Annotated in this window: 403 protein-coding genes, 4 tRNA genes and 13 pseudogenes (1 of these 420 cut by a window edge); 191 read left to right on the forward strand and 229 right to left on the reverse strand. The window is 73.0% G+C overall.

The features are described from left to right. Positions 1-1087: 1087 nt before the first annotated feature. On the forward strand, positions 1088-1573 hold the full coding sequence (locus ACZ6JT_RS00005; RefSeq protein ID WP_469205513.1) for a hypothetical protein: 486 nt from the start codon (positions 1088-1090) through the stop codon (positions 1571-1573). Here ACZ6JT_RS00005 and ACZ6JT_RS00010 read toward each other — a convergent pair. Further along, positions 1566-2763, reverse strand: a pseudogene (locus ACZ6JT_RS00010) (IS110 family RNA-guided transposase). The gene ACZ6JT_RS00005 and the pseudogene ACZ6JT_RS00010 overlap by 8 nt on opposite strands. A 1208-nt stretch (positions 2764-3971) precedes the next feature. On the opposite strand from ACZ6JT_RS00010, the gene ACZ6JT_RS00015 reads away from it, so the two are divergent. Further along, on the forward strand, positions 3972-5405 hold the full coding sequence (locus ACZ6JT_RS00015; protein WP_469205515.1) for a hypothetical protein: 1434 nt from the start codon (positions 3972-3974) through the stop codon (positions 5403-5405). A gap of 610 nt (positions 5406-6015) precedes the next feature. Here ACZ6JT_RS00015 and ACZ6JT_RS00020 read toward each other — a convergent pair. Then, positions 6016-6333 carry a hypothetical protein gene (locus ACZ6JT_RS00020; RefSeq protein ID WP_469205517.1) on the reverse strand — a complete coding sequence of 106 codons (318 nt, stop codon included), beginning with the start codon at positions 6331-6333 and terminating at the stop codon, positions 6016-6018. A gap of 458 nt (positions 6334-6791) precedes the next feature. Here ACZ6JT_RS00020 and ACZ6JT_RS00025 point away from each other — a divergent pair, with 458 nt between their 5' ends. The 4 genes from ACZ6JT_RS00025 (at position 6792) to ACZ6JT_RS00040 (ending at position 11966) form a co-directional block, all read left to right on the forward strand. Then, the gene (locus ACZ6JT_RS00025; RefSeq protein ID WP_469205519.1) at positions 6792-7568 is read left to right on the forward strand and encodes a peptidoglycan recognition protein family protein; all 777 of its coding nucleotides are present in this window, start codon (positions 6792-6794) and stop codon (positions 7566-7568) included. 568 nt (positions 7569-8136) lie between these two features. Continuing rightward, positions 8137-9447, forward strand: coding sequence for a lipase family protein (locus tag ACZ6JT_RS00030; protein ID WP_469205521.1), 1311 nt, complete (start codon positions 8137-8139; stop codon positions 9445-9447). Between the two features lie 62 nt (positions 9448-9509). Then, on the forward strand, positions 9510-10994 hold the full coding sequence (locus ACZ6JT_RS00035) for a hypothetical protein (protein ID WP_469205523.1): 1485 nt from the start codon (positions 9510-9512) through the stop codon (positions 10992-10994). A gap of 189 nt (positions 10995-11183) precedes the next feature. Next, on the forward strand, positions 11184-11966 hold the full coding sequence (locus tag ACZ6JT_RS00040; protein ID WP_469205525.1) for a lysophospholipid acyltransferase family protein: 783 nt from the start codon (positions 11184-11186) through the stop codon (positions 11964-11966). Positions 11967-12003: 37 nt separating this feature from the next. Here ACZ6JT_RS00040 and ACZ6JT_RS00045 read toward each other — a convergent pair whose 3' ends face one another. Then, positions 12004-12810 (reverse strand): YqjF family protein, encoded by an 807-nt coding sequence (locus ACZ6JT_RS00045; RefSeq protein ID WP_469205527.1) that lies wholly within the window; start codon positions 12808-12810, stop codon positions 12004-12006. A gap of 429 nt (positions 12811-13239) precedes the next feature. Between ACZ6JT_RS00045 and ACZ6JT_RS00050 the strand changes: the two genes are divergently transcribed. The 3 genes from ACZ6JT_RS00050 (at position 13240) to ACZ6JT_RS00060 (ending at position 16196) form a co-directional block, all read left to right on the forward strand. Then, the gene (locus ACZ6JT_RS00050) at positions 13240-14859 is read left to right on the forward strand and encodes an alpha/beta hydrolase (protein ID WP_469205529.1); all 1620 of its coding nucleotides are present in this window, start codon (positions 13240-13242) and stop codon (positions 14857-14859) included. Positions 14860-14935: 76 nt separating this feature from the next. Then, positions 14936-15010: transfer RNA gene (locus ACZ6JT_RS00055), tRNA-Trp, on the forward strand. Positions 15011-15200: 190 nt separating this feature from the next. Further along, positions 15201-16196, forward strand: a complete 996-nt coding sequence (locus ACZ6JT_RS00060; RefSeq protein WP_469205531.1) for an LLM class flavin-dependent oxidoreductase — start codon at positions 15201-15203, stop codon at positions 16194-16196. Here the strand turns inward: ACZ6JT_RS00060 and ACZ6JT_RS00065 are convergent. Continuing rightward, the gene (locus ACZ6JT_RS00065) at positions 16193-17239 is read right to left on the reverse strand and encodes an SAM-dependent methyltransferase (protein ID WP_469205533.1); all 1047 of its coding nucleotides are present in this window, start codon (positions 17237-17239) and stop codon (positions 16193-16195) included. The two genes, ACZ6JT_RS00060 and ACZ6JT_RS00065, sit on opposite strands and share 4 nt — an antisense overlap. A gap of 65 nt (positions 17240-17304) precedes the next feature. Then, entirely contained in the window at positions 17305-17754 is a 450-nt protein-coding gene (locus ACZ6JT_RS00070; protein ID WP_469205535.1) for a DNA glycosylase AlkZ-like family protein, read from the reverse strand. A 591-nt stretch (positions 17755-18345) separates the two neighbouring features. Between ACZ6JT_RS00070 and ACZ6JT_RS00075 the strand changes: the two genes are divergently transcribed. Further along, entirely contained in the window at positions 18346-19782 is a 1437-nt protein-coding gene (locus ACZ6JT_RS00075; RefSeq protein WP_469205537.1) for an MFS transporter, read from the forward strand. A gap of 77 nt (positions 19783-19859) precedes the next feature. Here ACZ6JT_RS00075 and ACZ6JT_RS00080 read toward each other — a convergent pair whose 3' ends face one another. After that, on the reverse strand, positions 19860-20558 hold the full coding sequence (locus ACZ6JT_RS00080; RefSeq protein WP_469205539.1) for a DUF4328 domain-containing protein: 699 nt from the start codon (positions 20556-20558) through the stop codon (positions 19860-19862). A 145-nt stretch (positions 20559-20703) separates the two neighbouring features. Here ACZ6JT_RS00080 and ACZ6JT_RS00085 point away from each other — a divergent pair, with 145 nt between their 5' ends. Beyond that, complete coding sequence (locus tag ACZ6JT_RS00085) at positions 20704-21882, forward strand: tryptophan 2,3-dioxygenase (RefSeq protein WP_469205541.1); 1179 nt, start codon at positions 20704-20706, stop codon at positions 21880-21882. 94 nt (positions 21883-21976) lie between these two features. On the opposite strand, the gene ACZ6JT_RS00090 is transcribed toward ACZ6JT_RS00085, so the two are convergent. Beyond that, positions 21977-22186: a hypothetical protein gene (locus ACZ6JT_RS00090; protein WP_469205543.1), complete on the reverse strand. Its 210-nt coding sequence runs from the start codon at positions 22184-22186 to the stop codon at positions 21977-21979. A gap of 228 nt (positions 22187-22414) precedes the next feature. Beyond that, the gene (locus ACZ6JT_RS00095; RefSeq protein ID WP_469205545.1) at positions 22415-23767 is read right to left on the reverse strand and encodes a hypothetical protein; all 1353 of its coding nucleotides are present in this window, start codon (positions 23765-23767) and stop codon (positions 22415-22417) included. 178 nt (positions 23768-23945) lie between these two features. Between ACZ6JT_RS00095 and ACZ6JT_RS00100 the strand changes: the two genes are divergently transcribed. The 5 genes from ACZ6JT_RS00100 to ACZ6JT_RS00120 all read left to right on the forward strand — a co-directional run bounded on the left by ACZ6JT_RS00100 (position 23946) and on the right by ACZ6JT_RS00120 (position 28328). Beyond that, positions 23946-24653: a 4'-phosphopantetheinyl transferase family protein gene (locus tag ACZ6JT_RS00100; protein ID WP_469205547.1), complete on the forward strand. Its 708-nt coding sequence runs from the start codon at positions 23946-23948 to the stop codon at positions 24651-24653. Between the two features lie 405 nt (positions 24654-25058). Beyond that, positions 25059-25730: a hypothetical protein gene (locus ACZ6JT_RS00105; RefSeq protein ID WP_469205549.1), complete on the forward strand. Its 672-nt coding sequence runs from the start codon at positions 25059-25061 to the stop codon at positions 25728-25730. A gap of 237 nt (positions 25731-25967) precedes the next feature. Beyond that, on the forward strand, positions 25968-27443 hold the full coding sequence (locus ACZ6JT_RS00110) for an amidohydrolase family protein (protein ID WP_469205551.1): 1476 nt from the start codon (positions 25968-25970) through the stop codon (positions 27441-27443). Positions 27444-27513: 70 nt separating this feature from the next. Beyond that, on the forward strand, positions 27514-27912 hold the full coding sequence (locus tag ACZ6JT_RS00115; protein WP_469205553.1) for a hypothetical protein: 399 nt from the start codon (positions 27514-27516) through the stop codon (positions 27910-27912). Between the two features lie 122 nt (positions 27913-28034). Continuing rightward, positions 28035-28328 (forward strand): hypothetical protein, encoded by a 294-nt coding sequence (locus tag ACZ6JT_RS00120; RefSeq protein WP_469205555.1) that lies wholly within the window; start codon positions 28035-28037, stop codon positions 28326-28328. A gap of 73 nt (positions 28329-28401) precedes the next feature. Here ACZ6JT_RS00120 and ACZ6JT_RS00125 read toward each other — a convergent pair whose 3' ends face one another. Next, complete coding sequence (locus tag ACZ6JT_RS00125) at positions 28402-28851, reverse strand: ribosomal maturation YjgA family protein (protein WP_469205557.1); 450 nt, start codon at positions 28849-28851, stop codon at positions 28402-28404. 248 nt (positions 28852-29099) lie between these two features. Between ACZ6JT_RS00125 and ACZ6JT_RS00130 the strand changes: the two genes are divergently transcribed. Both ACZ6JT_RS00130 and ACZ6JT_RS00135 read left to right on the forward strand, forming a co-directional pair. Continuing rightward, entirely contained in the window at positions 29100-29648 is a 549-nt protein-coding gene (locus tag ACZ6JT_RS00130; protein WP_469205559.1) for a hypothetical protein, read from the forward strand. A 136-nt stretch (positions 29649-29784) separates the two neighbouring features. Continuing rightward, complete coding sequence (locus ACZ6JT_RS00135; RefSeq protein WP_469205561.1) at positions 29785-31218, forward strand: hypothetical protein; 1434 nt, start codon at positions 29785-29787, stop codon at positions 31216-31218. A 172-nt stretch (positions 31219-31390) separates the two neighbouring features. On the opposite strand, the gene ACZ6JT_RS00140 is transcribed toward ACZ6JT_RS00135, so the two are convergent. Beyond that, positions 31391-32725 carry a sensor histidine kinase gene (locus ACZ6JT_RS00140; protein WP_469205563.1) on the reverse strand — a complete coding sequence of 445 codons (1335 nt, stop codon included), beginning with the start codon at positions 32723-32725 and terminating at the stop codon, positions 31391-31393. Between the two features lie 348 nt (positions 32726-33073). On the opposite strand from ACZ6JT_RS00140, the gene ACZ6JT_RS00145 reads away from it, so the two are divergent. After that, on the forward strand, positions 33074-33883 hold the full coding sequence (locus tag ACZ6JT_RS00145; RefSeq protein ID WP_469205565.1) for a polysaccharide deacetylase family protein: 810 nt from the start codon (positions 33074-33076) through the stop codon (positions 33881-33883). Here ACZ6JT_RS00145 and ACZ6JT_RS00150 read toward each other — a convergent pair. Then, positions 33880-34920 (reverse strand): aminoglycoside phosphotransferase family protein, encoded by a 1041-nt coding sequence (locus tag ACZ6JT_RS00150; RefSeq protein ID WP_469205567.1) that lies wholly within the window; start codon positions 34918-34920, stop codon positions 33880-33882. The genes ACZ6JT_RS00145 and ACZ6JT_RS00150 overlap by 4 nt on opposite strands. Positions 34921-34924: 4 nt before the next feature. Then, positions 34925-37933 (reverse strand): DUF4132 domain-containing protein, encoded by a 3009-nt coding sequence (locus tag ACZ6JT_RS00155; protein ID WP_469205569.1) that lies wholly within the window; start codon positions 37931-37933, stop codon positions 34925-34927. Between the two features lie 492 nt (positions 37934-38425). Here ACZ6JT_RS00155 and ACZ6JT_RS00160 point away from each other — a divergent pair, with 492 nt between their 5' ends. Then, positions 38426-38653, forward strand: coding sequence for a hypothetical protein (locus ACZ6JT_RS00160; protein ID WP_469205571.1), 228 nt, complete (start codon positions 38426-38428; stop codon positions 38651-38653). A gap of 59 nt (positions 38654-38712) precedes the next feature. Here the strand turns inward: ACZ6JT_RS00160 and ACZ6JT_RS00165 are convergent, their stop codons facing one another. Further along, positions 38713-39066, reverse strand: coding sequence for a CU044_2847 family protein (locus ACZ6JT_RS00165; RefSeq protein WP_469205573.1), 354 nt, complete (start codon positions 39064-39066; stop codon positions 38713-38715). Between the two features lie 389 nt (positions 39067-39455). On the opposite strand from ACZ6JT_RS00165, the gene ACZ6JT_RS00170 reads away from it, so the two are divergent. The 3 genes from ACZ6JT_RS00170 to ACZ6JT_RS00180 all read left to right on the forward strand — a co-directional run bounded on the left by ACZ6JT_RS00170 (position 39456) and on the right by ACZ6JT_RS00180 (position 42073). Continuing rightward, positions 39456-40007 carry an HPP family protein gene (locus ACZ6JT_RS00170; protein ID WP_469205575.1) on the forward strand — a complete coding sequence of 184 codons (552 nt, stop codon included), beginning with the start codon at positions 39456-39458 and terminating at the stop codon, positions 40005-40007. A 123-nt stretch (positions 40008-40130) separates the two neighbouring features. Beyond that, on the forward strand, positions 40131-41384 hold the full coding sequence (locus ACZ6JT_RS00175) for an MFS transporter (protein ID WP_469205577.1): 1254 nt from the start codon (positions 40131-40133) through the stop codon (positions 41382-41384). Between the two features lie 347 nt (positions 41385-41731). Then, positions 41732-42073 carry an avidin-fold protein gene (locus ACZ6JT_RS00180; RefSeq protein ID WP_469205579.1) on the forward strand — a complete coding sequence of 114 codons (342 nt, stop codon included), beginning with the start codon at positions 41732-41734 and terminating at the stop codon, positions 42071-42073. Positions 42074-42233: 160 nt separating this feature from the next. Here ACZ6JT_RS00180 and ACZ6JT_RS00185 read toward each other — a convergent pair whose 3' ends face one another. Then, positions 42234-42788: a hypothetical protein gene (locus ACZ6JT_RS00185; protein ID WP_469205581.1), complete on the reverse strand. Its 555-nt coding sequence runs from the start codon at positions 42786-42788 to the stop codon at positions 42234-42236. 164 nt (positions 42789-42952) lie between these two features. Further along, positions 42953-44428 (reverse strand): amidase, encoded by a 1476-nt coding sequence (locus tag ACZ6JT_RS00190; protein ID WP_469205583.1) that lies wholly within the window; start codon positions 44426-44428, stop codon positions 42953-42955. Positions 44429-44694: 266 nt separating this feature from the next. On the opposite strand from ACZ6JT_RS00190, the gene ACZ6JT_RS00195 reads away from it, so the two are divergent. From ACZ6JT_RS00195 to ACZ6JT_RS00215, 5 genes are all read left to right on the forward strand, one after another. Beyond that, complete coding sequence (locus tag ACZ6JT_RS00195) at positions 44695-44919, forward strand: response regulator transcription factor (RefSeq protein WP_469205585.1); 225 nt, start codon at positions 44695-44697, stop codon at positions 44917-44919. 469 nt (positions 44920-45388) lie between these two features. After that, on the forward strand, positions 45389-45952 hold the full coding sequence (locus ACZ6JT_RS00200) for a PadR family transcriptional regulator (RefSeq protein WP_469205587.1): 564 nt from the start codon (positions 45389-45391) through the stop codon (positions 45950-45952). A gap of 142 nt (positions 45953-46094) precedes the next feature. Further along, positions 46095-47819 (forward strand): acyl-CoA dehydrogenase family protein, encoded by a 1725-nt coding sequence (locus ACZ6JT_RS00205; RefSeq protein WP_469205589.1) that lies wholly within the window; start codon positions 46095-46097, stop codon positions 47817-47819. 293 nt (positions 47820-48112) lie between these two features. Further along, a complete protein-coding gene (locus ACZ6JT_RS00210) occupies positions 48113-48337 on the forward strand; it encodes a response regulator transcription factor (RefSeq protein ID WP_469205585.1) in 225 nt (74 codons plus the stop codon). A 36-nt stretch (positions 48338-48373) separates the two neighbouring features. Next, complete coding sequence (locus ACZ6JT_RS00215) at positions 48374-49030, forward strand: class I SAM-dependent methyltransferase (RefSeq protein ID WP_469205591.1); 657 nt, start codon at positions 48374-48376, stop codon at positions 49028-49030. 170 nt (positions 49031-49200) lie between these two features. Here ACZ6JT_RS00215 and ACZ6JT_RS00220 read toward each other — a convergent pair whose 3' ends face one another. The 3 genes from ACZ6JT_RS00220 to ACZ6JT_RS00230 form a co-directional block, all read right to left on the reverse strand. After that, positions 49201-50076, reverse strand: a complete 876-nt coding sequence (locus ACZ6JT_RS00220; RefSeq protein WP_469205593.1) for a glycosyltransferase family 2 protein — start codon at positions 50074-50076, stop codon at positions 49201-49203. A 60-nt stretch (positions 50077-50136) separates the two neighbouring features. Further along, a complete protein-coding gene (locus ACZ6JT_RS00225; protein WP_469205595.1) occupies positions 50137-51369 on the reverse strand; it encodes a cytochrome P450 family protein in 1233 nt (410 codons plus the stop codon). A gap of 115 nt (positions 51370-51484) precedes the next feature. Next, positions 51485-52564 carry a substrate-binding domain-containing protein gene (locus tag ACZ6JT_RS00230; protein ID WP_469208102.1) on the reverse strand — a complete coding sequence of 360 codons (1080 nt, stop codon included), beginning with the start codon at positions 52562-52564 and terminating at the stop codon, positions 51485-51487. A gap of 304 nt (positions 52565-52868) precedes the next feature. On the opposite strand from ACZ6JT_RS00230, the gene ACZ6JT_RS00235 reads away from it, so the two are divergent. After that, positions 52869-53573 carry a dioxygenase family protein gene (locus ACZ6JT_RS00235; RefSeq protein ID WP_469205597.1) on the forward strand — a complete coding sequence of 235 codons (705 nt, stop codon included), beginning with the start codon at positions 52869-52871 and terminating at the stop codon, positions 53571-53573. A 176-nt stretch (positions 53574-53749) separates the two neighbouring features. On the opposite strand, the gene ACZ6JT_RS00240 is transcribed toward ACZ6JT_RS00235, so the two are convergent. Together ACZ6JT_RS00240 and ACZ6JT_RS00245 are read right to left on the reverse strand one after the other, a co-directional pair. Next, a complete protein-coding gene (locus tag ACZ6JT_RS00240; protein WP_469205599.1) occupies positions 53750-54262 on the reverse strand; it encodes an EF-hand domain-containing protein in 513 nt (170 codons plus the stop codon). Between the two features lie 377 nt (positions 54263-54639). Continuing rightward, positions 54640-55473, reverse strand: a complete 834-nt coding sequence (locus tag ACZ6JT_RS00245; RefSeq protein ID WP_469205601.1) for a PIG-L family deacetylase — start codon at positions 55471-55473, stop codon at positions 54640-54642. Positions 55474-55893: 420 nt separating this feature from the next. Between ACZ6JT_RS00245 and ACZ6JT_RS00250 the strand changes: the two genes are divergently transcribed. After that, positions 55894-56319, forward strand: a complete 426-nt coding sequence (locus ACZ6JT_RS00250) for a hypothetical protein (protein ID WP_469205603.1) — start codon at positions 55894-55896, stop codon at positions 56317-56319. A gap of 96 nt (positions 56320-56415) precedes the next feature. Here ACZ6JT_RS00250 and ACZ6JT_RS00255 read toward each other — a convergent pair whose 3' ends face one another. After that, complete coding sequence (locus ACZ6JT_RS00255) at positions 56416-56952, reverse strand: hypothetical protein (RefSeq protein WP_469205605.1); 537 nt, start codon at positions 56950-56952, stop codon at positions 56416-56418. Between the two features lie 164 nt (positions 56953-57116). Here ACZ6JT_RS00255 and ACZ6JT_RS00260 point away from each other — a divergent pair, with 164 nt between their 5' ends. Further along, positions 57117-58082: a glycosyltransferase family 2 protein gene (locus ACZ6JT_RS00260; protein WP_469208104.1), complete on the forward strand. Its 966-nt coding sequence runs from the start codon at positions 57117-57119 to the stop codon at positions 58080-58082. Positions 58083-58091: 9 nt separating this feature from the next. Here the strand turns inward: ACZ6JT_RS00260 and ACZ6JT_RS00265 are convergent, their stop codons facing one another. From ACZ6JT_RS00265 to ACZ6JT_RS00285, 5 genes are all read right to left on the reverse strand, one after another. Then, positions 58092-59318: a hypothetical protein gene (locus ACZ6JT_RS00265; RefSeq protein ID WP_469205607.1), complete on the reverse strand. Its 1227-nt coding sequence runs from the start codon at positions 59316-59318 to the stop codon at positions 58092-58094. 207 nt (positions 59319-59525) lie between these two features. Further along, positions 59526-60143 (reverse strand): flavodoxin family protein, encoded by a 618-nt coding sequence (locus tag ACZ6JT_RS00270; RefSeq protein ID WP_469205609.1) that lies wholly within the window; start codon positions 60141-60143, stop codon positions 59526-59528. 128 nt (positions 60144-60271) lie between these two features. Next, positions 60272-61174, reverse strand: coding sequence for an arginase family protein (locus tag ACZ6JT_RS00275; RefSeq protein ID WP_469205611.1), 903 nt, complete (start codon positions 61172-61174; stop codon positions 60272-60274). Positions 61175-61250: 76 nt separating this feature from the next. Beyond that, complete coding sequence (locus ACZ6JT_RS00280) at positions 61251-61856, reverse strand: nucleoside/nucleotide kinase family protein (RefSeq protein ID WP_469208106.1); 606 nt, start codon at positions 61854-61856, stop codon at positions 61251-61253. A 119-nt stretch (positions 61857-61975) separates the two neighbouring features. After that, entirely contained in the window at positions 61976-62818 is an 843-nt protein-coding gene (locus ACZ6JT_RS00285; protein ID WP_469205613.1) for a class I SAM-dependent methyltransferase, read from the reverse strand. A gap of 145 nt (positions 62819-62963) precedes the next feature. Here ACZ6JT_RS00285 and ACZ6JT_RS00290 point away from each other — a divergent pair, with 145 nt between their 5' ends. From ACZ6JT_RS00290 to ACZ6JT_RS00320, 7 genes and pseudogenes are all read left to right on the forward strand, one after another. Beyond that, positions 62964-63557: a TetR/AcrR family transcriptional regulator gene (locus tag ACZ6JT_RS00290; RefSeq protein ID WP_469205615.1), complete on the forward strand. Its 594-nt coding sequence runs from the start codon at positions 62964-62966 to the stop codon at positions 63555-63557. A 78-nt stretch (positions 63558-63635) separates the two neighbouring features. Continuing rightward, positions 63636-64817 (forward strand): GDSL-type esterase/lipase family protein, encoded by a 1182-nt coding sequence (locus tag ACZ6JT_RS00295; protein ID WP_469205617.1) that lies wholly within the window; start codon positions 63636-63638, stop codon positions 64815-64817. A 241-nt stretch (positions 64818-65058) separates the two neighbouring features. Next, positions 65059-67710, forward strand: a complete 2652-nt coding sequence (locus ACZ6JT_RS00300) for a glycoside hydrolase family 2 protein (RefSeq protein ID WP_469208108.1) — start codon at positions 65059-65061, stop codon at positions 67708-67710. Positions 67711-67806: 96 nt separating this feature from the next. Further along, a pseudogene (locus tag ACZ6JT_RS00305) lies at positions 67807-68166 on the forward strand (PIG-L deacetylase family protein); the annotation flags it as partial. A 189-nt stretch (positions 68167-68355) separates the two neighbouring features. Continuing rightward, a complete protein-coding gene (locus ACZ6JT_RS00310) occupies positions 68356-69579 on the forward strand; it encodes an ABC-three component system protein (RefSeq protein ID WP_469205619.1) in 1224 nt (407 codons plus the stop codon). Further along, positions 69579-70055, forward strand: a complete 477-nt coding sequence (locus ACZ6JT_RS00315) for a three component ABC system middle component (protein WP_469205621.1) — start codon at positions 69579-69581, stop codon at positions 70053-70055. The genes ACZ6JT_RS00310 and ACZ6JT_RS00315 overlap by 1 nt, the downstream gene beginning before the upstream one ends. Beyond that, entirely contained in the window at positions 70052-72004 is a 1953-nt protein-coding gene (locus ACZ6JT_RS00320) for a DUF3732 domain-containing protein (protein WP_469205623.1), read from the forward strand. The genes ACZ6JT_RS00315 and ACZ6JT_RS00320 overlap by 4 nt, the downstream gene beginning before the upstream one ends. A 149-nt stretch (positions 72005-72153) precedes the next feature. Here the strand turns inward: ACZ6JT_RS00320 and ACZ6JT_RS00325 are convergent, their stop codons facing one another. From ACZ6JT_RS00325 to ACZ6JT_RS00335, 3 genes are all read right to left on the reverse strand, one after another. After that, positions 72154-72789: a hypothetical protein gene (locus tag ACZ6JT_RS00325; RefSeq protein WP_469205625.1), complete on the reverse strand. Its 636-nt coding sequence runs from the start codon at positions 72787-72789 to the stop codon at positions 72154-72156. A 199-nt stretch (positions 72790-72988) separates the two neighbouring features. Continuing rightward, positions 72989-73408: a hypothetical protein gene (locus ACZ6JT_RS00330; RefSeq protein ID WP_469205627.1), complete on the reverse strand. Its 420-nt coding sequence runs from the start codon at positions 73406-73408 to the stop codon at positions 72989-72991. Beyond that, positions 73405-74178 carry a hypothetical protein gene (locus tag ACZ6JT_RS00335; protein ID WP_469205629.1) on the reverse strand — a complete coding sequence of 258 codons (774 nt, stop codon included), beginning with the start codon at positions 74176-74178 and terminating at the stop codon, positions 73405-73407. Before ACZ6JT_RS00335 ends, ACZ6JT_RS00330 begins: the two co-directional genes overlap by 4 nt. Here ACZ6JT_RS00335 and ACZ6JT_RS00340 point away from each other — a divergent pair. Next, complete coding sequence (locus ACZ6JT_RS00340; RefSeq protein ID WP_469205631.1) at positions 74167-74406, forward strand: hypothetical protein; 240 nt, start codon at positions 74167-74169, stop codon at positions 74404-74406. The two genes, ACZ6JT_RS00335 and ACZ6JT_RS00340, sit on opposite strands and share 12 nt — an antisense overlap. On the opposite strand, the gene ACZ6JT_RS00345 is transcribed toward ACZ6JT_RS00340, so the two are convergent. From ACZ6JT_RS00345 to ACZ6JT_RS00365, 5 genes and pseudogenes are all read right to left on the reverse strand, one after another. Continuing rightward, positions 74379-75554: a hypothetical protein gene (locus ACZ6JT_RS00345; RefSeq protein WP_469205633.1), complete on the reverse strand. Its 1176-nt coding sequence runs from the start codon at positions 75552-75554 to the stop codon at positions 74379-74381. The two genes, ACZ6JT_RS00340 and ACZ6JT_RS00345, sit on opposite strands and share 28 nt — an antisense overlap. Then, positions 75551-76870, reverse strand: coding sequence for a hypothetical protein (locus ACZ6JT_RS00350; protein ID WP_469205635.1), 1320 nt, complete (start codon positions 76868-76870; stop codon positions 75551-75553). Before ACZ6JT_RS00350 ends, ACZ6JT_RS00345 begins: the two co-directional genes overlap by 4 nt. 93 nt (positions 76871-76963) lie before the next feature. Beyond that, positions 76964-77203, reverse strand: a complete 240-nt coding sequence (locus ACZ6JT_RS00355) for a hypothetical protein (protein WP_469205637.1) — start codon at positions 77201-77203, stop codon at positions 76964-76966. 77 nt (positions 77204-77280) lie between these two features. Beyond that, positions 77281-78321 (reverse strand): integrase, encoded by a 1041-nt coding sequence (locus ACZ6JT_RS00360; RefSeq protein ID WP_469208253.1) that lies wholly within the window; start codon positions 78319-78321, stop codon positions 77281-77283. Between the two features lie 137 nt (positions 78322-78458). Continuing rightward, positions 78459-78695: pseudogene (locus tag ACZ6JT_RS00365) on the reverse strand (site-specific integrase); the annotation flags it as partial. 200 nt (positions 78696-78895) lie between these two features. Here ACZ6JT_RS00365 and ACZ6JT_RS00370 point away from each other — a divergent pair. From ACZ6JT_RS00370 to ACZ6JT_RS00405, 8 genes are all read left to right on the forward strand, one after another. Beyond that, entirely contained in the window at positions 78896-79279 is a 384-nt protein-coding gene (locus ACZ6JT_RS00370) for a hypothetical protein (protein ID WP_469205639.1), read from the forward strand. 174 nt (positions 79280-79453) lie between these two features. Then, positions 79454-81460 carry a calcium-binding protein gene (locus ACZ6JT_RS00375; protein ID WP_469205641.1) on the forward strand — a complete coding sequence of 669 codons (2007 nt, stop codon included), beginning with the start codon at positions 79454-79456 and terminating at the stop codon, positions 81458-81460. 154 nt (positions 81461-81614) lie between these two features. Next, entirely contained in the window at positions 81615-83288 is a 1674-nt protein-coding gene (locus ACZ6JT_RS00380) for a serine/threonine-protein kinase (protein ID WP_469205643.1), read from the forward strand. 45 nt (positions 83289-83333) lie between these two features. Beyond that, positions 83334-83906, forward strand: a complete 573-nt coding sequence (locus tag ACZ6JT_RS00385; protein WP_469205645.1) for an NADPH-dependent FMN reductase — start codon at positions 83334-83336, stop codon at positions 83904-83906. Between the two features lie 55 nt (positions 83907-83961). Beyond that, positions 83962-85698, forward strand: coding sequence for a hypothetical protein (locus tag ACZ6JT_RS00390; RefSeq protein ID WP_469205647.1), 1737 nt, complete (start codon positions 83962-83964; stop codon positions 85696-85698). Positions 85699-85985: 287 nt separating this feature from the next. Next, complete coding sequence (locus ACZ6JT_RS00395; RefSeq protein WP_469205649.1) at positions 85986-86213, forward strand: EF-hand domain-containing protein; 228 nt, start codon at positions 85986-85988, stop codon at positions 86211-86213. Positions 86214-86392: 179 nt separating this feature from the next. Beyond that, a complete protein-coding gene (locus ACZ6JT_RS00400) occupies positions 86393-87760 on the forward strand; it encodes a pyridoxal phosphate-dependent decarboxylase family protein (protein ID WP_469205651.1) in 1368 nt (455 codons plus the stop codon). A 152-nt stretch (positions 87761-87912) separates the two neighbouring features. After that, on the forward strand, positions 87913-88428 hold the full coding sequence (locus ACZ6JT_RS00405; protein ID WP_469205653.1) for a hypothetical protein: 516 nt from the start codon (positions 87913-87915) through the stop codon (positions 88426-88428). Between the two features lie 63 nt (positions 88429-88491). Here ACZ6JT_RS00405 and ACZ6JT_RS00410 read toward each other — a convergent pair whose 3' ends face one another. From ACZ6JT_RS00410 to ACZ6JT_RS00425, 4 genes are all read right to left on the reverse strand, one after another. Next, a complete protein-coding gene (locus ACZ6JT_RS00410) occupies positions 88492-89367 on the reverse strand; it encodes an NADPH-dependent F420 reductase (RefSeq protein WP_469205656.1) in 876 nt (291 codons plus the stop codon). Positions 89368-89455: 88 nt separating this feature from the next. Next, positions 89456-89806: a hypothetical protein gene (locus tag ACZ6JT_RS00415; protein ID WP_469205658.1), complete on the reverse strand. Its 351-nt coding sequence runs from the start codon at positions 89804-89806 to the stop codon at positions 89456-89458. A 348-nt stretch (positions 89807-90154) separates the two neighbouring features. After that, positions 90155-90658: a hypothetical protein gene (locus ACZ6JT_RS00420; RefSeq protein ID WP_388477424.1), complete on the reverse strand. Its 504-nt coding sequence runs from the start codon at positions 90656-90658 to the stop codon at positions 90155-90157. Positions 90659-90780: 122 nt separating this feature from the next. Beyond that, complete coding sequence (locus tag ACZ6JT_RS00425; RefSeq protein ID WP_469205660.1) at positions 90781-91794, reverse strand: RNA ligase family protein; 1014 nt, start codon at positions 91792-91794, stop codon at positions 90781-90783. 242 nt (positions 91795-92036) lie between these two features. On the opposite strand from ACZ6JT_RS00425, the gene ACZ6JT_RS00430 reads away from it, so the two are divergent. Beyond that, a complete protein-coding gene (locus ACZ6JT_RS00430; protein ID WP_469205663.1) occupies positions 92037-92384 on the forward strand; it encodes a hypothetical protein in 348 nt (115 codons plus the stop codon). Here ACZ6JT_RS00430 and ACZ6JT_RS00435 read toward each other — a convergent pair. Together ACZ6JT_RS00435 and ACZ6JT_RS00440 are read right to left on the reverse strand one after the other, a co-directional pair. Beyond that, positions 92381-93295 (reverse strand): MBL fold metallo-hydrolase, encoded by a 915-nt coding sequence (locus ACZ6JT_RS00435; protein WP_469205664.1) that lies wholly within the window; start codon positions 93293-93295, stop codon positions 92381-92383. The genes ACZ6JT_RS00430 and ACZ6JT_RS00435 overlap by 4 nt on opposite strands. An 80-nt stretch (positions 93296-93375) precedes the next feature. Then, positions 93376-94629 carry an MFS transporter gene (locus ACZ6JT_RS00440; protein ID WP_469205666.1) on the reverse strand — a complete coding sequence of 418 codons (1254 nt, stop codon included), beginning with the start codon at positions 94627-94629 and terminating at the stop codon, positions 93376-93378. A gap of 142 nt (positions 94630-94771) precedes the next feature. Between ACZ6JT_RS00440 and ACZ6JT_RS00445 the strand changes: the two genes are divergently transcribed. Together ACZ6JT_RS00445 and ACZ6JT_RS00450 are read left to right on the forward strand one after the other, a co-directional pair. After that, the gene (locus tag ACZ6JT_RS00445) at positions 94772-95323 is read left to right on the forward strand and encodes a TetR/AcrR family transcriptional regulator (protein ID WP_469208110.1); all 552 of its coding nucleotides are present in this window, start codon (positions 94772-94774) and stop codon (positions 95321-95323) included. 68 nt (positions 95324-95391) lie between these two features. Next, complete coding sequence (locus ACZ6JT_RS00450) at positions 95392-95910, forward strand: GNAT family N-acetyltransferase (protein ID WP_469205668.1); 519 nt, start codon at positions 95392-95394, stop codon at positions 95908-95910. A gap of 23 nt (positions 95911-95933) precedes the next feature. Here ACZ6JT_RS00450 and ACZ6JT_RS00455 read toward each other — a convergent pair whose 3' ends face one another. The 3 genes from ACZ6JT_RS00455 to ACZ6JT_RS00465 form a co-directional block, all read right to left on the reverse strand. Further along, positions 95934-98573 carry a SpoIIE family protein phosphatase gene (locus tag ACZ6JT_RS00455; protein ID WP_469205670.1) on the reverse strand — a complete coding sequence of 880 codons (2640 nt, stop codon included), beginning with the start codon at positions 98571-98573 and terminating at the stop codon, positions 95934-95936. A 242-nt stretch (positions 98574-98815) separates the two neighbouring features. Beyond that, a complete protein-coding gene (locus ACZ6JT_RS00460) occupies positions 98816-100723 on the reverse strand; it encodes a VanW family protein (protein WP_469205672.1) in 1908 nt (635 codons plus the stop codon). Positions 100724-100859: 136 nt separating this feature from the next. Further along, positions 100860-101057, reverse strand: coding sequence for a hypothetical protein (locus tag ACZ6JT_RS00465; protein WP_469205674.1), 198 nt, complete (start codon positions 101055-101057; stop codon positions 100860-100862). Between ACZ6JT_RS00465 and zapE the strand changes: the two genes are divergently transcribed. Further along, positions 101047-102144 carry a cell division protein ZapE gene (gene zapE, locus ACZ6JT_RS00470; protein ID WP_469205676.1) on the forward strand — a complete coding sequence of 366 codons (1098 nt, stop codon included), beginning with the start codon at positions 101047-101049 and terminating at the stop codon, positions 102142-102144. The genes ACZ6JT_RS00465 and zapE overlap by 11 nt on opposite strands. 151 nt (positions 102145-102295) lie before the next feature. Further along, entirely contained in the window at positions 102296-104200 is a 1905-nt protein-coding gene (locus ACZ6JT_RS00475) for a serine/threonine-protein kinase (protein ID WP_469205678.1), read from the forward strand. On the opposite strand, the gene ACZ6JT_RS00480 is transcribed toward ACZ6JT_RS00475, so the two are convergent. From ACZ6JT_RS00480 to ACZ6JT_RS00495, 4 genes are all read right to left on the reverse strand, one after another. Next, a complete protein-coding gene (locus ACZ6JT_RS00480; protein ID WP_469205680.1) occupies positions 104197-105597 on the reverse strand; it encodes a M1 family metallopeptidase in 1401 nt (466 codons plus the stop codon). The two genes, ACZ6JT_RS00475 and ACZ6JT_RS00480, sit on opposite strands and share 4 nt — an antisense overlap. A 90-nt stretch (positions 105598-105687) precedes the next feature. Beyond that, on the reverse strand, positions 105688-109647 hold the full coding sequence (locus ACZ6JT_RS00485; protein ID WP_469205682.1) for a Pls/PosA family non-ribosomal peptide synthetase: 3960 nt from the start codon (positions 109645-109647) through the stop codon (positions 105688-105690). A gap of 205 nt (positions 109648-109852) precedes the next feature. Next, on the reverse strand, positions 109853-110335 hold the full coding sequence (locus ACZ6JT_RS00490; RefSeq protein WP_469205684.1) for a DUF6328 family protein: 483 nt from the start codon (positions 110333-110335) through the stop codon (positions 109853-109855). 227 nt (positions 110336-110562) lie between these two features. Next, a complete protein-coding gene (locus ACZ6JT_RS00495) occupies positions 110563-110973 on the reverse strand; it encodes a Fur family transcriptional regulator (RefSeq protein WP_469205686.1) in 411 nt (136 codons plus the stop codon). 300 nt (positions 110974-111273) lie between these two features. On the opposite strand from ACZ6JT_RS00495, the gene katG reads away from it, so the two are divergent. Next, on the forward strand, positions 111274-113505 hold the full coding sequence (gene katG, locus ACZ6JT_RS00500; RefSeq protein WP_469205688.1) for a catalase/peroxidase HPI: 2232 nt from the start codon (positions 111274-111276) through the stop codon (positions 113503-113505). Between the two features lie 79 nt (positions 113506-113584). On the opposite strand, the gene ACZ6JT_RS00505 is transcribed toward katG, so the two are convergent. The 5 genes and pseudogenes from ACZ6JT_RS00505 to ACZ6JT_RS00525 form a co-directional block, all read right to left on the reverse strand. Next, complete coding sequence (locus tag ACZ6JT_RS00505; protein WP_469205690.1) at positions 113585-113959, reverse strand: hypothetical protein; 375 nt, start codon at positions 113957-113959, stop codon at positions 113585-113587. Between the two features lie 141 nt (positions 113960-114100). Continuing rightward, entirely contained in the window at positions 114101-114526 is a 426-nt protein-coding gene (locus ACZ6JT_RS00510) for a YjbQ family protein (RefSeq protein ID WP_469208112.1), read from the reverse strand. A 108-nt stretch (positions 114527-114634) separates the two neighbouring features. After that, a pseudogene (locus ACZ6JT_RS00515) lies at positions 114635-114751 on the reverse strand (hypothetical protein); the annotation flags it as partial. Between the two features lie 31 nt (positions 114752-114782). After that, positions 114783-114890 (reverse strand): annotated as a pseudogene (locus ACZ6JT_RS00520) (PaaX family transcriptional regulator C-terminal domain-containing protein); the annotation flags it as partial. Between the two features lie 162 nt (positions 114891-115052). Further along, entirely contained in the window at positions 115053-116402 is a 1350-nt protein-coding gene (locus ACZ6JT_RS00525) for a phytase (RefSeq protein ID WP_469205692.1), read from the reverse strand. Between the two features lie 323 nt (positions 116403-116725). On the opposite strand from ACZ6JT_RS00525, the gene ACZ6JT_RS00530 reads away from it, so the two are divergent. Genes ACZ6JT_RS00530 through ACZ6JT_RS00540 form a run of 3 tightly spaced genes read left to right on the forward strand, consistent with a single transcriptional unit; the run spans position 116726 to position 120328 of the window. Beyond that, positions 116726-118123, forward strand: a complete 1398-nt coding sequence (locus tag ACZ6JT_RS00530) for an MFS transporter (RefSeq protein ID WP_469208114.1) — start codon at positions 116726-116728, stop codon at positions 118121-118123. 34 nt (positions 118124-118157) lie between these two features. Beyond that, positions 118158-118910, forward strand: coding sequence for a response regulator transcription factor (locus tag ACZ6JT_RS00535; RefSeq protein ID WP_469205694.1), 753 nt, complete (start codon positions 118158-118160; stop codon positions 118908-118910). Beyond that, entirely contained in the window at positions 118907-120328 is a 1422-nt protein-coding gene (locus ACZ6JT_RS00540; protein ID WP_469205695.1) for a sensor histidine kinase, read from the forward strand. The genes ACZ6JT_RS00535 and ACZ6JT_RS00540 overlap by 4 nt, the downstream gene beginning before the upstream one ends. A gap of 4 nt (positions 120329-120332) precedes the next feature. On the opposite strand, the gene ACZ6JT_RS00545 is transcribed toward ACZ6JT_RS00540, so the two are convergent. Next, the gene (locus ACZ6JT_RS00545) at positions 120333-121301 is read right to left on the reverse strand and encodes a TAXI family TRAP transporter solute-binding subunit (RefSeq protein WP_469205697.1); all 969 of its coding nucleotides are present in this window, start codon (positions 121299-121301) and stop codon (positions 120333-120335) included. 79 nt (positions 121302-121380) lie between these two features. Here ACZ6JT_RS00545 and ACZ6JT_RS00550 point away from each other — a divergent pair, with 79 nt between their 5' ends. After that, positions 121381-122001, forward strand: a complete 621-nt coding sequence (locus ACZ6JT_RS00550) for a hypothetical protein (protein WP_469205699.1) — start codon at positions 121381-121383, stop codon at positions 121999-122001. Between the two features lie 322 nt (positions 122002-122323). Further along, positions 122324-122596 carry a hypothetical protein gene (locus ACZ6JT_RS00555; RefSeq protein WP_469205700.1) on the forward strand — a complete coding sequence of 91 codons (273 nt, stop codon included), beginning with the start codon at positions 122324-122326 and terminating at the stop codon, positions 122594-122596. Positions 122597-122640: 44 nt separating this feature from the next. Here the strand turns inward: ACZ6JT_RS00555 and ACZ6JT_RS00560 are convergent, their stop codons facing one another. Beyond that, complete coding sequence (locus ACZ6JT_RS00560; RefSeq protein ID WP_469205701.1) at positions 122641-123072, reverse strand: hypothetical protein; 432 nt, start codon at positions 123070-123072, stop codon at positions 122641-122643. A 380-nt stretch (positions 123073-123452) separates the two neighbouring features. Between ACZ6JT_RS00560 and ACZ6JT_RS00565 the strand changes: the two genes are divergently transcribed. Both ACZ6JT_RS00565 and ACZ6JT_RS00570 read left to right on the forward strand, forming a co-directional pair. After that, positions 123453-124160 carry a cyclodityrosine synthase gene (locus ACZ6JT_RS00565; protein ID WP_469205704.1) on the forward strand — a complete coding sequence of 236 codons (708 nt, stop codon included), beginning with the start codon at positions 123453-123455 and terminating at the stop codon, positions 124158-124160. Next, positions 124150-125334 (forward strand): cytochrome P450, encoded by a 1185-nt coding sequence (locus tag ACZ6JT_RS00570; protein WP_469205706.1) that lies wholly within the window; start codon positions 124150-124152, stop codon positions 125332-125334. The genes ACZ6JT_RS00565 and ACZ6JT_RS00570 overlap by 11 nt, the downstream gene beginning before the upstream one ends. A gap of 128 nt (positions 125335-125462) precedes the next feature. Here ACZ6JT_RS00570 and ACZ6JT_RS00575 read toward each other — a convergent pair whose 3' ends face one another. The 6 genes from ACZ6JT_RS00575 to ACZ6JT_RS00600 form a co-directional block, all read right to left on the reverse strand. Beyond that, the gene (locus ACZ6JT_RS00575; protein WP_469205708.1) at positions 125463-127865 is read right to left on the reverse strand and encodes an ATP-binding cassette domain-containing protein; all 2403 of its coding nucleotides are present in this window, start codon (positions 127863-127865) and stop codon (positions 125463-125465) included. 81 nt (positions 127866-127946) lie between these two features. Then, on the reverse strand, positions 127947-128360 hold the full coding sequence (locus ACZ6JT_RS00580) for a VOC family protein (RefSeq protein ID WP_469205710.1): 414 nt from the start codon (positions 128358-128360) through the stop codon (positions 127947-127949). Between the two features lie 10 nt (positions 128361-128370). Further along, a complete protein-coding gene (locus tag ACZ6JT_RS00585; protein ID WP_469205713.1) occupies positions 128371-128790 on the reverse strand; it encodes a helix-turn-helix domain-containing protein in 420 nt (139 codons plus the stop codon). A 97-nt stretch (positions 128791-128887) separates the two neighbouring features. Continuing rightward, entirely contained in the window at positions 128888-129901 is a 1014-nt protein-coding gene (locus tag ACZ6JT_RS00590; RefSeq protein WP_469205715.1) for a helix-turn-helix transcriptional regulator, read from the reverse strand. A 91-nt stretch (positions 129902-129992) separates the two neighbouring features. Further along, positions 129993-130877 carry an AraC family transcriptional regulator gene (locus ACZ6JT_RS00595; RefSeq protein WP_469205717.1) on the reverse strand — a complete coding sequence of 295 codons (885 nt, stop codon included), beginning with the start codon at positions 130875-130877 and terminating at the stop codon, positions 129993-129995. A 342-nt stretch (positions 130878-131219) separates the two neighbouring features. Then, complete coding sequence (locus ACZ6JT_RS00600) at positions 131220-132116, reverse strand: aminoglycoside phosphotransferase family protein (protein WP_469208116.1); 897 nt, start codon at positions 132114-132116, stop codon at positions 131220-131222. Positions 132117-132254: 138 nt separating this feature from the next. Between ACZ6JT_RS00600 and ACZ6JT_RS00605 the strand changes: the two genes are divergently transcribed. Continuing rightward, a complete protein-coding gene (locus ACZ6JT_RS00605) occupies positions 132255-135539 on the forward strand; it encodes an amidohydrolase family protein (RefSeq protein ID WP_469205719.1) in 3285 nt (1094 codons plus the stop codon). Positions 135540-135569: 30 nt separating this feature from the next. Here the strand turns inward: ACZ6JT_RS00605 and ACZ6JT_RS00610 are convergent, their stop codons facing one another. After that, complete coding sequence (locus ACZ6JT_RS00610; protein ID WP_365481438.1) at positions 135570-135968, reverse strand: nuclear transport factor 2 family protein; 399 nt, start codon at positions 135966-135968, stop codon at positions 135570-135572. An 82-nt stretch (positions 135969-136050) separates the two neighbouring features. Further along, positions 136051-136842 (reverse strand): class I SAM-dependent methyltransferase, encoded by a 792-nt coding sequence (locus ACZ6JT_RS00615; RefSeq protein WP_469205721.1) that lies wholly within the window; start codon positions 136840-136842, stop codon positions 136051-136053. 117 nt (positions 136843-136959) lie between these two features. Here ACZ6JT_RS00615 and ACZ6JT_RS00620 point away from each other — a divergent pair, with 117 nt between their 5' ends. Further along, positions 136960-137406: a hypothetical protein gene (locus tag ACZ6JT_RS00620; RefSeq protein ID WP_469205723.1), complete on the forward strand. Its 447-nt coding sequence runs from the start codon at positions 136960-136962 to the stop codon at positions 137404-137406. On the opposite strand, the gene ACZ6JT_RS00625 is transcribed toward ACZ6JT_RS00620, so the two are convergent. From ACZ6JT_RS00625 to ACZ6JT_RS00635, 3 genes are all read right to left on the reverse strand, one after another. Next, positions 137396-137920 carry a GNAT family N-acetyltransferase gene (locus ACZ6JT_RS00625; RefSeq protein WP_469205725.1) on the reverse strand — a complete coding sequence of 175 codons (525 nt, stop codon included), beginning with the start codon at positions 137918-137920 and terminating at the stop codon, positions 137396-137398. The two genes, ACZ6JT_RS00620 and ACZ6JT_RS00625, sit on opposite strands and share 11 nt — an antisense overlap. A 58-nt stretch (positions 137921-137978) precedes the next feature. Then, entirely contained in the window at positions 137979-139256 is a 1278-nt protein-coding gene (locus ACZ6JT_RS00630; protein WP_469205727.1) for a serine hydrolase domain-containing protein, read from the reverse strand. Between the two features lie 110 nt (positions 139257-139366). Continuing rightward, positions 139367-141454 carry a SpoIIE family protein phosphatase gene (locus ACZ6JT_RS00635; RefSeq protein WP_469205729.1) on the reverse strand — a complete coding sequence of 696 codons (2088 nt, stop codon included), beginning with the start codon at positions 141452-141454 and terminating at the stop codon, positions 139367-139369. A 242-nt stretch (positions 141455-141696) separates the two neighbouring features. On the opposite strand from ACZ6JT_RS00635, the gene ACZ6JT_RS00640 reads away from it, so the two are divergent. After that, positions 141697-142317 carry an L-threonylcarbamoyladenylate synthase gene (locus ACZ6JT_RS00640; protein WP_469205731.1) on the forward strand — a complete coding sequence of 207 codons (621 nt, stop codon included), beginning with the start codon at positions 141697-141699 and terminating at the stop codon, positions 142315-142317. 25 nt (positions 142318-142342) lie between these two features. Here the strand turns inward: ACZ6JT_RS00640 and ACZ6JT_RS00645 are convergent, their stop codons facing one another. The 4 genes from ACZ6JT_RS00645 to ACZ6JT_RS00660 form a co-directional block, all read right to left on the reverse strand. Next, the gene (locus ACZ6JT_RS00645) at positions 142343-144484 is read right to left on the reverse strand and encodes a bifunctional serine/threonine-protein kinase/ABC transporter substrate-binding protein (protein WP_469205733.1); all 2142 of its coding nucleotides are present in this window, start codon (positions 144482-144484) and stop codon (positions 142343-142345) included. A 6-nt stretch (positions 144485-144490) separates the two neighbouring features. Then, positions 144491-146662 (reverse strand): bifunctional serine/threonine-protein kinase/ABC transporter substrate-binding protein, encoded by a 2172-nt coding sequence (locus tag ACZ6JT_RS00650; protein WP_469205735.1) that lies wholly within the window; start codon positions 146660-146662, stop codon positions 144491-144493. Continuing rightward, positions 146662-147531, reverse strand: a complete 870-nt coding sequence (locus tag ACZ6JT_RS00655) for a hypothetical protein (RefSeq protein WP_469205737.1) — start codon at positions 147529-147531, stop codon at positions 146662-146664. Before ACZ6JT_RS00655 ends, ACZ6JT_RS00650 begins: the two co-directional genes overlap by 1 nt. Positions 147532-147622: 91 nt before the next feature. Then, entirely contained in the window at positions 147623-148027 is a 405-nt protein-coding gene (locus tag ACZ6JT_RS00660; RefSeq protein ID WP_469205739.1) for a GNAT family N-acetyltransferase, read from the reverse strand. A 223-nt stretch (positions 148028-148250) separates the two neighbouring features. On the opposite strand from ACZ6JT_RS00660, the gene ACZ6JT_RS00665 reads away from it, so the two are divergent. After that, a complete protein-coding gene (locus tag ACZ6JT_RS00665; protein ID WP_469208118.1) occupies positions 148251-148907 on the forward strand; it encodes a LamG domain-containing protein in 657 nt (218 codons plus the stop codon). On the opposite strand, the gene ACZ6JT_RS00670 is transcribed toward ACZ6JT_RS00665, so the two are convergent. After that, on the reverse strand, positions 148904-149605 hold the full coding sequence (locus ACZ6JT_RS00670) for a ribonuclease H family protein (protein ID WP_469205741.1): 702 nt from the start codon (positions 149603-149605) through the stop codon (positions 148904-148906). The genes ACZ6JT_RS00665 and ACZ6JT_RS00670 overlap by 4 nt on opposite strands. Positions 149606-149647: 42 nt before the next feature. Beyond that, positions 149648-150040 carry a MerR family transcriptional regulator gene (locus ACZ6JT_RS00675; RefSeq protein ID WP_469205743.1) on the reverse strand — a complete coding sequence of 131 codons (393 nt, stop codon included), beginning with the start codon at positions 150038-150040 and terminating at the stop codon, positions 149648-149650. Between the two features lie 51 nt (positions 150041-150091). Here ACZ6JT_RS00675 and ACZ6JT_RS00680 point away from each other — a divergent pair, with 51 nt between their 5' ends. After that, positions 150092-151372, forward strand: coding sequence for an MFS transporter (locus tag ACZ6JT_RS00680; protein WP_469205744.1), 1281 nt, complete (start codon positions 150092-150094; stop codon positions 151370-151372). 242 nt (positions 151373-151614) lie between these two features. On the opposite strand, the gene ACZ6JT_RS00685 is transcribed toward ACZ6JT_RS00680, so the two are convergent. After that, complete coding sequence (locus tag ACZ6JT_RS00685) at positions 151615-151818, reverse strand: cold-shock protein (protein ID WP_030384970.1); 204 nt, start codon at positions 151816-151818, stop codon at positions 151615-151617. A gap of 289 nt (positions 151819-152107) precedes the next feature. Between ACZ6JT_RS00685 and ACZ6JT_RS00690 the strand changes: the two genes are divergently transcribed. From ACZ6JT_RS00690 to ACZ6JT_RS00725, 8 genes are all read left to right on the forward strand, one after another. Continuing rightward, positions 152108-152181 (forward strand) — tRNA-Met (locus ACZ6JT_RS00690). A gap of 230 nt (positions 152182-152411) precedes the next feature. Beyond that, complete coding sequence (locus tag ACZ6JT_RS00695; RefSeq protein ID WP_469205745.1) at positions 152412-152909, forward strand: SigE family RNA polymerase sigma factor; 498 nt, start codon at positions 152412-152414, stop codon at positions 152907-152909. After that, the gene (locus ACZ6JT_RS00700) at positions 152902-153327 is read left to right on the forward strand and encodes a hypothetical protein (protein WP_469205746.1); all 426 of its coding nucleotides are present in this window, start codon (positions 152902-152904) and stop codon (positions 153325-153327) included. The genes ACZ6JT_RS00695 and ACZ6JT_RS00700 overlap by 8 nt, the downstream gene beginning before the upstream one ends. A gap of 98 nt (positions 153328-153425) precedes the next feature. Beyond that, on the forward strand, positions 153426-154688 hold the full coding sequence (locus ACZ6JT_RS00705; RefSeq protein ID WP_469205749.1) for a mannosyltransferase family protein: 1263 nt from the start codon (positions 153426-153428) through the stop codon (positions 154686-154688). 78 nt (positions 154689-154766) lie between these two features. Beyond that, complete coding sequence (locus ACZ6JT_RS00710; RefSeq protein ID WP_469205751.1) at positions 154767-155021, forward strand: antitoxin MazE7; 255 nt, start codon at positions 154767-154769, stop codon at positions 155019-155021. A 395-nt stretch (positions 155022-155416) separates the two neighbouring features. Beyond that, positions 155417-155701 (forward strand): DUF6400 family protein, encoded by a 285-nt coding sequence (locus tag ACZ6JT_RS00715; RefSeq protein WP_469205753.1) that lies wholly within the window; start codon positions 155417-155419, stop codon positions 155699-155701. Then, positions 155688-155948 (forward strand): hypothetical protein, encoded by a 261-nt coding sequence (locus ACZ6JT_RS00720; protein ID WP_351288038.1) that lies wholly within the window; start codon positions 155688-155690, stop codon positions 155946-155948. The genes ACZ6JT_RS00715 and ACZ6JT_RS00720 overlap by 14 nt, the downstream gene beginning before the upstream one ends. A gap of 111 nt (positions 155949-156059) precedes the next feature. Beyond that, a complete protein-coding gene (locus tag ACZ6JT_RS00725; RefSeq protein WP_469205756.1) occupies positions 156060-156890 on the forward strand; it encodes a class I SAM-dependent methyltransferase in 831 nt (276 codons plus the stop codon). A gap of 36 nt (positions 156891-156926) precedes the next feature. On the opposite strand, the gene ACZ6JT_RS00730 is transcribed toward ACZ6JT_RS00725, so the two are convergent. Next, positions 156927-157886: a LysR family transcriptional regulator gene (locus ACZ6JT_RS00730; protein ID WP_469205758.1), complete on the reverse strand. Its 960-nt coding sequence runs from the start codon at positions 157884-157886 to the stop codon at positions 156927-156929. A gap of 178 nt (positions 157887-158064) precedes the next feature. Between ACZ6JT_RS00730 and ACZ6JT_RS00735 the strand changes: the two genes are divergently transcribed. Next, positions 158065-161538, forward strand: coding sequence for a M28 family peptidase (locus tag ACZ6JT_RS00735; protein WP_469208120.1), 3474 nt, complete (start codon positions 158065-158067; stop codon positions 161536-161538). 78 nt (positions 161539-161616) lie between these two features. Here ACZ6JT_RS00735 and ACZ6JT_RS00740 read toward each other — a convergent pair whose 3' ends face one another. Both ACZ6JT_RS00740 and ACZ6JT_RS00745 read right to left on the reverse strand, forming a co-directional pair. Continuing rightward, complete coding sequence (locus ACZ6JT_RS00740) at positions 161617-162726, reverse strand: serine hydrolase domain-containing protein (RefSeq protein WP_469205760.1); 1110 nt, start codon at positions 162724-162726, stop codon at positions 161617-161619. Positions 162727-162919: 193 nt separating this feature from the next. Then, positions 162920-163204: a hypothetical protein gene (locus tag ACZ6JT_RS00745; protein WP_469205762.1), complete on the reverse strand. Its 285-nt coding sequence runs from the start codon at positions 163202-163204 to the stop codon at positions 162920-162922. A gap of 99 nt (positions 163205-163303) precedes the next feature. Between ACZ6JT_RS00745 and ACZ6JT_RS00750 the strand changes: the two genes are divergently transcribed. Together ACZ6JT_RS00750 and ACZ6JT_RS00755 are read left to right on the forward strand one after the other, a co-directional pair. Next, positions 163304-163696: a response regulator gene (locus tag ACZ6JT_RS00750; RefSeq protein ID WP_365481507.1), complete on the forward strand. Its 393-nt coding sequence runs from the start codon at positions 163304-163306 to the stop codon at positions 163694-163696. 304 nt (positions 163697-164000) lie between these two features. Further along, positions 164001-164651 (forward strand): DUF4360 domain-containing protein, encoded by a 651-nt coding sequence (locus tag ACZ6JT_RS00755; RefSeq protein WP_469205764.1) that lies wholly within the window; start codon positions 164001-164003, stop codon positions 164649-164651. Positions 164652-164874: 223 nt separating this feature from the next. On the opposite strand, the gene ACZ6JT_RS00760 is transcribed toward ACZ6JT_RS00755, so the two are convergent. Next, positions 164875-165285, reverse strand: coding sequence for a rodlin (locus tag ACZ6JT_RS00760; protein ID WP_469205766.1), 411 nt, complete (start codon positions 165283-165285; stop codon positions 164875-164877). Positions 165286-165364: 79 nt separating this feature from the next. Next, entirely contained in the window at positions 165365-166126 is a 762-nt protein-coding gene (locus ACZ6JT_RS00765; protein WP_469205768.1) for a class I SAM-dependent methyltransferase, read from the reverse strand. Positions 166127-166189: 63 nt separating this feature from the next. On the opposite strand from ACZ6JT_RS00765, the gene ACZ6JT_RS00770 reads away from it, so the two are divergent. Continuing rightward, a complete protein-coding gene (locus ACZ6JT_RS00770) occupies positions 166190-167713 on the forward strand; it encodes an AMP-binding protein (protein ID WP_469205770.1) in 1524 nt (507 codons plus the stop codon). 45 nt (positions 167714-167758) lie between these two features. Here the strand turns inward: ACZ6JT_RS00770 and ACZ6JT_RS00775 are convergent, their stop codons facing one another. The 3 genes from ACZ6JT_RS00775 to ACZ6JT_RS00785 form a co-directional block, all read right to left on the reverse strand. Next, on the reverse strand, positions 167759-168169 hold the full coding sequence (locus ACZ6JT_RS00775; protein ID WP_388480000.1) for a RidA family protein: 411 nt from the start codon (positions 168167-168169) through the stop codon (positions 167759-167761). A 205-nt stretch (positions 168170-168374) separates the two neighbouring features. After that, positions 168375-169529 carry a serine hydrolase domain-containing protein gene (locus tag ACZ6JT_RS00780; protein ID WP_469205773.1) on the reverse strand — a complete coding sequence of 385 codons (1155 nt, stop codon included), beginning with the start codon at positions 169527-169529 and terminating at the stop codon, positions 168375-168377. 100 nt (positions 169530-169629) lie between these two features. After that, the gene (locus ACZ6JT_RS00785) at positions 169630-169812 is read right to left on the reverse strand and encodes a hypothetical protein (protein ID WP_376620362.1); all 183 of its coding nucleotides are present in this window, start codon (positions 169810-169812) and stop codon (positions 169630-169632) included. Positions 169813-170989: 1177 nt separating this feature from the next. Between ACZ6JT_RS00785 and ACZ6JT_RS00790 the strand changes: the two genes are divergently transcribed. After that, positions 170990-171196 (forward strand): hypothetical protein, encoded by a 207-nt coding sequence (locus ACZ6JT_RS00790; RefSeq protein WP_469205775.1) that lies wholly within the window; start codon positions 170990-170992, stop codon positions 171194-171196. A gap of 160 nt (positions 171197-171356) precedes the next feature. Here ACZ6JT_RS00790 and ACZ6JT_RS00795 read toward each other — a convergent pair. After that, positions 171357-171920 (reverse strand): annotated as a pseudogene (locus ACZ6JT_RS00795) (transposase); the annotation flags it as partial. 42 nt (positions 171921-171962) lie between these two features. On the opposite strand from ACZ6JT_RS00795, the gene ACZ6JT_RS00800 reads away from it, so the two are divergent. After that, positions 171963-172178: a hypothetical protein gene (locus ACZ6JT_RS00800; RefSeq protein ID WP_469205777.1), complete on the forward strand. Its 216-nt coding sequence runs from the start codon at positions 171963-171965 to the stop codon at positions 172176-172178. A 521-nt stretch (positions 172179-172699) separates the two neighbouring features. On the opposite strand, the gene ACZ6JT_RS00805 is transcribed toward ACZ6JT_RS00800, so the two are convergent. After that, positions 172700-172894: a hypothetical protein gene (locus ACZ6JT_RS00805; protein ID WP_469205779.1), complete on the reverse strand. Its 195-nt coding sequence runs from the start codon at positions 172892-172894 to the stop codon at positions 172700-172702. Between the two features lie 282 nt (positions 172895-173176). On the opposite strand from ACZ6JT_RS00805, the gene ACZ6JT_RS00810 reads away from it, so the two are divergent. Together ACZ6JT_RS00810 and ACZ6JT_RS00815 are read left to right on the forward strand one after the other, a co-directional pair. Next, the gene (locus ACZ6JT_RS00810; RefSeq protein ID WP_469205781.1) at positions 173177-173608 is read left to right on the forward strand and encodes a GNAT family N-acetyltransferase; all 432 of its coding nucleotides are present in this window, start codon (positions 173177-173179) and stop codon (positions 173606-173608) included. A 130-nt stretch (positions 173609-173738) separates the two neighbouring features. Next, on the forward strand, positions 173739-174467 hold the full coding sequence (locus ACZ6JT_RS00815) for a hypothetical protein (protein WP_469205783.1): 729 nt from the start codon (positions 173739-173741) through the stop codon (positions 174465-174467). Positions 174468-174481: 14 nt separating this feature from the next. Here the strand turns inward: ACZ6JT_RS00815 and ACZ6JT_RS00820 are convergent, their stop codons facing one another. Further along, positions 174482-175156: a lysophospholipid acyltransferase family protein gene (locus ACZ6JT_RS00820; protein WP_469205785.1), complete on the reverse strand. Its 675-nt coding sequence runs from the start codon at positions 175154-175156 to the stop codon at positions 174482-174484. 232 nt (positions 175157-175388) lie between these two features. On the opposite strand from ACZ6JT_RS00820, the gene ACZ6JT_RS00825 reads away from it, so the two are divergent. Further along, the gene (locus ACZ6JT_RS00825) at positions 175389-179090 is read left to right on the forward strand and encodes a D-alanyl-D-alanine carboxypeptidase family protein (RefSeq protein ID WP_469205787.1); all 3702 of its coding nucleotides are present in this window, start codon (positions 175389-175391) and stop codon (positions 179088-179090) included. 85 nt (positions 179091-179175) lie between these two features. On the opposite strand, the gene ACZ6JT_RS00830 is transcribed toward ACZ6JT_RS00825, so the two are convergent. Together ACZ6JT_RS00830 and ACZ6JT_RS00835 are read right to left on the reverse strand one after the other, a co-directional pair. Continuing rightward, the gene (locus tag ACZ6JT_RS00830; RefSeq protein WP_469205789.1) at positions 179176-179985 is read right to left on the reverse strand and encodes a hypothetical protein; all 810 of its coding nucleotides are present in this window, start codon (positions 179983-179985) and stop codon (positions 179176-179178) included. Further along, positions 179985-181271 carry a VWA domain-containing protein gene (locus tag ACZ6JT_RS00835; protein ID WP_469205791.1) on the reverse strand — a complete coding sequence of 429 codons (1287 nt, stop codon included), beginning with the start codon at positions 181269-181271 and terminating at the stop codon, positions 179985-179987. Before ACZ6JT_RS00835 ends, ACZ6JT_RS00830 begins: the two co-directional genes overlap by 1 nt. A 171-nt stretch (positions 181272-181442) precedes the next feature. Between ACZ6JT_RS00835 and ACZ6JT_RS00840 the strand changes: the two genes are divergently transcribed. Further along, entirely contained in the window at positions 181443-181808 is a 366-nt protein-coding gene (locus tag ACZ6JT_RS00840) for a DUF6204 family protein (RefSeq protein ID WP_469205793.1), read from the forward strand. 60 nt (positions 181809-181868) lie between these two features. Here ACZ6JT_RS00840 and ACZ6JT_RS00845 read toward each other — a convergent pair whose 3' ends face one another. Together ACZ6JT_RS00845 and ACZ6JT_RS00850 are read right to left on the reverse strand one after the other, a co-directional pair. Next, a complete protein-coding gene (locus tag ACZ6JT_RS00845) occupies positions 181869-183524 on the reverse strand; it encodes an FAD-dependent monooxygenase (RefSeq protein ID WP_469205795.1) in 1656 nt (551 codons plus the stop codon). A 75-nt stretch (positions 183525-183599) separates the two neighbouring features. Beyond that, the gene (locus ACZ6JT_RS00850) at positions 183600-184010 is read right to left on the reverse strand and encodes an organic hydroperoxide resistance protein (protein ID WP_405435421.1); all 411 of its coding nucleotides are present in this window, start codon (positions 184008-184010) and stop codon (positions 183600-183602) included. Between the two features lie 128 nt (positions 184011-184138). On the opposite strand from ACZ6JT_RS00850, the gene ACZ6JT_RS00855 reads away from it, so the two are divergent. Both ACZ6JT_RS00855 and ACZ6JT_RS00860 read left to right on the forward strand, forming a co-directional pair. Next, entirely contained in the window at positions 184139-184624 is a 486-nt protein-coding gene (locus ACZ6JT_RS00855) for a MarR family winged helix-turn-helix transcriptional regulator (protein ID WP_469205798.1), read from the forward strand. A gap of 48 nt (positions 184625-184672) precedes the next feature. Continuing rightward, positions 184673-185707: a PHP domain-containing protein gene (locus tag ACZ6JT_RS00860; RefSeq protein ID WP_469205800.1), complete on the forward strand. Its 1035-nt coding sequence runs from the start codon at positions 184673-184675 to the stop codon at positions 185705-185707. Positions 185708-185839: 132 nt separating this feature from the next. Here ACZ6JT_RS00860 and ACZ6JT_RS00865 read toward each other — a convergent pair whose 3' ends face one another. After that, positions 185840-186793 carry a UbiA family prenyltransferase gene (locus ACZ6JT_RS00865; protein WP_469205802.1) on the reverse strand — a complete coding sequence of 318 codons (954 nt, stop codon included), beginning with the start codon at positions 186791-186793 and terminating at the stop codon, positions 185840-185842. A gap of 76 nt (positions 186794-186869) precedes the next feature. Here ACZ6JT_RS00865 and ACZ6JT_RS00870 point away from each other — a divergent pair, with 76 nt between their 5' ends. The 3 genes from ACZ6JT_RS00870 to ACZ6JT_RS00880 are packed head-to-tail and all read left to right on the forward strand — an operon-like array spanning position 186870 to position 189568. Next, the gene (locus ACZ6JT_RS00870) at positions 186870-187928 is read left to right on the forward strand and encodes a type III polyketide synthase (protein ID WP_469205803.1); all 1059 of its coding nucleotides are present in this window, start codon (positions 186870-186872) and stop codon (positions 187926-187928) included. Between the two features lie 39 nt (positions 187929-187967). Beyond that, complete coding sequence (locus tag ACZ6JT_RS00875; protein WP_469205805.1) at positions 187968-188543, forward strand: isoprenylcysteine carboxyl methyltransferase family protein; 576 nt, start codon at positions 187968-187970, stop codon at positions 188541-188543. Next, entirely contained in the window at positions 188540-189568 is a 1029-nt protein-coding gene (locus ACZ6JT_RS00880; RefSeq protein WP_469205807.1) for an NAD(P)/FAD-dependent oxidoreductase, read from the forward strand. Before ACZ6JT_RS00875 ends, ACZ6JT_RS00880 begins: the two co-directional genes overlap by 4 nt. An 81-nt stretch (positions 189569-189649) precedes the next feature. Here the strand turns inward: ACZ6JT_RS00880 and ACZ6JT_RS00885 are convergent, their stop codons facing one another. After that, positions 189650-190693: a hypothetical protein gene (locus ACZ6JT_RS00885; RefSeq protein ID WP_469205809.1), complete on the reverse strand. Its 1044-nt coding sequence runs from the start codon at positions 190691-190693 to the stop codon at positions 189650-189652. Positions 190694-190877: 184 nt separating this feature from the next. On the opposite strand from ACZ6JT_RS00885, the gene ACZ6JT_RS00890 reads away from it, so the two are divergent. After that, entirely contained in the window at positions 190878-192509 is a 1632-nt protein-coding gene (locus tag ACZ6JT_RS00890) for a carboxylesterase/lipase family protein (protein WP_469205811.1), read from the forward strand. Here the strand turns inward: ACZ6JT_RS00890 and ACZ6JT_RS00895 are convergent. The 6 genes from ACZ6JT_RS00895 to ACZ6JT_RS00920 all read right to left on the reverse strand — a co-directional run bounded on the left by ACZ6JT_RS00895 (position 192493) and on the right by ACZ6JT_RS00920 (position 206503). Continuing rightward, positions 192493-193227 (reverse strand): hypothetical protein, encoded by a 735-nt coding sequence (locus ACZ6JT_RS00895; protein ID WP_469205813.1) that lies wholly within the window; start codon positions 193225-193227, stop codon positions 192493-192495. The genes ACZ6JT_RS00890 and ACZ6JT_RS00895 overlap by 17 nt on opposite strands. A gap of 173 nt (positions 193228-193400) precedes the next feature. Beyond that, on the reverse strand, positions 193401-195221 hold the full coding sequence (locus ACZ6JT_RS00900) for a hypothetical protein (protein WP_469205815.1): 1821 nt from the start codon (positions 195219-195221) through the stop codon (positions 193401-193403). Continuing rightward, positions 195218-199264: a DUF5682 family protein gene (locus tag ACZ6JT_RS00905; protein WP_469205817.1), complete on the reverse strand. Its 4047-nt coding sequence runs from the start codon at positions 199262-199264 to the stop codon at positions 195218-195220. Before ACZ6JT_RS00905 ends, ACZ6JT_RS00900 begins: the two co-directional genes overlap by 4 nt. Next, entirely contained in the window at positions 199261-200418 is a 1158-nt protein-coding gene (locus ACZ6JT_RS00910; protein WP_362814119.1) for an ATP-binding protein, read from the reverse strand. The genes ACZ6JT_RS00905 and ACZ6JT_RS00910 overlap by 4 nt, the downstream gene beginning before the upstream one ends. A gap of 293 nt (positions 200419-200711) precedes the next feature. Next, on the reverse strand, positions 200712-205640 hold the full coding sequence (locus tag ACZ6JT_RS00915) for a DNA-binding protein (protein WP_469205819.1): 4929 nt from the start codon (positions 205638-205640) through the stop codon (positions 200712-200714). After that, positions 205637-206503: a DUF4132 domain-containing protein gene (locus ACZ6JT_RS00920; protein WP_469205822.1), complete on the reverse strand. Its 867-nt coding sequence runs from the start codon at positions 206501-206503 to the stop codon at positions 205637-205639. Before ACZ6JT_RS00920 ends, ACZ6JT_RS00915 begins: the two co-directional genes overlap by 4 nt. A 201-nt stretch (positions 206504-206704) precedes the next feature. On the opposite strand from ACZ6JT_RS00920, the gene ACZ6JT_RS00925 reads away from it, so the two are divergent. Together ACZ6JT_RS00925 and ACZ6JT_RS00930 are read left to right on the forward strand one after the other, a co-directional pair. Beyond that, positions 206705-207445, forward strand: a complete 741-nt coding sequence (locus tag ACZ6JT_RS00925; RefSeq protein ID WP_469205824.1) for an HNH endonuclease family protein — start codon at positions 206705-206707, stop codon at positions 207443-207445. After that, a complete protein-coding gene (locus ACZ6JT_RS00930) occupies positions 207442-207729 on the forward strand; it encodes a hypothetical protein (protein ID WP_469205826.1) in 288 nt (95 codons plus the stop codon). Before ACZ6JT_RS00925 ends, ACZ6JT_RS00930 begins: the two co-directional genes overlap by 4 nt. Positions 207730-207740: 11 nt before the next feature. Here ACZ6JT_RS00930 and ACZ6JT_RS00935 read toward each other — a convergent pair whose 3' ends face one another. From ACZ6JT_RS00935 to ACZ6JT_RS00945, 3 genes are all read right to left on the reverse strand, one after another. Next, on the reverse strand, positions 207741-208886 hold the full coding sequence (locus tag ACZ6JT_RS00935; RefSeq protein WP_469205828.1) for a YncE family protein: 1146 nt from the start codon (positions 208884-208886) through the stop codon (positions 207741-207743). Next, complete coding sequence (locus ACZ6JT_RS00940; RefSeq protein ID WP_469205831.1) at positions 208883-209545, reverse strand: ankyrin repeat domain-containing protein; 663 nt, start codon at positions 209543-209545, stop codon at positions 208883-208885. Before ACZ6JT_RS00940 ends, ACZ6JT_RS00935 begins: the two co-directional genes overlap by 4 nt. A 165-nt stretch (positions 209546-209710) precedes the next feature. Further along, positions 209711-210244: a GNAT family N-acetyltransferase gene (locus ACZ6JT_RS00945; RefSeq protein WP_469205833.1), complete on the reverse strand. Its 534-nt coding sequence runs from the start codon at positions 210242-210244 to the stop codon at positions 209711-209713. A 150-nt stretch (positions 210245-210394) separates the two neighbouring features. On the opposite strand from ACZ6JT_RS00945, the gene ACZ6JT_RS00950 reads away from it, so the two are divergent. Beyond that, positions 210395-211714, forward strand: a complete 1320-nt coding sequence (locus ACZ6JT_RS00950; protein ID WP_469205835.1) for a sulfite oxidase — start codon at positions 210395-210397, stop codon at positions 211712-211714. 8 nt (positions 211715-211722) lie between these two features. Here ACZ6JT_RS00950 and ACZ6JT_RS00955 read toward each other — a convergent pair whose 3' ends face one another. From ACZ6JT_RS00955 to ACZ6JT_RS00970, 4 genes are all read right to left on the reverse strand, one after another. Beyond that, positions 211723-212886, reverse strand: coding sequence for an alpha/beta hydrolase family protein (locus tag ACZ6JT_RS00955; RefSeq protein ID WP_469205837.1), 1164 nt, complete (start codon positions 212884-212886; stop codon positions 211723-211725). Between the two features lie 271 nt (positions 212887-213157). After that, positions 213158-213565: a DUF3224 domain-containing protein gene (locus ACZ6JT_RS00960; RefSeq protein WP_469205840.1), complete on the reverse strand. Its 408-nt coding sequence runs from the start codon at positions 213563-213565 to the stop codon at positions 213158-213160. A 54-nt stretch (positions 213566-213619) separates the two neighbouring features. Beyond that, positions 213620-214318, reverse strand: a complete 699-nt coding sequence (locus ACZ6JT_RS00965) for a class I SAM-dependent methyltransferase (RefSeq protein ID WP_469205842.1) — start codon at positions 214316-214318, stop codon at positions 213620-213622. Positions 214319-214391: 73 nt separating this feature from the next. Next, positions 214392-215366, reverse strand: coding sequence for an isopenicillin N synthase family dioxygenase (locus ACZ6JT_RS00970; protein WP_469205844.1), 975 nt, complete (start codon positions 215364-215366; stop codon positions 214392-214394). Between the two features lie 237 nt (positions 215367-215603). Between ACZ6JT_RS00970 and ACZ6JT_RS00975 the strand changes: the two genes are divergently transcribed. The 3 genes from ACZ6JT_RS00975 (at position 215604) to ACZ6JT_RS00985 (ending at position 217779) form a co-directional block, all read left to right on the forward strand. Next, complete coding sequence (locus ACZ6JT_RS00975; protein WP_469208122.1) at positions 215604-216356, forward strand: VOC family protein; 753 nt, start codon at positions 215604-215606, stop codon at positions 216354-216356. Positions 216357-216507: 151 nt separating this feature from the next. Beyond that, on the forward strand, positions 216508-216696 hold the full coding sequence (locus ACZ6JT_RS00980) for a DUF6381 family protein (RefSeq protein ID WP_030384902.1): 189 nt from the start codon (positions 216508-216510) through the stop codon (positions 216694-216696). 258 nt (positions 216697-216954) lie between these two features. Beyond that, positions 216955-217779 carry a DUF1206 domain-containing protein gene (locus ACZ6JT_RS00985; RefSeq protein WP_469205845.1) on the forward strand — a complete coding sequence of 275 codons (825 nt, stop codon included), beginning with the start codon at positions 216955-216957 and terminating at the stop codon, positions 217777-217779. 35 nt (positions 217780-217814) lie between these two features. On the opposite strand, the gene ACZ6JT_RS00990 is transcribed toward ACZ6JT_RS00985, so the two are convergent. Then, positions 217815-219173: a M64 family metallopeptidase gene (locus tag ACZ6JT_RS00990; protein WP_469205847.1), complete on the reverse strand. Its 1359-nt coding sequence runs from the start codon at positions 219171-219173 to the stop codon at positions 217815-217817. Between the two features lie 138 nt (positions 219174-219311). Between ACZ6JT_RS00990 and ACZ6JT_RS00995 the strand changes: the two genes are divergently transcribed. Further along, complete coding sequence (locus ACZ6JT_RS00995; RefSeq protein WP_469205849.1) at positions 219312-220691, forward strand: helix-turn-helix domain-containing protein; 1380 nt, start codon at positions 219312-219314, stop codon at positions 220689-220691. Here ACZ6JT_RS00995 and ACZ6JT_RS01000 read toward each other — a convergent pair. The 4 genes from ACZ6JT_RS01000 to ACZ6JT_RS01015 form a co-directional block, all read right to left on the reverse strand. Continuing rightward, the gene (locus tag ACZ6JT_RS01000) at positions 220654-222177 is read right to left on the reverse strand and encodes an MFS transporter (protein WP_469205851.1); all 1524 of its coding nucleotides are present in this window, start codon (positions 222175-222177) and stop codon (positions 220654-220656) included. The two genes, ACZ6JT_RS00995 and ACZ6JT_RS01000, sit on opposite strands and share 38 nt — an antisense overlap. A gap of 59 nt (positions 222178-222236) precedes the next feature. Continuing rightward, positions 222237-222818, reverse strand: a complete 582-nt coding sequence (locus ACZ6JT_RS01005; protein WP_469205853.1) for a TetR/AcrR family transcriptional regulator — start codon at positions 222816-222818, stop codon at positions 222237-222239. Positions 222819-222899: 81 nt separating this feature from the next. Beyond that, positions 222900-223205 (reverse strand): 30S ribosomal protein S14, encoded by a 306-nt coding sequence (rpsN, locus tag ACZ6JT_RS01010; protein WP_469205854.1) that lies wholly within the window; start codon positions 223203-223205, stop codon positions 222900-222902. After that, positions 223205-223345 (reverse strand): hypothetical protein, encoded by a 141-nt coding sequence (locus ACZ6JT_RS01015; protein WP_469205856.1) that lies wholly within the window; start codon positions 223343-223345, stop codon positions 223205-223207. The genes rpsN and ACZ6JT_RS01015 overlap by 1 nt, the downstream gene beginning before the upstream one ends. Before the next feature lie 17 nt (positions 223346-223362). Between ACZ6JT_RS01015 and rpmG the strand changes: the two genes are divergently transcribed. From rpmG to rpsR, 4 genes are read left to right on the forward strand one after another with little or no spacing between them, the layout of a single operon-like run. After that, on the forward strand, positions 223363-223527 hold the full coding sequence (rpmG, locus tag ACZ6JT_RS01020) for a 50S ribosomal protein L33 (protein ID WP_030162346.1): 165 nt from the start codon (positions 223363-223365) through the stop codon (positions 223525-223527). A gap of 56 nt (positions 223528-223583) precedes the next feature. Further along, positions 223584-223832 carry a type B 50S ribosomal protein L31 gene (locus tag ACZ6JT_RS01025; protein WP_362812001.1) on the forward strand — a complete coding sequence of 83 codons (249 nt, stop codon included), beginning with the start codon at positions 223584-223586 and terminating at the stop codon, positions 223830-223832. Next, positions 223829-224971 (forward strand): CobW family GTP-binding protein, encoded by a 1143-nt coding sequence (locus ACZ6JT_RS01030; RefSeq protein WP_469205858.1) that lies wholly within the window; start codon positions 223829-223831, stop codon positions 224969-224971. The genes ACZ6JT_RS01025 and ACZ6JT_RS01030 overlap by 4 nt, the downstream gene beginning before the upstream one ends. A gap of 41 nt (positions 224972-225012) precedes the next feature. Beyond that, entirely contained in the window at positions 225013-225249 is a 237-nt protein-coding gene (gene rpsR / locus ACZ6JT_RS01035; RefSeq protein WP_469205859.1) for a 30S ribosomal protein S18, read from the forward strand. Between the two features lie 72 nt (positions 225250-225321). On the opposite strand, the gene ACZ6JT_RS01040 is transcribed toward rpsR, so the two are convergent. Both ACZ6JT_RS01040 and ACZ6JT_RS01045 read right to left on the reverse strand, forming a co-directional pair. Continuing rightward, positions 225322-225561, reverse strand: a complete 240-nt coding sequence (locus ACZ6JT_RS01040) for a DUF6158 family protein (protein ID WP_469205862.1) — start codon at positions 225559-225561, stop codon at positions 225322-225324. A gap of 92 nt (positions 225562-225653) precedes the next feature. Then, the gene (locus ACZ6JT_RS01045) at positions 225654-226601 is read right to left on the reverse strand and encodes a LysR family transcriptional regulator (protein WP_469205864.1); all 948 of its coding nucleotides are present in this window, start codon (positions 226599-226601) and stop codon (positions 225654-225656) included. A gap of 183 nt (positions 226602-226784) precedes the next feature. Here ACZ6JT_RS01045 and ACZ6JT_RS01050 point away from each other — a divergent pair, with 183 nt between their 5' ends. Continuing rightward, positions 226785-227315: a DUF6817 domain-containing protein gene (locus ACZ6JT_RS01050; RefSeq protein WP_469205866.1), complete on the forward strand. Its 531-nt coding sequence runs from the start codon at positions 226785-226787 to the stop codon at positions 227313-227315. Positions 227316-227321: 6 nt separating this feature from the next. Here ACZ6JT_RS01050 and ACZ6JT_RS01055 read toward each other — a convergent pair whose 3' ends face one another. Both ACZ6JT_RS01055 and ACZ6JT_RS01060 read right to left on the reverse strand, forming a co-directional pair. Beyond that, positions 227322-230573 carry a TIM-barrel domain-containing protein gene (locus ACZ6JT_RS01055; RefSeq protein WP_469205868.1) on the reverse strand — a complete coding sequence of 1084 codons (3252 nt, stop codon included), beginning with the start codon at positions 230571-230573 and terminating at the stop codon, positions 227322-227324. Positions 230574-230762: 189 nt separating this feature from the next. Beyond that, a complete protein-coding gene (locus ACZ6JT_RS01060; RefSeq protein ID WP_469205870.1) occupies positions 230763-232352 on the reverse strand; it encodes an alpha/beta hydrolase in 1590 nt (529 codons plus the stop codon). A 181-nt stretch (positions 232353-232533) separates the two neighbouring features. Between ACZ6JT_RS01060 and ACZ6JT_RS01065 the strand changes: the two genes are divergently transcribed. After that, the gene (locus ACZ6JT_RS01065; RefSeq protein ID WP_469205872.1) at positions 232534-233394 is read left to right on the forward strand and encodes an MBL fold metallo-hydrolase; all 861 of its coding nucleotides are present in this window, start codon (positions 232534-232536) and stop codon (positions 233392-233394) included. Positions 233395-233413: 19 nt separating this feature from the next. Here the strand turns inward: ACZ6JT_RS01065 and ACZ6JT_RS01070 are convergent, their stop codons facing one another. From ACZ6JT_RS01070 to ACZ6JT_RS01080, 3 genes are all read right to left on the reverse strand, one after another. Continuing rightward, positions 233414-233635, reverse strand: coding sequence for a hypothetical protein (locus tag ACZ6JT_RS01070; RefSeq protein WP_469205874.1), 222 nt, complete (start codon positions 233633-233635; stop codon positions 233414-233416). Between the two features lie 142 nt (positions 233636-233777). After that, the gene (locus tag ACZ6JT_RS01075; RefSeq protein ID WP_469205876.1) at positions 233778-234446 is read right to left on the reverse strand and encodes a response regulator; all 669 of its coding nucleotides are present in this window, start codon (positions 234444-234446) and stop codon (positions 233778-233780) included. Continuing rightward, positions 234443-235831, reverse strand: coding sequence for a sensor histidine kinase (locus tag ACZ6JT_RS01080; protein WP_469205878.1), 1389 nt, complete (start codon positions 235829-235831; stop codon positions 234443-234445). Before ACZ6JT_RS01080 ends, ACZ6JT_RS01075 begins: the two co-directional genes overlap by 4 nt. Positions 235832-236103: 272 nt before the next feature. Here ACZ6JT_RS01080 and ACZ6JT_RS01085 point away from each other — a divergent pair, with 272 nt between their 5' ends. After that, positions 236104-238305: an MMPL family transporter gene (locus ACZ6JT_RS01085; RefSeq protein ID WP_469205880.1), complete on the forward strand. Its 2202-nt coding sequence runs from the start codon at positions 236104-236106 to the stop codon at positions 238303-238305. An 84-nt stretch (positions 238306-238389) separates the two neighbouring features. On the opposite strand, the gene ACZ6JT_RS01090 is transcribed toward ACZ6JT_RS01085, so the two are convergent. The 4 genes from ACZ6JT_RS01090 to ACZ6JT_RS01105 all read right to left on the reverse strand — a co-directional run bounded on the left by ACZ6JT_RS01090 (position 238390) and on the right by ACZ6JT_RS01105 (position 244171). Next, complete coding sequence (locus ACZ6JT_RS01090) at positions 238390-240183, reverse strand: ABC transporter permease/substrate binding protein (RefSeq protein WP_469205882.1); 1794 nt, start codon at positions 240181-240183, stop codon at positions 238390-238392. Then, the gene (locus ACZ6JT_RS01095) at positions 240183-241235 is read right to left on the reverse strand and encodes a quaternary amine ABC transporter ATP-binding protein (RefSeq protein ID WP_469205883.1); all 1053 of its coding nucleotides are present in this window, start codon (positions 241233-241235) and stop codon (positions 240183-240185) included. Before ACZ6JT_RS01095 ends, ACZ6JT_RS01090 begins: the two co-directional genes overlap by 1 nt. A gap of 379 nt (positions 241236-241614) precedes the next feature. Further along, on the reverse strand, positions 241615-242406 hold the full coding sequence (locus ACZ6JT_RS01100) for a GntR family transcriptional regulator (RefSeq protein WP_469205886.1): 792 nt from the start codon (positions 242404-242406) through the stop codon (positions 241615-241617). A gap of 157 nt (positions 242407-242563) precedes the next feature. Continuing rightward, positions 242564-244171 (reverse strand): IucA/IucC family protein, encoded by a 1608-nt coding sequence (locus ACZ6JT_RS01105; protein WP_469205888.1) that lies wholly within the window; start codon positions 244169-244171, stop codon positions 242564-242566. 107 nt (positions 244172-244278) lie between these two features. On the opposite strand from ACZ6JT_RS01105, the gene ACZ6JT_RS01110 reads away from it, so the two are divergent. Both ACZ6JT_RS01110 and ACZ6JT_RS01115 read left to right on the forward strand, forming a co-directional pair. Continuing rightward, on the forward strand, positions 244279-245793 hold the full coding sequence (locus tag ACZ6JT_RS01110) for an IucA/IucC family protein (RefSeq protein ID WP_469205890.1): 1515 nt from the start codon (positions 244279-244281) through the stop codon (positions 245791-245793). A gap of 59 nt (positions 245794-245852) precedes the next feature. Next, a complete protein-coding gene (locus ACZ6JT_RS01115; RefSeq protein ID WP_469205892.1) occupies positions 245853-246536 on the forward strand; it encodes a class I SAM-dependent methyltransferase in 684 nt (227 codons plus the stop codon). A gap of 42 nt (positions 246537-246578) precedes the next feature. Here the strand turns inward: ACZ6JT_RS01115 and ACZ6JT_RS01120 are convergent. After that, positions 246579-247770 (reverse strand): annotated as a pseudogene (locus ACZ6JT_RS01120) (cytochrome P450 family protein). A gap of 168 nt (positions 247771-247938) precedes the next feature. On the opposite strand from ACZ6JT_RS01120, the gene ACZ6JT_RS01125 reads away from it, so the two are divergent. Both ACZ6JT_RS01125 and ACZ6JT_RS01130 read left to right on the forward strand, forming a co-directional pair. After that, a complete protein-coding gene (locus tag ACZ6JT_RS01125) occupies positions 247939-249486 on the forward strand; it encodes an FAD-binding oxidoreductase (RefSeq protein WP_469205894.1) in 1548 nt (515 codons plus the stop codon). Positions 249487-249498: 12 nt separating this feature from the next. Next, positions 249499-250743 (forward strand): serine protease family protein, encoded by a 1245-nt coding sequence (locus ACZ6JT_RS01130; RefSeq protein ID WP_469205896.1) that lies wholly within the window; start codon positions 249499-249501, stop codon positions 250741-250743. Here ACZ6JT_RS01130 and ACZ6JT_RS01135 read toward each other — a convergent pair. From ACZ6JT_RS01135 to ACZ6JT_RS01150, 4 genes are all read right to left on the reverse strand, one after another. Further along, the gene (locus ACZ6JT_RS01135) at positions 250697-251089 is read right to left on the reverse strand and encodes a hypothetical protein (protein ID WP_469205898.1); all 393 of its coding nucleotides are present in this window, start codon (positions 251087-251089) and stop codon (positions 250697-250699) included. The two genes, ACZ6JT_RS01130 and ACZ6JT_RS01135, sit on opposite strands and share 47 nt — an antisense overlap. Before the next feature lie 60 nt (positions 251090-251149). After that, a complete protein-coding gene (locus ACZ6JT_RS01140; RefSeq protein WP_469205899.1) occupies positions 251150-251608 on the reverse strand; it encodes a DUF2267 domain-containing protein in 459 nt (152 codons plus the stop codon). Positions 251609-251667: 59 nt separating this feature from the next. After that, the gene (locus ACZ6JT_RS01145) at positions 251668-252063 is read right to left on the reverse strand and encodes a DUF2267 domain-containing protein (RefSeq protein ID WP_469205901.1); all 396 of its coding nucleotides are present in this window, start codon (positions 252061-252063) and stop codon (positions 251668-251670) included. A 125-nt stretch (positions 252064-252188) separates the two neighbouring features. Beyond that, positions 252189-252623 (reverse strand): Hsp20/alpha crystallin family protein, encoded by a 435-nt coding sequence (locus ACZ6JT_RS01150; RefSeq protein ID WP_469205903.1) that lies wholly within the window; start codon positions 252621-252623, stop codon positions 252189-252191. 163 nt (positions 252624-252786) lie between these two features. Between ACZ6JT_RS01150 and ACZ6JT_RS01155 the strand changes: the two genes are divergently transcribed. Next, positions 252787-253449, forward strand: coding sequence for an HSP18 transcriptional regulator (locus ACZ6JT_RS01155; protein WP_469205905.1), 663 nt, complete (start codon positions 252787-252789; stop codon positions 253447-253449). Positions 253450-253585: 136 nt separating this feature from the next. Next, positions 253586-253915, forward strand: a complete 330-nt coding sequence (locus ACZ6JT_RS01160) for a hypothetical protein (RefSeq protein ID WP_469205907.1) — start codon at positions 253586-253588, stop codon at positions 253913-253915. 21 nt (positions 253916-253936) lie between these two features. On the opposite strand, the gene ACZ6JT_RS01165 is transcribed toward ACZ6JT_RS01160, so the two are convergent. Next, entirely contained in the window at positions 253937-254254 is a 318-nt protein-coding gene (locus ACZ6JT_RS01165; protein WP_469205909.1) for a hypothetical protein, read from the reverse strand. A 45-nt stretch (positions 254255-254299) separates the two neighbouring features. After that, complete coding sequence (locus tag ACZ6JT_RS01170) at positions 254300-255247, reverse strand: AEC family transporter (protein ID WP_469205911.1); 948 nt, start codon at positions 255245-255247, stop codon at positions 254300-254302. Positions 255248-255330: 83 nt separating this feature from the next. Between ACZ6JT_RS01170 and ACZ6JT_RS01175 the strand changes: the two genes are divergently transcribed. The 4 genes from ACZ6JT_RS01175 (at position 255331) to ACZ6JT_RS01190 (ending at position 259836) form a co-directional block, all read left to right on the forward strand. Further along, a complete protein-coding gene (locus ACZ6JT_RS01175) occupies positions 255331-256689 on the forward strand; it encodes a sensor histidine kinase (RefSeq protein WP_469205913.1) in 1359 nt (452 codons plus the stop codon). Continuing rightward, positions 256686-257366: a response regulator gene (locus ACZ6JT_RS01180; protein WP_469205915.1), complete on the forward strand. Its 681-nt coding sequence runs from the start codon at positions 256686-256688 to the stop codon at positions 257364-257366. Before ACZ6JT_RS01175 ends, ACZ6JT_RS01180 begins: the two co-directional genes overlap by 4 nt. Positions 257367-257557: 191 nt before the next feature. Further along, positions 257558-258601: an alpha/beta hydrolase gene (locus ACZ6JT_RS01185; protein ID WP_469205917.1), complete on the forward strand. Its 1044-nt coding sequence runs from the start codon at positions 257558-257560 to the stop codon at positions 258599-258601. Continuing rightward, positions 258598-259836, forward strand: a complete 1239-nt coding sequence (locus tag ACZ6JT_RS01190; RefSeq protein ID WP_469205919.1) for an acyltransferase family protein — start codon at positions 258598-258600, stop codon at positions 259834-259836. Before ACZ6JT_RS01185 ends, ACZ6JT_RS01190 begins: the two co-directional genes overlap by 4 nt. Before the next feature lie 74 nt (positions 259837-259910). Here ACZ6JT_RS01190 and ACZ6JT_RS01195 read toward each other — a convergent pair whose 3' ends face one another. After that, positions 259911-260333, reverse strand: coding sequence for a DUF350 domain-containing protein (locus ACZ6JT_RS01195; RefSeq protein ID WP_365470388.1), 423 nt, complete (start codon positions 260331-260333; stop codon positions 259911-259913). A 95-nt stretch (positions 260334-260428) separates the two neighbouring features. Between ACZ6JT_RS01195 and ACZ6JT_RS01200 the strand changes: the two genes are divergently transcribed. Next, positions 260429-262306 (forward strand): GNAT family N-acetyltransferase, encoded by a 1878-nt coding sequence (locus tag ACZ6JT_RS01200; RefSeq protein ID WP_469205921.1) that lies wholly within the window; start codon positions 260429-260431, stop codon positions 262304-262306. Positions 262307-262345: 39 nt separating this feature from the next. Here the strand turns inward: ACZ6JT_RS01200 and ACZ6JT_RS01205 are convergent, their stop codons facing one another. Further along, complete coding sequence (locus tag ACZ6JT_RS01205) at positions 262346-264367, reverse strand: AMP-binding protein (RefSeq protein WP_469205923.1); 2022 nt, start codon at positions 264365-264367, stop codon at positions 262346-262348. Between the two features lie 140 nt (positions 264368-264507). Here ACZ6JT_RS01205 and ACZ6JT_RS01210 point away from each other — a divergent pair, with 140 nt between their 5' ends. Next, entirely contained in the window at positions 264508-266421 is a 1914-nt protein-coding gene (locus tag ACZ6JT_RS01210) for an ABC transporter ATP-binding protein (protein ID WP_469205925.1), read from the forward strand. Between the two features lie 7 nt (positions 266422-266428). Next, positions 266429-266806, forward strand: coding sequence for a VOC family protein (locus ACZ6JT_RS01215; protein ID WP_030721658.1), 378 nt, complete (start codon positions 266429-266431; stop codon positions 266804-266806). Positions 266807-266949: 143 nt separating this feature from the next. Here ACZ6JT_RS01215 and ACZ6JT_RS01220 read toward each other — a convergent pair whose 3' ends face one another. Then, positions 266950-267297: a hypothetical protein gene (locus tag ACZ6JT_RS01220; protein ID WP_365470406.1), complete on the reverse strand. Its 348-nt coding sequence runs from the start codon at positions 267295-267297 to the stop codon at positions 266950-266952. A gap of 221 nt (positions 267298-267518) precedes the next feature. Here ACZ6JT_RS01220 and ACZ6JT_RS01225 point away from each other — a divergent pair, with 221 nt between their 5' ends. From ACZ6JT_RS01225 to ACZ6JT_RS01235, 3 genes are all read left to right on the forward strand, one after another. Continuing rightward, positions 267519-268403, forward strand: a complete 885-nt coding sequence (locus ACZ6JT_RS01225; protein WP_469205928.1) for a sigma-70 family RNA polymerase sigma factor — start codon at positions 267519-267521, stop codon at positions 268401-268403. Between the two features lie 134 nt (positions 268404-268537). Next, on the forward strand, positions 268538-269797 hold the full coding sequence (locus ACZ6JT_RS01230) for a hypothetical protein (protein WP_469205930.1): 1260 nt from the start codon (positions 268538-268540) through the stop codon (positions 269795-269797). Positions 269798-269969: 172 nt separating this feature from the next. Then, positions 269970-271067 (forward strand): alpha/beta hydrolase, encoded by a 1098-nt coding sequence (locus ACZ6JT_RS01235; RefSeq protein ID WP_469205932.1) that lies wholly within the window; start codon positions 269970-269972, stop codon positions 271065-271067. Between the two features lie 54 nt (positions 271068-271121). Here ACZ6JT_RS01235 and ACZ6JT_RS01240 read toward each other — a convergent pair whose 3' ends face one another. Continuing rightward, positions 271122-271706 (reverse strand): NUDIX hydrolase, encoded by a 585-nt coding sequence (locus ACZ6JT_RS01240; RefSeq protein WP_469205934.1) that lies wholly within the window; start codon positions 271704-271706, stop codon positions 271122-271124. Positions 271707-271807: 101 nt separating this feature from the next. Further along, on the reverse strand, positions 271808-272518 hold the full coding sequence (locus ACZ6JT_RS01245) for a FadR/GntR family transcriptional regulator (protein WP_469205936.1): 711 nt from the start codon (positions 272516-272518) through the stop codon (positions 271808-271810). Between the two features lie 131 nt (positions 272519-272649). On the opposite strand from ACZ6JT_RS01245, the pseudogene ACZ6JT_RS01250 reads away from it, so the two are divergent. Both ACZ6JT_RS01250 and ACZ6JT_RS01255 read left to right on the forward strand, forming a co-directional pair. Next, positions 272650-273153 (forward strand): annotated as a pseudogene (locus ACZ6JT_RS01250) (gluconokinase); the annotation flags it as partial. A 125-nt stretch (positions 273154-273278) separates the two neighbouring features. After that, positions 273279-274676: a GntT/GntP/DsdX family permease gene (locus tag ACZ6JT_RS01255; protein WP_469205938.1), complete on the forward strand. Its 1398-nt coding sequence runs from the start codon at positions 273279-273281 to the stop codon at positions 274674-274676. Here the strand turns inward: ACZ6JT_RS01255 and ACZ6JT_RS01260 are convergent. The 5 genes from ACZ6JT_RS01260 to ACZ6JT_RS01280 form a co-directional block, all read right to left on the reverse strand. Beyond that, positions 274662-275627 carry a hypothetical protein gene (locus ACZ6JT_RS01260; protein WP_469205940.1) on the reverse strand — a complete coding sequence of 322 codons (966 nt, stop codon included), beginning with the start codon at positions 275625-275627 and terminating at the stop codon, positions 274662-274664. The genes ACZ6JT_RS01255 and ACZ6JT_RS01260 overlap by 15 nt on opposite strands. A 242-nt stretch (positions 275628-275869) precedes the next feature. After that, positions 275870-277438, reverse strand: a complete 1569-nt coding sequence (locus tag ACZ6JT_RS01265) for a cytochrome P450 (protein WP_469205942.1) — start codon at positions 277436-277438, stop codon at positions 275870-275872. 82 nt (positions 277439-277520) lie between these two features. Continuing rightward, positions 277521-278039, reverse strand: a complete 519-nt coding sequence (locus ACZ6JT_RS01270; protein WP_469205944.1) for a protein-tyrosine phosphatase family protein — start codon at positions 278037-278039, stop codon at positions 277521-277523. Positions 278040-278091: 52 nt separating this feature from the next. After that, positions 278092-279066 carry a serine hydrolase domain-containing protein gene (locus ACZ6JT_RS01275; RefSeq protein WP_469205946.1) on the reverse strand — a complete coding sequence of 325 codons (975 nt, stop codon included), beginning with the start codon at positions 279064-279066 and terminating at the stop codon, positions 278092-278094. A 128-nt stretch (positions 279067-279194) separates the two neighbouring features. Next, the gene (locus ACZ6JT_RS01280; protein ID WP_469205948.1) at positions 279195-282803 is read right to left on the reverse strand and encodes a S8 family serine peptidase; all 3609 of its coding nucleotides are present in this window, start codon (positions 282801-282803) and stop codon (positions 279195-279197) included. Positions 282804-283077: 274 nt separating this feature from the next. On the opposite strand from ACZ6JT_RS01280, the gene ACZ6JT_RS01285 reads away from it, so the two are divergent. The 3 genes from ACZ6JT_RS01285 to ACZ6JT_RS01295 all read left to right on the forward strand — a co-directional run bounded on the left by ACZ6JT_RS01285 (position 283078) and on the right by ACZ6JT_RS01295 (position 286959). Further along, positions 283078-284574 (forward strand): MFS transporter, encoded by a 1497-nt coding sequence (locus tag ACZ6JT_RS01285; RefSeq protein WP_469205950.1) that lies wholly within the window; start codon positions 283078-283080, stop codon positions 284572-284574. Positions 284575-284601: 27 nt separating this feature from the next. Beyond that, positions 284602-285231: a DUF6629 family protein gene (locus tag ACZ6JT_RS01290; protein WP_469205951.1), complete on the forward strand. Its 630-nt coding sequence runs from the start codon at positions 284602-284604 to the stop codon at positions 285229-285231. A gap of 87 nt (positions 285232-285318) precedes the next feature. After that, positions 285319-286959, forward strand: coding sequence for a GMC oxidoreductase (locus tag ACZ6JT_RS01295; protein ID WP_469205953.1), 1641 nt, complete (start codon positions 285319-285321; stop codon positions 286957-286959). Between the two features lie 97 nt (positions 286960-287056). Here the strand turns inward: ACZ6JT_RS01295 and ACZ6JT_RS01300 are convergent, their stop codons facing one another. The 5 genes from ACZ6JT_RS01300 to ACZ6JT_RS01320 form a co-directional block, all read right to left on the reverse strand. After that, a complete protein-coding gene (locus tag ACZ6JT_RS01300; protein WP_365470454.1) occupies positions 287057-287536 on the reverse strand; it encodes a carboxymuconolactone decarboxylase family protein in 480 nt (159 codons plus the stop codon). Continuing rightward, a complete protein-coding gene (locus ACZ6JT_RS01305; protein ID WP_469205956.1) occupies positions 287533-288615 on the reverse strand; it encodes an NAD(P)H-dependent amine dehydrogenase family protein in 1083 nt (360 codons plus the stop codon). The genes ACZ6JT_RS01300 and ACZ6JT_RS01305 overlap by 4 nt, the downstream gene beginning before the upstream one ends. A 69-nt stretch (positions 288616-288684) precedes the next feature. Then, on the reverse strand, positions 288685-288846 hold the full coding sequence (locus tag ACZ6JT_RS01310; RefSeq protein ID WP_158754663.1) for a DUF6126 family protein: 162 nt from the start codon (positions 288844-288846) through the stop codon (positions 288685-288687). A 16-nt stretch (positions 288847-288862) separates the two neighbouring features. Continuing rightward, positions 288863-289504, reverse strand: coding sequence for a helix-turn-helix domain-containing protein (locus tag ACZ6JT_RS01315; RefSeq protein WP_469205958.1), 642 nt, complete (start codon positions 289502-289504; stop codon positions 288863-288865). Between the two features lie 95 nt (positions 289505-289599). Continuing rightward, positions 289600-291135 (reverse strand): ATP-dependent DNA ligase, encoded by a 1536-nt coding sequence (locus ACZ6JT_RS01320; RefSeq protein ID WP_469205960.1) that lies wholly within the window; start codon positions 291133-291135, stop codon positions 289600-289602. Positions 291136-291287: 152 nt separating this feature from the next. Here ACZ6JT_RS01320 and ACZ6JT_RS01325 point away from each other — a divergent pair, with 152 nt between their 5' ends. Both ACZ6JT_RS01325 and ACZ6JT_RS01330 read left to right on the forward strand, forming a co-directional pair. Beyond that, positions 291288-293990, forward strand: a complete 2703-nt coding sequence (locus ACZ6JT_RS01325; RefSeq protein ID WP_469205962.1) for an alpha/beta fold hydrolase — start codon at positions 291288-291290, stop codon at positions 293988-293990. Continuing rightward, positions 293987-294850 (forward strand): ABC transporter permease, encoded by an 864-nt coding sequence (locus tag ACZ6JT_RS01330; RefSeq protein WP_469205964.1) that lies wholly within the window; start codon positions 293987-293989, stop codon positions 294848-294850. The genes ACZ6JT_RS01325 and ACZ6JT_RS01330 overlap by 4 nt, the downstream gene beginning before the upstream one ends. A 145-nt stretch (positions 294851-294995) precedes the next feature. Here ACZ6JT_RS01330 and ACZ6JT_RS01335 read toward each other — a convergent pair whose 3' ends face one another. From ACZ6JT_RS01335 to ACZ6JT_RS01350, 4 genes are all read right to left on the reverse strand, one after another. Further along, on the reverse strand, positions 294996-295973 hold the full coding sequence (locus ACZ6JT_RS01335) for a D-2-hydroxyacid dehydrogenase family protein (RefSeq protein ID WP_469205966.1): 978 nt from the start codon (positions 295971-295973) through the stop codon (positions 294996-294998). Beyond that, complete coding sequence (locus ACZ6JT_RS01340; protein ID WP_469205968.1) at positions 295970-296920, reverse strand: aldo/keto reductase; 951 nt, start codon at positions 296918-296920, stop codon at positions 295970-295972. The genes ACZ6JT_RS01335 and ACZ6JT_RS01340 overlap by 4 nt, the downstream gene beginning before the upstream one ends. A 44-nt stretch (positions 296921-296964) precedes the next feature. Then, complete coding sequence (locus ACZ6JT_RS01345; protein WP_469205970.1) at positions 296965-297321, reverse strand: hypothetical protein; 357 nt, start codon at positions 297319-297321, stop codon at positions 296965-296967. Positions 297322-297781: 460 nt separating this feature from the next. Next, positions 297782-299593, reverse strand: a complete 1812-nt coding sequence (locus ACZ6JT_RS01350; RefSeq protein WP_469205972.1) for a glycoside hydrolase family 35 protein — start codon at positions 299591-299593, stop codon at positions 297782-297784. 198 nt (positions 299594-299791) lie between these two features. Between ACZ6JT_RS01350 and ACZ6JT_RS01355 the strand changes: the two genes are divergently transcribed. Further along, positions 299792-300922 carry a substrate-binding domain-containing protein gene (locus ACZ6JT_RS01355; protein WP_469205974.1) on the forward strand — a complete coding sequence of 377 codons (1131 nt, stop codon included), beginning with the start codon at positions 299792-299794 and terminating at the stop codon, positions 300920-300922. Positions 300923-301065: 143 nt separating this feature from the next. Here the strand turns inward: ACZ6JT_RS01355 and ACZ6JT_RS01360 are convergent, their stop codons facing one another. Next, a complete protein-coding gene (locus ACZ6JT_RS01360) occupies positions 301066-301710 on the reverse strand; it encodes an NADPH-dependent F420 reductase (RefSeq protein ID WP_469205976.1) in 645 nt (214 codons plus the stop codon). A 48-nt stretch (positions 301711-301758) separates the two neighbouring features. After that, the gene (locus tag ACZ6JT_RS01365; RefSeq protein ID WP_469205978.1) at positions 301759-302571 is read right to left on the reverse strand and encodes an inositol monophosphatase family protein; all 813 of its coding nucleotides are present in this window, start codon (positions 302569-302571) and stop codon (positions 301759-301761) included. A 134-nt stretch (positions 302572-302705) separates the two neighbouring features. On the opposite strand from ACZ6JT_RS01365, the gene ACZ6JT_RS01370 reads away from it, so the two are divergent. Beyond that, positions 302706-303650 (forward strand): LysR family transcriptional regulator, encoded by a 945-nt coding sequence (locus tag ACZ6JT_RS01370; protein WP_469205980.1) that lies wholly within the window; start codon positions 302706-302708, stop codon positions 303648-303650. 63 nt (positions 303651-303713) lie between these two features. On the opposite strand, the gene ACZ6JT_RS01375 is transcribed toward ACZ6JT_RS01370, so the two are convergent. The 5 genes from ACZ6JT_RS01375 to ACZ6JT_RS01395 all read right to left on the reverse strand — a co-directional run bounded on the left by ACZ6JT_RS01375 (position 303714) and on the right by ACZ6JT_RS01395 (position 307630). Further along, the gene (locus ACZ6JT_RS01375) at positions 303714-304418 is read right to left on the reverse strand and encodes a hypothetical protein (protein WP_469205982.1); all 705 of its coding nucleotides are present in this window, start codon (positions 304416-304418) and stop codon (positions 303714-303716) included. 53 nt (positions 304419-304471) lie between these two features. Then, a complete protein-coding gene (locus tag ACZ6JT_RS01380) occupies positions 304472-304606 on the reverse strand; it encodes a hypothetical protein (protein WP_469205984.1) in 135 nt (44 codons plus the stop codon). Between the two features lie 178 nt (positions 304607-304784). Then, entirely contained in the window at positions 304785-305180 is a 396-nt protein-coding gene (locus ACZ6JT_RS01385; RefSeq protein ID WP_469205986.1) for a hypothetical protein, read from the reverse strand. Between the two features lie 513 nt (positions 305181-305693). Continuing rightward, positions 305694-306593, reverse strand: coding sequence for a hypothetical protein (locus ACZ6JT_RS01390; protein ID WP_469205987.1), 900 nt, complete (start codon positions 306591-306593; stop codon positions 305694-305696). Then, complete coding sequence (locus tag ACZ6JT_RS01395; protein ID WP_469205989.1) at positions 306590-307630, reverse strand: SPFH domain-containing protein; 1041 nt, start codon at positions 307628-307630, stop codon at positions 306590-306592. The genes ACZ6JT_RS01390 and ACZ6JT_RS01395 overlap by 4 nt, the downstream gene beginning before the upstream one ends. 211 nt (positions 307631-307841) lie before the next feature. Here ACZ6JT_RS01395 and ACZ6JT_RS01400 point away from each other — a divergent pair, with 211 nt between their 5' ends. Further along, positions 307842-308273 (forward strand): pyridoxamine 5'-phosphate oxidase family protein, encoded by a 432-nt coding sequence (locus tag ACZ6JT_RS01400; RefSeq protein WP_469205991.1) that lies wholly within the window; start codon positions 307842-307844, stop codon positions 308271-308273. A 160-nt stretch (positions 308274-308433) separates the two neighbouring features. Here the strand turns inward: ACZ6JT_RS01400 and ACZ6JT_RS01405 are convergent, their stop codons facing one another. Then, complete coding sequence (locus ACZ6JT_RS01405) at positions 308434-308979, reverse strand: type 1 glutamine amidotransferase domain-containing protein (protein WP_469205993.1); 546 nt, start codon at positions 308977-308979, stop codon at positions 308434-308436. A gap of 804 nt (positions 308980-309783) precedes the next feature. Here ACZ6JT_RS01405 and ACZ6JT_RS01410 point away from each other — a divergent pair. Next, positions 309784-310008, forward strand: a complete 225-nt coding sequence (locus tag ACZ6JT_RS01410) for a DUF6480 family protein (protein WP_469205995.1) — start codon at positions 309784-309786, stop codon at positions 310006-310008. A gap of 120 nt (positions 310009-310128) precedes the next feature. Further along, positions 310129-310728 (forward strand): SixA phosphatase family protein, encoded by a 600-nt coding sequence (locus ACZ6JT_RS01415; protein WP_469205997.1) that lies wholly within the window; start codon positions 310129-310131, stop codon positions 310726-310728. A gap of 211 nt (positions 310729-310939) precedes the next feature. Here ACZ6JT_RS01415 and ACZ6JT_RS01420 read toward each other — a convergent pair whose 3' ends face one another. The 7 genes and pseudogenes from ACZ6JT_RS01420 to ACZ6JT_RS01450 all read right to left on the reverse strand — a co-directional run bounded on the left by ACZ6JT_RS01420 (position 310940) and on the right by ACZ6JT_RS01450 (position 315696). Beyond that, positions 310940-311242, reverse strand: coding sequence for a hypothetical protein (locus ACZ6JT_RS01420; RefSeq protein WP_469208124.1), 303 nt, complete (start codon positions 311240-311242; stop codon positions 310940-310942). Between the two features lie 504 nt (positions 311243-311746). Beyond that, positions 311747-312181 carry a DUF4352 domain-containing protein gene (locus tag ACZ6JT_RS01425; protein ID WP_469205998.1) on the reverse strand — a complete coding sequence of 145 codons (435 nt, stop codon included), beginning with the start codon at positions 312179-312181 and terminating at the stop codon, positions 311747-311749. 38 nt (positions 312182-312219) lie between these two features. Next, positions 312220-312762 (reverse strand): hypothetical protein, encoded by a 543-nt coding sequence (locus ACZ6JT_RS01430; protein WP_392062894.1) that lies wholly within the window; start codon positions 312760-312762, stop codon positions 312220-312222. An 11-nt stretch (positions 312763-312773) separates the two neighbouring features. Further along, a pseudogene (locus ACZ6JT_RS01435) lies at positions 312774-313522 on the reverse strand (IS5 family transposase); the annotation flags it as partial. A gap of 290 nt (positions 313523-313812) precedes the next feature. Continuing rightward, positions 313813-314034: a hypothetical protein gene (locus ACZ6JT_RS01440; RefSeq protein ID WP_469206001.1), complete on the reverse strand. Its 222-nt coding sequence runs from the start codon at positions 314032-314034 to the stop codon at positions 313813-313815. A 44-nt stretch (positions 314035-314078) separates the two neighbouring features. Further along, a complete protein-coding gene (locus ACZ6JT_RS01445; protein ID WP_469206003.1) occupies positions 314079-314288 on the reverse strand; it encodes a hypothetical protein in 210 nt (69 codons plus the stop codon). 802 nt (positions 314289-315090) lie between these two features. Next, entirely contained in the window at positions 315091-315696 is a 606-nt protein-coding gene (locus tag ACZ6JT_RS01450) for a DinB family protein (protein ID WP_469206005.1), read from the reverse strand. 47 nt (positions 315697-315743) lie between these two features. Between ACZ6JT_RS01450 and ACZ6JT_RS01455 the strand changes: the two genes are divergently transcribed. Further along, positions 315744-315956, forward strand: coding sequence for a hypothetical protein (locus ACZ6JT_RS01455; RefSeq protein WP_469206008.1), 213 nt, complete (start codon positions 315744-315746; stop codon positions 315954-315956). 6 nt (positions 315957-315962) lie between these two features. Here the strand turns inward: ACZ6JT_RS01455 and ACZ6JT_RS01460 are convergent, their stop codons facing one another. Then, positions 315963-316205, reverse strand: coding sequence for a VOC family protein (locus ACZ6JT_RS01460; protein WP_469206010.1), 243 nt, complete (start codon positions 316203-316205; stop codon positions 315963-315965). Between the two features lie 124 nt (positions 316206-316329). Further along, positions 316330-316740: a VOC family protein gene (locus tag ACZ6JT_RS01465; RefSeq protein WP_469206011.1), complete on the reverse strand. Its 411-nt coding sequence runs from the start codon at positions 316738-316740 to the stop codon at positions 316330-316332. A gap of 79 nt (positions 316741-316819) precedes the next feature. On the opposite strand from ACZ6JT_RS01465, the gene ACZ6JT_RS01470 reads away from it, so the two are divergent. Beyond that, positions 316820-317698: a sigma-70 family RNA polymerase sigma factor gene (locus ACZ6JT_RS01470; RefSeq protein WP_469206013.1), complete on the forward strand. Its 879-nt coding sequence runs from the start codon at positions 316820-316822 to the stop codon at positions 317696-317698. A 300-nt stretch (positions 317699-317998) separates the two neighbouring features. Here ACZ6JT_RS01470 and ACZ6JT_RS01475 read toward each other — a convergent pair whose 3' ends face one another. From ACZ6JT_RS01475 to ACZ6JT_RS01490, 4 genes are all read right to left on the reverse strand, one after another. Next, positions 317999-318292 carry a PH domain-containing protein gene (locus ACZ6JT_RS01475; protein ID WP_469206015.1) on the reverse strand — a complete coding sequence of 98 codons (294 nt, stop codon included), beginning with the start codon at positions 318290-318292 and terminating at the stop codon, positions 317999-318001. 73 nt (positions 318293-318365) lie between these two features. Then, entirely contained in the window at positions 318366-319247 is an 882-nt protein-coding gene (locus ACZ6JT_RS01480; protein ID WP_469206017.1) for an IS5 family transposase, read from the reverse strand. A 284-nt stretch (positions 319248-319531) separates the two neighbouring features. Continuing rightward, the gene (locus tag ACZ6JT_RS01485; RefSeq protein ID WP_469206019.1) at positions 319532-320368 is read right to left on the reverse strand and encodes an alpha/beta fold hydrolase; all 837 of its coding nucleotides are present in this window, start codon (positions 320366-320368) and stop codon (positions 319532-319534) included. Continuing rightward, complete coding sequence (locus ACZ6JT_RS01490; RefSeq protein ID WP_469206021.1) at positions 320365-320958, reverse strand: TetR/AcrR family transcriptional regulator; 594 nt, start codon at positions 320956-320958, stop codon at positions 320365-320367. Before ACZ6JT_RS01490 ends, ACZ6JT_RS01485 begins: the two co-directional genes overlap by 4 nt. Positions 320959-322283: 1325 nt before the next feature. Between ACZ6JT_RS01490 and ACZ6JT_RS01495 the strand changes: the two genes are divergently transcribed. The 5 genes from ACZ6JT_RS01495 (at position 322284) to ACZ6JT_RS01515 (ending at position 326339) form a co-directional block, all read left to right on the forward strand. Next, complete coding sequence (locus ACZ6JT_RS01495; protein ID WP_469206023.1) at positions 322284-322529, forward strand: hypothetical protein; 246 nt, start codon at positions 322284-322286, stop codon at positions 322527-322529. A 248-nt stretch (positions 322530-322777) separates the two neighbouring features. Beyond that, positions 322778-323119, forward strand: coding sequence for a HopJ type III effector protein (locus ACZ6JT_RS01500; protein ID WP_469206025.1), 342 nt, complete (start codon positions 322778-322780; stop codon positions 323117-323119). A 368-nt stretch (positions 323120-323487) separates the two neighbouring features. Then, positions 323488-323606: transfer RNA gene (locus tag ACZ6JT_RS01505), tRNA-Arg, on the forward strand. 290 nt (positions 323607-323896) lie between these two features. Further along, complete coding sequence (locus ACZ6JT_RS01510) at positions 323897-325504, forward strand: serine/threonine-protein kinase (RefSeq protein ID WP_469208125.1); 1608 nt, start codon at positions 323897-323899, stop codon at positions 325502-325504. Between the two features lie 94 nt (positions 325505-325598). After that, complete coding sequence (locus ACZ6JT_RS01515) at positions 325599-326339, forward strand: nucleotidyltransferase domain-containing protein (protein WP_469206027.1); 741 nt, start codon at positions 325599-325601, stop codon at positions 326337-326339. Between the two features lie 57 nt (positions 326340-326396). Here the strand turns inward: ACZ6JT_RS01515 and ACZ6JT_RS01520 are convergent, their stop codons facing one another. Together ACZ6JT_RS01520 and ACZ6JT_RS01525 are read right to left on the reverse strand one after the other, a co-directional pair. Next, complete coding sequence (locus tag ACZ6JT_RS01520; protein ID WP_469206029.1) at positions 326397-327134, reverse strand: VOC family protein; 738 nt, start codon at positions 327132-327134, stop codon at positions 326397-326399. 144 nt (positions 327135-327278) lie between these two features. Beyond that, entirely contained in the window at positions 327279-327887 is a 609-nt protein-coding gene (locus ACZ6JT_RS01525) for a type 1 glutamine amidotransferase family protein (protein ID WP_469206031.1), read from the reverse strand. Positions 327888-328452: 565 nt separating this feature from the next. Between ACZ6JT_RS01525 and ACZ6JT_RS01530 the strand changes: the two genes are divergently transcribed. Continuing rightward, positions 328453-328587 carry a hypothetical protein gene (locus ACZ6JT_RS01530; RefSeq protein WP_469206033.1) on the forward strand — a complete coding sequence of 45 codons (135 nt, stop codon included), beginning with the start codon at positions 328453-328455 and terminating at the stop codon, positions 328585-328587. Positions 328588-328631: 44 nt separating this feature from the next. On the opposite strand, the gene ACZ6JT_RS01535 is transcribed toward ACZ6JT_RS01530, so the two are convergent. Further along, a complete protein-coding gene (locus ACZ6JT_RS01535) occupies positions 328632-329996 on the reverse strand; it encodes an NAD(P)/FAD-dependent oxidoreductase (protein ID WP_469206035.1) in 1365 nt (454 codons plus the stop codon). A gap of 364 nt (positions 329997-330360) precedes the next feature. On the opposite strand from ACZ6JT_RS01535, the gene ACZ6JT_RS01540 reads away from it, so the two are divergent. The 3 genes from ACZ6JT_RS01540 to ACZ6JT_RS01550 are packed head-to-tail and all read left to right on the forward strand — an operon-like array spanning position 330361 to position 334085. After that, positions 330361-330936, forward strand: coding sequence for a (2Fe-2S)-binding protein (locus tag ACZ6JT_RS01540; protein WP_469208127.1), 576 nt, complete (start codon positions 330361-330363; stop codon positions 330934-330936). Continuing rightward, entirely contained in the window at positions 330933-331940 is a 1008-nt protein-coding gene (locus ACZ6JT_RS01545; RefSeq protein WP_469206037.1) for an FAD binding domain-containing protein, read from the forward strand. Before ACZ6JT_RS01540 ends, ACZ6JT_RS01545 begins: the two co-directional genes overlap by 4 nt. Before the next feature lie 39 nt (positions 331941-331979). Continuing rightward, positions 331980-334085, forward strand: a complete 2106-nt coding sequence (locus tag ACZ6JT_RS01550; RefSeq protein ID WP_469206039.1) for a xanthine dehydrogenase family protein molybdopterin-binding subunit — start codon at positions 331980-331982, stop codon at positions 334083-334085. 106 nt (positions 334086-334191) lie between these two features. Here the strand turns inward: ACZ6JT_RS01550 and ACZ6JT_RS01555 are convergent. Next, positions 334192-335044, reverse strand: a pseudogene (locus ACZ6JT_RS01555) (LysR family transcriptional regulator). Between the two features lie 81 nt (positions 335045-335125). On the opposite strand from ACZ6JT_RS01555, the gene ACZ6JT_RS01560 reads away from it, so the two are divergent. Next, entirely contained in the window at positions 335126-335539 is a 414-nt protein-coding gene (locus ACZ6JT_RS01560; protein WP_469206041.1) for a cupin domain-containing protein, read from the forward strand. Between the two features lie 47 nt (positions 335540-335586). Beyond that, positions 335587-335946: a DoxX family protein gene (locus ACZ6JT_RS01565; RefSeq protein ID WP_469206042.1), complete on the forward strand. Its 360-nt coding sequence runs from the start codon at positions 335587-335589 to the stop codon at positions 335944-335946. 15 nt (positions 335947-335961) lie between these two features. Here ACZ6JT_RS01565 and ACZ6JT_RS01570 read toward each other — a convergent pair whose 3' ends face one another. Next, positions 335962-336891 (reverse strand): helix-turn-helix transcriptional regulator, encoded by a 930-nt coding sequence (locus tag ACZ6JT_RS01570; protein ID WP_469206044.1) that lies wholly within the window; start codon positions 336889-336891, stop codon positions 335962-335964. 56 nt (positions 336892-336947) lie between these two features. Here ACZ6JT_RS01570 and ACZ6JT_RS01575 point away from each other — a divergent pair, with 56 nt between their 5' ends. Both ACZ6JT_RS01575 and ACZ6JT_RS01580 read left to right on the forward strand, forming a co-directional pair. After that, positions 336948-337415, forward strand: a complete 468-nt coding sequence (locus ACZ6JT_RS01575) for a hypothetical protein (protein ID WP_469206046.1) — start codon at positions 336948-336950, stop codon at positions 337413-337415. Then, complete coding sequence (locus tag ACZ6JT_RS01580) at positions 337412-337975, forward strand: NIPSNAP family protein (protein WP_469206048.1); 564 nt, start codon at positions 337412-337414, stop codon at positions 337973-337975. Before ACZ6JT_RS01575 ends, ACZ6JT_RS01580 begins: the two co-directional genes overlap by 4 nt. A 212-nt stretch (positions 337976-338187) precedes the next feature. On the opposite strand, the gene ACZ6JT_RS01585 is transcribed toward ACZ6JT_RS01580, so the two are convergent. Then, a complete protein-coding gene (locus ACZ6JT_RS01585; protein ID WP_469206050.1) occupies positions 338188-338715 on the reverse strand; it encodes a winged helix-turn-helix transcriptional regulator in 528 nt (175 codons plus the stop codon). A 121-nt stretch (positions 338716-338836) separates the two neighbouring features. Between ACZ6JT_RS01585 and ACZ6JT_RS01590 the strand changes: the two genes are divergently transcribed. The 3 genes from ACZ6JT_RS01590 to ACZ6JT_RS01600 all read left to right on the forward strand — a co-directional run bounded on the left by ACZ6JT_RS01590 (position 338837) and on the right by ACZ6JT_RS01600 (position 341280). Beyond that, positions 338837-340258, forward strand: a complete 1422-nt coding sequence (locus tag ACZ6JT_RS01590) for an MFS transporter (RefSeq protein WP_469206052.1) — start codon at positions 338837-338839, stop codon at positions 340256-340258. Between the two features lie 309 nt (positions 340259-340567). After that, a complete protein-coding gene (locus ACZ6JT_RS01595) occupies positions 340568-341059 on the forward strand; it encodes a DUF2975 domain-containing protein (protein ID WP_365470626.1) in 492 nt (163 codons plus the stop codon). Further along, positions 341059-341280, forward strand: a complete 222-nt coding sequence (locus ACZ6JT_RS01600) for a helix-turn-helix domain-containing protein (RefSeq protein ID WP_469206055.1) — start codon at positions 341059-341061, stop codon at positions 341278-341280. Before ACZ6JT_RS01595 ends, ACZ6JT_RS01600 begins: the two co-directional genes overlap by 1 nt. Before the next feature lie 168 nt (positions 341281-341448). On the opposite strand, the gene ACZ6JT_RS01605 is transcribed toward ACZ6JT_RS01600, so the two are convergent. Next, positions 341449-342564, reverse strand: coding sequence for an AI-2E family transporter (locus tag ACZ6JT_RS01605; RefSeq protein WP_469206056.1), 1116 nt, complete (start codon positions 342562-342564; stop codon positions 341449-341451). A gap of 137 nt (positions 342565-342701) precedes the next feature. Next, a complete protein-coding gene (locus ACZ6JT_RS01610; RefSeq protein ID WP_469206058.1) occupies positions 342702-346484 on the reverse strand; it encodes an nSTAND1 domain-containing NTPase in 3783 nt (1260 codons plus the stop codon). 190 nt (positions 346485-346674) lie between these two features. Here ACZ6JT_RS01610 and ACZ6JT_RS01615 point away from each other — a divergent pair, with 190 nt between their 5' ends. Next, positions 346675-347142 carry an RICIN domain-containing protein gene (locus ACZ6JT_RS01615; protein ID WP_351299808.1) on the forward strand — a complete coding sequence of 156 codons (468 nt, stop codon included), beginning with the start codon at positions 346675-346677 and terminating at the stop codon, positions 347140-347142. Between the two features lie 67 nt (positions 347143-347209). Here the strand turns inward: ACZ6JT_RS01615 and ACZ6JT_RS01620 are convergent, their stop codons facing one another. Both ACZ6JT_RS01620 and ACZ6JT_RS01625 read right to left on the reverse strand, forming a co-directional pair. Next, the gene (locus ACZ6JT_RS01620) at positions 347210-348046 is read right to left on the reverse strand and encodes a sugar phosphate isomerase/epimerase family protein (protein WP_469206061.1); all 837 of its coding nucleotides are present in this window, start codon (positions 348044-348046) and stop codon (positions 347210-347212) included. 92 nt (positions 348047-348138) lie between these two features. Further along, on the reverse strand, positions 348139-349032 hold the full coding sequence (locus ACZ6JT_RS01625; RefSeq protein ID WP_469206063.1) for an SCO6745 family protein: 894 nt from the start codon (positions 349030-349032) through the stop codon (positions 348139-348141). 126 nt (positions 349033-349158) lie between these two features. Here ACZ6JT_RS01625 and ACZ6JT_RS01630 point away from each other — a divergent pair, with 126 nt between their 5' ends. The 3 genes from ACZ6JT_RS01630 (at position 349159) to ACZ6JT_RS01640 (ending at position 352125) form a co-directional block, all read left to right on the forward strand. Then, complete coding sequence (locus ACZ6JT_RS01630; protein WP_469206065.1) at positions 349159-350787, forward strand: N,N-dimethylformamidase beta subunit family domain-containing protein; 1629 nt, start codon at positions 349159-349161, stop codon at positions 350785-350787. Positions 350788-350930: 143 nt separating this feature from the next. Then, positions 350931-351332 carry a VOC family protein gene (locus ACZ6JT_RS01635; protein ID WP_469206067.1) on the forward strand — a complete coding sequence of 134 codons (402 nt, stop codon included), beginning with the start codon at positions 350931-350933 and terminating at the stop codon, positions 351330-351332. A 340-nt stretch (positions 351333-351672) separates the two neighbouring features. Further along, a complete protein-coding gene (locus tag ACZ6JT_RS01640) occupies positions 351673-352125 on the forward strand; it encodes a DUF732 domain-containing protein (protein WP_469206069.1) in 453 nt (150 codons plus the stop codon). Between the two features lie 99 nt (positions 352126-352224). Here ACZ6JT_RS01640 and ACZ6JT_RS01645 read toward each other — a convergent pair. Then, positions 352225-352298: transfer RNA gene (locus ACZ6JT_RS01645), tRNA-Trp, on the reverse strand. A gap of 90 nt (positions 352299-352388) precedes the next feature. Here ACZ6JT_RS01645 and ACZ6JT_RS01650 point away from each other — a divergent pair. The 3 genes from ACZ6JT_RS01650 (at position 352389) to ACZ6JT_RS01660 (ending at position 356330) form a co-directional block, all read left to right on the forward strand. After that, a complete protein-coding gene (locus ACZ6JT_RS01650) occupies positions 352389-353510 on the forward strand; it encodes a hypothetical protein (RefSeq protein ID WP_469206071.1) in 1122 nt (373 codons plus the stop codon). Positions 353511-353634: 124 nt separating this feature from the next. Beyond that, positions 353635-354969, forward strand: coding sequence for a glycoside hydrolase family 18 protein (locus ACZ6JT_RS01655; RefSeq protein WP_469206073.1), 1335 nt, complete (start codon positions 353635-353637; stop codon positions 354967-354969). 143 nt (positions 354970-355112) lie between these two features. Then, a complete protein-coding gene (locus ACZ6JT_RS01660; protein ID WP_469206075.1) occupies positions 355113-356330 on the forward strand; it encodes a serpin family protein in 1218 nt (405 codons plus the stop codon). Here the strand turns inward: ACZ6JT_RS01660 and ACZ6JT_RS01665 are convergent. Beyond that, complete coding sequence (locus ACZ6JT_RS01665; protein WP_469206077.1) at positions 356327-357304, reverse strand: PfkB family carbohydrate kinase; 978 nt, start codon at positions 357302-357304, stop codon at positions 356327-356329. The genes ACZ6JT_RS01660 and ACZ6JT_RS01665 overlap by 4 nt on opposite strands. Before the next feature lie 2 nt (positions 357305-357306). Continuing rightward, a complete protein-coding gene (locus ACZ6JT_RS01670) occupies positions 357307-358008 on the reverse strand; it encodes a bifunctional 4-hydroxy-2-oxoglutarate aldolase/2-dehydro-3-deoxy-phosphogluconate aldolase (protein WP_469206079.1) in 702 nt (233 codons plus the stop codon). Between the two features lie 89 nt (positions 358009-358097). Between ACZ6JT_RS01670 and ACZ6JT_RS01675 the strand changes: the two genes are divergently transcribed. The 3 genes from ACZ6JT_RS01675 (at position 358098) to ACZ6JT_RS01685 (ending at position 361238) form a co-directional block, all read left to right on the forward strand. Next, complete coding sequence (locus tag ACZ6JT_RS01675; RefSeq protein WP_469206081.1) at positions 358098-358886, forward strand: IclR family transcriptional regulator; 789 nt, start codon at positions 358098-358100, stop codon at positions 358884-358886. Positions 358887-359091: 205 nt separating this feature from the next. After that, positions 359092-359364, forward strand: a complete 273-nt coding sequence (locus ACZ6JT_RS01680; protein WP_469206083.1) for a hypothetical protein — start codon at positions 359092-359094, stop codon at positions 359362-359364. Between the two features lie 257 nt (positions 359365-359621). Then, positions 359622-361238, forward strand: coding sequence for a sigma-70 family RNA polymerase sigma factor (locus ACZ6JT_RS01685; protein WP_469206085.1), 1617 nt, complete (start codon positions 359622-359624; stop codon positions 361236-361238). 21 nt (positions 361239-361259) lie between these two features. On the opposite strand, the gene ACZ6JT_RS01690 is transcribed toward ACZ6JT_RS01685, so the two are convergent. The 3 genes from ACZ6JT_RS01690 to ACZ6JT_RS01700 all read right to left on the reverse strand — a co-directional run bounded on the left by ACZ6JT_RS01690 (position 361260) and on the right by ACZ6JT_RS01700 (position 364460). Continuing rightward, entirely contained in the window at positions 361260-362120 is an 861-nt protein-coding gene (locus ACZ6JT_RS01690; protein ID WP_469206087.1) for an RNA polymerase sigma-70 factor, read from the reverse strand. A 143-nt stretch (positions 362121-362263) separates the two neighbouring features. Next, the gene (locus ACZ6JT_RS01695; protein ID WP_469206089.1) at positions 362264-363061 is read right to left on the reverse strand and encodes a class I SAM-dependent methyltransferase; all 798 of its coding nucleotides are present in this window, start codon (positions 363059-363061) and stop codon (positions 362264-362266) included. Between the two features lie 7 nt (positions 363062-363068). Continuing rightward, entirely contained in the window at positions 363069-364460 is a 1392-nt protein-coding gene (locus ACZ6JT_RS01700) for a glutamate decarboxylase (RefSeq protein ID WP_469206091.1), read from the reverse strand. A gap of 287 nt (positions 364461-364747) precedes the next feature. Between ACZ6JT_RS01700 and melC1 the strand changes: the two genes are divergently transcribed. After that, positions 364748-365137 (forward strand): apotyrosinase chaperone MelC1, encoded by a 390-nt coding sequence (gene melC1 / locus ACZ6JT_RS01705; protein WP_469206093.1) that lies wholly within the window; start codon positions 364748-364750, stop codon positions 365135-365137. After that, positions 365134-365979 carry a tyrosinase MelC2 gene (gene melC2, locus ACZ6JT_RS01710; protein WP_469206095.1) on the forward strand — a complete coding sequence of 282 codons (846 nt, stop codon included), beginning with the start codon at positions 365134-365136 and terminating at the stop codon, positions 365977-365979. Before melC1 ends, melC2 begins: the two co-directional genes overlap by 4 nt. Here melC2 and ACZ6JT_RS01715 read toward each other — a convergent pair. Both ACZ6JT_RS01715 and ACZ6JT_RS01720 read right to left on the reverse strand, forming a co-directional pair. After that, positions 365937-366638 (reverse strand): response regulator, encoded by a 702-nt coding sequence (locus tag ACZ6JT_RS01715; protein ID WP_469206097.1) that lies wholly within the window; start codon positions 366636-366638, stop codon positions 365937-365939. The genes melC2 and ACZ6JT_RS01715 overlap by 43 nt on opposite strands. Next, complete coding sequence (locus tag ACZ6JT_RS01720) at positions 366635-368242, reverse strand: sensor histidine kinase (protein ID WP_469208129.1); 1608 nt, start codon at positions 368240-368242, stop codon at positions 366635-366637. Before ACZ6JT_RS01720 ends, ACZ6JT_RS01715 begins: the two co-directional genes overlap by 4 nt. A gap of 156 nt (positions 368243-368398) precedes the next feature. Between ACZ6JT_RS01720 and ACZ6JT_RS01725 the strand changes: the two genes are divergently transcribed. Further along, entirely contained in the window at positions 368399-369805 is a 1407-nt protein-coding gene (locus ACZ6JT_RS01725; protein WP_469206099.1) for a cation:dicarboxylate symporter family transporter, read from the forward strand. Positions 369806-370067: 262 nt separating this feature from the next. Next, complete coding sequence (locus ACZ6JT_RS01730; protein WP_469206101.1) at positions 370068-371837, forward strand: S8 family peptidase; 1770 nt, start codon at positions 370068-370070, stop codon at positions 371835-371837. 10 nt (positions 371838-371847) lie between these two features. Here ACZ6JT_RS01730 and ACZ6JT_RS01735 read toward each other — a convergent pair whose 3' ends face one another. From ACZ6JT_RS01735 to ACZ6JT_RS01745, 3 genes are all read right to left on the reverse strand, one after another. Next, the gene (locus ACZ6JT_RS01735; protein ID WP_469206103.1) at positions 371848-373260 is read right to left on the reverse strand and encodes an alpha/beta hydrolase family protein; all 1413 of its coding nucleotides are present in this window, start codon (positions 373258-373260) and stop codon (positions 371848-371850) included. Positions 373261-373349: 89 nt separating this feature from the next. Then, positions 373350-374018, reverse strand: a complete 669-nt coding sequence (locus tag ACZ6JT_RS01740) for a (2Fe-2S)-binding protein (RefSeq protein ID WP_469206105.1) — start codon at positions 374016-374018, stop codon at positions 373350-373352. Between the two features lie 69 nt (positions 374019-374087). Beyond that, on the reverse strand, positions 374088-374888 hold the full coding sequence (locus ACZ6JT_RS01745; RefSeq protein WP_469206107.1) for an alpha/beta fold hydrolase: 801 nt from the start codon (positions 374886-374888) through the stop codon (positions 374088-374090). 140 nt (positions 374889-375028) lie between these two features. On the opposite strand from ACZ6JT_RS01745, the gene ACZ6JT_RS01750 reads away from it, so the two are divergent. Continuing rightward, complete coding sequence (locus ACZ6JT_RS01750) at positions 375029-375715, forward strand: GNAT family N-acetyltransferase (RefSeq protein ID WP_030820224.1); 687 nt, start codon at positions 375029-375031, stop codon at positions 375713-375715. Between the two features lie 95 nt (positions 375716-375810). Here the strand turns inward: ACZ6JT_RS01750 and ACZ6JT_RS01755 are convergent, their stop codons facing one another. Continuing rightward, a complete protein-coding gene (locus ACZ6JT_RS01755) occupies positions 375811-376839 on the reverse strand; it encodes a TolB family protein (RefSeq protein WP_469206109.1) in 1029 nt (342 codons plus the stop codon). 267 nt (positions 376840-377106) lie between these two features. Here ACZ6JT_RS01755 and ACZ6JT_RS01760 point away from each other — a divergent pair, with 267 nt between their 5' ends. Further along, positions 377107-378399 (forward strand): alpha/beta hydrolase, encoded by a 1293-nt coding sequence (locus ACZ6JT_RS01760; protein ID WP_469206111.1) that lies wholly within the window; start codon positions 377107-377109, stop codon positions 378397-378399. On the opposite strand, the gene ACZ6JT_RS01765 is transcribed toward ACZ6JT_RS01760, so the two are convergent. After that, positions 378377-379858, reverse strand: coding sequence for a carboxylesterase/lipase family protein (locus tag ACZ6JT_RS01765; protein WP_469206113.1), 1482 nt, complete (start codon positions 379856-379858; stop codon positions 378377-378379). The two genes, ACZ6JT_RS01760 and ACZ6JT_RS01765, sit on opposite strands and share 23 nt — an antisense overlap. Before the next feature lie 98 nt (positions 379859-379956). On the opposite strand from ACZ6JT_RS01765, the gene ACZ6JT_RS01770 reads away from it, so the two are divergent. Further along, positions 379957-380283, forward strand: a complete 327-nt coding sequence (locus tag ACZ6JT_RS01770; protein WP_469206115.1) for a hypothetical protein — start codon at positions 379957-379959, stop codon at positions 380281-380283. A 95-nt stretch (positions 380284-380378) separates the two neighbouring features. Beyond that, positions 380379-380666, forward strand: coding sequence for a chaplin (locus tag ACZ6JT_RS01775; RefSeq protein WP_388838468.1), 288 nt, complete (start codon positions 380379-380381; stop codon positions 380664-380666). A gap of 68 nt (positions 380667-380734) precedes the next feature. Here ACZ6JT_RS01775 and ACZ6JT_RS01780 read toward each other — a convergent pair whose 3' ends face one another. The 3 genes from ACZ6JT_RS01780 to ACZ6JT_RS01790 are packed head-to-tail and all read right to left on the reverse strand — an operon-like array spanning position 380735 to position 382599. Continuing rightward, complete coding sequence (locus ACZ6JT_RS01780; protein ID WP_469206117.1) at positions 380735-381598, reverse strand: tyrosinase family protein; 864 nt, start codon at positions 381596-381598, stop codon at positions 380735-380737. Between the two features lie 30 nt (positions 381599-381628). Then, on the reverse strand, positions 381629-382000 hold the full coding sequence (locus ACZ6JT_RS01785; RefSeq protein ID WP_469206119.1) for a tyrosinase family oxidase copper chaperone: 372 nt from the start codon (positions 381998-382000) through the stop codon (positions 381629-381631). Positions 382001-382059: 59 nt separating this feature from the next. Further along, positions 382060-382599 carry a GNAT family N-acetyltransferase gene (locus tag ACZ6JT_RS01790; RefSeq protein ID WP_469206121.1) on the reverse strand — a complete coding sequence of 180 codons (540 nt, stop codon included), beginning with the start codon at positions 382597-382599 and terminating at the stop codon, positions 382060-382062. 236 nt (positions 382600-382835) lie between these two features. Here ACZ6JT_RS01790 and ACZ6JT_RS01795 point away from each other — a divergent pair, with 236 nt between their 5' ends. Further along, the gene (locus ACZ6JT_RS01795) at positions 382836-383375 is read left to right on the forward strand and encodes an RNA polymerase sigma factor (RefSeq protein ID WP_469206123.1); all 540 of its coding nucleotides are present in this window, start codon (positions 382836-382838) and stop codon (positions 383373-383375) included. Next, positions 383372-384430: a CU044_5270 family protein gene (locus ACZ6JT_RS01800; RefSeq protein WP_469206124.1), complete on the forward strand. Its 1059-nt coding sequence runs from the start codon at positions 383372-383374 to the stop codon at positions 384428-384430. Before ACZ6JT_RS01795 ends, ACZ6JT_RS01800 begins: the two co-directional genes overlap by 4 nt. A 26-nt stretch (positions 384431-384456) precedes the next feature. Here the strand turns inward: ACZ6JT_RS01800 and ACZ6JT_RS01805 are convergent, their stop codons facing one another. Genes ACZ6JT_RS01805 through ACZ6JT_RS01815 form a run of 3 tightly spaced genes read right to left on the reverse strand, consistent with a single transcriptional unit; the run spans position 384457 to position 387724 of the window. Beyond that, complete coding sequence (locus ACZ6JT_RS01805; protein ID WP_469206126.1) at positions 384457-385557, reverse strand: acyl-CoA dehydrogenase family protein; 1101 nt, start codon at positions 385555-385557, stop codon at positions 384457-384459. Beyond that, a complete protein-coding gene (locus ACZ6JT_RS01810; protein WP_469206128.1) occupies positions 385554-386753 on the reverse strand; it encodes an acyl-CoA dehydrogenase family protein in 1200 nt (399 codons plus the stop codon). The genes ACZ6JT_RS01805 and ACZ6JT_RS01810 overlap by 4 nt, the downstream gene beginning before the upstream one ends. Then, positions 386750-387724, reverse strand: a complete 975-nt coding sequence (locus ACZ6JT_RS01815; RefSeq protein ID WP_469206130.1) for an NADPH:quinone oxidoreductase family protein — start codon at positions 387722-387724, stop codon at positions 386750-386752. The genes ACZ6JT_RS01810 and ACZ6JT_RS01815 overlap by 4 nt, the downstream gene beginning before the upstream one ends. A 222-nt stretch (positions 387725-387946) precedes the next feature. On the opposite strand from ACZ6JT_RS01815, the gene ACZ6JT_RS01820 reads away from it, so the two are divergent. The 3 genes and pseudogenes from ACZ6JT_RS01820 (at position 387947) to ACZ6JT_RS01830 (ending at position 390889) form a co-directional block, all read left to right on the forward strand. After that, a complete protein-coding gene (locus ACZ6JT_RS01820) occupies positions 387947-389098 on the forward strand; it encodes a hypothetical protein (RefSeq protein ID WP_469206132.1) in 1152 nt (383 codons plus the stop codon). Between the two features lie 49 nt (positions 389099-389147). Beyond that, positions 389148-390047, forward strand: a complete 900-nt coding sequence (locus ACZ6JT_RS01825; protein ID WP_469206135.1) for an SDR family oxidoreductase — start codon at positions 389148-389150, stop codon at positions 390045-390047. 39 nt (positions 390048-390086) lie between these two features. Beyond that, a pseudogene (locus ACZ6JT_RS01830) lies at positions 390087-390889 on the forward strand (hypothetical protein). Here ACZ6JT_RS01830 and ACZ6JT_RS01835 read toward each other — a convergent pair. The 5 genes from ACZ6JT_RS01835 to ACZ6JT_RS01855 all read right to left on the reverse strand — a co-directional run bounded on the left by ACZ6JT_RS01835 (position 390876) and on the right by ACZ6JT_RS01855 (position 396214). Then, complete coding sequence (locus ACZ6JT_RS01835) at positions 390876-391766, reverse strand: enoyl-CoA hydratase/isomerase family protein (RefSeq protein WP_469206137.1); 891 nt, start codon at positions 391764-391766, stop codon at positions 390876-390878. The pseudogene ACZ6JT_RS01830 and the gene ACZ6JT_RS01835 overlap by 14 nt on opposite strands. Before the next feature lie 39 nt (positions 391767-391805). Continuing rightward, positions 391806-392567 (reverse strand): PIG-L deacetylase family protein, encoded by a 762-nt coding sequence (locus tag ACZ6JT_RS01840; protein WP_469206138.1) that lies wholly within the window; start codon positions 392565-392567, stop codon positions 391806-391808. Positions 392568-392647: 80 nt separating this feature from the next. Next, positions 392648-393952, reverse strand: a complete 1305-nt coding sequence (locus ACZ6JT_RS01845) for an alpha/beta fold hydrolase (protein WP_469208131.1) — start codon at positions 393950-393952, stop codon at positions 392648-392650. Between the two features lie 170 nt (positions 393953-394122). Then, positions 394123-395208, reverse strand: a complete 1086-nt coding sequence (locus tag ACZ6JT_RS01850) for an S-(hydroxymethyl)mycothiol dehydrogenase (RefSeq protein WP_469206140.1) — start codon at positions 395206-395208, stop codon at positions 394123-394125. 73 nt (positions 395209-395281) lie between these two features. Further along, on the reverse strand, positions 395282-396214 hold the full coding sequence (locus tag ACZ6JT_RS01855; RefSeq protein ID WP_469206142.1) for a LysR family transcriptional regulator: 933 nt from the start codon (positions 396212-396214) through the stop codon (positions 395282-395284). 71 nt (positions 396215-396285) lie between these two features. Here ACZ6JT_RS01855 and ACZ6JT_RS01860 point away from each other — a divergent pair, with 71 nt between their 5' ends. Together ACZ6JT_RS01860 and ACZ6JT_RS01865 are read left to right on the forward strand one after the other, a co-directional pair. Further along, positions 396286-397293 (forward strand): dihydrodipicolinate synthase family protein, encoded by a 1008-nt coding sequence (locus ACZ6JT_RS01860; RefSeq protein WP_469206144.1) that lies wholly within the window; start codon positions 396286-396288, stop codon positions 397291-397293. Positions 397294-397669: 376 nt separating this feature from the next. Continuing rightward, positions 397670-398434 carry a transglycosylase SLT domain-containing protein gene (locus tag ACZ6JT_RS01865; RefSeq protein WP_469206146.1) on the forward strand — a complete coding sequence of 255 codons (765 nt, stop codon included), beginning with the start codon at positions 397670-397672 and terminating at the stop codon, positions 398432-398434. Here ACZ6JT_RS01865 and ACZ6JT_RS01870 read toward each other — a convergent pair. The 7 genes from ACZ6JT_RS01870 to ACZ6JT_RS01900 all read right to left on the reverse strand — a co-directional run bounded on the left by ACZ6JT_RS01870 (position 398418) and on the right by ACZ6JT_RS01900 (position 405771). After that, positions 398418-399356, reverse strand: a complete 939-nt coding sequence (locus ACZ6JT_RS01870) for a phytoene/squalene synthase family protein (protein ID WP_469206148.1) — start codon at positions 399354-399356, stop codon at positions 398418-398420. The genes ACZ6JT_RS01865 and ACZ6JT_RS01870 overlap by 17 nt on opposite strands. Before the next feature lie 97 nt (positions 399357-399453). Next, positions 399454-401148: a serine/threonine-protein kinase gene (locus ACZ6JT_RS01875; RefSeq protein WP_469206150.1), complete on the reverse strand. Its 1695-nt coding sequence runs from the start codon at positions 401146-401148 to the stop codon at positions 399454-399456. A 27-nt stretch (positions 401149-401175) separates the two neighbouring features. Further along, positions 401176-402831 (reverse strand): peptide-N4-asparagine amidase, encoded by a 1656-nt coding sequence (locus ACZ6JT_RS01880; RefSeq protein ID WP_469206152.1) that lies wholly within the window; start codon positions 402829-402831, stop codon positions 401176-401178. A gap of 72 nt (positions 402832-402903) precedes the next feature. Continuing rightward, complete coding sequence (rraA, locus tag ACZ6JT_RS01885; protein WP_469206154.1) at positions 402904-403383, reverse strand: ribonuclease E activity regulator RraA; 480 nt, start codon at positions 403381-403383, stop codon at positions 402904-402906. Positions 403384-403544: 161 nt separating this feature from the next. After that, positions 403545-403811, reverse strand: coding sequence for a GlsB/YeaQ/YmgE family stress response membrane protein (locus ACZ6JT_RS01890; protein WP_030390536.1), 267 nt, complete (start codon positions 403809-403811; stop codon positions 403545-403547). Between the two features lie 122 nt (positions 403812-403933). After that, on the reverse strand, positions 403934-404848 hold the full coding sequence (locus ACZ6JT_RS01895) for a DMT family transporter (protein WP_469206156.1): 915 nt from the start codon (positions 404846-404848) through the stop codon (positions 403934-403936). Continuing rightward, entirely contained in the window at positions 404845-405771 is a 927-nt protein-coding gene (locus ACZ6JT_RS01900) for a phosphatase PAP2 family protein (RefSeq protein WP_469206157.1), read from the reverse strand. The genes ACZ6JT_RS01895 and ACZ6JT_RS01900 overlap by 4 nt, the downstream gene beginning before the upstream one ends. A gap of 152 nt (positions 405772-405923) precedes the next feature. On the opposite strand from ACZ6JT_RS01900, the gene ACZ6JT_RS01905 reads away from it, so the two are divergent. Then, a complete protein-coding gene (locus tag ACZ6JT_RS01905) occupies positions 405924-406556 on the forward strand; it encodes a TetR/AcrR family transcriptional regulator (RefSeq protein ID WP_469206158.1) in 633 nt (210 codons plus the stop codon). Between the two features lie 115 nt (positions 406557-406671). Here ACZ6JT_RS01905 and ACZ6JT_RS01910 read toward each other — a convergent pair whose 3' ends face one another. Next, complete coding sequence (locus ACZ6JT_RS01910; RefSeq protein ID WP_469206160.1) at positions 406672-407220, reverse strand: TerD family protein; 549 nt, start codon at positions 407218-407220, stop codon at positions 406672-406674. Between the two features lie 752 nt (positions 407221-407972). Here ACZ6JT_RS01910 and ACZ6JT_RS01915 point away from each other — a divergent pair. Continuing rightward, positions 407973-408788, forward strand: coding sequence for a glutamate ABC transporter substrate-binding protein (locus tag ACZ6JT_RS01915; RefSeq protein ID WP_469206163.1), 816 nt, complete (start codon positions 407973-407975; stop codon positions 408786-408788). 58 nt (positions 408789-408846) lie between these two features. Here the strand turns inward: ACZ6JT_RS01915 and ACZ6JT_RS01920 are convergent, their stop codons facing one another. Beyond that, on the reverse strand, positions 408847-409413 hold the full coding sequence (locus ACZ6JT_RS01920) for a DJ-1/PfpI family protein (RefSeq protein ID WP_469206164.1): 567 nt from the start codon (positions 409411-409413) through the stop codon (positions 408847-408849). Between the two features lie 219 nt (positions 409414-409632). Here ACZ6JT_RS01920 and ACZ6JT_RS01925 point away from each other — a divergent pair, with 219 nt between their 5' ends. Further along, a complete protein-coding gene (locus ACZ6JT_RS01925) occupies positions 409633-410454 on the forward strand; it encodes an endonuclease I family protein (RefSeq protein ID WP_469206166.1) in 822 nt (273 codons plus the stop codon). A gap of 51 nt (positions 410455-410505) precedes the next feature. On the opposite strand, the gene ACZ6JT_RS01930 is transcribed toward ACZ6JT_RS01925, so the two are convergent. The 3 genes from ACZ6JT_RS01930 to ACZ6JT_RS01940 form a co-directional block, all read right to left on the reverse strand. Then, complete coding sequence (locus ACZ6JT_RS01930) at positions 410506-412128, reverse strand: beta-N-acetylhexosaminidase (protein WP_469208133.1); 1623 nt, start codon at positions 412126-412128, stop codon at positions 410506-410508. Between the two features lie 77 nt (positions 412129-412205). Further along, positions 412206-412634, reverse strand: coding sequence for a GlcG/HbpS family heme-binding protein (locus tag ACZ6JT_RS01935; protein WP_469206168.1), 429 nt, complete (start codon positions 412632-412634; stop codon positions 412206-412208). 44 nt (positions 412635-412678) lie between these two features. Beyond that, complete coding sequence (locus ACZ6JT_RS01940; protein WP_469206170.1) at positions 412679-413905, reverse strand: MFS transporter; 1227 nt, start codon at positions 413903-413905, stop codon at positions 412679-412681. Between the two features lie 196 nt (positions 413906-414101). On the opposite strand from ACZ6JT_RS01940, the gene ACZ6JT_RS01945 reads away from it, so the two are divergent. Continuing rightward, positions 414102-414554 carry a MarR family winged helix-turn-helix transcriptional regulator gene (locus ACZ6JT_RS01945; protein WP_351300388.1) on the forward strand — a complete coding sequence of 151 codons (453 nt, stop codon included), beginning with the start codon at positions 414102-414104 and terminating at the stop codon, positions 414552-414554. Positions 414555-414615: 61 nt separating this feature from the next. Here the strand turns inward: ACZ6JT_RS01945 and ACZ6JT_RS01950 are convergent, their stop codons facing one another. The 4 genes from ACZ6JT_RS01950 to pdxR are packed head-to-tail and all read right to left on the reverse strand — an operon-like array spanning position 414616 to position 417962. Next, on the reverse strand, positions 414616-415152 hold the full coding sequence (locus ACZ6JT_RS01950) for a hypothetical protein (protein WP_469206172.1): 537 nt from the start codon (positions 415150-415152) through the stop codon (positions 414616-414618). After that, entirely contained in the window at positions 415149-415823 is a 675-nt protein-coding gene (locus tag ACZ6JT_RS01955; protein WP_469206174.1) for an RNA polymerase sigma factor, read from the reverse strand. Before ACZ6JT_RS01955 ends, ACZ6JT_RS01950 begins: the two co-directional genes overlap by 4 nt. 8 nt (positions 415824-415831) lie before the next feature. Then, entirely contained in the window at positions 415832-416332 is a 501-nt protein-coding gene (locus tag ACZ6JT_RS01960) for an LPXTG cell wall anchor domain-containing protein (protein ID WP_469206176.1), read from the reverse strand. A gap of 43 nt (positions 416333-416375) precedes the next feature. Continuing rightward, positions 416376-417962 (reverse strand): MocR-like pyridoxine biosynthesis transcription factor PdxR, encoded by a 1587-nt coding sequence (gene pdxR / locus ACZ6JT_RS01965; protein ID WP_469206178.1) that lies wholly within the window; start codon positions 417960-417962, stop codon positions 416376-416378. 29 nt (positions 417963-417991) lie between these two features. Here pdxR and ACZ6JT_RS01970 point away from each other — a divergent pair, with 29 nt between their 5' ends. Then, positions 417992-418942, forward strand: a complete 951-nt coding sequence (locus ACZ6JT_RS01970) for an EamA family transporter (protein ID WP_469206180.1) — start codon at positions 417992-417994, stop codon at positions 418940-418942. Positions 418943-419047: 105 nt separating this feature from the next. Here the strand turns inward: ACZ6JT_RS01970 and ACZ6JT_RS01975 are convergent, their stop codons facing one another. From ACZ6JT_RS01975 to ACZ6JT_RS01985, 3 genes are all read right to left on the reverse strand, one after another. Then, positions 419048-419677, reverse strand: coding sequence for a class I SAM-dependent methyltransferase (locus tag ACZ6JT_RS01975; RefSeq protein ID WP_469206182.1), 630 nt, complete (start codon positions 419675-419677; stop codon positions 419048-419050). 174 nt (positions 419678-419851) lie between these two features. Next, positions 419852-420226: a YbjQ family protein gene (locus ACZ6JT_RS01980; protein WP_469206184.1), complete on the reverse strand. Its 375-nt coding sequence runs from the start codon at positions 420224-420226 to the stop codon at positions 419852-419854. A 53-nt stretch (positions 420227-420279) separates the two neighbouring features. Next, the gene (locus ACZ6JT_RS01985) at positions 420280-420945 is read right to left on the reverse strand and encodes a response regulator (protein WP_376610711.1); all 666 of its coding nucleotides are present in this window, start codon (positions 420943-420945) and stop codon (positions 420280-420282) included. A 472-nt stretch (positions 420946-421417) separates the two neighbouring features. Here ACZ6JT_RS01985 and ACZ6JT_RS01990 point away from each other — a divergent pair, with 472 nt between their 5' ends. Further along, complete coding sequence (locus ACZ6JT_RS01990; RefSeq protein WP_469206186.1) at positions 421418-421867, forward strand: SH3 domain-containing protein; 450 nt, start codon at positions 421418-421420, stop codon at positions 421865-421867. A 7-nt stretch (positions 421868-421874) separates the two neighbouring features. Here ACZ6JT_RS01990 and ACZ6JT_RS01995 read toward each other — a convergent pair whose 3' ends face one another. The 8 genes from ACZ6JT_RS01995 to ACZ6JT_RS02030 form a co-directional block, all read right to left on the reverse strand. Then, on the reverse strand, positions 421875-422225 hold the full coding sequence (locus ACZ6JT_RS01995; protein WP_365470870.1) for an NYN domain-containing protein: 351 nt from the start codon (positions 422223-422225) through the stop codon (positions 421875-421877). A 5-nt stretch (positions 422226-422230) separates the two neighbouring features. After that, the gene (locus ACZ6JT_RS02000; protein WP_469206188.1) at positions 422231-424549 is read right to left on the reverse strand and encodes a phosphatase domain-containing protein; all 2319 of its coding nucleotides are present in this window, start codon (positions 424547-424549) and stop codon (positions 422231-422233) included. 57 nt (positions 424550-424606) lie between these two features. Next, positions 424607-425293, reverse strand: a complete 687-nt coding sequence (locus ACZ6JT_RS02005) for a Rossmann-fold NAD(P)-binding domain-containing protein (RefSeq protein ID WP_469206190.1) — start codon at positions 425291-425293, stop codon at positions 424607-424609. Between the two features lie 19 nt (positions 425294-425312). Next, positions 425313-425747, reverse strand: coding sequence for a VOC family protein (locus ACZ6JT_RS02010; RefSeq protein WP_469206192.1), 435 nt, complete (start codon positions 425745-425747; stop codon positions 425313-425315). Positions 425748-425799: 52 nt separating this feature from the next. Next, the gene (locus ACZ6JT_RS02015) at positions 425800-426783 is read right to left on the reverse strand and encodes a tellurite resistance/C4-dicarboxylate transporter family protein (RefSeq protein WP_469206194.1); all 984 of its coding nucleotides are present in this window, start codon (positions 426781-426783) and stop codon (positions 425800-425802) included. Between the two features lie 250 nt (positions 426784-427033). Continuing rightward, positions 427034-429373 carry an FtsX-like permease family protein gene (locus ACZ6JT_RS02020; RefSeq protein ID WP_469206196.1) on the reverse strand — a complete coding sequence of 780 codons (2340 nt, stop codon included), beginning with the start codon at positions 429371-429373 and terminating at the stop codon, positions 427034-427036. 2 nt (positions 429374-429375) lie between these two features. After that, complete coding sequence (locus ACZ6JT_RS02025) at positions 429376-430194, reverse strand: ABC transporter ATP-binding protein (protein WP_469206198.1); 819 nt, start codon at positions 430192-430194, stop codon at positions 429376-429378. Beyond that, positions 430191-430697 (reverse strand): PadR family transcriptional regulator, encoded by a 507-nt coding sequence (locus ACZ6JT_RS02030; protein WP_266385967.1) that lies wholly within the window; start codon positions 430695-430697, stop codon positions 430191-430193. Before ACZ6JT_RS02030 ends, ACZ6JT_RS02025 begins: the two co-directional genes overlap by 4 nt. Positions 430698-430866: 169 nt before the next feature. Between ACZ6JT_RS02030 and ACZ6JT_RS02035 the strand changes: the two genes are divergently transcribed. From ACZ6JT_RS02035 to ACZ6JT_RS02055, 5 genes are all read left to right on the forward strand, one after another. Beyond that, positions 430867-432141, forward strand: coding sequence for an ABC transporter substrate-binding protein (locus ACZ6JT_RS02035; RefSeq protein WP_469206201.1), 1275 nt, complete (start codon positions 430867-430869; stop codon positions 432139-432141). A gap of 213 nt (positions 432142-432354) precedes the next feature. Then, positions 432355-434037, forward strand: a complete 1683-nt coding sequence (locus ACZ6JT_RS02040) for a glycoside hydrolase family 13 protein (protein WP_469206203.1) — start codon at positions 432355-432357, stop codon at positions 434035-434037. A gap of 149 nt (positions 434038-434186) precedes the next feature. Then, positions 434187-435521 carry an ABC transporter substrate-binding protein gene (locus ACZ6JT_RS02045; protein WP_469206205.1) on the forward strand — a complete coding sequence of 445 codons (1335 nt, stop codon included), beginning with the start codon at positions 434187-434189 and terminating at the stop codon, positions 435519-435521. Between the two features lie 10 nt (positions 435522-435531). Beyond that, positions 435532-436866 (forward strand): ABC transporter permease subunit, encoded by a 1335-nt coding sequence (locus ACZ6JT_RS02050; RefSeq protein ID WP_469206206.1) that lies wholly within the window; start codon positions 435532-435534, stop codon positions 436864-436866. After that, the gene (locus ACZ6JT_RS02055) at positions 436863-437810 is read left to right on the forward strand and encodes a carbohydrate ABC transporter permease (RefSeq protein WP_469206208.1); all 948 of its coding nucleotides are present in this window, start codon (positions 436863-436865) and stop codon (positions 437808-437810) included. The genes ACZ6JT_RS02050 and ACZ6JT_RS02055 overlap by 4 nt, the downstream gene beginning before the upstream one ends. Positions 437811-438648: 838 nt before the next feature. On the opposite strand, the gene ACZ6JT_RS02060 is transcribed toward ACZ6JT_RS02055, so the two are convergent. Then, a complete protein-coding gene (locus ACZ6JT_RS02060; RefSeq protein ID WP_469206210.1) occupies positions 438649-439272 on the reverse strand; it encodes a hypothetical protein in 624 nt (207 codons plus the stop codon). Between the two features lie 168 nt (positions 439273-439440). Here ACZ6JT_RS02060 and ACZ6JT_RS02065 point away from each other — a divergent pair, with 168 nt between their 5' ends. Further along, a complete protein-coding gene (locus ACZ6JT_RS02065) occupies positions 439441-439896 on the forward strand; it encodes a DoxX family protein (protein WP_469206212.1) in 456 nt (151 codons plus the stop codon). A 38-nt stretch (positions 439897-439934) separates the two neighbouring features. Here the strand turns inward: ACZ6JT_RS02065 and ACZ6JT_RS02070 are convergent. Beyond that, a pseudogene (locus ACZ6JT_RS02070) lies at positions 439935-440277 on the reverse strand (LuxR C-terminal-related transcriptional regulator); the annotation flags it as partial. A 289-nt stretch (positions 440278-440566) separates the two neighbouring features. Here ACZ6JT_RS02070 and ACZ6JT_RS02075 point away from each other — a divergent pair. The 3 genes and pseudogenes from ACZ6JT_RS02075 to ACZ6JT_RS02085 all read left to right on the forward strand — a co-directional run. Further along, positions 440567-440767 (forward strand): annotated as a pseudogene (locus ACZ6JT_RS02075) (ATP-binding cassette domain-containing protein); the annotation flags it as partial. A gap of 510 nt (positions 440768-441277) precedes the next feature. Further along, on the forward strand, positions 441278-441409 hold the full coding sequence (locus ACZ6JT_RS02080) for a hypothetical protein (RefSeq protein ID WP_469208255.1): 132 nt from the start codon (positions 441278-441280) through the stop codon (positions 441407-441409). Between the two features lie 9 nt (positions 441410-441418). Continuing rightward, complete coding sequence (locus ACZ6JT_RS02085; RefSeq protein ID WP_469206214.1) at positions 441419-441985, forward strand: YdeI/OmpD-associated family protein; 567 nt, start codon at positions 441419-441421, stop codon at positions 441983-441985. Between the two features lie 80 nt (positions 441986-442065). Here the strand turns inward: ACZ6JT_RS02085 and ACZ6JT_RS02090 are convergent, their stop codons facing one another. Next, the gene (locus ACZ6JT_RS02090) at positions 442066-442470 is read right to left on the reverse strand and encodes a DUF5997 family protein (RefSeq protein ID WP_030713100.1); all 405 of its coding nucleotides are present in this window, start codon (positions 442468-442470) and stop codon (positions 442066-442068) included. A 58-nt stretch (positions 442471-442528) separates the two neighbouring features. Between ACZ6JT_RS02090 and ACZ6JT_RS02095 the strand changes: the two genes are divergently transcribed. Together ACZ6JT_RS02095 and ACZ6JT_RS02100 are read left to right on the forward strand one after the other, a co-directional pair. Next, positions 442529-443323: a LysR family substrate-binding domain-containing protein gene (locus ACZ6JT_RS02095; protein WP_469206215.1), complete on the forward strand. Its 795-nt coding sequence runs from the start codon at positions 442529-442531 to the stop codon at positions 443321-443323. Between the two features lie 142 nt (positions 443324-443465). Next, a protein-coding gene (locus ACZ6JT_RS02100; RefSeq protein WP_469206217.1) for a PP2C family protein-serine/threonine phosphatase crosses the window boundary here: on the forward strand, positions 443466-443470 show its 5' portion. The gene runs 1123 nt beyond the window's last position; the window shows 5 of its 1128 coding nt (coding positions 1-5); the start codon lies at positions 443466-443468; its stop codon lies off the right edge, out of view.

Genomic DNA, 443470 nt, shown 5'->3' on the forward strand with positions numbered 1-443470 from the left:
AAACCTTCCGACGGGAACAAGGACGGTCGCCGCACACCCGGAGGCATGCGTGAGCCACTCACACGAGGGAGAGAGGTTCGTCGGCGGCGGGTGAACCACCCGTACCGCCCGGCGACTCACCCAGTTCTACCGACCGCCCAGCGGGCTGGCAAAGACCCCGCTTACTAGCCGGCCTCGCAGCCGGGGCCCGGCAGCCCCCTCCCCGGGGGCATGCCATCCGCGCAGGCCACAGCCCATATGCGGGGGCGGGAACGGGCCCCTGCCGGGCTACTAGCCCGGCTCGTATGTGACGTGCGCCCTATGGGACGCCTCACCCCCACACCCCCTCAATCTCACCGAGCGTCACCGACCATACCCCTTCAGAAGCCGGACGAAATACCAGGAATGGCTAGAAATCGAAGGCGATGGGTGGGGGTGGTGGAAGCGGACCACAGGGCGAAACGCAGAACAGGGCCACGCGCGAGACCGGAGCAGGGGCCGGCCGGGGCCAGGCCGGGCCGAGGTACGGCGGGGCCGGGCCGGGCCGATGTGCGGCGAAGCCAGGCCGAGGCGGGTGAGGCCGGGGCCGGGGCCAGGCCAGGGCCGGGCCTGGCCTGGCTGCGGCGAAGCCAGGCCGAGGCGGGGGCGGGGTGCGGAGGGCGGGGCCGGGCCGAGCGGGGTGCGGCGGGGGTACGGAGGACTGCCTGCCTCCCAGGCCCCCACAGGCCCCTCAGCGGCCGCAGGACCTCCAACGACGCGAGGCTTTCAGCAACGCGGCACCCACACTCCACACCCCGAGGAAGCGACCACGGGCCCACCACCGCACCCCGACAACGCCAGCCCACGCTCCCCACCCTCGAGGAGGTGACCGCACCACCCGCGCACTTCGCCGCACTGGGCGGCAGGAGACCAAAAGGCGTGACCACGCCCCGCCTCCATGCGGACCAAGCCGACTACCGGCCGCCCACCAACAGACTCCCGCGGGAAGACCGCAAGCCCGCCGCAGCCCTTCAGCTACGGGGGAACTCCGCGCCCGGGGGGTGCCCCTATCTCTTTGGTCAAGGGAAACGGGGCTGCGTTGAGTCGGTGAGACGGGCAGCATGGCGGTGTGGCTGATCTTCTGTGGGATGACGTGCGGTGCTTCTTCGACCCGGACCTGATGGGGTCGTTGCCGGACCTGCGTGTCCCGGATTGCTCGGTGGAGGACTGGCAGGCGGTCCTCGATCTTGTCGAGGCGAGGGGCTGGAAGCGCCAGTACTCCGAAGGCGAAACGCCGCTGCCGGTGCCCCGGGCGAAGAGCGTGCTGTCCCGCCCGGCGGACGCTGAGGGCTCGAACCTGCGGGTCTGGCCGGCGGCCGAGGTGCTGGCGATCTTCCGTTTCCTTGACGACGAGGTCATCGACTTCGACGTTGACCTGAGGGAGTTGCAGGGCCAGGAACGACTCGATGTGTTCTGCGGCTTCCTCCGGGAGATCGGGCGATGCTTGGGCAAGCCGGTCCTGATGGATCCGGAGGGCGACTACGGCCATCCGGTGCTCGGCTTCGATGTCGAGGCCGACCGGGTCGTCCTCCTGGCTGAACCGCTGGTCACGTGACCGCGGCCGACGGCCGCGGTTCGTAGAAGGTCCGTCTCGGAGCATCGCGAAGAGGACGTCGGCCCCTCGTCTGGCGAGGCAGAGCAGAGCCTGGGTGTGGTGCTTGCCCTGAGTGATCTTCTTGTCGTAGTAGGCCCGCGATGCCGGATCGCCCAGGGCGGCGAACGCTGAGAGGAAGAAGGGCCTCTTGCGCTGCTTGTTTCCTCTCCTGGAGGGCTGTTCGCCTCGGATTGAAGACCCAGAACTGCGGGTTGCCGGGGCGAGACCGGCGTAGGCGGCGAGGTGGCCGGCTGTCGGGAACGTACTGCCATCACCGACCTCGATGAGGATCCTGGCTTCGGTCCTGACGCCGATCCCCGGCATGGACATCAGGACCTTCGAAAGAAGGTGGGCCTCCAGGACTTCCCCGAACCGCCCAGCCAGGAGTTTGCGCTGGCCAAGCACGGCGGTCAGAGACTGGGCCAGGCTCGGGACGATCAGCGCGGACGCCTCGGTGCCCGGAACAGGGACGGTCTGCTCGTCCAGGGCGGTGAAGATCTCCTCGACCAGCCGCTCGGCCATCCTCGGCGCCTTCGGCCTCAACAACGTGACCAGCCGACGCCTGCCGGCCCTGCGGATCTGGGCCGGTGACCCGAACCGCTCCAGCAGCGTGAGGACGGCCGGGTGCTGCGACCGCGGCCCCAGCACTCGTTCCAGCGACGGATGATCTGGGTCACCGTGGAGGCGGTTCGCGACCCTGGTGGCCTCTCCGGCCAGGTCGTCGTCGAACCCGACGATCATCTCCAGCTCGGCGATGGTCTCGTCCTCGCCGTCGAGCCCGCAGCGTGTGCGGCATTGCGCGGGCCGCGTGCGCGACGATGAACGCGTCCTTCGCGTCCGTCTTGGCCTCGCCCGGGCAGAGGTCTGCGATCCGCCGCATCGTCAACCCCGGCAGGTAGGCGACCAGGCAGCCCATGTCCCGGGCCACGGCCAGCGGCAGGGCGCCGATTGAGGCCGGCTGGTCAACGATGACCAGCACTGTTCCGTGCTTGGCCTGCAGTTTGGGCGAAGAGATCGCGCAGCTCGGGCTCGGTGTTGGGCAGGCGCTTGTCGAAGGCCTTCCTGCCGGCCGGGGTGACGGCGGTTGCGTGGTGTTCGCCCTTGCCGACGTCCAGACCGAGGAAGACGTCGAAGTCGCCGGTGTCGATCACGTGCAGGCCCCTCCATCACGTTTTCGTCCGGCCTGCCTCGGCACCGAGCTGCCACACCCACGTTACCGAGAGCTCATCCGGCTCGGCTGAAGCCGCTGCCCAAGCCCCTCATCAGCGGTCCGTCGATACCTCTGGCCCCGGTGACACCACCCCCCGGATCATCAACCGCAACAAAGGGGGGAAGTCATGCCGGACCCGAAGGCCGGTAACCCCATTGCGGAGCCACGAAGACGGTAACGGGGGGAAGAGAGCGAGACTCCGCCCCCTGAGGGGTGACCACACCACCCGCGCACTTCACCATCGGCGACGAGAGGGGGCAAGGTGTGGCCACAGCCCACCTCCTCCCCTGCCGGCGGGGGGAACCGGCGCCCGCCGCACACCAACCGACTCACGCGGGTTAACCGCAGGCCCGCCGCAACCCCTTCAACCACGCGAGGGCTCCGCGCCCCCCTGGGAGGTGACCGCACCACCCGCGTACCTCCGCCTGGGCGGCGGGAACCCGCAACGCATGACCACCACCGCCTCCCTGCAGACCGGCCGCCGTACCACCGCCGGCCGTACGCCCACAGCCCTGCGCGAGGTGACCGCGAGCCGGCACGGGCCCTCGGGTCCGCGGCCCCAGCCCCGCCGGGGAGCAACCGCGGGCCCGCCGACGCGCCTTCAGCTGCGGGGGCCAGGGCCAGCCCCCTCCGCGCCCGAGCAGTGACCCCACCGCCCGCGTACTTCGCCGCCTCGGCGGCGGCAAACGGGATGCACGACCACGACCGCCTCCTTGCGGGCCGGCCGCGGTACCCGCGCCGGCCGTACACCCACAGGCCAGCGCGAGGTGACCGCGGGCCCACCACGGACCCTACAGAAACGCCAGACCCCGGCTCCACATACCCGAGGGGGTGAGCGCACCGCCCGCCCACATCCCGATTTCGAGCGCGGCAGGCCTGGAAGGCGCGCCACCACGCGCCTCCTTGCAGGCCGAACCGAAAACCCGCCGCATGCACATCAACCTGCGTGTGTGAAAAGGCTGTTGGATGTGTGGCGGTTCGACGGTGAGGCGGCGTGAGCGAGTTGGGTGGCGCATGACCCAACGCCGCAGCGGCGGTCCGCGAGACCGGTACCGGCCGATCCCTGGTGCGTGATCCGGGGGGCATGGGTAGACGTGGGTGCGTACCATCGCGTCACACACGTCCCTCACGACAGAAATCGAGGAACCCATGACCACAACCACCAACATCACACGCGTCCAAGACGACTACGCCCAACAAATCGCCCGCGACCTCTCCACCAACCAGACAGCACAGGAACAGACACGCACCGAACTCCAACGCCTCCAACACCAACTCGACCAACTCCAGGAAAGCGAGAAAGTCCTCCTCAAAATGCAGGAAGCCCTCGGCCTCCCCACCCAACCCACACCCACACCCACCACCAAACCCGCCACCCACCCCACCACCACAACCACCACGCGCGCGACCACCACAACCACCACCCACCCCACCACCACAACCACCACCAAGACCAGGCGCACGACCACGCCCAAGCCCACCAGGAAAGACACTAAGCCCAGCCCCCGAACCGGCCCCAAGCCCGGCGCCCACCCCGGCACGAAAGCCGGCACGAAACCCACCGCCAAGCCTGGTACGAACGACGACGCGAAGGCCCCCGCCAAGCCCGCCGTGAACCCCGACGCGAAGACCAGCGTGAAGCCCGCCACCAAGCCCAGCGCCAACCCGGACTCGCAGACCAGCGCGAAGCCCGCTGCCAAGCCCGCCGTGAACCCCGACGCGAAGACGGGCGTGAACGCCGGTGCGCGGGGCGGTAGGAAGCCCACTGCCAAGCCGGGCACCAACACTGGCACGAAGGTCGCCGCGAACGCCGGCGCCAAGACCGGCGTAAAGCCCGCCACCAAGCCCAGCGCCAACACGGGCACGAAGGCCCGCGTGAATGCCGGTGCGAAGGGCGGTGTCAAACCCACTGCGAAGCCTGGCGCCAACACGGGTACGAAGGCCAGCGCCAACGCCGGCGCGAAGACCGGCGTAAAGCCCGACGCCAAGCCGAGCGCCAACAATGGCACGAAGGCCCGCGTGAATGCCGGTGCGGACGGCGGTGTCAAGCCCGACGCCAAGCCCAGCGCGAACACGGGTACGAAGGCCGGCGTGAAGCGCGCCGCGGTCCCCGCCGCACGCACCGCAGCCCCAGACACCAACAACACCACAGGACCCGACAAGACAGCAGCACCCCACAAGGCAGCCGCACCCGACAAGCCCGCAGCGCCCGACAACGGTGCAGCACCCGAAAAGACCACCCAAGCCCAAAACACCGCACAGGCCCAGCCGACGCCGGCCACCAAGACCCCACGAGCCCGCACCACCACCGACAACACCACAACGAAGAAGGAAACCGGCCCCTCCTGGCTCGACCTCGTCACCACAGCCCTCGCCGGACAAACCGAACCCAAATCCGCAGCCGAGGTAACCGACACCCTCACCACCACCCACCCCGACCGCAAAGTACAAACAACCGTCATCCGCAACACCCTCGAACAAGGCGTCGCCCGCGGCCTCCTCGAACGCACCAAACAAGGACGCTCCGTCTACTACACCCCCACCACCCCCACCCCCAACACCAACCACCCCCAACACCCCTAACACCCCCACCATCGACGCGCGGATGAAGTCCCGTCTGGCCGTGGCTGCCCTGGACAACGCCGTGGCCCGGCGTGAACACGTCGACGGATGCATCCTGCACAGCGATCGCGGATCGCAGTTCCGATCGTAGGCCCGGGCCCGGTCGGGCGGCCGACCACAGCACGATGACGTCCACCGTTGCTGCCATCCGCACGTCCTCCCACTCGAAGCCGAAGACGTGTGCGGGTGCGACTGGCGTGCTCCTCTTCGTGCCGAGGAAGGCGAGGAAGTCCCGCGCTCCGCCCGGGAAGTGGAACCGCGCCGGCAGGGAACCGTCCGGGGTGCGCGCGTCGGGCAGCGAGATGTCCATACGCCGGTTCAGGAAGGCCAGTTGCCTGAAGATGCTCCGCCCGTACGGCATATGATCACTGCGTCGCCGTACCGAAGATGTCGGCGTCGGGCCAGAACGCGATGGTGGTCGCGGTTCCGGTTGCCGGGCCCGTGACGACGGGCGGGGTGAGTGCGACACCGCGCACGTATTCCTGGACCCAACGGACCCCCGCGCGCCGCACCTCGGCCGTCAGGCGGGTCGACAGGGGGTGGGCAACGCAAAGTCCGATACCGAACATGCTCAGGGGTACGGCGTGGCGGCCGCCGGGTTCGCCCCGGCGGGCGGGCGGGTCAGTAGGGCTTCAAGGCCGGGACCAACACCCGCGTCCCCGGCGGCCTCGACGGGGATGCCCGGACCGTCGTCAGTGACGCGCACGCCGCCGTCGGGCGTGCGGGCGACTTCGACGGAGCCGGCACGGCCGGCGAGGACCTCGTTCAGCGCCCGGCCGACGACCGCGTACACCAGCTCGACGTACATACCGGGCCGCTCTCGAATGGCCTCCAGCCCCTCCAGCACCTGGATGTCACTACCGTCGTACGTGACGGGTTCCTCACTCACGGGGCCCCTCCGTTGCTCTCCAGCGGAACTGCTCAGCCCAGGCGGGTTTCCGCGAAGGACCAGGTCAGCCCTGGTGGCGTGCGGGGCGGGGAGGGTGGGTGAAGGCTCCGTCGGAGCCGTCCGGCCCGTCGCGGCTGCGCACGGCCCCGTGCGGGGTGGGCTCGCGGTCCCCAATTCCGGTACGTGCGCCGCCGCCGCCTGGTTGCCCTCCGTCCGGCGTACGAACCGGCCGGCGCCGGCTTCCGCGTCCGCGGCGGCGACGCGGGCGTTGAGGGCGCCGGAGCCGGCCAAGTGGGCGGGAACGACCCGTTCCCCCTCGGGCCGAACATGTCAGGGCGGCCGGGGCCTGTCGGGGCCGGGGGCCGGCCGGGGGCAGTCCGTCGGCGGCCCGGTGTGTCTGCGCGACCCGTTCGGCCCGGGTCCCTTCAATGGGCAGCCCCTACGGAAACGGGCACCGTATGACCTCCTCCGCACTGCACACCCGCCGCTCGATCCTCACCGGCGCCCTCACCCTGGCCACCGCGACGGCGCTGCCCCTCGCGGCGGCCGGGCGCGCGCACTCCGCCGCCGGCCCGGACATCATCAGCTGCGCCGCCTGGGGCGCACGGGCCCCTTCCGAGCCCGTCGTCGTCCTTGCCAACCGCCCCGAGCGGATCATCGTCCACCACACCGCCACGGCGAACGTGACGGACTACTCCAGGCAGCGCGCCGTCGCCCTCGCCCGCGCGATCCAGACCTACCACATGGACGCTCAGGGCTGGATCGACACCGGCCAGCACTTCACCGTCAGTCGCGGCGCCTTCGCCCTGGAAGGCCGCCACAACAGCCTCACCGAACTGCGCACCGGCACCCGCCAAGTCCGTGCGGCACACTGCATCGGCCAGAACAACGTATCCATCGGCATCGAAAACGAAGGCACCTACACCACCCAAGCCCCACCAGCAGCCCAGTACGCCATGCTGACCGCCCTGTGCGCCCACATCTGCGGTCAGTACGACCTGTCCCCCACCGAGATCTACGGCCACCGCGACTTCAACGCCACCTCCTGCCCCGGTGACCGCCTCTACGCCCTGCTCCCGACGCTGCGCGAGGACGTCGCCCTCCGCCTCGGCACCCCCCTGTCGGACCCGGAGACACACACTGACCCCGACCCGCTGCGGGACCTGATCCACCGCACCCCCGACCGGCCCGAAACGGACTACACCGAATACCTCCCGAGCAACCTCCTCCCCTGAGCCACTCCCCCTGCCGCCGCCCGCGGCCGTCGCGCGTCAACACGGTGGTCCGCGGTTCACCCCCGGGCCGACGACACCCCCCATGGCGAGCCCGGAGCCACCGAGCCCGCCCGCCACCGCGCAGATTGCGGGGCGGACGGGCCCCTCGACGGCCTCCCACCAGCCGAGTCCCATCCACCCGCAGCCCGACACGTGCGCGCAGTGGATCACTTTCGGTGCCACCATGCGTGACGCACCAAGGGGGGCGGCGCGGCGAACACCGCACAGGACGAGAGGGAGGACCGTGACGCCTCAGACCGTGGCGGAACACGTGGTCGACGAAGCGGCCCAGCCCATTCCCGGGCAGAGCAGACCGGCCATCCACGGGCCCGGAACCGTCGGCGGAACCGCAACCGTCGACGGAACCGATGCCGGGACTGGGACACAGACCGGGACCCGGACCGATACCGGGACCCGGACCGATACCGGGACCCGGACCGATACCGGGGCCCGGACCGGGGCCGGGGCCGAGGCAGCCGGTGGCCCCGGGGCACAAGGACCCGACGCGCAGCTCCTGGTCGCGGCGTCCGTGCTGCTGGCCGACGCGGCCCTCACCGCGAAGCGGGCCGGCGCCGAACTGACCGGGGCACTCAGCAGTTGGCGGTTGCCCCTTGCCTCCCTGCGCCGTCCCGGGTGGGCGCTCGGCACGGCGGTGTCGTGCGCCAGGGCGCTGACCAGTCCCTCGGGGCTCGGGTTCGGCCCGAACGGCGGGCTCGTCGGGGAGCTGGCCCGGATGGCGGGCAGCATGACGTACCGTCGCCCGGCCGCGGTGTCCATGGCCGTGGACGCCTTCGCGCTGCGGATCGAGGCGGCGGTGGCCGATCACCCGAACCTCGACTCGGCACCGGCCAGACGCCTCACCGACGCCATGGTGGAGGGAAACCGGTGGGAAGCGCTGCGGGCCCTGCACGCGCTGGTCGAACGGCTCGGCGTGACCCGCGCCCTGACGACCGTCAGCCCGGTCATCATGGAACTGCTGGCCCTCCTCGGGCTGCTCGACGAGAACCCGGTCAATGACAGCTTCTCCTGGGTCACCCTCGCCGGCGGAGTGCCGACCACGGATCCCTTCCTCGGACTGCCCAGTTCACTGCTCGCCCTCCTCAACCCCGGCCCCGGGCGGGCCGAGCGGACCGAACCGGATCCGATCCTCGCCAAGGTCCTGACGACGTCCCGCAACGACATCGTCAGCTACGTCAACGACATCGGCGCGCTCGGCAACCACGGGCTGGTACTGCTGCGGCGCGTCGAGTGCGCCGACGGCCACGTCCGGTACGTGCTGCTGCTGCCCGGCACGAGCTTCGTACTGCCGAGCAACAGCACCCCGCAGGACCTGATCGGTGCCTTCGACGGCTGTCTGCGTTCCGACACGACGTACACGCGCGCGGCACGGAAACTCCTGCAGCGGGCGGGCGTACCGGCCGGGGCCGAGGTGATGTTCGTCGGACACAGCCTGGGCGGACTGACGGCGATGAACCTGGCGATGGACGTGGACCTGGCCTCCGCCTACCGGATCACCCACGTGGTCACAGTGGGCTCCCCCATCGACAACAAGCGCCCGGCCGACCACACCACCCAGGTGATCAGCCTCGTCAACAAACACGACGTGATCCCGATGCTCGACGGACGCGGGCCCGCCTCTCCCACTGACATCCCCGCCTCCTGGACCGAGCTCACCTGGCTGGACGAGTCCTACGACTACCCGTTGTCACACGCGCCGCAGGCGTACTCCGACACCCTCCGCGGAGAGATGGCACACCACCGGGACCGGGTGAACGAGCTGATCAGGGCGTACGACGGCGAGATCGTCGGGAACCAGCCCTACATGCTCCGTGACAAGTGACAACCGACACATGGCGAGCGACGAGTGACAGGCGAGCCTGCGACCTTGAGGGAGAGCGACCGATGACCCATGCCGACGGCCAGGCCACGACGGCACGGCCCGAGACGGCCTGGCCCCTGGAGAACATGCTGTTCAGCGCCGCGCTGATGGCCCGGCGGATCCCATGGGCGGACCTGCCCGCACGCACCCTCGGCCTGGACGCCCTGACCCACGACGGACTGACGGACCGGCTGACGGCCCACCTGAGGAGCAGCCGAAACGGACGCCCGGTACGGCTGCGCACGCCCTTCGGCCCTTTCCTCGTACCACTGTCCCGGGCCGATGCCGAGACCCTGCTCACCCACGGCGACAAGGCCGGGGCACTGGGGACCCCCTGCGCACTCGCCGCCGACGGACGCCGGTACGGGCTCTCACCCCACCCGGCCGCCGACACGGCAGTCGCAGGCATCTGGGAGGCGTCGTCACGCGGCGGCCCGGATGATCTCGGCGAACCGGACGAGCTGGGCGGGCCAGCCACGCTAGTTGGGCCGGCCACGCTGGGCGAACGGGTCGCCGAGCACCTAGGCGCGGTGACCGGAGCCCGGCGGGAGGACGGCACCCTGGACCCGGGCCGCTGGGAGGCCGCCATGCAGCGGCTGAGCCGGCACGTCGTCCTGGGTGCCGGCGCCGTCGAGGACACCCTGCTGAGCGCGATGGTCTCGGCGGCTGCGGAAGCCGCCGGCGGGCGTGCCCACGAGGCACGCGCGGCGGCACTGCGCCGGCGGATGGCACCGTACCTGGCCGACCCCGAGCCCGGCTGCCTGGCCGCACGGCTGGCGGCCGCCGGCCCGGCCGGACGGGAGCCGCACCCGGCCCTCGCGCACGCACTGGCCCTCGTCTCGGCAGCCACCGGGCCAACGGCGCTGAGAGCCCTGACCCTCCTCCCCCCGGACACGGACCCAGGTGCCGAGGAAGCGGCACCGTCCACCGAGGAGGTCGTCGGCCGGGCCCTGGACCGGGCCCTCGAGCAACACCCCGTGCGGTCCGCCGTGGTGTATCCGGTGCACGCGCCGTTCACCGTGCACGGCCGGACGATCCAAGCCGGGGAGGAAATCCTGTACGACCCGGCACTGTTCGGGCCACGCGACCAGAACCGGCGTACGGATCCGGCGTGGGCACTGTGCGGGAACCCCTCCGGCTGCCCGACCGCGGAGTTCGCCGCACACGTCAGCCGCGAGGTCATCCGCCAAGCCACCACCAGAACCGCCGCAGACGCGGTACGGCCGGTGCTTCCCGGGGCGCGGTCCGCGAGGGATCCACTGCGGGAAGGCGCCAACTCCCGGTTCGCGGCCATGACCGCACCGCTCGCCGTCTACGGGGCGCGGGGGCAGGCCGACGCGGACCGGCTGGACCGGCATGCCGAGAGCCTCTGCGCCTGCGCCGCCGAGATCGGCTGGAACGCGAGCGAGACCGGCGAGCGGTTCCGCATGGCCCTCCTCGCCCACGCCGAGCGGTGCGCAAGGGCGGCCGACGACGTACGACGCGCCGCCAGGTGGCTGGCTGACTGACCCCCGCCCCTACGCAAGCCACCCGTCCCCGCACGGCCGCTCCTGCCCCAAGGCCCTCGAACGGAGGACTTCGCACGGTTGCGTCCCGTCCGGCCGTGATCAACAGCGCCCACAGCCGTTGAACGGGCGCAAACACCGTCTCGCCGACCGCGAGTCGGCTGACATGTGATGCGAGAGCGAGGCCCGGACGTGCGGGACAGCGTAGTCGAGATGATCAAGGCGACCGGAGCGGAACTCAGCTCCGCCAAACGGCTACTCGGCGAAGCCGGCGAGGTGGCGTGGGACCGCCTCCTCGACTGGCTCGTCGACGACTACTTCCGGGTGGTCGCACTCGGCCTGGAGAACATCCCGGCACAGGGTCCGGCCGTGGTCGCCGTCAACCACTCCGGTGCCTGGGGCCTCGACGCATTCGTCCTGGACAAGGTCCTGGGCAGAGCGCTGGACCGGCGCGTCCGCTTCCTCGCCGCCCCGTTCGTCTTCCGCACGCCCATCCTCGGCCGGCACGCACGCCGCAACGGCGCACTGCCGATCGGCCCGACCGCAGGCGTCGAGCACCTCAACGCCGGGCAACTCGTCGGGGTCTACCCGGAAGGCATCGCCGGCCTGGAGAAGCCGTTCACCGAACGCTACCGGCTGCGGCCCTTCAGCCCCGGTTTCGCCGTCGCCGCCATCCGTGCGAGTGCCCCCGTCATCCCCGTCGGGATCGTCGGCGCGGAGGAGGCGTGCCCCAAGCTCGGCGAGGTGCCGACCCTGGCCCGGCTGCTGGGCGTGCCGTACTTCCCGGTCACCACGCCGTTCCCGCTGCCGTCCAACTGGACGATCACCATCGGGGAGCCGATCCCGGCGCCGGCCCGCCCCGAAGGCCTGGCCGCCCGTCGGGACGCCGCCCGCACGCTCAGCGAGACCACCCGTGGCGCCGTACAGGAGCTGATCGACCGCGAACTCGCCGATCGGGAGCACCTGTTCGACTGAGCACGCCCGCCGGTCTTGCGCCCTTCGGCCGATCGGGTCAGGGGGTGGGGCTGGCGGCGGCACGGGGGCGGGACGGGCGGGTGAAGCGTACGGAGACTCCCGGGGAGTACAGCACGCTCACGGGCGGGCCGGTCGGCGCCGGCAGGCCGGCGGCGGTCACCAGGTCCTCGTCGCAGGCGAGGAGTTCGGCGCGGTGCAGCCGCCAGCGCGGGTGGCTGTTCGGCAGGTACAGCAGCCGGCCGAAGAAGTCGCTGTGCATGCCCCAGCGGGCGGTCAGGAAGTGTTCGAGGGGGCTCGGCTCCGCGATCGGTTCGCCGGTACGCACCCTGATCGTGCTGTGCGCGCCGCGCGGTCCGGGCCAGCGCCGGCTGCTCGTGTAGGTGAGCGTGGGCCCCTCGTGACGGATCGTCATCCGCGACCACAGGTAGGGGAGGCGGAACACGGACCGTGCGACGGCGACCGGGATCAGGCGGGAGGCGTCGAGGGAACGGAAGACGACGCCGCGGCGGCCGTGGGCGTCCACCGAGGAGAGGCGGACGTTGGTCTCCGGGAAGGAGCCCAGGTAGGGAATGCCGGGCAGGCCGAGCCATCCGATCCGCTGCATCCGGAACGCCACGAGGCCGACGTAGGTCAGTCCGTCCAGCGTGTCCGGTGCGGTGCCGGCGGGCAGCAGCGGGGCGATGTCGGCGGGATCGGCGGCCCAGTGCAGGAACGTCAGGTCGAGCCAGGACTGGGTGAGCAGCGGCCGGCCCGCACGGTGGGGCGGATCGGCCGTCACGGGCTCGGGGCGTACGGGGCCGGGGGGCACGGGCTCGGGGGGCACGGCGGGCGGCGTGTGCGGCATCGCGCCAGTATCCCCGAGGACGCTGCGGGGGTGGAGGTGAGCGCGTGGACGGGTCGACGCATGGACGGGTCGACGCGTGGACGGGTCGACGCGTGGACGGGTCGACGCGTGGACGGGTCGACGCGTGGACGGGTCGACGCGTGGACGGGTCGACGCGTGGACGGGTCGACGGGCGGGCGAGTGGGCGCATGGGCCGAGCGGGCGCATGGGCCGAGCGGGCCGGCGCGGCCCAGCTCGTGACCGCGAAGTGGACGGGGGCTCCGACCGCGTCGCGGAAGTGCGCCAGGGCTCGGGGGGTGTACCACTGTGGTGGGAGCGGGCCGCCACCCCTGGGGGTAGGCGGGAATCATCTCCTGGTGGGAGGACAGGGCGGCGGCCGGCGGCTACGTTGTCGCCCGTCGCGCAACGCCCATGACGGAGGTTCGCCGCATGCAGACCCGTTCGGCTGATGGCTCCCGCAAGCCAGTGGTGTGGGGGATATCCCTTGTCCTGATCACGGTCGCCGCGCTCCTGGGCATCTCGCCCGGCGCCGCCACGGCGACGGGCCCCACCGCCGTGACCGTGCCCCCGCCCGTGCCCGTGCTGTCCTGGGGTCCCTGTGCCGGCCCGGCGGACGGTTTCGAGTGCGCGACCGCCCGGGTGCCGCTGGACTATCGCCGCCCCACCGGTGCCACGATCCCCCTGGCGGTCACCCGGCGGGTCGTGGCCGAGAAGGCCCACCGCTCCGGTGTCCTGGTACTGCACCCGGGCGGACCGGGCAACTCCGGTGTGGACTTCGCCCGTAACAGCTACGCCGCGCTCCCCGCGTCCCTGCGCGACGCCTTCGACGTCGTCGGGTACGACATGCGCGGCGTGGCGCGCAGCGGCCAGGTGGAGTGCTGGGACGACAAGGAGTACTCGGCCGCCGTCGACGCCGCGCGCGGCGTACCGGGACCGGGGGCCCTGCAGAGCGCGATCCGGCAGGGCGCCGACTTCGCCGAGGCGTGCCGGCGACGCTCCGGTGACCTCGTGCCCTTCGTCGGCACCGCCTCCAACGCGAAGGACCTCGACCTGCTGCGCCAGGCCCTCGGCGAGGAGACGCTCTCCTTCTACGGCCGGTCCTTCGGCAGCTACGTCGGCACCGTGTACGCCGCGCAGTTCCCCCGGCGGGTGCGCGCCATGGTCCTGGACGGGGCCTACGATCCGCGGCGTTACGCGGACGTGCCGTACGCCTACGACGCCGCGCAGTTCGTCGCCCTCGACGCGGCGGTGGGCCGGTTCCTGGACTGGTGCGCGCAGAACGCCGACGCCTGCGGGTTCGGGGACGGGCGGCCGCGGGAGGCCTTCGAGCAGCTGAAGCGGGCGCTGGACGCGGACCCGGTCATCAGCGCGAGCGGGCGTCCGGCCACCGGTTACACGCTGGCCTACCGGCTGATGTTCAACATCAACGCGGGCAAGGAGATCTGGCCCGAGCTGGGGCAGGCCCTGCGGGCGGCGCAGGCGCGCCAGGGTTCGTTCCTGCTAAACCCGCCCTCCCCCGCCTCGTTCGACTTCCTCAACGTGAACACGGCCGTCGAGTGCGCCGACCGCGTCTACCCGGCCGGCCGGCCGCTGCTGGGCGCGCTGGTCAGTGCCCATGTGGCGGCGGCGCCGCTGCTGGGTCCGCCCATCGGGCTCGGGCCGCCCACCTACGACCACAACCACGCGCCGACCTGCGCCCAGTGGCGGGCGGAGCGCCCGAGTCGCTACGAGGGCTCCTACCGGGCGCAGGGTTCCGCCCCGATCCTGGTGCTCGGTACGACCGGGGACCCCGACACCCCGTACCAGGACGCGGTCGCCCTGGCCGGGACGCTGGCCAACGGACGGCTGCTGACGTTCGACGCCGAGGGACACACCGCCTACAACCGCAGCGCGTGCGTCAGCGCCCTGGTCACGGACTACCTCGCCACCCTGGCGCTGCCCGCCCGGGGCACCGTCTGCGCGGACGAGACACCGGCGGGGACGCCGGGCCGCCGCGCCACGGACGTCGAGGTCGACGAAACCCGCGATGTGATCCCCACCCTGCGCTGAGCAGCGTGCGCCACGAGGCCCCGTCCCGGCCGGGTGCGCCGGGGCGGGGCGGGTGGGCTTAGGATGCCGGGCGGACGGAGGCGTAGCGCAGAGGTCGACGCGCGCGGTCTCCAAAACCGCGAGGACGCCGGTTCGAATCCGGTCGGCTCCGTCCGAGCCCACCGCCGCGTCCTACGGGGCGGACCAGGCGGACCAGGACGTGTCCGCCGCCGCGCGTCGGCCGGCGTTCGAGGTCGACGACCTCACGACCGTGGTCGCGGAGCTCCTCGAGCGCTGTTCACATGTGGCGGGAAAGAGATCCTCACCGCCCTCACGCGGCGCAAGATCCCTATGCTGATGCCATGCTCGACATACCTCTTTCAGCGCTGGAAGTCGCCATGGTCCAGACGGGCACCCGGGCCGTGGAGACCCTGCGGGACACCGCGGCCTTCGCGCAGGGTGTGGAACGGCTCGGCTACCACCGCCTCTGGTACGCGGAGCACCACCACTCCCCCGCGATCGGCGCGTTCCCGCCCGTCGTCCTGACCGCGCACGCCGCCGCGTCGACGGCACGCATCCGCCTCGGATCGGGCGGGGTGCTCGCGCCCAACCACGCGCCCCTGACGGTGGCCGAGCAGTACGGAACGCTGGCCGCCCTGCACCCCGACCGCATCGACCTGGGCATCGGCCGCGGTCCCGGCACCTTCGACGAGGCCATCGCGCGGGCGCTGCGCCGCGGAGCCGGGCCGGCCACCGACGCGGAGTACCGGCAGGACGTCGCCGCGATCCTGTCGTTCCTCGTCGACGAGGTCGCGCTCGGCCCGCTGCCGGAGCCGTGGCTGCTGGCCTCCAGCCCCCAAGGGGCCGCTCTCGCCGCTGATCTCGGTCTGCCCGTCGCGATCGCCCACCACATCCGGCCGGACAACACCCGGGCCGTCTTGGAGTGTTACCGGGCGAAGTTCACCCCCTCCCGCTGGTGCGAGCGGCCCCGGGTGCTGCTGTGTGTGGAGACGGTGTGCGCCGAGACGGACGAGGAAGCCGCGTGGCGCGCGCGCCCGATGGAGGTCGTCAAGGCCGGTCTCCTCAAGGGACTGAGCCAGACGCCCTTCCCCACCCCCGCGGAGGCGGCCGCCCATCCCTTCACCGACGAGGAACGACAGGTGCTGGCGGGCTTCCGTGCGCAGCAGGCCGTCGGGGCGCCCGGCACCGTCGTGGCCCGGCTCGCGCAACTGGCCGCCGAGACCGGGGCGGACGAGCTGATGCTGACCACCCCCGTCCACGACCTCGACGACCGCCTCGGCTCCTACGAGCTCATCCGGAACCACGCCGGCACCCCGGCAGTGGTGACGGTGCCCTAGGAACCGGCGGGCGCGGGGGTGGCGGTGAGCGGCGATGCATCGGTGATCTCGTACGCGGTGGCGAAGGGGGTGGGGCGCAGTTCGTCGGAGGTGAGGAGCGTGCCGCCTTCCTCAAGCAGTCCCGCGCCAAGGTCCTGTGCGAGCTCGGGGAGCAGGCGTGCGTAGACGACGGCGGGGTCCGGCACGTACAGGTAGCGGCCGGCGGCTCTGACGGCCGGCTGGGGCAGGCCACGTCCGGTCAGGGAGGCGCCGGCCGGCAGCACGGTGGCCTTGCGTACCGGGTCGGGGCGGGGTGTCCACTCCTCGTCCACGCCGAACCACAGGACCGCTTCCTGGATGTGCCCGCCGTAGGAGATCCACTCGGCCTCATGGGCCGCGCCCAGACCGGGCAAGGCCTCGTCGGGGAGGGCCGGGGCGAGCCTGATCCAGCCGGCCCCGGTCGTGTGCAGCCGCTCCAACGCCCAGGAGAGCGGCGGGTCATACGACTCGGGTCCGTACTCGGGATCATCGTCGGGTCGCCGGCCGGGGCCCGGCCGGCGCATCAGGTCGATGAAGACGGCCTCTCCCTGGCTGTCGAACTCGGTGATGTCCGCACAGGTCAGATCGAGCATCGGCTCGTCCAACCCCAGCCGGTTCGCCGCGGCGATCTCGACGGTCAAGCGGTCCCCGTCCACGGCACTGGTCATGTGCGACCAGCCCAGCACGTGGGCGTCGACACTGCCGCCCAAGCCCATCGCATCGACCATCACGACGCCGATCTCGTCCAGGACCCGGTCCAGTTTGTAGTCGGACACGGCCAGGTGGGACGAGAGCTCCAGGCTCTCCGGGGTGAAGTACAGACGCTGGGCGCGCCCGCCGAACTTCTCCGCGGCCTGCCGCCGCAACCGCACCTGCTCCTGGGCCGCTTCCACCAGCGCTACCCGGTGGGTGCGCCTCAGGTCGGCCGTCACCACGGGCTCCTGCGCCGCGTCGGTGTCCTGGAGGACGGCCAGCAGGGTCTGGCCCTCCTCTGTCAGCAGGGCCCGGAACGTCTCGAGATCCATCCGGGCATTCAAGCAGGGCCCACGCCCCGCGTGGCCGGCCGGGGCAGGGGTGGCGGGCGCGCCGGTCACAGCCCCCGTACCTCGGCCTCGGGGAGGTTGTCCCACCAGTGGTGGGAGCGCCGGTAGACCTCCGTCTCGCGCTCGCCCAGCAGGGCGGTCAAGGAGTGCGCCTCCGAGGCGAGTTCGTGCCAGATGGCGGCGGACAGGGGGCGGAAGGCGGTGGCCTCGATGTCGCCCGGCAGCGGGCGCCACACGCCCGCGACGTGGCCGTCCACCAGCGGGGTGGGCAGTACGTCGCCGTTGCGGCGGATCACCAGAGGGCGGTAGGCGGGGGGTATCACCCGGCTGCGGTCGGCCTGAGCCAGCAGGACGCTGTCCGCGTAGGGCTTCGGAGCCCCCCGAGGGCCCGGCGGGAACGGATCCGGACGCGGGTGCGGGCGCCGGTACGGGTACGGGCTCTGGTGTGGCTGTGGCCGCGATGAAGGACGGGCGGTAGCCGACCGACCACGGCGCATCCGTTGTCGGGGCGTGGTGCAGGGCCGCGTACGCCTTCAGCCCCCACCACGCACCGTCCCGCTTCTGCGCGCCCCGAGCCGTTCCTCGGTCCACGCCTGCATCTGGGCCGAGGGCGAAAGCGGTGAGCCGGTTCCACAGGGCGACGTAGGGCGAGGCCGGGTGCTGTGCCTGGAGCGCGACCACACGCCGTACCCCTTCGGGTACGGTCAGCGGCTCGCGGGCGAGCAGCAACTGGCGGCCCGGGGTGGCCCGGTTGAGTTCGCCCGCGGTGATCGTCACAGTCCGCGATTCTGCCCCGTGGCGCTCCCCCTGCCGAGACCCGGCCGTCAGGCCGCCGGCCGCCGTCCCGGACGAGGACGGCGGCCGGTCCTGGGCCTCGCCCAGGGGGCACGGGCCAGGGGACCACGGCCGGGCCCGCCCCCGGCCGTGACCCCGGTGCGTACGTCCCCGACTCACCTGTCGCCGCGGCCGCGGTGCGGTCGTGCCGGTGGCCGGACTGCGGGCCGCGGCGGGCCGCTCCACAATGGGACGAGGGCACGCGTGCGGCCGTCGGCGGTGTGCTGACGGCAACGGCTGAGAGGAACGCCCTCATGCGCGCTGGGTCTTCGGCAGCCGCGCGGAGGACGGGGGCCTTCGTTGCGGTCGCCGTCGCGCTGTTCTGCATCCAGCTCGACTTCTTCGCCCTCAACCTCGCCCTTCCCGGTATCGCGGCGGAGCTCGACGTGACGGCTTCGGCCGCGCAGTGGACCCTGTCCGCGTACATGCTCGCCATCGGCTGCTTCTTCATCATCGGCGGCCGGGTGGGGGACGTGTTCGGGCGGCGCGGCACCCTGCTGGCCGGGACCGCCCTGTTCACGGCCGGTTCGGTGGGCTGCGCGCTGGCTGCCGGCCTGGGCTGGCTGGTCGCGGGCCGGATCGCGCAGGGGGTGGGCGCGGCGTTCGTCTTCCCGGTGTCGGTGTCCGTGATCACCAACACCTTTCCCGAGGAGTCCCGCGCCCGGGCACTGGGGGCCGTGTTCGGCGTCGCCAACATCGGGACCGCGCTCGGGCCCTTCGTGGGCGGCGGCTTCACCGAGGGGCCCGGCTGGCGGTGGATCTTCTGGCTGATGGTGCCGCTGAGCCTGCTCTCGCTGCTCGCCGCTCTCTTGTACGTGCCCGACTCGCGCGACGCGTCGGCGCCGCGCGAGCTGGATCTCGCGGGCTGCGCGCTGGTCGTGTGCGCGCTGGCCGCCCTCACCCTGGCCGTGGAACGCGGCGACGCCTGGGGATGGGCGAGTGCCCGTACCCTCGGCTTCTTCGCGGTGGCGGTGGTGGCCGGCGCGCTGTTCGTGGTGCGGGAGCGGCTGGCCCGGCATCCGCTGATCGATCTGCGGTTGTTCCGCAACGTCCCCTACGTCCTGGTGACCGGGATGGGTTCGGTCTCGAACATGGGCTACGGCGTCACGGTCTTCCTCGCCACCCTCTACCTGCAGGACGTGCGCGGCCTCTCGCCGCTGCTGGCGGGCACGGTGTTCCTGGCCCCGGCGCTGCTGGTGGCCCTCAGCGGGCCGCTCGGGGCGCGGCTGGGCCGGCACATGCGGCCGACCGCGGTGATGGCACTCGCCGGGGCGGTCGCGGGCACCGGCATGTACGTGTTGGCGCAGGTCAGCGCCTGGTGGCTGTACGTGCCGGTGTTCGCGTGGTGCGGGCTGGGGCTGGGGTTGGGCTGGACCTTTTCCAGCGTGGCCACGCAGCAGGTCGTCGCCCCGGAGCGGGCGGGTGAGGCTTCGGGGGTGCTGCTGACGTTCCTGGTCACGCTCGGAGCGGTCGCCCTGGCCGGGGCGGCCGCGGCGATCTCGGCGATGACCCCGCAGCGGCCGCCCGAGGAGGCCTACGACGCGATCCTGGAGCTGGGTGGTGTGGTCATCGCCGTGACGGCGGTGGCCGTCACGGTCGTACGCCACCGGCTGGTGGTGGTCGGCAGGATCGCACCGCTGTCGATGCGGGCCCGCGGTGACGCCGGGCCGGAACCGGACCGCCGGCCCTGACCCCGCCCGGCACGCGCGGCCCGCCGCGGCGGCGGTGGCCTGCGGCGGGCAGTCGGTCGCCGGACGGGGGCGATCGGTCAGGGGGTGTGGCGCCGGTACATCGCCGTCAGCCTGACGGTGAAGTGGATCGCGGCGGCGGCCGCGGCGAGGTCCAGGACGTCGCCCACCATCAGCTGGACCACGGCGTCCCGCAGGTCCGGAATCCACTCGGCTCGGTCGTACGCCCACACGGTGTACTGGTTGAACACTCCCGAGGTGACGAACAGCCCCCACCACAGGCCCACCGGCCAGAACGCCGCCTTGCCCGCCCCGGCCGCCTTGGCCGCCTTGGCCGGCTGCCCGGGGGCCGGAGCCTGATCCGGAGCGGCGGCCGCAGCGGCGGCCGCAGCGGCGGCCGCAGCGGCGGCCGGTACGCAGACGCTCCACATGTCGAGAGCGATCCGGAACGGCCGCCAGAGGTTGATCAGCGGGAGGAACCAGGCCCCGATCGCCCAGCCGGTCTCCCTGCGCAGCCGGTCCGGCGCGAGCGCCACCGCGTTCCGGTACATCTGGTGGAACCAGGCGATGAACACGATGCCGCAGACGATCGTGGCCTGGCCCTGGAAGGTCCAGGCACGCCGGAAGCGGGCATCGGCGGCGGCCCAGTCGTCCATGGAGGCGTAGGCGAAGCCGCCTTGCCAGTCGAGCAGGGAGTGGGCCCGGGTCCCGGCGTACAGGGAGAACAGGTCCGTCAGCCCCCCACGGGTACGGAACGGAGGGACGCGAGAGCGGCTCACCGAAGTGGGAGCGCCGTGGGGGCGGGGTGTCAAGACACGGATGTTCGCGTCATGACGCAAGGCCTTTCGATCACGCCTACTGAGATCTCCTGCCTCACCCGGAGCGTGTGGGGCCCCGCCGGAGCGTGTGAGGAGTCGATGGGTGATGAATTCCGAATGTCGTGCACACCAGTGTGCCGATCAGCCTCGCGTCGGTCCGTGCGCGCTGACCTTCGAGGAAGTGGAGCGGTGGGCGGCCGCCGGGCAGGTCGACGGCGATCTCGACGGGATTCACCTGGCCCGGGTGATCACGGAGGAGGTGAGGCGGGCTGGGAAGCACTTTCTGCCGCAGCCGTTCCTGCTTCAGCTGAGTGAGATCCGCAGCCGGCACGCCACCGGCCGTCGGCCCCTTCTGCGGGCGTTCCTCGACTGTCTGCTCGACAAGCACGAGGAGCGTTACCGGAACCGGACGTACCTTTCCCTCCCGCTGCTCGAGCTCATCTCGGACGAGCCGGGACACGGGCCGGGGCCGAACCGGCTGGCGACCTGGCTCATATCCGATGTGGTGCGTTTCGAGATGCAGTGTGCGGCCGCGCCGCAGGAACCGGCGGACTCGGCCTCGGAACGCGACCGGCCCGGGGCGGCGACCTTGCGCAAGCGGCTGCGGCACGCCCTGCGGTTCGTGGCGCACGACGACGGACTGGACGTCGAGGACCTGAGCCCGCGGGCCGCCGAGCTGCTGCCGCGGCCTGCGGCGACGGAGGCGGGGCGCTGGTTCGAGGTGACGGTGCAGCCCGTGTACGCGCTGCACGACGAGTACTTCTTCATGCGGGCGCTGCAGGCCCACGAGATGGTGTTCACGGCGATCGCGCAGGACGTGCGGGCGGCGATCGCGGCGTTGCGCGACGGCTGTCTGGAGCCGGCGGCCATGTGTGTGGACCGGGCGGCCGCCTCGTTCGAGCGGGCTTCGGCGCTGTTCGGGCTGGTCGCGACGATGCGGCCGGAGCATGTCCACGGGTTCCGGGAGTTCACTCAGGGCGCGAGTGCCATCCAGTCCGAGCAGTACAAGCGGTTCGAGGTCCTGTGCGGCCTCCCGCACGCCGGGCGTCCGGGATCGGAGGCGTTCACGAGTGTTCCGCCTGTACGGGCCGAGGCGGGCGAGGCGGACCAGGACACGGTCACGCACGCGTATCTCGACCTTCGCCGCAGGGCTCGTTTCAGCTGGACGGACTGGAACCTCTTCCACACGGCGCTGGGCGGGCTGGAGGAGCGGCACCAGCGGTGGAAGTCCACGCACCGCAGTCTCGCGACGCGGATGCTCGGCAGTGCGCGCGGATCGGGGTGACACCGAGGGAGTGCCGTAGCTGACGCGGTGTCTCGACAACCGGCCTGTTCGGCCGACTGGGCGGTCAGCGCGACCCTCGATGCGGGCAGGACGGCTACGGCACGGACGGGCCGCCGGGTGAGGGGAGCGGGGTGGTGTCGAGGGTGGTGGCGCGGACCTCTGCGACGCGGGCGCAGGGCTCCGCGGCGGGCCGGACGAGGCGGCGGCGACGGTCGGCCGGGGCGGGCTCCCTGTCGATGGCGCCGGCCTGATCCAGGCGGGCGACGGCGGTGGAGAGCTGCCCGAGGCGGAGTACGCCGAGCACGCGGGCGAGCTGACGGCCATCCAGAGCGCCTACGCGGCCGGGGCCTGGCGGCGGCCCTCCCCGCGATCACGGCGCACCTCGGCATCGACGCGGCGTACGACGAGACCGAGGAGAAGTCGGCCACCGGCAACCCCGTGCTGCTCTTCAACGTCGTCTCGAAGTGCTTGAAGGCCGAATCCGCCACGGCTCTCGACGGCGAATACTAAGAGACGCGCCCGGTTCCGGGGGTTACGGGTGCAGGGCGCTCTGGCGGTCAGCGGTGCGCAGCGCCTCCAGCCGCTGCTCGGCCAGACGCAGATGGCGGGGGTCCGACAGCGGCAGGACCCGCAGGAGAGCGAGCAGGTCGGGTCCGAACTGCAACACGAGGGCCCGGTCCCTGAGCTGCGCCCAGCAGTACAGGGCTCCGGCCGCGGCGGCATGCACCTCCAACGCGCCGGCGCCCTGGCGTGTCAGACGCGCCTGACCCGCGCCGATCCACATCCGGGTCGCCGAGGGGAAATCGCCCGCCATCCGTGCCAGATCAGCGCGGATCTCCGCCCACCCGATGGCCTCCGGAGAGGCATGCCCGCACCTCTGCAGCACGTGCTCCTCCCACATCCGGGCGAGCCCGGCCGCCTCCTCATGGCGGCCCTCCACGGCCAGGGCATGAATGAACGGCCGCGGATCCCCACCCCCACCCATGACCGACCCAGACCCGGAAACCGGCCCGGAGCCCGGTACGAACGCGGGTACGGGGGGCGGTACGGGGGCCGACGCGGAGCGCGGCAAGGAGACCGGCGCGGCGGCGGATTGCTGCGGCTGCTCGGGGTGTGGTGACTGGTGAGGGACGTGCGCCTGGTGAGGGACGTCTGCCTGGTGGGCGGCGTGTGCCTGGTGGGGGCGTCCGGGTTCGTGCTGCGGACCGGAGCGCATGCCGAGCTCACGCGCGGTCGGCAGGACGAGCGTTCCCGGGGGCAACGCCGCCGCCGACACCGCGAGCGCATGCACCTGGACATTGGCCGGCCGGCCCGGCCCGCGACGCAGCTGCTCGATCCAATGCCGGGTGTAGCCGCTCACCGCGGCGCCCGCTGCGGCCGGGGCGAACGCCGGCGGGCAGACCACCCCGTAGACCTCCGCCGACTCGGAAACCGGCAGACTGGCGTGCTCCTGGAGCAACGGCCACGCGTTCTTGTCCGCGACGAGGTCGACGACCACCGTGGTGAGGCCGGCCGGACGTCCCCGCAGCTCGGCACCCAGCCACTCCCACGGCAGCGCGCTGTACCGGACCGTGCCCGCCGTCGTCCCGGCCAGCGCGAAACACAACCCACCGCCACGGCGATCGACCGTCAGCCGACCCGAGAGATAGACCAGCAACGGCCCGCGCGTCGCGGCAGCCCCCCGCAACCGCGTCAGCACCGTGTTCGGGTCACGCGCCCCGTCCAGACAGACCGTGTCACACGGCACGTCGCTGGCCAGCAGCACCGAACCCGGCACCATCGCGAGCGCCGCGACGTTGGCGCTCGGCGCCAACTGCACCGCGCGCCGACGCACGGCCACATCCCCCGCCACCACGAGGACATGCCCCCGCCCCTGCCCCTGCACGTGCCCCGCTCCACTCAAGTACATGAACAGACCGTACTCACACCGCACACCGCCACATCACCCGCACACCCAAAACCCCATGTGGCAGACGGCGCGATCGACGACTGGGGAGACCACACTCGCCCGGGTCCCGGGGCACCCCGCCCGGACGCCCGCCGACTGCTCTACCCTCGGACAGGTGATCGAGCACGTGAATCAACTCGGCGGTGAACCACCACGCATCGGGCCGCCCCCCGCCGACAGCGCCCCCGTCGTCTGGGCCTGGGACACCACCGTCGACACCCTCGGCGGACACCCCGTCAAGGACGCGGCGACCATCCTCGACGCGGACGAACGCACCCGTGCCGAACGCATGATCAAGCCCGCCGACCGGCATCGTTACCTCGCCGCCCACCTCGGCCTGCGCATCATCCTCGCCGCGTACCTCGGCCTCCCGCCGGAACGCATCCGCCTCACCCGCGAAGACTGCCCCACCTGCGGCGGGCCCCACGGCCGCCCCACCACACCCGACAGCCCCCTCCACCACAACCTCTCGCACAGCGGTGACCTCGCCTACCTCGCCCTCGCCACGCACCCCGTCGGCGTCGACATCGAACAGACCCCCACCCCCCAAGCCGTCACCGACGTCCTCCACACCCTCCACCCCGAAGAGACCGACGAACTCGTCAACCTCCCCGAAGCCGAACGTCCCCAGGCCCTCGCTCGGATCTGGACCCGTAAGGAAGCCGCCCTCAAAGCGAGCGGACACGGCCTCGCCGAAGGCCTCACCCACCCCTACGTCGGCTCACACGCCACCCCCGCCACCGTCCCCGGCTACGCCCTCACCGACCTCCCGGCCCCCCACGGCTACACCGCCGCCCTCGCGACCGCCAACGACACCGACTAGGACGCGTACACGCCACCACGCCCATACTCGAAATCCCGTGGGCGTGACCCACCGCACGGTCCGTCGTTGAACCGGATGGTCAAGCGAAGTGCACAGCCGAGGCCCCGGAACTCTCGTTCCGGGGCCTCATGCGTGACACCGGCGCGAGCCGGAGGCGCCCCGCCCCGGACCACGGGCTTCCGCAACGCGCTGGTACGGTGCCGGTGTCCGGTTGGTCCCGGACCTGACCCACAGACAGGGACGCACCCCGCAAGGGCGATCCGCCCCTTCGCTCGCCGCTCGCCCCGCGAACTCCTCACCGGTCCGCCTCCCGCGCTCCCCGTACGGGCCGCGCCGGGCGGGGGCGGGCCGCGCCGGGCGCGATCGACCCACCCACCGCCTGCACCATTGCCGAAGGAACCGCGCATGACCGACCAGACGCCCCCCACCGCCCCGGACGCCGCCGCAGAGCCGCTGCGCAACGTCTACCTGCGGCTGGCCGCCGCCGAGTCCATACCGCCGGAGGCCCTGCACCAGTTCGGCTACCTGCGGCCCGTCGCCACCGACCTGCTGGAGGGCATCGCGTACGACACCCCGGACCAAGTCCGCCTGCTGGACGACCAGGACATCGCCCGGGTGGACCGCGACGTGCTCTACACGGCCGCACGCGCCAACCTGCTGGCCGAACCGGTGGGTTACGACACGCTCGAGCGGCCCGGTGGTGCCGTCCTCCACATCATCGGCGGCGACTCCGTCTACGCCGCCAGCAAGGCGCTCGTCTTCGAGGAGGCGGTACGCGCCGCGGGCGGACCCGAACTTCCCGCCGAGGGCGTGCTGCTGACGGTTCCGAACCGGCACAACCTCGTCTTCTACCCGCTCGCCGACCGCCACGTGGGCGAAGCCGTCAACGACCTCGCCCAGTTCGGTCTCGGCGCCTACGAGGACGGCCCCGGACGTCTCTCGCCGCGGGTGTTCTGGTGGCGGGCGGGCAGCCTGACCACGATCACCGTCGTCGACGAGGAGACCAAGACGATGCGCATCGCACCGCCGCCCGAGCTGATGGACACGATGCGCCGCCTCGCCGGCGCCGGGGCCTGACGCAGCAGGCGGGCAAGGTCCCCGTCCGTTCCACCGGGTTCGAGGGACCGTCGGGCGCGCGACGAGTCGGCGGCGAAATGACCGTCACATGACGGGAACGGAAAAAGTTTTCCGCGGACGCCTATCGAAAGGCCGTTCGCTGGGCATGCTGCGTGTGATCTCCCGCCGCTGCTCGACGCCCCCCACGGCGTCGCCCGGGCGGGCCTTCCGTTCTGAGCCCTCGGGAGGTAACACGCCATGCAGTCGATCCCCACGCCGCCGTCGGCCCCCAGCCGACGCGATCTGCTCACCGGCCTCGGTCTGGCCGCCGCCGCCCCGCTCGTCCTCGGCGTCACGGCCGGTCCCGCGCTCCGCGGCCGCCCCGCCCACCAGCCCGTCCAGGTCGACCAGGTCGACCGGGCCCATGCACCCCTCCAAGGAGGCCGGACGGTCCTGCTCCGCGGGGCTTCGCTGGTGCTCACCATGGATCCCGCCATCGGCAACGGCCCCCTCGGCGCCGTCGAGAACGCCGACGTCCTGATGCAGAACGGCACCATCGCCGCCGTGGGCACCGCCCTCCAGGCGCCGCGCGGCGCCCTGGTGGTGGACGCCTCGGGCAAGCTGGCGATGCCGGGATTCGTCGACACCCACACCCACCTCTGGCAGGCGGTGATCCGCGGTGGGTGTACCGACCGCGACCTGTTCGGCTGGTTCGAGGGGTGTACCGACCCCCAACGCGGCCGACTGACGCCCTCCGCCGTCCACAGCTTCGTGCGCCTCGCCGCCCTCGACGCCGTCCAGTCGGGCGTGACCACGCTGGTGGACTGGGTCGACATCTTCTCGTACGACCTCGTCGAGAGCTACGTACGGGCCCTGGCCGGCACCGGCGTGCGCTTCACCTACGCGATGTTCCCGCCCAAGCCCGACGGGGTGCTGGTCAGGAAGGTGAAGAAGGAACTCGTCGACCCCGTTCCGCTCGGGTCCTTCCAGGTCGCCACGCACGCGGCCCGGGCCGTCCAGGACCTGAACCGCGCGCACTGGTACCTCGCCCAGGACATGGGCGTCATGCTCAACTCCCATGTCCTGGAACGCCCCGAGCAGCGCGCCGACGACCCCATCGGGGTGCTCGGCGACATCGGCGCGCTGGGTCCGCGGCTCCTGATCAACCACGCGATCCACCTCACCGACGCCGAGATCGCCGCAGTCGCCGAGCACGATGTGCGGGCGGCCCACTGCCCGCTGAGCAACATGCGGTTGGCCTCCGGCATCATGCGGCTGTCCGAGTTCGGACGGCGGGGCGTCAAGGTCGGGCTCGGCCTGGACGGCGGGACCAACGACAGCTCGGACTTCCACGCGCTGATGAAGACGGCCATCGGCCTGCAACGTGCCCGCGCCGCGGACGTCGGGGTCTTCCCACAGGTGCACGACGTCCTGCGGATGGCCACGCTGGGCGGCGCCGAGGCTCTCGGCATCGCCGACCGGGTGGGTTCCCTGACTCCCGGCAAACGGGCGGACGTCGTCGTCGTGGACCCGGCCGCCCTGAACTTCGCGCCGCGCTTCGACTGGGTCGGCCAGGTCGTCTTCAACGGGCGGCCCGAGAACGTCGACGCCGTGTTCGTGGACGGGCGGGCGCTCAAGCTCGGCGGCCGTCTGGTCGAGGTCGACACCGACCGCGTCGTTCGGGAGGCCGAAGCGGCCGCCACCCGCCTCCGGGCCACCGCCCAGGCCGGATAATGGCACCGACCGGGGTCGCCACCGTGCGCGCACGGGGTCGCGACCCGACCGCCGGAGAGATGAAGGACCCATGACCCTCGAACAAGGCCAGCGGGTGAGACTGGCAGCAGACCTCAAGCTGTCCGGGGCGGTCGCCCTGGCCGAGGACCCCGCGGCGGACACGGGTGCCGTCGCCGGCTCGCTTTCCCTGGCGTCGGGCATCGAGGGCACCGTCGAGCGGGTGAACGATCCCCGGCAGGAGGAACAGAGCCATGAGGTCCGCGAGTACGTACGCCTCAAGTCGCTGCTCGACGACTTCGGCCACCAGATGCCCCCGGGGACCAGGAAGCAGCTCGAGGAGCAGGTCAGCGCGCTGGCACCCGAGTGGGTCGCCCACCAACAGCGGAAGCTCCGGGTGACGGTCCGGGTCCGGTTCGACAACGGGTTCGTCCTCGACGACGCGCCCGAAGGGGTCTTCGCCACCGCCTGACCGCCCGGACCACGGTCTTTGGCTGCGCCGCGGGGGCTGGGGGCGGCGCGGCCGGTGGCACTCTCGCCGTGTCCTGCCGCGCGAGCGCGCGTTCGTCGCGTGCGGCAGACGACACTGGACCCATGAGCGAGCACCGCTTCACCCTCGAACGCACCGGCGACGGCATCGCCCCGGCCGCCGCCCGCACACGCCGCTACCCCCACAACCTCCGATACGAGAGGCCCGCCGGAACCACCCGGACCAGCCCCGAGGGCCATACCCTGCGCGCTCTGTCCGACCTCACGGTGGTCACCTGTGCTTGTGGCCTCATGACCCCGGCGCTTCCGAACGACGACGCGCGGCTCGTCTACGAGGAGCACCGCAACGTGATCCGCGACGAGGGCCTGAGGACCGGCTCGACGGTCACGGCCCAGTAAGGCCGGGCAGGGAGGGAGCGGGGCTTCCCGCTCCACCACCCCCCCCACCCGCGTCGCCCTGCGGCGCGGGCGGTCAGGTCCGTGCCGCGGCGCGGAGCCGAGCAGGACGCGCTCGGAGGGAGCGCACCGCGGTGTGGAGGAGCCATCCGGACGCCGCGCCCACCGAATACCAGAAGAGGTCCGGCGGGTTGAAGGTCGAACCGAGGACGAGGCGGGCGAGCGTGCTGCGTCGGGAGAGGTCCGCCAGCACCGAGCTGAGCTGGAGGAACTCGACGGTGCAACTGACCGCCAGCGCACTTCCCGCGGCCCTCAGGGGCGATACCCGTGGCGCCACCAGCACGACAAGACACAGCAGGAGCACGGTGTAGAGCGCGTCTCCGCCGTACTTGGCCACGCTGCCCGTCGCCACGGCTCTGAGCCCCAGCCCCGCACCGACGACCAGCAACGCCGCGCCCCCTGCGGCCAGACGGGTCCGTACCGAGTCGGCGGCGGCGCGGTCGCGGGTTTCGGGTAGGAGGGCCACGGGGGTCATCCTGCCGGTCGTACCGGCTCCGCCTCCCGGAGGTCTGAGCACGCGACCACCCCGATCTGAGTACGCGCACTCATCCGGTCCCCGCGGTCGGCCCCCACAATGATCACATCACCGCAGATCAGCGCCTGGGGGTCGGTCATGTGCACGGCCCCCGTGAAGCAGCACCCGGGCGCGGCCGACACACCTCCGTTCCGCGGATGGCGTCGGCACGCACGAGCAATCCTGGAGAACCGTTCACCATGACAACACCGCAGCACCACCCGTCCGCCCAGGGCCCCGTACCGGGCAACCCCTACGGTGCCGACGGAGGGTACGGCCAGGCGGCCCCGGCGCCGGCCTGGAACCACGCGCCCGTGCCCGGTGGATACGGAGCCGCGGCGGCCGCGAACCAAGCACCGCGCTCGTGCCGCGCGTGCAGCGCGCAGTCCGCCGAGGACTTCAAGGTCCGGTCCCACGTGGGCGTGCTCATCATGATGAAGTTCGAGCACCTGAACGGACCGTTCTGCCGCGCCTGCGGCATAGCCGTCGTCCGGCAGATGACCACCAGGACCCTGTGCCTGGGATGGTGGGGCCCTCTCTCCCTCGTGATCTTCAACCCGTTCACGCTCGTATGGAACCTGCTGGCCTACCGGAAGTTCAGCAAGCTTCCGCCGTCGACGCCCGCCCCGGGACGCACCCACCTCGACACGGGCCCGGCGGTGCTCCGTCGGCCGCAGGCCTACGTGACCCTCATCCCCATCGCCTGGGCCGTCTGGATCATCTCCCAGGCACTGACACACTCGTCGTAGGCGGGCGCCGGCTTCGGCGGCCGCGCGGCACGAGTCCGCAGAAGTCCGCAGAAGCCGCAGAAGTCCGCCTGAGCGCGCCTGAGTACGTATGAGTCCGACCGCACCACCCGGCACAGCGAAAGAAGAACACCACCGCATGGCGCACCACTCGCAGCCGCACCCCGCCGAAGTCCGCGGTCCCGTACCGCCACCGCGAAGCGGCACACGTCTGCGGGACCGCGGCCGCCGGATCCTCGCCGCCACCGCCACCGCCGCTCTCCTCCTCACCGGTGCGACGGCCTGCGGCGGCACGGCCGAGCGTCCGGCGTCCAAGAGCAGCCCGGCGCCGAAGGAGCCGTTCGCCCCGGCGCAGCTCGCCCAGGCTTGGAAGACGGGGCCCGCCGAAGGCGAGACGCTGCTCACGCCGTTGATGGCCACCTGGCGCACGAAGACCGCCTACTACGTCGGCCGCGGGATCGGCGTCGAGATCCTCGACGCCGCGACCGGGAAGTCGCTGGGCACCCTCGCACCGCCCGAACCCGACATGCATCCCTGCGGTATGACCGAGGGTCTGACCGCCGACGGCCTCGGTGCGATCGCGTGGATCAAGGGCGACCCGCTCGACGTCAAGGCCAGCTGCGACCGCGTCTCGCTGGTCGACACCCGCAACGGCAGCTCGATCACCTGGACCAAGCAGGTGTCCGGGGCACTCATGGACGGCAAGCCGGTCACCGACGACACCACCCGGCTGGCCTTCATCGCCGGGGGCGTCCTCGCCGTCATGACGCCCAACACCGTCGTCGGGCTGCGTCCCGACGGGACCGAGGCCTGGACCTGGCGCAACGCGGGCGTGCCCCTCAACCAGTACGTGCTGAACTGGGGCATGAGTGCCCACCACGACCGGCTCATGGTCATGATCGGCGTGCAGCGCGCCGGCTGGCGGTACTGGGTGGTCACCCTCGACGCGACGGGCAAGGAGCTGTCCCCCGAACCCGTGCCCATCCCGCCGGAATCGCATGGCGATCTGGTCGGCGGCGGACCCATGACCGTGATCCTCACGCCCCCGGGCCTTGGCAAGACCAAGGAGCCGGAGCTCATGACCTTCACCCGTGAGGGCCGCCTGGCCCGGGTCATCCCGCTCGCCTCCGCCGCCGGCCCGGTCCAGCTGAACCAGAGCAGGCGCCTCGGTCGCACCAGCCGCTACGACATCGCCTTCAACGGATCCACGGCCTACGTCGTCGCGGGCGACGCCATGAGCAGCAGCTCGGCACTGCCTCAGATCGTCGCCTTCGACCTCGAGACGGGCGCGACCCGGTGGACCCAGCCGGTCGACACCCTCACCCTCCCCCGCTTCCTCGGATCCGACGAGGACACCGTGTACGTCCTCGGCGGAAAGGCCACCAAGGACATGCCCGTGTACGCCTACACGGCGAAGGACGGCGCCAGGACCCAGATCAGCACCGTGAAGGCACCCGACACCTTCCTGTCGATGATCGGGGTCGCCGTCGACTACAGCGCCGGCAGCCTGGCCCTGACCGAACCCGGGCGGTACTCGTACGGAACCGTCATGTTCCGGTCCCCCACCCCATGACGGGCCGACAGTCGGCAGGCCGGGCCGCGCGAGGCGGGACACCACCACCCGGCCCGGTGCGTCCCGGGCCGCACGCCTGGTCACCGACAGCCTCGATCCCAAGACCTCGCGGCCGGCACCTTCGCGCTGCTCCGGTGGCTCTTGGTCGGGAGCCTGCCGCCGGCGGCGTGCCTCATCGGGACCGGACGTCCCCGGGGCCGGGGGTGGGCAGGGTGTCCGGGCGCTCGCCGTCGGTGGGTGACGGAAGGACGAGTCGGACCTCGTAGCCGCCGACGGCGCGGGGGCCGGCCGTGACCGTGCCGCCGTAGACCTTCGCGCGCTCCCTCATCCCGATCAACCCATGCCCAGGTGGGGTCGCCTCGTCCGGCAGCGCGTCGCCGCCTCCCTCGTCGGTGACCGAGACCACGACGGCGCTGCTCTCGTAGCGGATGGTGACGGCCGCCCTGGTCGGCCCCGCGTGCTTGAGCACGTTGGTCAGTGCCTCTTGGATCACGCGGAAGACGCACAGTGCCATGCCCTGAGGAAGTGGCGTGGGGGTACCGACGACTTCCATCGTGGCTCGGACCCCCGCGCCCCGCACCCGCTCGAGCAGCCGGTCCAGCAGGTCGAGCCCGGGGGCGGGAGCGTAGGCACCCTCGCCCTCCGACTCACCGTCGGCGGCTTCGGCTTCGGCTTCGGCTGCGGCTTCGGCTTCGGCTTCGGCATCAGCCGGATCCACCTGCCCTTCCGGTGGCCCTTCCTGGCCGACGCGGAGCAGTACGAGCATGCGGCGCATCTCCTCCAGCGCCTCCCTGCTGGTCCGGGCGATGGTGTCCAGGGCCTGCCGGCTCACCGCCGGGTTCGTGGGGAACACGTACGAGGCCATGCCCGCCTGGAGCGAGATGACGGACATGTGGTGCGCGACCACGTCGTGCAGTTCCCGCGCGATGCGCACCCGCTCCTCCGTGAGCGCCTGGCGGGCGTTCTCCTCCTGCTGTCTGCGCAGTTGGAAGGTCAGTTCGGCGAACTGCCGGTTCCGCTCGGCCAGTCTTCCCGAGCCGCGCCCGACGACGAACACCACGGCCGGGAACAGGACGGCCTGGGCGAGGACGGTCGGCATGGAGCTGTTCTCGGCGTTGCCCAGTCCCGCATACACCCACGTCCCGGCCACGACCACCGCGCACACGAGGGACGTACGCAGGCGACGGGTCGCCGCGACCGTGTACAGGCCCAGGAGCGGGGGCATCGAGTTGATCACCGGCCAGTATCCGCAGGCGATGAACAGGATCCACAGGGCGCTGCTGGTGGCGAACACCCCGACGGGTGCGATCCGGCGGGCCAGCAGCACGAGACCCACCAGTGCGGTGAGGACCGCCCCCAGCCCGTCCACGGCCTGCCATCCGGCGGGCGGCTGCTCCTGCCCCAGGAGCAGGCCCGCGCCGGCGTAACCGAGCGCGAGCAGCGAGTCGACGGCCAGCGACCGGTACCGGCCCGTGAGCTTGTCGAGGAACCCGATTCCAGCGCGCATCGCCGCAGCCTACGGGCGGCGGCCGTGGCAGGTGCCCGGAATGGCGTCTCAGGCCGGTTGTACCCGGGCCTCTGCCGGCCGGTCGAAGGCGTCAGGGCGACCTGTGGCGAAGATCCCGGTCCCGGGACGGTCTGCCGGCCAGGCGGTGACACTGCTCACACGCAAGGGGACGCCGAGGGCCGCCCGACTCCCGCGGGGCGGGCGCGGACGCGGGGCAGGGCCTGCCTCACTCCCCCGGCGGGGCCCGTCGAACGGGCCGATCGGACGAGGAAGGGGCCCGGAGGCATGACCTAGCCTGGATCGGCAACGCGAGATCCGGGGGGCCGAGCGCAAAGGAAGAGCGCGTCCATGGGCATCACCACCAGTTCCGCACGCCGTCTGCGGGCGGGATCCGCCGCGGCGGCGGCCGTCCTCGGCCTCCTGGCGGCAGCCGGCACCCCGGCCCTGGCCGCGACGGACGACTCGGCGGGCCGCTCCCCGGTCACGACCCCCGGCCGCCACTCCGCGGCCGCCGGAGGCTCGGGATCCGTCCAGGGCGTCAGCGGGGTCCCGGTGGAGATCTCCAGGCTGGCGCAGGGCGCGGGCCGCGACGTGGCGATCACCATCGACGACGGCCCGGATCCCCGCTGGACGCCCCAGGTGCTCAAGGTGCTGCGGGAGAACCACGTCAAGGCCACCTTCTGCATGATCGGGACGAAGGTGCAGAAGTACCCGGACCTGGCGCGCGCGGTCGCCGCCGACGGGCACCGGCTGTGCAACCACTCCGTCGACCACGACGTGACGATGGACCACAAGCCCGTCGCCTATCAGCAGCAGCAGATACTCGACGCCAAGGCCATGATCGAGAAGGCCGTGCCGGGTGTTCCCGTCGGCTACTACCGTGCGCCGGGCGGAGCCTTCACCCCCGACAGCCGGGTGATCGCCGCGGCCGGCGGGATGCGGCCGCTGGGCTGGAGCGTCGACCCCAAGGACTGGAGCCGTCCGGGCCTGCCCGCGATCCTCTCCGCCGTCGAGGACAAGCTCCCCCGGCAGCCGACCGTCCTCTTCCACGACGGGGGCGGCGACCGCAGCGAGACCGTCGCGGCGCTCAAGGAGTACCTGCCCTGGCTCAGGGCGCACGGCTACACCTTCTCCTTCCCGGCCCGCACCACGCCTTAGTCCTGCCCTCGAGGCCGCTGTACGGGGACGGGCCGGAGCGTGGGCCAGCGGGCGAGCATGCGGTGGCGCATGGCGGTGCTGAGGCTGCTCAGGCGGGTGAGGGAGGCATCGTCGGCCGTCATCCGGCCGACGACGCCGAGCCGGTGCACGAGCCGTTGGCGAGCGGTCGCGGTGCCCCACGTCCAGTCCTGGCGGGGAATCCGGGCCAGATGGTCCGTGCCGTCGCGGAGTGCCCGCTGGACCAGCGCGTCACCGCGGATCAGCCAGCCGGCGCACGCGTCGGTGAGCCCGCCTTGGACTTCCGAGCCGGTCGCGGTGCGCCACACCGCGCGGTAGGCGCTCTCCGCCCGCTCCAGCAGCGGCTCCGCCGCCGAAGTGACACACCAGCAGGTCGGAAAGCCGATGCGCAGGTAGGCGAGCTCCATCACGCCGCTGCCCAATGATGCTTGTTCGAAGTCGATGAATCTGATCCCCGAGGCCGTGTGGAGATCGTTGCCGGGGCAGGGGTCCCCGTGGAGGAGGGCATGCCCGGGTGTCCGGCCGAGCCTGTCGACGAGGTCGTCGAGTTCGCCGGACACGCCGGACGCGACCGGGACCTCCAGCTCACCGGCCAGGCGCAGGAAGGACGCGACGTCGGCCCGGCTCGGCCCCCGCCACCGCGGAAGCACCCCGGCGTCGTCCGGCCGGGCCGTGGCGTGCAGCCGCGCCAACGCGGCCGCGTAGGCGACGATCCAGTCGTCGGCCGGGCGGCGGTGTTCCAGATCCTCCAGTACCAGGACCCGCTCGGCGGGATCCGTGGCCAGCAACGCCGGTACGACGGGCACGGCGGATCGGGCCGCGAGCCGCAGGGCGGCCACCTCACGGTCGTACCGCTCGTCGGCGTCGGGGCCGCCGACGAGCTGCTTCACCACCGCTGTCGACGTCGGCAGCGCGATGCGCCACACCCGCGAGCGGGGGCTGCTGCTCAGTCGGAGAGGGCGCTGGGGCTCTCCCAGCTCGGTCCGTAACGCGTCCCCGAACGGCACTCGTGTCTCCATCGACTCATCCTCCCACTCGCACGAACCGGCGGAGCGTCGCCTGCCACATCTCGCACCACAGCACGCCCTGGACGACGCCGAGCGCCTGCGACCGGCAGCCTTCGTCCGTGATCGGCGGCAGCGCCGCCTCGATCCCGGGCAGCAGGTCCTGCGCGAACTCGGACGGCGGGTCGAAGGCGAGGTACCTGCTCCTGCGGGTGGCCGGTTCCACGGCGAACACCTGCGCATGGCGCTGCCGTGTGGTGGCGTCCGTCGACTCCAGCAGCTTCCGCGCGTGGTCGAGGGTCACCTCCCGCAGTCCGCAGCTGTCCGTCCGGCCTCCGTCGTGCCCGTGGCCGGGGCAGTGGGCGCGCAGGGTGTCCGCCAGCAGTGCGGCGGGATCGGCGGCCAGTGCCTCCTGTACATGGGCGTCGAAGTGCTTCGCCGCCCCGGCGACGACGAAGGGCTCGACGTGGAGCAGCAGGTCCTGGAGGGCGAACAGCCCGCCCGTGCCGCCCGCCCGCACGCGCCGTGCACGTTCGTCGAGGATGCCGGTCATCAGCTCCCGCAACGGCTTCAGCGCGGCCACCCGCTTCGTGACCTTCGGGAACGGCGTGAGGCCGTGCCGTGTGACGGTGTAGCCGTGGCTTCCCCGCACGGCGCCGGTCAGTTCGGTGCGGATGGTCTCGCGGAACGCGGGATCGCCGAGTACGGATTCGACACCGGCGGTCCCACGGCGCTGTATCCACTGCAGGGCGAAGACCCGCTGCCCGTCGGCTGGTTCGGCGAGCGGAATTCCCACCCGCCGCATCAGGGCGAGCAGTTCGAGGTCGACGCCGACGCCCCAGAAGTCACCCCCGAGCGATCTGCTCTCCAGCCCGAGCAGCGGGTCGCGGGTCTCGCCCGCCTCGCGCATCCGTGCCGCGATCGACGCCAGCACCGGTTCGAGGCCGGCGACGGGCTGGCGCAGGCCCGCGTACCGCCGGAGGAACAGCGTCAGCCAGGCGTTGGCCGCCTTCGCCGACGCGGCGGAGTCGGGCTCCGCCCCTCCGGTGAGCCGGTCCAGCCGGCCGAGGCGCGCCATGAGGGCGAGCCACGCCTCGGCGGCCGCGGTCTTCGCCACGGCCGAGGAGCCCTGGGGCTCCGGCAGGTGGGTTCTCAGGTGTGCGACCGTGTCCGGGTGTTCCGCGAGGTCCCGCTCCAGCGGCGCCGCCCAGGCCTCCCACACGGGCGCCGTGGCCGTCGCCAGTGCACCGCCCCGCATCAGCAGGTGGAAGATTTCGGTGTTGGTGTCGTCGGCGGCCGGCGGGCCGCCGCCCGCCGCCAGCTCCACGGCGAAGGAGCTGGGGATCCTGCTCTGACCGCGGCACCATTCGAGGACGAGCCGTCGGTAGCTCTCGTACGCCTCGCTCGCCGACGAGCGTGCGGCGGCGTCGTCCCGGTACTGCCTGAGCAGCTTCTCGTCGACGACGCCGAGCGCGCGGAACTCCGAGACGAGCTCCCACAGGGCGCTCTCGTCGATGTCGCCCAGCCGCTTCTCGGCTGCGCGTGCCTCGGTGTAGAGCGGCCTGGCCATCGCCACGCTCCCCGCCGCGGCCACGATCCGCGCTCCTTCGTCGAGGGCGAACGGCAGGAGCTCGGGGTGAGGCGCCGTCAGCTTCTTCAGGCTCGTCGCAAGCCGGGTCGCGGCCCGGCCCGGTTTCGTGTCCGCCGTCGTCGCGCACGTGCGCAGCGGAGCGAGTAGCCCCATCGCCTGCCGTGCCAGCTCCGGGTGCACCCGGCAGACCCGGGACAGGAAGTCCAGGGGACGTACGGATGTCCGGCCGACCGGTGTGGCCTCGCCCGCGTCGGGCTCCAGGCCCAGCGCCCGCGCCACCGCGTCCTGTGCCCCGACCGCCCGTGCCACGACCAGCCGTACGAAATGCCCGCCGTCCGCCGGCAGCGGTGATCCGTAGCGACGCGCGGTCAGCAGTTCCTCGTCCGGGCCGGCGGGGTCGCCCGCGAGGACCGCGCCCGCGCCGAGGAGCCGGCGTGCGTCGGCGGGCCGCTGGTCCTTGGCGGGGCCGGCCTCCGGAGCGCCCGCCGCGGCGTACTCCGCGCACGCGACGAGGAAGGACTGGTACCCGCAGGCCCCGTCGGCGGGCATGGTCCCGAAGGCGCGCCCCCGAGAGGCGTCCCGCTCGTCGTAGACGGCGGTGATGGCCCTGATCCCCTCGGACCAGACGGTCCTCGGCACCACGTCGTACGCCCCCCTGCCGTGCCGCCCCGAGACATCGGTGAACCAGAAGTCGTGCAGGCTCACCGGAGCCACGGGGCCCTGGTGGCGCAGCTCGGCGACCATGCCGTGCCAGAGTCCCTGGTGCCCGAAGGTGAATCCGGCACGCTCCCCGCTGATGCGTCCGCCGAACCGCGCCACCGAGCGCTCGAAGCGGGCCCCGGACTCGTACGAGGCGCCGTGGAAGACCGTGATGCCCCCGCGGGTGCTCCGCGCTCCCGGGGCGGGCGCGGGAGAGCAGTCGGGCCGTACGTACACGGCGCGGTGCAGCTGCTCGATCCCCTGCTCCCCGCCCAGCGGATCCAGCAGCTTCCGCCAGCGTTCGAGCAGCCCGGTGCCGCGCGGGTCGAGGAGCACCGGATGCGGTACCACTACCACGGCGTCGTCCAGCTCGTGTTCCCCGTCGAGTCCCGTCACCACCAGCGCACTGCCGCCCGGGCGCGGCGCGAGGCCGGTGAACACCCCGGCACGCCGCAGGTCCGGCTCGCCCGCCGACCCGTCATCGGGCCCGTCGTACGGCGCGATCACCGCATACCGCAGAGCGCGCTGCCAGTACGGGTCGGGCCACACCTGCCGTATCAACGCGGAGGGCACCGGCAGGCATTGCGTCATCCACCGCTCGACGCTCGTCCGCGCCTCGACGGCATGGTCGCCGATCCATTCCGCCAGCGCCGTCAACTCGCCTACCAACGGCTCCGTCTTGAGCGCGGGCGGCACCTTCTTCAGCTCCCGCCCCGCCGCGGTACGGCAGCGGAGCACCGGTTTCGGCCCTGCCCAGGGATCGAGTGTCAGCTCATGGTCCCCGGCAGCCCTCCATGCAGTGGTCGAACTCATCGCGTGTACCCCCGTGGTGCATCGACGCCCGCACACGTACGAGCAGGCGATCTCAAGCTACCGGCCCCCACTGACAACCGACCGTCTGAGCCTCGCCGGCCTGCCGTCCCGAGATGCCGACCGTCGGGTGGGTGACTAGTATCGTCCGTAGGTAACTGTGGCAATTGCGGGAAACACACCCTTTGCCTGCAGTGACGCGCCGGCACGCGTGGCGTGCGTGCGAATTTCGCACCAGCCCTGAGGTCCGTGGCCCGAGGAGGTCGCGTTGACGGCGGGCGCGCACTCTACACATCACATGTGCAGGGAAATCAATGAGCACAGGTGCGGCGCGTGCATCACATCTCATCTGATCGGTGAGGAGGAAAAGAAGTCTTCGTGCTCAATGCAATGATGAAGGGTTCTGAAACCATGCGAGCAATGAGAGTGAAGCGACTCTTCGCGGTGTCCGCCATCGGCGTTCTGATGGCCGGCGGCGCCGCCATCGGAGCCGCAGGTACGGCTTCGGCGGCAACCCCGACCCACTCCGCCACTTATGTGACCGGCGGCGGCTGGGACCACGACCGGGGCGGCCACGGCTGGTACGACGACGATGACGACGACGACTGGGGCGGCTACGGAGGGTACGGAGGCCACGGCGACTGCTGACCGGTCGGAAAGGCGCTGTGCGGCTCCAACGCGGGCTGCACAGCGTCACCTTTCGGTTTTCACCGACCCCCTTCACGGGGACACCAGGTGAGGGTCACCGAGATCGCGGCCTTGGCCTCGCCGTCCGCCAGCAGGGCGACGGCCTTGCCTGGCTTCGCCATCAGCTCGATGCCGAAGGTGACGCTGACCTCGTCGGGGCGGGCGGCCAGCGCGGAGTCGAGCACGGCGGAGCCGATGCCGCTGACCAGTTCGGTCAGCTGGTCCACGCGGGCGGTGAGGTGGTCCAGCGCACCCACGTCCTCATAGGCGGGTTCGTCCGATCCGCGGGGAACGTCCTCGGGTCGCATCACGCTGACGCGGGCCAGTACGGTCTCCCCGCCGGGCAGTTCGATCTGCTGGATCCGCCGTTCCATCGGCTCTCCCTCTGCCACGAGCAACCGGTTTTCGCCTGCGCCTCGTTGACCTGGCCGAAGGCCATGGCCCATTGTGCCCGGCGCACCCGGCCCGCGCGGGCGATCGCCGATCCCTGTGCCACGCGGCCGGACCCGGCCACCGGGTTTCGGCCGTATGGCCATGCACCAGACCGATGCCCCACACCGCATGCCCCACACGTACGCCCCACACCGACGCGCCGACGGCTGCCGCCCCCGCCGGAGATGCGGAGGACCGGCCGGATATCGTCGTACGGGACGCCCCCCGGCCCACCCCCGCCCCGGGCCGCCCCTGCCCCGGCAACCCGCCCGGGCGTCCTCCCGCCCTGCCCCGGCCCGTCGGCCGCCGATCCCGGACGTTCCCCACACACATGCACACCGACACGATCCTGCGCCCCGAGCCCGTGCCCGCCCCGGCAGCGCCCCCTTCCCCGAAGGGAGCCGGGCGGGCCCCGGCCAGGCCCACCCCGGCGGCGGCCCTCCACAGCATTTGCGCGGCGACCGCCGTCCTGCTGGGTCTCGTCGCGATCGGCGCGATGATCCACGAACCGGTGCTGATACCCCCGCTGGCCGCCAGCGCCGCGCTGGTCCACAGCGCCCCGGCGCTGCCGCTAGCCCAGCCGCGGAGCGTCGTCATCGGGCACCTGGTCGGCTGCGCCGTGGGCTATGGCGTACTCGCCCTGGCGGGCAGCAGCGCCTGGGCGGCGGCCGTCGCGGCCGGCATCACGCTCGCCGTGAACATGACCGCCCGCACCCCGCACTCGCCGGCCGTGGCCACCGCAGTGATCATCCTGCTCCAGACGCCGGACCCCCGCCGGTTCGTCCCGCTGCTTTTCGGTTCGGCGGTCCTGCTGGTACTGACCGGATTCGCCGCTTCCCGCGTACGCCGCGACGCTCCGCGGTACCCCGCCTACTGGTGGTGATCACGGGCCGCTCGGTGGTCCCGCCCGCTGGTTTTGACCCGGTGACGCGGTGCTCGCTTTGATGGCACCGGCGACCTTGAGGTCGTTCGTACGAGGGAGCGAGAGGGCGGGGGCGCGCTGATCATGGTGACCGGGCGCTCGCTGGGACGGCGGTTCGGATGGCTCTGGGCGGCGTACGCCGTCAGCACTCTCGGCACGTGGCTCGCGTTCGACGCGTTCACCTTGATCGCGATTCTCGTCCTGCACGCCGGGACGACCGAGGTGTCGGTGCTGGCGGCTGCGGGGCTGGCGATCGGCTCGGTCGTGGCGTTGCCGCTAGGCCCGTGGGTGGAGTTCCGCCGCAAGCGGCCGGTGATGATCGCGATGGACCTCGTCCGGTTCACGGCGTTGATGAGCGTGCCCGTGGCGTTCGCGCTCGGCCGGCTCGGCTTCGCCCAGCTACTCGTCGTGTCGGTCGTCGTCGGCGCGGCCGACATCGCCTTCACGGCGGCCAGTGGAGCATGTCTGAAGGCACTCGTCCGGCCGGAGGACCTGCTCGTCGCGAACGGCCGGTTCGAGTCCACGACCTGGACCGCCACCATGCTCGGCCCCCCGCTCGGCGGTGCCGCGATCGTCCTGATCGGCCCCGTGATGACCGTGGTGGCCAACGCGGTGAGCTACCTGCTCTCGGCGGCGGGGATCCGCGCGATCGGCGGGCGGGAGGAGCGCCCCGCGCCCGCCGGGGAACGGCCGCGGCTGCGCGTCCGCGACCTGGCCGAAGGATGGCGGTTCATCCTGAGCGACAGCGCGCTGCGCCCGTTGTTCGCCAACACGGTCCTGGTCAACGGCCTGATCATGGCGGCCTCGCCGGTGCTCGCCGTCCTCATGGTCCGCGACCTCGGGTTCACGCCCTGGCAGTACGGCCTCGCCTTCGCCGTGCCCTGTGTCGGCGGCCTGATCGGCGCACGGCTGGCTCCCCGGCTCGTCGCGCGGTTCGGCCGGCACAGGGTCATGGTCACGACCGGGGCGTTGCGGGCGTGCTGGCTGCTCGGGCTGGCCCTCGTCGGGCCCGGGACCACCGGGCTCGTGCTCGTCATGGCCGTGGAGCTCGGGCTGATCACCTCCATGGGCGTGTTCAACCCCGTCTTCGCCACCTACCGGCTCGACCGGACCCCGGCGGACCGGGTCGCCCGCACCCTGTCCGCCTGGTCGGTCACCAGCAAGGCGACCATCGCCGCGCTGACCGCGCTGTGGGGCCTGCTGGCCGGCATCACCGGCGCCCGTACCGCGATCGTGATCGCCGGCCTCCTCGCCCTGGCGACCCCGTTCCTCCTCCCCCGGCACGACGGCACTCCCCGGCACGGCCGGGAGCCGGAACCGGCCCACGACCGCACCTGATACACCTGACACACCTGACACGCCTCGGTTCACCGCCGGGGCCGGTGAGACGGGGGTGCGCCACATCCGGGCGGTGGCCTCGGACATGTCGAAGCCCCCTGCCCCAGACCGTCCGGGCCGCGCCTGCCCGCCCGCTGCCGACCGCCCGAGCGATGACGCGGCACCGGCCCGGGCGGTCAACCGCCCCCATCGGTACGGTACGTTGGGCACGCCTCGCGGTGACCTGTACGGACGGACAAGATCACGACGGGGTCACCTGGCCGAACCGACACACCGCCTCCCGGGCGGGCCTTGACGGTCCACGCGGCCGGGGCCCGCCCCGGACCGCCCTACTCCAGGAGTCACCCGTGGCGCGCTCGCTCGACGGCCTCGTCTTCGTCCCCGTGGCCGACCAGGCACCCGGGCAGGTCGGCCGGCAGACCCGGTTCGAGTACCACGAGCAGGACGGCCGGGTCTGGGCCGAGTACGGCGGCGGGGACGTGCTCAGGGGCTACCTCGTCGGCACGCGGGCGGACGACGCCGTCGACTTCCGCTACGTGCAGCTCCGTCGCGACGGCACGACCGCCTCCGGGCACTGCACCTCGCTCGTCACGGAGCTCCCCGACGGCCGCCTGCGCCTGGAGGAGACGTGGACGTGGGAGTCCCAGGAGGGTCACGGCACGAGCACGGTCGAGCAGCCGCTCGCCTGAGCCCCCGCTGCCGGCGCCCGCGGTCCCCCGCGCAGGAGTGCCCGGCGAAAGGGCGCGGCCCCATCGGGAGCCGCGCCCTTCGTCCGTGACCTGTCGGTTCATGTCCTGTCGGTTTACGTCCTGTCGGTTTATGTCCTGCCGGCTCGTGTCGCCGCCTGTGTCACACGGCGAGCTCAACGGTGGGGCTGCCCGTGGGGCTCGGCACCGTGGGCCGCTGCCGGTCCGCGCACTGCTGGGGAGTGTCGATTCCGAGGCAGAGCTTCGTGCCCTGCGGAACCTTGACCGTGCCGTCGCCCTTCGGGAGCGGCTTGCCGTCGACGCACAGCCCCGGGAGCGCCTTCGGGTCGTTGCAGTAGCTCTCCTCGACCACACCGGACTCGGACTCCTCCGGCTCGGAGGCGTCCTGACCCGGGAGGGAGCCCTCCTCCTGGGTGTCGTCCTGCTGCGTGCCCGACTCCTCGCTCTCGCCGGAGCCCTCCTCGCCGGAGCCCTCCTCGCCGGAGCCCTGCGAGTCCTCGTTCCGGTCCTCGCCCCGGCTCCAGTCCTCGTCCTGGCCGTCCTCGTGGTCGTCGCCGCCACGGTCGGACTGGACGATGGCCGTGCTCGGGGTCGCCGGGGCGGCGAAAGCGCCGGTGGGCAGCAGCACGGCTCCTGCCGCCAGCGTGGACGAGGCCGTCAGCATCACGAGGCGCAGGGTGCGGGAGGTGCGGGCCATGGGAGAACTCCTCAGTGGGGGGATGGGGAGGGGATCACCGGTCCTGCGTGAACCCATGACTCAAGTAGGCCCGGCCGCCCGCATCGCGTCACGCCCCTGTATTTCGTGACTTGACGGATATCGGCAGCCCTGTTATCCCAGCCCGGACGGCCCGGCGCCGCCGATCACCCGGCCGGCAGCTCCGGGCGCCGCTGCGACCACGGCCGGACCGTCTCCAGCTGCGCCGCCACCCGGAGCACGGTCACCTCGTCGTCGCGACGGCCCACCAGCTGCACGGCGAGCGGCAGCCCGTCCGGCCCGTGGCCCGCCGGGACGGAGGCGGCCGGGTGTCCGGTGACGTTCCACAGCGCGGTGTAGGCGACCATCGGGCGCGAGCGCGCCAGCGCCGTCAGCAGCCCGGCGCCGTCCAGCACGCCCACCGGGCGCGGGCGCTCGGCGATCACCGGGGTCAGCAGCAGGTCCATGGTGGTGAACATCCGGTCCGCGCGTACCGCCAGCCGCTCCCCCGCCCGGATCCCTCGCTCCACGGCGGCTTCGGGGACCAGCCGGGCGAGCGCGAGGGTGCTGCGGGTGCGCCGCTCCAGCAGGTCGGGGCGCTCGACGGCGGCGGCCTCCGCCCGTACGCCTCCGCAGAACTGAGCGGCGAACGGGGCCGTCGCGTCCGGGTATCGGGGGTTGACCTCGCGTACGTCGTGGCCCAGTTCGCGTAGCGCCCGTACGGTCTCCAGCATGGCCTCGACGTGCGCCGGATGCGGGCGTACGCCGGGCACGGCGGGCTTGGCGGAGTAGCCGATGCGCAGGCGGCCGGGCTGGGTCTCCAGGGCCCGTACCCATTCGGTGGTCGCGGGGCGGGCGCTCCAGCGGTCGGTGGGGGTGGTGCCGGCGAGGACGTCGTAGAGCAGGGCGCTGTCGCGTACCGTGCGGGTCAGCGGTCCCACGGTGCCGAGGGCGTACCAGAGGTGGGCGTTCGGGGCGGTGGAGACCCGGCCGCGCTGGGGTTTGAGGCCGAAGAGCCCGCAGCAGGCCGCCGGGATGCGGATCGAGCCACCGCCGTCGCCGCCGAGCGCCGCGCCGACCAGACCGGCGGCGACGGCGGCGGCGCTGCCGCCGCTGGAGCCGCCGGGGGTACGGGTGGTGTCCCACGGGTTGCGGGTGTGGCCGTGGGCGACGGACTCGGTGAAGGGCCACTGGCCGAACTCGGGCATCGTCGTCTTGCCGATGACGACGGCGCCGGCCGCGCGCAGGCGTCGTACGGCCTCGGAGTCGTCGGGGACGGGGGTGTGGTTGGAGGCGCCGCCGAAGGTGGTGACCTGTCCGGCGACGTCCAGCTCGTCCTTGACCGCGATGGGGACGCCGTGGAGCGGGCCGTCCGCCCCTTCCGCGTCCCGCGCGTCGGCCTCGGCGAGGGCCTGCTCGGCGAGGACGACGCGGAAGGCTCCGAGGACGGGGTCGAGCCGGGCGATGCGGCGGAGCGCGGCCTCGACGAGCGCGCGGGAGGTGGTCTTGCCGGTGCGGACCAGCTCGGTCTGCCGCTCGACGGACTGGTACATCAACTCCGCGTCGTCCCGTGCCTGTTCCTCATCCTGTCGCCCCTCCCGCTCGCCGTCCCACTGCCCGCCGCGTGCGCCGTCCCTGTCCATGGCTACCCCTCCCGCTTACCAGTCGGTAACTCCGAGCAAGGCTGTCGCCCCGCCGCGTGCACGTCAAGCGGGTCAAGCACGTCGCCGTGGGCCCGGAGCGCGGCGACATGCCCTGTCACACGCCTGTGACAGTCGGCGGACACGGCCATGAAGTCACGCGACCAATCTCTTTATCAGGGACAAACACCGCATTCCGGAAAGCGTCCCCTGCTTCCGAGGTCGTGAGCAGAGATGACCGAGACGAGAAGAACCGTCGGAGGAATCCCATGAGCCTCACCCCCACCGCACCGACCGCCGGAGCCACCCTCCTCGCCCCCCGCGAACAGGAAGCCCTGCGCCACATCGCCGCCGGACACACCTACCTCCAGACCGCCCGCCACATGGGACTCTCCAAGCACACCGTCGACGCCTACCTCCGCCGCATCCGCGCCAAGCTCAACATCAACAGCACCGCCGAGATGACCCGCATGGCCATCGCCCTCGGACTCTGACACCGGCCGAACGGGCACTGACCTACGAGGCGCCGGGGGCGGGACTCGGCCGCGTCGCGGCCCGGTCCGCGACGAGCCGGATCGCCGCGATCGTGAGGTGGCCCGCGGGTCGGCTCCGGGTGCTCCTGCGCGTACCGCAGTGCGAGCATCCCGTCGAACGAGTGCCCCACCAGCAGGCACGGCCCCGGTACGTATCCGGCGCCATCACCCGGTCCAGGCCCTGGACCATGGCGGACAGGCTCGGGCGCCCGTACGGGCGTGCTGTGGGCGATCGTAGGTGCGGACGCGGGTGAACGCGGCCACGCCCGGCAGGACCGCCGGCGCCTTCGGGACGGGCGGGGTGGTGTCGGTGAGGGACCACGGGTCGGACGGCCGCCAACCGGAGCGGGCCCGGCCCGCCCGGGTGAGCCGCGTCTCACCTGACTGCCGCGGCTTGTCTGTGCAACAAGTTGCATAGCAAGATCGCGGCATGGCGCTCGAACACGCGATCCTCGTCTCCCTGCTGGAGAAGCCGGGCTCCGGCTATGAGCTGGCCCGCCGCTTCGACCGGTCCATCGGCTACTTCTGGACCGCCACCCACCAGCAGATCTACCGCGTCCTCAAGCGCATGGAGAGCGAAGGCCTGCTCACCGTCCGCACCGTCCCACAGCAGGGTCGGCCGGACAAGAACGAGTATTCGGCCGCCGGCCCGGGCCTCGCCGCCCTCTCCCAGTGGCTGCACGAGCCGATCGAACCCGAGAGCCTGCGGCACGACCTCGCCGTGAAGATCCGCGGTGCGGCCTTCGACGATCCGGCCGCGCTGATCCGCGAGGTCGAGCGGCACCAGCAGGCGCACCGGGACCGCCTCGCCCGCTATCTCGCCGGGGAGCTGCGCGACTTCACCGGGCCCGAGGCCCCCGCCCCCCTGGACGCCGGTCAGGAACTCCAGCACGTCGTCCTGCGCGGCGGCATCGCTCAGGAGCGGATGACGATCGCCTGGCTCGACGACGTCCTGGCGACGCTCCACCGGCTCGCCCGGCCCGCGTCCGGCTGAACCGCACCGCACAGCCCTCAGCCCCACCTCCTCCCTGCGCGCGGCCGCGCGGCCTTCGACTCCACCCCCTCGAATCCAATTCCTCGGATCCAGTTCCTCGGATCCAATTCCTCGACTCCACCCCCTCGGAAGGTGAATCGCCATGTCCGACCCTCTGCTGTTCCACCCGCACACCTACGACCCCGCGCACTTCGACCCTGAGACCCGCAGGCTCCTGCGCGCCACCGTCGACTGGTTCGAGGCCCGCGGCAAGCGCCGGCTCATCGAGGACTACCGCTCCCGCGCCTGGCTGGCCGATTTCCTCGCCTTCGCCGCCAAGGAAGGGCTCTTCGCGACCTTCCTGACCCCGACCCCCGCCGCCGGCGAGGGCGAGCCGGACAAGCGCTGGGACACGGCGCGCATCGCGGCCCTCAACGAGATCTTCGGTTTCTACGGCCTCGACTACTGGTACGCGTGGCAGGTCACCATCCTCGGCCTCGGCCCGGTCTGGCAGAGCGACAACGCCACCGCCCGCGCCCGCGCCGCGCAACTCCTCTCCGAGGGCGAGGTGTTCGCCTTCGGCCTGTCCGAGAAGACCCACGGCGCCGACATCTACTCCACCGACATGCTGCTGGAGCCCGACGGCGAGGGCGGCTTCCGCGCCAGCGGCTCCAAGTACTACATCGGCAACGGCAACGCCGCCGGCCTCGTGTCCGTCTTCGGCCGTCGCACCGACGTCGAAGGCCCCGACGGCTACGTCTTCTTCGCGGCCGACAGCCGCCACCCGGCCTACCAGCTGGTGAAGAACGTCGTCGACTCCTCCAAGTACGTCAGCGAGTTCCGCCTCGACGACTACCCCGTGGCCGCCGCCGACGTCCTGCACACCGGCCGCGCCGCCTTCGACGCGGCCCTGAACACCGTCAACGTCGGCAAGTTCAACCTCTGCACCGCCTCCATCGGCATCTGCGAGCACGCCATGTACGAGGCCGTCACGCATGCGAACAACCGGATCCTCTACGGCCGCCCCGTCACCGCCTTCCCGCACGTGCGCCGCGAGCTGGCCGACGCCTACGTCCGCCTCGTCGGGATGAAGCTGTTCAGCGACCGCGCCGTCGACTACTTCCGCTCGGCCGGGCCCGACGACCGCCGCTACCTGCTGTTCAACCCGATGACCAAGATGAAGGTCACCACGGAGGGCGAGAAGGTCATCGACCTGATGTGGGACGTCATCGCCGCCAAGGGCTTCGAGAAGGACAACTACTTCGCCCAGGCGGCCATCGAGATCCGCGGACTGCCGAAGCTCGAGGGCACCGTCCACGTCAACCTCGCGCTGATCCTCAAGTTCATGCGCAACCACCTGCTGGACCCGGCCGAGTACGCGCCCGTACCGACGCGTCTCGACGCCGCCGACGACGACTTCCTGTTCCGGCAGGGACCGGCCCGCGGTCTGGGCTCCGTACGCTTCCACGACTGGCGTCCCGCGTACGACGCCTACGCCGCCGTGCCGAACGTCGCGCGCTTCCGCGAGCAGGCCGACGCCCTGTGCGAGTTCGCGGCCACCATCGCCCCCGACGAGAAGCAGAGCCGCGACCTCGACTTCCTCCTCTCCGTGGGCCAGCTGTTCGCCCTGGTCGTGCACGGACAGCTCATCCTGGAGCAGGCCCGCCTGACGGACCTGGACGAGTCGGTGCTCGACGAACTGTTCTCCGTCCTCGTGCGGGACTTCTCCCAGCACGCCATCGAGCTCCACGGCAAGGACTCCACCACGGTCGAGCAGCAGGCCTGGGCGCTCGGCGCCATCCGGCGCCCGGTCGTCGACGAGGCCCGCGCGGCCCGCGTCTGGGCGCGCGTCGAGGCGCTCTCCGGAGCCTACGAAATGACCCCGTAGGCGCTGGGTCCCCTCGTCGGCCTGCCGCCGGCGCCACCGGCGCGCAGGCCGACGAGGGAGCACCGCTTCGTGCACGGAGGCGGCGCTGACCAGGGGTTTCCCGGGGGATGGGCGACCGGGCCGCAGGCGCGGGCGGACGCTGTCACACGCCTGTGACAGTCGGCGGACACGGCCATGAAGTCACGCGACCAATCTCTTTATCAGGGACAAACACCGCATTACGGAAAGCGTCCCCTGCTTCCGAGGTCGTGAGCAGAGATGACCGAGACGAGAAGAACCGTCGGAGGAATCCCATGAGCCTCACCCCCACCGCACCGACCGCCGGAGCCACCCTCCTCGCCCCCCGCGAACAGGAAGCCCTGCGCCACATCGCCGCCGGACACACCTACCTGCAGACCGCCCGCCACATGGGACTCTCCAAGCACACCGTCGACGCCTACCTCCGCCGCATCCGCGCCAAGCTCAACATCAACAGCACCGCCGAGATGACCCGCATGGCCATCGCCCTCGGACTCTGACACCCGGGTGTCAGTGGCGGCTGAGAGCATCGGTTCATGACTGACCGTGCCGCTTTGATCACCGCCTACTGGGATGCCGCCGCAGCGACCTTCGACGACGAGCCCGACCACGGGCTGAGGGCCGACGCCACGCGCTCCGCGTGGACCCGGCTCCTGCACGCGCTGCTGCCGCCTGAGCCATCAGACGTCCTCGACATCGGCTGCGGCACCGGATCGATGTCGCTCCTGCTGGCCGAGGCCGGGCACCGGCCGACGGGCGTCGACCTGGCGCCGCGCATGCTCGAGTGGGCGCGCGCGAAGATCGAGGCCGCGGGTGTGGCGGGCCGTTTCGTGGTCGGGGACGCCATGCTGCCGCCGACTGGGAAACAGCGGTTCGATGTCGTGCTGTCCCGCCATCTGGTGTGGACACTGCCCGATCCGGAGGCCGCCTTGCGGGCGTGGGTGGCACGCCTGCGACCGGGAGGCCGGCTGGTCCTGGTCGAGGGGCGTTGGGGAGAGGCAGGGCAGAACGGTGCCCCGTACGTCTCCGGCGCCGAGTCACTCCCGTGGAGCGGCGGGATCACCGCCGAAGACCTGGCCGCGGCCGTCCGCCCGCTCGCTGCCGCGGTGCGCATCGAACCGCTCAGCGGTAACCCGGACCTGTGGGGTGGACCGGTGGCCGACGAACGGTACGCCCTGATCGCCGATGTGTGAGGCGGCTAGGGGGTGTTGCGAAAGTCCTGTGCGGTGTCCGCGGTGTCCGGTGCGTGCTCTCGGCGTGCCGGGCGAAGGCCCTCGTACTGGGCGTACTCGGGACTTCGGCCGGTGCGGCGAGAGTGCGTGCCGGGCGCCGTGGGCACCGTGCGGGACTTTCGCAACACCCCCTAGATGACCGGCGGGCGGCCCAGGCGGGTCATGCGGATCACGGTCGACCACCGCATGGGGCGCCTCTCGCCGCCGCTGGTGCGCACGCCTTCGGCGAAACCCGCCAGCCAGGCCCGCAGGCCCGGGACCGAACGGGCTCGGGCCACGGTCAGCGCCGTCCAGACACCCAAGTAGACGGGGATCAGGAGGGCGGGGAGGTGGCGCTTGGCCAGCCAGACCCGGTTGCGGGCGGTCATCCGGTAGTACACCGCGTGCCGCGCCGGGGACGTCTTCGGGTGCCGGAGCAGCAGGGCGGGTTCGTAGCGGACGTCCCAGCCGGCGTCCAGCGCGCGCCACGCGAGGTCGGTCTCCTCGTGGGTGAAGAAGAAGGCGTCCGGCCAGCCGCCCGTCCGTTCCAGCATCCGCATCGACAGGGCGTGCCCGCCGCCGAGGAAGGTGGTGACCCGGCCACCTCGCATCGGATCCTTGGCCCGCAACCGGGGGATGTGCCGGCGTTGCGTCTCCCCCGTCTCGTCCGCGATGCGGAAGCCGACGATGCCCAGGCGGCCGTCGGCCTCGTAGAGGTCGGCGATCGTGCGGATCACGTCGGCGTCGACGAGGAGGCCGTCGTCGTCCAGGTCCACGAGCACGTCGATGCCGCCGAGCTCGCGCAGCGTGCGCCAGGCGACGTTCCGGCCGCCGGACACCCCCAGGTTCTCCGCGAGCTCCACGCCGGTCACACCGGGCGGCAGGTCCGCCAGGGCGCAGCCGTTGCCGACGACCACCACGGCCGCGGCCGGCTCGTCCTGCTCGGCCACCGAGTCGAGCAGCGCCCTCAGGGCGGGCATCCGGTCCCCCATGGTCAGCACGGCCACACCCACCCGCGGTCGGCTCACGACCACTCCCCTTGCTCCCGGCACCTGGTGCACGGCGAGCGTACCGCCGGCCAATCCCGGTTATCGACCTGGCCGGCCGCCGGGGGTGAAGGTCACCGGGAGGATCTGGGGGCCGCGGAGACCGCCGGGGCGCCAGCGGATCTCGTCCGGGGACCCGGCGAGGGCGAGGCCGGGGAGCCGGCGCAGGGCGGTGCCGATGGCGATCTGGCCCTCCAGGCGGGCCAGCGGTGCGCCCAGGCAGTAGTGGATGCCGTGCCCGAAGGCGAGGTGGGGGTTGTCCCGTCGGGTGATGTCCAGCTGATCCGGGGCGGGGAACCGGGCCGGGTCGCGGTCGGCGATGGCCGAGGCGATCAGCACGGTCGCCCCGCGCGGGATGGACGTGCCCGCGATCTTGACGTCCTCGCGCGCGAAGCGGGCGATGCCCGGGCTGACGGGGCCGTCGTAGCGGAGGAACTCCTCGATCGCGCCCGGCAGCAGCTCGGGGTCGGAGCGCAGCAGCTCCAGCTGGTCGGGGTGGGTGAGCAGCATGGCGATGCCGCCGCCGATCAGGTTGACCGTGGTGATGTAGCCGGCGACCAGCAGCAGGAACACCATGGCGATGAGTTCGTCCTCGCTCAGCTGCTGTTCCTCGTCGCGCGCGGTGATGAGGCCGCTGAGCAGATCCTCGCCCGGGGCCGCCCGTTTGGCGCGGATGAGCTCGCTGACGTAGGCGCGCATGTGCTGCCACGCCTCGTTCACCACGGCGGGGTCCGGCGGCTCCGCGCCCCGCACGATCATGCGGTCGGTCCAGCCCTGGAAGTCGTGACGGTCGTCGATCGGGACCCCGAGCAGTTCGCTGATCACGGTGACCGGGAGCGGCAGCGCGAAGTCCGCGATGAGGTCAGCGCGGCCGCGGGGGACGACCGCGTCGAGGAGCTCGTCGGCGACGGCCTGGATCCGGGGCCGCATCCCGGCCACCCTGCGGGCGGTGAACGCCTTCGAGACCAGGCGGCGCAGGCGCGTGTGGTCGGGCGGGTCGCTGCGGAGCATGTTGCTCAGCATCGACTCGCGTTCCGTTTCGGGCAGCTGTTGCAGGAGGCGGGTGTCCGAGGCGTCGCGTACGTCGCTGCTGAGGCGGGGTTCGGAGAGGGCCGCGAGTCCGTCTTCGTAGCGGGTGACGAGCCAGGCCTCCAGGCCGCCCGCGATGACGACGCGCCGGACGGGGCCGTCCTCGCGCAGTTGCCGGTACAGGGGGAAGGGGTCCGCGAGGAAGGCCGGGTCGGCGTAGGGGAGAAGGACAGGCCGCTCGCTCATCATGCCTCCAGAAGTACGACGCCTTCTCTGTGGAGCGCGATGATATACGCCCAACTCTCCCTGAATGCCGGTTTCCGGCCACGCCCGTCGCCGCTCGCCCTACGGGCGGATCGCGCTACTTCAGGCCGATCTCGTCGCACGTGGCCTTGAGCTTGTCGGTGCAGATCTCCTCGATGGTGAAGACACCGTCGAGGACCACGGTGCTGCCGATGTTGTTCCTGGTCACGGAGGTACCGGGAATGAGTACCGAGGGCACGCGCTTGGTGGTCGGGCTGCTGACCACCTGGTTGATGATCCCGTCGATCTTCTCGCCTTCGGCGAGGGTGACGGCGAGTTCCGCGGCGGCCTCCGCCTCGCGGGGGTACGGCTTGTAGACGCTCATGTACTGCTCGCCGGCAACGATGCGCCGCACCCCGGCGAGTTCGGCGTCCTGGCCGGTGACCGGCGGCAGCGGGTTGACGCCCGCGGCCTTCAGGGCTGCGATGATGCCGCCCGCCATGCCGTCGTTGGCGGAGTAGACGGCGGTGATCTTGTCCTTGCCGAGGGCGGAGATCGCGGCCGCCATGTTGCTGTTGGCGTTCTCCGGCTTCCACTCGACGGTGTCGTACTCCTTGCCGACGTTCACCTTTCCGTCGAGGACGGAACGGGCACCGGATCTGAACTGAGCGGCGTTCGGGTCGGTGACCGCGCCGTTCATCATGACGATCTTCCCGTTTTTGGCCTTGTCGCCCAGGGCCTCCAGCAGCGCCTTGCCCTGCACGCGACCGACGTCCTCGTTGTCGAAGGAGGTGTACGCGTCGATCGGCCCCTCGGCCAGGCGGTCGTAGGCGACGACCGCGATACCCGCGGCCTTGGCCTTGGCCACCGCCCCCGCGATCGTCTTGGCGTCCACCGCGTCGATGATCAGGGCGTCGACCTTGCTGCCGATCATCTCGTCCACTTGGTCGTTCTGCCTGGCCGCGTCCCCCATGGCGTTGGCGTAGACCACCTTGCCCTTGCCGAGCGTCAGGAGGGCGACCTTCTTCTCGATCAGGGGCTTGTCGAACTTCTCGTAGCGCGCGGTCTCGTTCTCGGGGAGCAGGAGGCCGATCTTGACCATGCCCTCGCTCCCGTCGGCACCGGCGTCCGCACCACCGCAAGCGGCGAGCGTGACGGCGAGGGCAGAAACGGCCAGTCCGACGGCGGCACGACCCACATACACGTTCACGAAGTGAACCTCCCTGACGGGGCCGTGTCCGAACGGCCGAAGTGGGGGCAGTCAACGTGGCCGCTCCACTGCCGTCAAGAAGTGAAGTGTTAACGACCTGGCAACGTTGTCTTTACCTCGCCGCAAATCCCTCATGCCGGTGCTTTATCCCCTCCTTGGAGCCCCGCATCCTGACCTCACGTCAACTTCTGAACGAATGGTCCAGGCCAGGCCTGGCCTGCGAAACCCGGTGGCGGCAGCCCTCGGTGTGTCGGTACCGACCGTCGAAGCCGCCGTCCGGCACGGTGGGCGCATGGCCGAGAACGACACCAACCGGACCAGCCGTCGTGCTGTTCTACGAGCCGCCGGTACGGCCGGGGCGGCCGCGCTGGCCGCGGCCTGCTCCGGTACGGCCGGGACACGGGGTGCGGCAGGGCAGCCGTCGGCCCCGGCGTCCCGGCCGCCGACCGGTACGGGTACCCCCTCGTGTGTCCTCGCCGTCACGGCGGGCGCGGGACCGTACTACCTGGACCTGGACCGGGTGCGTTCGGACATCACCGAAGGCCTGGGCGGGGTGCCGTTCCGGCTCGACCTGACGGTGGTCCGGGTGTCGGCGGGCTGCCGACCGCTCGCGGCCGCCGCCGTGGACGTCTGGCACGCCGACCCCTCGGGCGCCTACTCCACCGGCAAGTCCACCTTCCTGCGGGGCACGCAGGTCACCGACGCCGCCGGCCGCTGCGCGTTCCGGACGATCGTCCCCGGCTGGTACGCGGGGCTGGCACCCCACATCCACTTCAAGGTGCGCCCCGACCACCGGAGCGAGACGACCTCCCAGTTCTTCTTCCCCGAGGACCTCCTGCTGAAGGTGTACGCGCGCCAGCCCTACGCGCGCCGCCCCGCACCCGAGCACCCCAACCAGCGGGACAGCCGCTACAGGGCCGCCGGCGCCGCGATGACGCTGGCCGTCTCGCCCGACGGGGACGGCTACCGCGCCGCGTACACGGTGGGAATCGCCTGAGCCGGGCGACCGCCGGACGACCGAGGCACCCGGCTGCCGGGCCTCGCCGTCCGGGAGCGGCTGCCCGGCTTCCCCGTACGCCCGCGCGCCCCTCATATGGCAGGCCGCCTGCGCCGACCCGCGCCGGAGGCCCGGCGCAGGCGCGGGAGTTCCGTCCTGCCGGCAGCGACCGGCGGTCAGTTTCCGGCCTGCGCGTGGAGAGCCCTTGCCATGGGAGAGGATCCGTCGGTGACGAAGGATCGGATCTGTGCCAGGTAGGCGTCCCGATCGATACGGCCGTCACCGTCCTCATCCAGTGCGTCGAAGGCTGAACGGGCGTTGCCCACGGGGTTGCCCAGGGCGTGGCGCAGCCGGGTGAACTCCGCCGCGTCCAAGTGGCCGTCGCTGTCGGAGTCGGCCAGGTCGAACAGGGATCCCAGAGCAGGCCTGCAGACCTCGTCGAAGGCCTCCTCGCCCGCCCACGCCTCGTACTCCGCGAAGCTCACCCGACCGTCCTGGTCCGCGTCCATCGACGCGAACACCCTCTCGTGCGCGGTGCGCGCCAAGGACAGGAGCGGGTCGTCGCCGGCCCGCCCCAGGGCCAGGGCCGCTCGTTCGGGCCGGGCCAGGTACTCCTGGCGGGAGATGACCCCGTCGCCGTCGACGTCCAGCATCGAGAAGATGTGCCGCTTGGCCGTGATGGTGTCCACCCGGACCCACTTTCCTGCACAAAGCCGAAGGAGCGGCGGACACCGCTCTCACCCCGCAAACGATCAACCCGGCACCAGGTCACCTGGTGACCACAGCCCCTCACCTCGCGCGCAGGGAAGGGGAGGCGAGGGGAGGGGCGAGGCGGGGCGGGGCGGGACTGGTGGCAGGCGGAGCCTGATCCCCTGTCACCAGGGCGCCCTGCGGGCGCAGCGTCGGCGCCGTGTCGAACATCTGCGTTCGGGCCTGATCCGTGTCGAGCGCGACCAGTGCTGCGGGCTCCGGCAGGCCGCCGCCGAAGCTCGCTCGGTCGATGTGCCCCCACCCTCTACTCGGGGGACCCAGATGAGCCGTGGCCGGGCACGGTCGGAGGGGCGGATCAGCGGAGTCCGGCGAAGAGGTCGTTCTCGGGTACGGCCGCGCCGGTGGTGTCCTTGACGCGTAGGAAGGTCTCCGTGCCCATCAGTTCGCCGAACCTCTCCTTGCCCATCTTGAGGAAGAAGATGTTCTCGCCCTGGCTGGCGTGCGCGGCCAGCGCGTCGAACTTCTGACCGCTGAACGCGGTGGCGTCCACCCATGTGGTGATCTCGTCGTCGGGGAGGCCGATCTCGGCCATCGCGGCGGCCTCGGCGGGATCCGGCTCCGGCATGTCCTCGTGGAACTCGCGCATGATCTCCCCGAACCGCCGCATGCCCGAGCGCGGCATCGTCGTCCAGTACACCTTCGGTGTCAGCTCGGTCATCTCCAGCGCCGCCATCGTGATGCGGTGTGCCTGGATGTGGTCGGGGTGGCCGTAGAAGCCGTTCTCGTCGTAGGTGACCACCACATCGGGTCGGTAGTGCCGCATGAGCTCCGCGAGTCGGGCGGCGCCTTCCTCCACGGGGGTCCGCCAGAAGGATCCGGGGGCGTCGTTGCTCGGCCAGCCCATCATCCCGGAGTCGGCGTAGTCCAGCGTCTCCAGGTCGCTGACCTTCAGTACGTCACAGCTCGCGTCGAGTTCCTGACGGCGCATCAGGGCGACGGCCGCCGGATCGTGTCCGGGATCACCCGGCTTGACGCCGCCCGGTCCGTCACCGCAACGGCCGTCGGTACACGTCACGAGAACCGTGCGGATGCCTTCCGCCGCGTAGCGCGCGAGGACCCCTCCGGTTCCGGTGGCCTCGTCGTCGGGGTGGGCGTGCACTGCCATGAGCGTCAGGGGCCGGTCGGTCACGAAACAATCCTCCTGCGGAAGTACTTCTTGGTCCGAGTGCGTCGCGGCAGGCGTGCCGCGATCGTGAGGGGCCGGGTTCCGGTGGGGCGGCGGACGACTCCGTGGTCCCCGTGTTCCCCGCCCGTGCGGCGCCGGTGCCTCAGTCGATGCAACCGCGCCGACCTGCCCGGCTGTTCCCGGCGCGGCCGCTCGGCCTTCCGGACGGTGCGGGGGCGGACTGCCGTGACCGCGTCGTGCGCCGCGTCGCTTGCGGATTCCCGGCGGGTCCCCCGGCCGAAGTAGCGCGCATCGCCCAGCCTCTCGTCGTCGCCGTCGGCCCGGCCCACCCTACTCGCCGCCGACGCAGGCGCCCCGGCAGGCCCAACGCCGGGGCGTGCGGAACATGCTGGTCGAGAAGCACGGCTGGCCGACGCGCGCTCGATGGAGATCTTCCGCCAGCGGGGCATCGCCGCCGAGGTCAGGGCCAACGCGTTCCCCCGGGAGTTCGGCCGCATCCGCTTCCGCTACACGCGCTGCACGACGGCGACTTCGCCACCGCGGCGATGGTCGGGGGCAACGCGCCGATCCCCGAAAGCCCCCGTGCTCGGCGTGGCGACCTCGCAGGACCGGCTGGAGCCCACCCTGCTCGCCGCGGCGGACGCACCGGTGCGGTTCCCGGAAGGGTGCTGGGACTGGCTGACTCCCACGCCCCTGGATGCGGATCGCGCCGACTGGGCCTACCTCGTCTTGCGCGACCTCGGTTCCGGCGCCGGCCCGGCCTGGCGTGCGAGCCGAGGTATTGCGTCGAACGACTCCGCCCTCGTCAAGGCCCTCGCGGCCCTCACCGGCTCGCCGGCGCCCCCGTAGCCCGTACGAGGAGGGGCGCGCCGGGAGTGCACCCGGCACACCGCCCGGGCACGGCGCGGCCCCGCCGGTGGTTCACCGACGGGGCCGGGCGCTGCGTCAGAGGGCGCTCTTGGTCGCGCTGTCGACGGAGCACTTCTTGTACTCGCTGCCGTCGCCCTTGCCGGTGTACGCGGTCTTGGCCTCGGCCGGTGCGGACGCCCCCGCCTTGACGGTGAGCGCGCTCACCCTGGCCTGCGCGGAGGTCGCGGTCGAGGTGGTGTCCCCGCTGAACTTCATGGTGATGTTGTAGGTGTAGTCCACCGAGCCGCTGTTGGTGACGGTGAGCCGGGCGACCAGGTTCTTGCCGGAGTCGTCCAGCTTGCAGCTGTCGATCCTGATGTCGCGCTCGGCCTTGTTCTTGCTGCTGGAACCGCCGGTGACGGACGTGCTGCCGGAAGTGCTGCTGCCGCTGGTGCTGGTACTGCTGCTGTCGCCGCCGCTGGTGCTGCTGCCACCGGTGGTGCCCCCGCTGGAGCTGCTGTGGCTCGAGCCGTGGCTACCGCCGCAGCTGGCGCCGTGGGAGCCGCGCGCTCCGGTGAGTGCGACGATCGCGATGCCGAAGACGGCGATCGCGCGGACATGGCGAAGCTTCACGTTCTACCCCGTTGATATATCAGTGACCGAAAACAGCCCGCCTTGACGGGCACACGTCACCCTAACAGCGGTCACGGGGTGCCTCGCCCGAGCCCACGCCGGCGGCGCGGCGGCCTGCGGCACTCGGCCGTCTCGACATGCCGTCACCAGGCGGTTCACGCATGATGAGTGCTGTGCACGAGCCACACAGGGGATCGGTCTCTCTCTCGATCGTCGTCCCGATCTTCAACGAGGAGGAGGTCCTGCCTGTTCTGGTGGCGCGGCTGCGGCCGGTCCTGGACGGGTGCGACGAACCGTACGAGGTCCTCGCCGTCGACGACGGCTCGACCGACAAGACCCCCCGGCTGCTCGAAGACCTGCGCACCACCTGGCCCCAGCTGCGCATCGTGGCCCTCCGGCGCAACAGCGGCCACCAGGCGGCCCTCACGGCCGGCCTGCACCGCGCCCGCGGCGCGTACGTGATCAGCATGGACGCGGACCTCCAGGACCCGCCGGAGGTCATTCCCGACATGCTCGCCCTCGCCCGGGCGGACGGCCTGGACGTCGTCTACGGCGTCCGCCTGGACCGCTCCACCGATACCGGCTTCAAACGCCGGACCGCCGCCGCCTACTACTGGCTCATGCGCCGTCTGGCCGGCTCCTACGTGCCGGCCGAGGCCGGCGACTTTCGGCTGCTGACCCGCCCCGTGGTGGAGACCCTCAAGGCCCTCCCCGAGCAGCAGCAGATCTACCGCCTGCTCATCCCCTGGCTCGGCTTCCCCAGCGGCCAGGTCACCTACCAGCGCGCGGAGCGGGTGGCGGGCACCACCAAATACCCCCTGCACAAGATGGTCCTCCTGGCCTTGGACAGCATCACCAGCTTCTCGGCGGTCCCCCTGCGCCTGGCGACGGCACTCGGCGCTTTCAGCCTGGTCGTCTGCCTCGGGTTCCTCACGTGGACCCTCGTCGTCTACGCCACGGGGAGCACCCTGCCGGGCTGGACGTCCTTGATCACCACGATCCTGTTCTTCGGCGCAGTGCAGCTCTTCTGCGTGGGCATGCTCGGCGAGTACGTGGCCCGCATCTACACGGCCGTGCAGGCCCGGCCCACCTATTACGTCGCCCGCGACACGGGCGAGGAACAGCGGTAGGTCACCCCCTCACACCAGCACCCCGGAGAAGAACATCGCGCCCAGAAGGGCGTACTGGACGGCGCAGAGCACCAGCAGCGGCACCTGGACCCACAGGGACATGCGCCTGACCAGGAGCAGCCCGACGAACATCTGCGCGTGGTTTCGGTACCACGACATCTCGGCGCCCGCGAAGAACGGCACCAGGAAGACGGCCACCGTCAAGGTCAGGGCGGCCCATTCCTCGACCTCGAGTCGACGGTGACGGACGAGGAGAACGGCGGCCGTCGCCAGTACGAGCAGCACGAAGACGGCGTTGACCCACAGCTGGGTCCTGTGCGCCGCGAGAGCGTGCTCCACCAGCCACGGCAGGTGTCCCTTGGGCGTGTACCAGTCACGGAACGGGAAGTCGTAGGCGTCCGCCATCGCGGCGAAGGGCTGGTGCAGGCCTCCCTGCCCGTAACTGGATTCCTGGAGGATCTCGTACGCGTCCCAGTGGCCCGTGGCCTGCCACATCAGCCATTTGGCCCAGAGCACGCCGCAGCCCGCGAGGGCAGCCGACAGCCCGGCCTTCGCGAACCGGATGGGCCACGTGTCGCTTCGCCACGCGAAGAGGGCGCTCAGCAGCAGCATGCCGACGGCGACAGCACCGACGGGATAACAGGACGCGGCGACGAAACCTCCGGCGGCGGCGAGTATCCAGGAGCCGCGTTTCACCCCGGCGACGCAGACGAGCAGCGCCAGCGTTCCGGTGGCGATGGGGAACACGGCGTGGAGGTAGATGCCGCCCGGGAACACCGTTCCGATGGCCAGGGTGATGGCCGTGGCCCAGGTGAGCCGGGAGCCGAGCAACCACCACAGGAGCGCGAACATGCCGAGCAGGGACACCTCGGTGATGACCACGGCGGACAGCTCGTAGGAGAGCCCGGTGGCGGAAACCGCCCGGACCGACATGGGATACCCGGGAAACCAGGCGACGTTTCCGCACAGGACGTCGCGGAAGTTCGGATAGCGCTCCCGGCACCAGAACATTTCGTAGCCGGTCTTGGCGATGGACAGGTAGTGGGCGGAATCCCAGCGGCTGCGGCCGCCCGTGGACCAGTAGGCCACCTCGGATCCGTCGCCCGCGACCGATGCCTTCGCGACCGCCCAGGTGACGAGGTTCGCGACCAGCCATGCGCCGACAGGCGGCAGCAGGCCATGGCGCCAGTCGCGGCGCGCCGGCCGGGCAGGTTCCACCCCTGCCGGGTCAGGCATCAGGCACCGTGCCGATCATCTCCAGCTCCGCGGTCCGTCGTCAGCCGGTCCGTCGTCCAGCCCGTACGGTGCCGTGCCGCAGGGCCGGTTTCGTGAACGCCTCGCGGAGCCGCACCGGGAAGTACCCCTCCGGCCGAGCGGGCGCCGGTGGGGAATGGTGAACGGTGCGGCCGCACGCGGCGGACCGGGAGGGCTCGGCCGGTGGTGCTACCGGCCCGCGGGCTCCTCCTGGAACGGGAAGCGGGCGAGCGGGCTCTCGCCGTGGAAGAACGTCTTGGCGCGGACCATCGCGCGTTCGTCGTCCTTCACCTGACCGGGGCGCGAGCCATTGCCGAACAGCACCCCGCCGAACCGCATCCGCATGTAGGCCGCCGAGTTGTTGAGGCTCGCCACCAGGCCGTCGGCGACCACCTCGTCGCGATCGGCCATGACCGTCACCCCCCACAGGGTCCGGCCCGCCATCCGCTGCTTGAAGTCCGATCCGGGCGCCGTCAGCCAGCCCGACCAGTAGTCGAGGTAGCGCTTGGTGTGCGCGGAGAGCGAGTACCAGTACAGGGGAGAGGCGATGACGATGTCCGTGGCCTCCAGGGTGGCCTGGCGCAGCAGTTCCTCGTTCTCGTGGACGGTCCGGGACTCGCTCTCGTGCCGCCCGTCCTCGAAATCGGGCAGTGGCAGCCTGGCCAGGTCCACCCAGCGCCGCGGTATGTCGGCGGGCAGTTGTTCGGCCGCCGCCCGCGCGAGCGTCTCGGTGTTGCCGTCCGCGCGGGAGCTGCCGAGGACGAAGAGGAACGAGCGGTCCGCGCCGCGGGGTGTCTCGGTCTGCATGTCTGCTCCGGTTCTTCGACCCCCGAGTACGGGGGAACGACTGCGATCCTCGCCTCCAACGCCCCCCACCCGCCCGGCTATTCCGACAGACGTACGAACCGGAGGTGCAGCGCGGAGCCGGAGCGGGCTCACGGCGTGGGGCCGGTCCCGGTCCGCGCCGCCAGTCCTCGGCGCAGGCACGCGGTGAGCCGGGCCGCGAGGGTCCCGTCGGGGTCGAGGCCGGGGTTGAAGATCGTGACGTCCAGGCCGGCAGCGCGTTCGCCGGCCAGTGCCGTGCGCAGCACGCTCTCCAGCTCTGCCCAGGTCAGCCCGCCGGGGATGCGGTAGTCGACGGCAGGCATGATCGCGTCGTCCAGGACGTCGACGTCGAGGTGGACCCAGTAGCCGGCGCTCTCGTCGTGCGTGAGGAGGCCGATCGCGGCACGCGCGGCGGTGGCGGCGCCGGCCGCGCGCACGGCGTCGAGGTCGACCGCGTGGAGCCGGGGCGGCAGCGGTTGCATCCCGGCCTCGCGGGACTCGGCGGCGTCGCGGAATCCGAAGGCGACGACGTCCTCGTCGCGCAGCAGGGGCCCGCGGCCTTCGAGGTCGGTGAGCAGCCGGGGGCCGCGCCCGGTGGCGAGGGCGAGTTCCATCGAGGCCACCTCGCCGGTCGGCTCGGCCGAGGGTTGGTAGAAGTCGGTGTGGCCGTCGAGGAACAGCAGTCCGTGGCGGCCTCGGCGGCGCAGGGCGAGGAGGTTGCCGAGCAGGATGCTGCAGTCGCCGCCGAGGACGACGGGAAAGCGGCCGTCGTCGAGGACGGCGCCCACGGCGTCGGCCAGCCGGACGGAGTACCGGGCGATGCCTGCGGGGTTGAGGACCCGGGTGCGGGGGTCCCGTCGCGGGTCGTACGCCGGTGGCTCGACCCGGCCGGCGTGCACCGTGCCGGGGTGGTCCGCCAGACCGGCCGCGAGCAGGGCCGCGGGCAGGTCCTGGACGCCGGAGGGGCGCAGCCCGAGCACGGAGGGTGCCTCGATGATCGCCGCTTCGCGCACGGAACCATGGTCCCGTACGAGGGTGCGAGCTGCCGAGCCGAGCGGGTTCGGGTGGGGTGGGGTGTGGGCGGCGTCCTCAGCCGGTGTCGAGGACGAGGTCGGCGCGGTGTCGGCCCGGCGCGACGAGCCGGGCGTTCGCCTCGTCCGAGCGGGTCACCCACTCGCGTGCGTGCGCCGGCTCCTTGCCGTGCCGCACGTGCCGGTCGACCAGGCGCCGGACGCGTAGTTCCTCGTCCGGGGCGAGGTACCAGACCTCGTCCAGCAGGGGTCTCACCGACGCCCACTCCCCCGCGTCGTGCAGCAGGTAGTTCCCCTCGGTGATCACCAGCGGTACGGCCGGGTGTACGGGGATGCTGCCCGCGATCGGCTCCTCCAGGGAGCGGTCGAAGGCGGGGGCGTACACGGTGGCCCCGTCGGACGCGCGCAGGCGGCGCAGCAGCGAGACGTACCCGGCCACGTCGAAGGTGTCCGGGGCACCCTTGCGGTCGGCCAGGCCCACCCGGGCCAGTTCGGCCTGGGCGAGGTGGAACCCGTCCATCGGAACCACCACGGCCGTCTCCGGCCCGAGCGCCTCGGCGAGCCGGGCGGCCAGCGTCGATTTCCCGGCCCCCGGTGGCCCGGCGATGCCCAGGATCCGCCGGCCGCCCCGTACGGCCGACCCTGGCGGTCCCGCCGCCGCCATGGCGGGCGTGGTCGGCGGGGCCGGGGTGGCCTTCCCGGTCAGCCTGGCCGCCCTCAGTACCAGCTCCGTGGCCGTCTGCACCTGCGTCTGCACTTGCATCTGCACATCCTGCCCGAGGATCACGTGCTCGTGGGCGACCCGTCCTTCCACCCCCAGGCGGTGAGCATGCCCGGTGAGAGGCCGGTGCACCGGGGGGAATCCAGGTAGCGCACGGCCTCGTCGAGCTGCCCGTCGTCGACGATGCCGGTGCCGACCATGGCCTTCCGTGCCCGCTCCCAGGTCTCCGCCCAGAACCGGCTGATCGCGCTGCCCGGCAGGAGCGGTGGTACGTGGATCTCGGCCGCCACGGATTCCAGCCCGGCCTCGCGCAGCAGCTCGGGATGGTGGGGCACCCGAGACACGTCGGTGCCGATGCCGGCGCGCAGCCCCTCCCACATGGCCCGCATGGCGCGGGTGTAGGGGGTGACGGGCGCCGAGGCGGTGGTGAGGTCGACGGCGTCGCTGACGACCAGTACGCCCCCGGGGGCGAGCAGTCCGCTCAACTTGGCGACCATCTGCCGCGGGGACGGCAGGTGCATGAGCACGAACCGGGCGTGGACCAGCTGGAACAGGCCCGGGGCGAAATCGTCGGAGGTGACGTCCCCCTGCAGCACCGTCAGTCCGGGTACGGGGGGCGCCGTGAGGAACCGTACGTCGCGGTCCACGGCGAGGACCGTCTCGACGCCCGCCTCGTCCAGCAGGCGGCGCGCCACGGTGCCGGTTCCGGCGCCCACGTCCAGGCAGTTCCAGCCCGGGCCCGCACCCAGCAGCTTCAGCCGGGCCAGGGTCGTCGCGTCGTAGGCGAGGGCTCCGAGGTCGATCCGGTCGCCCTCGCCCCCCTCGTCGGGCCGGAAGACCCGCTCGCCGTAGCGCCCCTCGCCCGGAGGGTGCGTGTGGTCCGAGGGCAGCTCTGCGCCGGTCATGGGCCGATTGTCCCCCGATCGGTTCCGGCGGGCGCGCCCGAGCGGGGAGGCCACAGCGCTGAGGCCCGCACCAGCTTGCCTAAAAACTGTTGCCTAAAAGCTTTAGGTACTTTCATCATAGGTATAGGCAGACGGGAGAATGATGATGGTGCGTGCAGGACTGACGACGGAACGACTGACCCGGGCGGGGGCGGAGCTCGCCGACGAGGTCGGCTTCGACCAGGTGACCGTCTCGGCGCTCGCCCGGCACTTCGACGTCAAGGTGGCGAGCCTGTACTCGCACGTGAAGAACTCCCAGGACCTCAAGACCCGCATCGCCCTCCTCGCCCTGGAGGAACTGGCCGACCGGGTGGCCGCGGCGCTCGCCGGGCGGTCCGGCAAGGACGCCCTGACCGCGTTCGCGAACGTCTACCGCGACTACGCCAAGGAGCACCCCGGCCGTTACGCCGCCGCCCAGCTGAGACTCAGCCCGCAGGACGCGGCCGCCAGCGCGGGCGTCAGGCACGCACAGATGACCAGGGCGATCCTGCGCGGCTACGACCTGACGGAACCCGACCAGACGCACGCCGTCCGGCTCCTGGGCAGCGTCTTCCACGGCTACGTCAGCCTGGAGCTGGGCGGCAGCTTCAGCCACAGCGCCCCGGACGCACAGGAATCCTGGTCGCGGGTCCTCGACGCCCTCGACGCCCTGCTGCGGAACTGGCCCGCGTCCGCCGCCAAACCGGGGCCGACGTCCTAGGCTCCTCGGCCACTCATCCCCTCAGACAACTCAGATACCTCAGATAACTCAGTCAACTCAGACCGACAGGCTGGAACCGTGAGTACCGCACGCCGCTGGATCACCACCCCCATCACCGCCGACCTCCTGCGCGGCGCCCTCGACCTGGAGCGGACCGCCCACGGCGTGCTGCCGCACCGGCTGCCCGCCCGGGCCCGCGCCCAGAACACCGACGGTCAACTGGCCATGGCCGAGGCCCAGCCCTCCGGCGTACGGGTGGTGCTGCGCACCCGCGCCACCGTCATCGAGCTCGACGCGCTGCGCACCAAGCGCGCCTACCTGGGCGCCCCACCCCGTCCCGACGGCGTCTACGACCTCCTCGTCGACGGACAGCCGGCCGGGCAGGCCTGTGTGACCGGCGGCAACCTGCTGACGGTCGACATGGCCACCGGCTCCGCGGAGACCCGGACCGGCCCGGTCGGCACCGTCCGGTTCGCCGGTCTCCCCGAGCGCGTCAAGGACGTGGAGATCTGGCTGCCGTACAACGAGACGACCGAGCTGGTCGCCCTGCGCACCGACGCCCCCGTCGAACCCGTGCCGGACCGGGGCCGCGCGCGGTGGCTCCACCACGGCAGCTCGATCAGCCACGGCTCCGACGCCGCGAGCCCCAGCGCGACGTGGCCGGCCGTGGCCGGCCTCCTCGGCGGTGTCGAGCTGACCAACCTCGGTCTGGGCGGCAGCGCGCTGCTCGACCCGTTCACCGCCCGGGCGTTGCGTGACACCCCCGCCGACCTGATCAGCATCAAGATCGGCATCAACCTCGTGAACACCGACGTCATGCGGCTGCGCGCCTTCGGCCCGGCGGTGCACGGCTTCCTCGACACCGTCCGCGAAGGCCACCCCACCGTTCCGCTCCTGGTCGTCTCGCCGATCCTCTGCCCCATCCACGAGGACACGCCCGGCCCCAGCGCCCCGGACTTCGAGGAGCTGAAGGCCGGCCGGATCCGCTTCCTCGCCATGGGCGCCCCCGGGGAACGGGCGGTCGGAAAGCTGACCTTGGGCGTCATCCGGGACGAACTCGACCGGATCGTGCGGCAACGGTCGGCCGAGGACCCCCACCTGCACTACCTGGACGGCCGAGCCCTCTACGGCGAGGCGGACTTCGCCGAGCTGCCGCTGCCCGATCAGCTCCACCCGGACGCCGCGACGCACCGTCGCATGGGCGAGCGCTTCGCCGCGCACGCCTTCGCCTCCGGCGGCCCGTTCGCCACCGGCGGGTGAGCGGGCCGCGCTGCGGCGGCTGCTACGGCGGCTGCTACGGCGGCAGCGGCAGCGGCAGCGGCAGCGGCAGCGCAGTCGGACCATATCGGGCGTGGCGTCCGCCTCCGCCGCGCTGAATGCCGATATACCCAGGGGGAGTTCCACCAGGTCCCCTCTCCCCCGGCCCGCGGGAGGCCCCGTGTTCCACCGCCTCGGCCTCGCCGCACTCGGCTTGGCCCTCGTCCTCGCCGCCGGCCCGTCCATGGCGGCCCCACCACCCGCTGCCGCTCCGGGACGGCAGGACGCGGCGGTCAGCGCCGTCACCGCCGTCGCGTCCGCCGCCGGCAGTACGACGGCCCTGGCCGGCTACGCCATCCGGTCGACGGCGGAGGTCACCGACTCGGCGGCCGCCGTCTCCAGCCCCGGATATCCGGCGACCGGCTGGTATCCGGCCGGCGCACGCTCCACCGTCCTCGCGGCGCTGCTCGCCGCGGGCGCGTACCCCGACCCCTTCTACTCCACCCAGCAGCAGCGGATTCCGGCCGCGGACTTCGACGTGCCCTGGTGGTACCGGTCCGATTTCACCGTCGCCGACACGACGGCCCGAACCCATCTGGACTTCAGCGGGGTCATCTCCGCCGCCGACGTGTACGTCAACGGCCACCGGATCGCCACCGCGGACGACGTCGCCGGCGCGTACACCCGGCACGAGTTCGACGTGACCGACCTGATCAAGGAGGGCATCAATACGGTGGCCTTCCGGATCCAGCCCAACGATCCGCGCAAACGGCTCACCATGAGCTGGCTGGACTGGCTCCAGCCGCCGCCCGACGAGAACATGGGCATCGTCCGTGACGTCACGGTACGCCGCGGCGGGCCGGTCGCCCTGCGCGACGCACACGTGGTGACGGCCCTGGCCGTGCCCTCGATGGCCTCCGCCGACCTGACCGTGAAGGCTCAGGTGCGCAACGACTCCGCCGCAACCGTCACCACCACGGTGTCCGGCACCGCGGGTCCGGCCGCCGTCACCCGGACGGTCACCCTGGCCCCGCACGAGACGCGGACGCTGGTCTTCTCCCCCGCCGACCACCCCGCGCTCCGGCTCGGCGCACCCCGCGTGTGGTGGCCCGCCGCGATGGGCGAGCAGCCCCTGTACGAGCTGGGCCTGACCGCGACCGTGAACGGCGCGCCGTCGGACACCGCGCGCCAGTCCTTCGGCATCCGCGACGTACAGGCCCCGCTGAACGCCGACGGTGACCGGCAGTACCGCGTCAACGGCCGCCCGCTGCTGATCAAGGGGGCCGGCTGGTCCCCCGACGAGTTCCTGCGCTGGGACCGCACCTACGTCGAGGACCGGCTGAAGTACGCCCTCGATCTGGGCCTGAACACCCTTCGCCTGGAAGGGCACATCGAGCCCGACGAGTTCTTCGACCTCGCCGACCGGTACGGAATCCTGACGCTGCCCGGCTGGGAGTGCTGCAGCAAGTGGGAGGGCGAGGTCAACGGCACCGAGGCCGGGGAGGAATGGGACGATGCCGACCACCCCGTCGCCCGGGCCTCCATGGCCGCCGAAGCGGCCCGGCTCCGCCACCACCCCAGCGTGATCTCCTTCCTGATCGGCAGTGACTTCGCGCCGAACGAGGAGATCGAGCGGGGCTACGTCGACGCGCTGCGGGCCGCCGACTGGCCGGCCCCCGTGGTCCCGGCGGCCGCCAACACCTCCGCTCCGATCACGGGGCGCTCCGGCATGAAGATGACGGGACCGTACGACTGGGTGCCGCCCGGCTACTGGTACGGGAAGCGGGAGGGCGGCGCCACCGGCTTCAACTCCGAGACCAGCGCCGGCCCGGACGTACCGACCCTCGACACGCTGCGCCGCATGATGTCACCGGCCGAGCTGGAGACCCTCTGGAAGAACCCGTCCGCCGCCCAGTACCATCGCTCCCCGTCCCGCACCTTCGCCACCCTGGGGCTGTACGACGCCGCGCTGACAGGCCGCTACGGAGCCCCGACCGGTCTCGCCGACTACGTGCGCAAGGCGCAGCTCGCCCAGTACGAGAACGTGCGCGCCCAGTTCGAGGCCTACGGGCGCAACGCCAAGGACGCCTCCGAACCGTCGACCGGGGTCATCTACTGGATGTTCAACAGCGGCTGGACCTCCCTGCACTGGCAGTTGGTGGACCGCTTCCTCGACCAGGGCGGCGCCTACTTCGGCGCGAAGAAGGCGAACGAGCCGCTGCACGTCCAGTACGGGTACGACAACCGCTCGGTGTCGGTCGTCAACAACCGGACGTCCACGGCCTCCGGCCTGACGGCGCGGGTGACGCTCTTCGACCCGGACGGCGCGCAGCGGTACGACCGGACGGTGACCGGCCTGAGCGTCGCGGGCGACGGCGCGAGCCGCACCGCGCTCACGGTCCCGGAGCCGGAGTCGGTCCCGGGCCTGTCCACCACGTACCTGGCCCGGCTGCTGCTGACCGACGACGCCGGGCGCGAGGTGAGCCGGAACGTCTACTGGCTCTCCACCCGGGCCGACGTCCTCGGCTACGACGACAGCGACTGGTACTACACGCCCACCACTTCCTACGCCGACCTGCGGGGCCTGAACTCGATGCCGCAGACGGCGGTCGCCGCGACCGCCTCCACGACGGAGGACGGCGCGGGGACGTCCACGACGACGGTGACCGTACGGCACACGGGCGCGGGCGCCACCCCGGCCCTGCTCACCGACGTCCACCTCGTCGGCGCTGACGGCAGACCGGTGCTGCCGGTCCGGTGGAGCGACAACCAGGTCAGCCTCTGGCCGGGCGAGTCGGCGACACTGACCGCGACCTACCGGACCGCCGACCTGCGCGGCTCGGCACCGCGGCTGCGCGTCTCCGGCTGGAACACCCCGACGACCACGATCCGATAGCGTGACGCCATGGACAGGGCGGCTGCGCGCCGTGGTCCACCAGGGCGTCAGCGACGAGGAGTACGTGGCCGCGCTCAAGGTGCTTCTGGAGGGACCGTGTCCTTGCCGAGCCTGCTGGGAGTCTTCGCGCACCCCGACGACGAGTCCCTGCTCGCGGGCGGCGTTCTCGCCCGCCATGCCGCCTCGGGCGCCCGTACGTCCGTCGTGACCGCCACCTGGACGGCGGGCAGCCACCGCGCCGGCGAACTCGCCGACGCGCTCCACGTGCTGGGCGCCGGTGAGCCGAGGCTCTTGGAGTACGCCGATGCGCGCGTGCCGCAATCGGCGCCGGGGCGGCCGCGGTTCATCGACGCACCGCTCGACGATGCGGTGGCACGGCTCGTCCACCACGTACGCGCGTTCCGGCCCGACATCGTGGTCACCCACGACGACTACGGTCAGCTGACCGGGTTCCCTGTCAAGTGGATGTGTTCAGGTTGGTTCCCCGCATCCGATAGCCCGAGGAGAGGTCAACGTGCGGGGGCGCCCAGAAGGGTGAAGTGGTTCCGTTCGCCTTGATCCGCTGCTCCGCTTTGTGCATCGCTATGTGCGCGGCGGTCACCTCCGTGGAATGATCGCCGGGTCGGCCTGGGGGGAGAGTGGACGATGACAGACACGGGTGAGCAGTACGAGGCGTCGGCCTCGGCACTTGGGTACCTTTTTCAGTTTGCGAAGGCTCTGCACATCTGTATCGAGCAATGGATGAGCGGCGGCATGGACTGGGACGTTGCGGTCGAAGCAGCTGACGACATCGAAATCCAGCGGGGCCCGGATAGGAGCCTAATCCAGCTCAAGCAGCGCGCCGAGGGCGTTCGCATGACCGATCTGTCCGAGGACCTCTGGAAGACGTTGCGGATCTGGGCGGAGGCTGCCAAGTCCGGCCGGCTCGCGCTCGCTGAGACGAAGCTGTTCCTGCTGACGACAGCCGAGCTCCCTGAAGGCAGCGCTGCCTTCTGCCTGCAGCCTCGAAGCAGTCAGCATCGCGATGAAGACCGCGCTCTGCACTTGCTCCGCGAGGCCCGTAAGGCGTCGAAGGCGAAGAAGGGGTCCCTTCCAAAGTGTTTTGAGGCCTTCGATGATCTGGACCGGGGGGATAGGCCGCTTCAGCAGTCTTTGATCTCCCGCGTCGAAGTCCTTGGAGGCACTCAGGACATCACCGAGGTCCGAGACGCGTTGAAGGGCCTCGCCGCCTTCGCGGTCGGCCATGATGCGGCCAAGGCTTTCCTTGCCAGGCTGGAAGGCTGGTTCTACGACCGTGTGATCGAGCAGATGCAGACCCCAGGGGGAAGCCCGGTCACCGGCATCGAATTCGACGAGCGGCTCTCCGACCTGCAGCGACAGTTCCGCTACGACAACCTGCCGATCGACTCCGACATCTCCGACATGACTTCCGACGCTGCCCACTCAGCCGACAGGAAGTTTGTCCGCCAGCTCGCGCTGATCGGTGTCGGAGATGAGCGGATCGGTCTCGCGGTGAGGGACTACGTCCGTGCCTTCACCCAGCGTTCCCGCTGGTCCGCCGAGAATTTGCTGCGCGCGGGCGAGCTTGGTAGGTACGAGCGCCGGCTCGTTGAGGAGTGGCAGTCGCGTTTCGCCGAGATGGCGGAGGACCTCGGGTTCGAGGCTTCCGAAGAGGAGAAGAAGAAGGAAGCCAGGCTGATCTACCGCTGGGTCGATCGAGAGGCCCGCTTCCCGATTCGCGCAGATTGTGACGAAATCTTCGTCACCAAAGGCTCCTATCACATGCTCGCCGACGAACTGAAAGTCGGATGGCACCCGGACTTCTCCGCGCGCCTGATGGAGCTCCTTGAGCCGACCGGGGCCCACTGATGCATCTGAGTCGTGAGGAACGGGCCCTATACAACCCTGCGTTCACCGGGGTCCTGTACACCCGCGCTGTTCAAGGCTATGACAGGGAATACGCCGCCGCCTGCCCGCTTCCCGTAGCTGTGACAGCCAGCGTCATGGCTTTGCAGCCCGCCATCCGGGCAGCGCTGCCAGCAACGACTGGCACTGGACTGATGGGGTGGCTCGAAGCGAACGAGCATGTGCGCGTCGAGATGTCCCGCAACGCCGCGCTCCTCGCCGACGTGGTCAGGCCAGGTCTTCTGTTCGCCCTTCAGTCCCGCATCTTGCACTGCACGGCCGCCGGCCTCATCCCCGTGCCCCGCGCGCTGGCCAAGACCCCTAGTGGTGGCACACCACAGACCGTAGACATCCAGCGGGCAGCCCTCATGCTCGGACGCTGGCTTCCCAGCACCGGCAGTCTTGGCACCGTCCTGACCCTCCTCGGAGTCAAGCCGTGACCTTTCAGATCCAAGCGGTCACCATCTACGGCCAGCAGCCCGGCCAGGTGCACACCGTTCCCTTCGAGCCAGGCGGTCTCAACATCGTCACCGGCGACTCCCGCCGCGGGAAGAGCGCCCTGTTGACGATCATCGACTACTGCCTCGCCAGCGCCGGCTATCCAGTGAAGTCCGGCAAGGTCCGTGAATACGTCAGCACGTTCGCGATCACCCTCGTCAAGCCGGGAGAACAGCTCTTCGTCGCCCGCCGCGCCCCGGAAGCCAAGGGAGGCGTGAGCACCGTCCTGTGCATCCTCGCGCAGACGCCCGGCTCGCCGCCGCCGGCCCTGGACGAGCTTCGCTTCGTCACGCCGAGGGACGTGGCCAAGGGCCTGTTGAGCGACTTCTGCGGCATCGACCGCAACATCCGCGTCCCCGCCGTCGGCCGCGCAACACTCATCGCGCCCTCCGTCCGGCATGCACTGTTCTTCTGCTTCCAGGCCCAGAACGAGATCGCCAACGAGGATGTGCTCTTCCACTCGCAGGGCGAAGAGTGGAGGCCGAACACCATCCGGGGCGTCATCCCCTACTTCCTTGGCGCGACAGACCGTGAGCAAGCACTTCTCCGCAGCCGGCTACGCCTCGCCCGCCGGGATCTGTCCGACCACGAAGCCAAGCTGGCCACCGCGAGTAACCTCGCCCCTGCCGCCGGGCAGGCACAGGCCCTACTCACCGAGGCCATCGAAGCCCGTCTCGTCGACCCTCCCCCCGGCCACGAGATGACCGTCGAAGGCATCCAGCGCCTCCTGCGTGAGGCACTCCTCCAAAGGGGCCCACAGCCGGGTCCAGACAGGACCGACGACCCTCTCACCGAGCTGCGCGCCCACCGTGCCGAGCTGCGCGGTCGGGCCAGCAGAGCGCGGGTCCGGATCGCCGACCTCAAGGCAGCCCTGGCGGAGAACAGTGACTTCACCGACCAAGCCAACGAGCAGCGCGCGCGGCTGGCCACCCTTGGCCTACTGAAACGCGATCCGGAGGCGTCAACTGCTGAACAGTGCCCGGTCTGCGACAGCCCGGTGAGATCCGCCCATGCCACCGTCGCGGCGTTGACCGCCGACCTGCTCCATCTCCAAGGCGACCTGCATGCCATCCGCAGCGACACGCCCGCCATCGAACGGATGGTCAACCACGAAGAGGGCCAGCTGCAGGAACTCCGCTCGGAACTCGCCCGCAATCAGGAAGAGATCAACGAGGTCACCGCAGCGTCCCGGATCCTCGACCAAGAGCCCGACGACGTCCGACGTGCTGCCATCGTGCAAGGTCGTATCAGCCTCTACTTGGACACAATGGCGCAAGTTGCTGTCGGCCCCAGGATGGAAGATCGAACCGAAGAGCTCCGGACACGTATTGCCGAGTTGGAGACGCTTCTCAGCGAAGATGTCCAAGGCGACCGCCTAACCAGCTTCCTGTCACTGATCAACGTGGAGATCAGGAAGAAGGCCCTGGAACTCGCCCTTGAGCACTCCAGCTCGCCCATTCGCCTTGATGTCAACCGCCTCACCGTGGTGGCTGACACCGTAGAGGGGCCAGTGCCCCTGAGGGACATGGGCAGCGGCGACAACCATCTCGGGTACCACGTGGCCACACTCCTCAGCCTGCACGAGTGGTTCGCCGAGAACGGCAGCCCTGTGCCGGGCGTACTCATTCTCGACCAACCCTCGCAGGTGTACTTCCCGCCCGATCACGTCGGCGAAGAGGTGCTTGAGAGTGATGACCGGGTCCTGCTTCTGAACATCTTCAACGCCATCCACCGGACGCTCCGCAGGCTCGACGGGAAGCTGCAGGTCATCGTTATGGAGCACGCAGACCTTGAAGATCCGGCCTTCAGTGACCACGTCGTGCATCGGTGGCGTCGGCGCGATGGGCAAGCACTCGTACCTGCCGCGTGGATCCCGTCCGAGGCTGACTGACGAGGCCGGCGCATCCGGCCGCCAGCCCTCATCGATTTGATGTTGCGGAGCGGACCTGAACTGTCGGCGGCACTTACGTGGGGCGGCCAGGGGGCAAGGGTCACCCATCTCTCCGTCGGGTCCGCCGCCGGTGGCACGCAGACTGAGCTCTACCCAATGGGGGTGCTCGGTGGCGTCCACCAGCGCCGTGGCCATCTCCAGGGTGGAGCCGTGACGGAACGGCTGATCATGTCTCCAGGGTGGTGCTCTTGCTGAATCCGCTGGTTTGCTTCCTCATTGCGCTGTCGTTGTTTGACCATGCGTTGGCTGAAGTGACGCTTTTCGCGAGTGCTCGGTGTGAGGTTGCGCGAATGTAGCGTCTGTGCGGACAAGTCTCGCAGCCAGTAGTTGCCTTCGCTATCACGGAAGGCAACCGCTACAGGGGAGGGACCGAAAGGGTCGGCGGAAGGTGCTACGTAGGCCGCACAGGTCTCGCTGGGGCCCAGGACGCGCCGCATGATGTGTCCGATCTTGAACTCAACGGCGACACCGTCCCAGATGAGGATGACGATGTCGTAGACCGGTCGCGTCGCGTTGTTCTGTACGTGGATATTGTCGCTGTGCGGGGGCAGTTTCTCCCTGTCGCGGTCGTGCAGAGAGACCTCCCAGCACGACACCGCACAGGCGTCTGCTCGCTCTGCTTTTCGGTGATCTCGCCAGATGATGCTGATCGTGGCGCTGAGGGCTCCGGTGGAACCAACGGCACTGATCCAAGTTGGGAAGTTACCCCAATCGACGGCAGTCATGCCGCTGATGCTGATGGGCAATCAGGGCTTACGGGGGCGACTTGAGGAGATTCTGAGGTAGCGAGCGATTGGTCGTGATCCAGTCAGCTTCGCACCATTGGGCAATGTTGAGGGTGCCGCGGGCGTCGATGAACTTGAGGGTGGTCGTGCGGAGGCGAGCCGTTTGGGGTTGATGGTGGTGAAGTGGTGCACGGTGGTCTTAGACGGTGGGCGCGCGGAAGAGAACAACGTTCTCAGGTAGCTCGGGGGCCTGGACCTGCCCCGTGGACACCTTCTGATCTTGCGTGAGAACCGCGCTGGCAAGGGTCAAGCGAGTCACCAGAGCGCGAAGCTCCTTGAGCTCGGCGTTCTGGTTCGCGATGGTCTTCTTGAGCTTGGCGACAGTCGCCCGCAGCTGCTTCTCCGCCTCCGGGACCTGCTTGGTCTCCGTGCGGACGCGCTCTTCGAACTCGTTCTTCAGGTCTGCGTGTCGCTTGTAGAGAGCCATGCGGTGGACGCCGGCCTCGGCTGCGAGCGCGGCGGCGGTGAGGCTGCCGTTGGAAGCGGTGGCCTTGCCAGCCAGCAGCCGGTCCATCGCCTCGCGGATGAAGGTGCGTTCGTCCTGGTTCTGCTGGTTCACTTCAGAGCCTCGGCGGTCTGGGCGGTGGCGTCATGGGCGTCGGCCATCTTGCGGAAGTTGTCGGCATTGCGACGCAGCCGGTTGGCGAGCTTCTCCGGGACGAAGGTGGCCTTGAGATCGATCTCGTCGGCCTTTTCCCGCATCTGCAGTGCGTGGGCGTCGGTGCGGACTGCGTTGCCGCAGCTTTGCCGGCAGGCGTACTGCCTCGGCGCGGTCGCTCCCGGATCGGGTTCGCAGAGCGCGGTGTCCCGCTTGAACGCGCAGATCAGAAAGGCGTCCGGGTTGTCGTAAAGCACGACGCCGTCCCGAGCGAGGAACCTGGCGGCCTTCTTCGCGAACGTCGTGGGGACGATCCGGCCCTCGAACCGCGGCGTCATCGCAGCAGCGGTCAATGCCCGGCGAGCGGCCGGGCCAGAGACCTTCTCCCCAGCAGCCACACGGTCGCGCAGGTGGGCGGCGGTGTCAGCGGCCGCCAAGGCCGTCTCGATGTCGAGGACGGAGTGGATGCCACCGCGGCTTCGGGAGCCGTAACCACTCGAGGTCCGGGCATCCAAGATGGTCCGCAGGTGTCCGTACTGGATCGCGAGCGCGACCAGCCCTCCGGGCTGTCGGGCGATATGCCAGGCCAGGGTCCTTCTGAACCGAGACATGCCGAGCGCGCCGTGGGGGTCCTGGGGGATGGACTGGTCCGACAGCGCTTGCACTTGGGCCTCCCGGTTTACCCATACGATGAAGTCCTCGATCCGAAGGTTCAGGGCGTGCTTCTTCAACGCTCCATGGCGGCCTCGTCGTCCCATGAAGTCGTGATGGGTGGCGCTGAACAGCAGCTCACCGTGGGGAACCATGCGTTCGAGAGTTCGGATCGCCCGGACAACAGGGGTGATCGCAACCCAGGGAACAGCGCGTTGTTCACCGGCGGAGACGTGGTTGCCGTCGTCATCGGTGACGTTCTTGAAGTGACGGCTGCAGATCAGGTGGCGCTGGACTGTGCCGTCTGAAGCAGACTGCGGGTCAGGACAGCAGCCTGACCGCAGGGCTGCGACTTCCTGCGGACGCATCCCGTCAAATAGAGGCATATCACCAGGGCGGCGGTTCCGAGATGCCGCATCAACTCGGCGGCTTCGTGGTAGTCAAGGGATTCGCGCCAGGGGCTTCCCTTGATGCGGCCGGTGACCGGTGCTTGCATGGGGCAGGGGCCAGGCCGTTGGGCGGCGAGCGAGGTGAGCCCGTGCCGAACATTCAGCTGGTCGACCTGGGCGAGGCTAGCGCCGGTTGTGCCGGCGAGGTAGGCGCGAGCGAGTTTGTGGGTTCCCTGCCTCCCCATGGCGGGCAGCTGGGCCCCTCCGCGCAGAAGTGGCAGCACCAGAGCCTCCAGTTCGACTCGCCCAGAGAGCGTTGTCCGGTTTGTGGTGGCGAGAGATCGCAAGCGACAGTGTTCAGCCCACCCGGCCAGGATGTCGTCGGCGAAGTCTTCGACCATGCGGATGGCCCAGACCAGCAGTGGTCCGATGACCTGGGGATCGAGCGGCTCGGTCGAGTTCTCGGTCCCGGCACTGGCGGTGTCGGCAGGGGGAAGAAAGTCGTCGGCGCCCTCGGTGTCCCACGGGGGACGGGCGATTCCGGCAGGACGTGCGCTGAGCTGGTCGAACAGCCACAGGTCTATCAGCCGCCCCAGGATTTTCTCGGCTTCCGTCCGGCTGCATCTGTCCGTCCAGCGCTGGGCAATGTACCGCCGCCATGCGTCGGTGTCGCATTGAGCGAGATCTGTGAGCCCATGCGCGTGAAGCCAGCGGGCCAGCCGCATCCATTCACGGCAGGTGACCTGAAGCACGCCGGCGGAGCGGCGAGCTCGCGCCCGTGCACCCCGAGTCTGCAGATACGTGGATCTCAGGCGTCCGTTGATCATGGTCCAGGCGGCGAGTTTCACCTGACCGTGGAGGTCTCGGGGGCATTTCTCCCAGTTGATCGCGGTGAGGTCTACTCCGGGGTTGTCGATGAGCGGTGCCAGCGGCCAGAGCGCGTCCCGGAAACGCGCGTTGTGGTGCGAATTGCCGGGCCGAATCCACTGAGGAAGCACCACCGGTGTGTCGCCCGTGGGCAGGGGCAAGGTGTAGGGGTCGTCCTGGTGGGCGAGGGCGCTGGTCATGGAGCGAGGTTCCCTTCCAGCAGGAGATCAATGACGAGGTGGTCGTCCTCGTCGACCTGGCCCAGGGCGGCACTCCAGGACGCCGGGCCCAACTTGCTGCGCAGGTCGTCCAGCCGGAGCAGGTGATCTTGCCAATGCCTCTTCCAGGAGTCCTCGGGCAGTGCAGATCGCAGGCTGAGGAGGCGTTGGTGCAGATGGGCCAGACGAGGGTGGTGGCCAGGGTGAATGTGAGCGTTGGGACAGGCCAGACAGAGTAGGTAGTCCGCCCCGCAGTCGCCGTCCGCGGCCGGCCAGGGACTGGCCGCCGCGTCCTCGCAGTCGGCCGTTGCCGTTTCTTGGTGCCAGGGCACTCGCTGTGGACTCAGGCGGCCCCTGAACACGACGTCCCGGGCCTGTTCCAGGGCCTCGGCCGCTCCGTCTGCGATGACGCTCTGGGCGGCTCGTTGGACGTGCTTGTCCGGCAGGACGTAGACGCTCTCGTGTGTCCCCTGCGTCTGCTGCAACGGACGGCCTTCGCGAGTCACCGTCGTCCTGCGCGTCCGCTGGAACGGCGATCCGCCCAGTTGGTGTGCCCGCGCCCACCGCTTGCCGTCGGTGCCCGAGACGCCGAAGGCGAGCGGACCGACCGGCATAGGGCGGTCCAGGTTCTCGTGCTCCTGGCCGATCCGGCCTGTGCGGGCGACCATCAGCAGATCAGTGCCTGGGGCCAGGCGGGCGGCCAGATGACGTCCGTGCTCGGTCGCCTCCAGGGCCTGGGTGATCAGTCGCCCGCGAGAGTCGGCCCCGGAGTCGGTGATGTTCTCCGTTGAGTACCAACGTCCGCCGCCACGGCGGCGCTTCTCGATCTGGACCTGGTAGGTCTTGGCTGCTGTCTCTGCCACTGCGGGCGCAGTGGTGGGCGGGGGCATGCGGTCATAGACGGACAGATTCCATCCGAACCTGTCCGTAAGGAGGACGGCCAGCGCCGTCAGCTCGCCGCGGGTGAGGAACAGCCGCCCCCAGGTGACCTCTGGCCTCCTCCCGCCCAGGAGACGGTGGTTCCTCATGAAGGCTTTGCCCTGCGGGCCGACCTTGCGAGGGACGTCACCAGTGCGGGCGACTTCGTCGAGGATCTGGCCAAGCCGCCACTCACGGCTACCTTCGTCAAGCGTGCCGGACCGCCACTGATGCAGCAGCTCAGAATTCTCCCGAATCCGTAGCAGGGCCGCCCGGAACTGCTTCTGCGCGGCCAGCCGCACCCGTTCTCGGTCCTCCTCGTCGTAAGACTGCTTACTCGAACTGGAACTGGGAATGCGCCGGGCAAGCTCCTCGGCCACCGGTCCGTCAGCCAGTCGCGGATCCCGCCAGAGCAGGGCACGGACGAGCTGCAGCGCGTTCCGCCCCGCACTGGAACCAATGTGCTGCGTGCGCTAACGCTTAAGCATGGCCGCAGTCAAGCCGTCCAAGTCCGACGGCGGGTTCTCCAGCTCGGACAGGAACCGCGCGAACAGGTGCAGCTTCTTCCACGTACTCTCCGCCGTTCCGTGGCTCGTCCACCGAACGGACTGGGCGGCGAAAAGGGCAGCCAGGGACTGCTGCATCGGCGCGGCCACGGCCAACTGCGCGAAGTCGAACTCCTTTGCGTGGCCCGCTTTGTTCAGTACGGTCACCACCAGTGTGCCTTGAGCCAGCGGGGCCTCGGCACGGTGCCCAGATGGTGGCAGGGCAGCACGACGCCCGCGCGGGCTCACGGAGCCGCCTCGAGGAGGCTGTCAATGTCCTGGATACCGTGCGTCTCCCGGGCGAGGCGCGCGAAGACATCGTCCAGACTCTCGACGTCTTGGCCGTCGGCAGTGGTCTCCGCGGCCGCCAGGATGGACTCCAGCTGCAGGTGCGACACGGGTGCGAGATAGTGCCGCTTCGTGGTCTCCACGTCGGAGTGACCGAGGAGGGTCTTCACCAACCACCACGGATCGCCGAACAGCATGGCGAAGTCACGCAGGTCCGCTTTCGTCAGACCGTACCGGGCCTCGAACAGCTCGTTCAGCAGGATCAGCATGTAGAGCGCCATGGAATGCCTGGCGGCATGCGGGGTGGCGTACGGGCTCTTGCCGCGAACGTTCGCCAGCCGGAACCTCCGGTCGACCTTCCGTTCCTCCTCGTTGAGCAGGACATCTTCGCAGCGCAGGTTCGCGTTCCTGAACACGCCGTTCCAGCGATCCGGTTCCATGGGCAGGCCCTGCTCAGTCAGCCACAACCAGGCCGGCTCCGGCCCGTCCGGCCCTTCCAGAAACAACCGTCGTCGCTCGCGCCAGCCCAAGAGGCTCAGCTCCTGCCCGCCGACGACGCCGTTGACGTCCACCCATTCCACCTTCGGCTTGATCCCGCGCGTCACGCTCGTGACCAGCCGCATCGTCGTCAGTCGGTCGTAGCGGCCCGCAGCCTGGGCCCGCCGAACGGCCCAGGCCCGCTCCGACTGGACATACGCCTCGACCTGGCCGACAGCGTCCACGGACGCGTAGAACGTGCGGGTGTTCTTCGCCCTCGTCACCGCGCCCGCGATACGGCCATGCAGGTAGCGGCCGTGCCGCAGGTGCTGGGTTGGCAGCTCGAACGTCAGCAGCGAACCGCTCTCCTGCCGACGCAAGCCCGAGCTCAGCAGAAGCTGCACGAAGCTGGTGTTGCGGATCTCCGTCCGCGACTCCCACCCGGGCGCCGCCACCCCGGCCCGGGTGTGGCCGCGCAGCCGACGTCCGACCACAGGCCCCATGTCCGCGGCGTCAGCCACGACACCCGTGCGCTGACCGAGTCTGCGGCCCGGTCCTCTCGCCGCGATATGTCTACCGGCAGAGGGTAGACCTTGCCCCACTTGAACAACTTGGTAAACGCCGCCGCCTCGCGGTTCCACTTCGTCCCGCCAACCCGTTGGGGGTTCTCCACGGCCCGGCACCGCCAGTCGCGGAAGTCCACGAGATCCTGCTCGGTCGCCTGCTGCCAGGCAACTCCGCGCGAAGACAGGAATTCAAGAAGGATGCGAATATCCGTCGCGTAATTTCGCTTGGATTCCCGTTCCAGGTTCCGGAACTCCTTGGAACGGACAAAATCCAGCAGGCCCGAATCGACCATTCCGTCCGGTCGCACGAATACAGGGTCCCCCGGCATCAGCCTGATCTGGGACACCGCCGTCGGCAGGTCCTGTACCCCCAGCACACCACCAGTTGGGAGCGTCCCCCAGTGCTCTGGATCCGGTACCCGCACCACATGCCACGTACTCAACCTGAGCCTCCCCCGATGCTTGAACACGCTCAATCATCAGGGAAACCGGCCACCCCGACCACGTCCACACCCACAGGGTCGCCCTGTTGGCCGTGCACGCCGCCGGCCTCGAACACCTTTACCCCGAGGCGGGCGAACCCTGGCAGCCCGGCTCTCTCTGCCTGGCCACCCATCCGCACTCGGGCGTCGGCGAGCTGGGCGGGTTGCTGGCCGGCGTCGGGAAGGCCGTGCGCAGCGTTCCGGACGAGCGGGTCACCGCGACGGTCGACGTACGTCCGTGGCTGGACCGGAAGTGGGGTGCCATCGCCGCGCACCGGAGCGAGGTGGAACGCCAACGGTCGCTGCCCGGAATCCTTTCCCGCCTCCCTGCCGATGCCCGTCGGCGCGTCCTCGCGACCGAGTGGTTCACCCGCCTGGCCGTTCGTCCGACGCGGAGCGACTCGGGGGACCCGGGTGGGTTGTCCGGCTGAGTCGGCGCCGCCGGCTCGCGGCCCTCACCCGTGCGGGTGGTTCGGGGCGTCCAGTGGGATCAGCGCGGCCAGCCGCACCCGCTCGGCCGTGCCGCTGCCAACAGGCTGTCGCCTGTCACAGGAGGCGGTGGCCCGCTGCGCGGCGGCGAGCGGGCAGGAGGGACTCAGATCGACATGTCCGCATTCCCTTCCCGTCCGAGGCGAACGCCGGGCCGCGCCGGGGTCGCGGCCGCCACTGGCCTGGCCTTCGTCCTGACCCTGCCGGGGGCCGCTCTGGCAGCGCCCGGCGACCTCGATCCCACCTTCGACGGCGACGGGCGGGTCGTCACCGACTTCGCCGGTTACGACGAGAGCCGTGACATGGTCGTGCAGGCCGACGGCAAGATCGTCACCGTCGGCCTCAACAATCCCCCACAAGGCGGCGCCGCCGACTTCGCGGTGGCCCGCTACCACGCGGACGGCAGCCTCGACACCTCCTTCAGCGGCGACGGTCTGGTCCTGAGCGACCTGCGCGGTGACGGTGACGACGTGGCCAACGGCGTGGCGGTGCAACCCGATGGCAAGATCGTCGTGGTGGGCAGCAGCGCCGCGCCCGACAGCGCCGGACTGTTCACCGTGGTCCGCTACCGCAGCGACGGCAGCCTCGACACCGGCTTCGACGGCGACGGCGTCGTTCTCACCGACTTCGGCACCGGGGGCCCGCAGGAGGCCTACGCGGTGACGGTGCAGGCGGACGGCGGCATTCTCGCCGTCGGCATGAGCGGCGCCGAGGTCGCTCTCGCCCGCTACCACGCGGACGGCAGCCCCGACACCTCCTTCGACGGCGACGGCAAGGCGACCACCGCCTTCGCAGGGGGCGCGGCGACCGCCTTCGACGTGACGACGCAAGCCGACGGCAGGATCGTCGTCGCCGGCCGCGCCGGCTACAACTACCCCGCGAACGCCTCCGACTTCGCACTGGCCCGCTACCACGCGGACGGCAGCCTCGACACCTCCTTCGACGGCGACGGCAGGGTGACCACCGCCTTCGCCGAGGCCGACGTGGCCGGCGGGGTGCAGGTGCAGTCCGACGGGAAGATCGTCGCGGCGGGATCCAGCGCGTTCGACTTCGCACTGGCCCGCTACCTCCCCGACGGCACGCTCGACGGCGGTTTCGACGGCGACGGCAAGGTCACCACCGACTTCGGAACCGGCACCCTGGACGGAAGCTCGGACCTCGCCCTGCAACCCGACGGGAAGATCGTCGCCGCGGGCATCAGCCGCAGCGACTTCGCGGTGGCCCGCTACAACGTCAACGGCACCCTGGACAGCGGCTTCGGGACGGGCGGCAAGGTGACCACCGACGTCTACTTCGGCTTCTTCGACACCGCCACCGCGGTGGCCCTGCAGTCGGACGGCAAGATCGTCGCGGCCGGGAACACCGGTGACGACCGCGGCCTGGTCCGCTACCAGGTCGCCGCCGCCCCGCCGCCCCCGCCCGGAGTGAACCTGACCGTCACCAAGACCGGGCCCGCCACCGTCAGCCTCGGCGACCAGGCCGCCTACACCGTGACGGTGACCAACACGAGCACCACGACGACGGCCACCGGGGTGAGGCTGACCGACACCCTCACCGGACCCGGCTCCCTCCTGACCGCCACACCCAACCAGGGCACCTGCACCACGACCGCCACCGCCGCCGACTGCGCTCTGGGCTCCCTCGCCCCGGGGGCCAGGGCCACGGTGCAGGTGGTCGCCGAGCCCCGGGCCACGGGCACCCTCTCCGACAGGGCCACGGCCGGCGCCGCGCAGAGCGACCCCGTACCCGCCGACAACACCGCGACGGCGGTCAGTACGGTCAACAACGCGCGCGGCTGCACGATCGTCGGCACCAGCGGCGCCGACAACCTGGTCGGCGGCTACGGCAACGACGTCATCTGCGCCCTCAGCGGCAACGACGTCGTCAGGGCCGGCTACGGCAACGACACCGTGCTCGGCGGGCCCGGGAACGACAACGCCGACGGCGGCTTCGGGAACGACACCCTGAACGGCGGGCCCGGAAGCGACACACTGACCGGCTACTACGGCGACGACCGGCTCAACACGGTCGACTCCGTCTCCGGGAACGACACCGCCAACGGCGGCCCGGGCACCGACACGTGCACGACCGACCCGGGTGACACCCGCCTGAGCTGCTCCTAGTCCGTCTCTTCCGGAGCTCTTCCAGGACTCCCCCGGATCTCGTGCGGGCCCCGTCCGGCCCGGGCGGGCTCCGAGGGGGCTCGTCCTTTAGGGTGACCCAGCGGATGGTCCGTACGGGACGGGTCGGCAATGGTCGTGGGGACAGGTGGAGTTGGTGGAGTCTTTGCTGCCCGGTGACCCGCCGGAGATCGGGGGGTACCGCCTGCTGGCGCGGCTCGGCGCCGGCGGAATGGGTGAGGTGTTCCTCGCCCGCACCGCCTCCGGGCGGCCGCTGGCCCTGAAGACCGTGCACCGGGACCTGAGCCTGCAGCCGGACTTCGCCGAGCGGTTCGACCGCGAGATACGCACCAACGACCGCGTGCGCAGTGCGTGGACGGTCTCGGTGGTCGACTTCAGCCAGCCGGGCGCGTCCCCGCAGTGGCTGGCGACGGAGTACATCGCCGCGCCCTCGCTGGGCGACTGGGTGCACCGGTACGGGGCGCTGCCGGCGCCGGCCGTACGGTCCCTGGCCCGGGAGCTGTCGGCCGCGCTGGTCTCCGTACGGGCGGCAGGGGTGGTCCACCGGGACATCAAGCCCGCGAACGTGCTGCTGGGCCGCGAGCGGCCGTTCCTCATCGACTTCGGCATCGCCCGCACGGTCCGCGACCCGCGCTACACGCGGACGGGCGCCGTCATCGGCACGCCCGGCTTCCTCGCGCCGGAGCAGGCGACCGGTTCCGTGGCGTCCGCGCCGGCCGACGTGTTCTCCCTCGCCGCCGTCCTCGTGTACGCGGCCACCGGGCGCACCCCGTTCCTGGCCGGCGGCGAGGAACTGGACGTGCCGGCCCTCCTGTACCGGATCGTGCACGACGAGCCCCTGCTCGACGGCGTACCGGAGGTACTTCTTCCGATCGTCCGGGAGTGCCTGGCGAAGGATCCGGACCTGCGACCGACCGCCGAGACGCTGCGAGAGCGGCTCCGTGCGGCCGAGGAGGAACACGACGGCTGGAGCGGGGCGGTGCCCGCGGCCCTGATGACGGAGGTCGGCCGCTGGGAGGCCGAACTCCACTCGCTCCTGACCTCCCCGCCGCCGCCCGCCCACGCCCCTGGGGGTGCGGGGGCCTCGCCACTCGCCCCGCCACACCCCCAGCCCCAGCCGCAGCCACAGCCACAGCCACAGCCACCCGCGACGACTCCGGGCACTCCCCAGCTGGCCCCCGCTCCCGCTCCCGCTCCCGCCGGACGCGTCGGCGGCTGGGCGTCCCGCAGGCCCCGCGTGGTCACCGCGGCCGCCGGTGCCGGCGTCCTCGCCGCGGTCGTCGCGCTGGCCTTCCTGCTCCCGCAGGACGGTGGCGGCGGCAAGGCCGCGCCACCTGCCACCTCGTCCACACCGCCCTCGTCCGCCGCTTCCGCGCCCTCCGCCCCGTCCGCCTCGTCGTCCGCCGGTCCGTCGCTGCCGGCGTCGTGGGTCGGTACGTGGTCCGGTGTCGGCCCCGGGACACCGGAGGCGGACGGCATCACCCGTGCGCGGGCCGGTGAGTTCTCCGTCACGGTCACCCTGCACGCCGCCGCCGTGGGCGAGCTCGTGGGCCGGCAGGTCAGCGACCTCAAGGAGCTCGCGACGGGACGGAACCTCGGCTGCACGGAAGCCCTCCAACTGCGCCAGATCCGCCAGGACAGCGCGGTCTTCGAGGCGGTGACCAGCCACCCGACCGACCAGAGCGCCACCTTCGACTGCCCCAAGGGCAACCTCTACGTGCTGACCATGGCGGACAAGGACCGGCTGACGCTGGAGTCGGAGGGAGCACAATCGGCCGGCGCGCCCGGGGCTCTGACCCGGCGTTCATGAAACGGCGTTGACCTCAAGCGGACTTGAGGTCGTAAACCTGTGCCCATGACTACTCCACTGCGTATCGCACTCGTCGTCGGCAGCACCCGGGAAGGCCGGTTCGGCCCGACGGTCGCCCGCTGGTTCGAGGCCGTCGCCGCCACCCGCGCCGATATCGAGCTCACCGTCATCGACCTGGTCGACGCCGACCTCCCGGCGCACTGGACCCCCGACCTCACGCCGCGCGGCCGGGCCTTCGTCCAACGCCTCGCCGAGGCGGACGCCTACGTGCTGCTCACCCCCGAGTACAACCACTCCTTCCCGGCCTCGCTGAAGCAGGCGATCGACATCGCCGGGCGCGTCTGGGCGCGCAAGCCGATCGGCTTCGTGTCCTACGGCGGCCTGTCGGGCGGCCTGCGCGCCGTCGAGCAACTGCGCCTGGTCTTCGCCGAGCTGGCCGCGGCCACCATCCGCGAGACGGTCAGCTTCCACCAGTTCCCGTTCGACGAGGCAGGCCGGCCGCACGACACCGGCGCGGCCGAGAAGGCGGCCGTGACGATGCTCGACGACCTGGTGTGGTGGGCCGGCGCCCTCCGTACGGCGCGTGAGCGCGACACGGTGTGGAGCGAAGCCTCGTGAGGGCCGCACGCCCCGACGCCTGAAGCGCGGACGCGTCCGTACTAGGCTGCCGATCATGACTGGATCGGGGGCCGAGACGCCCTGGCACGTCCTGGAGAAGGTGCGCGAAGGGCAGGAGGAGATACCGGGCCTGCTGCGCGGGCTGGTGACGGCCGGGAGCGGACGGGTTCCGTGGTCGGAGTTCGACCACCGGCTGCGCTGGTCGGACCCTCCGGAGCTCGTCGTCACCGTACTGCGGCGGCTGCTCGAGCTGCTCCCGCGGCTGGACGACGCGTGCCGGATCGGTGTGTTCGGCCTGGTCGCGGACCGCGCCGTGATGCTGCGGGAGGGCTATCCCGGGGCGGAGGCCCCCGGTATGGCGGAGGTGCTGGTCCAGGGGCAGCGCGCCGCGGCGGAGCTCCTCCACGACGGCAGTGCCGAGGTGCGCTCGTACGCCGCCCGGGCGATCGAGCAGGTCCGCGCCGCCGACTCCACGACCTTGGAGGCGCTGGGACGGCGGGCCGCGGTGGAGGACGACCTCGCGACGCTGGGCCGCTTGCTGATCGCGGCCGGTGAGGTGCTCGCGGCACTCGGCGCGTCCGGGCCTCCCGGGTGGCTGAACCCCTGGCTGGGCCACTCGGATCCGCACGTCCGCCTCGCCGCCCGGAGCGCGCGGCTGACGTCGGGTGAGGCCACGCTATCGGCCCCGGTCACTGCGGCGTCCCTCACCGGGAGCACCGCCGCTCGTCATGCGGCCGTCAAGGAGGCCGGCGCCCTGCTGCGCACCTGGCGGACTCCGCCGGACGGCGCATGGGAGACGGTCCTCGCCGGACTGGCCGACGACGACCTCCTGACCTCGTCCGAAGCGCACGCCATCGTCGCCCGGGGCGGATCGGCGGTCGCGCCGTACGCCGAGCACCTCGTCCCGTTCCGCTGCCGGGAAAGCCGGCGCGCCGAACATCTCGTGCTGGCCCTGACGGGCATCGGCGACCCGATGGCCCTGCCCTGGTACCTCAGGTTCGCCGACACCCCGTGGATGGAGGTCGAGTCCCTGCCGGCGGAGTGGGCCCCGAGCGTCATGCCCGCACTGCTGGTGCAGCTCGCGGGCCGGCGCACGGAACGCGTGCTGCGCATCCTCACCGGCTGGGGTCCCGCCGCCGCACCGGCGGTGCCCGACCTCGTGGGACTGCTCGACAGCCCGCACGCACGCGCGGCCGCGGGCGCCCTGGGCAGGATCGGACCGGCGGCGATCGACGCCGCCGACGTACTGGCCGCCCTCGCCAAGGGCGACCTGCGCCCGCGGCGCTTCGCCGGCAGTGAGTACCGGGAGCCGCGCCGCTGGCACGGCGTGCAGAGCGCCGCGTGGGCGTACTGGCGCGTCACGGGTGACCCGGGGCTCGCGCTCGACGCCCTCGACGCGGCGGTCCGGGGCGGTCTGGCCCGGCCGGTCCTGTCCCACCTGGCCGAGCTGGGCCCGCTCGCGTCCGGGTACGCCGACGCCCTCAGGCCGTTGCTCGGCAGTCTCGGCACGTGGACCCGGGTCGGCGCGGCCGAGGCCTGGTGGCGGCTGACCGGGGACGCCGGGACGGCGGTGGCGACCCTGCTCCCCGAACTGCGCCCGCTGGCGGAGCACCGGGCGGATCCGCTCCTCCTCCGGGTCGTCGCCGCCCTCGGCGCGATCGGCCGGCCCGCCGCGGCGGCCGCGCCGTTGCTGGCGGAGGTCACCGTCTCGGAGCGCCGCTACGGCAGGGACATCGTGCGCGACGAGGAGCTGTGCCGCGTGGTGCGCACCGCCCTGGCGGCGATGGCCTGACTCCGGCATGACACGCCCCCGGGCGCGGCAATCCGCCGGTACGCGAACCGGCCCCGCCTAGGCCGTCTGTTTCGAATCTTGCCTCGCCCGCGCCGCCTGGCACCGCACCTCGCCGCGTTGTCGGGGCACCCAAGTACGTCCAGTACACGGGCGCCCCTCCGCCTTGCGATGCACGGCGGCTGGGGACACCTTCCAGCGGTAGCTGGGGGAACGACGCGGGCTTAACCGACAAGATCCAAAAGCTTTCGGCCTCGGACGCCGGCGGCCCCTCGGGGTCGCCGGAGGTGATGGCCGTACTGCATGCCCAGTTCCACGTGGCCGACCGTGACGGGGACGGATTGATGGACCGTCAGGAGTTTGTGTCGTGGCGGGTGTTCACGGGTGTCACGGCCGGGTCGGCGGAGGCCTCGTTCGCGCTGATCGACTCGGACGGGGACGGTGTGATCAGCTGGAACGACTTCAGCGGCGCGGCGCAGCGGCGCGGCCTGGGCGCGCTGCTGTACGGGCCGAGCTGAACCCTCACCCGCTCGCGCGCCGCCGCTCGGCGGCGCGCGGTCAGCGCAGGTCGAGTCGCGTGAGGACGCGGGGACGCCCGGCCGGCACCGGGGGCCGCACGGCGTCCGAGCACCGCGGAGTCGGCCGGCCCCGCGGTACCGGCTTGCGGGGCGGCGGCGCCTGTCCCATAGTCCGAGGTATGGACGCGCGCGAGGCGGCGTTGCGACGAGCACACGACCATGCCCTCCGCTGGCTGGCCAGCCTGTCCGACCGCCCGGTTCCCGCACGCGCTTCGGTCGACGAGATCGTGCGCGCGCTCGGAGCCGAACTCCCCGAGGGTCCCAGCGCCCCCGCCGACGTGGTCGATCTGCTGGCCACGGCCTGTGAGCCGGGGCTGACCGCGTTCCCCGGCGGCCGCTTCTACGGGTTCGTGATCGGGGGCACCGAACCGGCCGCGCTCGCCACGGACTGGCTGGTCAGCGCCTGGGACCAGAACTGCGTGATGCGCGCCGTCTCGCCCGCGTACACCGCGGCGGAGGACATCGCCGGCGCGTGGCTGCTGGGGCTGCTCGGCCTACCCGGTGACAGCGCGGTCGGCTTCACCACGGGTGCCACGATGGCGAACTTCACCTGCCTCGCCGCCGGGCGCGACGCGGTGCTGCGGAGCGCGGGCTGGGACGTCGCCCGTGACGGACTCGCGGGCGGGCCGCCCGTACGCGTCATCGCCGGTGAGGACCGGCACATGTCCGTCGACGTGGCGCTGCGCTACCTGGGTCTCGGCAGGCCCGAGCTGGTGCGGGCGGACGGGCAGGGCCGCATGGAGCCGGAGGCCCTGCGGGACCTCCTCGCGGACGGCGGCCGGGGCCCCACGATCGTGGTCCTCCAGGCCGGAGACATCCACTCCGGCGCCTTCGATCCCTTCGCCGAGACGATCCGGGCCGCTCGCGGGGCTGACGCGTGGGTGCACGTGGACGGCGCCTTCGGGCTGTGGGCGGCCGCCTCCCCCCGCCTCGCGCACCTGACCGAGGGCTGTGCGGATGCGGACTCCTGGGCGACGGACGCCCACAAGACGCTGAACGTTCCCTACGACTGCGGGCTCGCCATCGTGCGCGACCCGCTCGCGCTGCGGGCCGCGATGGGTGTGAGCGGCGACTACCTCATCCGGCACGAACACGGGGACCCCGCCGACAAGGTTCCCGAACTCTCCCGGCGCGGGCGGGCCTTCACCGTGTGGGCTGCGCTCAGGTCCCTCGGCCGGTCGGGGGTGGCCGACCTCGTCGACCGACTGTGCCGTCACGCCTCCGCGTTCGCCGACGGTATCGCCGCGATCGACGGCGCGAGCGTCCTCAACGACGTGGTGTTCACTCAGGTCTGCGCCGAGTTCGGCGGCGACGAGCGTACGGAGCGGGTCCTCGCCCGGCTGCTCGACGACGGAACGGCCTGGATCAGCGGCTCCACCTGGCACGGCCGGCGCATCATGCGGATCTCGGTGAGCAACTGGTCGACGACCGACGGGGATGTGACGCGCGCGCTCGACGCGATCCGGCGTGCGTGCGCCGGCGCCTGATTCGGAAGCCACCGCGCCGCGACCGGGCCGCGTGCCACCCCTCCTGCACGCCGGTGCGGTCACAGCACTAGCATCTTCCCGCTCCTGCGAAGACGTGGAAGAGCCTTCGGGACCGCGGTTCCAGCGGTCGGACAGAGAAGAGACGCGACACCGTGGTTCCGGAACGTTCGCCGCGCCGCGGCCTGATCCTGGGCCTGGCCATCACCCTCGGCTGCCTGTCCGGCCTCGGCCTGCTGGCCGGGTCGCTCTACCTGCTCTTCTACGGCTCGGAAGGCGCGTGTGAGGAGACAGGCGCACGGGAGCGGCTGGCGCGGGTGTCCGCGGCGGCGCCCGCCGCCGCGGCCGGGACCGCCCCCGTGGCGGAGCGGACCGGTGCGGAGTGCATGGACGACAGCGGGGATCCTTGGATGACCGCGAACAGCGTGTACGCCCACGGCGGGGACGTCCAGCCGCTGATCACCCACTACTGGGACGCCGCGAAGGCGGACGGATGGAAACCGGTGGGCACGCGGCGAGACGCCCCGGAGCGGTTCCGGAGCGTCTCGGGCATGTGTTTCCGCAAGGACCTGGCGGGCGAGCCGGCCCTGCTGCGGGTCGGGTCCGCAGGGCCCGGGGAAGTCCTCGTGGCCGTGGAGTCCGCGCTGGACGGATCCTCGATGGACTGCTGAACCGCGCCCCGGACGTCGCCCCCTGACTGTAGGTCAGTCGAGTGAGGTCAACCCCCTCGACGGTCAGCCCCGGAAGCCCTCGGGACGGACCGGGGAGGCTTCGGCGAGGGCCTTGGTGACCCCGTCGACGCCTTCGCGGAGTCCGTACACGGGGGTCTCGGGCTGCTGGCGCCAGGAGTCGTCGATGCCTCCGGCGTCCACGGTGTCAAAGCCGAGCTCCTCGATGAGGGCGCGGACGGCCTTCTTCGCCGCCTCGTCGTCGCCCGCGACGGGCAAAGCGATCCGGTCGGGCGCGCCGGCCGGGCGGTGCCGGTCGAGGATGTCCTGCGCGTAGGTGCCGTTGAAGGCCTTGATGACGGGGTGTCCGAGCTGCCGCTCGGTCCAGCGGCTCTCGGTCAGGCCCTCGTCCTCGACGCCGGCGATCCGGCCGTCGCGCTGCTGGGGGTAGTAGTTGTTGGTGTCGATGACGGCGAAGCCCTGGGCCGCCTCGTCGAAGAGGCCGGCGGGCAGGTCCGGCACGTTCTTGAAGGGGATGGTCACCACGACGATCTCCGCTCCGCGCGCCGCTTCCGCCACGGTCACGGGGGTGGCGCCGGTCTCCTCCGCGAGGGCCGACAGGGTCTCGGGGCCGCGCGAGTTCGCCACGGAGACGTCGTGCCCGAGGGCGGTGAGCCGGCGGGTGAGGTTGCCGCCGATGTTGCCCGCGCCGATGATGCCGATCTTCATGAGCTCTCCTGTGCCTGCTGGGTCGGTGTCGCGCTCGTGCCAACTTCCGGCGTCGGCGCGGCATTCCGGTCCCGGCCTGCTGTCCCCCGCAAGAGCGACTGGATCGCGCCGCGGCAGGAGGGCCGATCGGCGTCCCGGGCCGTCCGTGACATGCCCGATGCATCCACCGGCGTGACTTTCCGGCCATTTCCAAGCCCTCAGCCCAGCGAACATCGCCGACTTCTACGGTACCTACGTCGACGTTCCGCTGCGGTGGAAGGTCGCGTCCACGGGCAGCGGCACCGAACGGGCGCACGGACGTTCAGTGGATGACGCTGAAGCTGCGCCAGGGCAGGCTTTCGGGTGCCGTCACGTTCGAGAGGGTGGTGGCCACGTAGATGCCGTCCGCGCGGTCGGTCTTCCGGCAGTCCTCCGTGCGGTACAGCACGATGTCGACGAGGGTGTTGTTCTCCACGTGGGTGGCGCCCTTGGGGATGGCGATCTTGTGGCATCCCACGACCGGGGTGTTCGCGTAGCTCAGCTCGACCGGCGAGTCGTGGCCGCGGAAGGTGAGCACGCCGACGGTTCCCCGACCCAGGCCCGAGCAGGCGGTGGCCGACAGCAGCAGCGCTGCGGTCCCCGCGAGGATGCTGATACGTCGCCTGTGGGACATGGTGCGGTCCTCGTCTGTGCGGTGGTGGCGGTCCTTGCACACAGCGTGGCCCGGCCGGACGCGCGTGGCTCGCGCTGCTCGGCCGACCGGATGAACGCGGGCGGCGGATGGCGGGTGGGAGACACCCGCGCGGGGGATCCCTCCGGGCCGACGCGTAACCACGGCGCCGGTGAATCGTTTCTGTATCTGTCGCAGATACACAACCGCGTCCCCCGCGGCGTCAGCGGCACGAGGGTCCGGGGAAGTCCATCACTCCCCGGGCCCTCGGCTCCTCCCCCGGCCGGCGGGACCGGACGCCTGGTTGGGCCCGTCCGGTCACCGCCCCCGCGTTCGGCGGCGCCGAAGCGGTCAGCGGCCGCGGCGGTTGTCGTAGACGGTGAGGGACAGCGCCTTCATCGCGGTCTCGGCCCGCTTCGCGTCCAGGCCCTCGTCGATGGCTTCGAGGGCGGCCGCCGCCGAGGTCTGCACCGGGTGCGGCAGACCCTCGTAGGCGGCGATCCGGTAGGCCATCGTGCGACGGGCCGTACGCTCGGCCTCGGTCACCCCGTCGGGGGTGAGGGGGAAGACGGCGGCCTGGTACGTCGCGATGCACACCAGGGTCGCGTCGGAGAGGCCCTCCGCGTAGCCGTCCGCCGGAACGGCGTCCTCGCGCTCGGGCCGGAGGAAGGCGAAGACCTGGCGACGCGAGAGGAAGGCACCCGTGCCGGCGCCCAGGCCGGCCGCGCCCGCGCAGACCAGCGCCATCAGCCGGCCGGACAGGAGCAACCCGAGGCAGGCTCCCGCGACCGCACCGCACGTCACCAGGACGAAGGTGATCATCAGGTGGATGCGCTGGGCGGGCGGGGACTCCATGCCAGCAGTATGCACAGCGCCGGCGGGCCGCTCGGCGCCACCCCGGCCGGCCCGGCGCCCCGGTCCGGGCCGCCCCCGTCCGGGCCACCACCGGCCGCGATGCGGCGTATCCGGCATGGCGCTCAGCCCCTGCGGTCGGCTGCGTCGAACGCCGCCAGGGACAGGGCTCCGGCGTGCAGGCAGTCCTCCAGCGCGCGCCGCGTCGCCCCGTCCAGTCCGCCCAGCGCCTCCGCCACCTCCTCGGTGGCGTCCCGGGCTATCTCGGCGGCCAGTTCTCCGGGCGGCGTACGGGGTCCCAGCTTGCTCACCGCCGACGCGGCCCGGGCCGGAGTGAGCAGGCCGGTGCCGTGCGCCAGCAGCCAGCCGGGAACACCGGCCGCGCCGTCCGCGGGCGCCCGGTAGGGGCGCGAGCCGTCGAACCGTTCGTCCTCGGCGAAGGCGGGCTGCTTGAACTTGGCCATGGGCCGCCCGGACTCCCCGGTCCCCCCGGCGGGCTTGACGACCAGGCCCTCCGCGAGATTTTCCGGCAGCGGGGGCAGGCCCAGCAGGGCGGGCAGCCGGGTGGGGAAGAGCACGGGCAGTTCCTGGAGCCGGGCGATCGGGCCCTCGGCCAGCAGCGGCACGCAGAGCAGTCCGGCCGCGTCCGCCGCCGCGCGCAGCGTCCGGTCGGCGACCCAGCGCGGGCAGTCCCCGTCCCCGTCCCCGTGGGCGATGGTCGCGTCGAAGGGCAGCCACAGCAGGTCGGGGGCGTACCAGACGCCGGTCTGTACGGGCTCGGCGCCCTGCGTCGGCGGGACGTCGGGGTGGGGGTAGCGACCGCCCGCGAGTTCGCCGTAGAGGGTCACGACCGCCGTGGCCGGCGCCCCGCAGTCCGCACGCAGGGCCTGCGCGCAGCGGATCGCGGCGACCGCCAGGGCGGGCCAGATCCGGCCGACGCCGAAGAACTCGTCCAGCCCGGTGTCGGCGAGGAGTTCTCGCCGCTTGGCCGGATGCGCGCCCGCCTCGTCGCACACGATGGCGAAGTTGGCGCCGTGGATCTTCTCGTGGGCGACCCAGTTCCGTCCGCGGACCTCGCCCAGTCGGCGGTTCGCGGGGATCTTCGGATACGGAGACCAGGGGCGGGGTTCGGGGTGCACCGCGCGATGGTAGCGAGCACCGCGGGGGCGGAGCACGGGATTTCCGCGTCGGCCGATCGCGGTCCGGCCCACGCCCACGCCCATGCCCACGCCCTCGCAACCGGGCCGGGCGCCGGATCCGGAGCCGGAGCCGGAGCCGGAGCCGGAGCCGGAGCCCGGAAAGCATCCCGGCTGCGACGTGGCTGGTCGGCGCCTTCTAGTGTGGCCACGACAACCGACCGGCGCGGAAGGGGAATCCGGACGTGTTCGCTGTGATCTACCGGTGGCGGCTGCGCCCGGGCCTGGAGCAGCAGTTCGCCGACGGCTGGCACCGGGTGACGGCTGCCATCCACGCGCGGTGCGGCTCGTACGGCTCGCGGCTGCACCGGGCGGACGACGGCACCTGGGTCGCGTACGCCCGCTGGCCCGACGAACAGACGCGTGAACGGTGTTCGGCGCCCGACCCGCAGGGGGTGGCCATGATGCTGGAGGCGATCGCGGAGCGCTACCCGGAGACCCGGCTGCAGATCGTCGACGACCTGCTCGCCGAGCCCGAGCCCGAGCCGGAGCCCGAGCCGGAGCCCGAGCCGGAGCCCGAGCCGCTTCGCTAGTGCTTGTCGGCCGGGACGGGCGCGAGCCGGTAGGTGCCCTCGTGGGAGACGACACGGCCCGCGGTGGGCGGCGCGAAGTGGGTGCCGAGCAGGAGGGCGTCCGTGCGGGCGAGCGCGTCGAGCAGCGTGCGGCGCGACGTCTCGGACCGTGCCGGGTCGATGTCGACGCAGGCTCCGATGGCGGGGTGGGCCAGCTGGACGGGGTGGTGGATGCAGTCACCGGTGATCACGGCGGTCCGGCCGCGGCTGGTCAGCTCGACGGCGACGTGGCCGGGGGTGTGGCCGGGCGTGGGGAGCAGGCGTAGGTGCCGGGTGAGGGCGGCGCCCTCGGCGGGGACGTCGACGAGGTCGAGCAGTCCCGCCTCCTCCACCGGGATCACGGAGTCGACGAACATCTGCCTGCGCGCCCCGTCCATGTCGTACCCGGCCCAGAACTCCCTCTCCGTGCGGGACGTGACGTAGCGGGCGCGGGGGAAGGTCGGGACCCACTCTCCGTTCACCTCGCGCGTGTTCCAGCCGACGTGGTCGGCGTGCAGGTGGGTGAGGACCACCAGGTCGACCGTTTCCGGAGGGAAGCCGGCGGCGGTGAGGCGCTGGAGGTAGTCGGTGTTCAGGTCGTGCCAGGCGGGGTTGGCGCGCTCCTTCCCGTTGCCGATGCCGGTGTCCACCAGGACGCGCAGCCCGTCGACGGTGAAGGCGAAGCTGTGGCTGTCGATGTGCAGGACGCCGTCGTCGTCGGCGAAGTGGGGGCGCAGCCAGTCCTGGCCGGCTACGACGGCGGGGGTGGCGTCCGGCAGCAGCCACGGTCCGGTGGCGGGCGGCAGCAGGGTCTCGTCGATGCGGTGGACGGTGACGTCTCCCACGGTCCAGGCGGGGATGGCGGTCGGGCGGGCGGCCGGCGGAGCGCTCATGACGATTCGTTTCCTCGGTGTGTCGTGACGGACGGGCGGCTGGTCGGTCGGGTCGGGCGATCGGGTTACGGGAGGCCGGGTTACGGGAGGTCGTCCGGTGTGCCGCGGACGTCCCTGTGCCGTGCTGCGGCGAGTGCTCCCAGGGCCGCGGCGGCGAGCAGGGCGGTGGCGACGGCGTAGGCGTGGGTGGCGGTGGCCAGTCCGTAGCGCTGGGTGGCGGCGCCCGCGGCGATGGCGGGCAGGCTCATGGAGAGGTAGCTGAGGACGTAGTACGCGGCCAGGGTCGCCGCCCGCTCGTGTTCGCGGAGCCCGGTGAGCGTCATGCGCAGCGCCCCCTGGGAGACGGCGCCGAAGGCGATTCCGGCCAGGGCCGCGCCACCGTGGACGGCGGGCAGGCCGGCGCCGTGCAGACCGCCCAGGGCCAGCGCGCCGGCGGGCAGGACGGCCAGGCTTCCGCCGGTGACCGCGGCACGCGGGGCCGAGCGCCGCAGCGTCCACACGGTGAGCGTGGCCGCGGCGGTGAGCGTGAAGAAGACCATGCCGCCGGCCGACTGCGGGGCGGCGGGGGCCACGAGGTGCACGAGTGACGGGCCGAGGGAGGAGTAGAAGCCGCCCAGGGCCCAGATGGCGACGACGGCGGTGCCGGCCACCAGGATGGCGCGGCGCGCCGGCGGGGCGACGGCGAGCCGCGGGCGCAGCGAGCGCAGGGCGCCGGCGTGCGGGTGGGCCGTCTCCGCGGTGAAGGAGACCGCGACCGCCTGGGCGGCGAACAGGACCGCCGGCACCAGGTACACGCCGACCGCGCCGGCGGGGGCGAGGAGGGAGGAGACCAGCACGCCGACGGCCATGCCCGCGACCGGCGCGATGCTGTTGGTCAGGGCCGACCGCCCCGGACGCAGAGGGTCCTCCAGGTCGAGGAGGGCCGCTCCCGCGGCGCTCGTGGCCGTGCCGGTGGCCGCTCCCTGCAGGATCCGGGCGGTGATCAGATCACCGGCTCCGTCGGCCGTGGCCAGCAGGAGCATGGACACGGCTCCCAGGGCCAGGGCGCCGGCCAGGACGGGGCGGCGTCCGAGGTGGTCGGAGAGGGATCCGGTGGCGAGCAGGGCCAGCAGCAGCGCGAGCGCGTAGGCGCTGAACACCACGGTGATGGTGAGCGCGGACAGTCCCCAGGCGTCCTGGTAGCGGGGGTAGAGCGGGGTGGGCGCGCTGGAGGCCGCGAGGAGGGTGACCAGGACGGAGGCGTTCAGGGCGAAGGACGCCGTGCGGCCGCCGGTGTTTCCGCGGACGGCTCGGTGGGATAACGGCGCGGGTGCGGGTGGCGTAACGGCGGGCATGGGCAGACTCCTTGGCGCTAAACGCAATCGGTTCGCTTTAACTCACCGTAAAGTCATACGGCCGACTAAAGCAATCCCTTCGCTTTAACAGCGCAGACTAGAAGCAATGATTTTGCGTTAAGGTGGATGAGTGAGCAGGCAGATGGTGCGCCCCGGCGGGCGCAGCGCCCGGGTCCAGGCGTCGGTGCACACCGCGGTACGTGAACTCACCGCGGAGCTGGGCCGGGACGCCCTGACGGTTCCGATGATCGCCCAGCGTGCGGGCGTGACCCCGTCGACGGTCTACCGTCGCTGGGGCGACCTGCAGGAGCTGTTGTCGGACGTGGCGGTCGAACGTCTGCGCCCCGAGACCGCGCCCGAGGACCACGGCGCCCTGTCGGCCGACCTGACGCACTGGGCCGAGCAGTTCCTCGACGAGATGTCCTCCCCCGCCGGCCGCGCCTACGTCCGCGACGCCCTGCTCGGCGGTCCGGACGGCAGCAACGCCGGCCGGTGTTCCGCCTACGCGGCCGAACAGATCGGCGTCATCCTCACCCGCGCCACCGAACGCGGGGAGCGGACGCCCGACGTCGAAACGGTCATCGACCAGATCGTCGCCCCCCTCATGTACCGCCTCCTCTTCCGCCCCCAGGGGCTCGACATCGCATACGCACACCGCCTCGTGACGGCGGCCCTCGACCCGACGCCCCCCTGACGCCCGCGCCCCTCCGCACCCCGGGAAACCCGGTTCGCCCCGAGGCACCCGTGGCCTATCGTGGCGCGATGATGCATGTACGGGACATGGATGCGGCCGACATCGAGGCCGTTTCGACGATCCGCGTCCGGGGGTGGCAGGCGGCGTACGCCGGCATCGTTCCCCAGACGTACTTGGACGCGATGACGGTCGAGGCCGATGCGAACATGCAACGGCGCCGGTTCTCCCAGTCCCGCGGGGAGTCGATCGACCTCGTGGCGCACGGCGAGCACGGACCGGTTGTCGGGTGGGTCTGCTTCGGGCCGTGTCGGAGTCCGGTTCCGGGCCCGCAGCGGGTCGCCGAGGTCTACGCCCTGTACGTCTCACCGGACCTGATCGGCCAGGGCATCGGCCGGAGGCTCCTCGGCGAGGCCCATTCCCGGATGGAGGCCCACGGGTTCGGGACGTCGGCCCTGTGGGTTCTGCGCGACAACCGTCGAGCCCGGGACTTCTACGAGCGGGCCGGCTACCGGGCCGATGGGGCGGCTCAGGAGGACGTCTACGACGAGGTCACGCTCGGGGAGCTCCGCTACCGGCGCGGGCTCTGACTTCCCGGGGGGCGAACAGGGACTCAGAGGGGGTCCACGTCCAGGAAGGCGGCGATCGCGGGTTCGGCGCCGCCCGGGGTGCCGGGGAGGAGCAGTTCCGCCCAGATGACCTTGCCCTCGGGGGTGTAGCGCGTGCCCCAGTGTTCGCTGAGCTGGGCCACCAGGAACAGCCCGCGGCCGCCCTCGTCCGTCGTGGCGGCGTACCGCAGGTGGGGGGCGGTGCTGCTGCCGTCCCACACCTCGCAGGTCAGGGTGTGGTCGTGGAGGAGGCGGACGCGCACCGGTTCGCTGCCGTGGCGCAGGGCGTTGGTGATCAGTTCGCTGAGGATCAGTTCCGTCGCGAAGCCCAGTTCGGACAGGCCCCACTCGTCGAGCTTCTTCGCCGCGACGCTGCGCATCGCGCCGACCGCGCTCGGTTCGAACGGCACGTCCCACTGCGCGACCCGGTCCGGGCCGAGGGTCCGCGTCCGCGCGATGAGCAGCGCCACGTCATCGGTGGGCCGGGGCGGCAGCAGCATGTCGAGCACGGCCCGGCAGCTGTCCTGCGGGGCTCGGTCGGGATGGCTCAGGGCCGCCCGCAGCAGCTCCAGTCCCTCGCCGATGTCCCGGGTCCGCTCCTCGACCAGACCGTCCGTGTAGAGGACGAGCTGGCTGCCCTCCTCCAGGTCCAGCTCCGCGGTCTCGAACGGCATCCCGCCGAGCCCCAGCGGGGGTCCGGCCGGCAGTTCCACGATCTCCGTCGTGCCGTCGGGGGCGACGACCAGGGGCGGCAGGTGCCCCGCCCGCGCCACCGTGCAGCGCTGGGACACCGGGTCGTAGATCGCGTAGAGGCAGGTGGCGCCCATGATCCCGCCCCCGCCGTTCGTGTCGTCGCCGTCCCCGTCGCGGTCGTGGTCGATGCGCTGTACGAGGTCGTCGAGCCGGGCGAGGATTTCGTCGGGCGGCAGGTCGAGGGAGGAGAAGTTGTGCACCGCCGTGCGCAGCCGTCCCATGGTGGCGGCGGCGTGCAGGCCGTGTCCGACGACGTCTCCGACGACCAGCGCGACCCGGCCGCCCGGGAGCGGGATCACGTCGAACCAGTCGCCGCCCACTCCGGACTGCGCGGGCAGGTAGAAGTGCGCCACGTCCATGGCGCTCTGTTCGGGCAGGGCGCGCGGCAGCAGGCTGCGCTGGAGCGTGACGGCGAGGGCGTGCTCGCGCGTGTAGCGGCGGGCGTTGTCCATGCTGACGGCGGCGCGGGCGACCAGTTCCTCGGCCAGCGACAGCTCGTCCTCGTCGAAGGGCTCCTTCTTCTCCGACCGCCAGAAGTTGACCACGCCGAGTACGACGCCGCGGGCCATGAGGGGGGCCGCGATGAGCGAGTGGATCCCGTACTCGACGATGGCCTGCGCGCGGGGCGGGTCCTGGGCCTGCCAGCCCGGCGCGTCGGCCAGGTCGGTGACGAGTTCCGCGCGGCCGGTGCCGTAGCCGCGTGCCTGCGGGGTGGACGGCAGGAAGTCGATCAGCTGGCCGACCGGGTAGAGCGGATGGTCGGACCGGATGCCGCTGACCGCCGTGCGCCGCATGTCGGCGCCCGGGGCGGGCTCGTCGCCGTCGAGCACCTGGTCCGCCAGGTCGACCGTGACGTAGTCCGCGAACCGGGGGACGGCGACGGCCGCCAGCTCCTCGGCCGTCCGCACCACGTCGAGGCTGGTGCCGACGTCGCCGCCCGCGTCGTAGAGCAGCTTGAGGCGCCTGCGGGCCGTCTCGGCCCGGGCGGTCAGCACCCGCATCTCGGTGGAGTCGCGGATGGTGACCGCGCTGCCCTCCGGCCGGCCCCGGGGGTGGGTGGGCCGCTGGTTGACCACGAGCAGCCGGTCCCCGCTCTCCAGGACCTCGTCGGTGGCCGTCCGGCCGGAGAGCAGCAGGTCCGCCATCCGGCGGTCCAGGCCCGGCACGTCCGCGATGTGACGTCCGTCGGCGTCCTCCGGCAGCCCGAGCAGCCGTTTGGCCTCGTCGTTCGCCAGCAGGAGCCGTCCGTCACCGTCGGTGATCAGCACCCCCTCGCGGACGGCGTGGAGCACCGCGTCGTGGTGCTCGTACATGCGGGTCATCTCCTGCGTGCCGAGCCCGTGGGTCTGGCGGCGCAGACGTCTGCTGATCAGGGCCGTGCCGACGGTCGCCAGGGCCAGGCCGGTGGCGATGGCCAGGAGGATGACGGGGAGCTGGCGGTCGACGACGCCGGTCACGTTCTTCACGGTCAGGCCGGCCGAGACCAGGGCGACGACCTTGCCGTCCTGGTCCTTGACCGGAACGATGGCCTGGATCTCCTTGCCGAGGGGGCCCTGCACGCTTTCGGTGTGGACCTTGCCCGCGAGGGAGGGCTCGATGGTGCCGACGAACCGTTTCCCGATGCGGTCGGGCTGGGGATGGCTGTAGCGGATGCCGTTGGTGTCCATCACGACGATGAAGTCCACGCCTGCGGCCTTGCGCGTCTCCTCCGCACGGGGTTGCAGGACCTCGGACGGGTTGGACCTCTTCAGCGCGTCCTCCAGGCCCAGGGAGTGGGCGAAGGTCTCGGCCACGGACACCGAGCGGTTGCGCGCCTCCCGGTCGATGTCGTGGCGCGACTGGAGTACGAGGGCCAGGAGTGCCCCGGCCGCGAGCAACACCACGATCGCCACCTGGAGGACGAATACCTGTCCGGCGACGCTCCTGGTTCTGTTGCCTAGCGGTGACCGCACCGACGTGCCCGGCACGGGTGGCGAGGAATGGTCACGAACCCAGTTGTAGCACTTCCGGGCCGCCATGGCTCCCATCGCGCACGGCGCGCGCCGGATCTGTCACACCTCGTCCTGGACGGGCGGTCGGTGCGACGGGGTTCCGCCGAGGGCGGTCGGGCCGCCCCCGGCCGTGCCGGAGGGGCCTACGGGGTACGCGGCGCCGGCGCGGCCTGGGCCATCCCGGCGGCCGGGCGGGGCTCGGGCGTCCGGCGCGGCTCGGGGGTCCGGCGCGGCTCGGGGGTCCGCTCGGCCGCCTGGGTTCCCGGTGCCTGTGAGGCGCCCGGGGTCGGCGGGGTTCCCGGTGCCACCGGGGCGCCCGGGGTGGGCGAGGCCTCCGGGGTACAGGTCACCTCGTCGCGCGGGGTGTAGTGGGTCTTGAACTCCTCGTGCCTGACCTCCTTCCCGCCCTGGACGAAGACACGGCCGACGGCCACGTCGAAGCCCTCGAGCGGGGTCTGGACCTCGCACGTCGGCCCGCTGCCCGTCCGCTTGGCGGGCGGGGTGACGTTCGTGCGCGGCCCCTTGGTCGCACGTATCTCGTCGTACTTCTTCGTGCCGAGGAGGGAGATGGTCAGCGAGGTGTCGGTGGACCGGGCCTGGATGTAGAGGGGGTGCCCGGAGTCGTTGACCCAGCGCAGGTCGAGGGTGCCCCAGGCGACGGTGGCTTCCCGGCCCTCGGGGTACCGCTCGATGTAGAAGGAGTGGGCGCCGTGCTCGACGGGCTTGACCCCCGCGAAGAAGACCGCGTTGTACATGGTGGTGGCGACCGCCGAGACGCCTCCGCCGGGCGATTTCACGTACTGACCGTCGTTGATCATGATGCCGTCGACGAAGCCGTTCTCGGGGGTGCGCTCGCCGACCGTCCGGTTGAAGCTCCACTCCTCCCCCGGCATGACGACGGAGCCGTTGATGAGCTCCACGGCGCGCCCGATGTTGGTGGCGCGGTACGGGGCGGCCGGGAACTCGACGGTGAAGGAGGAGACCTTCTCCTTGATGCCGAGGCGCCGCGCCTCCTCGGCGGACAGCTCCGGCTGGACGGCCACGGTGGCGACCTCGCCGCTGCGGGCGGCGCCCGAGCGGGTCAGCAGGGGCAGCACGGCCTTGCCGAGTGCCGCCTCCGTGACCTGCCGGCCCTCGCGGCCCGGATCGGCGATGACCACCCTGCCGTCCGTGTCGAGACGGGGCACGGCGTCGCGCGGTGCCGAGGTGACCGCCCCGAGGGGGCGGGCCACGGCGGGGTCGGCGAGCAGGGCCTTGGAGTCCAGGGCCGGGACGAGACGGCCCTGGGCGTCGGGCCGCATCTTCAGGTGCTCGCCGAGGACGCCGGGGCCTATGGACAGGCGCTGCCCGGCGACGGTGAGGTTGACGGGCCCGGACATCGCGGGCTGCGCGAACTGGCGCATGGCCCGTCCGGTCTCCTCGGCGCCGATGCGGGGCTGGGTGCGGTCGACGGGCATCACGACGGGGCCGGCGGCCGGCCGCAGGTAGGCCGTGCGGAGGGTGTCGAGGGCCCCGTCCTCGACGAGGGTGACGCCCTGCTGCGGGGCGACGGCCTTCGCCGCGCCCTTCTCGAACGTGATCGCCCCGTCGCGGGCCTGCTGCCCGGCGGCAGCGGCGATGCGGTCGACCGCGGCCCGGGCGGTCTGCTCGTTCATCCGGATCACCGGCTCGACGGCGCGGTCGCCGGAGGCGAAGAGCCGGCCGATGACGGTGGCCGGGCCGTAACCGGTCCGGACGGCGTGGTCGACGGTCGCGGTGGTGTCGAGCGAGAGCCCGAGCGCGGCGGGGTCGGCCTTCTCCACGCGGTCGCCGATCTTCATGGCGACCGGTGCCGCGGCGGCGGGCCCGAGCGCATGCGTGAGCTTGCGCTGAGCCTGCTCCCGGCTCATTCCGCCGATGTCCACTCCCAGGACGCTCGTGCCCTGGTCGATGTCACCGCCGGCCACGAGGCCGGTGACGTAGAGGCCGCCGCCGAGTCCGAGTACGACGGCGCCGCCCGCCAGCGGCAGGGCGATACGTCGGTTGGAGGTCCAGTTGGCCACGCGTCCCATGTCTCTCCCACGGCGCCTACCGGTCAAGCGGATGGCGCGGGCCCCACAAGCGACCCATATACGACAGTTCCAGGAAGCAATGATCCACGGCAAATGGGTGATTCTGGGGTGAATGTAATAGTTCTCACGATGCCGGTCACACCTGGCCCAGTGTGGCCGCGTGATCGGGTACGAGCGTCTGCAGGCCCTCGGGCGGACGCCGGTATCCCGTCGACGGCGGCCGGGGCGGCAGGACGAGCGAGGGCCGGGGCACGGACGCGTACGGGACCGAGGACGGCAGGTGGGCGATCACGGTCAGCTGCCTGCTGCTAATGTCGCCGTCCGTGAGCGACAAGATACGCAAGCGGTACGAGCGGATGCTCGAGCACGTCCACACGGCTGCCGAGCAGCGGGGGTTCACTCTCACACCGGCCCAGCGGCACGCGGCCGAGCGACTCGCCGGGCTCGCCGGCGAACTGGGGGCGCCCCGCGGCCTGTTCCGCCCCCGGCCACCGCGCAGCCTGTACGTCTGGGGACCCGTCGGGCGGGGCAAGAGCTGGCTGGTCGACACCTTCTTCGACGGCCTGCCCGAGACCCGCAAGCGACGGCTGCACTTTCACGACTTCTTCCGCAGGTTGCACGACGGCGTGGCGCGCGAAGGCGTGTCGTACGGGGAACACCTCCGCGGGAACCGGCAGAGCGCTGTCGACCTGGCGGTCGACGAACTGCTCGCCGACTGCCGGATCCTGGTCTTCGACGAGTTCCACGCGCACGACGCAGGTGACGCGATGCTCGTCGCCCGGCTCTTCCGCACGCTGCTGGAGCGGCGCATCACCCTCGTCACCACGTCCAACTACCCACCCGCCGGCCTGATGCCGGACCCGCTCCACCACCACCTGTTCGAGCCGACCATCGCCCTGATCGAAGAGCGGATGGACGTCTTGGACGTGTCCGGGCCGACCGACTTCCGGCGCCGGCCGCAGCCCGCCGGGGGGCGGCGGTTCACCCAGGGCGCGCTCCTCGGCCCCGAGGACGACATCGCGCTCCGTGAACTCGGCCTGGTCCCGCCACAGCCCGCCGAGGCCCGCTGGGTGCCCGCCCACTTGCGTGAGCTGCCCGCGCTGGCCGTTCACGGCGACGTGGTGTGGATGGGCTTCCAGGAGCTGTGCGAGGGCCGGACCTCGGTGCCCGACTACCTGACACTCGCCGACCACTTCGACACCCTGATCCTGGACGGGGTGCCCCCGCTGCTGTCCTGTACGCCGGACGCGCGTCAGCGGTTCGCCAACCTCGTGGACGTCTGCTGCGACCGCGACGTACGACTGTTCCTGATCGGCGCCGACCCGCTGGCCGGGCTGGCCGAGGACTCCGGGCTGATGCGCGACCTGGACCGGACCGCGAGCAGGCTGTCCCTGCTCCGGCGAGCGGCCGTCTCCCGCTAGCCGTCCTCCGCGCCGACCTCCCCGACCACGTCCGTCCTGCGCCGGCGCCCGGCCCGGACCGCCCCAAGTCGGCGCTGGGGCAGGCGCGTTGTGCATGGCGGATCATCGGGTTAGATTTCTGGAAACTCATTCTAATTCGAGCGGGGCGAACGTGTTAGAGCTGACGGGGAGCGGAGCGGAGCCGCTGGAGGCGGGGGATCCGCGCCGGATCGGGGCCATTCCGCTGGCGGGCCGGCTCGGGGCCGGAGGCATGGGGCGCGTGTACCTCGGGGTCCGAGAGGGCCGGTACGTCGCCGTCAAACAGCTGCTGTCCTCCGTCGTCGGCGAGGACGAGGACTTCCTGCGCCGGTTCGGGCACGAGCTGGACAACCTCGCCCGGCTGCCCGCGGAGGCCACCGCGCCGCTGCTCGCCTGCGACCGCACCGCGAACCCGCCGTGGTTCGCCACCGCGTACATCCCCGGCCTCACCCTGCGGGAGGCGATCGCGCTGCACGGCGGCCCGCTGCCCGCGGACGCGCTGTGGCTGCTGCTGCGGGAGGCGGCGTCGGGCCTGGCGGCGGTGCACGCGCTGGACATGGTGCACCGGGACCTCAAGCCGTCCAACGTGATGCTGACACTCGACGGTCTCACGCTCATCGACTTCGGCGTCGCCCGCGCCGCGGAGCAGAGCCAGCTCACCAGGACCGGCATGGTGGTGGGCACGCCCGCCTACATGGCTCCCGAACAGGCTTCGGGCAGGCGGCGGTTGAGCGGCGCCACCGACGTGTTCGCGCTGGGCTCGGTCCTCGCGTACGCGGCGTGCGGCCAGCCGCCCTTCGGCGACGAGTCGGGGCACGGCGTGCTGTACCGCATCGTCCACGAGGAGCCCGACCTGGATCCGTTGCGGGAGGCGGAGCCGGAGCTCGCCGACCTCGTCGCGGCCTGCCTGGCCAAGGACCCCGACGCCCGCCCCACCGCGGCCGAGCTCCTCGAACGGGCCGCGCGGCACGGGCCGTTCACGGAGCCGCTGTGGCCTGCGGCCATCGCCGAACGGCTGACGGAGCGGGCCGCCTTCGCCGCGAACGTGCAGGAGGTCGACGTACCGACGCTCCCGCTCAAGGGTGGGAAGCCGGACCCGGATACCGAGACGGAACCGGAACCGGCACCGGCACCGGCACCGGACAAGGGATCCGAGAAGGCACCGGAGGATCCCGGGCCCGCCCCCACCCCCGCCGCGTCCCGCCCGGAACGGCCCGAGCGGCGCCGTCGCACCGGCGTCCTGCTGGCCGTCTTCCCCGTCGTCGTGGTGGCGGGCGGCACGACGCTCGCCGTCCAGTACCTGCCGCACACCGGCTCGCCGCAGGCCGACGCACGCAGCGACCCGCGTACGTCGGTCACGGCGCCGGCCGACCCGTCATCGCCGACGACGACGGGCGGCAGCCCGGCGGCGACGGCGTCACCCGCGCAGTCACCGCCCCAGGACCCAGCCCAGGGCGGGGCGGGCGGCGTCCCCCCGAACGCGGCCGCCGCGGGCGCCGGCCAGGGACCCGGCCCCGGTGCCGGACCGGGCGGCGGTGCCCAGACCGGTCCGGGCGGTGCGGGCGGCTCGGCCGGGTCAGGCAACTCCGCGAACGCGGGCGGCGCCGGCAGTACGCGCCCCTCCGGCGGTGGGACGTCCACCGCCCCCACGGCCCCGGCCCCGCCGGCACCCCCCGCGTCCGGCACCTACCGCTACCGCAACGGCAACAACAACAAGTGCGTCACCCAGGTCTTCGGGGCCGCGGACTCCGGCGAGTGCTCGGACGGATCCGCCCGCTGGACCGTGCAGGGCAGGGCGGACGGCGGCTTCAGGCTCGTCAACCGGCAGAGCGGCCAGTGCCTGTACTCCAACGGGCTGGGCCAGGCCGTCTTCGTGGGCGACTGCGCCCAGGACATCGGCCGGATCTGGCGCACCGGCGCGAACGGCAGCCTCCATAGCGACCTCGGCGGCGGCTGCCTCGACCTGGGCATGGCCAGCGGCCTGGTCACGACGTCCTGCGGCGGCCAGGCCTCCCAGCGCTGGACCAGGCAGAACTAGGCGGAGGCGCGGCCGCGGCGGCCCTTGCCGGGGCCGCCGTTCGTCGGGGGGTAGCCGGGCTTCGCCGGTATCGACGGGGAGGGCAGCGGCGGGAGCGCCGGTTCGTAGAGCCACGCCGAGAACAGGTCGTCCAGGGGCTCGGCGGTGTAGCGGGCCACGTGGGTGGTGAAGCCGGCGGTGGTCACCACCCCGTTGCGGTGGACCGTGAGCCAGTCGCGCAGCATGCGGAAGAACGCGCCGTCACCCAGGGCGCAGCGCACCGCGTGGACGGCGAGGCCACCGCGCTGGTACAGGCGATCGTCGAACATGAGCTTGCGGCCGGGGTCGGCCAGCCGCAGGTCCTGCGTCCGCGTGGCCAGCAGCCGGTGTGCGGTGACCGCCAGTTCGTGGGCGGTCCGCCCGCCGGAGCGCTCCGACCAGAGCCACTCGGCGTACTTCGCGAAGCCCTCGTTCAGCCAGATGTGCCGCCAGTCGGCGATGGTCACGCTGTTGCCGAACCACTGGTGCGCGAGCTCGTGGGCGATGAGGCGTTCCGAGCCGCGCGCACCGTCGACGTGGTTGGTGCCGAACAGGGAGAGGCCCTGCGCCTCGACCGGTACGTCCAGTTCCTCGTCGGCGACGACGACCGTGTACTCGCCGAAGGGGTAGGGCCCGAACAGTTCCTCGAACAGCTGCATCATCGCGGGCTGCCGGGCGAAGTCGCGGGAGAACCGCGGCAGCAGGTGCGCGGGCACGTGGGCGCTCTGCGGGACGCCGCCGAGCCCGGGGTCGCCGAGCAGCACCGTCTGGTGCATGCCGATGGACAGGCCGACGAGGTAGCTGGAGGTCGGCGCGGACTGCTCGTACACCCAGGTGGTGGTGCTGGCCCTGGTGGTGCGGGTGAGCAGCCGCCCGCCGGCGACGACGGTGTAGGCGGAGGGCGTGTTGACGGAGATCTGGTACGAGGCCTTGTCGGCGGGGCGGTCGTTGCACGGGTACCAGGAGGGGGCGCCGACCGGCTGGCTGGCCACCAGCACGCCGTCGGTCAGTTCCTCCCAGCCGAGACCGCCCCAGGGGCTGCGCACCGGCTTGGGGTTGCCCGCCCAGTGCACCTCCACGGTGAAGGCGGCGCCGGCGGGCAGCGGCTTGGCCGGCCGGATGCGGAGCTTGCCGCCGCGGTGCGCGTAGTGCGGGGCCCGGCCGTTGACGAGGACGCGTCCTATTCTGAACTCGGCCAGGTTGAGGTGGAACTCGGTGAGCGGGGCCCGCCCGGCGATGGCGCTGAGCCGGGCCGTTCCGGCCAGCCGGTTGGGGCCGGGGCGGTATTCCAGAGCGAGTTCGTACCGGTGCACTCGGTAACGGGAGTCGCCGTTGGCCGGAAAGTACGGGTCCGACACCTCTGTCTTCTGGCCGCTCACTGCCGCTTCCGCTCCCTGCGCTGTGCTCGTACGACGTGCTGGTGTCCCGCTGCCGCCGCTGCCGGTCCCGCCACCGCGGGGACGGTCCGGTCAGGACCGCCACGCCTCGATCGGATTGCCCAGCCAGCGGGTGTCGGCGGGGACGGATTCCCCGGCCATCACGAGAGAGGCGGGACCCAGCGTGCTGCGGGCCCCGACCGTGCTGCCGGGCAGGACGATTCCGCCCGGGCCCAGGGTGGCGCCCTCGCGGAGGACCACAGTATCCGTCCTCAAGATCCGGTCGTGGAAGAGGTGTGTCTGCAACACGCAACCGCGGTTCACGCTGACCGCGTCGCCCAGGACGACCAGGTCCATCTCGGGCAGCCAGTAGCTCTCGCACCACACCCCGCGGCCGATGCGGGCCCCGAGCGCGCGCAGCCACAGGGCCAGCAGCGGGGTGCCGGGCACGGATCCGGCCAGCCACGGCACGGCCAGGACCTCGACGAAGGTGTCGGCCAGTTCGTTGCGCCATACGAAGGCGCTCCACAGCGGGTGCTCGCCCGCCCGGTGGCGGCCCACCAGCAGCCATTTCGCGGCCACCGTGACCGCGCAGGCGGCCACGCCGGCGGCCGTCAGGACCGCTCCGGACAGCAGGGCGGCGCCCCAGGTCCCCAGCCCGGTCGCCGTGCTCAGCGCGCAGAGCGCCGCCACGGTCAGGACGGCCAGCGCGGCCGAGCAGAAGACGGGGACGAGTCGGCACAGCTCCACCAGCCCGCGCGCCCACAGCAGGTGCGCGGGTGGGTCGTAGGTCCGGCTCTGGTCGGCGTCGGCGGCGGAGCGGGGCAGCTTGACCGGCGGCAGGCCCAGGTACGAGCTGCCCTTCTTGGCCTTCTTCGGGGTCGCGGACAGCACGCCGACGAGCCCGTCGTCCGGCACGGTGCGGCCCGGGGCGGTCATGCCGGAGTTGCCGAGGAAGGCCCGGCGGCCGATCTCGGAGTGTCCGATGCGTACCCAGCCGCCGCCCAGTTCGCAGGGGGCGGTCAGGGTGTCGTCGGCGAGGAACGCGCCTTCGCCCACGGTGGTGAGGCTGGGCAGCGCGAGGACGGTGGACACCTCCGCGCCCCGGCCGATCTTCATGCCGAGCAGCCTCAGCCACACGGGCGTGATCAGGCCGGCGTAGAGCGGGAAGAGCGTCTCCCGGGACAGGTCCATCAGCTGGGTGACCGTCCAGGCCTGCCAGCCGACCCTGCTGTGCGTCGGGTGGTTGCCGGTGCGCAGGCCGAGGCTGAGCAGTCGTACGGAGACCAGCAGGAGCAGGGCGTACGCGCAGCCGAAGGCGAGGGCTCCCGGGACGACGGCGATGAGCGCTCCGCGCAGGGCCTGGGCGAGCCCGGCGTCGGCGGGCACGAACCGGCTCACGACGATCAGGGCGGGCACGGTGGCGAGCACGGGCAGGGCCGTCAGGCCGAAGCCGGTGGCTCCGTACATGGCCCGCCAGTGGGCCGAACGCGGCGGGCGTTCCCGGGGCCAGTTCCGCTTGGCCTTGCCGAGCTTGCCGGCCGGCGCTCCGGCCCAGCGCTGGCCGGTGGGGATCTGGCCGACGACGGCGGAGCCGGGGGCCACCTCGGCCCGCTTGCCGACGCGGGCGCCGGGGAAGAGGATGCTGCGGGTGCCGACCACCGCGCCGGCGCCCACCTTGACCTGGCCGATCTCCAGCCGGTCGCCGTCCAGCCAGTGCCCGGAGAGGTCCACCTCGGACTCCACGGCGCAGCCGCGGCCGAGTTTGAGCATGCCCGTGACCGGGGGCAGGGAGTGCAGGTCGACCTCGGGGCCGATCTTGGCGCCGAGGGCCCGCCCGTAGCGTTCCAGCCAGGAGCCGGTGAGGGAGGTCGCGCCGGCGTACTCGGCGAGCCGCTCGGCGGTCCACAGCCTCAGGTGCACGCTGCCGCCGCGCGGATGGCGCCCGGCCTTGACCCCGCGCAGCAGCAGGCGGGCGCCGCCGGCGGCGATCACGAGGCGGCCGGGCGGGCTGAAGAGCAGTGCGGCTCCGGCGGCGACGAGCCACCAGGAGGCGGTCGGCGCCCACGGGTAGGGCCCGAACCGGTGCAGTACGTTGCCGAGGGCCAGCAGTGCCACGGTCCAGCGCAGGCCGACCAGGGTGGACAGCGGGAGCAGCAGCAGCGACTGGATCACCTTGGCGCGGAGCGGAACGGGCGCGATGACCCGGGCCGCGTCGTCGTCCTGTACGGATTTCTCCAGGCGGCGGGCCAGCTTGCGCAGGACGGGCTGCTGGTAGATGTCGAGGACGGCCGCCCGCGGGTAGCGGGTGCGCAGCCGGGTGGTGAGCTGGGCGGCTGCGAGGCTGCTGCCGCCGATCGCGAAGAAGTCGTCGACGGCGCTGTTGACGGCCACGCCGAGGGTCTCGCTCCACTGCTCGGCGAGCCAGGCCTCGGTGCCGTAGAGCTGCTCGGCGGGGCCGGGGGTCTCCAGTTCGGGCAGGGGCCAGGGCAGTGCGTCGCGGTCCACCTTGCCGGAGGTGCGGGTGGGGAGCTCGTCGACCGGTGCGAGCAGCGGTACGAGGGCGGCGGGCAGCTCGGAGCGCAGCCGCTCGACGGCGGCCGCGTGGTCCCAGCCCTCCTGGGTGACGAGGTATCCGACGAGGAGCTGGTTGCCGCTGCGGGCGGTGCGTACGGCCGCGGCGGCGCCGGCGACGCCGGGCAGGGCCTGCAGGGCGGCGTCCACCTCGCCGAGCTCGATCCGGCGGCCGCCGAGCTTGATCTGCTCGTCGGCGCGGCCGAGGAAGACGAGGCCTTCCGGCTCTGCGCGGACGAGGTCGCCGCTGCGGTAGGCGCGTTGCCAGCCGAGGGATTCCAGCGGGGCGTACTTCTCGGCGTCCATCGTGGGGTCGAGGTAGCGGGCGAGGCCGACGCCGCCGATGACGAGCTGGCCGCTGCCGCCCATCGGCACCGGCTCGCCGGACTCGTCGACCACGGCCAGTTCCCAGCCGCTCAGCGGGAGGCCGATCCGGATGGGTTCCTCGCCGGTGAGGAGGGCCGCGCAGGCGACGACGGTGGCCTCGGTGGGGCCGTAGGTGTTCCAGACCTCGCGGCCCTCGGTGACCAGGCGCTGGGTGAGCTCGGGCGGGCAGGCCTCGCCGCCGAAGATCAGCAGCCGGACCTCGTTGAGGGTCTCGGGCTCCCAGAGCGCGGCCAGGGTGGGCACGGTGGAGACCACGGTGATCTCCTGGTCCGCCAGCCAGGGGCCCAGGTCGGCGCCGCTGCGGACCTGGGAGCGCGGGACGGGGACGAGGCAGGCGCCGTAGCGCCAGGCGAGCCACATCTCCTCGCAGGAGGCGTCGAAGGCGACGGACAGTCCGGCCATGACGCGGTCGCCGGGGCCGATCGGCTCCTCGGTGAGGAAGAGCGCGGCCTCGGCGTCGACGAAGGCGGCGGCGCTGCGGTGGCTGACGGCCACGCCCTTGGGCTTGCCGGTGGAGCCGGAGGTGAAGATGATCCAGGCGTCGTGCTCGGGGCCGGGCCGCGCGGCGGCCGCCTCAGCGTCCGCGAGGCCGGTGGCGTCGATGCGCCCTGCGGCGCCCAGGACGGCCCGTACGCCGGCCTCGCCGAAGACCAGCTCGGCGCGCTCGTCGGGGTCCTCGGCGTCGACCGGGACGTAGGCGGCGCCCGCGGCGAGCACGGCGAGGATGCCCGTGTACAGCTCGTTGGTCCCGGACGGCACGCGTACGCCGACGCGGTCGCCGCGGCCCACCCCGGCGGCCGCGAGGGCGCGGCGGCGGCGCTCGACCTCGGTGGCCAGCTCCCGGTAGGTCAGGCGGGTGGTGCCGTCGTCCAGGGCGAGTTCGTCGGGGTACGCCCGTACGGAGGCCTCGAAGATGTCGACGAGGGTGCGCGTCGGGGCGGCGGGTCCGGCGGAGAACCGGGCGGACTTGCCGGACTCCCCGCCGGCGTCGGGATCCCCGCTCGCGTCCCCGTACGAATCCCCGCTCGCGTCCCCGTACGCTTCCCCGCCCTCGAGCAGAGTGAGTTCACCTTGCTCAGGTGTTGCAGCCATCGGCCCTCGCGTCTCGTTCCCGGGGTCCCGGGTCGCCGGCGGAGCCCGGGTCTGCCCGGGTTGTTCCGTAGCCAGCGCCAAACAACCCACCAGTCTAGTGCGGCATCAAGGGTCTTCTCCTTGAAGCCTGACGCGTGGCCGGGAAGGAACGAAGGCGCCGCACCGGGGTGAACGGGTCGTGAACGGGCACGAACGGGCCTGTCGCTCAGTGCTCCGCCGTGTACCGGATCCGCGCCCACAACGGCAGGACGAACCAGCACAGGAGGTACCACGCGAGCACGCCCGCCACCAGCCAGGGCACGAGGGCGTCGTGGGTGGCGACCCGCAGGACCAGGAAGAGGGCCGCGGTGCAGGTGGCCAGCAGCAGGACGAGGCCGACGAAGGTGAGACGGGAGGCCCATGCCACCGCCTCGGGCTTGATGCGCCGGCCGGAGACGACGCGGTGGAAGGCGACGGGCCCGATGAGCGCACCGGTCGCCAGCGCTCCGAGCACGACGGTGACGACGTAGATGGTCTTGTCGGTCTGCGGAAGTTCGTGGAAGAGGGGGGTGAACACGACCGTCAACAGGAAACCGAAGAGGATCTGCACGCCCGTCTGGGCGACGCGGATCTCCTGGATCAGCTCCTGCCACTGCCGGTCCGCGCGTTCCTCTCCGCTCTCGTTCCTTCCGTCGGTGGCTTCCGGCATGGCTTCTCCATTCGACGGCGTACGGCTCAACGGCCGAGCTCCCTCTCGAGTTCGGCCTTGCCCATGGAGGAGCGGCCGTGCGGGTTGCGGCGCCGGCGCTCGCGCTTCTGGCTGAAAGTGCGGGGCATGGTACCTCCTTGGTCGACGCCCGGTGTGCGGCGCCTACCCGCTGCGCGCCCGCTCACTCACCGGCCCCTCCCGCGCCCTGCCGCGGCCTCCCCGCGCCCTCAGGCGCAGGCCGGGCACAGGCCGCGGTAGGTGACCTCGACCCCGGACACCGTGAAACCGAAGCGCGCCTCGGGCGGGAGGCCGGCCAGGGGACTTCCGGTCGGGTGGACGTCGCGGATCAACCCACAGCCGGAGCACACCAGGTGCTGGTGCGGGTGGTGCGCGTTGGGGTCGTAGCGCTTGGCCCTGCCGTCGGTGGTGACCTCCGCGACCTCGCCGAGGGCTACCAACTCGCCCAGGGCGTTGTAGACGGTGGCCCGGGAGATCTCGGGCAGCCGCTCCACCGCACGGGCGTGCACCTCGTCGGCCGTGAGGTGCACGTGGTCTCCGTCGAGGACCTCCGCGACCACGCGCCGCTGGGCCGTCATCCGCCAGCCACGCCCGCGCAGCCGTCGCAGCAGGTCACTCATATCGGCTCACCTGTTTCAGGTTGGACGGGCGCCCGACGCCTGTGGGCCGACATCGGGAATCCGACTCAATATGGGCTTGGTGTGCTTCTTGACTTGGAATCCGTCCATCGTAGGATCGGTTCGATGGATAGCCAAGAGACAGGACGTCTCCAGAGCGGCAGGTGACACCGTCCGGGACGGTGACCGCCTCGGCGTCGGGCCGACCGACGGGGCCGAGACCGTGCACGGGGCCCGCGCCCCGTCAATTCCCTCGCATTCAGTTCCTGAACACCGTGATCCGCCTGGTACGGAAGGATTCCCATGTCCGAGAACCATGATGCAATCGTCGTAGACGCCAAGTCGGAGGGCGCAGGCGGCTGCCCGGTCGCCCACGAGCGCGCCCCGCATCCGACCCAGGGCGGCGGAAACCGTCAGTGGTGGCCGGAACGGCTCAACCTGAAGATCCTCGCCAAGAACCCCGCCGTGGCCAACCCGCTCGGCGAGGAGTTCGACTACGCCGAGGCGTTCAAGTCCCTCGATCTCCCTGCCGTGAAGCGGGACATCGCGGAGGTGCTGACCACCTCGCAGGACTGGTGGCCCGCCGACTTCGGCCACTACGGCCCCTTCATGATCCGCATGGCCTGGCACAGCGCCGGCACCTACCGCATCAGCGACGGCCGCGGCGGCGCCGGATCCGGCCAGCAGCGGTTCGCGCCGCTCAACAGCTGGCCGGACAACGGCAACCTCGACAAGGCCCGCCGACTGCTGTGGCCGGTCAAGAAGAAGTACGGCCAGAGCCTGTCGTGGGCCGACCTCATGATCCTGACCGGCAACGTGGCGCTGGAGCAGATGGGCTTCGAGACCTTCGGCTTCGGCGGCGGTCGCGCGGACGTCTGGGAGCCTGACGAGGACGTCTACTGGGGTCCCGAGACCACGTGGCTGGACGACGAGCGCTACAGCGGCGACCGCGAGCTGGAGAACCCGCTCGGCGCGGTCCAGATGGGCCTGATCTACGTCAACCCGGAGGGCCCGAACGGCACTCCGGACCCGCTGGCCGCCGCGCGCGACATCCGTGAGACGTTCCGCCGGATGGCGATGAACGACGAGGAGACGGTCGCCCTGATCGCGGGCGGCCACACCTTCGGCAAGACCCACGGCGCGGGCCCGGCGGAGAGCGTCGGCGCGGACCCCGAGGCCGCCTCGATCGAGCAGCAGGGCCTCGGCTGGGCGAACTCCTTCGGCACCGGCAAGGGCGCCGACGCGATCACCAGCGGTCTGGAGGGCATCTGGACCAACACCCCGATCACCTGGGACAACAGCTTCTTCGAGATCCTCTTCGGCTATGAGTGGGAGCTGTTCAAGAGCCCCGCCGGCGCCCACCAGTGGCGGCCGAAGGACGGGGCTGGCGCGGGTACCGTGCCCGATGCCCACGACGCGTCCAAGAGCCACGCGCCGACGATGCTGACGACCGACCTCTCGCTGCGGTTCGACCCGGCCTACGAGCAGATCTCCCGGCGTTTCCTGGAGAACCCGGCCGAGTTCGCGGACGCCTTCGCCCGCGCCTGGTACAAGTTGACCCATCGCGACATGGGCCCGGTCGTGCGCTACCTCGGCCCCGAGGTCCCGGCCGAGACGCTGCTGTGGCAGGACCCGCTCCCGCCGGTGACGCACGAGCTCGTCGACGCCGCCGACGTCGCCTCCCTCAAGCAGCAGGTCCTCGCCTCGGACCTGACGGTGTCCCAGCTCGTCTCCACGGCGTGGGCCTCGGCCTCGTCGTTCCGCGGCAGCGACAAGCGCGGCGGCGCCAACGGCGCCCGCATCCGGCTCCAGCCGCAGAGCGGGTGGGAGGTCAACGAACCCGACCAGCTGGCGACGGTGCTGCGCACGCTGACGGGCATCCAGGAGTCCTTCAACGCCGCCCAGTCCGGCGGCAAGCGGATCTCGCTCGCCGACCTGATCGTGCTCGCCGGTGCGGCCGCCGTCGAACAGGGCGCCAAGGACGCCGGTTTCGACGTCGATGTGCCCTTCGCGCCGGGCCGGGCGGACGCGGCGCAGGAGCAGACGGACGTGGAGTCGTTCGCCGCCCTGGAGCCGACCGCCGACGGCTTCCGCAACTACCTCGGGAAGGGCAACCGGCTGCCGGCCGAATACCTCCTGATCGACCGGGCGAACCTGCTGAACCTGAGCGCGCCCGAGCTGACCGTCCTGGTCGGGGGCCTGCGCGTGCTGGGCGCGAACTACCAGCAGAGCTCGCACGGCGTCTTCACCACTACGCCCGGGTCCCTGACGAACGACTTCTTCGTCAACCTCCTCGACCTGGGCACGACGTGGAAGGCGACGGCCGAGGACGAGAGCACCTTCGAGGGCCGCGACGCCGCCACGGGCGCCGTCAAGTGGACCGGCACCCGTGCCGACCTGGTCTTCGGGTCGAACTCGGAGCTGCGCGCGCTCGCGGAGGTCTACGCGAGCGACGACGCGAAGGAGAAGTTCGTCAGGGACTTCGTCGCCGCGTGGGACAAGGTGATGAGGCTGGACCGCTTCGACCTCGTGTGACCCGAAGTCCGGGCCGGCCACCCACTCCGGCCGGCCCGGACGCCCCGCCGGCGGTGCGCGCGGACGCGGCCGGCGGCGGTCATTCCACCCGGGCGATCTCCTGGTCCACGGCGTCGGCCTCCGCCTCGCGGCCCATGAGTACCAGCTGCTGCCTGTAGCGGAGCAGCGCGCCGACGAGTACGGGTGCCCGGCCCGGCTCCATGGAGTGGATGCGGCGGCCGGCGGCGACGGCCTCGGCGCGCAGGGCCAGGGCCGTCTCGGGCAGATGCGCGAACTCCATGCGGCTGTATTCGTAGAGCGCGTGGGACAGCAGGGGCAGATACGCCAGCGGACTCACCTGGGCGAGCACGCGGTAGGCGGCGACCTCCTCACGGACCGACAGCGCCTGTGATCCGAGGAGGGCCACTCGGGCTCGGAGTACCGCGTCGTGACTGGGGTGCGCTGTGTGAGTCATGACGGTGATTCTCAAAGCCGCACAGAGGTCCGAACAAGACGATCCGGCTGTGCCCTTGGTCCTACGAAAAAGCCCTCTGACCTGTCATGATGGTGATGTCTTCACCCCTGCGCCCCGGCTCGGAAGCGTTCTGACGCTCCTTCAACAGCCGAGGAAGGCCAGGCGGACCTGGCGCCGTGGGTTGTCCCGGTTGGTGTCCACCAGGGTGACGGACTGCCAGGTGCCCAGCGCGAGCGTGCCGTCGATCACCGGCAGCGTCGCGTGGGGCGGGACGATCGCGGGCAGTACGTGGTCCCGCCCGTGGCCGGGGGATCCGTGCCGGTGCCGCCAGCGGTCGTCGGCGGGCAGGAGGGACCCCAGGGCCGTCAGGAGGTCGTCGTCGCTGCCCGCTCCCGTCTCGATGACGGCGAGACCGGCCGTCGCGTGGGGCGTGAAGAGGTTCAGCAGTCCGCACTGGCCCCGTGCCACCTCCGCGAGGAAGGCGGCACAGGCAGCGGTCAGGTCGTGGACCGTCTCCCGGTCCCCGGTCGTCACGTCGATGGTGCGCGAAGCGAAGGTGTCGGCCATGGCCCCATCCTCGCGCCGGGGCGCCCCGCCGGCGTGCAGCCACGGCCGGTGGTCGGCGGGGAGTAGTTCGGCGGGCAGGCCCGGGTCGAGGTACGGCAGGCGGCGCCACTGGGTGAGCATCGGGACGTAGGCGCGGAAGGCCTCGCCGCCGTCGATGTCGGGCCGTTCGGCCGGCTGCGCTGCGAGGGGCGTCGCCGAGCAGGCGGCCGGGCGCCGGCCACACACCGGGGGCGATGTTGCCGAAGCCCAGCCAGGTCAGCCGGGTGCGCGGCTGGTAGCGGTACGACCGTTCGGACTCCGGAACGGAGAAGACGGCCATGGCCCAGCCGTCGCTCGGCTTCGCCGGTTCCAGGCCGGCGAACATGCGCCGGTCGCCCTCGTCGAAGACGGGCCGGGCGGCCGCGCTGAGCCGGTAGCCGGTGGCGCCGCGGCGTTCCGGTTCGAGGACGCCCTTCTTCTTGAGCCGGCCCCAGTCCCGTCCGGGCCCGGCCGTCCTCGGGGAGGCGGGGCCCGGGCAGGCCCGGGGTCAGAGGCGGGCGGCCCGTTCGAGGCGGCCGAGGTCCACGAACTTGAAGTCGGTGTCGGTGCGGGTCTCCCCGTCGGGACCGGTGGTCCCGGGGGTGTTGGCCCCGTCCTGGACCACCAGCAGGCCGTTCGGGAACCTCCTTCCCAGCGGGGCGCTGGTGACGGCGGCGCCGTCGCACTCCTGCGACCCGTCGGGCGCGCCGGGCCGGGTGCCCGCCGCGATGCGGAAACTGCGGACGTACCCGTTGCCGCGCTCGCGGTCGAAGACGGCGAAGGTGTCGTCGCCCTGGCTGGAGGCGAGCAGGTAGCCGCCGTGGCCGGGGTGCTCGGGGTCGCGCCAGATGGTCAGGCCCTCCACGTCGGCGGACACGTGCCGGCCGCCGAAGCCGGGGTCCGCGCCCGCGTCGCACTCCTCGGTGGCGGGGTTCCAGGTGCCGGGCACCCCGAAGGAACGGACCTTCTCGATCAGGCGGGCGGGGGAACGCAGGTCGGCGTCCAGCTTCCAGATGCCGACGTCCTCCTGGGCCGCGTAGAGGTCACCGGTGTCGGGATCGATCACCATGCCCTCGACCTGCGGGAGTTCGCCCGGTTCACCGCACGGGGTCCACGCCTTGCCGTCGGGGAGCGTGAAGGAGGACGGCAGTGAGGTGGTGCGGACGGTGCGGTAGCCGACCTTCCCCTGCGCGTCGGGCAGGAGTTCGGTGAGGGCGAGGGCGGTGGCGTGGCGCCGGCTGGTGACGGCGAAGGAGCGGCCGCTGCGGCGGTCGGTGTACGCGGCCAGGCCGTAGACGGTGCGCTGGTCGTTGACCTCGTCCCGGCCGTCGGAGAAGACCTGCGGGGCCGCCGACTCGTCGGTGACGTCGACCAGCGGGGCGGAGGGCCGCCGGGGGTCGATCCGGTAGACGCGCAGCTGGTCGCGGCCGCGGTCGGAGACGACGGCCACGTCGTGGCGGGCGCCGCCGGGGAAGCGGAGCCCGGTGATCAGGTCGACGTTGTTGAAGCGCCCGGGCGCGTCGCCCTCGCGGGGCGGCGGCGGGGCCGGCAGGGACTGCACCTGGCGCCCGTCGAGGTCGTACACGCGCAGGCCGCCCTCCTTGGCGGTGGCGATGACCAGGCTGCGGTCCGGGTCCTTCTCGTTGCGCCAGATCGCGGGGTCGTCCGCGTTCGCGTTGCCGCCGGCCTCGTCGTCGAACAGGGAGGGCGTCTCCAGGGAGGCCTGCACCTGGGGCAGCGCGGGCACCGCGCCGTGGTCGCCGTGGGCGTGCGCCGGCCCGGCGACGACTCCCAGGGCCACGAGGGTCGCCACTGACACGACCGGCGTCCGCGTCCGCCTTTTCCTGCTCACGCTCATGCTGCCTCCTGCTCATGGTATGGGGTGGGGGCCGGGCCGCGGTTCGATCCGCTGGGGGTGCCCCTGACGGTGCTCCCGGTCCGGCGACCCCACGGTGGGCCACCCGCAGGTGGCCGCCATGGAGCGGACATGACGTGCGCATGACTGAGCTGTGAAATCCCCGCAGCCGAGCGGCTTTCTTAGCGGAACGTTAGATCTGCGTGCCGAAGCTTGTCCGGGTACAACGGCCGACGCATGCTCGGGACACTTCCCCGCCACCGGGGCATTTCTCCCTCTCCCCTCGGGGACATCCGTCAGGAGCCGCCATGTCCGCGTCCGCCGTCATGCCCGCTTCACCGCCCGGGGACGAGCGCAGGAAGCGCCGTCTCGCCCTGATCGGCGGGTCGCTCGGCAACCTCGTCGAGTGGTACGACTGGTTCGTCTACGCCAGCTTCGCGATCTACTTCGCCGACTCCTTCTTCCCCGGCGACAATCCGACCACGCAGCTGATGAACACGGCGGGCATCTTCGCCGTCGGGTTCCTGATGCGGCCCGTCGGCGGATGGATCCTCGGCCGCGCAGCCGACCGGCACGGCCGCAAGAGCGCCCTCACCCTCACCGTCTCCATGATGTCCGTGGCCGCCCTGCTGATCGCCGTGGCCCCGACCTACGGGCAGGCCGGCTACTTCGGCGCCCTGGTGCTGCTGCTCGCGCGCCTGCTCCAGGGGATGAGCATCGGCGGCGAGTACGCGGCCAGCGCCACCTACCTGACCGAGGCGTCGGCCCGCAACCGGCGCGGCCTCGGCTCCTCCTTCCAGTACGTGTCGATGACCTGCGGCCAGCTGCTCGGCCTGGGCATCCTCATCACGATGCAGCACACCCTCACCACCGCCCAGTTGGAGAGCTGGGGGTGGCGGATCCCCTTCGTCCTCGGGGCGTTGTTCGCGGTGGTGGTCTTCTGGCTGCGGCGCCGGCTCCAGGAGACCGACGCCTTCAAGGAGGACTCGGCCGGCGAGGACGCCCACGACGACAGCACCCGCGGCACGCTGAAGGCCCTGTGGCTCTACCGGCGGCAGGCCGGCCTGGTCATGGCGCTCACCCTCGGCGGCACCGTGGCCTACTACACGTACACCACCTACCTCACCAAGTACCTGGTCGGCAGCGCGGGCATGCCGAAGACGACCGCCACCCTGGTCAGCTTCACCGCCCTGACGCTCTTCGCCGTGCTGCAGCCCTTCGCCGGGATGCTCTCCGACCGAATCGGCCGCCGCCCGCTCCTGATCACCTTCGCGGTGGGCTGCACCGTGGGCACGTACCCGATCATGACCGCCCTCGGGTCGGCGTCCTCCTACTGGTCCGCACTTGGCCTCTCCCTGCTGGCCCTCGTGATCATCACCGGGTACACCTCCATCAACGCCGCGGTGAAGGCGGAGCTGTTCCCGACCCGGGTGCGCGCCCTGGGCGTGGCGCTGCCGTACGCGATCGCCAACGCGCTCTTCGGCGGCACGGCGGAGTACGTGGCGCTGTGGTTCAAGAACAGCGGCCACGAGAAGACGTTCTTCTGGTACGTCTCCGGGTGCGCCCTCGTCTCCCTCGTGACGTACGTCCTGATGCCGGACACCCGCAACGCCGCGCTCAGCCGTGCCGAGGCCGATTCCGACTCCGGTGCCGGTGCCGCCTCCGGGGCCGGTGCCGGTGCCGGTGAAGCGCCGGAACGTCCGGCGGCGGCTCCCGTAAGCTGAGCCGACGGGGTCACAGGTCGCGAGGGAAATGTCCATGCACGCGCTTCTCGTCGAGGACGACGACCGGATGGCACGGGCGCTCGGCACCGCCCTCGCCCAGCGCGGGCACACAGTGCGCCGGGTGGGCCGGGCCCTGGACGCCCTGCGGCACGTGCACGAGGCCGGATTCGTCCTGCTGGACCTCGGGCTGCCCGACCTCGACGGGCTGGAACTGCTGCGGCGGCTGCGGACGGTCTGCGACGCGCCCCTGATCGTGGTGACCGCGCGCTGCGAGGAGCGCGACATCGTGCAGGGGCTGCGGGCGGGCGCCGACGACTACGTGGTCAAGCCGTTCCGGATGGCCGAGCTGATGGCCCGTATCGACACCGTACGCCGCCGGACCGACCCGCGCTCCGGCCGTGCGGGCGCCCACCCGGACCACCCCGCCGACCCCGGCGGTGTCGGAGGCGGCGTCGGCGGCCGGCCCGTTCCCGTGCGCACCGGCGACGTCGAGGTCGACCTGGCGGGGCGCACCGTCACCGTGGCGGGCGTCGACGTACGGCTGACCCGGCGGGAGTTCGACGTCCTCGCCTTCCTCGCCGCCCGCCCCGACGAGGTCCACTCCCGCGAGGTGATCCTGGACCGGATCTGGGGGGACGTCTTCCTCGCCGCCTCCCGCTCCCTCGACGTGCACGTGGCGGGCATCCGCGCCAAGACCGGCCGCTCCCACCTGGTGCGCACGGTCCGCGGGTTCGGCTACCAGCTGGGCTCCCCCACCGCACCCGCGGAAGGGGGCGGCGCCCGATGAGGCGCAGGCTCCTCGCCGTGCTGATGGTGCTCATGGGGGCCGCGGCGCTGCTGCTCTGCGTCCCGCTGGCCGACGCCTACGCGCGCGGCCGCACCGAGCACCTGCTGCTCCAACGGCGTTCGGAGGCCGTACGATTCGCCGATCTCGCCGACCGGATGCGCACCGCCGCCGACCGGGCGGAGCTCTCGGCCGAGATCGGCCGGTACGCCGAGCTGTACGGAGCGGGCGTGGTGGTGGTCGACACGGCGGGCGAGACCGTCGCGCGGGCCGGCTCGGGGCCCGCGTCGCAGGCCGCCACGGACACGGGTGCCGACCCCGGCGCCGCCTCGGGCGCCTCCTCCGCCGCAGCGGACGCCCATCGCCGCGCCCTCACCGGCCGCTCCACCGACCGGCTGCCCACGCTGCGGCCGTGGGGCCCGAGGACCGTCGTCCTCGCCGAACCGGTCGGCCGGGACGAGCGGGTCAGCGGGGCGGTCCTGCTGGCCGTCCCCACCGACGCCGCCCGCCGGGACGTGGCGGTCCGCTGGTCGCTCATCGCCACCGGGGCGGTCGCCGCCTTCGCCGCGGCGGCCCTGGTCGCGGCGGGCATCGCGCGCTGGCTGATGCGCCCGCTCCTCGATCTGGACCGGGCGGTGGAGCGGTTGACCGCCGGAAGCCTCCGGGCACGGGCCGTGTCCGACACCGGTCCCCCGGAACTGCGGAACCTGCGGCAGCACTTCAACGTCATGGCGGAGGCCATGGCCGACTCCATGGGCCGCCAGCGCGATTTCGTCGCCGACGCCTCCCACCAGCTGCGCAACCCGCTCGCCACCCTCGTGCTGCAACTGGAGAACGTCGAACCGCACATCGTTCCCGGCCCCGGCCTCGCCGAGCACTCCCGCGCCCTGGACGAGGCGGAGCGCCTGGAGGAACTCCTCGACGGCCTGCTGTCCCTCGCGCGGGTGGAGTCCGGGACGGCGGAGCCGGGCCATCAGGACGTGGCCCGGGCGGTACGGGACCGGGTGACGGCCTGGACCCCGGTCTTCCGCGCCGCCGGACTGCACCTGACGGCCGCCGGCCTGCCGGAGGAACTGCCGGCGCGGGCGCTGCCCGACGCGGCGGGCCGCATCCTCGACTCGGTCCTCGACAACGCGGTCAAGTTCGTGCCGCGCGACGGCCGTGTCGAGGTGATCGCCGCACGGGCCGAGGACGGGAGCGCGGTCGTCCGGGTCGCCGACGACGGGCCGGGTGTGCCGGAGGACCAACTGGGTTTGCTGCTGCGGCGTTTCGCGCGCTCCCCCGAGCACCAGAACGTACGCGGCAGCGGTCTGGGGCTGGCCATCGCCGACGAACTCGCGCGCGGCAGCGGCGGCCGGCTGGAGGTCCGCGCAAACGTGCCGCACGGCCTGGTCGTCGAGCTGCGGCTGCCGCCCGAATGACCGCTCAGCCGTATACCGACCGGTAGTAGGCGACGGCCCCCGGGTGGAGCGGCACCTCCCCGGTGGAGATCGCGAACCGGGGCTCCAACCGCGCTCCTGCCGTGACCTCGCGCAGCAGCTCGCGCCACTGCCGGAACACCACCTGGAGCAGGGCCCCGGCGGCGCCCTCCGGCAGGCCCGCGCGGGCCAGGAGGTAGTTGCCGACCCCGATGGTCGCCACCGGTTCCGTGAGCCCGTACACCCCGGCCGGCAGGGTGACCGCCGAATAGGCGGGGGCGTAGCGCTCCCGCAGCGCGCCCACGTAGCCGTCGAGCGGCAGGAACCGCAGCGGCAGCTCGCGCGCCAGGCCCGACAGTGCCGGCGTGGGGACGCCACCGGACCAGAACAGCGCGTCGACCGTACCCTCGCGCAAGGCCTCGACCGAGGCGGCGAGGCCCAGGCTGAGGCCGCGGGCCGGCGCGGGGCCGTCGACCAACCCGGCGGCCCGCAGCACCCGTTCGGCCACCACCTGCACGCCCGAGCCCTCCGCGCCGGCCGCGACCGGACGCCCGGCGAGGTCCCCCACCGCGTGCACCGGCCCGTCCGCCGGTACGAGCAGGTGCGTGTAGTTCACGTAGACCCGGGCCAGCGCCGTCACGGCGGCCGGCCGGGGGAACGACTCCCGCCCCAGTACGGCGTCCTCGGCCACGTCCGCCATGGCCAGCGCCAGCTCCACGGAGCCGTCGTCCAGCTGCCGCAGGTTGTCCACACTCGCCGCGGTGCTCACGGGCACGATCTCGAGCGGCCGGCCGCTCGCGGCGACGGCCTGGGCCAGGGCCTTCCCGAAGGCGTTGTACGGCCCGCCCTCCGGCCCCGTGGCGAGCCGGAGCCTCCGGACCGGACCCGGGTCCCCCGAGCAGCCGGCCAGCGCCGCGGCGAGCGCACCGATCCCGGCGGCCAGCACCTTTCGGCGGCTCGCCTCCACACTGGTCACGACCGAAGCTTAGGCCGTGTTGCCGTGTTGCCCTAGTGGCGGAGGGCGGCTTCGCGGGCACGCATGGCAGAGTCGTCCCATGGTCACTTCGATACGCGGGCCGCGCCGTCGCCGCGCCGCGGCCGCTCTGCTCCTGAGCGCTGCCCTGTCCCTGACCGGCTGCGGCGAGCGCCGCGCCACGGACGCGGCTGCCGGCGCCCCGGACCCGCTGCCGAGCACCGCCACGAGCGCGAGCGCGAGCCCCGACGCCCCCGGCGCCTCCCCCTACGTGGAGCCCGGGGCCGGCGACGGCGCCCCGCACTACGGGGACAACAACGCCCACCGCCGCTCCGGCGAGATGTCCCCCGCCAGCGCGAAGGACGCACGGAAGGAGGCGGACCGGATCGAGCCCGTACTCAAGCGGCTCTGGCAGGCGGGCACTTGGGACCCTGCCAGCGTGCGGGCGGCCCTGGTGCCGCTCGGATACGAGGAGGAGCGGACCGGACCGAAGGGCGAACGGCTCGGCGGAGCGATCAGCATCCGGGAGATGGAGCCGCGCTTCCAGGCCGACCACTACGTGACGCCGGAGGGCACCCGCGTCGGGCTGCGCGTCCACGATGACGCCTGCGTCACGGCGTTCGTGCAGAAGACCAACTACGAGGTCAAGACGAACGGCCCGTACAGGGAGAGCGGCTGCTTCGAACCGCCCTTCGCCCACTGACGGGACCGGCCCGTGCACTATCACCACGTCGATGTCTTCACCGACCGCCCCTACAGCGGCAACAGCCTCGCGGTGTTCCTCGACGCCGCCGCGGCGGCTGATGCGCCAGGGCCGGTTCACCGGGCGCCCCAGCGAGATGACCGTCGTCGCCGAGGGCGAGGGCGGGGACGTCCGCTCGGTGCGTCGGTTCCGTGGTCCGTCCCGGGGGACGGGTACGGCGGCGTGGGCCATTCAGGGCGACCGCCGTGTGTCGGCCCTCCACGGCGGGGCGGGGCTCCTACCTTCCGGAGGTGTACGTTCCGAATCCGCGAAAGGCATCTCCGTGAAGCGAACCGTCCGTACCACCTCCCGCGCCCTGGCCGTCCTCGCCGCCGGCACCATGCTCTGCCTGTTCGCCGGCGCCGCGCCCGCGACCGCCGACTCGGGCCCGACGTACGTGTTCGTCATCGGCAGCAACATCGTCCAGTCGGCCCAGGACGACATCTTCAACGCCGGACGCGACAACACGGTCGGCTCCCACAACGGGGAGACCGCGGCCACCTCCGTCTCGGCCTTCGAGTCCATGGCGACGCTGGACTGGTCGGAGACCTTCTGACCGAGGGGCCGACGGGCCGACGGGCCCACGTACCGGCGATGTCGTCAGCTTCGCCGAGGCTCCACCATCAGGGCCCTTCCCATGCGCTTGCCCTGTGCGTCGAAGACACCGATCCGGACCGCGTCCGCGGCACGCTGGGGCCACTGTCCATACGCCCCTGCGATCGCCCGGGCCTGCAGGTCCGGGTCGTCCTCCTTCGGGTTCAGCTCGGTGTGGATGTAGGCGTACACCGCTTCTCCCTCCACCACGCGCTGCACCGCCTTCACATGGCTCACGACGGACCGGTCCGGGTTGTTCTCGGAGGCTGCCCACGTCCTGAAGAGTTCGCCGTCCCTGGCGTCGTCCTGGTGGTAGAACCCGTGGGGCTGGGGTGCAAGACGGTCGGGTACGGCGACGTCTCCCTTCGGACGGTCCTCCAGCGAGCATCCGGCCAGTGCAAGGAGGGATGCGGTCAGCAGCAGACGGCGTGTGATCAAGGCGAGCTCCTCGGACGTAGGAAGGTGAGAGCCCCCACACCGTAGGCAGTGGTTCCCGCCGTACGGGGGTAGCTGAGCCGGGCAGGTTTCGAGGCAACCGCCCAGCCCCACGGCCACCCGGACCCGAAGCCACCCCAGCGGCCCCGTCCTCTACCAGATCGGCACCCCGGAATCCGCCAACGCGACATGAACTCGTCGCCAACTCTTCGCCACACACGGTCCGCACAAAAGGTGCCCGAGTCAACTGTGTTGTCCGACAGGTGAGTTACCAACAGGAAGTGATGGAACGTCGCACAGAGTTGCGGTACCTTCCTCACGTCGCCGCCACACCCGGGGCACAGGGCCCCATGGGACTTGCGGCGCAAAGGACCCGACACCTGTTGACGACAGCGACCGAAGTCTTCACAGTCCGGCCGTACACCCCGCACTGCCAGGTGATTAGCACCGAAGGCGACCATGCCGTCATTGGCATCTCACCGGGGAACAGCTATTTCTCGGCCCAGCGCGTACTCGACCTCGCCCAATGGGGGATGCGCAACTTCGAGCAGGTCGACCTGATCTACACCGACCTGCACGTGGCAGAAATGTACGAGGCCCTCGGCTACGGCGAGGACGAGGCCCGACGCAAGGCGGTCAAGAACCTGCGCGGCGTTCGCGCCAAGGTGAACAACGCAGCCGCAGAAGCCGACCCCACCGGCACCCGCCTGCGCGCCCGGCCGATGTCCTCCCTCACCGACATCCCGGCCTACCGCGCTCTGCACAACCACCTGAACAGCCTGCTCGACAACGACCCGGAGTTCCGCAGGACCTGCAACTCCCTGGTCGACTCGTTCCTCTCCTCCAAGGTCCTGGACGGGAAGTCCGCCACGACCCGGCAGCGGGAGGTGTGCCTCGAGTACGTCTGTGCCGAGGCGCCGCTCTTCCTCGACACGCCGGCCATCCTCGGCGTGCCGTCCTCGCTCAACTGCTACCACCAGCTCCTGCCGATGGCGGAACTGCTCTACTCCCGCGGTTCGGGTCTGCGCGCCTCGCGCAACCAGGGCCACGCCATCATCACGCCCGCCGAAGGACACCCCGATGCCCACTGACACCCTGCTCGACTTCCCGTTCTCCGCGCGCGGCGACCAGCTCCCCAGCGAGATCGAGGCACTCCGCGGCGAGCCCGTGAAGCGGGTCCGCACGATAGCCGGGGACGAGGCCTGGCTCGTCTCCTCCTATGAACTGTGCAAGCAGGTTCTGGAGGACCCCCGGTTCAGCCTCAAGGACACGTCGGCCCCCGGCGTGCCGCGCCAGTACGCCCTGACGATCCCGCCCGAGGTCGTCAACAACATGGGCAACATCACCGGAGCCGGTCTGCGCAAGGCCGTCCTCAAGGCGATCAACCCCAAGACCGGCGGCCTCGTCGACTGGATGCGCGCCGAGGCCAACGCCCTCGTCGACAGCCTGCTGGCCTACGGCGCGCCGGTCGACCTGCGCGGCCAGTTCGCCAACCCGTACGCCGAGCGCCTCCACTGCCGGATCCTCGGCATCCCGGAGGCCGACGCCCCGCGCCTGGCCGCCAGCCTCGACATCGCCTTCATGAACTCGGCCTGCCCCGTCACCGGTGCCAAGCTCAACTGGGACCGGGACATGGCCTATATGGTCGAGCGCCTGGACGACCCCGCGACCACCGGGCTCATGTCCGAACTCGCCGCCCTGCGCAACGACCCGGAGTACGCCCACCTGACGGACGAGATGCTGGCCACGGTCGGCGTCACGCTCTTCGGTGCCGGTGTCATCTCCACCATGGGCTTTCTGACGATGGCGCTCGTCTCCCTCATCCAGCACCCCGAGGTGTGGGAGCAGCTGCGCGAGGCACCGGAGAAGATCCCGGCCGCCGTGGACGAACTCCTGCGCATCAACCTCTCCATCGCCGACGGGCTGCCCCGCCTCGCCCTGGAGGACGTCACCCTCGGCGACGTCGAGGTGAAGAAGGGCGAGCTGATGCTGGTCCTGGTCGAGGCGGCGAACACCGACCCGGCCGTGTACCCGGACCCGCACGTCGTGGACATCGACCGCGCGAACGCCGGCACGCACCTCTCCTTCGGCGGCGGTCAGCACTACTGCCCCGCCACCGCCCTCGGCAAGCGGCACACCGAGATCGCCATTGAGGTCCTGCTGGAGAAGATGCCGAACCTCCAGCTCGCCGTCCCCGTCGACCAGTTGGTCTGGCGGACCCGGTTCATGAAGCGCCTGCCGGAACGCCTGCCCGTGTTCTGGTAGCCACGCCTGCGCGTGCGTGCGTACGTGTAGGTGTACGTGTACGCCGACCGCCCCGGCCGGAACTTCCGGCCGGGGCGGTCCCCGTGGCGGCTCGCGTGTGCGCGCGCCGAGGTCGGCCTACGGCCGGGTCAGGCGCCCACGTATGCCGCGAGGTGCTCGCCGGTGAGGGTGGAGCGCTTGGCCACCAGGTCGGCGGGAGTGCCCTCGAAGACGATCTTGCCGCCGTCGTGGCCGGCGCCCGGGCCGAGGTCGATGATCCAGTCGGCGTGCGCCATGACCGCCTGGTGGTGCTCGATCACGATCACCGACTTGCCGGAGTCCACGAGCCGGTCGAGCAGGCCGAGCAGGTGCTCGACGTCGGCGAGGTGGAGGCCGGTGGTCGGCTCGTCGAGGACGTAGACGCCGCCCTTCTCCGACATGTGGGTGGCCAGCTTGAGCCGCTGCCGTTCGCCGCCGGACAGCGTGGTGAGCGGCTGGCCGAGGGTGAGGTACCCCAGGCCCACGTCGGCGAGCCGGTCGAGGATCTTGTGCGCGGCCGGCGTGTGCGCCTCGCCGGCGCCGAAGAACTCCTCGGCCTCGGTGACGGACATCGCGAGGACCTCGCTGATGTCGCGGCCGCCGAGCCGGTATTCGAGCACCTCCGCCTGGAACCGCTTGCCCTCGCAGTCCTCACAGGGGGTGGCCACCCCCGCCATCATCGCCAGGTCGGTGTAGATGACCCCAGCGCCGTTGCACGTGGGGCAGGCGCCCTCGGAGTTGGCGCTGAACAGGGCCGGCTTCACGCCGTTCACCTTCGCGAAGGCCTTGCGGATCGGGTCGAGCAGTCCGGTGTAGGTCGCCGGGTTGCTGCGCCTGGAACCGCGGATCGGCGTCTGGTCGACCGACACCACCTGCTCGCGCGCCGGGATCGACCCGTGGACGAGGGAGCTCTTGCCGGAGCCGGCGACACCCGTGATGACGACCAGCGCCCCGAGCGGGATGTCGACGTCGACGTCCCGCAGGTTGTTCGCCGTCGCGCCGCGGATCTCCAGCGTGCCGGAGGGCTCGCGCACCGTCTCCTTGAGCGTGGCGCGGTCGTCGAGGTGGCGGCCGGTGATCGTGTCGCCGGCCCGCAGGCCCTCGACGGTGCCCTCGAAGCAGACGGTGCCGCCCGCCGTGCCGGCGCCCGGGCCGAGGTCGACGACGTGGTCGGCGATGGCGATCGCCTCGGGCTTGTGTTCCACCACCAGCACCGTGTTGCCCTTGTCCCGCAGCCGCAGCAGCAGGTCGTTCATCCGCTGGATGTCGTGGGGGTGCAGGCCGATGGTGGGCTCGTCGAAGACGTAGGTGACGTCGGTGAGCGCGGAGCCGAGGTGGCGGATCATCTTCACGCGCTGCGCCTCGCCGCCCGACAGGGTGCCCGCGGGCCGGTCGAGGGCGAGGTAGCCGAGGCCGATCTCGACGAAGGAGTCGAGGGTCTGCTGCAGGGCGGCGAGCAGCGGCGCCACCGAGGGCTCCTCGAGGGCGCGGACCCACTCGGCGAGGTCCCTGATCTCCATCGCGCAGGCGTCGGCGATGCTGATCCGCTTGATCTTCGAGGACCGGGCCCCTTCGCTGAGCCGGGTGCCGTCGCACTCGGGGCAGGTGGTGAAGGTGACGGCCCGCTCGACGAACGCCCGGATGTGGGGCTGCATCGCTTCCTTGTCCTTGGACAGGAAGGACTTCTGGATCTTCGGGATCAGCCCCTCGTAGGTGAGGTTGACGCCGTTGACCTTCACCTTGGTCGGCTCGCGGTAGAGGAAGTCCTGCATCTCCTTCTTGGTGTACCGGCGGATCGGCTTGTTCGGGTCGAGGAAGCCCGATTCGGCGTAGATCCCCACGGTCCACACGTTGTCCGACTTCCAGCCGGGGATGGTGAAGGCGCCCTCGGCGATGGACTTGGAGTCGTCGTAGAGCTGGGTGAGGTCGATGTCGGAGACCTTGCCGCGGCCCTCGCAGTGCGTGCACATGCCGCCGGTGCGGTTGTAGGTCGCCTTCACCGTCCTGGTCTTGGCGGCGCCGCGTTCGACGGTGATGCCCCCGCTCGCGCGGACCGTGGCGGTGTTGAAGGAGTACGCGCTGGGCGGGCCGATGTGCGGCTTCCCGAGCCGGCTGAAGAGGATCCGCAGCATCGCGTGGACATCGGTGGCGGTGCCGACCGTGGAGCGGGGGTCGGCGCCCATCCGCTGCTGGTCGACGGTGATCACGGTCGTCAGCCCGTCGAGGACGTCGACCTCGGGGCGGGCGAGCGTGGGCATGAAGCCCTGGACGAAGCTGCTGTACGTCTCGTTGATCAGCCGCTGCGACTCGGCGGCGATGGTGTTGAAGACGAGCGAGCTCTTGCCCGAGCCGGAGACCCCGGTGAACACCGTCAGCCGGCGCTTCGGGATCTCGATGCTGACGTCCTTGAGATTGTTCTCGCGCGCGCCGTGCACGCGGATCACGTCGTGGCTGTCGGCACCGTGCGGCACGGACGACCGCGCCCCCGTCCCCGTCCCCGTGGCCTTGCTCATCGTGTCTCCGTCGTTCGGGCGGGGACCGCGTGTGTGCGGTCCCCGTCGGTTTCGCTGTTCCGGACTGTGCTGCGGGTGTGCCTACCGCCTGGGCTGGTTGAAGCGGAGCATGTTGCCGGCCGGGTCGCGGAAGGCGCAGTCCCGAACGCCGTACGGCTGGTCGATCGGCTCCTGCAGCACCTCCCCGCCCGCTGATTGGATGCGCTCGAAGGTGGCGTCGACGTCGTCGGTGGAGAAGATCACGCCCCGCAGCATGCCCTTGGCCAGCAGCTCTGCCATCTGCTGCTTGTCCGTCGGGGAGGCGTTGGGGTTGGCGAGGGGCGGTTCGAGGACGATCTCCACGTCGGGCTGCTCGGGTGAGCCCACGGTCACCCAGCGCATCCCCTCGAACCCGACGTCGTTGCGCACCTCCATGCCGAGGACGTCGCGGTAGAACGCGATCGCCTTGTCGTGGTCGTCGACTGCGATGAAGCACTGCGAGAGCTTGATGGTCATGCCTCCGACGCTACGAGGCGGCGGCCGATTGCGCTTCTCCGTTCCTGATCGGTCGCGTGTGAATTTTCGCGACGCACGCCGGGATCGCCGCACCGGCCTCGTGGCGGCGGGCCCGGTACGCGCTCGGGCTCTCGCCGACCAGCTCCGTGAAACGCGAGCTGAACGACCCGAGCGAGGTGCACCCGACCTCGAAGCAGACCTCCGTGACGCTCAGGTCACCCCGCCTCAGCAGCGCCTTCGCCCGCTCGACGCGGCGGGTCATGAGGTAGCTGTACGGGGTCTCCCCGAAGGCGGCGCGGAAGCTGCGGGAGAAGTGTCCGGGGGACATGAGCGCGACATCGGCCAGTGCGGGGACGTCCAGCGGCTGCGCGTAGTCGCGGTCCATCGTGTCCCGCGCGCGACGCAGGCGTACCAGGTCCTCCAAGGTCATGCACCCAGCATCGCACGGGTGCGGCCGGGGCCGCAGGTGCCTGCGGGAACTCGATCCGAGGGCTGGGAGCGAGGGTTCGGGGGCACTCGCCCCCGGGTCACAGCCAGCCGGCCTGCGCCGCCCTCAGCCCGGCCTCGAAACGGCTTCGCGCACCCAGCCTCTCCATGATCGACGCCATGCTGCGGCGGACGGTGCTCAGGGACACCCCCAGCCGCCCGGCGGCCGTCTCGTCGGTGAGCCCCTTGGCCAGCAGGGTGAGCAGTTCGCGTTCCGGTGCGGTGAGCCCGGTGTCCTCGTCCCTGGCCGGCCGCGCGCCGAGCGGCAGCGCGACCGCCCACACCTGCTCGAAGAGCGTCGACAGTGCGGTCATCGCCCCGGCGGCGTGGAGGAGGACGGCCCCGCGGCGGGTGTCCGACGGGTCCAGCGGGACCAGCGCACTGGCGCCGTCGATGAGGATCATGCGCAGCGGCAGGGTGGGGACCGTGCGCACCTCGCCCCCGGACTCCGTCAGCCAGCGGGCGTAGTCGAGCGTCGGCGCGCTGTTGCGGACGCTGTCCAGGCAGACCGTCCTGAGCTCCACCCCGCGGAGCAGGATCTGGGCGTCGTTGTGCCGGGCCGCCTCGATGGACGCCGGGGAGTGGCCGCCGCCCGGCATGAACGTACAGACGGAGGTGGTGGCCTTGTTGGCGATCTGCTCCAGGCGGCTCTGGATGGCGTCCATGCCGACGAGGCGCTCGCTGTCCGTCTCCCCGCGCCCGGAGTCGCCCGTGCCGCCGGCCCCGCTCGCGGGCTCGGCGATGTCGGCGAGCATGCGAGTGACCGCGACGTGGGTCTCGTCCAGTTCTCGTCGGCGCTGTTCGAGTGCGTCCTGCTGACGGCGGAGCAGGAGCTGGAGCCCGAGTTCGGGGTGGATCGCCCGCCATCCTCCGGGCCGGTCCGCCGACCTGCGCAGCAGGGAGAGCTCGGCGAGTCTGTCCAGCGCGTCCCGCACCCGCTGTTCCTCGAGTCCGAGCCGCTCGGCCATCTGTCCGACGCCCCACCCCTCGGGGCGCGCGGCCAGCAGCCGGTAGACGGCCTCGGTCGATGTGTCGAGTCCCAGTGCGGACAGCATCGCGGAGCTCCTCCCCACGTCGACAACGTCTCTTCCAGGCGCACAGCAGCATGGGGGGAAGCGGGGCCGGCGGTCTTGTAGGAATCGGCGTTCAGGCGGGGTCCGGCAGCAGCAGGCTGGTCACCCGGCCCGCCACCCGGTCCAGCGCCGAGCCGGGCGGCAGTCCGCCCCGGTGGGCGGCGAACCGCGACGGGGTGAGCCCGGTCATCGCCTTGAACTCGCGGATGCAGTGGGCCTGGTCGTGGAAGCCGCCGAAGGCCGCCACCTCGGCCCCGTCCAGGCCGAGCGACTGGAGGCGCAGCGCCCGCTGGAGCCGGGCCACCCTGGCGACGGCCTTCGGCGCCAGCCCCACCTGCTGCCCGAAGCGGGCGCGCAGGTGGCGGGGGCTCCAGCCGACCTCGCTGGAGATCCGGCTGAGGGCTTCCGGCCGGCTGTCCGCGTGCAACCGCCGCAGGGCCTCGCGGACTTCTGGCGAGACCGTGCCGCCCTTGTCACCGCAGGAGAGGAACACGGAGTCGAGGAGGGCGAACCTGGCGGCCCAGGAATCGGCCTCCCGGAGCTGCTCGACGAGGACGGCGGCGGTCCGGCCGAGCAGGTCGGACAGGTCGACGAAGGCCTCCGTGAAGTACCTCATGGGTATCCCGAAGGTCCGGTAGGCGCCGAGCGGCGAGAAGGTCACCTCGATGCCGTGCAGACCTCCGGCGTGCTCGCCGCGCGTGGCGGTGGTGCGCAGCCCGGAGAGGAAGGACGAGGCGCCCTGGGGCGGTCCGCCGGCCGTGAGGCTGAGACCCCCCGCGAGGGCGATGACCACCGTCACCACCCCGTCGGGGACTTCGAGCCGGGACCGGGGCCTGCCTTCCGGCAGCCGGTAGCCGTGGTACGCGATGATCTGACCCCGCAGGGCCGCTCCAGGGCGCGACCTGACGCTCTCGGCACCTCCGGCGGCGGGCTCCGGGGCGCGAACGATCGAGACCATGCCTACCCCCCGTTGGGCGCCTACGGTCCGGACGGCCACCAGGATGCATCAGCGGGAGCCCGATCCACAGGCGGGTCTCGGCACATTGCCGGGTGGGCGGGGCAATTGGCCGGTTCCGAGTGGTGACACCAAGCTCTCGCGGCTGCTTGCTCTCACCCTTCGCCCCTTCCACGGGTCCGTGCCGGGCGGAAGGCTGTTCCACGGGAACACGGCGAGCCTCCGAGGGAGAAGCGCCCCGGATCCCGAGACGCCGTATGTCCGGATTTCAGAATCCCGGATTTCAGAATCGAGGTGTTCCCATGATCTGGGACTGACCGACCCAACCGGTTCGCCCGCGCCCCGTCAGCCCGTCCCCGGTCCCTCCGCCAGCACCTCGCGGATCACGTGCCGGGCGTTGACCGCCATCGTCCGGTTCGTCCTCCGGTAGTACGGCAGCGCGATCAGCGCCTGCGAGAGGGTCCGCCCCCGGCCCCGTCTCCAGGTCGCGTCGTCCACGCCGAGCTCTTCGCGGAAGACCTCGCGCGCCCCGGCCGGCAGCAGGTTCCACGCCGGGAACAGATCGCACGCCGGGTCCCCCGTCCCCATGCAGCCGAAGTCGATCACCGCGGCCAGCCTGCCGCCGTCCACGAGCAGATTGCCCGGCATCAGGTCGGCGTGCAGCCACACCGGCGGCCCGTCCCACTCCGGGGCCCGCAGCGCGTCCTCCCACACGGCGGCCGCCGCGTCGCAGTCGACGCCCTCCTGCGGGATCCCGCGCAGTTCCTCGATCGCCGCCCGGGTGGACGCGTCGAGCGAGGCGACCGGCCCGCCGCGGTGGGCGCGCGGGGCCCCCGGCAGGGTGATGCTCCGCATCGCCGCCACGAACCCGGCCAGGTCCCGGGCCAGCGGCACCGGTTCGCCCAGCGCGCCCGCCTCCGGGTTCTCCCCCGACAGCCACCGGCACACCGACCACCGCCACGGATACCCTTCGGCCGGCTCCCCGGCCCCCAACACCTCGGGGATGGTGGTGGGCAGCGCGGGGGCGAGGCGCGGCAGCCACTCCCGTTCCGTGGGCACATCCTCGGCTCCGCCCGCCGTCAGGGGCAGCCGTACGGCCATGTCCTCGCCCAGCCGGTACATGGCGTTGACCGTGCCGCCGGACGGGAACCGCTCCACCGGCAGCCCCGCCCACCGCGGGAACTGCCCGGCGACCAGCCGCCGTACGAGGTCTTCGTCGACGGGGTGCTGACCGGGATGCATCTGTCCTGTGCTCACGACCGCCATCCGACCTCCGAGGGCCTGACGGGATCAAGCGATTTATCCCGGACGGCGTCGCCGTTGCCCCGGAGGGGTCTTGATCGTTTGGTTGTACGTCGACACGGGAGGCGAGGGGTCTCAATGCGAGTTGCGCGCAGGACGGTGCTACAGGCGGCTTCGGCGGGAGCCGCGGCCGCGCTGCTCGGGCGTTCCCCCGCGGCAGCCGGCCAAGAGGCCGCGGCCGGGACGGGGACGGCCCGGGCGGGGACCGGCGCGGGGACGGTCGGCGCGGGGACGGTCGGCGCGGCGACCGTCGGGCTGCGCTTCACCCGGACGACCAACGGAGCCGCGACCGCCACGACCGCCGGGGACCGGTTCGTCGCCGAAGTCCAGAACGTCCTGTGGTCGCTGCCCCCGGACGGTTCGCCCGCCACGCCCCTCACCCCGCCCGATCTGGAGGCCGGGCGTCCGGTGTTCTCCCCCGACGGCCGCCGAGTGGCGATGAGCGCCTACCGCGGGGGCGTCTTCCACCTGTGGGTGATGAACGCGGACGGCTCCGGTCTGCGCCGGCTCACCGACGGCCCCTTCGACCACCGCGCGCCGGCCTGGTCGCCCGACGGCCGCACCCTCGCCTGCTGTTCCGAACGCGGCGGTGATCCGGTGGCCGGCAGCCCGTACCGCATCTGGACCGTCGACGTCGCCGGCGGCCGCGCGCGCCGCCTGACGGGCCTGCCCGGGCAGGAGGGCCCCGGCCAGGAGGGCGAGTGGGAGGACTCCGACCCGGTCTGGTCGCCGGACGGCTCCCGCGTGCTGTTCGTCCGTGCCACCGTGACCACGGGCACCCCGGCCGGCGACACGCTGACCGCCCGGACCATCGCCTCCGTCTCCGCCGAGGCGCCCGGGCCGGTACGGGTCGAACACGCCGTCGCCGACGGCCGGCTGATGGCTCCCGCGCTCTCCCCGGCCGGCCGCACCGCCTGGCTGTCCGCGGCGCCCGGCCCCCGCAAGGCCGAGACGCTGAGCCTGTTCGTCGACGGCCGTCAGGTCCCCCTCGACGGGGACCTCGCGCCCGCCCCGCCGCGCTGGATCGGCGACGACCGCCTGCTGATCACGCTCGACGGCCGGTTCCGGGTGATCCGCCCGCACCGTGACGAAGGCGAAGGCGAAGCCGAAGGCGAAGGTAACGGTGGCGGTGGCCGGGAGATCCCGCTCGACGCCACCCTCGAAGTGACGCGCCCCCGCTACCGCGTCAAGGAGTACGTCCTGGAGGCCGAGCGCAGCCTCCCGGTCCGCGGCATCCACCTGCCCGCCCTCTCCCCCGACGGCCGCAGCGTGGCCTTCGCCGCGCTGAACGCGCTGTGGGTGGCGCCCGTCTCCGGCGGGGCGCCGCGCAAGATCGTCCAGGCCCCCGCCACGGCCTACGTCCAGGGCCCGGTGTGGACTCCGGACGGCCGGGCCCTGGTCTACACCGACGACCGCGACGGGCTGAACACCGTACGCCGCAGGGAGCTCGACGGCGGCGGGGAGAGCGTGCTCGCGCCGGGCGGCCGGGTCTACGGGGCGCTCTCCCCGGACGGCACCCGGCTCGCCGCGCTGGACCTGGCCGGGCGGCTCCTCGTACGCGACCTCGCGACCGGGACGGAGACCCCGCTGGTCGCGGCGCTGGGCGGGGGCGGCCTGCCCGGCCCGCCCAGCTGGTCGCCGGACGGCCGGCATCTCGCCCTGTGCGACCGCAACCGGCTCAGCCGGCGCTTCCGCGAGGGCTACAACCTCATCCGGATCGTCGACACCACCACCGGCGCCGCCCGCCTGTACCCGCTCGCCCCGCACGCCTCGCTCGCCGACCGCTACGCCTCCGGACCCGTCTGGTCACCCGACGGCCGCTTCCTCGCCTGCGTCAGCGAGTCGGCGCTGTGGCTGCTGCCCGTCGGCCCCGACGGCGCGCCCACCGGACCCGCCCGCCGACTGACCGACGAGCCCGCCGACCACCCTTCCTGGTCCGCCGACGCGCGCACCCTCCTCTACCAGTCCTGCGCGCGGCTGCGCCTGCTCGGCCTCGACGGCGACGGCGCGCCCGCCGGGCCCGCCCGGACCGTGCCCGTCTCCCTCTCCTACCGGCGCCCCGCCCCCGTCGACACCGTCGTGCACGCGGGGCTGTTGTGGGACGCCACCGGCTCCCCGCCGCGGGCCGACGTCGACGTCCTCGTCAGCGGCGGCCGGATCACCGCCGTCGAACCGCACCGGCCGGGCCGCCGCGCCGCCCGTACCGTCGACGCCTCCGACGGCACGGTCCTGCCGGGCCTGTGGGACGCGCACGTCCATCCGTACCCCTACACGTACGGGGCGCGCCAGGGCGTGCTACACCTCGCCTACGGCGTCACCACCGTGGTGTCGCTCGGCGGTTCGGCCTACGAGCAGGCCCGGCTGCGCGAGGACATCCGGGCCGGGCGGCTCGCCGCGCCGCGGCTGCTGGCCGGCGGGGAGCTCCTCGACGGCTCCCGGGTCGCCTACAGCATGGGGCGTGCCCATCGCACCCGTGCGGGGTTCGCCCGCTCGCTGGCCCGGGGCGCGGCGCTGGACTGGGACTTCGTCAAGACGTACGTACGCGCCCCCTGCGAGCTGATGGCCGACGCGGCCCGCTTCGCGCACGACCGGCTCGGCGTCCTGGCCGGCTCCCACTTGTGCGCCCCGGGCGTCCAGGCCGGCCAGGACCTGACGACGCACCTGGTGGCGACCGAACGCGCGGAGTACGGCCACGGGGCGACCCCGCGCGGCCACACGTACCAGGACACCGTGGAGGTCTACACGCGGGGCGGTTTCGATCTCATCGCCACCCCGTTCACCGCGCTGCCGCTGATCGGCTCCGATCCGGCGCTCGCCGACGATCCGCGGGTGACGGCCCTGATGCCGCCGTGGGACGTGGAGGCCGTCCGGGCCGCGGCCGCGAGTGCGCCGAGCGCGGAGCAGAGCGCCGTCCTGGAGCGCGAGGTGGACGTCTACCGGCGGGTCGTGGCGGGAGGCGGCCGGCTCGCGCTGGGCACCGACGCGCCGCTCACCCCCGTGGGGCTCCACCTGCACCTGTCCCTGCGGGCCCTGCACCGGTACGGGATGTCGCCGGCGGAGGCGCTGACCACCGTGACCCGGACCCCGGCGCGGGTGTTCGGTGTCGCGGACCGGCTCGGCACGGTCGAACCGGGCAGGATCGCCGACCTCACCCTCGTCGACGGGGACCCCTTCACCGACTTCGCGGACCTGGTCCGGGTACGGGCGACCGTCCGGGGCGGTGTCGTACGTGAACGCCCGGCCTTGGAGCGTGCCTTTCGCGCCACCGGCGCGACGCCGGACGCGGCTGCCGGGGACTGGGGCGGGGTGCTGCGCCAGATGCTCCGGGACGGCTGCTGCACCGCCCACGAGGGGGATCGCTGAGAGGCGCCGCAGGCGCGGTGGGCTGCGCGGTCAGGGCTGGTCGTACCAGGAGAAGGCGGCGATCCGCCAGCCGTCCGGGGTCCGCACGAACTGGATGGTCTTGGTCCCGCCGCCCTCGAAGGGCTCGCCGTCCAGGATCCCGGACTTGCGGTACTCGCCGAACCGCGAGGCGATGTCGCCGGCGATCTCGGTCCGTTCCGAGGTCTCCCACTCGGAGAACTCGGCCAGCCGGCCGCCGGAGAGCAACAGCAGGCGCGGCTCGATGAACTCGTCCACGGTGTAGGGCGTGAAGTCCGGGCCGGTCTTGACGATGACCGCGCCCGGGAGCATCAGCCGGCGGAGCCGTCCCACGTCGGCGGCCTGGCCGCCCCGGTTGTCGAAGGCGCCGAAGAACTCGGCGGTCACCACGTCAATCTCGGCCTTGGACATGGCGCGACACTAACACCCGTACGGGCGGCGGGCGTCGCACGAAGCCGACGCCACCTCCGTACGTCCGTACGTCCGCGTACGGTCAGGCCGCGAGCGCCGTGGTGATCACCAGGGGCGGCCTCGCCCGCTCCGCCGACCACGGGCGGCCGGCCGCGAGGTCCGGGTCGGCGACGGTGAGGGCCTCGTCCACGGTGGGCCGGTGCTGGACGACGTCCCGGAAGCCCGCGCGCTCCAGCAGGGCCGGGAAGTAGCCGACGGGCCAGGCGTGATTGCGCATCTCCTGCCAGGTTCCGTCGGTGCGCAGCAGCCGTACCGTCAGCTCGTCGCCGGGCCCGTAGACCTCGCCCGGTTCGCCGATCCGCAGCGAGGCGTACTCGATGCCGTTGCAGTTGGGGTCGGTGGTCAGCAGCACGAACAGCCCGTCCGGGCGCAGCAGTCGGCGGATCTCGGTCAACACGCCGACCACCGCGTCCTCGGTCGGCAGCGACGCGAGCACGTGGTTGCACATGACCGCGTCCGCGCAGCCGTCGGCGAGAGCGGTCACCCGGCCGTTCTCGACGAGGTGGTACTCCGCCACCGCGGTCGCCGAGGCGCGGGCGAGCGCCAGCATCTCCGGGGAGGTGTCCACCCCGAGGACGCGCGCCCCCAGCTGCCGCGCCGCGCGGTCGGCCACCTTGCCCGGTCCGCATCCGTAGTCCACCAGGACCGCCCCGGGGCCGATCCGGCGGGACAGGGCCCGGAAGACGAACGGGTAGCCGAGCAGCCAGTCCGTGGCCGCCTCCACCGCCGCGAAGGCCCGCGCGCCGTCACGTCCGGACCAGGCGGCGCCGTCTGCCGCGCCGCTCTGCCCGGGTCCCTCCGACCAGTCGCTCACAGCCCCACTATCGACCCATCCCGACCACTCGGCACGGTGACGACACGACGTCCCGGGCCCGCCGCCGTCCCGCCGAAACGGCCCAGGGCCGGACGGCCCCGTGACAGCATCGTCCCCATGAGCCGAGACGACAGCGACGAGGCGTACGTGGTCGGCCTGTGCAACCAGGTCCTGGGCGCCACGGCCCTCACCCAGCACAGGTTCGACTGGCTGCTGGGCGATCCCGGGGCGGGAGGCCGGCGGGCCAGGCTGCCGGTCGACGCCTACTGGCCCGGCCACCAACTCGTGCTGGAGTACCGGGAGCGCCAGCACGACGAGCCGACGCCCTTCTTCGACAAGCCCCACAGGATGACGGTCAGCGGAGTCCACCGCGGCGAGCAGCGGGCCCGCTACGACGGCTACCGCGACGCGCAGATCCCGGCCCACGGCCTGCGGCTCGTGGTCGTCCGCCCGTCCGACCTCGCCGCCGACGGACGGGGGCGCCTGCGCCGTGCCCCGGAGAGCGACGTGGAGTTCCTCCGGCTGCTGCTCGGCGGGGTGGCGGAGCCGGGCGCTAGAGAGTGATCCAGTAGCGCCGCTTGGGGCCGATGATGGTTTCGCGGACGTCTTCCAGTACGCCGCCGTTGGACTCGATCGTGCGGATCGACGCCTCGTTTCCGGGGTCGCACGTCAGCAGGACCCGGTCCATCCCCAGCAGGCGGGCCTCGTGCCGGACGGCGCCGAGGGCCCAGGTGGCCAGCCCGCGGCGGCGGGCGGAGGGCCGCACGCTGTAGCCGATGTGGCCGCCCGCGTCGAGGAGGAAGCCGTTCAGGTAGTGCCGCAGGTCTATCGCGCCGAGATAGGTGTCGTCCTCGGCGATCCACCAGTACGTGGCGTGGACGCGGCCGTGCTCGAGGGGCGCCGTGCGGTCGCCGTACCGGTGCAGCCGGTCCACCCAGGCCGCGAAGCCCTCGGGGCTGTCCACGTCGTCGTCGGAGCCCAGTCCGGCGCCGTCCAGGTGGGCGTCGGGGCCCGCTTCCCGCTGGGCTGCGAGCCAGGAGCCGTGCAGGCGAGTGGTGGGGCTGATGAGCTCTGGCATACCTCGGACCCTAACAGTCGGATCATCCGACCCGGTCCCGTGGCGCCGGGCGCGGACCTCAGCCGGACGTGGGTGCGGGCGGCTTCGACGTGGGCGGCGAGGCCGAGGTCGAGGGCCTGGGGACCGACGGCTTGTGCCCGGGGTAGACGTGGTCGGGGGTCACGATGCTGGTGATCGCCTCGCCGAAGAGGGTGCTGGGCTCCTGGCCGTCGTGCAGGACGTCGGTGTTGAGGATGACGACCAGGGTCGCCTGCTCCTGCGGCAGGAAGACGCCCAGGCTCTCGTAGCCCGGGAGCGAGCCGTTGTGGCCGATCCAGCCCTGGACGTTGAACAGGCCCAGCCCGTAGCCGGCGCCGGGGATGCCGACCGAGGTGGTCTTCAGGCGCTGGGCCTGTGTCTCGGGCGTCAGCAGCGTGCCCGTGGCGAGGGTCCGCGCCCAGCTGCGCAGGTTCTGGAGATCGGAGATCATCGCGCCGGCGGCCCAGGCCCAGGACGGGTTCCAGCCGGCGGCGTCCTCGATCCTGCCGGAGGCCGTCTGGTCCGTGTAGCCCTGCGCGTGCGGTGCGGGGAACTCCGCGCCCGTCGGGAACAGCGTGCGGCCCAGTCCGGCCGGCGCCACGACGTCCCGGTTGATCACGTCCTTGAGCGGTCGGCCGGTGACCTTCTCGATCAACAGGCCGAGCAGGATCAGGTTGGTGTTGGAGTACTCGAACTTCGCGTTCGGCTCGAACTGCACGGGGTGCTTGAAGGAGTAGTCGAGCAACTCCTGCGGTGTGAAGGGACGCTGGGGGTCGGTGGTGAACGCCTTGTCGAAGTCCGCGTCCTCGCTGTAGTTGAAGAGCCCGCTGCGCATGCCGGCCAGCTCGCGCAGGGTGATGCGGTCCCCGTTCGGGACCCCGGCGATGTAGTCGCCGATCGGGTCGTCCAGGGCGACCTTGCCCTGGTCGACCAGCTGGAGGACGGCGGTGACCGTGAACGTCTTGGTCTGGCTGCCGATGCGGGTGTTGAAGTCGGTCCGCATGGGCGCGCCGGTCGCCTTGTCGGCCACGCCGAAGGCCCTCACGTAGCTGCCCTTGCCGGGTGCCCACAGTCCCACGATCACGCCCGGCACCCGGGCCTCGCGCATGACCTGGCGCACGGCGGCGTCGAGTCGGGCCGCGACGGCGGGGGTGAGCTCCGGGAAGCCGTCCTCGCCGTCCGGGGTGGGGGCCGCGGGGGCGGAGCGCACCGCGGCGGGCGTCCCGTACGCGAAGCCCGCGACGGCCGGGGCGACGAAGAGGGCCGCCGCGGCGGCGGCCACCCAGGTCCGGCGGAACCGTATGTGCGTCGGAGTCACCACAGGCCTCCTGCCGTACGGGGGTCAAGGCGGGGCGATCACGATCAGCGTAAGGTCGCGCCGGCCGGGCCGCGCGGCGAGCGGTCGGCTGCGCCAGGGCCGCGGCAGGGCTAGGACAGGGACCTGGCGCGGGCGATGACCAGGGCGACGTCGTCGTGGTCGTCCGGCCGCCGCAGGGAGTCCAGGAGCCGGTCGCAGGTCTCCTCCAGCGGGCGTCCGGTGTCGGCGAGCAGGGTCAGCAGCAGGTCGAGGCGTTCGTCGATGGGCTGGTCCCGGGTCTCGACGAGGCCGTCGGTGTAGAGGACGAGTTGATCGCCGGGCGCCATGGCGACGGTGGTGGCCTCGAACGGGATGCCGCCCACGCCGAGCGGTGCGCCGGTGGGCAGGTCGAGGAGTTCGGGGGCATGGCCGGACCGGATGAGGACGGGCGGCAGGTGTCCGGCGACGGCGACCCGGCACTGGGCCCGGTGCGGGTCGTAGACGACGTAGACGCAGGTGGCGATGGTCTCTTCGAGGGCGGCGGTGGTGCGGTCGAGCTGCTGCAGCACCTGGGTCGGGTCGAGGGCCAGTTCGGCGAGGGTGCGGGTCGCGGTGCGCAGTTGTCCCATGCTGGCGGCGGCGTTGATGCCGCTGCCCATGACGTCGCCGATGACGAGGACGGTGGTGTCGTCCGGGCCCGCGATGGCGTCGAACCAGTCGCCGCCGATCTCGCTGCTGGCCGCGGCGGGCCGGTACCGGGAGGCCACTTCCAGCCCCGGCGTGGGCGGCGGGTGGTGCGGGAGGAGGTGGTGCTGGAGGGCGAGGGCGGTGTGGTGCGCGTTGCGGTACCAGCGGGCGTTGTCGATGCAGACGGCGGCGCGGGCGGCCAGTTCCCCGGCCAGCACGATGTCGTCGTCGTTGAACGGCAGCGGGTTGCGGGTGCGTTTGAGGTCGAGGGCGCCGAGGACCTCGCCGCGGGCGATGAGGGGCACGGCCAGGTACGAGCGCAGGCCGGCGCGGGTCAGGAGCGAGGCGGCGGTGCTGTCGCGGGCGATGCGCGAGATGTCCTGGGCGTGGACGTGGGCCACCAGGACCGGGTGTCCGGTCGTCACGGACTGGGTGACCAGCCGGTCCGCGGCGTAGGCGGCGATGTCCCCGGGCGGGTCCGCGGCGCGGACGGCCTCGCTGGGGAAGGCGGAGGCGACGGCGAGGGCACGGAACACGGCGGGCTCGTGGGCCGACGACCGCAGGGTCGGTCTGCCTTCGAGGACGGAGTCGAGGATGTCGACGGCGGCGATGTCGGCGAGTTCCGGTACGACGACGTCGGCGAGCTCGCGGGCGGTCTGGTCCAGGTCGAGGGTGGTGCCGATGCGGACGGTGGCGTCCGCGATCAGGGCCAGGCGCCGGCGGCTGCGGGCGATCTCGATGGCCGCCTGGTGACTCTGGGTGACGTCGACCACGGAGGTGGCCAGTCCGAGGACGCGTCCGGTGGCATCCTCCAGCCGGTAGTACGACACCGACCAGGCGTGCTCGGTGCGCTCCCCGCCGTAAGTGCGGCCGGCCGTGAACTGTTCGAGCAGCGGCGTACCGGTGGCCAGGACCTGGCGCATGGCGGATTCGGCGGCTTCCGCGTCATCGAGGAAGGACAGGGCCTCACGGACGCCCCGGCCGATGTGGTCGGCGGCGGGCAGCCCGTTGATCCGCTCCAGCGTCGGGTTGACCAGCACGTATCGCAGTTCGGTGTCCAGGACGGCGAGGCCGATCGGGGACTGGGCCACCAGGCGCGCCGAGAGGGCGAGGTCCCGCTCCAGCTGCCGCAGCCGCGTGCGGTCGGTCGCGATGCCGAGGGCGTACAGGTCTCCGTGCTCGTCGAGCAGCCGCATGTTGCGGAATTCCACCAGCCGGGTGCCGCCGTCCTTGTGGCGTACCGGGAAGGCGCCCGCCCAGTCCCCCGCGCCGCCCATGACGCGTGCGAAGAGCTCGGTGACGAGCCCCACGTGCTCCTCGGAGGCCAGCATCCGGGCCGCGGGGCGGCCCAGCGCTTCCTGGGCCGTCCAGCCGAACAGCTGCTCGGCCTGGGGACTCCACAGGGCGATCCGTCCTTCGGCGTCGAGGACGACCGCCGCGACGTTCAGGACGTCGAGCAGCCCGCTGGGCGGGGCGATCCCGGGCGCGGTGCGCCCGGCTCCGCCGGCCCCGGACCCGTCGATCGAACCCATCGGGGACGCTCCCTTCCGCCACCTCCGGCCCGGCCCCCACCCGCCCAGCGGCGGCCCGGGGCGCACGGCTCCCTCTCATCGTGCCCCGGAACCCGTCCGGCAGCGTCCGGAGCGGCCCGAACGGCTCGTGCGCCCGCCCGGCCGGCCGGGCCGTGGTCATCGGTCCGGACCGGTTCGTCAGCGCGCACCTCTGCGCATCGGCGCGGCCGCAGGGCGGCGCCGGGACCACGTAGGCTCGGCGGATGGCGAAATACTTCGACGTGCACCCCGAGAATCCTCAGCGTCGCACGATCGGCAACGTGGCCGACATCATCCGCTCCGGCGCGCTTATCGCGTACCCGACAGACTCCTGCTTCGCGCTGGGTTGCCAGCTGGGCAACCGTGACGGCATCAGCCGGATCCGGTCGATCCGCAATCTGGACGACCGTCACCACTTCACCCTGGTGTGCCAGAACTTCGCACAGATGGGCCGGTTCGTCCAGATCGACAACGACGTGTTCCGGGCGATCAAGGCGGCCACGCCCGGCAGTTACACCTTCATCCTCCCGGCGACGTCGGAGGTGCCGCGCCAGCTGATGCACCCGAAGAAGAAGACGGTCGGGGTCCGGATTCCCGACCACGTCGTCACGCAGGCCCTGCTCGAGGAGCTCGGCGAGCCGCTGCTCTCCAGCACCCTGCTGCTGCCGGACGAGGACGAGCCCATGACGCAGGGCTGGGAGATCAAGGAACGCCTCGACCACGAGGTGGACGCCGTGCTGGACTCCGGCGACTGCGGTACGGAGCCGACCACGGTCATCGACTTCTCCGGCGGCGAGGCCGAGATCGTGCGCCGGGGCGCGGGCGACACCTCGCGGTTCGAGTAGCCGCGCCTCCGGGGTCGGCGGCCGGTCACGCGGAGGGTCGTACGTCCGGGTAGAGGCCCAGGTACCGGTACGCGCCGGATTCGGCCCGGTAGAGGTGGGCGATCCGGTCTCCGGTCAGGACGTGGGTGCCCGTGTCGAAGGCCAGCGGTTTGGCCAGGCCCTGGTGGGTCGTCCGGAAGATCCGCCGGGTCAGGCCCGCGCGGCCCCGTCCCTCCTCCTCCAGCCTCGTGAGGGCGGCGGCCAGCAGGCCCACGGCGTCGTACGCCTCGGTGGCCCAGCGGGCGGGCGGCTCCCCGTGCGCCGCGCGGTGGGCGGCGACGAACTCGGCGGCGGCGGGGAGCGCCAGCGGGTCGGTGAAGAGGGCGCTGAACACCCAGCCCTCGGCGGCCGGCCCGGCGTCCGTGAGGAAGGCCGGTTCCATCACGTGCTGGAGGGCGACGCGCGGGCCCGGGAATCCGGCGTCGGCCAGGGCCCGGGCCAGCCGGGCCGCGCGCTGCGGTGAGGTGCCGGCGTAGACGACGGCCTCGGCCCGGGCCTCGGTCAGGGCGCGGACCGCGCCCGCGAAGTCGGAGCCGCCGACCGGGATGCGGTGGACGCTGAGGGTTCCCATCGAGGGCGGGCTCTGCTGCAGGGTGCGGATGAGCGGCCAGGTGGGTTCGCCTCCTTCGACGTCCTCGACCAGGCCCGTGCGCCGGACGGGCTTCACCCGGGTGAGGTAGTCGATCACCGGGAGGGCGAACCGGTCCCCGGCCGGGCGGGTGGCGCACAGTGTCCGCCATTGCGACTGGACGGTCTCCGCGCTGTCGACCGCCACGAGCACCAGGGCGAGGTCGGCCCCGGCGCAGGCGGCGGCCAGCTCGGGCACGGCCGCGTCCCAGGTGGGGCCGGTGAGCGCGGCCACGGCGGGGTCGGCGACGAGTTCCTTGACCACCTGCGCGGCCCGCGCCGGGTCCCCGCCGTCGTCGGCGACGCGCAGGGCCAGCAGGAACGCCGCGTCCTTGCGGCTGTTGTGCCGCTCCACGGCCAGTCTCATGCCGCGCTCGTGGGCCTGGCCGACGGCTCGGCCGGGACCGGTCAGGTCGGCCTGCAGGCCGAGGGTGAGGGTGGCCGGGTCGCGGGCCGGCGGTGGCGTCCCGCCGCGGGCCCGCCGGCGGGTGGCGAACCAGGCGGCCGGTGCGCCGACGGCGGCCAGGCCCGCGCCGGCCACGAGCAGCCGCCGGCGCGTGAGGCCCCGTACCGGTGTCTGTGGCGCGTCGATCCGGGTGGGTTCCGGGGCGGGGAGGTCGAGGGCTCTGGTGGAGCGTTCGGCGATGAGCCGGGGCAGCGGGGGCGGCAGCCAGTCCTCGGCGTCCGCGCCGGACGGGTCGTCCCCGAGTGCGGCCCTCAGCCGGGCCGGGGTGGGCCGGGCGGCCGGGTCCTTCGCCAGGCAGGCCAGCACCGGTTCGAGCAACTCGGCCGGCAGGCCGGTGAGTTCGGGCTCGTCGTGGACCGTGCGGTAGACCACCGCGGCCGCGTGCCCGCCGCCGAAGGGTCCGTGACCGGTCGCCGCGTACACCAGGACACACCCGAGGGAGAACACGTCGCCGGCGGCGCCCACCGCGGGTCCGCCCGCGCGGGCCTGCTCCGGGGCCAGGTATCCGGGGGTGCCGATGACGGCGTCCACGGCCGTCAGGGTGGCCGCCCCCTCGGCGCGCGCGATCCCGAAGTCGATCAGCCGGGGCCCGTCCGGGGCGAGGAGGATGTTGCCCGGTTTGACGTCGCGGTGGACCAGCCCGGCGGCGTGCACCTGTGCGAGCGCCTCGGCGAGCCGCGCGCCGAGGGTCCGTACGGCACGGGCGGGCAGCGGGCCGTACGCCGCCACCGCCTCGGACAGGGCGGGTCCGGGGACGAACGGGGTGGCCAGCCACGGCTCGCGCGCCTCTGGGTCGGCGGCGATCACCGGGACGACCCAGCGCCCGGTCAGCTGCCCGGCGGCCTCCACCTCGCGGCGGAACCGGATGCGGAAGTCCGGGTTGGAGGCGTGGTCGGCGCGGATGACCTTGACGGCCACGAGGGTGCCCGTGGCGGAGCGGGCGAGGTACACCGTGCCCATGCCGCCCGAACCGAGGCGTCCCAGCAGCCGGTTGCCGCCGATCGCCGCCGGATCGGCCGGGGTGAGGGGGCGCATCCCCGGCTATCCCGCCGGGGACGCGGTGGGTGCGGGCTCGCTGGCCGGGCCCACGTAGCGGATGGCGCCGCCCTCCACCCTGTGCTGGAAGTAGATGTTGCCCTTGACCTGCCGGCGGTCGTCGAAGGTGTACTCCTTGGTCAGGCCGCGGAAGGTGCCCTGGGCGAGCGCGGTCAGCAGGTCGGCGCGGTTCGGTCGGCTGCCGCCCGCCGCGGCGGTGACCAGCCGGTCGATGACCAGACGGGTCGCGTCGAAGGCCTCCGCGGTCCAGATGGCGGGGGCCGATCCGTAGGCCGCCCGGTGCGCGCGGGCCACCTCCGCGACCTCGGGGGCCTCGGGGCCGGTGTACGGCGTGAAGAACTGCCAGCCCTCGCCGGCCGGGCCCGCTGCGGCGAGGAACTCCGGCCCGGCGATGGTGTAGTCGGCGGCCCTGGGTCCCTTGAAGCCGGCGGCCGCCAGCAGGCCGGCCGCCTTGGCCCCGCCCGCCGGGGTGCCCGTGTAGAAGAAGCCGTCGACGCCGTGTGCGAGCAGGTCGGCGACGACCGGGGCGAGGTCCTGGGTGCCGCGCGGCACGACGCGCACGCGGAAGGTGGCGTCGGGCGCGAAGTAGGCGATGGTGCGGCCCATCAGCTGGGCCGCCTGCCAGGCGTCGGTGTCCCCGTCGCGGTCGCTGAGGATGCCCATCCGCCGGACGCCCTGTTGTCCGGCGAGCTGGAGGTTGACCGCGGCGGCCTGGGCCGAGGAGAGCGGGCAGCTCTGGAAGAAGGAGCGCCGGTCAGTGACGCTGAAGGTGCTCGCCAGGGCGGACACGGTGACCAGCGGTACGGAGTTCTCTCCGTAGAGTTCGAGGCACGGGATCACGGACGCGTTGCCGGTGGGCCCGATGACCGCGAACAGGTCGCGGTCGGCCATGAGTTCACCGGCCGCCGCGGCCGAGCGCTCGGCCCGCCCGGCGTCGTCCGCGGTGGCGACGACGAGGGTGAAGGGCTTGTCCTCGCGGGAGTTGAAGGCGTCGACGGCCAGCCGCACCCCGCGTTCCTGGGCTTGACCGGCGGCCTTCTGGGGGCCGGAGAGGTCGGCGTGCACACCGATCACCCACCGCCGGGGAGCGGGCGCGGCCGCGTTCCGGTCCTTGCCGTCGTCGCGCAGCGCAAGCCAGGCGGCCAGGCCGCCGCCCGCCGCGAGGACGGCGCCGCCGGAGGCGAGGGCGAGGAACCGTCTGCGGGAGGGTGCGGCCGTGCCGGGCGCCGGGGCGGCGTCCGGGTCGGCGACGGTCTCCTCGATGCCGGGCAGGGCGAGCAGCGCGGCGGCGCGCTCGGCGATGGTGGCGACGACCGGGTCGGGCAGCCAGTCGGTGCCCTCCCCCGGTGTGTCCTCGGTCAGCGCCCGGTCCAGCTCGTTCGCGGTGGGGCGGATGTCGGGGTGCTTGGCGAGGCAGGTCCGCAACAGGGCGTTGAGTTCGGGGTCGGCGAGGACCTCCGGGCCGAACTCGGGCTCGTCGTGGACGGTCCGGTAGAGCACCGCGTCCACGGTCCCCGTGCCGAAGGGCAGGCGTCCGGTGGCGGCGTACGCGAGGAGGCAGCCGAGTGAGAAGACGTCGCCGGCGGGTTCGGCGGGCCGGCCCTCGGCCTGCTCGGGCGGGAGGAAGCCGGGGGTGCCGAGGACGGCGTCGGCGGAGGTCAGGGCGGTGTGCTCGCCGCCGCGCGCGATCCCGAAGTCGATCAGCCGGGGCCGGTCCATGCCGAGCAGCACGTTGCCGGGTTTGACGTCGCGGTGTACGAGGCCCTGCGCGTGCATCACCCCGAGGGCCTTGGCCAGGGCCTTGCCGAGGATCCGTACGGCGCGCAGCGGGAGCGGGCCGTGGGCGGTGACGGCCTCGGCCAGGGAGGGGCCGGCGACGAAGGCGGTGGCCAGCCACGGCTCGGGCGCGTCCGGGTCGGCTCCGGTGATCCGGACGGCCCACGGGCTGTCCACCTCCGCGGCGATCTCGGCCTCGCGGCGGAAACGGGCCCGGAAGTCCGCCTCGTCGGCGTACTCGGCGCGGATCACCTTGACCGCAGCGAGCGCGCCGTCGTCGGTGCGCCCGAGGTAGACCACGCCCATGCCGCCCGCGCCGAGCCGGCCGAGGAGGCGGTACCCGGCGATCCGGGAGGGGTCCGGCGGGAGGAGCGGCTCCATCAGCCCGCCTCCTTTCCGAGCTCCTGCTTGGCCTGCAGCAACATCCGGCTGGTGGCCTGGGCGGCGAGCCCGTTCATGGCCTCCTCGGTGAAGCCGGCGGCGCCCTTGGCGGCGATGGCCACGGTGACCGGGCCGAACTGGGCCTGGGACCAGGTGTAGCGGTAGGGCCCGCCGTCCTGCGCGCTGACGTACTCGCCGCTCTCGCTGAAGGCGTCCTCGGTCCACCCGTTCGCCTGCTCGCCGAGGTAGAAGGAGCCGCCCCACAGGTTCTTGAGCTCCTCGCCCTCCCGCAGCTTCTGGCCGGGGCAGCGCAGCACCTCCTCCATGGCGCGGGCGGTCTCCCAGCCGGATTCCTCGCGGTTGTGGTGGATGGTGACCGTGGCGTTGAGGCGTAGGCGGCCGCGGCCGTCCTTGGCCGGGATGTGGAAGTAGCGGGTGCTCGTGGCGAGTACGTCGTCCGGCAGGGCGGCGGTCTGCCAGACGCAGTCCTCGTCGAGGACGGGCCAGCGGCGGGGATCGCTCTCGAAGGGGGTGCTGCGCACGACCTCGGGGCCGAAGGCCGCCTCGGTGATGACGATCCGGCCGAGCAGGGCGCGGGCCTCGGCGGCCGTCTTCGGCTGCTTGGACTCGTCCAGCGGGGGCACGAGGGGGTTGGCCGTGCCGCTGGGCGAGGCGGCCGGCGTGCCCGCGGCGGAGCCGCCCGGGGCCGGGCCGCCCGTGGCGGGCGACGCGGCCGGGGTGCGGGCCGCGGCGTCGGTGGTCGCCGCACCGCCCTTCGGCGTGCCGTCGGCCGTACACCCGACGAGTAGGAACAAGCCCGCTGCCGCGCACCCGTAGGCGCGCAGCGCGGAGCGCCGTCTGCGTGTCACTGGTCCCCCCACGGCAGGGATCGTACCCCGCCACGAGGGCGCGCAACTGGCCTATGGCGAAGCGAGGTTGGGGGCGCTCCTCGCGGTCGGCTCAGCGGGTGCCGAGGGTCCAGGCGGATTCGTGGCGGGTGAAACCGATGTGCGGGTAGTAGTCGACCGCCGCCGGGGCGGAGAGCAGGACCACCTTCGCCTCGGGCGCCGCCTCCTGCGTGGCGCGGATGAGGTCGCGACCCACGCCCTTGCCCTGGTGGGCGACGTCGACGGCCAGGTCGCTGAGGTACGTCGAGTACGCGCCGTCGGTGATGGAGCGGGCGATGCCGATGAGGGCGCCGTCGTCCGCGCGGGCGACGACGACGAGGTTGGCGCCGGCGAGCATCCGGGCGAACCGCTCCACGTCGTCGACGGGGCGGCGTTCGGCGAGGGTGGAGGCGCGGTAGAGGCCGATGACCTCCGCCACGTCCAGGTCGGCGCCGATGACACGTTCACAGGTCCACATACCGCTGCCACTCCCGCACGTAATAGGCACTATTCGCTGTCGATTATTACATGAGGGGGACGCGTGGAACACAAACCGGTGGACCGGTATGTGAGGCCCCGCAGCCGGGCAGCATGCAGGGGCGTCCGTCCACGGAAGGAGCCCTGTGCCCACTCATGTTCTCGCCTGGTTCCGACGGTTCCTGCAACGTTTCACCGGCACCACCGCTCGTGGTGCCGGCCCGGTGAGCGGCGGGGTCCCGCTCTTCACCGCGGACTTCGGGTCGGAGACCCAGTGGGTCGCCGGCCGCTCCTGGGCATATCCGGACGGCGGTCCCACCAACCCCGGTGACAACAAGCTCGACCACCTCGTGGAGGACCCGTCCTACAGCCGCACCGGCACCTTTCGGGCCACCCGCCGCCCGGACGGCAACTGGAACGCGGGCCTGCTGACCACCGAGGGCAGCGACGAGGGGTTCATGGTGCGGACCGGGGACGTGCTGGAGTCCCGGGTGCGGCTGCCCGTCGAGGCGGGGGCCTGGCCGGCGATCTGGACCTGGCGGGACGGCGGCAACGAGGTCGACGTCTTCGAGTACCACCCGGACAACCCCGACCTGCTGGAGCTCTCCAACCACGTCAGGGGCGGCTCCCGCTACCACCGGGACCTCTCGGTCTCCCCCGGCGGCTGGGTGGACCTGAAGGTCGAGTTCGGGTCGCGCTCGGTCGTGTGGTGGGTCAACGGCACGCGGGTGTACGCCGACCGGCGCGGGGTGGGGCGCAACTGGCGGGCGTACCTCATCGTCAACCTCTCCGTCTGCGCCGGGCGCTACCACCCGGCGCCCGACGCGGACGTGTCAGAGATGTCGTACGAGGTCGCCCACCTGCGCGTGCACCGACCCTAGGCCTGGGCCGGGGCGGAGGCGGCGCAGGCCTCGTGGCCCCAGCGGCTCCCGTTCTTGGCGATCATGTCACCGACGGCGTAGGGCTTCCCGCAGGGGCAGCTGCCGGGGAACTTCGCCTTGATGGGCCGCGGCGCACGGCCGGGCGCGGCGGCCTCGGCCGTGCGCTTCCGTGCCGTGCCCGTCTTCTGGCGCGAGGGCGCGGCCGGGGCCGGTACCGGCAGCTCGGCGTGCCCGAGGGCGGTGCCGGCGGCCTCCTGGGTGCGGGCGGCGTCGCTGGCGGCCTGGTCGGCGATCGCGTTCAGCAGGTCGCCGTCCTCGCGGTGCGCCGGGACGTAGACGAAGGTCACGTCACGATCGGCGAGCAGCAGGTCGATCTGCTCGACGAGCCCGCGGTTGGCGACCGGCTGGCCGGAGGAGGTCTTCCACCCGTTGCGCTTCCAGCCCGGGAGCCACTGCGTCACGGCCTTCATCGCGTACTGGGAGTCCATCCGCACCTCGACGGCCGTCCCGGGGGCGACCGCCTCGAGCAGTCGCTGGAGGGCGGTCAGCTCGCCGATGTTGTTGGTGGCCCGGCCGAGCGGCCCGGCCTCCCAACGCTCGGGGCGTCCCTGGGAGTCGGCGATGACCCAGCCCCAGCCGGCCGGCCCGGGATTACCTTTCGCCGCTCCGTCACATGCGGCAATGATGCGTTCAGACATCCCCCGATCATGCCTCATCCGCCGAGGTGGCGAGCGGTCGGCTCAGGAGCCGGGACCTGCCTCCGCGAGCAGTTGGCACTTGTCGAAGTTCATGCAGCCGCAGGCGAGGCAGTCGGCGACCGCGTCGCGCAGGAGCTGGGTCTGCCGGATGAACCGGTCCAGTTCGGGGAGCTTGCTCTCGGCGAGCGCGCGCCACTGCCGGGTGGCGCCGCGGTCGGTGTCGGCGTCCAGCAGGGCGCGGATCTCGGCCAGGGTGAAGCCGGCCCGCTGGGCCATCTTGATCAGCGCGATCCGCCGTACGGTGCCGGCCGGATAGACGCGCCGGCCCGCGGCCCGTTCGGCGGTCGGCAGCAGGCCGACGCTCTCGTAGTAGCGCAGGCCCGACGGTCTCATCCCGACCTGCCGGGCGAGCTCCCCGATACCGAGCTTTCGCACCTGCCCATCCCCCCTTGACCTCAAGTGCGCTTGAACCAGGAGTCTGACCGGGTGACAGCACCACAGACAACTCGCCTGCTGCCGCCGACCTACCGGCCGCTTTTCGCCCACGCCGGGTTCCGGCGGCTCCTGCCCGCTCTGGCGGCTTCCGACCTCGGTGACGGGATGAGCGTGGTGGCGGTGGCCTGGCTGGCCATCGAGATCGCACCCCCTGGCGGGTCCGGGATGCTCCTGGGGGCCGCGCTCGCCGCCTACGCCCTCCCCGGCGCGGCCGGCGCGCTGCTGTTCGGGCGGTGGCTGCGACGCCTCCCCGCGGCACGGCTGCTGGCGGCCGACAGCCGCATCCGTGCGGTGCTCCTCGGCTGCGTGCCGCTGGCCTGGGCCCTGGACGTGCTGCACCCCGTGCTGTACGTGGCCCTGCTCGCGGGCTCGTCCGTCCTGCACGCCTGGGGCAACGCGGGGAAGTACTCGCTGGTGGCCGGACTGTTGCCGGCGGAGCAGCGGCTGGCCGCCAACGCGCTGGTCAGTTCCAGCACCTCGGCCGCGATCGTCATCGGCCCCGCGCTGGCCGGCTTCCTCGCGGCGGTGGTCAGCCCGGCCTGGCTCATCGGGCTCGACGCGCTGTCCTTCGCCGTGCTCGCCGTCCAGGTCGGGCGGGTGCGCGGTCCGTCCGGGGAGGCCTCGCGGGCCGGTCAGACCGACGGGGCGACCGCGCCCGTCGACGCCGATCTGTCGGCCGCGGGCCTTCACTTGGTGCGCAAGCAGCCCGAACTCCTCGGGGTCCTCGCCCTGACCTGGTTCTTCAACTTCCTGTACGGACCGGCGGAGGTCGCGCTGCCCCTGCACGTCACCGACGACCTGCACGCGGGGGCGGGTCTCCTCGGGCTGTACTGGGCGCTGTTCGGGGCGGGCGCCGTGCTGGGCGGCCTGGCCGCGGGGGCGCTGCGCAGGTTCCCGCTGTGGCCGGTCACCCTGACCATCGTCGCCGGCTGGGGGCTGGCCCTGGTGCCCTTCGGCCTCGGGGCGCCCGCGGCGGTCACGCTCGCCTGCTTCACGCTCGGCGGGTTGATCTACGGACCGTTCACGGCGCTGTCCTACACGCTGTTCCAGGACCGCACGCCGGCCGCCTGGCTGACCACGGTCCTGGCGGCCCGCAGCGCCGCCCTCCTCACCGCCGGGCCGGTGGGCACCGCGCTCGGCGGGCCCCTCATCGCGCTCATGGGGCCCCGGGGGGTGCTGGCGGCGTCGGGGATCGCGACCGTCGTACTCGCCCTCGTCGCCGCCGTGATGCGGGCACGGACCGGTCAGCGGGCAGCGTCCCGGCTCGTCTGAGCCGCTCGCGCCGCCTCAGGGCTCGCCCGGCGGGGTGACGGCGGATCTCGGCGTACAGCCGGGCGGCGGCCCGCGCGGTCGTGGCGCCGCAGGCGGACCGGTCGGCGAGCCTGTGCATCGTGCACGAGGGCCGTGCGGCAGTCGCCGCACGGCCCTGGTGTCACATGTCGGACGTTGCGGCGCTTCGGTGGTCACCTTGGTGACGACGTCCGCGACGAAACGGTTCTCCGAGTGTCCGGAGACTAGGCGGGGGTGATGTTCTCCGCCTGCGGGCCCTTCTGGCCCTGCGTGATGTCGAACGTCACGGCCTGGCCCTCCTGGAGCTCACGGTAGCCGGACGCGTTGATCGCCGAGTAGTGGGCGAAGACGTCCGGGCCGCCGCCGTCCTGGGCGATGAAGCCGAAGCCCTTCTCGGAGTTGAACCACTTCACGGTTCCCGTAGCCATGTTCATGCCTTCCCGTTGACGTACGTCTTCCACACGGCGTGGAAGACGGAGGTGATCGCCCTGGTCCTACGGCACAACACAGCAAAACTGCCCACACCGAACGGCACGGGCAAGGCACTTGGAACCACGACAGCTACCCGTGAAGGTACACGCCTGCACGCACTGTCACCAGGGGGAATGATCTCGCCTTTGACGGCGGGATCCGGCCGGTGCGCGGACAGTACGGGCCCGCCCGTCCCGAAATGTGGCGAGTGGGACCCCTGGAATGCCGTAAGGTGAGGTCCACCGACGCGGGGTGGAGCAGCTCGGTAGCTCGCTGGGCTCATAACCCAGAGGTCGCAGGTTCAAATCCTGTCCCCGCTACTGCTCACGAGGCCCGGATCCTTATGGATCCGGGCCTCGTGCCGTTTCCCCGTACGTTCCCCCCGGCCAAGGGCGGGCCCAGGGCCGGGCCAGTGGCAGCCGCCGCCGGGAAACCGGGCCGACGGCCATGTGACGGCACTCACACGATGATCTGTCATCCGGTGTCGACCGGATGCGGGGCGGTGGGCGTATGCCCCCTGAGAGGTGCACATGGATTCGGGAGCGATTTTTTGACCGTCGAGGAGTTCGAGGAGTTCTACGCGCAAGCGGCGGGACGGCTCACAGGACAGCTGTACGTGATGCTCGGTGACCACCACGAGGCACAGGACGTGGTGCAGGAGGCCTTCGTCAGGGCCTGGGGGCGCCGACGCCGGCTGGACCGGGACGGCAGGCCGGAGGCCTGGATCCGTACGGTCGCCTGGCGGCTCGCGGTCAGCCGTTGGCGGGGACGCCGGCGGACCGCCGACGCCTGGCACCGGACGACGCCCGCGACCCATGTGGAGGGGCCGGGTCCGGAAGCGGTCGCCCTCGTGGAGGCGCTGCGGCAGCTGCCCCCGAAGCAGCGCCGGACGATGGCGCTGCACTACCTGTGCGACCTGACCGTCGAACAGATCGCCGCCGAGACCTCCCTGTCCACGAGCACGGTCAAGACCCATCTCTCCCGGGGCCGGGCCGCGCTCTCCCGCCATCTGCAGGACCCCCGCGTTGAGGAGGCTCCCGATGCCTGAGTCCCACGACCCGTTGCGCTCCCTGTTCCGGGAGGCCGCCGGCGAGGGAGAGTCCCGCTCCGCGCTCCCGCCCGTCGCCGTCATCGAGCTGCGCGGGGAACGGGTCCGGCGGCGCCGGATCGCCGGCCTCGCCGTCGCCGCCTGCCTCGTGCTCGCCGGATCCGGCGCGGCCCTCGCCGCGTTCCTGCCGGGCAGCCCGGCCCCGGTCCTCCCGGCGGGCACTCCCTCTCCCCTCGCCCCGTCCTCCGGGCCGACCCCCACACCGTCCACCCCGCCGTCCACCACCCCGACGACCCTTCCGTCCTCCACTGCGACCATGAGCGCGACCCCGCCCCGCCACACGACGGCGCCGCCCGGCTCTCCCACCGGGACGACGTTCCCGGGCGCGTCCGCCACTTCCTCGCGGCTGCCCGGGTAACCCGGCCCCCGCCACTCCCCCCATCCCCGCTCGCGGACCCCGGCCCGGAACCACCGGCCGGTGGTTCCGCATGCCCTCACAGGGTCAGGAGATCCCGTATGTCCGTTTCTGCCCCGCACCGGCCGGCCGCCGTCCCCGACTCGCGCACCCCAGGGCCGCGCGTCCCCGACGAGGGCCGCACCGGCGCCGCCGACCGCACCGGCCACGCCCGACGCGCCCGGCGGACGCTGCCCCGGCTCGGCCCGGACGACCGCGAGGTGCTGTGGCTCTACCTGCTGACCCGCGTCGGCATCTGGGCCGTCGCGGGAGCCGTCGGCTGGCTGTTCCCCGCCGACGGCAACGCCCGCCGCCCCGCCTCGCCGCTCGCACCCTGGCAGCAGTGGGACTGGACGCACTTCGTGCACATAGCCAGGGACGGCTACTTCCCCGGCCGGGCCGGACCCTGGACGGCGGGCTGGGACAACCGGGAAGCCTTCTTCCCAGGCTTCCCGCTCGCCCTGCGCGCCGTCCACACGGTCGTCCCCGACTGGGCCGCGGCCGGAGCGCTGATCTCGTTCCTCGCGGGCGGCGTCGCCGTCCTGGCGCTCGCCCGCATCGCCCGCCTCCGGATGCCCGACCAGGACGCGGGCCGGCGTACCGTCCTCTTCCTCCTGCTGTCGCCGTGCGCCGTGTTCCTCGCCGCCGGCTACACGGAGGCGCTCTTCCTCGCCCTGGCCCTGCCCGCCTGGCTGGCGGCGCAGCGGCAGCACTGGCCGACGGCCGCGGTCCTGGCCTGCCTGGCCTGTTCGGTGCGCGTCACGGGGCTGTTCCTCGTGGCCGCGCTCGTCCTCCACTTCGTCCTGACCGCGCGCGGCCGCTCCGCCCGGCGCGCGGCGCCCTGGCTGTTCCTGCCCGCCCTCGCACCGGCGCTGTACTCCTGGTTCCTGCAGACGCGGACCGGGGACTGGATGGCCTGGAAGCACGCCCAGGAACGCGGCTGGTACCGGGACTTCCACGCACCGTGGGAAGCCTGGGGGAACACCTGGGACGCCGCCTTCCACCACACCCAGCCCACCGGGTACGCGCTGATGTGGCAGGCCGAGCTGCTGGCCATGCTGGTCGGCGTCGTCCTGACCGGCGTGCTGGTACGGGGCCGCCGCTGGCCCGAGGCGCTCTACACGGCCCTCACCCTGTGGGCCCTGGGCACCTCCTACTGGTACACCTCGATCCCCCGTTCCACCCTGCTGTGGTGGCCGCTGTGGACCTCCCTGGCCGCCTGGAGCCTGCGCCGCCCCCGGGTGCAGTCCGCCTACCTGTACGTCGTCGGCCCGCTGGGCGCCACGGTCGCCCTCACCTTCCTCACCGGCCGCTGGGCCGGCTGAGGGCGCGTCAACCGCCGGGTCCCCGTGCCCTGCGGCGAACGGCCCCCCGCCCGGTCCGCGGGCGCGCATACTCGGTGCATGGCCGACACCACCACAGTCGAGGTCGACACCGATGTGCACGACCGGCTCGCCGTGCTCGCCGCGGACCGCGGACTGAGCCTGCGGGCGTACCTCGCCGAACTCACCGCCGCCCAGGAGAACGCCGCCGCGCTCGCCCGCGCCGCGCTCGCCTTCGAGCAGGCGCTCGAACGGCCCGGATTCCGCGAGGGGTTCGCCCGCGACTTCGGCGGCCCCGTGGCCCGTCGTCCGTCCGGCCCCCGCGCCCGGCCGTAGCCGCCCCCGGCCGTAGCCGCGGGACCAGGTCGGGCGGCGCCCGCCGGCCCGCCCGTTCGAGCGGGGCGTCCCGCCTCCAGCACGGCGGTACGGTCGGCCGGCACCGGCCGCGGCCTCGAGGTCGTGGGTGACGAACCCCAGGGCCAGGGCCTCGTGCTCGCACAGCCCGGCGAGCAGGTCGAGCACGCCCGGCAGCGGTTCTGGCGCAGCCCGGCCGCCGGGGTCCGGGACGCCCGCACGACGGGCGAGCACGGCGCATCCGGGACGGTCCGCCTTCGAGATGTCGGCACCCTGGGGGCTGCCGTGACTGCGCGTTCCGCCCCGGCTGCGGGCCGTGCTGTGACTCCGCCCACCCTCTCTTGACCGATCAAGGAAGGGTTACCTAAGTTCGAATCATGAGCCCGCAGCCCCCCACTCCCGCCACCGGCCCGGACCCCGCGTCCGCCGAGCCCGAGCTGGTCGGCTTCACCGTCGACCTCACCTCCCAGGAGGTCCTGCGGCGAGCCCAGGTGATGGAAGCCCTCGGCCCCGACTGGGACCCGATCGAGGTGCTGCGCGGCGAGGAGGCGGCGTACGACCTGCTGTACTCGGGACTCGACGCGGAGCAGCAGCGCGTGTACGACGACCTGGTCGCGGCGGGCGTGCTCCCCGACCGAGGACACGGCCGTGCTGCCGCTTGACCCGCAGGCCGACATCGGCCGCCGGGCGTGGGTGGCCTGCCCGAACTGCGACGACACCCGCGGCTGCGAACCGTGCGGGAAGCGCGGCGCCTGCTCCGCGCACTGGCGCTACCTGCTCTCCAACACGGGCAGCCTGCTCCACCTCCAGTGCCCGGGCTGCACCCACGTCTGGGTGCACGAGAGCGGCTTCGGCGCCACCCGCTCCACCCTGTGGAGCCGCCTGACCGGCGGTCTGTCCCACCCCTGACCCGCACCTCGGCCCGCGCCTGGCCCGCCCCGCAGCGGTCGACGGGCCGGGCCTTCGGCGGATGCCTATCCTCGAGGAAGGGGCTGCTCCGAGCCCTGGAGGACGGCTGTCATGACCGAGGCGAGCGAAGCGGCCCAGGCGGACCGCACCCTGAAGGCCCGGCACCGCGCGATGTGGGCGCAGGGCGACTACCCGTCCGTGGTCTCCCACGTCATCCCCGACCTCGGTGCCCGGCTCGTGCGGGAGTGCGGCGTCCGGCAGGGCGACCGGGTGCTCGACGTCGCGGCGGGCTCCGGCAACGCCGCCATACCGGCGGCCCTGGCCGGAGCCGACGTGGTGGCCTCCGACCTCACCCCCGAGCTGCTGGAGATCGGCCGGCACCTGGCCGCCGTACGCGGCGCCCGGCTGGAGTGGCGGGAGGCGGACGCCGAGGCCCTGCCCTTCGCGGACGGGGAGTTCGACATCGTGATGTCGTGCGTCGGCGTGATGTTCGCCCCGCACCACCGGCGGGCCGCCGAGGAGATGCTGCGCGTTTGCCGCACCGGCGGCACGATCGGGCTGGCCAACTGGACCCCGGAGGGCTTCGTGGGCCGGATGTTCGCCGCCATGAAGCCCTTCGCTCCCCCGCCGCCGCCCGGCGCCCAGCCGCCGCCCCTGTGGGGGGACGAGGAACACGTCCACGAGCTGCTGGGCGACGCGGTGACCGACGTCGACGCCCGCCGCGAGACGGTCCGCGTGGACCGCTTCGGGGAGCCTTCGGGCTTCCGGGAGTTCTTCAAGGCCTGCTACGGGCCGACGATCGCCGTCTACCGCGCCGTCGCCGGTGATCCGGAACGGGTCGCGGCCCTGGACGCCGCGCTCGACGCCCTCGCCGCCGAGCACACGGTGGACGGGGTCATGGAGTGGGAGTACCTTCTGCTGACCGCCCACCGCCGGGGCTGACCGTCCCCCTGGCCGGCTCCCGGTGGTCCGCCCCGGTCAGTCGACGGCCGGGTGCACCTCCGGGTGGGCGTCCCACCACTCCTTGTGGAACACGTTGTTGTCCACATTGGCCAGGTAGGCCCGTGCCGCGGCCCGGTAGAGCAGCTCCGCCTGCCCGGCGGAGAGCGCCGACCGGTTCCAGGCCAGCCGGATGCGGCCCGTGATGGGGGTGCCGACGAGCGGGCGCATCACCGTGCCCTCCCCCGGCGGCGCGGTCGGCTGGCAGAGCGAGACCGCGCGGCCCGCGGCGATCAGGTCGTGCTGCATCTTGCGGTCGGTGATCCGGTAGCGCAGTGACGGACTGAATCCGGCCTTCGCGCAGGCGGCAACGAGGGCCTCGGGGCCGCCGTCGTCGTCCTCGACCAGGGTCAGCCACGGCTCGTCGGCGAGGTCCGCCAGGTCGATGCGGTCGAGGCCCGCCAGGGGGTGCCGCGCCGACAGCCGGATGCCGAAGGGCTCCTTCGGGATCAGCGTCCTGGCCAGGGTCCCCTCCGGCAGCGGGACCTCGTGGTCGTTGACTTCCCCGTAGACGATGGCGTCGTAGCGTCCCGCGCCGAGCATCCGGGCCAGCGCGGTGACCGAGTCCTCCAGGTCCACGGCGATCTCCCGGCCGGACATGGCCAGGTCGGTCTGGGCGAGCAGGCCGTCGAGCAGCACGAGCAGGATGCAGCCCAGGCGCAGCGGGCCGCCGGCGGACAGGGCCCGCGCGTCCGCTCCCAGGGCGTCCATCTCGCTGAGCACGCGCCGCGCCCTGGCCAGGACGAACTGACCCAGCGCGGTGGGTTCCACCCCGCCTCGGCCGCGCACGAACAGCTCGCCGCCCGTGACCTGTTCGATGCGCCGCAGCTGCGCGGAGAGGGCCGGCTGGGAAACGCCGAGCCGCCGCGCCGCGCCCCCCAGGCTGCCCGCCTCCGCTATCCGGCAGACGGCTTGCAGATGCCTCAACTCCAGCTGCATCCGGGCAGCGTACGCAGCCGGCCGTCCCGGCACCATAACGCGGGCCTTATGCCGGCCGGGATGTCCCATTCTCGTCATGTCCACGCTCATACTCGGCCGCGAACGAACACTCATCCCCGACCCCCCACGATCGGAGTGGACGTTGCAGCCCAGAAGATGGACGGCGGCCGTGGCAGCGATGGCGCTGACCGCAGGACTCGCCGGCACCCTGGCCGGAACGGCATCGGCGGCGCAGCAGCCGCAGCCCGCACCCTCCCCGAAGGACACACCGGCCGCCCGCGCGGTCGCGTCGGCCGACCAGGCCGTCGACAGCGGTCTCGACTCCCTGGTCAACTCCGCGCAGGAGCAGTACGAACGACGTCTCGTCACTCCCTGGGTGAAGGACCTCTACTCCGTCTCGTACGAGCGCAGCTACCGCGGCCTGCCGGTCGTCGGCGGCGACGCGGTCGTGCTCGCGGACGGCGCCGGCAAGGTGCGCGCCCTCCAGTCCGCCTCCTCCGTACGGATCGACGTGGCGACCCGCGCGTCGGTCTCCGCGAAGGACGCCGAGGCCACCTCACGCTCGAGGCTGGCCTCGGTCGACAAGGTCGACAGCAGCCGGCTCGTCGTCCGCCTCAAGGACGACAAGCCGGTGCTGGCCTGGGAGACCGTGCTCAGCGGCCGTACCAAGACCGCGCCCAGCCGGCTGCACGTCTTCGTGGACGCGCGGAGCGGCGCCTTCGTCGACAGCTACGACGACGTGGTGGCCGGCTCCGGCAACAGCAAGTGGAACGGGCCGGGCCCGGTCTCCATCGACACCACCAACTCGGGTTCCACGTACACGCTGCGCGACCCGGTCCGGACCGGCCTCAGCTGCGCCGACTACAGCAACGGCTCGGTCTTCACCAAGTCGTCCGACTCCTGGGGCACCGGCAACCCCACGAGCAAGGAGACCGGCTGCGTCGACCTGATGTTCGCGGCGCAGAAGCAGTGGGACATGCTCTCCCAGTGGCTCGGCCGCAACGGCGTCAGCGGCAACGGCCGCAGCTTCCCGGGCAAGGTCGGGCTGAACGACCTCAACGCCTACTGGGACGGCAGCTCGGTCACCATCGGGCACAACAGCGCCAACGAGTGGATCGCCGGCGTGGACGTGGTGGCCCACGAGTACGGGCACGCCATCGACTCCAACACCCCCGGCGGCACCAGCGGCCAGGAGGCCGGACTCGGCGAGGGCACCGGCGACATCTTCGGCGCGCTGACCGAGGCGTACATCAACCAGCCGGCCCCCTACGACACTCCCGACTACACCGTCGGCGAGGTCATCAACCTCCAGGGCCGGGGCCCGATCCGCAACATGTACAACCCGCCGGCCGTCAACAACGACCCGGCCTGCTACAGCTCCGCGATACCGGGCACCGAGGTGCACGCGGCCGCCGGACCGCTGAACCACTGGTTCTACCTGCTGGCCGAGGGCAGCAGCCCGGGTGGCGGCAAGCCGAACAGCCCGACCTGCAACCAGTCCACGGTCACCGGAGTGGGCGTCCAGAACGCCGGCAAGATCTTCTACGGCGGCATGCTGCTCAAGACCAGCAGCATGTCCTACAAGAAGTACCGTACGGCGACGCTGAGCTCCGCCAAGTCCCTCGACGCCACCTGCGACCTCTTCAACAAGACCAAGAGCGCCTGGGACGCGATCAGCGTGCCCGCCCAGTCCGCGGACCCGACCTGCACCCCGAGCGGCCAGAACAACGACTTCTCGATGGCGCTGAACCCCTCCTCGGGCACCGTCCAGCAGGGCGGTACGGTCACCACGACCGTCGGCACCACCGTCACCACCGGCACCGCCCAGTCGGTGACGCTGACCGCGAGCGGCCTGCCGGCCGGGGTGAGCGCCTCCTTCAACCCCGCCACCGTGCAGTCCGGCCAGTCCTCCGTCCTGACCCTGACCGCCACCGCCAACGCGGCGCCCGGCGCGTCCACCGTCGTCGTCAAGGGACAGGGCGCCGCCCTCTCGCACACCGTCGACTACGCGCTGAACGTCGGCGGGACCCAGCCCGGCAACGACCCGCCGGACATCAGCGTCGCCAACGTGCAGGCGCACCTCTCGCAGTTCGGCACCATCGCGTCCCAGAACGGCGGCCACCGCCGGGCCGGCAGCGCCGGCTACACCCAGTCCCTCGCCTACGTGAAGGGCAAGCTGCAGGCCGCCGGTTACACCGTCACCGAGCAGAACTGCACCTCCTGCACCTACCCGTCGAACAACCTGATCGCCGACTGGCCGGGCGGCCCCGCCGACCAGACCGTCATGTTCGGCGCCCACCTCGACAGCGTCTCGGCCGGCCCCGGCATCAACGACAACGGCTCGGGCTCCGCGACCCTGCTGGAGAACGCCCTCGTCCTCGCCCAGAAGAACCCCACGATGACCAAGCACGTGCGCTTCGCCTGGTGGACCGACGAGGAGCAGGGCCTCAACGGCTCCGAGTTCTACGTCAACCAACTGAGCAGCGCCCAGCGCGCGGCCATCAAGGGCTACTACAACTTCGACATGGTCGGCTCCACCAACGGCGGCTACTTCATCAACAACGTCAACTCCGCGACCGCGGCCCCGCTCAAGGCGTACTGGACCTCGCTGAACCTGGCACCCGAGGAGAACGTCGAGGGCCAGGGCCGCAGCGACGACTACTCCTTCCAGCAGGGCGGCATCCCCACCTCCGGCTACGCGGCCGGGGCCAGCGCCCGCAAGACCTCGGCGCAGGCGGCGAAGTGGGGCGGCACGGCCAACGCCGCCTACGACTCCTGCTACCACAGCGCCTGCGACACCACGAACAACATCAGCGCCACGGTGCTGGACCGCAGCGCCGACGGCGTCGCCTACGCCGTGTGGAAGCAGGCCGTGGGCGGTGAGACGCCCGCGCAGGACTTCTCCGTCGGCGTCAGCCCGTCCGCGGGCAGCGCGGCCCCCGGCGGCTCCACCACGGCCACGGTGAACACCGCCACCGTGAGCGGCGCCGCCCAGACCATCGCCCTGTCCGTCACCGGCGCGCCGGCCGGCGTGAGCGCCACGCTGAGCCCCGCGTCCGTGCAGTCCGGAAGCTCCTCCACCCTGTCCGTCCAGGTCGGCGCGAGCACCGTGCCCGGCACCTACACCCTGACGGTCACCGGCTCCGGCACCGTCAGCCACACCACCACCTACACGCTCACCGTCACCGGCGGCGGCAGCTGCACGCCGCGCCAGCTCGTGGTCAACGGCGGCTTCGAGAACGGCTCGAGCCCGTGGAGCGCGACCGCGGGCGTCATCACCAACCAGTCCGGACAGGCCCCGCACGGCGGCAGCTACAAGGCGTGGCTGAACGGGTACGGGTCCACCCACACCGACAGCGCCGCGCAGTCGGTGGCCGTCCCCTCGGGCTGCTCCTCGTACCGGCTCTCGTTCTTCCTCCACATCGACACGGACGAGGACGAGAGCGTCGTCTACGACCGGTTCACCGTCTCCGTCGCCGGCCAGACGCTGGCGTCCTTCTCCAACCTGGACGCGAACTCCGGCTACGCCGAGAAGTCCTACGACCTCTCCGCCTTCGCCGGCCAGAACGTCACCCTGAAGTTCAACGGCGTGGAGGACCAGTCCCTCCAGACCTCCTTCGTCGTGGACGATGTCGCCCTCCAGGTGAGCTGACGCCCGCCCGGCCCTCCGATGTCCGGCCCGACCCCCGTACGGCGGGGGCCGGGCCGGACGCCTGCCGGCGGGGCTCCGTCAGGCGGATCCGGTCTTGGCGAACTCGGCTTCGAGCACCTCGGTGAAGAGGCCGATCGGGTCGCTCCAGTCGCCGTTGAGGCTCTGGGAGACCAGGTGCTCGCCGTCGCGGGTGCCGAAGGTGTAGCAGAACGATCCGGTGAAGGCGCCGCCCATGCCCCAGACCGTCGCCCCGGAGGACAGGTCCACCGATGCCACGCCGAGGCCGTAGGAGGTGCCCGGGATCCACTTGCCCTCGGGGGTGGGGAACACGGTGAACATCTCACGCTGCTGGGCGGGCGGCAGCAGCCGGCCGGCCAGCAGCGCGCCGAAGAACCGGTTCAGGTCACCGGCGGTGGAGACCATGCCGCCGGCCGTCCACGCGAAGCTGGCGTCGATCTCGGTCACGTCGTGGACCTCGGCATCGGGCGCGGGCAGGTGGTTTTTGCTGTAGAGACGGGTGTGCGGGCCGCGCAGCTCGTGCTGGCCGCCGCCCGGCAGGTAGGTGCCGGTCAGGCCGAGCGGGCGGACGATGCGGTCGTCGAGCTCGTCGGCGAAGCTCCGGCCGGTGGCCTTCTCGATGACCAGTCCGCACAGGACGTAGCCGGTGTTGCTGTAGGTCCAGCCCTCGCCCGGTGCGAAGTCGGGGGCGTGGGACATCGCGACCTCCACCAGCTGCTCGGGGCGGAACCTGTCGTAGCGGTGCTTCAGGAACGCCGGGCCGTAGTGCCGGGACGTCAGCGCTTCGTCCTGGGCGTAGTTGAAGAGTCCGCTGGTCATGCCGAGCAGCTGGCGCAGGGTGATCCCGCCGCCGTCGTTGCCGTTGCCCCGGACCAGACCCGGCAGCCACTGTTCGACGGTGTCGTCGAGGCCGAGCGCGTGCTCGCCCACCAGCTGGAGGAGGAGGGTGGACGTGAACGTCTTGGTGGTGCTGCCGATGCGGAACTGTTCCTGCGGCAGCCGCGCACGGCCGGACGCCTTGTCCGCCACCCCCGCCGCGGCGAACCAGCCTCCCGCGCGGTCCTGGACCTCGGCGACCATCCCGGGAAGGCCGTTCTCGCTCACGGCCCGGTCCAGGACCTCCTGCACGGCCGCGCGTGAACTCGTCCTCTGGGGAACGGACTTGGTCATCTCGGTCTCCTCGGTGCGGCTCCGGCGTTCTTCCCGAAGGGAAAAACGCTACGCCGCGGGGCCCGCGCGGCGCTGGCCCGCTCCCGGCCAACATCGGGGACGACCCGGGCAGCCGGACGGATTCGCCCTCTTTCTCCCCGCGCCTGCAGCTGCTACGGGAGGTCCGCGGGGCGACCGGGACGGCGGAGCGCGGTCACCGGGAAGGGCCGCTCCCGCGCCGCTCGGGGGCGATCATGGCGGTCAGGCCGAGGTCCAGCTCCGCGCCGTCGACGAGCAGCGCCTCGATCGAGCGGGTTTCCGGGTCGATGTCGGCCTCCATGCCCTCACCGCGGTAGTGGGGGTAGCCGGAGGCGCCGGTCTCCCCGGTGGCCTCGACCGTGGCCGCGCGCAGGGCCCTGTCCGCGGCGGAACCGCCGCGCAGGTTCTCGATGTGTTCCGGCACCAGCAGGATCTTGAAGCTCTGCGGCTCAGTGGTCATGGCTCGAAGCTACCGGATCAGGTGCCCCGGAGCGGGCGCGCACACGCCCCACCTCGTACGCTCTCCAGGACCCACGGACGCGAACGAAGAGGCACCACCATGAGCGGCGATTCCCCGAGCAAGATCCTCCTTGTGGCGAAGGACCGCACCCTCCGGACCCTCCTGGAGCGACTTCTGGTGGGCCGCGGGTTCGCCGTGGTCGACGGCGGGAGCGGGGTCGACACCGTCGCCCTGCTGGGCAGCGCCGGACCGATCGCCCTGGTGATCTGCGAGCGCACCGGCCCGGGGCTGGACGAGGTGGCGCTGTTCGAGGAGATCCGCCGCCATCCCGATCACGGGCGCGTGCCGATCCTCGCGCTGCCGCCCGCGGACCCGGAGTGCACGGTCCGCGCCCTGGAGGCGGGGGTGAGCGACTGCCTCGCGAAGCCGTTCCACCCCACGGAGTTCCTGTCGCGCGTCGAACGCCTCGCCCGTCCGGACAGCGCGGCCTGATTCCGCTCTTCGGCCTCCGGTCCGTCGTCGGGATCCGGCCGGTCCGGGTCGGGGCGTGCGATTGGCCGGACATCGCCCTGGTCCGGGCCGCCCGGGGTTCCTACGATGCGGGCACCCGGTCTTCACCCGTCGGGGATTGTCAGGGACATGCCTAGATTCCCCTTCCTGGGCCTGCCCCGTTCCACCCTGCACACCGGTCTGTGACGACCCGGCCCCGCTCTGGCCGGCCGCACCCCCCACCTTCCGGCGCACGGGCACTCCCGCCTGCGCGCCGCCCGGTACCGAAGCAGTGGATCGGAGAACCATGTCCGGTGGATTCCTCGTGAGCGGCGCGATCGGCGCCCTGCTCACCGCCACCCTCCCCACGCACCCCACCCCCTCGACCATCGTGGACCCGCCGCCCGACCGGATCGTGATCGAGGTCGCGACCGTCAACGGCTCCGGGTGCCCCAAGGACACCGCGGAAGTCGCCGTGTCCCAGGACAACACCGCCTTCACCGTCACCTACAGCCAGTACCTGGCCCAGGTCGGCGGCGGCGCACCGCCCACCGCGGCGCGCAAGAACTGCCAGCTCAGCCTGATCGTTCACGTGCCCCACGGCTTCACCTACGCGATCGCCAGCGCCGACTACCGCGGCTACGCCTCCCTGGCGCCGGGCGCGAAGGCCACCGAGAAGGCCTCGTACTACTTCCAGGGCTCCCCGGACACGGCCGCCCGCACGCACAACTTCAACGGCCCGCGCGAGGACAACTGGCAGGCCACCGACGTGACCGACTGGGCCCAGCTGGTGTGGGCGCCGTGCGGCGTGCAGCGCAACTTCAACATCAACACCGAGCTGCGGGTCAACAGAGGCACCTCCGCCCCCGCGTCCACCAGCTACATGACCATGGACTCCACGGACGGCAGCATCAACACCATCTACCACCTGGCGTGGAGGGAGTGCACCGGCAACTGAGCCCGCCCCTCCCCCGCACGTCCGCCTCACCGCGCACGCCGAAGAGCCTCCTGCCCGGTCGGGCAGGAGGCTCCTCGAGGTGGTTCTCGGTGCCCACGCTGACGGCCGTCGGGCCGGTGCGCGCCGGTTGAGGCGTGGATCCGCGGATCCGGGTGGAACAAGCCGGGGCCCCGTGGGCACTCGCGCAGGCGTCGGAGGCCCCGGCTCGCACAAGGGGACTGCGTCAGCTGCCGGCCGAGACGTTGCCCGACAGGACCGGGATGTTGTCCAGGATGTGCGAGAGCGGCTCGTCGCCCTTGGCCTGGGTGGAGTTCTCGGTGCACTGCTGGTTCTGCGGGTTCGACAGGACCGGGATGTCCTGAACGCCGACGTTGACCAGGGCCAGGACGCTCTGGACGTTCACCTTCGCCGGCAGGCCGATGCAAGGCTTGTTCAGGGTGCCCTGGACCACGCTGAGCTGCGGGCTCAGGTCACCGTGCGTCTTCTGGTTGCCGTAGATCTGCTGGGCACCGTTGCCGTTGACGGTGGTGACCCCCTGGTCGTTGCCGATGGCCATGGCCGGGGCGGCAAGGGCGGCGCCCGCTCCGACGATGGATGCGGTGACGGCGGCGGTGGCCATAATCTTCTTCAGCATCAGTGGTCCTTATGTCGCACGAGTGCGTGATGGGTGAGCGCCTTGATCAACGCCCGGGGCGACGACAGGTTCCTCCCCTTCACCCGATTGGCCCCTGCGCTGCTTCGGGGCCGCGTACGGCCAGGCTCAGCACGGCGACGTAGTGCTCCTCCACCCGGCCGTCCGGGAAGTCACGCATGAGGAGGGCACGTTCGTCGGCGAGGAAGGCGTCCGTGCCGGGCCGGCCGACGAGGAAGAGGGAGTGCGTGGACAGCTTGGCCAGATGGGTGTCGACGGGGACGCGGCGCGACCACGTCAGGCGGCGGACGGTGAAGCGCAGCCCCTCCTGCGAGCGGGCGCGCTCGTTGATGTACCAGCCCGGGCCGAACCGCGCCTCGATGCGCGCCTGCTGATCCGCGATCCAGCCGACCGTGACGTCCGGGTCGTTGTGCCAGACCGCCAGCGCCCCGCCGGGCCGCAGGACGCGCAGCGCCTCGGGGCCGGAGCGGGCCGGGTCGGTCCAGTGCCAGGACTGTGCGTACGTCAGCAGGTCCAGGCGACCGGAGGCGAACGGCAGCCGGTTGCCGTCCGCGCGGACGAGAGGGACTCGGGGGTTGCGGCGGCGGAACTCGGCGGCCATGCCCGCGCCCGGCTCCACCCCGATCACGCGGGCCCCGCGCGCCGCCAGCAGGGCGGTGGCGATTCCCGTACCCGCCCCGACGTCGGCGACCCGGGCTCCGGCCAGCGGAAAGCCGGCCAGTTCCGTCAGCGTGTCGAAGAGCGCGGGCGGGTACGACGGGCGATGGTCTGCGTAGCGCGCGGCCGCGGCGCTGAATGAACGAGCACGGGATTCGGTCGTCATGCCCCTCATGATGCCGAGGGCCGCGGGCGCGGTGGAACAGGGCGCGGAGAGGCGGGTCGGCGCGTGGTGGCCGCACGGTACGTCACGGAACTGGTCGGGGCGCTGGAGCGGAACGCGGGCCGGCCCGCGCTCGGGGCCGGCCCGCACGTCCTGGAGTTCCAGGAGGTCCTGGACGGCGCCTGCCGGCTGGCCGGGGTACTCGCCGAGGAGGGGATCGGGCGCGGTGCGGGGCTGGCGTGCGTGGCGGGCACGAACCGGCCGGAGGTGCTGCTGGTACGCATCGCCGCCCATCTGCTGGGTGCGCGTCTGACCCAGGTGCTCGCCGGACCGGCCCTGTACGGGCTGGACTTCATCCTGCGGGACTGTCGCCCGGACCTCGTGGTGCACGAGGTCGCCGTACCCGGTACGGGGGCGCCGCGGCTCGCCCTGGACGAGCTGCTCCGGCGGGCCGCCGGCCGCGAACCGGCGGCGGTGTCCGTGGCGGCGCGGGAGGACGACGTGGCGCGGGTGACGTACACCGGTGGGACCACGGGCCGACCCAAGGGGGTGGCCTCCACCTTCGGCGCGATGGCCGCACGGAACTCCGTACACGCGGAGGGCTGGGCGGAAACCGTGTACCTGTCGGTCACCTCGCTGGCGCAGCGTTCGGGCGGCCGGTGCCTGGAACAGTTGCGCGCCGGGGGGCGGGTGGAGATCCTCGACCCCTTCGGGACCCGGGAGTTCGCGGCCGCCTGCCTGCGGCTGGCACCGGTGTCCACGTACCTGACGACCTCGATGGTGTACCGGCTGCTGGGCGACCCCGTGACGGCCCGCGGTGTCCCCGGGCTGGAGACGGTCTCGTACGGCGATTCGCCCGTCCACCCCGAACGGCTGCGGGAGGCGGTGACCCGCTGGGGCGGCCGGTGGCAGCAGGGCTACGGCATGAACGAGGCGGCGGTGATCTGCCGCCTCACCCCAGCCGACCACGAGGCGGCGGTGGCCGGGCGGCCCGAGCTGCTGGCGTCGGTCGGACGGCCGGTCGCGGTGGTGGAGGTCGAGGTACGGGACGAGCGGGGCACGGCGGTGGCGGACGGTGGCACGGGCGAGGTGTGGGTGCGGTCGGCGGCGATGATGGCCGGGTACTGGGGCCGGCCCGGCCTGACGGACGAGGTGCTGCGGGACGGGTGGCTGCGCACCGGGGACCTCGGGCACCTCGGCGCGGACGGCTACCTGTACCTAGACGACCGGGTCAAGGACGTGGTGATGGTCGACGGGGACAACGTCTACTGCGTTCCGGTCGAGGCGGCGCTCGCCCGGCATCCGGGCGTGGCCCAGGCCGTGGTGGTGGGTCGGCACAGCGAGCTCACCGGCGAGGAGGTGTGCGCCTTCCTGGTGCCGGCGGCGGGATGTGTGCCCGGCGGGGACGTGGCCCGCGAGGCTTGTGACCTGGTGGAGAAGGAGCTGGCCCCGGCGCACCGGCCGACCGTGGTGTTCTGGGAGCGGACGATCCCGCTGACCGCGCGGGGCAAGCCGGACAAGCGCCGGCTGCGGGAGCGGGCGGCCGCCGCTGCCGCCCATGACGGCGGAGGCGGCAGCGGACGGGCGTAGCCGCCGGGCGGCGCTCGAGACCCGGAGACGAAAGGACGAAAGGGCTCAGTCGGGCAGCGCCGCAGTGAGGTCCACTTCGATGAGCTGCCCCGTGAAGCCGAGTTGGGCAACACCCAACAGCGTGCTGGCGGTGGTGAACGCCGGTCCGAGAGCCGAGTCGGTGAGCCGGCGCCAGGCGACGCCCAGATCGTCCCTGTCGTCGCTCCGCACATAGATCACCGAGCGCACCACATGTTTCGGCTCGGCATCAACCGCGGCCAAGGCGGCGAGCGCGTTCGCGACGACCTGGTCCACTTGCACCTCGAGCGATCCGGAACCGACGAGGGAACCACTGCGATCGAGGGGGCACTGGCCCGCCAGGTAGGCCGTACGGCCGGTCTCCACCACGGTGATGTGGTGATAGCCGGGCGTCTCGTGCAGCTGCTCGGGGTTGATACGAGTGATCTTCGCAGTCATGCCCGCGAGTCTGACCGGCGCACGGCCGGTACGCATCGCAATTAGTTCCGCCGAGCAGCACATGCAGTCGAGCGTGTCCTCGACGGGCACGCAGTAGCGGGCGGGCGCGAGGTTCGGCCACGGCGGCCGTGTTCCTGCGCTTCGTGCCGGGTCGCGATGAGGGCCTGGAGGCCGAGGAGTCCAGGCCTCGTTCGAGACGGTCGGCCTAGTGGCGGGCGGCGGCGTAGGTCCAGAACGCCCGCATCACCTCGGGCGGGGTGGGGCTGGTCAGTTCCCGCTGGGTGAGCAGGATGGTGACCGTTCCGGTGGCCGGGACCACGTGCGCGGCGGTGCCGGTGCCGCCGATCCAGCCGTACCGGCCCGGAACGTTCCACGGGTCGATGCGCGCCACGTCGACCGAGCCGCCGAAGCCCCAGCCCTGGCCCTCCAGGAACAGGGTGGCCTCCTCGCGCTGCCGCGCCGTGAGGTGATCGGTGGTCATCTGCCGTACGGACTCCGGCGAGAGCAGCCGTCCGCCCCCGTACGAGCCCTCCGCGAGCAGCATCCGGCCGAAGGCGAGCAGGTCGTCGGCGGTGGAGACCAGCCCGCCGCCGCCGGACGGGAACGGGGGGAGGCTGCTCCACTGGCCGTCGGGAGCGTCGACCCGTTCCAGGGCTCCGCCGTCGGGCGCGGCGCGGTAGCAGGTGGTGAACCGGTGGCGCTGCTCGGGCGGTACGGCGAAGGCGGTGTCCCGCATGCCGAGCGGCTCGAAGAGCCGCTCGGCCAGGAAGTCCTGGAAGGGCTGTCCGCTCGCACGGGCGACGAGCACCCCAAGGATGTCGGAGCAGGTGTTGTAGAGCCAGGCCCGCCCCGGCTGGTGCAGGAGCGGGATGCCCGCCAGGATCGCCGTCCACTCGTCAGGCGTCGCCACCTGCCCGGGGTGCGGCGGTCCCTGCTTGAGCTCGCTGAACAGCGGGGCGACGGCGGGCAGCGAGAAGTCGGCCGGGAAGCCGTAGCCGGCGCGGAAGGTGAGGAGATCGGCGCCGGTGATGGGGCGGTCGGCGGGAACCACGTCGTCGACGGGTGAGGCCGGCGTACGGACGACCACCGGCGCCGCGAGTTCCGGCAGCCAGCGCGCCACGGGGGCGTCGAGGCCGAGCAGGCCCTCCTCGATCAGCACCATGGTCGCCGCGGCGGTCATCGGCTTGGTGACCGAGGCGATCCTGAAGAGGGAGTCACGCGCCATCGGAGCGGTGCCGGAGGTGTCGAGGGAGCCGACGGCCGCGACCTCCACGTCGTCCCCGTGGGCCGCCAGACCCACGGCACCGGGCAGCGATCCGTCACCGACACGGGTCTCCAACAGACTGCGCAGGTCGCTCATGGTCCACCTTCTCGTACGTGCGGATGCTCGCAGGGAAGACTGCTGCCGGGCCGCGCATTCATCGGTCCGACACGCTCCGGTCCCGGCAGGACCACGGGCGCTAGGCGGCCGGAACCACCGAGGCCCTTATGGCTGCGGCCCACTCCTGCAGCAGGGCGGCGTGCCGGATCCGCTCCGCGTCGGAGAGGCGGCCCTCGGCGCGGGCGAAGAGGCAGCGGATGTCGGCGTTGATCTCGGCGAGGGAACGTTCGGCTGCGGGGTGGTCGTCAGGGGTGGGGCTCACGTGATCAAGAGTAGTCGCGGGGTGTGACAGCCGTGCACCATGTCCGTCATCCGGACGCGCCTCATTCCCCGATCCGGGCGGGCCGAAACTGGAGGCGGCGACCCAATGCTGTTGCTTTAGCTGGGCCTGTTCGAACCTGCACCACCGAATGCGAGCCCCGGCGCTCAGTTCGCTGCTGAGTAGCAAGGTTACCGGCCGAAACGGTTACCGCATTCTGGGAACGTCTGCGGGCTGCTGCCCTGAGGAATGTGGGCGAGAAGTAGGAACAGCGGTGCGCTCGTATCGCGCGATGGCAGCCTGAAGCGGTGGCCTGGTCACGCACTCGCGGGTGGCGGGCAGGCCATGTCGGCCGGATGGTGGTCGGCACGGCGGCGACCCGGACGCAGGCCGAATATTTTACCGTGCCCCCCTTCTTCGCCGAGGGCGCAAGCACCGGGGCTCCCACCGCAGCACAGGTCGCAGACCGTTTCCATCTCTGGCGCAACCTCGGCGAAGCCGCCGAGCGATGCATCTCACGCCATCGAGCCTGTCTGCGAGCCCCATTCACGGTCCCCGGCTCCGAGGGCGTCACCACGCCACCGGCTCCTGAAGCAGGCGCGTCGCCTTGGCCGACGGGGCACCGGTTCGCCGACCGAACCCGCGAGAAACACGCCATTGTCCACGGAATACTCGGCGACGGTCACAGCCGTCGGGCGGTCGCCCGCGAACTCCGGATGACCTACCGAACCGTTCAGCGCCTGGCCGACGTGTCAACCCCGGAAGAGCTCTTCCAGGGACACTGGCAGAACCGCAGAACGAAACTCGACGACTTCAAGCCGTACTTGCACGAGCGGTGGGCCGGGGGCTGCACGAAGGCGTGGACCCTCTGGAAGGAGATCCAGAGCCACGGATAAGCAGGTGGTTATGGCGCCGTCCGCGCTTACCTTCGTCCCTTCCGTGACACCGTGCCGGATGGACGGCCGCCGTCGCCCAGGACTGTGGCCGGGTGGATCCTCACCCACCCGGACACCCTTGCGGAGAAGGAGCGATTGAAGCTGTAGTCCGTCCTGGCCGGGTGTCCCGAGTGACTGACATCGGCGCGTCAGGGTGAGCTGTCCCGGGCGATCCGCATGCCGTCGGGCAGGGGTGGGAATAGCCCGGGTACTCAGTCCACAGAGAGAGCAATCCTGGGGGGAACATGACGGGTGACCGTCACGACGCGGCCGGCCCGGCTCGCCGCGTCCGGCGCGAGAAGATGACGGCTTGGTGGGGCCGCAATGCGCTGTGGGTCACCATAGGCGGCTTTTTGCTGATGGTGGCGGTGTGCTTCCTGATTGCGCTCACCAACGAACCCGGCAGTGGCAGGCCGTGCCCGCCCGCCAAGGTCTGTGGTTTCGTCCGTTGAGCTTGCCGAACCGGCCAAGCGAACCCGACCAGCTTGCCCGGCCCCTCCGTGACCTCGTGTCCCGGCCCAACGAGCACGTCCTCCCGTATCGGGCGGGACACCGCTCCGACTGGCTCAAGTACCGCGTGAAGCAGGTTCGAGCGAGTACTTACTTGGCTTGTCAGGGTGACGCTGGGGTGCCGAGGGTCACGCCGGTGCCGGCTATGAAGCCGTCGAGGGTGTCGGGTCGGTACTGCAGGCGTTTGAGCCTGTTGCGTACGAGGGCCTCGAGCCGATCGAGGGCCATGACCGCGAGGTTGGCCAGGCTGCGTTTGACGTGTGCCCAGACCCACTCCACAGGGCTGAGGTCGGGCAAGTAGGCGGGAAGCAGGAACACCTTCAGCCAGGCTCGCTCGGCAATCAACTCGCACATGGCGTGGGAGACGTGTGTGTTCAGACGGTCCCAGACCAGCACGATCGGCGCCTTTACGAGCTGGTGGACGCCGTCGATCAGTGCGATGAAGTCGCGCTCGCCCATCCTGCAGCGGGTGCCTTTGCCCGCAGGGTGGTTGCGCGGGCGGTGGCACAGCGGGTGCGTGAGCCGGGCCGCATGGCGAGGAGCCGGCCACCGACAGGCGTCCCGAGCGGCGGCCACTCACCGTCACGACCGGGGTGCGGCCACGCCGACCCCAGCTGCGTCCTTTGGGCGGACGGCGGGTGAAGCCCGCCTCGTCCTCGAAGCAGAGGGCCGCGCCGGAGGAACCGCGATCATTCTGTGGATTCAGCGATGTCAAGCCGTGTGCTTGTGCATCACGTCGAGGTAGTGCCGATCGCGGTGCGGAACGTGGTGGTCCCAGCCGGGCAGGCTGAAGGCAGCGCAGACCTCGGCGGGCTGGGTGAGGATGCTCGACTGCTCGCCGAAGGTGAGGACGGGGTTGACCTCGTGGTGGCAGGCCGCGGTGTCGAGGCCGCAGCTCTCAGCGAATTCCTCGGTTCCCTATGAACTCACCCGGATGAGACCCGTAGCCGGTAACCCCCCGTAACGGATCACAAAACCTGTGCCAGAACCAGGACCCGGCGGTTCCGCCGCCGGTAGACGGGCCGTCGAAGGTTTTGCCGTTGCTGGGCGAGTCGGGGACATCGAACCTGGGTGCCGTCCAGGGCCAGGAGTCGTAGCCCGCCGCCACCAGGCCCCCGGCGGCGATTCGGTCACCAGTGGGTCGGCCACTTCTCTGAAAATTGGTTCGAGAACTTATTAGCCCAGGTGGGATGTGCTTCTCGGCAGAGCGATGATCTATTGACTCTGCTCAGCGCACGGCTGGCGGGAAGCTCTTGGTCAGCAGCCGCATGACCTCCTCGTGTGGTTCCGGGCGAAGAGACACAGGGCGAGAACGAAGTAGAGGACGAGCCGGCGCGGGCAGGAGCCGTCGTCGTCGCTCTTGCCGTTCCTGCTTGGCAATCACTGCGCCGATCAGGTCCGGTGTGACACGTCTGTGAAGATGCCCAGCCTGGCCTGCGTCGCTGTCAGGCGGCCGGCCCGGTGCGGAGCCGCCGCGCGTCCCGAACGAGCGCGTACGAAGCGCTGAGGAAGATCACGGCTCCAGCCACGAGCCAGAGAACCGAGGCCCCAGAGCGGTACTCGCGAACGGCAAGAGCCAGCAGCATCACGCTGGCAAGGACGCCGAAGGACGAGATCAGAGCGCTGATGCGGTTAGTCACACGGACATCATCAACGACAACTTCGGCCAGCGGAAGTGATCCAAACGAACCGGCCTAGGGTCGGTGGCTCCGCAGCCATGGCGAGCTCGCGGTGCCCCGCACGGGGTGGCTGGCCATCACGGGCGACTGCGTTCCGGACGTGCTTCGGGGGTGGTGCCGGTGGCCACTGGCCGACTCGTTCGACGAACCGAGCGTCGGGGCTCGCATTCGGTGGTGCAGGTTCGAACAGGCTCAGCTAAAGCAACAGCACTGGCCGACAAGCCGCCCCCTTACGCTGGCCCCATGAAGATCATCGACCTGGAGCCGGGGGACCCGCGGCTCACCGCCGACCTGCTGCCCGTGCTGCGCGAGCTCCGCCCCCACCTCACCGAGGAGCTCTTCCTCGGGATCCTCGCGGAGGGGCACGGCCAGGGGCTCCGCTTCACGGCCGCGTACGACGCGGACGGCGTGTGCGTGGGCGCGGCCGGCTGGCGGCTCGTGGCCACCACCGCCCTGGTCCGCAAACTCTACGTCGACGATCTGGTCACCGCCGCCACCGCCCGTTCCACCGGGGTGGGGCACGCGCTGCTCGCGCACCTGGAGGAGCACGCGGTGGCCGCCGGCTGCACCGCCCTCACGCTCGACTCCGGCACCCAGCGCACCGACGCGCACCGCTTCTACTTCCGCGAGCGGATGGCCGTGACGGCCTTCAGCTTCGAGAAGCCGCTCGGCTAGCGGGCCGGGGAGCCCTTGCAGGCGGCCGTGACCGAACCGTCGCCGCCCCGAGGCCGGATCGGGCTCGTCGGCCGCTCAGGGGGTTGCTAGTTTCCTGCGGAAGCCGACCGACTCCGGGGGAACCGATCTCATGTCCGCATCCCGAGGCCCCCGCAGGGGCCTGTCCGCCGCGGCCGTGGCCGCCGTTCTGCTGGCGGGTTCCACGGGGTGCGAGGACAAGGACGCCGCGGACCCGGCGGCCTCTGTCTCAGCCTCGGCTTCGGCTTCGGCTTCCGCCCAGGTGTCGGCGTCGGCCTCGGAGTCGGCGGCCGCGCCCGCGGCCGCGGGCGCGGGCGGTTCGGCCTCCCCGGCCGGCTCCTCCTCCGAGCCGTCGGCCCCGGCCACGGCCCGGGCGGCGACGCCGCCTCCCGCACCGACCCGGCTGACCGTCGCGGTCGACACCCGGGGCGGCCGGCTGGCCCTCGTACGCGGCGGCGTCGCGCAGGAGTTCACCGTCACCCTGCGGAACGGGAACTCCGCCGAGTACCGACATCTGCTGGTCGCCTTCCAGATGGAATCCCTCGTCGGCGAACCCGGGGACCAGCCGGGCAGCGGGCCGGGGTTCCTGCTCGAACGCCTCGACCAGGCCACGGGCACGTGGCGTCCGGCCGACTTCCGCATCGCCAACGACGTCAAGCCTCTGTCCCTGTACACGGGCGGCGCCCCGCTCGCCCGCGAGGCCGTGCGCGTCGAGCGCTACCGGCTGCGCGCGACCGCCGGCGGGCCGACGGGGAGCAGCCCGGTGGTGGTGTCCTTCGTCGACACGGACGCCGACCGGGAGGTGGCCGCCCACGTCGTCCTCGCGCACGCGACCCGCTAGGAGGGCCGGGAGGACTAGGAGGACTGGTACGAGGCTCCCGCGCACGCTTCGCCGGCTGCGAGCGCGGCGGTCCGCCAGGCGGCGGTGACGGCCCGTCGGGCCCGGTCCGTCGCCTCCGGCACCCGGTCGGGCAGGTGCAGCGGGGAGCCGATGTGGACGTGCAGGCAGGGTCGGCGCAGGGGGGCGGTGACGACTCCGGCGAGCTGCTTGGCGCTGCTGCCGGAGCACAGACGACGGGCGCCCGCCTGGCCGACGGGTACGACGGGGGCTCCCGTCGCGGCGGCGAGCCGGGCCAGGCCGCTGCGGAAGGGGCCCGGGGCCGACTCCGCCGCGTCGCGGCGCGACGGCAGGCCGCCTTCGCCGTAGAGCAGCACGCTGCGGCCCGATGCGAGGGCGACGGCGGCGGCGTCCAGGGAGTCGGCGGCGCGGGCGGTGCCGCGGTGGACCGCGATGTGGCCCTCGCGCCGGAGCGCGGAGCCGAGGAGGGGTACGCGCCACAGGCCGCCGGTGGCCAGGATCACCGGCTCGATCCCGTACCGGCGCAGCGCGGCGACGACGACGGCCGGATCGGCGAGGGAGGTGTGGTTGGCGACGAGGATGCTGGGCGCGGCGGGCCGCGGGCCCGGGTCGGCGGTGACGGTCAGCCTCCCGAAGGCGGGGACGAGGGCGGCTGCGATTCGGCTGAGCATGGACGGCCCGTTCCGGTGCGGTGGTTGTGGTGGTTGTGGTGGTGCGGTCCATCGTGGACCGGTGGGGTGGCGCGGTCATGAGTAGCCGTACTCAATCGAATATGACCGAACTGTCACAGGATCGAGCGCGCGGAACGGGCGGGGGCACCGCGCACATCTAGCAGTGCGGCGGGGCTCCTCGGGGCCCCGCCGCACGGTATCGGAACGGTGTGAACAGCAAGGCGGGGCAGGGATGAAGGCGGTAACGGTGGCGGGCGGGTCCTCGGACGAACCGGAGATCGAGCGGGGGACCGCCGTCCCGGAGGCGGGGCCTGATGTCGCCCCCGACGTCAGGGACGACCCCATGCGGCCCCCCACCCCCACCCCCGCCCCCCGTGCACAACCCGAAGCCGAAGCAACAGCCCGGCCCACGCCCGAAGCCGAGGTCGGAGCCGGGACCGAGGCCGAGGCCCGGGCCGGGGCCGAGGCCGAGGCCCGGGCCGGGGCCGAGGCCGAGGCCGGGGCCGAGGCCGAGGCCGGGGCATCGAGCGAAGCCAAGGTGACCGGGACCGGGGCAGGGAGCGGCGCGGAGCCCGGGGCGCAAGCCGAGGGCAAGGCGAAGACCGAGGTCGAGCGCGTGGCCGAAACCAACGCCGGGGCGGAGGGCGAGGCCGGGGCGGAGGCGGAGGCCGAAGCCGGGGCCGGCACGAGGGCAGGGGCCCAGCGCATGGCCGAGGCGAAAGACGGGGTCGAGCCGGATGCAACGACTGGCGCCGGGGCCCGGGCGGAGGCTGGGCCGCAGGCCAGGACCCGGTTCCCGGAGGCGGTCGAGGCCGAGCGGGGGGCCGACAGGGTGGACGACGGCGCAACCGAGCGGCGCTCAGCCCTCGCAACACGCGCAGCAGGCGGTCGGGACCTTCAGACAGCACGCGAGGCAGCCGAGGCTACGGCCGGCCCGAAGGGCGACCTTGGCGGCGCAGCCGCACCTGGGCGCGAAGCCAACGCCGGCATCGACGATGTGGCCGAGCCCAAGGTCAAGGCCAGAGCAGGAACAGAGGCCACGGCCGACGGCGCACCCGCAGCCGCGCCTGCGGTCAAGCCCGTTGCCGAAGCCGAGGCAGGGCCGGAGGCCGCGGCTGGCCGTGCCGGGGCAACCGGGCCCGCGAAGCAGGCTGCACCCGAAGCCGACACCAACGGCGAGGCCGGGTCCGGAACGGACGAAGCCGGAGCGAAGGGCGAGTCTGCCGGCGCAGCCGCAGCTGGGCCGGCAGCCCAGACCGCACTCGAAGCGAAGGCCACCGCAGCCAAGGCTGAGGCGCAAGGCGACACGAAGGCAGGACCGGGGACCACTGCCGACCGCGCAGGCGCAACCGCACCCGGAGCCAAGGCCAACACCAAAGCCCAGGCTGAGGCCCAAGGCGACGCGAAGACAGGACCGGAGACCACTGCCGACCGCACCGCGGCGGATGAGCCCGCGAGCCAGGCCGCACCCGCGACCAACAGTGTGGTCAAGGCCGTTGCCGAAGCCAGAGCTGAGGCCGAAGGCGAACCACAGGCAGGGCCGAAGGCCACGGCCGGCCGGGCAGGCGCAACCGCGCCCGCGAACCAGGCCGCGTCCGAAGTCAGCCGTGTGGTCAAGCCCGTAGCCGAAACCAAGGCTGAGGCCGAAGGCGAGGCACAGGCAGAGCCGAAGGCCACGGCCGGCCGCCCAGGCGCAACGACGCCCGCGAACCAGGCCGCGTCCGAAGTCAGCCGTGTGGTCAAGCCCGTAGCCGAAACCAAGCCTGAGGCCGAAGGCGAAGCACAGGCAGGGCCGAAGGGCACGGCCGGCCGCCCAGGCGCAACCACACGCGGAGCCAAGGCGAACACCAAAGCCCAGGCTGAGGCGCAAGGCGACGGCGACGCGAAGGCGGGACCGGAGACCACTGCCGGCCGCGCAGGCGCGGATCAGCCCGCGAACCCGACCGCACCCGAAGCCAAGGCTGAGGCCCAAGCCGACGCGAACGCAGGACCGGAGACCACCGCCTGCCGCACAGGCGCAACCGCACCCGGAGCCAAGGCTGAGGTGCAAGGCGACGCGAAGGCGGGACCGGAGACCACTGCCGGCCGCGCAGGCGCGGATCAGCCCGCGAACCCGACCGCACCCGAAGCCAAGGCTGCGGCCCAAGCCGACGCGAACGCAGGGCCGAAGGCCACGGCTGGCCGGGCAGGCGCAACCGCGCCCGACGCCAAGGCCAACACCACAGCCCAGGCTGAGGCCGAAGGCGGAGCACCGGCAGGGCTGGAGGGTGCGGCCGGGCGGGCGGGCGGAGCCTCGTCCGCGAGGCAGGGCGGGCCCGAAGCCGGGGCCGAAGGCGGAGCACGGGGAGGGGCGGCGGCTGCGGCCGGCCGGGGTCGGGCGACCGCGTCCGCGTCCGCGAGGCAGGCCGCAGCCGAGGCCGAGGTCAGCGCCGAAGCCCAGGCGGAGGGCGAAGGCGCGGCGGACGAGACTCAACTTCTCGTCGTGCCCAGGCCTCCACAGGGCGACGGCGCGCCGAAGGTGCCTTCCTGGGCGCGTCAGGGCGAGGCGGAGGCGGACTCCGAGCGGACGAGCCGGTTCGTGGCGCTCAAGCCGCTCGACGTCGCCCCGCCCGCCGCGCCTGAGCCGGAGGCGCGCGCCCCGCTGCCCCCGCTGGATCTGCCGGCCGGGCTCACCAACACCGCTCCCCCGCCGGAGACCCCGCGCCGGACCGCCGTGCGCCGCGTCAAGGTGTGGACCCCGGTCCTGCTCCTCCTCGCCGGCGCCTACATCGGCGCGCAGATGCTGCGCCCGCTGCCCGCCCCGCAGATGGTCTCCGCCGAGACCGACCGCACCGTCGACGGGCAGTTCTCCATCCCCTGGCCCGGCAAGGGCCAGGGGGCCGTTCGCGTCGTCGGCTCCGGTGACCTCGGCACCTTCGGCGAGCAGAAGCCCGTCCCGACGGCCAGCGTCGCCAAGGTGATGACGGCGTACGTGATCCTCCAGGGGCACCCGTTGCGCCTGGCCGACCCCGGTCCCGACATCACGGTCGACGCGAAGACGGTCGCGGACGGCAAGGCCGAACACGAGTCCCGGATCGTGGGACTCACCGCCGGCCAGAAGTTCAGCCAGCAGGACATGCTGAAGATGCTCATGATCCCCTCGGGCAACAACGTGGCCCGGATGCTGGCCCGTTGGGACACCGGAACCGACTCCGAGGCCGCGTTCGTCGCGAAGATGAACGCCGCCGCCAAGGAACTCGGGATGACCAACACCACGTACACGGACCCCAGCGGTCTGGACGCGGGCACCGTCAGCACCGCCGCGGACCAGCTCAAGCTCGCCGAGGCCGTCATGAAGGACGAGGTCTTCCGCTCGATCGTCGCGCGGCCGAACGACACCATCAAGGGGCTCTCCACGCCGCTCGACAACAACAACGACCTGCTCAACAGCAGCATCCGCGGCATCAAGACCGGCTCCAGCACACCCGCCGGCGGGGCCCTGATGTGGGCGGCGTACAAGACGGTCGACAACAAGGACCAGTTGATCCTCGGCACGTTGATGGACCAGCACGTGGACGGCCCCGACCTGAACGCCGCGAACAGCCTCATCCTCGTGCAGGACAACAGCAAGAAGATCATCGAAGCGGTGAGGGGCGCCCTGGCCTCGGCCCCGGTCATCCGCAAGGGCCAGCCAGTGGGGTACCTGGACGACGGGCTCGGCGGCCGGATGCCGCTCGTGGCCACCAAGGACCTGAACGTGATCGGCGTACCGGGCCAGCAGCTGAAGCTGTCGCTCGTGCCCGGCACCTCGCCGCTGCCGCACACCGCGAAGGCCGGCACCGAGGTCGCGACGCTGACCGTCGGTGAAGGTGACGGGGCCAGGAGCGTGCCGGTGGCCGTCGAGAAGGACCTGGCCGAGCCCTCGTTCGGCACGCGCATGACCCGTATGCGCTAGAACAGTCGGTGACGGCCGGTCATGGCCGGTACAGGCAGAGGCGGTCGCGGCCCGAGGGCCGCGACCGCCTCTGCCGTGCGGTGGGTCAGGCGCCGTGCGGCACCCGCGACGGCCGGCCCGAGCCGCGCGTCAGCGAGTACCCGAACATGCCCGCGGCGGCCGCGAGCACCCCGCCCATGGCGGTCCAGATCCAGCGGTCCGACCACCAGCCGCCCGACCAGCCGTCCTCCGGCTCGCGCAGGGACGCGGTCACCGTGCCGGGGACCAGCGGCGTGGAGAGGGCGCCGTCCACGGCGTGGACGCCTCCGGTCTCCTTGACCTCGGCCTCGACGGCCGCGCGCACCGGCAGGCCCAGGTCCTCCTCCGGCAGGTTCACGACCGTGAGGCGGACGTAGTAGCTGCCGGGCAGCGGGTCGTTGGCCCACTGCTCGGCGTCGGCGCGGACCGTGCGCAGGGTGCAGGACAGTTCGACGGACGCGGCTTCCTTCGCCGCGGCCGCGCTCTGCGTGCCGTAGGTGCAGGCCTGCCTGCGGCGCAGTCCGTCGTACACGTCGAGCTGCCAGGTCGAGGCGCCGTGCCGGGTCGCCGCCGCGGGCAGGGTGACCGCGGCCTTCACCGTGGCGCGCTGCTGCGCGTCGAGCGGCAGCACCCAGTACAGGTAGTCACCGGCGGACGCTTCGGCCGTGGCCTTCTGGCCCGGCCGGAACGCCGCGGCGGTACGGAAGCCGGTGCCCGCCTCGGTCGGGGCGGAGTCGGCCTTGCCCTTGCCGGGGGTGGTGGTGGAAGGGCTCGCCGACGGCGTGTCCGCGACCGCCGTGCCCACGGCCGTCCCCGCCACCGCGAGGGCGGCGGCTCCGGCGAGCAGGGCGGCGGTCAGTGTGCGTACGGTACGCATCAGTTGGTCCTCCAGACGGAAATGCGCCAGCGCGAGATCCATCCCCACACGAGACCGGCCAGCAGTCCGGTGAGCGCCAGTACGGCAAGCAGCCACCAGCCGCGGCCGAGGCCGAAGGCGGCCACGTCGGAGGCGCCGTCGGGGCCGTCCACCAGGTCGATGGTCAGCTCGACGGGCATGCCCGGGGTGGTCTTGACGGACGCGGGAGCGGAGAAGGAGTTGCTGACCTGGATGCACACGGTCTCCGCCGCCGGCTTCCCGTCACCGTCACCGTCCTCGTCGTCGTCGATCTCGGCCTTCGGGTATCTGAGTCCGGTCGAGATGACGTCGGTGCGTCCGTCGCCCGCCTCCGAGCCGCGCACGATCTCGCGTCCGTGGACGGTCGTGGCGCGCAGCAGGACCCCGTAGTCCTTGTTGACGGCGCGGTCGGCGCCGATGCTCACCGAGGCGCGCAGCTCCTGGCCCGGGAGGACGTCCACCCGGTACCAGCGGTGCTCGCCGAAGGTCTCGCGGTCGCTGTAGAGGCCGGCCTTCAGCTGCGGGGCGCCCTCGCACTGCTTGGCGCCCTCGGTCGCCACCGGGTTGACGACCGGGTCGGCGGCCCGGTCGACGAGTTGGCGCACTCTGCTGGAGAGTTCCGCCTTGTGCTGGACCGAGGTGTACGTACCGCCGGTGGCCTCGGCGATGCAGGTCAGCTGGGCCCGGGTCTTCGCGTCGGGTACCAGGCCGAGGGTGTCGATGACCAGGTGGATGCCCTTGGCGGCGATCTCGCGCGCCACTTCGCAGGGGTCGAGCGGGGCGCAGGTGTCCTCGCCGTCGGTGATGAGCACGATCCGCTTGGTGGCGTTGCCGCCTTCGAGGTCCTGGGCCGCGCCCTGGAGGGCCGGTCCGATCGGGGTCCAGCCGGTCGGGGCGAGGGTCGCCACGGCGGTCTTGGCCTCGGTCCGGTCGAGCGGCCCGACCGGGTAGAGCTGCTTGGTGTCCTTGCAGCCGAGCGCCCTGTCCTCGCCGGGATAGGTCGCGCCCAGGGTCCGTATGCCGAGTTGCACCTCGGCGGGTACGGCGTCGATGACCTCGTTGAAGGCCTGCTTCGCCGCGGCCATCCGGGACTGGCCGTCGATGTCGGTCGCCCGCATGGAGCCGCTGACGTCGAGGACGAGATCGACCTTGGGAGGTTCCTTGGCCGTCGGTCCGTCGGCGGCGGTGGCGCTCGCCGGGAAGAGCCCGACGGCCAGGGCGGCGAACAGGCCGCACGCCCCGGCCGCAAGCCGTTTTCTAGTGATCATCGCCGGATCGTATTGAGGATCGTCCGGCAATCCAAAACCGGGTCCCCGTGGTGGCTTTCGGGGTGTGGGCGGCTTTCCGCCGGGTGCCACGGCGGTGGACGGGGTCGGCGGACGGGCGGACCGGCGGATATCCGGGTGCATGGGACGGAGCGCCCGTTCTAGTCTGCCGGGATGAGTACCCGTACCTTCCGTATCACCGTCCGCGGCTCTTTCGACGCTCTGACTGACGGTCAGCGGGCCGAGCTGCTCGCGGCCGCGCCCGAGCACGACATGCTGCGTGCGGAGTTCACCGCCGAGGGGCACCTGACGTACGACCTCGCGGCCCGGCCCTTCTTCACCTTCCGCTTCCTGGACTCGGGCGAGGCGGAGGCGGACATCCTCGACGCGACGGCCCGTGCGGAGCTGGCGGCGGAGAGCTGGCTGACCGAGCGCGGTTACGGCTTCAAGCAGTTGAAGTCGCAGGCACAGGATCTCTCGCAGGCGCCGCTGGGCAAGCGCGGGCGCCGTGAGGTGGCCCGCGCCGACGGCCGGGACTGACGACAAGGCCTGATCCCTGACCGCCGGGGCTGCCGGGCTCGCCGGGCGGGCCCTCGTCGGTCAGGCCTCGCCGTTCGCGGCGAAGACGGCCCCGAGGTGGGCGGCCAGTGACCGCGGGGCGGGCGGGGTGAGGCGGGCGCCGAGGTAGCCGTCCGGGCGGATCACGAAGGCCGTCGGCTGGTCGACCGCGTAGATACGGGCGAACTCGCCGCGGGAGTCCTTGTACACCGGCAGCGGGGCCGCACCGGCCTCGCCGTCGGGCCGGGCACCGGCCGGGGCGTCGGCCGGGAGCACCACGCAGGTCTCCACCCGGCCCCCGGAGGACTCCCGTGCCGTCCGGACGAGTGCGTCGAGGCCGGGCCCGGTCCCGTACAGCAGCAGGAGGTGCTCGCGCTCCCGCAGGAGGTCGTGGAGCCGCAGCGGGTAGGCGGGGATCTCGCCGGTGAGCCCGCCGCAGTCCGGTGCGCGGTCGCCCGGCCGGGGCCCCCGGCCCTCTCCGGGCGCATCCACGACGGGACTTCCCCGGTAGCCGACGAGGAGTTGGGCCTCGCGCAGCATCAAGGTCTCCGGGTCGTCCGGGTCGGCCTCGAATCCCTGCACGGCGTGCCGCACGGTGCGGCCGACGACTTCCTCGCCGACGGGCCGACGCTCGGCGTCGTAGCTGGCGAGGAGGGCGGGGTGGGCCGCGCCGCGGACGGCGAGGGCGAGTTTCCAGGCCAGGTTCCAAGCGTCCTGGATACCGGTGTTCATGCCCTGGGCGCCGGTGGGCGGGTGGATGTGGGCCGCGTCCCCGGCGACGAAGACCCGGCCGTCCCCGTAGCGGTCCACGATCCGGTGGCTGATGCGGAACACCGAGGCCCAGCGGATGTCGGAGGCGGTGGTCGGCTGGGGTGACAGCCGGTCCAGGACGGCCTGGACGTCCGCCAGTCCGGGGGCCCGGCTGCGCTGCAGGCCGTGGGTGACGCCGTCGGCGGCGTCCTCGGCCTGCCGCGCGGTGGAGAGTTCGGGTGGCACCATCATCGACATCCGGTACCGGCCGGGGCCGGGCAGCGGGATGCACACCAGCAGGTCGTCGACGGCGCCGTCGCGGTCGCGGTGCACGGAGCGCACGCCGAACCCGCGCGGTACGTCCCAGTCGACCCGTACGTCGGCGAGCATGTACTCCTCGGGGAAGGCGCCGCCCTCGTAGCTGAGCCCGAGCCCCTTTCGGACGATGCTGTGCGCGCCGTCGCAGCCCACCAGGAACCGGGTGCGCACCTCTTCCTCGGCGCCGGACGGGGTGTGCAGCCGGCAGGTCACGCCGTCGGCGTCCTGCCGGAACGACACCAGCTCGGTGCCGCGTTCGACGGCGGTGCCGAAGCGGGCCAGGAACTCGTCGAGGATGCGCTCGGTCTCGTACTGTGGCAGCGCCGCGAACCCGTAGGGCACTTCGGGCGGCAGGGCGAGGTCGATGCGCAGCTGCTCGACGCCGTTGACGTACAGGTACTGGCCGCGCATCGGGACGGCCGCTTCCAGGGCCGTGCGGACCAGTCCCATGCGGTCCCAGATCTCCAGGGTGCGCGGCTGGATGCCCACGGCCTTGGCGAACGGCAGCCGGGCGGGCAGCCGGTCCACGATCCGGCAGGAGACTGCGCGCCTGCGGAGCTCGGCCGCGGCGGTGAGTCCGACCGGGCCGGCGCCGACGACGAGGACGTCCGTTGCACAGGTGCGTGGCACTGGTGCCTCCCGGCGTGCGGCCCCCCGGGGGATCGTGCCCCTCCATGGTGGCCGCGCGCCGGGTGTCCGGCATCTTTACTCGATCACGAGGTCGACGTCGATGTTGCCGCGGGTGGCGCGGGAGTAGGGGCAGACCTCGTGCGCCTGCTTCACCAGGAGGGCGCCCGTCTCGCCGGCCAGGGACTCGGGGAGCTCGACGCGCAGGGTGACGGCCAGGCCGAAGCCGGCGCCGTCCTTGCCGATGGAGACCTCCGCGGTGACCGAGACCTCGCTGGTGTCGGCCTTGGCCTGGCGGCCGACGAGGCCGAGCGCGCTGGCGAAGCAGGCGGCGTAGCCGGCCGCGAAGAGCTGCTCGGGGTTGGTGCCCTGCCCGTTGCCGCCGAGCGCCGGGGGCATGGCGAGGGCGAGGTCGATCTGGCCGTCGGAGCTGACGGTGCGGCCCTCGCGGCCGTTGGCGGTGGCGACTGCGGTGTAGAGCGCGTCCATGAGAGTTCCTCTCGCAGAAATGAACCGTGGCGGCGGCCGGTGGTCGGCCGCGCTCCACCAGTAGAGCACGCAATTGAGTTGTGCGCAATTAAATGCCGCCCAAGCCCGGTCCGGGTACACTTGCCGTCATGACCGAGCAGCCGACCGCGACCCACCCCGACCAGGACTTCCTGCGCCTGGACGGCCAGATCTGCTTCGCGCTGAACGCGGCGAGCCGTGCCTTCGGCGGCCTCTACCGCGTCGTCCTCAAGGACCTGGGGCTCACCTACCCCCAGTACCTGGTGATGCTGGTGCTCTGGGAGCACGGCGAGCTGCCGGTCAAGGAGATCGGGCAGCACCTCCGGCTGGACTCGGGCACGCTGTCCCCGCTGCTCAAGCGGCTGGAGACGGCCGGACTGGTCCGCCGCGAGCGCAGCACCGAGGACGAGCGCTCCGTCCACGCCCACCTCACCGACGAGGGCGCCGCGCTGCGCGTGCGCGCCGCGGAGGTGCCCCGGCGGATCGCGGCGGCGACCGGCTTCGAGCTCGCCGAGATCCTCGACCTCCAGACCCGCCTGAACCGGCTCACCACCGCCCTCGACGCGGCCGTGCCGCGGGAGGCAGGAGAGGCGTAGCCGCCTCCCACGCCGGACACTGGGTCCGGGAAGGGCAGGAGGTGCGCGATGGAACCGGTGGCGGCACTGGACCGGATCGCCTTCCTGCTCGAGCGCGCGCAGGCCCCCACCTACCGGGTACGGGCCTTCCGCACGGCGTCCGCGGCACTCGCCCGGATGGGCGAGCGGGAGGTGGCCGAGCGGGTCGCGGCGGGCTCCCTCGAGGCCGTCAAGGGCATCGGCCCCAAGACGGCCCAGGTCGTACGGGAAGCACTCGACGGGGCGGTGCCCGCGTACCTGCAGACCCTGGAGGACGAGGCAGCCGCGCTCCCCGAGGGACCGCAGGCCACGCCGGCCGCCACCGCGCTGCGGGCGGCGCTCCGCGGGGACTGCCACCTGCACTCGGACTGGTCGGACGGCGGCAGTCCGATCGAGGCGATGGGCCGGGCGGCGGCCTCGCTGGGCCACGACTGGGCCGTACTGACCGACCACTCACCGCGGCTGACCGTCGCCCGGGGGCTCTCCCCCGAGCGGCTGCGCGAGCAGCTGGAGGTGGTGGCCGAGCTCAACGACACGTGGGCGCCCTTCCGGCTGCTCACCGGGATCGAGTGCGACATCCTCGACGGCGGGGCGCTGGACCAGGAGCCGGAGCTGCTGGAGCGGCTCGACCTCGTCGTCGGCTCGGTGCACTCGAAGCTGCGGATGGACGCGCCGTCGATGACGCGGCGGCTGCTGGCCGCCGTGCGCAATCCGCTGATGGACGTACTGGGCCACTGCACGGGGCGGCTGGTCACCGGCCGCACCCGGCCGGAGTCGCAGTTCGACGCCGAGGCCGTCTTCGCGGCCTGCGCGGAGGCCGGTACCGCGGTGGAGATCAACAGCCGGCCCGAGCGCCTGGACCCGCCCCGCCGGCTGCTGCGCCTGGCCGTGGCGGCCGGCACCTTCTTCGCGATCGACACCGACGCGCACGCCCCGGGGCAACTGGACTGGCAGATCCTCGGCTGCGAACGAGCCGCGGAGTGCGGCGTCCCGGCCGAGCGGATCGTCAACACCTGGACCGCGGACCAGCTCCTGAGCTGGACCGACACGCGGCGCGCGCCCTGAGATGACCGGGGGGCCGGGGCGGCGAGCTCGAAGGCTGGGCAGGTCGTGCTGTCGGAGGGCGACGAGTCGCGTCGGGTTCGGGGCCGTGTGTTCGCACATTCAGCCGAGTTCGTCGGGGGGAAGGGCGGCGGCTCAGGAAGGGCGGAGTTCGGCGAGCAGCAGGGCCACATCGGCTGCGGCCACCGCCATCGTGGTCAGGAACGGGAGTCTTCCGGCGGGCCGGCGGGCGGCGAGGAGCAGCGCGGCCGCCGTCGCGGCCAGCAGCCCCCAGCCGTACGCCGTCACCGGCCCCGGCGGTCCCGCGATCAGGGCGGCCGTCGAGCCGAGGACGAGCAGGGCGGCCAGCGCGGCCGAGCGCCGTACGCCGAGTCGCTGGGGCAGTCCCACCACGCCGGTGGCCAGGTCGTCCTCGATGTCGGGCAGCACGTTGGCGAAGTGCGCGCCCGCGCCGAGCAGGGCCGCGGCGGCCGTGAGCCAGGGCGGCGGCCAGGGCGCGCCCGGCAGACCGAGGGTGACGAAGGCGGGCAGCAGGCCGAAGGCCAGGGCGTACGGGGCCCAGGAGGCGGCCGTGCTCTTCAGCCGCAGGTTGTAGGCCCAGGCGGCCGCGACGCCGACGAGGTGCACGGCGCCGGCGAGGAGTCCGCCGGCCAGCGACAGGGGGACGCAGAGCAGCAGGGCCAGGGCCGCCGCCCGGGTCACGGCGGCGGCCGACACCGTACCGGCGACGAGGGGTTTGTCCCGTCGGCCGGTGGCCAGGTCGCGCCGCAGGTCGGCGCGGTCGTTGCACCAGCCCACCGACAGCTGTCCGGCCGCCACCGCACCCACGGTGACGGCCGCCCCGGGCAGCCCCCGGCCCGCGGCGGCCGCGAGGGCGGCGCTGAAGAGGGTGACGGCCGCCGCGGGCAGCGGGTGGCACGCCGCGAGCAGGCCGGTCACGGTCCTTGTGGGCGCGGCCGGGAGGTCGGCCCCGGTGGGCGCGTCGGCCTCGGCGGGCGCCGTCGTCTCGGCGAGCGCTGTCGTCTCCTCGGGCGGGGTCGTGTCGGCGGGGGTGGTCGTCTCGGGGGTCTGCGGGGTTCGCGCGGGCACGGCGACACGGTATGCGGCGCCGCGCCCGGTTCTCCTGATTCATAACGTTGTGTCAGTTGTTTCCTATGGTGAATCAATGACACGTGTTCTGGCAGTGCGCAGCGTGTTCCCGCCCCATCTCCATCCCCAGGCCGAGATCACCGAGGCGCTCGCCCGCTTCATGCCGTCCGGCTCCGACACCGCCCTGCTGCGCCGGGTCCACGCCTCGGTGCGCGTGGAGCGCCGCCATCTCGCGCTCCCCCTGGAGCGGTACGGGCCGGCGAACGACTTCGGCACGACGAACGCCCTGTTCCTCGAGACGGCCCTGGAACTCGGCGCCCGCGCCCTCGAACTCACCCTCGCCGACGCCGGCCTCGCGCCCGGCGAGCTCGACCTGGTCATGTCGACCACGGTGACCGGGCTCGCGACGCCGTCCCTGGAGGCCCGGCTCGCCACCCGCGCCGGGCTGCGGCCCGACGTGCGGCGGGTACCGCTCTTCGGCCTCGGTTGCGCGGCCGGCGCGGCCGGGGTCGGCCATCTCCACGACCATCTGACGGGCCGCTCCGGCCACGCGGCCCTGCTGCTGTCCACCGAGCTGTGTTCGCTCACCCTCCAGTCCACGGACACCTCGATGGCGAACCTGGTGGCCGGAGCCCTCTTCGGCGACGGCGCGGGCGCCCTGCTGGCGGTCGGCCGCGAGCATCCGCTGCACGCCACCGGTGCCGGGCCCGAGGTGGTGGCCGCCCGCAGCCGGCTCTATCCGGGCACCGAGCACCTCCTCGGCTGGGACATCGGCCACTGGGGGATGCGCATGGTGCTCGGCCGTGAACTCCCCGACCTGGTCAGACTGCACGTGGCCGAGGAGGTCGAGACCTTCCTCGCCGCCCACGACCTCAAGCCCGCGGACGTCGACGCGTGGATCTGCCATCCCGGCGGCCCGAAGATCCTCGACGCGCTCTCGGACGCGCTCGCACTGCCGGAGCAGGCCTTCGCCGCGAGCCGGCGTTCGCTCGCGGCCGTGGGCAACCTCTCCTCCGCCTCGGTCCTGCACATCCTGGACGGCGTCCAGAGCGCGGGGCCGCCGCCCGGATCGGTCGGCCTGATGCTCGGCTTCGGCCCGGGCTTCGCCTCCGAACTCGTCCTCCTCCGCTGGTGACCCGACGAACGCGATGGACCCGGTGACCTCATGAGCTCCTTGCCCTCTCTCCCTTCCTCCCTCGGCCCCTACCTGCTGCTCGTCGGCCTCGTCGTCGCCGAACGCCTCGCCGAGCTGATCACGGCCCGCCGCCACACCGCCTGGAGCCTGGCCCGGGGCGGACGCGAGTACGGCCGCGGCCATTACCCGGCCATGGTCGCCCTGCACACCGCGCTGCTGGTGGGCTGCGTGGTGGAACCCTGGGCGGCCGGCCGGCCGTTCGTCCCGCTGCTCGGCTGGTCGGCCCTCGCCGTCGTCGTGGCCGCGCAGGGCCTGCGCTGGTGGTGCATCGCCACCCTCGGGCGGCGCTGGAACACCCGGGTGGTCGTCGTCCCCGGTCTGCCGCTGGTGGAGCGGGGGCCGTACCGGCTGCTGCGCCATCCCAACTACGTGGCGGTGGTCGCCGAGGGGATCGCGCTCCCGCTCGTGCACTCGGCCTGGCTGACCGCGCTCGGCTTCACCGTGCTCAACCTGCTCCTGCTGCGCGTCCGGATCGGCTGTGAGGACGCCGCCCTGACCGACGGCGGCCGGCTGCGCGCTCCCGCCTCCGTCCCGTCCGCGGGCGCCAGGCCGTGATCGACCTGCTGATCGCGGGCGGTGGTCCGGCCGGGCTGGCCACCGCCATCCACGGCGCCCTGGCCGGCCTGGAGGTGGTGGTCGTGGAGCCGCGGCCCACGCCCATCGACAAGGCCTGCGGCGAGGGCCTGATGCCGGGCGGCGTGCGCCGGCTGCTGGAGCTGGGCGTTCCTGTGGCCGGGCAGCCGTTCCACGGCATCCGGTACCTCGACGGCGTGAACGGCCGGCAGGCGGAGGGTCGCTTCCGGTCCGGCCCGGGCCTCGGTGCCCGGCGGACGGTGCTGCAGGCCGCACTGGCCGAACGGGCCGCGCAGCTCGGCGTACGGGTGATCCGGCAGCGCGTCGACCAGGTGTGCCAGGACGTCGACCGCATCAGCGCGGCCGGCCTCACCGCCCGCTACCTCGTGGCCGCCGACGGCCTGCACTCCCCCGTCCGGCGGGGGCTCGGCCTCTCGGCGCCGGCCGCGCCGCGCAGGCCGGCCCGCTACGGGCTGCGCCGCCACTACCAGGTCGCTCCGTGGAGCGACCTCGTCGAGGTGCACTGGTCGGCGCGGTGCGAGGCCTACGTCACCCCGCTGGGACCCGACCGGGTCGGCGTGGCCGTACTGACCACCGAACAGGCGCCGTTCGACGTACAGCTCGCCCGCTTCCCGCTGCTGGCGGAGCGGCTGGGCGCGGCCGCGGCCGGTACGCCGGTGCGCGGGGCCGGGCCGCTGCGCCAGGGGGCCCGCGTACGGGTGGCCGGGCGCGTACTGTTCGTGGGGGACGCGGCGGGGTACGTCGACGCACTGACCGGCGAGGGCCTCACCCTGGCCGTGACGGCGGCGGGCGAACTGGTGCGCTGTGTGCGGGAGGGCCGGCCGCAGGCGTATGAGCAGGCCTGGCGGGACCTGTCGCGCGGCTACCGCGCCCTCACCGCCTCCCTGCTGTGGGCCCGTCACCAGCCGCGGCTGGCCCCGCGGATCGTCCCGTTGGCCGCCCGGCTCCCGCGCGTGTTCACAGGGGCGGTGAACCTGCTCGCATGACACGGCACGCACGACGCCGCACGCATGACACGGCACCCCGCGCACGGGGCGCGGGGTGCCGGTCGGGCGCAGGGCCGCAGGTCAGGCCGAATTTTCCTGACGGTTCCTCAGGGCCAGTCCGGCGAGGACCGCGCCGGCCGCCGCGCACAGCACGACGGCGACGCCCGCCCAGGCCAGGGTGGAGCCCACGGCGCCGGCCAGCGGGTCGAAGCCGGCCGATCCGCCGAGGACGTGCAGGGCCACCACGCCGGTGCCCGTGACCGCGCCGGCCCGCCACACTCCGGGGGTGTCCCGGAGCGCCACGAGTGCGCCGACTCCCAGGCAGAGCACCGCGACGAGGAGGGGCAGGAAGTCGGCGGGGGCCGCGGACGGCAGGGCCGTCAGGTCGTTCGGCAGGTGCAGGGCGCCGCTGACCAGCAGGGCGAGCGCCACGGGCCAGCGCAGCACGTGCCGCAGGGCCGGGGCGCCGGCCGGTGCGGCGACGGGCGCGGCGCGCCGGCGCGGGTCCTGCTGCCGAACCGGGTGCCGCTCCCGCTGCCGGGCCTGCTGCCGGTCCTGGTACGGCGCGTCGTACAGCTCCGTGTACGGCAGCTCGTACGGCTCCTCCAACCGCTCGTCGTAGGGCTCCTCTTCGGGCTCGTGGAGGCGCTCCTCGTCGTCCTGCTCGGAGGGCCCGGCCCGGCGCTGCCGGTCCGCCGCGCCGGCCTCGTCCTTCCCGAGGATGGTGACCAGCAGGGCCACGTCCTCGATGGACCGTCCGACGGCGGCGGCGCGCAGCGTGATGTCCGCTTCGACGACTTCGTGCGGCGACTCGCCCAGGAGGGCGACCATCCGTTGTACGTCCTCCACGGGCCGGGTCACGGCGGCCGTGCGCAGCGCGTCGCGCCCGGCGTCGGGCAGCCGGCCGTCGCCCTCCTTGAGGAGGCTCACCAGGGCGGTGACCTCCTCCAGGGGACGGCAGGTGGCCGCCGCGTCCAGCAGGGTCCGCATGCGCTGCGTGTGCGCGTCCGGTGCGTCCGGTGCGTCCGGTGCCTCCGGTGCCTCCGGTGCGTCCGGTGCGGTGGAGTCGGGGGCCCCGCGGCGGTCTTCGTGGGGCGTCGTCGCGAGGGTGATGGGGTCATTCATGGAAAGCTCCGTTCGCCGACGCGCGGGTCTACACATCGCGCGCCGGTCATCGTGCGTCATGGGAAGCGCACGCTTTGTTACATTGAGTGCCAGTTCTGCTCACTGCGCCATTCGGGGCGGGCAAACGGGGGTCTCCGCGCCGGCTCGCCGGCCCCTCCGGGTCGCACGGGGAAAGGTCGTCGGCGTGCCCGACATTCGCCAGGTCCGGCGCCGGTGGGCGCTGCTGCTGCCGGTGGTGTTGCTCCTCCTGGGCGCCGCGGCCCCGCCGGAGCGGCCCGCCCGCGACCCGGAACCCGTCGTGAGCACCGACCGGGGGGCCGTACGCGGCCGGGCGCACGGCGCGTACGACACCTTCGAGGGCATCCCCTTCGCCGCTCCGCCGACCGGCGCCCGGCGCTGGCGGCTGCCCGAGCCGGCCCCCGCCTGGGAGGGCGTGCGCGATGCCGGGGCGCCCGGCGCGCGCTGTGTGCAGCTGCCCGTGCTCGAGCCGGGCGGGCCGGTCGGCTCCGAGGACTGCCTGTACCTGAACGTCACCGCCCCGGCGGGCGGCCGGGATGCCGGCGGCCGGCTCCGGCCCGTCATGGTCTGGTTCCACGGCGGCGGCTTCTTCAGCGGCGCGGGCGACACCTACCACCCCGACCGGCTGGCCGGGCGGGGCGGGGCCGTGGTGGTGACCGTCAACTACCGGCTGGGCGTCTTCGGCCTGTTCGCCCATCCGGAGCTCGGCGGGGCCCCCGACTTCGCCCTGGCGGACCAGCGGGCGGCGCTGCGCTGGGTACGGGCGAACGCGGAGCGCTTCGGCGCGGACCCGCGCGCCGTCACCGTCTTCGGGGAGTCGGCGGGGGCGCTCGGCGTCTGCGCGCACCTCACCTCCCCGGCTTCCGCGGGACTCTTCCACCGGGCGATCGTGCAGAGCGGGTCGTGCTCGACCACGGTGCCTCCCCGGGCGCTGCTGCCCGGCCTCGGCAGGTACGAGCCCTTCGTGCCCGAGCGGCGCACGGTCGAGGAGGGCGTCGCCGCGGCGGCCCGACTCGGCTGCGGCCGGCCCGCCGGCGTCCTGGACTGCCTGCGCCGCCTGGACACCGGCGCCCTCGCGACAGCCGACCTGATGCAGCGCTTCTCCCTGGTCTCCTACGGCAACGACACGCTGCCGCTGGAGCCCCGGCGGGCGCTGGAGGCGGGGCGGTTCCACCGGGTGCCGGTGATGCAGGGCGTCACGCAGGACGAGGCGCGCCTCTTCCTCGCGCAAACCCTCGCCGTGTACCCGATCCGCGACCAGGCCGCGTACCGGGCCCGGCTGGAGCAGTCCTTCGGTGCCGCGGCCGCCGACGCCGTGGAGGCCCGCTATCCGGTGACGGCCCACCCGTCTCCGGCCGTCGCGTGGGCCACCGTGCTGACGGACGCGTCGTTCGTCTGCCCGGCGTTGCGGGACGGCTCGGCGCTGGCCCGGCACGTGCCGACGTACGAGTACCGGTTCAGCGACCGCGGGGCGCCCCATTTCACCGGCCTGCCGGAGGCGCCGGGGCTGCCGTTCGGCGCGGCCCACGGTTTCGAACTGCCCTACCTGTTCACGATGGCTCCGCTGAGCGACCCGCAGCGGCGGCTCGCGGACCGGATGACCGGTTACTGGACCGCATTCGCCCGCACGGGCGTTCCGGCGGCGCCGGGGGCCCCGGAATGGCCGCGCCACCGGTCGGCGGCGGCCGTGCTGTCCCTGGCGCCGGGCGCGGGCGGGATCCGTACGGTGGACGCGCGGGCGGCACACCACTGCGCGCTCTGGGACGCGCGGTGGCCGGGGGTCACCACGTCTGGGTGATGACGTCGTAGTCGTGGGCGCGGAGGGTGAGGGTGCCGGTGTCGCCGTAGACCTGGCGCCGCCATGCGGTGAAGACGTCGGCGATGCGGCGGGCGTCCTCGGCGGCGCCCTTGCCCACCTGGCGGGTGGTGAAGGTGATGCGCGCCTCGCCGACCGAGCTGACCTTGCGGACGCGGGTTTCCGTGAGGCGGATGTCGCTGTCCTGGTCGGTGCGGCGCTTGTCGTAGTACGCGTTGAAGTCCCGGGTCATGTCGAACCAGTCGGCCGGGCCGCAGGGACCGCCGCCGTTGCCCATCTCGCCGTCGGTGGGCGGGCCCGCGTATCCGCCGCTCTCCTGGTCGGTCGGCGGACCGGCCGGAGCGCCCGTGTCCTCGTCCGTGGGCGGACCCGCAGGAGCACCCGTGTCCTCGTCGGTCGGCGGACCCGCAGGAGCACCCGTGTCCTCGTCGGTCGGCGGACCCGCAGGAGCACTCGTGTCCTCGTCGGTCGGCGGACCGGCGGGGGCACCCGTGTCCTCGTCGGTCGGCGGACCCGCGGGAGCACCCGTGTCCTCGTCGGTCGGCGGACCGGCGGGGCCGCAATCGGCCGGCGCGAGCGTGGGGACGCCGGCGGGCGGCGCCGCCTGCCCCGCCCTGGTGGTCCCGCACCCCACCAGCACGGCACACAGGAGCCCCGCCACCACCACGCGTCCCGTCACGGACCTCACTGCGATCGTCATGACCATCCCCCTCCCCCTTTGGCCATCAAGAGGTGATCCGGACGGTCCCGGTTCCACCCCGCGCTCACCTGATCCCCCGAGCCGGGCGAGGACGAAGGACTCCCCGACGTGCGCACGCGGCCGGGCGCTGCTGCACCGCGTGGAGCCCGGCCGCGGGCTGGGCGACCACGACTTCAGTGTGCTGTGGGCATGGCTCCGTCCGGAGTAGCCGCCCAGGACGCGGCGACCAGGGAGCGTTCCGCCGCCGCCAGGTGGGTGGCGGCGGCCAGCCAGGCCCAGGCGTAGCCGTCGGGCGAGGGGTCGGTGAGGCGGCCGAAGGCGTTGCGGGGGCGGCGGTCGGCCTCGGCGGCGAGGGCCGCGGCCAGCTCCGCGGCCGCGGTGAGCCCGGCCCGGCGCAGCGGGCCGAACGAAGCGAGGGGCGCCGTACCGCGGGCCGCTTCGGCGACGGCTCGGCGGCCGCCCGCGACCCCGGTCTCCAGGAGGCGGCGTACCCGCCACAGCGGGGAGTCGGCCAGCGGGTCCGGCCCTTCGGCCGCCGGTACGGGCCCGGGGGCGTCGGCCCGCGGCGGGAAGTGGATGCCCTGGAGGCGGTCGTAGCCGAGGTCGGCGCGGCCCAGCCATTCCTCGGGCAGCCGCAGGGTGTACGGCGCGTCGGGCACCGGGCCGACGGCGAGGGGGCGCAACGTGGCGGCGCGGTCCAGGTCGGGGCGGCCCAGGACGCGCAGCCGCAGTCCGGGGAACCCGGCGATCCGGCGCAGGTTCGCCGTGTGCGGCAGCTCGGAGTGGGGGTGGGCGGGCAGCAGCCGCAGCAGCGGCGCGTCCGGGCGTGCCTCGCGGACGAGGAGGTGTTCGCCGGCCGCGCCGACGACGGTGACGTCGCAGCCGAGGAGCGCGGACTCGGCTCCCTCCGGATCGGCCAGCAGCTCGGCGACGGCCTCGGCGGCCGGGCGGGCGAAGAGCCGCGCGGCGGGCTGCTCGGTCCAGGGCGTGCCGGGCAGCGGGGTCGCCCTGACGCCCCGTCCGGCGCCGAGCCGGCCCTCCGCCGACACCGTCGCGCCGACGATGCGCAGGCCGCCGCGGGCCAGACCGGCGTGGTCGAGGACCGCGCCGCCGAGCGCGACGGAGGCGGATCCGGCGCCGCGGGCACGGGCCAGGCCGCCGGGGCGTACGTCGGACACCGAGTAGCGGGCGCCGTCGGGTGCCAGCAGGTGGGTGACGACTCCGCCGTATCCGGTGGCGGAGAGCACCGGTTCCCGGCACAGGCCGTGCACTTGGAGGCTGCCGCCGGGCGCGTAGGCGCGGCGGGCGGTGCCGGTCAGCGCGGGGTCGGCCGCTCCGGAGGCCAGCACGCCGGCGGTGTGCAGGAGCTCGCGGAAGGCGCCGGTGAGGGCGCCGAGCCGCTGTGTGGCCCGGCGTTCCCGGGCGGCTCGCAGGCCGCGTACGACGCGCAGGGCGGCGGCCTCGGCGCGCGGCAGCCCGGCGAGGCGGGCGGTGTGGGCGGCGCGCAGCAGTTCGGCCTGGACCACGGCGCCGCCGGCGGTGACTCCTGCGGCGAGGGCCTCGGCGGCGGCGTGCCAGAGCGCGGCCGCGGCGCCGAGCTGGGCCTCGGTGAGGACCGGCGCCGGCCCGGTGGGCTCGGCGGGGACGGACTGCGCCGGGGCTTCCGGCTCGGGCCGCTCCGCCGGCGGTGGCGGCGGGGCCGCGTCCGCGAGCGGGGCCGCGCCCAGTGCGGCGGCCCGGTGCAGGCACCTGGGCGCCAACAGGCAGCTGCACGTGGCCTGTCCGGCCTCGGTGACCGTGCCCGAAGGGCCGGGGCGCAGGGTGACGACGGCGTCCTCGCCGAAACGGACGGTGACACTTCCGTCCGCCTGCGGGGCGGCGCCCGCCGCGCAGCCCTCGGTGGCGGCGTCCAGCTTCTTGCGCAGGCGGGCGGTGAGGTTCTCGACCGCTTCGGCCAGCACCTCGGGTGCGACGGGCGGCAGTTCGGTGCTCAACGGGACTCTCCACGGAGGCGGTCGCCCACCCAGCGGGCGAGGGCGAGGGGGCTGAGGGCTGCCACGGGCATCCCGGCCGCGACGAGTTGCCGGGCGACCGGGACCGAGTACCGGGGCGTTCCCCCGTCGTCGAGCGCGGCGCAGCCCATCAGGTGGGCGCCGGAGGCGGCCAGCGCGCGGACCTCCCCGAGGAGCCCGCCGATGGGGGCTCCCTCCTCGAAGTCGCTGACCACGACGACGAGGGTGCGGCTCGGGACGGTGATCAGGGTGCGGGCGTGCGCGAGACCGGCGGCGATGTGCGTACCGCCGCCGACGCGGACCTCCAGCAGCAGCGAGAGCGGATCGTCGACACGGTCGGTGAAGTCCACGACCTGGGTGGAGAAGGCGAGGAAGTGGGTGGACAGGGTCGGTACGCCGCCCAGCACGGCCGCGGTCAGGGCCGACCAGATGACGGAGGCCTCCATCGAGCCGGAGACGTCGACGACGAGGATCAGCCGCCAGTCGGCCTCGCGGTTCGCCCGGGTGCTGAAGACGGGCCGCTCGGGTACGACGACGACCGTGCCGTCGGCCCGTCGCCGGGTGTGCGCGAGGTTGGCGCGCAGGGTCCGGGCCAGATCGAGCCTGCCGCCGGGGCGGCGGGTGGGGCGCGGGGTGGCGAGGCCGGAGAGCGCCGGGCGCAGGCGGGTGGCCAGCTCCTTGGCGAGCTCGTCGACCAGCCGTCTGACGAGGGGTCGCAGGCGGGCCAGTTGGGCTTCCGGGAGCCCGCCGGCCAGGGACAGTACGGAGCTCAGCAGTTCCACGGAGGGCCGTACGGCCGCCGGGTCGAGCTGGGCGAGCACGTCGGTGCGGCCCGCCTCGGCGGCGCCGGCGAGCACCTCCTCCCGTACGTCCGCACCGAACAGCGCCTCCAGCTCCTGCGACCACTCTCGGGCCGTGGGGAAGGAGGCCTCCCGGCCGCCGCCCTGGCCGCCTCCTTGGCCGGAGTCGAGGTCGGACGCGCCTTCGCCGCGTCCGGCGCCGTACAGCTCGTCCAGTGCGTGGGCGTAGCGGCGGGCGCCGGCGGGGAGGCGGTCGCGCTCGCGGCCGAGCAGCAGCCGCCAGCGGTCGGCGGGGGCCAGCCGGTGTTCCCCGGCCTCGTGGGTTCTGGCGGGCGGGGCGTCGGCAACGCCCGGGTCCGGGGCGGGCTCCTCCGCCGCGGGCAGCGGGAGGGCCTTGAGCGCGGCGAGCCCGGCGGCGTCGGCGGCGGCCCAGAGGGCGAGCAGGGCCGGCGACGCGTCGAGCGCGAGGTCGATCCGGTCGCCGAGCCGCTCGGTGACGGTGTCGAGCAGCCGGTCTCGGGCCGCGGGCGCGAGGGCGTCGAAGCCGCCGCGCAGTGCGGGGAGGCGGTCCAGGAAGTCCTGGTCGGCGAGGCGCTCGACGCGGGCGAGGAGCGGGGTGAGGGCGGCCGGGGAGGACCCCAGCAAGGGGCCCGCGGCGGTGAGGAGGCCGGCGAGCCGGCGGGTCAGGGCGCGCCGGCTGTCGGCGGTGCCCGCGGCGTCGATCCACCCGGCGGCGCGGTCGCCGAGCCCGGCGGCCGGGTCGAGGTCGAGGAGGACCCGTACGGCCAGGGCCGCGCCCTGCATCAGCGGGGACGCGGAGGCCGCGAGGTCGGCGAGGGCCTCGTCGGTGCGCAGGCCGAGGTGGTGGGCGGCGGCGCGGTCGGCGAGGGCCACGAGGGCGGCCGCGTCGGCGGGGTCGTCGCTGCCGGCGAGGCCGGGCAGCGACCGTACGGCCGCTTCGAGGAGGTCCGCGGTGAGGGCGGCGGCGGTGGCGCGGGACCCGTCCGAGGTGCCGGGGAGGTGGCCGCGGTGGAGGGCCTCCAGGAGGTCGAGGGCGTCCAGGAGTTCGGGCAGGGTCGCCGTCTGCGGCAGGGTGGTGGCCGCCTCGTGGAGGCGTACGTCGACCAGCTCGGGCAGATCGCAGCGCGCGGCGGCGGCCAGCCCGGCGAGGATCTGCGCCGGGGTCGGCCCGCCGTCGGCGGCGGCCCGGCGGGCGGTGTCGCGCAGGGTTCCGGCGGCGGCCTGGGCGGCGGTGACGCCGCGGACTCCGGCGAGATCGAGGCGGGCGGGGACGGAAGGCGTCCAGGACAGCCGCCATTTGGTGCCGAGGGCGGTGCCGTCGCCGGTGGCGGCCACGGTGAGGGGCTCCCCGTAGGAGGCGCCGCACACGAGGAGCCGTTGCAGCAGGATCTCGCGGCGGCCGTCCAGGGCGGAGCGCAACGGGTCGAGGCGGACCTCGCGGGAGGCGGGCTCGTCGGGGCCGGGCAGGCGCAGTTCCGTCAGCTCGGCCTCGACGGAGGGGCCGAGGCCGGAGCGGGGGGCGTGCGGGGTGATCCGTCCGCGGGCGGTGCCGACGAGCACGGCCTCGAGGGCGCGGGCCAGCGCCCGGCCGCGGCCGAGCGGTTCGCCCTGGCCGAGCACGGTGGTGACGGCTTCGAGGAGCTCGCCGCGGCCGGGCGCGGGGAGCCCGCGCAGGACGGCGAGGTCGCAAGCGAGCCGCAGGGTCTCGGCGGCCTCGCCGGTGCCGGCGGTGTGCCCGGCGCGGCGCAGTTCCCGGCAGAGCCGGGTGAGGGCGACGGAGGCCGCGTCCCGCACCCGGCCGGGGTCGCCGCCGGCTTCCAGGACGGCCTGCTGCCAGAGCGGATCCCGGATCCCGGCGGGGTATCCGGAGCGGGAGTCGAGCAGATCGAAGGAGTACGGCACGAACGAGGTGACGGCCCGGTCCGTTGCTGGCGCCGGCCCACCGGACGCCCCGGCCCGGGGCGCCGGCACCGGCCCACCGGGCTCCTGGGCGGGCGCCTGCGGAAGGACACCGCCGGGCCCGGCGCCCGCGCCCAGGCACGCCGGGGCGGCGTCCACGGGCTCGGCCCCGGCACCCGCGCCCGTACGCGACGGGTCCACCACGGCGGGCCCGGTCCCCCCGGCCGCATCCTGGCGGGCACCGTCCGCACCGGCCGGGTCAGTTCCGGCGCCCGCGCCGAGGACGGCCCGGCCGGTAGCGGTCGGCACGGCCGTCGGATCCGCACCCCCGCGGGAGGGGTCCGCTCCGGCAGCACCGGTCCCCGCAGCGGCAGCGCCCGTGCCGGCCACCGCGCCGGCGGCGGTCGGGGCGGTGGAGGTGTCCGTGCCCGGGAGGGCGGGGGCGTGGTAGGCGCCGATCACGGCGGCCACGCGGTGGCCCGCGGCGGTGGCGCCGGCGATGACGGAGCGCATGTGGGACTCGCGGGCCAGGTCCCTGGCCGGTGGGGTGGAGTCGGCGCGCAGCGCCCAGCCGACGCCGAGGGCGGCGCGGCGGACGGCTTCCGGGGTGCAGCCCGGTGCGAGCACCTCGACGGCGCGGTCCCACAGGTCGTCGCCGTCACGGCCGGTACCGGCGGCGGTGAGCGCGTCCGCGAAGGTCCTCCGCCTCGGCGCCCCCGCATCGGGGTGGAAGCCCGGCTCCGCGGGGGTCTGCTCCGCGCCCGCTCGGTCGGGCTGACCGGGGACCGGCCCTGCGGGCCGAGTCGGGTCGGGGCCTGCGGGGGACGGGCCCGCGCCGACGGGCTGCGCCCGGCCCGGGACCGGACCCGCCCCGCCCGCCGGGTCGCGGTCCGGGCCGGTCGGACCGGCCGGGGCCGGCTCCGCGGGCTCGGCCGTCCACCCGGGGGACGGGAGGGGCAGGTCGCAGCACAGGACGGTGGCGCCGGTGCGGCGGGCCCAGCGGATGGCGGCCAGTTCCGGGGAGAAGTCGGCGAACGGGTAGAACGCCAGGCGGCCTTCGCCGTCGGTGCCCGCGAGGGCGACCGGGGCGACGGTCTCCGGGTCGGCCAGGTGCGCCAGCCACGGCTGGAAGTCCGCCGGGAGCTCGACGCAGACCACGTCCGCGCCCGAGGCGTCCAGCAGCTCCGGCACCACCGCGGCCAGCGCCGGGCTGTGGTGGCGCACCCCGATGAGGTACGGCTCGCGGGTCGCGGCGAGGGCTTCCACCGCGGCGCGCGGGTCCGCGCGCGGGTCGGTGTGCGTCAACGCAGGCTCCCGCGCAGGTCCCAGAGGCGGCGCCACATCGCCGAGCCGTCCTCGGCGCGGCGGCGCACCGGGCCGTCCCAGTAGCCGAGGAGACGGCCGTGGTCGGCCGGGTCGTCCTTGCGGACCACGCCCAGCAGGTGTCCCGGCAGCAGGTCCAGCACGTCCCCGCCCGGCAGGTACGCGGCCGCGACCCCGAGCGAGGCGGCCACCTGCACGGCTTCGGCGGTGGACATGACCGTACCGGGGCGCTCCACGTCCCAGCCCTCGGCGGAGCGTCCGGAGCGCAGGTCGCGGAAGACGGTGACGAGCGCGTCGAGGACGGCGTCGTCGACGCCGAAGGCCGCGCCGGCGCGCTCGACGGCGGCGACCGCCTGGCGGCGGATCAGCGTGGCCTCGGCGTCCGCGTCGGCGATCGGTGCGACGGTCTCGAAGTTGAAGCGCCGCTTGAGGGCGGCGGACATCTCGGAGACGCCGCGGTCCCGCAGGTTGGCGGTGGCGATGACGGTGAAGCCGGGGGCCGCGGAGACGACGGCGTCCTCGGTGGCGGTCAGTTCGGGCACGCTGATCCGCCGGTCGGACAGGATCGACACCAGCGCGTCCTGCACCTCGGGCAGACAGCGGGTGATCTCCTCGACGCGGACCACGCGTCCGGTGCGCATGGCGGAGAGCACCGGGGAGTCGACCAGGGCTCCGGAACTCGGTCCCTGCGCGAGCAGCAGTGCGTAGTTCCAGCCGTAGCGGAAGGCGTCCTCGGTCGTACCGGCCGTGCCCTGGACGGTGAGGGCGCTGGTGCCGCTGACGGCGGCGGCCAGCAGCTCGGACAGCATCGACTTGGCGGTGCCGGGCTCGCCGGTGAGGAGCAGGCCGCGCTCTCCGGCGAGGGTGACGACGCAGCGCTCCACCAGGGCCCGTTCGCCGACGAACTTGGGGGCGATGGCCAGCTTGGCGGGGAGCCCGGCGCGGCGCTTCGGCAGGGCCAGCTCGGCGCCGTCGCTGCCGCAGACGAAGGTGACGACGGCGCGCGGGGTCAGGGCCCAGCCGGGCGGGCGGGGGCCGGGGTCCTGGGCGGCGAGGAAGTCGAGTTCGGCGGCGTACCGCTCCTCGGCGGGCAGGACCTGCCGGGCGGCGGGGACGGATGGTGCGGTGACGGTCATCGGGGTCCTCCGGGACGGAAGGGATGGGGGAAGAGGGCGGTAGCGAGAACGGGGTCGGGTGTCGGTGTCGGGTGGGGGGGGGGGGGGGGGGGGCGGGGGGGGGGGGGGGGGGGGGGGGGGGGGGGGGGGGGGGGGGGGGGGGGGGGGGGGGGGGGGGGGGGGGGGGGGGGGGGGGGGGGGGGGGGGGGGGGGGGGGGGGGGAGAGAGGGGGGGGGGGGGGGGGGGGGGGGGGGGGGGGGGGCACCTTGTGGGGGGGGTCCCCCGCGCCGAGTGGGCCGGGACGGGCCCGTGGTTCAGCGGCGGCGGCCGCGGGTGCGCTTCACCTTGAGCTCCTCGAAGCGCGGGACGTCGCCCTCCCGGACCCGCTGCCAGGCCCGGCGGTAGAGGTCCGCGGCCGGTTCGGCCGGGGCCAGCACGCCCAGCAGCGGCCGTTCGCCGGCGCCGAGGCCGTACATCGGCAGCTTCCACTGCTCCACCGGCAGCGTCGGGGAGGCCATCTCGGCCCATCCGCCCGGCAGGAACAACGAGCGCCCGGCGCGGGTACGGCCGGCCGACACCACGAGGTCGGTGGCGGCCAGTTCGGCGCGGGCGGCCTTGAGGCGGGCCGGCTTCCAGCCCGTCCACCGCGCCGTGTTGCGGTCGGTGGGGTCGGGCATGGCGAGCAGCGCGAGGTACAGGGTGGCCGCGTCGGCGCCCAGACCGTACGCGGCGGACACCTCCTCGACGAGCTCGGGGACGGAGCGGCTCGGGTCCTGCGGCCACCAGGTGCCGTCGGCGTCCACGGTGCCCGCCGCCGGGGCGCCCGGGTCGGCGAGCAGCGCGGCGAAGCGCGGGTCGTGGACGGTCCGCAGCGCCGTCTCGACCGCGGAGGGCCGCTGGTCGGCGCCCCGCAGCGCCGGCAGGTAGGGGTCGGAGCCGGTGGAGTCCAGCAGGGCGGGGCGCAGTGCGGGCTTGGGCTGGTCGTCGTGGGTGGCCATGACGACCGCGCCGTAGCGCTCGTAGCCCTCGCCGGTCTCGGTCGGCGTGCCGGCCGCCTTCCGGAAGTCGGGCAGGCTGGTGTAGTGCCCGAGCTCCAGGAGCAGTTCGGGGCCGGCGAGCCGCTGCCGTACGGCGGTCAGGGCGGGCGGCAGGGCCGCTCGTACGGGGTCTCCCGCGGGCAGCCGGTGCGCGAGCCAGGTCGCCGTGGCCACCGTGCCGGTCAGGACGCTCGCGGTGAAGGGGCCGGTGGCGGGCTCGCGGGGCACCACGTGGTCGCCGCTGACCGTCCAGGCCACGTCGACGGAGAGTTCGCGGGAAGCCGCCGGGTCGAGCAGGGCGCCCAGGGCCCGGTGGGAGGCCCAGCCCCGGCCGACGGCGCGGGCGACCTCGGTGGCCAGCCAGTCGGGTACGCGGGTACGACGGCCCACGCGCCGGTTCCACACCTCGGCGGCGGCGGCCACGTCGGGCCCCTCGCTCCACAGCTTCGCCGGGTCGGCGGGCAGCAGGGCTGCGACCACGGCGCGGCGCACCTCGACGTCGAGGTTCTTGAGCTCGTCGCGGGCGAGGGCCGCGTCGGGGGCCTTGACCCCGAGGGCGGTGCGCAGGTCCGTGGGCAGGAAGTTGCGCTCGTAGGTGTCGATGTGCGGCAGTCCGGCGATCACCAGGCGGGCGAGGGCGCCGGAGACTCCGGTGAGTCGGGAGAACTCCTCGGCGGCTTCCGGGTGGAAGGGGGCCGGGCCGTGCTCGCCGAGCGCGGCGAGGAAGTCGGACAGCCAGCCGGCGCCGCGTGCGCGGTCGCCGAGGGGGGCGTGGCCGCGCACGGTGTAGGGGCCGGGGACGGTGAAGCGGCCGGTGGGGTCGTGCAGCAGGGCGCCGAACTCGTGGCCGTGGGGCACGGATTCGGCGTGCTCGGTGAGGGCGAGGACCGCTCCGCCGCCGAGCGGCAGCAGGGCGCGGTGGTAGAGGTCGCGGGCCAGGCCGTCGGGACCGGTCAGGTGGGGGCGGTCGAGGTGGATCAGGACCCGGCGCCAGCGGTCGGCGGAGCCCTCCGCCGAGGCCAGGCCGAGGGCGTCGACCGAGCCGAGCAGGCTGACGAGGGCGGCCCGCTGTTCGTCGGTGGCCGACACGGTGGTGGCGCGGTAGGCGATGGCGGCGGGCTCGTCGAGCAACGGGGTCCAGGAGAAGGTGTAGTGCGGCAGCGGGGGCACGTCGAAGTGGAGCCGGCCGGGCACCTCGGCCTCGTCGGTGCGCGCGCAGGCGGCACGGAGTTGGCACAGGGTGTGGTGGGCGCCGTCCTCCTCGCTGCCCCAGCGACGGTAGCCGTAGCCGATGAGGCCGCTCAGCGCGTCGCCCAGCAGCCCGTCGCTCGGGCCGTGTTCGCGCTCCTCGGCGGGGGTGTCGTCCGGGTGGAGCCGGCCGGCGACCTCGTCCAGGGCCTTCTGCTGGGTGAGGGTGAAACGCAGCACCTCGACGATGCCGCCGATCAGCTCGGGGGCGGTGACCTGCGGCAGGGCCGCGCTCACCAGGGCGGGCAGGTCGGTGACCTTCTCGGCTGCGGCGGCCGCCTTGAGCAGCGCGGCGACGGTCTCCCGGTCGGCGGCGCGCAGCGCGGCCGAGCCTTCGGCGTCGCGGGGGCGCAGGGCGTACCAGTGCGACAGCGGCGGGAGGTCCACGCTGCCGGTGCCGAAGTCGGAGCGGCGGCGGTCGCCGCGGGAGCGGGCGGTGACGACCCCGTCGGGGTCGGTGATGCTCAGTTCCTGCCAGTGCTGCGTGAGCGCGCGGGGCCGGTCGTCGCCGGGGAAGGCGAGCGCCGCGAGGGGCATGTCGCGGCCCTCGGGCACGGTGACGCTGCGGCCGCCGGTGTCGGCGCCCTGCCAGCCGTGGCCGGGGATCCGCACGGTGCGCCAGCCGAGCAGGCCGTCGGCGGGGGCGCCGAGCACGGAGCCGGCCACGGTGGGCGCCGGGCGCAGCCAGTTGGAGTGACCGCTGCGGCGGGCGTTCTCCGGGTGGGTGCGCAGCGCGTCGGCGAAGAACGCGGGCAGGGAGGCCCGGCCGTAGGCGGCGCCGGTGGGGTCGTACTCGAGCCAGCCGGCTTCGTTCCTCTCGTCGCGGCGCTGCCACACCCAGTAGGAGGTGCCGTCGGACAGCAGCGGCCGCTCGTCGGGGAGCTTGGTGTCGCCGCGGTGCAGGACGCCGCCGCCGGTGGTGCGGCCGCCGCCGGGGAGCGGCAGGGAGATGTGGTCGCTGCGCAGGGACCAGTGGTTGCGGTCGGTGTCCAGGGTGAAGACGGTCTGGGGATCGGAGTGCCAGTAGCCCTCCGTGCTGTTGGTGCTCCAGGCGGACCAGAAGACCAGCAGGTCGCCGTCGACGTAGTGGAACGCGTGCCGGTAGTTGGACCCGGCGGGGACGCGCAGGTCGTGGGTGAGGACGGTGGAGTCGGCGTCGATGACGCGGACCTCGGTCTCGTTGGCGACGATGAGGTACGGCCAGGCTTCGGTGACCGTCAGGCCCCGGTGGTTCCTGCCGGGGCTCAGTTCGGCGAGGGCGCGCTCCCAGGAGGGCCAGGCCAGCTCCTCGAAGAGGCCGCCGCGCAGCGTGCGGGCGAGGGTTTCGGCGAGGTCGGCGGCGGCCGCGGCGGCCACTTCCCCGGGGGCGAGTTCGAGGGCTTCGGTGGGCAGCCAGGTCAGGCGCTGGATGGCGTCGGGGACTCCGGGCAGGCCTGCGGCGATCGAGGCGCGGGCGACTTCGCGCGTCCACTCGGTCAGCAGCGGGCGGCCGCCGGGCGACTCGGCGACGCGCCGGATGACGTCGGGGCCCTCACCTGCGCCGAGGGCGTTCAGCGCCCGGCGGAAGGCGGGGTGGAAGCGCTGGTCGGCGCCGAGGGCGCGCAGGTCGCGGCGCTGGTCGACGGCGGCCCAGCCGGCCAGGTTCAGCTGGTCGTGCCGGTGCCGCTTGTTCTCGGTGTCGGGTTCGGGGTCGGCGACCGGGATCTCCAGGGCGAGCAGCAGGTCGAGGAGGTCGGCGTCCTCGACCCCGATGCGCAGGCCCGTATCCCGGCCGGGCCGGGCGAGTTCGGTGCGCAGCTGCTCCGCGCAGCGCTCGACGATGTCGAGGAGGACGGGGAGGGCGGGACGCACGCCCCAGCCGCTGTGGCGGGCGGCGTGGAAGCGCTCCAGCCAGCCGGCGGCGCCGTCGGGGGAACGCTGCTCGGCGGGCGCTTCCTCGCCGGTGAGTCCGGCGGTGGCGCCGGACTCCTCGAGGATGTCCAGCCACAGGGTGGGGAGCTCCTCGCCGCCGGGCGGGGTCAGGCCGAGGAGCGTGCCGCGTACCTCGGGACGGCGCTGGGCGAGCGCGACGAGGGCGGCACGGTGGGCCTTCCACCAGCCGGCCGCGGCGCGCAGGGTGGCGGGCAGGGGCAGCAGTTCGGCGAGGTAGTCCTGCTCGGCCTCGGTTCCGCTCAGGCCTGCGGCGCGGGCGAGGCGGCGCAGTTCGGTGGCGGCCTGGGCGGAGGGGGCCAACCCGCCGGCGGTGCGGCGCACGCACAGGCGGCGGAAGCGCTCGTGGGCCTCGGCGGGGGTGACGCGGGCGGCCAGGGCCTTGCCGTAGCCGGTGAGCACCTTCACCGGCAGGGCGCCGACGAGGGCGAATTCGAGGAAGACGGCGTCGAGGCGGTCCTCGTCGATGTCCAGCCCGTACTGGGCCTCGGCGGCGCGGGCCCGGCCGAACAGCTGGGCGGCGTAAGTGGTGTTCTCGACGGCGAGGAAGACGCGGGCGGCCTGCTCGTGGAATACGGGCAGGAAGTGCGGGACGGAGGCCGCGAGCCGGTCGGCGAGTTCCTGGCAGGCGTCGAGGGCGGCCTTGGGCTTGGTCTTGGCCTGCCGGGCGATCCGGTCCAGTTCGGGGACTACGGCGAGGGCGTGGTGGCCGTCCTCGGGGTGGTGCACGAGGACCCATTCGGGGAAGCCGAGCGCCTGGCGCCGGCTCAGGCCGACGACGGGGGGCTCGCCCTCGTCGCGTACGAGTCCCAGGAAGCCGGCGGCGAGGTCCTCGGCCGGGCCGAGTTCGGCGGGTGAGAGGCGGACGACGACGCGGTCGTCGCCGAGCCCGGGGTGGCGGTAGGAGCGGGCGGTCAGTTCGACGGCGGTGGGGCCGGCGGCGCCCTTGGTGTCGTGCGGGAGTACGGCGCCCGCCTTGAGCAGCAGTTCGGCCGTGTTCATCTCGGTGTCCCCCAGGTTGGTGCTCATGCGTCCCCGCCCTCCTCGATCTTGCGCCCGGCGTACAGCGCCGCGGCCATCCGCATTCCCTCGGACCAGGCCACCGGTCCGACGGTGGCCAGGGGTACCCTTCGGCCGTCCTCGTCGTGCCAGCTCAGGGCGCCCGTGGTCATCTCGTCCTCGTAGTAGGGCTCGCCGATCCACACCGCGGCCTCCGCGCCGGCGCCCGCGTCCCGGACCTTGCAGGTGGCGTAGCCGCCGGAGACGCGGTAACCGAGGGCGGTGGCGCGGGCGGCGAGGCTGAAGCGGGTGGGGAAGACCCCGCCCGCGTAGTCGCGCACCTCGGTGGCGGTGGCGGTGAGCCCGTCCGGCTTGTGCCAGGTCGCGCGGTGGATCTGCTCGACCCGCTGCACGATGCCCAGCTCGGCCGCGAACTCCCGTACGTCGTCCAGGTCCGGCAGCAGCACCGGATGGGGCAGGGTCACCGTGCGCGGGGAGAGGCGTACGGTCTCGCCGTCGAGGTTGACCACCTTCAGTTCACCGGAGGCGGTGGCGTCGCGCAGGAAGCCCACCTCGTCCGGGTCGTCTCCGACGACGGCCATGTCGCGCAGGGCGTGCTGCCAGGCCTCGTCCGGCCAGACCCGCGCGAGCAGTTCGGTGGGTACGGGCAGCGAGGACACCATCCAGGCGTCGACCTGTGCGACGCACGCGGCCTCGTGCCGGTCGAGCCATTCGGTGAGCCGGCGCAGCCGGTCCACCTCGGGATGGTCCTTCAGCGCCTTCGGCAGCGTCTTCAACTGCCGTCCCGCCGTCCGGCCGGTGGCGGACCTCGCCACCACCCGTCCTTCCACCAGGGCGATCTCGTACCCCTCGCCCGCCGCCAGCCATGCCATCAGCCCGTGCCCCTCCGCCTGTCGCGTCCGGTTCCGCGCAGCCCTGACAGGGGGGAACTGACCCCCCTGAGCTGCGGTATTCCGGGAGACTAGCGAGCCGCACTGACAACGCCCGCCGGAGGGTCAGCATCCGGTTTTATGTCCGATTCTGGGTAGTCTTCCGGGGACAGGTGCGCGGCGCGGTCGGCAAGGGGTGGGGTTATGGGACGTCAGATAGGTGTGCCGGGTGCGATCCTGGCGGCCGTGCTGCTGGCGGCGGGCGCGGCCGGTTGCTCCGGCACGGCCGGGCCGGGCGGCGGGGACGCGAAACCGTCGGCCACGCGGACCGCGCAGCCCCCGGACTCGGATCGCGGCTCGAAGCCGGACTCCAAGCCGGTCGGCGGGGACGTGCTGCCGGGGCTGGTCAGCGCCGCCGAGGCGCGGACCCGGTTGGCGGCCCTGAAGGTGGCGCCGGTGGGCACGATGGCCGGCTACAGCCGGGACAAGTTCACGCATTGGGCCCAGCAGGGCGACAAGTGCGACACCCGTGAGGTGGTCCTGGAGCGCGACGGCTCCGGCGTCAAACGGGACGCGGAGTGCCGGGCGGTGTCCGGCAGCTGGAAGAGCCTGTACGACGGGGTGGCCGTCACCGACGCCGCGAAGATGGACATCGACCACATGGTCCCGCTCGCCGAGGGGTGGCGCTCCGGCGCGGCCGGCTGGGACGCCGCCAAGCGCAAGGCCTTCGCCAACGACCTGACCAACCCTCAGCTGCTCGCCGTGACGGCGGCGTCGAACCGTTCCAAGGGCGACCAGAGCCCGGACCTGTGGCAGCCGCCGGACAGGTCGAGCTGGTGCCAGTACGGACGGGCCTGGACCACCGTGAAGTCCACGTACGGGCTGACCATCACCGAAGCGGAGAAGAAGATGCTCACCACAATGCTCGACACCTGCGCCTCATGACCGGGGGACACCACCGGCGGTGGCAGGACGGGGTGACTCCCGGGCCGGGCGGCGCCATGACCGACGAGGTCGGCGTCATCACCGGCCCGCTCACGCTGTGCACCACCGCCGTGGCCGGGGACATGGTCCGTTTCGACATCCAGTACGAGGGCGCCGACGAGTGGTACACCCTCTCCGGCAGCCCGCTCCCCCACCACGGCGATCCGGCCGCCCTGCACGCCGCCGCGCTCGCCTCGGTCCGCCGGGGCGGCGCGGCGCGGGCTCCGGGGACCGCGCCCGACTGACCGGGGCCCGCTCAGAGGACGGCGATGCCGAGGGGCCTGGCACCCGCCGGGAGGCGGCGGGCGGCGCCCGACTCCAGGTCGACGACCGTGATGCCGTTCCAGTGGCCGTCGCGGGTGTAGCCGCCCGTGACGTACGCGGTCCGGCCGTCCCGGGACACGGCCACGTCCTCGTGCGGGCCCTCCAGCGGGTACACCCGCTCGGTGCCGTCCGGGGAACGCACCGTCAGCGACGGGCCCTTGCCGGCGCCGGGCTCCACCGCTCCCGTGCCGACCACCAGGAGCCGGCCGTCGGCGGTGACGGTGGCGCCGTGCTGGTGGGTGTCCGCGGTCATCGGCTCGACGGTGGTCCGGCCGCTGCGCGGGTCGACGACGGCGAGCCGCTCGCCCTCGAAGGGGAGCAGCAGTTTCCCGTCGGCCGGGCGGACGGCCGCGTAGTGCGGCTTCAGCCAGGAGCCGAGCCCGCCCCCGGTGCCGTACGGGGCGACCTCGATCCGGCGGGGCCGCAGCGACCCGGCCGGGACGACGGTGACGTCGAAGGAGTCGTGGCCCGTGACGTACACCTCGGCGCCGTCGGCCGACACGTCCACGTCGAAGGGGCGCCGGCCCACCGGTACGACGGCGGTGACCCGGCGCGTCGCCGTGTCCACGACCTCCAGGACGCCGGTGGTGCCGGGGACGTTGACCCCGACGAAGGCGTGCGCGCCGTCGGGCGAGAGCGCGACGCCCATGCCGCCGCCGCGGTACTCGCCGTCGATGACCGGTCCGGTGCCCGTGCGGTACGGGACGCGCGCCACCAGGGAGCGGCCGCGGGTGTCGACGACGGCGAGGCCCTCGGCCGTGGCCACCCACGCGCGGCCGTCCGCGCCGACGGCCAGTCCGTACGGGGCCCGGCCCACGGCGACGGAGGCGACCGCTCCGCGCGCCGGGTCCACGAAGGTGACGGTGTCGGCCCCGAAGTCGGCGGTCAGGAGCAGCCCTTGCGGGGTCGGCGCGGTGGCGGGCAGCGGGAAGGCCGCGGACGGAGCCGGGCTCGGCGTCGCGGAGGCCGAGGCGGTCGCGGACGTCGCCGGGGTCCCGGCCTGGGCGCAGGCGGCGAGCAGCAGGGCCGCGGCGAGCGCCGCGAGGGCGGTACGGGCGTCCCGTGCGCGGCGGTTCACCGGCCGCTCCCCGGCTCTTTCCCGGCCGTCCCGCCGGCCCCGTCGGCCGCACCGACCCCGGCCGATCCGGCCGCGCGCAGGATCCGTGCCATGCCCTGGAACCCGCGGCGTACGGCGTGCTCGTACGGGGTCACCCCGTCGTGGTCGGCCAGTTCGGGAGCGGCTCCGGCGGCGAGCAGGAGGGCGACGACCTCCTCGTGGCGGGGCCCGCCGTCGCCGAGGATCACCGCTTCCAGCAGGGCGGTCCAGCCGAGCCGGTTGACGTGGTCGACGTCGATGTCCGTCTCGTCGAGCACCGCCCGCACGTACGCGGTGTGCCCGCGCTCGGCGGCCGGGATGAGGGAGATCCCGCCGAAGCGGTTGAGCTGCTTCAGGTCGGGCCCGGCGGGTAGCAGCAGGCGCATCATCCGGACGCTGCCGGTGACGCCGGTGACCAGCCAGGGGCTGTCCTCCCGGGAGTCCGGGGCGTTCGGGTCGGCTCCGGCGGCGAGCAGCACCCCGGCCGCGGCCAGGTGGTCGCCGAGCGCGGCGAGCAGCAGCGGGGTGCGCAGCTGCTCGTCGCGGGCTTCCACGGCGGCGCCCGCGGCGAGCGCGGCGCTCACCGCCGTCGCGTCGCCGCGGCGGGCGCCGTCGAGGAGCAGTCGGTCGTGCGCGTTCATGGTGTCCCTCTCGGCTCCGGGGCGGGGAGGGCCGCGTACGCCCTCCCGCTCCCCCGGTCCATGCTCGCCGCGCCGGGGCCCCGGCCGGTCCGCCCGGTGGACGGAGCACGGGAGCGGTCCGGCCGACCCGGGGGTCGTCCGATCGGCTGATGCGGGACGGCCGGATCAGGCCTCGTATTCCGTGAGGTCGATGCCGTGGATCCGCACGGACGTCTGGTACCGGGGGTCGGTGGTGTCGCGTTCCATCACCATGCCCAGCTTGCGGATCACGTTCTCGGAGTCGGTGTTGCTCATCCGGTTGATCGCGACGACCCGGTCCAGGCCACGGTCCTGGAGGGCGAACTCCAGGGTGGCGTGAGCGGCCTCGGAGGCGTAGCCCTGGCCCCAGTACTGGCGGCCGAGCCGCCAGCTGATCTGCACGTCCGCCCGGGCGTCCGGCAGGTTCTCGAGGACCGAGAGGCCGACGGCGCCGATGAGTTCACCGGAGGCGAGGAGCTCGACGGCGAAGAGCCCGAAGCCCTCGTCGTCCCACTCCTCCTCCCAGCGCTCGATCTCCTCGGCCGTCTCGTCGAGGCCGAGGGTGGATCCGTCACCGATCCAGCGCATCACCTCCGGGTCGGCGTTGATCTCCGACAGGGGGACGAGGTCGTCGTCGGTCCAGCGGCGGAGGAGGAGGCGGGGGGTACGGATCTCGGTCATGCCCCACATCCTGCCGAAATTCCGCCGACCAGCGGTAATCGGCCGTTGCGGCAGTGTTTCGAGTGCGTGGCCATCGCTCTGGGAAGGTTCCCGCGGCCCGCCCGGGACCTCTACGGTCCGTCGGGAACCGCGACCGAGGAGAAACCCGCCATGCCCTTCGACCTGTCGGACGAGAGCCGGTACGACCGCACGCGCCTGCGGCAGTGGGCCCGCGGCCACGCCCGCTCCGCCGGAGTGGACCGCCGCGACCTGCTGAAGCTGTTCGCGGTCGGGGCGGCCGCCGGATCGCTGGGCGTGGCGACGGGCGCACCGGCCGCGGCCGCGGGCTCGACCGCCGGCTCGGGCTCACCGGCCGCGGCCGCGCCGAACCCGCCCGTCGCCGCGGCCGCCGGGCCCGTCACCGTCAAACCGCTGCCGCCCGAGCTGTTCACGCTCCGCGGCACCAACGCGGAGACGAACTTCGCGGCGCTGCGCGGGACCGGCCCGCTCACCCCGATCGACCGGTTCTTCGTCCGCAACCACACCTCCACCCCGCGCGTCGACGCGGCCGGGTGGCGGCTGAAGGTGTGGGGCGACGGGCTGGCGGGCGACCCGGTGGAGTTCTCGTACGAGCGGCTGCGGGCCCTGCGGGCGGTCGAGCGGACGCTGTTCATCGAGTGCGCGGGCAACGGCCGGAGCTTCTACACCACGCAGCAGGGGCAGCCGGTGACCGGCACCGCCTGGACCCTGGGGGCCATCGGGGTGGCGCGCTGGCGCGGGGCGCGGCTGTCGGACGTGCTGCGGCTGGCCGGGGTCACCCGCGGGGCCGTCGACGTGCTGCCGAGGGGACTGGACGACGAGGTGGTCGCGAACGGGGTGAATTTGGGCCGGGTGCGCCGCCCGCTGCCGGTGGCGAAGGCACTGGACGACGTCCTGCTCGCGTACGAGATGAACGGGCAGCCGCTGCCGCCCGACCACGGCGGTCCGGTGCGCCTCGTCGTACCGGACTGGGTCGGGATCTCCTCGATCAAGTGGGTCGGGGACATCGAGGTGAGCGACGAGCCGCTGTACTCGCCGTGGAACACCGACCTGTACCGGCTGTTCGGGCCCGAGTACCCGGCGCAGGGCAGCGCCCCGCTGACCCGGCAGACCCTCAAGAGCGCCTTCGAGCTGGAGCTGGGGGCCACCGTTCCGGTGGACCGGACCCGGCTGCTGACCGGCCGTTCCTGGTCGGCGGCGGCCCTCGTCACGCGCGTCGAGGTCAGCACGGACGGGGGCGGCCACTGGCGGCGGGCCCGGATGCACGACGCCCCGCGCCGGGGCAGCTGGGTGCGCTGGTCGCTGCCGTGGACCCCGCGGACGACAGGTGCGACGGCGCTGCTGGCGCGGGCGACCGACGCGAGCGGGCGGACGCAGCCCGAGACCTCGGTCCACAACACGCAGGGCTACCTCTTCGACGCGGTCGTGCGGCACCCGGTGACCGTGGTCTGAGCGGCGGTTCAGGGGGTGTGGAAGCGGACCTCCGGCGCGTCGGGCGAGGGGCCGTCGAGAAGGGGCCGCGGGATGCCCTTGAGGTGCTGGTCGACGAAGGCGGCGACATAACGCCGGGTCAGCTCGACGGAGCGGGCTCCGGGCAGCGGGGCGTCCTGGTCGGGGAGGCCGAGCTGCTCGCCGATCGCCGGGAAGTCGCTGAAGGTGAAGTGGCCCGAGTCCGCGAAGGTGATCCAGCGCTTCCAGCCGTCGAGCTTGGGCCAGTTGTCGTCCCACGACGTGATGCCGCCGGGGGCGCTGCGCTGCTCGCCGAGGAACATGAAGGGGCGGCCTCCGAGTCCGGCGTCGGGGACCGGGGTGTGGAGTCCGCCGTCCATGTTCACCCCGGCGCGGATCCTGGGGTCGAGGGCCATCGCGGCGACCGCGGAGGCCCCGCCGATGGAGTGTCCCGCCATCGCGATGCGGCTCTGGTCGATGAGGCCGGCGTGGCGCCAGGCGGGGTGGCGTCCGGTGAGGCGGTCCAGCAGGAAGGACACGTCGCGGCCGCGGGTGTCGCTGACCGTCCGCATGGGCGTGCCCGCCTCGGTCTTCTCGCAGGCCAGGCACTTCAGCACGCGCCCGCCGGGGAAGGCGGTGCCGACGCTCTCGTAGGCGTGGTCGACGGAGGCGACGACGTAGCCGCGGGAGGCAAGGTCCTCGGCGAGCGCGGTGAGCGTGGAGCGGTGGACGGTGAAGCCCGGGGAGAGCACGACCAGCGGGTACCGTCCGGCGAGGGGACGGGCGTGGGTGCGGGAGGCGCTCACCGTGCCGGTCAGGGTCGCGACGGGGATGACCTGGTCGAGTCCGCGGTCGACCAGCAGCAGCCGGGCCTCCTCGTCGGTGAGGTAGCGCGCGGGGCCGCCGGTGTCGCGCCGGGCCGGGTAGCGCATGGTGACCATCAGCTCGCGCGGGCCCGATCCGGCCCAGGGGTCGGTACGGCTGTGGTCCACCAGGTGCAGGTCCTCCCGGCCGACGGCGAACCGGCCGGTGGGGCGCGGCAGTTCCACCGCGGTGCGCAGCTGCGCGGCGGCGGACGGCGAGTCCGCCGCGACGGCGGTACCCGCGCCGGCGAGCGGGAGCGGCAGGAGCAGGGCGACTAGGGCGGCTGAGGCGACAGCTCTGCGTCGGTTCATGAATCCGAGGCTATGCAGCGGCAGTAGACGGATCGTCAACTCGCAGAGGGATCACCCCGTACCTCCCGGGTAGGTCCCGCCTCCGCCTCAGGTCTCATCCGGCCGCTGTCCGGGCCTCAGTCCCTGCGCTTCGCCGCCGGCTCGCCACCGTCTCGGCCCGCCTCCACCGGCTCGGGGTCCGGGCGCCCGGCGCCACCGTCACCCTCGCGGGCGGGGTGCTCGCCGCGGCGTTCCCGACCTGCTCCGGACTGGTCACCTGGGTGCTTGTGGCTCAGTCGAGGCGGTAGTCGAACCAGATCCGGTGGGTGCCGTCCGGATCGACCGCCATGCCCCCGGCGCCGGAGATTCCGGCCAGTTCACCGGCGCCGCTGGAGGGCACGATGGTGAAGAACTCCGCGGTGCGGTCGCTGCCGGAGGTGGTCGCCGAGTGCGCGAAGTTGAACGCCCCCTCCCGGCCGTGCAGGGAGCCCTCGAAGGACTCCATGGCCACATAGGTGCCGACGCCGGTCTCCTGGTCGAACGCGGCGGTGAACAAGGTCGCCGAGCGGCCGGCCACCTCGCCCTCGAACGCCTTCTCCATCGTCGCCACACCCACGGGAAGCCCGGTGGACACCGCGGGATCCGGTTTCAGCTCGGTCGGGACGAACGCCTTGACGCTGAACGTTCCAGTAGCTCTCATGTTCCGACCGTACCGACCCGCACTGACACCGGCTCCGGAACCCGCGTGGTCCGGCTACGGACGGCCGGTGACCGGCAGGGCCCGCACCCAGGTGCGGTCGCCGGTCAGATAGGCGTCGACGGCAAGTCCCGCCTCGCGCAAGGCGAGTTCAAAGCCCTCGGTGGTCAAGGGGCGTGACAGGAACGTCTGGGTCCACCGGACGTCCGGGAAGACATATTCGACGTGGACGGACCGCACACCGGGGCTCACCGGATCGGAGGACAGCACCCGGACGAGACCGCCGGCGATCTGCCGCTCGTGCGGCAGGTTCTCGTGCCTGCCTTCGCCCTCCCGCTGGATCAGTACGCAGCCGTCGTCCGCGACATGCCGTCGACAGGTACGCAGCAGCCCCCGGCGCACTCGCGGATCACCGGCGTGGACGAGGAACGACCCCAGCAACACCACATCGAAGCGCTCGTCGAGTTCCAGTTCCTCGATCGGACTGCACACGGTGCGGGCGCCGTGGACTCGCTCCAGCATCTGGGGGGATTCGTCGACGGCCGTGACGGTGAAGCCGCGCTCGACCAGCGGATGCGTCACGCGGCCCACACCGGATCCCAGTTCGAGGATGCGGGCCTCGGCGGGGACCGCCCGCCCGATGATCTCGGGCTCGTCGCCCACGGGGAGCCGCTCGTACAGCTCGACCGCACACCCGTCCGGCGTGATCGCCCCCGGCCCGGTCCCTTGGTAACCCTCGCGCGTCCGCCTGTTCATATGGCATGAGACCACGACGGGAGCTGCTGCGAAAGACCACCTCTCCCCGCATCCGGCGATGGCGTCGCGGGGCTCAGCCCGGCTCCGTGACGCTGATCGCGTCGAGCTTGCCGCGCAGGTACGTGTGGGAGTCGACGGGGTCGTGCACCACCCGGCCGACGGGGGCGGGGAGGGATTCCACCCGGGTGTGCGCGTCGCATTCGTAGAAGTAGACGAGCGAGATCAGTTCCTCGGCCGGGGTGTCGGCGGGCGGCGGCAGGACGCGGTGGCGGCCCGCGCGCCAGCGGTCGCCCGTCCAGCGGGCCATCAGGTCCCCGATGTTGACGGTGAGCGCGGCCGGGTCGTAGGGGGCGTCCTGCCACCCGTCGGCATCGGTGTGGATCTGGGGCCCGCCCGCGCCGAGCTGCCGGTCGAGGACCGTGACCGTGCCGAAGTCGGTGTGCGCGCCGATGCGGAACTGGCCGGGCAGCGGCGGGCCCACGGTCTCCGTACCGGGGTACCAGTTGAGGTTGAACCCCCAGGTGGGGTGTCCGGTGTGACGCGTGAAGTGGTCCTCGGCGAGTCCGAGGGCGGTGGCGAGGAGGACCAGCAGCTCGTCGGAGAGGACCCGCATCCGGGCCAGGTACTCCGTCACCAGCGGCCGCAGCTCCGGCACCTCGGCGGGCCAGGTGTTGGGCCGGAACCACTCGGCGTCCACGGAGGGGTCGCCGGTGGGGTCGTCCGCCGCGAAGGACCAGGACTCCTTGAGGTCGGGCGGTGAAGCCGTGCCCTCGGCGTAGCTGTTGGCCTCCGCCCCCGGGCCGAGCCAGCCCCGCCCGCCGACGGTGACGGCGTACGGCTCCTTCACGGCGGTCGGCAGCCGGAAGAACGCGCGCGCCGCCTCCCTGATCCGCGCGGGCAGCGAGGGGTCCACGCCGTGGCCGGTCACGAGCAGGAAGCCGGCCGCGCGCAGCGCCTCGTCGACGCGGGCGGCCGTACGGGCGCGTTCCCGCGGCCCCCCGGACCGCCACGGCCCGAGATCGATGACGGGAACCTGGGAACCGGCCATGGGTGACCTGCCTTCCGGCGTGCGGGGTGGCGTCCGCAACCGAGGCTAGCGCCGGACGCCGCCGGGCGGGATCGACACGGAGCGTGGTTCTCGGACACCTTCCGTGTGCGCACGCCGTCGCCGGCCGCGAGGAACGGCACGAAAAGTACCAGAATGAACCGGGGGGCCACAGGGACGGAGCGAGCGGTGGAGATTTCGACGAGGGAGGTCTTCGGGGCGCCGTGCTGGGTGAGCCTGATGACCCGCGACCTCGAGACGGCCCAGCGCTTCTACGGTGCGGTCGCAGGCTGGAGGTTCCGGCCGGCCCGCCTCGGCGAGGCCTTTTCGGTGGCGTACCTGGACCGGGTCCCGGTGGCGGGCATCGGAGCGCTGGCCGGGGACCTGGGCGTCGCGGTGGCCTGGACTCCGTATTTCGCCGTGGACGACGCCGATGTGGCGGTGGACCGCGTCCGGGAGCGGACGGGCACCATCGCCGTCGGCCCGGTCTCCTTCGAGTCCGGCGGCCGTGCCGCACTCGTCGCGGATCCGGACGGTGCGGTCTTCGGGGTCTGGGAGGGCGCCGTGGCCGCGGACTGGGGGGCGGGCAAGGGGCCGCTGCCGGCCTGGCTGGAACTGCGGACCCGCAACGCCCTCGACGCGGCGATCTTCTACGGCGCGGTGCTCGAATGGGCCACGGAACGCCCCGGGTGCTGCGAGGTCTCCTACGAGGAGGACCAGGTCGTCCTGCGGCAGGACGGTGAGCCCGTGGCCCGCCTGAACAGCGGCCCCGTCGAGCTCGCCGCCTACTCCCCGCACACCAGGCCCCGCTGGCACGTCCACTTCCGCGTGCCGAAGCTGCGGCCGGCGATCGAGGCCGCCGTCGCGCTGGGCGGACGCGCCGTCTCGGACATCGCCTCGAACGCCACGGAGCGCTGGGTGACGCTCCGCGACCCGGACGGAGCCCTGTTCACCCTCACCACCTCGCTCGGCGCGGACACCGACCTGGACTGACCGGACCGGCACCCGGCGTGCGGCTCCCGCCCGCGGGCGACCGGAGGAGCCAAGGGCTGCGCATCACGCTCGGTGACGCTTCGAGATGCGCGCGCCCGGCAGTGCTGGTTCGCTGATTCCGCCCGCTCTCCCACTGATGCAAGGAGCCATCATGAGTGTTTCAGGCGAATCCCGCGGCCGGTCCCAGCAGATGCGCGCCAAGGCCCAGGAACTGAACGACGCGGCCGAGCGTTCGACCGACCCGGAAGAGCGCCGCCGACTCAAGGAGAAGGCCCGTCGCCTCCAGGAGCAGAGCGAGCAGGAGGGCCGGATGGACGACCGCGGCATGGACCCCATGTAGCCCTGGAGCCCGTGCCCCGCGTCTCTCCCCCGTACCCCGGCCGGTGGCCGCCGCGATCCGTCGCGCGGCCGCCGGCCGGTGCGCTGCCGCCGGCCGGTGCGCTGCCGCCGGCCGGTCCGCGGCCGCCGGGCACGGCCGGGCCCGCACCGCATGGAGGGGCGGGCTGCGGGTAGCCGCACGGCAAGTCGTCCGGCACGCGGATCCGGCGCGTACGCGTCCGCCCGTCGCGCCGGCCCGAGTGGAAGGGGGGCTGGTCTCATGGTCGGCCAAGTGGCACGTGAGGGCGCGCGGACCGGGTCCCAGGGCAGCACGGGCCGCGAGGTGGTGGCGCGGTGCGGCCTGGCGGCGCGCGGCCTGTTGTACGTACTCGTCGGCGCGCTCGCCGTGCGGGTGGCGTTCGGCGAAGGCGGTCAGGAGGCGGACCGCACGGGCGCGCTGCAGGAACTGGCGGAGAAGCCCTTCGGTGGTTTCCTGGTGTGGGCCGTCGGAATCGGCCTCGTGTGCATGATGCTGTGGCGGCTGTCGGAGGCGGTGTTCGGCGCCGCCGGTCCCGACGGCGGCAAGGCCTCCAAGCGGCTCGCGTCGGCGGCCCGGACCGTCTTCTACGGTGTCGTCGCGTTCTCGGTGCTGTCCTTCGCGGCGGGATCCGGTGGTGGGCGGTCCGGTGACGAGCAGTCGCGCGACGTGACGTCGAAGGTGATGGACACGCCGGGCGGCCCGTGGTGGGTCGGGGCGGCGGGGGCGGCCATCGCCGTGGGCGGCGTCGTGATCGCCGTGCAGGCGGCCCGGCGCTCGTTCCGCAAGCAGTTGGAGATGGGCCGGGTGCCCGAGGGCGTCCGCAAGGCGGTCGAGTTCCTCGGGGTGGCCGGCGGCCTGGCCCGCGGCGCGCTGTTCACGGCGGCCGGGGGTTTCCTCGTCTACGCGGCCGTGCGCTACGACCCCTCGCAGGCCAAGGGCGTCGACGACACCCTCAGGGCCTTCGCCGAGACCCCGGCGGGACCGTGGCTGCTCGTGCTGGTCGGCGCCGGGCTCGTGCTGTTCGGACTGTTCTCCTGGGCGCTGGCCTGCTGGCGCCGGGTGTGAGCCGCATGCGAGGGGCGTACGGGGCGCGGTGCGCCTCAGAGCCTGACCGTCCAGGTGGCGGTGGACCGCAGCGTGCGGATGGTCTTCGGGTCGCGTACCGACGGCGTACGGTCCTCGGCCGTGACCGACAGCCGGTGCGTGCGGAGGTCGAACAGCCACAGCTCCGCCACCGGCACCTCGGTACGGCCCTCGAAGCGCTTCAGCTCCCTGCCGTCGAGGTACCAGCGGACCACCGGCTGTCTGCCGTCCGGCGCGTTCAGCCGCGGTACGGACGCCTTCGCCGTGTGGCGCAGCCGCAGGGTGCGGTCGGTCGGGGTGAGGGGGGTGACGATCCGCGCGTGCTGGTAGAAGCCGGCGATCATGGACTCGACGCCGGGCAGGTTGAAGGGCTTGCCCAGGACCCGCATGAGGGAGCTGTCGGTGGGCCGGTAGAGCCCGGTCACGAAGTAGTTGCCGCCCTCGTGGGCGCCCACGGTGCCGCCGTCGGGTGACTCCTCGCCGAGCCAGCGGTACCACTTGGCCCGCTGCGCGGCCATCGCGTCGGCGGTCAGCGCCGTGCTGTTGGATTCGGCGGGTTCGGGGCCGGTGTACTTCTCGTAGTCCGGGAGGCCGGGGTAGAAGTACTCGTCGGCGAGCTTGCCCAGTGAGTGGCCGGTCTCGTGGATGGCGACCTGGCCGGACTTCGGGTGGCCCGCCGAGGCCGTGGAGATCCCCTCGTAGCCGAGGGTGGCGCTGCGCTCGTTGTAGCCGGCCCCGCCGTACTTGGCGCTGTTGGCCAGGACGATGACCAGGTCGGCCGCCGGCGCCTTCGCCACGTAGGCGTCCACCTTGGGCTGGTCGACGCAGAGCAGCCGCTCGATGGCTTCGCACCAGAAGTAGGAGCCGAGGGCGGTGTCGCGGACGGTTGCGGGGTCGGGGTCGCCGGAGACGCCGGAGTCGTGGGAGACCGCGTCGACCGTCCAGACGTTGAAGAGGTTCCGGTACGTCGTGTACGGCTCGACGGCCGTCACCTCGGCCCACTTCTGTTCGGCGTCGGCGTGGAAGCGCGCCAGCTCGGCGGCGGTGTAGCCGTCACCGATGACGACGACGTCGAGGCGGTCGGCGGTGGAGCCGTTGTCGATCAGCTTGGTGACGGTGCCGTCGGCCTCGCGCTGCGCCGGGGAGAGCCGGCCCGCGCTCTTCGCGGGGCCGCCCGCGGCCGGCACGCGGGCGTGGCCGGATCCGGCGTCGCCGCCCTGCTCCGGCCCCGGTATCTCCACCTTCACCCGGCTGTCGGCGGCCGGCGGGTCGGCCGCGTCGGCGGGCCCCGCGGCCACCAGCGCGGCGGTTGCGCAGACCATCGCGACGGCGGCGCGCAGCGCCGTGCGGACGGCCGGACGTCTGACTCGAACCATGAAGTCCTCCCCCGGGAACGGAAGTTAAGCAGCTTGATAAATCTGCTGAAGTGGTTGCTTAAACTAGGTGGCGCGCGGGTGGTGCGCAATGCCTGCTCCCCCTGAATACTGGGGAGTTCGAGCAACCAGGGGGATTTCATGGACGAACCGGCCCTGATCGGCCGTAGGGTTCAGCGCATGCGCGCTGAACTCGGCTTGACCCAGAGGCAGTTGGCCGAGCCGGCCTACACCTCGGCCTATGTCTCCACCCTGGAGTCGGGCAAGGTCCGCCCCTCCGAGACGGCACTGCGCTTCCTCGCCGCGCGCCTGGGCACCTCCTACGAGGAGCTGGCCACCGGCCGCCCCGCCCACCTGGCCACCGAGCTGCGGCTCGCGCTCACCGACGCCCAGCAGACGCTCGCCACGGGCGAGGCCGCGGAGGCCGCCGTACGCTACCGGCGCCTGATCGCCGAGGCGGAGGACCTCGGGCTCGTCCCCGAGCAGGCGGAGGCCCGGCTCGGGCTCGGCGAATGCGCCCTGGAGGCCGGTGAACTACCGGACGCGATCGCCCACTTCGAGGCGGCCGAGCGCCTGCTGGCCGACCAGCCGCTGCCCCGCCGCGCACGGCCGATCCGCGGGCGCGCCGTGGCCCACCTGCTCGCCGGCGAACTGCGCTACGCCTGCTACCTGCTGGAATCCACCATCGACGAGCTGGGCGCGAGCGGGCTGGCCGATCCGGACGCGCTGGTGCTGCTCCACGCCGCGGTCATCGGCCCGTACATCGACATGGGCGCCCATGCCCGCGCCGCCCACGCCGCCGAGCTCGCGCTCGCACTGGCCCCGCAGGTCAACGATCCGGCGCTGGTGGCCGGGATGCACCGGCAGGTGGCCCGGACCTTCCTCGCCGAGGGGCGGGTGGCCGACGCCGACGCCTCCCTGGCCAAGGCCCAGGCGATCTACGGGCAGTTGCGGCTGCGGACGGACCTGGCGCACTGCCACTGGATGCGCGGCTACGTACAGGCCCAGAACGGCGAGCTCGCCTCGGCGGAACGGGAGCTGCGCACGGCCCGGGACATGCTGTCGGCCCGGCGCGCAGGTCTCTACACGGCCCAGGTGGAGGTCGAGCTGGCCGACGTACTGCGCCAGCTCGGCCGGTACGAGGAGGCCGCCGGGCTGCTCTCCGCGCTGCTGGAGCTGGGGGACCGCCACGGCGCCGTCCACGCGGGCGGCGCGCACCGGCTCCTCGGTCTGATGGCCGAGGAGCGCGGTGACACCGAGGCCGCCGAGGAGCACTACGTGCAGGCGCTGGCGCTGCTGGAGCGCAGCGGGGCGAGCGGGGACCTCGCCGATCTGTGCCGGCTGCTGGGCGACCTGATGCGGCGTACGGGCCGGGTGGAGGCGGCGATGGACGCCTACCGCACGGGCCTGGGCCACCGGGCGGCTCCGGGCACCACCACCCTGGGGCCGGCGCCCGCCGCGCCCGCGTTCCGGCCGGCGCGGCTCAGTGGTTCTCGGTGGGCCGCAGGTCCCGCGGAATGAGCGACCACGTGGTGGCCGCCGCGACGACCGCGAGGCCGCCGGCCAGCAGGAACGCAGGGGTGATGGCCAGGGTGTAGGCCTGCGAGGCGGTGTCGAGCAGGGCCTGGCCGACGGAGCCGCCCAGCCGCTCCGCGGTGTGCGCGGCCTCGCCGACGGAGTCCCGTACGGCGGCGGCGGTGGGGCCGTCCAGGCCGAGGGCGGGCAGGTTGCTGCGGTAGAGCACGGCCGCGGTGGAGCCGAGGACGGCGACGCCCATGGCCGAGCCGAGCTCGTAGCAGGTCTCCTCTATGGCGGCGGCGCTGGAGACCTCGGCCGCGGGTGCGGCGGAGACCAGGGTCACCGAGGCCACGGTGGTCGCGATGCCGGCGCCGGCGCCCATGACGGTCAGGGCCGCCGCGAAGGCCGGGTAGTCCAGGTCGGTGAACTGCTGGAGCGTCCACGGCAGGGCCATGCCGGCGGCCAGGACGACCAGTGCGGCGCCGAGCACGTGACGGATCGCGAAGCGCTGCATCAGCGAAGGGGCCAGCATCGAGGCCGCGATCAGGGCGAGCGGGGCGGGCAGGAGGCGCACTCCGGCTTGGAGCGGGGTGTAGCCCTCGCCGTACTGGAACCACTGGGTGACCAGGAACAGGATCGCGCCCATGCCCACCATGGGCAGGAAGATCGCGGTCGCCGCGACGCTGAAGGCGGGCTTGGCGAACAGCCGGACCTGCAACAGCGGGTTGTCCAGGGTCAGCTGGCGGCGTACGAAGACGGTCAGCGCGACGGCGGCGACGAGGAGCAGGACCCAGGGCAGCGGGTCGCCGACTCCGCTCTTGCCCAGCTGCTTGATGCCGCCCGCGAGGGCGAGCATGCCGACGACGGACTGGCCTACGCCCCACCAGTCCCAGGCGCCACTGCCGCGCGGGGCACGCGATTCGGGCAGGTAGCGCAGGCCGGCCGCGACGATGACGGCGGCGACGGGAAGGTTCAGCAGGAAGGCCGAGTGCCAGCCGTAGTCCTGGACGAGGAGCCCGCCGATCACCGGTCCGAAGGCCATGCCGCCGCCGAAGACGGCCGCCCAGACGGCGAGGGCGAAGGCGCGCTCCTTGGCGTCGGTGAAGACGGTGCGCAGGATCGACACGGTGGACGGCATGATGGCCGCGCCGCCGATGCCGAGCAGGGCGCGGGCGGCGATCACGTGCCAGGCCTCGGTGGAGCACACGGCTATGAGCGAGGCCAGCGAGAAGATGCCGAAGCCCGCCATGAGCAGCCGCTTGCGCCCCCAGCGGTCGCCGAGCGCGCCCGCGGTGACCAGCAGTCCGGACAGGGCGAGCGCGTAGACGTCGATGATCCACAGCTGCTGTACGGCGCCAGGCCGGAGGTCGCCGACGAGCGAGGGGAAGGCCACGTTGAGGATCGTGGTGTCCATGGAGATGAGCAGGAGGCTGCCGGAGAGGATCGCCAGGACGATCCACCGGCGGGGGGCCGGCGCGGGGGTGTGCATCGGGTTCCGTTCGGAGTCGTTCGCGGTGGGCGCACGGGGTGCGCACGATGGCGCGCGGGTCAGGGTTCGGGGTCGCCGGCGGGGGGCCGCGCGGCGGGCCGCGTCCCGCTGAGGAAGGAGGTCAGGACCAGGTGGCCGATCTGGCGGCGGGCGAGGTGCCCGTCGCGTACGCCCTCGGCGGCCGCGTCGAGCAGGCCCCAGAGCGAGTACCAGATCCAGTACGGCGGCAGGTCGGCGCGCAGCCGCCCCAGCCGCTGGCCCAGGGCGAGGAAGGCCAGGGCCCGCTGGTCCTGCCGGTCCACGCCGGCCCGGAACTCCGGGTCCGCGAGCACGGTGGCGTCGCGCGAGGTGAAGCCGTAGAGGTGCGCGGCGGGCAGGAGGGCGAGGACCAAATCCTCCAGGGCGGCGTCGAAGGCGTCCCCGTCGGCGTCCCCGGCCAGGTCGAGCGGGGCCAGGCACCCGTCGACCACCTCGATCGCGCGGACCGCGACGGCCTTCAGCAGCGCCTCGCGGGTCGCGTAGCGACGGCTGAGCGTGGCGCGGCTGGTGCCGATCCCGGCGGCGATCTGCACCATCGAGGCGCTGTGATCGCCGGCGAGCACCCGGGCGGCGCCGTCCAGCAGTTCTTCCTCGTACACCATGACGATGAGCCTCCTTGGCCTCGAACGATACAAGATTGTCTCATCCGAGGCAAAGAAGACCCACCAAGCTACGCCGCAAGGTCACCAGGAGGACTTGGTGACCCCCGGCAGGAATCCCGCGTGCGCCTGTTCACGCACGCGGACGCGGGAGAGACCGAACCGGCGCAGGTGCCCGCGCGGCCTCCCGTCCACGCCGTCCCGGTTACGCACCCGGGTGACACTGGCGTCGCGCGGCTGACGCCTCAACTCCGTGAGCGCGGCGGCGCGTTCGGCCGGGGTCGAGGACGGCCGCCGCAGCACCCGCGTCAACTCCGCCCGCCGGGCGGCGTACCGCTCGACGACCGTCTTGCGCCTCTCGTTCCGCGCGATCTTGCTCTTCTTCGCCATCAGATCCTCACTCCGCACGCCTCGATCCGGGCCGCCGCACTCTCGGCGCCCATGACGTCGACCGCCCGCATCGCCTTCACCCTGAGGGCGAGCCGGATGTGACGCCCCTCATCGAGGGCTTTATTGATAATGGAAACCATTCCCATATACTAGCCGCATGGCACGCAACGAAGTACGCCCGATCGTCAAGCTCCGCTCCACCGCCGGAACCGGCTACACGTACGTCACCCGCAAGAACCGGCGCAACGACCCGGACCGCATGGTGCTGCGCAAGTTCGACCCGGTGGTGCGCCGGCACGTCGACTTCCGCGAAGAGCGCTGACCCACGGTCCCCCCTCCGGTCCCCTCGATCGCCCTGACACCTAGGAGCACAACTCCGTGAAGCCCGGAATCCACCCGGCCTACGGCCCCGTCGTCTTCCGCGACAAGGCCGCCGACTTCGCCTTCCTCACCCGGTCGACCGCCACCAGCGACAAGACGGTCGAGTGGGAGGACGGCCACACCTACCCCGTCATCGACGTGGAGATCTCCTCGAAGAGCCACCCCTTCTACACCGGCACCGCCCGCGTCCTGGACACCGCCGGCCGCGTCGAGCGCTTCCAGCGCCGCTACGGGAGCAAGCCGTGACCCTGCCCGTCGTCATCGTCGGCGGGCTGCACTCGGACGCCCGCCGGAGCGCGGTGCGGGAGCTGCTCACCACCGTGCCCGGCAGTGTCGCCCTGCACCACGACCTCTCCACCGCGGCCGAGGGCACCGTGCGGCGCCTGGTGCGCGACGCCTCGGGCGAGCTGTCCCGGGGCGAGGCGCCGCTCGTCAACGACTGCGCGTGCTGCGCGCTGCGCGAGGACCTCGTCCCGGAGCTGCGGCGGTTGGCCGCGGACGGGGTGACCCGGCTCGCCGTCGTCGAGCTGTGGGACTCCGTCGAGCCGCGCGCGATGGCCGAGGTCGTCGCCGCGCACGGCGGCGCGGCCTTGGACCTGACCAATGTGATCACCGCCGTGGACCCCGCCCTCGTCCTGCCGTACCTGGCCAACGGGGACGACCTGGCGGAGGCGGGGCTCGCCTCGGCGGTCACCGACCAGCGGACCGTCGGGGACACCTGGGCCCGGCAGCTGGAGTACGCGCCGGTCCTCGCCCTCGTCGACGGGGCGGACGCGGCGGCGGAGGACCGCGCCCTGCTGGCCCAGCTGCACCCGGCCGCTCGACGGGTGGAGACCGGGACCGGCGAGCTGGCGCGGGTCGCCTTCGCCGGATTCGACGCCGAGGCGGCCGCCGCCGCCCAGCACCCGGCCTGCGCGCGGCTGCCTCATGAGGCGGACGAGGCCGGAGTGGCCACCCTCGTCTGGCACCGCCACCGGCCGTTCCACCCGCAGCGGCTCTACGAGGCCCTGGAGGACCTGGCCTGTGCGGCGGCCCGCAGCCGTGGCCGCTTCTGGCTCGCCGACCGTCCCGACACCCTGCTGGCATGGGACGCCGCGGGCGGCGCGCTCTGCGTGGAGAACGGCGGCCCGTGGCTGGCCTCGCTGCCGGACGCCGCGTGGGAGATGGTGCCTCCCGTGCGCAGGGCGGCCGCCGCCCTGGGCTGGCACCCCGAGCACGGCGACTGCTGCCAGCACCTGGTCTTCACCTCACCCGGTCTCGACCGCGAAGGGCTGGCGCGACTCCTCGAGTCGTGCCTGCTGACCGACGCCGAGTACGCCGCCGGGCGGGAGGCGTGGAAGCGCCTGCCGACCGCCTTCGGCGCGCTGCTCGACCCCGTCTCCTAGGGGGTGTCCCGCAACCCGCCCCGCAAGCCGAAGGAATCCGCATGGCCCGTCGTCCCGACCCCCACAAGCCCGTCAAGGCCCGTCCCAACCCGCTGGACGCCGCCGAGATCACGTACATCGACTACAAGGACACCGATCTGCTGCGGAAGTTCGTCTCGGACCGTGGCAAGATCCGCAGCCGCCGGGTCACCCGGGTGAACGCCCGGCAGCAGCGCCGGCTGGCCGGGGCGGTCAAGAACGCCCGCGAGATGGCCCTGCTCCCCTACGCCGCCCGGTAACCGGGCACGGCGGTCCGGTCGGCCGGGATGTCTCCCCGGCCGGCCGCCGGGCACGGGACGGGCCCGCGGTGACTACTCGCCACCGCGGGCACGGGCCCCGGAGCGGGTGCGGCCCGCGGTCTGGGCCCGCTGCGGATGGCGGCGTACGTACTCGTGCTCCAGCTCGTTCATCCGCTTCGTATGGGTGACCAGCGCGTCGTCGGACCCGTGCAGCAGGGTCTCGTGGCGCGTGCGGTGGATGGCCTCCAGCTCCTTGAGGAGCTTGCCCTCCTCCAGATTGCGCGCCGCCGGACCGCCGTCGTTCTCCGTCATGGCACGTGCACCTCCTCCGCCGGGCCACGGGAGCACGCCTGGCCCTGTCCCCGGCCACTCCATCATCCTCCGCCCCGCGTCCCGCGTCCTCGTCAGCCGGCGGACCCCGTGGCTGGCGGGTGCACCGGGGCGTCATGGCTGCCTGCCGTGCGCGCCCGGCAGCTGCGGGCGACCTCGTCGGCGAAGGCGAGGGCCGGCGGGGCGAGGGCGGCCCAGCGGCGGACCGCCCAGCCCACCGCGAGCGGCGGCAGGGCGGGAACGGGTACGAGGCGCAGCGGGCCGTCGGCGCCGGGGACCTGCCAGCCGGGCAGCGCGGGCACGACGGCGTGACCCAGGCCCAGTTCGGCGAGGAGCAGGGCGGTGTCCCAGTCGGCCACGCTGGTGTCGGAGCGTACGCGGATGCCGGACTCGGCGAAGGCGGCGTCGAGGTGGGCGCGGGAGGCGGAATTCTCCGGGAGCCGGATGTGCCGGATGCCGGCGAGGTCGGCGGGATCGATGGACGGGCGGGCGGCGAGGGGGTCGTCGGCTCCGACGGCGAGCACCCAGGGCAGTTCCATGACCGGGCGCTGTTCGATGCCGCGGACCGCTCCGCCGATGGTGATCCAGGCGAGGTCCAGGTCGTCGGCGGCGAGAGCGTCGAAGCAGCTGCGGCTGGAGTTCTCGGTCTGGAACTCCAGGCTCACCCCGGGGTGGAGGCGGCGGAAGGTGACGACGGCCTCGGACATGAAGTGCCGCACGGTCGTCGCGCCGGTGGTGACGCGCACCGAGCCGCCGCCGCCCCGTACGAGGTCGTCCACGCGGCGCAGGGCTCCGTCGAGACCGGCGATGCCGTCCGCCGCGGCGGCCTGCAGGATGCGGCCCGCCTCCGTGGGCACGACGCCGCGGGCGTGGCGCTCCAGGAGGCTCGTGCCGGTCTGTTTCTCCAGGCGGCGGACGTGCTGGCTGACGGCCGACTGGGTGCAGCCGAGGTCGCGGGCGACGGCGCTGAGGCTGCCGGCACGGCAGACGGCCACGAACACACGAAGATCGTCGAGGGTCACGAACACCCAAGATATCGCTTGCAGGTGGGGAGTAAACCGGAGGATTGACTTGGGGTTTCGGCTGGATCACGATCGGTGCAGGGCCCGGGCGGCAACCCGTCCCCGCCATCGCCACGGGGTCCGGATCCCCGGCGAAAAGGTGTGGACGGGTGCCGACCCACCATCACGACCGAGGGAGCACCCGTGTCGGAGCGCGCCGTCGCATGGTTGCGGGAGCTCGGTGCGCAGGACCTCGCCCACCCCGGCGGGACCCTGCTCGCGCACCTGGAGCGCGTACGGCAGCTGCTCGCGTCCTGGGGCGCGCGGCCCGCGCTGCAACGGGCGGGCCTGTGCCACGCCCTCTACGGCACGGACGGGTTCCCCAAGGCCCTGCTGCCGCTCGCCCGGCGGGTCGAGCTCGCCGAGGTCATCGGCGAGGAGGCCGAGGCGATCGTGTACCTCTACGCCGCCTGCGACCGGGCGGCCTCGTATCCGACGCTCGCCGACGGGGAGGCCGCCTTCCGGGACCGGTTCACCGGCCGGGTCCACTCCCCCGCCGTGGAGCTGCGCCGGGACGTCGCGGAGCTGTCGGCGGCCAACGAGCTCGACCTGGCGCGCGTCGATCCCGCCTTCCGTGAGGCGTGGGGAGCCGCGCTCCTGGAGTTGTTCGGCCGGTTCGGGGGGCTGCTGAGCGAGCCGGCCCGGCGGGAGTGCCGGGCCGTGCTCGGCGGTTGACGGGGGTCAGGGAGTGAAGGTCCAGCGCTGGGCCGGGGTGTCGTCGCAGGCGGCGCGGGTGAGGGTGGTGCCGTTGGCGGTGCCCGAGCCGGCCGGGGTGAGGCACTGGCCGGCGGTGCGCAGGGTGCTCTGCGGTCCCGCCTGCCAGGTCTGGCCCGGGCTGCCGTCGCAGGTCCGGATGGTGACGCGGGCGGCGTTCGCGCCGTCGAGGCAGACGCCGGCGAGGCCGGTGAGGCGGCCGTCGCCCTGGAGGGTCCAGCGCTGGTTGGGGCCGCCGTGGCAGGTGTACAGGGTGGGTTCGGTGCCCGGGGTGGTGGCGCTGTGCGGCAGGTCCAGGCAGCTGGCGGAGGCCGCGTTGACGAGGGTGGCGTCCGCGGGCAGCGGGGCCGGGCGGCCGGTGAGGGTGATCTCGGCGGCGCTGGTCCAGGGGCCGCGCCCGCCGGCCTCGGTGAGCGCCTTCAGGCGCAGGTAGCGGCCGGTCTTCGGGGTGAGGGCGGCGGTCTTGGCGGCGGCCGTGTCGGGGAAGGTGCCGCTCGCCACCGGTGGCCCCCAGTCGGCGGTGGTGTCGGAGACGTAGACCTCGTAGCCGCCGATCCGGCCGTTGACGCCGCCGTCCTGGCGGGGCAGGTAGCCGAGGCCGTCGACCGCGTGGCGGGCGCCGAGGTCGATCTGGATCTCGTGCGGCAGCGGGGCGGGCTTCGCGCCGGACCAGGCGGAGTGCCACAGCGTGGCCGGGTTCCCGTCGAAGGCGCCCGCGGCGGCGCCGTTCTCGGCGGCGGTCTCCTGGCTGTCGGCGTGGACGAGGGACCAGGCCGACTGGTCGATGGGGGCGGCGGAGGGCAGGGGTTCGGCGGCGGGGAGGCTGGTGCCGGTGGCCGAGACGCTGAAGGCGCCCGCCTTGGGGCCCGTCTTGACCCAGAGGACCCCGGACCGGTCGGCCGGGTCGAAGAACCAGCCCGATGCGGCGGAGTCGTAGGCGGCCTTGGAGGCCAGGCGCACCGACGCGGCTCCGTCCACCGTGAGGGAGCTCGGCGCGGAGGCCACGTGGAGGGTGAACTCGTAACCGCGGGAAGCCGGCTTGCCGGTGTAACTGCCGGTGGGGGCGCCGACGTTGACGGTGACCGTGCCGGAGCCGGCCGTCGGGGCGGCGACGTCGACGCGCTGACGGGCGTAGGCGCCGGACTGGTAGGCGCGGGTGACGCCGTCGTCCTCGTAGAGGCTGAAGGAGGAGGTGCCGCGCGGGTGGATGTCGTAGGTGAGGGTGGAGACGGGCTTCTCCCCCGTGTGGTTCATCTGCGGCCACATCGGCACGATGCCGCCGCCCTTGACGAAGAGCGGGAGGGTGTCGAGCGGTGCCCGGTAGCCGTTGAGGCGGCCCGGGCCCGCGTAGGTCTTCCCCGTCCAGTAGTCCGTCCAGGTCCCGGCGGGGAGGTAGATGCCGTCGCGGACCGAGGTGTCGGAGACGACGGGCGCGACGAGGAGGGAGTCGCCGGCCATGAACTGGCCGCTGGTGGCGTTTCCGCGGGCCACCGGGTCGTCGGGGTACTCCAGGACCATGGCGCGGGTGCTGGGTACGCCGCTCTCGTGGGCGACGCGGCTCATCGTGTACAGGTACGGCATCAGCCGCATCTTGAGCTGGAGGTACTTGCGGTTGATGGAGAGGTAGGGCTCGGCGAAACGCCAGGGCTGTTTGTCCTGGTAGCCGGCGGACGGATTGCTCGCGCCCCACCCGGACATCGTCATGAAGGCCGGGGTGAAGGCCTTCCACTGGAGGTCGCGGGTGTACGTCCTGGGGCTGCCCCCGAAGATCCCGTCGACGTCGCCGGCGGCGTAGTTGAGGCCGGAGAGGCCCGCTCCGGTGATGGCGGGGACGTGCCAGCGCATGTCGTCCCAGGTGCCGTGGGTGTCGCCGGTCCAGACGACGGCGTTGCGCTGGGTGCCCGCCCAGCCGTCCACGGTCCAGACGTAGCGGCGGGCGTCGGAGTTCTTCTCGATCCCGTCGACGGCCTGCCGCACGCCGTCGAAGGCGTACTTGTAGCCGCCGCCGATCCACGCCACGTCGGTCTTCACCCCGCGGCTGCCGGCGCTGCCGACCTCGTCGGCGATGGAGCCGAGGCCGGTGGAGGTCCACAGACCGGTCTGGAATCCCTTGGCCTTGAGCGCGTCCACCGTGGACTTGAGGGGAGCGGTGTAGCCGCAGCCGTAGCCGTCGTTGGGCAGGAACCAGCCCGAGGGCATGTCGGCGGCGCGGGCGTCGTCCGCGTAGCCGACGACGTCGGGGGTGCTCTGGTGGCGCGGCCGGTTGTGATCGCCCTGGTAGTCGGGGTTGGAGGCGTTGAAGCAGTCGGCGTTGCCGAGTTCGAAGCCCCACAGGGGAGCCATGAACGGCTTTCCGCTGACGTCGGTGTACGCGTCGAGCACGGACTTGAGGGAGTCGCCGGTGAAGTACCAGGCGTCGAAGCGCTTCTCGTCGTGGGTGAGGGTGGTGGGGGCCTGGAAGCCGTACGAGCCCGGGGCCCAGGTGTTGCGCATGACGCCGTAGCCGTTGGTGGACATGTAGAAGGGGGCGGGGCTGGCGTTGTCGTTCTCGCGCCACCTGTTGTCGACGGCGATCGGGACGGTCTTGTCGCGCAGCGCCCATTCGCCCAGGCGCAGGCCCGTTCCGTAGAACTGCTCGTCCGCGCCGCGGGCGAGGTACTGGGTGGTCCGGCCGCCGGTCCAGCTGGTGGGCTGGGTCTCCTGCCAGACGGGCGTGGTGTTGTCGGCGCGGTAGACGGAGAAGCGCAGGGGCACCTTGTTGACCCGGATGGAGAGGGCTCCGGTGGTGATCCGGTAGTACGCGCCGGCGTCGGACCAGGACGTGGCCACGGAGCCGAAGTCGGTGGTGGTGGCGAGGTCGGAGCCGGCCGGGTCGTCGGTGAAGGTGCCGTCGGGCGAGAGCCAGAGGCGGAAGATGTCGGCGCGGGCGACGACGACGCGGGCCTTGGCCCCGCCGGACGCCGTGACGGTGAAGGTGTTCCCGGACCGGGTGAAGCCGGTGACGTCGCCCGCGGTGGCCGTGGCACCGGCGGGGGCCGCGGCGGCGGGCGGGGCGAGGGGGCCCGCGGCGGCCAGGCCCGCGACGGCGAGGGCGGCGGCGAGCAGGGCGGCGCCAGGGGTGCGGCGGCGCCGGCCCGCGTGCGCCCGGACCCCTGACCGGCGTGGCCCGTCGTACCGGTCGTGTCGGTGCTGGCTCCTGCGGATGCTCGGCAGTCTCATGGGCAGCTCCTCGTGCGGTCCGCGGGGCGGACACAGCTCTTTGGCATGCGCCCGACAACATAACGCTCCGCCTGCCCTCGATGAAAGATGATGCTCGGAATCCGGCGGAATCACGCAGCTTCGAGCATGCGTCGCGCGTCAGGAGTGTGAACACCAGGGCAACATCCGGCAGGGGCCCGCGCCGGCCGGTCAGGAGAAGGGCACCCGGTCCGGGCGGCAGACCGCGCCGGACGGCGGAAGCGTGCCGTCGACGAAGTAGCGGCTCTCGTACGCGCTGATGCAGCTGCTGCCGTTGTTGAACAGCGCGGTGTGTCCGTACCCGTCGTTGGTGAGCAGGCGGGCGTTCGCCAGCTCACCGGCCATGGCCTGGGCGCCCTCGTAGGGCGTGGAGGGGTCGTACCGGGTTCCGATCACCAGGACGGGACGGGGGGTGGGGGTGTTCCACGGGCCGTCGTAGACGGCGGCGGCCCGGGCCGGCCAGGTGGCACAGCCCTCCGCCGCCCACGTCCAGAAGCGTCCCGCGTCGCCGGCCCGCCGGGCGCTGTCCTCCTCCAGGGCGTGGTACGCGGCGGGGTCGCGCGGGTTCGGGCTGTCGGCGCACCAGACCGCCGCCGCCTGCTCGTCGCCCAGGTACGGGTTCGGCCGGTCCACCGGGGGCGGCGGCGGGTACACCGGGGGCTTGGGCTCCCGGCCCTGTGACAGCTCCTGGAGCCGGCCCGCCAGAGCCGTCCAGCCCGGATCGACGATGTAGAGGCTGTTGACCGTGTCGGCGACCGTCCTGGCGTACGTCCACGGTCCGATCGGACGCTCCCGCAGCCGCTGCATCAGCCTGTCGAACTTGGCACGGGTGGCCTCGGGGCCGCCCGCCGAGAAGGGGCACCGGGCCGCGGGCGCCGATCCGCACAGGGTGAGGAACCGGTCCAGGGTGGCCGCGGCGGTGACGTCCGAGCCCATGCGCAGGAAGGTCGTGGTCCGGGGGGCGCCCTGCCCGGCGCCGTCGGTCCAGGCCCCGGGGGCGATGTTGCTGTCGAGGACCATGGCGCGGACGCTGCCGGGGAAGAGGTTGGCGTAGGTGGCGCCGAGGATCGTGCCGTAGGAGACGCCCAGGTAGTTCAGCTGTCCTTCGCCCACCGACCGGCGGAGCAGGTCGAGGTCCCGGGCGGTGTCGGCGGTCGACACGTGGCGCAGCAGGTCCGGGTCGCGCTTCTCGCACCGCCGGCCGAGGTCCTCGTACGCGTCGATCCACGCCTTGCGCTCCTGCGCGCCCACCGGGAAGCCGCCGGGTGGGCGGGCCGCCCAGGCCTTGGCCTCCTCGGTGGTGTCGAAGCAGTTCACGGCGGTGCTGTTGCCGATCCCGCGCGGGTCCCAACTGACGATGTCGAACCGCTCGCGCAGCTCCTCGGGGAAGGCGTCGTAGTTCTGCGGCACCTGCACGGTCCCGGGGCCTCCGGGACCGCCGGGGTTCACGAAGAGGGTGCCGATGCGCCGGCCGGGGTCGGTGGCCTGCCGGCGGACGACCGCCAGGTCGATGGTGCGGCCCGCGGGGGCGGCGTGGTCGAGCGGCACCTCCGCCGTGGCGCAGTCCCACGGGCTGCCGGGCTTGCACGGACGCCAGTCCAGTGTCGGAACGGTCGCCGAGGGGGACGGCGAGGGGGTTACGGGGGGCGCGCTCTGTGCGGTGGCCGCCCCGGGCCCGGTGAGCAGCGCCGAGCAGGCCAGCGCCACGGTGACGGCTGCCGCACGGCGTCGGCGGCGGGCTGTGGGACCTGGTGCGGACATGTTGCGCCTCCTCCGTCACGGCGAGGGCTCGGTCCGGCGGTCGATGCCACCGCATCGGTGCGCACGCCTGTGTGACCACCAAACCCCGATCGGGCAGGGCGCGCGAGCCGGGCGCCGGCAGCCGTGCGGGCCCGGCCGACGGCTCGCTCCCCGGCGGCGACGGCGAGGGTAGGTTGGACGTGTGATCGACTTTCTCCGGGGCGCCCCGGTTTCAGGCAGTCTCGACGTCGTCTGGCACGCGGGCTGGCCCTCCCCGAAGCACGACCCGGCCCCGGAGATCCAGGTCCACGCCTACTCCGAACACACCGTGATCCTGCGCCAGAACAAGTCCGTGCACTACGAAGCCCCGTTCCTCTTCCTCCTCTTCGGCAATGACCGGGCTCTGCTCCTCGACACCGGCGCGTCCGCCGACCCGGCCCACTTCCCCCTGCGGGAGACGGTCGACCGGCTCGTCACGGACTGGCTGGAGCGCCATCCGCGGCCCGCGTACTCGCTGCTGGTCGCCCACACCCACGGACACGGCGACCACGTCGCGGCGGACCCGCAGTTCGCGGACCGGCCCCTCACCACGGTCGTGGGACCCGGACCGGACGAGGTCACCGCCGCCTTCGGCCTCACCGACTGGCCGCACCGCACCGGCACACTGGACCTGGGCGGCCGGATCCTCGACCTGATCCCCGGGCCCGGACACGAGCGGGCCGCCCTGGTGTTCCACGACCGCCACACGGGCCTCCTGCTGACCGGTGACTCCCTCTATCCGGGGCGGCTCTACATCGAGGACCGGGCGGCCTACTCGGCCACCGTCGACCGGCTGCTGGACTTCTGCGCCACCCGGCCGGTCCGCCATGTCCTCGGCTGCCACATCGAGATGACCACCACGGCGGGCGAGGACTACCCGCGCGGCACCACGCACCAGCCGGACGAGCCGCCGCTCCAGCTCACCGCGGGCCACCTGCACACGCTGCGCAGGGCCCTCGACGAGACGGCGGACCGCCACGGCACGCACCCCTACGAGGACTTCATCCTCGTCTACCGGGACTGACGGACGGTGGGCGCCGCTGCTACGGGCCGGGTGGGGTGACCGCCAGGAGCGGCGGGGCCGGGGTCGACCAGTGGTGGCCGCAGGGGTCGAAGACCAGCGTCACGGGCCGGCCGGGGCGCTGGCGCCAGGAGATGCGTTCGGATGCGCCCTCGCACACGGGACAGCGGGGCAGCGGGCCCGGCTCCGCCTCCGGCGCGCGGGCGGGGGCGGCCGCGAGCGGCGTGGCGTGCGGATCGCGCATGGAGGCTCCCTGGTCGTGCGTGCGGCTGATCGCACTGTGCCATGGCGGCGCCCTTCTCCGCACGGGCGAATCATCCAGTGTTCTGGCTGGTCAGAGGTGCGGTCACCAGGAAAATTCCGGTGCTCTTGCGGGCACTTGGTGATCAACCGCTCGGGCAACCGGCCTCGACCAGGCCGGATTCGTAGGCCGCGATCACCGCCTGCGCGCGGTCGCGGACGCCCAACTTGCCGAAGATGCCGGTGATGTGGTTCTTGACCGTGGAGACACTGATGTCCAGGTCCAGGGCGATCTCGGCGTTGCCCCGGCCGCCGGCCAGCAGGCGCCAGATCTCCAGTTCCCGCGGGGTGAGATCGGCCGGGGTCTCGGCGGCCCACGACCTCGGCCGCACGGGGGTGCGTACGTAGGCGGAGATGAGCCGGGTCAGCAGCCGCGGCGCGACGGCGGCCTCGCCGGTGTGGACGATGCGGACCGCGGCGATCAGCTCCTCCGGGGAGATGTCCTTGGGCAGGAAGCCGTACGCGCCGGCGCGCAGTGCGGCGACCACGTACTCGTCCATGTCGAAGGTGCTGAGGGCGAGGACGCGGGTCGAGGGAACCGTCCGCGCGAGTTCCCCGGTGGCCTGGACCCCGTCGAGGACCGGCATCCGGATGTCCATGACGACCACGTCGGGCCGCAGCTCCCGGGCGAGGGCGACGGCCCGGGCCCCGTCCTCGGCCTCGCCGACGACCTCGAACTCCGGGTCGGGGCCCAGGATCAGGGCCAGGCCGCGCCGCACCAGCGGCTGGTCGTCGGCTATGAGCACGCGGATCATCGCTGCCGTTCCTCTCTGTCGCCGTTCCCGGGGCCCGCGACCGGGACCGGGAGGCGGGCCGCCACCCGGAAGCCTCCGCCGTCGAGTGGGGCGGCCTCCAGGGTTCCGCCCTGCAGGGCGACCCGTTCGTGCATGCCGATCAGACCGTACCCGGGGCGCGCCCCGGACCGGGAGGCCGGTGCCTGCGCTCCCGCCCCGTCGTCGCGCACCTCCACGGCCACCTCGTCCCGGCGGTAGGTGAGCCGTACGTGGGCCTTCGCCCGCCCCGCGTGCTTGCGGGTGTTGGTCAGCGCCTCCTGCACGATGCGGAAGACGGTGAGGCCCACGGTCGGCGGCAGCGGGCGGACCGGGCCGTCCACGGTGAACTCGGTCTCCGTGCCGGCCAGCCGGGACTCGGTGATGATCCGGTCGAGGTCGCCGGCGCCGGGCTGGGGAGCCGGCGGGGTGTGCTCCGGCTCCTCCCCGGCCCGCAGGACGTCGAGGAGCTGGCGCATCTCGCGCAGCGCCATCCGCCCGGAGTCCTCCAGGGTGACGAGGGCCTCCCGGACGACCTCCGGGTCGTGCGCCAGGTTCGCCCGGGCCCCGCCGGCCATCAGCTGCATGGTGGTGATGTGGTGGGCGACGATGTCGTGCAGTTCGCGGGCGATCCGGCGGCGTTCCTCGGCCACCGCCCGGTCCGCGAGCAGGGTCCGGTGGGCCTCCGCCTCCCGCTGCCGGTGGTTGACCACGGCGGCCACGCCGACGGAGCCGGCGGTGCCGATCGCGTTCGCGATCAGGCCCGACCAGCCGAAGGGCAGGGGCCAGCCGGCCTGTCCGAGGGAAATCAGCGGCAACGCCGCGGCCGCCGCGGACGCGGTCACGGCGGGGCGGCTGAACCGGGCCACCGTGTAGAGGGCCACCATCAGGGTGAGGGTGAAGTGCGGGGTCGGCGGGGTGGCCACGTTCACCAGTGCGCCCAGGGCCAGTACGGCGGCGAGCACCGTCACCGGCCGCGCGCGCCGGGCGATCAGGGGCATCGCCGAGAGGACCAGGGAGAGGGCCGCGGTCACGCTCAGGACGCTGCCCTCGGTCTGCATGCCCAGGGAGTAGCCGACGAGGTCGACGGTGCCGGCCCCGACCGCGACGAGGGCGTCGTTACGGCTCCACGGTGAGCGCGCGGCTCCGCGGTCCGCGCCCGGGGCGGCGGCCCGGCCGGTGTCACGGCCTGCGGTGTCACGGCCTGCGGTGGCGGGGCTTGCGGTGGCGGGGCCACCGGCGTCGCGGCCCCCCGCACGGCTGCCGGTGTCGGGGCCCGTGTCCCGGCCCTCCGCGGCGCCCACACCCCCGTCCGTCCCCACGTCCGTCCCCACACCCACACCCACACCCACACCCACACCCACACCCATGCTGCCGGTCCTCCCCCGTCGGCCCCCTCCCGGCAGGTGCCGGGCTCGCGCGGCCGCGCTCTCCGGTGCTCCATTCTGGCACCGCCCCCGTCCCCTGCCACCGGTCCTCGGTAGGGGGCCGTACCAGGACTCCGGTCCTGGTCGGTGCCCCCGTACGGACCCCGGTCCCGCGGTGCGGATCCTCCCCCGCTCCGACGTTTTTCCCGTTCCACGCTGATGGTCTGGGGTCAGGCCGGGAACCCCGGCCGTACCGCACAGACCGGAGGAGACCAGTGATCCGCGCCCTGACCCGATTCTCGACGCGAAGTCCATGGAAGGTCATCGCCCTGTGGGCGGTCCTGGGTATCGCAGCCACCGTCCTGGGCCAGGCGTTCCTCTTCCGTGCCACCCAGCCCGGCAACGGCGGGTTCCTGCCCGCGCACTACGACTCGGCGGCCGCCCTGAAGATCGCGGAGGAGCGGTTCGGCGTGAAGCCGGACGCCAACCTCCTGACCCTCCTGGTGGCCCGCTCGGACGAAGCGCCGCTCGGCGCCGCCGACGAGCAGCGCATCGACGCGCAGGCCGGGGAGCTGGCCCGGAAGCGGGTCGCCATGCCCCGGACCGAGGACACGATGCCCCTGGCCGAAGACCACTCGCAGACTCCCCGGGTCAGCCCCGCCATGACGGCGCCCGACCGCTCCTTCCGCCTGCTCTCCGTCGAGCTGACCGGAAATCCCGCCGACCCCGGGGTGCAGGACACCTACCGCGCCTTCCGGGACTCGGCCCGGGACGCGTTCGCGGCGGAGGGACTGCGGACCGGCTTCACCGGTGGGATCGCCGACCGGGTGGACACGGCGGACGCCGAGAAGACCAGGACGACGGTGGTCGGGGCGCTCATGCTCGGGGTCATCGTCCTGCTGCACGTACTGGTCTTCCGCAGCGTCCTGGCGGCCCTGCTGCCGCTGCTCGCGGTCTCCGTGATCGGCGGCGCCGCGGCCGGCGTCGTGGTCGGCGCGGCGCTGCTCACCGGGACCGGACTGGCCGATTCCACGCCGGGGCTGATCAGCGTGGTGCTGGTGGGCATCGGCATCGACTACTTCCTCTTCCTCCTCTTCCGCTTCCGCGAGCAACTGCGCGAACACCCCGGCCAGTCCGGGCGCGAGGCGGCCGCCGAGGTCGCCGGGCGGGTGGGTACGGCCATCACCTCGGCGGCGCTGACCATCGTCGCCGCGTTCGCCACGCTCGGGGTGGCCTCCTTCGGCCAGTTCCGGGTGCTCGGACCGGCCATCGCCCTGTCCGTCCTGGTGATGCTGCTGGGCAGCCTGACCCTGATGCCGGCCCTGCTGGCGGTCACCGGGCGCAGGATGTTCTGGCCCTCCCGTGCCCTGCGGCACGCGCCCCGGGCCGGCTCCGCCGCGCGGCTGGGCGACCGGGTGGCGCGGCGGCCGGTGGCCCTGGTCCTGGGCTCGGTGGCGCTGCTCGGCACGCTGGCCGCCGGTGCCGTCGGGATGCGCATGGACTACGGACAGGGCGGAGCGGGGGCGGAGCGGACCCCCGCGGTCGCCACCGCCGCGGAGATCTCGCGTGCCCTGCCGGCCGGGGTGTCCGACCCGACCAGCGTGTTCGTCGCGGCCTCCGACGGCGGCACGCTCACCGCCGAGGGCCTGGGCGGGCTGGCCAAGGCGCTCTCCGGGGTCGGCGGCGTGGGCCAGGTCGCGGGGACCGTGCTGAGCGAGGACCGCCGGGCGGCACGGATCGACCTGTTCCTGACCGTCGACCCGCAGGGCAAGGAGGCCCGCGATCTGGTGACCGGCCCGGTCAGGGCGGCGGTACGGGCCCACACGCCCGCCGGTACCGAGGCACACGTGGGCGGTACGCCGGCGCTCTTCGCCGACATCTCGACCGCGGTGGACAAGGACCTGAAGGTGGTCTTCCCCGTGGCCGCCGTACTCATCGCGCTGATCCTGCTCGCGCTGCTGCGCAGCCTGCTGGCGCCGGTGATCCTGCTGGCCGCGGTCGGACTCGGGTTCGCCGCGACCCTCGGCGCCTCGACCCTGGTGTTCCAGCATGCCCTGGACCGGCCCGGAGTGGACTTCACCCTCCCGCTCGTGCTGTTCCTGTTCGTCGTCGCGCTGGGCACCGACTACAACATCCTGATGAGCGACCGGATCCGGGAGGAGATGGAGCGGCCGGGTCCGGCCCGGGCGGCGGTCGGCCGCGCCGTGCGGCACACCGCACCCGCCATCGCCACGGCGGGACTGGTGCTGGCCGCGTCCTTCGGGAGCCTGGCCGTCACGCCCGCCCCGTCCACCCAGCAGATCGGCTTCGCGACGGCCCTCGGGATCCTGCTCTCCGCGTTCGTCCTGTCGATCGTGCTGGTGCCCGCGCTGGCCGCCCTGCTGGGCCGGTCCACGTGGTGGCCGGTGCGGCCGCGCCGACACTCCGGCGGCGCCGCCGGTCCGCAGGAGGCGGCCGACCGCGTCCTGGTCGGCTGAACCGGCCACGGGCCGCACGAAAGGCGCCGGCGTGCGCGGGACCCCGTACGGTCCCGTGCACGCCGGCGCCTTCACCGCTCGCCGTCAGGCGAGCTGGTCGACCTCGGGGTGGTCCCCCAGCCAGGCGCGGACGGCCTCCTGCTCCTTGCCCTTCCCGGTTTCCTGGATCTTCGCCTCCAGGCCGGTCAGCTGCTCCTCGCTGAGCTTGAACGACCGCAGCCAGCGGGCCACCTCGGGCTCGTCGGCGGCGAAGCCCTTGCGGGCCAGGGTGTGGATCCCGTCGCCCTTGCCCCAGGCCGCCTTGGGGTCCTCCAGCTTGGTCAGGTCGTACGTGGAGTACGCCCAGTGCGGGGACCACAGCACGACCGCCACGGGCTCCTTCTTCTCGTAGGCCCGCTTGAGCTCGGCGAGCATGCCGGGCGTGGAGCCGTCGACGACCTGGTACTCGCCTTCGAGGCCGTACTCCTTCAGGACCTTGTCCTTGAGGATGGACATGGCGCCGGCGCTCGGCTCGATGCCGATGATGCGGCCCTTGAACCGGCCGGCCTTGCCCTTGAGGTCGGCGAGCGAGCGGACGTCCTTCATGTACGAGGGCACGGAGAGCTCCAGCGAGGTGGGGCCGTACCAGGACCCGAGGTCCTCCAGCTTGTTCCCGTACTTCTCCCAGTACTGCGCGTGCGTGACGGGCAGCCAGGAGTCGGTCTGGAAGTCGAGCTGGCCGCCGGCCAGGCCGGTGTAGAGGGCTCCGGCCTCGAGCTGGCGGGCGTCGACCTTGAAGCCGCGCCGCTCCAGCAGCTCCTTCCACAGGAAGGTGGAGGCGATGCCCTCGTCCCAGGGGATGTATCCGACGGAGACCGTACGGCCCTTGCCGATGTTCGCCGTGCCTGCCGGTCCGTCCGTGGCGGTGGAGCCGCCGAAGGTGGCGAGGCCGCCCGCGACGAGCGCGAGCACGACGACGCCGCTGAGCGCGTGGACGGGCTGGGGGCGGTGGTTCCACACCTTGGCGGCGCCGGTGGCCGCGGCCTTCGCCTTGGCCAGGGCGCGCCGGCCGAGCGGGGAGACCTGGCGGCCGAGTGCGCCGGTCATCCGGTCCAAGTACATGGCCAGGATGACGATGGAGATGCCGGCCTCGAAGCCGAGGCCGATGTCGACGTTGCCGATGGCGCGGTACACGGCGCCGCCGAGTCCGCCGCCGCCGACCATGCCGGCGATGACGACCATGGACAGGCCGAGCATGATGACCTGGTTGACGCCCGCCATGATCGTCGGCAGGGCCAGGGGCAGCTGCACGCGGAAGAGGGTGTCGCGCGGGGTGGTGCCGAAGGCCTCCGCGGCCTCGACGAGTTCGGCGTCGACCTGGCGGATGCCGAGCTCGGTCATCCGTACGCCCGGCGGCAGCGAGAAGATGATGGTCGCGATGATGCCGGGCACCACGCCGACCCCGAAGAAGATGATTCCGGGGATGAGGTAGACCATGGCGGGCATGGTCTGCATGAAGTCCAGGACGGGCCGCAGGACGGCGCTGACCCGGTCGGACCTGGAGGCCCAGATGCCGAGCGGGATGGCGATGACCAGCGTGACGAGGGTCGCGACGAGGACGAGGGAGAGCGTGGACATCGCGTCGGACCACAGGCCGACGGAGTCGATGAGCGCGAGGCCGGCGAAGGCCAGCAGACCCGCGAGGAGCCCGCGCAGCCACCAGGCTCCGAGCGCGAGGATGCCCGCGAACAGCAGCGGGGCCGGGGCGGAGAGGACGGCGTCGATGCCGTCGTAGAGGCCGGTCACGAGCGCGCTGATGGCGTCGAACAGCCAGGACAGGTGGCTCTGGAGGAAGTCGACACCGCTGTCGACCCAGGCGCCGAGGTGCAGGCGGGGCATCAGGCGGCCACCTCCGCACAGGCCATCGGCGGCCGTTGTTCGTCACCGAGGAAGGCGATGATCCGGTCCTGCGGCACGGATCCGACGACGGCGCCTTCCGCGTCGGTGACGGCGACCGCGTGCGGCACCCGGGCGCTGACCGCGCACAGGTCCGCCAGCGGGGTGTCGCCGTGGACGGTCGGGCAGCCGCAGGCTTCCGCGCCCGCGTCGGGCCGGTCCATGACGGCGTCGGCCGTGAGCACCCGCGAACGGTCGACGTCCTGGATGAAGGAGGCGACGTAGTCGTCGGCGGGGCGGGTGAGGATGTCCTCGGCGGTGCCCTGCTGGACGATCCGGCCGTCGCGCATGACGGCGATGCCGTCGCCGATGCGCATGGCCTCGTTGAGGTCGTGGGTGATGAAGACGATGGTCTTCTTGAAGCGCTTCTGGAGCTCCAGCAGCTGGTCCTGCATGTCACGGCGGATCAGCGGGTCGAGCGCGCTGAAGGACTCGTCCATGAGGAGGAGGTCGGCGTCGGTGGCCAGGGCCCGGGCGAGGCCGACCCGCTGCTGCATGCCGCCGGAGAGCTCGTCGGGCCAGGACTTCTCCCAGCCCTCCAGGCCGCACAGGGCCAGGGCCTCGGCGGCGCGGCGCTCGCGCTCGGCGCGGGGGACGCCCTGCACCTCCAGGCCGTAGCCGGCGTTCTCCAGGACGTTCCGGTGCGGGAAGAGCGCGAAGTGCTGGAAGACCATGGAGATCTTCGTGGACCGTACGCGGCGCAGCTCGCCCGCGCTGAGCGCGGTGAGGTCCTGGCCGCCGAAGAGAATGCGTCCCGCGGTGGGCTCGAGCAGTCCGTTCAGCATGCGCAGCAGCGTGGACTTGCCGGATCCCGACAGACCCATCACGACGAAGATCTGGCCGGGTTCGACGCTGAACGAGGCGTCGATCACTGCGGCCGTGGTGCCGTCGGCGCGCAACTCGTCGCGGTCGGTGCCGCTTTCGAGCGCGCGGACCGCGTCGTCGGGTCGTCGTCCGAACACCTTGTAGACGTGCTCGGCTTGGAGCGTGGACACATAAACCTCACGGGTCGTACGGGGTACGGCGCGCGCCGGCGGACCGGTGGGCCGTAGAGCGGGACGGGATCTGCCCGTGTGGCCCAGCCTCTGGCGCCGAGGCACCGGAGGGCGTGGTTCCGCTCCAGCAGTCCACGATGCCCCGCATTCACCACCGCAAACACCAGCGTGATTCAGGTCACTTGCGCATCGGGGAACCGCGGCCTGTGGGGCCGCACCGGTGGGCCGGGTGGCGACGCCCGGCCGCCGGCACGCAGTTGGGGCGGACCCGCGGCGACCCGAGCGCGCGCCGGGCCCGGCGCGCCGCCGCCCGCGGAGTGTCCGAGCCCACACCTCGCGCCCGGCGGGTGGACCGGCGCCGGGCGGTCCGGGGCGTGACCTACGTCACGCGGAAGCCGGTCGCCGCGGGGTCGCGGCGGTCACGGTGGAAGGTCAGCCGGTCCCACGTGGGGAAGGCCAGGTCGGTGACGGCCAGCAGCCGGCCGGAGCCGTCGTGCAGGGTGCGGCGCACGGAGAGGCCGCAGGCCGGGGAGACGGCCGGCGGGTGGGTGGTGCGGGTCATGGTGATGGTCTCGGCGACCCGGCCGCCCGCGGCGGCGCGGTCGAGCCAGCGCCGCACCGGGGCGAGGTCCTCGTCGCGGAGCGTCACCCCCCGGCCGCGGTAGCCGGCCAGCTCGGGGTCGCGCGCGACGACACCCGGACTGAAGTACGTGACGGCGTCCCGGAGGGTCTCGCCGGCCGGGCCGCGTTCGCGGTGGTGATGGACCAGGGTGCGCTCCCCGCCGGCCATGCCGAGCAGCCCGGCGAGCGAGGGCGGGACGGTGACGAGGGTGAGCCAGCTCCGGGTGAGGGCCGGCCCGGCGCCGGCGGGCCGGACGGCCGCCGGCTCGGCCGCGGGTCCGCCGCCGGGAGCGGCGGGGCCGACCACGGCGGTGACCGCGGGCCGGGTGCCGCGGCGTCCGGTGACGACCAGGCCGTCCTCGCGCAGGTGCTGGAGGGCGGCCCGGATGGTCTGCCGGTTGACCTCGTAACGGGCGGCCAGACTGCGCTCGGAGGGCAGTCTGCCGCCGGGGGTGCGTGCGGCGCGCTCGAGATCGTGGCGCAGGGCTGCGGCGATCCGCTGGTACTTGGGCATGGCGGCCGGGCCGCCGCCCCGCGAAGGGGAGGACATGACTACTCCTCTGACGGGTGGTCAAGGACTGCGCGGTCTGCCCGACCAACGTAGCATTGGTCTATACCTTTAGGTGAGGGGAGAGGCGGTATCCCGGCCCACCTTGGCCGGTTCCGTACGCAACCGGCCCGTCCGGGGGGACACCCCCCGCTCCGGTCTACTCCCGCAGCGGGTTGGGCAGGGGCAGGTAGCGGGCGTCGGCGCCGTCGGCCCGCGTCCAGCGCAGCAGCAGGTTGGTCTTGGCCGGCAGGGCCGGGGCGGTGAGCAGCTCCGCGATCTCGGGGAGCCCGCGCGTGGCGTCGTAGCGCCGGAACTCCTCCCGTACGGCCGGCCACAGGAGCGGTGAGATGTCCGGATACCGTTCGGCCAGCGTGCCCGCGATCTCCGCCAGGTGGTTGACGACCAGGCAGTAGACGAGGCGCTGCCAGGCGTCCGCGCGCGGCAGGTCCGGCAGCAGCTTCACCCCTTCCGCGTCGCGGAAGAGGGCCTGCACGGGCATGCCGTCGGCGTCGACGGCGACCAGCGTGTTCTGGAGGTGGGCCTCCAGCACGACACCGTGGCGTGCGAACAGCTCCAGGACGGGGGGCACCACCTGGCGCAGGTACGCCCGCCACCAGCGGGCCGGGTCGCCGGCCCCGGCCGGCGGGCTCCCGGCGCGGCCCTCGGCGAGTGCGGCGGCCAGCAGCGGCGTGGCCCCGGGCACGGTGTGGGCGTGCAGGCCGTCGCGGACCAGCACGGCGAGCTCCTCGAAGGCGAAGGAGGCGGTGCGGTAGCCGCGGTCGCTCAGCCAGGCCGCCGCCGAGCCGGTCCGGCGCAGCGCGGCGAAACCGGCTTCGACGGCCGCGTCGGCGCGGCGCAGCTTCAGCAGGTCGTGCCGCCACAGCCGGCGCACGTCGTTGGTGATGCGGACGTCGAGGCTGAACTTCACGAAGAGGTCGGCCGCCGCTTCCGGTACGTACAGGGTCCGGATCGAGGCGGTGGGCCAGGCCGGCCGGCGGCTGCGCCCGAGCCGCAGCAGCCGTCCGTCGGCGAAGGCCTCGCGCACCGCGGACCGCTCTCCCACCAGGTCGAGCTGCCAGGGGTGGGCGGGCAGCAGGCGGTAGCCCGCCGGGGCGCGCGGCCCGTCGAGCGCGTCGGCGAGGGAGTCGATCGCGTCGGAGGCGGCCGGGCCGCCCTCCTCGGCGGCCTGGTCCTCGCGCAGCCCGAGGAAGACCAGCGGGAAGCGGGCGTGGGCCTCCGGCGCGTACGGCAGCCAGCTCCCGGCCGGGGCCCCGCCCCGGGCCTTGGGCGCGGGGTGGTGCGGGTGGCCCATCACCAGGGACTGCTCGGAGAGGACGTACGGGTCCCGCGGGGGCTCGGCCCCGGCGCGGGCGGCCAGCAGCGCCGCGATCGCGTCACGGCTGTCGGTGATCTCGACGGGGAGCTCGTCGTTGGGGACGCCGGTGAACCGGCCCAGTTCGTCGGAGACGAGTTTGACCAGTTCGGTGTGGCTGAGCGGGTGCCAGCCGTCGGCCGTCCGCAGTTCGGGGCGGACCGGCCGGCGCCCGCCGCGCACCCGGAGCAGCCGGCCGCTGCCGCGCAGCCGGTGGACCGCGACGCCGGCCCCCGTGTCCGCGCCGTACGCCTCGGCGGGGCCGCCGCCGGGCCGGGCGGGCCCGGCGGGGTCGACGGGATCGGCCGTCTCCCGCAGCAGGCAGTTCAGGAGCGGGGTGGCGGCGTACGCGTCGGCGGCGGCGTTGAGGTCCACTGGTTCCATTCGGTCCATCCGGTGCGCCGGGGGTTCGCCAGGCGTGACCACCGGTCGTGATCGTCGGTATCCGCAATGATTACTTGATCATCCCGTAAAGCGATATTCCGATGTCGGAGCCCAGCATGTACTTTCCCCTCTCGCCGGCCGAAGAGGCCGTCGCCGCCGAACTGGCCGGTGCGCGCCCCTGGCTCGGCCCCGGGCACACCGACGCGCTGAGCGGCGCCAGGGCTGCCGTGCTGACCCGGCTGTGGCGGGCGCTGGCCTTCGAACCCCTGCCGTGGGTCGTGGGCCGGGAGCGCGGACCGGACGGCCTGGCGCTCCTGCTGGCGGGCGGCGCGCGGCTGGAGGGGCCACTGCCGGATCCGTACGCGACCGAGCCGTACGTGAGCGAGCTGCTGCTCGACGGCAGGCCCTACGGGCAGGCCGCGGCCCTGGTCACGGCGCTGGGCTTGGCGCACGGGAAGGAGTTCGCCGCCGAGCTCGACGCCAGTACGGCCTCGCTGGCGCTCTCCAGGGCCGGACAGCCGCCCGCCGGCGAGGATCGGGCCCCTCTGGCCACGTGGGAGTGGGAGCAGCGGGTCGTCGACGGCCATCCGTACCACCCGAACTGTCGTTCCCGCCCTGGCTTCTCGGTGGCCGAGCAGCTGGCGTACGCCCCCGAGCACCGCCCGGTGGTCGACCTCGGCCTGGTCGCCGTCCCGGCAGAGAAGTGCCTGGTCACCGGCGACTGGCCGGAGGCGCTGCGGGACGCGGGGCGGATCCTGGTCCCGGTGCACCCGTGGCAGGCGGCGCACGTGCTGCGGCACGAGCGGGTACGGCCCGGATTCGCGGCGCACCCGCTGATGGCCCTGCGCACGCTGGCGCCCGTCGACGGCGGCCCGCACGTGAAGACCGCGCTGAGCGCCCGGCTGACCTCCTCCGTACGGGACATCTCCGTCTACTCCGTGGAGACGGCGGCGGCCGTGTCCGGCTTCGCCCAGGGCCTGTCCGAGCGGCTGGACGGCCGGCTGCACATCACCCGCACCCTGGGCGCGGCGAGCGCGCACACCCCGGACCTGGCGGCCGTGCTCCGGGAGCCGCCGGAGGTCCACGCCGACACGGCCGCCGGTGAGCGGGTGCTGCCGGTGGCGGCCCTGGCCTCGTTCCCGCCGGCGCGCTCGGCCGCCTGGCGGGCCGACTTCGCCCGTCTCGCGCTGTCGGTGTGCCTGCGGGTGCTGGAGCTGGGGGTGGCCCTGGAGGCCCACGGCCAGAACCTCCTCGTCGTCCTCTCCCCCGCCGGGGCCCCGCTGCGCCTGGTCTACCGCGACCTCGCCGACATCCGGATCAGCCCGGCCCGGCTCGTCCGGCACGGCCTGCCGGTGCCACCCCTGTCCGGCAGGCTGATCACCGACGACGTGACCGTGTTGCGGCGCAAGTTGTTCGGGTCCCTGCTCACGGGAGCGCTCGGCGCCACGGCGGGCTCGGCCGGCGCCTTCGCGGAGGCTCTCGCCGAGGTCGCCACGCTGCCGGCGACCGCCGACAGCGAGGCCCTGCGGACCGGGCCGCTGCCCACCAAGGCGCTCACCCTGATGCGGCTGAGCCCGGGCGTTCCCGGCGACCAGTGGGCCGAACTGCCCAATCCGCTGGCCGGAGGGTGATCCGGAGCACCGCGGGCAGGGGTCCCCCGGACGGATCCGGGCGGCTACTGTCCAGGGGTATGACGGAGACCTCGGACCTGACCTCGGTAAGGGCGTCCTACGACGCCGTCGCCGTCGACTACGCCCGGCTGGTCGGCACGGAACTGGCCCGGAAGCCACTGGACCGGGCCATGCTGGCGGCCTTCGCCGAGTACGTGCGCGCCGACGGCGTGCGCGGGAACGGCTTGCGCGGGGACGGGGGCCGCGGTGGCCGGGCGGTCGCCGACCTGGGCTGCGGCCCGGGCCGGGTGACGGCGCATCTGGACGCCCTCGGCGTACGGGCCTTCGGCGTCGACCTGTCTCCGGCGATGGTGGCGGTGGCCCGCCGGACCTATCCGGGCCTGCGGTTCGAGGTGGGTTCCATGACCGCCCTGGACGTGGCCGACGGGGTACTGGGCGGGGTGCTGGCCTGGTACTCCACCGTGCACACCCCGCCCTCGGAACTGCCCGTGCTGTTCGCGGAGTTCACCCGTGTGCTGGCGCCGGGCGGCTACCTCCTGATCGCCTTCAAGGCCGGCGACGAGAGGATCCGGCTGGAACACGCGTACGGGCATCCGGTCGAGCTCGACGTGTACTGGACGCCGCCCGACCTCGTCGCGGGCCTGCTGGCCGGGGCCGGACTGACCGAGGTGGCCCGGCTGGTGCGCGGGCCGGACCCCCGCGAGAACTCCCCGCAGGGCTTCCTGCTGGCGCGCAAGGGCTGATCCGGCCCAGCGGCCGGCCGGTTGACCGGCGGCCCCTCTCCTTCACCAGCGCAGAGGCAGCCGGGTCACGCCCCGCATCAGCATGCCGGGGAGCCAGTCCCGCGGACCCGCGTCCGGGTCCTCGGCCAGTTCCGGGAAGCGCTCCAGCAGGGCCCGGATCGCGATGCGGCCCTCCATCCGGGCGAGCGGCGCGCCGAGGCAGAAGTGGATGCCGTGGCCGAAGGCGAGGTGGCCCGGGCCGGGGCGGCGGATGTCGAACACGTCGGGTGCGGGCCGCGCGAAGCGGGCCGGGTCGCGGTCCGCCGCGGCGAGGGCGACCAGGACGGAGGAACCGGCGGGGATCAGCGTGCCGCCCAGTTCCACGCCGGTGCGGGCGAAGCGGTGGGTGGCGTGCTGGACCGGGCCGTCATAGCGCAGCATCTCCTCCACGGCGCCGTCGATCAGGCCGTCCGGGTCGGCGCGCAGCGCGGCGAGTTGGTCGGGGTGGGCGAGCAGGGCCCGTACTCCGTTGCCGATCAGGTTCACGGTGGTCTCGTGGCCCGCGACCAGCAGCAGGAAGGCCATCCCGATCAGCTCGTCCGGGGAGAGCCGGTCGCCGTCCTCGTCACGGGTGCGGATCAGTGCTGAGCAGGTCGTCGCCAGGATCGGCGGTCTTGGCCGCGACGAGTTCGAAGAGGTACGCGGTCATCTGCTCCAGGACCCGGCCGTCCGCGGCGACCCCGTCCAGCGGGGCGACGATCTCGTTCGACCAGTAGCGGAACCGGGCGCGGTCCAGGCCCGGCACGCCGAGGAGTTCGCAGATCACGGTCATCGGCAGCGGTACCGCGAAGGACCGGATCAGGTCCGCCCGGCGGTCGGGCCGGGCCGCCATCTCGTCGAGCAGTTCGCCGGTGATCTGCCGGACGCGGGGACGCAGCGACTCGACCCGGCGGGCCGTGAACTCCCGCGCCACCAGGCCGCGCAGCCGGGTGTGGTGGGGCGGGTCCGCGTCCAGCATGCTCGTGGCGACCGCCGGGACGGGTGCGTCCCCGAACAGCCCGGTGCCGAACCAGTCCTTCGACAGGTCCGGGTGGTTCAGGGCCTGCCGGGCTTCCTCGTGGCCCACGACCAGCCACGACCGCTCGCCGCCCAGCACCACTTCGTGCACGGGGCCGGCGGTGCGCAGCGCGGCGTAGAAGGGGTACGGATCGGCGTTGAAGTCGCCGGTGTGCGCGCTGATGTCGACGAGGCCCATGGGCGCAGCGTAGGCCGTCTCCCGCACATCCGGCCGGGTGTCGTCGAGCGGGCCGGTCCGTCCATACGACAAGCCGAACCGTTTCGGCCATGAGCCGTTCGGGGGGCTGCCCGGTGTGTGTGGGCCCGCCTTCACGGCGATCGGGGCGGGCGGTGGCAGGAAGGACGTATGAGCCTCCCTCGCCGCCAAGTCCTCGGCAGCGCCGCCGCGGCGGTCCTCGCCACCGTCGGCGCGACCGCCCGGGGCCCGGACTACGGGGCGCTCGCCCGCGGCATCGACGGGCGGGTGGTGCTGCCCGGCGACCGCGACTACGCCGAGGCCCGCCGGCTGTTCCAGCCCCGCTACGACGCCGTCGCACCCGCGGCGGTGGCCTACCCCGCGCACGCCGCGGACGTGGCCGTCTGCCTGGACTTCGCGCGCCGCTCCGGCGCGGCCGTCGTCCCGCGCGGCGGCGGGCACGGCTACGCCGGCTGGTCCACGCGGGCCGGGGCGCTGGTCGTCGACACCGGGGCCATGGCGGGCGTGGCCGTCGAGGGGGACGGCGTACGGATCGGCGCGGGGGCCCGGCTCGGGGACGTGCACGCCGTCCTCGCCGGGCGGGGCCTGGCCGTCCCGACCGGACTGTGCCCGTCCGTCGGGATCGCCGGGCTCACCCTCGGCGGCGGCCTGGGGCCGGCCTCGCGGGCGTACGGGAGCACCGCGGACCGGCTCACGGGGGCCCGCGTGGTCACCCCCGACGGGCGCGTGCGCGAGGTGGCCGCCGACCGGGATCCGGACCTCTTCTGGGCCCTGCGGGGCGGCGGGGGCGGCAACTTCGGCGTGGTCACCGAGTTCCGTTTCCGTACGCACGCGGCTCCCCGGGACTGCGCCTTCGCCGAACTCCACTGGCCCGGCGGCGACTCCGCGGACGTGCTGCGGGGCTGGCAGCGCTGGCTGGCCGGGCTGCCCGAGCCGTTCTGGAGCCAGGTGGAGTTCACGGTCGAAGCCGGCGCCGACACCGGTACCGGCGCCGGTTCCGAGGTCCCGGCGCCGCCGGCGGTCCGGGTGGTGTGCCTCGACGGACGCGGCGAGCTGGAACGGCAGTTGACCCGGCTGTCCGACCTCGTCGGCGGACCCCCGCGGGACGACTGGACCGTCGTACGCAGTCACGCGGACACCCTGCGGGCCCTGTCGGGCTGTCTGGACCTGACCGCGGCGCAGTGCCGGCTGCCGGGCACCCTGCCGGGCCGGGACCCGCAGGGCCGGCTGGAACGGCACTCCTACGCCGCCCGCTCCGACTTCTGGGCGGGCGCCGGGCTGCCCGACGCGGCGATCGGCACGGTCCTGGACGCGGTACGCCGCTACGGGTCCGGGGCCGGCGTCCCCCGGGGCGGCCTGGCGGTGGTGCAGTTCGACGGGGTCTGCGGCGGCGCGCTGAACCAGGTCGCCGTCGCGGACACGGCCTTCGCGCACCGCGACAGCGCCTTCCTCGCCCAGTACCTCGTGCACTGGCCCGAGTCCGCACCGGCCACCGAGGTGGCCCGGTACGAGGCCTGGCTCGACGGGCTCTGGCAGGACCTGCGGCCCTGGGCGAGCGGCCGCGCCTACCAGAACTACACCGACCCGAAGCTCACCGGCTGGCGCGAGGCCTACTACGGGCCGAACCTCGCCCGCCTGCAGGAGGTCCGGCGTGCCTACGACCCGGACCGGCTCTTCCGTTTCCCCCACGCCATTTAGGGAGTGTCCGGAATGCGACGTATGGTGACGTTGGCCGCGCTGGTGGCTGCCCTGCTGGTGCCCGGAGGTCCGCTGCCCGTGGCCGAGGCCGGGAGCACCGCCGCGGCGAGCGCGGGCCGCTGGTCCGCCCGCGAGGCCGAGTCCTTCTGGACGGCCGAGCGGATGGCCGCCGCCGCCCCGCTGCCGCCCGCGACACCCGAGCCGCCCGAACCCCCGGCGCCCGAGCCGCCGTCGGAACCCCTCGCGCCGCTGGATCCGCTCGCACCCCTGGAGCCGACGGGGCCGACGGAGCCGACTCCCGTCGGAACGCCGACGCCGACCCCGCTCCCGGAGCCGATCGCGGTCCCACTACCGGACACGACCCCGGGCACGGCGGAGCCGTCCGTGACCCCGTCCGCCTCCCCGTCCCCCCTCGTCCCCGTCCCCGTCCCCACGCCCACGTCCGCGCCCACGCCCACACCGACACCGACACCCAGGCCGTCACTGCTTCCCGCCCCGGCCCGTCCCGCGGTTCCCCGGGTGCCGGCCACCGACCCCGGCGTCGGGCAGAACTTCGACGGGATCCCGGTGGTCGGCCGGATGTTCCTCGTCAAGAACGGCGGGTCCTACTTCTGCACCGCGAGCGTGGTCGCCTCGCCCGACCACAACCTCGTGCTCAGCGCGGCGCACTGCCTGATCGGCTCGGACACCCAGCAGGTGGCCTTCGTACCGCGGTACACGAAGGCGAAGCCGCAGCCGTACGGCATGTTCCCCGTCCTGCGGGACGCGGCCGGGCGCTCCAGGATCTGGATCGACCCGCGCTACCGCTCCCAGGGCCCCGACCGCGCCGCCGCCCTCGACGTGGCCTTCGCCCAGGTGGGCCCGGACTCGCGCGGCTTCCGGGTGCAGGACGTGGTCGGCGGGAACCGGCTGCTCACCGGCGCCGGTTACGCGCACGCGAAGGTGTCGCTGATCGGGTACCCGGCCTCCGCCGCCCGTCCGCGGCTGTGCGTGAACAAGACGACGAAGTTCACCAGCAAGGACGCGCGGATCCCCGGATCGTTCCTGCGCATCGACTGCACCGGCTACCCCGGGGGGACCAGCGGCGGCCCGTTCCTGCTCCGCTACGACGGGCGGACGGGGACCGGCGACGTGGTGGGGGTCATCGGGGGCTGGAAGACGGGCGGGGACACCGCCGACACCTCGTACAGCTCCTACTTCGGCGCGGACATCAGGAAGTTGTACGAGAAGGCGGTTGCCGGGGCGAAGGTGCGGTGAGCACCCGCACCCAGCGGGTCCGGCGCGGGTTCCCGACCGTGCGCGGGGCCGCCGGGAGCCCGTCGCCGGTGGCCACGTCGGCGGACGCGAGGCCGAGCCGGCGACGGAGGTCGGCGAGAGCGGCGTGGACGGGTGCGAGGACCACCTCGGCGCCGGGGTCGATGGACGCGAGGGCGTGGGCGGTCGTCTCGATCGCCTCGGCGGCGTCCTCGGCCGCGGTCCGGCTCCAGCCCCCGGGCGCTCCGAAGCCCCAGGGCGCGATGGTGTCGTAGAGGTGGCAGGCGGCATCGGCCACGGCGTCGGCCCGTTCCCCGACGCCCGGCGCCGCGATGGTCGGCAGTTCCATGCCGGGTCAACGAGCCGGTCCCGCCCGGGGGTACGACCGGATGCCCGGCGGGTCGCTCCGTCAGACGCCCGCGGGCTGGGGCTGGGGCTGAGGCAGGCGTAGCTGGGCCTGGCCGAAGAGGAGTGCGTAGCCCTCCGGAAGCTGCTGAAGGACACGAGCGAGGAGATCGGGGCCGGCGAGAGCGGCGACGGCGGCGAGAACCGCCCCGACGTCCCAGCGGGTGGTGGCCGGCGTGGCACCGGTGCGGGCGGCGAGGTCCTTGACGAAGCCCCATCCCGTGAGCTGCTCGGCATCGGGGACGGCCGCGGTCAGGGCGAGGGCCGCTTCGACGGGCAGGCGACGGGCGAGGTCCAGGCGCTCGTCGCCGGTCAGCTGTCGGCCGAGGGCGGACAGGACGGCGCGGACGGCCTCGGCGGCACGTTCGCGACTGGGGTAGGCGCCCTCGTAGCGGACACGCTCCAGCATCTGGTCGTACGTCACGGCCGCGCGGGAGGGTCGCTGTCGGGTCGGGTCGTACATGACGGGGTGTGCCTTTCTCTGCGAGGAGTGGGCGGGAGGGGGCACGGCTGGCTGTTGCGTCATGTGGGCTGGGGGTGGCCGAAGAGCACGTCGTAGCCGGGAGGCAGCTGGAGGAGGACCTCCTGGGTGAGGGAGGCTCCCGCGGCCGCGGCCACAGTGGAGAGGACGGCTCCGATGTCCCAGAGGGCCGTCTTCTCGGTGGCGCCCTCTATCCAGGCCGCGGTGGCGCGGACGAAACGCTCGGCTGAGAGCGGCTCCTTCGCCGCGAGGGGATTGAGCAGGATCAGCGCGAACGCCTCCGGGAGGCGAGAGGCGAGCCGGGCCCGCACCGCGCCGACCAGGTGGGCGCCCAGCAGGGCCAGGACGACGCGGGACACGCGGTCGGCTTCCTCCCGTGTCCCGTACTCGCCGCGCTCCTGGACGTGCGCGAGAAACGACTCGCGGCGCAAGGGCATGGGTCACCTCCGGAGCAGAGGGGAGCGGGGCGGCGGAGGACCCCTGCCGGGGGAATCGGAACCTGGTCCTCCGCCACGGGTGGCAGGGCGATCGGAGCGGATCTCCGGTGCTCCGGCCGGGGCGGTCAGCCGGAGATCTGCTTGCGGCCGGATTCGCCGCCGATGCTGATCTTGCGGGGCTTGGCACGCTCGGCGATCGGGATCCGCAGGGTCAGGACACCCGCGTCGTAGTCCGCCTCGATGTGCTCGGTGTCGAGGGTGTCAGCGAGCATCACCTGGCGGGAGAACACCCCGAGGGGCCGCTCGGAGAGCTCCATCTGCACGCCGTCGGACTTCCCCGTGGGCCGGCGCTCGGCCTTCACCGTCAGCATGTTCCGCTCGACGTCGATGTCGATCGCCTCGGTGCTCACACCGGGGAGGTCGAAGGCGATCACGTACATGTCGCCCTGCCGGAAGGCGTCCATCGGCATGACGGACGGCTTCGACCAGGTCCCCGACGTACCCGAGAGCTGCTGGACGATCCGGTCCATCTCGCGGAACGGGTCGGTGCGCATCAACATCGCGAAACACCTCCAGTTGGTTCGGGCAGGAACTGCCAATGCGCTTCAACGTGCCTCCGTTGTAACATGTCATCGAAACGATGACAAGCCAGCTCGTCACCAAACAGTTGACATCGGAATGAGGCAACGGAATGACGACATCGCGCAGAGAACGGAGAGAGTCGTGAACGAGGCCGAGCCGCCGACGGGCCGGGTCCACTTCCTGGCCGCTGCCACGGCCCTGGAGACCATCAGTCAGGCCGTGCGGGACGCCCGGCAAGCACAGACGGGAGCGGCGTCGGAAGCGTCCCCGTCCGAGAGCGGACCGCACCCGGCTCTGGCCGCCCTGCTGACGCTGCGCGAGGTCCGCGAACAGCTCGCCGACTGGGAATGCGTCCTGATCGAGAACGCCCGCGGTCGAGGGGCGAGCTGGGCCGAGCTCGCCGGTCCCCTCGGGGTCGCCAGCCGTCAGGCCGCCGAACGCCGCTACCTCCGGCTGCGCCCGGGGACGGCCGGCAGCACCGGTGAGCAGCGCGTCCAGGCGACGCGCGACTCGCGCGCCGCGGACCGCACCGTGAGCGCCTGGGCCCGCGACAGCGCGGCCGACCTGCGCAGGCTCGCGGGCCAGGTCACTTCCCTCACCGGCCTGCCGGACACCGCCAGCGGCGCCATCGGCGAACTGAACCAGGCCCTCGCCGACAACGACGCGGCCCGCCTCGTCAAGCCGCTCACCGACACACGCCCCCACCTGCGGCCCGAGGACACCGAAATCGCCGACCGCATCGACGCCATGACGCGGCACACCGACCGCCTTCGCCGGGACACCCACGACCAGCGCAATGCGTGAACCCGTCGGCCGCCCGCGCCCCCCACCCCGCCGGTGCGACGACCCCGCGCCCTGCGAGCCGGGACGTCCCGCCTGCGGGGGCAGACGGCTGCCGACACGTGCACACTGGCAGAACAGCGGCTATCAGGGAGGTCGTATGACCTGGGCATCATGGACGACCCGCGGGATCTTCGCCGGCCGGGACGGGGTCAGGACCAACGAGACGGGCCCTGCCATGACGGGGGAACTCGACGTCCACACCACTTGGACCGAGTCCGACGGGCTGGCCCACGTAACGGTCCAGTGCAGCGGCGCGTCCGAGTGGGTCGAGCTCGCGGGCAGCCCCCTGGCGTGCCCCAGCGAGGCCGCGAGCCGCGCCCTGCACGACGAGGTCATCCACTTCATACGCGCCGGAGCGACCCACCCGCTGGCCGCGGGCCGGGCCCTCGCCGATCCTGCTGCGGCGAAGAAGCCCCCCACCGCCTGATCGTGGTGGCTCCGCCCTGTGTCACTCCGCGTCGTCCCGAGCGAGGCGGAGGGCCAGTTCCTGGAGGATCAGCTCGGTCTCGGGCTCAAAGCCCGTCGCGTCATACGCGTCGGCGACCGCTTCGAATGCCGCGATGAAGCCGCTCACCAGGGCGCTCAGCGGGGCTGCCAGCTGATCCAGGACGGCGCCGCCGATCTCTTCCGCACCGGCGCCGGCCGGGACCGAGAACTGCTCGGGAATCGTCTCCCCCAGCAGTTCGGAAACGAGGCCCTCCTCGACTCCCCCGCGCAGGGCGGTCAGCGCGCCAATGGCCTTGAGCTTGATCTCGTTCTCGGTCATGCCCCGACCCTAAGAGCGGGGGTGGCCGACAAGGAGCTCTGACGCCTATCCGGCGACAGTCTGCAGCCACAAGGGCAGCAGGAGGAGCGACACGAGCGAACTCTTGATCACCAGCGCCGCGGAGAGGTCGACGCCCACGTCGTAGCGCTGGGCGAAGATGAACAGGTTCTGCGGTGTCGGCATCGCCGCGATCAGGACGAGGTACGCCAGCCACTCGCCCCGGACGCCGAAGAGCATCCCGCACACCGCCCAGGTCAGCAGCGGGAACGCCAGGCACTTGAAGCCCACGAGGGCCAGCTCCTCGCGCGTGGTGCCCCGCAGGTCCAGGCCGAGGCCGCCGAGGTGGAGACCGAGGGCGAACAGGGCGACGGGCGAGGCGCTGTCGCCGACGAAGGCGGCGCCGTCCAGGACCACGGCCGGGATCTTCACCGCGAGCAGGTTGAGCAGGATGCCGGCGTTGCAGGCGAGGACCACCGGGGTGGTGAGGGAGGCACCGACGGCGCGGGCGAGGCGCCGGGCCGGGCCGCCCGCGGCCGGGCCGGCACGGCCCAGTTCCATGAGGGCGATGACGACCAGGGACAGCACGCAGACCTGGAACAGCAGGATCGGGAAGATCGGGGCCGCCGTGCCGAACACGGTGATGAAGACGGGGACGGCGAAGTAGGCCGTGTTGACCTGGACCCCTGCCATCACGCGCAGCGCCACGACCCGGGGCTCCCGAATGCCGTGGACGACCGCCGCCACGGCGACGGCCGCGACCGCGAGGGCCGCCGAACCGGCGTAGCCGCCGATCGCCCGCCAGTTGAAGAGGGCCGCGAGGTCACTGGCGTAGATGTTGCCGAAGAGGTAGCAGGGGACGGCGAAGAGGAAGGCGTAGTCGGAGAAGACCTTGGAGGCCTCGGCCGGGACGATCTTGCGGCGTGCGAGGACCACCCCGCCGCCGAAGGCCAGCAGCACCGGTACCAGTTTCTCCAGCGCGGCTGCCCCGCCCATGCTCTCTTCCCCCATGATCGCTTGGCGGGCAGCCTACCCTTGTCCCCGGTACGGTCTCCGGCCGGGCATAGGCTGGTCCGATCATGAGCGACAGATCCCGCACCTGGCGGGGCGGCCGGAAACGCGACCGCACCCACGCCCCTTCGGCCGGCGCTTCCGGTGCCCCTGTGCCCGGCGCGCTGGGCCGGCTCGCCGCACTGCTGCGCACGCCCGCCCGGCCGGCGCAGCCCCTGCTGGGGCAGGCGGCCAAGCGCTGGCAGCGGATGCTGCCGTACCTCGTCGTCGGCGTCTTCGTGGTGACGCTGCTTCCGGTGACCATCGCCGTACTGACCAATGACTACGGGCTCGACGGCGGCTGGGCGGGTGCGCTCGGGGTGGCGCAGACCGTGCCGCTGCTCCTCGCGGTGGTCCGGCCGCTGCCCGCCTGGGGCCTCGTCCTGGCGGCGGACTTCACCGGCGCGGTCCTGCTGGTCGGTGCCGACGAGGTGGCCGGGCACTCCTGGCCGTGGCCGCCGATGACCATCGTCGGGTATGTCGTGCTGATGGCCTGTCTGGGGCTGCGCGAGTCCATCCGGACCCTGGTCGGGGTGTGGCTGGTGACCGGCGTGCTCGGTGCGGCGCTGGGCTTCTCCCAGCCGGACGGCGTGATGAACTCCGCCGCCCTGCTGTTCGTGCTGAGCGGGGTGATGCTGGTACTGACGGGTGCGCTGCGCGGTCTGGGCGACGCGCAGCAGCGGATCGCCGAGCAGGAGAGCATCAGCGAGGCGGAGCGGTCCCGGCGGACGCTGCTGGAGGAACGGGCCCGGATCGCCCGCGAGTTGCACGACGTGGTGGCCCACCACATGTCGGTGATCACCGTCCAGGCGGATTCGGCGCCGTACCGGCTGCCGGGCATGACCGAGGCGGTCCAGGAGGAGTTCGCGGCGATCGCGGCCGGCGCCCGGGAGTCGCTGGGCGAGATGCGGCGGCTGCTGACCGTACTGCGCGGCGACGGGGCGAACGGCGGCGCGGAGGGCGAACGGGCCCCGCAGCCGGGCATCGACCGGCTGCAGCAGCTGGTGGAGGCGACCGTACGGGCCGGACAGCCGGTGGAGCTGTCGCTGGCGGCGGGGGCGGCCGGGGCGGCTCCGCCGGCGGTGGACCTGTCGGCGTACCGGATCGTGCAGGAGGCCCTGGCCAATGTGGTGCGGCACGCGCCGGGCGCGCGCACCCGGGTTTCGGTGACGGTGGACGAGGACGAGGTGCTGGTGCTCGTGGTCAACGGTCCGGCCCGGGACGCCGTGGTGGAGCTGGAGAGTTCGGGCACGGGGCACGGTCTGGTGGGGATGCGGGAACGCGTACGGTTGACCGGCGGGACCCTGGACACCGGTCCGCTGCCCGACGGCGGCTTCCGGGTCGCCGCCCGCCTTCCCCTGAACGCCCCGATCGAGGACGCAAGTTGACCATCCGTGTGATCATCGTCGACGACCAGGCCATGGTGCGGGCGGGGTTCGCCGCGCTGCTGTCGGCGCAGGCCGACATCGACGTGGTGGGTGAGGCGCCCGACGGGCGGCAGGGCGTGCAGGTGGCCCGTTCCACGCACCCCGACGTGGTGCTGATGGACGTGCGGATGCCGGAGATGGACGGGCTCACGGCGGCCCGCGAGATCCTCGATCCCCCGCCCGGGGTCGTGCACCGGCCGAAGGTGCTGATGCTGACCACCTTCGACATCGACGACTACGTGTACGAGGCGCTGCGCGCCGGCGCCTCGGGCTTCCTGCTGAAGGACGCCCCGCCGGCCGACCTGATCGCGGCGGTACGCGTCGTCGCCTCGGGCGAGGCACTGCTCGCCCCCTCGGTGACCCGGCGGCTGATCGCGGACTTCGTCCAGCAGCGGCCGGCTCCGCGCAAGGACCCGGCGCTGCGGCTGAACGGCCTCACCCCGCGTGAGACCGAGGTACTGCAACTCATCGCGCGCGGACTGTCGAACCAGGAGATCGCGGGCCATCTGGTGCTGGCGGAACAGACGGTGAAGACCCACATCGGGCGGGTGCTGGCCAAACTCGACCTGCGGGACCGGGCCCAGGCCGTGATCTTCGCATACGAGGCGGGGCTGGTCCGGCCGGGCGACTCCGCCTGACCGGGCGCCCGCGGCCGGGCGGGGCACGGCGGACCGGGCGGGGCCAGGCGGACCGGGCGGGGGAACGGCGGACCCCCGGCCCTCCACCACCCCCTACCGGGGTATGACACCCGACTTGGCACCACGGTCCGACGTGCGCGCCGACACCTCCTTCCTACCTTCCTCCTCGTCACGAGGAGAGGAGAAGGGGCATGCGCCGCTTCGGAAGGACGCTGGTCACGGCCGCGCTGGCGGTGACCGTCGTCGGGGGGACCGCCGGATGGGCCTCGGGCGAGAGCCAGGAGGCGGTCACCGGGCCACCGCCCGGCACCACCGGCTGGCTGGCCGACACGGCGTCCGGCCGGGCGCTGCCCGACCCGGCGACCGCGACACCGCGCGAGGTGGCCCAGTTCTTCGCCGGGCTCGACGAGACGGCGCGTCGGCGACTCCTGCGCGACCACCCGATGGTGGTCGGCAATCTGGAGGGGGCGCCGCTGGCCCTGCGGTACGAGGCCAACCGGATCGCGATCACCGCCACCGGTGAGTCCCGGTACGCCTCCCTCGCCGCGCCGGACCGGCGGATCCTGGCCTTCGACCCCCGCGGCCGGGGCCAGGTCGCCGAGGTGTTCGGGGACCTGGAGCAGGCCGAGCACGTCTCGGTGATCGTGCCGGGGTCGGACAACGACGCCACCACCCACGACGCGCGGCGCACGCCACACACCGGCCCGGCCGGGATGGCCCGGGCCCTGCACGAGGCGGCCGGGGGATCCACGGCCGTCGTGGCGTGGACCGGTTACACCACCCCGGTCGGTGTCGGCCTGGACGCGGCCGACGGCCGGCTGGCCACGGCCGGGGCGGCCCGCCTGGCCCGGTTCACCGCCGGGCTCGACGCGGTCGGCGCGCCCGACCCGGTGCTGTTCTGCCACAGCTACGGCTCGGTCGTCTGCGGGCTGGCGGTCCGTCACACGGACGCCGCCGACGTCGTGGCCCTCGGTTCCCCCGGGATGCGCGCCGATACCGCGGCCGGGCTCGGCACCGGCGCCCGCGTCTGGGCGGCCCGGGGTCCCTCCGACTGGATCGCGGACGTCCCGAACGTCCGGTTGGCCGACATCGGACACGGAGCCGACCCCACCTCCGCGCACTTCGGCGCCCGCCGGGTGCCCGCCGCCGACGTCCAGGGCCACGCCGGCTACTTCGCGCCCGGCACGCAGTCCCTGGCGGCCTTCGCCGCGATCGCGAAGGGAGCGACCCGATGAGCGCCTCCGCCACCACCCTGGCCCCGCTGCGGAAGGCCGTCGAGCGGATCGACGGGCAGACCCCCGCCCACCGCGACCGGGCGGTCGACGGGCTGCGCGCCCTTGCGCTGCTCGCCGTGCCGACCGGCCACTGGCTGCTCGGCGGCTTCACCCTCGACTCCGACGGCGGGCTGCACAACGCCAGCCCGCTGTCGGCCTTCGGCGCTCTGGCGCCGGCCAGTTGGGTGCTCCAGATGCTCGGCATCTTCTTCCTGGTCGGCGGCTACGCCTCGGCGCTCTCCTACCGGCGCCGCCCCGGCTCGGCCGGTGCGTGGCTGAAGGGCAGGATCGTCCGGCTGGGCCGGCCGGTGCTCGGGGTCACCGCGGTGTGGGCGCTGGCCGCGCCGGTGCTGTACGCGGCCGGGGTGCCGGAGGCCTCGCTGCGCACCGGGGCGACGCTGGTGATCCAGCCGCTCTGGTTCGTCGGGGTGTACGTGGTGGTCACCGCGCTGACCCCGTACTGCGTGCGGGCGGCGGGCCGCCTCGGCGGCTGGGCGGCGGCCCCCCTGCTCGGCTCGGTGGCCGTGGTGGACTTCCTGCGCTACGGGCCGCTCGCCGAGTCCGTACCGTCCTGGCTGTCCCTGGGGAACGTCCTGCCGGGCTGGCTGTTCGCGTACCAGCTGGGCGTCTCGTGGGGCGAGCGGCGGATCGGGCGGCGCGGGGCCTGGCTGCTGCTGGCCGGCGGGACCCTGCTGTTCGCGGCGCTGCTGGCGGTCTTCCACTATCCGGCGTCGATGGTCGGCGTACCGGGTGCCGCGCGGACCAACTCCCATCCGCCGTCGCTGCTGGTGCTGGCCCTGGCCTCGGCCCAGTCGGGTGCGGCGATCCTGCTGCGCGAGCGGCTGGCCAAGCTGCTGACCCGGCCGGTCCTGTGGGCTCCGGTGGTCGTGATCAACCTGTGCGCGATGACGATCCTGTGCTGGCACCAGACGGCCATGCTGGCCGCGGCCGTGCCCGGCTCGTTCGTGGGCGGGGGCGCGCTGGCCGGGCTGACGACGGCTCCGGACAGCCTGGGCTGGATCGCGGCGCGGGTGGCGTGGATGCCCGTGTTCGCGGCGCTGCTGGTGGGCATCGCCCGGTACGCGCGCCGGTTCGAGCACCCGCCGGAGGGGGTGCGCGGGGGCGGGGCGCTGCGCCGGGCGGCGGCGGGGCTGCTGGCGGCGGGGTTCGCGGTGTTCGCGCTGGGCCTCGCGTAGCCACCGCCTACGACACGACGAGAGCGCCGCTCCCCGCGGGGAGCGGCGCTCTCGTCGTGTACGACTGCTCCGCGTCAGGCGATCGAGGCGGCGACGATCGCGGCCACGGCCAGGTTGCAGGCGGCCGAGACCCAGACCGCCGGGTGGGGCTCCGGGTCGACGACGATCGCGCCGAGCTTGCCCGGGGTCACCAGGTCGAGCACCAGGAAGGCGACCGCCATCAGCAGCAGGCCGAGCACGCCGAACGCCGCGGTCGACGCCAGGCCCTTGCCGAAGTCGTCGTAGGTCGTCCAGATCGAGGTGAAGACGATGCCGCCGATGCCGAGCAGCGCGGAGCTGAGGAACAGGGCCGCGTTGCGGTTGCGCTCCTCCCAGATCTGCTTCGGAAGCTTCCCGGGCGTCAGCACGTCCACGAGGACGATGCCGAGGATCAGCAGGACCAGGCCGAGGGCGCCGTAGGCGCTGGTGCGGCCAAGTCCGTTGATGATGTCGCTCATTGAGAAGCCTGTCTCCGCGTGGGTGGGAAAGTATGTGCCGTGGGGAGGCCGAATCTATCGCACGGCCTTGCGTCGGACCATGGGGAGATCAGGAAATGGTAAAGGTCAGGGCCGCGCGGCCGGCCGAGGCGGGGGCTCTGACCGAGCTGGTCATGCGGTCCAAGGCGCACTGGGGGTACGACGCCGGCTTCCTCGCCGCGTGCGCGCCGGAACTGCGGATAGGCCCCGGTGAGGTGACGGCCCGCAGGATCGTCGTGGCCGAGAACGGGCGGGGGGAGATCCTCGGGGTCGCCTCCCTGGAGGGGGCTCCCCCGCTGGCCGCGTTGGGACTGCTCTTCGTCGAACCGTCGGCGATCGGGCAGGGCGTGGGGCGGCTGCTGTACCGGGACGTGCTGCGCCGGGCCGTGGAGCTGGGGGTGCGCAGGCTGGTGATCGACGCCGATCCGCACGCGGCCGGGTTCTACCGGGCGATGGGGGCGGTCGCGGTGACCGGTCCGACGGACGCGACGGACACGACGGCTCCGGCGGACGCGGCGGCCACGGCTCCGGTATACGCGACGGACACGACGGCTCCGGTGGACGCGGCGGCGGCGACGGCTCCGGCGGACGCGGCGGAGGCGACGGCCCTGGTGCGGTTCGAGGCGGTTCCCGTCGAGCTCGCCGGCTGGGCGCGGGCGTGGACCGGGGGCGGGCGGGCGGTGCACGTGGGCAACGTGGCGGAGTTCAACGCGCAGTTCGCCGACGCCTCCCTCGACCGCGATCAGGCGGCCGCGCACCACTACGCCTGCCTGGCCGCCTTCTACAGTCCGGACCCGGCCGCCCTGGTCCTGCCCCGGCCCGTCCCGAAGGGCTGGACCGAGCTGGTCGGCCGCCAGCTGGGCTGGTCGGAGGTCGAGGTGTACGACGGTCTGGCGGAAGGGGATCCCGGACTGTGCGATGCCGTACGGGGCCGGCCGGCGCTGGCCGCGCTGCTGACCGGTGCCGGGCTGCCCCTCGTACCGTGGGGACGGACCCGGCCGTTCGGACGGCTCGCGGGCCGGCCGTGGCGGGAGGGGGAGCTGCGCTACGAGTCGAAGTCCGCGGCGCACGCGCTGTTCGGGCGGGTCCTGGCGGACGGCGGGCATCCCGGGATCGTGCTGCCCGGACAATGGCGGCCGGCCGGCCGGTGGGCGGCGGCCCGGCTGCTGGCGGCCCGGACCAGGGCGGGCCAGAGCACTGTTCTGAAATCGGAGCACGGCGTCGGGGGTTCGGGCACCACGGTGGTCACCCCCGGCCGGGTCCGGGCCGCGGGTGGGGCCCGCGCCGTACTGCGGCGGCTGCCGCGCGGGCCGCTGCTGGTGGAGGAGTACGTGGCCGGTCCGGCCGAGGGCGAGGGGCCGCGCGATCTCACCTACGACGGCTTCGTGGACGACTCCGGGCAGGTGCACGAGGTCGGCGGGGCGGTGATGGACGTGACGGACGGCTGCTATCAGGGCGCCACGGTCGGCCCCGGAGTGGTGCCCGCGTGGGCGCAGGAGCCGCTCGCCGCCTTCGGGGCGGCGGTGGGCCGGGAACTGGCGGAGTCCGGCTACCGGGGCTGGTTCGACGTGGACTTCGTCGCCGACGGCGCCGGCCGGCTCGCACCGACCGAGACGAACCTGCGGCTGACGGGACCGTCCGTCGCCTTCATGGTGGCCGCCCGGCTCGACGTGCTGCGCGGCGCGGGGCACCTCGTACGGATCGCCGACCGGGTGGAGCTCGGCGCCCGGCTGCCGGAGGCCCAGTGTGACGAGCTGTGCGCGGGCCTGGCCCGGGGCTGCGCGGAGCTGGGGGCCGTGTTCGTCCCGGCCATCCCCACGGGGGCGTTCGAACCGGATCCCTGGCTGGGCGTCCTGGTGGCCGCGCACGACAGGGAAGCGCTGGACGCGGCCGAGGCCCTGGTACGCGCCGCGGCCCGCGCGGTCGGCGCGGACTTCGGCACGCTCACCCGATAGCCCGGCCGCCCGCGGGCCCCCGACCGCTCAGTCGTCGTCTCAGTCGTCGTCCTCGTCGAAGTCGAACGGATCGGCCGGTTTCGCGACGAGGTAGGCGGCGACGACGCCTCCCGCGATCATCAGGGGGATGTTGAAGGAGTAGACGAGCGCGGCCTGCCGCGGCCAGTCCTGCTTGGCCGCCAGCCGGTAGAGGTTGTCCTGCGGCCACCAGGCCAGGAGGAGATAGGACACCGCCACGTGGGCCGCGGCGGTGATGCGGCGGCCGCGGCCCCGGCTCCGCATGCGGGCGCGGCCCCCGAAGAGGAAGACCACCCCGAGACCGAAGGCGGCGCACTCGAACAGGTAGAGGACGGCGAAGAGGGACGCCCAGGGCTGCGGCACCCCGGTGAGGTCGGTCGATCCCGGCCAGAAGAGGTTCGTGAGGATCAAGGCGACGAAGCCCAGGACTCCCCCGCAGCCGCCCGCGCAGGAGGCGGGGAACGATTCTCCCACCGGGCCGGCCCCGTACTTGCCCGACGAGGCCGCCCCGGCGCTCCTCTTCGGCGCGGTGGCGGGCAGGACGGGCAGCGGCAGGGCGGCCCGGTCCTCCCGGCCCGCCCGGTTGCGGGGCAGGGCGCGCAGCCGGATCACGGTGCGCGGCATCTCCTCCCTCAGCACCTTCCCCGACAGGTGCTCGCGGAGCTCCTCGACGTCGGGCAGCAGGGCGGCCGGGCGTACGGAGGAACCGCCGACGGGCGGGGCGACGTAGGCGACGAGGCGGCGCGGGCCGCGTACGCTGTCGACCCCGTTCACGATCACCGAGCCGATGCCCTCGTGGCCGCGGATCGCGGACTCGATCGGGTAGGGGTGGACGGAGCGTCCGCCGGGCAGGGTGATGCGGTCCCCGAGCCGGCCACCGAACTCCAGCAGTCCGTCCTCGCGGAGCAGGCCCAGGTCGCCGGTCGGTATCGCGTCGCCGGCACCGGGCGGGGTGAGGTGGATCTGCCCGTCGCGGACCTCGACGCGGTGGCCCGGGAAGGGGGTGCCGAGCAGGGAGAGCTCCTCCGGGTCGTCGAGCGGGCGGGGCAGCTGCGGCAGTTCGAACCAGGCGCCGGTGCCCGCGCTCTCCGCGAGCCCGTAGACGTTCAGCACCCGGGCGCCGGGCCGGAGCAGGACCTGCAGGGCCGCCTGGTCGTCGAGGTAGAGCCGGTCGCCGGAGACGGCGAGCAGCCGCAGCGTACGGTAGGCGGTGCCCGGCCCCTCCTCCCCCTTCAGCAGGTCGAGGGCGGTGGCCGGGCCGGTGTACAGGACGGTGACGTGCTCGTCCTCCACCGCCGCACGGATGTCCTCGGGCTGCCAGGGGGACCGTCGGGGAAGGACGAGGGCGCCGCCCGAGCACAGGGCGCCGGTCCAGCCCGCGGCGAAGGCGGTGACGTCCGTACCGGCTGTGATCAGGTGCCGGTCCGCGGGGGTGAGCCGGGCCACCTCGGCCCAGCTGTCGTGTGCGGCGAGCAGCAGGCCGTGGCTGACCGGGACGGCGCGCGGCTCGGCCGCCCCGGTGAACAGCAGGGCGGCGCTGCGGCCGGGCGCCGGAGCCTGCGGCAGCGCGGGCGCCTCGGGCTGTTGCGCCGGCTCCCCGCGCTGTCCGGCGATCGCGCCGGCCTCCGCGCCGAGGCGGATCACCTTCAGGCCGCTGCCGTTGTCGAGGGCGGCCCGGTGGGCGGGATGGGTGAGCAGGACGAAGGGCTCGGCCGCGGTGAGCTGGCGCTGCCCGGTGAGCGGGGTCTCGGCGTCGACGACGACGTACGTCCCGCCGGCCTTGAGGACGGCGAGGAGGGCGACGACCAGCTCGGCCTGCCGGGTGGTGCCGACGGCGACGAGGCCGCCGGGCGGCAGGCCGGAGACGAGCAGACGGTGTGCCAGCCTGTCGGCCCGCTCGTCCAGTTGCCCGTAGGTGAGGCTCTCGGGGCCGGCGATGAGGGCGTATGCCCCGGGGGTGTCCCGGGCCCACTGCTCGAAGCGTTGCAGGACGGTGTCGGCGGTTCGCTTGCCGAAGCGTACGGACTCGGATCCCTGCGTCATGAACCGATGATGCCACCGGCCACCGACAGTGGACACGGAAGACGAAAATCCCTCGTACGGAATGGAGTTGGCGACACCTGCGGGCGGTCCGGCACCGAACCCTTGACCTCAGGTCAAGTTGAGGTCCTAGCGTTCCGGTCATGGACATGGAAGTCACCGCCTGGACCTCGCTGCACAGCGCGATCAACGCCCAGCAGGACCGTCGCCCGCTCTCCCGGGCCGGCCTGCGCCGCGTCGCCGCCTTCGCCCGCCCGCACCGGCGCGGGCTCACCCTCTTCCTCCTGCTGAGCGTGGTGACCGCGCTGCTCGCGGTGGCCACCCCGGTGCTCGCGAGCCGGGTCGTCACCGCCATCGTCGACGGCCGGGACGGCGCGGCCGTCACCCGGCTCGCCCTGCTCATCGCGCTGATCGCGGTCGCGGAGGCCGGGCTGGGGCTGCTGACCCGCCGGCTCTCCGCGACCCTCGGCGAGGGGCTGATCCTGGATCTGCGGACGGCGGTCTTCGACCACGTGCAGCGGATGCCTGTCGCGTTCTTCACCCGCACCCGGACGGGAGCCCTGGTCAGCCGGCTGAACAACGACGTGATCGGCGCCCAACGGGCTTTCAGCAACACCCTGTCGGGGGTGGTCGCCAACACCGTGACCCTGCTGCTGACCCTCACCGTGATGCTGAGCATCTCCTGGCAGATCACCCTGCTGGCGCTGGTGCTGCTGCCGGTGTTCGTGCTGCCGGCCCGCCGGATGGGGGCGCGGATGGCGGCGATGCAGCGGGAGGCCTCCGCGCTGAACGCCGCGATGGGCACCCAGATGACCGAGCGGTTCTCCGCCCCCGGCGCCACGCTGGTCAAGCTGTTCGGCCGGCCCGCCGACGAGTCCGCGGAGTTCGCGCGCCGGGCGGCGCGGGTGCGGGACATCGGGATCCGTACGGCGATGGCCCAGTCGGCCTTCATCACGGCCCTCACCCTGGTCTCGGCCCTGGCCCTCGCGCTCGTCTACGGACTCGGCGGGTACTACGCCCTGCGCGGGACCCTGGACGCCGGTTCCGTCGTCGCGCTCGCCCTGCTGCTGACCCGGCTGTACGCCCCGCTGACCGCGCTCGCCGGCGCCCGCGTCGAGGTGATGAGCGCGATGGTGAGCTTCGAGCGGGTCTTCGAGATCCTCGACTTGAAGCCGCTCATCGCGCAGAAGCCGGACGCCCGCCGGGTGCCGGAGGGGCCGGTGACCGTGGAGTTCGACCGGGTCTCCTTCGGCTACCCCGCCGCCGACAAGGTCTCGCTCGCCTCCCTGGAGGAGGTCGCCACCCTCGACGCCCGGGGCGGCACGCAGGTGCTGCACGAGGTGTCCTTCCGCGCCGAACCCGGCCAGATGATCGCGCTGGTCGGCTCGTCCGGCGCCGGCAAGTCGACGATCGCGCAGCTGCTGCCGCGGCTGTACGACGCGGACGCGGGCGCGGTGCGCCTCGGCGGGGTCGACGTACGGGACCTGACGGCCGACTCGATCCGCGAGACCCTCGGCATGGTCACCCAGGACGGGCACCTGTTCCACGAGTCGGTACGGGCCAACCTGCTGCTGGCCCGGCCGGAAGCCACGGAGGAGGAGGTCTGGGAGGCCCTGCGGCGCTCGCGCCTCGACGGGCTGGTCGCCTCGCTGCCGGACGGGCTGGACACGGTGGTCGGTGAGCGCGGCTACCGGCTGTCGGGCGGGGAACGGCAGCGGCTGACCATCGCGCGGCTGCTGCTGGCCCGGCAGCGGGTGGTGATCCTCGACGAGGCCACCGCGCACCTGGACTCCACCTCGGAGGCGGCGGTGCAGGAGGCACTGGGCGAGGCCCTGGCGGGCCGGACCGCGGTGGTGATCGCACACCGGCTGTCGACCGTACAGGCGGCGGACCTGATCCTCGTGGTCGAGGACGGCCGGATCGTGGAACGGGGCACGCACACCGAGCTGCTGGCGGCGGGCGGCCGGTACGAGGAGCTGTACCGCACGCAGTTCGCGGCGGCGGACACGCCCGCCGGAATGGAAACCGACGGGGCGGCACCGCTCCGGGGCGCATGATGCCGTGATGGACATCAAACTGGAACTCGTCGCCGTCCCCGTCACCGATGTCGACCGGGCCAAGGCCTTCTACGAGAAGCTCGGCTTCAACGCCGACCACGACGTCACCGTCAGCGAGGACATCCGCTTCGTGCAGCTGACCCCGCCGGGGTCGGCGTGCTCGATCGCGATCGGCAAGGGGCTGACCCGGATGACCCCGGGGTCGCTGGACAACATGCAGGTCGTCGTCACCGACATCGAGGAGGCGTACGAGGACCTGCGCGGCCGGGGCGTGGAGGTGACGGAGATCCAGGACTTGCCGTGGGGTTCCTTCGTCTACTTCTCGGACCCGGACGGCAACGGCTGGGCGGTCCAGCAGACGACCCCCCGCAAGACGGCGGGCTAGGGGGTGTTGGCCGGCGATCCGGACGCGGCGGCCGCGGCGGCTCGGCTGCGCGCGGTCACCGCCGAACGCGCCGGACGCGTAGTCCGCGCCGTCCGCGCCGGACGCGCCGTCCGCACACCGCCGCCGCGGTGGGCCGGGGGGGCTCAGGCCTCCGCGGCGGCGTGGTGGTGGTCGAGCTCCCACGCGTGGTGCTTGAACTCGTGGCGGAAGTCGGCGTGGTCCTCCCACTGGCGGGCGATGCCGCGCAGCACGTCCCAGTTGTGCTCGACCGACTGGTCGATGACGCGGCGCGTGGCCGGCTCGGCCGTCGCCCGCTGCTCGATGAGGCCCTTGACGGCGGACGCCTCCAGGACGGAGTTGCGCAGCGCGCGCAGCGCACGGGAGGTGTCGTCCATGGCGAAGCCGTACTCGCTGCCCGTCTCGGCGTCGAACAGCGGGGTGAGCCGTGCCTCGATGAACGCGGTGATCCGCTCGAAGTGCTGCGCTTCCATCGGGGGCTCCCTCTCCTGCCGGACCACCACGTGTCCCCGGCGTCTGCGGTGCTGCTGCTGTTCGGCACCATTATCCAGCAGTCGGCCGGCAGCTGCGGCCGGTGGCCGGCCGCCGGCCCAACTCCCCCCTCACGTCCACTGATTTCCTCATGATCTATTTTGAGGATCCGCTGTGAGGGCGGTGAGGGCTGTGTGGGCCGTGAGGAAGGAAGGTAACCCCCGTGGACGACCGTTCCGGCTTGACCGAGCAGTTCGAAGAGCACCGATCTCATCTGAGAGCGGTGTCCTACCGGATGCTCGGCTCGCTCGCGGAGGCCGAGGACGCCGTGCAGGAGGCGTGGATACGCCTCGACCGGTCCGACGTCAGCGAGGTCGAGAACCTCGGCGGCTGGCTGACCACGGTCGTGTCGCGCGTGTGCCTGAACATGCTGCGCTCCCGCGAGTCGCGGCGCGAGGACCCCATCGAGGCCTTCCCCGCCGACCCCCACGTCAGCCGTGAGGACACGGTCGACCCCGAGCAGGAGGCGGTACTCGCCGACTCGGTCGGGCTGGCCCTGCTGGTGGTGCTCGACACCCTCGCGCCCGCCGAGCGGCTGGCCTTCGTGCTGCACGACCTGTTCGCCGTGCCCTTCGACGAGATCGCCCCGCTGATCGAGAAGACCCCGGCCGCGACCCGCCAGCTCGCGAGCCGCGCCCGCCGCCGGGTCAAGGGGGCCCCGCTGGTGTCCGAGGCCGATCTCAGCCGCCAGCGCCGTGTCGTGGACGCCTTCCTGGCCGCCACCCGCGGCGGCAGCTTCGACGCGCTGGTCTCGCTGCTCCACCCCGACGTGGTGCTCCGCGCCGACAAGGCCGTGGGCCCCACCCCCACCCCCCTCTTCTTCACCGGCGCCGTCACCGTCGCCACCGGCGCGATGGCCGCCGTGCAGCGGGCGCGGCACACGCAACTCGCCCTCGTCAACGGGGCTGTCGGCCTGGCGATGGCCCCGCTGGGACGACTGTTCCTGGTGCTCCGCTTCACCGTCGAGGACGGCCTGATCACCGAGATCGACGTCGTCGCGGAGCCGGAGCGCCTCGACGAGCTGGAGCTCGCCGTGCTCGACGCCTGACCCCGGTGCGGGCCGCGGCACCGACCTCGCTCCGCCCCCGCTCCCGCCTCGACGCCGACCGGGAAGCGGCCGTAGCGATTCCGTGCCGCGGCCGCCCCTTCTGGGCCGCGGCACGGCGCTCCCATACTGGCGCCGTGACCGACTACGTCAAGCACGTGCCGACCGCCGCGATACCGGAGGGCGGGGTCACGGCGTGGGGCGTCGACGACGCCCGGCGCTGGCTCCGCGCCCGCGTCCCGGCGGCGTTCGCTCCCGTCGCCGGAGGCCGGCTCCTCGGCGGGCTGGTCGTCCTCTCGATCGTGCCGGCGGCGCTCGCCGACGCCGAGCCCGAGCACGGAGCGGACTGGCGGGGCTATGCCATGGGCGTCCTGCTGATCGCCCTGCCGTTCTGGTTCCGCTCCTTACCCGTGGCCACCCTGGTGGCCTCACCCGTCCTCGCGGTGGACGCCGCCCGCGCGCTTCCCGCCGCCGACCACACGGCGGGCGCGGTCGGCCACGGCCTGGTCCTGGCCCTCGCCGCGTGGGCGTTCGCCGGGGCGCTGGCCCGCCTCCACGCCCGCCGCCGTCAGCGCGCGCTCGCCCTCGCCGCAGCCGGACCCGCCCGTTTCCCGCTGCCGGACCCGCTGCCCGGCGCACACCGGCGCCGCGGGCTGACGGGGATCGCCATCGGCTCCGCCTGCTGCCTCGGGGGCGCCGCGGCCGTCGCCGTCGGCGCCCTCCTCGAAGTACGGGCCTCCCACAGCGCGCACCCCTACGACCCGTGGGGCCTACAGGTCCTCGCCCTCGTGCTCCTGGTCCCCGGTACCACCGTGCTCGGCCGGGGCCTGGCCCGCCGTCTGGCCGCGCGCCGCCTCGACGGCCGGCCGCAGCCCGCGCTCCTGGTCGGCGTACGGATCTCCCGGTCCGGACACCACTGGCTCCACCCGGACGCCGACAGCCCGGCCGGGCCTCCCCTGATCGCCCACCGGGCACGGGCCCGGGACGTCCTCGCCGGAGGGCGGGTCCTCCTCTCCGGCTCCGAACGGACCCTGCGCACGGCCCACCACGACGTCGACGCCCGCGCGGAACCCTTCGAGGCGGTCCAGTACGGACCCCTGCACGAGGGGGCCGAGGTCATCCTGGAGAGCGCGGTCTACGAGGGTGGCACCCGCCTCGTCCCGTACGTCACCGCCGCCTCGCTGCTCCCGCGCCGTCGGCACGGGCTGCGCGGCTGGAAGCCGGCCCGGCGCTCGTACCGCGAGGCCGTGCGGGAGGCGGCACGCCTGGCCGAGGAGAGGAGGCGGGAACGCGAGCGGGCCCGCGCGGAGTCGAAGAACTCGGACTCCACCACGGGTGGCTGCGGCGGAGACTGCGGCGGGGGATGTGGTGGGTGCGGCGGATGCGGCTGCGGCTGACTCCGACCGCCGGCTCCGTCCGTGCCCCGCGCCGACAGGACGATCTCACAGGCCAGTCGGCGTCCAGTGGAACGCTTCGGCCCCGGCAGCTCTCTAGCCTGGTGCGCACCGGTTGGCGGTGCTCTGGACCGGTGGGTCCGGATCGAGACGTCGTAGAGGGTTCCGCTGATCCATGGGTCTGACAAGTAGTGCGCTCCTGTTGTGTGTCGTGCTCTGCACGGCGTTGACGTTCGCGGCCACCGTCTGGCTCTGGCCCCGGCTGGCCCGCGCGAGCGCGCCACGGGTGGCGGGGCGCGCGGGACTGCTCCTCCTGGTGCAGGTGTTCCTGTTCGCGTCGGTCGCGCTCGCGGCCAACCGCAGCCTGCTGATCTACGGTTCCTGGGCTGACCTGGCCGGGCGGGCGCGCCAGGAGGCCGTGCGCCCCGGGGTGGCCGTGGAGGTGCTGGGGCGCCAGGCTCCGGGCGTGCCCGGTGGCGGGAATCCGGTGGTGAGCGGTGTGATCGAGAAGGTGAACCTGCACGGCGAGCGCTCCGGGAGGGCCGCCCAGGCCTATGTGTACCTGCCGCCGGAGTACTTCCAGAAGGGCAACGAGCGGCGGATGTTCCCCGCGGCCGTGGTCCTGACGGGTTACCCGGGCACGGCGGAGAACCTGCTGAAGGGGCTGCGCTACCCGAAGACCGCCTGGACCCTGGCCAAGGAGAAGAAGGCGCAGCCGATGATCCTGGTGATGATGCGGCCCACGGTCTCGGCCGAGAACACCCAGTGCGTCGACGTCCGGGGCGGCGGCCCCCAGAGCGAGACCTTCTTCGGCACGGACCTCCCCAAGGCCGTGTCGAGCTCGTACCGTGTCGGCGGCTCGGCGCGGAACTGGGGCATCATCGGCGATTCCACCGGCGGTTACTGCGCCCTGAAGATGACGGTGCAGCATCCGGAGACCTACGGCGCCGGGGTGGGCCTCTCGGCGGACTACAAGCCGGAGATCGACCAGTACTCCGGCGATCTCTTCCATGGCGACAAGGACGAGGAGAAACGATCCGACCTGCTGTGGCATCTCGCCAACCGGCCGCAGGGCGCGTCCTCGTTCCTCGTGACGACCTCGCTGCAGGGCGAGGAAAACCTCAAGCCGACCCAGCAGTTCATCAAGGCGGTGAAGGATCCGGCCCGCGTCTCGTCGATCACGCTCGACCGCGGAGGGCACAGCTTCAACACCTGGAACCGCGAGATCCCGCCGGCCCTGCAGTGGATCGGCGGCCGACTCACCGCCGAGTAGCCGGCGCCCCGACTCAGCACCGTGCAGAGTCGCCCCTTCACACTGCCGGGCCCCTTAGGGCTTGTCCGGGCGGTCTCGGACGGCCCGTGCGATGAGGTCGTGGATCAGGAACTCTCCGGGTCTGCGGTTCTCCTTGAGGCGGGCGAGGTTGTCGGGGTCGAACCAGCCGTAGGCAGAGTGCTTGGCCCATTCCAGCGTGGGGTGGTCCAAGTCGCCGTCGACCTCGACGAGATAGTCGGCCTCGTGACGGAGTCCACCGCCGTCGTCCCCTGTCCAGGTCGTGGTGCCAAGGAACCGCCGGACGTGGGTCAGGCGCCAGCCGGTTTCCTCCTCAACCTCGCGTGCGAGAGCCTCGAGAACCGTTTCCCCAGCCTCGACGTGGCCGCCCACGATGTCCCAGGTATCGGGGAACAGGCGACGGTCTGGGCTCCGCTTTTGGGCAAAGGCCTGGCCGTCCTGATTGAGGATGACCGCGCCGACGGTCCAGACTTCGCCCGATGCGGGATGGGGCACCTCGACGTCGTCGTTGACGGTGAACGACGGGTTGCGTGCTGGGTGCGCTCGTCCCCCGCGGGCGGTGTGTCGTGGATTCCGGTCATCGCGCGAAGCGTCCCCGATCACGCGATCGATGTCGAGCATTTTTCGACGGCCCCCTCTGTTCCACCCCGGCCCTCGTCCGGGTCGCCACGGCGGTTCGGCGCCGGTGGACCGCCCGCCCCGCAGGGTTCGTCCGGCGGTCCCTAGGGGGCCAGTACGTCCAGCTCCTCCAGTGCGCCCACCGCGATCTGCCGGGTCAGTGCCTCGGCGCGGGCCGCGTCTTGCTCCCGTACCGCCTCGGCCACCTGGACGTGGAGGGTGACGGCCGCCGGGTCGGGGTCGTGGAACATCACCTCGTGTTCGGTGCGTCGGGTCAGGACCTCCGCGACCACGTCCCCGAGCCGCGCGAACATCTCGTTGCCGGAGGCGTTCAGGACGACGCGGTGGAACGCGATGTCGTGGTGCAGGTAGCCCTCGAGCTGATGACCGCGCGAGGTGCGGACCATCCCGAGGGCCGCCTCGGTGAGTTCGGCGCACTGCTCGGGGGTGGCCAGGGTCGCGGCGAGCCCGGCCGCGACCGGCTCGATCGCGGAGCGCAGCACCGTGAGGGACCGCAGCTGCCGGGGCCTGTCGGTGCCCGCCAGCCGCCAACGGATCACGCGCGGGTCGTAGACGTTCCACTCGTCGGTGGGACGGACCGTCACGCCGACCCGGCGGCGGGACTCGACCAGGTGCATGGACTCCAGGACGCGGACGACCTCCCGTACCACCGTGCGGGAGGCGTCGAAGCGTTGGGCGATCTCGTCCGTGCGCAGGACGCTGCCCGGCGGGTACTCCCCCGCCGTGATCGCGAGCCCGAGGGTGTCCAGCACGTGGGAGTGGAGCCCCTGCCCAAGACTGCCTTCGGTGGTCATGACGTAAGCGTACGGTCACACCCCCGTGGGCAAAAGATGCGATGTATGCCACTCGACTCTTGAATAAGTACTACTTAATGCGCTTCAGTGGTGCCGCACGAACCGATGTCGACGAGGACAGCGAGGTAGGCGTGAGCACCCAGCGCGTCATTGTGGTGATGGGCGTGGCCGGCACGGGCAAGACGACCGTGGGCCGGCTGCTCGCGACGGCGCTCGGCCTCCCGTACGCGGAGGGCGACGCGTTCCACCCCGCGGCCAACGTCGCCAAGATGTCGGCCGGCACTCCCCTGGACGACGCGGACCGGTGGCCGTGGCTCGACGCCATCGGCCAGTGGATCCGCGACTGCGCCGGGCTGCGGGGCGGCGTGGTCGCCGCCTCCTCGCTCAAGCGCGCCTACCGCGACCGGCTGCGGGCCGCGGCTCCCGGAGCGGTCTTCGTCCACCTCACCGGTGAGCGTCCGCTGGTCGAGGAGCGGATGGCGGCCCGCAAGGGCCACTTCATGCCCACCACCCTGCTGGACTCGCAGTTCGCCACCCTGGAGCCGCTCCAGGACGGCGAAGCCGGTGTCGTCGTCGACGTGTCCGGGTCCCCCGAAGAGATCACCGAACGTGCCCTGGCCGCCCTGCGCCGGCTGGGCCCGGCCGAACACGAAACAACCGGACACGAAACAACCGGACACGAAACAACGGGACACGGCACACAGGCGGACACGGCACACCCTCGTACCACTCACTCCGGAACCAAGGAAGAAACGTCACCGTGACCAGTCTCAGCGTCGAGACTCTGGCAGCGGCCAGCACCGGTCCGATCACCTCGGCCGGGAACACCCAGCTGGGGATCGCCGTCCTCGCGGGCATCGCCGTCATCGTCCTGCTCATCACCCGTCTCAAGCTGCACGCCTTCCTCGCCCTGACGGTCGGCTCGCTGGCCCTCGGGGTCTTCGCGGGCGCGCCGTTGGCCAAGACCATCGCCAGTTTCACCGCCGGACTCGGCGCCACGGTCGCGGGAGTCGGCGTACTGATCGCCCTCGGCGCGATCCTCGGCCGACTGCTGGCGGACTCCGGCGGCGCGGACGAGATCGTGGACACGATCCTCGCCCGCGCCAAGGGCCGGGCCATGCCCTGGGCCATGGTGCTGATCGCCTCGGTGATCGGGCTGCCGCTCTTCTTCGAGGTCGGCATCGTGCTGCTGATCCCGGTGGTGCTGCTGGTGGCCAAGCGGGGGAACCACTCCCTGCTGCGGATCGGCATCCCGGCGCTGGCCGGCCTGTCCGTGATGCACGGGCTGATACCGCCGCACCCCGGACCCCTCGTCGCCATCGACGCGTTTCACGCGAACCTGGGGGTCACGCTCGCGCTCGGTGTGGTCGTCGCGGTCCCGACCGTGATCATCGCCGGACCGCTCTTCTCGCGGTACGCGGCGCGCTGGGTGGACATACCGGCGCCGGAGCGCCTGGTCACGGAGCGCCCCTCGGCCGACCCGGAGCACCGCCCCCGGTTCGGGGCGACCGTCTTCACCGTGCTGCTGCCGGTGGCCCTGATGCTGGTCAAGGCCTTGGTCGACATCGTGGTCAACGACCCCGCCAACCCGGTGCAGCGCGTGACCGACGTCGCGGGCTCCCCGCTGATCGCGCTGCTCGCCGCCGTACTGGTGGGCATGTTCACCCTCGGCCGGGCGGCCGGCTTCACCAAGGGGCAGCTGTCGGCCACGGTGGAGAAGTCCCTGGGCCCGATCGCGGGCATCCTGCTGATCGTGGGCGCCGGCGGCGGCTTCAAGCAGACCCTGATCGACGTGGGCGTGGGCCAGATGATCCTGGACCTGTCGAAGGGCTGGGCCATACCGACGCTCCTCCTGGCGTGGCTCATCGCCGTGGCCATCCGCCTGGCGACGGGTTCGGCGACGGTGGCCACCATCTCGGCGGCCGGCCTCGTGGCCCCGCTCGCGGCCGGCATGTCCACCACGGAGACCGCTCTGCTGGTCCTCGTCATCGGGGCGGGCTCGCTGTTCTTCAGCCACGTCAACGACGCCGGCTTCTGGATGGTCAAGGAGTACTTCGGGATGACCGTCGGTCAGACCGTCAAGACCTGGTCCGTGATGGAGACGATCATCTCGGTGGTCGGCCTGGGCTTCGTCCTGCTGCTGTCACTGGTGGTGTAGCCGCACGGGCGGTCGGCCCTGCAGTTGGGCGGCGGCGAGGGCGAGGCCGTCGGCCGCCGTCTCGCAACGGGCCGCCAGGTTCGCGACCTCGGCGCGCAGGGCCTCGGTCTGCGGACCCTGCCAGTCCGGCGCGGCGGTGGCCGCGCTCAGCCGGGCCGCGTGCGTGCGCAGGGCGGCGGCGTGGCCGCGCAGGTCGTCGGCCGGCGGTCGCGGCGCCGGCCGGTGCGGCCGGCCCGCGACCCGGCGCCTGGCCGGACGGCGGGTGGGAGCGCGCCCCACCGAGGGCCGTTCGGGCAGGCCCTGGCCGCGGTCGCAGAGGGCCCAGAAGGCGGCGCCGAGCCCGAGCAGCGGTTCGGCGGTCTCGGCCCGGCCGGTGGCGACCTGCCAGCCGGCGTGGTCGTTGAAGGGGTTGGTGTCGGTCAGGGCCTTCCAGGCGAGGATGTCGGCGAAGGACGGGGCCAGCAGGGCGAAGGCGTGCTCGGCGCCCTGGTCGCGCATGATCGTGCGGAACAGGCGGACGGCCTCGTCCTGTCGGCCCGCCCCCACGGCCCGCAGCACCGCCGCCGCGCCGGGATCGTCCGCGAGTTCGGGACGGCCCGCGCTCGCGGCCCGGATCCGGGCCTTGAGTCCGCAGACGGCGATGCTGACGGCCAGGCTCTCCCGGCTCACCAGGATGCCGGCGAGCCGGCCGGCCCTGGCGACGCCCCGGCCGCGCGGGGCCCAGCCGAGGCCCGCCGGGTCGGTCAGCGTACGGAGCAGGGTGCGCCAGCCCCGCCGGGCGCTGCCGCCTCGGGCGAGGGCGGCGGCGGGCAGGCGGGCGCCGAAGGCCAGGCCAGAGGCGTGGCGGGCGGCCTCGCCGACCGCGTCGGCGGCCTCGGCAAGGGCGCGGCACGGGGCGTCGAGCAGGTCGACGTCCGGGTCGGTGGACGCGGAGGTCGCGGCGTCGGGCATGGGATCCTCGTGGGGGTAGGCAGGCTTCGGCCAGTGCGGCGGGCTTCGGCAGGTTCGTGGAGCGGGCAGCGGGCTTCGGCAAGTACGCGGAACGGGCAGCGGGCTTCGGCACGTTCCCGGAACGGGCAGCGGGCTTCGGCACGTTGCGGGGCCTGCGGCAGGTTCGGGGAGCGGGCAGCGGGCGGGGCGCACGTCGAGCGGGATCGGGCTGCGGGGGCAGCGGCGGCGTCGGGTGCGCGCGGTCAGCGGCGGGTGAGCGTGAGCCGGATGCCGTACGGGTCGAGCGCCGCGGGCAGCGGTCCCACCGGGTCCAGGACCGGCCGGGTGGACCGGATCCGATGGCCCCGCAGCACCTCGGCGCAGAGCGCGGCCGTGATCATCAGGCCGAGCTGGTCGCCCGGGCAGCGGCCGCCGCCATGGCTGAAGGGCGCCATCCGGATGTCCTGGTCCGCGCGCGGGTTCTTCCACCGGCCGGGCACGAACACGTGCGCGGCCGGTACCCGTTCGGGGTCGCGCTGGTGGAACGCGGCCGGCAGCAGCACCGAGGTGCCGGCCGGGTAGCGCACGCCCCGCCATTCGGTCTCGGCCCGGGTGACGCGGATCAGGTCGGGCACCACCGGGTACAGCCGCAGGGACTCCCGTACGCAGGCCCGCAGCCGGGGCAGTTCGCCCCGGCCCGGGCCGGCGGCGGTCTCGGCGGCCGCCTCCGCCGCGGCCGCGTCCTGCTCCGCGGGGTGCGCGCCGAGCAGCAGCAGGGTGCGCAGCAGTGTCTCGGGGACGGCGCCCATGGCCAGCAGCCAGTGCTCGGCCTCGCCGACGGGGTCCAGGGAGCCGGTGGGGTCGGTGTGGCGGGCGGCCCGCCCGACGAGGGTGCCGCCGTCGGCGTGGCGGGCGTACTCCTGGATGCGGGCGTGGGCCTTGTCCCGCACCGAGCGGGTGGTGCGGGCGGTGCGCACCCGGCCGCCGCGCAGGCCCTTGCTCTCGGCGCTCAGTTGGGCGAGCCAGCCGGCGAGCTCCTCGTCCGCGGCGGCCGCGTCGCCGAGCACGATCCGTCGGGCGGCCCGGTTCACGGCGTGCCGGGCGCGGGCGAGGTCGAGGGTGCCGGTGGCGGTCAGGTGCCGGGCCTCCTCGGCGACGGCCGCCAGGTAGGGGTCGCAGGAGGGGTGCACGGGCAGACCCGTGGCCAGCACCTCGGCGCTGACCTGCCGCCGTTCCGTGCGGAGTTCGGCCCGTGAGCAGCCGGTGCCGGCGGGATCCGCCGCGTCCAGGCCCCGGCACTTCGCCGGGGGGTCGACCGCGAGGACGCTGACGGGTTCCTCGTAGAACCGGCGCAGGTCCTGGGGGTCGAGGAGGACGAGGACCGTCCGGCCGGAGCGGGTCCGTACGAGGGCGGGGGCGTCGCCGTGCCGGGCGCGCAGCGCGCGCAGCGCGGCGGCGGAGGCGCGCACCTCGCCCGGGCGGCGGCGGGGGCGGGCGGGGGCGAGGCCGTGCAGGAGGGAGCGGAGGACGCCGAGGGTGACGGGGGCGGAGGCCGCGGCGGAGGAGGCGGCGGGCGTATGCCGAAACGATTTCTTTACGAAGGTCCGCCGGTCGGCGGTCTCCGCGCCGAGCCCCTTCCCGGCCGGCCCCCGGTCCGCGAGCGGGGTCCCGCCGCGGGGCGACCTACCGACGCGCCCGGTGCGGCGGCGGGCGGACCCACCGGCCACCCCGACCGTGCCGGGAGCGGACCGCACCGGCAGCCCGGTCCGCTCGGCGAGGGCCCGAACCCGGGCCTTGAGCCCGTCCAGGGCGACCCCTTGGACCGTACGCATCCGTGTACCTCCGCAGCCGGACCGACAACGGTCGGTGACGTCGGCATCACCGTACGTCCCGCCTGCGCACTCCGCGCCCCGACTACGCCATGGGGTCGAGCCCGACGAGCAGTGCCGCGGTGTCCAGTCCGGCGGTGAGGTACGAGGTGAAGGTCTCGTTGTGCAGGGCCCACGGGGAGCGGTGGCGGCGTACGAGCGCGATGGCCTCCGCGGGTGGCAGGCCCCGGTCGACGAGGCACTGGGCGACGACGAGGCCGGACCGGTTGTAGCCCGAGTGGCAGCGGACCAGTGTGGTGAGTCCGCTGTCGAGCGCGAGTCCGGCGGTGCGCGCGAGCCGCTGGACGGTGCGGAGCTGGGCCGCGGTGAGTTCGGCGTCGGGCATCTGCTCCACGACGTGCTCGGCGCGCGGGCCGGGGCCGTGCCCGGTGCGGCTGAAGAGGCTGATGACGAGGTCGAACTCATCGGCCACCACCGCGGGGTGCAGCTCCCCCGCCGGGTCGGTCCAGTAGTGGCCGCCCATCCACAGGCCGGGCGCGATCTCGTCCCACGGCGTGGGCGGCGGCCCGGGCACGTCGCGGCCGCTCGGGCGGGTCTTCTTCACGGGGCCGGGACCTCCTGGTGGGGCGGCACCCAGCATCGCATGGAACGGGCCGTCACCTGGTCGGAGTCGGGGCGAAGACGGCCTCACGGAAGGTGGTGCGCAGCGGGCCGCGGGCCCCGGTCGGCAGGAGGACCGCCCAGCGGCCGTGGCGCGGGGAGACCCACAGCGCGGGGCCGCCGTCCTGCGGGGCGTGGTGGGCCCAGACGCCGTGCGGGGCGGGGTGCCAGAGGAGGCCGCGGGCGGGGGTGAGTTCGCCGGTGCGGATGCGCAGGGACTCGCTGGTCCAGGCGCGGGTGATGCCGGGGGCGGTCTCCGGGGAGCCGTCGGTGTCCGCCGGGGCGAGGAGGCGGCGCAGGAAGCGGACGAGGTCGGCGAGGGGCGCGCGCAGGGTGCCGTCGGCGAACCGGGTCCCGGCCATGCCGAGGGGGTGCCAGACGCGGGTGGCCGCGAGGTCGGCGAGGGGGCTGCCACAGACCTGTTCGGCGAGGCGGGTGAGGAGGGCGGTGCCCCCGGGGCGGGTGAGCAGGTGGTGGGCGGTGGTGCCTGCGGGGGCGCCGGCCGCGGCCGCGTCCCCGTAGGCGGTGAGCGGGGTGTGCAGGTGGATCGCACCCTCGTCGACGAGGCTGCCCACGACCGGCCACAGCGCGAGGACGGCGGCGAGGCCGCCGACGTCGAAGCCCGCGTCGCCCATTCCCGCGTCGCCCGTGCCCACGTCCCCTGCGCCCGCGTCCCCGGCGCCCGCGCCCGTGCTCGCGGCACTCGTGCCCACGTCACCGGCGCCCGTGCTCACGGTGCTCGTGCCCACGTCTCCGGCGCCCGTGCTCACGGTGCTCGTGCCCGCGTCAGCCGTGCCCGCATCCCCGGCGCCCGCGCTCGTGCTCGCCGTGCCCGTGCTCGCGGAGTCCGCGTCCGCGGGGGCCGACCCCGCGTGGACGCCTTCGGCGCCCCCGACGGCCCAGACCGCCCCGGGGTCGGCGGACTCGACGAGAGCCCGGATGTCGTCTGCCTGGTCGCTCAGGAGCGTCATGGTCCCTCACGTTATCGAGCCCGGCCCGGCCCCCCGGCACGTCGTGGCGCATTCGCGTCCCCCGCCACCCGAATGGGGCGGGGACGCGAAGGGGCGGGGCGCCCGTGAGCGCCCCGCCCCTCAGAGCGTCAGCTCTTGTCCGGCCGGTCGGTCACACGCAGGCTGTTCAGCAGGGGCTTGCCGAATCCACTGTGCGTGACGAAGCGGATGTTGAGGACCCCGTCCGTGACCGTGACCGTGTACTGCCGGGTCACGGCCTTGTAGGTGCCCGCCTCCAGGGAGATGTCCAGGGAGGGCAGGACCTGGGTGCCCTCGGCCAGGACGTCGAAGACGCGCTTGTTCGGCCTGGTGGAGGAGAGCTCCGCGAAGCCCAGCTCCACCGTGTAGGTGCCGTTCGGCACATTGTCGAAGCGGTACTCGTACATGCCCTCACGGGCGTTGCGGAAGAGCCGCTGCTCGTCCGTGCCCGCGATGGTGCGGCTGGTGGACTCCACCGAGCCGTTGCCCTGGTAGCCGTACGAGCCGGCCGTGTACTTGCGGTCCGGGGACCAGGCGTCACCCAGGCCGTCCGTGCTCGCGGCCGTGGAGCCCGCGTCCAGGGCGACCTGGTAGCGCGGGACGACGGCCTTGACGGGGACGGTGAGGACCGGGGTCCGGCCGCTCGCCGAGGTGATCTTCAGGTCCGCGGTGAGGACCGTGCCGGGGGTGAGCCCGGTGGTGTCCACCGACAGGGTGAGCGGGACCTTCCCGCCCGTCGGCAGGTCACCGCCGGCCGGCGTGGCCGTCAGCCAGGCCGCGTCCTCGGAGACCGTGAACGCGGTGCCGAGGCCCGGGTTGGTCAGGTCCAGGGTCCGCGTCCGCTTCTGGTTCGCCGGGAGCACGATTTCCACGGACGGCTTGGACGCCGTGACCTTGCCGGTGCGCAGGGACTGCGTCACCGCCGTGACGTCGGCGGCCTTGACGTTGACCGTCGCGGTGGCGGACTCGTACCGGGGCGCCGCGAGCGAGACGGGGAGCGCGCCCGCCGGGCTCTGGACGACGTATCCGCCGTCCGCCGCCGTCGTCGCCGACACCGCCGCGTCGCCGGTGCCGACGGTGACCGTGGCGCCCGCGACGCCGTTGCCGTCGTTCGCGTCGAGCACCCGGCCCGCCACCACACCGCTCTTCGTCGTCCGGAAGGCGATGGACAGGCCGTCGGTGATGACCGCGGTGTTGAACGAGTACTTGAAGGCGTCGGTGCCGGCCGCGTTCTCGACGCCGACCGTGGCCGTGGAGCCGCCCTTGATGCCGGTGCCGCCGGTGCCCTTGTAGGAGTACGAGACGGTGCCGTCCTCGCCGATCGCCGCCGAGAAGGAGAACTTGTCGGCCTGCGCGGACCAGTGGGACACCTGGCGCCACTCGATCACGTAACTGCGGTGCGGGGCGGTGCCGGTGACGCCGGTGAAGACGCCCGAACCGCTGCCCGCGGCGCCGACGACCAGGTCGTCCCAGAACGGGTACAGGGCCGCGTTGGGCGTGGCCGTGCTCGGGATGTCCCCGTTGATGTCACCGGTGTTGTTGCCGCCGAAGCTGACGGTGCCGTTCGTGCCGATCCAGGCCTGCCCGTACGTCTTGCCGTACAGCGGCAGCGGGAACGGCAGGTCGACGCGCTCGGTGGTGTTGTCGCCGGTCAGCGCGAGCTGCCGGCTCCCCTCGGCGTACGGGCGGTCGCCGGCGGTGGCGCAGGCGTAGCCGTATCCGTCGGTGCGCTCGGGGAGGTTGACCGCGACGGTGGCGTCACCGGCGACGGTGACCTTCGCGGTGCCGCCGGTGACACAGCGGGAGGCGTGGGTTGCGTTCACGTCGTACGTGCCGTGCGGCAGGGTGACCTCGAAGCGGCCCTGCGCGTCGGCGGTCGCGGTCACCGGGGTGTCCGCGATGGCGACGGAGGCGCCGGCGGCGGGTCCGGCGGCCGAGGAGACGGTGCCGGTGAGCTTGCCGGAAGGCGCCTGGGTGAGGGTGAAGTCGCCGGTGGCGGTGGCGTTCTCGGTCACCGTGGCCGTCGCGGTCTGCTGCCCGTAGCCGAACTTGGCGGCGGTCAGCGTGTAGTCGCCCACCGAGAGGGACGGGAAGGCGTAGCTGCCGTCGGCGCCCGTGGTCGCGGTGCGGTCGATCGGGCCGTCGGCCGTGATCTTGACGCCCGCGAGCGGCTGGCCGCCGGCGCGGACGACGCCGCCGAGAGCGCCGATCGCGCCGCGCGGGGCGGCGTTCACGGCGGCGAGGACGTCGAGCTTGCCCTCGCCGAAGACGTTGTTGTCGGCGGGTGTGCCGCCGCACTGGCTGCTGTCGGTGTCCTGGGCGGTGCCGTCCAGGAGCGATTCGGTCTGCGCGACGTCACCTTCGAGGGTGGGCGCGGCGGACCAGAGCAGGGCCACGGCGGCCGCGGTGTGCGGGGAGGCCATGGAGGTGCCGGAGAAGGCCTCGTATCCGCCGCCGGGTACGGAGGAGCGGACGTTCACGCCCGGGGCGGCGATGTTCGGCTTGATGATGCCGCCGGGGCCCGCGCCGCGCGAGGAGAAGGACGCGATCGCGTTGTTGATGTCGAAGGCACCGGAGCTGTAGGAGCTCGCGTAGTCGCCCGGGGAACCGCTGGTGGAGCAGCCCGGGCCGGCGTTTCCGTTGGAGAAGGCCGGGAAGATGCCGGCGGCCCGCCAGGTGCCCACGATCTCCTGGTACCAGGTGTCGCCGCCGCTTCCGCCCCAGGAGTTGTTGACGATGTGCGGGGCGAGGTCGGGCCGGGGGTTCTGGCCGTTCAGGTCGGTCGGTGCCACGATCCACTGGCCGGAGGCGAGCAGGGAGGCCTCGGAGCAGGAGTTGGACTCGCAGCCCTTGGCCGCGATCCACTTGGCGCCGGGGGCCACGCCGATCTTGTTGGCGCCGCCGTCGTCGCCGACCATGGTGCCCATCGTGTGGGTGCCGTGGTCGTTGTTGTCGCAGGGGGCCGCGGTGGAGCAGACGCCCGCCGGGTCGAACCAGTTGTAGGCGTGGTCGTACGAGCCGTCCGCCTTCTTGCCGCGGTACTGGTTGTTCACGGCCGGGTGCGTGTAGTCCACGCCGCTGTCGATGTTGGCGACGACGATGCCCTCGCCGCGGACACCGAGCTGGTCCCAGACCTGCGGGGCCTTGATCCGGTCGATGTTCCACTCGACGGCGTCTGCGGCGGCCTGCTCCCGCTTGCCCTCCGCGGGCTTGGGGAGCTCGACCTTGTCGTCGGCGTCGATCCGGGCGACCTCGGGGCGCTGCGCCAGCGCTCCGGCGAGCTTCTCGCTGCCGACGACGCGGACGGCGTTCACGATCCAGTACGAGGTGTACTCGGCCTGGGCGCCTTCCAGGGCCTTGACGATCCCGGCCTGGCTGCGCGCGGCGTGGTCCCTCTTGGTCCGCAGAACCGTTTCGGCTTTGGCGGCGCGGGTCTGCTGCTTCCCCGCGGCGGTCAGGTCGGCGGCACTGTCGAGGTACACCCAGAAGACTGCCTTGGCCGCGCCGTCGAGCTGGGCGCGGAGCTTGGGTTCGATCTTGCGCTCGGCCGCGCTCGGCGCGCCGGGACCGGGGTCCTGAGCCGCTGCGGCGACGCCCGCGCCGAGCGGGAGGAGCAGGACCGAGGTGAGGGCGGCGAGCGCCGCGCGTAAGGACCGTGCGGGCCTTGTCGACCTTGTGGGCCTTAAGGCCCGTGAGGGCCGGTTGTCGCGTTGGGCCACGTGTTGTCTCCTCGTACGCCGTGTGCGGGTTGTGCGGGAAGGGTGCGCGTGACGTGCGCGGGTCATGGTGAAGGAGAGGTCATGCTCATTACAAGAGGGCCTATTGAGTCGGATCGGGCCGTCCCCCGACCCCTGTCCGCGACCCCTGTCCCCGGCCCCGTCCCCGACCCCTGTCCCCGGCCCCCGTGCCCGACCCCCGCCCCCGGCCCCGGCCCCGGCCATGGCCGAAACCCTCCCGGTGGCCCTTCCCGGCCGCGCGGGCCAGCCTGGAGACATGACTGCGCCCGCCGAGCCCTCCGGAGCCGGTGTCCCTGTCGCGTCCACGCGCGGCCGGTGGATCCTGCTGACCACGGTGCTCGGGTCGACCATGGCGATGCTGGACGGGACCGTGGTGAACGTGGCCCTCCCGCGCATCGGGGAGGACCTCGACACGGATCTGGCGGTGCTCCAGTGGACGGTGAACGCCTATCTGCTGACCCTGGCCGGACTGATCCTGGTCGGCGGGTCGCTGAGCGACCGGTTCGGGCGGCGCCGGATCTTCGTCCTGGGCGTGGTGTGGTTCGCGGTGGGCTCGCTGCTGTGCGGGATCGCGCCGAACGCCGGCGTGCTGATCGCCGCCCGGGCCCTGCAGGGCATCGGCGGGGCGCTGCTGGCGCCCGGCTCCCTGGCCCTGATCCAGGCGTCGATCCGGGCCGAAGACCGGGGGCGGGCGATCGGCCTGTGGTCGGGGTTCGGCGGGGTGGGCGCGGCCGTGGGACCGTTCCTCGGCGGCTGGCTGGTGGACGGGCCGGGCTGGCGGTGGGTGTTCCTGCTGAACGTGCCGTTGGCCGCGGTGTGCGTGCCCGTCGCCCTGCGGCACGTACCGGAATCGCGAGATCCGCACGCGCACGGGCGGTTCGACGTGGCCGGGGCGGTACTCGGCGCGACGGCCCTGGGGCTGGTCACCTACGCGCTGATCGAAGCCCGGTCGGGAACGGTGGCGGTGACCGTCGCGGCGGTGCTCGGGATCCTGCTGGCCGTCGCCTTCGTCGCCGTGGAGCGGCGGCGGCCCGACCCGATGGTGCCGCCGGACATCTTCGCGTCCCGGCAGTTCACCGCGGTCAACCTCGTCACCCTGTGCGTGTACGGGGCCATCGGCGGGTTCTTCTTCCTCGCGGTGCTCCAGCTCCAGGTGGTGTCCGGGTACTCGGCGCTGGCCGCCGGGGCCTCGATGCTGCCGACGACCCTCCTGATGCTGCTCCTGTCGGCCCGCTCGGGTGAGCTCGGGGAACGGATCGGACCACGCGTCCCGCTGACGGTGGGGCCGCTGCTGTGCGCGGCCGGGACGCTGCTGATGCTGCGGGTGGGGCCCTCGGCCTCGTACGTACGGGACGTGCTGCCCGCGATGGTCGTGATGGGCATGGGCCTGGTGGCCCTGGTGGCCCCGCTGACGTCGACCGTGCTGGCCTCGGTGGACCCCGGCCGGGCGGGCCTGGCCAGCGGCATCAACAACGCGGCGGCGCGCGTCGCCGGGCTGCTCGCGGTGGCGGCGCTGCCGCTGCTGTCCGGAATGGGGCCGGAGTCGTACCGCTCGGCGACCCAGTTCGACGCCGCCTTCGGGCGGGCCATGCTCTGGTGCACCGGGGCGTTCGTGGCCGGCGCCGCCGTGTCCTGGGCGACCGTACGCTCCCCCGCGCCCGCCGAGGCGTGCCACCCGGAGTGCCGAACGTTCTGCGCGGTGACGGCCCCGCCGCTCGAAGCGCCGCGGGAGGGGGAGCGGGAGCTTGGCTGAGGTCCCGGCCGGGTCCGGCTGATCCCCGTGTGCTGGAGCGCGACGGCCGATCTGGTGGCGGGCACGGTCATCGCCGCCGTCGGGGCCGTGTGCGTGGCGCGCGTGCGGCGGGCCCGCGATCTGCCGATCGCCGCGCTGCCGCTGCTGCTGGGCGCGCACCAGCTGGTGGAGGCCGCCGTCTGGGGTTCCGGCGGCGGCTGCTCCGCGGCCGCCACGGCGTGGGCGGCGATCGCCCTGCCGCTGCCGGCGCTCTGGGTGCCGGTGGGGGTGCTGGTCGCGGCCGCGCCCGGGACGCGGCGGCGCCTGTGGGGGCCGGTGGCCGTGGGTCTGGCCACCGCCGCGGTGCTCGCGTACTGCCTCGCGACCCGGCCGGTGACCACCGAGATCCGGGGCCGCACCATCGGCTACGGCGTGAATGTTCCGTGGATGCCGCTCGTCCTGACGGGCTACCTGTTCGCCACGCTCGGCGCCCTGCTGCTCGCCGGGGACCGGCGGCTGCGGATCCTCGGTGGGGTGCTGGCCGCCGGGGCGCTGGCCTGCTCAGCGCTGTGGCGGCTGGAATTCGCCTCCACCTGGTGCGCCTTCGCCGCGGTCGCGTCGGTGCTCGTCCTGGGCTGGGTCCGGCGCCGGGAACCTCCTTCCCCCGCCACGCGCTGACCGAAAGTTACCTAGACGTATGTAGTGACTTCACATGCACGCGGCAGTAGAACTCGTTCCCATTCCACCGAGAGTGAGGAACGTCACATGGGCGACAGAACCCTGCCCGGAAGTGGCCCCAAGGGCATTTCCCGTCGTGGATTCATCGGTAGAACTGGTTCTATTTTGGGAGCCGTGGCCCTGGCGGGCCACATCACCCCGGCCCAGGCCGCTCCCGCGGCCGCCCCGATCGCCGACGGTGCCCGCGTACCGGTCCTGGTCGTCGGCACCGGATACGGCGGCTCCGTCGCGGCGCTGCGCCTCGCACAGGCCGGCGTGGACGTGCAGATGATCGAGATGGGCATGTCCTGGGACACCCCGGGCTCGGACGGGAAGATCTTCCCGAAGGTGACCAGTCCGGACTACCGGTCCTTCTGGCTGCGGACCCGGACCAAGGCGCCGCTCAGCAACTTCCTCGGCTTCCCGATCGACAAGGACGTCCCCAAGTACACCGGAATCCTCGACGCGGAGGACTTCGCCGGGATCACGGTCTACCAGGGCCGCGGCGTGGGCGGTGGTTCGCTGGTCAACGGAGGAATGGCGGTCACGCCCAAGCGGGCCAACTTCGCCGCCGTCCTCCCGTCGGTGGACGCCGAGGAGATGTACGCGACCTACTACCCCCGGGCCAACGCCGGTCTCGGGGTCGGCATGATCGACCCGGCGTGGTTCGACACGGCGGACTGTTACCAGTTCTCCCGCGTCGGCCGCAAGCACGCCCAGCGCTCCGGATTCGCCTGGACCTTCGTACCCGACGTGTACGACTGGGACTACATGAAGCAGGAGGCCGCCGGCACCGCCACCAAGTCCGCCCTGGCCGGCGAGATCCTCTACGGCAACAACCACGGCAAGAAGTCGCTGGTGCAGACGTACCTCGCCCAGGCCAGGGCGACCGGCAAGGTCACCATCTCGGCGCTGCACAAGGTCACTTCGGTCTCCCCCGCGGCGGGCGGCGGCTACGCGGTCACCATCGACCAGATCAACACCACCGGCGACACCGTGGCCACCAAGACGGTGACCGCGGACCGGGTGTTCTTCGCGGCCGGCAGCGTCGGCACCAGCAAGCTCCTGGTCAAGCTGAAGGCCACCGGGGCACTGCCGAACCTCAACGGCGAGGTCGGCAAGGGCTGGGGCGAGAACGGCAACGTCATGTGCGGCCGCGCCAACCACATGTGGGACCCGACCGGCAAGCTCCAGTCGACCATCCCCTGCTCCGGCATCGACAACTGGGACGCCGGCGGCGCCTTCGCCGAGGTCGCGCCGCTCCCCACCGGGATCGAGACCTACGCCTCCTTCTACCTGTCGATCACGAAGAACCCGAACCGCGGCGAGTTCACCTGGAACGCCGCGACGGGCACGGCCGACCTGAACTGGCAGACCGCCTGGAAGCAGTCGTCCATCGGCATGGCCAAGACGATCTTCGACAAGATCAACTCGAAGGAGGGGACGATCTACCGGACCGACCTGTTCGGCGGCAACAAGATCTGGAACGACACCCTCACCTACCACCCGCTCGGTGGCGCCGTCCTGAACAAGGCCACCGACAACTACGGGCGCCTGCACGGCTACACCGGCCTGTACGTGATCGACGGAGCGCTGATCCCCGGAAACGCCAGCGTCAACCCGTTCGTCACCATCACGGCACTCGCCGAGCGCAACATCGAGAAGATCATCGCAACCGACCTCCGGTAGGGCCGCGTCCTCCCCCCAGCGGCCGGGGCCGTTCGGACTCACCGAACGGCCCCTTTTCACGGCCCGTTCCGCGCGGCTCGCAGCGGCGCGGCTCCGCTCAGTGGCCGGGCAGCACGCACACGCTGTCGAGGCCGAGCACGTGGTTGAGCCGGCCGAAGGCCAGCCAGGACCCGATGCTCATCGTCAGCTCAACGATCTCCAACTGGCTGTAGTGCGCGGTCATCCGGTCCCAGAACTCGTCGTCGAGGCCGTGGTGGTCCAGGGTGTACCGCTCGGCGTACTCCGCCGCCAGCCGGGTGCGCTCGTCGAAGCGGTCGGTGGTGCGCCACTCGGTGACGGCCTCGGAGAACTCCTCCTCGACCTTCTCCCCGTCCCGCTCGGTGCGCCAGTCGAGGCAGAAGACGCACCCGTTGATCTGCGCGACGCGCAGCCGGGCCGCCTCGAACTCGCGCAGGCCCAGGGTGGTGTGGGCGTACACGGACAGCGAGAAGTTCGCGGCGGCCATGCCGATGCCGGGGACCATGTCGCCCCAGACGTACTCGATCGGGTGCTGGCCTTCGGGGATGTCGATCCTCATGACTTCGTCCTTCCGAGTCTGCCGGTGGCGGGGCGCAGCGGGATGTCCAGGGCGTCGTAGAGTCCGGGCTCGGCCTCGGTGAGCCAGTCGATGGCGCCGACGAGGCGGCCGACGGCGGTGGCGTTGCCGCCGGCCGAGCGGTTCTCGCCCTCGTCGGTGGCCTCGATGGTGACCTCGATGCGCGGCCGGCCCTCGATGACGACCCGGTGGGCGCCGTCGCCGCCGCCGGGCGGCACGGGCCAGTCCGGTGCGCACGAGGCGTGGATGCGGGTGACGTGCTCGATGACGATGCGGGGCTCGCCCTCGACGATGCCCTGCACCTCGAAGCGGATGGCGCCCTGGGTGCCCGCCTCGAAGTCGCCCATGGTGCGGGTGGTCACGGCGGTGTCGAGGGCGCGGCGCTCCGACGTCTCGCGGATCTCGTCGAGTTCGACGCCGAGGGCCCGGGCCATCATCCGTATCTGCCCGCCCCAGACCATGGTCGGGATGGAGGGCATGAGCATCATCGGCTCGTAGTCCATGGGGTGGCCCATGCCCACGAGGTGGCGGACGGAGTCCGGCTGGTCGTAGGTGGAGTAGTCGAAGATCTCCTGGCAGCGGATGACGTCGATGGTGGTGCCGAGTCCGCTGAGCAGGAGCGGGAGCACGTCGTTGCCCCAGCCGGGGTCGACTCCGGAGGCGAACAGCGAACCGCCGCCGTCCGCGATGGCGGCGAGCACCGGATCGCGGAACTCCGGTGGGGCGCTGCGGTGGTCGTAGAGCGGATAGAGGGCGGGGCTGACGACGACGGCGCCGGACCGGATGGCCCGGGTGATGTCGGCGAGGGCGTCATCGGGCCGTACGTCACCGGACGCGGCGTACACCACGGCCCGGGGGCGGGCGGCCAGGACGGCCTCGATGTCGTCGGTGGCCGCGACCCCCGACAGGTGGTCGAGGCCGCCGAGTTCGCCCGCGTCGCGGCCGACCTTGGCCGGATCGTGGACGATGACGGCGGAGAGTTTCAGCGCGGGATGGGCCTCGACGGCGCGGATGGCCAGACGGCCGACGTTGCCGGTACCCCAGACAACCGTGGAAATCATGCGCGGAGGGTAGCCACAGGGCCCTCACGTTGCCAGAGCCGCGCGGCCCGAACTCGTCCGCCTGCCGGGTTACTGGTTCTGGCCACCCAGGACGAAGAGGAGGTAGACGAAGAACGCGAAGAGGTGGCCGACGAACAGGTAGGCGATCAGCCGGATGATCAGACCACGGGGGAACTTCGACTCGAAGCGGGCCCGGATGGTCGTGGGCGCGGGCTTCTCGGCTTGGGACATGGGTACGGCTCCTCCGCTATCGGTGGTGCGTGGTGGTGGTCGTGCCGCCGAGGCACAGCCCGGCGAGGCTGCTCTGCAGCAGGGTGTGGACGAACAGCAGGTCGGCGCCGCCGGAGGAGGCCGCGCCGATCCGGTGCGGGGTGAGCGAGTCGAAGTGCGCGCTGTCCCCCGGTTCCAGCAGGTGCTCGGCCTCCCCCAGGTGCAGCCGCAGCCGCCCGTCCAGGACGTAGAGCCATTCCTCGCCGGGATGTACGCGGACCAGCTCGCCCTGGCTGCGGCCGTGGGGGACGTGCACGCGCAGGGCCTGCATGCCGCGGCCGGAGCCGCCCGCCTGCCAGTACGTCCAGCCGTCGGCCTCGCGGGCGCCGGGACCGCCGGCCCGTACGATGGGATCGGCGGCGGCCGGGGTCTCGCCGAGCAGCTCGGAGACCGTCGTGCCGTAGGTGCGGGCGAGCCCGAGCAGGAGCGGCAGCGAGGGCTGGCGCCGGCCGGTCTCCAGGCGGGACAGGTGGGCGGGCGAGAGCCGCGCCCGGGCGGCGGCGGCCTCCAGGGTGAGTCCGGCGCGGCGGCGCAGCTCGCGCAGTTGCGGGGCCACTGCGGGCAGCTCGTCGGCCGCGTCTTCGGGACCGGCGGGACCGGGGTCGGGACCGGGTTTCATGCCCCGATTGAGCCAGAGCTTTGCCTTTCTGGCAATTCGCTTTGCCTCTGAGGCAAATCCTTCGCCGCCCGCCCGGTACGGCTGTCAGCCGGTGATCAGGGGCCGCTTCCCTCGCCGAGCACCGTCTCCACGGTATCGGCCTGCTCCGCGTCCTTGTCCGGGCGGTACCTCAGCACCCGCGCGAACCGCAGCGCCACCCCGGCCGGGTAGCGCGGGGAGCGCTGCAGCCCGTCGTAGGCGATCTCCACCACCAGTTCGGGCCGCACCCGCACGGTGAAGCCGTCGTCGGAGGTGGCGAGCGCGCGCAGCGCCCCGGTCTGCCAGCGCAGCATCTCGTCCGTGAGCCCTTTGAAGGTCTTGCCGAGCATGGCGTAGCCGCCGTCGGCGGCCCGCGCTCCGAGGTGCAGGTTCGAGAGCAGTCCGGTGCGCCGCCCGTGGCCCCATTCGGCTGCGAGGACCACCAGGTCCAGGGTGTGCACCGGCTTCACCTTCAGCCAGTGCCGGCCGCGGCGGCCGGCCGCGTAGGAGGAGTCCAGTGCCTTGACCACGACCCCCTCGTGGCCGCGGCGCAGGGTCTCGGCCCAGAATTCCTCGGCCTCGGCCGCCTGCGCGCCCGGGTCCTCCACCACGAGGCGCCGGACGCGGGCGTTCTCGGGCACGAGGGCGGCCAGGGCCTCGTACCGCTCCCGGACCGGGAGGTCGAGGAGGACGTCTTCGCCTGCGGCCAGGACGTCGAAGAAGCAGGGGACGACCGGGAGCGTCCGCCGTGCGGCCTCGACGTCGACGCGGGAGCCGACCCGGCTCGCGATCTCCTGGAAGGGGACGGGCCTGCCGTCGGCCGCGCGGCCGATGACCTCCCCGTCGAGGATGAACCGCTCCCCCGGAAGCGACCGGGCCAGTTCCGTCACCTCCGGGAGCCTGCCGGTGATCTCGTCCAGGGAACGCGTGTACACCCGTACGTCGTCCCCGTCCCGGTGGACCTGCACGCGGATCCCGTCGAGCTTCTCCTCCACCGCGCACGGCCCGAGTGCGGCCAGTGCCTCGGCGACCGACGGGGCCGTGCCCGCCAGCATCGGCTGTACGGGCCGGCCGACGCGCAGGGTGACGGCACCCAGGGCCTGCGCCCCCTCGGCGAGCACCGCGGCCGCCACCCGCGGCAGTGAGCCGTCGAGCATCACCGCCCGGCGCAGTTCGGCGGCCGGTACTCCGGCGGCCGCGGCCACGCCCTCCAGGGCCACCGCGTCCAGCGCGCCCTGGCGGACCTCACCTGACAGCAGACTGCGCAGGAACACCTGCTCGGGGCCGGTGGCCGCGGCCAGCAGGGTCTCCACGATCCGGCGCCGCTCCGCCTGGGCGCCGGGGCCCGCGACGGCGGCGAGTTCGGAGACCGCCGCGTCGACGGCGCGGACCGTCAGGGTGGGCTCCGTGGCGGGTGCGGTCTCCTGGGCGAGGGCGCGCCAGCCGATGCCCGGGCGGCCCTGCGGGAGGCGCCCGGAGAGGTAGGAGATCACCAGAGCGGCCTCGTCGGGCGGCGCGGTGGCGAAGAGCTCCGCGAGCAGGGCGGTCTTGCGGGAGCGGGCGGCGGTCCCGGCGACCTCCCGGGACACGCGTGCGACGTCGGCCAGCAGCATGCGGTCATCCTCCCGCCTCGGGACCCGCCGCGCAGGTCGGGGGCGCGTACCGCAGGTGCGGTACGCGCGGGGCGCGGCATGGTCCTTGAGAAGGGCTGGGGTTACGCCTGTGGGTGCTCGGACCCCGGGGACCTGCCCTTTAGGGTTCCCATATGAAGCTCCGAATGCCCCGGCGCCGCCGAGACCGCCTCCTCGCGGGCGCCGCCGCGCTCGCCGTCGTGGCGGGCGCCGGCACCTGGACGGCCGCGTCGGCGGCCGGTGACGCTCCGGCCGTGCACCGCCAGGACCAGGTCCTGGACATGCCCGGCGCCGCCGTCGACACCTCGTACTTCACTGCGGGCGGCGGGGCGGAGAAACGTCCCGCTGTGCTCCTCGGACACGGTTTCGGCGGCAGCAAGGACGACGTGCGCGCTCAGGCCGAGCGGCTGGCCCGCGACGGGTACGCCGTCATGACCTGGTCGGCGCGCGGCTTCGGCAGCTCCGGCGGCCGGATCGGGCTGAACGACCCCGAGAACGAGGTCAAGGACGTCTCCCGGCTCGTCGACTGGCTCGCGGCCCGGCCCGAGGTACGGCTCGACGCGGACGGCGATCCGCGCGTCGGCGTCTCCGGGGCCTCCTACGGCGGGGCGATCTCGCTGCTCGCCGCCGGGTACGACAAGCGGGTCGACGCGATCGCTCCGCAGATCACCTACTGGAACCTCGCGGACTCCCTCTTCCCGAACGGCGTCTTCAAGAAGCTGTGGTCCGGCATCTTCTTCACCACCGGCTCGTCCGGCGGGATGCAGCAGGCCCGTCCGGGACGGCCGGACCCGTCGGCCGCTCCCGGCTGCGGACGCTTCCAGCCCGAACTGTGCGCGATGTACGAACGCGTCGCGGTGGCAGGCAAGCCCGACCCCGAGGCGCGCGCCCTGCTGGAGCAGCGCAGCCCCTCGGCCGTGGGCGACCGCATCAAGGTGCCGACCCTCATCGTGCAGGGCCAGGACGACTCCCTGTTCCCGCTGGACCAGGCCGACGCGATGGCCCGGGCCATCGCGGCGAACGGGGCACCCGTCTCCGTGGACTGGGCGGCCGGCGGGCACGACGGCGGCATGCGCGAGGCGGACCGGGTCGAGGACCGGGTGGCGGCCTGGTTCGACCGCCACCTGAAGGGGGACGAGGCCGCGGACACCGGCCCGGCCTTCCGGGTCTCGCGCTCGGGCGGCATCGATTCCACCGACGGCGAGGTCACCCTGCGCGGCGCGAGCGGCGACACGTACCCGGGGCTGGTCTCCGGCCCGCGGCAGTTCGCCCTGACGGGACGCGAGCAGACCTTCGCCAATCCGGCGGGCGGCGCGCCTCCGGCGCTGTCCTCGCTGCCCGGCATCGGCGGTCAGCTCGCCGCCTTCGGGGCCGGGTTCTCCCTGGACTTCCCCGGGCAGAACGCCCGGTTCGAGTCGGCTCCGCTGACCGAGGACGTACGGATCACCGGGACCCCGACCGTCACCCTGAACGTGAGGTCGACAGCCGCCGACGGATCGGCCGTGCTCTTCGGCAAGGTGTACGACGTGGCGCCCGACGGCCAGCAGCAGGTGCTGCCCAACCAGCTGGTCGCCCCGGTGCGGGTGGAGAACGCGCAGCAGGGCGTGAGCGTGAAGCTGAGCCTGCCCGCGATCGACCACTCCGCCGTGGCCGGGCACCGGCTGCGGCTCGTGGTCGCCGCCACCGACCTCGGCTACGCCACCCCGGCCGCGCCCGCCGCCTACACGGTGGCGGTGGAGGGTCCGCTGGCCGTTCCCGTCGCGACCGGGGTGCGGACGGCCGCGGCCGGGCTGCCCGCCTGGACCTGGTGGCTGCCGCTGGGCGCGGCCGCGCTGGCCGCGGGGCTGCTCGGGATCCGCAGGACCGGCCGGGGGGCCGCGGGGACGCGGCCGGGCCCGGCGCAGCCGGACCCGGCACTGGCCGACGTACCCCTGGAGATCACGGGACTGACGAAGCGGTACGCGAAGGCGCAGGACCGGTACGCGGTGCGGGACCTGTCGTTCCGGGTGGAGAAGGGTCAGGTGCTGGGGCTGCTCGGGCCCAACGGCGCCGGCAAGACCACCACCCTGCGCATGCTGATGGGGCTGATCTCGCCGGACGCCGGGGAGATCCGGGTGTTCGGGCACGCGGTGCGGCCCGGCGCTCCGGTGCTGTCGCGGGTCGGGGCGTTCGTGGAGGGCGCGGGATTCCTTCCGCATCTGACCGGCCGCGCCAACCTGGAGCTGTACTGGCAGGCCACCGGCCGCCCGGCCGAGGACTCGCACATGGCGCAGGCGCTGGAGATCGCGGGACTGGGCGACGCGCTGGAGCGCGCGGTGCGCACGTACTCGCAGGGCATGCGCCAGCGCCTGGCGATCGCGCAGGCCATGCTCGGCATGCCGGACCTGCTGATCCTCGACGAGCCGACGAACGGTCTGGACCCGCCACAGATCAGGGAGATGCGGGACGTGATGATCCGCTACGCCGCCGGCGGCCGGACGGTCATCGTCTCCAGCCACCTGCTGTCCGAGGTGGAGCAGTCCTGTACGCACCTGGTCGTCATGGACCGCGGACAGCGGGTCGCGGCGGGCGAGGTCGCCGAGATCACCGGTGGCGGGGACACGCTGCTCGTGACGCTGGCGGAGCCGGTGGACGCGGTGGGCCTCGAGAAGGTGGCGGCGCTGGAGGGAGTGGGTTCCGTGGTGGCCGCCGACGACGGGCTGCTCGTGCGGCTCGACGGCGCGACGGCCGCCGGGCTGATCGCCGAACTCGTACGGCTGGAGGTGCCGGTCACCGGAGTGGGACCGCACCGGCGACTGGAGGACGCGTTCCTCACCCTGATCGGAGGTCCGGCGTGAGCGCCGTACAGGAGGTGGCCCCGGGCTACCGGGCGAGCCGTACGCTGCCGCTGCGCGTGGAGGCGCTGCGGCAGTGGCGCCGGCGGCGGACGCTGGTGATGGGCGGGGTGCTGGCCGCGCTGCCGTTCATCCTGATGATCGCGTTCGCGGTGGGCGGCGGCCCGGGCAGCCGGGACGGCGGGAACGGCCGGGTCACGCTGATCGACACGGCCACGGCCTCGGGCGCGAACTTCGCCGCGACCTGCCTGTTCGTCTCGGCCGGGTTCCTGCTGGTGGTGCCGGTGGCGCTGTTCTGCGGGGACACGGTGGCCTCGGAGGCGAGCTGGTCCTCACTGCGCTACCTGCTGGCCTCGCCGGTGCCGCGGACGCGGCTGCTGTGGAGCAAGCTGGTGGTGGCGCTGGGCTTCAGCCTGGCGGCGATGGTGCTGCTGCCGGTGGTGGCGCTGGCGGCGGGTACGGCCGCGTACGGGTGGGGGCCGCTCAAGCTCCCGGCCGGCGGGGCGCTGGCGACCGCGGACACCGTGCCGCGGCTCGCGCTGGCGGTGGCCTTCGTCTTCGTCTCGCAGCTGGTGACGGCGGGGCTGGCGTTCTGGCTGTCCACGCGGACGGACGCGCCCCTGGGCGCGGTGGGCGGGGCGGTCGGCCTGACGATCGTCGGCAATGTGCTGGACGCCGTGACCGCGCTCGGGTCCTGGCGCGAGTTCCTGCCGGCGCACTGGCAGTTCGCGTGGGCGGACGCCTTGCAGCCGCAGCTGGAGTGGGGTGGGATGATCAAGGGGACGGTGGTGTCGGTCTCGTACGCCTTGGTGCTGTTCGCCCTCGCCTTCCGGGGATTCTCCCGCAAGGACATCGTGTCCTAGGGATCGGGGCCGGCACCGTGCCGCGGGAACGGCCGGGCGCCGTGCGCGGAGGTCGCTCTCGCGGCGGGGCGGCACGGGGCCGGCGGAAACCCCTGTCGACGGGAGGCCGATCGGGGGGTTCTGCCGGCCGCTGTGGTGCCGGCTGTCAGCCGAGGACGCGCACGGGTGAGCCGTCGAGGAACGCCCGGATGTCCTCGACCGCATCGCCGTAGTACGTGGCGTAGTTGGACCGTGTCACATAGCCCAGGTGCGGGGTGGCGAGCAGCCGGGGGGCGCTTCGCAGGGGGTGTCCGGCCGGCAGCGGCTCGATGTCGAAGACGTCGATGCCCGCGCCCGCGATCCGGCCCGCGTGCAGGGCCTCGAGGAGTGCCTGCTGGTCGACGATCGCCCCGCGCGAGGTGTTGACGAGGTAGGCCGTCGGCCGCATCAGCGCGAGCTCGGCAGCGCCGATCAGGCCCCGGCTGCGCTCGCCGAGGGCGAGGTGGACGGAGACGAAGTCACTGCTCGCCAGCAGCTCCTCCTTGGACGGCGCGAGCGTGACCCCCACCTCCGCGGCCCGTTCCGCGGTGAGGTTCGGGCTCCATGCCACCACGTCCATGCCGAAGGCGAGCGCCACCCGGGCGACCCGGCTGCCGATCTTGCCGAGGCCGAGCAGTCCGAGCCGCCGGCCGTGCAGGTCCGCGCCGACGCCCTGCTGCCAGGGACCGCCGTCGCGCAGGGCGGTGCTCTCCCGCACCAGGCCGCGGGCCAGGCCCAGCAGCAGGGCCCAGGTCAGCTCGACGGGCGGGGTGGACGAGCTGCCGGTGCCGCACACGGTCACTCCGTTGCGTGCGGCGGCGGCGTAGTCGATCACCGAATTGCGCATGCCGGACGCGATGAGCAGGCGCAGGCGCGGCAGCCTGTCGAGGAGCGAGGCGGGGAAGGGAACGCGTTCGCGCAGGGTGACCACGATGTCGAAGTCGGCCAGCCGTCCGGCGAGCACGTCCTCGTCGTCCGTGTGGTCGGTGAAGCTCACCGTTTCGACGCGGCCGGCGAGCGGCGACCAGTCCGCCGCGCTGCTTCCGACGTCCTGGAAGTCGTCGAGGAGCGCACAGCGCAGCGGCCGCCGCCCGCCGCCCGTCACGCGCCGACGCCCGGGGCGATGGCGTCGATCTCGGCGAGCAGCTCCGCGTCGAGCGGGCGGTCGGCGACGGCCGCGTTGGCACGCACCTGCTCGGCCGAGGTGGCTCCGGCGATGACGGAGGCGCAGCCGGGCTGGGCGGAGAGCCAGCCGATGGCGAGTTCGAGGACGGTCCGGTCGTGCTTCTCGCCCAGCGCGGCCAGCGCTTCGACCACGTCGAGGCGCGCGTCGGTCAGGTACGCGTCGCGGCCTTCGAGGCGGGATCCGGCCGGGACGGGCGCGCCCCGGCGGATCTTGCCCGTCAGCAGCCCGTTGGCCAGCGGGAAGTACGGGAGTACGCCGACACCGTAGTGCAGGGCGGCCGGGACCAGCTCGCGCTCGGCCGACCGCTCCAGCAGCGACCACTCGTTCTGCGCCGACACGAAGGGGACCGAGCCGGTCTCGCGGGCGACGTGGGCGGCTTCGGCGAGCTGCCAGCCGGTGAGGTTGGAGTGGCCGATGTAGCGGACCTTGCCCTCGGCGACGAGCTCGGTGAGCGCGGCCAGGGTCTCGGCGATCGGGGTGGCCGGGTCGGGGCTGTGCAGCTGGAGGAGGTCGATGTGGTCGGTGTCGAGGCGGCGCAGGGACTCCTCGACGGCCCGGCGGATGTACGCGCGGCCGCCGCGGGATCCGGCGGCGGGCCCGTACTTCATGTCCACGCCGTCGTAGCCGAACTTGGTGGCGAGGACGACCTGGTCGCGGCGGCCCTTGAGGGCCTGCCCGAGGTGGACCTCGGAGCCGCCGGCGTTGCCGTAGATGTCGGCGGTGTCGAGGAGGGTGATGCCCGCCTCTAGGGCGGCGTCGACCACGGCGCGGGTGGCCTGGGCGTCGAGCCGGCCGCCGAAGTTGTTACAGCCGAGGCCGACGGCGGAGACCTGCAGACCTGAACTGCCCAGGGGGAGAGAGCGCATGCGTTTCGTTCCTCAGCCTCGTCGGGTACATGATCAACCGCGGGTCAGTCTAGGCGGCCGGGTCCGGCGGCGGTACGGCGTCGGTGCCGTGCCACGTGAACACCATGTGTCGCGAGCGCCGCCACCACGGCGCCGCCCAGGGCCCAGACCACGGGACGGCCGGTGACGCCTCCTCCCCCGTCACCGTCACCGTCACCGTCACCGTCGCCGCCTTCCCCGTCACCGTCCCCGGCCACGACGGTGATCGTGCCGCCTCCGGCGACGTACGGGCGGCTCCCCGCGGTGTCGTCGGAGTCGAGCGGGTTCACGTAGTCGAAGGTGACGGACAGCGGATACTCTCCGGGCCGCGCGTCGGATTTGATCCGCACCCAGCCCAGGTGGGAACGGCCGTTGTAGCCCATCTGGTTCCGCCGAGTCCTCCGCCAAGACCGGGCTGCTCACCTTGACCACGCGCAGCTGCCGCCCCTTGGGAACGCGCGCCTGGTGCTGCGGATCGTCCTTGGCCAGCACCGGTACGAGTTCCCCCGCGCGGCCGACCTGCTCCGAGGAGGCCCACCCGCTCGCCCGGGACGGCGCGGCCGCTACCGCGAGCGCCAGGGCCGCGGCGCACGCGACGAAGGCGACCGCGGGCACGGTGCGGCCGATCGTGCGGCTCCGGCCGAGCGTGCGTTTCCGGCCGAGTGTGCGCTTCCGGCCGACGCGACTTCCGATGTGGCTGTCCACAAGGCGGTTCGTGCGACCGTCCATGCAGCTGTTCGTGCGGCTGTTCATGTCCCCGACTCCCCGTGTCCCGAGTGACGTTCCGTCAAGGAGGAGGGACGTCGGGGAGCTCAGGTTGCCTCGGCCCGGCCGTGGAGGGGGCTACTGGAGCGTGACGACGGTCGTGCGGCCGAGGTCGGGCTGGTCGCGCAGCGGCAGTTCGGTGCCGGGACGCTCCAGTTCGAGGACGACGATCTCGTTCTCACCGTCGCGCCACAGAGGGCCGGGGGCGTAGAGGGTGCGCTGCGGGCCGCGCGGGGTGTCGTAGTGGCCCAGGAGGAAGCCGTTCAGCCAGACCAGGCCGGTCCCCCAGCCGGACATGTCGATGAAGGCGTCGGCCGGCCCGTGCCCCTCGTCGAGGGCGTGGGTGAAGCGGTGGAAGGCGGGCCGTCCGGCCGGTCGGTCTCCGGCCCGGTCACCGGACTCGTCGCCCCAGTCGAGTCCTGTCGGGTCGGTGAGGGGCAGTAGCCGGATCTCCCACTGGAACAGCTGCTGGTGGCCGTGGCGCACGCCGCGCCAGATGCCCTTGCGGTCGTCGAGGAGCGGGCCGTAGTTGACCCGCCCCTGGGCCCGTACGAGCACGTCGAGGACCACCCCGTCCTCACCGACCGCCAGGTCGAGCCCCTCGTCGGGGGTGTTCCGGTCCAGGACGCCGAGGGGCACCCCGTCGGCGAACACGTACGCGCGGTCGCCGAGGCCGTCGATCCTGACGGGCATGGCGGGCCGCGGCCCCGTGACGGCGGTGCGGTAGTGGACCATGCCGTGGCTCTGTCCGAGCCGCTCCATGGGCTCGGGGGCGGGGCGCAGGACCGGGGGCCCGGCGAGGACGTCGAGGCGTTCCAGCAGCTCCGCGGTGCCCGCGGGGACGGCGAGGGCGGGGGTGATCCGGGGCGGCGGCTCCGGCAGCGGGGTGTCGGGGAGCGGCACGTACTTGCCGATGACCTCGCGGAACGCGTGGAACTTGGGGGTGAGTTCGCCGGCTTCGCCGATGGGCGCGTCGTAGTCGTAGCTGGTGACGGTCGGCTGGTAGCCGGGGTCGCCGGGGCGGGATCCCGCGTGGTTGGCACCGGCCCAGAAGCCGAAGTTGGTGCCGCCGTGGGCCATGTAGAGGTTGACGGAGGCGCCGGTGGCGAGGAGTTCGTCGAGGGAGGCGGCCGCGTCCTCGACGGCGCGGACGTGGTGGTCCTCGCCCCAGTGGTCGAACCAGCCGATCCAGAACTCCATGGCGGCGAGCGGGCCGGTCCGCTGGTAGCGGCGCAGTGCGTCGAGGCGTTCGGCGGGCCGGGCCCCGAAGGTGGCGGTGGCGAGCCGGCCGGGGAGCATGCCGCCCTGGAGCATGGCGTCCTCGGGGCCGTCGGCGGTGAACAGGAGGCAGTCCACCCCGCGTTCGACGAGGGCCTGTTCGACGTGGGCGCGGTAGCGGGTGTCGTTGCCGTACGAGCCGTACTCGTTCTCGATCTGCACGGCGACGACGGGGCCGCCGCGGCTCGCGAGCAGCGGCAGCAGCTCGGGGACGACGAGGTCGAACCAGCCGTCCACCTCGGCCTCGAAGCGCGGGTCGGAGCAGCGCAGGTGGAGGCCGTCGACGGCGAGGAGGCGGGCGGGCAGGCCGCCGAAGTCCCACTCGGCGCAGATGTACGGGCCGGGGCGGACGACGGCGTCGAGGCCGAGGTCGTGGGCGAGGCGCAGGAACCGGCCGAGGTCGCGCCGGCCGGTGAAGTCGGCCTTGCCGGGGGCGGTCTCGTGGAAGTTCCAGGGGACGTACGTGTCCACGGTGTTGGCACCGAGGGCGCGCAGGCGCGTGAGCCGGTCCTCCCACAGGTCCGGGTGGACCCGGAAGTAGTGCAGGGCGCCCGAGACGATGCGGTGGGGGCGGCCCGCGCGCCGGAATCCGTCCTGGTCGTACGTGAGCATGCGCTGACTCCCGAAAGAGGTCGAGATGCCGGGAAGTACGGAACGCCGCCGAATATATGAACGCACCGTCCGGGCGTCAATGACCAGTTGATCGGATTCGATCGAATCGAGCTAGTCGATCGAATCGATTCCCTATGATGGCGCCGACAGCACGGCGTCGCTGAAGCCGGCCACGGCGGCCGACCCCAGGGGGACATCTTGAGAAGACACGTGAACCAGCGTCAGGCACAGGTGCTCGAGCTCGTCCGGGCACGCGGCAGCGTGCGCGTGGCGGAGCTGGCCCGGGAGCTCGGCATCTCGCCCGTGACCCTGCGCCGGGACATCGAGGCGATGGCGGCGCGGGGCGAGATCCGGCGGATGCACGGGGCGATCAGCCGGGTGGACCCGGGCTCGGCACCTGCGACCGGTTCGGCTGCTTCGACGGGCGCCGGCTCGGGTGGAGGCGGGGGCGGAGGCGGGGGCGGACGCGGAGGGGCGGCGGAGGGGCTGGTGGTCGGAATGGTCGTCCCGACCACCGAGTACCACTACGCCGAGGTGGTACGCGGGGCCCGCGAGGCGGTCGAGGCGCGGGGGGCCTGGCTGACCGTGGGGCTGACCCGGTACCTGCAGGGCGAGGACCGGACGCAGGCGGACCGGCTGCTCTCCACGGGGGCGCACGGGCTGCTGCTGACACCGAACTGGGAGGCCGGGTCGCCGGGGCCCGGCGAGGGTGCCTGGACCGCCGAACTCCCGGTGCCGACCGTACTGGTGGAGCGCTGGGCACCGCCGGGGCATCCCGCGGCCTCACTGGACCGGGTGTCCTCCGACCACGCGCACGGCGCGGCCCGGGCGGTGCGGCACCTGGTGGAGCAGGGGCACCGGCGGATCGCCCTCGCCAGCCGGGCGACCCCGACCACGGCACGACTGCGGGCCGGCTACGAGGCCGCCGTGTCCGCGCTCGGCCTGGAACCGGCCCCGCCGTGGCCGCCGACCGGACCGGGTTCACGGTCGGAGGCGGACATGTTCGCCCGGACGCTGGACTACCTCTGCGCGGCGGTGACGGCGGGCGGGGTCACCGCCGCCCTGGTCCACAGCGACACCGACGCGATCATGCTGATCCCGCGGCTCCAGGCGCGCGGGGTGCGGGTACCGGAGGACCTGGCGGTGATCACGTACGACGACGAGGTGGCCGGGATGGCCGACGTACCCCTCTCGGCGGTGGCGCCGGCCAAGCACGAGGTGGGCGCGCGAGCGGCAGCCCTGCTGCTGGACCGCCTGGCGGCCGCGGCCCCGGACGCCGCTCCCCGCCAGCACCTGGACCTCCTCCCCCGCCTGACGCTCCGCTCATGACCTGCGCCGGGGTCTCTCCGTACGCGCGGGGGATCCCGGCGGCGGCGTTCGACGTGTCGAGGAAGCCGTCGGTCTGTCGGCCTGCTTCACCCACGGCCCGTCCGGCACGAAGGCGCACCACAGCCGTACGCGGGGGGCAGCCTTCAGCGGGCGAGGGAGACGGCGAAGGGCTTGAAGCCGTGGCGGCGCATGACGTGGGGCACGGTCAGGATCATGGCCTCGGTGGCACGGGCTGTGGTGATGTCGCCGAGGTCCTCGATCCATTCGGGCCGCCAACCCAGGTCCCCGAGCAGGCCGCTGACGGTCTTCTTCGCGTCCTCGCCGTCGCCCGAGAGAAAGGCGGTCGGTGGGACGGCCAGGGATTCGGGGGCGGTCATGACCATGAACAGCATGGTGTTGAGGGTCTTGACCACATGGGTGTCGGGGAGCGCGGCCTGGAGCTTCTCGGCGAGGCTGCCGCCCGGATGGCAGAGGTCGCCGGGCAGGCCGTCGGCGGCGTCACGGGTGGCGTTGGAGACATCGATGAGGATCTTGCCTGCCAGTTCGGCGCGCAGGGCGGTGAGGCGCTCCAGGGAACTGTCGCCGGGCGTCGCGTTGATCACGACGTCCGTGGTGCGGGCGGTGGTGCGCGCGTCGGCGAAGGCGATCCGCGGCGCGAGTCCGGTGGTGCGGGCGGCGGTGTCTTCGGGGTTCCGGCTGCTGAGGGTGACGCGGTGTCCGGCTGCGGCGAGTTTGCCGGCGAGGTTGGTTCCGACGCGGCCGGCGCCCAGGATGCCGATGTTGGTCATGCGGTGATGCTCCTTGCGGTATCGGGTGGGAAGAGCGGAGGCGTCCGGTCAGGCGATCTGCGAGAGGACCTTGAGGGTGGCGGCGTGGAGGCCGGGGGCGGCGGCGAGGAAGTCGCGGCTGCCGGTGTTCCAGGGTTCGCCCGCAAGGTCGGTGACGGTGCCTCCGGCCTCGGAGACCAGCAGGGCGCCGGCGACGAGGCCGGAGCGGACGTCGGAGAACTGCCAGAACGCGTCCATGCGTCCGGCGGCGACGTGGATGAGCTGCATCGTGGCGGGAACGGACACGCGTACGACCAGGCCGTTGACGAGCATGGCGGTGACGGAGTCACCGATCCGCCGGAAGGTGCGCTCGGCCTCGCCGGGCTTGGCCTGGCCGGTGCCGATGAGCGCGGCGCCCAGGTCGGTCTTGGCGGACACCTCCAGGGGGCGTTCGTTGAGGTGGGCGCCGCCGCCGGCGACGGCGGTGTAGGTGTCGCCGGTCAGCGGCAGGTGGACGACGGTGAGGACCGGCTGGTTTTCGCTGACCAGGGTGGCGGTGACGGCCCAGTCATCCAGGCCGTGCACGTGGTTGATGTTGCCCTCGGCGGGGTCGACGACCCACCACTCCCCGGCCGGGAGCGCCCCGCCGGCCAGCTCGTCCTCGGCCCACTGCGACCCCGGCCGGGCCCGCAGCAGCGGTTCCCGCAGCACGTCCAGCACCGCGTCGTCGTTGGCGTGGATCTGGGCGACGACCTCGTCCAGGCTCACGCCCCGGGCGTGCGGGGTGTGGCGGTCGCGCAGCGTGCGGCCGGCGGTCTTCACCGCGGCGGTCACGTCGGACAGGAGCGTGGTACCGGCGTCGAAAGGCATGGCTGTGCTCATGGTGGGCTCCCTGGGGGTCTGTCGATCCAGTCGGATCTGTCGAAGCGGGGCGGTGTTCTCGCCCCCGCACTTCGAAGGTAGGCCGCCCGATCATTAACAACAAGTGCATGCTTGTCACTTGTAGAGTTACAGCCATGCAACTGGACCTGAATCTGCTCACGGCCCTGGACGCCCTGCTGGAAGAAGGCAGCGTCGCCGGCGCCGCAGCACGCCTCCACGTCACCTCCCCGGCGATGAGCCGCTCCCTGGGCCGCATCCGCAAGGCCACCGGAGACCAGATCCTGGTCCGCACCGGCCGCAGCATGGTCCCCACCACCCGCGCGTTGGCCATGCGCGCCCAGGTCCACACCCTCGTACAGCAGGCCCACCAACTTCTCTCCGCACAGCAGGAACTCGACCTGGCGGATCTCGACCGGGTGTTCACCGTGCGCTGGCACGACGCCCTGACCGCAGCCTCCGGCACCGCCCTCATCACCGCCGTCCACCGACGGGCTCCCGGCGTCCGGCTGCGCATGTCCGCCGAACCCGGGACGGACGACGCCGAGTTGCGCCGGGGCGAGGTCGACCTCGAATCGAGCTCCAGCACTCCGACGCTCCCCGACATCCGGCACCGCCTCGTCGGCACGGACCGGTTGGTCGTCGCCGTCCGGCCGGGCCACCCGCTCACCGAAGGCCCGCTGAGCCTCGAGCGCTACGCAGCCGCCGACCACCTCACCGTTTCGCGGCGCGGAAGCCTGCGCGACCCGATCGACGACGCCCTGACCACACGCGGCCTAAAGCGCCGCGTCGTCGCCGCCGGGCCCACCGCAGCCTTCGCCCTGCAACTCGCCCTCGACACCGACCTGGTCGTCACCCTCCCCGACGCGGTCACCCGCACGGCACGGGAACAACTCGGCCTGGCCACACTGCCGCCGCCGCTCCCCCTGCCCGACGTCCCCCTGTACCTGCTGTGGCACCAGCGCTACGACAACGACCGCGCCCACAGCTGGCTGCGCGACCTGGCCACCGAAACCGTCCGGGCACTGTTCACTCCACCGACCAGCCCTGACCACCCCCTCCCCGACCGGACCGCGCCGTGACGAACAAGCCGATGCCCGCGAACTCGTCGACGACATCCCCCTGATCGGCCGGCGCCGGCCCCCTCAGGCCAGGACGTTCACGGCCCTGGCGACGACGAGGCCCAGGATCATGAGGGACAGGATGGACTGGATCGTCATGACGCTCTTGGCCCACGGGGCGAGTGGCATGACGTCGGTGGGGCTCAGCGCGGTGGAGTTGGTGAACCCGAGGTAGAGGTAGTCGATGTAGTGGGGGCGCCAGTGCGGGCTGCTCAGTTCGGGACTGAGCTGTTGGGGAAAGGCGAGCGCCGGTGTGTGGGGCATGTGGTGGGCCCGGGCGGCCGGCCCGCCGCTGTCGAGTTCGAAGTACAGGAGGGAGAAGGCGAGAACGGTGGTGGCCCAGACGCTGCCGCCGGCCAGCAGGAGGGCATTGGCGGAGTTGGTCTCGCTCCCGCCGTGGATAAGATCGTCGAGCAGCTGGACGGTCGACCACATGGCGCTGCCCGCGAGCACGACGACCAGGGCGATCGCGACCGAGCGCAGGACCGTGGAGCGGCGGCTGATCCGGCCGGGGTCTCCGGAGATCAGCGCCACCAGCAGGAGGGCTTCGGTGACGGGAAGCGCCCATCGGGGTCCGAGGCGCAGGTCGTCGGGCAGGAGCAGGGTGAGGACCGCGGAGGCGATGACCGCCGCGGCCATCGGCCAGCGGCTCTCGGTGTGGACGGCGGATCTCGGCCCCGGCTCCCGCGGGCTCGTACGGTCCGTGTCGGACGTTTCCTGTCCGGTCACGGCCGACCGTTTCCCCGGCCAGGTGGCAGCTCGGATCGCATCGCTGGTCGAGGTCAGACGGCGTAGGCGTCGGCGTAGGCGTGCGCCTTGCGTACGGTGCCGGTCGTCCCTGATGTCGGGCTCATGTGCCGCTCCTCGCGGGTGAAGGCGTACGGGACGACGACTGCCCCGACGGACTCGGCGACCACGCCTGGGACCCGCGCTGTCCGGGGCGGCCCGGCGCGCCGGACCTCGGATCCACCGTAGACCGGGGTGATCAAGGCCCGTGGCCGACACGCTCCGCATTCACACGCCCGCCGAAGGGGCTGCCCGACGGGACACGGTGACGAGCCGGACGACAGGCAGCACGCGCCCCGGTGCGCGCCATCAGCCGTCCTGCGCGGTCAGGAGCAGGACCAGGGCCCGGGAAGAGGTAGTGCCGAGCGCGGTGGCCACTGCTTCGGCGGACATGCCGTCGTCACACAGCGAGGCGGCAGCCGCCCGGCTCACGCGGGCGGCGATCCGCTCCAGCACTCCGGCGGCGCGCAGCGCGGCCAGCGGGGCGTCCGCGGCCGTGCAGGTCAGCTGCTCGGTGATCCGGACGAGGAGGGCGGCCAACGGTTCGGACAGCGGCATTGCGGCATCGCGGACGACGGACAGGTGCGCGGTCCAGTCCGCGAGCGGTCCGGTGAGGTCGACGCCCGCCTCGTACAGGGGTAGCTCGCCGATCCTGTCCCAGTCCAGAGGGTACTGGGCCGGGCTCCGCCATCCGCACGCGCACACCGCCCGGATGGCCTCGGCGGGGGGCGGCGCCTGCCGTCGTACGCCGACCCGTGCGTGGTCGACGGCCCGGCCGAACCGCTCCCGACGTCGAAGTACACCGGACCCGGCTCGCGGCCGCCGACGAGCACACCCGCCGCGCCCGCGTGCGCGTCCCCGAAGTCCACCGTCCACCAGTCCCAGTCCACCGGCACACCGCCCTCCCCCACGTCCCCGCCGGCAGCCCGGCCGCATCCCGTCTGCGAGCCTGCCCCCTCCACGCCCCCGCCCACACCCCGGCGGCCCCAAACAAACGGTGCCGTTGGGTGCGCGGTCCCGCGGCAGAGCCCGATACCGTCCCCGCAGCCGCAGCCGCAGCGGCACACGGGGGGCAACCGGCACGGCACCCGCGTTCACGCCGCCACGCCGCCACGCCCAGCCGCCAAGCCCGACCTCCCGGGCCATGGCGACCGCCGGTGGGCGCCGCCGCTGCCCGCCGGAGTGGACGGTGGCGGCAGCCACGGCCGGGCAGGGTGCTCACGTCACCAGGCGCAGCGACGTTTCCGCGATGCCCAGCCGTACGCTCTGACCCCAGGTCAGCTCCAGGGCGTCGCTCTCCATTCCGTCGCCGAAGACCACGATCCGGTCCGACTCCACGGTCAGTCGCAGCCCCTGCCCCCACCCCAGCTCCCCGGCGACCTTCGTCGTTCCGGTCGCGGGGGACGGCCAGGCCTCGCGTACGAACCACAGGAGCCGCCTGTCGCGGGACGCGGGCAGCCCCAGGGGGCTGCCGCGCTCCAGCCACAGGGACCGCAGCCATCCGGTGGCGCCCGTGCCGGTGCCCACCAGCACCCCGGAGGACGCCTGGGCCTCGCCCGGGCCGTCCTCGCCGTCGGAGCCCAGGCGGTAACGGGCCGTCTGGTGACCGGGCGAGCCCAGGTAGATCTCGTTCAGCGCGAGAAGGCGCTGGGTGTCGTCGGCGACGGCCTCGACCATCGTCAGCTCCTCCGCCCGGCCCCCGGCGTCGGTCGCCGCGCGCAGCAAGGCGGCCGCGTCGGTGCAGCGGTGACGGACCAGGACCCCCGGGTTGCGCCCCGGGTCGGTGTCGATGCCCACCACCGGCTGTCCGCGCAGATACTTCGCGGTGTTGGCGACCAGGCCGTCCTGGCCGACCACCACCACCACGTCCTCCGGGGCGAACAGGAAGCGGTCCAGGTCCGCCCGCTCCACCCGGGAGCTGCGCCAGGTGAGCGGCACCGCCGCCGTCACCTCCCGCAGCGCCTGCCGCGTGCGCTCGTGGCGACGGACGACCTCGTCGATCGACCGGCCCCGGCTGGAAAGGAAGAAGGCGGCCTGCCCGTGCGTCCCGTGCCGGGCGAGCAGTTCCTCGTACTCGGTCCTGCGGTGCACGAGCACCGCTCGCGGGGCCAGGCTCACGCGCCCGCGCCGCCTTCCGCACGTCCGGTCCTGGTGCCGCCTTCCGGACGTCCGATCCTGGACAGGAGCCCGGTGAGCACGTCGGGAGAGAGCGTGATGCTCTCGATCCGCGGCAGGTTCTCCGCCAGCCGCGTCGCGGCCAGGGCGTGCAGGGTGCCCGGACCGGCTTCGTCGTGCACCCGCAGCCAGGCGGCCTGCACCTCGGCGCGCGCAGCACCCGTCTCCCGCGCCGCCTCGGCGTCCGCGCGGGCCAGGCGGACCTTGCGGGCCGCCTCGGTCTCGGTCCGGATGCCGTCCGCCGCGGCCTTCTCCTCGGCCTCGCGGCGGGCGTTGGTGCCGCGCTGGTCGATGAGCTGCTCCTCGCGCCGCGCCAGTTCGATCTGGCTGGCCAGCTCGTTCTCGGCGATGGCGCGCTCGCGCTCCACGGCCACGGCCCGCCGTTCGTAGGTGGCCCGGTCCGCCTCCTGCTGGATCTGCTCGCGGGCCGGGGTGCGCAGGGCGCGCTCCACCTCGGCCTCGGGGCGGATCGCCACGACCCGCACCGTCACGACGTCGATGCCGGTGGCCGCGAGCCTGGGCTCGGCGGCGAGACCGGCGGCGACACTCCCCCGTACGGAGGCGACGCCGTCCACCAGGGCGACGGCCAGCGGGGTCCGGGCCAGCACGTCCAGCGTGTGCTGCTGCGCGGTCTCGGTGAGGAGAGTGGCGATCTGCTCCAAGGGGGCGCCGCGCCAGCTCCCGGTGTCCGGGTCCACGGAGAAGTCGAGGCGGTCCGCGGCCTGGGCCGGGTCGCTGATCCGGTAGGTGACGGTGGCCTGTACGGCGACGTCCTGGAAGTCGGACGTACGGGCGTGGAACGCCATGGCCAGCTCCCGGTCGTCGACGGGCACTTCGGAGAGCGCCGCCGACAGCGACCGGTACCAGAAACTGAGCCCCCGCCCGTCGTGGACGAGTCGGCCGCGCTTGTGGTGGCGGATGTGGGCCGTGTGCGCGGAGCGCAGATGACGCCAGCCGAAGCGGCGGGTTATGTCGGCCATGGCGAACCCCCTTCATTTCGTCAATGCGACGATAACGAGACACCCCCCATATCGTCAAGAGGACGAAAAGAAGCTTCCGGTACTGCAGCAGACGCGGAAGGCCTCGCCCGCTTCGCGATCGCCATCGGCCGGACGGGGAACCGGCGCGCAGCGGGGCAAGGTTCCCGGGGAAGGGACTCTTCAGAGGATTCGACTGTCGAAGGAGTGTGCCGTGGCCCTGTCCCGTACCGAACGTGAGCAGTTCCTCGCCGAGCCCCACGTCGCCGCGTTCGCGGTGAACGCGGGAGCGGAGGGTGACCGGGCGCCGCTCGCGGTCCCCATCTGGTACCAGTACGCACCGGGCGGCGACATCTGGATCATGACCGGACGGGACTCGCGCAAGGCCGATCTGATCCGGGTCGCGGGCCGGTTCACACTGATGGTGGATCGCCTGGAGCCCACGCCCCGGTACGTATCGGTCGAGGGACCGGTCATCTCCACCGTCCCCGCCACGCGCGAACAGCTGGTGGAAATCTCCACCCGCTACCTGCCGGCGGACAAGGTCGCGGGCTACGTCGACTTCGCCTGGAAGGAACACGGGGAACAGCTCGTGATCCACATGCGTCCTCAGCGGTGGGTGAGTTCGGACCTCGGCACTCTCTGAGAACCGGGCCCCCGCGCTGTCGGACGGACGCCGCGTGAACCCCGGACCGCGAAGGCGCTGCGGGGTGCTGCCGTCGGCGGGACGAGGCAGCCCCCTGGCGTGACCGGCTCGCTCCGTACTGCCTGCGTCCACGAGGGCCCGCAGGACGGGCACCGTGCCGTCACGCCTGCGCGGCGAGGGTGAACTCCTTCACGAACGTGGTGCAGAAGGCGTCGAGGTCGTCGGGCTTGCGGCTGCTGATCAGCGTTGCCGGAGCCGCGTGGCACACCTGCACTTCCTCGTCGACCCAGGTGCCTCCCGCGTTGCGGATGTCGGTCGCCAGGCTGGGCCACGACGTCAGCGTCCTGCCGCGTACGACGTCGGCTTCGATCAGGGTCCAGGGCGCGTGGCAGATCGCCGCGACCGGCTTGCCCGTGTCGAAGAAGCTCCGGACGAAGCCGACGGCGCGTTCGTTCATGCGCAGTGCGTCCGGATTGGCGACACCGCCGGGCAGCACGAGCGCGTCGAAGGCGTCCGAGGTATCGCCGGCCAGCAGGTGGTCGACGGGGTAGGTGTTCGCCTTGTCGAGGTGGTTGAACGCCTGCACCCGTCCGGGCTCGGTTGATACGAGCTGCGGGGTCCAGCCGGCCGTCTCGACCGCCTTCCACGGCACGGTGAGCTCGACCTCCTCCACACCCTCCGGGGCGGTCAGAAACGCGATGCGCATGGTGCTCACTCCCTTCGTCGGGGCGGCGGTCACCTCGTCGGGTGTCGGTCACCCACGGTGGACCGCCGCGGTCGCGTCGGAGCGGGGCGGCTGCGCGCCGCCTCGCGCCCGGCGTTCGGCTCTTGCGCGCCTTCCCCGCCGGGCGGTCCTGAACCGGAGGGCACAAGATCCGCATCCGAGCGTCGATCCCGGCCGGGCGCGTCACTTCCTCCGTCGCGGCGCACGCCTGGTCTTCGACGCCGCCGATGAAGGGCCACGGGCCGTGCACGCCCACGATGGCTCTGTCACCAGGCCGCAGGCACCGGATGCGTCTTCTCTCCGGGCGCCCGTCCTCCGTGCGGGGCGACGGCTGGTCCGCTACGTTGCGCGGTCGTACGGCGGGTACACGGGCGTTCCGACGGCGCTGACGACTCGGGCGGCGCCCCGCCGGGGCCAACCGAAGCACTGCCGAGACGGTCACGCGCGGGGCCGGGCCGCCCGGCTCGCCGACAGCCGGCGGCAGCCGCACGCGGTGGTGTCCGACGTCCCCCCATTCCCGCGGCCGCCCGCGGTCCGGTCTCCCGGTGCCCGAACCCGCGTAGATCACCGAATCGCTCCTGTCGGCGTTGACACCGGCCGGGGCCGACGATGCCGGCCGTCCCGGTCCACGCGTCCGCCGCGCGGACGCCGGCCGTCTGCTGCCGGGGAGGCACGGCCTGCTGGGGCAGCTCGAGGAGTGGGCTGCCGGGGGGCGGGTAGGCGCCGGACAGCCCAGGCCGACCTGCCGGAAGGGCGGACTCGGCCTTTCGCGGTGAGGAGTCAGACATGTCCGCACCCGTTCCACACCCGAGCCCGCAGGGCACGCCCCCACCGCAGGGTGGCGTACCGCCGGGCGAGACTCCGCCCGGCGAGTCGAGCACCGGCTCCGGCGCGGGTCCGTACCGCCCCCTTACCCGCGGCTGGGCCATGGGCCCTCTCGTGCTGATCTGCCTGCTGGCCCTGGTCTGCGCCCTCTTCTTCCTTGCCTACGCCATATTGCTGGACCTCTGAGCGGTACCGACGGGGCCGGCCCGGCCGGATGCCATTTGACGCGCTGACACGGCCGAACGAGGGCAGGCGCGAGGTGCGAGTTGCGAGTACTCGTGCCTCCGTCCCGCGGCGAAGGAGGAGATGATCGTGTCCTCAGATCCCGCACCAGCTCCACACTCGGCGTACCGGCCCTCCTCGGCCTCAGCGGCAGGGTGTCGACTGCTGCTGGTCCGCCATGCGAAGGCCGTGCCCAAGCATGTGGCCGAGGACTTCGAACGCTCCCTGAGCGACCGCGGACGAGCTGACGCGCCGCGAACGGGCCGTTGGCTTGCCGAGTCGGGCTTCGAGCCCCATCTGGTGTTGTGTTCGCCGGCCCGAAGGACGCGGGAGACATGGGAGCTGATCGCCCCGGCGCTGCCGGACGCGCCGCCCGTCGTCTGGGACGACAGGCTCTACAACGCGGCACCGGACGTGCTGGCCGCCGTGCTGGCCGAGCAGGGAGCGGGGCGGAGCCCCGTGATGCTGGTCGGCCACAACACGGGCATCCACGAGCTGGCCACGTCTCTGTGCGGGGACGGCCCGCCGGACCTACTGGAACGGCTGAGGGAAGAGCTCCCGACGTCCGGCGTCGTGGTGGTAGACCTTCCGGGCCGGTGGGAGGACCTGACCTCGGGTGATGGTCGCGCAGGTCACCTGACTGCCTTCTGGGCACCCGCCCACCGCGATCCCTCCGCCAAATGATCACGTGCCGGGCGTGACACCCGCCGGACCCGCCCTCCGCGCCCGGCACGGTCGGCTCGCCCCCGCCGATACGCCGGCCGCCCCGGGAGGACGGGCCGGCTCGAATGAGCGTGCGACGGCCCGTGCCGGGAGCGGCGCCGGTAGCGGTGCTGGGTGTGCAGGAGTGAGCGCACGGACCGGCTCGGGTTGCCGGTTCGGGGTCATGCCGAGGTCAGCTGGGTCGGGGTGCGATATGCCGGCGGGCACGATCCCAGACCTCCTCGAAGCCCGCAGAGGTGAGTTGCTCAGGGTCATGGCCGTCCCATTCCGAGACGGGCAGCTCGGCTGTGGTCCCGAACCTGCTGTCGTACCCATCGAGGCAGCCGGCGTCGCAGGCCCGCTGCCACTCGGCGAGAGAGGCAGCTGCGATCGGGGTCAGCTCGGGCCCTTCGAGTTCGACCTGCCGGGTCACCCAGCCTTCGGCATCGACCTCGAAGTAGAACCAGACGTCTTCCTCGTCCCAGTAGCAGCGCATCCATGTTGTCACCAACCCATGATGCGCCCGCCCGCCATAGTGGTCGCTTCCTCCTTGGGCGGCCCGGATGGACCCGGCGCGGCGCAGCTGGTGGGTGCCGTTCCTGAGGACCGCGAGTCGGACGGTGGCGAGGCTGGCTGGTCCGTGCCCGCTCTCGTGAGGGTCGGCAGCGCTCACCCCTGGTCGTCGCCGCGCCGCCAGGGCCGGTTCCCGGGCCGGAGCAGCGTCTCCGGAGGCTTGCCACTGGCCCGTCGTCGGCTGGCGGTTGACGCGCCCACGAACAGGAGCGTCCCACGACAGGGCGGCTGCACGGTCGGGGTGTACGGCGGCGCGGTGCGCCCCCGTGTGCGCGCCGGAGCACCCCTCGGAGCGGCCGGGGAGTTGGGGCGCTGGGGACGCCGACGAAGTGTCAGGACACGTGGGCCCGGACTGACTTACCAATGAGCCCGTCGGGGAACGTGACGGACTTCGGCCTGCACGACCCGTGGCCGGTGATCGCGCCGGTCACGTTTCGCCCGGGGCGAGCTCCACCGTGGCGATCCGGTTCTCGTCCGCCCCCAGCTCGGCAACGCGCTTGGTGCCGTTCGTGTCGGTGATCGCGAAGTGCAGCGGGTTGACATTGATCGGCTCCGACGAGTTGTTCGTGACCGTCACCCACACACCCGTGCAGTCGCTGCCCTGGGCGATGACGCTGCTTTTCGGACCTGCCTTCTTCGCCGCCACCACGGCCTCAGCCTTCTTCTGGGCCTCTGCCGACGACGGCTTGGTGTCCAGGGCCTTCGACGTCTTGTCCTGCTGCCGACGATGCCGAGGCAGCCGAACCCGATGATCTTCCCAGTGTTGGACTTCTTCGGCGGGGCGGGTACCCGTAGCCCTTCCCGCCGCCCGGCCGGGAGATTCAACGATCCCGCTGAGGGCCCCCCGGACCTCGCCCGGCACCGGGTCAGCTAAGAGGTCGTTTCTCTTGGTCAGCTGTTCTACCGTCGCCCAAGCAACCGGCCCTGCTGCTGCTTCAGGCCTGCGAACCCGTGTCGTGCGTATGCGGCTATCTCCTCACTGGGGAAGGGCACCACGGACAGGTGCTCGTCGTAGCTGCCCTGTTCCCACCGGGCGGCCGTGATCTCGTAGCCAGAAACGTGTGCGCACAGCTGAAGCAGGATCGGCGGCATCTCTGGTTCACTCAAGAGGTCAGCGCGCTTGATGACGAGGTCGCGCATCGCCTGAATGTTCGGGAGGAAGACGGTCCTGACCCACAACCGCCACTCGGCAAGTTCCTCTTCGGAAGGCGGTATCTCATGCACGAAGGGCGACCTGCCGTCGGGACGAGCGTTGCGCTCCATGAACGCGCCGAAGATACGGCTGTTGGCCTCCGTGAGGGCGAACAGCGGTCCGTAAAAATCGCTGAGCTGCCGATTCAAGCGGGCGATGCGTTCTTGCCGCTGCGACAGGCGCAAGCCGTTGAGATAGGTGGCTACATAGCCTGCGAACGCCAGTGCGATGGTAACGACTACTGTGATCATGGGGGGCGATGCTAGTGAGCATCGCCTCCTTTGGTCAGCCTGCGGCAGCAGATCAGGGTCGCCGCGATCCCGGCGAAGGCGAGGAAGTGCTCGGCCTTGCGCTCGTAGCGGCGGTGGAGTCGGCGGCAGCCGGCGAGCCAGGAGACCGTCCTCTCGATGACCCAGCGGTGACGGCCCAACCGCTGTGAAGACTCGATGCCCCTGCGGGCGATGCGGTGTCGAATACCTCGCTTGCGGAGCCAGCAGCGGAGATGTTCGTAGTCGTAGCCCTTGTCCGCATGGAGCTTGCCAGGGCGCCGTCGACGAGGCCCTCGGCGGGATCGGATCGGTGGAATGCCACGCACGAGCGGTTCGAGGCCCTGGCTGTCGTGCATGTTGGCGCCGGAGATGCCCAGCGACAGCGGCAGTCCGTTGCGGTCGGTGATCAGGTGGATTTTCGATCCTGACTTGCCGCGGTCGGTCGGATTCGGTCCGGTCAGTGGCCCCCTTTTGCAGCCCGCAGGCTGACGGAGTCAATCGCGCAACGAGACCAGTCCAGTTGTCCTCTTGCGCCAAGTTCGTCGAGAACGACGCGATGGAGGCGAGCCCAGACGCAGGCCTGGCCCCACTGGGCGAAGCGCCGGTAGACCGTCTGCCAGCTCGGGCCGAACACCGGTGGGAGCCGCCGCCAGGTGCAGCCCGAGGTGGCCACGAAGATGATCGCGGCCAAGGCCTCGCGGTCACCGGCCCGGCGCCGGCCTCCACCCTGCCGACACCCCTCGGAACGGAATCCCCAACGCGTCCGGCACTAGCCGCTCAACGAGATTAGTCATGCACGGTTCAACGTACGCCTACGCCATAAGAAACGACGTCTAAGCCGCGAGGGAGCATCGCGCGGAATCGCGCCTGCGGACCGCGAGAATGAACCTGAGAACGTGACCGTGAAGGCGCTGCCGAGCCACCCCCCAGCCCTACTGCCGTACAGCAAGGCCCAGACTGCCTGCGATCGGGCACGGCGCGCCTATGGCTCGACGAAATCCCAGTCGACCAGGCCCAGCCTCCTCACCGCACTCACTCGTACACATGCGGCTTCCCACCTTGCCAGGCGATGACCTCGGAGTCGCCGAGGACCAGCGCATCCGGATCGGGGACGTCGAGTCGCCGCAGGAACTCGATCAGGTCCCCGTCCGAGTGAGCGATGCCCAGGACGGTGTCGACGCCACGGATCCGGATCACGACCCGCCGGCCGCCCGACGCGGAAATGCGGTGCACGAGGATCGGCGCATGCTCCATGGCTCCAGACTGCCGCCGACGACCTGCCAGAGCATCCGGAGCAGTCACTCGCTCCACTCCTCCGGGCCCCCGCCCAGCCACCGGATCGGGGGCCATCCCTCCGCCGTCGCCAAGCCGGCCGCGCGGAGCAGCTCCACCACACCGGGGAAGCTGTGCGCGACTCCCAGGGCCCGGTCTTCGGCGTGGACGTGCGCCACGACGGACCGGCCGTCTCCGGCGAGCGGGTGGACGACGATGTACACGCTGTCGGCCATACCTCCAGGGTGCGGCTGTCCGGTCACTCCGGCACGCCAAGCGCACGACCTCCGGCCGACCGGCCGTACACACCTCACCGCTCTCGGCGGCCGCCGGCGGCAAAGCAGAGCGAACGTGCATTCGAATTTACGCGCGCCGGGAACCTTCGCCGGCCCCCGGCTCCCAGAGGTGACCGACCGCCTCACGGCGATCGGTGCCGCACCCCCTGCACTGCACCCGGGCCGACGTCACACCGTCCTCCGTGGAGAACTCGCTCCACTCCACATCCTTCGAGTCCTGGCTCCCGCACACTTGGCACGGCCACCAGCCAATCGAGTCCGTCACGACGCCTCCCGTAGGCTTTCCGACCGCCAGGCACCCACCTCTCAGCGTGCGACAAGCACGCCCGAATGGCATGCGGAGCGGGTTGTCCACCCGGCCACGTCTTCCGTTGTTCCAATTCGGGCCCTAAGCCGGAGAGACAGGCGATCGACCGATCGTTCTTCCAGCGGCGCGACCGAGGCGTTCGCCGGACTCGATGCCGCGCCGCACGATGCGCGCGACCAGCCCGCGCTCGCCCAGCCAGACCACGTGTTCGGCGGAGAAGTAGGCCCTGCCCGCGCGGAGTTCGACGGGGCTGCGCCGCCGTGGTCCCCCGGCGCGGTCCGTTCCACCGCGCCCCGGGCCTCGAGTTCGCCTCCATGCCGGGAGCAGCGATGCGCGGGCGGATGAGGGCAGCAACGAGGCTACCCGCTAGCAGAGTTCGAGGACCAGACACTTCGATAGATCAGCACCCGCGACGGGCACCAGGCCGCACGAACATCACGTCACGTGAGACACCCTGTGAGCCTTGAGTGGTGCGGCCGACCTGGCGGCTTGCTCGATCTTCGCGCAGTGGGCTGCACGCGCTTCCTCGTCGATCTGCGTCTCGTGTTCGGCGCGCAACCCGGTCCGGCCGTCAAGGCCCTCACGCAGGATGTCGGCCTGCCCGGCATGCCGGATGGACTCGCCGAGGACATGGACCATGATGGCGAACAGGTTCGTCTCGGCATGAGGCTCCGGCCACCACGGCACGTGGCCGGGGGCGTCGAGGGGAAGCTCGTTGATCGTCGCGTCCGAGTGTTCCCACGTGCGCCGGTAGAACCCGATGATCTGATCACGGGTCTCGTGCTCGGTCGCCCACAGATCGCTGCCGTCGGAGTCCTGCCACCGCGGCAGCGGATCCGGGGAGGGGCGGTCGAAGACCTCGCCGAAATACCTGGCCTCGACGGTGGCCAGGTGTTTGACCAGACCGAGGAGGTTCGTACCGGTCGCTGTCAAAGGTCGGCGGGCATCGTATTCGGACAAGCCGTCGAGTTTCCAGAGCAGCGCCTTGCGGTCCCGCCGCAGTCGCCCGTGCAGGGTGTCCTTCGCGAATTCGTCGATCATGCGGCACGAGCCTGCCATGGGCTCCGCATGGTCTCAAGATCCCGTACGTGGGCCCCAACGACTGGCGGCCGGCGCGCACCGATCCGCCCCCAGCCCCGGAACCAAAGGGGGCCGCCGACCACCAGGCGGGCGACGAGATCTGCCACGCGGTCTCGGCCTGGTGCTGGAGTGCGGGCCAAGGCGCACGCGGTGGACGGCCGCCCGGCTTCGACGAGGACCGATACAAGAAGCGCAACACGGTCGAGCGGGCGATCAAATGAGCTAGGTCAGAGGCCGACGTATTCGTACACGCCCCCGTGAGGGTGCCGCAGCACCGCTCGGCGGCCGTTGGGGGTGGGTTGCGCCGGCATCACCACGGTGGCACCAGCTGGGAAGGGGCCGACGCTCGCCAGGCGCCCACCCGCGAAGTCGAAGCGGTCGGCCACCTCGCCGGTCAATCGCTCGCAGGAGGGGATGGCCGCCTCCAGGTCGTCGACCCGCTGTCGCGCGACTACTGAGTTGATCGTCATCGGCGTGCCGGAGTACCTCGTCCGTCAGGGTCTGTGGTCAACACCGTTGGGTCTCTCGCAGTCGTTGTTCTGAGACCGGGATGGCCGGAGCCGGACGGCGCCGGCCACGCCGGGTCTACGAACGTCAGCCATCGCCACGGCTCTGCCAGGCGGCGCGCTGGCGCAGCGAGATCCGGTTGCCGTCGGGGTCCACTGCCTCGATGCGGACCCCGTACCCGTAGTCCTCCGGTTCGGGCTGGTCGAAAGCAACCCCGCGGCCCCGGAGCACCTCGAAGTCTGCGTGCAGGTCGTCCGACTCGAGGAAGACCGGGCCGGGTGTGGTGCCGGGCTGAAGCTCGGCCGGCTGCCCAGCGGCCGTGGGGTGGGGCCAGAGGATGATGTCGAGCGGGCTGCCGGGGACGCCTATGGTGAGGAAGCGTCCGTCAGGCCCCGGGTAGTCGACGCGCTTCTCCAGGCCGAGCTGGTCCGTGTAGAACCGCAGCGCGCGCTCCTGATCGGTGACATAGAGCGTCACGTACATGATGTTCGTCAGCATGGTGCTCCTCCAGCGGTTACCTGAGCCCCTTCGGGCCCGTCATCCCTCATGACGGAGCGGATTCAGGGAAGGTAACAACATGTTCGAGACCGGCTCGGCGGACCCGGTGGCCCAGGCGTTCGAGGTCCAGCGCGACCGGCTGCGTGCGGTCGCCCACCGCGTGCTCGGATCGCACGCCGACGCCGAGGACGTGGTCCAGGAAGCCTGGCTGCGGCTCTCCCGCCAGGACCCGACCACCATCGAGAACCTCGCCGGCTGGCTCACCACCGTGGTCGGCCGGATCAGCCTCGACGTCCTCCGCTCGCGCCAGGCCCGCCCCGAGGCATCCCTGGACGACCGTCTGCCCGATCTCGTGGTGACGCTCGACGACGCTCCCGCCCCGGACGACGACGCGGTGCTCGCGGACTCGGTCGGACTCGCGCTCCTCGTCGTCCTCGAATCGCTTCGGCCCAGCGAGCGGCTGGCGTTCGTGCTGCACGACCTGTTCGCGGTGCCCTTCGATGAGATCGGCCGCATCCTCGGCAAATCCACCGACGCCGCCAAGATGCTCGCCAGCCGCGCCCGCAGAAAGGTCCGGGCAACCGAGCAGCCGGCCCGCGCACACCGGGAGCAGCGCCAAGTGGTGTCCGCCTTCCTGGCGGCCGCCCGCAGTGGAGACTTCGAGGGTCTGCTACGTGTGCTCGACCCCGAGGTGCGGCTCGCTGTCGACACCCCTGGCGGCTTGGTTGTCACCCTCGGCGCCACCAAGGTCGCCGCCGGCGCGCGGCTGGCCGCCGGCGCTGCCATCCAGGGCCGGGCGGCCCTCGTGGGCGGCCTTCCCGGAGTCGTCTCCTGGCGCGAGGACGGGACCCCTCTCTCCGTACTCGCGTTCACCGTCACAGACGGCCGCATCACCGCCATCGGCGCCGTGGTCGACCCGGCCAAGCTCGCGCGGATGAACCTGCCAGACCCGGCGTGAGCAGCTGTGTCATGCCGCCCCCGTGACGCTTGACCAGGGCACCACGTCCGACTTCGCGCAACCACCGGCCCACACGCCTTTCGCCGACGCTTGCGCCTGCGCCTGCGCCTGCGGGAACGCGAGCGTCAGTTCGTCACGCAGACCGTCGAACAGGGCCCCTTAGTACTGCAGGTGGACCAGGCCCTCGCTCAGCAAGTGGTAGTCGAGGGTGCTCGGCAGCAGCGCGCCGTCGACGAAGGCGTGCGTGCCACTGTCGGCGGGGAGGGGCGAACCGAGCCCGGCTAGGCGCTGTCCGGCGGATCATGCTTCGGGGTCAAGGATCCGGAGATCGTAGAGGTAGGAGCGATCGCCTTTGAAGCTGCGCCAGACGGTGGCCGGGGGTTCGGGTTCGTCTGCGTGGCTATTGAGGGGATGGGCGGTGACGAGGCCGTCAGCGATCTCGCAGTGCCAGCCGTCGGTCGGCGACCAGACACACCGCACGTTCCCGTCCGTTCGGCGGTAGGCAGGACGGCCATTGTGCTCGCCGTCGCGTTCGAAGTGGTAACGAAGCCCGTCTATGTGGCGCACGAAGGTGAAGGATGAAAGTGCCGTCATACCTTCGGCACTGTATGAGACAACGCTGCTGGCGGCTAAGCAGTTCTGGGCGTACCCAGATGCAGGGCGCATCTCACGGGCGGAGCCAGAGCCGGATTGCGGCGGCGGTGACCGTGCCGTGGAAGACGTAGGCCCTCTTGTCGTAGCGGGTGGCGACAGCCCGGGAGTTCTTGAGCCGATTGATCGTTCGCCCGACCTCGTTGCGGCGTTTGTAGATCTCGCTGTTGAAGCCGGCGGGCCGACCGCCCTTGCTTCCGCGTCTTGTGCGCTTGGCCCGCTGGTCCTTCGGTTCTGGGATGGTGTGCTTGATCTGGCGTCTTCGCAGGTAGCGGCGGTTGCGGCGTGAGCTGTATGCCTTGTCGCCGCCGAGGTGGTCCGGCCGGGTGCGCGACCGTCCGCCCTGCGGTCGGGGAACGGCGACGCGTTCGAGGACCTCAATCATCTGCGGCGCGTCGCCCCACTGGCCCGGCGTGAGCAGGAAGGCCATGGGCCGGCATCCGCCCTCACCGGCGAGGTGGATCTTGCAGGTCAGACCGCCCCGGGACCGTCCGAGTCCTTCGTCGGGGCGGTGGTGCCGGCGCGTCCTCCTTTTTTCGGGATCCGCGGCTTCTCCTTCCGGGCTCCGGCGGCAATGCTGATGAGCACGGCATGACGTCGAATCGACGCTGACCATGCTCCAGTCGATCCGGCCCGCGAGGTCGGCGTCCGCCTGGACGGCATGCAGGATTCGGTCCCACGTGCCGTCCGCCGACCAACGCCGGTGCCGCTCGTAGACGGTCTTCCAGGTGCCGAAACGCTCAGAAAGGTCCCGCCACGATATGCCCGTTCGCGCCCGGAACAAGATCCCGTTGATCACCCTGCGGTGGTCGTTCCACCGGCCGCCACGCTGCCCCGACGCCGGCAGGTGCGGCTCCAGTCGGCCCCACTCGGTATTCGTCAGATCACCCCGCCCCATGCCGGGAACAACGAGCCGGCAATCCGACAGTCACATGATCCGCCGGACAGTGCCTAGGGCGGTGCAGCGGTTCCGGGGTCCGCGCCCCGGGTCAGGACGAAGCCGGGCACGACCGCCGAGTCGTGGACGCCACCTTTCCGTCCGCGCCCCACACGACGCTGGTCGGGCGAAGCGAGCGGGGTCCGGGAGGTGCCTGTCGGGATTGCCCCTGGAGGGCCGATTGCGAAGGGGACGTTCAGCGCCCTCTTGGGTGGTGGCGTCGACCAGGCGGGTCGGCTTCGGGTTCAGGCGCGGAAGGCTTTCCTCAGCATTTCGCCGAACTCGGTGGGATGCGTGGTCATGCCGGTGTGCCCGCCGGGGAGGTGCAGGAGTTCCGTGCCGAGACGCTCGGCCAGGAAGACGGCCGGACGGTACGGCAACTCGCCGCGCGATTCCTGGCCGCAGGCGAGCACGAGCCGGTCCGACAGGGCTTCCAGCCGGTGGATGTCCGGGGTGTAGGACATGAAGCTGGGCACGATGCGCCCGATGAAGTACGGCAGGTCGGCCATCGTCTGCTCGGCCCGTGCCGCTGCCTGCGGTGGAAGCCTGATCTCGGCCTTCGCCGCGCTGGTGGCGCCGTCCTTCTTCAGACCCGCAGCGAACATTGCCATCGCCGCCATGAGTCCCTGCGCACGGAAGGTCTCCTGCACGCGCGCGATGAGTGCGCGGTGTTCGGGGGCGTCGGGCAGGACCTCCACCACCGGTGGCTCGTGCGCCACGAGGCGTTCTACGCGTTCGGGATGGGCGGCGAGCAGGTGCAGGCCGGCGATCGCACCCGAACTGGCGCCGAAGACCCGCGCGGGCTCTCCGGGCGACAGCAGTTCCAGGAGGCGGTACGCGTCGTCAGCGTGCTCGGCGACTCGCTGCTCGGCCTCGGGGTCGTCCAGCGTGCTTCGGGACATGCCGCGCGGGTCGTAGGTCGCGACGGTGTATGCGGCGGCCAGGTCGGCGGCGATGCCGTCGTAGGAGGCCGCGCCGCCCGCTCCGCCGGGGATCAGCAGCAGGAGCGGGCCTTGGCCGCGTACCACGTAGTGCAGGGTCGCGCCGTTCACGCGCAGGCCGCCACGGGTCGGGGCAATCATGAGGAGTCTCCTTCTCGGAACGGGGGCCAGTGCTCCAGGAGGGTGTGCAGGGCGTCGAGGGCGCGGACCCAGGAATGCTGGGGCGAACGCTCGTATGCGAAGCCGCCCGCGGCCTCCAAGGCGACGAACCCGTGGAACGTGCTGCGCAGCAGCCGGACCGCGTCGGTCAGGTCGGGCTCGGCCAGTCCGTAGCCGCGCAGCATGCCGTAGGTCAGCTCGACCGCGCGTCGCGGTCCGGCCGCCTTCGCATCCAGCTCCGGGTCGATCTGGATCGGGGTCTGCGTCGCGGTGTAGCGCCCCGGATGCTCGTGGGCGTACTCCCGCCACGCGTTGGCGAAGGCGACCAGCGCGTCCTTGCCCGCCCGCCCCGAGGTCGCCTCCGCGATACGGATGGTCTTCTCGTCTGCCGCCAACAGCGCGATCCTGCCGCGCAGATCGTCCAGGCCGCGGACGTGCGCGTAGAGGCTCGCGTCCTTCACGCCCAGCCGCCGCGCCAACTGCGACATGGTCACCTGGTCAAGCCCGACCTCGTCCGCCAACTCGGCGCCCGCGATCGTCACCCGCTCCGCCGTCAGCCCTGCCCGCGCCATGCACCCTCCCGCTTCCTAGGGCCCCTAGATATAACCTAGGGGTCCTAGGAAGAGCAAGCGGAGGCTTGTCCACGCAGGACGAGGCCGTCGAGGCAGGCCGTTGAGGCGAGGCCGCTGAGGCGAGGCCGAGCAGAGCCGTCCTGGAGCCCGAGGAGGTCCGCCGCGCAGCCGGAGAGACGCGGTTTCGCATCGGCTCCCGGCCACCCGGGCCCACACGGGCGGTCGATCGCGGAGCGAACCACCACGGCTCCATTACCGTCGGCTACGAGCACGAACGAACTCGCCCAGCCTGACGAGCGGGGCACCGGCCGCTGCCGACCGTGGCCGTGGCCGTGGCCGATCCCGGGTGGCGGAACAGGGGATCTGCGCGGGCGTCGCGGTGCTCCACGAGGCGCCGCGTCGGGGGGCCGAACGATGGGCTGGCAGGGGGAACCCGAATCCGTGTCGGACGCCCGGGGACGCATTCTGCTCACAGCCGTCCATAGGTTTGCGGCGCGGCCGGGCCTCCGGCAGGCAGGTCCCGGGGACCCCCCGGATCCACACGGTTCAGGACGGCCGCCCGCCTGGACCTCTGCGTCGTCACGGCTATCCGACGATCCAGGCCGCGGTCGACGTCGCCGCCCCCGGTGACCGGATCACCGTCCGGCCGGGTGTCTACCGCGAGCAGGTGGTGATCGGCAAGGACGTGTCGATCACCGGCTCGGGCGATCGCAGGACGACGATCCAGGCTCCGCAGACCCTGACCCCCGGCGACGACGGCAGCAACTCGATCGTCGAGATCCACAACGGTGCGTCCGTCTCGCTGTCCCGGCTCGCAGTCAGCGGACCGGGCCCCGGCACGTGCGCCGACGGCGCACTCGGCTCCGGCATTCGCGTGCTCGGGGGCGCTCGTCTCGACCTCGGCCATGCTGCCGTCACCCACATCACCGACACCCCCGCCGCGCCCTGCTTCCGCAGCGCGAACGCCGTCCTCGTCGGGAACCTGCCCACCGGCACGGGCTCCGCGACCATCCACGACACCAAGATCACGGGCTACCAGGGCGCGGGCGTGGTCGTCCTCAACGAAGGGTCCACCGCCACCGTCGAGCACAGCACCGTCACCGGGCACCCGACGCTGTCGACCGACGGCATCGAGTTCGTGTCGGGCGGTCGGCCGCGTCACATGGAACACCATCAGCGACAACGAGTGCCGGGAGCCCGACCCGGACTGCGGCCCGGACTTCTTCAACGAGTTCCAGCACGCGGGCATCGTCGCCGACGCGCCCGGCACTGTCCTGCAGCACAACCGGATCGTCGGCAACCAGGTCGGGATCTACGTGGCAGGCGTGGGGATCGACATCGCCCACAACGACATCCAGCGGAGTTCGTACGTCGGAATCGCCCTCCAGGACGGTTCGTTCACGGTCCGCAAGGACCGGATCAAGGGTGGGGTGCACGGCGTCGCGGTCATCGCATCAGTGGTCGACACGAACGCGGTGCTCGAAGGCGTAAGGATCACACAGACGTCGGGCGCGCCGGTGCGGACCTTCGAGTGCTGCGGGTTCACCGCCACAGCGACCGTGAAGCCGTAATCGGCCGGACGCCGTGGCATCCCCCCACCCGGTGCTCGGCTCTCCGGAGGTCCGAGCACCACCCTCCCACCCGACCGCCCACACACCGAAACCCGCTCCCGACGGGTCACCCAGGAGCACCTCGTGACCTGCGGAGATGCCGCTCGTTCCGACATGTGGCCCGATTCCCACCGGCCGGCCTCAAGGGGGGTATCGTCCCCCGGTCACGGACGGCAGTCGGATCGTCCGTCCAACCCAAGGGAACCAACATGACGGATCTCAAGTCGTTCCGGGCGAGCCTCGCGTCAGGTGAGCACCAGTTCGCCGACACCCTTGCCTTCGTCGCTGCGCACTACGACTATCAGCCGCAGGCGTTCCGCAACGGAGAAGTGGAAAACGCCGCAGGTGAGAACGAAGGGTCCTGCAAGACGCTGGGCCTTGCCCTGTTGGAAGGGTTGAGCGACCAAGAGGCCCTGCAGGCGTTCGGTGAGCACTACCGCAGCGTGCTGGCCACGCCGAACGACACTGATCACGGCAACATCCGCAACCTCGTGGCCCATGGCCTGGCAGGGGTGAGCTTCTCCGGGCACCCGCTGACCCGCAAGAGCTGAACAGCGGATTCCGTGCGACCACCGGCCTCAGGGGCGGCCCTGCTGACAGCTGCGCTGAGAGTGCCTGGAGCCGGTCCCGGTCGGCCTGATGACGCACCTCACAGAGCGGCTCAATGCTACGGAAGTCACGCGTCGTGGCGTCGGCTTGGGCGCTCAGAGTGAGGGTGGCGGGTGGAGCAGCGGGCGCCGCGGGTGGCCCCGGGGCCGGCGCGCCGCCCGGGAGCGAGGCAGGACTCCTTCTGGTCCCGGCTCGACTTCCGTGGCCCTGGTGCAGGGGGGGTGTGCCGGTACTCGATAAGCGCTCGCTGCGCAGAGGATGCTCCTCTACGGTGAGCCCCAGCGGGACGGCGCGCATTCTCGCAGGCTGCGGTGCCGTGGCAGAGCGGTCCATTGCGATCGCCGTGGGCGAGGTCCCGCCCACGGCGACTGACGGGGACGGGGCGGACCTGCCCCCATCTGTCCGCGGGTTCGAATCCCGTCGGCACCGCAGCCGACCTGGAAGTCCGTCCAGCGCACACACCTCGCCGTCGATCCAGGTCCAAGGGGCGCAGCCGGAACCCGAGTTCGTAGGCACCGCGGCCGCGGTCGCCACGGTCCAGGCGGGCCGGTTTCCCGGCACGCCGAGGGCCGGGTCGCGCGAACCGCCCGCGCACGTACCCCTACGCTGGTCCCCGCGGATCTTCGACAGTGCGGCGAAACGGAGTGTGACAAGTGGCGGGGGCGAACGGCGCGGAGCTGGTCGGCAAGGCGCTGGGCGGGCGGTACCTCGTGACCGCGATGATCGGGCGCGGGGGCATGGGGGTGGTCGCCCGGGCGGTGGACCAGCTGCTGAACCGCGAGGTCGCCGTCAAGGTCCTGCGGGCCTATACCGACGCCTCCCCCACCGAGCTGGCCGATCTGCGGGTCAGGATGCAACGGGAGGCGCAGGCCGCCGCGCGTATCCGGCACGGCGGTGTGGTCACCGTGCACGACGTGGTCGAGGAGCAGGGCCTGCCGGTCATCGTCATGGAGCTGGTCGACGGGCCCTCCCTCGACGACGTGCTGACGGAGCGCGGCCCGCTGGACCCGCGTGAAGCGGCCGCGATCGGCGCCAAGCTGATGGACGCGCTCGACGCGGCGCACCGGGCCGGGGTGCTCCACCGGGACGTCAAGCCCGGCAACGTACTGCTTGAGCGCAGCGGCCGGGTCGTACTCACCGACTTCGGCATCGCCAGTATGGAGACCACCGACGACGAGGCCCTGGCCAAGCTGACCCAGAGCGGTCAGATCGTCGGCTCCCTCGACTATCTGCCACCGGAACGCGCACAGGGCCGGCAACCGGGTGCCGCGTCGGACATCTGGGCGCTCGGCATGACGCTGTACGCGGCCGTGGAGGGCTCCTCGCCCTTCCGCCGTACGTCGGTGTGGTCCACGCTGGCGGCGATCGTCGGTGAACCGCTGCCGGAGCCCCGGCGCGCCGGACCGCTCACCCCGGTGCTGCGGGCACTGATGGCCAAGGATCCGCTGCAGCGGCCCGACGCCGGGCGGGCGCGCGACATGCTGGAGGCGGTCGCCGGGGGCAGGACGGTGGACCTCGCGCCACCGCCGGCCGCGCAGCCCGTCCCTGCGCCGGCCTTCGGTCCCCCCGCCGCGCCGTTCTCCCAGCCCGCCCCCCAGCCCGTCGCCTCCTACACGCCGACCGACGTCTACGCCGCCCCTCCGCAGCAGGGCGCCGCGCATCCGGGCACGCCCCCCGGCATACCCGACGGTCCCGGCAGCCGTTCCCTAACCCGTGCCACGATCGTCCGCACGGGGGGCCGCCGCACCCGTACCGTCGTCGCGGTGGCGGCCGCGACCGTCCTCACCTGCGGCGCAGTCGCCTACGCCTTGATGGACGCGCGGGGCGACACGGGCGGCGGATCGAACCCGGCGCTTCCGGCGGCGGGCAGCGCGGCCGGCGGTGGGACGTCCGGCGGCCAGGCTGCCCCCGGAGGTCCGACGTCCGCCACCCCCTCGAACAAGGACAAGAACGGGCAGACAGGTCCCACGCCAACGCCCGGGAGCGGCGGCTCGGCCGCGAAACCGTCCGGCTCGCCGAAGGCAACGAACAGCTCCCCGGTGAAGGAGCCCGTCCCGGTGTCGACGGCGTGCACCGGCTGGGCCCACTCGAACCGCAGCGACGGCTACGGGCTGGCGGCCCGGGACACCCACCTCTACACCGGCCCGTACGCCGAGTGCTCGTACGTGACCGCGCTCAAGGCCGGCGTGAAGGTCTACTACCACTGCTACGTCACCAATGCCCACGGCAACAAGTGGATCTACGCCCGTATCGAGGGCACGAACACCGAAGGCTGGCTGGTCGGCGACAAGTCCACCCTGAAGAGCGGCACACTCGCCCGCTGCTGAGACCGATCCGCGCTTCACCAGGGGGTGAGCGGCTCGGACCACGCCGTACGGAATCCACTCGCCCCTGATCGAGGATCCTGGCAATCTGCCCCTCATGCATCCGGACCCCACCGACCAGGCGCGGCGTCTCGTCCGCAGCCGCTTTCCCGACGCGCTCTCCGTGGTCCTCGCCGGCTCCACGGCCACCGGCCGAAGCACTGCCGGCAGTGACCTCGACATCGCGGTGCTCGTCGAGGACGGCGGCGTGACCTACCGGGAGACGATCCGGTTCGAGGAACGACTCGTCGAACTCTTCGTCCACACCCGGACGGGCCTCCGCGAACTCTTCGCGGCAGACGTCGCCGCACGGCGGGCGGTCCTTCAGAACATATACGTTTCGGGCCTCGTTCTGGTCGACTCCCATGGCGAGGCCGGGCGCGCTCGCGCCGTGGCCGAAGCGGACCTTCGCACGGGTCCGCCCGCACTGGGACCGGAGACCGTCGAAACGAAGCGCTACGCCCTGACGGACGCCCTGGACGACCTCACTGACGCCAGTGACCCCCTCGAGCGCCTGGCCGTGGCCGGGTACGTGGTCGCTACCGCCGCCGATCTGCTCTGCGACCACCATCACGCGTGGATCGGCGGCGGGAAGTGGTTGCCCCGCCGCCTGCTGGAAGCCGACCCACGACACGGAGCCGCCCTGCTCGAGGGGCACCACCACTTGTGCGGTTCGGGCGACACCGCAGCACTGATCAGCGCGGCGTGGAAAGTGCTCGACCTCGTCGGTGGCCCGCTCCGCGAGGGATACCGCAGGACCTGGCACGGCACCGTCGACTCGGTCGCGGCGGCGCGCTGACTCGCGGTGCCGGCAGCGCAGCCGGCCACGGACAGCCGGGATCCCCCGTGCTCCGTGTCAGCGCGGGCTGAGGACGCAGAACTCGTTGCCCTCCGGGTCGGCCAGGACCGTCCACGGCACGTCGCCCTGGCCCACGTCGGCGGGCGTCGCGCCGAGAGCCTGGAGCCGGGCCGCCTCGGCCGCCTGGTCGTCATCCGGGTACGGGCGGAGGTCGAGATGGATGCGATTCTTCACGGTCTTCGTGTCGGGTGTGCGGAGGAACTCCAGATACGGGCCGACACCCTTGGCGGAGCGCAGCACCGCACGATCGTCGGTCACCTCGTGCAGGGTCCAGTCCATCGCCTCGTCCCAGAACCGCGCCATGGCCCGCGGATCCACGCACTCGACCACGACCGCGGCCATCGGCCCGGTGTCCCGGTAGATCGATCGCGGCTCGAGCACGCAGAATTCGTTGCCCTCCGGGTCGGCCAGGACCGTCCAGGGGACGTCGCCCTGGCCGACGTCGGCGGGGGTCGCGCCGAGGGCCTGGAGGCGCGCGATCAGCTCTGCCTGGTGGGCCGCGGAGGTGGTGGCGAGGTCGATGTGCACGCGGTTCTTCACCGTCTTGGGTTCCGGGACGCGAATGACGTCGACGCAGACGGCGATGGGGTCGGGATAGACGAAGCCCACGGGTTCGAGATTGGTCACGCCGGGCGCCTCGCTGTCGATGCTCCAGCCGAGCGCCTGCGCCCAGAACCGGCCGAGCGCGGAGTCGTCCCGAGCGTCCATCGCAATCTGAACAAGTCGTGTCGCCATGCCGCCGACCCTATGCACACCCCCCTGCGACGGCCAACGCATGGGGCGTCGTCGAACAGAGCTCAACCCGCTCGCCGGTGAGCCGGGAAACCGGAGGTCGGTCGCCGACCTGTCGGCAGGCTGGTGTGGGGCCGTCGGGGGGCGTCAGTGCAGTGCGGCCGCGCGCGCGAGGACGGCGCGCAGGGCGCGCTCGACGGTCTCCTGGTTCTCGCCGACGGGGGCCACGTAGTCGAGGACGTCGCGCGCGGCCTGCTCCCCGAGCACGCGGGTGATCACCCATGTGGCGAGGTACTGGGACGCCAAGCAGCCACCTGCCGTGGCGATGTTCCCCTCGGCGTGGAACGGGGCGTCCAGCACGGTGACGTCACAGGCTTCGACGAAGGGCCGGCTGGTCCTGTCCGTACAGGCCGGCATGCCGGCCAACAGCCCGAGCCGGGCCAGGACCAGCGCGCCGGAGCACTGTGAGCCGATCAGCTGGCGCGTGGGGTCGAGCGACAGCCTGGAGATCAGCTGGTCGTCGGCGACCACATCGCGTGTGCGCACCCCGCTGCCGATCAGCACGACGTCGGCTTCGGTCACGAACTCCATGGGGCGCTGACCGGTCACTTCGACGCCGTTCATCGATGTGACCCGGGGCGTGGGGGTCGTGATGAAGGCTTCCAAACCGTCCTTGCGGCACCGGTTGATCAGCGCGGAAGCGATGAAGCTGTCGAGTTCGTTGAACCCGTCGAAGGTGACCACTGCTACCTGCATGACGACTCCCTTGAGTGCGGCAACGATCAGAGTGGCACTCTCACCGATGCGTCGTTTCGGAGGGAGAGCCAATCAGCGGACAGTGGCATGCCTTCGGCCGCCCTGTGAACGTCCCTCCGTACGAAAGGGCCCCGACCAGCCGGGGGGGGTGGGCTGGCCGGGGCGGGCCCGGCCAGCGGGGGGGGTGCCGGCCGGGGTACGTGGGGCGGAGCCGCGGGGCCGTCACTTCGCAGCGGATCCCTCGACTCCAGCCGTACCATCCTCGCAGGCGAACACCCGACGCGCGCGGGGCATGCCGAGAACGCCGTCTGGTTCTGGGCGGATCACGTCCGGTGCACGCCCGTACGCCTCTCCGGCCGGCGCGGCGGGGTTCCCCTCACCCTGGCGCCCGTGGATCGGAGGCCGGTCACCGTGAGCAGCACGGCCCGGTTCGGGCGACTGCTTGGGGACGCAGGCGATGCCGCCATGGGGAACGACGCGCAGTCGCCGACGCCGGACACGGGGAGCCTGGCCGGCGATCTGCGCACCTACGCGGCCAACGTGGCGCGCGAGATCACCGGACCCGGTGCGCCTGGCCGTCGCCCTGTCGGGCAACGGCCGGCAGGGCCTGCGGGCGGGTGCCGAACCGTACATCCGCGTCCTGTTCGGCACGGAGCTCACCCCGTACTACGTCGACGGGCTGGTCGACCGCATGCTGTGACCTCAACCCCGGTTCCCGGGATCAGTGCTCTCTCGCCGGAGCTGTCAGCCGCCGTCGGCCGCCGTGCGGGCCCGCACCTCCTCCGGGGTGAGGTAGTGGTCCGTGTACTCGAAGTCGCGCAGCGTCCCCGGCTTGTACGTCTGGAAGCCGGTCCGAACGAAGTCGTCGCCGGCCACGGCGTTCAGGAGCCAGTTCGTCATCACCCGGGTCTTGGCGGCCCCGGTGCGCAGCGCCGCCCAGTGGTAGCCGCGGGCCACGGCCTGGGCGGGCATCCCGCGCAGGTCGATGCCGAGCGGCCGGGAGACGCCGTCGCGGCCGCCGAGGTCCACGACCAGCCCGAGGTCCTTGTGGACGTACGGGCGCAGCGGCGTGCCCCGCAGCGTGGCGACGAGGTTGTCGGCGGCGACCCTGCCCTGGCGCGCGGCGTGCTGCGCGGTGGGCGGGCACACCGCACCGTCCCCGCCGCCGGCGAGGTCGGGCACGGCGGCCGCGTCACCGAGCGCGAACGCGCCGTCCGCGCCCGGCACCCGCAGGTCCGGTGCGACGACGAGGCGGCCGCTCTTCGCGGTCTCGGCGCCCAGCGTGGCGATGAGCGGGCTCGCGGCCACGCCGGCGGTCCAGATGAGGGTGCGGCAGGGCAGCACGCGCCCGTCGGTGAGGGTGACGTCCTCGGGGCCCGCCTTGGCGACGGACGCACCGAGCGAGACCTCGATGCCGCGGCGGCGCAATACGTCGAGGGCTGCCCGGCCGAGCCGGTCGCCGAGCTCGGGCATCAGCTTCGGGGCCACGTCCACGAGGTGCCAGCTGATCTCGCGCTGGTCCAGCCGGGGGTAGCGGCCGACGGCGTTCTTCGTGAGCCGCTCCAGGGCGGCGGCCGTCTCCGTGCCCGCGTAGCCGCCGCCCACCACGACGAAGCCGAGCCGTGAGGCCCGCTCCGCCGAGCCCGGTGCGGCGGCGTCGGCCAGGTCGAGCTGGGCGATCACGTGGTCGCGCAGGTGGGCCGCCTCGGCCAGCGTCTTCATGCCGCGGCCGTGCTCCGCCAGGCCCGGGATGTCGAAGGTGCGGGTCACGCTTCCCGGCGCGAGCACCAGGTGGTCGTACGGCTGGTCCACCAGCTCCCCGGTGATCTTCCGGATCACGCAGACCTTGGCCCGGGTGTCGACGCCCACGGCCCCGCCGGGCACGATCCGGGTCCGGTGGCGGCGGCTGCGGCGCAGTGACACCGCCACGGACTGGGGGGTGAGCACTCCGGAGGCCACCTGCGGCAGCAGGGGCAGGTAGAGCTGGTAGGAGAACGGAGTGACCAGCAGGATCTCCGCCTCCCCGGGTGACAACGTCCGCTCCAGGCGGCGTACGCAGGAGACGCCGGCGAAGCCCGCGCCGACGACCACGATCCTCGGTCGTGCCATGGTGTCCGTCCCTTCTCGGGTGTACGGGTCCCCGACACGCCTTCCCCGGCAGGCCGTTCCATGCACGCGCGAACGGGGACGGAACCGGATCCGGAGGGCCTGGACGGCCACCGAAACGGCCCCGGGCGGCCCCGGACGCCCGCCGGAACGGCCCCGGATGGCGCCGGACGCCCCCGTATGGCGCCACCCCGAGGCGCGGGAGTGCGGTGCGACGCACCGCCGGATCGGGCCGCCGCCCCGGGGTCACCGCCACACACGCGCACCCGCTTGTCCCACAAGGGAGGTGTGAGATCCGCCCCGGCCGGTTATCCCGAGGGGTGGTATGTCGCGATTCCTGGACAAAGGGGCAACAGTGGCGCATCCAATGGAGGAGACCCGCTCCCGCGTCGGGCTGCAGGTGAACGGCCGGCGCCACGAGCTCGACGTGGACCACCGGGTCACCCTGCTGGACCTGCTGCGGGAGCACCTCGGCCTGACCGGCGCCAAGAAGGGCTGCGACCACGGCCAGTGCGGTGCCTGCACCGTCCTGGTCGACGGCCGGCGCGCCAACAGCTGCCTGCTGCTCGCCGTCGCCCACGACGGCAGCCAGGTCACCACCGTGGAGGGTCTGGGCGACGACGAAACGGGCCGGCTGCACCCGTTGCAGGAGGCCTTCATGGAACGGGACGCCTTCCAGTGCGGCTACTGCACGCCCGGCCAGCTCTGCTCCGCCGCCGGCCTGCTCGCCGAGGCGGCCGCCGACCCCGCAGCCGCGGACCTCAGCCGCTCCGGGATCGCCGAGGCCATGAGCGGCAACCTGTGCCGCTGTGGCGCGTACCCCCGCATCGTGGACGCCGTACGGGACGTCGCCGCGGTCCCGCAGGCCGCCGCCCCAGCCGAGACCCCGGCTCCCGCCCCGGCTCCCGCCCCGGCTCACGGTGACGGTCGGGTGGGCGCGTGAAGCCGTTCGCGTACGTGCGCGCCACCGATCTCTCCGAGGCCATCGCCGCCCACGGCGCGCGGCCCGGCTCCCGCTACCTCGGCGGCGGCACCAACCTCGTGGATCTCATGAAGCTCGGGGTCGAAGCCCCCGACACCCTCGTCGACCTCACCGGCCTGCCCCTCGGCTCCGTGGAGGAGACGGCGGACGGCGGCCTGCGGATCGGCTCCGCGGTGCGCGGCAGCGACCTCGCGCTCCACCCCCTCGTCCGCGCCCGCTACCCCGCCCTGTCGGAGGCGCTCCTGGCCGGTGCCTCCGCCCAGCTGCGCAATGTCGCCACCACCGGCGGCAACCTGCTCCAGCGCACCCGCTGCCCCTACTTCCAGGACCTGGCCAAACCCTGCAACAAGCGGGAGCCCGGCACCGGGTGCGGCGCCCGCGACGGAGTCCACCGGGACCACGCCGTCCTCGGCCACTCCCCGCAGTGCATCGCCACCCACCCGTCCGACATGGCCGTGGCGCTCGTCGCGCTCGACGCGGGCGTCGAACTCCAGGGCCCCGGCGGTGCCCGTACGGTGCCCGCGACCGCCTTCCACCGGCTGCCGGGCGACCGACCCGAACGGGACACCGTCGTCGAGCCCGGCGAGATCGTCACGGCGGTCACGCTCCCGCCGGAGCGCGCCGGCCTCCCGTCGCGTTACCGCAAGGCCCGCGACCGCGCCTCGTACTCCTTCGCGCTCGCCTCCGTCGCCGCCGTGCTCGACGTCTCCGGAGGACGCGTCCGCCATGTGGCGCTCGCCTTCGGGGGGCTCGCGCACCGCCCCTGGCGCGCCACCGCCGCCGAGGAACGGCTGCTGGGCGCCGCCCCCACCGCGAGCGCCGTACGGGAGGCCGTCGAGGCCGAGCTGGACGCGGCGGAGCCGCTGCGCGACAACGCCTTCAAGGTCCCCCTCGCCCGCAACCTCGCCTGCCACGTGCTCGACTCCCTCGCCGGGAGTCCCCCCTCCCGCGGCCCGCGCTCCTGAAACGTCCCTCCGCCCCTCCCCCGATCGTGAGGACCCGCCATGGACTCCAGCCCCGCCGCCCCGGCGCCCTCCCTCGGCAGCCCCGTCACCCGCCTGGAGGGCCGGGAGAAGGTCACGGGAAGGGCCCGCTACGCGGCCGAGTACGCCCTGCCGGACCGGGCGTACGCATGGCCGGTGCCCGCCACCGTGGCGCGCGGACGCGTCACCGCCGTCGACACCGCCGGCGCGCTGGCGCTGCCCGGTGTCCTCGCTGTCCTCACGCCCTACGACGCACCCCGGCTGGGCTCCTCCGACGACCCCACCCTCCGCGTGCTTCAGGACCCCGAAGTGCCCCACCGCGGCTGGTACGTGGCCCTGGCCGTCGCCGAGAGCCCGGAGGCCGCCCGGGCCGCGGCCGCGGCCGTCCACGTCCGCTACGACGTCGAGTCCCACGACTGCGTGCTGGACACCGGCCACCCGGCCGCCTACACGCCCGAACAGGTCAACGGCGGCTATCCGGCCCACCGCGAGAAGGGCGACGCGGCCGCCGCGTTCGCCGCCGCGCCGGTGCGCGTCGACTGCGCGTACGCCGTACCGCCGCTGCACAACCACCCCATGGAGCCGCACGCCGCCACCGCCCACTGGGAGGCCGACTCCGGCACCCTCACCGTGTACGACTCCAGCCAGGGATCCGGACTCGTACGCTCCACACTGGCGGCCCTCTTCGAGCTGCCCGCGGACCGCGTCACCGTGGTCTCCGCACACGTCGGCGGTGCCTTCGGCTGCAAGGGCACCCCCCGCCCGCACGTCGTCCTCGCCGTGATGGCCGCACGGCACACCGGCCGCCCCGTCACCATCGCCCTGCCCCGGCGTCACCTCGCGGCCGTCGTCGGCCACCGCGCGCCCACTCTGCACCGCGTGCGCCTGGGCGCCCGTACGGACGGCACGCTCACCGCGCTCGCCCACGAGGTCACCACCCACACCTCCCGGGTCCGGGAGTTCGTCGAACAGGCCGCCGTGCCGGCCCGCGTCATGTACGCCGCGCCCGCCCTGCTCACCACGCACCGGGTCGTGCCCCTCGACGTGCCCACGCCGTCCTGGATGCGGGCGCCCGGCGAGTGCCCCGGCATGTACGCCCTGGAGTCGGCCATGGACGAGCTGGCCTGCGCCCTCGGCATCGACCCGGTCGAGCTGCGCGTCCGCAACGAGCCGGACGCGGAACCCGACAGCGGCCACCCGTTCAGCAGCCGCCATCTCGTGGAATGCCTGCGCGAGGGAGCCGCCCGGTTCGACTGGGCCGCGCACCGCACACCGCGCCAGGACGGGCCGCTGCTGATCGGCACCGGAGTCGCCGCCGCCACGTACCCGGTGTACGTCGCGCCCTCCTCGGCGCGGGCGCACGCCCTCCCCGACGGTACGTACCTCGTGCAGACCAACGCCACCGACCTCGGCACCGGCGCCCGCACCGTCCTGGCGCAGATCGCCGCCGACGCGCTGCGGGTCCCGCTGGACCGGGTGACGGTGGAGATCGGAGACTCCGGGCTGCCGCAGGGCTCGGTGGCCGGCGGTTCGGCCGGGACGGCCTCCTGGGGCTGGGCGGTCCACGACGCCTGTACGAGCCTGGTCGCCCTGCTCGCCCGCCGCTCCGGCCCGATCCCGGAGGCGGGAGTGTCCGTCCCCGCGGATACGACGGCCTCCGCCAAGCAGAAGTCCCCATACGCCAGGCACGCGTTCGGCGCCCACTTCGCGGAGGTGCAGGCCGACACCGTCACGGGTGAGGTCCGGGTCCGCAGGCTCCTGGGCGTCTTCGCCGCGGGCCGCATCCTGAACCCGCTCACCGCCCGCTCCCAGTTCGTGGGCGGCATGGTCATGGGCCTGGGCATGGCCCTCACCGAACACAGCACCATGGACCCGGCCTTCGGGGACTTCACCGAGAACGACCTCGCCTCCTACCACGTCCCCGTCCACGCCGACGTGCCCGACATCGAGGTGCACTGGCTGGACGAGCACGACAAGCACCTCAACCCGATGGGCGGCAAGGGCATCGGCGAGATCGGCATCGTCGGCACGGCGGCGGCCGTCGGCAACGCCTTCCACCACGCGACGGGCCGCCGGATCCGCGAACTCCCGCTCACCCCGGACCGGGTCCTGGCGGCCCTCGGCTGAGGAGGACCGGGCGCCCGCGCGCCGGGCCCTGCCGCGCAGGCTGCGGGTCAATAGGTGCGCGCACCCCTCACGCAGTGACCCGGGCGGGCGCGGTCGTCCGCGGCGCTCAGTGACGGTAGGCGGCTGCCGCGATCTCGATGAAGGACCGGACCAACGGGTTGGTGTCACCTTCGTTGCACACCGCCACCACCCGGCTTGGCGCCATGTCGACCAGCGGCACCACGGCCAACTCCGCGGGCAGGTCGTGTCCGAGGGGGGCCAGGCCGACCGTGCCGTTCCACAGGACGGCGTGCAGGCATTCCTGGACGGCGCGCACCACCGGGCCCTCGCGCGGCGTGCCCCCGTTCCAGTACGACTGCCAGATCGGGTCGGTGCCCTGCGGGAACTGGAACCAGCGGCGGTCGCTCAGCTCGGCCAGCCGCAGCGTGTCACGCCCGGCGAGCGGATCGTCGGCGCGCAGGACGACGCCGACCGGGTCGGTTCGCAGCGCACGCACCGTCAGGGCGGTCTCGTCGAAGGGCGCCCGGGTCAGGGCGACGTCGACCAGTCCGGCGCGCAGCCCGCACGTCGGGTCGGTCAGGTCGGTGTCGCGGATGCGGATGTCGACGCCGGGGTGGGTGCGGCGGAAGGCTGCGGCCAGCCTGGACACTCCTGGGTCGGGTACCGTCGCCCAGGATGCCGACGGTGATGACCGCGGCGCCGGCCGCCGCGCTCACGCGTACACGGACGCGGTCGGCATGGTCGAGCAGGGCCCGCGCCTCGTCGAGCAGCACTGCGCCCACCGCAGTGAGCGTGACGCCGGCGGGTGAGCGGGCGAACAGCTGGGCCCCGACATCGGCCTCCAGCCTCTTGATCGCCCGGCTCAGCGGCGGCTGGCTCATGTGCAACCGGTTGGCGGCCCGGCCGAAGTGGAGTTCCTCCGCGACGGCCACGAAATAGCGCAAGGTACGTAGCTCCACGCTGCAACGATACCCACGAGGTATCAGCGCTGCGGAACGGGTCTTGGACACGGGCAGGCGCCCGGCGGTGCACTGGTCCGCATGAGCGAAGAACGCGCGGCCCAGGCGCCGCAGACCGACCCCGCCGTATCGGTCGTGGGTCCCGGCGACGGTGAGACGATCGTTCTGGGCACCACGCGCATGCGCGTCCTGGAGGACGGCAGCCACACCGGGCACCGCCTCGCGATCACCGAGTCCGTCCTCGCCCCGCACACCCAAGGACCGCCGCAGCACCGCCACGCCCGGCACGACGAGGGCTTCTCCATCCTCTCCGGCACCGTGCGGTTCACCGTCGGGGACCAGGCCTACGACGCCACCGCGGGCACGCCCGATCTGTACGTGCAGTACTTCCGGGACCTCCGGGAAGTGCGCGCCGGCGGCTCGCCGTTGACGCCCCAGGCCAACATCGACGCGATGAGCCGCTACGCGACCGAGCCCGCCACGGATCTCGGCTGAACCAGTCGAGGGGACCTCCGTGAACCGATCACCCATGAACGGGAACCATGAACATCGCCTACTGGCTCGTCGCGGGACCGCTCGCGCTCTTCTACGCCTACGCGGGCACGCTGAAGGTGGTCCGCAGCCGTGATCGGCTCCGGCCGATGATGGCCTGGGTCGACCGCGTGCCGTTGCCCGCCCTCAGGGCGCTGGGAACGGTCGAAATACTCGGTGCGACGGGCTTGGTCCTGCCGCCGCTGACGGGCATCGCGCTCCCGCTGGCGCCGGCCGCGGCCGTCGGCTTCGTGCTCCTCCAGGCAGGTGCGATCGTCGTCCACCTGACCGGCGAAGACCGCCGGATCGCCCTCAACGTCGGACTCACCACCACGGCGGCCATGACCGTCTGGCTGGCCACCAGTCTGTGAGGGAACACGGTCGGGTCAGCCCCCGTAGCGGCTCACCAGGGTGCGCGCGGTCTCGGCGATGCGGTCGCGCAGTTCGGCCGGTGCCACCACCTCGATGTCGGTGCCCAGGCGCAGGAACTCTCCGTGGGCGTGGTCGATCGACTCGATGGGCACCCGGGCCTGCGTCCATCCGTCACTCGTGGGTGTCACGCCGAGGCGGCGGGCGCCCTCCGGGGTGAGCCGTACGAGGGCTTCCGCCGTGTGCAGCCGCGCCCGGAAGTCGGCCAGATGGCCGTGCCAGTGCCCGGCCAGGTCGAACCCGTCAGGAACGGCGAACTGCTCCTCCAGCGGACGGAGTCCGAGGATCTGGTCGATCCGGTAGGTGCGGATCCCGGAGGGCCCGCCCGCGACCAGGTACCAGCGGCCGGCCTTGAGTACGAGCCCGTACGGCTCGACCCGCCGCTCGATCTCCTCCGGCGCCCGCCAGCGCCGGTACCTCAGTACCACCGCCCGCCGTGCCCACACCGCGGCGGCGACCGGGGCCAGGTGAGGCGTATGGTCGGCGTCGCCGTACCAGCCGGGAGCGTCGAGCAGGAAGCGTTCCTGGATCTGCCCGGCGTGCTCGCGCAGCTCGGCCGGAAGGGCGGCCCGCAGCTTGAGCTGGGCGGCGGCGAGCGCCTCGCCGAGGCCGAGCTCGGCGGCGGCGCCGGGGAGCGCGGCGAGGAACGCGGCCTGCGCCTCGTCCGCGGTCAGTCCGGTGAGCCGGGTCCGGTAGCCGTCGACCAGCCGGTAGCCACCCGCGTGTCCGGCCGCACCGAACAGCGGGATGCCGGCGGCGCCGAGTGCCTCGACGTCCCGGTAGACCGTACGGACGGAGACCTCCAGTTCCTCGGCCAGCTGCCGGGCCGTCATCCGGCCGCGGTTCTGGAGCAGGAGAAGCAGGGTGACCAGCCGGCTCGCACGCATGCCGCACAGTATCCACTGACAGTGGATGTCAGTGGAGTGCCCCTAACCTGCGGTGCATGAACGACTTCGACTTCCTGCACGGCTCCTGGGACGTGGCCAACCGCCGTCTCACCGCACCGCTCGGCTCAGACCCCGCCACGTGGGAGGAGTTCCCCGGTCACGCGGTGGTCCGACCGCTGTTCGGGGGCGCCGGCAACATCGACGAGATCACCTTCCCCACGCTCGGCCGCCAGGGCGTGAGCCTGCGGCTCTTCGACCGCGCTACGGAGCGCTGGTCGATCCACTGGTCCGACAGCCGGACGGGCCGCCTGGATCCGCCGGTGGTCGGCGGCTTCGCCGGTGACCGCGGGGACTTCCACGGCGAGGACACCTACGAAGGCCGCCCGATCGGAGTGCACTTCACCTGGTACCGCCTCGGCCCGGACACCGCCCGCTGGGAGCAGGAGTTCTCCTCCGACGGCGGCCGCACCTGGGAGCTCAACTGGACCATGGACCTCACCCGCAGCGGACGCGCCGGCGCATGAGCATCGTCGAACTCCGCCAGTACACGCTGCGCCCTGGAGCCCGGGAGACGCTGATCGAGCTGTTCGAGCGCGAGTTCGTGACCGGTCAGGAGGCGGTCGGCATCACCGTGGGCGGCCGGTTCCGCGACCTGGACGACCCGGACCGCTTCGTCTGGCTGCGCGCGTTCCCCGACATGTCGCGCCGCCGGCGCTCGCTGGAGGCCTTCTACACCGGCCCGGTCTGGCGGGAGCACCGTGAGGCCGCCAACGCCACCATGATCGACAGCGACGACGTCCTGCTGCTGCGCGGGCCGGGCTTCACGCCGGAGCCGGGTAGCCGTGAGGTGGTCGCGACCGTCTGCCATCCGGCCGACGCGGCCGCCTTCGGCTCGTACGCCGCCCGCCACCTGGGTCCTTGGCATGCGCTGCACCGCACCGAGCACGCCGAGAACGACTACCCCCTCCTGCCCGTCCGCACCGGGGAGGACGTCCGGGTCTGGTTCGACTCGCCGAAGTCACCCCCACGCGCGCTGCCCTGGCCGACCCGGCGGCTGCGGCTCGAACCGGTGACGCGCACGTAGGGCGCGCTCACCTTCCACCCGCGCCCGCGTTCGTCCTGGATGTCGTCGGCGGGGCTGGGGTGGATGCTCGCCGGCTCGCCGAAAGCGGCTACGGGGTCCTCGTCGTGGACCCGGTGGACAAGCGCGTACGGTCGGTCGGCCTGCCGCGAGGGGCGGCAGCCGCTTCTGCTCCGGCTCGTTCGTCGGCGGCCCGCTCCTGGTCCCTGCCGAGTTCAGGAGCCTTCGATCGGCCCGGACCGATCCCATCCGGGCGCCCGCACGTCGATCGTGAGACCGCCCGAGCCCGCCTCCTCACCGCAGGTCCGGCACGTCGGCTTCAGGTCGAGGTCGTGCTCGGCCTCGTGCTCGGAGCCGGGCCCTCCGCGATGCCGGAAGGCCACCGGCGGGGTGTCCACCGCCCAGCGATCGCCCCAGGCCAGCAGCGCGTGCATCACCGGTGCGAGATCGCGGCCGGCCTCCGTGAGGTGGTATTCGAAGCGCAGGGGGCGCTCGCTGTAGGGGCGGCGCTCGACCACGCCCGCCTCTTCCAGCGCGCGCAGTCTGGCGGCGAGGCGGTCGCGGGGCGCGCCGGTGTTGCGGACGATCTGGTCGAAGCGCTGGTTGCCGTAGAAGATCTCGCGGATCGCCAGGAGGGCCCAGCGTTCGCCGACGAGTTGCAGCGCGGCGGCCGCAGAGCACGGCCGACCAGGCACTTCGGGGTGCGGAACCGCGTTCTCGCCCTGCTTCGCGTTCGACTTCACGTCCCCATCCTCTCGTTCACGTCCCCATCCTCTCGCGAGTCCGTTGCGTTTTCAAACCCGCACGGCTAGCCTCTCGCCCATGAGAGTTGGATTTTCAAACCCACAAACGGCATCCCGAGCCGTGTTCGCGACGGTCGCCACCGCGGTCTTCATGTCGAACCTCGACCTCTTCATCGTCAACGCGGCCCTCCCGGCGATCGGCGACTCCTTCGGCGGGAGTGGCCTCGGCTCGCTCTCCTGGGTCCTCAACGGCTACGCGATCGTCTTCGCGGCGCTCCTCGTAGTCGCCGGCCGCGTCGCCGACCGCTCCGGCCACAAGCCGGTCTTCCTGACCGGATTGGCGGTGTTCACCCTCGCCTCGGTCGGCTGCGCACTCGCTCCCGACGTCGGGACGCTGGTCGCGGCACGGCTCGTACAGGCGGCGGGCGCCGCCCTGCTGATGCCGACGTCGCTCGCGCTGCTGCTCGACACGACGGCGCCCGAGAAGCGCGCCGGGGCGGTGCGGGCCTGGGCGTCGATCGGCGGGATCGCCGCCGGACTCGGGCCGGTGGCCGGCGGGCTGCTGGTCGAGGCCGGCTGGCACTGGGTGTTCATCGTCAACGTGCCGGTGGGGATCGCGGCGTTCGCGCTCGGTGTCAAGGTGCTGCCGTCGCCCGGACGCGCGGGGGCGCAGAAGAGTCCGCTGCCCGACCTGTTCGGCGCCGCCCTCCTCACCGGATCGATCGCCACGCTCGCGCTCGGCCTGATCAAGGCGCCCGACTGGGGTTGGGCGAGCGCCCGCACCCTCGGCGTCCTGGCCGGCGCAGTGCTGCTCGCCGTCTGGTTCGTCCTGCGCTCGGCCCGCCACCCCGTGCCGATCGTCGAGCTGCCGCTGCTCCGGGTCCCGGCGTTCGCATCCGCTGCGGGCGCACTAACGCTCTTTACCATCGCGTTCGCCGGAATGCTGCTCGGCGCGGTGCTGTGGTGCCAGGGCGTGTGGGGCTACTCGGCCCTGCGCACCGGCTTCGCCATCGCGCCGGGCCCCCTGCTGGTGCCGCCGGTCGCGTTGCGGATCGGGCCCGCCGTCGCCAGATTCGGCGCGGGCCGCGTCGCGCTGGCGGGATCCGTCCTGTTCGCGGCCGGCATCCTGTGGTGGGCCGCGACGCTCGACACCGGCTCGGCGTACGCGGCCTCGCTCCTACCCGGCATGATGCTGACCGGACTCGGCGTCGGCATGACGCTCCCGGTCCTGACCGGGGTGTCGGCGGCCGCCCTGCCGCCGGCCCGCTTCGCCACCGGCTCGGCCATCACGTCGATGGGCCGCCAGATCGGCGCGGTCCTCGGTGTCGCGATCCTGGTCGGCGTCCTCGGCACGGCGGCGCCCGGGCAGACCGTCACCGCGTTCCGGCACGGCTGGTACGCGGTCGCCGCGGCGGCCCTGCTCGCGGCGTGCGCGACGCTCCCGCTCCTCCGCAATCCGCGACCGGCTGCCGACGGCGCCAAGGCGAGCAACGTCGCTGAGGCGGGCGACGCCGCAGAGGCCGCGAGGGCCGGCGCCGCCTGAGAAGCGAGCGAGTCCCGTCCGTCGACGAACGGACGGGACGGTGTCTCCGAAGGGGAGATCCAACCGCGCCGGCCGACCCGTCCCCGGCGCCGGCAGGCCGCGCTACGTGACCCGGCCTTCACGACGCGCCGCGGGCCACGTGCCCCCGTTCCACTCGGCGACGGCACGTGGCTCCCCACGACCAGGACACGGTCCAGCGCCGGACAACCGCCTGGCCCTGGACCGCCGTCCGCCTCTCCTTCCCCCACCCCTTGCCTCATCTATCGAGATTCGATAGATTTCCACCGTAACTCGATGGAAGGATGGGTCGTGGGGAAGCTGACAGTACGTGCGCTGCGCGCCGTGCTCGTGGTGGTGATGGCCGGCACCGTGTTCGTACAGGCAGGCATGGTGTGGACGTTGGTCAGCGGGAACGACCCGGAGGACGGGTCGCTCCCGCTGACCCCGCTGCGAGTGATCACGATCCTGGGCATGGTGTCGGTCCAGGTCGCCCTGGTCTGCGTATGGCGGCTGGTGACGATGGTGCGACGCGGAACCGTGTTCTCCCACGCCGCCTTCCGCTACGTGGACGGCGTGATCGGCGCCATCGTGGCGGCCGCCCTCCTGTGGTTCGCGGTCACGGCCGTCAACGCGCCGGGCCAGCGGGAGGATCCGGGCGTCACCGTCATCATGGGCGGGGTCGGCCTGGCCATCCTCGGGGTCGCTCTCATCGTCCTCCTGCTGCGGATGCTGCTCAGCCAGGCCGTCGCGCGCGACGTCGAAGCGTCGCAGATGCAGGCCGAGTTGGACGAGGTCATCTGATGCCGATCGCCGTCGACATCGACGTGATGCTGGCCAGGCGGAAGATGTCGGTGGGCGAGCTCGCGGACCGGGTGGGGATCACTCCCGCCAACCTGGCCGTACTCAAGAACGGCCGCGCCAAGGCCGTGCGCTTCGCGACGCTCGCCGCGCTCTGCGAGGTGCTCGAGTGCCAGCCGGGCGACCTGCTGCGCTGGGAGGCCGAGGACACCGCCGACGGATGACGTGCCCGGGGCAGGCGTGACGGCACCCGACACCCCAGGCTCGTGACCGGTATTGCCCTCCGGACAGCACCGGGGCACTGCGAGGAGCCCGGCCCGGCTCCGCGCTCCTCGCCCGCATCGGCTCCAGGTCCGGGTCCGGGTCCGGGACAGCACTGACACTCCCCCGGCCTACGAGGGCGCGGGAGCGGTGGGAAGCGGTTGGTCGGCGTCCGGCTCGTGCGGTGGTTCACTGAGCTGCTCGCGAAGGTAGTTCCAGACGACGGCGACGAGTGCGGCCGCCGGTACGGCCAGCAGGCTGCCCACGACGCCGGCCAGGCTGCCGCCCAGCGTGACCGCCAGCAGGACCACCGCCGCGTGGAGACCGAGGCTGCGGCTCTGGATCATGGGCTGGAACACGTTCCCTTCGAGCTGCTGCACCGCGACGATGATGGCCAGCACGATCAGCGCGTCCGTCAGACCGTTCGACACCAGCGCGATGAGCACCGCCACCAGGCCGGCGAACAGGGCTCCCACGATCGGCACGAATGCGGAGACGAAGGTCAGCACTGCCAGCGGCAGCACGAGCGGTACGCCTACGATCCACAGGCCCAGGCCGATGAACACGGCGTCGAGGAGGCCGACGAAGGCCTGGGACCGGACGAAGGAGCCCAAGGTCTGCCAGCTGCGCGCGGCCACGACCGGGATGTCGGTCGCGAGCCGGCCGGGGAGTTGGCGGGTGAGCCACGGCAGGAAGCGGGAGCCGTCCTTGAGGAAGAAGAACATCAGGAAGAGCGCCAGGACGGCGGTGACCAGACCGTTGAACACGGTGCTCACGCCCGTGACGACGGTGGAGACGGCGCTGCCGACGCTGTTCTGAAGGCGGTCGATCGCGGCGTCGGAGGCACCGGTGATTTGCTCGTCGCCGATGTTCAGCGGCGGCCCGGCCGCCCATTCGCGCAGCCGTTGGATGCCCTCGGACACGCCGTCGACGAGTTCGCCCGACTGGGAGGCCACGGGTACGGCGATCAGTGCCGCGATGCCTGCGGCCAGGAGGAGGAACAGCACGGTCACCGTGGAGGCGGCCAGAGCGGGCCGCCACCCGCGCCGGCGCAGGAAGTCGGCCAGGGGCCAGGTCAGGGTGGTGATGAACAGGGCGACTATGAGCGGCCAGACGACCGACCACATCCGGCTCAGGATCCACAGGGCCGCCGCCGCCATGACCAGGACCACCAGCAACTCGGCGCAAACCCGTGCCGACGTACGGAGTGCGGCGGCGGCCTTCGTGGAGCTCAACGTGACAGACATGGGGTCACCCTATTCACAATTCCCCACGCACCTGGGAACCACCGATGACAGCCACGGCCCCTGTGCCCGGGACGGGCCCCGGCCAGGTCAAGAGCGGCGCCCGGCACTGCGGTTCCCCGGTTGACCGCCCTCGGCTGTCACGTGGCGGGGCAGGGCGGGTCGAAGTCGACCGCCGTGAAGTACTGGTCCCATTGGGCTCGGGTGATCCGGGGGTACGCGCTGTCGCAGATGCGGGTGGTGACCTGGTCCAGGCCGGTGTCCCGCAGCCGGATCGTGAAGTCGTTGCCGCCGGTGGCCAGGGTGTTGCCGTCCGGGCTGAATGCCACGGCCGGTACGGGGTTCGAGTGGCCGGTGAGGACGGTGGGGGTGGCCGCACCGCTCAGGTCCCACAGCAGCGCCTTGCTGTCCCCGGCGCCGGCTGCCAGTCTGCGGCCGGCCGCGTCGAAGGTCAGGGTGTAGAGCCAGGAACCGGAAGCCGGCAGCTGCGCGACCTTCGCCGGGCGTCCGATGTCGCTGACGTCGATCAGCCAGACCGTCTTGTCCGTACGGTGGAAGGCGGCCAGCCTCCGGTTGTCGGCGCTGAACACGCCGCCGGTCAGAGGGTCGGAGCGGAACGGTGACGGCCGTTCCCGGGGGTTGCGCGGTTCGCTGATGTCCCAGAAGCGCAGCGAACCGGACTCGCCGGTACTCGTCACCAGCGTGCGGCCGTCCGGCCGGAACGAGGCCATGGTGACGTGCGGCCCGTCCTCGGCGATCCGGCTCAGCGGCCGCGGGTTCCCTGGATCGGTCAGGTCCCACAGTCCGGCCGTGGCTTGTGCCCAGACGGCCAGTACATGGCCTCCCGGGCCGAAGGCCGCACCGGCGACCTCGCCGCCGTCAGGGGTGAGGACCGATGTCAGCCGCGGCTTCCGCGGATCCGTTACGTCCCACACGCGGACGGTGCCGTCCTCGCCGGCGGTGACGAGGATGCGCCCGTCCGGGCTGAACGCCACGCACCGGACGAACTTGGTGTGCCCGCGCAGGACCGACAGGGGCCACAGGGCCCGGCCGCCGGTGACCTGCCACAGCCGTGCCGTGCCGTCCCAGCTGGCGCTGGCGAGCAGCTGGCCGCCGGGGGCGAACGCCAAGGAGGTGACCACGTCGTCGTGGGTGGCGAGCGACAGGTCCCGCAGGTCCAGGAGCCGGTCGGCGTTGCCGAGCATGCGGCCGTCGGAGCTGAACACGGCTTGGTAGAACCCGCCCTGAAGCGTGCTGGTCCGCTTCGGGTTCGCCGGGGCGGCGACGTCCCAGAACTGGGTGGACCCGCCTACCGAGACGAAGGTGCTGCCGTCCGGGCTGAACGCCACCGACCAGACGATCGCGGGATGCCCGGACAGGACGGCCAGTGACTCCGCTCGCCGACTGCCACTGCTAATGCCACTGCTACTGCTACTGCTACTGCTACTGCTACTGCCGGCGATGTCCCAGACGCGTGCGGTGCGGTCCCAGCTGCCCGTCGCCACCGTCCGGCCGTCAGGGCTGAAGGCGGCCGAGGTCACGGTGTCGGTGTGTCCGCGCAGGACGTCGAGGAGGAGCGGACGTTCGGGGTCGTCGACGCCCCACAGTCGGGTGGTGGTGTCGCCGGTGGTCGCCACCGTGCGGCTGTCCGGGCTGAAGGTCACCGAGGTGACCGTGCCGGAGTGGCCGGGCAGGGTGGCCAGCAGCCGCGGGTGGCGGGGATCGTTCACGTTCCACAGCCGCGCCGCACCGTCGGTATGGCCGGTGGCGATGAGGCCGCCGGCCCCGCACGCCACCCACGTCGGCGCGGACCGCTGGTCCGGCAGGGTACTCAGCTCGGCGGGCGCCCGCCGGTCCGTCACGTCCCAGAGGCGCACCGAGCGTTCGCTCGCCGTGGCCAGTACACGGCCGGCGCCGTCGAAGGCCACCGCCATCAGCCGCTCCGGCTGGTGCACGACGGCCAGCTGTACGGGGTGGTGGGCGTCCCCGACGTCCCACAGCCTTGCCGTGCCGTCCCAGCTCGCCGTGGCCACGACCATGCTCTTCGGGGCGAAGGAGATCGAGACCACGTCGGATGTGTGACCCGTGAGCCGGCTCGTGTACGGCGTCGCGAACGCGCTCATGAGCTGGTCGCGGACATCGCCGGTGACTGCCAGCCGGTAGGCGGCCAGGTTCAGCTGCGCCGCGAGCGCGGGGTTGTGCTGCCGCACCTCGGCCGCGTCGGCGGCTGCCTTCCGCGCGATGGCGACGTTGCGCTGCCGGAGGGCGGAGTCGCGCGAGTCGACGGCCAGCCCGCCCGCGGTCGCCGCGACGACCATCAGCACGGTGAGCAGCGTGACCAGCTGCCGCAGGCGGACCGTCCGACGCCTGGCCGCGGCGATCTCGCCGGCCTCTGCTTCCCGGCTCGCGTCGAGGAAGCGCCGTTCCCTGGAGGTCAGCCGACTGCCGTCGGCGGCGGCCAGGTCCAGGGCCGCGGCCAGGCGGGCGCCCCGGTACAGGGCGTGTCGGTCCTGGTCCAGGGCCTCCCAGCCGGCGGCCGCGTCGGTGAGCTGCCGGTGCAGCAGCAGCCTGTCGCGGTCTTCGGTCAGCCAGCCGCGCAGCCTCGGCCAGCACCGGATGATCGCCTCGTGGGTGATCTCGACGCATTCCCGGTCCAGCGTCACGAGCCGTTGCCGGGCCAGGGTTTCGAGCACGTGGACGGTGTCGGCGCTCGGGTCCAGCTCGTCCCTGGTGATCCGGCGCCTGGTGTCCTCGGTGCCGTCGCCCAGCGCGGTCAGCCGGAGGAACAGGGACCTGGCGAGGTCTTGCTGCACCGGCGACAGGGCCCCGTAGGCGGACTCCGCGGTGTGGGCGAGCGCGTGCTGGATTCCGCCGGCCGCCAGGTATCCCTCCAGGGTCAGGCGCCTGCCGCAGCGCCGGCGCCAGGTCTCGACCATCGCGTGCGAGACCAGGGGCAGCGCACCCGGCTGACCGGTCGCGTCGGCGACCACGGCCGCCAGCAGCGGGCCGGTCACCGTGCAGTCGACCAGCGCGGCGGGGCGGGTGATGGCCTCGCGCAGTTCCTGGCTGCTCATCGGACCGACCGCGATCTGCGCGTCGCGGATCGCCTCGACCAGCCGGGAGTCCTGGACGCAGTGGCCGTAGAAGTCGGCGCGCACGCCGAGTACCACCCGGGTTCGGCTGGTCGCCGCCGTGGCCGCCGCGAGCAACATGGCGATGAACGTGTCGCGTTCGTCCCGGTCCGCGCAGAGGGTGAAGACCTCCTCGAACTGGTCGACGACGATCAGCGTGTCGACGTCCGGTGCGCGGTCGACCATGGCCTGTCGGATGCGCAGGTGCAGTGCCAGGGGATCGTCCAACAGCTCGGTCACCAGCGCGCCGGGGGCCTCTCCCGTCGCCGCGGCCAGGTGGATCGCGCACTCCTCCACGGGATGCGGGCGCGGCGTGAACAGCATCACGGGCCACCCCGACGCCCGTGCGCGGGCGACGAGCCCGGCACGCAGCAAGGAGGACTTGCCCGATCCGGACGGCCCGAAGACGGCCAGGAAGCGGCGGTCGTGCACCTTCGCGAGCAGCTCGCCGGTCAGGCGCTCGCGCCCGAAGAAGCGGTCGGCGTCTTCCGGCTGGAACGCCGACAGCCCCGAGTACGGCACGTTCCGTCCGCTGGTTTCCCAGGGTTCCTCGCGACGTGCGCTCGCGGCGACCTCGGCGGCGGCCGCATGCCATCGGGTTTCCCATGCGCGGCGGTCGCCCTGGCACGCCTCGACGTAGGCGAGCGTGACGGCAAGGCTCGGAAAGGTGTGCCCGCCCGCGGCGTCCGACAGGGTCGTGGACGAATAGTGCGCCCTTTTCGCGAGTGCCCGGTAGGGCGGCCGTCCCGCCGCCTCGCGCAGCTTCCGGAGGTCGGCCGCGAAGCGTGTCACAGGACCTGAGTCCGGGTCGAGCGGGCGTTCGGGGCGTGGCATTGCCTTCCTCTCTGCGGCTTTCCGCGGCCGTGTTGGGTGGTGTTTGTCCAGCTTTTGATGTCCGGAACCCTCGTTCCGGCGCCGGACATCAATCGGTGGCTAGACAGGGGTCAGCGCAACCGCGCAACGGTGATGGGAAGGGGAAATCATGAGGTCCGTACGACGACTGATGCTGCTGGCGGCGGTCACGGGGCTGCTGGCCGGCCCTGTCTTGACGGGCTCGCCGGCGTACGCCGCGGCCCCGCTGCTCAAGTCCAACCTGAACGGGAGGTGCGCCGACATCTTCATGTTCCACCAGGAGAACGGGGCCTCCACCGTGACGTGGGACTGCCACGGCGGCACCAACCAGCAGTGGTACTGGGACGGTGAGCAGATCCGTTCCAACATGAACGGCAAGTGCCTGGAGATCTACGGCCCCCACCTGGGTGACCAGGGCTCGGTGAGCATGTGGGACTGCAACGGCGGTCTCCACCAGAAGTGGTACCGGAACGGGAGCGAGATCCGTAACCGGGTGAACGGAAAGTGTCTCGACATCCTGGCCGGACGGCCGGACATCGGCCAGCTCCTCGTGAGCTGGAGCTGCAACGGCGCGCGGAGCCAGAGCTGGGACTTCTGAACGCCTGCCCGGTCCGGCACCTCGCGTGCCGGGCCGGGCGGGCCCACGACTGGGGAGAACCGACCGCTCAGAGTCGAGGCTGCAGCCCGCGATAACCGGCCGTCCGATTGTCCGCCGGGGCCTGTCCCGCCACCAGGCTCTGCAGGTACTCCCGTCCTTGCGTGAGCTGTGCGGGCAGGTCGGCGGCGTCGGGGTACCAGCGTTTCTCGTACTCCCAGCAGAGCCAGCCGTCCGGCGGTGCGGCGGCCACCACTTCGGGGAGGGGGAGCACTCCGGTGCCGAGAGCCATCGGGGTGAGGTCCCGCACTGACCGTACGTCCTTCACCTGTACGTAGCCCAGGTGCGCGGCCAGGGTCCGCCGGGACCGGGCCGGGGGTTCGCCGCCGAGCCAGGTGTGCAGGACGTCCCACACGGCGCCGACGGCCGGGTGGGCGACGCGGTCGAGCACACGGGCGGCCGCGGTCGCGGTGCGATGGGAGTCGTGGGTCTCCAGCAGGATCCGTACGCCGTGTCTCTCGGCCCAGGGCGCCGCGGCGAGCAGACGGCGCACGGCGTGGGCGTCGGCGGTCTTCTCGGGCTGGTCGGCGCCTCCCGGGAAGACGCGGACGTACGGGGCCTGCAGATCGGCGGCGAGGCGGATCAGGGAGCGCAGTTCGGCGAGGACCGGCTCGTCCTCGCCGGGGGCGGCCACCCTTGCGTAGCCCGCGACCGCGAGGGCGGTGATGCCTGCGGCGGTGAGGGCCCGCAGCCCGGCGGCGCGCTCGGCGGCCGGGCTCTCGGGATGCAGGGGCTCCTCGGGATGGGCACGCAGTTCGAGGCCGTCGAAGCCGTGGGAGGCCGCGAGGGCGGCGCTGCGGTCGAGCGGCACGCCCGGCAGGCCGAGCGTGGAAAAGGCGTACTTCACGAACGGCTCCCCTCGGTCGACGGATCCATGGTTCCGGGGTGCTGCGGAGATGATCGAACGCTACCGCGAGCATGTGGACCGGGCCGGCGGGGTCAGCCCTCGTAGTCGTACTTCATGCCGATGCCCAGGGTGCTCTGGGTCGGGAGGAGGCCGGCGCCGACGATGTCGAGGACCGGCGGGAGGAGGAGTTCAGCGAGCCGGGCCGTCTCCTGCGGGGTCAGCGCCGACCAGGGGCCGGAGGCGAGTTCGTCGGTGAGCTTCTCGACGGCGGTGCGCAGTGCCAGTCCGGCTCCGGTGGCCGTGCCGTCCTCGGCCAGCAGGTTCCGGGCGGCGAGCCGCTCGCGGGCGGCGTTCCACTCGTCGGCGGACCACTGGCGGCTCTCGAACCACTCGGCCGGGGCGGCGCCCGCACCGGAGTGCAGGACCAGCGACTCGACCGCGTCGAGGTGGTGGGCCTGGAGGGCCGCGAGGTGGCCGTCCCCGCGGTGCTCGCGCAGGATCGTCGCCGCGTGCCAGAGCACGGCGTGCGGAGCGTCGGGCCAGGGCAGGGCGGTGTTGGCGGCGGCCAGCGGCCGGCCGGCCGTGGCGGCGGCCTCGGCGGCGCGCCGGGCGAGCATCGCCGCCTCGGCCAGGTCCGGGGATGCGGTCCGCTCGCCGAGGAGGGCCCGCAGGGAGCGGTCCGCGGCGACGGCGCGGACCGCGAGCACCCGGGCCGGAGGGGCGGTGTGCCAGGACCGCGCGACGTACCGCTCCACCATTCGCGGGCTGAAGCTGAAGAAGAGGGCGTTCACGAGTTCCGGTCCGGCCGGGCCGAGAGGGGCGGCCCGAAAGGCGAAGTACATCGGCCACCGGTCGTCGGTGGCGTAGCCGAGCGCGCCGGCCTCCTCGTAGGCCTCGGGGGCGAAGTAGACGATGGCGTGTACGGGTTCGAGCAGCTGCCACAGCTGCCTGACCGCACCCGGTCCGTGTACGCCGCTGTACGTCATATCGCTTTCCCCCAGGGTCAGTTAATGCCCGCCACGACTGGAGGTCAGCGTAGGTCAGGAGGGGTCGGAGGGAGTGGTGAGGGGGTGGTGAGGAGGGGGTCTCAAGGGTGACATAACGTGCCCACCATGGATCAGGAGCACATAGCCGGACCGGCCGGTGACGGCGAAGGCGCAGGCAGGCGGCGGTTCCTCGCGGTCGCGACGGGGGCGGCCACGGCTGCCGGGCTCGGCGCCGTGGCCGGCTGCGGGGGCGGGGACGGCGGCGCCGACGGGCGGGGCGGGGACCGGACCGGCGGGTCGGCGGCGCCGGGCGGGAAGCCGTCGGCGGCGAGTGCGCGGGGTTTCGACGTCAAGGCCGAGAACGCGAAGCAGGGCCACGCCGACTGGCCGGTCACCAAGGCGGGGCCGGCGCGGGCGATCGAGGGCTTCGCGGACAAGGTCAGCGTCCTGCCCGGCGAGTCCTTCGGTCTGCACGTGTCGACCACCGCGCCGCGGTTCACCGTCTCCGCCTACCGGATGGGCTGGTACGGCGGGGCCCGGGCCCGGCTGGTGTGGCGCTCCGAGGCCCTCCCGGGGGCACGTCAGCCGGAGCACACGGTGGACCCGGGTACCCGGATGGTCCGCACGCGCTGGGCCCGTACCGCCACGGTCGAGACCAAGGACTGGCCGGAGGGCTGCTACCTGCTGCGGCTCGACGCCCAGGGCGGCGAAGGGCAGCGCTTCGTGCCCGTGACCGTCCGGTCTGCGGCGACGGCCGGGCGTACGGTCGTGGTCAACGCGGTGGCCACCTGGCAGGCGTACAACCGGTGGGGCGGCTACGGCAGCTACGACGGCCCCAGCGGCGGCTACGCCTCGCGCTCGCTCGCCGTGACCTTCGACCGGCCGTACGAGTACGACGACGGCGCGGGCCTGTTCCTGGTGTACGAGGCTCCGCTGATCGCGCTGGCCGAGCGGCTCGGCATACCCCTGGCGTACGCGACCACGACCGACGTGGCTCGGGAGAAGCGACTGCTGGAGGGTGCGGCAGCGGTGCTCTCGCTCGGGCACGACGAGTACTGGTCCCCGGAGCAGCGGGCCCATGTCACGGCCGCCCGCGACGCCGGCACCAACATCGCGATCCTGGGAGCGAACTGCTGCTTCCGCCGGATCCGGCTGGAGGCCTCCGACCTGGGGCCGGATCGGACGCTGGTCTGCTACAAGTCCTCCTACGACCAGGACCCGGGGTTCAAGCGGGGCCATCCGGCGACGGTGGACTTCCGTTCGGCGCCCGGGGCGGACCCGGAGAGCTCGTTGCTCGGCGTGATCTACGACGGCTATCCGGTGGACGCCCCGTACGTGGTGACCAGCCCGGGCCACTGGCTGTTCGAGGGCACGGGCGCGCGGGCCGGCGATCGCTTCGAGCACCTGGTCGGGGTGGAGTACGACAAGGTCAACACCGGTTTTCCGACGCCTCGGCCGATCGAGATAGTGGCCCACTCACCCGTGGTGTGCGAGGGGCGACCCAGCCACCAGGACACGGCGTACTACACGGTGGCGAGCGGGGCGGGGGTGTTCGCGACCGGCACGATGCGGTGGGTGGAGGCCCTGGACGCGACGGGTGACGGCCGCGGTGGGAAGAACCACGGGCTGGACGCGCGGTCCGGGGCGCTGACCACCCGGGTGACGGAGAACCTGCTGCGGGTGTTCGCGGCGGGCCCGGCGGGCCGCTCGCATCCGGCGCAGGACAACGTCAAGGCGGTGTACGGGGGTTCCTGACACCGGTGGCGTCCGGGACGGAGGCACGGGGTGGACTTGGCGCGGACGGGATGCCTAGGATCGTGATCACGGCATCGCGTGTCGGTCACCGGCTGGGTGAGGCATGGAGGCGCCCGTGACGTGCCTTTCGGAGGCATTCACTCATGTCCGTGCATCTGAACCACACGATCATCCACTCCCGTGACAACCGGGAGTCCGCCGCATTCCTGGCGGACATCCTCGGCCTCCAGGTCGGGGAGGAGTGGGGACCCTTCCTCCCCGTCGAGACCGCCAACGGCGTCACCCTGGACTTCGCGACCATCCCGGCCGGCTCCATCACCCCGCAGCACTACGCGTTCCTCCTCTCCGAGGAGGAGTTCGACGTGGCGTTCGAGAAGATGCGGGCCGCGGGCGTTGCGTACTTCGCGGATCCGCACGGCAAGCACCCCGGCGAGATCAACCACAACGACGGGGGCCGCGGCGTCTACTTCACGGACCCCGCGGGGCACGGGATGGAGATCATCACCCGCCCGTACGGCTACCAGGAGCCGGGCACCGACGGCTGAGCCCCGGGTCCACCTCATGAACCGGTGGCGGTCATGCGGTCCGTGACCCGCCACCGGGGGAGCCGGGTTCCGGGCCGCCGCCGACAACCGGAGGTCGGCCGCGGCGCGCACCCCGGGCGTCGAGTCCGGTTGGGCGAGGGTCAGTTGCCGCCGCTCCTCCTCAGCCCGGGCCGTAGGGACACCGCGCGGCGTACGTCGCCGTCCGGGTCGGTGGCCGGGAGCTCGACCAGACGCGGTCAAGGTAGGGGTTCTCGGAGCCCCGCCATCGTGTGGGGCTCTCGTGCGTCACAGACCTGTCACGGCCGCTCCACGGCAGCCGGCGTCCCGGCAGAGTGGCGCGATGCGCACACACCACACCTTCACCCTCCTCGCCGCCGCCGCATGCCTCGCGCTCACCGGCTGCGCGGACGCGGACGCGGACCACGCAGGTATGAGCGACGAGGGCAAGCCGGCCGCCTCGTCACCCGCTCCCCGGCAGAGCGCGGCTCCCGAGGCCCCCGGCTCCGCAGCCTCCGCCGCCGGCATCCCGCCCAGCCCCGCCCCCGAGCAGCGCGTCATCTACCTCGCGGCGCTCAACAAGATCGACCCCGAGATCGTCAACGGCCAGGACGACAAGGCCATCTCACGGGGCCTGAACCAGTGCCAGTCCATGAAGGACGAGAAGGATCCGACGAAGCGCGTCGAGTCCACGAACAAGCGTTTCATCGGCCCCAACCACCCGGACGGCTTCGGCCCCACCAAGGCCGCGTTCATCCTCGCCGCCGTACAGACCAACCTCTGCCCCACGTACTGACGGGGCCACCGAGCGCGGGGTCATCGCCGGGGCGGACGTAGAACTGCGGGACCAGCCCCGCCGGTCGCCCGGCGGGGCTCTCGCACTTTCCCAGTACAGCAGGGGCGGCAGGATTCGAACCTGCGGCCTTCGGTTTTGGAGACCGGCGCTCTGACCAGCTGAGCTACACCCCTTCGGTGGGTCCAACCTTGGCACGGCCCGACCCCGAGATCCACTGCATTTCTCGTTCCACCGGGGGCGAGTCGCTCGCCGGTGTCCGCTCCGTGCGACAGCAGACAGCGCGCCGTGGGCAGCCGGCCGCCGTGGCGAGCCTGCCGGAAGGCGCTGGTGACGTCCTGGCGGGAGGCGCCGGCCTCGAGGTCCTCGACCGTGGCGAGCAGCCCGAGGGCGGCGGCTTCCTGCAGGTCCGGGCGGGCTCCGAGGGCGAGCAGCCGGCGCGCGGCCCGCCACTGGCCGAAGCCGCAGGCGTCCGCGAGCGGGGTACCGCCGCCGAGGACGGCGCCCGGCGCGTCGACATCGGTGGCGATGTGCAGCAGGCTGCGCCCGTCGGCCACCGCACCGCGCTTGACGATGCGCGCGGCGGCGAGTCCAGGGTGGGCGTCGAGGAGGTCCCGCGGGCCCGGCAGGTCGTCGCCCCGGATCGCGGCGGTGACGGCGCCAGCGAGCGGGTCGGCGGATCCGCGGGACCGCGTGGACCGTCCTTCCTCGGCGTGGCGCCCCGCCTACGGGGCCGGGGCGGCGGGGCCATGGGACGGCGCGGGTGGCGGGGGCCGCGGGCGGGGAGGATCGTGAGCAGGGTGAACCGTGCGACGGGGGGTTCGTCCGTGCCCCGGAGCCGGGATACGGGCCGCCGCCCGGGCCGCCCGCGCCGTCCGGGTCGTGCGGACCCGCATCGCGGCCGCCTCCGCGGCGCCCTGGTGGCGCTGGCCCTCCTCGCCCCCGCCCTGCTGGGCGCGGCCCCCGGCGGCTCCGGCGAGACGATCTCCCTCGCGGGGAACGAGCCCGGCCAGCGGCTCGACGTCACGCTGACGCAGGTGGTCGACCCCGCGAGCCCGGTGGCCGACCCCACGGCCGAGGCCGAGCCCGACGGGCCGGATCGGCTCCTCGCCGTCCGCTTCCGGCTGGAGAACACCGGTACCGCCGTCTACCGGGACTCCCCCGCACCGGCCACGCACGTCCTCGATACCACCGGGCAGCGGTTCACCGGGCTCGACGTCCCCACGACGGCGGGCCCGAGCTTCCCCGACACCGTCACGCTCGAACCCGGCGGCAGCGCGGAGGGCTTCGTCACCTTCCGGCTCCCCGAGGACGCCGGCGCGGCCGCGGTGCAGTTCGCCCTCAACACCGGCCTCGGCGACGACGTCGGTCAGTGGAGCCTCCCGTAGGGCTTGCGTCCCCGGCGGCGGGTGAGTTTCGGCCGCCCCCTTGACCACCCTGGTCCAGACCAATAGTTTCCGGCATGCACCGCGCACGCGCTCACGCCCGTTCCCGCCTCCGCAAAGGAAGCCCATGCGCCGCAGCATGCTCGGCAGACTGGCCGTCGCCGCCTGTTCCCTCTCCCTGCTCACCGCCTTCGCGCCGGCCGCCGGTGCGGACGGCGGTGGCGGGGCGAGCGGACCCGCCCGCTCGTACAAGAAGGTCGGCTACTTCACCCAGTGGGGCGTCTACGGGCGGGACTTCCAGGTCCAGGACCTCGAGGCGAACGGCTCCGCCGGCAAGCTCACCCACATCAACTACGCCTTCGGCAACGTCAGCCCGCAGGGCACGTGCTTCACGGGGAACGTACCGGGCGAGGCCGACGCCTGGGCCGACTACGTCCGGCCGCTGGACGCCGCGAACTCCGTCGACGGGGTCGCCGACACCGCGGAGCAGCCGCTCGCCGGCAACTTCAACCAGCTGCGCGAGCTCAAGGCCAAACACCCCGGCCTCAAGGTGCTGCTCTCACTGGGCGGTTGGAGCTGGTCCACCCACTTCTCGGACGCCGCCCTCACCCCCGCCTCCCGCAAGGCCTTCGTGGCCTCCTGCATCGACCTCTACATCAAGGGCAACCTCCCGCAGGACGGCAGCCGCGGCGGTGCGGGTGCGGCCGCCGGTGTGTTCGACGGGATCGACCTCGACTGGGAGTGGCCCGGTTCCGCCGGCGACGCCGACACGAAGTTCCGGCCGGAGGACAAGCGCAACTTCACCGCACTCGTCAAGGAGTTCCGCACCCAGCTCGACGCGTACGCGAAGAGCCAGCGCAGGAAGACGAAGTACGAGCTGACCGCCTTCGTCCCGACCGCCCCCGCCAAGATCGACGCGGGCTTCGACGTCCGCCGGATCATGCGCGACCTCGACTTCGTGACCCTGCAGGGCTACGACTTCCACGTCTCCGGCGAGCCGAGGACCGCCCAGCAGTCCGCGCTCTACGCCCGGGGCGACTTCAGCGTCGACGGCACGGTGGACGCCTGGCGCGAGCGCGGGGCGCCCGCGCACAAGCTGGTGATGGGCATGCCGTTCTACGGGCAGGGCTGGACCGGCGTCAGCGGCGGCGGGGACGGCATGGGCCAGCCCGCCACGGGCCCGGCGCCGGCCACCTGGTCCGCCGGGTACGAGGACTACAAGGCGCTGAAGAAGCTGGCCGACTCCGGCACGTACCAGCTCCACCGGGACCGGCGCGGGGGCCATGCCTGGCTGTTCGACGGCACCACCCTGTGGACGTACGACGACCCGCAGGTGCTGGGCGCCAAGACCGGCTACGTACGCGAACACGGCCTGGGCGGCGCGATGTTCTGGTCGCTCGACGCGGACACCGCGGACGGTGAGCTGATGACGGCCGTGGACCGGGGGCTGCGCGGGCACTGAACCCGCGTCGCCGCCGACCCCAACGGCCGACCCCACCAGCCGGCGCCACCGACCGGCGCCACTGACCGGCGCCACTGACCGGCGCCGCCGGGCCGCGGAAATCCATCCGGCCCGGCGGCGCCCCTCCACGTACGCTCCCGCGCATGAGGAACTCGACTGTACGGGCGGTCAATCGGCTGACGACGCGCTGGGCCGCGGCCGCGCAGGCCCCGGCCGGCGACGGGGGCGAGGACGCGGACGGGGACGGGAACGGGAACACCGTGTTCACCGCTGCCGGGCTCTGGCCGCTGCTCGCCCTGCTCGCGGACGGCTCGGGCGGCCCGGCCCGCACCGAACTGGAGCAGGCCCTGGGCATACCCGCCGAGGCCGCGGGCCGGGCTGCCCGGGAACTGCTGGCCGCACTGGCCGGCGTACGGGGTCTTCGGACGGCCACCGGCCTGTGGACCGGTGCCGGGCTCCCACTGGAGGAAGACTGGGCGGCGAGGCTACCGGCCGGCGCCCGGGGGACGCTGACCGGGGACCCGGACGCCGATGGCAAGGTGCTCGACGCGTGGGCGTCGGACCGGACGGACGGGCTGATCGAGCGCATGCCGGTGGTCCTGGAAGAGGGCACCCTGATGGTCCTCGCCTCCGCGCTCGCGCTGCGGCTGCGGTGGATCCAGCCGTTCGACGAGTGGCCGGGGGAGCCGCACGCCGGGCCGTGGGCCGGGCGTCGCGTGCGCGTGCTGCACCGCAGCACCTCGTTGCTCGACCGGGTCCGGGTGGCCCACGGCCCGTGCGGTGCGGTCACCCTGCTGGAGGTCGTCGGGGCGGCGGGCGTGGACGTCCACCTCGTGCTGGGCGCGCCCGAGGCGCCGGCCGCGCACACGCTCACCACCGGGATCGCCGCCGTCACCAAGGTCCTCCCCGCCACGGGAGCGAGCCTGCTCCCCGACGGGCGCCCCGGTCCGGGTCTGGCGGTCGGCACGGTGGCCGCCCACTCCGCGGAACCCCTGCTGGACATCGAGACGGTGGCCTTCGCAGTGCGTGCGGAGCACGACCTCCTGGACCACTCCCGGCTGTTCGGGCTGGAGAGCGCCACCGACACGGATCACGGCCACTTCCCCGGCGTCAGCTCCCAGCCGCTGGCGGTCACTTCCGCACGGCAGTCCGCGCTGGCCCGGTTCGACGCCGAGGGCTTCGAGGCCGCGGCCGTCACCGCGCTCGGCATGGCGGCCGGCTGCGCCGCGCCGGCGCGGCCCAGGTACAGGGCCCGCCGGGCCGAGGTGCGCTTCGACAGGCCGTTCGGCTTCCTGGCCGTCCACCGGACCTCGCGGCTGGTGCTGGCGGCCGGCTGGGTCGCCGAGCCCGACCTCCTCTAACCGCCCGCGCGGTGGGCGGCGGCCAGGGCCGCCGTGTCCGGGAAGGCGGGAACGTGGCCGGTGCCGCCGCGGCCGGAGACGGAGAGGCAGGCCGCGGCCGTGCCGTACGCCACGGCGTCCGCGAGGGTGTCGCCGAGGACGAGCCGGGCGGTGGTGGTGCCGGTGAAGCAGTCGCCCGCGCCGGTCGCGTCCACCGGCGCGGGGTTCACGGGTACGGGGTGGTACGCCGCCCGCGTGCCGTCGTGCAGCAGCAGGCGGTCCGCGCCGGAGGTGACCGCGACCGTACGGGCGCCGAGCGAGCGGAGGCGGTCCGCGGCGGTGCGCGGATCGGCGGTGTCGACGAGGGCCGTGGCGTCGGCCGGGCAGGAGGTCTTGAGCAGCCCGGTCAGCGGGGCGATCCGGGCGAGCAGCTTCCGGGCCTCGGCCCTGCCGGTCAGCCGGGGGCGGAAGTTGGGGTCGTACGAGAGGTGCCCGCCCGCGCCGTGCACGAGGTGCGCGGCGGCCAGTACGGCGCCCCGGCTGCTCGGCGACAGGGCGCCGGTGATGCCGCTGGTCACGAGTGCCCCGCAGCGGGTCAGCAGCTCGCGCCAGGACTCGACGTGCGCGGGGCCGAGGGTGGAACCTGCACTTCGGGTGCGCCAGTAGACGAACTCGCGGTCGCCGTCGGTGTCGGCGCAGAGCAGGTAGGCGCCGTTGGGGTGCGGGGCGCGGCGCACGTGGGCGACGTCCACGCCGAGTTCGGCGGCCCGGCGCAGCAGCGGGGTGCTGAGCTCGTCGTCGCCGACCACCGCGAGCAGGGCGGTCCGGGCTCCGGCCGCCGCGGCGGCGGCGGCCGCGTTGAGTGCGTCGCCGGAGTAGGAGATGCGGGCCGGGGTGCCGTCGGCGGCCTCGCGCAGGGTGGTGCCCGCGTGGATCTCGACGAGCACCTCGCCGAGTACGAGGACGTCGTAGGCCGTGGCGGGTCGTCGGCGCACGGTCAGCGCTCCCCTGCCACGTCCACGTCCACGTCCACGTCCACGTCCGCGAACACGTCCACGTCCACGTCCGCGCCCGCGAACACGCCCGCGAACACGGCGGCCAGTTCACCGGGGTCGTCCGGCAGGCCGTTGCCGACGCCGACGGCCGTCGCGCCCGCCGCCAACCAGTCGGGGACCTCGGCGGGCCGGATGCCGCCGGTCGGGATGAGCACCGCCCCGGGCAGGACCGCCTTGAGGGAGCGGAGGAACCCGGGACCGCCCACGTGCGCCGGGAAGATCTTGGCGGCGCCCGAGGCGCGGACGGCGGCCGCGATCTCTCCGGGGGTGAATCCGCCCTCGATGAAGACGGCTTGGCGGCGCCGGGCGACCTCGCGTACCTCGGGGGCCGGGTACGGGGAGATCAGGAAGGCGGCGCCCGCGTCGAGGGCGGTGCCGGCCTGTGCGGCCGTGGTGACGGTGCCGACGCCGATGAGGGCGGGCCGGCCGTGCGCGTCGCCGAGGGGGGCGGCGCGGGTGAGGGCCTCGGCCCAGCCGGGGGTGGAGGTGGTCAGTTCGACGGCGCGGCAGCCGGCGGCGAGCAGGGCGGTGGTGCGGCGGACGGCCTCGTCGGCGTCGGAGACGCGCAGCACCGGCAGCAGCCGCTGGGCCGCCAGCACCTCGTACGGGTGCCTCGGCGGGTGGTGGGCCGGGTGGTTGGACACGGAATGACCTCCCGTTGTTCCACGTAGCGGAACGCCGTATCGTAGGGCGGAACCGTTTGGTCCAGACCCTACCCACCCCGGGAGTTGGCGTGTCAACGGATGTGGACGAAGTCCCCGACGGCCCGCGCGCCGGGCGGACCTCCGCCGCCGGTTCCGCGCTGGAGAAGTCCCTGCGCGTGGTGGAGGCGGTCGCGGCTCCCGGCGGACCGCACCGGCTCACCGACGTGGCGGCCGCGGCCGCGGTGCCCAAGTCGAGCACCTTCCGCATCCTGGCCTCGCTGGTCGAGCAGGGCTTCGTACGCCAGGAGGCCGAGAGCCGGTACGGGGTGGGGCCGCGGCTTCGCGAACTGTCCGCCCTGGTCGGCGGCGGGGAGCCGGCGAGCATCGGACGCATCCTGGGCGAACTCCAGCGGACCACCGGCCAGACGGTCCATCTCGCCCTGCACAGCGGGGAGACCATCACCTACATCCGCAAGGTGGAGGGCGACCAGCCGTTCCGGACGGCCTCACGGATCGGCATGCGCATGCCGCTGCACTCGACCGCGATCGGCAAGAGCATCCTGGCCCGCCTGCCCGCCGCGGAGGTGCGGGCCCTGATCACCGCCACCGGGCTGCCGCGCCGGACGCCGCACACGCTCACCACCGCCCGCGCGCTGGAGGCGGAGTTGGCGGCGGTCCGCGCCCGGGGCCACGCAGTGGACGACGAGGAGAACGAGGCCACCATCCGCTGCATCGGCGCCGCGATCCCCGGGCCGACGGGTCGGCCGGTCGGCGGGGTCAGCGTCACCACGGTCACCTTCCTGGTCTCCCGCGAGGAGATCGAGACGTACGCGCCCGCCCTGCGCGCGGCCGCGGAGGCGCTGGCTCCGCTGCTGTGACGGGCCCGGCGCCCCAGCGGGTGCGTGCGGCGGGGGGCTGCTCTAGCGTCGAAGGTGGAAGGGGAGGCTCTGCCGAGCCGGTCCGGTGCGGGGGCCCGGGCACAGTGGCCGTACACCGGCCGCGTGCGCTCGGCGCCGTTCCCGCGCGGATCCCGACGCACCAGGTCCCGGGCCGCGCGACGATCCCGGAGAGCAGGTGCATTCCATGCGCACGTCGACCCGTATCGCAGGTGTCCTCACCGGCCTGACCCTCGCCCTCGGTGGCGCGGCCCTCGTGGCCCCCGCCGCCCACGCGGACGTCTCGGCCTGCATCAACCAGGTCGAACGCGAGCTGCAGGGCGGTGAAGCCTCGGCCGCCATCCGGACGGCCTGCTACGACGCACAGTCCGGCAACCACGAGAAGTGCGTGACCGGCCTGACCAAGAGCAGTGTGACCAACGGAACCGCGGTGAGCGCCTGCAAGGTGGCCCTCAACTAGCCGTACCCGGCGGACAGAGCGCTGCCCTCGGCCGATCGGGCCGGGGGCAGCGCCGCGTCACGCCCCGCCCCGGCGCCGCCTCCCGACGGGGTCCGTGCTTCCATGTGGTTCCGCGTTCCTTCGCCCGGACGGCCCGCTCCGGAGGCCGGGGAAACGACTTCCCGAAAAACTTTCGGGAGAAGTGTTATCGGGGCCCCCGTCGACGGTCTCCCATGTATCGGGCATCATCGACCGCCGGTACGGACAGGGAACAACACATGAGTACTCAGCACACGGCAGCGCTGGTGGCAGCGGCCCGCGCGGGCGACGCCCGCGCGCAGGACGAGCTCGTCAGCGCCCATCTCCCGCTCGTCTACAACATCGTCGGTCGGGCCCTCAACGGCTCGTGCGACGTGGACGACGTGGTGCAGGACACGATGCTGCGGGCGCTCGACGGGCTGGGCGCCCTGCGCGCGGACGAGAGCTTCCGGTCCTGGCTGGTGGCGATCGCGATGAACCGGGTGCGGGCGCACTGGCAGGCCGGCCAGAGCGGCTTCGGCGAGAGCACGCTGGAGGCGGCCTACGACATCGCCGACCCGGGGGCCGACTTCGTCGACCTGACCGTCGTACGCCTCAACCTGGCGGGCCAGCGGCGCGAGACCGCGCGGGCGACGCGCTGGCTGGAGCCCGAGGACCGGGCGCTGCTGTCGCTGTGGTGGCTGGAGTGCGCCGGCGAGCTGACGCGGGCCGAGGTGGCTTCCGCGCTGGAGCTGTCCCCGCAGCACACGGCGGTCCGCGTCCAGCGGATGAAGGCGCAGCTGGAGTCGGCACGGGTGGTGGTGCGTGCGCTGGAGGCCAATCCGCCGTGCGAGGAACTGCGGGCCCTGATGGCGGGTTGGGACGGCCGGCCCTCGGCGCTGTGGCGCAAGCGAATAGCCCGGCACGCGCGTGAATGCGTACGGTGCTCCGGTCTGTGGAGCGGACTGGTCCCGGCCGAGGGACTGCTGGCGGGGCTGGCCCTCGTACCGGTCTCGGCGGCCCTGCTCGCAGGGGTACGGACGGCCGGGGCGGCAGGCTTCGCCGCCGAGGCCGCTGCCTTCGCCGACGGCGGCGAGGGGGGCTTCGCGGACACCGCAACGCAGCTCACCGCGGTCGACAGTGCGGGCGGTGGCCGGGGCGCGCTGCGCAGGCGCCGGCGCAGCGGGCGCCGCCGGGTGATCGGTGGTGCGGTGCTCGCCGCCTGTGTCGCGGGCGGTGGCCTGGTGTACCTCGGGGGGTTCCCCGGTTCCGGTCAGCCGAAGGACGGCGGCGCCGCGCCGGCTGCCCCGCTGGCGCTCTCGGCGACCGAGTCCGCGCTGCCCTCGGAGTCGGCCTCCCCGTCGCCGTCGGCTTCCCCCTCGCCCTCCCCGTCGGCCTCCGCCTCGCCCAGCCCGTCCGCGAGCCCGAGTCCGACGCAGAGCCGCAGCACCTCGCCGAGCCCGCGTCCCTCGGCGCCCAAGCCGGCGCCCGCCCCGCCGGGGATGGCCGGGCAGGTCCTGGCCCTGGTCAACACCGAGCGGGCGGCCGCGGGCTGCGGCCCCCTCAAGGAGGACCCGCAGCTGCGTGCGGCGGCTCAGGGGCACTCCGACGACATGGCGGCGCGGGACTTCTTCTCGCACACCAACCCCGACGGCGCGGACCCGGGGCAGCGGACCACCTCGGCCGGATACCGCTGGTCGACCTACGGCGAGAACATCGCCAAGGGCCAGCAGACCGCGCAGTCGGTCATGGACTCCTGGATGAAGAGCCCGGGCCACCGCGCGAACATCCTCAACTGCTCGTTCAAGGACCTCGGCGTGGGCATCCACCAAGGTGCCGGAGGCCCTTGGTGGACGCAGAACTTCGGAGCCCGCTGACGTACGGGGCGCCGCCCGCGTTCAGGGGCTCGGCCGGAGGCCGCGCAGCTTCTCCGGGTTGACGATGGTGCGCAGCGCGGTGATCCGGCCGTCGACGACCTCGAGGGTCATCGCGCCGATGTTCACGCCGTCGAGGACGAGCAGGATTCCGGGCTCGCCATTGATCTCGGCGACGCGCAACTCCCCCTCGGCGGCCTGGGGTTTGGCCAGGACGCCCAGCCACCAGCGGGCGACGTGGTCGGCGCCGTGCACCGGGCGGCGCGCGGCGGTGACGACGCCGCCGCCGTCCGCCCAGCTGACGACGTCGGGGGCGAGGAGTTCGAGCACCGCGCCCATGTCTCCACCGGCGCAGGCCGCGCGGAACTTCTCGGCGATCTCCCGCTGTTCGGTCGCGCCGGCGGTGAAGCGGGGGCGGCGGGCCTGGACGTGTTCGCGGGCCCGGTGCGCGCACTGGCGGACGTTCGCCTCGGACTTTCCGACGACCTCGGCGATCTCGGCGTACGGGTACCCGAACACCTCGCGGAGCATGAACACCGCGCGTTCGGTCGGGGTCAGGGTCTCCAGTACGACCAGGACCGCCATGGAGACGGTGTCGGTCAATTCCGCCTCCTCGGCGATGTCGGGCGAGGTGAGGAGGGGTTCGGGGAGCCAGGGCCCGACGTACGCCTCGCGGACGGCCTGGGCCGACTTCAGCCGGTTCAGGCTCAGGTTGGTGACGGTGCGCACCAGGTAGGCCCGGGGGTGCTCGACGGCCGTCCGGTCGGTGCGGTTCCAGGCCAGCCAGGCGTCCTGCACGATGTCCTCGGCGTCGGCGACGCTGCCCAGCATGCGGTAGGCGGCGGCGAACAGCACCCGCCGGTGCTCCTCAAAAGGATCATTCATGACCGACACCGTGGCATCAGCCTCCTGCTCGATCAAGTGGGGTTCCCATGCCGGCGGGCGCGCGGCCCGTTCTTCGTCTCGTTCATGTCCGGGAGACAAGCGGCCGGCGCCGGACGTGACATCCGGGTGGGGTGACCCGCGTCTCACGGGCGGCGGCCCCGGACCGCCCAGGCGCGGGCGGCGAGGGGGACGGAGCCGTCCGGGCCGGTGGGGAGGGTCTCGGCGAGCCGGGTGCGCAGCCGGTGCCGGTCGGCGGGGGCGAGGGTGGCGACGTAGCCGGGAGCCGGTCCCTGGCCGGACAGGAAGGGCTCCCACAGGTCCGCGAAACCGCTGAAGACGGTGGGCACCTCGATGGGGGTGACGCTCACGTCGAGCAGCCCCGCCCCGGTCCAGAGCGCGCGCAGCGCGTCCGGGCGGCACAGCGGGAACCGCCGGCCCTCGTCCCGTGCGGCGGCCGCCGGATCGACCGAGGCGGCGGCGTCCCAGAAGTGGCGCAGGAGGCCCATCCCCTCGGCGTAGTCCCATACGTACGCCGCGACCAGTCCGCCCGGGCGGACGACGCGGGCGGCTTCCGCGACCGCGGGCCCGGGTGGTTCCAGGAAGTTGAGGGCGAGCCCGCTGACGGCCGCGTCGAACACCGCGTCGCGCAGCGGCAGCGCCGACGCGTCGGCCAGGGCGAAGCGGGCCTGCGCGGGCGCGGCGGCCCGGGCCGCGCGCAGGAATCCGGGGGACCGGTCCAGTCCCACCACGGCGCGCGGCCGGCACCGGGCCGCGACCGCCCGGGTCAGCGCTCCGGTGCCGCAGCCGACGTCCAGCCACCGCAGACCGTTCCGGCTGCCGAGGCGTGCCACGAACACCTCGGCGACCTGACGGCTCCACCGGCCCATGTACCGCTCGTAGGCGTGCCCCTCCTCCCACACGTCGGACGGCCGCTCCGCCATGGGCCGGCTAGTGGTGGAATCCGGAACGGGGCGCTTTGGTGGGTGCGGGCGGGGGTGAGGCCGTCAGGTGCTCCACGGACCGGCGCAGGTCGGCGACGAGCAGCGCGATCTGGTCCCGGGTCACGCCGTGCCGGACGAGGACGCGCTGGATGACGGTCTCCTCCCGGTCGGCGGGCAGCGGGTACGAGGGCACCTGCCAGCCCCTCATGCGCAGCCGCTCGGAGAGGTCGTAGAGGGTGAAGCCGGCCGCCTGCGGGTCGGTGAGCTTGTAGGAGACGGCCGGCAGGCCGCCCTCGCCGTCGTAGAGGAGGGTGAAGGGGCCCATCGCGGCGATCTCCCCGGCCAGGTACTGGGCCGTCTGGGCGCAGGCCTGCTGGACGCGCCGGTAGCCGCCCCGGCCCAGGCGCAGGAAGAGGTAGTACTGGGCGATGATCTCGCCGCCGGGGCGGGAGAAGTTCAGGGCGAAGGTCGGCATGTCGCCGCCCAGGTAGTCCACGTCGAAGACGAGGTCCGCGGGCAGCAGGTCGGCGGTGCGCCACACGATCCAGCCGACTCCGAGCGGCGTGAGTCCGTACTTGTGGCCGGAGGTGTTCACGGAGGCGACGCGCGGCAGCCGGAAGTCCCAGACCACGTCGGGGTGGAGGAAGGGCGCGACGAAGCCGCCGCTGGCGCCGTCCACGTGGATGGGGACGTCCCAGCCGCTCTCGGCCTGGATCCGGTCGAGTTCGGCGGCGATCTCGGCGACCGGTTCGTAGACGCAGGTGTAGGTGACGCCCAGGATGGCGACGACGCCGATGGTGTTCTCGTCGACGTACGCGGCGAGCTGATGGGGCAGCAGGCCGTTGGCACCGGGCTCCAGGGGGACCTGGCGCAGCTCGACGTCGAAGTAGCGGGCGAACTTCTCCCAGCAGACCTGGACGGGGCCGCACACGAGGTTCGGGCGGTCCGTGGGGAGGCCCGCGGCGCGGCGGCGTTCGCGCCAGCGCCATTTGAGGGCGAGGCCGCCGAGCATGGCGGCCTCGCTGGAGCCGGTGGTGGAGCAGCCGGTGGCGGTGGCGCCGGCGGGGGCGTTCCACAGGTCGGCCAGGATGTTGACGCAGCGGGACTCGATCTCGGCGGTCTGCGGGTACTCGTCCTTGTCGATCATGTTCTTGTCGAGGCAGTCGTTCATCAGGCGGTGGACGCCCTCGTCCGACCAGGTGGTGCAGAAGGTGGCCAGATTCTGGGCGGCGTTGCCGTCCAGGAGGAGTTCGTTGCGGAGCAGTTCGTAGACGACCTCGGTGGGCGAGTGGTCTTCGGGCATCCGGTACTTGGGGAGGACCTCGCCGCTCAGCGCGGACGCGAACACGTCCGTGTCGGCGTCACCGGAGCGCGCGTCCTTCGTCTCATGCAGAGCCATATCGGGACTATAGGTGACGAAGCCGCTCAATTCGGGATGAGATCGGAGCGACGCGAAGGACGAATGACGCTCCGCTTCCGGCCGACTCTGCGGTGTGACCTTCCGCATACACGCGTCAGCAGTCCGAAGAAATTACTGTCGAGTAGACTCACTTCCGCAGATCTTCCCGTTCGAACCCCAGGAGCCGGTCCGGACGGGAAGATCATCCAACTTGTTCTACGCGCAACATATCCGCCGATGTCCGGATAGCGGTCTGTCGTTCGCCCGGCCCTGATACCTCTCTGGCCATGAACAAGATCACCCGCCGTCAGGCCCTGGGCACAACTGCCGGTGCACTCACCGTGCTTGGCCTGACCGCCACCGCCGCGAGCGTCGCCACGAGCGCCGCCGCGACCCCCACCGCGTCCACACCCCCGGGCGCGGTCGACGAGGTCTACCAGGGCCGCCGCATCCAGATCACCCCGGGCGGGGGCGGCCATCACGGCGGCCACCACTCCCCCGGCCAGCCCACCGTACGAATAGACGGCCGCGAACTGCACGTGATGCGCAACGCCGACGGAACCTGGATCAGCGTGATCAACCACTACGAGACGTTCGCCGACCCGACCCTGCTCGCCCGCGCCGCCGTGCGCGACCTCCAGGGCGCCGCCCTCGCTCCCTTCGGAGGTGCGGCATGACCGTCCGCAAGAACCAGGCCACGCTGACCGCCGACGAGAAGCGCGCCTTCACCTCGGCCCTGCTGGAGCTCAAGCGCACCGGCAGCTACGACCGCTTCGTCACCACCCACAACGGCTTCATCATGAGCGACACCGACGCGGGCGACCGGGTCGGCCACCGCTCCCCCTCCTTCCTGCCCTGGCACCGCCGGTTCCTGCTGGAATTCGAGGCGGCGCTGCAGAAAGTGGACGCGAACGTCTCGCTCCCCTACTGGGACTGGACCGTGGACCGCACCTCCCGTTCCTCGCTCTGGGCCCCCGACTTCCTCGGCGGCACCGGACGGGCCCGCGACGGACAGGTCCTCGACGGCCCCTTCGCCTACTCCACGGGCAAGTGGAACGTGAACGTACGGGTGGACGGCCGCGCCTACCTGCGCCGCACGCTCGGCGAGGGCACCGCCCAGCTGCCGACCAAGGCCGAGGTGGACAGCGTGCTCGCCATGCCGGTGTACGACGCCGCCCCCTGGAACAGCTCGTCCAGCGGCTTCCGCAACCACCTCGAAGGCTGGCGCGGCGTCAACCTGCACAACCGCGTGCACGTGTGGGTCGGCGGCCAGATGTCCACCGGGGTCTCCCCGAACGACCCGGTGTTCTGGATGCACCACGCCTTCATCGACAAGCTGTGGGCCGACTGGCAGGCGCGCCACCCGCAGTCCACCTACCTGCCGGCCGCCGGCACGGCGAACGTCGTGGACCTCAACGACACGATGCGGCCGTGGAACGACGTGACCCCGGCCGACATGCTGGACCACCGGAAGTTCTACACCTTCGACACCGAACCGGCCGCCGCCAGCCAGCGGTAGTGCAGTTCGGGGCGGCCGACCTGGCCGTACCGGGGGGTGCGGTCCGCGCGGCCGGTGTCCACCAGGTGCTCCAGGTAGCGGCGTGCGGTGATCCGGGAGATCCCGGCCGCCTCGGCCGCCGCCGCCGCGGTCAGCCCCTCGGGCGCCGACCGCAGCAGGGCGGCGACCCGGTCCAGGGTCGGCGCGCTCAGCCCCTTGGGCAGCTCGGCCGGGCGGGGTGCACGGAGGGCGGCCATCGCCCGGTCCACGTCGTCCTGGCCGGCGGCCTCGCCCGCGGTCGCGCGGAACTCGGCGTAGCGCAGGAGCCGTTCGCGCAGCGTGGGGAAGGCGAACGGCTTCAGCACGTACTGGACCACGCCGAGGGACACGCTCTCGCGCACCACGGCCAGGTCCCGTGCGGAGGTCACCACGATCACGTCGACGGGATGTCCGGCGGCGCGCAGCCCGCGTGCGTAGCGCAGGCCGTGCCCGTCGGGCAGACCGAGGTCGAGCAGCAGCAGGTCGACGCGGGTCCGCTCCAGGACCCGGGTGGCCTCGGCGAGGGAGTGGACGGCTCCCACGGCGCTGAAGCCGGGCACCCGGCCCACGTACAGCGCGTGCGCGTCGGCGGCCACCGGGTCGTCCTCGACCACCAGGACGCGTACGTCGCCCGCGCTCACCGCGGACCCCCTGCGGCCGGATCCGCCGCGCCGCCCCGCGGGGACGCGGCCCGATCGGGCTCCGCCCCCTGCGGGGCCGGCAGCCGGACGGTGAACTCCGCCCCGCCGCCGGGGCCCTGCGCGGCGGTCACCGTGCCGCCGTAGCGTTGGGCCACCTGCTGGACCAGGGCGAGACCGAGGCCGCGCCCCTCGCCCTTGCCGGACCAGCCGCGGCGGAAGACGTCCACTCCCTCGGGCAGCCCGGGCCCGTTGTCGGCGACCCGCAGCAGCAGCTCGTCCCGCTCCGGCCGCAGCGTCACCGCGATCCGCGCGCCCGGTACGGCGGTCACGGCGTCGACCGCGTTGTCGATGAGGTTGCCCAGCACCGTGACCAAATCACGGGCCGGCGGCAGCCCGCCCCCGTCGGCGAGGCTGCGGCTGTCCGCGGTGACGACCAGCTCCACGCCCCGCTCGTGCGCCTGCGCGGCCTTGCCCAGCAGCAGCGCCACCAGCACCGGCTCGCCGACCGCGGTGACCACCTCGTCGGTGAGGGCCTGGGCCAGTTCCAGTTCGGCGGTCGCGAAGTCGACCGCCTCGTCCGCGCGGCCGAGTTCGATGAGGGAGACCACGGTGTGCAGCCGGTTGGCCGCCTCGTGGGCCTGGGAGCGCAGGGCCTGCGTGAAACCCCGCTCGTGGTCCAGCTCGCCGGTCAGCACCTGCAGTTCCGTGTGGTCCCGCAAGGTGACGACGGTGCCGCGGCGGCCGCCGCCCGCCACCGGAGAGCTGTTGACGACCAGCACCCGGTCCGCGGTCAGGTGCACCTCGTCCACCCGGGGCCTGTCGGCGAGCAGGGCTCCGGTGAGAGGGGCCGGCAGGCCGAGGTCGGCGACCCCGGTGCCGGTGATCTCGCCGCCGGGCAGGCCCAGCAGTTCCCGCCCGGCGTCGTTGATCAGGGTGATCCTGCGCTGCCCGTCGAGCATGAGCAGCCCCTCGCGGACCCCGTGCAGGGCTGCCTGGTGGTAGTCGTACATCCGGCTGAGCTCGGCCGCGTTCATGCCATGAGTGTGGCGGCGCAGCCGCGCGTTGACGACGTACGTGCCGGCCCCGCCGAGGGCGAGGGCGGCGGCCGCGACCCAGCCGAGGGCGGTGAGCTGCGCCCCGAGCCGGTCGCTGATCGCGCGGACGGTGATCCCGGCGCTGACCATGCCGACGATCCGGCCGTCGTCCTCGAGTGGGGTGACGACGCGGATGGAGGGGCCGAGGGTGCCCGTGTAGGTCTCGCTGAAGGTCTCGCCGCGCAGCGCGGGAGCGGTGTTGCCCATGAAGGGCTCGCCGATCCGGCGCGGGTCGGGGTGGGTCCAGCGCCGCCCGTCGGGGGCCATGATCGTCACGAAGTCCACCCCGGAGTCCGCGCGGACCTTCTGGGCGTAGGGCTGGAGCTCGACCGACGGATCGCTCCCGCGGGCCGCTCCCCGTACGGCTTCGCGTACGGAGGGTGAGTCGGCGACCGCGTGGGCCACGGCGCCGGCCTGCCGCCGGGCGGCCTCCTCGGCCTGGCCCCGGGCGGTGGCGTACGCGTAGACGGCGCAGCCCGCGACGACCAGCGCGACCAGCAGGACCTGCATGGCGAAGAGCTGGCCGGCGAGGCTGCGCGGGGGTCGGGGGAAGCGGAACATGGCGCTCAGTGTGCACCGGGTCGTGAACTCAATGAACGCAAGGGTGACCGGGGTCACAGCCCTGGGCGATGGTCTCCCCGAACGCAATCACCACCGGGAGGCATCGTGGCCGCCAGACGCGACAGAACGCACTATCTCTACATCGCGGTGATCGGCGCGGTGCTGCTCGGCATCGCCGTCGGCTTCGCCGCGCCCGGCGTGGCCGTGGAGCTCAAGCCACTGGGCACCGGTTTCGTCAACCTCATCAAGATGATGATCTCGCCGGTGATCTTCTGCACGATCGTGCTGGGCATCGGCTCCGTCCGCAAGGCCGCCAAGGTGGGCGCGGTGGGCGGTCTCGCCCTCGGCTACTTCATGGTCATGTCCACGGTGGCGCTGGCCATCGGCCTGCTGGTGGGCAACCTCCTGGAGCCGGGCAGCGGGCTGCACCTGACCGAGGCGGCGCGCAGCGCGGGCGAGGCGCAGGCCAAGGCGGGCGGGGCGGAGAGCACGCCGGAGTTCCTGCTCGGGATCATCCCGACCACGATGGTGTCCGCCTTCACCGGGGGCGAGGTGCTCCAGACGCTGCTCGTGGCGCTGCTCTGCGGGTTCGCGCTGCAGGCGATGGGCACGGCGGGAGAGCCGGTGCTGCGGGGCATCGGACACATCCAGAAGCTCGTGTTCCGCGTCCTCGCGATGATCATGTGGGCGGCCCCGGTGGGCGCCTTCGGAGCGATCGCGGCAGTGGTCGGGGCGACCGGTATCGACGCGCTGAAGTCCCTCGCCGTCATCATGATCGGCTTCTACACGACCTGCCTGCTCTTCGTCTTCGTGGTCCTGGGCACCCTGCTGCGGGTGTGCACGGGGGTCAGCGTCTTCGCGCTGCTGCGCTATCTGGGCCGGGAGTTCCTGCTGATCCTCTCGACCTCCTCGTCGGAGTCGGCGCTGCCGCGGCTGATCGCGAAGATGGAGCACCTGGGGGTGTCGCGGCCGGTCACCGGGATCACCGTGCCGACCGGGTACTCCTTCAACCTGGACGGGACCGCGATCTACCTGACGATGTCCTCGCTGTTCGTCGCCGAGGCGATGGGCAAGCCGCTCGCCCTGGGTGAGCAGATCTCGCTGCTGCTGTTCATGATCATCGCCTCGAAGGGCGCGGCCGGGGTGACCGGCGCGGGCCTGGCCACCCTCGCCGGCGGACTCCAGTCGCACCGGCCGGAACTGGTGGACGGGGTCGGCCTGATCGTGGGCATCGACCGGTTCATGAGCGAGGCCCGGGCCCTGACCAACTTCGCGGGCAACGCGGTCGCGACGGTGCTCATCGGGACGTGGACGAAGGAGTTCGACCAGGCACGGGCCGCCGAAGTCCTCGCGGGCCGGCTGCCGTTCGACGAGACCACGCTGGTCGACGACGGGCACGGGGCGGAGCCGGCCGGGACGCGGCCCGCCGGGACGGAACCGGCCGGGTCCGACACGACGCCGACCGCCATGCCCGCTCCCTCGCACGGCCCCAAAGACGGCGTACCGGTCTAGGGGCGCCCGCACGGGCCGGCCGGGCAGGGCTCGCCCCCACGGTGCCCAGCCCGGCCGGCCCGCCGCAATCTCCGCACTTGTACCCATAGTCGGTATTCGGCCACCGATAACCGAACCCCCAGGCTGTAAAAGGTACTTCCGTAACCGGCCGCGTGCATGACATCTTGCGTCCACCACTTGTTTCGTTCGACCCGGCCTGACCACCGGGTCTTCGGAGGACGCATTGATACCCCACATATCCAGCCGACCTCGACGTACCCTCGTGCTGGCGGCCACGCTCGGCGCGGCACTCGCGTTCGGGGCACCCGCCGCGCTCGCCGGCACCGCCCCCGTCTCTCCCTCCGGCTCCCCCGCCTCCGCCCCCGCGGCGGCGGCCCCCAAGGCCGCGGCCCCGACTTCCCAGAGTGCGACCTGGGTTGCCGGCACCCGCGCCTACCTCGTGATCACCGCCCCCGGTGACACCACGGCGGTACGGAACGCCGTCACCGCCAACGGCGGCACGGTGTTCCAGTACTACGACGCGATCGGCGTGATCGTCGCCCACTCCGCGTCCGGCACCTTCGCCACCACCATGCGCGGTGTCAGCGGCGTCCAGCAGGTCGGTGCCACCCGGACCTCGGACGTCCCCGCGGACGCCTACAACCCGGCGCTGCCCGCCAACCCGGCGCAGGCCACCACGCCTTCGGGCGAGCCGAACCGCGTCGACATGACGCAGATCAAGGCCGACCAGGCCTGGGCCGTCACCACCGGTTCGTCCTCCGTCAAGGTCGGCATCCTGGACACCGGTGTGGACGACCAGCACCAGGACCTGGCGCCGAACTTCAACGCGGCGGACTCCGCCTCCTGCGCCTACGGCAAGCCGGACACCCGTACGGGCGCCTGGCGCGACGTCGGCACCCACGGCACCCACGTGGCCGGTACGGTCGCCGCCGCCAAGAACGGCAAGGGCGTCATCGGCGTGGCCCCGAGCGTGAAGATCTCCTCGGTGCGCATCGCCGAGCCCGGCTCCTCGCTCTTCTTCGCCGAGAACACCGTGTGCGGCTTCATGTGGGCCGGTGACCACGGCTTCAAGGTCACCAACAACAGCTACTACACGGACCCGTGGCAGTTCAACTGCCCGGACAACGCCGACCAGGCCGCGATCATCGAGGGCGTCAAGCGCGCCCAGGAGTACGCCGAGGGCAAGGGCTCGCTGCAGGTCGCGGCGGCCGGCAACTCCAACATCGACCTGGCCAACAAGACGACCGACACCGAGTCCCCGAACGACTCGACCCCGGTCACCCGCACCATCACCAACGCCTGCCTGGACATACCGACCGAGCTCCCGGGCGTGGTCACCGTCGCGGCGAACGGCACCGGCACCACCAAGGCCTCGTTCTCCAACTTCGGCCAGGGCGTCATCGACGTCTCCGCGCCGGGCAGCAACGTCTACTCCACCGCGCCGGGCGGCACCTACGCCACCATGAGCGGTACGTCGATGGCCAGCCCGCACGTCGCGGGTGTGGCGGCGCTGATCGTCAGCGCCAACCCGGGCATCACCCCGGCCCAGATCCGCGCCAAGCTGGCCGCGCAGGCCAACGACGTCGCCTGCCCGTCGGACAGCCGCTGCAAGGGCACCGCGGCCAACAACGGCTTCTTCGGCGAGGGCCAGGTCGACGCCCTGAAGGCGGTCGGGTCCACCCCGCCCCCCGGCAAGTACTTCGAGAACACCGGTGACTTCGCCATCGGCGACAACACCACCGTGGAGAGCCCGATCACCGTCAGCGGGGTGACCGGCAACGCGCCGGCCACCCTCAAGGTCGGCGTGAACATCGTCCACACCTACATCGGTGACCTCAAGGTCGACCTCGTCGCCCCGGACGGCACCGTCTACACGGTCCACAACCGGGCCGGCGGCAGCACCGACAACATCAACCAGGTCTTCACCGTCAACGCCTCCTCCGAGGTCGCGAACGGCACCTGGAAGCTCCGCGTGAACGACAACGCCGGCGGCGACACCGGCAGGATCGACTCCTGGAACCTGACCTTCTGAGCAGGCGGTCCTAGGACCTGAGCACATCCGCGAGCCAGTCGAAGACGACCTCGCAGTGCTGTTGGGGGGCCATCGGGGAGCAGTGCAACTGCGCCCCGGTGGCCTCCTTCATCTTCACGTACTCCTTGCGGGAGGTCAGCAGGTCGTACATCTGCCGCGGCTGGCCCGGGTAGAAGGTCTCGAAGTCGTAGTCGAGGACGAGCACCGGTGCCTTGATCCGCGGCACGACCTTGGTGACGTCGAGGCCGATGGCCACCTGGGACGGGGTCCAGACGTCGGTGAGGACCTTCCCGGCGCGGGCCTGGAGCAGGGCCTGGCGGTCGAAGATCTCGAAGCGCTTCTTGACCGTGAAGGCCAGCTGCGGGGTCAGTTCCGGGACCACGTCCTCGTTCCAGACCCGGTTGGTCTCCTCCTTGTCGGCCGTGACGATGTCGCGCAGCTCCTTGTCGAAGCCGAGCCACGGGCTGACGCAGCCCGGCTGGCAGACGACCGCCGCGAGCCGGTGTTCGAAGGCGGCGGCGCGGGCCACGAGGTTTCCGCCCATGCTGAGGCCGGTGAGCGCGATCCGGGCGCTGTCCACGTCCTTGCGCGCGTCCAACCAGTCGACGATCGGGCGGACGACCTCCTCCCACTTGGTGGTGAAGGGCATCTCCTCCACGAAGAGCAGCTGACCCTGGCCGGGGCCGTCGTAGACGAGGGCGTTCCAGCCCCGGTCGAGGGCCGCGGACACCCCGTAGGTCCACATGTCGACGTTCTGCCCATCGCTGCCGTTGGTGAGGATGACGGTCGGGCGGGCGGTCTCGGGACCCTCGGGCCGGAAGAACCAGACCGGCAGGTGGGTGCGGCCGTACGGGACCTTCGCGCGGACGGCGGCCGGGGTGCAGAGCCGGGAGAACGTGTCCCACGCCGTGCGTCCGGCCTGGTAGACCGCCTCCTCGTCCCCGGGGTGGTCGGTGCCGAGGACGTAGAACAGCGCCTGCGCGTAGTACTGGGCGGCGCGCAGGGAGCGGAAGCGACGGGTCTGCGAGGGCGTCTCATGGCCGCCGCGGACGGCGGCCGGCGGTGCGGCGAGCCTGTCGCCCCACGAGCGGAAGGTGTCGCTGAAGCTCTGCTCCGACAGCCCGGCGGCGTTGATCGCGTTGACGGCGGTCAGCACCTCGCCGACCTCGGAGGCGTGCATGCCGGCCCCGCCGAGGGCCAACAGGCCCGCGAAGTTGAAACCCGGGTCGGCGAAGAGCTGCATCGCTCCCGGCGCGGGGTCCGGGGCCGCGGCGGACGGCTCGGCCGAGGTAGACGGTGGGGGTTCGGCGGCAGCCGCGGGGGCGCCGCCGCTCAGGGCGAGCGAGCCCGCACCGACGGCGAGTCCGGTGAGCGCGGCGCGGCGGGACAGCTCGGACGGCTGGTGCGGTGAAGGATCGGTCATGCTGCGGACCGTAGGAGCAGACCGGTGGCGCCGCAGCCAGCCACACCCGGCGCTCATCCGAACGGCCGCGCGGCCGGCCGGCCGGGCCGTTACCGCGTCCGCAGCACGCAGTCCCCGCAGAGCCCGCCGCCGGGCACCTGGTAGTACAGGCAGCAGCTGCGCCGTACGAAGGCCACCCCGAGCCCTTCCTCGTGGAGGAAGGTGCCGGTCCCCGCGAGGGCGCCGCCCTCGGCCAGCAGGGCGCCCGCCAGTGCCACGGCCGCACCGCCCGGCACCCGGTCGAGCAGCACCCGCAGCGCCCCGACCAGCCCGGACGCCGTGTTCCCCCGCAGGACCTTCGACGAGACCCCGAACCGCTCCCGCAAGCCCGCGTCCAGCACGGCCAGGTTCCCCAGGACGCTCTCGCCGAGCGTCTCGGCGGGCCGGTCCGCGGGCTCGGGCAGCCACAGCTCCAGCGAGCCCGCGTCCGGCAGCCGCCACCACACCCGGTCGGCGGCCAGGTCGGGCACCCGCCCGGCCAATGCCGCGCAGCCCAGCCCGAGCGACCACAGCCGGGAGGCGATCCCGAGCTGGGCGGTCGAGGCGGCCACCCGCCCGGGGCCGCTGCCGATCCGCCGGCCCACCTCGGCCACGTACGGCCCCAGCCGCTCCCCGTACAGCGCCGTCAGCGGCCGGAAGCCGGGCCCGGGCGGCTCCGCCCCGTACGGGACGGTGAAGAAGGGCCCCACGGCGGCCAGTCGCCGCAGTACGTCGTCCATGCCCGCCATGATCTCAGGCGCCGCCCGCGGGTCCCACGGCCGCGGCCGGGGCGGCGGTGAGCGGCCGGCTCAGAGCCCGGCAAGGAACTCCAGCAGCGCCCGGTTGAAGGCCTCCGGCTGCTCCACGCCGGGCAGGTGGCCGGCTCCCTCGATGACGGTGAGCACCGCGTTCGGCAGCAGCGCGTGCAGCGCCTCGGCCTCGGCGACCGGGGTGTAGACGTCGTCCGCGCCGACCAGGACCAGGCAGGGCTCGGCGGTCCCGGCGAGCACGGGCCGGTAGTCGGGGCGCTCGGCGCGGCCGCGCAGGGCGGCGGCCGCGCCCCGCGGGTCGGTCGTGCACATCATGGCGCTCACCCGAGCGGCTGCCTCGGGCATGCCGGTCACGTTGTAGGGCGCCAGCATCTTGTCCATGACCTCCTCGGCGTACGGCCGCATGCCCTCGGCGATCAGCCGTTCGGCCGTCTCCCGGCGCAGTTTCGCGCCCTCGTCCGTCTCCGGGACGGGCGAGGTGTCGGAAAGGACGAGGGCCCGTACCAGACCCGGGTGGCGCAGTCGGAGCTCCATCGCGATCTGACCTCCCATGGACACACCACCGACGACCACCCGTTCGATGCCCAGGCGGGCGAGGAGGGAGGCGAGATCATCGGCGAGATCGGCGAGCAGGGCCTTGCCCGGCACGACCGGGCTTTCCCCGTATCCCCGCAGGTCAGGGGCGATCACACGGTATCCGGCGGCGGTGAGCGCGGCCGTCTGGGGGGACCACATCGTGCGGTTGAAGGGATGTCCGTGGATCAGGATTACGGGCGCTCCGGCGCGGGGACCCAAGTCCTCGAAAACCAGCGTCACACCATTGCCAAATTGGGGGTTCATGAGAGGACATTAAGGGGCTACATTGAGCCACTCGCGTTCACCTGACAGCCGGTTGCCTTTCACTCGTGTTTTGCACGGGGGGCGACGTCATGGACGCAGACTGTGCAACCACCCCACCGCCCAGAAGGACCGAAGGCTCCGTGCCCGTACCCGTACACCTCGCGGGCCGCACCGTGCGGCTCGAGCCCCTCGCCCCCCACCACACCGAGGCTCTGGCCGTGGCCGGGGCCGAGGATCGTACGACTTACGCCTTCACCCCCGTACCCCATGGGGTGCAGGCGTCCCACGAGTACATCGACCGTGCCCTCGCCGATCAGGCGGCGGGTCGATCGCTCCCCTTCGCCATCGTCAGAGCCACTGACGGGCGCGTCGTCGGTTCGACCCGGTTCCTGGAACTCGACTACTGGCAGGGGCCGCTGGTGTGGCCCGCCGTGCCGGGCGTCCCGTTCGGCGATCCGGCGACGGCGATCCCCGATGCCGCCGAGATCGGCAATACCTGGCTGTCCCCCACCGCCCAGGGAACCGGCATCAACACCGAGGCGAAGCTGCTCATGCTCCGCCATGCCTTCGAGACCTGGGGTGTGAGGCGCATCTCGCTGCGCGCCGACGCGCGCAACGGCCGGTCGAGAGCCGCGATGGAACGTCTCGGCTTCACCTGCGAGGGGGTCCGCCGGGCCCATTCGCGGGGACTGGACGGCGCCGTACGCAGTACCGCCTTCTACTCGATCCTCGACGAGGAGTGGCCGGCCGTGCGGTCGATCATCGAGCTGAGGCTGTCGGCCGGCGCGCAGCGCAAGCGGCGCCGCAAGACGCTCATCCCGGCCTAGTCGGAACCGACAAACGGAAAAACGGTCCTGCCCCGGCCCCGGCCTGCCGTCTGCCGGTCGTGGGGGTGGGTGTTACCGGCCTCGCCGCGGCCTCCTCATCCGAGGAAGGCCGGGGCGAGGGCCGAGTCCATGAGCCGGGCGGGGGCCCCGCTCCCGTCGGCCGGTACGGAGTACAGGTCGGCGCCGAAGTCCCCCGGCAGGGCGTAGACGACGGTCCGGTCGTCGGTCCACACCACCTGGTCGTCCACGCTGCGCTCCTCACCGAGCGCGGTCTCCGCGCCCGAGGCCAGGTCCAGTGCGTACAGCCGCCACGGCGCCTCGGCCGGCAGGCCCGGCACCCGCTTCTTGAACACCATCCGGGTCCCGTCGGGTGACAGCGACGGGCACTCGACGTTCTCGCGCAGGGTGGTCACCGTGCGCGCTCCCACGTCCCCGCGGACCAGGTGGGTCCGGCCGCCGGTCGCCAGCGTCGCGTAGAACGTCCGCTCGTCGGCCGCGAAGGTGACTCCCCAGAAGTTCACGTCGGCGCTGCGGTACGGCTTGCCGTCCTTGACGATCGTGAAGTCCTCCAGCGAGGCGTCGAGCCGGCCGGTGCGCAGGTCGAGCACCGAGGTCCGCGTCGAGAAGTTCGTACCGGCGTAGGAGTCCCCGCCGACGAAGACGGTCCAGGCGGCGAGGTGCCCGCCGGGAGAGACCCGGGCCCGGGTGGGAACGCCGTTCAGCGGATGCGCCGACACCTCCTTCAGGCGGGCGTCGAGGACCACGGCCCGGTAGCCGTCCTGGACCCCGCTCCGGTCCGCCTGGAGGCAGATCCCGGTGCCGCCGGCCGCGTGGAAGCGCAGGCAGCTCACCCCGGACGCGGTGCGGTCCGCCCCTGGCGTGCCGGCCGGGACGGTGGCGAGCTCGTCGCGGTGCGGGCCCCAGGCCATGTTCCGGAACACGATCCGCCGGCCGCCCTCGCCCGGGGCCAGCGAGACCGCGCCCGCCGAGATCAGCGGGCCGCCCGGCCGGGCGTGGTCCTTCTCCTCGGCGCGGGACGACGCCCGCAGGACGGCGAGCACGCCGACGGCGGCGAGCAGGAGCACCGCGGTCGCGAACAGCAGGATCCTGCGCTGGAAGGTCATGGAAGCGGCTCCGGGCGGGGTGGGGGTCCGGGGGCTCGGGCGGGGGCACCATACCCAGCGGCCCCCGCATGGGCCAGGGACGTGCGGCGGCGGGTGGGGGAACTCCATGTGTCGTACGGGCGGCAGGCAATGACCTGCCCCAGGGCACCCCAAGAGAAGGAAAAATGCGGAACCCTGACATGCTTTCGTTCATCCTTCGAACGGAAGGATCCAGCTTCCAGACCACCCCGCCCCTCTGGGGCAGCACCAGCCGGAGAGCCACCGCACATGTCGTACGCACCCGACGGGCAGCAGTACCAGCCGTACCGGCCGCAAGGGCGGAGCCCGCAGCCGCCCTACGGCGACCAGTACGGCCAGCCGTACGGACAGCAGCCGTACGGGTCCGGGGGCGGGCAGCAGCAGCCCCCCGGCCGACCGCAGCCTCCGTACGGGCAGCAGCCGCAGTACGAGTACGAGCCGCAGGACCATCAGGACTACCAGGAGCAGCCCGAGCCCCCGCGCCGCAAGTCCCGGGGCAAGCGCTGGGTGATCGCGGGTGCCACCGTCCTCGCACTCGCGGGCATAGCCGCGCTCGTGATGAACCACTTCGAGATACCCCCCTTCACCGACAAGGGCTCCGCCGTGTCCTTCGGGCAGCCGTCCGCGGGCGGGGGCAAGAAGAACGACGCGCCGCAGCAGGCGGCGAACTCGAAGATGCTGATGCCGACGGGTCCGGCCGCCGACTTCAAGAACTCGATGACCCTGCCCGACGGCACCCACGTGGCCGTCACCACGCTGGACGGCAAGAAGTCGGGCTTCAAGGGCAAGGTCTGGGTCTGGGCGCCCAAGGAGTACAACGACCCGAAGTTCGCCAAGAGCGGCTTCCCGGTCATGATCGCCCTCCCGGGCGGCGCCGGTTACCCCAGCAACTACTGGATGGGCACCGACCTCGGCCTGCAGACCAGCATCAGCAAGTGGTACGCCGAGGGGAAGAGCAAGCCCTTCATCCTGGCCATGCCGGTGCTCAACCCGGCGCCGGACGACAAGGGCGTCTACTGGGACGGCTCCGACATACCCGGCCAGCCGAAGATGGGCACCTGGCTGACCGAGGACGTCCCGGACCTGATGAAGGCGAACTTCCGCACCGTCAAGTCCCGTGACGGCTGGGCCTTCATGGGTTCCTCGACCGGCGGGTTCGCGGGTCTGAAGGCCGTGCTGAAGCACCCGGACAAGTTCAAGGCCGTGATCGCCTCCGGCCCGGACGTCGTCCCGGACTCCTCGCTGTGGAAGGGCCACGACAAGGAGAAGGCCGAGAACAACCCGGAGGTGCTGGCGAAGCAGCTCATCGACAGCAAGGGTCCGGACGTCTACCTGGCCTTCCAGGTCGGCGACAGCGAGAACAACAAGAAGACCCTGCCGGACGTGCAGAAGTTCATCGCGACATACGGCAACAAGGGGCCGGTACACGCCGAGTTGAGGGTCATCAAGGGCGGCCAGCACAACGCCAAGACCTACGTCCCCAACATGGGCGAGGGACCGGTCCAGTACATCAGCAAGGTCATGGAAGGACCCGTCGAGTAGCCACGGGCGCCTCCGCACGATCGAGCTCCGGCCCGCCGAACAGCTTCGGCGGGCCGTTGCCGTCCCAGGCCGCCCAGCCCGGGTCGCCCGTCACCGCGAACCGCACCCAGGCCGCGTGCATCTCGTCGGCCAGCGCCTGCGGGGCGTCCGACCCGGCCAGCCAGGAGGCCTCCGGCGCCGACAGCGTGTCGAACACGAAGCCGATCTCCAGGGCGTGGCAGGCGCCGAGCCCCGGGACGCCGGAGGGCCAGCCGAACTCGTACAGGAAGCTCGGCGCCGCCCGCCGGGCCCCGGCGAGCCGGCGCAGCGGGTCGCGCAGCAGCCGGTCGGTGAGCAGCTGGCCGACGAGCTCGGCCGGTCCCGCCCCGGGCCGTGCGGTGCGCAGCGCCCGTACGTCGGCCCGCTCCTTGCCGGCGCGGGCCCGGGCCAGCGCCACGGCGAGCGGGCCCAGCCGGTCCAGCAGCCGCATCCCGCCGGTGGGGGCGAGCCAGAGCCGGTACTCGTCGCTGGTCCATCCGAGGAGCAGGGGAACGTCGCCGGAGACGGCGGAGCCCACCAGGGCGTCGAGGGGGTCGCCGGGGACCGTGCCGGGATCGGCGACCAGGCCGAAGGCCGGTCCGCCGAGGAGCGGGCCGGAGCGGCGCAGCACGGCCGCCTGGGCCGCGAGCAGGGTGGGCAGGGCGGTGGCCGTGAAGGCCTCGGCGGTGGCGTCGACCTTGAGCAGTGAGGCCATCCGCCGGACCATGGTGCGCACCTTGTCGCGCGGCAGGACCTCGGGGGCGCCGCTCTGCAGGACGGCCCGGGTGAAGAGCCCGGTGGCGCGCGGGGCGGCCAGGAGGGCGCCGATGCTGATGGCTCCGGCGGATTCGCCGAAGAGGGTGACGCGGGCCGGGTCCCCGCCGAAGGCCTCGATGTTGTCGCGGACCCATTCCAGGGCGGCGATCTGGTCGAGCAGGCCGCGGTTGGCGGGGGCGTCGGGAAAGAGGCCGTAGCCGAGGACGCCCAGGCGGAAGTTGCAGGAGACGAGCACGACACCGTCGCGGGCGAAGGCGGAGCCGTCATAGACGGGGACGGCCGAGGAGCCGCGGGTGTGCGCCCCGCCGTGGATCCACACCATGACGGGCAGCCGGGCCCCGGGCGCCGGCTCGGGGGTCCACACGTTCACGCTGAGGCAGTCGTCCCCGGGGATCACCGGGTCGGGCAGCAGGGCCGCGAACGTGTCCGGGTAGGGCACCTTGGGCGCGGTGGGGCCGAAGGCGGAGGCGTCGCGCACGCCGTCCCAGGCGGCCGGGGGCCGGGGCGCCGCGAAGCGGAGGGGGCCGACGGGCGGGGCGGCGTACGGGATGCCGCGGAAGACGGCGGTCCCGTCGGCCCCGGTCCGGCCCTCGACCACGCCGGCCGCGGTCCTGACCCTCGGCCGGCCGCCGTCTGCGGCTCCGGCGTCGCCCACTGCGCTCATCCCGTCCTCCTGAACTCTGGTGCCGGGCGCACGGTCGCACAGCCGTCCAACGGGTGACAAGGCGTGACCGTGCCCGTGCCCGCCCAGGTTGGACGGGCATGCGATTCCTGCGTATCCACCACACCACGGCGCCCGTCCTGCTGCTCGCGGGCGCGGCGCTCCTCGGCGGCCCGGCGCTGGCCGCCGCCGGTCCGGATTTCCAGTACGTGGGCCAGGACGACCAGGTCCACGGGCTCACCGCGCCGAAGGGCTGCGTCGGGGCGGAGGGCGGTGGCGCCCGGGCGGTCACGAACGGGACCCGGGGCACGGCGACCCTGTACCGGGACCCGGGCTGCTCGGGCCGGGTGGTCGGGGTGCTGCGCCCCGGCGAGGTCAGTCAGGTGCGGCCCTCTTTCGCCTCGGTGCGTTTTCCCGTCACCGGGTAGGCCCAGCGGCCGTGACCCCTCGGCCGCCCCTGCGTTGTATGCCATGTCAAATGCCGCAGATGCTGCGGCGCCCCATATCTCACGAGGAGATCTTGATGTCGCGTATCGCGAAGGCATTCGCCATCACCGCTGTCACCGGTAGCGCCGTGGTCGCCGGTGCCGGTCTGGCCGTCGCCGATGCCGGAGCGCACGGTGCGGCGGTCGGCTCCCCCGGTGTCCTGTCGGGCAACCTGCTCCAGGTTCCGGTGCACGTCCCGATCAACGTCTGCGGCAACACCGTGAACGTGATCGGCCTGCTGAACCCGGCGTTCGGCAACACCTGCGTCAACGCGTCGGGCCACGACGACGACCACCACACCGAGGGCGAGGGCTACGGCCACTGATCGCCTGATCACCGGAAGGGCCCCCGCCGATCGGCGGGGGCCCTTCCCGTGTGTCGTCCTGTGCGATGTCACTCGTAGCGGTAGAGGTGCTGGTGGCCGAGGATCTCGCGCGGGGGGATGTTCCACGGTGGCATCGGTTCGTCGAGGGAGATCACCCGGCCCTGCTGGAGGTCGCCGCGGGCGAGGGGCGTGGCGGGCAGGTAGCCGGCGGTGGGGTGCTTCTGCTGCCAGCGGTCCCAGATCAGGTCCACGAAGGCGTGGTGCAGCCAGAAGGCCGGGTCGTTGGGCGCCGTGCCGCCCGTCATGTGGCCGCCGATCCACTGGTGGACCTTGTTGTGGTTGCGCCAGCGCTCGCTCTTGGGGGCGGCCCAGCCCTCCAGCTTGTTGCGGAAGCCGCCCCCGGCGGCGGTGGAGTCCCACGGCGCGCTGTCGTAGACCGGGTCGTCGATCGCCCACTGCAGTTCGGCCGCGGTGGGCAGCTTGATCGGGTTCTGCGGCCGGCCGAGGTTGCGGGTGAGGAAGGCGGACTCCGTGATGCCCACGGTCACCGTCCAGTTGCCCCCGTCGTAGGCGAACGGCCCGGTCATCACCTTGCGGTCGCTCGCCCGGCCGGTGCCGCCGAGGAAGTCCTCGGCCCAGAGGGAGGAGACCGGGCTGCTGTCGGTCGTCCAGTCCCAGTACGGGATGGACACGCCCGGGTCGATCTCCTGCAGCTTCCGCTCGAACTCCAGGAGGTAGAGCCGGTGCCAGGGGAAGAAGGAGGGCGACATGTGCCCGACGCGCAGCTTGCGGTCGCGGTCGGGCACGAAGTACTTGTCGTGGGTGCGCACGAACGTGTCGTACGTGCCGTTGCGTTTCAGCTCCAGCACCGCCGTCGTGAACCGCTTTTTCTGGGCACTGGTCAGGTTCTTCTGGTTCTGCCGGATGTGCAACGCGGGGCTCCTCCCGTTCCCGTGGGTGTGTCAGCCGTGGTGCGGGGCGGCCGCGAACGCCAGCTGCGCCGTGCCGAGTTCGTCGACGGCGGCCCGGGCCAGTTCCATCGGCGTCTCGTAGGACTGGAAGTGGTTGATCCCGCTGAGGTAGCTGCCGTCGGCCCGCCGCATCACGTGCAGCGGGCGGCCGTCGATGCGGACCCCGGCGACGTCGACGGCGATGTGCCGGCCGCGGTACGTCTCCTCCTCGGCGAGCGGCGCCGGGGTGAGGGTCTGGCGGGGGCGCCGGGCACGCAGGACGGGCGCCAGGGCCGCGGCCGTACCCGCGAGCACGGCCGCGGTGAAGGCCGTACGCAGGACCGCGCGGCGGGTCGGTGGTACGGCGTCGGATGCAGCGGACATACGGTCTCCCTCGCTCGGTGGCCGGCGGCTACGGGTCTAACGCCGCGCGGCGGGCGAGGTCACCCGTGAGCGTTACCGGGGCGCTTGTAGTAGAGGGTGGTGGGGTGCAGACGGCCGGCCGGATCGGTGGCGTAGTCGGGGATGGTGCCGACCTCCGTCCAGCCCGCGCAACGGTAGACGCGCTCGGCGGGGCTGCCGGTCTCGGTGTCCAGGAACAGCAGCACCACCCCGGCGCGAGCGGCCGCGTCCTCGGCCTCGGCGAGCAGCGCGCGGGCGGTGCCCCGGCCGCGGGCGGCCGGGTGGACCATGAGCTTGCGCAGCTCGGCGCGGTGGCGGCCGTTGGGCTTGGACTCCCGGTACCAGCTGACGGTGCCGTCGATGCGGCCGTCGCCCCCGCTACGGGCGACCCACAGGGCCAGGGAGCCCTCCTCGACGGCGGGCAGCAGGGAGTCCCACCAGGCGGCGGCGCCTTCGTGGTCGAGGCCTGCGAGGAACCCGAGCGAGGAGCCGGCGGCGACGATGTCGACGAGGAGGGCGGCGAGTTCGCCCCGGTGGGCACGGAGGCCGGAGGCGGACAGCGCGGTGATCACGGCGGTCATGCGGCGAGCATAGGGATCGGCCGGGGGCGTGCCGCGGGCGGGGCACGTGCGCGTGGCGGAAGCGCGGCCGACCGCGGTGTGCCGGAGACCGCCGGGCCCCGCTCTCCCGGCCCGACGGGGCGGGCGTGTCGAGCGGGCGCGAACGCTCTCGCGGGAAGGCGACAAGTACGGGGTGAGGCCGCTACGACACGCGGCCGGGGAGGGGAACGCGTGTGGACGCGGACGACGAAGAACTGTTGACCAGATCGACCCGGGACACGGAGGCCTTCGAGGCGCTGGTGGTGCGCCGGTCGGCGGCCCTGCACGGCTATCTGGCACGACGCGCGCCGGACGCGGCGGACGACCTGCTGGCGGAGGTGTGGCTGCAGGCCTTCACGGGGCGCGCCGGCTTCGACGCCCGCCGGGGCCCGGCTCGGGCCTGGCTCTTCGGCGTGGCCAGGAACGTACTGGCCGGGCACTGGCGGCGGCTCGCCCAGGAGCGGCCCGAGGGGCACCGGCACGAACCGGACAGCAGCGACCCCTGGCACGCCGTCGACCAACGACTGGACGCGGCTGCCCTGGCCCCACAGCTGCGCGACACCCTGGCGGGCCTCCCGGCCGTGGAGCGCGATCTGCTGCTGCTCGTCGCCTGGGAGCAGCTCACCCCCACCGAGGCGGCGGGCGTGGTCGGGATACCGGCCGGAACGGCCCGCTCGCGGCTCCACCGCGCCCGCAGGCGTCTGCGGACCGCCCTCATTCCCCCGAACTCCCTTCGCCCCGTTGGAGACATGGCATGACCGACCGACCGAAGGACCCCCGCGCCCCCATGGCCTTCCCCTGCGCCGAACGACTGCGCGCGGCCGGGGAGGTCGCGCCACCCGGCCCGGCGGTCCTGGAGGCCGCCCTGTCGGCCGTGCGGGCCGCCGCGGCGGCGGAGTCCGCAACCCCGCGCGAGGTCCTACCGCTGCGGCCGCGACGCGTCGTACCGCGCAGCCGGAAGTTGTTGGTGTCGGCGCTGGCGACAGCCGCGATCGCGGTGGGCGTGAGCGTCTACCCGGTCGCCGGCCTGAAGGGGTCCCCGCCCCCGGCCACCGCCGGCGCCTCCGACTTCCTGCGCCGGGTCGCCGCGACGGAGGCCAAGGGCACCGCCACGGACGCGCCGTACTGGAAGACCCACACGGTGCAGTCCTTCTGGGGCAAGCCCCACTCCGACCTGGGGTACTCCGAGACGCCGGCCGTCGAAGACGTGAGCATCTGGTCGGCGGCCGATTCCCGTTTCCTGCAGCGCGGGGCGGACGGGGAGATCGTCAAGACCTCCGACTCCGGGCGTGCGTGGATCAAGCCCCTCCCCGACACCCGCACCAAGGGCCTCAGCTGGGAGGAGGTGAAACGGCTTCCCTCCGACGCCGCGGCGCTGAAGGCGGTCCTGGAGGGGTTCTACCCCGGAGGACCCGGGCCGGACGGCGACGCCGCCCAGTACCGGGCCTACTTCTTCACCCTGACCACCCTGCTCGAGTCCGCACCCCTCGCACCACCGCAGCGGTCCGCCGTGTACGAAGTCCTGGCGGACATGCCGGGGCTCCGGCTGGTCGGTCGGGTGAAGGACAGCACCGGCCGTGCCGGGACCGCCGTGGAAGCGGACATCGACGACTGGCGCATCCGCCTGGTCATCAACCCGGAGGGGGGCGGCCTGCTGGAGGAAACCGGCCACTTCCGCGGCGGGGAGCAGGACGGGAAGATCGGCTATCGCACGACGGTCCTGTCCAACGGCCCCCAGCAGAGCATCCCGCCCTACCGGGAGATGTCGGAGAAGTCCAAGGTCCAGCCCCAGGAAATCACCCCCGCACCCTAGTGCGGTGAACCTTGCCGGTCACAGCACTAGGGCGCCGGGAGCTCCGCGAAGTCGGCCACCAGCCCGTGGTGGTGGCCGGCCGTGCCGAACGCCAGGGAGTCGGCCTTGGCGCGCTTGAGGTAGAGGTGGGCGGGGTGCTCCCAGGTCATGCCGATGCCTCCGTGGAGCTGGACGCACTCCTCGGCCGCGCGGACGGCCACGCCCGAGCAGTACGACTGGGCGACGGCCACCGCGAGCGGGGCGTCGGGGGCCCCGGTGGCCAGGGCGTCGGCCGCCGCCCTGGCCGCGGCGCGGGCCGAGGCGACGTCGAGCCAGAGCCGGGCCAGTCGGTGCTTGACGGCCTGGAAGGAGCCGACGGGCCGGTTGAACTGGTGCCGGGTGCGCAGGTAGCCGACGGTCTCGGTCAGGCACCACTCGGCGATCCCGACCTGCTCGGAGGCCAGCAGTCCGGCTCCGGAGAGCAGGGCCCCGGCGACCGCCGCGCGGGCGGTGGCGGGGTCGGCGAGCAGGGTGCCGACGGCCCCGTCGAGGGTGACGGTGGCCGGCGGGCGGGTCAGGTCCAGCGGGACCTGGGGCGTCAGCCCGGCGGAGGCCGCGGGGACGGCGTACAGCCCGGTGTCGGCCAGGACCAGCAGTACGTCGGCCGCCACCGCGTCCGCGACGGAGGTGACCGCGCCGCTCAGGGTCCCGCCACCGGAGTCCCGGACGGCGGCCGGCAGGGGGGCGCCGGGGGCGAGGGTCAGCGGCACGGCCGGCACGCAGACCCGGCTGCCCGAGGCCAGCTCCCGCAGCAGTTCGGCGGCTTCCGGGGTGTCGCAGCCCAGCAGGATGTCGGTGGCGAGCACCGAGCTCGTCAGGTACGGAAGGGGGGCCACCGCGCGGCCCAGCTCCTCCAGGACCACGGCCGCCTCGCGGTGGCACGCGCCCTGGCCACCGAGCTTCTCGGGCACGAGGAGACCGGCGGCTCCGATCCCGGCGGCTAGGGTCTCCCACAGGGCCGGGTCGTGCGGCCTGCCGGTCTCGGCGCGGGCGAGGACCGCCGTACTGTCGCACCGGTCGGCGAGCAGGGACCGCACGGCGGAGCGCAGTTCCTCCTCCGTCTCGGAGTAGAGCAGGTCGCGGGTCATCGGGCCAGGTCCTTCCACGGGAGGTCCTTGTCGTCGCGGGGCTCGGGGGGCAGCCCGAGGACGCGTTCGGCGACGATGTTGAGGAGGATTTCGCTGGTGCCGCCCTCGATGCTGTTGCCCTTGGCGCGCAGGTAGCGGTAGCCGGCCTCGCGGCCGGTGAAGTCGACGCCCTCGGGGCGGCGCATGGTCCAGTCGTCGTACGACAGGCCCTCCTCGGCGAGGAGTTCGACCTCCAGGGCGCTGATCTCCTGGTTGAGCCGGGCGAAGGTGAGCTTCATGCCCGACCCCTCGGGGCCGGGCTGCCCCGCGGCGAGCTGCTGGCGCAGCCGCTCGCCGGTCAGGCGGGCAACCTCGGCCTCCACCCACAGTGCCAGCAGACGCTGGTGGAGGGCGTGGGTGCGCAGTTCGGGGCGCTCGCGCCAGGTGGCGGCGACGAGTCCGATCATGCCGCCCTCGCGAGGGATGCGCATGCCGCCGATGGAGACGCGTTCGTTCATCAGGGTGGTGCGGGCGACGGCCCAGCCCTCGCCGACGGCGCCGAGGCGGTGCGCGTCGGGGATGCGGACGCCGGTCAGGAACACCTCGTTGAACTCGGCCTCGCCGGTGATCTGGCGCAGGGGCCGGACCTCGACGCCGGGGGCGCGCATGTCGCACAGGAAGTAGGTGATGCCCTGGTGCTTGGGGAGGGCGGGGTCGGTGCGGGCGATCAGGATGCCCCAGCGCGCCGTGTGGGCACTGGAGGTCCACACCTTCTGGCCGTCGACCACCCACTCCCCCGAGGCCTCGTCGAGGACGGCGCGGGTGGCGAGCGCGGCCAGGTCGGAGCCGGCGCCCGGCTCGCTGAAGAGCTGGCACCAGACCTCCTCGCCGACCCACAGGGGGCGCAGAAAGCGGTTCTTCTGCTCCTGCGTGCCGTACGCGAGGATCGTGGGCGCGGCCATGCCGAGCCCGATGCCGATCCGGCGCGGGTCGTTGTCGGGGGCACCGGCAGCCTCCAGCTCGGCGTCGACGACGGCCTGGAGGGTGCGGGAGGCGCCGAGGCCGCCGAGGCCCACGGGGTAGTGGACCCAGGCGAGTCCCGCGTCGAAGCGGGCGCGCAGGAAGTCGGCGCGGTCGGTGTCGGCGGGCGGGTGGGCGGCGAGCAGGTCCCGTACCCGGGCGCGCAGGTCCTCGGCGGTGGTGGCCGCGGTGGTCATCGCGGGCCTCCGTCCTGCGCCGGTACGACGACCAGCCGGCCGGTGGTGGTCCCGTCGGCGAGGCGCTGCACGGCGTCGGCGGCCGCGGAGAGCGGGACGCGTTCGCTGACCAGCGGTTTCACGGCGCCCTCGGCGGCGAGGCGGGTGAGCTCGGTGTGGCAGGCGAGGATGGCGGCGGGCTCCTTGGTGGCGTAGAGCCCCCAGTGCAGGCCGAGGATGGCGTAGTTCTTCACCAGTGCGTGGTTGAGGGCGGGGGCCGGGATGGTGCCGCTGGCGAAGCCGACGACGACGATGCGGCCCTCGAAGGCCACGCACTTGGCGGAGGCGGTGTAGGAGTCGCCGCCGACGGGGTCGTAGACGACGTCGGCGCCGCGCCCGCCGGTGAACTCCTTGACGCGGGCGACGAGGTCCTCCGACGTGCGGTCGATCACCAGGTCGCAGCCGAGTTCCTCGGCGGTGCGGGCCTTGGCCTTGCCGCCGACGACGCCGATGACGGTGGCCCCGGCGGCCTTGCCCAGCTGGACGGCGGCGCTGCCGACCCCGCCGGCGGCCGCGTGGACGAGGAGGGTCTCGCCGCTCCGCAGGCGGGCGCGGCGGTGCAGGCCGAACCAGCCGGTCTGGTAGCCGATGTGCAGGGCGGCCGCCTCGGCGTCGTCGAGGCTGTCCGGCGCCGGGAGCAGGGCGCGCGCGGGCGCGGTGACGTACTCGGCGAAACCGCCGTGCGGCAGGCTCGGGTTGGCGATGACGCGGCGGCCGTCCTCGGTCTCGCCGCAGATCTCGACGCCGGGGGTGAAGGGCAGCGGGGGCCGGATCTGGTACTGCCCGCGGACGAGCAGCGCGTCGGGGAAGTTGACGTTCGCCGCGAGCACCTTGAGCCTCACCTCGCCCTCGCCGGGTACCGGCTCGGGAACCTCTTCGAGGCGCATGGCCTCGCGGGGTTCACCGGGGGTATGTACTCGCCATGCCTGCATCCGGGGCCTCCAGCCGCCGTCGAGGAATCACGCTCCGCGCGCATACTAAGCGGTCGCTTGCCCTTCTGTGAACCCATCGCCTTCGAAGGTGTGTGCAGGGCCCCTGTTTGTCGTGCAGCATGGGTCCGTTGATCAACAAGGATCGACATCGATCAACCGGCAGATGCCGAAGGGCATATGACCCGCACCACCGGGGGGACTCGCACCATGAACAGAATCGGGATGAGAAGCGTGACGGCGGCGGCGGGGGCCGCCGCCGTCCTCGCAGGGCTGATCACCGCCGCCGGACCGGCCTCCGCGGCCGCCGGCGCCGCCGCGTGCAGCCCCGCCGTCGAGCTGCTGCCCTCCCTCCCGGGGCTGAGCGGAGACACCGTGGCGGGCTTCGGCACCGGCGGGCTCGTGGTCGGCGAGAGCGGTGGCCGGCCCGCCTACTGGACCGGCGCCGAGCACACGGTCCACGCCGTTCCGCTGCCCGCCGGCTTCGACCGGGGCAGCGTGAAGGCCGTCAGCGCCAAGGGACTGATGGTGGGCACGGCTACCCGCGACGCGGACGGGGCGAGCATCGCCTTCACCCACCAGCTGGGCGCCGCGGCCTCCGAGGCCCTGACCACGGCCCTGCCCGAGTGGCAGGCCGTCGGCGTCGACGTCAACGAGTCGGGCCGGGTCGTCGCCGTGGACGACGGCGTCGCCAAGGAGTGGGTGAACGGCGCGGTCGTGCGGGAACTGCCGGTTCCCGAGGGCGAGATCCCCGGCACCAGGATCACCTCGCTGAACGGCATCAACAAGCGGGGCGACATCGTCGGCACGGCCACCGGCTCCTACTTCGACGCCGAGAACGACATCACGGTCACCAAGACCTTCCCGGTCGTCTGGCCGGCCGGCGGCTACCCGCCCTACAGCCTCCAGGTGTGGAACGGCTACCACCACTCGTTCTCCACGATCGGCAGGGACATCGACGACCGCGGCCGTGTCGTCGGCCTGGAGGACTACTACTACCGCAACGACCCGAAGCTGACCCCGGCCGTCTGGAAGAAGCCGTACGACGCACTGCCCGCCGACCCGGGCCGGCTGAACGGCTACCACGACCTGGAGCTCTCGGGCAGCAGCCCCACCACGAACGTGGCCGTCGGCACCGCCACCACCTTCGAGGAGAGCCGGCCCAGCCACTTCCAGGCCGTCTACTGGCCCGGCAAGGGTGCTCCGCTGGCGCTCCCCTTCCCGGCCAGCGGCCCGGGCGCCGTGCCGCGCACCCGTGCCTTCGCCGCCACCGACGACGACCGCGTCGGCGGCACCGTCAGCGACCGGGAGACCGGGGCGAGCAGCGCCGTCATCTGGACCTGCGCGAGCAAGCAGGCGTACGCACCGAAGAGCTGATCCTGTCGGGGCCATGGCGATCTCGGCGCCCGCGCGCTATCGATGCCCCATGACGGACGAGATCCCGCGCGGCCTGCCCGCGCCCCCTCCGCTCGGCGCCGCCGCCCTGCCACCCGGTACGTACGCGGGTCAGGTGGTCCTCGTGACCGGCGGCGGCACCGGGCTGGGCAAGGCCATCGCCACCGAGTTCGCGCGGCTCGGAGCCGATCTGGTGATCGCCGGAAGGCGCTGCGAACAACTCAAGGCGGCGCAGGAGGAGCTGGCGGCCGTACCCGGCGCGGGCCGGGTCACGGCCGCGGTCTGCGACATCCGGGACCCCGAGCGGATCGCGGAGGTGTTCGACGCGGCCGAGGCGGCCGTCGGGCCACCGGACGTCCTGATCAACAACGCGGCCGCGAACTTCCCCTCGCCCGCGGAGGACCTGTCGCCGAACGCCTGGCGGGCGGTGGTAGACATCACCCTGACCGGGACCTGGTTCGTGACCCGCGAGTTCGGCCGCCGCCACCTCGCCGCGGGCACCCCCGGGTCGATCGTCAACATCGGTGCCTCGTACGCCTGGACGGGCGGGCCCGGCTTCGCCCACAGCGCCGCCGCCAAGGCCGGGGTGAAGAACCTCGTGGAGACGCTCGCCGTCGAGTGGGGCCCGTACGGCATCCGGATCAACGGGCTGGTGCCGGGGCTGTTCCCGCACGCCGACATGACCGAGGACGTCCGCGGCGGCCTGGAGCGGGCCGCGCCCGACTCCAAGGACGCCCGGCAGCCCGCGCTGCGGGTCGGCGCCCCGCGCGAACTGGGCTGGGCCGCCACGTTCCTGGCCTCGCCGTACGCCCGCTTCGTCACCGGCCACACGCTGGTCGTCGACGGCGCGAACTGGCAGCGCCGGGCGGTGGTCAATCCGGCGGTCGTCCCGGTGCGGGAGCAACTGGGGCGCGGCCCGTTCAACCCCTGAGCCACGCCGGTTGTCAGTGCCGGGTGCGAGGATCGGATCATGTCTCTCGCCGATCTGACCCTGGACCGCTGGCGCTCGCTCGACCCGGCCGCCGCCGGACGCCTCGCGCACGAGGCCGCCGCGCAGGTGGCGGCCGGGTGGTGCTGCTCGACTCCGTGGAGCACCTGGGCGGGCCGCTGCACCGCGTCCGCATCGAGCGCGAGGGGCAGGAGTTCGCCCTCATACCCGGCGGGACGGTGCGGCTGGGGTTCGACGCGGACGCCTTCACGGCGACGCCCGCGCAGAGCACCGACTACGCGCAGAGCGTGGACGAGGGGTACGGGTACGGCCACCCGGACCTGAAGTCCTATCTCGCCGAGGTGCTCAGCCCACCGCGCACCGCGACGCTGGCCACCGTGCTCATGGCCGTGGAGGACGAGACCCTGAGCGACCGTCCGGCCGAGCTGCCGGGCGTCCTCGCGGCGCGCGGCCTGCGGATGCCCAGCGCGGACGAGTGGGAGCACGCGTGCGGTGCCGGGACGGGCACCCTGTTCCGCTGGGGGAACGAGTGCCCTCTGGACGAGCCCTCGTACGGGGGCAGCGGTGGCCTGCGCCACGAACCGAACGCCTTCGGGCTGCACATCGCCTACGACAGCTACGGCACGGAGCTGAGCGCGGACCCGACCGCGGTGCACGGCGGCGACGGCGGCGAGGCCGTCTGCGGGGGATACGGCGACCTCCTCGGCTGGCTGCCGCTGGCCACCGCCAACCGCAACCCGTCCATGGCCGAGTTCGTGTACGGGCCGGAGGGCGAGGGCATGTACGGGGAGTTCTCGACCCGTCCGGTGCTCAGCCTCCGCTGAAGCGCGGGGGGCGGCGGGCCGCTTTGGCGCCGTAGCCCTCGCGGCAGTCGTCCGAGGTGAGGGTGAGGGCCGCGGTCATCGCCACCCGGTCGAGGGCCGCGGGCAGGGCCGCGTCGGCGTACGCGTCGACCGCGCGCTTGATGCCCTGGACGGCGAGGGGCGCGTTCGCGGCGATCTCCGCGGCCAGGGCGCGGGAGGCCGGCTCCAGTTCCTCCTCGGGGACGAGCAGTTGGACCAGGTTCAGGCGGTGCGCCGTCGCCGCGTCGATCCGGCGTCCGGTCAAGGCCAGGTACTTGGCCCAGCCCGCGCCCGCCTCGCGGGCGATGCGGAGGTCGCCGCCCGCGTCCACCGCCACGCCCAACCCGGCTTCGGGCAGGGCGAAGACGGCGTCCTCGGCTGCCACCCGGATGTCGGCCATCAGGGCCAGTTCGAAGCCGAAGCCGAGGCAGTAGCCCTGGACGGCGGCCACCACGGGCTGCGGGAGCCGGGCGAGGACCGCGAAGCGCTCGTGCACCCAGCGGATGCCCTCGTAGTAGTTCCGGGTGCGCTCGGCGGCGGATCCGCCCGTGATCCCGCCACCGGGGGCGGTCACGTCGATGCCCGCGCAGAAGGCCCGGCCCTCGGCCCGCAGGAGCACCGCCCGGACGGACGCATCGAAGCGGATCCGGTCCGCGAGCAGGCCGAGCTGGCGGGTGGACTCCCAGCTCCAGCCGTTGAGCTTGTCCGGGCGGCAGAGGGTGAGGACGGCGAGGCCGTCCGCGACCTCCAGCCGGATCCGCTCCTCACCCTCCGCGATCTCCGTGGAGATGGTGTCGATCACCGTGTCCCGCACCCCCGGCTCGATGGCTGACGAACAGACGCACAGACGCACAGACATACAGAAGAACTGACGAGCCGTCAGAGTAGGGGTGGTGGGTCAGCGGGGGAAGACCTCGAAGGGCACGGCCGGACGGCCGCCGAAGCGGGCCGCCGCCTGCTGGGCGTTCCCGGTGAGGAAGCTGCGGACGTACTCCTCCGGGTCCTCGTCGGTGAGCACCTCGATGTACGCCTTGTGCTCCAGCAGGGACTTCACCGACCGTTCCAGCCCGGGACCGGCGTCCGCCGCGTGCGTCGGGGTGGCGGATCCGGCCACCGCGACCCAGCGCACGCCGTTCCACGGCTCCAGGCCCTGCTCGATGAGCTCGGGGAAGATCCAGCGGTTGCCGGCGTCCCCGGCCGCGTCCAGGACCGCCCTGCCGACGGCCTTGTGGTCGGGGGTGTTCCAGTAGCCGCCGCCCTGCGCACCACCCCACGTGTCACGGTGATTGAGGGTGACGACCAGCTCGGGCCGGTGCCGCCGAATGGCGGCGGCGATGTCCCGGCGCAGGTCGAGGCCGTACTCCAGCACGCCGTCGCGGTAGTCCAGGAACTCCACCTCGGAGACGCCCACGACCGCGGCGCTGGCCCGCTGCTCGGCCTCCCGCAGCGGCCCGCAGTCGGCGGGGGCGATGCTGTCGATGCCCGCCTCACCGCGCGTGGCGAGGACGTAGACGACCTCCCGCCCTCCGTCCGTCCAGTCCGCGATGGCGGCCGCGCACCCGTACTCCAGGTCGTCGGGGTGCGCCACCACCGCGAGAGCGCGCTGCCAGTCAGTGGGCATGGGCTGCAAGGGGGTCTGCTGATCAGATGGTTCGCTCATGATCACACCCTAGAAGACCCGGCCTCCCCAGGGCGGGTGGCGGCGCCGCGGGACGCCCGGGCGGCGCCGCCACGGCCGCCTCAGGCGTCGTCGCGCACGAGGGCGAGGAGCCGGTCCAGGACGCGGGTGCCGCTCGCGCGGACGCCGTCGTGCTCGAACTCGTCCGTCACCCAGGTCCGCAGCCCGCGCACGGCGCGGGCCGTGGCCAGGGAGTCGGCGGTGTCCACGTACATGTCGTCGTGGTAGACGGCGGCCGCCACCGGCACCTCGTTGGCCGCCAGGCGCGCCGGGTCGTAGAGCGGCTGCCAGCCGGTACGGGCGGCCAGCAGTTCGGCGGTCTCGCGGAGCGGGACGAGGGCGGGGTCGGTGGTGAAGTGCCAGGGGTGGATGGTCTCGCCGGTGAAGAGCAGCGGTTCGTCGCCCGCGAGGGCCTTCGCGGCGTCGAACCGGGGGTGTCCGGCCCGGACCCGTTCGGCGGCCCAGGCGGTGGGCGTCGCCGGGTCCTGTGCGTAGATCGCCTCGTGGACCAGGGCGTAGAGGGGGTGACCGGCGAAGGACAGCAGGGCGCGGGCGCCCTCAAGGAAGGCGTCGGAGAGGGCCGGGCCGGCCGGGGTCGGCACGAAGGCGTCCTCCAGCAGGTAGTGGAGCTGGTGGCTGCCGTCCCCGCCACCGAGGAGGATGCCGAGGGACTGGAAGGCCTCGACGGTGAGGCGGTGCCCGCCGGGGAGTTCGGCGGGCCGGTCCTCGAGGTGGGCGGCGATCCGGCGGGCGCGCTCGACGTCCATCGGGTAACGGGCGTAGTGGGCCAGGTTCTTGCGCTCGATGCGGGGGAACGCGGCTGCGTACACCTCGTCGGCGGTGGCCGTGAGGGAGGGCAGGCCGCCGGTGATCAGGGCGGCGCTGAGGCCCTCGGGTGCGGTGGAGAGGTAGTGGGTCGCGCAGAAGCCGCCGAAGCTCTGGCCCAGCACGGTCCAGGGCGCGCCGCCGGTCAGGCCGGGGCGGATGGCCTCGGCATCGCGCACGATGGAGTCGGAGCGGAAGTGGGCGAGGTACTCCGCCTGCTGGGCGGGGGTGCCGCGCAGGGGCAGGGTCTGCCGGTTCAGCGGGGTGGACCGGCCGGTTCCGCGCTGGTCGAGCAGGAGCACCCGGTATTCGGTGAGGGCGCGCGCCAGCCAGGCCTGCCGGCCGACGAAACGGCGGGCGCCGAAACCCGGACCGCCCTCCAGGTACAGCAGCCACGGCAGCGTCTCGGGGTCCTTGCCGGTGGCGACGACCTCACGGGCGTACAGCTCGATCCGTTCCCCGTCCGGGCGGGCGTGGTCCAGGGGGACGGTGAACCGGTGGTCGGTGAGGACCGTGCCGGGCTGGCGGTAGCTGTGGGCGATGGTCACGGGCGGCCCCCTGGGGTGCGAGGTGCGGAGTCGTGCGCCCCGGCCGGGTGGCGGCGGGGCGCGGTGGTGGCGGTCGGCCGAGTCTATGGGGTGCCCGGCCGGCCGGGCCGGGCCCCTCGGGGACTTGCGGCCCGGTGGGTCCGGGCCGGCCGGCGGGGCCGGTGTCAGAACTCGACGACCGAGCGGAGCACCTCGCCGCGTTCCATCCGGGCGAAGGCCTCCTCGACCCCGTCGAGCGGGATCCTCTCCGAGACGAAGGCGTCCAGGTCGAGCCGGCCCTGGAGGTAGAGGTCGATGAGCAGGGGGAAGTCGCGCTCCGGCAGACAGTCCCCGTACCAGGAGGACTTGAGGGCGCCGCCGCGGCCGAAGACGTCGAGGAGCGGGAGTTCGAGCTTCATCTCCGGGGTCGGCACGCCCACCAGGACCACCGTGCCCGCGAGGTCGCGCGCGTAGAAGGCCTGCCGGTAGGTCTCGGGGCGGCCCACCGCGTCGATGACCACGTCCGCGCCGTTGCCTTCGGTCAGGCCCTGGACGGCCTTGACCACGTCCTCCGTGCGGCCGTTGACGGTGTGGGTGGCGCCCAGGCCGCGCGCCCACTCCAGCTTCCGGTCGTCCAGGTCCACCGCGATGATCTTCGAGGCGCCCGCCAGGCGGGCTCCGGCCACCGCCGCGTTGCCCACTCCCCCGCAGCCGATGACGGCGACGGAGTCGCCCCGGCCCACGTTGCCGGTGTTCAGGGCGGCGCCGAGGCCGGCCATCACCCCGCAGCCGAGGAGTCCGGCGGCGGCGGGGGACGCGGCCGGATCCACCTTGGTGCACTGGCCGGCCGCGACCAGGGTCTTCTCGGCGAAGGCGCCGATCCCGAGGGCCGGGGAGAGCGGGGTGCCGTCCTCCAGGGTCATGCGCTGGGTGGCGTTGTGCGTGGCGAAGCAGTACCAGGGCCGCCCGCGCTTGCAGGCGCGACAGGTGCCGCACACCGCACGCCAGTTGAGGATCACGAAGTCGCCGGGGGCCACGGAGGTGACGTCCGGGCCGACGGATTCGACGATCCCGGCGGCCTCGTGGCCGAGCAGGAAGGGGAACTCGTCGTTGATCCCGCCCTCGCGGTAGTGCAGGTCGGTGTGGCAGACCCCGCAGGCCTGGACCCTGACGAGCGCCTCGCCGGGTCCCGGGTCGGGCACGAGGATCGTCGTCGTCTCCACCGGTGCGCCCTTGCTCCGGGCGATGACCCCTCGTACGCGATGCGTCACGTCGTACCCCGCTCTGATCGAATCGGTCTGGATCAACGAACGTACACGGGCGGCACGCGGTACGGGAGTTGTGTCACGTTTCGGCGCGCGACGCGACCAGATCCGGCGGTACGGCGGCCCGGAGCGCCGCGCCGAAGGCGGCCACGGCGGGATGGGCGCCGGCCCCACTGCGGAAGGCGAGGCCGGTACGGCGCCGCACGGGCAGCCGGGTGAGGCGGACGGCCGGGTCCGCGGGGCCGGTGACCCCGAGCTGCGGTACGAGGGCCACGCCCTGGCCGGCCGCGACCAGCGCGAGCACGGTGGCGAACTCGTCGACCTGGTGGCGGACCCGCGGTGTGAAACCGGCGGCCTCGCAGGCCCGTACGGTCATGGCGTGGCAGAGGGTGCCGGGCGTGGCGGTGATCCAGGGCGCCCGCGCGTGTGCGCGCAGGGCCGTGCCCGCGTCGGGCCCCTCGGCCGGCTCGGGCGTCTCCCCGGCGGGCGCGGCCAGGTACATCGCCTCGGCGAAGAGCGGCTCGGTGGCCAGGCCGGGCTCCTGCGGTGCGGGGACGAAGTCGTACTCGTGGACCAGGGCCACGTCCAGGTCGCCGGCCCGCAGGGCGTGCGCCACCGCGGCCGGATCGGTCTCGGAGACCATCGGTTCCAGGGCGGGGTGGCGCCGGGCGAGGGCGGCCAGCGCGGCCGGGACGATGGCCCGGGTGGCGGTGGGGAAGGCGCCGATCCGCAGGGCTCCGGCCAGGCCGCCGCGCGCCTCGGCGAGGTCGGCTTCGGCCTGCTCCAGCCGTTCGAGGACGGCTTCGGCGTGCCGGACCAGGTTCTCCCCGGCCGGGGTGAGCCGCACCCGGCGGCCGGTGCGTTCCAGCAGGGGCAGGCCGGCCTCCCGTTCCAGCACGCCGAGCTGCTGGGAGACGGCCGAAGGGCTGAACGCGAGGGCCTCGGCCACGGCGGCGATGGTGCCGCGGCGGCCGAGTTCGCGCAGCAGGCGCAGGCGTCGGACATCGAGCATCGGCTCAGCTTACGGTTCCGATAAGAAACACGAACTGGATTTGACGCTGCGGGCGGGTGAGGCTCTTCGGCATGGCACAGGACACGGCACAGCACCTGACGCACGACACGGCACAGGACAGGGCACAGGAAACGGCACAGGGCACGGCACGGGGCATCACGCCGCAGACCTCCGGCGACCTCTCGCTCCAGGGGATCCACGTACCGCTGGTCACTCCCTTCACCTCCGCGGGGGACGTGGCCGCCCCGGCCCTGGAGGCACTCGCGCACGAGGTGCTCGACGCGGGCGCCACCGGGATCGTCGCCCTCGGCACCACCGCGGAGGCGGCCTGCCTCGACGAGGCGGAGCGCGATCTCGTGACCGGCGTGTGCGCCGAGGTCTGCCGGGAGCGGGGGGCGCTGCTGACCGTCGGCGCCGGGGCGAGCGGCACCCGGGCCGCCGAGGCCTCGCTGGCCCGCCTGGCGCGGTGGCCGCAGGCGCGGGCGGCGCTGGTCACCGTGCCGGCGTTCGTACGACCCTCGGCGCCGGGGGTACTGGCGCACTTCGCGCGGCTGGCGGAGGTGAGCCCCGTGCCACTGATCGTCTATCACATCCCGTACCGCACCGGGCAGCCGCTGGACGCGGCCGCGCTGCGGGCCCTCGGGGCGCTCTCCGGGGTCGCCGGGATGAAGTACGCGGGCGGCGGCATCGACCAGGACGCGGTGGCGCTGCTCGGGGACCCGCCGGCCGGGTTCGAGGTGCTGGCGGGCGACGACGCGTACCTGTCGCCCCTGCTGGCGCTGGGCGCGGCCGGCGGGATCCTCGCCTCGGCGCACCTGGCGACGGAGCGGTTCGTGGAGCTCGCGGCGGCCTGGCGGGCCGGCGACGTGGCCCGGGCGCGGCCGCTGGGACACGCGCTCGCCCGGATGTCGGCGGCCGCCTTCGCGGAGCCCAATCCTTCGGTCGTCAAGGCCGTGCTGCACGCGCAGGGCCGCATTCCGAGCCCCGGCGTACGGCTCCCGCTGCTGCCGGCCTCGGAGGCGGCGGTGACGGCCACCCTGGAGCGGCTGGGCGAGCTTCCGGCCGGCCCGCCACAGTAGGCGACGGGCGCCGGAAAGAGTCCGCAATGGGCGATTCGACACTTTAAGCGCCCGCCGCCCGAATGAGGAGCATCCAGGCCGAACTTGACCGTATTGCGCGCCGGGGGCCCGACCCGTGATGTGAGTCACGCGGGAGAGGTCAACATCATTTCCACGGAACGGCCGATCCCCTTTTCCCGGAAAGGGAATCGGCTATTTCACCGCAGGGCCTTCATGGTCATTTAACGGGCCGATAGCGGGATGTCGATCTATGGGTGGAATTCGGGGCTTGTTCCCGCCCTCAGCACTCACTTACCTTCACCTCACTCCAGGTGGTCCGCTCGCCGAATAGGCCGCCACCCGGGCTCTTCCGTCCCCCCACGCGAGGAATTCCGCCATGCCTGCAAAGGGTAAGCACCGCCGGCCGAAGCACCACCCGATCACCCGCAAGCTGGCCCTGGCCGGCACCGGTGGCGCGGCCCTCACTCTGCCGCTGATCAGCGCGACCACCGCAGGTGCGGTGCCGGCGGCCACGGCTCCCGCGGCTCTGACCGCCGCCCCCGCGGCCGGCACGGCCACTGCCACGACGTATTCCGTGGTGGCGGGCGACACCCTTTCGGGGATCGCCGCGGACCATTCCGTGAGCGGCGGCTGGCAGCAGCTCTACGCGGCGAACCGGAGCGCCATCGGCGACAACCCGGCGATCATCCGGCCCGGCATCAAACTGAAGCTCGGCACCGAGGCGGAGCCCGCCCGTGCGAGCCGGTCCGCGGCCCGGCCCGCCCTCGCGGCCGCCGCCAAGCCCGCCGCGAAGCCCGCCGCCAAGCCGGCCGGCGCGTACCCGAACAACCTCGACGGGTGGATCCGCGAGTCCCTCGACGTCATGGCCAAGCACGGAATTCCCGGCAGCTACAACGGAATTCACCGCAATGTGATGCGGGAGTCCTCGGGCAATCCGCTGGCGATCAACAACTGGGACATCAACGCCCAGAACGGGATCCCGTCCAAGGGTCTGCTCCAGGTCATCGACCCGACCTTCAAGGCCTACCACGTGCCCGGCACCTCGCTGAACTCCTACGACCCGGTCGCCAACATCACCGCCGCCTGCAACTACGCGGCAGCCCGCTACGGCTCGATCGACAACGTCAACGGGCCCTACTAGAACCCGCCTCGGTGACGGACGGCGCGGACCGACGGGCGGCGCGGACGAGGATCCGCAGGGGCGCCGCCAGGCCGTAGCCGACGTCCCGGCGCAGGGCACCCACGCCCGCCCGCTCCACGCGGGTCAGCTGGTGCTCCATGAGCTCCCTCATCGTCGCGATCACGGGACGCAGTCCGGGTTCGGCGAGGTCGAGGATGCCGTGGGTGGCGTCGAGGGCCGTGCGCGCACGCCGGCTCTCGCCGGCGAGGAGGGCGCGGACGGCCGGGGTGTCACGGGCCTGTTCGAGGTCGGCACGGGTCACGGAGTGTTCCGCGAGCCGCTCGCGCGGGATGCAGAGCCGGCCGTCCGCGAGGTCCCCGCAGAGGTCGGCGAGGAAGTCGACGCGCTGGGCGGCGTCGACGAACCGCCGCCAGCCGGCGGCCTGTTCCCGGTCGGGGCCGCCCCGGTACTGGAGTCCGGTGAAGACCAGCACGCCGGGCAACGCGTAGGCGTCGAGATAGGCCTGGAAGTCCTCCTCGGCGGCGAAGCCGTCGAAGGCGGCCTCGGCGGTGGCGGCGCCCTCCAGGAAACGGGAGACCCAGTGCGCGGGGAGGGCGCGGGAGTCCACCGCGTGGGCGTAGGCGCGCAGCACGGGGTCCGCGCTGTCCCCCGATGACAGGGCCGCATCGGTGCGCCCGGCCAGCGCGGCGAGTCCCTCGGCCCGCTGCTGCGGGGTGCCGGTCTCGGCCACGTCGTCGACCAGGTTCATGAAGGCGAGTCCGGCGGCCAGGTACGGCACCAGCGGCGGCGCGGCGAGCAGCCGCAGCGCGAGGTACGGGGCCGGCTCACGGCGGAGCACCCGGCGGGCGGCGTGCGTGTAGTCGTCCCGCAGCCGGGGGCCGGGTATCCCGGCCGCGGTGAGGGTGGTGCGCCAGCTGGGCACGGTGGTCGAACTCCTCGGTGTACGCGTGGGCGGAGGGAAGGGCGCGTGCGTGCGCGCCCTCCCCGGCTCCTGTGCGGCCCTGTACGGGCGCGCGGGATCAGGTGACGGTGACCTTCCTGAGGCTGCCGTCGGTCTTCCACAGGATGTAGCCGCCGCGCCCGTACTCGTCGCTGAGGTACGTGCGGATGGAGGGGACCTGGTCCATCATCCACGGGTCGACGATGACGTGGCGCGAGGTCGGCTTCTCGACCTTCAGGTCCTTCTTGGACTGCTCCAGCATGCCGGGCAGCGCGTCCCAGTTGACCGTGGCCATGTCGATCAGCGGCTCCCCCTCCTCGACCGTGCCGTCCGGGCCCGTGCGCGATGCGGCGCCGTCGCGGTACTGCCAGGAGTCGACGGTCTCGGCACCGGCGGCGGTGGGGATGGAGGCCAGGATGTAGCCGTCGTAGAGCGTCATGTCGACGAAGGTGGTCGTCCCCGTCTCCTTCTTGAACGCCGCGAGGGCGGTACGGATGTTCTCCGGCGTCATCATGCTGCCCCGGGGGGCGTCCGCCTTCTGCGCGCTCGCCTTGGGGGCCGGGCCCGAGGACGCGTCCCGCCCGGGCGGGGTGGCGGAGGTGGCGACGGCCGGGCGGGACGCGGCGCCGCCCTTCGCGCCGTCGTCGCCGGAGTTCCCGTCGGGCAGCAGCTGCACGATGCCGACGACGCCGGCCGCCAGGACCGCGGTGATCGCGGCGCCGATCAGGGCCGGGCGCCTGCGCGCGGCGGACGTCACCGGAACGGGCGTCGTGGCCGCGGCGTACGGCGAGCCACCGGAGCCGTACGGCGGCGGGGTGGGCGGTGCGCCGGCCGGCGCGTACGGACCGAACTGCCCGTACGGGTTCGGCACGACCGGGGAGGCGACGGGCGGCGGGACGACGGTCCCAGGACCGGTACCGGAACCGAGAGCGGCGCTCGCGTCGCGGAGCAGCCGTTCCAGCTGCGCTCCGTCGGGCCGCGCGGCCGGGTCCCTGACGAGCAGTCGTTCCAGTACGGGTCCCAGCGGGCCGGAGCGCACCGGCGCCGGGATCGGCTCGTCGAGCACGGCGACGACCGTGGCCAGGCTGGTGGCCCGGCGCAGCGGATTGGTTCCCTCGGCGGCGACGTACAGGAGCATGCCGAGCGACCACAGGTCGGAGGCGGCCAGCCCCTCCTCCCCGCGGACCCGCTCGGGTGCGATGTACTCGGGTGAGCCGATCAGCACTCCGGTCGCGGTGAGCCCGGTGGAGTCGTGCAGCGCGGCGATGCCGAAGTCGGTCAGGACGGCCGACCCGTCGGGGCGCAGCAGGACGTTGGCGGGCTTCACGTCGCGGTGGAGGATGCCCTCCGCGTGCGCGGCGCGCAGCGCGGACAGGACGTCGAGGCCGAGCCGCACCGCTTCCGCGGGCGGCATCGGTCCGGACTCCAGGCGGTCGTACAAGGAGCCGCCCCTGACCATCTCCATGACGATCCACGGGTGCCCGTCGGCGCCTTCCGGCGGTTCGACGATGTGGTGGATCGTCACGACGTGGGGGTGGGCGAGGCGGGCGAGGGCGCGTGCCTCGCGGACGGCGCGCTCGCGCATCTGGTCCGCGAGGCCGGGCTGGGCGGCGGCGGTCGCCGGGTCGGGCGGGCGTACTTCCTTGAGGGCGACCTCTCGGTGCAGGGCTATGTCGCGCGCCCGCCAAACGGTTCCCATGCCGCCGCTGCCCAGGGGCGCGACCAGTTCGAAGCGCCCGTCGATCAGCTGTCTGCCGGCCTCACTCGTGTCCATGGCGGATCATCGTAGGCGCCGCCACCGTCAGCAGCGTCGGCGGTCCACCGTGACCGTTCCCTGGACGGTGCCCACCGTGCGGTCGTAGCACCCGCCCGGTGCTTGTGACCCGTACAGCCGGTGGCGGGCGGAGGTGGTCGCGACCGCGTGCCGCTGGTCGCGGGGGACGTTCGCCGTGTAGGTGGCGTCACCCGTGTACTGGTCGTCGAGCCGGGAGGATTCCACGGGCCGGCCGCCGCGCAGGGTGACGGTGTCCGTTCGGTCGCCGAGTGAGAGGACGGTGCGCAGCCGGTCGCCGGCGCCGAGGGTGGTCTCACCGTCCATCGTGTAGGTGCGGGCGGTCCGGGTGGTGGTCGGCCCGTGCGTCACGCTCTCCTCGTCGGTCCAGGTGGCGTCGAGGGCGTCGAGGTTCTCGCCCTCGGTCCAGCGGTGGACGGAAGTGCCGTGCACGGTGCGGGTGACGGTGGTGGCCACCCGGCCGTGGGAGGTGTCCAGGTGTCCGGCGACGGTCAGCCGGTGACGGCCCTCGGTGTCCAGGCGGTGCTGTCCGCCGGGTGCGGCGGGCGTCCAGCGGGAGTGGCCCGCCGGTTCGCTCTGCTCGTGCCGGGTCAGGGCGCCGGTGACGACCTGCCGGGCCTCGTCCTGCCACAGCAGCAGGTTGGTGGGGGTGCTCCAGCCGCTCTGCCCGGCCGGCACCCCCGCGACGGACACGTCGATCCGGTGTGGGCGGCCGTCGTTGAGGAGGGCGGCATAGGGGGTGAGGTCGTAGCGGATCGGCTGGACGTCGAAGGCGCGCGGGCCCGGAGTCACGTACCAGAGGAAGGGGTTGGACCAGCCGCCGGTCCAGACGGTGGGGAAGGGGGCGGCGATGCCTGCGAGTTGCCCGTCGACGAGGACGCGGACCTCGCGGTGGGGGCCGTCGGCGGCCTTGCAGGAGTACGGGGCGGCGTCCGGGGTGGTCATGTACCAGTACTCCTCGCAGCCGCCGCCGGAGCCGGTCGCGTACACCTCGGCGACGAGGCGCTCGGTGTTGCGCGGGGTGGTGACCGACGGGGAGGTGAGGGGCAGGACGCGGTCGGGGGTGTCGGGGGCCGCGGCGCCGCCCTCCGCCGCGTAGAAGGTCAGGGTCACCCTGACGTCGATGACGCCGGTGTAGGTGTCGTCGACGACGTTGCCGATGAGCATCTCGACGGGCTGCGGGCGGGCGAGGGTGTCGCGGTAGCGGGTGACGTCCTTCTCCACGGACCAGGTGATCCCGTCGGGCGAGGGCTGGGGGGTGGAGGTCCGCAGGATCTCGACGCCGCCGAGGGAGAGGTGGCCGAGCCTGTCGTACTGGCGGCCCTTGACCTTGCCGTCGAGGCGCAGGACCACTTTCGCCCAGGGGCCGGTGCCGCAGGCCGCGGGCGGCGCGTAGCTGCCCTGGTACGGGGTGAAGTCGCGGAACTGCGCCTCGGCGAGGGTCACCTCGCAGGACCGCGTCGCGGGGCGGGTGACGGGCGGGGCGGGGGTGAGCGGGTCGTGCCAGTCGGTGCCGAACTCGGCGGGCGGCGGGTCGGCCGGGGTCACGCCGTGCGCGGGCGGCGGGTCGGCCGGGGTGAGGCCGTGCGCGGGTCCCGCGGCGGCCAGGGTGCCGGCGGCCAGCGCGATCGCGCCGAGCAGGCCCGTGATCCTGTGTCGTCTCATGGGCCCGCAGTGAAACGCGGGCCGGCCCGGCCGGGCCAGGGCCGGTACGCGGGCCCTGGCCTGTTCTCGCCGTCAGCCGCGCAGGAGGACCACGCCGTCGTCGTCGGCGTGGACCGTGTCGCCGGGGCGGAAGGTGATCTCGCCGATGGTGACGGGCTCGTCCACCGCGCCCTCGCCGGTCTTGCCGCTCTTGCGCGGGACCGTGCCCAGCGCCTTGATGCCGAGGTCGAGGCCGCCGAGGGCGACGCTGTCACGGACCGAGCCGTTGATGATCAGGCCCGCCCAGCCGTTGCTCTCGGCCGCGCCGGCGAGGAGGTCGCCGACCAGGGCGGTCCGGGGCGAACCGCCGCCGTCCACGACGAGCACGGCGCCCTGGCCCGGCGTGTGCACGAGGGCGCGCAGCAGGGCGTTGTCCTCGTGGCAGCGGACGGTCCGTACGGGACCGGCGAACAGGCGGCGGCCGCCGAACTGACGGAACGCGGTGGTACAGATGCCGAGGGACTCGCCGTGCTCGTCGTACAGGTCGGCCGTCGGGACGGGGGTGACGCTCATGTCGTACCGGTTTCCTCGCTGCTCGTTCTCGCCCCTCGCGTGGTCCGGCCAGGGTAGTGCGGCCTTCGGGCGACGCGGCGCGGGGTGCCCGGCCCCGTCCGGCCCGGACATCGGCCGGAACCTGACGGGTCGTGGTGCGGGCGCCGGCGCGCGGAGCCGGGTCAGTCCCGGGAGTTGCCGAAGAGGATCCGGTAGCCGATGAGCAGGACCAGCGAGCCCGCGATGGCGGAGCCCCAGGTGGCCAGGTCGAAGAACTCCGTCTGGATGGGCTTGTCGAGCACCTTCGCCGAGAGCCAGCCGCCGATGAAGGCGCCGGCGACGCCGATGAGGGTGGTGCCGATCAGACCGCCGGGGTCCCGGCCGGGCAGCAGTACCTTGGCGATGCCGCCGGCCAGCAGTCCCAGGATGATCCAGCTGACGATCCCCATGCCCAGTCACTCCGCTTCGGTGGTTCGGTCGTTCGGTGGTCGTTCCCGCGCGTCCGGACGTTCCACGGGTCCGGGCGTTCAGCAGGGAGGACGCGGCCGTGGCCGAAACGGTTCTCTCAGGATCAGGCCGCCATGCGGCCGGCCGGCACGGCGGGCTCGGCGGCGGCCGGAGCCGCCGTCGGAGCCGGTGTGGGAACCGCCTGCGGGAGCGCCACCCCGGCGGGCGGCGTCCGGGTCAGCAGGACCACTCCGCGGGCCGCCAGCAGGGCCCCGGCCGCGGCCAGCAGCACGCCCGGCGCTCCGCCCTGGAGGCGCTCGCCGAGCAGGACCATGCCGATGGCGGCCGCGGCGAGCGGGTTGGCCAGGTTCACCACCGCGAGCGGGGCGCCGAGGCCGCCACGGTAGGCCCGCTGCGAGAGGAGCATCCCGCCGACGGCGAAGAACACGACGAGCAGGGCCACCGCGACGACCCGGAAGCTGAGCAGGGCCCCGCCGCGGCCGCCCGCCACGGCCACGGTCTGGGTCAGGGCGGAGGCCGCCGCGGAGGCCAGCCCGGACGCCGTCGCGTGCCGCAGCCCCGAGCGCGGGTCCTTGGACGCGGTCAGCGCGAGGATCACGGCGGCCGTCGCCCCGGACACGGCCAGCGCCTCGGCCAGGGTGAGGGTGTCGTCGGGGGCCGGCCCGGAGGCCGGGAGGAGGAGCAGGCCGAGCCCGGCGACGGTGGCCAGGGTGCCCCGCCATTCGGTGGCCGCCACCCGGCGTCCGGAGCGCCGCGCGCCCAGCGGGACGGCCGCGACCAGGGTGAGCGCGCCGAGCGGCTGCACCAGGGTGAGGGGGCCGTACCGCAGGGCCGCCGCGTGCAGGAGCGCGGCGGCCGCGTTCAGCCCGGCCGACCACCACCAGGCGCCGGAGCCCATCAGCGCCTTGGCACTGCGCGCGACGGCCGCGCGGGCGAGGCGCTCCTGGGCGACGGCGCCGGCCGCGTAGGCCACGGCCGAGGCGAGGCACAGCGCGAGGGCGAGGACGGTGTCGTTCACTGCCCTGCCCCTACGGCGGCCGCGGCGCTCTGCCGGTCCGGCAGCCCTCCCGCGGCGGCGTCCGCATCAGCGTGCGCGTCGGAGTCCGTACCCGAGTCGGTGCCCGGGTCCGAGTTCGCGCCGGGGTCCGAGTTCGCGCCGGGGTCCGTGCCGGGGCCGGCCGCGCGCGGGCGGGGCACCAGCAGCAGGGCCGCCCCGAGCAGGACGGCGGCCACGACCGCGTCGAGCCAGTAGTGGTTGGCGGTACCGACGATCACCAGCAGGGTCAGCAGCGGGTGCAGCAGCCACAGCAGGCGCCACCGGGAGGGGGCCTTCCCGGCCGGGGACGGGGTGCGGGTGGCGGCGATCACGCCGAGCGCGAGCATCAGCGCCCAGCCGAAGTGCAGCGAGGGCATCGCGGCGAACTGGTTGGCCAGGGTGTCGGCGTCCGGCGCGGCCCGGTAGACGGTGGGCCCGTAGACCTGCCCGGTGTCGATGAGCCGTGCGGCTTCGAGCATCCGCGGGGGTGCGAGCGGGAAGGCGAGGTGCAGGACGAGGGCGGCGCCGGTGAGCACGGCCAGGACCCGGCGGGTCCACAGGTAGTGCGCGGGGCGGCGGACGTAGAGCCAGATCAGGAAGAGCGCGGTCGCGGGGAAGTGGACGACCGCGTAGTAGGTGTTCGCGGTGTGCACGAGGGCGTCCCCGTGGAGCAGCAGCCGCTGCACCGCGCCTTCACCGGGCAGCCACAGCGCCCGCTCGGCGTCCCATATTCGCTCCGCGTTGCGGAACGCCTCCCCGGTGCGGTCGGTCGAGAGCAGCCGGCCGGCCTTGTAGACGGTGAAGAAGCCCGCGACGAGCAGCAGCTCGCGTATGAGGCGACGGCGCGCGGCTCTCGGTCCGGCTGGCCCGGCCTCCGGCCCGGCAGGTGTGGTGTGGGAGGTCATCCCCCGGTCTCTCTTCCTGTTTACGCGCACTGCGACACGCCAGTGTATCGATACATTGGCGTATCGATACGCTGGTGTACCGATACGGTCGCGTTCCCGTACACTTCGTGGTGGAACCGCCGCCGAGGAGCCCCCGAGGAGAGCCGCAGCCCATGACGTCGACGCCGCCCCCCGCGCGCCGCTCCAAGATCACCCCGGAGCGGGAGCAGGAGTTCTACGACGCCGTCCTGGAGCAGCTGCGCGAGCACGGCTACGAGGCGCTGACCATGGAGGGCATCGCCGCCCGGGCCAGCTGTGGCAAGTCCACGCTCTACCGGCAGTGGAAGACCAAGCCCCAGCTCGTCGCCGCCGCCCTGCGCGCGGGCCGTCACGGCACCCTCGTCGCGGTGGACACCGGCACGCTGGCGGGCGACCTGCGCGAGGCGGCCCGGATCGCGGCCGGCACCTCCGGGCGCGACACCCGGCTGACGCAGGCGCTGGGGCACGCCGTGCTCAGCGACGAGGAGCTCCAGGCCGCCCTGCGCGAGGCGCTGGTCGAGCCCGAGCTCGCCGCGTTCGACGTGATGGTGCGGCGGGCCGTGGCACGCGGCGAGATCGCCGCCGACCACCCGGCCGTGGAGTTCCTGCCGGCCCAGCTGATGGGCGTGCTCCGGATCCGGCCGGTCCTGGAAGGGCGGTACGCGGACGCCGACTACCTGGTCCGGTTCGTCGACGCCGTCATGCTCCCGTCCCTGGGCCTCGCACCCTCCCACCCCGCCCGGCACCCGGCCGGACGGACCCCCTGAACCGGCGGGCCGCCGTCCCGATGACCTGACGGCGACCCGCCCGCGCTGCCTCGTGGGGACGGCGGCAGCGCGCCACCCGGTCTGTGCGGCAGCGAGACCGCCCCGGCAGCCGTGTTCAGCGGGCCCCGCCCATGACCCGGGCGAACTCCTCCGGATCGGTGTCGAAACCGCGCAGTCGCGCCTCGAACGACCAGGCGCCCGACGCGTCGCGGGTGAACTCGACGACGGTGGCCGCGGTGGCGGAGGGCACGGACGCGAAATCGCCCTGGGCGAGGTCGGTGTGGCCCTCGCGGATCCGGAACCCCGTACCGTCGATGTCGGCGAAGGTCTTCGCGCGGGCCCCGGCGCCCGTGTCCGCGCCCACGCTCTGGATGACCACGCCGACCACCACCCGGCGCAGATCGGGCCCCATCCGGTCCAGCTCGAAGGTCATCACCTCGTCGAAGCCGAAGCCCTGGCCGGTGTGGCTGTCCCGGTTCAGGGTGATGGTGCCGTCGGGCGAGCGGCTGCCGAAGTGGACCAGCTGGACCGGCGTGCCGTGGAGGTCCGCGGCGCCGTAGACAGCGGCCACTATGTCGAGGTCGCTCGCGGGCGTGCCCGTGGGACTGGGGTCCCACCGCAGCGCGACCTCCACCTTGGCCAGGCCCTTGCGTACACCAGTCACCGAACTCCCCCTTCGTTCACCAGGACTTGCCCCCGCATGATCCCACGGGACCCCGCCGCGGCCCGAAGGACCGTACGTTCCCGGCCGTTACGCATCGCCGTCCTGTACGGGTTTGCCCGGCCTCGGCGCGTTCCCGGGCGGCGTGGCCCGACCCGGCGACGGCTCCCCCCGCGGGTCGTGGTCGTCGCCGAGCCACTCCCCCACCGGCTGGACCCCGCTCAGGGCGCCGGCCGGCGCCAGGGTCGGCGACCGACTCGTCGTAGGACGGGAACCAGGGCAGCCCGGCCCCGTCCTGCCCACAGGACGGGGCGCGCCGGGAGCCGGACCCGGCCGCGCCGTCATCGGCGCGGGCACCGGGCCGCCGTGGCCGGCGAAGGAACCGGCCGAACCGGTGGAGCCGGGAGCGGGCGGAGCCCCGTAGAGCCCCGTGGGGCCGGCCGGCCGCGGCGGCGCGAGGCGCGCCCGCTCGGCCCGGCGCCACCGGGCCGGCGCCGCCTCCCCGAGCGGGAAGGCCCGGAGCTGGATCCCCTCCAGAACGGGCCCCTTTCTCCCGCACCGACCCGGTTCAACCGCAGGATCTGTGGCTGAACCGGATCGTTATCCTCAAGTTTTGCTCAAATCTAGTGACGGTGTGCCCGCGGGCTTCCTAGCTTCCTCGTACACACGTCTCGACGTCACCGACGTCTCCGCGGTTCCACCTGCCCCGGCGATCCCGGTGGCGCATTCCGCGTTACCCCAGGAAAGAGTGCAGCATGAAGGTTCCCCAGGCCGGTGCGGTCGCCGCAGTGATCGCCATCGCCCTGACCGCCTCCGGGTGCGTCTTCGGCGAGGACGAGGACCAGGGGACCCTCTCCATCGGCATCAAGTTCGACCAGCCGGGCATCGGCATGCGGGAGACCGGCGGCGTCTACTCCGGCTTCGACGTGGACGTCGCGACCTATGTGGCCAAGGAGCTCGGCTACAAGGCGGACCGGATCGAGTTCAAGCAGGTCCTCAGCAACGACCGCGAGCTGCTCCTCCAGTACAACGAGGTGAAGTTCGTCGTCGCGAGCTACTCGATCAACGAGAAGCGCAAGGAGAAGGTCGACTTCGCCGGCCCGTACTTCGTCGCGCACCAGGACCTGATGACCCGGGCCGACGACACCTCCATCAACAAGGCCGAGGACCTCAACAGCAAGACGATGTGCTCGGTGACCGGCTCCACTTCGGCCGAGAACCTCAAGAAGAACCTCGCCCCCAAGGCGGCCCTGCTGGAGCTCGGCGCCTACTCGGACTGCGTCGTCGCCCTCCAGGAGAGCCGTGTCGACGCCATGACCACGGACAACGCCATCCTGGCCGGGTACGCCGCCCGCAAGGAGAACCAGGGCAAGTTCAAGCTGACCGGCCAGAGCCTCAGCACCGAGAACTACGGCATCGGCGTCAAGAAGGGCAACAAGGATCTCCAGCGCAAGATCAACGACGCGCTGAAGAAGATGGTCCAGGACGGCTCCTGGGAGACGGCCGTGAAGAAGAACTTCGGCCCGAACTACAAGTACGAGCCCGCTCCGGCGATCACCCCCGTCAACTGACGAGCGCCGGGACGGGGGCCGCTCCCCCCGTCCCGGCCCCGGCCCCGGCCCCGGTCCTTCAGACCACCGGGGCCTTGCTGCGCAGTACGGTCAGGAACTCCCTCATCCAGCGCGAGTGGTCGGGCCAGGCCCGGGCCGAGACCAGGGTGCCGTCGACCACGGTCTCGGAGTCCTCGAACTCGGCCCCGGCCGCCTCCATGTCGAGCTCCAGCGCCGGATACGCGGTCACGCGGCGGCCGGTCAGGGCCCCGGCCGCGGCGGTGATGAGCGGCCCGTGGCAGATCTGGGCGATCGGCTTGTCGGACTCGGCGAAGGCCGCCAGGATGCGCCGCACCTCGGGATCGTTGCGCAGGTACTCCGGCGCCCGGCCGCCCGGGACCACCAGGGCCGCGTAGTCCTCCGTGACCACGTCCGTGAAGGCCAGATCGGCCGGCCAGGTGTAGCCGGGCTTCTCGGTGTAGGTGTCGAAGCCCTCCTCGAAGTCGTGGACCACGAACCGCAGCTTCTTCACCTGCGGCGCCGCGATGTGGACCTCGTAGCCCTCCTCGCGCAGGCGCTGGTACGGATACAGGACCTCCAGCGATTCGGCCGCGTCGCCGGTCACGATGAGGATCTTCACTGCCATGGGCTGCTCCCGATGGGGCTGGTCGTGGTCGGTCCGGCCCCGCCCGGGGCCACCGCTACCCTGCCCGCCGCGGACGGCCGGCACACACGAAGATCGCCCACTCTCGACACATGGTCTTCACCTGTTCGATACATGACAATGTGACCCTCGCTCTGCCACTGACACCCCGCCAATTCCCCAGGCGGGGACGGTGCGTATTGGAGAGGTACCCCCCACCCGATGAGAATCTCGCGCCTGACCCCCTGGGCGGCCGCCCTCGCCGGCGCCGCCCTGTTCGCCGTACCGGCGGCCGCGGCCGCCGGCCAGCAGCGTACGACCGCTCCCGCGAACCCGGCGGCCGCCGCCGCTGCGGACCCGTACGCGGACTATTACGCGAGCGCCCAGGGCAAGACCGGGGCCGCACTGAAGACCGCACTGCACGACATCATCAAGAACCAGTCCAAGGTGACCTATGACGGGGTGTGGAACGCCCTGAAGGTCACCGACCAGGACCCGGCGAACCCCAACAACGTCATCCTCGTCTACTCGGGCCGCTCCCAGTCCAAGTCGTCGAACGGCGGCGGGGTCAACGACTGGAACCGCGAGCACGTCTGGGCCAAGAGCCACGGCGACTTCGGCACCGCCACCGGACCGGGCACCGACCTGCACCACCTGCGCCCGGAGGACGTGACCGTCAACAGCACCCGGGGCAACAAGGACTTCGACAAGGGCGGCAGCCCCGTCAGCGAGGCCCCCGGCAGCCTGACCGACGCCGACTCCTTCGAGCCGCGCGACGCGGTCAAGGGCGACGTGGCCCGGATGCTGCTCTACATGGCCGTCCGCTACGACGGCGGCGACGGCTTCGCCGACCTGGAGCTGAACGACAAGGTCAACAACGGCTCCGCGCCGCTCTTCGGCCGGCTCAGCCTGCTGAAGCAGTGGAACCAGATGGACCCGCCGGACGCCTTCGAGCAGCGCCGCAACCAGGTCATATTCGACACCTACCAGCACAACCGGAACCCGTTCATCGACCACCCGGAGTGGGTCGACTCCATCTGGTAGTCCCGGCGCGGCCGCCTCGCGGCGGCCGCCCGTGCGGACCCGAGCGCCCGCTCAGAGCCGGTCGGCGAGGGCCTGGAAGCCGGACCAGGGCAGCTGGGGTGTGCGCGAGTCCCAGACCTTCTGGGAGAGCGCGGCCAGCGGCAGCCGGATGCCGTCCGCCACCTGGGCCTGGGTCTGGGCGCCGGAGAGGTCGGCCCAGACGGCGAGGCGCCCGCCCAGGATCTGGTTCCCGTACGAGGCCGGGACGGGGGTGGTGCCGCGCAGGACCAGCGGGGTCCACTCCTCGTAGATCCGCCGGCCGGTGGGGTAGGTGAACTCGTTCGGCTCGCCGACCACGTAGTAGAGGAACTCGTCGTTGAGGTTCACCAGTTTGCGGCCCTCGCGCAGGTACTCCAGCGGCGGCCGGGCGCCGATCTCCTTGCCGGTCCAGTACTCGACCTGGAGGTCCTTCGCCGCGCTCGTCACCCCGCCGGCGAAGAAGCCGTCGTTCCACGCCTTGAGCGCCTTGCCGGACGGGCGGACCGTGTCGGCGCGGTCGTTCAGCCAGCCCGTGGCCAGGTCCTGCACGCGCGCCGAGGGGCCGTACCGCTGCTGGGCCGCGCGGGCGAGCTGCGGGAAGGAGGCCTGCGGGTCCCGGTAGACCAGCGCCTGGTACTCGTCGGCCCCGAGGTGCCAGGCTCCGCCGGGGAACAACGGCTGGTACTCGCGCAGCAGTTCGTCGACGAGTTTCGCGGCCGCCGGGTTGGATATGTCCACCGCGCCCTTGACCGCCTTGCCCTGTACGTCGCGCAGTTGCAGGTCGGGGTGGGCGCGCAGCACCGCGCCGAGGTGTCCCGGCGAGTCGATCTCGGGGACCACCGTGATGTGCAGCCGGGCGGCCAGCGCCGTTATCTCGCGGACCTGCGCCTTGGTAAGGTGCGGAGTCGAGACGATCTCGGGGTGGGTGTCGGACTGGATGCGGAAGGCCTGGTCGTCGGAGAAGTGCAGGCCGAGCTGGTTGAGTTTGAGGTCGGCCATCTCCCGCAGCCGGCCCTCTATCCAGTCGGGGGTGAAGTGCTTGCGCGCTATGTCGAGGTTGAGGCCGCGCTGGGGCTTGGCCGGCGCGTCGTTCACGGTGCCCTCGGGGGCCGAACCGGCGCTCTTCACCGCCTGCTTGAGGGTGCGGGTCCCGTAGAAGACCCCGGCCTCGTCGGGGCCCTTGATCCGGACCGTGCCGTCCTTGACGGTGAGGGTGTACGACTCGGGCTTCCCCGCGCCCTCCACGGAGAGCTCGACGTCGCCGGCGCGCGGCGCCGCCGAGTCGCCGTATGTGAGGCCCAGTTCCCCGGCGAGCAGCTTCGCCTCGTCCGACAGGGCGGCGGCGTCGCCCTGCGCGACGACCACGCGGGCGTCGGGGGCGGGCTTCCAGCCGGGGCCGCGGGCGGGCACGTGCTCGCGGACGGCGGGGATGGTGCGCGGGGCCGTGGACAGGGGGTAGGACGGCGTCGGGGTGGGGGCGGGCGGCACCGGGGCGGCACCGGTCGGGGTGGCCGGCGTCGTGGCGGAGCCCGGGGTGGCGGGGGCGCGCGCCTCGTCCGAGGCGGCCGAGCAACCGGGCACGGCGAGGGTGACCAGCGCGGCGGCCGTTGCCGTCGCGATGGTCCGGACCCTCCTGTGAAGCCTTGGTTTCCGCATCATGCACCCGTGTCCCCCGTACCCAACCTGGCACGGGGGACACGGGCGCGCGACCCGGAGGTCTCGGACCGGGCTTCTCAGACCAGGGCGTCGAGCGCCGCGGCGGCGAAGGCGTGGTCCTGCTCGGGGGCTCCGCCGCCGACGCCGATCGCCCCGACGAGCCGGCCGTCGCGGTGGACGGGCAGCCCGCCCGCGATGAACAGCAGGGGGCGGTCCAGGGCCGTGGGCAGCGTGTGGAAGGGGCCTCCCGGGCGCACCGCTTCGACGAGGTCGGCGGTGGGCGCGTTCAGCTGGAGGGCGGTGTAGGCCTTGCGGGTGCTGGTCTCTCCGGAGATCAGCACGGCCCGGTCGTCGCGGCGGAAGGCGAGCAGGTGGCCGCCCGCGTCGAGGACGGTGACGCTGACCGTGGCCCCGGCCGCCTCGGCGGCGGACCTGGCGACGCCGACGAGCAGCTCGGCGTCCTCGGTGGTCAGGGCGGCGACGGCGGTGCGGGGGGTGGTGGACATGCCGGTTTCTCCTTGCGGGGGGTGTGTACGGGGAACAGGGGGGGTCAGTGGCGGGCGGGTGCGGCGGCGGTCGCCTCGCGGGCCGCGGCGGACGCGACCACCCGGCCGGCGGCGGCACGACCGGTCGTACGGCGTTCCAGTGCGCCGGAGGCGAGGGCCAGCGCCAGGGCGGAGGCGGCCAGCGCCGCGCCGACCCAGTTCGGGGCGGTCCAGCCGAGGCCGGCGGCGATGACGAGCCCGCCGAGCCAGGCGGCGAGGGCGTTGCCGAGGTTGAAGGCGCCGATGTTGACGGCGGAGGCCAGGGTGGGCGCCCCGGCGGCCTGGTCGAGGACCCGCTTCTGGAGCGGCGGCACGGTCGCGAAGCCGAGGGCGCCGATCAGCACCACGGTGACGGCGGCGCCCGCCTTGGTGTGGGCGGTGAGCGTGAAGACGGCCAGGGTGAGGGCTAGCGCGCCGAGGGACACGTACAGCATCGGCATGAGGGCGCGGTCGGCGTAGCGGCCGCCGATGAGGTTGCCGGCGACCATGCCCAGGCCGAAGAGGACGAGGAGCCAGGTGACGGAGGAGTCGGCGAAGCCGGCGACGTTGGTCATCATCGGGGTGATGTAGGTGACCGCTGCGAAGACGCCGCCGAAGCCGAGGACGGTCATCGCCATCGCGAGCAGCACCTGGACGTTGCGGAAGGCGGCGAGTTCGCGGCGGATCCGTACGCCGCCCTCGGGCCGGGGGAGTTCGGGCACGAGCCGGGCGATGCCGAGCAGACCGGCGACGCCGAGCGCGGCGACGATCAGGAAGGTCACGCGCCAGCCGAGGGTCTGCCCGACGAGGGTGCCGAGCGGGACGCCGACCACGTTGGCCACGGTCAGGCCGGTGAACATCATCGCGATGGCTCCGGCCTTCTTCTCGGGGGCGACGAGCTCGGCGGCCACGACCGCGCCGATGCCGAAGAAGGCGCCGTGGGCGAGGGAGGCGACGACGCGGCCGGCGAGCATGACGCCGAAGGAGGGGGCGAGGGCGGAGAGCACGTTGCCGGCGACGAAGAGGCCCATGAGGAGCATCAGCATGCGCTTGCGGGGGATGCGGGTGCCGAGCACGGTCATGAGCGGGGCGCCGAGGACGACGCCGAGGGCGTAGCCGGTGACCAGGAAGCCCGCGGTGGGGATCGAGACGCCGTATTCGCCGGCGACCTCGGGGAGCAGGCCCATGATCACGAATTCGGTGGTGCCGATCCCGAAGGCCCCGACGGCGAGGGCGAGGAGTGCGAGAGGCATGGGGGGAGGTGCCCTTCAGGGAGAGGGAAGCGCTGGTGCGGGGTGCGGTCCGGCCGCCGAGAGTACGATTGCGGTCGCCGCTTACGTGCGTCCACATTAATTGCAGACGCGGGATATTTGCAAGCGCGGGCTATTGCAGGCGTGGCCTATCCTGGGACCACACCGCTCGCACGGCACGCTTCGACGGAGGAAGCCCATGACGGCCACGGACAGCGCGCTGACCGCCCTCTCCCAGGGCTGGTGCGCCCTCTCCCTCCTGCACGGGCGGATCGAGTCGCACATCGAACGGGCCCTGCAGGCCGGGCACGGACTGAGCGTGCGCGAGTACTCGCTCCTCGACGTCCTCAGCCGCCAGCACAACGGGCCGGGCGGGCACCTGCGGATGCACCAGGTCGCCGACTCGGTGGTGCTCAGCCAGAGCGCGACGACCCGCCTGGTCAGCAGGCTGGAGGACCGCGGCCTGCTGAACCGCTACCTCTGCGACACCGACCGGCGGGGCATCTACACCGACGTGAGCGAGGCGGGCCTGGCCCTGCTGGCCGCGGCCCGGCCCACGAACGACACGGCGCTGCGCGAGGCCCTGGACGAGGCCGCGCGCAACCCGGAGCTCGCGCCGCTGGTGTCGGCCGTGGAGAACCTCCGCCGCTGACACCTGGCGCGTGCCGACTCCGCACGCGTAGCGACTCCTGACGCGTGACGCATAGCGACTCCTAGCGCGGTCCTCCCGTGGCCGGCGGGGAGGAGGTGACCGCCCGGGCCGGCGGGGTGGAGGGGACCGCCGAGGGCGACACCGACCCCGCGCCCTTCGACGCGGAGGGCGAGGACGGGCCGGGGCTCACCGACGCGGTCGGGTGCGACGACGTCCCCGGGCTCCCCGACGCGGACCCGCCCCGGCTCGGCTCGGCCGGCCCGGCGGACCGCCGGGAGGGCGACGGCGAGGGCTCCGGCGACGGGCCGGACGGGCCGGGACCCGTGACCTTCGGCGGCGTGGCGGGAGGCGTCGGGCCGGGCGTGGGATCCGGAGCGAGCAGCAGGTAGCCGACCCCGGCGGCAGCGGCCGCGGCCAGCCCCGCCAGGGGCAGCGCGAACCGCCGCAGCCGCTCCACGGGCACCCGCCGCACCTGCGGTCCCGGCGGGTCCGCGGGGCGCAGCCGGCGGACGTCGATGCTGTCCGCGCGCGCGTCGAGGGCCTGCCGCAGCCGCCGCTCGACCGGCCGTTCGGCGAGGCGTTCGCCGTCACGCGTCATATCCGTCCCTCCAGAATCCGTTCCAGCGCGTCCAGGCCGCGGCTCGCGTTGGACTTGACCGCTCCCCGGCTGATCCCGAGGGTGGCCGCGATCTCCGCCTCGCTGAGGTCCGCCCAGTACCGCAGCACAAGGACCTGCCGGCGGCGCGGTGTCAGCCGGCCGAGCGCGGCGAGGACCTCGCGGTGCGCCTCGTCCAGGACCACGTGGTCCTCGGCGGACGGTACGTCGGCGGGCGGTGGCGGGGTCCAGGCCCGTACGGTGCGCCGGCGGCGCAGGACGGAGCGCGAGGTGTTGACGACCGCGGTGCGCAGGTAGCCGAGGGCGTTGTCGACCTCGGCCACCTGCTCCCCGTGACGCCGGTACAGGGCCGTGAAGGCGTCCTGGACCACGTCCTCTGCCGTGGCGAGGTCGTCGACCAGCAGCACCGCCAGCCGGACCATCCGCAGCCGGTGCGCGTGGTAGAGCTCGGTGACGGTGGGCGGCTGCGGCTCGCCGTGGCCCGTCGGCCCGTACGTGCGCGAGGAGCCGTACGAGGCCCCGTACGGGTCTTGGTACGGGCGCGGGGAGGCCGGCGGGGCGGAACGCTCGCCGCGCAGCAACGACCACAGGCCCCGCCACGCCCGGCCGAAGCCGGGCGTGAGGGGGCCGACGGGTGGTGCGAGGTGGAGCACGGAATTCCTCAGTTCGCGCGGCGCCGCACGGCGTACAGGGCTGCCGCGCCGGCCAGAACCAGACCGGCGGCGCCCGCCCCCAGGGCCGTGGTGGTGGCGGAGGAGCCAGTATGCGCGAGCTCGGCCGCGCCGTCGGCGGCGGCGGGGCCCGGCTCGGACGGGGAGGCGCTGGGCTGGGGACCGGCCGTCCCCGGGCTCGACGCGGAGACGCTCGGCGCGGCGCTGGGGGCCGCGCTGGGGGCCGCGCTCTTCGCGCCCGAACCCGCGCTCGGCGGGGTGCTCACCGAGGGGGACGGCCTGGCCCCGCCGTCACCAGCAGAGGCACTGGCCGGAACGCTGATCGAGGGAGCCGGCGCCGGCGAGCTCCCGCTCGCGGCGCAGGCCGGCCCGGCGAGGGAGACGGCCACTGCGGCCGCGGCGGCGGTGACGGCGGCCCGGCGGACGGCCAGGGGGACGCTCTGGACACGCTGGACACGCTGGACGCGCTGGACGCGCTTCAGGTTCTTCAAGGTGGTTCTCCACGGTCGGGTCGAGGGCACGGAACTGCGCCCTTCACCCCCGCACGACGCGCGACCCCCCGGGAGGTTGCCGCCGATCCGGAAAAACTTTCCGGCCGGTTTCCGCCGGCCCGCCCGGGCCGCCGCCCGGAGCGCCCCGCAGGGCCGTGCCCAGGGTGGCGACGCCCTCCTCGATCTCCCCGGCGGAGCCCGCCGCGTAGCCGAGGACCAGGCCCGGCGGGCCCGGCCGGACGCGGTGCCAGGACAGCGGATGGGCCTTGACGCCCAGGGCCAGCGCCGCCGAGGCCAGGGCCGTGTCCTCGAAGCCGGCGCCGTCGAAGGTGACCATCAGGTGCAGGCCGGCCGCCGCGCCGTGCACCCGGGCCCCCGGCAGGTGCTCGGCGAGCGCCCGGAGCATGACGTCGCGGCGGCGGCGGTGGCGGCGCCGGACGTGGCGCAGGTGCCGCTCCAGCTCGCCGGAGTCCATCAGCCGGGCGAGGACCAGCTGCGCGAGGACCGGGTTGCCGAGGTCGGCGTAGCGCTTCGCGGCGGTCACCGCGTCCCGCAGCCGCGGCGGCACCAGGAGCCAGCCCAGGCGCAGGGCGGGGGCGAGGAGTTTGGAGACGCTCCCGGCGTAGCAGACGGCCTCCGGCAGCAGGGCGCGCAGCGCGGGGACGGGGGCACGGTCGTAGCGGTGCTCGGCGTCGTAGTCGTCCTCGATGACCAGGCCCCCGGCGGCGGCCCAGCCGAGCAGGGCCCGGCGCCGCCCGCCGTCGAGGACCACCCCGGTCGGGAACTGGTGCGCCGGGGTGAGCAGCACGGCCCGGGCCCCGCTCGCGCGGAGCCCGGCGACGTCGAGCCCCGCCTCGTCCACCCGTACGGGAACGGTCTCCAGCCGCCCGTGCTCCAGCTGCTGCCGGGCGCCGAGCGAGCCGGGGTCCTCCACCGCGACGCGGTGCACGCCGTCCTCGCGCAGGACCTGCGCCAGCAGCCCCAGGGCCTGGGCGACGCCCGCGACGATCACCACCTCGTCGGGGTCGGCGCGGATGCCGCGGTTGCGGGCCAGCCAGCCGGCGACCGCCGCGCGCAGGGCGGGCGCGCCCTGGGGATTGCCGTAGCCGAAGTCGGCCGGGGTGAGGCCGGCGAGCACCCGGCGCTCGGCCTGCAGCCAGGCCGTACGGGGGAAGGCCGTGAGGTCGGGGACCCCGGGCGAGAGGTCGATCCGGCAGGGCACGGCGCGCAGGGCGTCCACCGGTCCGCCGCGGTCCGGGGCGGGCGTGGGCCCCGCCGCCGGGGGCGGTGCGGCGACGACCACGGTGCCGCCGCGGCCCCGGCCGCGGACCTGACCGCTCTCCGCGAGGCGCTGGTAGGCCTCGGTGACGAGACCGCGGGAGACGCGCAGTTCGGCGGCGAGGACGCGGCTGGCCGGGAGCCTGCTGCCGACGGGCAGCGTGCCGTCGGCGATGGCGGCGCGGAGCCGGCCCGCCAGCCAGTCGGTGCGGCCGCCGGGCGGGGCCTGGCCGAGGTCGAGCTGGAGGAAGTCCGAACCGCTGGGGTCCGCCGGCTCCTCGGGCCGCGACCCCGCGGCTGAGGGCCCGTTCGTTTTGGACCCCTGGATCACGCCTTCATTGGACCTGCTCACGGGTCCATTGTGGAGCCACGCTGGATCGCATGGAGAGAACTTCCGCCTCGAACACCACCGCGCGCTCCGCCGCCTTCCGGGATCTGGCTCCCGGGGTCACGGGCATGGCGCTGGTCGGCAGCAGCGTCACCGTGTCCCGTTCGCTCGTCGACGCCCCGCTGTTCGCCACGCAGGCCGTCCGGTACGCGGCCGCCGCGCTGTTGCTGGTCGCGCTGGCCCGGGCCGCACGGGTGCCGGTCCTGCGGCCGCGCGGCCGGGAGTGGCTGTGGCTGGCCGGGATCGCGGCGACCGGGCTGGTGCTGTTCAACGTGGCCGTCGTGCGCGGGGTGGCGCATGCCGAACCGGCCGTCATCGCCGTCGCGGTGGCCTCCGTACCGATTCTGCTGGGGCTGATCGGCCCGTTCCTGGAGGGGCGTCGCCCCAGCCGTCAGGTGCTGGTGGCGGCACCGGTGGTGGTGGCCGGGGCGGTCCTGGTCGAGGGGACGGGCCGGACGGACGCCGCCGGGGTGGGCTGGGCCGCGCTCGCGCTGGGCTGCGAGGCGGGGTTCACCCTGCTCGCCGTCCCGGTGCTGCGCCGGCACGGCGCGTGGGGGGTGTCCGTGCACGCGGTGTGGCTGGGGGCGCTGACGCTGGCGGGGCTCACGGTGCTCTGCGAGCACCCCGCCGACCTGGGGACGCTCGGGCCGGCCCAGTGGGCGGCGGCGGGGTACCTCGCCGTCATGGTGACGGCGGTGGCGTTCCTGCTCTGGTACCGGACCGTCGTGGCCGTCGGCGCCGGCCGTGCCGGGCTGCTGACCGGCGTCGCGCCGGTGGCCGCGGCCGGCGCCGGGGTCCTCGCCGGCAGCGGGGTCCCGGGACCGGCGGTGTGGCTGGGCCTGTTGGTGGTGGTCGGGGGGCTGGCCGTGGGTCTGCGCCCGGGCCGTACCATCGGAGCGGCCGTGCGCACGCCCCGCGGTGACCGCGCGGCGGCGTCCCCGTGAGGGCGCCGGGGCTGACGGATCACGGTTCGCAGATGCCGGCGCCCGCTCGCCACGCGGCCCCGTACAGCAGCCGGCAGTCGGTCCGGGGGCCGGTCCGCCGAGCCGTCACCGGCTCCGGCGCGCGTAGCAGAACAGGTGCTCCTCGGGGCCCGCGAGCGGGTCGGCCGGCTGGAACGACGCGGTGTGGTGGTGCAGGACCTCGAGGCCGCGGTCGGCGAGCCGGGCCAGGTGGTCAGCCGTGGACAGGCTGCTGACCGTCACCTCGTGGCCCATCCATTCGATGTCCAGGCCCCGGATGTCCCCGGGCACGGTGGCCATCACGAAGTACCCGCCCGGTGCGAGCCAGGAGGCCATGCGGTCCAGGGCCCCGGCGACCTCCGGCTGGTCCATCACCAGGAGGGGGAAGAAGGAGCACACGGCGTCGAATCCGCCCGGTTCGGGGGTGTACGTCCGCACGTCGGCCTGTTCGAAGCGCGCTCCCGGGACCCGGGTGCGGGCCAGGGCGACCATGGCCGCCGAGACGTCGATGCCGGTCACCTCGCAGCCGGCCCGGACCAGCGCCTCGGCGGTGGGCCGTCCGGTGCCGCTTCCCACGTCCAGCACGCGGGCCCCGCCGGGCAGCCGGGCGGTGAGCCAGTCGAGCGCCGCGAGCTGGCCGGGCACCCGCCCGAACACCTCCTCGTAGCGCTCCCCCAGCGCGTCGAACACCTCTGCCGCCGACTTGCGTTGCCTCATGGGTCCGCCCTTCGTCTCGGGGGAACCACCGTACTGAGTGCGGGGGCGGGGCGCGCCTGCTTCGTCATGGCCGGTCGCCGGCGATGCGTCCGTTGACCACGACCGCGCCGAGCGGGCCTCGTTGCCGTGCAGTACGTCCCCGGTGGCGCCCCGGACGCAGGGGTGTCCCGGGAATCAGGTGGAGGCGGGGACCAGGACCACGGCCGTCCCGTACGCGCACACCTCGGTCCCGGCGTCGGCGGCGTCGGTGACGTCGAAGCGCATCATGAGCACGGCGTTCGCGCCGCGCGCCTTCGCCTGCTCGATGAGCCGATCCATGGCCTGGTTGCGGGTCTGCACCAGGGTCTTGGTGAGGCCCTTCAGCTCGCCGCCGATCATCGACTTCAGGCCCGCGCCGATCTGGCTGCCGAGGTGGCGGGAGCGCACGGTGAGGCCGAAGACCTCGCCGATGACCTGCTCGACCCGGTAGCCGGGGACGTCGTTGGTCGTGACGACGAGGACGCCGGTCTCGTGTGCGCCGGCTCCGCCGCCGTAGTCTTCGATACCCATGGCCCCCACTCTCGCCCGGGCCGCGGCCGCCCGCATCCGGGGGAGCCGCGCGGTCAGCGCATTCGGGCGGCGAGGCCGAACTCGTGGGCCACGACCACGGCCTGGGCCCGGCTGGACAGGGCCAGCTTGCTCATGCAGCGGTGGACGTGCGTCTTGACGGTGGCCGGGCTGAGGACGAGCCGTACGGCGATCTCGGCGTTGGGCAGGCCGGCGCCGACCAGGGCGAGCACCTCGCGCTCGCGCGGGGTCAGTGTGTCCAGGCCGGGGTGCGGGGCGCGGGCGGCCGGGGCGGCGTAGGCGTCGATCAGTCCGCGCAGGGCCCGGGGGCTGAACAGCATCTCGCCGGCGTGCACGGTGGCGATGGCGGCGAGGAGCCGCTCGGGCGGGGTGTCCTTGACGAGGAAGCCGCTGGCGCCGACGCGGAGCGCGCGGAAGACGTGCTCGTCGGAGTCGAAGGTGGTCAGCACGAGCACCTTGGGCCCGCCGTCCGCGGGGTCCCGGCGGCCGGCCAGGATCCGCTCGGTGGCGGCGATCCCGTCGGTGCCGGGCATTCGGATGTCCATGAGGACGACGTCGGGCCGGGTCTCGGCGGCGAGGCGGACCGCCTCCTCGCCGTCGCATGCCTCGCCGACGACCTCGTAGCCGGGTGCGGCGGTCAGCAGCGCGGTCAGTCCGGACCGGATCAGGAACTGGTCGTCGACGACGAGTACGGACGGCATCCGCGTCACCCCCTCCCGGTCACCGTGCCGAGGTGGATCATCGCCCGTTCGGACATGACGATCAACCCCTGGCCGGCGGTTGCGTCGCCTGCGGTGTCGTGGACGAAGCGCACGTCAATCCCCCTTGTGTACAACCCTGGTTGTACAGCGTCGACACCCAAGGGGGTAGGCCGGTCTCACCCCCTGGATGGGCGCGGCCGGGAGCGGTCCGCCCGTAGGTTCTTGCGTGCACCGGTCCACCGGCCGGTGCCGGCCCTGTCCCCCCGGGGCCCCGCTGCGCGGCCGTGCCCGTTCGGGGGCGGGCACGGCCGCCGCGCCGCGGTAGGACAGATTGGTCATATCGGGCTAAAAGCCGGTGAGGCACCGGAGCTACGGCCTCCACCCTCGTCATAGTCGTCCCTGGCAACCGCCTGGTTGCCGCCACCGCGCCGCGCGACGCGGCGGGCGGACGTCTTCGTAGAGGAGCCGGCTCATGCTGAAGCCCACCAGAACCACCCTCGCTCTCGCCGCCGGAAGCCTGGTTCTCGGTCTGGTCGGAGCGGGCGCCGCCGTGGCGGACGACGGTGACAACCAGACGCCGCGTGAGATCGTCGTCGGCGACGGCCAGCCCGGCACGTACCCGGACTACAAGCACGCCATCGGCAAGGTCGTTTCCAAGGGCCCGCTGAAGGTCCGCAGCAAGCCGACCACCCAGTCGAGGTCCGTCGGCCACGTCTACCCGCACAACAAGCTCGAGATCGAGTGCAAGAAGTACGGCGAGAAGGTCGACGGCAACCGCATCTGGTACCGGCTGTACGACGAGAACGAGGACGAGAACTGGGACAACGGGTCGGAAGGCCCGAACCGCGCCGCCTACGAGAAGGAGCGCTGGGTCTCCGCCCGCTACGTCGAGAACCTCTCCAAGGTGAGGTACTGCCACTGACCCGGGGTCAGTCCGCCGGGCGTACGGTACGGGGTCCCACGCACTCCGCCCCGTACGCCCGGACCCGTTCGCGCAGTTCCCGGTCCGCCGTCACCACGACGCAGCCGCGGTCCGCATGGGCCGCGGCCAGTTCCACGATCCGGTCGTCGCCGCTCCCGGGGGCCGCGTCCACGCGTACCCCGGGAACGGACTCGACGCCGCGGGCGGCGCCCTCGACGACGAGGATGATCTCCTCGTCCCCGCCGCGCCGGGCCAGCTGGTCGCGCAGCCGCTCGGCCGCGCCCCGCCGGTCCCGCCACCAGCCGTCCGGGACGGAGCCGACGACGTTCGCGCCGTCCACGATCAGCACGCCCGCCATGACGGCTAGAAGTCCCCGTAGTTGACCTGCCAGGTGGGCAGGCCCATCCGGCGCCAGACCGCGACCACCCGGTCCCGGTCGTCGAGCGAGACCCGGACGGCGTAGCGGTGACGGACGTGGGCGTCGAACAGCTCCGCCTTCACCACGTCGTCGCGGCGCGTGTCGCCCGCCGCCCGCATCCACAGCTCGTCGTACGGCACCCGGTGGCGCCGCAGCCAGGACTCCGTCTGCGGACGGTGCTCCTCGCCGCGCCCCGACAGCAGCACGATGACGTCGCCGTCGGCCCGCTTGAAGGCGTCCAGTGCGTGCCGGACCGACTCGTTGAGCAGGTCGAGCTCGCAGCGCGAGAAGTCGTACGGTCCGCGGTCGCCGGTCAGCGCGAGCGTGCCGTCGATGTCGCACATCACCGCCGACGGCAGCGCCGGGTCGGGGACGTACGCGGTCACGGGCGGCACGGCCGTCGCGCCGGACGTCCCGTTCAGCCACTCGGCCGTGAGCCGCCAGCCGCCCTTGCGGGCCTGCTTGTGCTTCTCGGCCAGGATCCGGATGATCTCCTCGCCCACCTGCCGTTCGCGGGCCGCGTCGCGGCGCAGGCACTCCTCCAGCGGCACGTCGGTGAAGTCGTGCACGACGAAGGTCGCGAGCCCGCCGACGGCCGCCTTGAGCCGCTTCGGGATGTGCTTCGTCAGGTGCGTGTTGTCGACGACCACGTCGAAGCCGCCGGCCACGGCCGCGCGGACGGCCGCGTCCTGGACCTCCAGCACGGTCTGCTCGTGCGCCCAGGACCGGCCCCGCTCGGGGTCCGGCAGGTCGAGCATGGCGCGCAGATCGTCCAGGTTCACGCGCCGCATCCGGCCGCCGGACTGCGCCTGGAGGGCGCGGGCCGCGGTGGTCTTGCCGGAGGCGGGCAGGCCGGTCATGAGGTGGACCACGGGCAGCGGGGGCTCCTGCGCCGCGTGCTCCGCGGCGGCCTCCTCCACGGCGGGCGCCGGGACGCGCGGGGCCGCCTTCCGCGCGGACGCGGGTGCGGTGGAGGCGGGCGCCGACGCGGGTGCGGGCGCCGACGCGGGTGCGGTGGACGCGGGTGCGGGCGCGCGCTCCTCCTCGGACACGGTCCGGTTCTCCTCGTCGCTGATGTAGGGGTCGGCGGCCTCCGGCCGCACCTGGCGCCAGGTCGTGAGCTCGGTCGTCCGGCCGTCCAGCCGCATGAACATCGCCGGGCGGATCGTTCGGTCGTCCAGCTCCTTGACCGCGCGGGCGAAGGCGCCCCGGTCGGCGGCCAGGTGCGCGAGGCCCGCGAAGGCCTCGTCGATCGCGCGCTCGTGCCGCGCGGCCCGCTCCTCCAGGCGGGCGATGACCTCGCGCACCCAGTGGTCGAACTCGTCGGGCACCTGCTCCAGCAGCGCGTCGAGCGGCTTTCCGCCCGACGCCTCGATCTCGGCGACCGTGCAGTTCAGCCCCTGGGCGAGCTGCTTGGCGGGCAGGCCGGCGAAGCGCTGGATGCCGTGGCCGCGCCAGACATCCCGCTCGGTGACGCCGGTGAGCACCTTGTGCAGCCGTACGTACTCCGACAGCTTGGCCTTGGCGCGCACGCCGGAGGCGAAGCGCAGGACGAAGCCCTCGGCGTCCATTCCGGTCGCGGTCGCGCCCCCGGGCAGGGTGTTGGACTCGGTCAGCGCCATCAGCTCGTCCAGCGGCATGGCGGGCCACACCGTGACGACGGAACCGATGCCCTCCCAGTGCGGCGCGGCCTCGGCGAGCGGGACCTCCGTGCCGTCCGGCCCGAAGGCGGCGAGCAGGACGAGGTCGCGGCGGTCGCCGTAGTCGACGACGATGCGGTTCTGCGGGTACAGGATCTCCGCGAGGTACGTGGTGCCCGGGCGCAGGGCCGCGGTGTCCTTCGCGTCGAGCCGGCGCTGGGCCCAGGTGGCCTGGGCGCTGATGAAGGAACCCTTGGAGGCGACCCGCCAGCGGCCCGCGTAGTGGAAGACGACCGCGAGGCTGCCGTCGACCTTGTCGTACACCTCGAACGGCTCGTCGGGGAGCGCGGGCGCGTACGGCATGCCCGCCTCGTGCTCGCCGACGTTGAAGAACTTCGGCAGCGGCAGGGCGACGATCGCGCCGGTGGTGTCGTCGGCGACGAGTCCGCGGCAGCGCGTGGTGACCTCGTCCCAGACGCGCTCGTACTGGGCCGTCCTCGTGTACGTGTAGATGGACAGCGGCAGCTCGGGGTGCGACTTGCGGGTCACGTACCCGGCGTCGATCGAGGCCGCCAGCGCCTGGGCGGGCAGCAGGTCATGCAGAGTCAGGGTCTCCTGGCTCATGGGTTCCTCCCGGATTGAGATGGCTCATTCTCACCTGCGGGAGGGGCCGGCCGGTACTCAGTTTTGCCTGGTCGGGGCAGCGCCCAGACGGTTGATGTCCGCGGGGCGCAGGACGTGGCCGGGCACCGCGGTGCCGGGCGTCGCGACGGCGATCATGGCACGGCCCAGGGTGTCGGAGGTGATGACGAGGTTCGGCGCGATCCGCCGCAGCGGCGGGACCAGCGGTGCGGTGACCGCGTAGAGCAGCCGGTAGAGCCGGGTCTTGGAGGGCACGCCGCGCACGGGCTGGACGATGCCGGGGCGGAACATGTAGGCGCGGAAGGGAAGTTCCAGGAGGTCGTTCTCGGTCTTCCCCTTGACCCGGGCCCACATGAAACGGCCCCGCTCGGTGCTGTCGGTGCCCTCACCGGAGACGTAGACGAAGGTCATGCCCGGGTTGGCGGCGGCCAGCGGCCGGGCCACGGCGAGCGTCAGGTCGTGGGTGACGCGCCAGTAGTCGTCCTCCTTCATGCCGACGGAGGAGACCCCGAGGCAGAAGAAGCAGGCGTCGTACGCGGCCGGGTCGACCCCGGCGGCGGCCAGGTCGGACGGGTCCGCCTGGACGCGCTCGCGCAGTTTGGGGTGGCTCACGCCGAGCGGGGTGCGTCCGACGGCCAGGACGCTCTCGACGGAGTCGTCGCGCAGGCACTCGCGCAGGACGCCCCGGCCGATCATGCCGGTCGCGCCGAAGAGGATGACGTTCACGGGGGAAGCCTAGGCGCGACTAGTGGGAGACGCAGAGCTCGTTGCCCTCGGGGTCGGCGAGTGTCGTCCAGGTGCTGGGGCCCTGGTTGCCTTCGTGGAGGTGGCGGGCGCCCTTGGCGATGAGGCGTTCGACGACGGCGCGCGGGTCGTCCTCCCCGGTACGGACGTCGAGGTGGACCCGGTTCTTGACGGTCTTGGGTTCGGTGATGGACTGGAAGAGGATGCGGGGGGCGCGCTGCAGGCCCTCGGGGTGTCGGATGCCCGCGCCCGCCTTCCAGACGAGGACGCCGTGGTGGGTGGTCGTGTCCGCCTCGGTCGCCTGCCCCTCTTCGACCATGCGGCGGATGAACTCCTCGTCGCTGGGCTCCACTTCCCACCCGAGGGCGTCCGCCCACCAGTCGGCGAGCTCGTGCGGGTGGGCCGAGTCGATGGTCACCTGGAATGTGTATGCCATGCCGGGACCCTACTGAGGGGGCACCTCGGCCGCCACCTGGGGTGAGGCGTCGTCATCGGGCCGTTGTCCCGGGACCGGGCGGGCGCCCCGAGCCCGGGCGGGCGTTGAGGTGGGAGGTGACCAGCGCGGCGAAGGTCAGCAGCCAGGCGCCCGCCGCGACCCAGAGGAGGACCTCGCCCAGCGGGCGCAGCCAGCCGATGCCGGCGGGGCCGGCCACCGAGAGGCAGGCGACGGAGGTCATGCCGAGCGGGAAGACGGTGGCCCAGCGCCGGATGTCGTAGCGCGGGCGCGGGTGGCGCAGTTCGGCGGTGAGGAGGACGACGTACCAGACGAGGGACAGCGCGAGCACGGCCAGGGTGACGCCGCGGAGCACCGTGTGCGCCGAACCCGTCCACACGGGTGACGCCGTGAGCTTGGATCCGGCCAGGGCGGAGATGGAGAGTGCACCGCCCGCGACCCAGTGGTCGCCCGCGCCGCCCACCACTTCGCGCAGGTCGAAGCGCAGGAAGGCGGCCACGTAGAGCACCAGCCCGAGGCAGAAGGCGGCCAGCGCCGCCCAGGCCAGCCAGTCGTGGCCGCCGGCGACGGCAGCGAGGGTCGCCGCGAGGACGGCCAGACCCTGGGTGGCCACGCAGCCGAGGAACGCCACCCCCGGCATCCGCCGCCCCCAGTGCCGTACGACGTTCAGCAGCAGCCCGGGCCAGAGCACCGCGGCGAGCGCCAGCAGGGCGGCCGCCAGGGTCTGCCAGCCGAGCATGGAGAGCCGGGCGCCGATGACGGTGGTGGCGGCGACGGCCGTCAGCGCGGCCGGCGTGTCGGCCTCGGCGCGGAACCGCCCCCGGTCGCCCAGCAGCCGGGCCGTGAAGTCGGCGGCGAGCACGACCCACAGGGCGACGGCGAGGACGAGGGCGACGAGCGAGGACGGCTCGTGCCCGGTCAGGTGCAGGCCGATGGAGATGATGCCCGCCGCCAGGACGGCGGCTCCCGCCGCCGGCGGGAGTCCGGTCCACCAGCCGTTGCCGGGAGGGATGCTCACGCCTCCAGCGGACCCCACCACTCCGCGCGGCGCCAGTGGGCGGGGCCGACCGGCTCGCGGTAAGGCGCCGGGCTCCGCCCCGCACCCCGCCGGGGGGCTGAGGAGTGCGGCTCAAAGCCCGGGGCTCCGCCCCGCACCCCGCTCCTCAAACGCCGGAGGGGCTGAATTTGCGCGCCCCGGAGATCGCCGAGCGGGGCCGGCCGCACCCTGCACCGGCTCCATGCCGCCCGCCGGCCGTGACCCCGTGGCGTCAGAGTGTCTCGCTGAGCGAGTCGGCCGGCCGTCTCCGTGCCGCCCGCGTCGCCGGCAGCGCCGCAGCCGCCACCGCACCCAGTACCGCTACGACGATCACGGTCGACAGCACGGCCGGGGACGGCAGTTGGGCGATGCCCGCGCCGATCCCGCTGGAGGCCCCCTGGGTGTCCACCAGCCATCTGCCGGACAGGGCCCCCAGGGCCGTGCCCACCACGGCGGACGCCAGCGCCGTCAGTCCGGCGGCCGTCACGATCATCGAGCCGATCTGCCGGGGCGTCAGCCCGATCGCCTTCAGCGCGAGCAGATCCCGGCCCCGGTCCCGTACGCCCGTACCGATCAGCGTCAGCAGCTCGATCAGCCCGATCAACGCGAGGACCGCGATCAGGGCGGCGATCACCGCGCGCGCCGGTTCCAACCGATCGACCGGGTTCGGCGTCTGGCGGACCTCCAGGGCGGTGCCCGCCGTCCCGGCGAGCGCGGTGCTCACGGCCACCGGGTCCGCGCCCTCGCGCAGTACGAGGGCGTGGAAGTCGGGGCGCAGCTCCGGATCGCGCTCCCGCAGTGCGTCGATGGTCGTGGTGATCACCCGGCCCCCGGATTCGGGTTCGATGGTGCGGCCGACGACGTGCAGGATCTGCGGGCGTCCCTCGACGGTCATCCGTACCCAGGCGCCGACACGGACCCCGAGGAGGTCGAGCAGCCCTTGCCCGGCAACCGCTTCGTCCGGACCGCTGACGGCGCGGCCTTCGACGACCTTGGAGGGGTACGGGTCCTGGGCCGTGCCCAGGCCTCGGAGCGTGATGGTGCCGGTCTGTCCCGGCACGAGCGCCGCCATCTCGGCGCCGGGGTGGACCGCGGCGACGCCCTGGACGGCCGCGAGGGCCCGCTCCTGTTCCGCGTCGTTCACCCCGGCCGACTGTCCGGCCCGTACGGTCAGTGCCGCGGGCAGTCCCATCTGCGCGGGCCGGGTGCGGAACTGGTCGAGGGTCGACCAGGCGACGAGTGCGACGGTGATGAGGACCAGCGGCAGGGCGAGCCGGGCCACGGCGGCGAGCGTACGGCCGCGCCGCGGAAAGGCCGCCCGCCATCCCAGGACCAGGGCGGGTGGCACGCGTAGGCGGAGCGCTCGTCTGCCGAGCGCGGTCATCGGCGCGGCGGACGGCAGCGCCGCGCGGGCCACCGGCACCGGGGGGACCCGGCCGGCCCGCCAGGCCGAGAGGCCGGTAGCGGCGGCGATCAGCAGCACGGCGCCGCAGGGGATGCCGATCATGAGCGCGGTGTGGCCGGGCAGGTCCTGCCATACCGCGGTCGCCTCCCCGATGCGCCCGGGTATCCGGGAGCCGAGCAGGGCGAGCGCCGCCGCGCCGAGGGCCACGCCGAGCAGGGCGAAGGCCAGGTGCTGTACGAGGAAGCCGCGGGTGACCTGGCCGGGGGTGAAGCCGACGGCCTTGAGGACGGCGATGTCGCGGAGCTGGCCGCGGACGCGGGCGCCGATCGCTCCGGCGGCGGCGAGCGCGGCCGCGAGCAGCGCGCCGAGCCCGAAGACGGCGAACAGCTGTCCGAGCAGCCGGTCGTCGCCGCCCGCCTCGTCCCGTGCCTGCTGCCACTTGGTGACCTGGGCGACCCGGTCGGCGCCGAGGAGGGTCACGGCCCGCTGGACGGTGAAGTCGGTGTCGTCCGGATCGCTCAGGCGCAGGCCCACGCTCTGCCCGGTGTCTCCGTGGGCGACCTCGTCGAGGGTGCCGTCGAGCACCCAGCCGATGCCGGGCCGGCCGCCCGGGTGGTAGCGGGGCTCGGCCACCTCGGCGATCCCGCTGACCTCCAGTGCGTGCGGCGCGCCGTCCGGGCCGATGATCCGTACGGTGTCGCCGGGTGCAGCCCAGAGGGCTCGCGCGACCGAGGCCTCCAGTACGACGGCGCCGTTACCGGTGCCCGTACCGGCCGCGGCGGTGTCCGGTCGGGTGAGCCAGCTGCCGTCGGTGACGAGCGGCCGTCCGGTCTCCGGAGGCGCCGCCCCGGCCGCGCGCAGCGTCACGCCGACCCGGGCGCCGCGTGACTCGATCGTGGTCGCCGTCGTGCGGTAGGGCCCGGAGAGGGCGGCGACCCCGTCCACGCGGGAGAGGGAGGCGGTGTCCGCACCGGCGCGGGTGTGCAACCAGATGTGTGCGCCGTGGGACTGGTTGAAGACGCGTTGCCAGGGGTTGGCGGCGTAGCCGAACAGTGCGCCGGCCAGCAGGAGCGAGGCGATGATCCCGGCGCTGGCCAGGACGACGAAGAGGGCTTCGCCGCGGTGTGCGCGGAAGTCGGCGTGCGCCCAGCGCAGCGTGGCCCGCACGCTCACTCCTTCAGTTCGAGTACGCCGCGGACGCCGTCGGCCGGCTCTCGGCGCCCGGCGCCGAGCTGCGCGTCGTCGGCTATGCGCCCGTCGAAGAAGCTGACGACGCGGTCGGCGGCGCTGGCCATCCGGGCGTCGTGGGTGACCATCACGATCGTCTGGCCGCGTTGGTGGAACCGGGAGAGCAGCCGCAGCACCTCGCGGGTGCCCTTGCTGTCGAGGCTGCCGGCGGGTTCGTCGGCGAGGAGCAGCGCGGGGTGGTTGACCAGGGCGCGGGCGAGTGCGACGCGCTGCTGTTCGCCCCCGGACAGCTCGCCGGGCATCGAGCGTTCGCGACCTTCGAGGCCGAGTTCGGCGAGCAGTTCGGCACGGGATGCGCGGGCGGCTTTCGGGGAGGCGCCGGCGAGCAGGGCGGGGAGTTCGACGTTGTCCGCGACGGTGAGGTTGGAGACCAGGTTGAAGAACTGGAAGACGACGCCGATGCTGCGGCGCCGCAGGACCGCCCAGCGGGCCTCGCGGTACTGGTCGACCCGCTCTCCGCCGATCCACAGTTTTCCGCTGTCGGGGCGCTGGAGGCCGCCCATGAGGTGCAGCAGGCTGGATTTCCCGGCTCCGGAGGGGCCGGTGACGGCGACGAACTCGCCGGGCCGGACGGACAGGTCCACCCCGCGCACGGCGTGCACGGGTACGCCCTCGCCGTGGTGCGTCTTGGTCAGGCCCTCGGCGCGCACGATGGGCTCGGCGGAGTCGGTGGTGGACCCGCCGGACGCGCCGGACCCGCCGGACGCGCCAGGAGCGGCGGTGGTGGCGTCGTCGCTCATTCCAGCTCCTCCTGGCAGCGTTCGAGCCAGTCGAGGTCGGCCTGCAGGTGCAGCATGGCGCCCTCGATCAGCAGTTGGGAGATCTTGTTGTCGCGGTCCTCCGCCGCGGCCAGCTTGGACAGGTCCCGCATGGTGTTGAGGTACTGCCGCCGCTGCTTGTTGATCAGCGCGACCGGATCGGCCAGACCCGACCGGGGTGCGAGGGCGAGTTTCATGAAGAACTCGTCCCGTACCCGGGGTTCCTCGGCGGTGTCCTCGAACCAGGCCTGCACGGCTTCGCGCCCGGCGTCCGTCAGTCGGTAGGTGCGCTTGTTGGGGCGTCCCGACTGCTCGACGTCCTCGCCCTCGATCAGGCCGCTCTTCTCGAGCCGTCCGAGGGTGACGTAGATCTGGCCGACGTTGGGCTGAGGGTACGCGGCGCCCAAGAGCTTCTCAAGGTCCTGCTTCAGCTCGTAACCGTGCGCAGGGCTACGGGTGAGGAGCGCAAGGAGCGCCAGCCGCACTCGCTCTCCCCTCCTTCCCGCTCCGTAGTCAACGGTTCACTCGCCAGCGGGCGGAGTTGCGCCGCCGTCCGTCTCGTCTGCCTGGGCGTCTAGTATCGCCCATGCCTAACGGGTATATATAGGCCACGATGGCCGGCGACGCAGCCGGATCGTGCACTGGGAGGAACCTATGCGGTGGATGCGTGCCGCGGGTAGAGCTCTCCTGGTCGGGGCGGTCGTCCTGGCGGGATACACCGGTCTCGGCGCCCGCGCTGACGCGGGTCCCGGCTCCGAGGACCGCGGCCCGCTGACGCTCGTGACGGCGGGCGATCTGACGAACTACCTCCCCCCGCTCCTGGAGGACTGGAACGAGGCCCGTCCTGACGAGCGCGTCACGCTCGTCGAACTGCCGGACTCGGCGGACGAGACCCGGGCCCAGATGATCAGTGAGCTGCGATCGGGGCGCGACCGGTTCGACGTGTTGAACATCGACGTCGCCTGGACCTCCGAGTTCGCGGCGGCCGGTTGGATCTCCCCGCTCCGGCGTGAGCGCTTCCCGTTGGATTCCTTCCTGCGGCCCGTCGTCGACACCGCGACCTTCGACGGCCGGCTGTACGCGGTCCCGTACGTCACCAACGCCGGGCTGCTCTACTACCGCAAGGACATCCTGGATCGGGAGGGCGAGCAAGCGCCGCGCACCTGGGACGAGCTGGCCCGCCAGGCGCGCACGATCGCCCCGAAGTACGGACTGGACGGTTACGCCGGCCAGTTCCTGCCGTACGAGGGGCTCACGGTCAATGTCACCGAAGCGGTGCATTCGGCGGGCGGATCGATTCTGCGCGACGACGGGGCCCGCGTGAGCGTGGACTCGGACGCGGCGCGCGCCGGACTGCGGTTCCTCGGGGACGGGGTGCGGGAGGGCTGGATCTCCCGTGACGCGCTCGGCTACAAGGAGGAGGAGTCGCGGCGGGCCTTCCAGGACGGCCGGCTGCTCTTCCTGCGGAACTGGCCTTACGTGTACGCGGACGCGAGCGCGCCGGAGTCCAAGGTGGCGGGCAAGTTCGGTGCCGTACCGCTGCCCGGACCCGACGGGCCCGGCACCAGCGTGTTGGGCGGCTCCAACCTCGCCGTGAGCAGCCATGCGCGGCATCCGGCGTCGGCGGCCGACCTGATCTCCTACCTCACCAGTGAACGGGTCCAGAGGCAGGTGCTCACCCAAGGCTCCCTGCCTCCGGTGCGCGCCGCGCTGTACGAGGACCCCGAGCTGGTCGGCGCGTATCCGTACCTGCCCACGCTGCGCCAGAGCGTGCTGTCGGCGGTGCCGCGCCCCAAGAGTCCGCGCTACGACCAGGTGAGCCTCGCCGTGCAGGCCGTGGCGCAGGACCTGCTGGCACTGCGCCAGACGCCGGAGCAGGCGGCGGCCCGACTCGCGCGCGAGCTCGACACCATCTCCCGCAAGGGCTGATCGCACTCTTCCGGTCCTTCCTCAAGGGTCTCTACTTACATGTTAAGTAGAGACCCTTCGTTGTGCATGCGGTCATTCAGGCACAAAACACCCCAGCTTTGCGCTGTTTCTGGACACATCGTTGACACCTTCCTGTCGCTGCTACTTAACATGCATGCATAACAGCGCACCGATCCGGGGCGCTCTCGCATTCAGTAGACAGGTCGACGCGAGATGCTCAGCACCCTTCCGGCCGCCACCGGCCATCCCTCCCCCGCCGCCACCACCTCGGCTCCTTGGTGGCGCGACGCGGTGATCTACCAGGTCTACGTCCGCAGCTTCCTCGACAGCACCGGGGACGGCATCGGCGACCTGGCCGGCGTCCGGGCCGGGCTCCCCTACTTGCGCAAGCTCGGTGTCGACGGCATCTGGCTCAGCCCCTTCTACCCGTCGCCGCAGCACGACCACGGCTACGACGTCGCCGACTACCGCGACGTCGACCCGGTCTACGGCGACCTCGCGGAGTTCGACCGGCTGGTGGCAGACGCCCGGCGCCTCGGACTGAAGCTGCTGCTCGACATCGTTCCCAACCACTGTTCCAGCGAGCACCCGTGGTTCCAGGAGGCGCTCAGCGCCGAGCCGGGCAGCCCGGAGCGCGCCCGTTTCCACTTCGCGCCCGGCCGTGGCCCGGACGGGGCGGAGCCTCCCAACAACTGGCACGCCATGTTCGGCGGTCCCGCCTGGAGCCGGGTCACCGAACCCGACGGCACCCCCGGCGAGTGGTACCTGCACCTCTTCACGCCCGAGCAGCCCGACCTGAACTGGCGCGATCCGGCCGTGGGCGACGAGTTCGAAGGGGTGCTGCGCTTCTGGCTGGAGCGCGGGGTCGACGGCTTCCGCATCGATGTCGCCGCCGGACTGTTCAAGCACCCCTCGCTGCCCGACTCGGACGACCCCGGAGCCGACGAGCGGGCCCGCGACGCCGTCAACCAGCTGGCCTGGAACCGGCCCGAGGTGCACGGCGTATGGCGGCGCTGGCGCTCGATCTGCGAGGAGTACACAACCCGGGACGGCCGCGAGCGGCTGTTGGTCGGCGAGGTGTCCGTGCCCACCGCGCGTGAGCACGCCGAGTACGTCCGCCCCGACGAGCTGCACCAGGCGTTCTTCTTCGACCTGCTCAGCGCTCCCTGGGACGCCGACGCCTTCCGGGCGACGATCACCGACGCGATGCGCGACATCGCCGGCACCGGCTCCACCGTCACCTGGGTGCTCAACAACCACGACCAGGTCCGCACGGTCACCCGCTACGCCGGCGAGCCCGGCGTGGAAGGCAGCGGCCTCGGGGCGGCCCGCGCCCGCGCCGCGGCCCTCCTGATGCTCGCGCTGCCCGGCGCCGCCTACATCTACCAGGGCGAGGAGCTCGGCCTCCCCGAGGTGCTCGACCTGCCCGACGAGGTGCTCACCGATCCGATCTTCCGCCGTACGGGCAGCCGCAAGCACGTCCGTGACGGCTGCCGCGTGCCGCTTCCCTGGTCCGGGCACGCCTCCCCGTTCGGCTTCTCCGAGGCGGCGGCCGGCGCCAAGCCGTGGCTGCCGCAGCCCGAGTGGTTCGCCGAGCACGCCACCGACCGCGCGCTGGCCGACACCCGTTCCTTCTGGCACCTCTACCGCGACGGACTCCAACTGCGGCGCACCCTGCCGCAGCTGGGCGAAGGCCCCCTGCGCTGGCTGGACACGCCTCCCCAGGTGCTCGCGATGACCCGCGGCGACGGCCTCGTCTGCGCCGTGAACTTCGGCACCGAACCGGTGGCCGCCCCGGTCCCCGGCACTCCGCTGCTCGCCAGCGGTCCCTGCCCCGACGGGGTGCTGCCCGCGGCGACCGCCGCCTGGTGGACGGCCGACTGCCCGACCCCCTGACCCCCGGCACCTGACCACTCCTTCCCCTTCCTCCTCCCCCTCCCCTCCCTCCTCCTCCCCCTCTCCCCTCCGCCTTCCCCTTCCCGCGCACCCCTCCGTGCACCTCCGGACCCCGCCCCGCGCCCGGACCTCCAGACAAGGACCCCCTCATGCGACGACCCAGCAAGACGACCCGGCGGACCACGGCCACCGCCTCGGCGGCCCTCACCCTCGCCCTCGGGGCCACCGCCTGCGGCGGCGGCACCACCGGACCCGCGAGCGGCGGCGAACTCAGCGGTCAGACCGTGACCGTGGCAGGTGTCTGGACCGGCAGCGAGCAGCAGAACTTCAAGAAGGTCCTGGACGCCTTCACCGAGAAGACCGGCGCGAAGACGGTCTTCATACCCTCCGGCGACAACGTCTCCACGTTCGTCGGAAGCAAGATCGAAGGCGGCAACGCGCCCGACGTGGTGATGGTCCCCCAGGTGGGTGTGCTCCAGCAGTTCGCCGGCAAGGGCTGGCTCCAGCCCCTGTCCGACCAGGCCGCCGCCAAGGCCGGTTCCACCCTCGCCCCGGTGTGGAAGAACTACGGCACCGTCGACGGCACGTACTACGGCCTCTACTTCAAGGCCGCCCACAAGTCGACCGTCTGGTATGCCCCCGAGGCCTTCGCCCAGGCCGGTGTCACCGAGCCCACCACCTACACCGACATGCTCAAGGCCGGCCGCACTCTCGCCGACTCCGGCCGTCCCGCCTTCGCCGTGGCCGGCGAGGACGGCTGGACCCTCACCGACTGGTTCGAGAACGTCTACCTCTCCCAGGCCGGACCGGAGAGGTACGACCAGCTCGCACAGCACAAGCTCAAGTGGACCGACGAAAGCGTCGTCAAGGCCCTGACCACCCTCGGCGAGCTGTTCAAGGACAAGCAACTCGTCGCCGGCGGGGCCCAGACGGCGCTGGGCACCGACTTCCCCACGTCGGTCGCGCAGGTCTTCGGCCCCGAGCCCAAGGCGGGCATGGTCTACGAGGGCGACTTCGTCGGCGGCGTGGCCAAGGACCAGTTCGGCAAGAAGCTCGGCAAGGACGCCAAGTTCTTCCCCTTCCCCGCGGTCGACGGCGGCAAGGCGCCTGTCGTCAGCGGCGGTGACGCGGCCGTGGTCCTCAAGGACGCGAAGAACGGCAAGGCCGGCATGCGACTCCTCGAATACCTGGCCGGCTCCGAGGCCGCCGAGGTCTGGGCCCGCGCCGGCGGCTTCCTGTCGCCGAACAAGGAGGTCGACATCGCCTCGTACGGCGACGAGATCACCCGCAGCACCGCCAACTCGCTCGTCGCGGCGGGTGACTCGATCCGCTTCGACATGTCGGACCAGGCGCCGGCCGCGTTCGGCGGCACCAAGGGCGCGGGTGAGTGGAAGCTCTTCCAGGACTTCCTGCGTGACCCGTCGGACCCGCGGGGCACGGCCGCCAAGCTCGAGGCCGAGGCCGCCAAGGCCTACGGGAACTGAGGCGACTTCCATGGCTGACACCGTGACCGCTGCCCGCGGCCCGGCCGACGGGCGGCGCCGGGCCCAGCGCAGGAAGCGCCGCCTCGCGGTCGTCTTCGTCCTGCCGGCCCTGATGCTGCTCGGCGCGCTGGTCGTCTACCCGGTCCTCTTCTCCTTCGGCCGCAGCCTCTTCGACGCCGACGGCGACCGTTTCGTAGGGGCCGCCAACTACGCGGCGATCGTGGGGGACCAGGCCACGCTCAAGGCGATCCGCAACAGCGCCCTCTGGGTCGTCGTCGCCCCGACCCTACTGACCGGACTCGGGCTGATGCTCGCCGTGGTCACCGAGAAGGTGCGCTGGGCGACCGCGTTCAAGCTCGTGCTCTTCCTGCCGATGGCCGTGTCGTTCCTCGCCGCCGGCATCATCTTCCGGCTCGCCTACGACCAGGACCCGTCCCGGGGCGTGCTCAACGCCGCCGTGGTCGCCGTCCACGACGGCTTCGCGGACACCGCCGCCTATCCCACGGCCCGGGCCCGGGAGGGCCACGGCCTGACCGGCGGGGCGGGCGGCCCCTACCGCACCGAGGGGACCGTACGTCCCGGCCACGCGGTAGGGCTCGGCTTCATCGGGGTGGCTCCCGACGCGATGCCGGCCGAGGCCGAGGCCGCGGCCCCCGCGACGGCCGAGCCCGACACCATCGGGGGCGTCGTCTACCTCGACTTCGCCCCCGGCGGCGCCGGTACCCCGGGCCGTATCGACCCGGGCGAGAACGGGCTGCCCGGCATGACGGTCGAGGCCGTACGGGACGGCCGGGTGGCCGCCACCGCCGTCACGGCCGAGGACGGGTCGTTCCGCCTCACCGGGCTGGCCGACGGCCCGTACACGATCAGACTGCCCGCGGCCAACTTCGCCGCACCGTACCAGGGGGTGAACTGGCTCGGTCCGGCACTGGTCACGCCGGCCATCATCGGCGCCTACCTGTGGGTGTGGACCGGCTTCGCGATGGTCCTGATCGGCGCCGGCCTCGCGGCCATCCCGCGAGACGCCCTGGAGGCCGCGCGGATGGACGGTGCCTCGGAGGGCCAGATCTTCCGCAAGATCACCGTGCCGCTGCTCGCTCCGGTGCTCACCGTCGTCTTCGTGACCCTGGTGATCAACGTGATGAAGGTCTTCGACCTCGTCTACATCATCGCGCCCGGACCGGTCCAGGAAGAGGCCAACGTACTGGCCACCCGCATGTGGCTGGTGTCCTTCGGCGGCGGCAACGACCAAGGGCTCGGGAGCGCGCTCAGCGTGGTGCTCCTCCTGCTCGTCGTCCCGGCGATGGTCTTCAACATCCGGCGCTTCCGAAGGAGTGGAGCATGAGCAGCGGCCACGGCACGATCGAGCGTCGACGGCCTCGGCGGACGGCGGACGTCCACCCGGTCCCCGGCCCGTCGGCGAAGGGGCCCGGCCCCGGGCGCCGGCGCGGAAAGCGGCTGTCGCGCCTGCTGAGCAGTTCCCTCGTGCAGGGTGCGCTGATCCTGGTGGCCCTGGTGTGGATCACCCCGCTGGCGGGCCTGCTCATCTCCTCGCTGCGCTCCGAGGGCGACAACGCCTCCGGCGGCTGGTGGACCGCGCTGGGCGACCCGTCCCAGCTGTCCCTGGACAACTACGGCGCCTTGCTGAAGGACTCCGGCATCGCGGAGGCGTTCGGGAACACCGTCCTGATCTCCGTGCCGGCCACCATCCTGGTGGTGGCCATCGCGGCACTCGCCGGATACGCCTTCGCGTGGCTGGAGTTCCCCGGCCGGGACGCCATCTTCCTGGTGGTCGTGGGCCTGCTGGTGGTGCCCGTTCAGATCGGGCTGCTGCCCGTGGCCAAACTCTTCGGTGCGGTGGGGCTGTTCGGTACGGTCGCGGGGGTCGTCCTGTTCCACGTCGCCTACGGGCTACCGTTCGCGATCTTCCTGCTGCGCAACTACTTCGCCGAGATACCGCGCGAAATGCTGGAAGCCGCCCGGATGGACGGCGGCAGCGAGTGGCGGATCTTCTCGCGGCTGGTGCTGCCGCTCGGCCGCCCGGCCATCGCGAGCCTGGCCATCTTCCAGTTCCTCTGGGTCTGGAACGACATGCTCGTGGCGCTGCTCTTCGCGGACAGCGGGTCCCAGCCGCTCACGGTCGCGCTGCAGTCCCAGATGCGGCAGTTCGGAAGCAACATCGGCGTCCTCGCGCCCGGGGCGTTCCTGTCCCTGGTGGTCCCGCTGATCGTCTTCTTCGCCTTCCAGCGGCACTTCGTCCAAGGGGTGATGGCGGGCTCGGTGAAGTAGCCGCCGCCCCTTGCCACGGGAGCGGGCCCTGCGGCCGGTCGGGAGACCGTGTCCCCTGGGCCCGCCGCCGCGGTGTCGTAGCTCCGCGACCTCGACACCCGCGACCCCGCGCAGTGGCCGTCCGGGCCGCTGAAGCCCTACCGCTTCGTCTACTCGACGTTGGCGACCTCGGCCGAGTTCTCGTCCTCGGGTACCAGCGACACCACCGTGGCCGCCAGGATCATCACCGCCGCGCGCGGCGCACTGCTTCGATGTGCCGGCCGATGTCTCCTCGATGGCCAGGCTGGTCCGCCCCCACAGCAACCCGGTGGCCGCTCAGAGCAGATTGCGGTGGCCCTCCGGCTCGTCAGGACCGTCGTCGGCAGCTACGCGGACGGTGCGATGGGCGTGATGCCTCTGACGCCCCCATCGCGCCCGCTCGCCCACACCCTCGACGAGGACCAGCCGACCCGCCTCAACGGGCACCTCCAGCGCCTGGGGGACGGATCGCCTCTGGAGCTCGCGATGGAGCGGGCCACCGAAGGCCGGCGTGCCTTCCGGCGCGCCGGCGAGTATCTGGCTTCGTTCACGAGCACCGCGGTGGTGAACTGGCTTCGGCGGCACCCGACTTCCCGGTGGCCGGTACGGACGTGCACCCGCGGGGCCTACGATCGCCGCCTTGGTGCCGGCCGCGGCCGGAGGCGCTACGCACCGGTTCCGCTTCAATGACCCGTGGCTTTCCCTGGCCGGCGACGCGGCCGGCGAGGACTGCCTGTCCGGCTGGACGCCGACGACCTGGCGTGGACGCCGGCGAGCGCCCTTCGCCGTGCGGAAGCCGCGATGAACGTGATCAATACCCCTAGATCGGCAGGCCGAGCAGGCCCCACCCCCGCCGCTCTGCCTCGTCGACCACCTCGGCCCAGCCTGTCACCAGCGCGGCGAACTCCTCGAAGCCGGCGACCCACTGCCCCGGCTCGCGCCCCGCGAGCTCCGCGTACGGGACCCGCAGAGCCTCCAGGCCCGGGGCGGCCTCGTGCCACCTTCGCCGCAGACGTGCCACCGTCGCCGGACTGCGCACGATCAGCGGCCCGGACCTCCACAGATCCTCCGGCGAGGCGAACACCCCGGGGTCGACCTGTTCCGCATCGACGTCGGCCCGCGGCCCCCACCAGATCAACCCCTCCAGGAACTCGTCCAGCGCCGTCCGCACCCCGCCTCCGGCGGCGCCCCGGACCTTCTCCCAGCCCTCCGCAGCCCAGAAGTGCGGCTTGTACGAGCCGAGCGTGCCCGGGAATTCGTACCGCCCCAGCCAGGCCCGCTCCGACCCGGCGGCCGGCCACACCCACCCGTCGACGACGTCACCGCCTCCGTCGGGGTCGTCGTCCGCGTACGCCGACTCCTGCACCACCCGCAGCCGGTCCTCCGGAGCCAGAGCCATCACATGCGCCCAGTCGGCGACCAGGACCGTTATGTCCACACCCATGGGGCGATGCTAGCCACCGGCCCCGGCGCACCGGGATCGGATCGCCTCGGCCGGTGGCCGAATCTCGCGCTTGCGTGGCCACTTAGGTCTACCTAACCTATGGCTCGCTCCGCTGGAGCATCTCGGCACGACTTCGGGACCCGTCCCCAACCGAAGGAGCCTCCCCCCGTGAGCACACGTCTCCACCATGCCCAGCCTTACGCGGTCGGCCTGTTCCGCATCGTCATCGGGCTGCTGTTCGCCTCCCACGGCGCCGCTTCGCTCTTCGGCGTCCTCGGCGGCGCGCACGGCGGCGGCACCGTCGCCACCGGCGCCTGGCCGGGGTGGTACGCCGCCGCGATCCAGCTCGTGGCCGGCGTGCTGGTCCTGCTGGGCCTCGGCACCCGCTCGGCCGCCTTCGTCGCCTCCGGTTCGATGGCGTACGCCTACTTCACCGTGCACCAGCCCGGCGCGCTCTGGCCGCTGCAGAACGGCGGCGAGGCCTCCGCGATGTTCTGCTGGGCCTTCCTCCTGCTGGTCTTCACGGGTCCCGGCGCCCTCGCCGTGGACGGGCTGTTCGCCTCCCGCCCGGCGACGTCCCCCGGACGCCGCGACGAAGCCCGCACGGACACCGTGACCGCCTGAGGAATCGTTCCTCCCACCCGCTCCGGCGCCCGGGCCCCGCGGTCCCGGGCGCCGAGCTTGGCGAACAGCCGCGACACGTGCGATGTGGCCGTGGCAGCCGAGATGAACAGCTCCTGCCTGTCTCTGCGTTCGAGCGGCCCCGCCCCACCAGGGTGCGGACCTCCCGCTCGCGCTCGGTGATACCGGCGACGGCCCGCGGGACCGGCTCCGCCGCCGGGGTCCCCGGCCGCCGGACGAAGTCCGCGATCAGCCGGCGCGTCACGCCCGGCGCGATCAGGGCGTCTCCGGCGGCGACGACCCTGATCGCCGCGAGGACTCCAGGGCCATGTCCTTCACGGCGAAGCCGCTCGCGCCGGCGCGCAGCGCCCCGTACACATGGTCGGCCTCCGCCCCCTGCCGCGAAGGCCGACGTCGGCTTCGGCCCGGGGCCGTCGGCGCCCCGTACGCCCTGCTCAGCGCTGTCGGGGTCCGACGTACGCGCGTCGGCGCTCTCGGCACGCTCCGTGCTCTTGGTGCTCTTCGCGTTCCTGGGTGGGGTGTCCATGCCCGCGACGGTAACCAGCACCCCCGGGTGGGGGCGCCCCCGTCCTTGCCACCGACGGCCCGATGCCCGAGGGCCGGGTCTCCCGGCAGGGTGGGCCCGGTGACCGAGGTCAAGGAACTCAGCAGGATGCACGGCGGCCGGCCCGCCGTCGACCGGCTGTCCCTCACGGCAGGGCCGGGGACGGTCACGGCGGTCCTCGGCCCCGCCGGGTCCGGCAAGACCAGCGTGCTGCGCCTGATCCTGGGGCTGGACTCCCCCACCGCGGGCACGCTCACCGTGTGCGGGGTCCCGCCGCGCGGCCGCCCGCAGAGCCCGCACCCGATCGGGACGCTGCCCGAGCCCGGCGCCCTGCCCCGCCGGCGCACCGGGCCGGGCGGGCGCTGGCCCGCGGGCACGGCATCGGGTCCGGCCGGGTGGCCGAAGTCCTGGCGGAGACGGGCCTGTCCCGTGAGCCGCGGCGGCGCGTGGCGACGTACTCCCCCGCCATGCGGCAGCGGCTGCGCATCGCCGCCGCGCTGCTCGGGGATCCGCCCGTGCTGCTGCTCGACGAGCCGTTCGCCGGTCTGGACGCCGAGGGGGTGCGGTCGGCCCGCGGGCTCCCGCGCACGCTGGCCGCGGAGAGCCGTACGGTCGCCATCACCGGCGAGCGCGCCGCGGAGGCGGCGGACACGGCCGACCGGATCGTCGCCTCGGGCGGGGCCGGGTGGTCGGCGCGCAGAGCGCGGACGAGTTCGCCGCGCGGGGCGCCGCGACGCACCGCGCCGAACTGGCCGCCGTACTGGCGGCAGCGGCGCCACGGTCGTCCGGGCCCGCCTGTCGGGGGCCGGACGGATCGCCGTGACCGGCATGACGGCGGAACGCGTCGGCGCGCTCGCCACCGAGCACGGCATCGTGGTGCTCGAACTCGACACCCGCAGAGCCTCCTTGGAGGAGGTGCTGGCGAGCTCGCCGCAGGCGGCCGGGAGATAGCCTGAGCGCATGGACGAACTGGGCGGGGTGGAGATCGTCGGTTTCGCGGACGCCGAGGCGTTCGAGGGCTGGCTCGCCGAGAACCACACGCGGCACGAGGGCGTATGGATCAAGGTGGCCAAGAAGAAGTCCGGCATCCCGTCCGTCACCGATGACGAGCTGGTCGACATCGGCCTGTGCTACGGCTGGATCTCCGGCCAGCGGCGCGCCCTCGACGCGCTCCACTACCTGCAGCGCTACGTGCCGCGCCGCCCCAAGAGCCTGTGGTCCCGGGTGAACGTGGACAAGGTGGCGGCGCTGACGGCCGCGGGGCGGATGCGCGAACCCGGGCTCGCCGAGGTGCGCAGGGCGCAGGCGGACGGGCGGTGGGCGAGCGCCTACGCGTCGCAGAGCACGGCGGCGGTGCCGCCCGATCTCGCGGCGGCCCTCGACGCGGATCCCGAAGCCCGGAAGGCGTTCGAGGCGCTCGACAGGACAGGGCGCTACCAGCTGATCCTGCCGCTGCTCCAGGCCCTCACCCCGGAGAGCCGGAAGACCCGGCTCGGCAAGGCCCTGCGTACCCTGACCGCGGGCTAGGGCCCTCCGGGGGGGCGGGAAAGGCGTCAGGCCCGGCCTCCTCGGGGGAGGCCGGGCCTGACGGAGAGCGGAGCCGCAGGTCAGGACTCCTGGCCGCGGGCCTTCTCGGCCCGCTCCGCGTTCTTCTCCTTGATCCGGACCGCTTCCTTGCGGACCTCGGCCTGGGTGGCGCGTTCCTTCTGCAGCCACTCGGGAGATTCCTGCTTCAGCGCTTCGATCTGCTCGGTGGTGAGGGGCTCGGTGACTCCTCCGCGGGCGAGGCCGGCGATGGACACGCCGAGCTTGGCCGCGACCACCGGCCGGGGGTGCGGACCGTTGCGGCGCAGCTCCTGCAGCCACTCGGGCGGATCGGCCTGGAGCGCACTCAATTCACTGCGCGAGACGACACCCTCCTGGAACTCTGCGGGGGTGGCCTCGAGGTACACGCCCAGCTTCTTCGCCGCGGTCGCGGGCTTCATCGTCTGGGTGTTCTGGTGCGACGTCATGGTGTCAAGAGTATCGAGCGTGTGCGCTACCTCCGACCACGCCGGGTAACCTGGCGGGGTGACAGGCTCGGAAGTACCCCATTCGTTCCGGCTCGCTTATGTCCCGGGGGTGACACCCGGCAAGTGGGTGCGGATCTGGAACGAGCGGCTGCCGGACGTCCCGCTGACCCTTGTCGCGGTGTCCCCCGGCGAGGCGTTCGGTGTACTGCGGGAGGGCGGCGCCGACGCGGGATTCGTCCGCCTGCCGGTGGACCGTACGGACCTCAGCGCGATCCCGCTGTACACCGAGACCACGGTGGTGGTCGTCCCCAAGGACCACCTGGTGGCAGCGGGCGAAGAGGTGTCCACCGAGGACCTGGCCGACGAGATCGTGCTGCATCCCCTCGACGACACCCTCGTCTGGGAGCGGCTGCCGGGGCGGCCCGCGATCGAGCGACCCGCGACGACGGCGGACGCGATCGAGCTGGTGGCGGCCGGGATCGGCGTCCTGATCGTCCCGCAATCGCTGGCCCGTCTGCACCACCGCAAGGACCTCACCTACCGGCCGGTCTCGGACGCGCCCGAGTCGCGCGTCGCGCTGTCGTGGCCGCAGGAGGAGACCACCGATCTGGTGGAGGAGTTCATCGGGATCGTCCGCGGCCGGACGGTGAACAGCACGCGCGGCCGCCCCCCGACGCCGCCGCAGCCGAAGGCGAAGCGCAAGCGCCCCGAGACGGGCTCCGGCTCGGGTTCGGGTGCCCAGCGGAAGACCGCGTCCGGCAAGGCCACGGGCAAGAACCCGCGGGGTGGATCCGGCGGCGCCAAGGCGGCCAAGGGCAGCGGCAAGGGCGGCAAGCCCCGCCGACGACCGTAGGACCGGCGCGGGCACGGACGGAGCGGCGCGGGCACGGACGGAGCGGCGCGGGCCGTCGTGCGGCTCGATCCGAACCACAGCGCCGTTGCCCCGACGGCCAGGCTTCGGGGATCCGGATCGCCTCGCGGTGTATGCAGGTGGGATGGA

The organism is Streptomyces sp. NPDC046308 (assembly GCF_055588065.1).

What these genes read in the sequence shown, in the direction of transcription:
- ACZ6JT_RS01305 (WP_469205956.1), bottom strand. Translation starts at nt 288,615, where the DNA reads ATGATTTCCACGGTTGTCTGGGGTACCGGCAACGTCGGCCGTCTGGCC.
- rraA (WP_469206154.1), bottom strand. Translation starts at nt 403,383, where the DNA reads ATGAGCGTCACCCCCGTCCCGACGGCCGACCTGTACGACGAGCACGGC.
- ACZ6JT_RS01815 (WP_469206130.1), bottom strand. Translation starts at nt 387,724, where the DNA reads ATGCAGGCATGGCGAGTACATACCCCCGGTGAACCCCGCGAGGCCATG.
- ACZ6JT_RS01310 (WP_158754663.1), bottom strand. Translation starts at nt 288,846, where the DNA reads ATGTCCCAAGCCGAGAAGCCCGCGCCCACGACCATCCGGGCCCGCTTC.
- ACZ6JT_RS00870 (WP_469205803.1), top strand. Translation starts at nt 186,870, where the DNA reads ATGACACGTGTTCTGGCAGTGCGCAGCGTGTTCCCGCCCCATCTCCAT.
- ACZ6JT_RS01420 (WP_469208124.1), bottom strand. Translation starts at nt 311,242, where the DNA reads ATGCGCTGCTACTGGGACGAGGAAGACGTCTGGTTCTACTTCGAGGTC.
- ACZ6JT_RS01950 (WP_469206172.1), bottom strand. Translation starts at nt 415,152, where the DNA reads ATGACGCGTGACGGCGAACGCCTCGCCGAACGGCCGGTCGAGCGGCGG.
- ACZ6JT_RS00760 (WP_469205766.1), bottom strand. Translation starts at nt 165,285, where the DNA reads ATGCTGAAGAAGATTATGGCCACCGCCGCCGTCACCGCATCCATCGTC.
- ACZ6JT_RS01195 (WP_365470388.1), bottom strand. Translation starts at nt 260,333, where the DNA reads ATGAGCGACATCATCAACGGACTTGGCCGCACCAGCGCCTACGGCGCC.
- ACZ6JT_RS01445 (WP_469206003.1), bottom strand. Translation starts at nt 314,288, where the DNA reads ATGGCCGACAGCGTGTACATCGTCGTCCACCCGCTCGCCGGAGACGGC.
- ACZ6JT_RS01560 (WP_469206041.1), top strand. Translation starts at nt 335,126, where the DNA reads ATGAGCGAAGAACGCGCGGCCCAGGCGCCGCAGACCGACCCCGCCGTA.
- ACZ6JT_RS00495 (WP_469205686.1), bottom strand. Translation starts at nt 110,973, where the DNA reads ATGAGTGACCTGCTGCGACGGCTGCGCGGGCGTGGCTGGCGGATGACG.
- ACZ6JT_RS00025 (WP_469205519.1), top strand. Translation starts at nt 6,792, where the DNA reads ATGACCTCCTCCGCACTGCACACCCGCCGCTCGATCCTCACCGGCGCC.
- ACZ6JT_RS02025 (WP_469206198.1), bottom strand. Translation starts at nt 430,194, where the DNA reads ATGAGCGACGACGCCACCACCGCCGCTCCTGGCGCGTCCGGCGGGTCC.
- ACZ6JT_RS01985 (WP_376610711.1), bottom strand. Translation starts at nt 420,945, where the DNA reads ATGCCGTCCGTACTCGTCGTCGACGACCAGTTCCTGATCCGGTCCGGA.
- ACZ6JT_RS00280 (WP_469208106.1), bottom strand. Translation starts at nt 61,856, where the DNA reads ATGGCGGCGGCGGGACCGCCAGGGTCGGCCGTACGGGGCGGCCGGCGG.
- ACZ6JT_RS00650 (WP_469205735.1), bottom strand. Translation starts at nt 146,662, where the DNA reads ATGGAGCCGCTCCTCCCGCCGGACCCCTCCCGGATCGCCGGGTACCGC.
- ACZ6JT_RS00850 (WP_405435421.1), bottom strand. Translation starts at nt 184,010, where the DNA reads ATGGACGCGCTCTACACCGCAGTCGCCACCGCCAACGGCCGCGAGGGC.
- ACZ6JT_RS00285 (WP_469205613.1), bottom strand. Translation starts at nt 62,818, where the DNA reads ATGACCGGCGCAGAGCTGCCCTCGGACCACACGCACCCTCCGGGCGAG.
- ACZ6JT_RS00920 (WP_469205822.1), bottom strand. Translation starts at nt 206,503, where the DNA reads ATGGCATGGCTGGCGGCGGGCGAGGGGTACGAGATCGCCCTGGTGGAA.
- ACZ6JT_RS01105 (WP_469205888.1), bottom strand. Translation starts at nt 244,171, where the DNA reads ATGGACCGAATGGAACCAGTGGACCTCAACGCCGCCGCCGACGCGTAC.
- ACZ6JT_RS00045 (WP_469205527.1), bottom strand. Translation starts at nt 12,810, where the DNA reads ATGCCGCACACGCCGCCCGCCGTGCCCCCCGAGCCCGTGCCCCCCGGC.
- ACZ6JT_RS01970 (WP_469206180.1), top strand. Translation starts at nt 417,992, where the DNA reads ATGGAGAGAACTTCCGCCTCGAACACCACCGCGCGCTCCGCCGCCTTC.
- ACZ6JT_RS00830 (WP_469205789.1), bottom strand. Translation starts at nt 179,985, where the DNA reads ATGCGTACCGTACGCACACTGACCGCCGCCCTGCTCGCCGGAGCCGCC.
- ACZ6JT_RS01480 (WP_469206017.1), bottom strand. Translation starts at nt 319,247, where the DNA reads ATGGGGCGGGGTGATCTGACGAATACCGAGTGGGGCCGACTGGAGCCG.
- ACZ6JT_RS00835 (WP_469205791.1), bottom strand. Translation starts at nt 181,271, where the DNA reads ATGATCACTAGAAAACGGCTTGCGGCCGGGGCGTGCGGCCTGTTCGCC.
- ACZ6JT_RS00210 (WP_469205585.1), top strand. Translation starts at nt 48,113, where the DNA reads ATGAGCCTCACCCCCACCGCACCGACCGCCGGAGCCACCCTCCTCGCC.
- ACZ6JT_RS01760 (WP_469206111.1), top strand. Translation starts at nt 377,107, where the DNA reads ATGTCGTACGCACCCGACGGGCAGCAGTACCAGCCGTACCGGCCGCAA.
- ACZ6JT_RS00235 (WP_469205597.1), top strand. Translation starts at nt 52,869, where the DNA reads ATGGCCGAGAACGACACCAACCGGACCAGCCGTCGTGCTGTTCTACGA.
- ACZ6JT_RS00990 (WP_469205847.1), bottom strand. Translation starts at nt 219,173, where the DNA reads ATGGTTCGAGTCAGACGTCCGGCCGTCCGCACGGCGCTGCGCGCCGCC.
- ACZ6JT_RS01800 (WP_469206124.1), top strand. Translation starts at nt 383,372, where the DNA reads ATGACCGACCGACCGAAGGACCCCCGCGCCCCCATGGCCTTCCCCTGC.
- ACZ6JT_RS01140 (WP_469205899.1), bottom strand. Translation starts at nt 251,608, where the DNA reads ATGTACGACCCGACCCGACAGCGACCCTCCCGCGCGGCCGTGACGTAC.
- ACZ6JT_RS00435 (WP_469205664.1), bottom strand. Translation starts at nt 93,295, where the DNA reads ATGAGCGCTCCGCCGGCCGCCCGCCCGACCGCCATCCCCGCCTGGACC.
- ACZ6JT_RS00200 (WP_469205587.1), top strand. Translation starts at nt 45,389, where the DNA reads ATGGCGCTCGAACACGCGATCCTCGTCTCCCTGCTGGAGAAGCCGGGC.
- ACZ6JT_RS01130 (WP_469205896.1), top strand. Translation starts at nt 249,499, where the DNA reads ATGCGACGTATGGTGACGTTGGCCGCGCTGGTGGCTGCCCTGCTGGTG.
- ACZ6JT_RS01810 (WP_469206128.1), bottom strand. Translation starts at nt 386,753, where the DNA reads ATGACCACCGCGGCCACCACCGCCGAGGACCTGCGCGCCCGGGTACGG.
- ACZ6JT_RS01785 (WP_469206119.1), bottom strand. Translation starts at nt 382,000, where the DNA reads ATGTCCGCTGCATCCGACGCCGTACCACCGACCCGCCGCGCGGTCCTG.
- ACZ6JT_RS00700 (WP_469205746.1), top strand. Translation starts at nt 152,902, where the DNA reads ATGCCTGAGTCCCACGACCCGTTGCGCTCCCTGTTCCGGGAGGCCGCC.
- ACZ6JT_RS00315 (WP_469205621.1), top strand. Translation starts at nt 69,579, where the DNA reads ATGCATCTGAGTCGTGAGGAACGGGCCCTATACAACCCTGCGTTCACC.
- ACZ6JT_RS01110 (WP_469205890.1), top strand. Translation starts at nt 244,279, where the DNA reads ATGTACTTTCCCCTCTCGCCGGCCGAAGAGGCCGTCGCCGCCGAACTG.
- ACZ6JT_RS01740 (WP_469206105.1), bottom strand. Translation starts at nt 374,018, where the DNA reads ATGGACGACGTACTGCGGCGACTGGCCGCCGTGGGGCCCTTCTTCACC.
- ACZ6JT_RS01415 (WP_469205997.1), top strand. Translation starts at nt 310,129, where the DNA reads ATGATCGTGTCCTCAGATCCCGCACCAGCTCCACACTCGGCGTACCGG.
- ACZ6JT_RS01535 (WP_469206035.1), bottom strand. Translation starts at nt 329,996, where the DNA reads ATGGCACGACCGAGGATCGTGGTCGTCGGCGCGGGCTTCGCCGGCGTC.
- ACZ6JT_RS01720 (WP_469208129.1), bottom strand. Translation starts at nt 368,242, where the DNA reads ATGCAGGTCCTGCTGGTCGCGCTGGTCGTCGCGGGCTGCGCCGTCTAC.
- ACZ6JT_RS00660 (WP_469205739.1), bottom strand. Translation starts at nt 148,027, where the DNA reads ATGTGGACCTGTGAACGTGTCATCGGCGCCGACCTGGACGTGGCGGAG.
- ACZ6JT_RS01365 (WP_469205978.1), bottom strand. Translation starts at nt 302,571, where the DNA reads ATGAGCACAGCCATGCCTTTCGACGCCGGTACCACGCTCCTGTCCGAC.
- ACZ6JT_RS00490 (WP_469205684.1), bottom strand. Translation starts at nt 110,335, where the DNA reads ATGCCGGAAGCCACCGACGGAAGGAACGAGAGCGGAGAGGAACGCGCG.
- ACZ6JT_RS01765 (WP_469206113.1), bottom strand. Translation starts at nt 379,858, where the DNA reads ATGAGCGCAGTGGGCGACGCCGGAGCCGCAGACGGCGGCCGGCCGAGG.
- ACZ6JT_RS01820 (WP_469206132.1), top strand. Translation starts at nt 387,947, where the DNA reads ATGAGAAGCGTGACGGCGGCGGCGGGGGCCGCCGCCGTCCTCGCAGGG.
- rpsN (WP_469205854.1), bottom strand. Translation starts at nt 223,205, where the DNA reads ATGGCGAAGAAGAGCAAGATCGCGCGGAACGAGAGGCGCAAGACGGTC.
- ACZ6JT_RS01500 (WP_469206025.1), top strand. Translation starts at nt 322,778, where the DNA reads ATGACGGATCTCAAGTCGTTCCGGGCGAGCCTCGCGTCAGGTGAGCAC.
- ACZ6JT_RS00855 (WP_469205798.1), top strand. Translation starts at nt 184,139, where the DNA reads ATGACCGAGCAGCCGACCGCGACCCACCCCGACCAGGACTTCCTGCGC.
- ACZ6JT_RS01440 (WP_469206001.1), bottom strand. Translation starts at nt 314,034, where the DNA reads ATGGAGCATGCGCCGATCCTCGTGCACCGCATTTCCGCGTCGGGCGGC.
- ACZ6JT_RS01075 (WP_469205876.1), bottom strand. Translation starts at nt 234,446, where the DNA reads ATGATCCGCGTGCTCATAGCCGACGACCAGCCGCTGGTGCGGCGCGGC.
- ACZ6JT_RS01150 (WP_469205903.1), bottom strand. Translation starts at nt 252,623, where the DNA reads ATGTTGATGCGCACCGACCCGTTCCGCGAGATGGACCGGATCGTCCAG.
- ACZ6JT_RS01925 (WP_469206166.1), top strand. Translation starts at nt 409,633, where the DNA reads ATGAGAATCTCGCGCCTGACCCCCTGGGCGGCCGCCCTCGCCGGCGCC.
- ACZ6JT_RS00270 (WP_469205609.1), bottom strand. Translation starts at nt 60,143, where the DNA reads ATGCAGACCGAGACACCCCGCGGCGCGGACCGCTCGTTCCTCTTCGTC.
- ACZ6JT_RS01395 (WP_469205989.1), bottom strand. Translation starts at nt 307,630, where the DNA reads ATGGCCGACATAACCCGCCGCTTCGGCTGGCGTCATCTGCGCTCCGCG.
- ACZ6JT_RS00745 (WP_469205762.1), bottom strand. Translation starts at nt 163,204, where the DNA reads ATGACCACTGAGCCGCAGAGCTTCAAGATCCTGCTGGTGCCGGAACAC.
- ACZ6JT_RS00975 (WP_469208122.1), top strand. Translation starts at nt 215,604, where the DNA reads ATGACCCGCGACCTCGAGACGGCCCAGCGCTTCTACGGTGCGGTCGCA.
- ACZ6JT_RS01745 (WP_469206107.1), bottom strand. Translation starts at nt 374,888, where the DNA reads ATGAACCCCCAATTTGGCAATGGTGTGACGCTGGTTTTCGAGGACTTG.
- ACZ6JT_RS00505 (WP_469205690.1), bottom strand. Translation starts at nt 113,959, where the DNA reads ATGACTCACACAGCGCACCCCAGTCACGACGCGGTACTCCGAGCCCGA.
- ACZ6JT_RS01145 (WP_469205901.1), bottom strand. Translation starts at nt 252,063, where the DNA reads ATGCCCTTGCGCCGCGAGTCGTTTCTCGCGCACGTCCAGGAGCGCGGC.
- ACZ6JT_RS01200 (WP_469205921.1), top strand. Translation starts at nt 260,429, where the DNA reads ATGGTAAAGGTCAGGGCCGCGCGGCCGGCCGAGGCGGGGGCTCTGACC.
- ACZ6JT_RS00300 (WP_469208108.1), top strand. Translation starts at nt 65,059, where the DNA reads ATGGCGGCCCCACCACCCGCTGCCGCTCCGGGACGGCAGGACGCGGCG.
- ACZ6JT_RS02060 (WP_469206210.1), bottom strand. Translation starts at nt 439,272, where the DNA reads ATGGGTGTGGACATAACGGTCCTGGTCGCCGACTGGGCGCATGTGATG.
- ACZ6JT_RS01865 (WP_469206146.1), top strand. Translation starts at nt 397,670, where the DNA reads ATGCCTGCAAAGGGTAAGCACCGCCGGCCGAAGCACCACCCGATCACC.
- ACZ6JT_RS01125 (WP_469205894.1), top strand. Translation starts at nt 247,939, where the DNA reads ATGAGCCTCCCTCGCCGCCAAGTCCTCGGCAGCGCCGCCGCGGCGGTC.
- ACZ6JT_RS00715 (WP_469205753.1), top strand. Translation starts at nt 155,417, where the DNA reads ATGAGCCCGCAGCCCCCCACTCCCGCCACCGGCCCGGACCCCGCGTCC.
- ACZ6JT_RS01060 (WP_469205870.1), bottom strand. Translation starts at nt 232,352, where the DNA reads ATGTCCGCACCAGGTCCCACAGCCCGCCGCCGACGCCGTGCGGCAGCC.
- ACZ6JT_RS01070 (WP_469205874.1), bottom strand. Translation starts at nt 233,635, where the DNA reads ATGCGCGATCCGCACGCCACGCCGCTCGCGGCCGCCCCCGCCCGCGCG.
- rpsR (WP_469205859.1), top strand. Translation starts at nt 225,013, where the DNA reads ATGGCCCGTCGTCCCGACCCCCACAAGCCCGTCAAGGCCCGTCCCAAC.
- ACZ6JT_RS00790 (WP_469205775.1), top strand. Translation starts at nt 170,990, where the DNA reads ATGACGGGTGACCGTCACGACGCGGCCGGCCCGGCTCGCCGCGTCCGG.
- ACZ6JT_RS01300 (WP_365470454.1), bottom strand. Translation starts at nt 287,536, where the DNA reads ATGAGGATCGACATCCCCGAAGGCCAGCACCCGATCGAGTACGTCTGG.
- ACZ6JT_RS01615 (WP_351299808.1), top strand. Translation starts at nt 346,675, where the DNA reads ATGAGGTCCGTACGACGACTGATGCTGCTGGCGGCGGTCACGGGGCTG.
- ACZ6JT_RS01565 (WP_469206042.1), top strand. Translation starts at nt 335,587, where the DNA reads ATGAACATCGCCTACTGGCTCGTCGCGGGACCGCTCGCGCTCTTCTAC.
- ACZ6JT_RS01680 (WP_469206083.1), top strand. Translation starts at nt 359,092, where the DNA reads ATGCGCACGTCGACCCGTATCGCAGGTGTCCTCACCGGCCTGACCCTC.
- ACZ6JT_RS01605 (WP_469206056.1), bottom strand. Translation starts at nt 342,564, where the DNA reads ATGTCTGTCACGTTGAGCTCCACGAAGGCCGCCGCCGCACTCCGTACG.
- ACZ6JT_RS01775 (WP_388838468.1), top strand. Translation starts at nt 380,379, where the DNA reads ATGTCGCGTATCGCGAAGGCATTCGCCATCACCGCTGTCACCGGTAGC.
- ACZ6JT_RS00445 (WP_469208110.1), top strand. Translation starts at nt 94,772, where the DNA reads ATGGTGCGCCCCGGCGGGCGCAGCGCCCGGGTCCAGGCGTCGGTGCAC.
- ACZ6JT_RS01265 (WP_469205942.1), bottom strand. Translation starts at nt 277,438, where the DNA reads ATGCGTACGGTCCAAGGGGTCGCCCTGGACGGGCTCAAGGCCCGGGTT.
- ACZ6JT_RS00265 (WP_469205607.1), bottom strand. Translation starts at nt 59,318, where the DNA reads ATGCCTGACCCGGCAGGGGTGGAACCTGCCCGGCCGGCGCGCCGCGAC.
- ACZ6JT_RS01080 (WP_469205878.1), bottom strand. Translation starts at nt 235,831, where the DNA reads ATGGGTGTGGGTGTGGGTGTGGGTGTGGGTGTGGGTGTGGGGACGGAC.
- ACZ6JT_RS00150 (WP_469205567.1), bottom strand. Translation starts at nt 34,920, where the DNA reads ATGGAGACACGAGTGCCGTTCGGGGACGCGTTACGGACCGAGCTGGGA.
- ACZ6JT_RS01345 (WP_469205970.1), bottom strand. Translation starts at nt 297,321, where the DNA reads ATGGGCTACAACGGCCGTTCCCACCTGGGCTGGGTGCGGATCAAATCC.
- ACZ6JT_RS00075 (WP_469205537.1), top strand. Translation starts at nt 18,346, where the DNA reads ATGCGCGCTGGGTCTTCGGCAGCCGCGCGGAGGACGGGGGCCTTCGTT.
- ACZ6JT_RS01135 (WP_469205898.1), bottom strand. Translation starts at nt 251,089, where the DNA reads ATGGAACTGCCGACCATCGCGGCGCCGGGCGTCGGGGAACGGGCCGAC.
- ACZ6JT_RS01325 (WP_469205962.1), top strand. Translation starts at nt 291,288, where the DNA reads ATGAAGCTCCGAATGCCCCGGCGCCGCCGAGACCGCCTCCTCGCGGGC.
- ACZ6JT_RS00755 (WP_469205764.1), top strand. Translation starts at nt 164,001, where the DNA reads ATGTCCGGTGGATTCCTCGTGAGCGGCGCGATCGGCGCCCTGCTCACC.
- ACZ6JT_RS00940 (WP_469205831.1), bottom strand. Translation starts at nt 209,545, where the DNA reads ATGAACGCGCACGACCGACTGCTCCTCGACGGCGCCCGCCGCGGCGAC.
- ACZ6JT_RS00765 (WP_469205768.1), bottom strand. Translation starts at nt 166,126, where the DNA reads ATGACGACCGAATCCCGTGCTCGTTCATTCAGCGCCGCGGCCGCGCGC.
- melC1 (WP_469206093.1), top strand. Translation starts at nt 364,748, where the DNA reads ATGAACAAGATCACCCGCCGTCAGGCCCTGGGCACAACTGCCGGTGCA.
- ACZ6JT_RS00575 (WP_469205708.1), bottom strand. Translation starts at nt 127,865, where the DNA reads ATGAGCAAGGCCACGGGGACGGGGACGGGGGCGCGGTCGTCCGTGCCG.
- ACZ6JT_RS00450 (WP_469205668.1), top strand. Translation starts at nt 95,392, where the DNA reads ATGATGCATGTACGGGACATGGATGCGGCCGACATCGAGGCCGTTTCG.
- ACZ6JT_RS01685 (WP_469206085.1), top strand. Translation starts at nt 359,622, where the DNA reads ATGAGTACTCAGCACACGGCAGCGCTGGTGGCAGCGGCCCGCGCGGGC.
- ACZ6JT_RS01525 (WP_469206031.1), bottom strand. Translation starts at nt 327,887, where the DNA reads ATGCAGGTAGCAGTGGTCACCTTCGACGGGTTCAACGAACTCGACAGC.
- ACZ6JT_RS01695 (WP_469206089.1), bottom strand. Translation starts at nt 363,061, where the DNA reads ATGGCGGAGCGGCCGTCCGACGTGTGGGAGGAGGGGCACGCCTACGAG.
- ACZ6JT_RS00060 (WP_469205531.1), top strand. Translation starts at nt 15,201, where the DNA reads ATGCTCGACATACCTCTTTCAGCGCTGGAAGTCGCCATGGTCCAGACG.
- ACZ6JT_RS01880 (WP_469206152.1), bottom strand. Translation starts at nt 402,831, where the DNA reads ATGAGACGACACAGGATCACGGGCCTGCTCGGCGCGATCGCGCTGGCC.
- ACZ6JT_RS01370 (WP_469205980.1), top strand. Translation starts at nt 302,706, where the DNA reads ATGCAACTGGACCTGAATCTGCTCACGGCCCTGGACGCCCTGCTGGAA.
- ACZ6JT_RS01410 (WP_469205995.1), top strand. Translation starts at nt 309,784, where the DNA reads ATGTCCGCACCCGTTCCACACCCGAGCCCGCAGGGCACGCCCCCACCG.
- ACZ6JT_RS01005 (WP_469205853.1), bottom strand. Translation starts at nt 222,818, where the DNA reads ATGGTGTACGAGGAAGAACTGCTGGACGGCGCCGCCCGGGTGCTCGCC.
- ACZ6JT_RS01315 (WP_469205958.1), bottom strand. Translation starts at nt 289,504, where the DNA reads ATGAAACCCGGTCCCGACCCCGGTCCCGCCGGTCCCGAAGACGCGGCC.
- ACZ6JT_RS01430 (WP_392062894.1), bottom strand. Translation starts at nt 312,762, where the DNA reads ATGATCACAGTAGTCGTTACCATCGCACTGGCGTTCGCAGGCTATGTA.
- ACZ6JT_RS01920 (WP_469206164.1), bottom strand. Translation starts at nt 409,413, where the DNA reads ATGGCAGTGAAGATCCTCATCGTGACCGGCGACGCGGCCGAATCGCTG.
- ACZ6JT_RS01220 (WP_365470406.1), bottom strand. Translation starts at nt 267,297, where the DNA reads ATGGAAGCGCAGCACTTCGAGCGGATCACCGCGTTCATCGAGGCACGG.
- ACZ6JT_RS01040 (WP_469205862.1), bottom strand. Translation starts at nt 225,561, where the DNA reads ATGACGGAGAACGACGGCGGTCCGGCGGCGCGCAATCTGGAGGAGGGC.
- ACZ6JT_RS01520 (WP_469206029.1), bottom strand. Translation starts at nt 327,134, where the DNA reads ATGGCGACACGACTTGTTCAGATTGCGATGGACGCTCGGGACGACTCC.
- melC2 (WP_469206095.1), top strand. Translation starts at nt 365,134, where the DNA reads ATGACCGTCCGCAAGAACCAGGCCACGCTGACCGCCGACGAGAAGCGC.
- ACZ6JT_RS01000 (WP_469205851.1), bottom strand. Translation starts at nt 222,177, where the DNA reads ATGCACACCCCCGCGCCGGCCCCCCGCCGGTGGATCGTCCTGGCGATC.
- ACZ6JT_RS00670 (WP_469205741.1), bottom strand. Translation starts at nt 149,605, where the DNA reads ATGTCTGAACGCATCATTGCCGCATGTGACGGAGCGGCGAAAGGTAAT.
- ACZ6JT_RS00740 (WP_469205760.1), bottom strand. Translation starts at nt 162,726, where the DNA reads ATGACCAAGTCCGTTCCCCAGAGGACGAGTTCACGCGCGGCCGTGCAG.
- ACZ6JT_RS00410 (WP_469205656.1), bottom strand. Translation starts at nt 89,367, where the DNA reads ATGTTCGCTGGGCTGAGGGCTTGGAAATGGCCGGAAAGTCACGCCGGT.
- ACZ6JT_RS01465 (WP_469206011.1), bottom strand. Translation starts at nt 316,740, where the DNA reads ATGCTGACGAACATCATGTACGTGACGCTCTATGTCACCGATCAGGAG.
- ACZ6JT_RS00725 (WP_469205756.1), top strand. Translation starts at nt 156,060, where the DNA reads ATGACCGAGGCGAGCGAAGCGGCCCAGGCGGACCGCACCCTGAAGGCC.
- ACZ6JT_RS00970 (WP_469205844.1), bottom strand. Translation starts at nt 215,366, where the DNA reads ATGGCCGGTTCCCAGGTTCCCGTCATCGATCTCGGGCCGTGGCGGTCC.
- ACZ6JT_RS02035 (WP_469206201.1), top strand. Translation starts at nt 430,867, where the DNA reads ATGCGGTGGATGCGTGCCGCGGGTAGAGCTCTCCTGGTCGGGGCGGTC.
- ACZ6JT_RS01470 (WP_469206013.1), top strand. Translation starts at nt 316,820, where the DNA reads ATGTTCGAGACCGGCTCGGCGGACCCGGTGGCCCAGGCGTTCGAGGTC.
- ACZ6JT_RS00925 (WP_469205824.1), top strand. Translation starts at nt 206,705, where the DNA reads ATGGGACGTCAGATAGGTGTGCCGGGTGCGATCCTGGCGGCCGTGCTG.
- ACZ6JT_RS01175 (WP_469205913.1), top strand. Translation starts at nt 255,331, where the DNA reads ATGAGCGACAGATCCCGCACCTGGCGGGGCGGCCGGAAACGCGACCGC.
- ACZ6JT_RS00400 (WP_469205651.1), top strand. Translation starts at nt 86,393, where the DNA reads ATGGACGCGCGCGAGGCGGCGTTGCGACGAGCACACGACCATGCCCTC.
- ACZ6JT_RS00550 (WP_469205699.1), top strand. Translation starts at nt 121,381, where the DNA reads ATGGTCACTTCGATACGCGGGCCGCGCCGTCGCCGCGCCGCGGCCGCT.
- ACZ6JT_RS00420 (WP_388477424.1), bottom strand. Translation starts at nt 90,658, where the DNA reads ATGGAGTCCCCGCCCGCCCAGCGCATCCACCTGATGATCACCTTCGTC.
- ACZ6JT_RS01825 (WP_469206135.1), top strand. Translation starts at nt 389,148, where the DNA reads ATGACGGACGAGATCCCGCGCGGCCTGCCCGCGCCCCCTCCGCTCGGC.
- ACZ6JT_RS00065 (WP_469205533.1), bottom strand. Translation starts at nt 17,239, where the DNA reads ATGGATCTCGAGACGTTCCGGGCCCTGCTGACAGAGGAGGGCCAGACC.
- ACZ6JT_RS00345 (WP_469205633.1), bottom strand. Translation starts at nt 75,554, where the DNA reads ATGACCAGCGCCCTCGCCCACCAGGACGACCCCTACACCTTGCCCCTG.
- ACZ6JT_RS02045 (WP_469206205.1), top strand. Translation starts at nt 434,187, where the DNA reads ATGCGACGACCCAGCAAGACGACCCGGCGGACCACGGCCACCGCCTCG.
- ACZ6JT_RS01260 (WP_469205940.1), bottom strand. Translation starts at nt 275,627, where the DNA reads ATGCCCGACGCCGCGACCTCCGCGTCCACCGACCCGGACGTCGACCTG.
- ACZ6JT_RS00535 (WP_469205694.1), top strand. Translation starts at nt 118,158, where the DNA reads ATGCACGCGCTTCTCGTCGAGGACGACGACCGGATGGCACGGGCGCTC.
- ACZ6JT_RS00965 (WP_469205842.1), bottom strand. Translation starts at nt 214,318, where the DNA reads ATGAACAGGCGGACGCGCGAGGGTTACCAAGGGACCGGGCCGGGGGCG.
- ACZ6JT_RS01055 (WP_469205868.1), bottom strand. Translation starts at nt 230,573, where the DNA reads ATGAGACTGCCGAGCATCCGCAGGAGCCAGCACCGACACGACCGGTAC.
- ACZ6JT_RS00035 (WP_469205523.1), top strand. Translation starts at nt 9,510, where the DNA reads ATGACCCATGCCGACGGCCAGGCCACGACGGCACGGCCCGAGACGGCC.
- ACZ6JT_RS01205 (WP_469205923.1), bottom strand. Translation starts at nt 264,367, where the DNA reads ATGACGCAGGGATCCGAGTCCGTACGCTTCGGCAAGCGAACCGCCGAC.
- ACZ6JT_RS01640 (WP_469206069.1), top strand. Translation starts at nt 351,673, where the DNA reads ATGCGCACACACCACACCTTCACCCTCCTCGCCGCCGCCGCATGCCTC.
- ACZ6JT_RS00800 (WP_469205777.1), top strand. Translation starts at nt 171,963, where the DNA reads ATGTCAAGCCGTGTGCTTGTGCATCACGTCGAGGTAGTGCCGATCGCG.
- ACZ6JT_RS01890 (WP_030390536.1), bottom strand. Translation starts at nt 403,811, where the DNA reads ATGGGGATCGTCAGCTGGATCATCCTGGGACTGCTGGCCGGCGGCATC.
- ACZ6JT_RS01340 (WP_469205968.1), bottom strand. Translation starts at nt 296,920, where the DNA reads ATGCGCTCTCTCCCCCTGGGCAGTTCAGGTCTGCAGGTCTCCGCCGTC.
- ACZ6JT_RS01900 (WP_469206157.1), bottom strand. Translation starts at nt 405,771, where the DNA reads ATGACCTCCCACACCACACCTGCCGGGCCGGAGGCCGGGCCAGCCGGA.
- ACZ6JT_RS01635 (WP_469206067.1), top strand. Translation starts at nt 350,931, where the DNA reads ATGTCCGTGCATCTGAACCACACGATCATCCACTCCCGTGACAACCGG.
- ACZ6JT_RS02000 (WP_469206188.1), bottom strand. Translation starts at nt 424,549, where the DNA reads ATGAGCCAGGAGACCCTGACTCTGCATGACCTGCTGCCCGCCCAGGCG.
- ACZ6JT_RS00190 (WP_469205583.1), bottom strand. Translation starts at nt 44,428, where the DNA reads ATGGACAGGGACGGCGCACGCGGCGGGCAGTGGGACGGCGAGCGGGAG.
- ACZ6JT_RS00635 (WP_469205729.1), bottom strand. Translation starts at nt 141,454, where the DNA reads ATGGGTTCGATCGACGGGTCCGGGGCCGGCGGAGCCGGGCGCACCGCG.
- ACZ6JT_RS02085 (WP_469206214.1), top strand. Translation starts at nt 441,419, where the DNA reads ATGGACGAACTGGGCGGGGTGGAGATCGTCGGTTTCGCGGACGCCGAG.
- ACZ6JT_RS01805 (WP_469206126.1), bottom strand. Translation starts at nt 385,557, where the DNA reads ATGACCCGCGACCTGCTCTACTCCGAGACGGAGGAGGAACTGCGCTCC.
- ACZ6JT_RS00205 (WP_469205589.1), top strand. Translation starts at nt 46,095, where the DNA reads ATGTCCGACCCTCTGCTGTTCCACCCGCACACCTACGACCCCGCGCAC.
- ACZ6JT_RS01905 (WP_469206158.1), top strand. Translation starts at nt 405,924, where the DNA reads ATGACGTCGACGCCGCCCCCCGCGCGCCGCTCCAAGATCACCCCGGAG.
- ACZ6JT_RS00605 (WP_469205719.1), top strand. Translation starts at nt 132,255, where the DNA reads ATGCGAGTTGCGCGCAGGACGGTGCTACAGGCGGCTTCGGCGGGAGCC.
- ACZ6JT_RS01090 (WP_469205882.1), bottom strand. Translation starts at nt 240,183, where the DNA reads ATGCCCCGCCTGCACCTCGGCGCCTGGGTCGACAGCGGTGTCGACTTC.
- ACZ6JT_RS00590 (WP_469205715.1), bottom strand. Translation starts at nt 129,901, where the DNA reads ATGCTGTCCGCACTGGGACTCGACACATCGACCGAGGCCGTCTACCGG.
- ACZ6JT_RS01515 (WP_469206027.1), top strand. Translation starts at nt 325,599, where the DNA reads ATGCATCCGGACCCCACCGACCAGGCGCGGCGTCTCGTCCGCAGCCGC.
- ACZ6JT_RS01945 (WP_351300388.1), top strand. Translation starts at nt 414,102, where the DNA reads ATGACGGCCACGGACAGCGCGCTGACCGCCCTCTCCCAGGGCTGGTGC.
- ACZ6JT_RS01185 (WP_469205917.1), top strand. Translation starts at nt 257,558, where the DNA reads ATGCGCCGCTTCGGAAGGACGCTGGTCACGGCCGCGCTGGCGGTGACC.
- ACZ6JT_RS01170 (WP_469205911.1), bottom strand. Translation starts at nt 255,247, where the DNA reads ATGGGCGGGGCAGCCGCGCTGGAGAAACTGGTACCGGTGCTGCTGGCC.
- ACZ6JT_RS01835 (WP_469206137.1), bottom strand. Translation starts at nt 391,766, where the DNA reads ATGTCTGTGCGTCTGTGCGTCTGTTCGTCAGCCATCGAGCCGGGGGTG.
- ACZ6JT_RS01360 (WP_469205976.1), bottom strand. Translation starts at nt 301,710, where the DNA reads ATGACCAACATCGGCATCCTGGGCGCCGGCCGCGTCGGAACCAACCTC.
- ACZ6JT_RS00015 (WP_469205515.1), top strand. Translation starts at nt 3,972, where the DNA reads ATGACCACAACCACCAACATCACACGCGTCCAAGACGACTACGCCCAA.
- ACZ6JT_RS00215 (WP_469205591.1), top strand. Translation starts at nt 48,374, where the DNA reads ATGACTGACCGTGCCGCTTTGATCACCGCCTACTGGGATGCCGCCGCA.
- ACZ6JT_RS01855 (WP_469206142.1), bottom strand. Translation starts at nt 396,214, where the DNA reads ATGCTCGATGTCCGACGCCTGCGCCTGCTGCGCGAACTCGGCCGCCGC.
- ACZ6JT_RS01980 (WP_469206184.1), bottom strand. Translation starts at nt 420,226, where the DNA reads ATGGGTATCGAAGACTACGGCGGCGGAGCCGGCGCACACGAGACCGGC.
- ACZ6JT_RS00735 (WP_469208120.1), top strand. Translation starts at nt 158,065, where the DNA reads ATGGCGCTGACCGCAGGACTCGCCGGCACCCTGGCCGGAACGGCATCG.
- ACZ6JT_RS00260 (WP_469208104.1), top strand. Translation starts at nt 57,117, where the DNA reads ATGAGTGCTGTGCACGAGCCACACAGGGGATCGGTCTCTCTCTCGATC.
- ACZ6JT_RS00930 (WP_469205826.1), top strand. Translation starts at nt 207,442, where the DNA reads ATGACCGGGGGACACCACCGGCGGTGGCAGGACGGGGTGACTCCCGGG.
- ACZ6JT_RS00730 (WP_469205758.1), bottom strand. Translation starts at nt 157,886, where the DNA reads ATGCAGCTGGAGTTGAGGCATCTGCAAGCCGTCTGCCGGATAGCGGAG.
- ACZ6JT_RS00640 (WP_469205731.1), top strand. Translation starts at nt 141,697, where the DNA reads ATGGCGAAATACTTCGACGTGCACCCCGAGAATCCTCAGCGTCGCACG.
- ACZ6JT_RS00390 (WP_469205647.1), top strand. Translation starts at nt 83,962, where the DNA reads ATGACTGGATCGGGGGCCGAGACGCCCTGGCACGTCCTGGAGAAGGTG.
- ACZ6JT_RS00625 (WP_469205725.1), bottom strand. Translation starts at nt 137,920, where the DNA reads ATGCCAGAGCTCATCAGCCCCACCACTCGCCTGCACGGCTCCTGGCTC.
- ACZ6JT_RS00825 (WP_469205787.1), top strand. Translation starts at nt 175,389, where the DNA reads ATGAAGGCGGTAACGGTGGCGGGCGGGTCCTCGGACGAACCGGAGATC.
- ACZ6JT_RS00710 (WP_469205751.1), top strand. Translation starts at nt 154,767, where the DNA reads ATGGCCGACACCACCACAGTCGAGGTCGACACCGATGTGCACGACCGG.
- ACZ6JT_RS01630 (WP_469206065.1), top strand. Translation starts at nt 349,159, where the DNA reads ATGGATCAGGAGCACATAGCCGGACCGGCCGGTGACGGCGAAGGCGCA.
- ACZ6JT_RS00645 (WP_469205733.1), bottom strand. Translation starts at nt 144,484, where the DNA reads ATGCGCCCCCTCACCCCGGCCGATCCGGCGGCGATCGGCGGCAACCGG.
- ACZ6JT_RS00145 (WP_469205565.1), top strand. Translation starts at nt 33,074, where the DNA reads ATGGGCATCACCACCAGTTCCGCACGCCGTCTGCGGGCGGGATCCGCC.
- ACZ6JT_RS00105 (WP_469205549.1), top strand. Translation starts at nt 25,059, where the DNA reads ATGACCGACCAGACGCCCCCCACCGCCCCGGACGCCGCCGCAGAGCCG.
- ACZ6JT_RS00815 (WP_469205783.1), top strand. Translation starts at nt 173,739, where the DNA reads ATGTCCGCATCCCGAGGCCCCCGCAGGGGCCTGTCCGCCGCGGCCGTG.
- ACZ6JT_RS00110 (WP_469205551.1), top strand. Translation starts at nt 25,968, where the DNA reads ATGCAGTCGATCCCCACGCCGCCGTCGGCCCCCAGCCGACGCGATCTG.
- ACZ6JT_RS00165 (WP_469205573.1), bottom strand. Translation starts at nt 39,066, where the DNA reads ATGGAACGGCGGATCCAGCAGATCGAACTGCCCGGCGGGGAGACCGTA.
- ACZ6JT_RS00775 (WP_388480000.1), bottom strand. Translation starts at nt 168,169, where the DNA reads ATGACTGCGAAGATCACTCGTATCAACCCCGAGCAGCTGCACGAGACG.
- ACZ6JT_RS01460 (WP_469206010.1), bottom strand. Translation starts at nt 316,205, where the DNA reads ATGACGATCAACTCAGTAGTCGCGCGACAGCGGGTCGACGACCTGGAG.
- ACZ6JT_RS00620 (WP_469205723.1), top strand. Translation starts at nt 136,960, where the DNA reads ATGAGCCGAGACGACAGCGACGAGGCGTACGTGGTCGGCCTGTGCAAC.
- ACZ6JT_RS00395 (WP_469205649.1), top strand. Translation starts at nt 85,986, where the DNA reads ATGGCCGTACTGCATGCCCAGTTCCACGTGGCCGACCGTGACGGGGAC.
- ACZ6JT_RS01915 (WP_469206163.1), top strand. Translation starts at nt 407,973, where the DNA reads ATGAAGGTTCCCCAGGCCGGTGCGGTCGCCGCAGTGATCGCCATCGCC.
- ACZ6JT_RS00540 (WP_469205695.1), top strand. Translation starts at nt 118,907, where the DNA reads ATGAGGCGCAGGCTCCTCGCCGTGCTGATGGTGCTCATGGGGGCCGCG.
- ACZ6JT_RS01770 (WP_469206115.1), top strand. Translation starts at nt 379,957, where the DNA reads ATGCGATTCCTGCGTATCCACCACACCACGGCGCCCGTCCTGCTGCTC.
- ACZ6JT_RS00140 (WP_469205563.1), bottom strand. Translation starts at nt 32,725, where the DNA reads ATGCGCGCTGGAATCGGGTTCCTCGACAAGCTCACGGGCCGGTACCGG.
- ACZ6JT_RS01570 (WP_469206044.1), bottom strand. Translation starts at nt 336,891, where the DNA reads ATGCGTGCGAGCCGGCTGGTCACCCTGCTTCTCCTGCTCCAGAACCGC.
- ACZ6JT_RS00950 (WP_469205835.1), top strand. Translation starts at nt 210,395, where the DNA reads ATGCCCTTCGACCTGTCGGACGAGAGCCGGTACGACCGCACGCGCCTG.
- ACZ6JT_RS00915 (WP_469205819.1), bottom strand. Translation starts at nt 205,640, where the DNA reads ATGAGCACCAACCTGGGGGACACCGAGATGAACACGGCCGAACTGCTG.
- ACZ6JT_RS00195 (WP_469205585.1), top strand. Translation starts at nt 44,695, where the DNA reads ATGAGCCTCACCCCCACCGCACCGACCGCCGGAGCCACCCTCCTCGCC.
- ACZ6JT_RS00050 (WP_469205529.1), top strand. Translation starts at nt 13,240, where the DNA reads ATGCAGACCCGTTCGGCTGATGGCTCCCGCAAGCCAGTGGTGTGGGGG.
- ACZ6JT_RS01790 (WP_469206121.1), bottom strand. Translation starts at nt 382,599, where the DNA reads ATGACCGCCGTGATCACCGCGCTGTCCGCCTCCGGCCTCCGTGCCCAC.
- ACZ6JT_RS00600 (WP_469208116.1), bottom strand. Translation starts at nt 132,116, where the DNA reads ATGCATCCCGGTCAGCACCCCGTCGACGAAGACCTCGTACGGCGGCTG.
- ACZ6JT_RS00895 (WP_469205813.1), bottom strand. Translation starts at nt 193,227, where the DNA reads ATGACGATCGCAGTGAGGTCCGTGACGGGACGCGTGGTGGTGGCGGGG.
- ACZ6JT_RS01100 (WP_469205886.1), bottom strand. Translation starts at nt 242,406, where the DNA reads ATGTCCTCCCCTTCGCGGGGCGGCGGCCCGGCCGCCATGCCCAAGTAC.
- ACZ6JT_RS00820 (WP_469205785.1), bottom strand. Translation starts at nt 175,156, where the DNA reads ATGCTCAGCCGAATCGCAGCCGCCCTCGTCCCCGCCTTCGGGAGGCTG.
- ACZ6JT_RS01940 (WP_469206170.1), bottom strand. Translation starts at nt 413,905, where the DNA reads ATGCCTCTCGCACTCCTCGCCCTCGCCGTCGGGGCCTTCGGGATCGGC.
- ACZ6JT_RS01990 (WP_469206186.1), top strand. Translation starts at nt 421,418, where the DNA reads ATGCTGAAGCCCACCAGAACCACCCTCGCTCTCGCCGCCGGAAGCCTG.
- ACZ6JT_RS00960 (WP_469205840.1), bottom strand. Translation starts at nt 213,565, where the DNA reads ATGAGAGCTACTGGAACGTTCAGCGTCAAGGCGTTCGTCCCGACCGAG.
- ACZ6JT_RS00510 (WP_469208112.1), bottom strand. Translation starts at nt 114,526, where the DNA reads ATGGCCGACACCTTCGCTTCGCGCACCATCGACGTGACGACCGGGGAC.
- ACZ6JT_RS01600 (WP_469206055.1), top strand. Translation starts at nt 341,059, where the DNA reads ATGCCGATCGCCGTCGACATCGACGTGATGCTGGCCAGGCGGAAGATG.
- ACZ6JT_RS00415 (WP_469205658.1), bottom strand. Translation starts at nt 89,806, where the DNA reads ATGTCCCACAGGCGACGTATCAGCATCCTCGCGGGGACCGCAGCGCTG.
- ACZ6JT_RS00185 (WP_469205581.1), bottom strand. Translation starts at nt 42,788, where the DNA reads ATGGCCCGCACCTCCCGCACCCTGCGCCTCGTGATGCTGACGGCCTCG.
- ACZ6JT_RS01450 (WP_469206005.1), bottom strand. Translation starts at nt 315,696, where the DNA reads ATGATCGACGAATTCGCGAAGGACACCCTGCACGGGCGACTGCGGCGG.
- ACZ6JT_RS00160 (WP_469205571.1), top strand. Translation starts at nt 38,426, where the DNA reads ATGAGAGTGAAGCGACTCTTCGCGGTGTCCGCCATCGGCGTTCTGATG.
- ACZ6JT_RS00570 (WP_469205706.1), top strand. Translation starts at nt 124,150, where the DNA reads ATGCCCACTGACACCCTGCTCGACTTCCCGTTCTCCGCGCGCGGCGAC.
- ACZ6JT_RS01190 (WP_469205919.1), top strand. Translation starts at nt 258,598, where the DNA reads ATGAGCGCCTCCGCCACCACCCTGGCCCCGCTGCGGAAGGCCGTCGAG.
- ACZ6JT_RS01350 (WP_469205972.1), bottom strand. Translation starts at nt 299,593, where the DNA reads ATGCTCACGTACGACCAGGACGGATTCCGGCGCGCGGGCCGCCCCCAC.
- ACZ6JT_RS00525 (WP_469205692.1), bottom strand. Translation starts at nt 116,402, where the DNA reads ATGAGCGTGAGCAGGAAAAGGCGGACGCGGACGCCGGTCGTGTCAGTG.
- ACZ6JT_RS00585 (WP_469205713.1), bottom strand. Translation starts at nt 128,790, where the DNA reads ATGACCTTGGAGGACCTGGTACGCCTGCGTCGCGCGCGGGACACGATG.
- ACZ6JT_RS00170 (WP_469205575.1), top strand. Translation starts at nt 39,456, where the DNA reads ATGCACACCGACACGATCCTGCGCCCCGAGCCCGTGCCCGCCCCGGCA.
- ACZ6JT_RS00130 (WP_469205559.1), top strand. Translation starts at nt 29,100, where the DNA reads ATGACAACACCGCAGCACCACCCGTCCGCCCAGGGCCCCGTACCGGGC.
- ACZ6JT_RS01660 (WP_469206075.1), top strand. Translation starts at nt 355,113, where the DNA reads ATGAGGAACTCGACTGTACGGGCGGTCAATCGGCTGACGACGCGCTGG.
- ACZ6JT_RS01975 (WP_469206182.1), bottom strand. Translation starts at nt 419,677, where the DNA reads ATGAGGCAACGCAAGTCGGCGGCAGAGGTGTTCGACGCGCTGGGGGAG.
- ACZ6JT_RS00705 (WP_469205749.1), top strand. Translation starts at nt 153,426, where the DNA reads ATGTCCGTTTCTGCCCCGCACCGGCCGGCCGCCGTCCCCGACTCGCGC.
- ACZ6JT_RS00115 (WP_469205553.1), top strand. Translation starts at nt 27,514, where the DNA reads ATGACCCTCGAACAAGGCCAGCGGGTGAGACTGGCAGCAGACCTCAAG.
- ACZ6JT_RS01550 (WP_469206039.1), top strand. Translation starts at nt 331,980, where the DNA reads ATGGACTCCAGCCCCGCCGCCCCGGCGCCCTCCCTCGGCAGCCCCGTC.
- ACZ6JT_RS02055 (WP_469206208.1), top strand. Translation starts at nt 436,863, where the DNA reads ATGAGCAGCGGCCACGGCACGATCGAGCGTCGACGGCCTCGGCGGACG.
- rpmG (WP_030162346.1), top strand. Translation starts at nt 223,363, where the DNA reads ATGGCACGCAACGAAGTACGCCCGATCGTCAAGCTCCGCTCCACCGCC.
- ACZ6JT_RS00580 (WP_469205710.1), bottom strand. Translation starts at nt 128,360, where the DNA reads ATGACCATCAAGCTCTCGCAGTGCTTCATCGCAGTCGACGACCACGAC.
- ACZ6JT_RS01655 (WP_469206073.1), top strand. Translation starts at nt 353,635, where the DNA reads ATGCGCCGCAGCATGCTCGGCAGACTGGCCGTCGCCGCCTGTTCCCTC.
- ACZ6JT_RS01860 (WP_469206144.1), top strand. Translation starts at nt 396,286, where the DNA reads ATGGCACAGGACACGGCACAGCACCTGACGCACGACACGGCACAGGAC.
- ACZ6JT_RS00375 (WP_469205641.1), top strand. Translation starts at nt 79,454, where the DNA reads ATGTCCGCATTCCCTTCCCGTCCGAGGCGAACGCCGGGCCGCGCCGGG.
- ACZ6JT_RS01160 (WP_469205907.1), top strand. Translation starts at nt 253,586, where the DNA reads ATGACCTGGGCATCATGGACGACCCGCGGGATCTTCGCCGGCCGGGAC.
- ACZ6JT_RS00810 (WP_469205781.1), top strand. Translation starts at nt 173,177, where the DNA reads ATGAAGATCATCGACCTGGAGCCGGGGGACCCGCGGCTCACCGCCGAC.
- ACZ6JT_RS00530 (WP_469208114.1), top strand. Translation starts at nt 116,726, where the DNA reads ATGCCCGCTTCACCGCCCGGGGACGAGCGCAGGAAGCGCCGTCTCGCC.
- ACZ6JT_RS01930 (WP_469208133.1), bottom strand. Translation starts at nt 412,128, where the DNA reads ATGCGGAAACCAAGGCTTCACAGGAGGGTCCGGACCATCGCGACGGCA.
- ACZ6JT_RS01165 (WP_469205909.1), bottom strand. Translation starts at nt 254,254, where the DNA reads ATGACCGAGAACGAGATCAAGCTCAAGGCCATTGGCGCGCTGACCGCC.
- ACZ6JT_RS00980 (WP_030384902.1), top strand. Translation starts at nt 216,508, where the DNA reads ATGAGTGTTTCAGGCGAATCCCGCGGCCGGTCCCAGCAGATGCGCGCC.
- ACZ6JT_RS00120 (WP_469205555.1), top strand. Translation starts at nt 28,035, where the DNA reads ATGAGCGAGCACCGCTTCACCCTCGAACGCACCGGCGACGGCATCGCC.
- katG (WP_469205688.1), top strand. Translation starts at nt 111,274, where the DNA reads ATGTCCGAGAACCATGATGCAATCGTCGTAGACGCCAAGTCGGAGGGC.
- ACZ6JT_RS00945 (WP_469205833.1), bottom strand. Translation starts at nt 210,244, where the DNA reads ATGACCGAGATCCGTACCCCCCGCCTCCTCCTCCGCCGCTGGACCGAC.
- ACZ6JT_RS02010 (WP_469206192.1), bottom strand. Translation starts at nt 425,747, where the DNA reads ATGGCATACACATTCCAGGTGACCATCGACTCGGCCCACCCGCACGAG.
- ACZ6JT_RS00385 (WP_469205645.1), top strand. Translation starts at nt 83,334, where the DNA reads ATGACTACTCCACTGCGTATCGCACTCGTCGTCGGCAGCACCCGGGAA.
- ACZ6JT_RS00175 (WP_469205577.1), top strand. Translation starts at nt 40,131, where the DNA reads ATGGTGACCGGGCGCTCGCTGGGACGGCGGTTCGGATGGCTCTGGGCG.
- ACZ6JT_RS01490 (WP_469206021.1), bottom strand. Translation starts at nt 320,958, where the DNA reads ATGGCGCGGGCAGGGCTGACGGCGGAGCGGGTGACGATCGCGGGCGCC.
- ACZ6JT_RS01735 (WP_469206103.1), bottom strand. Translation starts at nt 373,260, where the DNA reads ATGACCGATCCTTCACCGCACCAGCCGTCCGAGCTGTCCCGCCGCGCC.
- ACZ6JT_RS01840 (WP_469206138.1), bottom strand. Translation starts at nt 392,567, where the DNA reads ATGAGCGAACCATCTGATCAGCAGACCCCCTTGCAGCCCATGCCCACT.
- ACZ6JT_RS01690 (WP_469206087.1), bottom strand. Translation starts at nt 362,120, where the DNA reads ATGAATGATCCTTTTGAGGAGCACCGGCGGGTGCTGTTCGCCGCCGCC.
- ACZ6JT_RS00750 (WP_365481507.1), top strand. Translation starts at nt 163,304, where the DNA reads ATGAGCGGCGATTCCCCGAGCAAGATCCTCCTTGTGGCGAAGGACCGC.
- ACZ6JT_RS01275 (WP_469205946.1), bottom strand. Translation starts at nt 279,066, where the DNA reads ATGACGCTCCTGAGCGACCAGGCAGACGACATCCGGGCTCTCGTCGAG.
- ACZ6JT_RS00910 (WP_362814119.1), bottom strand. Translation starts at nt 200,418, where the DNA reads ATGACCGTCACCGCACCATCCGTCCCCGCCGCCCGGCAGGTCCTGCCC.
- ACZ6JT_RS01580 (WP_469206048.1), top strand. Translation starts at nt 337,412, where the DNA reads ATGAGCATCGTCGAACTCCGCCAGTACACGCTGCGCCCTGGAGCCCGG.
- ACZ6JT_RS01935 (WP_469206168.1), bottom strand. Translation starts at nt 412,634, where the DNA reads ATGTCCACCACCCCCCGCACCGCCGTCGCCGCCCTGACCACCGAGGAC.
- ACZ6JT_RS00595 (WP_469205717.1), bottom strand. Translation starts at nt 130,877, where the DNA reads ATGGTCTCGATCGTTCGCGCCCCGGAGCCCGCCGCCGGAGGTGCCGAG.
- ACZ6JT_RS00460 (WP_469205672.1), bottom strand. Translation starts at nt 100,723, where the DNA reads ATGGGACGCGTGGCCAACTGGACCTCCAACCGACGTATCGCCCTGCCG.
- ACZ6JT_RS00995 (WP_469205849.1), top strand. Translation starts at nt 219,312, where the DNA reads ATGGACGAACCGGCCCTGATCGGCCGTAGGGTTCAGCGCATGCGCGCT.
- ACZ6JT_RS01015 (WP_469205856.1), bottom strand. Translation starts at nt 223,345, where the DNA reads ATGGTTTCCATTATCAATAAAGCCCTCGATGAGGGGCGTCACATCCGG.
- ACZ6JT_RS00325 (WP_469205625.1), bottom strand. Translation starts at nt 72,789, where the DNA reads ATGACTGCCGTCGATTGGGGTAACTTCCCAACTTGGATCAGTGCCGTT.
- ACZ6JT_RS01875 (WP_469206150.1), bottom strand. Translation starts at nt 401,148, where the DNA reads ATGGACACGAGTGAGGCCGGCAGACAGCTGATCGACGGGCGCTTCGAA.
- ACZ6JT_RS01245 (WP_469205936.1), bottom strand. Translation starts at nt 272,518, where the DNA reads ATGACCACCGAAGGCAGTCTTGGGCAGGGGCTCCACTCCCACGTGCTG.
- ACZ6JT_RS01115 (WP_469205892.1), top strand. Translation starts at nt 245,853, where the DNA reads ATGACGGAGACCTCGGACCTGACCTCGGTAAGGGCGTCCTACGACGCC.
- ACZ6JT_RS00485 (WP_469205682.1), bottom strand. Translation starts at nt 109,647, where the DNA reads ATGGCTGCAACACCTGAGCAAGGTGAACTCACTCTGCTCGAGGGCGGG.
- ACZ6JT_RS00860 (WP_469205800.1), top strand. Translation starts at nt 184,673, where the DNA reads ATGGAACCGGTGGCGGCACTGGACCGGATCGCCTTCCTGCTCGAGCGC.
- ACZ6JT_RS00685 (WP_030384970.1), bottom strand. Translation starts at nt 151,818, where the DNA reads ATGGCTACGGGAACCGTGAAGTGGTTCAACTCCGAGAAGGGCTTCGGC.
- ACZ6JT_RS01995 (WP_365470870.1), bottom strand. Translation starts at nt 422,225, where the DNA reads ATGGCGGGCGTGCTGATCGTGGACGGCGCGAACGTCGTCGGCTCCGTC.
- ACZ6JT_RS01320 (WP_469205960.1), bottom strand. Translation starts at nt 291,135, where the DNA reads ATGCTGCTGGCCGACGTCGCACGCGTGTCCCGGGAGGTCGCCGGGACC.
- ACZ6JT_RS00955 (WP_469205837.1), bottom strand. Translation starts at nt 212,886, where the DNA reads ATGAACCGACGCAGAGCTGTCGCCTCAGCCGCCCTAGTCGCCCTGCTC.
- ACZ6JT_RS02040 (WP_469206203.1), top strand. Translation starts at nt 432,355, where the DNA reads ATGCTCAGCACCCTTCCGGCCGCCACCGGCCATCCCTCCCCCGCCGCC.
- ACZ6JT_RS01210 (WP_469205925.1), top strand. Translation starts at nt 264,508, where the DNA reads ATGGACATGGAAGTCACCGCCTGGACCTCGCTGCACAGCGCGATCAAC.
- ACZ6JT_RS00225 (WP_469205595.1), bottom strand. Translation starts at nt 51,369, where the DNA reads ATGAGCGAGCGGCCTGTCCTTCTCCCCTACGCCGACCCGGCCTTCCTC.
- ACZ6JT_RS00135 (WP_469205561.1), top strand. Translation starts at nt 29,785, where the DNA reads ATGGCGCACCACTCGCAGCCGCACCCCGCCGAAGTCCGCGGTCCCGTA.
- ACZ6JT_RS01285 (WP_469205950.1), top strand. Translation starts at nt 283,078, where the DNA reads ATGACTGCGCCCGCCGAGCCCTCCGGAGCCGGTGTCCCTGTCGCGTCC.
- ACZ6JT_RS01215 (WP_030721658.1), top strand. Translation starts at nt 266,429, where the DNA reads ATGGACATCAAACTGGAACTCGTCGCCGTCCCCGTCACCGATGTCGAC.
- ACZ6JT_RS01235 (WP_469205932.1), top strand. Translation starts at nt 269,970, where the DNA reads ATGGGTCTGACAAGTAGTGCGCTCCTGTTGTGTGTCGTGCTCTGCACG.
- ACZ6JT_RS01240 (WP_469205934.1), bottom strand. Translation starts at nt 271,706, where the DNA reads ATGCTCGACATCGATCGCGTGATCGGGGACGCTTCGCGCGATGACCGG.
- ACZ6JT_RS01700 (WP_469206091.1), bottom strand. Translation starts at nt 364,460, where the DNA reads ATGGCTCTGCATGAGACGAAGGACGCGCGCTCCGGTGACGCCGACACG.
- ACZ6JT_RS00440 (WP_469205666.1), bottom strand. Translation starts at nt 94,629, where the DNA reads ATGCCCGCCGTTACGCCACCCGCACCCGCGCCGTTATCCCACCGAGCC.
- ACZ6JT_RS00290 (WP_469205615.1), top strand. Translation starts at nt 62,964, where the DNA reads ATGGTGCGTGCAGGACTGACGACGGAACGACTGACCCGGGCGGGGGCG.
- ACZ6JT_RS00840 (WP_469205793.1), top strand. Translation starts at nt 181,443, where the DNA reads ATGAGTACCCGTACCTTCCGTATCACCGTCCGCGGCTCTTTCGACGCT.
- ACZ6JT_RS02090 (WP_030713100.1), bottom strand. Translation starts at nt 442,470, where the DNA reads ATGACGTCGCACCAGAACACCCAGACGATGAAGCCCGCGACCGCGGCG.
- ACZ6JT_RS01510 (WP_469208125.1), top strand. Translation starts at nt 323,897, where the DNA reads ATGATCGGGCGCGGGGGCATGGGGGTGGTCGCCCGGGCGGTGGACCAG.
- ACZ6JT_RS00780 (WP_469205773.1), bottom strand. Translation starts at nt 169,529, where the DNA reads ATGAGCGACCTGCGCAGTCTGTTGGAGACCCGTGTCGGTGACGGATCG.
- ACZ6JT_RS00250 (WP_469205603.1), top strand. Translation starts at nt 55,894, where the DNA reads ATGGAGATCTTCCGCCAGCGGGGCATCGCCGCCGAGGTCAGGGCCAAC.
- ACZ6JT_RS01625 (WP_469206063.1), bottom strand. Translation starts at nt 349,032, where the DNA reads ATGACGTACAGCGGCGTACACGGACCGGGTGCGGTCAGGCAGCTGTGG.
- ACZ6JT_RS01475 (WP_469206015.1), bottom strand. Translation starts at nt 318,292, where the DNA reads ATGACGGCACTTTCATCCTTCACCTTCGTGCGCCACATAGACGGGCTT.
- ACZ6JT_RS00885 (WP_469205809.1), bottom strand. Translation starts at nt 190,693, where the DNA reads ATGAATGACCCCATCACCCTCGCGACGACGCCCCACGAAGACCGCCGC.
- ACZ6JT_RS02050 (WP_469206206.1), top strand. Translation starts at nt 435,532, where the DNA reads ATGGCTGACACCGTGACCGCTGCCCGCGGCCCGGCCGACGGGCGGCGC.
- ACZ6JT_RS00985 (WP_469205845.1), top strand. Translation starts at nt 216,955, where the DNA reads ATGGTCGGCCAAGTGGCACGTGAGGGCGCGCGGACCGGGTCCCAGGGC.
- ACZ6JT_RS01485 (WP_469206019.1), bottom strand. Translation starts at nt 320,368, where the DNA reads ATGATTGCCCCGACCCGTGGCGGCCTGCGCGTGAACGGCGCGACCCTG.
- ACZ6JT_RS01575 (WP_469206046.1), top strand. Translation starts at nt 336,948, where the DNA reads ATGAACGACTTCGACTTCCTGCACGGCTCCTGGGACGTGGCCAACCGC.
- ACZ6JT_RS01755 (WP_469206109.1), bottom strand. Translation starts at nt 376,839, where the DNA reads ATGACCTTCCAGCGCAGGATCCTGCTGTTCGCGACCGCGGTGCTCCTG.
- ACZ6JT_RS00070 (WP_469205535.1), bottom strand. Translation starts at nt 17,754, where the DNA reads ATGCGCCGTGGTCGGTCGGCTACCGCCCGTCCTTCATCGCGGCCACAG.
- ACZ6JT_RS00085 (WP_469205541.1), top strand. Translation starts at nt 20,704, where the DNA reads ATGAATTCCGAATGTCGTGCACACCAGTGTGCCGATCAGCCTCGCGTC.
- ACZ6JT_RS01540 (WP_469208127.1), top strand. Translation starts at nt 330,361, where the DNA reads ATGGAGGAGACCCGCTCCCGCGTCGGGCTGCAGGTGAACGGCCGGCGC.
- ACZ6JT_RS00610 (WP_365481438.1), bottom strand. Translation starts at nt 135,968, where the DNA reads ATGTCCAAGGCCGAGATTGACGTGGTGACCGCCGAGTTCTTCGGCGCC.
- ACZ6JT_RS00310 (WP_469205619.1), top strand. Translation starts at nt 68,356, where the DNA reads ATGACAGACACGGGTGAGCAGTACGAGGCGTCGGCCTCGGCACTTGGG.
- ACZ6JT_RS01405 (WP_469205993.1), bottom strand. Translation starts at nt 308,979, where the DNA reads ATGCGCATCGCGTTTCTGACCGCCCCGGAGGGTGTGGAGGAGGTCGAG.
- ACZ6JT_RS01295 (WP_469205953.1), top strand. Translation starts at nt 285,319, where the DNA reads ATGGGCGACAGAACCCTGCCCGGAAGTGGCCCCAAGGGCATTTCCCGT.